This is a genomic window from Niallia sp. FSL K6-0212 (assembly GCF_038007605.1).
In the GTDB taxonomy this organism is placed as follows: Bacteria; Bacillota; Bacilli; order Bacillales; family Cytobacillaceae; genus Niallia; species Niallia circulans.
The window spans coordinates 634,386-1,095,758 of the sequence record NZ_JBBOXL010000001.1; the positions used below are offsets into that span (position 1 = coordinate 634,386).

General features: G+C 36.6%; 428 protein-coding genes, 5 pseudogenes, 5 riboswitches and 2 other annotated features (2 of these 440 running past the window's edge). Of the genes and pseudogenes, 120 read left to right on the forward strand and 313 right to left on the reverse strand.

Annotated elements, in window-relative coordinates; all coding sequences use genetic code 11:
- From MHH96_RS02805 to MHH96_RS02890, 18 genes are all read right to left on the reverse strand, one after another.
- Positions 1-560: the 5' portion of a KDGP aldolase gene (locus tag MHH96_RS02805; RefSeq protein ID WP_061799328.1), read on the reverse strand. Its footprint begins 154 nt before the window's first position; the window shows 560 of its 714 coding nt (coding positions 1-560); its start codon is at positions 558-560; its stop codon lies off the left edge, out of view.
- A gap of 1 nt (position 561) precedes the next feature.
- A complete protein-coding gene (locus MHH96_RS02810) occupies positions 562-1,290 on the reverse strand; it encodes a creatininase family protein (protein ID WP_144545724.1) in 729 nt (242 codons plus the stop codon).
- A 16-nt stretch (positions 1,291-1,306) separates the two neighbouring features.
- A complete protein-coding gene (locus MHH96_RS02815; protein ID WP_047942023.1) occupies positions 1,307-2,299 on the reverse strand; it encodes a phosphotriesterase family protein in 993 nt (330 codons plus the stop codon).
- Positions 2,300-2,370: 71 nt separating this feature from the next.
- Positions 2,371-3,666, reverse strand: a complete 1,296-nt coding sequence (locus MHH96_RS02820; RefSeq protein WP_047942022.1) for a PTS ascorbate transporter subunit IIC — start codon at positions 3,664-3,666, stop codon at positions 2,371-2,373.
- Positions 3,667-3,697: 31 nt separating this feature from the next.
- Complete coding sequence (locus MHH96_RS02825) at positions 3,698-3,964, reverse strand: PTS sugar transporter subunit IIB (protein ID WP_047942018.1); 267 nt, start codon at positions 3,962-3,964, stop codon at positions 3,698-3,700.
- Complete coding sequence (locus MHH96_RS02830) at positions 3,964-4,404, reverse strand: PTS sugar transporter subunit IIA (RefSeq protein ID WP_047942016.1); 441 nt, start codon at positions 4,402-4,404, stop codon at positions 3,964-3,966. The genes MHH96_RS02825 and MHH96_RS02830 overlap by 1 nt, the downstream gene beginning before the upstream one ends.
- A 16-nt stretch (positions 4,405-4,420) precedes the next feature.
- Positions 4,421-6,541: a BglG family transcription antiterminator gene (locus tag MHH96_RS02835; protein ID WP_341116590.1), complete on the reverse strand. Its 2,121-nt coding sequence runs from the start codon at positions 6,539-6,541 to the stop codon at positions 4,421-4,423.
- Between the two features lie 161 nt (positions 6,542-6,702).
- Complete coding sequence (locus tag MHH96_RS02840) at positions 6,703-7,590, reverse strand: hypothetical protein (protein ID WP_172885252.1); 888 nt, start codon at positions 7,588-7,590, stop codon at positions 6,703-6,705.
- Positions 7,591-7,807: 217 nt separating this feature from the next.
- Entirely contained in the window at positions 7,808-8,044 is a 237-nt protein-coding gene (locus tag MHH96_RS02845) for a ferredoxin (RefSeq protein WP_047942012.1), read from the reverse strand.
- A 51-nt stretch (positions 8,045-8,095) separates the two neighbouring features.
- Positions 8,096-9,331, reverse strand: a complete 1,236-nt coding sequence (locus MHH96_RS02850) for an amidohydrolase family protein (protein WP_328282971.1) — start codon at positions 9,329-9,331, stop codon at positions 8,096-8,098.
- 21 nt (positions 9,332-9,352) lie between these two features.
- Complete coding sequence (locus MHH96_RS02855) at positions 9,353-10,675, reverse strand: amidohydrolase family protein (RefSeq protein ID WP_328283028.1); 1,323 nt, start codon at positions 10,673-10,675, stop codon at positions 9,353-9,355.
- A 1-nt stretch (position 10,676) separates the two neighbouring features.
- Complete coding sequence (locus tag MHH96_RS02860) at positions 10,677-11,672, reverse strand: ABC transporter substrate-binding protein (RefSeq protein ID WP_047942006.1); 996 nt, start codon at positions 11,670-11,672, stop codon at positions 10,677-10,679.
- Between the two features lie 48 nt (positions 11,673-11,720).
- Positions 11,721-12,569 (reverse strand): ABC transporter permease, encoded by an 849-nt coding sequence (locus MHH96_RS02865; protein WP_123260435.1) that lies wholly within the window; start codon positions 12,567-12,569, stop codon positions 11,721-11,723.
- Between the two features lie 13 nt (positions 12,570-12,582).
- Positions 12,583-13,920 (reverse strand): FAD-binding oxidoreductase, encoded by a 1,338-nt coding sequence (locus tag MHH96_RS02870; RefSeq protein ID WP_047942004.1) that lies wholly within the window; start codon positions 13,918-13,920, stop codon positions 12,583-12,585.
- A gap of 15 nt (positions 13,921-13,935) precedes the next feature.
- On the reverse strand, positions 13,936-14,736 hold the full coding sequence (locus MHH96_RS02875) for an ABC transporter ATP-binding protein (protein WP_047942002.1): 801 nt from the start codon (positions 14,734-14,736) through the stop codon (positions 13,936-13,938).
- Positions 14,737-14,762: 26 nt separating this feature from the next.
- Complete coding sequence (locus MHH96_RS02880) at positions 14,763-15,575, reverse strand: creatininase family protein (RefSeq protein ID WP_047942000.1); 813 nt, start codon at positions 15,573-15,575, stop codon at positions 14,763-14,765.
- A 547-nt stretch (positions 15,576-16,122) separates the two neighbouring features.
- Entirely contained in the window at positions 16,123-16,296 is a 174-nt protein-coding gene (locus MHH96_RS02885; RefSeq protein WP_082138312.1) for a YjfB family protein, read from the reverse strand.
- Positions 16,297-16,497: 201 nt separating this feature from the next.
- A complete protein-coding gene (locus MHH96_RS02890) occupies positions 16,498-16,914 on the reverse strand; it encodes a carboxymuconolactone decarboxylase family protein (RefSeq protein WP_061799352.1) in 417 nt (138 codons plus the stop codon).
- Positions 16,915-17,035: 121 nt separating this feature from the next.
- On the opposite strand from MHH96_RS02890, the gene MHH96_RS02895 reads away from it, so the two are divergent.
- Positions 17,036-17,476, forward strand: a complete 441-nt coding sequence (locus MHH96_RS02895) for an Lrp/AsnC family transcriptional regulator (protein WP_047941989.1) — start codon at positions 17,036-17,038, stop codon at positions 17,474-17,476.
- 311 nt (positions 17,477-17,787) lie between these two features.
- On the opposite strand, the gene MHH96_RS02900 is transcribed toward MHH96_RS02895, so the two are convergent.
- From MHH96_RS02900 to MHH96_RS02925, 6 genes and pseudogenes are all read right to left on the reverse strand, one after another.
- Positions 17,788-18,183 carry a PTS sugar transporter subunit IIA gene (locus tag MHH96_RS02900; protein WP_445668992.1) on the reverse strand — a complete coding sequence of 132 codons (396 nt, stop codon included), beginning with the start codon at positions 18,181-18,183 and terminating at the stop codon, positions 17,788-17,790.
- Positions 18,184-18,263: 80 nt separating this feature from the next.
- The gene (locus MHH96_RS02905) at positions 18,264-19,559 is read right to left on the reverse strand and encodes a neutral/alkaline non-lysosomal ceramidase N-terminal domain-containing protein (RefSeq protein ID WP_095259565.1); all 1,296 of its coding nucleotides are present in this window, start codon (positions 19,557-19,559) and stop codon (positions 18,264-18,266) included.
- A gap of 91 nt (positions 19,560-19,650) precedes the next feature.
- On the reverse strand, positions 19,651-19,884 hold the full coding sequence (locus tag MHH96_RS02910) for a PTS system mannose/fructose/sorbose family transporter subunit IID (protein ID WP_047941986.1): 234 nt from the start codon (positions 19,882-19,884) through the stop codon (positions 19,651-19,653).
- Between the two features lie 13 nt (positions 19,885-19,897).
- On the reverse strand, positions 19,898-20,623 hold the full coding sequence (gene chbG / locus MHH96_RS02915) for a chitin disaccharide deacetylase (RefSeq protein WP_095259564.1): 726 nt from the start codon (positions 20,621-20,623) through the stop codon (positions 19,898-19,900).
- Positions 20,611-21,646, reverse strand: a pseudogene (locus tag MHH96_RS02920) (ROK family protein). The gene chbG (MHH96_RS02915) and the pseudogene MHH96_RS02920 overlap by 13 nt, the downstream one beginning before the upstream one ends.
- Before the next feature lie 286 nt (positions 21,647-21,932).
- On the reverse strand, positions 21,933-22,646 hold the full coding sequence (locus MHH96_RS02925) for a GntR family transcriptional regulator (RefSeq protein WP_061799376.1): 714 nt from the start codon (positions 22,644-22,646) through the stop codon (positions 21,933-21,935).
- A 226-nt stretch (positions 22,647-22,872) separates the two neighbouring features.
- Here MHH96_RS02925 and MHH96_RS02930 point away from each other — a divergent pair, with 226 nt between their 5' ends.
- Both MHH96_RS02930 and MHH96_RS02935 read left to right on the forward strand, forming a co-directional pair.
- On the forward strand, positions 22,873-24,264 hold the full coding sequence (locus MHH96_RS02930; RefSeq protein WP_047941983.1) for a sugar phosphate nucleotidyltransferase: 1,392 nt from the start codon (positions 22,873-22,875) through the stop codon (positions 24,262-24,264).
- Between the two features lie 59 nt (positions 24,265-24,323).
- Positions 24,324-25,052, forward strand: a complete 729-nt coding sequence (locus MHH96_RS02935; RefSeq protein ID WP_341116603.1) for an SIS domain-containing protein — start codon at positions 24,324-24,326, stop codon at positions 25,050-25,052.
- 599 nt (positions 25,053-25,651) lie between these two features.
- On the opposite strand, the pseudogene MHH96_RS02940 reads toward MHH96_RS02935, so the two are convergent.
- From MHH96_RS02940 to MHH96_RS02960, 5 genes and pseudogenes are all read right to left on the reverse strand, one after another.
- Positions 25,652-26,220 (reverse strand): annotated as a pseudogene (locus MHH96_RS02940) (PTS transporter subunit EIIC); the annotation flags it as partial.
- Complete coding sequence (locus MHH96_RS02945; RefSeq protein ID WP_047941978.1) at positions 26,201-26,542, reverse strand: MazG nucleotide pyrophosphohydrolase domain-containing protein; 342 nt, start codon at positions 26,540-26,542, stop codon at positions 26,201-26,203. The gene MHH96_RS02945 and the pseudogene MHH96_RS02940, both read right to left, overlap by 20 nt.
- A gap of 132 nt (positions 26,543-26,674) precedes the next feature.
- Positions 26,675-27,214 carry a hypothetical protein gene (locus MHH96_RS02950; RefSeq protein WP_061799383.1) on the reverse strand — a complete coding sequence of 180 codons (540 nt, stop codon included), beginning with the start codon at positions 27,212-27,214 and terminating at the stop codon, positions 26,675-26,677.
- A gap of 268 nt (positions 27,215-27,482) precedes the next feature.
- Positions 27,483-28,928: a right-handed parallel beta-helix repeat-containing protein gene (locus MHH96_RS02955; protein WP_061799385.1), complete on the reverse strand. Its 1,446-nt coding sequence runs from the start codon at positions 28,926-28,928 to the stop codon at positions 27,483-27,485.
- 188 nt (positions 28,929-29,116) lie between these two features.
- A complete protein-coding gene (locus MHH96_RS02960; protein ID WP_061799386.1) occupies positions 29,117-29,569 on the reverse strand; it encodes a VOC family protein in 453 nt (150 codons plus the stop codon).
- A gap of 76 nt (positions 29,570-29,645) precedes the next feature.
- Here MHH96_RS02960 and MHH96_RS02965 point away from each other — a divergent pair, with 76 nt between their 5' ends.
- Positions 29,646-30,554 (forward strand): helix-turn-helix transcriptional regulator, encoded by a 909-nt coding sequence (locus tag MHH96_RS02965; protein ID WP_061799387.1) that lies wholly within the window; start codon positions 29,646-29,648, stop codon positions 30,552-30,554.
- A 169-nt stretch (positions 30,555-30,723) separates the two neighbouring features.
- Here MHH96_RS02965 and MHH96_RS02970 read toward each other — a convergent pair whose 3' ends face one another.
- The 13 genes from MHH96_RS02970 to MHH96_RS03030 form a co-directional block, all read right to left on the reverse strand.
- Positions 30,724-30,909, reverse strand: coding sequence for a hypothetical protein (locus MHH96_RS02970; protein ID WP_061799388.1), 186 nt, complete (start codon positions 30,907-30,909; stop codon positions 30,724-30,726).
- Positions 30,910-30,961: 52 nt separating this feature from the next.
- Positions 30,962-32,407 (reverse strand): allantoinase AllB, encoded by a 1,446-nt coding sequence (gene allB / locus MHH96_RS02975; protein ID WP_061799390.1) that lies wholly within the window; start codon positions 32,405-32,407, stop codon positions 30,962-30,964.
- A gap of 206 nt (positions 32,408-32,613) precedes the next feature.
- Positions 32,614-33,525 (reverse strand): dihydroorotate dehydrogenase, encoded by a 912-nt coding sequence (locus tag MHH96_RS02980; protein WP_172865888.1) that lies wholly within the window; start codon positions 33,523-33,525, stop codon positions 32,614-32,616.
- The gene (locus MHH96_RS02985) at positions 33,522-34,307 is read right to left on the reverse strand and encodes a dihydroorotate dehydrogenase electron transfer subunit (protein ID WP_341116608.1); all 786 of its coding nucleotides are present in this window, start codon (positions 34,305-34,307) and stop codon (positions 33,522-33,524) included. The genes MHH96_RS02980 and MHH96_RS02985 overlap by 4 nt, the downstream gene beginning before the upstream one ends.
- A 26-nt stretch (positions 34,308-34,333) precedes the next feature.
- Positions 34,334-35,599, reverse strand: coding sequence for a Zn-dependent hydrolase (locus MHH96_RS02990; protein WP_341116609.1), 1,266 nt, complete (start codon positions 35,597-35,599; stop codon positions 34,334-34,336).
- Between the two features lie 18 nt (positions 35,600-35,617).
- Positions 35,618-36,391, reverse strand: a complete 774-nt coding sequence (locus MHH96_RS02995; protein ID WP_061799402.1) for an IclR family transcriptional regulator — start codon at positions 36,389-36,391, stop codon at positions 35,618-35,620.
- A gap of 118 nt (positions 36,392-36,509) precedes the next feature.
- Positions 36,510-37,739 (reverse strand): MFS transporter, encoded by a 1,230-nt coding sequence (locus MHH96_RS03000; RefSeq protein ID WP_061799563.1) that lies wholly within the window; start codon positions 37,737-37,739, stop codon positions 36,510-36,512.
- Between the two features lie 329 nt (positions 37,740-38,068).
- On the reverse strand, positions 38,069-38,296 hold the full coding sequence (locus MHH96_RS03005) for a hypothetical protein (protein ID WP_336045001.1): 228 nt from the start codon (positions 38,294-38,296) through the stop codon (positions 38,069-38,071).
- Between the two features lie 484 nt (positions 38,297-38,780).
- Positions 38,781-39,728, reverse strand: a complete 948-nt coding sequence (locus MHH96_RS03010) for an AEC family transporter (RefSeq protein ID WP_095322457.1) — start codon at positions 39,726-39,728, stop codon at positions 38,781-38,783.
- 81 nt (positions 39,729-39,809) lie between these two features.
- The gene (locus MHH96_RS03015; RefSeq protein WP_341116611.1) at positions 39,810-41,516 is read right to left on the reverse strand and encodes an NAD-dependent malic enzyme; all 1,707 of its coding nucleotides are present in this window, start codon (positions 41,514-41,516) and stop codon (positions 39,810-39,812) included.
- A gap of 1,414 nt (positions 41,517-42,930) precedes the next feature.
- Positions 42,931-43,491 (reverse strand): transposase, encoded by a 561-nt coding sequence (locus MHH96_RS03020; RefSeq protein ID WP_217989369.1) that lies wholly within the window; start codon positions 43,489-43,491, stop codon positions 42,931-42,933.
- 221 nt (positions 43,492-43,712) lie between these two features.
- Positions 43,713-44,717: an aromatic ring-hydroxylating dioxygenase subunit alpha gene (locus MHH96_RS03025; RefSeq protein ID WP_047941955.1), complete on the reverse strand. Its 1,005-nt coding sequence runs from the start codon at positions 44,715-44,717 to the stop codon at positions 43,713-43,715.
- 25 nt (positions 44,718-44,742) lie between these two features.
- Complete coding sequence (locus MHH96_RS03030; protein WP_341116613.1) at positions 44,743-46,101, reverse strand: uracil-xanthine permease family protein; 1,359 nt, start codon at positions 46,099-46,101, stop codon at positions 44,743-44,745.
- Between the two features lie 185 nt (positions 46,102-46,286).
- Positions 46,287-46,388: riboswitch (purine riboswitch) on the reverse strand.
- Positions 46,389-46,547: 159 nt separating this feature from the next.
- Between MHH96_RS03030 and guaD the strand changes: the two genes are divergently transcribed.
- Complete coding sequence (gene guaD / locus MHH96_RS03035) at positions 46,548-47,915, forward strand: guanine deaminase (RefSeq protein ID WP_341116615.1); 1,368 nt, start codon at positions 46,548-46,550, stop codon at positions 47,913-47,915.
- 180 nt (positions 47,916-48,095) lie between these two features.
- On the opposite strand, the gene MHH96_RS03040 is transcribed toward guaD, so the two are convergent.
- Both MHH96_RS03040 and MHH96_RS03045 read right to left on the reverse strand, forming a co-directional pair.
- Positions 48,096-48,935: an endonuclease/exonuclease/phosphatase family protein gene (locus MHH96_RS03040; protein ID WP_328282981.1), complete on the reverse strand. Its 840-nt coding sequence runs from the start codon at positions 48,933-48,935 to the stop codon at positions 48,096-48,098.
- On the reverse strand, positions 48,932-50,575 hold the full coding sequence (locus tag MHH96_RS03045; protein WP_341116618.1) for a PTS transporter subunit IIBC: 1,644 nt from the start codon (positions 50,573-50,575) through the stop codon (positions 48,932-48,934). Before MHH96_RS03045 ends, MHH96_RS03040 begins: the two co-directional genes overlap by 4 nt.
- A gap of 248 nt (positions 50,576-50,823) precedes the next feature.
- Here MHH96_RS03045 and MHH96_RS03050 point away from each other — a divergent pair, with 248 nt between their 5' ends.
- The 4 genes from MHH96_RS03050 to MHH96_RS03065 all read left to right on the forward strand — a co-directional run bounded on the left by MHH96_RS03050 (position 50,824) and on the right by MHH96_RS03065 (position 54,432).
- Entirely contained in the window at positions 50,824-51,339 is a 516-nt protein-coding gene (locus MHH96_RS03050; RefSeq protein WP_341116620.1) for a hypothetical protein, read from the forward strand.
- Positions 51,340-51,745: 406 nt separating this feature from the next.
- The gene (locus tag MHH96_RS03055) at positions 51,746-52,096 is read left to right on the forward strand and encodes a hypothetical protein (RefSeq protein ID WP_141232354.1); all 351 of its coding nucleotides are present in this window, start codon (positions 51,746-51,748) and stop codon (positions 52,094-52,096) included.
- Between the two features lie 535 nt (positions 52,097-52,631).
- A riboswitch (purine riboswitch) is annotated at positions 52,632-52,733 on the forward strand.
- 73 nt (positions 52,734-52,806) lie between these two features.
- Positions 52,807-53,880: a guanine permease gene (locus tag MHH96_RS03060; RefSeq protein WP_095259540.1), complete on the forward strand. Its 1,074-nt coding sequence runs from the start codon at positions 52,807-52,809 to the stop codon at positions 53,878-53,880.
- An 18-nt stretch (positions 53,881-53,898) separates the two neighbouring features.
- Entirely contained in the window at positions 53,899-54,432 is a 534-nt protein-coding gene (locus tag MHH96_RS03065; RefSeq protein WP_341118094.1) for a phosphoribosyltransferase family protein, read from the forward strand.
- A gap of 173 nt (positions 54,433-54,605) precedes the next feature.
- Here the strand turns inward: MHH96_RS03065 and MHH96_RS03070 are convergent, their stop codons facing one another.
- The 18 genes from MHH96_RS03070 to MHH96_RS03155 all read right to left on the reverse strand — a co-directional run bounded on the left by MHH96_RS03070 (position 54,606) and on the right by MHH96_RS03155 (position 76,088).
- Positions 54,606-55,316: a transaldolase gene (locus tag MHH96_RS03070; protein WP_341118095.1), complete on the reverse strand. Its 711-nt coding sequence runs from the start codon at positions 55,314-55,316 to the stop codon at positions 54,606-54,608.
- A gap of 24 nt (positions 55,317-55,340) precedes the next feature.
- Positions 55,341-56,726 (reverse strand): PTS ascorbate transporter subunit IIC, encoded by a 1,386-nt coding sequence (locus MHH96_RS03075; RefSeq protein WP_341116623.1) that lies wholly within the window; start codon positions 56,724-56,726, stop codon positions 55,341-55,343.
- A 23-nt stretch (positions 56,727-56,749) separates the two neighbouring features.
- Positions 56,750-57,040 carry a PTS sugar transporter subunit IIB gene (locus MHH96_RS03080; RefSeq protein ID WP_047945054.1) on the reverse strand — a complete coding sequence of 97 codons (291 nt, stop codon included), beginning with the start codon at positions 57,038-57,040 and terminating at the stop codon, positions 56,750-56,752.
- A gap of 15 nt (positions 57,041-57,055) precedes the next feature.
- On the reverse strand, positions 57,056-59,140 hold the full coding sequence (locus MHH96_RS03085) for a BglG family transcription antiterminator (RefSeq protein ID WP_341116625.1): 2,085 nt from the start codon (positions 59,138-59,140) through the stop codon (positions 57,056-57,058).
- A gap of 940 nt (positions 59,141-60,080) precedes the next feature.
- A complete protein-coding gene (locus MHH96_RS03090; RefSeq protein ID WP_341116627.1) occupies positions 60,081-62,000 on the reverse strand; it encodes a heparinase II/III domain-containing protein in 1,920 nt (639 codons plus the stop codon).
- Positions 62,001-62,153: 153 nt separating this feature from the next.
- Positions 62,154-63,320: a nucleotide sugar dehydrogenase gene (locus tag MHH96_RS03095; protein ID WP_341116629.1), complete on the reverse strand. Its 1,167-nt coding sequence runs from the start codon at positions 63,318-63,320 to the stop codon at positions 62,154-62,156.
- Between the two features lie 121 nt (positions 63,321-63,441).
- On the reverse strand, positions 63,442-64,848 hold the full coding sequence (locus MHH96_RS03100; RefSeq protein WP_341116631.1) for a Coenzyme F420 hydrogenase/dehydrogenase, beta subunit C-terminal domain: 1,407 nt from the start codon (positions 64,846-64,848) through the stop codon (positions 63,442-63,444).
- A gap of 48 nt (positions 64,849-64,896) precedes the next feature.
- Positions 64,897-66,402 carry an oligosaccharide flippase family protein gene (locus tag MHH96_RS03105; protein ID WP_341116632.1) on the reverse strand — a complete coding sequence of 502 codons (1,506 nt, stop codon included), beginning with the start codon at positions 66,400-66,402 and terminating at the stop codon, positions 64,897-64,899.
- Positions 66,403-66,484: 82 nt separating this feature from the next.
- Complete coding sequence (locus tag MHH96_RS03110; RefSeq protein ID WP_341116634.1) at positions 66,485-67,624, reverse strand: polysaccharide pyruvyl transferase family protein; 1,140 nt, start codon at positions 67,622-67,624, stop codon at positions 66,485-66,487.
- A gap of 64 nt (positions 67,625-67,688) precedes the next feature.
- The gene (locus tag MHH96_RS03115) at positions 67,689-68,825 is read right to left on the reverse strand and encodes a glycosyltransferase (RefSeq protein ID WP_341116635.1); all 1,137 of its coding nucleotides are present in this window, start codon (positions 68,823-68,825) and stop codon (positions 67,689-67,691) included.
- Between the two features lie 129 nt (positions 68,826-68,954).
- The gene (locus MHH96_RS03120) at positions 68,955-70,364 is read right to left on the reverse strand and encodes an O-antigen ligase family protein (protein WP_341118096.1); all 1,410 of its coding nucleotides are present in this window, start codon (positions 70,362-70,364) and stop codon (positions 68,955-68,957) included.
- Positions 70,365-70,725: 361 nt separating this feature from the next.
- A complete protein-coding gene (locus tag MHH96_RS03125) occupies positions 70,726-71,673 on the reverse strand; it encodes a glycosyltransferase (protein WP_341116636.1) in 948 nt (315 codons plus the stop codon).
- A 253-nt stretch (positions 71,674-71,926) separates the two neighbouring features.
- On the reverse strand, positions 71,927-72,418 hold the full coding sequence (gene pssE, locus MHH96_RS03130) for a PssE/Cps14G family polysaccharide biosynthesis glycosyltransferase (protein ID WP_341116639.1): 492 nt from the start codon (positions 72,416-72,418) through the stop codon (positions 71,927-71,929).
- Positions 72,419-72,868, reverse strand: coding sequence for a PssD/Cps14F family polysaccharide biosynthesis glycosyltransferase (gene pssD, locus MHH96_RS03135; RefSeq protein WP_341116641.1), 450 nt, complete (start codon positions 72,866-72,868; stop codon positions 72,419-72,421).
- A gap of 122 nt (positions 72,869-72,990) precedes the next feature.
- Entirely contained in the window at positions 72,991-73,665 is a 675-nt protein-coding gene (locus MHH96_RS03140) for a sugar transferase (protein ID WP_341116643.1), read from the reverse strand.
- A 131-nt stretch (positions 73,666-73,796) separates the two neighbouring features.
- Entirely contained in the window at positions 73,797-74,561 is a 765-nt protein-coding gene (locus MHH96_RS03145; RefSeq protein WP_341116645.1) for a tyrosine-protein phosphatase, read from the reverse strand.
- An 83-nt stretch (positions 74,562-74,644) separates the two neighbouring features.
- Positions 74,645-75,355: a CpsD/CapB family tyrosine-protein kinase gene (locus MHH96_RS03150; protein WP_341116647.1), complete on the reverse strand. Its 711-nt coding sequence runs from the start codon at positions 75,353-75,355 to the stop codon at positions 74,645-74,647.
- The gene (locus MHH96_RS03155; RefSeq protein ID WP_341116648.1) at positions 75,342-76,088 is read right to left on the reverse strand and encodes a YveK family protein; all 747 of its coding nucleotides are present in this window, start codon (positions 76,086-76,088) and stop codon (positions 75,342-75,344) included. The genes MHH96_RS03150 and MHH96_RS03155 overlap by 14 nt, the downstream gene beginning before the upstream one ends.
- A gap of 226 nt (positions 76,089-76,314) precedes the next feature.
- Here MHH96_RS03155 and MHH96_RS03160 point away from each other — a divergent pair, with 226 nt between their 5' ends.
- Complete coding sequence (locus MHH96_RS03160) at positions 76,315-77,118, forward strand: hypothetical protein (protein ID WP_341116649.1); 804 nt, start codon at positions 76,315-76,317, stop codon at positions 77,116-77,118.
- A 343-nt stretch (positions 77,119-77,461) separates the two neighbouring features.
- Here MHH96_RS03160 and MHH96_RS03165 read toward each other — a convergent pair whose 3' ends face one another.
- The 26 genes from MHH96_RS03165 to MHH96_RS03290 all read right to left on the reverse strand — a co-directional run bounded on the left by MHH96_RS03165 (position 77,462) and on the right by MHH96_RS03290 (position 103,018).
- Entirely contained in the window at positions 77,462-77,710 is a 249-nt protein-coding gene (locus tag MHH96_RS03165; RefSeq protein WP_095332661.1) for a helix-turn-helix domain-containing protein, read from the reverse strand.
- An 18-nt stretch (positions 77,711-77,728) separates the two neighbouring features.
- Positions 77,729-78,028, reverse strand: coding sequence for a lasso peptide biosynthesis PqqD family chaperone (locus MHH96_RS03170; protein ID WP_047942563.1), 300 nt, complete (start codon positions 78,026-78,028; stop codon positions 77,729-77,731).
- Positions 78,025-78,954, reverse strand: a complete 930-nt coding sequence (locus MHH96_RS03175; RefSeq protein ID WP_047942564.1) for a hypothetical protein — start codon at positions 78,952-78,954, stop codon at positions 78,025-78,027. Before MHH96_RS03175 ends, MHH96_RS03170 begins: the two co-directional genes overlap by 4 nt.
- 122 nt (positions 78,955-79,076) lie before the next feature.
- Positions 79,077-79,214 (reverse strand): paeninodin family lasso peptide, encoded by a 138-nt coding sequence (locus tag MHH96_RS03180; RefSeq protein ID WP_123258429.1) that lies wholly within the window; start codon positions 79,212-79,214, stop codon positions 79,077-79,079.
- A gap of 43 nt (positions 79,215-79,257) precedes the next feature.
- Positions 79,258-81,207: an asparagine synthase-related protein gene (locus MHH96_RS03185; RefSeq protein WP_341116653.1), complete on the reverse strand. Its 1,950-nt coding sequence runs from the start codon at positions 81,205-81,207 to the stop codon at positions 79,258-79,260.
- A gap of 133 nt (positions 81,208-81,340) precedes the next feature.
- Complete coding sequence (locus MHH96_RS03190; protein ID WP_341116656.1) at positions 81,341-82,726, reverse strand: sugar phosphate nucleotidyltransferase; 1,386 nt, start codon at positions 82,724-82,726, stop codon at positions 81,341-81,343.
- Positions 82,727-82,748: 22 nt separating this feature from the next.
- Positions 82,749-84,557, reverse strand: coding sequence for an ABC transporter ATP-binding protein (locus MHH96_RS03195; RefSeq protein ID WP_341116658.1), 1,809 nt, complete (start codon positions 84,555-84,557; stop codon positions 82,749-82,751).
- A 3-nt stretch (positions 84,558-84,560) separates the two neighbouring features.
- Entirely contained in the window at positions 84,561-85,742 is a 1,182-nt protein-coding gene (locus tag MHH96_RS03200) for a nucleotidyltransferase domain-containing protein (protein ID WP_341116660.1), read from the reverse strand.
- Complete coding sequence (locus MHH96_RS03205; protein WP_341116661.1) at positions 85,720-86,208, reverse strand: lasso peptide biosynthesis B2 protein; 489 nt, start codon at positions 86,206-86,208, stop codon at positions 85,720-85,722. The genes MHH96_RS03200 and MHH96_RS03205 overlap by 23 nt, the downstream gene beginning before the upstream one ends.
- Positions 86,196-86,513 (reverse strand): PqqD family peptide modification chaperone, encoded by a 318-nt coding sequence (locus tag MHH96_RS03210; RefSeq protein WP_095258143.1) that lies wholly within the window; start codon positions 86,511-86,513, stop codon positions 86,196-86,198. The genes MHH96_RS03205 and MHH96_RS03210 overlap by 13 nt, the downstream gene beginning before the upstream one ends.
- 5 nt (positions 86,514-86,518) lie before the next feature.
- Positions 86,519-87,724 (reverse strand): glycosyltransferase family 4 protein, encoded by a 1,206-nt coding sequence (locus MHH96_RS03215; protein WP_341116663.1) that lies wholly within the window; start codon positions 87,722-87,724, stop codon positions 86,519-86,521.
- 18 nt (positions 87,725-87,742) lie between these two features.
- A complete protein-coding gene (locus MHH96_RS03220) occupies positions 87,743-88,930 on the reverse strand; it encodes a glycosyltransferase family 4 protein (RefSeq protein WP_341116664.1) in 1,188 nt (395 codons plus the stop codon).
- A gap of 62 nt (positions 88,931-88,992) precedes the next feature.
- Positions 88,993-90,324 (reverse strand): oligosaccharide flippase family protein, encoded by a 1,332-nt coding sequence (locus MHH96_RS03225; RefSeq protein ID WP_341116665.1) that lies wholly within the window; start codon positions 90,322-90,324, stop codon positions 88,993-88,995.
- Between the two features lie 47 nt (positions 90,325-90,371).
- Positions 90,372-91,484 carry a glycosyltransferase family 4 protein gene (locus MHH96_RS03230; protein WP_341116666.1) on the reverse strand — a complete coding sequence of 371 codons (1,113 nt, stop codon included), beginning with the start codon at positions 91,482-91,484 and terminating at the stop codon, positions 90,372-90,374.
- A 31-nt stretch (positions 91,485-91,515) separates the two neighbouring features.
- Positions 91,516-92,079 carry a glycosyltransferase gene (locus MHH96_RS03235; protein ID WP_095320477.1) on the reverse strand — a complete coding sequence of 188 codons (564 nt, stop codon included), beginning with the start codon at positions 92,077-92,079 and terminating at the stop codon, positions 91,516-91,518.
- Positions 92,066-92,647: a glycosyltransferase gene (locus MHH96_RS03240; protein ID WP_341116670.1), complete on the reverse strand. Its 582-nt coding sequence runs from the start codon at positions 92,645-92,647 to the stop codon at positions 92,066-92,068. Before MHH96_RS03240 ends, MHH96_RS03235 begins: the two co-directional genes overlap by 14 nt.
- Positions 92,648-92,717: 70 nt before the next feature.
- Positions 92,718-93,728 (reverse strand): GDP-mannose 4,6-dehydratase, encoded by a 1,011-nt coding sequence (gmd, locus tag MHH96_RS03245; protein WP_095258150.1) that lies wholly within the window; start codon positions 93,726-93,728, stop codon positions 92,718-92,720.
- A gap of 17 nt (positions 93,729-93,745) precedes the next feature.
- Entirely contained in the window at positions 93,746-94,927 is a 1,182-nt protein-coding gene (locus MHH96_RS03250; protein WP_144579575.1) for a glycosyltransferase, read from the reverse strand.
- 29 nt (positions 94,928-94,956) lie between these two features.
- Positions 94,957-96,015: a glycosyltransferase family 4 protein gene (locus MHH96_RS03255; protein ID WP_251689499.1), complete on the reverse strand. Its 1,059-nt coding sequence runs from the start codon at positions 96,013-96,015 to the stop codon at positions 94,957-94,959.
- Between the two features lie 5 nt (positions 96,016-96,020).
- Positions 96,021-97,163, reverse strand: a complete 1,143-nt coding sequence (locus MHH96_RS03260) for a glycosyltransferase family 4 protein (protein ID WP_061799528.1) — start codon at positions 97,161-97,163, stop codon at positions 96,021-96,023.
- Positions 97,160-97,906 carry an SGNH/GDSL hydrolase family protein gene (locus tag MHH96_RS03265; protein ID WP_341116673.1) on the reverse strand — a complete coding sequence of 249 codons (747 nt, stop codon included), beginning with the start codon at positions 97,904-97,906 and terminating at the stop codon, positions 97,160-97,162. Before MHH96_RS03265 ends, MHH96_RS03260 begins: the two co-directional genes overlap by 4 nt.
- Before the next feature lie 15 nt (positions 97,907-97,921).
- Positions 97,922-99,352: an O-antigen ligase family protein gene (locus tag MHH96_RS03270; RefSeq protein ID WP_341116674.1), complete on the reverse strand. Its 1,431-nt coding sequence runs from the start codon at positions 99,350-99,352 to the stop codon at positions 97,922-97,924.
- 17 nt (positions 99,353-99,369) lie between these two features.
- A complete protein-coding gene (locus MHH96_RS03275; protein ID WP_336045203.1) occupies positions 99,370-100,293 on the reverse strand; it encodes a glycosyltransferase family 2 protein in 924 nt (307 codons plus the stop codon).
- Positions 100,294-100,309: 16 nt separating this feature from the next.
- Positions 100,310-100,933 carry a sugar transferase gene (locus MHH96_RS03280; protein WP_268876241.1) on the reverse strand — a complete coding sequence of 208 codons (624 nt, stop codon included), beginning with the start codon at positions 100,931-100,933 and terminating at the stop codon, positions 100,310-100,312.
- A 578-nt stretch (positions 100,934-101,511) separates the two neighbouring features.
- The gene (locus MHH96_RS03285) at positions 101,512-102,210 is read right to left on the reverse strand and encodes a CpsD/CapB family tyrosine-protein kinase (RefSeq protein ID WP_047942589.1); all 699 of its coding nucleotides are present in this window, start codon (positions 102,208-102,210) and stop codon (positions 101,512-101,514) included.
- Positions 102,182-103,018, reverse strand: a complete 837-nt coding sequence (locus MHH96_RS03290; RefSeq protein WP_082138343.1) for a YveK family protein — start codon at positions 103,016-103,018, stop codon at positions 102,182-102,184. The genes MHH96_RS03285 and MHH96_RS03290 overlap by 29 nt, the downstream gene beginning before the upstream one ends.
- Positions 103,019-103,443: 425 nt before the next feature.
- Between MHH96_RS03290 and MHH96_RS03295 the strand changes: the two genes are divergently transcribed.
- The 3 genes from MHH96_RS03295 to MHH96_RS03305 all read left to right on the forward strand — a co-directional run bounded on the left by MHH96_RS03295 (position 103,444) and on the right by MHH96_RS03305 (position 107,756).
- Positions 103,444-106,173, forward strand: a complete 2,730-nt coding sequence (locus MHH96_RS03295; RefSeq protein WP_341116678.1) for an N-acetylmuramoyl-L-alanine amidase — start codon at positions 103,444-103,446, stop codon at positions 106,171-106,173.
- A 140-nt stretch (positions 106,174-106,313) separates the two neighbouring features.
- Positions 106,314-107,426: a mechanosensitive ion channel family protein gene (locus tag MHH96_RS03300; protein ID WP_053215697.1), complete on the forward strand. Its 1,113-nt coding sequence runs from the start codon at positions 106,314-106,316 to the stop codon at positions 107,424-107,426.
- Positions 107,427-107,570: 144 nt separating this feature from the next.
- Entirely contained in the window at positions 107,571-107,756 is a 186-nt protein-coding gene (locus tag MHH96_RS03305) for a hypothetical protein (protein ID WP_047942592.1), read from the forward strand.
- A 610-nt stretch (positions 107,757-108,366) separates the two neighbouring features.
- On the opposite strand, the gene MHH96_RS03310 is transcribed toward MHH96_RS03305, so the two are convergent.
- The 3 genes from MHH96_RS03310 to MHH96_RS03320 form a co-directional block, all read right to left on the reverse strand.
- A complete protein-coding gene (locus MHH96_RS03310) occupies positions 108,367-108,936 on the reverse strand; it encodes a DUF6434 domain-containing protein (RefSeq protein ID WP_047942593.1) in 570 nt (189 codons plus the stop codon).
- Between the two features lie 128 nt (positions 108,937-109,064).
- Positions 109,065-109,487, reverse strand: a complete 423-nt coding sequence (locus MHH96_RS03315) for an HIT family protein (protein WP_047942594.1) — start codon at positions 109,485-109,487, stop codon at positions 109,065-109,067.
- 10 nt (positions 109,488-109,497) lie between these two features.
- Positions 109,498-109,914 carry a DUF4304 domain-containing protein gene (locus tag MHH96_RS03320; protein ID WP_341116679.1) on the reverse strand — a complete coding sequence of 139 codons (417 nt, stop codon included), beginning with the start codon at positions 109,912-109,914 and terminating at the stop codon, positions 109,498-109,500.
- 153 nt (positions 109,915-110,067) lie between these two features.
- On the opposite strand from MHH96_RS03320, the gene MHH96_RS03325 reads away from it, so the two are divergent.
- The 3 genes from MHH96_RS03325 (at position 110,068) to MHH96_RS03335 (ending at position 112,815) form a co-directional block, all read left to right on the forward strand.
- The gene (locus tag MHH96_RS03325) at positions 110,068-111,231 is read left to right on the forward strand and encodes an MFS transporter (RefSeq protein WP_341116680.1); all 1,164 of its coding nucleotides are present in this window, start codon (positions 110,068-110,070) and stop codon (positions 111,229-111,231) included.
- A 20-nt stretch (positions 111,232-111,251) separates the two neighbouring features.
- Positions 111,252-112,112, forward strand: a complete 861-nt coding sequence (locus MHH96_RS03330) for a MerR family transcriptional regulator (protein ID WP_341116681.1) — start codon at positions 111,252-111,254, stop codon at positions 112,110-112,112.
- Positions 112,113-112,410: 298 nt separating this feature from the next.
- Complete coding sequence (locus MHH96_RS03335) at positions 112,411-112,815, forward strand: VOC family protein (protein ID WP_047942599.1); 405 nt, start codon at positions 112,411-112,413, stop codon at positions 112,813-112,815.
- Positions 112,816-112,961: 146 nt separating this feature from the next.
- Here the strand turns inward: MHH96_RS03335 and MHH96_RS03340 are convergent, their stop codons facing one another.
- The 4 genes from MHH96_RS03340 to MHH96_RS03355 all read right to left on the reverse strand — a co-directional run bounded on the left by MHH96_RS03340 (position 112,962) and on the right by MHH96_RS03355 (position 117,846).
- Positions 112,962-113,465, reverse strand: a complete 504-nt coding sequence (locus MHH96_RS03340) for a MarR family winged helix-turn-helix transcriptional regulator (RefSeq protein ID WP_047942600.1) — start codon at positions 113,463-113,465, stop codon at positions 112,962-112,964.
- Positions 113,466-113,542: 77 nt separating this feature from the next.
- On the reverse strand, positions 113,543-115,384 hold the full coding sequence (locus tag MHH96_RS03345) for an ABC transporter ATP-binding protein (RefSeq protein WP_445668993.1): 1,842 nt from the start codon (positions 115,382-115,384) through the stop codon (positions 113,543-113,545).
- Positions 115,377-117,134: an ABC transporter ATP-binding protein gene (locus tag MHH96_RS03350; RefSeq protein ID WP_047942601.1), complete on the reverse strand. Its 1,758-nt coding sequence runs from the start codon at positions 117,132-117,134 to the stop codon at positions 115,377-115,379. The genes MHH96_RS03345 and MHH96_RS03350 overlap by 8 nt, the downstream gene beginning before the upstream one ends.
- Before the next feature lie 154 nt (positions 117,135-117,288).
- On the reverse strand, positions 117,289-117,846 hold the full coding sequence (locus MHH96_RS03355; RefSeq protein ID WP_061799550.1) for a thioredoxin family protein: 558 nt from the start codon (positions 117,844-117,846) through the stop codon (positions 117,289-117,291).
- 165 nt (positions 117,847-118,011) lie between these two features.
- On the opposite strand from MHH96_RS03355, the gene MHH96_RS03360 reads away from it, so the two are divergent.
- Positions 118,012-119,076, forward strand: a complete 1,065-nt coding sequence (locus tag MHH96_RS03360; RefSeq protein ID WP_341116682.1) for a hypothetical protein — start codon at positions 118,012-118,014, stop codon at positions 119,074-119,076.
- A 294-nt stretch (positions 119,077-119,370) separates the two neighbouring features.
- Here the strand turns inward: MHH96_RS03360 and MHH96_RS03365 are convergent, their stop codons facing one another.
- Together MHH96_RS03365 and MHH96_RS03370 are read right to left on the reverse strand one after the other, a co-directional pair.
- Positions 119,371-120,321 (reverse strand): nuclease-related domain-containing protein, encoded by a 951-nt coding sequence (locus tag MHH96_RS03365; RefSeq protein WP_047942603.1) that lies wholly within the window; start codon positions 120,319-120,321, stop codon positions 119,371-119,373.
- A gap of 665 nt (positions 120,322-120,986) precedes the next feature.
- Complete coding sequence (locus tag MHH96_RS03370; protein ID WP_328283022.1) at positions 120,987-121,829, reverse strand: aldo/keto reductase; 843 nt, start codon at positions 121,827-121,829, stop codon at positions 120,987-120,989.
- A gap of 188 nt (positions 121,830-122,017) precedes the next feature.
- On the opposite strand from MHH96_RS03370, the gene MHH96_RS03375 reads away from it, so the two are divergent.
- Entirely contained in the window at positions 122,018-122,308 is a 291-nt protein-coding gene (locus MHH96_RS03375; RefSeq protein ID WP_047942606.1) for an AbrB/MazE/SpoVT family DNA-binding domain-containing protein, read from the forward strand.
- 91 nt (positions 122,309-122,399) lie between these two features.
- Here MHH96_RS03375 and MHH96_RS03380 read toward each other — a convergent pair whose 3' ends face one another.
- From MHH96_RS03380 to MHH96_RS03395, 4 genes are all read right to left on the reverse strand, one after another.
- Positions 122,400-123,455, reverse strand: a complete 1,056-nt coding sequence (locus MHH96_RS03380) for a diguanylate cyclase (protein ID WP_341118098.1) — start codon at positions 123,453-123,455, stop codon at positions 122,400-122,402.
- Between the two features lie 225 nt (positions 123,456-123,680).
- Complete coding sequence (locus tag MHH96_RS03385) at positions 123,681-124,001, reverse strand: YnfA family protein (RefSeq protein WP_047942607.1); 321 nt, start codon at positions 123,999-124,001, stop codon at positions 123,681-123,683.
- Positions 124,002-124,054: 53 nt separating this feature from the next.
- Positions 124,055-124,525, reverse strand: a complete 471-nt coding sequence (locus MHH96_RS03390) for a CBO0543 family protein (RefSeq protein WP_047942608.1) — start codon at positions 124,523-124,525, stop codon at positions 124,055-124,057.
- Between the two features lie 65 nt (positions 124,526-124,590).
- Entirely contained in the window at positions 124,591-125,154 is a 564-nt protein-coding gene (locus tag MHH96_RS03395; RefSeq protein ID WP_328283024.1) for a CBO0543 family protein, read from the reverse strand.
- Between the two features lie 150 nt (positions 125,155-125,304).
- Here MHH96_RS03395 and MHH96_RS03400 point away from each other — a divergent pair, with 150 nt between their 5' ends.
- The 4 genes from MHH96_RS03400 to MHH96_RS03415 all read left to right on the forward strand — a co-directional run bounded on the left by MHH96_RS03400 (position 125,305) and on the right by MHH96_RS03415 (position 129,366).
- Entirely contained in the window at positions 125,305-126,225 is a 921-nt protein-coding gene (locus MHH96_RS03400) for an HD-GYP domain-containing protein (protein WP_328283025.1), read from the forward strand.
- A gap of 124 nt (positions 126,226-126,349) precedes the next feature.
- A complete protein-coding gene (locus MHH96_RS03405) occupies positions 126,350-126,802 on the forward strand; it encodes a MarR family winged helix-turn-helix transcriptional regulator (RefSeq protein WP_047942612.1) in 453 nt (150 codons plus the stop codon).
- Positions 126,799-127,449, forward strand: coding sequence for an HlyD family secretion protein (locus tag MHH96_RS03410; RefSeq protein WP_341116685.1), 651 nt, complete (start codon positions 126,799-126,801; stop codon positions 127,447-127,449). The genes MHH96_RS03405 and MHH96_RS03410 overlap by 4 nt, the downstream gene beginning before the upstream one ends.
- A 9-nt stretch (positions 127,450-127,458) precedes the next feature.
- Positions 127,459-129,366, forward strand: coding sequence for a DHA2 family efflux MFS transporter permease subunit (locus MHH96_RS03415; protein ID WP_341116686.1), 1,908 nt, complete (start codon positions 127,459-127,461; stop codon positions 129,364-129,366).
- A 360-nt stretch (positions 129,367-129,726) separates the two neighbouring features.
- On the opposite strand, the gene MHH96_RS03420 is transcribed toward MHH96_RS03415, so the two are convergent.
- Both MHH96_RS03420 and MHH96_RS03425 read right to left on the reverse strand, forming a co-directional pair.
- Positions 129,727-130,719, reverse strand: coding sequence for a Gfo/Idh/MocA family protein (locus MHH96_RS03420; protein WP_341116687.1), 993 nt, complete (start codon positions 130,717-130,719; stop codon positions 129,727-129,729).
- Positions 130,720-130,796: 77 nt separating this feature from the next.
- Positions 130,797-131,705, reverse strand: coding sequence for a glycoside hydrolase domain-containing protein (locus MHH96_RS03425; RefSeq protein ID WP_095320438.1), 909 nt, complete (start codon positions 131,703-131,705; stop codon positions 130,797-130,799).
- A 364-nt stretch (positions 131,706-132,069) separates the two neighbouring features.
- Here MHH96_RS03425 and MHH96_RS03430 point away from each other — a divergent pair, with 364 nt between their 5' ends.
- The 7 genes from MHH96_RS03430 to MHH96_RS03460 all read left to right on the forward strand — a co-directional run bounded on the left by MHH96_RS03430 (position 132,070) and on the right by MHH96_RS03460 (position 138,237).
- On the forward strand, positions 132,070-133,500 hold the full coding sequence (locus MHH96_RS03430) for an MDR family MFS transporter (RefSeq protein WP_047942617.1): 1,431 nt from the start codon (positions 132,070-132,072) through the stop codon (positions 133,498-133,500).
- Between the two features lie 289 nt (positions 133,501-133,789).
- A complete protein-coding gene (locus MHH96_RS03435) occupies positions 133,790-134,668 on the forward strand; it encodes an alpha/beta fold hydrolase (protein WP_047942618.1) in 879 nt (292 codons plus the stop codon).
- A 428-nt stretch (positions 134,669-135,096) separates the two neighbouring features.
- Positions 135,097-135,963, forward strand: coding sequence for a TetR/AcrR family transcriptional regulator (locus MHH96_RS03440; protein ID WP_061801315.1), 867 nt, complete (start codon positions 135,097-135,099; stop codon positions 135,961-135,963).
- A 97-nt stretch (positions 135,964-136,060) separates the two neighbouring features.
- Complete coding sequence (locus tag MHH96_RS03445) at positions 136,061-136,453, forward strand: cytidine deaminase (protein ID WP_369988888.1); 393 nt, start codon at positions 136,061-136,063, stop codon at positions 136,451-136,453.
- A gap of 195 nt (positions 136,454-136,648) precedes the next feature.
- Positions 136,649-136,942 (forward strand): MazG-like family protein, encoded by a 294-nt coding sequence (locus MHH96_RS03450; RefSeq protein ID WP_095258181.1) that lies wholly within the window; start codon positions 136,649-136,651, stop codon positions 136,940-136,942.
- Positions 136,943-137,371: 429 nt separating this feature from the next.
- On the forward strand, positions 137,372-137,539 hold the full coding sequence (locus MHH96_RS03455) for a hypothetical protein (RefSeq protein ID WP_156485498.1): 168 nt from the start codon (positions 137,372-137,374) through the stop codon (positions 137,537-137,539).
- A gap of 113 nt (positions 137,540-137,652) precedes the next feature.
- A complete protein-coding gene (locus MHH96_RS03460) occupies positions 137,653-138,237 on the forward strand; it encodes a hypothetical protein (RefSeq protein WP_144544815.1) in 585 nt (194 codons plus the stop codon).
- A 42-nt stretch (positions 138,238-138,279) separates the two neighbouring features.
- Here MHH96_RS03460 and MHH96_RS03465 read toward each other — a convergent pair whose 3' ends face one another.
- The 5 genes from MHH96_RS03465 to MHH96_RS03485 form a co-directional block, all read right to left on the reverse strand.
- On the reverse strand, positions 138,280-139,104 hold the full coding sequence (locus MHH96_RS03465; protein WP_047942718.1) for a carbohydrate ABC transporter permease: 825 nt from the start codon (positions 139,102-139,104) through the stop codon (positions 138,280-138,282).
- A 67-nt stretch (positions 139,105-139,171) separates the two neighbouring features.
- Positions 139,172-140,056, reverse strand: a complete 885-nt coding sequence (locus MHH96_RS03470) for a carbohydrate ABC transporter permease (protein WP_047942624.1) — start codon at positions 140,054-140,056, stop codon at positions 139,172-139,174.
- Positions 140,057-140,369: 313 nt separating this feature from the next.
- Positions 140,370-141,686 carry an ABC transporter substrate-binding protein gene (locus tag MHH96_RS03475; RefSeq protein ID WP_213087958.1) on the reverse strand — a complete coding sequence of 439 codons (1,317 nt, stop codon included), beginning with the start codon at positions 141,684-141,686 and terminating at the stop codon, positions 140,370-140,372.
- Between the two features lie 277 nt (positions 141,687-141,963).
- Positions 141,964-142,095: a hypothetical protein gene (locus tag MHH96_RS03480; protein ID WP_268874889.1), complete on the reverse strand. Its 132-nt coding sequence runs from the start codon at positions 142,093-142,095 to the stop codon at positions 141,964-141,966.
- A 21-nt stretch (positions 142,096-142,116) separates the two neighbouring features.
- Positions 142,117-143,058, reverse strand: a complete 942-nt coding sequence (locus MHH96_RS03485; protein ID WP_061801316.1) for a glycoside hydrolase family 113 — start codon at positions 143,056-143,058, stop codon at positions 142,117-142,119.
- Positions 143,059-143,216: 158 nt separating this feature from the next.
- Between MHH96_RS03485 and MHH96_RS03490 the strand changes: the two genes are divergently transcribed.
- Together MHH96_RS03490 and MHH96_RS03495 are read left to right on the forward strand one after the other, a co-directional pair.
- Positions 143,217-144,566, forward strand: coding sequence for an MATE family efflux transporter (locus tag MHH96_RS03490; RefSeq protein ID WP_047942626.1), 1,350 nt, complete (start codon positions 143,217-143,219; stop codon positions 144,564-144,566).
- Positions 144,567-144,593: 27 nt separating this feature from the next.
- Complete coding sequence (locus MHH96_RS03495) at positions 144,594-145,787, forward strand: AGE family epimerase/isomerase (protein WP_144544813.1); 1,194 nt, start codon at positions 144,594-144,596, stop codon at positions 145,785-145,787.
- 507 nt (positions 145,788-146,294) lie between these two features.
- Here MHH96_RS03495 and mgrA read toward each other — a convergent pair.
- From mgrA to MHH96_RS03520, 5 genes are all read right to left on the reverse strand, one after another.
- Positions 146,295-147,287, reverse strand: a complete 993-nt coding sequence (mgrA, locus tag MHH96_RS03500) for an L-glyceraldehyde 3-phosphate reductase (RefSeq protein WP_445669004.1) — start codon at positions 147,285-147,287, stop codon at positions 146,295-146,297.
- Positions 147,288-147,523: 236 nt separating this feature from the next.
- Positions 147,524-148,399: an ROK family protein gene (locus tag MHH96_RS03505; RefSeq protein ID WP_341116701.1), complete on the reverse strand. Its 876-nt coding sequence runs from the start codon at positions 148,397-148,399 to the stop codon at positions 147,524-147,526.
- Between the two features lie 92 nt (positions 148,400-148,491).
- On the reverse strand, positions 148,492-149,883 hold the full coding sequence (locus tag MHH96_RS03510) for a glycoside hydrolase family 1 protein (RefSeq protein ID WP_061801321.1): 1,392 nt from the start codon (positions 149,881-149,883) through the stop codon (positions 148,492-148,494).
- A 14-nt stretch (positions 149,884-149,897) separates the two neighbouring features.
- Positions 149,898-152,132, reverse strand: coding sequence for an alpha-galactosidase (locus MHH96_RS03515; protein WP_082810140.1), 2,235 nt, complete (start codon positions 152,130-152,132; stop codon positions 149,898-149,900).
- On the reverse strand, positions 152,125-153,084 hold the full coding sequence (locus MHH96_RS03520) for an acetylxylan esterase (RefSeq protein ID WP_061801322.1): 960 nt from the start codon (positions 153,082-153,084) through the stop codon (positions 152,125-152,127). Before MHH96_RS03520 ends, MHH96_RS03515 begins: the two co-directional genes overlap by 8 nt.
- A 391-nt stretch (positions 153,085-153,475) precedes the next feature.
- On the opposite strand from MHH96_RS03520, the gene MHH96_RS03525 reads away from it, so the two are divergent.
- On the forward strand, positions 153,476-154,603 hold the full coding sequence (locus MHH96_RS03525) for a GntR family transcriptional regulator (RefSeq protein WP_047942636.1): 1,128 nt from the start codon (positions 153,476-153,478) through the stop codon (positions 154,601-154,603).
- A 20-nt stretch (positions 154,604-154,623) separates the two neighbouring features.
- Here the strand turns inward: MHH96_RS03525 and MHH96_RS03530 are convergent, their stop codons facing one another.
- On the reverse strand, positions 154,624-155,676 hold the full coding sequence (locus tag MHH96_RS03530; protein WP_047942638.1) for a permease: 1,053 nt from the start codon (positions 155,674-155,676) through the stop codon (positions 154,624-154,626).
- 198 nt (positions 155,677-155,874) lie between these two features.
- Between MHH96_RS03530 and selD the strand changes: the two genes are divergently transcribed.
- The 4 genes from selD (at position 155,875) to MHH96_RS03550 (ending at position 158,825) form a co-directional block, all read left to right on the forward strand.
- Complete coding sequence (gene selD, locus MHH96_RS03535; protein WP_047942640.1) at positions 155,875-156,924, forward strand: selenide, water dikinase SelD; 1,050 nt, start codon at positions 155,875-155,877, stop codon at positions 156,922-156,924.
- 18 nt (positions 156,925-156,942) lie between these two features.
- Positions 156,943-158,004, forward strand: a complete 1,062-nt coding sequence (gene mnmH / locus MHH96_RS03540) for a tRNA 2-selenouridine(34) synthase MnmH (RefSeq protein ID WP_047942641.1) — start codon at positions 156,943-156,945, stop codon at positions 158,002-158,004.
- Between the two features lie 108 nt (positions 158,005-158,112).
- Positions 158,113-158,235: a hypothetical protein gene (locus MHH96_RS03545; protein ID WP_268876331.1), complete on the forward strand. Its 123-nt coding sequence runs from the start codon at positions 158,113-158,115 to the stop codon at positions 158,233-158,235.
- The gene (locus MHH96_RS03550) at positions 158,202-158,825 is read left to right on the forward strand and encodes a hypothetical protein (protein WP_341116705.1); all 624 of its coding nucleotides are present in this window, start codon (positions 158,202-158,204) and stop codon (positions 158,823-158,825) included. The genes MHH96_RS03545 and MHH96_RS03550 overlap by 34 nt, the downstream gene beginning before the upstream one ends.
- 82 nt (positions 158,826-158,907) lie before the next feature.
- On the opposite strand, the gene galU is transcribed toward MHH96_RS03550, so the two are convergent.
- The 10 genes from galU to MHH96_RS03600 all read right to left on the reverse strand — a co-directional run bounded on the left by galU (position 158,908) and on the right by MHH96_RS03600 (position 167,757).
- Complete coding sequence (galU, locus tag MHH96_RS03555; protein ID WP_047942642.1) at positions 158,908-159,804, reverse strand: UTP--glucose-1-phosphate uridylyltransferase GalU; 897 nt, start codon at positions 159,802-159,804, stop codon at positions 158,908-158,910.
- A 342-nt stretch (positions 159,805-160,146) separates the two neighbouring features.
- Positions 160,147-160,701, reverse strand: a complete 555-nt coding sequence (locus MHH96_RS03560; RefSeq protein ID WP_047942644.1) for a YdhK family protein — start codon at positions 160,699-160,701, stop codon at positions 160,147-160,149.
- A gap of 60 nt (positions 160,702-160,761) precedes the next feature.
- The gene (locus MHH96_RS03565) at positions 160,762-162,453 is read right to left on the reverse strand and encodes an ATP-binding protein (protein ID WP_061800808.1); all 1,692 of its coding nucleotides are present in this window, start codon (positions 162,451-162,453) and stop codon (positions 160,762-160,764) included.
- A gap of 140 nt (positions 162,454-162,593) precedes the next feature.
- Positions 162,594-164,624, reverse strand: coding sequence for a Na+/H+ antiporter (locus MHH96_RS03570; RefSeq protein WP_061800809.1), 2,031 nt, complete (start codon positions 164,622-164,624; stop codon positions 162,594-162,596).
- Positions 164,625-164,729: 105 nt separating this feature from the next.
- Positions 164,730-165,239 (reverse strand): DinB family protein, encoded by a 510-nt coding sequence (locus MHH96_RS03575; RefSeq protein WP_061800810.1) that lies wholly within the window; start codon positions 165,237-165,239, stop codon positions 164,730-164,732.
- A 12-nt stretch (positions 165,240-165,251) separates the two neighbouring features.
- On the reverse strand, positions 165,252-165,764 hold the full coding sequence (locus tag MHH96_RS03580; RefSeq protein WP_047942647.1) for a GNAT family N-acetyltransferase: 513 nt from the start codon (positions 165,762-165,764) through the stop codon (positions 165,252-165,254).
- 141 nt (positions 165,765-165,905) lie between these two features.
- Positions 165,906-166,262, reverse strand: coding sequence for a GIY-YIG nuclease family protein (locus tag MHH96_RS03585; protein ID WP_047942650.1), 357 nt, complete (start codon positions 166,260-166,262; stop codon positions 165,906-165,908).
- 17 nt (positions 166,263-166,279) lie between these two features.
- Complete coding sequence (locus MHH96_RS03590; RefSeq protein ID WP_341116708.1) at positions 166,280-167,026, reverse strand: DUF2087 domain-containing protein; 747 nt, start codon at positions 167,024-167,026, stop codon at positions 166,280-166,282.
- A gap of 384 nt (positions 167,027-167,410) precedes the next feature.
- Positions 167,411-167,614, reverse strand: coding sequence for a hypothetical protein (locus MHH96_RS03595; protein ID WP_341116709.1), 204 nt, complete (start codon positions 167,612-167,614; stop codon positions 167,411-167,413).
- A gap of 2 nt (positions 167,615-167,616) precedes the next feature.
- Positions 167,617-167,757, reverse strand: coding sequence for a hypothetical protein (locus MHH96_RS03600; RefSeq protein ID WP_341116711.1), 141 nt, complete (start codon positions 167,755-167,757; stop codon positions 167,617-167,619).
- An 89-nt stretch (positions 167,758-167,846) separates the two neighbouring features.
- On the opposite strand from MHH96_RS03600, the gene MHH96_RS03605 reads away from it, so the two are divergent.
- Positions 167,847-168,416, forward strand: a complete 570-nt coding sequence (locus MHH96_RS03605; RefSeq protein ID WP_047942653.1) for an HAD hydrolase-like protein — start codon at positions 167,847-167,849, stop codon at positions 168,414-168,416.
- Between the two features lie 45 nt (positions 168,417-168,461).
- Here the strand turns inward: MHH96_RS03605 and MHH96_RS03610 are convergent, their stop codons facing one another.
- From MHH96_RS03610 to MHH96_RS03655, 10 genes are all read right to left on the reverse strand, one after another.
- Entirely contained in the window at positions 168,462-169,256 is a 795-nt protein-coding gene (locus tag MHH96_RS03610) for a metallophosphoesterase (protein WP_445669005.1), read from the reverse strand.
- A gap of 17 nt (positions 169,257-169,273) precedes the next feature.
- On the reverse strand, positions 169,274-170,017 hold the full coding sequence (locus MHH96_RS03615) for a Yip1 family protein (protein ID WP_047942655.1): 744 nt from the start codon (positions 170,015-170,017) through the stop codon (positions 169,274-169,276).
- Positions 170,018-170,447: 430 nt separating this feature from the next.
- The gene (locus tag MHH96_RS03620; RefSeq protein ID WP_047942657.1) at positions 170,448-171,050 is read right to left on the reverse strand and encodes a response regulator transcription factor; all 603 of its coding nucleotides are present in this window, start codon (positions 171,048-171,050) and stop codon (positions 170,448-170,450) included.
- Complete coding sequence (locus tag MHH96_RS03625) at positions 171,047-172,180, reverse strand: sensor histidine kinase (protein ID WP_095322821.1); 1,134 nt, start codon at positions 172,178-172,180, stop codon at positions 171,047-171,049. Before MHH96_RS03625 ends, MHH96_RS03620 begins: the two co-directional genes overlap by 4 nt.
- Before the next feature lie 8 nt (positions 172,181-172,188).
- Entirely contained in the window at positions 172,189-172,926 is a 738-nt protein-coding gene (locus MHH96_RS03630) for an ABC transporter permease (RefSeq protein WP_047942659.1), read from the reverse strand.
- Positions 172,901-173,830, reverse strand: coding sequence for an ABC transporter ATP-binding protein (locus MHH96_RS03635; RefSeq protein WP_061800813.1), 930 nt, complete (start codon positions 173,828-173,830; stop codon positions 172,901-172,903). The genes MHH96_RS03630 and MHH96_RS03635 overlap by 26 nt, the downstream gene beginning before the upstream one ends.
- A gap of 119 nt (positions 173,831-173,949) precedes the next feature.
- Entirely contained in the window at positions 173,950-174,435 is a 486-nt protein-coding gene (locus MHH96_RS03640) for a GNAT family N-acetyltransferase (RefSeq protein WP_047942662.1), read from the reverse strand.
- Positions 174,432-174,806 carry a DUF2500 domain-containing protein gene (locus MHH96_RS03645; protein ID WP_047942663.1) on the reverse strand — a complete coding sequence of 125 codons (375 nt, stop codon included), beginning with the start codon at positions 174,804-174,806 and terminating at the stop codon, positions 174,432-174,434. The genes MHH96_RS03640 and MHH96_RS03645 overlap by 4 nt, the downstream gene beginning before the upstream one ends.
- Positions 174,807-175,008: 202 nt before the next feature.
- Entirely contained in the window at positions 175,009-175,557 is a 549-nt protein-coding gene (locus MHH96_RS03650) for a DUF3231 family protein (RefSeq protein ID WP_047942665.1), read from the reverse strand.
- A 211-nt stretch (positions 175,558-175,768) separates the two neighbouring features.
- Positions 175,769-176,767: a tryptophan--tRNA ligase gene (locus MHH96_RS03655; protein ID WP_144544796.1), complete on the reverse strand. Its 999-nt coding sequence runs from the start codon at positions 176,765-176,767 to the stop codon at positions 175,769-175,771.
- 136 nt (positions 176,768-176,903) lie between these two features.
- Positions 176,904-177,151, reverse strand: a binding site (T-box leader).
- Between the two features lie 167 nt (positions 177,152-177,318).
- Positions 177,319-177,556: a binding site (T-box leader), on the forward strand.
- Positions 177,557-177,612: 56 nt separating this feature from the next.
- Between MHH96_RS03655 and tyrS the strand changes: the two genes are divergently transcribed.
- Positions 177,613-178,860, forward strand: coding sequence for a tyrosine--tRNA ligase (gene tyrS, locus MHH96_RS03660; RefSeq protein WP_061800815.1), 1,248 nt, complete (start codon positions 177,613-177,615; stop codon positions 178,858-178,860).
- Between the two features lie 45 nt (positions 178,861-178,905).
- On the opposite strand, the gene MHH96_RS03665 is transcribed toward tyrS, so the two are convergent.
- Positions 178,906-179,856, reverse strand: coding sequence for an SDR family oxidoreductase (locus tag MHH96_RS03665; protein WP_341118100.1), 951 nt, complete (start codon positions 179,854-179,856; stop codon positions 178,906-178,908).
- Between the two features lie 230 nt (positions 179,857-180,086).
- Here MHH96_RS03665 and MHH96_RS03670 point away from each other — a divergent pair, with 230 nt between their 5' ends.
- A complete protein-coding gene (locus MHH96_RS03670) occupies positions 180,087-180,251 on the forward strand; it encodes a hypothetical protein (protein ID WP_162837582.1) in 165 nt (54 codons plus the stop codon).
- Positions 180,252-180,293: 42 nt separating this feature from the next.
- Here MHH96_RS03670 and MHH96_RS03675 read toward each other — a convergent pair whose 3' ends face one another.
- Both MHH96_RS03675 and MHH96_RS03680 read right to left on the reverse strand, forming a co-directional pair.
- Complete coding sequence (locus MHH96_RS03675) at positions 180,294-181,160, reverse strand: DMT family transporter (protein WP_047942669.1); 867 nt, start codon at positions 181,158-181,160, stop codon at positions 180,294-180,296.
- A gap of 198 nt (positions 181,161-181,358) precedes the next feature.
- Positions 181,359-181,802, reverse strand: coding sequence for a C40 family peptidase (locus MHH96_RS03680; protein ID WP_341116718.1), 444 nt, complete (start codon positions 181,800-181,802; stop codon positions 181,359-181,361).
- Between the two features lie 238 nt (positions 181,803-182,040).
- Here MHH96_RS03680 and MHH96_RS03685 point away from each other — a divergent pair, with 238 nt between their 5' ends.
- Positions 182,041-183,012 (forward strand): exonuclease domain-containing protein, encoded by a 972-nt coding sequence (locus MHH96_RS03685; protein WP_095258202.1) that lies wholly within the window; start codon positions 182,041-182,043, stop codon positions 183,010-183,012.
- Between the two features lie 204 nt (positions 183,013-183,216).
- Here MHH96_RS03685 and MHH96_RS03690 read toward each other — a convergent pair whose 3' ends face one another.
- Positions 183,217-183,504 (reverse strand): TMEM164-related integral membrane acyltransferase, encoded by a 288-nt coding sequence (locus MHH96_RS03690; RefSeq protein ID WP_082810100.1) that lies wholly within the window; start codon positions 183,502-183,504, stop codon positions 183,217-183,219.
- A gap of 683 nt (positions 183,505-184,187) precedes the next feature.
- Here MHH96_RS03690 and MHH96_RS03695 point away from each other — a divergent pair.
- A complete protein-coding gene (locus tag MHH96_RS03695) occupies positions 184,188-184,376 on the forward strand; it encodes an aspartyl-phosphate phosphatase Spo0E family protein (RefSeq protein ID WP_047942675.1) in 189 nt (62 codons plus the stop codon).
- A 39-nt stretch (positions 184,377-184,415) separates the two neighbouring features.
- Here MHH96_RS03695 and MHH96_RS03700 read toward each other — a convergent pair whose 3' ends face one another.
- Positions 184,416-185,438 (reverse strand): homoserine dehydrogenase, encoded by a 1,023-nt coding sequence (locus tag MHH96_RS03700; protein ID WP_047942677.1) that lies wholly within the window; start codon positions 185,436-185,438, stop codon positions 184,416-184,418.
- 136 nt (positions 185,439-185,574) lie between these two features.
- On the opposite strand from MHH96_RS03700, the gene MHH96_RS03705 reads away from it, so the two are divergent.
- The 3 genes from MHH96_RS03705 to MHH96_RS03715 all read left to right on the forward strand — a co-directional run bounded on the left by MHH96_RS03705 (position 185,575) and on the right by MHH96_RS03715 (position 188,857).
- A complete protein-coding gene (locus MHH96_RS03705) occupies positions 185,575-186,072 on the forward strand; it encodes a sigma-70 family RNA polymerase sigma factor (RefSeq protein WP_047942678.1) in 498 nt (165 codons plus the stop codon).
- Positions 186,065-187,207 (forward strand): anti-sigma factor, encoded by a 1,143-nt coding sequence (locus MHH96_RS03710; RefSeq protein WP_047942679.1) that lies wholly within the window; start codon positions 186,065-186,067, stop codon positions 187,205-187,207. Before MHH96_RS03705 ends, MHH96_RS03710 begins: the two co-directional genes overlap by 8 nt.
- A 91-nt stretch (positions 187,208-187,298) precedes the next feature.
- A protein-coding gene (locus MHH96_RS03715) for an IS3 family transposase (protein WP_152680057.1) occupies positions 187,299-188,857 on the forward strand; the annotation gives its coding sequence in 2 pieces (ribosomal slippage) (positions 187,299-187,938 and positions 187,938-188,857; 1,560 coding nt in all).
- Positions 188,858-188,928: 71 nt separating this feature from the next.
- On the opposite strand, the gene MHH96_RS03720 is transcribed toward MHH96_RS03715, so the two are convergent.
- Both MHH96_RS03720 and MHH96_RS03725 read right to left on the reverse strand, forming a co-directional pair.
- Complete coding sequence (locus MHH96_RS03720; protein WP_047942681.1) at positions 188,929-190,344, reverse strand: SpoVR family protein; 1,416 nt, start codon at positions 190,342-190,344, stop codon at positions 188,929-188,931.
- Positions 190,345-190,658: 314 nt separating this feature from the next.
- Positions 190,659-192,659, reverse strand: a complete 2,001-nt coding sequence (locus tag MHH96_RS03725; RefSeq protein ID WP_341116721.1) for a penicillin-binding transpeptidase domain-containing protein — start codon at positions 192,657-192,659, stop codon at positions 190,659-190,661.
- 235 nt (positions 192,660-192,894) lie between these two features.
- On the opposite strand from MHH96_RS03725, the gene MHH96_RS03730 reads away from it, so the two are divergent.
- The 3 genes from MHH96_RS03730 (at position 192,895) to MHH96_RS03740 (ending at position 195,935) form a co-directional block, all read left to right on the forward strand.
- On the forward strand, positions 192,895-193,275 hold the full coding sequence (locus MHH96_RS03730) for a thiol-disulfide oxidoreductase DCC family protein (RefSeq protein ID WP_061800821.1): 381 nt from the start codon (positions 192,895-192,897) through the stop codon (positions 193,273-193,275).
- A 386-nt stretch (positions 193,276-193,661) separates the two neighbouring features.
- Entirely contained in the window at positions 193,662-194,534 is an 873-nt protein-coding gene (locus MHH96_RS03735; protein ID WP_053215703.1) for a helix-turn-helix domain-containing protein, read from the forward strand.
- 321 nt (positions 194,535-194,855) lie between these two features.
- Complete coding sequence (locus tag MHH96_RS03740; protein ID WP_341116724.1) at positions 194,856-195,935, forward strand: C40 family peptidase; 1,080 nt, start codon at positions 194,856-194,858, stop codon at positions 195,933-195,935.
- A gap of 27 nt (positions 195,936-195,962) precedes the next feature.
- On the opposite strand, the gene MHH96_RS03745 is transcribed toward MHH96_RS03740, so the two are convergent.
- Positions 195,963-196,148, reverse strand: coding sequence for a hypothetical protein (locus MHH96_RS03745; RefSeq protein WP_047942687.1), 186 nt, complete (start codon positions 196,146-196,148; stop codon positions 195,963-195,965).
- Between the two features lie 290 nt (positions 196,149-196,438).
- Here MHH96_RS03745 and MHH96_RS03750 point away from each other — a divergent pair, with 290 nt between their 5' ends.
- Positions 196,439-198,052: an SWIM zinc finger family protein gene (locus MHH96_RS03750; RefSeq protein ID WP_047942690.1), complete on the forward strand. Its 1,614-nt coding sequence runs from the start codon at positions 196,439-196,441 to the stop codon at positions 198,050-198,052.
- Entirely contained in the window at positions 198,039-200,885 is a 2,847-nt protein-coding gene (locus MHH96_RS03755) for a DEAD/DEAH box helicase (protein WP_047942692.1), read from the forward strand. The genes MHH96_RS03750 and MHH96_RS03755 overlap by 14 nt, the downstream gene beginning before the upstream one ends.
- 158 nt (positions 200,886-201,043) lie before the next feature.
- Here the strand turns inward: MHH96_RS03755 and MHH96_RS03760 are convergent, their stop codons facing one another.
- Positions 201,044-204,838, reverse strand: coding sequence for a S8 family serine peptidase (locus MHH96_RS03760; protein ID WP_328282837.1), 3,795 nt, complete (start codon positions 204,836-204,838; stop codon positions 201,044-201,046).
- A 516-nt stretch (positions 204,839-205,354) separates the two neighbouring features.
- On the opposite strand from MHH96_RS03760, the gene MHH96_RS03765 reads away from it, so the two are divergent.
- Entirely contained in the window at positions 205,355-205,789 is a 435-nt protein-coding gene (locus MHH96_RS03765) for a YwpF family protein (RefSeq protein WP_047942694.1), read from the forward strand.
- A gap of 73 nt (positions 205,790-205,862) precedes the next feature.
- On the opposite strand, the gene MHH96_RS03770 is transcribed toward MHH96_RS03765, so the two are convergent.
- From MHH96_RS03770 to prfA, 40 genes are all read right to left on the reverse strand, one after another.
- A complete protein-coding gene (locus MHH96_RS03770; protein WP_047942696.1) occupies positions 205,863-206,168 on the reverse strand; it encodes a hypothetical protein in 306 nt (101 codons plus the stop codon).
- Positions 206,169-206,345: 177 nt separating this feature from the next.
- Positions 206,346-206,783 (reverse strand): 3-hydroxyacyl-ACP dehydratase FabZ, encoded by a 438-nt coding sequence (gene fabZ, locus MHH96_RS03775; protein ID WP_047942697.1) that lies wholly within the window; start codon positions 206,781-206,783, stop codon positions 206,346-206,348.
- Positions 206,784-206,988: 205 nt separating this feature from the next.
- Positions 206,989-207,273, reverse strand: a complete 285-nt coding sequence (locus tag MHH96_RS03780) for a DNA-directed RNA polymerase subunit beta (RefSeq protein WP_061800824.1) — start codon at positions 207,271-207,273, stop codon at positions 206,989-206,991.
- Between the two features lie 15 nt (positions 207,274-207,288).
- On the reverse strand, positions 207,289-208,116 hold the full coding sequence (locus tag MHH96_RS03785; RefSeq protein ID WP_328282836.1) for a flagellar hook-basal body protein: 828 nt from the start codon (positions 208,114-208,116) through the stop codon (positions 207,289-207,291).
- Between the two features lie 35 nt (positions 208,117-208,151).
- Positions 208,152-208,964 carry a flagellar hook-basal body protein gene (locus tag MHH96_RS03790; protein ID WP_061800826.1) on the reverse strand — a complete coding sequence of 271 codons (813 nt, stop codon included), beginning with the start codon at positions 208,962-208,964 and terminating at the stop codon, positions 208,152-208,154.
- 354 nt (positions 208,965-209,318) lie between these two features.
- Positions 209,319-210,320: a rod shape-determining protein gene (locus tag MHH96_RS03795; RefSeq protein WP_061800827.1), complete on the reverse strand. Its 1,002-nt coding sequence runs from the start codon at positions 210,318-210,320 to the stop codon at positions 209,319-209,321.
- Between the two features lie 678 nt (positions 210,321-210,998).
- Positions 210,999-211,271 carry a sporulation transcriptional regulator SpoIIID gene (spoIIID, locus tag MHH96_RS03800; protein WP_016204804.1) on the reverse strand — a complete coding sequence of 91 codons (273 nt, stop codon included), beginning with the start codon at positions 211,269-211,271 and terminating at the stop codon, positions 210,999-211,001.
- 785 nt (positions 211,272-212,056) lie between these two features.
- On the reverse strand, positions 212,057-212,902 hold the full coding sequence (locus MHH96_RS03805) for a M23 family metallopeptidase (protein WP_341116729.1): 846 nt from the start codon (positions 212,900-212,902) through the stop codon (positions 212,057-212,059).
- Positions 212,903-213,447: 545 nt separating this feature from the next.
- Positions 213,448-214,461 (reverse strand): stage II sporulation protein D, encoded by a 1,014-nt coding sequence (gene spoIID / locus MHH96_RS03810; RefSeq protein ID WP_095258210.1) that lies wholly within the window; start codon positions 214,459-214,461, stop codon positions 213,448-213,450.
- Between the two features lie 355 nt (positions 214,462-214,816).
- Positions 214,817-216,124: a UDP-N-acetylglucosamine 1-carboxyvinyltransferase gene (gene murA / locus MHH96_RS03815; protein ID WP_047945079.1), complete on the reverse strand. Its 1,308-nt coding sequence runs from the start codon at positions 216,122-216,124 to the stop codon at positions 214,817-214,819.
- A gap of 33 nt (positions 216,125-216,157) precedes the next feature.
- Positions 216,158-216,907, reverse strand: a complete 750-nt coding sequence (locus MHH96_RS03820) for a YwmB family TATA-box binding protein (RefSeq protein WP_047945078.1) — start codon at positions 216,905-216,907, stop codon at positions 216,158-216,160.
- 202 nt (positions 216,908-217,109) lie between these two features.
- Entirely contained in the window at positions 217,110-217,346 is a 237-nt protein-coding gene (locus MHH96_RS03825) for a DUF1146 family protein (protein WP_047945077.1), read from the reverse strand.
- Positions 217,347-217,641: 295 nt separating this feature from the next.
- On the reverse strand, positions 217,642-218,049 hold the full coding sequence (locus MHH96_RS03830; RefSeq protein ID WP_047940726.1) for a F0F1 ATP synthase subunit epsilon: 408 nt from the start codon (positions 218,047-218,049) through the stop codon (positions 217,642-217,644).
- Positions 218,050-218,069: 20 nt separating this feature from the next.
- Positions 218,070-219,485: a F0F1 ATP synthase subunit beta gene (atpD, locus tag MHH96_RS03835; protein WP_047940727.1), complete on the reverse strand. Its 1,416-nt coding sequence runs from the start codon at positions 219,483-219,485 to the stop codon at positions 218,070-218,072.
- A 72-nt stretch (positions 219,486-219,557) separates the two neighbouring features.
- Complete coding sequence (gene atpG / locus MHH96_RS03840; RefSeq protein ID WP_047940728.1) at positions 219,558-220,418, reverse strand: ATP synthase F1 subunit gamma; 861 nt, start codon at positions 220,416-220,418, stop codon at positions 219,558-219,560.
- A gap of 33 nt (positions 220,419-220,451) precedes the next feature.
- Positions 220,452-221,960, reverse strand: coding sequence for a F0F1 ATP synthase subunit alpha (gene atpA, locus MHH96_RS03845; RefSeq protein WP_061800830.1), 1,509 nt, complete (start codon positions 221,958-221,960; stop codon positions 220,452-220,454).
- Between the two features lie 26 nt (positions 221,961-221,986).
- The gene (locus tag MHH96_RS03850) at positions 221,987-222,523 is read right to left on the reverse strand and encodes a F0F1 ATP synthase subunit delta (protein ID WP_341116733.1); all 537 of its coding nucleotides are present in this window, start codon (positions 222,521-222,523) and stop codon (positions 221,987-221,989) included.
- The gene (gene atpF / locus MHH96_RS03855) at positions 222,520-223,038 is read right to left on the reverse strand and encodes a F0F1 ATP synthase subunit B (RefSeq protein ID WP_047940731.1); all 519 of its coding nucleotides are present in this window, start codon (positions 223,036-223,038) and stop codon (positions 222,520-222,522) included. The genes MHH96_RS03850 and atpF overlap by 4 nt, the downstream gene beginning before the upstream one ends.
- Positions 223,039-223,270: 232 nt before the next feature.
- Positions 223,271-223,477, reverse strand: a complete 207-nt coding sequence (gene atpE, locus MHH96_RS03860; RefSeq protein WP_016204791.1) for a F0F1 ATP synthase subunit C — start codon at positions 223,475-223,477, stop codon at positions 223,271-223,273.
- 66 nt (positions 223,478-223,543) lie between these two features.
- Positions 223,544-224,257, reverse strand: a complete 714-nt coding sequence (gene atpB, locus MHH96_RS03865; protein ID WP_047940732.1) for a F0F1 ATP synthase subunit A — start codon at positions 224,255-224,257, stop codon at positions 223,544-223,546.
- 2 nt (positions 224,258-224,259) lie between these two features.
- Positions 224,260-224,655 carry an ATP synthase subunit I gene (locus MHH96_RS03870; protein WP_047940733.1) on the reverse strand — a complete coding sequence of 132 codons (396 nt, stop codon included), beginning with the start codon at positions 224,653-224,655 and terminating at the stop codon, positions 224,260-224,262.
- 319 nt (positions 224,656-224,974) lie between these two features.
- Complete coding sequence (locus MHH96_RS03875) at positions 224,975-227,182, reverse strand: S8 family serine peptidase (protein WP_047940734.1); 2,208 nt, start codon at positions 227,180-227,182, stop codon at positions 224,975-224,977.
- 311 nt (positions 227,183-227,493) lie between these two features.
- Positions 227,494-228,123, reverse strand: a complete 630-nt coding sequence (gene upp / locus MHH96_RS03880; RefSeq protein ID WP_047940735.1) for a uracil phosphoribosyltransferase — start codon at positions 228,121-228,123, stop codon at positions 227,494-227,496.
- 230 nt (positions 228,124-228,353) lie between these two features.
- Entirely contained in the window at positions 228,354-229,595 is a 1,242-nt protein-coding gene (gene glyA, locus MHH96_RS03885) for a serine hydroxymethyltransferase (RefSeq protein WP_061800831.1), read from the reverse strand.
- A 460-nt stretch (positions 229,596-230,055) separates the two neighbouring features.
- Positions 230,056-230,628, reverse strand: coding sequence for a TIGR01440 family protein (locus MHH96_RS03890; protein WP_328282832.1), 573 nt, complete (start codon positions 230,626-230,628; stop codon positions 230,056-230,058).
- A gap of 84 nt (positions 230,629-230,712) precedes the next feature.
- Positions 230,713-232,014 carry a methyl-accepting chemotaxis protein gene (locus MHH96_RS03895; RefSeq protein ID WP_047940738.1) on the reverse strand — a complete coding sequence of 434 codons (1,302 nt, stop codon included), beginning with the start codon at positions 232,012-232,014 and terminating at the stop codon, positions 230,713-230,715.
- A 30-nt stretch (positions 232,015-232,044) separates the two neighbouring features.
- Positions 232,045-232,497, reverse strand: coding sequence for a low molecular weight protein arginine phosphatase (locus tag MHH96_RS03900; protein ID WP_061800833.1), 453 nt, complete (start codon positions 232,495-232,497; stop codon positions 232,045-232,047).
- Between the two features lie 240 nt (positions 232,498-232,737).
- A complete protein-coding gene (locus MHH96_RS03905; RefSeq protein WP_047940740.1) occupies positions 232,738-233,292 on the reverse strand; it encodes a manganese efflux pump MntP in 555 nt (184 codons plus the stop codon).
- A gap of 103 nt (positions 233,293-233,395) precedes the next feature.
- The gene (locus MHH96_RS03910; RefSeq protein ID WP_061800834.1) at positions 233,396-234,436 is read right to left on the reverse strand and encodes an L-threonylcarbamoyladenylate synthase; all 1,041 of its coding nucleotides are present in this window, start codon (positions 234,434-234,436) and stop codon (positions 233,396-233,398) included.
- Positions 234,437-234,609: 173 nt separating this feature from the next.
- The gene (locus MHH96_RS03915; RefSeq protein ID WP_061800835.1) at positions 234,610-235,065 is read right to left on the reverse strand and encodes a hypothetical protein; all 456 of its coding nucleotides are present in this window, start codon (positions 235,063-235,065) and stop codon (positions 234,610-234,612) included.
- Positions 235,066-235,137: 72 nt separating this feature from the next.
- Positions 235,138-236,811, reverse strand: coding sequence for a sigma-54 interaction domain-containing protein (locus tag MHH96_RS03920; protein WP_341116737.1), 1,674 nt, complete (start codon positions 236,809-236,811; stop codon positions 235,138-235,140).
- A 270-nt stretch (positions 236,812-237,081) separates the two neighbouring features.
- Positions 237,082-238,656, reverse strand: a complete 1,575-nt coding sequence (gene pruA / locus MHH96_RS03925; RefSeq protein ID WP_341116739.1) for an L-glutamate gamma-semialdehyde dehydrogenase — start codon at positions 238,654-238,656, stop codon at positions 237,082-237,084.
- A gap of 85 nt (positions 238,657-238,741) precedes the next feature.
- Positions 238,742-239,656: a proline dehydrogenase gene (locus MHH96_RS03930; RefSeq protein ID WP_341116740.1), complete on the reverse strand. Its 915-nt coding sequence runs from the start codon at positions 239,654-239,656 to the stop codon at positions 238,742-238,744.
- 309 nt (positions 239,657-239,965) lie between these two features.
- Positions 239,966-240,859, reverse strand: a complete 894-nt coding sequence (locus tag MHH96_RS03935) for a metal ABC transporter permease (RefSeq protein WP_341116741.1) — start codon at positions 240,857-240,859, stop codon at positions 239,966-239,968.
- Positions 240,859-241,767, reverse strand: coding sequence for a metal ABC transporter permease (locus MHH96_RS03940; protein ID WP_095258216.1), 909 nt, complete (start codon positions 241,765-241,767; stop codon positions 240,859-240,861). The genes MHH96_RS03935 and MHH96_RS03940 overlap by 1 nt, the downstream gene beginning before the upstream one ends.
- Positions 241,767-242,501 carry a metal ABC transporter ATP-binding protein gene (locus MHH96_RS03945; protein WP_341116746.1) on the reverse strand — a complete coding sequence of 245 codons (735 nt, stop codon included), beginning with the start codon at positions 242,499-242,501 and terminating at the stop codon, positions 241,767-241,769. The genes MHH96_RS03940 and MHH96_RS03945 overlap by 1 nt, the downstream gene beginning before the upstream one ends.
- A gap of 2 nt (positions 242,502-242,503) precedes the next feature.
- Positions 242,504-243,433 (reverse strand): metal ABC transporter solute-binding protein, Zn/Mn family, encoded by a 930-nt coding sequence (locus MHH96_RS03950; protein ID WP_341116750.1) that lies wholly within the window; start codon positions 243,431-243,433, stop codon positions 242,504-242,506.
- Positions 243,434-243,645: 212 nt separating this feature from the next.
- The gene (gene spoIIR, locus MHH96_RS03955; protein WP_328282829.1) at positions 243,646-244,377 is read right to left on the reverse strand and encodes a stage II sporulation protein R; all 732 of its coding nucleotides are present in this window, start codon (positions 244,375-244,377) and stop codon (positions 243,646-243,648) included.
- Between the two features lie 263 nt (positions 244,378-244,640).
- Positions 244,641-245,504, reverse strand: coding sequence for a peptide chain release factor N(5)-glutamine methyltransferase (gene prmC / locus MHH96_RS03960; RefSeq protein ID WP_095258219.1), 864 nt, complete (start codon positions 245,502-245,504; stop codon positions 244,641-244,643).
- Entirely contained in the window at positions 245,497-246,570 is a 1,074-nt protein-coding gene (gene prfA / locus MHH96_RS03965) for a peptide chain release factor 1 (RefSeq protein WP_047940752.1), read from the reverse strand. The genes prmC and prfA overlap by 8 nt, the downstream gene beginning before the upstream one ends.
- 219 nt (positions 246,571-246,789) lie before the next feature.
- On the opposite strand from prfA, the gene MHH96_RS03970 reads away from it, so the two are divergent.
- Positions 246,790-247,692 (forward strand): STAS domain-containing protein, encoded by a 903-nt coding sequence (locus MHH96_RS03970; protein ID WP_082809998.1) that lies wholly within the window; start codon positions 246,790-246,792, stop codon positions 247,690-247,692.
- A gap of 111 nt (positions 247,693-247,803) precedes the next feature.
- Here the strand turns inward: MHH96_RS03970 and MHH96_RS03975 are convergent, their stop codons facing one another.
- The 10 genes from MHH96_RS03975 to MHH96_RS04020 form a co-directional block, all read right to left on the reverse strand.
- Entirely contained in the window at positions 247,804-248,865 is a 1,062-nt protein-coding gene (locus tag MHH96_RS03975) for a hemolysin family protein (protein ID WP_328282828.1), read from the reverse strand.
- A 60-nt stretch (positions 248,866-248,925) separates the two neighbouring features.
- Positions 248,926-250,239, reverse strand: coding sequence for a hemolysin family protein (locus MHH96_RS03980; RefSeq protein ID WP_047940755.1), 1,314 nt, complete (start codon positions 250,237-250,239; stop codon positions 248,926-248,928).
- Between the two features lie 39 nt (positions 250,240-250,278).
- Positions 250,279-250,665, reverse strand: coding sequence for a MerR family transcriptional regulator (locus MHH96_RS03985; protein WP_047940756.1), 387 nt, complete (start codon positions 250,663-250,665; stop codon positions 250,279-250,281).
- Between the two features lie 249 nt (positions 250,666-250,914).
- The gene (locus tag MHH96_RS03990) at positions 250,915-251,532 is read right to left on the reverse strand and encodes a thymidine kinase (protein ID WP_047940757.1); all 618 of its coding nucleotides are present in this window, start codon (positions 251,530-251,532) and stop codon (positions 250,915-250,917) included.
- Positions 251,533-251,853: 321 nt separating this feature from the next.
- Positions 251,854-252,054, reverse strand: a complete 201-nt coding sequence (rpmE, locus tag MHH96_RS03995) for a 50S ribosomal protein L31 (protein ID WP_047940758.1) — start codon at positions 252,052-252,054, stop codon at positions 251,854-251,856.
- Positions 252,055-252,274: 220 nt separating this feature from the next.
- Positions 252,275-253,549 (reverse strand): transcription termination factor Rho, encoded by a 1,275-nt coding sequence (gene rho, locus MHH96_RS04000; RefSeq protein WP_016202506.1) that lies wholly within the window; start codon positions 253,547-253,549, stop codon positions 252,275-252,277.
- Between the two features lie 751 nt (positions 253,550-254,300).
- Positions 254,301-255,587 carry a UDP-N-acetylglucosamine 1-carboxyvinyltransferase gene (locus MHH96_RS04005; RefSeq protein WP_047940760.1) on the reverse strand — a complete coding sequence of 429 codons (1,287 nt, stop codon included), beginning with the start codon at positions 255,585-255,587 and terminating at the stop codon, positions 254,301-254,303.
- A gap of 260 nt (positions 255,588-255,847) precedes the next feature.
- Positions 255,848-255,979: a hypothetical protein gene (locus MHH96_RS04010; protein WP_268874793.1), complete on the reverse strand. Its 132-nt coding sequence runs from the start codon at positions 255,977-255,979 to the stop codon at positions 255,848-255,850.
- Positions 255,980-256,100: 121 nt separating this feature from the next.
- Positions 256,101-256,958: a class II fructose-bisphosphate aldolase gene (locus tag MHH96_RS04015; RefSeq protein ID WP_047940761.1), complete on the reverse strand. Its 858-nt coding sequence runs from the start codon at positions 256,956-256,958 to the stop codon at positions 256,101-256,103.
- A 414-nt stretch (positions 256,959-257,372) separates the two neighbouring features.
- On the reverse strand, positions 257,373-257,735 hold the full coding sequence (locus tag MHH96_RS04020) for a response regulator (RefSeq protein ID WP_047940762.1): 363 nt from the start codon (positions 257,733-257,735) through the stop codon (positions 257,373-257,375).
- Between the two features lie 194 nt (positions 257,736-257,929).
- On the opposite strand from MHH96_RS04020, the gene MHH96_RS04025 reads away from it, so the two are divergent.
- On the forward strand, positions 257,930-258,460 hold the full coding sequence (locus MHH96_RS04025) for a DUF2529 domain-containing protein (protein ID WP_047940763.1): 531 nt from the start codon (positions 257,930-257,932) through the stop codon (positions 258,458-258,460).
- A 97-nt stretch (positions 258,461-258,557) separates the two neighbouring features.
- Here the strand turns inward: MHH96_RS04025 and MHH96_RS04030 are convergent, their stop codons facing one another.
- Positions 258,558-260,162: a CTP synthase gene (locus MHH96_RS04030; RefSeq protein WP_047940764.1), complete on the reverse strand. Its 1,605-nt coding sequence runs from the start codon at positions 260,160-260,162 to the stop codon at positions 258,558-258,560.
- A gap of 242 nt (positions 260,163-260,404) precedes the next feature.
- Entirely contained in the window at positions 260,405-260,974 is a 570-nt protein-coding gene (gene rpoE / locus MHH96_RS04035; protein ID WP_047940766.1) for a DNA-directed RNA polymerase subunit delta, read from the reverse strand.
- A gap of 639 nt (positions 260,975-261,613) precedes the next feature.
- Between rpoE and cls the strand changes: the two genes are divergently transcribed.
- On the forward strand, positions 261,614-262,816 hold the full coding sequence (gene cls / locus MHH96_RS04040) for a cardiolipin synthase (protein WP_047940768.1): 1,203 nt from the start codon (positions 261,614-261,616) through the stop codon (positions 262,814-262,816).
- Positions 262,817-263,045: 229 nt separating this feature from the next.
- On the opposite strand, the gene MHH96_RS04045 is transcribed toward cls, so the two are convergent.
- Positions 263,046-264,050, reverse strand: a complete 1,005-nt coding sequence (locus tag MHH96_RS04045; RefSeq protein WP_053215586.1) for a sensor histidine kinase — start codon at positions 264,048-264,050, stop codon at positions 263,046-263,048.
- Positions 264,051-264,060: 10 nt separating this feature from the next.
- The gene (locus MHH96_RS04050) at positions 264,061-264,759 is read right to left on the reverse strand and encodes a LytR/AlgR family response regulator transcription factor (RefSeq protein WP_095258223.1); all 699 of its coding nucleotides are present in this window, start codon (positions 264,757-264,759) and stop codon (positions 264,061-264,063) included.
- A gap of 234 nt (positions 264,760-264,993) precedes the next feature.
- Here MHH96_RS04050 and MHH96_RS04055 point away from each other — a divergent pair, with 234 nt between their 5' ends.
- Positions 264,994-265,746 (forward strand): ATP-binding cassette domain-containing protein, encoded by a 753-nt coding sequence (locus MHH96_RS04055; RefSeq protein ID WP_047940769.1) that lies wholly within the window; start codon positions 264,994-264,996, stop codon positions 265,744-265,746.
- The gene (locus MHH96_RS04060) at positions 265,736-266,893 is read left to right on the forward strand and encodes an ABC transporter permease (protein ID WP_341116759.1); all 1,158 of its coding nucleotides are present in this window, start codon (positions 265,736-265,738) and stop codon (positions 266,891-266,893) included. Before MHH96_RS04055 ends, MHH96_RS04060 begins: the two co-directional genes overlap by 11 nt.
- A gap of 144 nt (positions 266,894-267,037) precedes the next feature.
- Here the strand turns inward: MHH96_RS04060 and MHH96_RS04065 are convergent.
- Positions 267,038-267,152, reverse strand: a pseudogene (locus tag MHH96_RS04065) (transcriptional regulator); the annotation flags it as partial.
- Positions 267,153-267,682: 530 nt separating this feature from the next.
- On the opposite strand from MHH96_RS04065, the gene MHH96_RS04070 reads away from it, so the two are divergent.
- Genes MHH96_RS04070 through MHH96_RS04095 form a run of 6 tightly spaced genes read left to right on the forward strand, consistent with a single transcriptional unit; the run spans position 267,683 to position 272,478 of the window.
- Positions 267,683-268,177 carry a NisI/SpaI family lantibiotic immunity lipoprotein gene (locus tag MHH96_RS04070; protein ID WP_047940772.1) on the forward strand — a complete coding sequence of 165 codons (495 nt, stop codon included), beginning with the start codon at positions 267,683-267,685 and terminating at the stop codon, positions 268,175-268,177.
- 13 nt (positions 268,178-268,190) lie between these two features.
- A complete protein-coding gene (locus MHH96_RS04075; protein ID WP_047940773.1) occupies positions 268,191-268,907 on the forward strand; it encodes a lantibiotic protection ABC transporter ATP-binding protein in 717 nt (238 codons plus the stop codon).
- A complete protein-coding gene (locus MHH96_RS04080) occupies positions 268,904-269,659 on the forward strand; it encodes a lantibiotic immunity ABC transporter MutE/EpiE family permease subunit (RefSeq protein ID WP_047940774.1) in 756 nt (251 codons plus the stop codon). Before MHH96_RS04075 ends, MHH96_RS04080 begins: the two co-directional genes overlap by 4 nt.
- Before the next feature lie 13 nt (positions 269,660-269,672).
- Positions 269,673-270,425, forward strand: coding sequence for a lantibiotic immunity ABC transporter MutG family permease subunit (locus MHH96_RS04085; RefSeq protein WP_235850582.1), 753 nt, complete (start codon positions 269,673-269,675; stop codon positions 270,423-270,425).
- 17 nt (positions 270,426-270,442) lie between these two features.
- Positions 270,443-271,105, forward strand: a complete 663-nt coding sequence (locus MHH96_RS04090) for a response regulator transcription factor (RefSeq protein WP_047940776.1) — start codon at positions 270,443-270,445, stop codon at positions 271,103-271,105.
- On the forward strand, positions 271,096-272,478 hold the full coding sequence (locus MHH96_RS04095) for a HAMP domain-containing histidine kinase (RefSeq protein WP_341116765.1): 1,383 nt from the start codon (positions 271,096-271,098) through the stop codon (positions 272,476-272,478). Before MHH96_RS04090 ends, MHH96_RS04095 begins: the two co-directional genes overlap by 10 nt.
- Positions 272,479-272,779: 301 nt before the next feature.
- Here MHH96_RS04095 and argS read toward each other — a convergent pair whose 3' ends face one another.
- The 5 genes from argS to speE form a co-directional block, all read right to left on the reverse strand.
- Positions 272,780-274,450 (reverse strand): arginine--tRNA ligase, encoded by a 1,671-nt coding sequence (argS, locus tag MHH96_RS04100; protein WP_047940778.1) that lies wholly within the window; start codon positions 274,448-274,450, stop codon positions 272,780-272,782.
- Between the two features lie 2 nt (positions 274,451-274,452).
- Positions 274,453-274,896, reverse strand: a complete 444-nt coding sequence (locus MHH96_RS04105; RefSeq protein ID WP_341116767.1) for a DUF1934 domain-containing protein — start codon at positions 274,894-274,896, stop codon at positions 274,453-274,455.
- A gap of 152 nt (positions 274,897-275,048) precedes the next feature.
- Entirely contained in the window at positions 275,049-276,149 is a 1,101-nt protein-coding gene (locus MHH96_RS04110) for an SH3 domain-containing protein (protein ID WP_047940780.1), read from the reverse strand.
- Positions 276,150-276,415: 266 nt separating this feature from the next.
- Complete coding sequence (speB, locus tag MHH96_RS04115) at positions 276,416-277,288, reverse strand: agmatinase (protein ID WP_047940781.1); 873 nt, start codon at positions 277,286-277,288, stop codon at positions 276,416-276,418.
- A gap of 35 nt (positions 277,289-277,323) precedes the next feature.
- Positions 277,324-278,175, reverse strand: coding sequence for a spermidine synthase (gene speE, locus MHH96_RS04120; protein ID WP_047940782.1), 852 nt, complete (start codon positions 278,173-278,175; stop codon positions 277,324-277,326).
- A gap of 287 nt (positions 278,176-278,462) precedes the next feature.
- On the opposite strand from speE, the gene MHH96_RS04125 reads away from it, so the two are divergent.
- Positions 278,463-280,526 carry a transglycosylase domain-containing protein gene (locus MHH96_RS04125; RefSeq protein ID WP_047940783.1) on the forward strand — a complete coding sequence of 688 codons (2,064 nt, stop codon included), beginning with the start codon at positions 278,463-278,465 and terminating at the stop codon, positions 280,524-280,526.
- Positions 280,527-280,665: 139 nt separating this feature from the next.
- On the opposite strand, the gene MHH96_RS04130 is transcribed toward MHH96_RS04125, so the two are convergent.
- The 3 genes from MHH96_RS04130 to MHH96_RS04140 form a co-directional block, all read right to left on the reverse strand.
- Positions 280,666-282,594, reverse strand: coding sequence for an endonuclease MutS2 (locus tag MHH96_RS04130; protein ID WP_047940784.1), 1,929 nt, complete (start codon positions 282,592-282,594; stop codon positions 280,666-280,668).
- A 432-nt stretch (positions 282,595-283,026) separates the two neighbouring features.
- A complete protein-coding gene (locus MHH96_RS04135; protein ID WP_047940785.1) occupies positions 283,027-283,539 on the reverse strand; it encodes a YwhD family protein in 513 nt (170 codons plus the stop codon).
- A gap of 104 nt (positions 283,540-283,643) precedes the next feature.
- Positions 283,644-284,282, reverse strand: a complete 639-nt coding sequence (locus MHH96_RS04140; protein WP_047940786.1) for a site-2 protease family protein — start codon at positions 284,280-284,282, stop codon at positions 283,644-283,646.
- Between the two features lie 221 nt (positions 284,283-284,503).
- On the opposite strand from MHH96_RS04140, the gene MHH96_RS04145 reads away from it, so the two are divergent.
- Positions 284,504-284,689, forward strand: a complete 186-nt coding sequence (locus tag MHH96_RS04145) for a 2-hydroxymuconate tautomerase (protein ID WP_031540077.1) — start codon at positions 284,504-284,506, stop codon at positions 284,687-284,689.
- 58 nt (positions 284,690-284,747) lie between these two features.
- On the opposite strand, the gene MHH96_RS04150 is transcribed toward MHH96_RS04145, so the two are convergent.
- The 3 genes from MHH96_RS04150 to MHH96_RS04160 all read right to left on the reverse strand — a co-directional run bounded on the left by MHH96_RS04150 (position 284,748) and on the right by MHH96_RS04160 (position 287,052).
- Entirely contained in the window at positions 284,748-285,254 is a 507-nt protein-coding gene (locus MHH96_RS04150; protein ID WP_047940787.1) for a YwgA family protein, read from the reverse strand.
- A gap of 41 nt (positions 285,255-285,295) precedes the next feature.
- Positions 285,296-286,597, reverse strand: a complete 1,302-nt coding sequence (locus MHH96_RS04155; protein ID WP_047940788.1) for an HD domain-containing protein — start codon at positions 286,595-286,597, stop codon at positions 285,296-285,298.
- A 230-nt stretch (positions 286,598-286,827) separates the two neighbouring features.
- Positions 286,828-287,052 (reverse strand): DUF1450 domain-containing protein, encoded by a 225-nt coding sequence (locus MHH96_RS04160; protein WP_047940789.1) that lies wholly within the window; start codon positions 287,050-287,052, stop codon positions 286,828-286,830.
- Positions 287,053-287,330: 278 nt separating this feature from the next.
- Here MHH96_RS04160 and MHH96_RS04165 point away from each other — a divergent pair, with 278 nt between their 5' ends.
- Together MHH96_RS04165 and MHH96_RS04170 are read left to right on the forward strand one after the other, a co-directional pair.
- Positions 287,331-288,665, forward strand: coding sequence for an MFS transporter (locus tag MHH96_RS04165; RefSeq protein ID WP_341116769.1), 1,335 nt, complete (start codon positions 287,331-287,333; stop codon positions 288,663-288,665).
- A 205-nt stretch (positions 288,666-288,870) separates the two neighbouring features.
- Positions 288,871-289,692, forward strand: coding sequence for an RsfA family transcriptional regulator (locus MHH96_RS04170; RefSeq protein ID WP_047940791.1), 822 nt, complete (start codon positions 288,871-288,873; stop codon positions 289,690-289,692).
- Between the two features lie 472 nt (positions 289,693-290,164).
- Here MHH96_RS04170 and MHH96_RS04175 read toward each other — a convergent pair whose 3' ends face one another.
- Both MHH96_RS04175 and pta read right to left on the reverse strand, forming a co-directional pair.
- A complete protein-coding gene (locus MHH96_RS04175; RefSeq protein WP_047940792.1) occupies positions 290,165-291,010 on the reverse strand; it encodes a lipoate--protein ligase family protein in 846 nt (281 codons plus the stop codon).
- Between the two features lie 348 nt (positions 291,011-291,358).
- Entirely contained in the window at positions 291,359-292,336 is a 978-nt protein-coding gene (gene pta, locus MHH96_RS04180) for a phosphate acetyltransferase (protein WP_047940793.1), read from the reverse strand.
- Between the two features lie 348 nt (positions 292,337-292,684).
- Between pta and hemQ the strand changes: the two genes are divergently transcribed.
- Both hemQ and gerQ read left to right on the forward strand, forming a co-directional pair.
- Positions 292,685-293,437, forward strand: coding sequence for a hydrogen peroxide-dependent heme synthase (gene hemQ / locus MHH96_RS04185; RefSeq protein ID WP_047940794.1), 753 nt, complete (start codon positions 292,685-292,687; stop codon positions 293,435-293,437).
- Positions 293,438-293,706: 269 nt separating this feature from the next.
- A complete protein-coding gene (gerQ, locus tag MHH96_RS04190; protein ID WP_082138241.1) occupies positions 293,707-294,168 on the forward strand; it encodes a spore coat protein GerQ in 462 nt (153 codons plus the stop codon).
- 151 nt (positions 294,169-294,319) lie between these two features.
- On the opposite strand, the gene MHH96_RS04195 is transcribed toward gerQ, so the two are convergent.
- From MHH96_RS04195 to MHH96_RS04215, 5 genes are all read right to left on the reverse strand, one after another.
- Positions 294,320-294,691 carry a DUF423 domain-containing protein gene (locus MHH96_RS04195; protein ID WP_047940795.1) on the reverse strand — a complete coding sequence of 124 codons (372 nt, stop codon included), beginning with the start codon at positions 294,689-294,691 and terminating at the stop codon, positions 294,320-294,322.
- Positions 294,692-294,798: 107 nt separating this feature from the next.
- Positions 294,799-295,089, reverse strand: a complete 291-nt coding sequence (locus MHH96_RS04200; protein ID WP_047940796.1) for a YwdI family protein — start codon at positions 295,087-295,089, stop codon at positions 294,799-294,801.
- Positions 295,086-295,265, reverse strand: a complete 180-nt coding sequence (locus tag MHH96_RS04205; protein WP_031540148.1) for a hypothetical protein — start codon at positions 295,263-295,265, stop codon at positions 295,086-295,088. Before MHH96_RS04205 ends, MHH96_RS04200 begins: the two co-directional genes overlap by 4 nt.
- Positions 295,266-295,372: 107 nt before the next feature.
- A complete protein-coding gene (locus MHH96_RS04210) occupies positions 295,373-296,041 on the reverse strand; it encodes a uracil-DNA glycosylase (RefSeq protein WP_047940797.1) in 669 nt (222 codons plus the stop codon).
- A 13-nt stretch (positions 296,042-296,054) separates the two neighbouring features.
- Positions 296,055-296,804, reverse strand: coding sequence for a DUF4230 domain-containing protein (locus tag MHH96_RS04215; RefSeq protein WP_341116773.1), 750 nt, complete (start codon positions 296,802-296,804; stop codon positions 296,055-296,057).
- Between the two features lie 196 nt (positions 296,805-297,000).
- On the opposite strand from MHH96_RS04215, the gene MHH96_RS04220 reads away from it, so the two are divergent.
- Positions 297,001-297,324, forward strand: coding sequence for a general stress protein (locus tag MHH96_RS04220; RefSeq protein WP_047940799.1), 324 nt, complete (start codon positions 297,001-297,003; stop codon positions 297,322-297,324).
- 34 nt (positions 297,325-297,358) lie between these two features.
- Here the strand turns inward: MHH96_RS04220 and MHH96_RS04225 are convergent, their stop codons facing one another.
- The 3 genes from MHH96_RS04225 to MHH96_RS04235 are packed head-to-tail and all read right to left on the reverse strand — an operon-like array spanning position 297,359 to position 299,090.
- Positions 297,359-298,381, reverse strand: a complete 1,023-nt coding sequence (locus MHH96_RS04225) for a MoeB/ThiF family adenylyltransferase (protein ID WP_047940800.1) — start codon at positions 298,379-298,381, stop codon at positions 297,359-297,361.
- 17 nt (positions 298,382-298,398) lie between these two features.
- Positions 298,399-298,632: a molybdopterin converting factor subunit 1 gene (moaD, locus tag MHH96_RS04230; protein WP_047940801.1), complete on the reverse strand. Its 234-nt coding sequence runs from the start codon at positions 298,630-298,632 to the stop codon at positions 298,399-298,401.
- Positions 298,629-299,090: a molybdenum cofactor biosynthesis protein MoaE gene (locus tag MHH96_RS04235; protein WP_047940802.1), complete on the reverse strand. Its 462-nt coding sequence runs from the start codon at positions 299,088-299,090 to the stop codon at positions 298,629-298,631. The genes moaD and MHH96_RS04235 overlap by 4 nt, the downstream gene beginning before the upstream one ends.
- Positions 299,091-299,378: 288 nt before the next feature.
- Between MHH96_RS04235 and pdxK the strand changes: the two genes are divergently transcribed.
- From pdxK to bshB2, 3 genes are all read left to right on the forward strand, one after another.
- Positions 299,379-300,200 (forward strand): pyridoxine/pyridoxal/pyridoxamine kinase, encoded by an 822-nt coding sequence (gene pdxK / locus MHH96_RS04240; protein WP_047940803.1) that lies wholly within the window; start codon positions 299,379-299,381, stop codon positions 300,198-300,200.
- 107 nt (positions 300,201-300,307) lie between these two features.
- The gene (locus MHH96_RS04245) at positions 300,308-300,655 is read left to right on the forward strand and encodes a YojF family protein (protein WP_047940804.1); all 348 of its coding nucleotides are present in this window, start codon (positions 300,308-300,310) and stop codon (positions 300,653-300,655) included.
- Between the two features lie 48 nt (positions 300,656-300,703).
- Complete coding sequence (gene bshB2 / locus MHH96_RS04250; RefSeq protein WP_047940805.1) at positions 300,704-301,369, forward strand: bacillithiol biosynthesis deacetylase BshB2; 666 nt, start codon at positions 300,704-300,706, stop codon at positions 301,367-301,369.
- A 302-nt stretch (positions 301,370-301,671) separates the two neighbouring features.
- Here the strand turns inward: bshB2 and MHH96_RS04255 are convergent, their stop codons facing one another.
- The gene (locus MHH96_RS04255; protein ID WP_047940806.1) at positions 301,672-302,622 is read right to left on the reverse strand and encodes an alpha/beta hydrolase; all 951 of its coding nucleotides are present in this window, start codon (positions 302,620-302,622) and stop codon (positions 301,672-301,674) included.
- A 249-nt stretch (positions 302,623-302,871) separates the two neighbouring features.
- Positions 302,872-303,321: an SRPBCC family protein gene (locus MHH96_RS04260; RefSeq protein WP_047940808.1), complete on the reverse strand. Its 450-nt coding sequence runs from the start codon at positions 303,319-303,321 to the stop codon at positions 302,872-302,874.
- 185 nt (positions 303,322-303,506) lie between these two features.
- On the opposite strand from MHH96_RS04260, the gene MHH96_RS04265 reads away from it, so the two are divergent.
- The 3 genes from MHH96_RS04265 (at position 303,507) to MHH96_RS04275 (ending at position 305,972) form a co-directional block, all read left to right on the forward strand.
- Positions 303,507-304,241, forward strand: coding sequence for an ABC transporter ATP-binding protein (locus MHH96_RS04265; RefSeq protein WP_047940809.1), 735 nt, complete (start codon positions 303,507-303,509; stop codon positions 304,239-304,241).
- Positions 304,231-305,253 carry an ABC transporter permease gene (locus MHH96_RS04270; RefSeq protein WP_341116780.1) on the forward strand — a complete coding sequence of 341 codons (1,023 nt, stop codon included), beginning with the start codon at positions 304,231-304,233 and terminating at the stop codon, positions 305,251-305,253. The genes MHH96_RS04265 and MHH96_RS04270 overlap by 11 nt, the downstream gene beginning before the upstream one ends.
- Before the next feature lie 68 nt (positions 305,254-305,321).
- Entirely contained in the window at positions 305,322-305,972 is a 651-nt protein-coding gene (locus tag MHH96_RS04275) for a TetR/AcrR family transcriptional regulator (protein ID WP_047940811.1), read from the forward strand.
- Between the two features lie 53 nt (positions 305,973-306,025).
- Here MHH96_RS04275 and MHH96_RS04280 read toward each other — a convergent pair whose 3' ends face one another.
- A complete protein-coding gene (locus MHH96_RS04280; RefSeq protein ID WP_061796917.1) occupies positions 306,026-306,880 on the reverse strand; it encodes a Cof-type HAD-IIB family hydrolase in 855 nt (284 codons plus the stop codon).
- A 636-nt stretch (positions 306,881-307,516) separates the two neighbouring features.
- Here MHH96_RS04280 and MHH96_RS04285 point away from each other — a divergent pair.
- Genes MHH96_RS04285 through cydC form a run of 4 tightly spaced genes read left to right on the forward strand, consistent with a single transcriptional unit; the run spans position 307,517 to position 313,368 of the window.
- Positions 307,517-308,920 carry a cytochrome ubiquinol oxidase subunit I gene (locus tag MHH96_RS04285; RefSeq protein ID WP_047940813.1) on the forward strand — a complete coding sequence of 468 codons (1,404 nt, stop codon included), beginning with the start codon at positions 307,517-307,519 and terminating at the stop codon, positions 308,918-308,920.
- Complete coding sequence (cydB, locus tag MHH96_RS04290; RefSeq protein WP_095322000.1) at positions 308,913-309,929, forward strand: cytochrome d ubiquinol oxidase subunit II; 1,017 nt, start codon at positions 308,913-308,915, stop codon at positions 309,927-309,929. The genes MHH96_RS04285 and cydB overlap by 8 nt, the downstream gene beginning before the upstream one ends.
- Positions 309,929-311,629: a thiol reductant ABC exporter subunit CydD gene (cydD, locus tag MHH96_RS04295; protein ID WP_144544760.1), complete on the forward strand. Its 1,701-nt coding sequence runs from the start codon at positions 309,929-309,931 to the stop codon at positions 311,627-311,629. Before cydB ends, cydD begins: the two co-directional genes overlap by 1 nt.
- Positions 311,630-311,646: 17 nt before the next feature.
- Positions 311,647-313,368, forward strand: coding sequence for a thiol reductant ABC exporter subunit CydC (cydC, locus tag MHH96_RS04300; protein ID WP_144544758.1), 1,722 nt, complete (start codon positions 311,647-311,649; stop codon positions 313,366-313,368).
- 147 nt (positions 313,369-313,515) lie between these two features.
- Here the strand turns inward: cydC and ybaK are convergent, their stop codons facing one another.
- Positions 313,516-313,992: a Cys-tRNA(Pro) deacylase gene (gene ybaK, locus MHH96_RS04305; protein WP_047940817.1), complete on the reverse strand. Its 477-nt coding sequence runs from the start codon at positions 313,990-313,992 to the stop codon at positions 313,516-313,518.
- Between the two features lie 155 nt (positions 313,993-314,147).
- On the opposite strand from ybaK, the gene MHH96_RS04310 reads away from it, so the two are divergent.
- The gene (locus MHH96_RS04310; RefSeq protein WP_061796924.1) at positions 314,148-314,870 is read left to right on the forward strand and encodes a class I SAM-dependent methyltransferase; all 723 of its coding nucleotides are present in this window, start codon (positions 314,148-314,150) and stop codon (positions 314,868-314,870) included.
- Positions 314,871-314,925: 55 nt separating this feature from the next.
- On the opposite strand, the gene MHH96_RS04315 is transcribed toward MHH96_RS04310, so the two are convergent.
- The 5 genes from MHH96_RS04315 to MHH96_RS04335 form a co-directional block, all read right to left on the reverse strand.
- Entirely contained in the window at positions 314,926-315,828 is a 903-nt protein-coding gene (locus MHH96_RS04315; RefSeq protein WP_144544756.1) for an NAD(P)/FAD-dependent oxidoreductase, read from the reverse strand.
- A gap of 150 nt (positions 315,829-315,978) precedes the next feature.
- Positions 315,979-317,310 (reverse strand): 6-phospho-beta-glucosidase, encoded by a 1,332-nt coding sequence (locus tag MHH96_RS04320; protein ID WP_047940820.1) that lies wholly within the window; start codon positions 317,308-317,310, stop codon positions 315,979-315,981.
- 258 nt (positions 317,311-317,568) lie between these two features.
- Positions 317,569-318,027, reverse strand: coding sequence for a threonine/serine exporter family protein (locus tag MHH96_RS04325; protein WP_047940821.1), 459 nt, complete (start codon positions 318,025-318,027; stop codon positions 317,569-317,571).
- 15 nt (positions 318,028-318,042) lie between these two features.
- Positions 318,043-318,807 carry a threonine/serine exporter family protein gene (locus MHH96_RS04330; protein ID WP_047940822.1) on the reverse strand — a complete coding sequence of 255 codons (765 nt, stop codon included), beginning with the start codon at positions 318,805-318,807 and terminating at the stop codon, positions 318,043-318,045.
- Between the two features lie 287 nt (positions 318,808-319,094).
- Positions 319,095-319,421 carry a MerR family transcriptional regulator gene (locus MHH96_RS04335; protein ID WP_047940823.1) on the reverse strand — a complete coding sequence of 109 codons (327 nt, stop codon included), beginning with the start codon at positions 319,419-319,421 and terminating at the stop codon, positions 319,095-319,097.
- A gap of 252 nt (positions 319,422-319,673) precedes the next feature.
- On the opposite strand from MHH96_RS04335, the gene MHH96_RS04340 reads away from it, so the two are divergent.
- A complete protein-coding gene (locus tag MHH96_RS04340) occupies positions 319,674-319,811 on the forward strand; it encodes a hypothetical protein (RefSeq protein ID WP_162837571.1) in 138 nt (45 codons plus the stop codon).
- 271 nt (positions 319,812-320,082) lie between these two features.
- Here MHH96_RS04340 and MHH96_RS04345 read toward each other — a convergent pair whose 3' ends face one another.
- The 9 genes from MHH96_RS04345 to MHH96_RS04385 all read right to left on the reverse strand — a co-directional run bounded on the left by MHH96_RS04345 (position 320,083) and on the right by MHH96_RS04385 (position 329,204).
- Complete coding sequence (locus tag MHH96_RS04345) at positions 320,083-321,069, reverse strand: ABC transporter permease (RefSeq protein WP_047940824.1); 987 nt, start codon at positions 321,067-321,069, stop codon at positions 320,083-320,085.
- The gene (locus tag MHH96_RS04350) at positions 321,066-322,007 is read right to left on the reverse strand and encodes an ABC transporter ATP-binding protein (protein WP_047941032.1); all 942 of its coding nucleotides are present in this window, start codon (positions 322,005-322,007) and stop codon (positions 321,066-321,068) included. The genes MHH96_RS04345 and MHH96_RS04350 overlap by 4 nt, the downstream gene beginning before the upstream one ends.
- 284 nt (positions 322,008-322,291) lie before the next feature.
- Entirely contained in the window at positions 322,292-323,428 is a 1,137-nt protein-coding gene (ald, locus tag MHH96_RS04355; RefSeq protein WP_047940825.1) for an alanine dehydrogenase, read from the reverse strand.
- Between the two features lie 162 nt (positions 323,429-323,590).
- Positions 323,591-324,832, reverse strand: a complete 1,242-nt coding sequence (locus MHH96_RS04360) for a PucR family transcriptional regulator (RefSeq protein WP_047940826.1) — start codon at positions 324,830-324,832, stop codon at positions 323,591-323,593.
- A gap of 253 nt (positions 324,833-325,085) precedes the next feature.
- Entirely contained in the window at positions 325,086-325,781 is a 696-nt protein-coding gene (gene chbG / locus MHH96_RS04365; protein WP_047940827.1) for a chitin disaccharide deacetylase, read from the reverse strand.
- Positions 325,782-325,834: 53 nt separating this feature from the next.
- Positions 325,835-327,172 (reverse strand): 6-phospho-beta-glucosidase, encoded by a 1,338-nt coding sequence (locus MHH96_RS04370; RefSeq protein ID WP_061796934.1) that lies wholly within the window; start codon positions 327,170-327,172, stop codon positions 325,835-325,837.
- On the reverse strand, positions 327,169-327,513 hold the full coding sequence (locus MHH96_RS04375) for a PTS lactose/cellobiose transporter subunit IIA (RefSeq protein ID WP_341116797.1): 345 nt from the start codon (positions 327,511-327,513) through the stop codon (positions 327,169-327,171). Before MHH96_RS04375 ends, MHH96_RS04370 begins: the two co-directional genes overlap by 4 nt.
- Before the next feature lie 19 nt (positions 327,514-327,532).
- Entirely contained in the window at positions 327,533-328,891 is a 1,359-nt protein-coding gene (locus tag MHH96_RS04380; RefSeq protein WP_047940830.1) for a PTS sugar transporter subunit IIC, read from the reverse strand.
- Positions 328,892-328,895: 4 nt separating this feature from the next.
- Positions 328,896-329,204, reverse strand: coding sequence for a PTS sugar transporter subunit IIB (locus MHH96_RS04385; RefSeq protein WP_047940831.1), 309 nt, complete (start codon positions 329,202-329,204; stop codon positions 328,896-328,898).
- 252 nt (positions 329,205-329,456) lie between these two features.
- Between MHH96_RS04385 and MHH96_RS04390 the strand changes: the two genes are divergently transcribed.
- Complete coding sequence (locus MHH96_RS04390) at positions 329,457-330,173, forward strand: GntR family transcriptional regulator (protein WP_047941033.1); 717 nt, start codon at positions 329,457-329,459, stop codon at positions 330,171-330,173.
- Positions 330,174-330,475: 302 nt separating this feature from the next.
- Here MHH96_RS04390 and thiW read toward each other — a convergent pair whose 3' ends face one another.
- The 4 genes from thiW to MHH96_RS04410 all read right to left on the reverse strand — a co-directional run bounded on the left by thiW (position 330,476) and on the right by MHH96_RS04410 (position 334,089).
- Positions 330,476-330,973, reverse strand: coding sequence for an energy coupling factor transporter S component ThiW (thiW, locus tag MHH96_RS04395; RefSeq protein WP_047940833.1), 498 nt, complete (start codon positions 330,971-330,973; stop codon positions 330,476-330,478).
- 162 nt (positions 330,974-331,135) lie between these two features.
- A riboswitch (TPP riboswitch) is annotated at positions 331,136-331,245 on the reverse strand.
- 54 nt (positions 331,246-331,299) lie between these two features.
- Entirely contained in the window at positions 331,300-332,322 is a 1,023-nt protein-coding gene (locus MHH96_RS04400) for an ABC transporter substrate-binding protein (RefSeq protein WP_341116800.1), read from the reverse strand.
- A gap of 162 nt (positions 332,323-332,484) precedes the next feature.
- Positions 332,485-333,303: an ABC transporter permease gene (locus MHH96_RS04405; RefSeq protein ID WP_328282813.1), complete on the reverse strand. Its 819-nt coding sequence runs from the start codon at positions 333,301-333,303 to the stop codon at positions 332,485-332,487.
- Between the two features lie 18 nt (positions 333,304-333,321).
- The gene (locus MHH96_RS04410) at positions 333,322-334,089 is read right to left on the reverse strand and encodes an ABC transporter ATP-binding protein (RefSeq protein WP_047940835.1); all 768 of its coding nucleotides are present in this window, start codon (positions 334,087-334,089) and stop codon (positions 333,322-333,324) included.
- A gap of 375 nt (positions 334,090-334,464) precedes the next feature.
- Between MHH96_RS04410 and MHH96_RS04415 the strand changes: the two genes are divergently transcribed.
- Positions 334,465-335,436 carry a bile acid:sodium symporter family protein gene (locus tag MHH96_RS04415; protein ID WP_095258261.1) on the forward strand — a complete coding sequence of 324 codons (972 nt, stop codon included), beginning with the start codon at positions 334,465-334,467 and terminating at the stop codon, positions 335,434-335,436.
- A gap of 256 nt (positions 335,437-335,692) precedes the next feature.
- Here the strand turns inward: MHH96_RS04415 and MHH96_RS04420 are convergent, their stop codons facing one another.
- The 20 genes from MHH96_RS04420 to MHH96_RS04515 all read right to left on the reverse strand — a co-directional run bounded on the left by MHH96_RS04420 (position 335,693) and on the right by MHH96_RS04515 (position 356,352).
- Complete coding sequence (locus MHH96_RS04420) at positions 335,693-336,028, reverse strand: PTS lactose/cellobiose transporter subunit IIA (protein ID WP_328282812.1); 336 nt, start codon at positions 336,026-336,028, stop codon at positions 335,693-335,695.
- A 17-nt stretch (positions 336,029-336,045) separates the two neighbouring features.
- Positions 336,046-336,366: a PTS sugar transporter subunit IIB gene (locus MHH96_RS04425; protein WP_144544748.1), complete on the reverse strand. Its 321-nt coding sequence runs from the start codon at positions 336,364-336,366 to the stop codon at positions 336,046-336,048.
- Between the two features lie 15 nt (positions 336,367-336,381).
- A complete protein-coding gene (locus MHH96_RS04430; protein ID WP_047940838.1) occupies positions 336,382-337,818 on the reverse strand; it encodes a glycoside hydrolase family 1 protein in 1,437 nt (478 codons plus the stop codon).
- A 12-nt stretch (positions 337,819-337,830) separates the two neighbouring features.
- Positions 337,831-337,956, reverse strand: a complete 126-nt coding sequence (locus MHH96_RS04435; protein ID WP_268874795.1) for a hypothetical protein — start codon at positions 337,954-337,956, stop codon at positions 337,831-337,833.
- 30 nt (positions 337,957-337,986) lie between these two features.
- Positions 337,987-339,294, reverse strand: coding sequence for a PTS sugar transporter subunit IIC (locus MHH96_RS04440; protein ID WP_047940839.1), 1,308 nt, complete (start codon positions 339,292-339,294; stop codon positions 337,987-337,989).
- Positions 339,295-339,465: 171 nt separating this feature from the next.
- Complete coding sequence (locus MHH96_RS04445; protein ID WP_144544746.1) at positions 339,466-341,379, reverse strand: PRD domain-containing protein; 1,914 nt, start codon at positions 341,377-341,379, stop codon at positions 339,466-339,468.
- 99 nt (positions 341,380-341,478) lie between these two features.
- The gene (locus MHH96_RS04450; protein ID WP_047941037.1) at positions 341,479-342,087 is read right to left on the reverse strand and encodes a DNA-3-methyladenine glycosylase; all 609 of its coding nucleotides are present in this window, start codon (positions 342,085-342,087) and stop codon (positions 341,479-341,481) included.
- Between the two features lie 105 nt (positions 342,088-342,192).
- Positions 342,193-343,551 carry an FAD-dependent oxidoreductase gene (locus MHH96_RS04455; protein WP_047940840.1) on the reverse strand — a complete coding sequence of 453 codons (1,359 nt, stop codon included), beginning with the start codon at positions 343,549-343,551 and terminating at the stop codon, positions 342,193-342,195.
- 421 nt (positions 343,552-343,972) lie between these two features.
- On the reverse strand, positions 343,973-344,278 hold the full coding sequence (locus MHH96_RS04460; RefSeq protein WP_144544840.1) for a DUF6092 family protein: 306 nt from the start codon (positions 344,276-344,278) through the stop codon (positions 343,973-343,975).
- On the reverse strand, positions 344,259-344,792 hold the full coding sequence (locus tag MHH96_RS04465) for a nitroreductase family protein (RefSeq protein WP_047940842.1): 534 nt from the start codon (positions 344,790-344,792) through the stop codon (positions 344,259-344,261). Before MHH96_RS04465 ends, MHH96_RS04460 begins: the two co-directional genes overlap by 20 nt.
- Before the next feature lie 14 nt (positions 344,793-344,806).
- The gene (locus tag MHH96_RS04470) at positions 344,807-345,667 is read right to left on the reverse strand and encodes an NADPH-dependent oxidoreductase (protein ID WP_053215588.1); all 861 of its coding nucleotides are present in this window, start codon (positions 345,665-345,667) and stop codon (positions 344,807-344,809) included.
- A 16-nt stretch (positions 345,668-345,683) separates the two neighbouring features.
- Positions 345,684-346,631 carry an aminopeptidase gene (locus tag MHH96_RS04475; RefSeq protein ID WP_047940843.1) on the reverse strand — a complete coding sequence of 316 codons (948 nt, stop codon included), beginning with the start codon at positions 346,629-346,631 and terminating at the stop codon, positions 345,684-345,686.
- A 13-nt stretch (positions 346,632-346,644) separates the two neighbouring features.
- Entirely contained in the window at positions 346,645-347,313 is a 669-nt protein-coding gene (locus MHH96_RS04480; RefSeq protein WP_047940844.1) for an AroM family protein, read from the reverse strand.
- Between the two features lie 85 nt (positions 347,314-347,398).
- Entirely contained in the window at positions 347,399-348,349 is a 951-nt protein-coding gene (locus MHH96_RS04485; protein WP_047940845.1) for a DUF1177 domain-containing protein, read from the reverse strand.
- An 18-nt stretch (positions 348,350-348,367) separates the two neighbouring features.
- On the reverse strand, positions 348,368-349,423 hold the full coding sequence (locus tag MHH96_RS04490; RefSeq protein ID WP_047940846.1) for a DUF917 domain-containing protein: 1,056 nt from the start codon (positions 349,421-349,423) through the stop codon (positions 348,368-348,370).
- An 11-nt stretch (positions 349,424-349,434) separates the two neighbouring features.
- Positions 349,435-351,060 (reverse strand): OPT/YSL family transporter, encoded by a 1,626-nt coding sequence (locus tag MHH96_RS04495; RefSeq protein ID WP_341116804.1) that lies wholly within the window; start codon positions 351,058-351,060, stop codon positions 349,435-349,437.
- A 231-nt stretch (positions 351,061-351,291) separates the two neighbouring features.
- Positions 351,292-351,921, reverse strand: coding sequence for an aspartate/glutamate racemase family protein (locus MHH96_RS04500; protein WP_047940848.1), 630 nt, complete (start codon positions 351,919-351,921; stop codon positions 351,292-351,294).
- Between the two features lie 130 nt (positions 351,922-352,051).
- Positions 352,052-353,575, reverse strand: coding sequence for a PucR family transcriptional regulator (locus MHH96_RS04505; protein ID WP_047940849.1), 1,524 nt, complete (start codon positions 353,573-353,575; stop codon positions 352,052-352,054).
- 76 nt (positions 353,576-353,651) lie between these two features.
- Positions 353,652-354,671, reverse strand: a complete 1,020-nt coding sequence (locus MHH96_RS04510) for a PTS transporter subunit IIC (RefSeq protein WP_047940850.1) — start codon at positions 354,669-354,671, stop codon at positions 353,652-353,654.
- A gap of 481 nt (positions 354,672-355,152) precedes the next feature.
- A complete protein-coding gene (locus tag MHH96_RS04515) occupies positions 355,153-356,352 on the reverse strand; it encodes an MFS transporter (protein ID WP_047940851.1) in 1,200 nt (399 codons plus the stop codon).
- Positions 356,353-356,674: 322 nt separating this feature from the next.
- On the opposite strand from MHH96_RS04515, the gene MHH96_RS04520 reads away from it, so the two are divergent.
- From MHH96_RS04520 to hxlB, 7 genes are all read left to right on the forward strand, one after another.
- A complete protein-coding gene (locus MHH96_RS04520) occupies positions 356,675-358,042 on the forward strand; it encodes an MATE family efflux transporter (RefSeq protein ID WP_047940852.1) in 1,368 nt (455 codons plus the stop codon).
- 265 nt (positions 358,043-358,307) lie between these two features.
- Positions 358,308-359,093: a hypothetical protein gene (locus MHH96_RS04525; protein ID WP_053215589.1), complete on the forward strand. Its 786-nt coding sequence runs from the start codon at positions 358,308-358,310 to the stop codon at positions 359,091-359,093.
- On the forward strand, positions 359,080-360,045 hold the full coding sequence (locus MHH96_RS04530; RefSeq protein ID WP_341116805.1) for a sugar kinase: 966 nt from the start codon (positions 359,080-359,082) through the stop codon (positions 360,043-360,045). Before MHH96_RS04525 ends, MHH96_RS04530 begins: the two co-directional genes overlap by 14 nt.
- A complete protein-coding gene (locus MHH96_RS04535; protein ID WP_047940854.1) occupies positions 360,042-361,322 on the forward strand; it encodes an MFS transporter in 1,281 nt (426 codons plus the stop codon). The genes MHH96_RS04530 and MHH96_RS04535 overlap by 4 nt, the downstream gene beginning before the upstream one ends.
- Before the next feature lie 91 nt (positions 361,323-361,413).
- Complete coding sequence (locus MHH96_RS04540) at positions 361,414-362,418, forward strand: LacI family DNA-binding transcriptional regulator (protein WP_095321987.1); 1,005 nt, start codon at positions 361,414-361,416, stop codon at positions 362,416-362,418.
- 137 nt (positions 362,419-362,555) lie between these two features.
- On the forward strand, positions 362,556-363,173 hold the full coding sequence (gene hxlA, locus MHH96_RS04545) for a 3-hexulose-6-phosphate synthase (protein WP_047940856.1): 618 nt from the start codon (positions 362,556-362,558) through the stop codon (positions 363,171-363,173).
- Positions 363,166-363,714: a 6-phospho-3-hexuloisomerase gene (hxlB, locus tag MHH96_RS04550; RefSeq protein ID WP_328282809.1), complete on the forward strand. Its 549-nt coding sequence runs from the start codon at positions 363,166-363,168 to the stop codon at positions 363,712-363,714. Before hxlA ends, hxlB begins: the two co-directional genes overlap by 8 nt.
- Before the next feature lie 191 nt (positions 363,715-363,905).
- On the opposite strand, the gene MHH96_RS04555 is transcribed toward hxlB, so the two are convergent.
- Positions 363,906-364,862: a LacI family DNA-binding transcriptional regulator gene (locus tag MHH96_RS04555; protein ID WP_328282808.1), complete on the reverse strand. Its 957-nt coding sequence runs from the start codon at positions 364,860-364,862 to the stop codon at positions 363,906-363,908.
- Positions 364,863-365,138: 276 nt separating this feature from the next.
- On the opposite strand from MHH96_RS04555, the gene MHH96_RS04560 reads away from it, so the two are divergent.
- The gene (locus MHH96_RS04560; RefSeq protein ID WP_047940859.1) at positions 365,139-366,908 is read left to right on the forward strand and encodes a glycoside hydrolase family 13 protein; all 1,770 of its coding nucleotides are present in this window, start codon (positions 365,139-365,141) and stop codon (positions 366,906-366,908) included.
- A gap of 278 nt (positions 366,909-367,186) precedes the next feature.
- Here the strand turns inward: MHH96_RS04560 and pgmB are convergent, their stop codons facing one another.
- From pgmB to tenA, 11 genes are all read right to left on the reverse strand, one after another.
- Positions 367,187-367,846 carry a beta-phosphoglucomutase gene (gene pgmB, locus MHH96_RS04565; RefSeq protein WP_047940860.1) on the reverse strand — a complete coding sequence of 220 codons (660 nt, stop codon included), beginning with the start codon at positions 367,844-367,846 and terminating at the stop codon, positions 367,187-367,189.
- A gap of 102 nt (positions 367,847-367,948) precedes the next feature.
- Positions 367,949-370,225, reverse strand: a complete 2,277-nt coding sequence (locus MHH96_RS04570) for a glycoside hydrolase family 65 protein (RefSeq protein ID WP_047940861.1) — start codon at positions 370,223-370,225, stop codon at positions 367,949-367,951.
- A 12-nt stretch (positions 370,226-370,237) separates the two neighbouring features.
- Positions 370,238-371,110 carry a DUF1189 family protein gene (locus MHH96_RS04575; protein ID WP_047940862.1) on the reverse strand — a complete coding sequence of 291 codons (873 nt, stop codon included), beginning with the start codon at positions 371,108-371,110 and terminating at the stop codon, positions 370,238-370,240.
- A gap of 108 nt (positions 371,111-371,218) precedes the next feature.
- Positions 371,219-372,055, reverse strand: a complete 837-nt coding sequence (locus MHH96_RS04580) for a sugar ABC transporter permease (protein WP_047940863.1) — start codon at positions 372,053-372,055, stop codon at positions 371,219-371,221.
- Position 372,056: 1 nt separating this feature from the next.
- Positions 372,057-373,358, reverse strand: a complete 1,302-nt coding sequence (locus MHH96_RS04585; RefSeq protein ID WP_047940864.1) for a sugar ABC transporter permease — start codon at positions 373,356-373,358, stop codon at positions 372,057-372,059.
- 231 nt (positions 373,359-373,589) lie between these two features.
- Positions 373,590-374,849, reverse strand: coding sequence for an extracellular solute-binding protein (locus tag MHH96_RS04590; RefSeq protein WP_047940865.1), 1,260 nt, complete (start codon positions 374,847-374,849; stop codon positions 373,590-373,592).
- Positions 374,850-375,161: 312 nt separating this feature from the next.
- Complete coding sequence (gene treP, locus MHH96_RS04595) at positions 375,162-376,595, reverse strand: PTS system trehalose-specific EIIBC component (protein WP_144544936.1); 1,434 nt, start codon at positions 376,593-376,595, stop codon at positions 375,162-375,164.
- A 278-nt stretch (positions 376,596-376,873) separates the two neighbouring features.
- A complete protein-coding gene (locus MHH96_RS04600) occupies positions 376,874-377,608 on the reverse strand; it encodes an energy-coupling factor transporter transmembrane component T family protein (protein WP_123258537.1) in 735 nt (244 codons plus the stop codon).
- Positions 377,574-379,187 carry an ABC transporter ATP-binding protein gene (locus tag MHH96_RS04605; protein WP_144545012.1) on the reverse strand — a complete coding sequence of 538 codons (1,614 nt, stop codon included), beginning with the start codon at positions 379,185-379,187 and terminating at the stop codon, positions 377,574-377,576. The genes MHH96_RS04600 and MHH96_RS04605 overlap by 35 nt, the downstream gene beginning before the upstream one ends.
- Positions 379,165-379,761 carry an ECF transporter S component gene (locus MHH96_RS04610; protein ID WP_095329448.1) on the reverse strand — a complete coding sequence of 199 codons (597 nt, stop codon included), beginning with the start codon at positions 379,759-379,761 and terminating at the stop codon, positions 379,165-379,167. Before MHH96_RS04610 ends, MHH96_RS04605 begins: the two co-directional genes overlap by 23 nt.
- Complete coding sequence (gene tenA / locus MHH96_RS04615) at positions 379,758-380,444, reverse strand: thiaminase II (protein WP_144544938.1); 687 nt, start codon at positions 380,442-380,444, stop codon at positions 379,758-379,760. Before tenA ends, MHH96_RS04610 begins: the two co-directional genes overlap by 4 nt.
- A gap of 117 nt (positions 380,445-380,561) precedes the next feature.
- A riboswitch (TPP riboswitch) is annotated at positions 380,562-380,661 on the reverse strand.
- A 354-nt stretch (positions 380,662-381,015) separates the two neighbouring features.
- Between tenA and MHH96_RS04620 the strand changes: the two genes are divergently transcribed.
- Complete coding sequence (locus MHH96_RS04620) at positions 381,016-381,966, forward strand: L-lactate dehydrogenase (RefSeq protein WP_061797281.1); 951 nt, start codon at positions 381,016-381,018, stop codon at positions 381,964-381,966.
- Positions 381,967-382,063: 97 nt separating this feature from the next.
- Here the strand turns inward: MHH96_RS04620 and MHH96_RS04625 are convergent, their stop codons facing one another.
- From MHH96_RS04625 to MHH96_RS04650, 6 genes are all read right to left on the reverse strand, one after another.
- A complete protein-coding gene (locus MHH96_RS04625) occupies positions 382,064-382,390 on the reverse strand; it encodes an MGMT family protein (protein ID WP_047940870.1) in 327 nt (108 codons plus the stop codon).
- Positions 382,391-382,571: 181 nt separating this feature from the next.
- A complete protein-coding gene (locus MHH96_RS04630; protein ID WP_061796971.1) occupies positions 382,572-383,279 on the reverse strand; it encodes an ABC transporter ATP-binding protein in 708 nt (235 codons plus the stop codon).
- Positions 383,279-384,061, reverse strand: a complete 783-nt coding sequence (locus MHH96_RS04635) for an ABC transporter ATP-binding protein (protein ID WP_047940872.1) — start codon at positions 384,059-384,061, stop codon at positions 383,279-383,281. The genes MHH96_RS04630 and MHH96_RS04635 overlap by 1 nt, the downstream gene beginning before the upstream one ends.
- A complete protein-coding gene (locus tag MHH96_RS04640) occupies positions 384,054-384,989 on the reverse strand; it encodes a branched-chain amino acid ABC transporter permease (protein ID WP_047940873.1) in 936 nt (311 codons plus the stop codon). Before MHH96_RS04640 ends, MHH96_RS04635 begins: the two co-directional genes overlap by 8 nt.
- 12 nt (positions 384,990-385,001) lie before the next feature.
- A complete protein-coding gene (locus MHH96_RS04645) occupies positions 385,002-385,877 on the reverse strand; it encodes a branched-chain amino acid ABC transporter permease (protein WP_047940874.1) in 876 nt (291 codons plus the stop codon).
- Between the two features lie 179 nt (positions 385,878-386,056).
- Entirely contained in the window at positions 386,057-387,229 is a 1,173-nt protein-coding gene (locus MHH96_RS04650) for an ABC transporter substrate-binding protein (protein WP_047940875.1), read from the reverse strand.
- 483 nt (positions 387,230-387,712) lie between these two features.
- Between MHH96_RS04650 and MHH96_RS04655 the strand changes: the two genes are divergently transcribed.
- Positions 387,713-388,510, forward strand: a complete 798-nt coding sequence (locus MHH96_RS04655) for a hypothetical protein (RefSeq protein WP_061796974.1) — start codon at positions 387,713-387,715, stop codon at positions 388,508-388,510.
- A gap of 197 nt (positions 388,511-388,707) precedes the next feature.
- Here MHH96_RS04655 and MHH96_RS04660 read toward each other — a convergent pair whose 3' ends face one another.
- Positions 388,708-389,790 carry an NAD(P)/FAD-dependent oxidoreductase gene (locus MHH96_RS04660; protein WP_061796976.1) on the reverse strand — a complete coding sequence of 361 codons (1,083 nt, stop codon included), beginning with the start codon at positions 389,788-389,790 and terminating at the stop codon, positions 388,708-388,710.
- Positions 389,791-390,405: 615 nt separating this feature from the next.
- On the opposite strand from MHH96_RS04660, the gene MHH96_RS04665 reads away from it, so the two are divergent.
- Genes MHH96_RS04665 through MHH96_RS04675 form a run of 3 tightly spaced genes read left to right on the forward strand, consistent with a single transcriptional unit; the run spans position 390,406 to position 393,350 of the window.
- Positions 390,406-391,602, forward strand: coding sequence for a quaternary amine ABC transporter ATP-binding protein (locus tag MHH96_RS04665; RefSeq protein WP_061796978.1), 1,197 nt, complete (start codon positions 390,406-390,408; stop codon positions 391,600-391,602).
- Positions 391,599-392,429: an ABC transporter permease gene (locus MHH96_RS04670; protein WP_061796980.1), complete on the forward strand. Its 831-nt coding sequence runs from the start codon at positions 391,599-391,601 to the stop codon at positions 392,427-392,429. The genes MHH96_RS04665 and MHH96_RS04670 overlap by 4 nt, the downstream gene beginning before the upstream one ends.
- 48 nt (positions 392,430-392,477) lie before the next feature.
- On the forward strand, positions 392,478-393,350 hold the full coding sequence (locus MHH96_RS04675) for a glycine betaine ABC transporter substrate-binding protein (RefSeq protein ID WP_047940880.1): 873 nt from the start codon (positions 392,478-392,480) through the stop codon (positions 393,348-393,350).
- 197 nt (positions 393,351-393,547) lie between these two features.
- Here MHH96_RS04675 and MHH96_RS04680 read toward each other — a convergent pair whose 3' ends face one another.
- The 9 genes from MHH96_RS04680 to MHH96_RS04720 form a co-directional block, all read right to left on the reverse strand.
- A complete protein-coding gene (locus tag MHH96_RS04680) occupies positions 393,548-395,116 on the reverse strand; it encodes a glycoside hydrolase family 43 protein (protein ID WP_336044697.1) in 1,569 nt (522 codons plus the stop codon).
- Complete coding sequence (locus tag MHH96_RS04685) at positions 395,097-395,540, reverse strand: DUF4064 domain-containing protein (RefSeq protein WP_047940882.1); 444 nt, start codon at positions 395,538-395,540, stop codon at positions 395,097-395,099. The genes MHH96_RS04680 and MHH96_RS04685 overlap by 20 nt, the downstream gene beginning before the upstream one ends.
- Before the next feature lie 45 nt (positions 395,541-395,585).
- Positions 395,586-396,473, reverse strand: a complete 888-nt coding sequence (locus MHH96_RS04690) for a pectinesterase family protein (RefSeq protein ID WP_251687833.1) — start codon at positions 396,471-396,473, stop codon at positions 395,586-395,588.
- Complete coding sequence (locus MHH96_RS04695) at positions 396,443-397,339, reverse strand: dienelactone hydrolase family protein (protein WP_412973368.1); 897 nt, start codon at positions 397,337-397,339, stop codon at positions 396,443-396,445. Before MHH96_RS04695 ends, MHH96_RS04690 begins: the two co-directional genes overlap by 31 nt.
- Positions 397,340-398,671 carry a glycoside hydrolase family 28 protein gene (locus tag MHH96_RS04700; RefSeq protein WP_047940885.1) on the reverse strand — a complete coding sequence of 444 codons (1,332 nt, stop codon included), beginning with the start codon at positions 398,669-398,671 and terminating at the stop codon, positions 397,340-397,342. It abuts the gene before it with no gap.
- A gap of 12 nt (positions 398,672-398,683) precedes the next feature.
- Positions 398,684-399,805 (reverse strand): glycoside hydrolase family 88/105 protein, encoded by a 1,122-nt coding sequence (locus MHH96_RS04705; RefSeq protein WP_173427259.1) that lies wholly within the window; start codon positions 399,803-399,805, stop codon positions 398,684-398,686.
- 141 nt (positions 399,806-399,946) lie between these two features.
- Positions 399,947-401,443, reverse strand: coding sequence for an extracellular solute-binding protein (locus MHH96_RS04710; protein WP_047940886.1), 1,497 nt, complete (start codon positions 401,441-401,443; stop codon positions 399,947-399,949).
- Between the two features lie 135 nt (positions 401,444-401,578).
- Complete coding sequence (locus MHH96_RS04715; protein ID WP_047940887.1) at positions 401,579-402,226, reverse strand: YesL family protein; 648 nt, start codon at positions 402,224-402,226, stop codon at positions 401,579-401,581.
- Positions 402,227-402,250: 24 nt separating this feature from the next.
- Positions 402,251-403,180, reverse strand: a complete 930-nt coding sequence (locus MHH96_RS04720; protein WP_251687877.1) for an ABC transporter permease — start codon at positions 403,178-403,180, stop codon at positions 402,251-402,253.
- Between the two features lie 570 nt (positions 403,181-403,750).
- On the opposite strand from MHH96_RS04720, the gene MHH96_RS04725 reads away from it, so the two are divergent.
- Complete coding sequence (locus tag MHH96_RS04725; protein ID WP_047940889.1) at positions 403,751-404,638, forward strand: carbohydrate ABC transporter permease; 888 nt, start codon at positions 403,751-403,753, stop codon at positions 404,636-404,638.
- A gap of 234 nt (positions 404,639-404,872) precedes the next feature.
- Here the strand turns inward: MHH96_RS04725 and MHH96_RS04730 are convergent, their stop codons facing one another.
- Entirely contained in the window at positions 404,873-407,086 is a 2,214-nt protein-coding gene (locus MHH96_RS04730; RefSeq protein ID WP_047940890.1) for a helix-turn-helix transcriptional regulator, read from the reverse strand.
- A gap of 265 nt (positions 407,087-407,351) precedes the next feature.
- Here MHH96_RS04730 and MHH96_RS04735 point away from each other — a divergent pair, with 265 nt between their 5' ends.
- The 10 genes and pseudogenes from MHH96_RS04735 to MHH96_RS04780 all read left to right on the forward strand — a co-directional run bounded on the left by MHH96_RS04735 (position 407,352) and on the right by MHH96_RS04780 (position 420,448).
- Positions 407,352-408,359 (forward strand): LacI family DNA-binding transcriptional regulator, encoded by a 1,008-nt coding sequence (locus MHH96_RS04735; RefSeq protein ID WP_047940891.1) that lies wholly within the window; start codon positions 407,352-407,354, stop codon positions 408,357-408,359.
- A 20-nt stretch (positions 408,360-408,379) separates the two neighbouring features.
- Positions 408,380-409,798: pseudogene (locus tag MHH96_RS04740) on the forward strand (tagaturonate reductase); the annotation flags it as partial.
- 36 nt (positions 409,799-409,834) lie between these two features.
- Positions 409,835-411,313, forward strand: a pseudogene (locus MHH96_RS04745) (UxaA family hydrolase); the annotation flags it as partial.
- Between the two features lie 194 nt (positions 411,314-411,507).
- A complete protein-coding gene (gene uxaC, locus MHH96_RS04750; protein ID WP_047940892.1) occupies positions 411,508-412,923 on the forward strand; it encodes a glucuronate isomerase in 1,416 nt (471 codons plus the stop codon).
- Complete coding sequence (locus tag MHH96_RS04755) at positions 412,904-413,641, forward strand: alpha/beta hydrolase (RefSeq protein ID WP_047940893.1); 738 nt, start codon at positions 412,904-412,906, stop codon at positions 413,639-413,641. Before uxaC ends, MHH96_RS04755 begins: the two co-directional genes overlap by 20 nt.
- Before the next feature lie 37 nt (positions 413,642-413,678).
- A complete protein-coding gene (locus MHH96_RS04760) occupies positions 413,679-414,362 on the forward strand; it encodes a rhamnogalacturonan acetylesterase (protein WP_047940894.1) in 684 nt (227 codons plus the stop codon).
- A gap of 16 nt (positions 414,363-414,378) precedes the next feature.
- A complete protein-coding gene (locus MHH96_RS04765) occupies positions 414,379-415,218 on the forward strand; it encodes a sugar phosphate isomerase/epimerase family protein (protein WP_047940895.1) in 840 nt (279 codons plus the stop codon).
- A 23-nt stretch (positions 415,219-415,241) separates the two neighbouring features.
- Positions 415,242-417,011, forward strand: coding sequence for an ABC transporter ATP-binding protein (locus tag MHH96_RS04770; RefSeq protein ID WP_082138245.1), 1,770 nt, complete (start codon positions 415,242-415,244; stop codon positions 417,009-417,011).
- A 658-nt stretch (positions 417,012-417,669) separates the two neighbouring features.
- Entirely contained in the window at positions 417,670-419,130 is a 1,461-nt protein-coding gene (locus MHH96_RS04775; RefSeq protein WP_047940897.1) for a sugar porter family MFS transporter, read from the forward strand.
- A gap of 280 nt (positions 419,131-419,410) precedes the next feature.
- Positions 419,411-420,448 (forward strand): PTS transporter subunit IIC, encoded by a 1,038-nt coding sequence (locus MHH96_RS04780; protein WP_047940898.1) that lies wholly within the window; start codon positions 419,411-419,413, stop codon positions 420,446-420,448.
- Between the two features lie 62 nt (positions 420,449-420,510).
- Here the strand turns inward: MHH96_RS04780 and MHH96_RS04785 are convergent, their stop codons facing one another.
- Together MHH96_RS04785 and MHH96_RS04790 are read right to left on the reverse strand one after the other, a co-directional pair.
- Positions 420,511-420,798 carry a YxcD family protein gene (locus MHH96_RS04785; protein WP_328283374.1) on the reverse strand — a complete coding sequence of 96 codons (288 nt, stop codon included), beginning with the start codon at positions 420,796-420,798 and terminating at the stop codon, positions 420,511-420,513.
- Positions 420,786-421,229, reverse strand: a complete 444-nt coding sequence (locus MHH96_RS04790) for a hypothetical protein (protein ID WP_095258286.1) — start codon at positions 421,227-421,229, stop codon at positions 420,786-420,788. The genes MHH96_RS04785 and MHH96_RS04790 overlap by 13 nt, the downstream gene beginning before the upstream one ends.
- Positions 421,230-421,688: 459 nt before the next feature.
- Here MHH96_RS04790 and MHH96_RS04795 point away from each other — a divergent pair, with 459 nt between their 5' ends.
- From MHH96_RS04795 to MHH96_RS04810, 4 genes are all read left to right on the forward strand, one after another.
- On the forward strand, positions 421,689-422,447 hold the full coding sequence (locus MHH96_RS04795) for a hypothetical protein (protein WP_047940901.1): 759 nt from the start codon (positions 421,689-421,691) through the stop codon (positions 422,445-422,447).
- The gene (locus MHH96_RS04800) at positions 422,444-422,896 is read left to right on the forward strand and encodes a hypothetical protein (protein WP_047940902.1); all 453 of its coding nucleotides are present in this window, start codon (positions 422,444-422,446) and stop codon (positions 422,894-422,896) included. Before MHH96_RS04795 ends, MHH96_RS04800 begins: the two co-directional genes overlap by 4 nt.
- A gap of 226 nt (positions 422,897-423,122) precedes the next feature.
- Entirely contained in the window at positions 423,123-424,562 is a 1,440-nt protein-coding gene (locus MHH96_RS04805; protein ID WP_095321969.1) for an NAD(P)-binding domain-containing protein, read from the forward strand.
- Between the two features lie 129 nt (positions 424,563-424,691).
- A complete protein-coding gene (locus MHH96_RS04810) occupies positions 424,692-426,698 on the forward strand; it encodes a catalase (RefSeq protein WP_341116831.1) in 2,007 nt (668 codons plus the stop codon).
- Here the strand turns inward: MHH96_RS04810 and MHH96_RS04815 are convergent.
- Positions 426,582-427,013, reverse strand: a complete 432-nt coding sequence (locus tag MHH96_RS04815) for an NAD(P)H-dependent oxidoreductase (RefSeq protein ID WP_341116832.1) — start codon at positions 427,011-427,013, stop codon at positions 426,582-426,584. The two genes, MHH96_RS04810 and MHH96_RS04815, sit on opposite strands and share 117 nt — an antisense overlap.
- Positions 427,014-427,093: 80 nt before the next feature.
- On the opposite strand from MHH96_RS04815, the gene MHH96_RS04820 reads away from it, so the two are divergent.
- From MHH96_RS04820 to MHH96_RS04840, 5 genes are all read left to right on the forward strand, one after another.
- Entirely contained in the window at positions 427,094-427,252 is a 159-nt protein-coding gene (locus MHH96_RS04820; protein ID WP_156485388.1) for a hypothetical protein, read from the forward strand.
- 288 nt (positions 427,253-427,540) lie between these two features.
- Entirely contained in the window at positions 427,541-428,191 is a 651-nt protein-coding gene (locus tag MHH96_RS04825; protein ID WP_341116834.1) for an SIMPL domain-containing protein, read from the forward strand.
- 272 nt (positions 428,192-428,463) lie between these two features.
- On the forward strand, positions 428,464-429,447 hold the full coding sequence (gene guaC, locus MHH96_RS04830; protein WP_095258290.1) for a GMP reductase: 984 nt from the start codon (positions 428,464-428,466) through the stop codon (positions 429,445-429,447).
- Positions 429,448-429,764: 317 nt separating this feature from the next.
- Entirely contained in the window at positions 429,765-430,607 is an 843-nt protein-coding gene (locus MHH96_RS04835; RefSeq protein WP_341116835.1) for a hypothetical protein, read from the forward strand.
- Between the two features lie 211 nt (positions 430,608-430,818).
- A complete protein-coding gene (locus tag MHH96_RS04840; RefSeq protein WP_047940908.1) occupies positions 430,819-431,964 on the forward strand; it encodes a fused response regulator/phosphatase in 1,146 nt (381 codons plus the stop codon).
- Positions 431,965-432,066: 102 nt separating this feature from the next.
- On the opposite strand, the gene MHH96_RS04845 is transcribed toward MHH96_RS04840, so the two are convergent.
- From MHH96_RS04845 to MHH96_RS04880, 8 genes are all read right to left on the reverse strand, one after another.
- On the reverse strand, positions 432,067-432,924 hold the full coding sequence (locus MHH96_RS04845) for a CheR family methyltransferase (RefSeq protein WP_047940909.1): 858 nt from the start codon (positions 432,922-432,924) through the stop codon (positions 432,067-432,069).
- A 12-nt stretch (positions 432,925-432,936) separates the two neighbouring features.
- The gene (locus tag MHH96_RS04850; RefSeq protein WP_341116837.1) at positions 432,937-435,720 is read right to left on the reverse strand and encodes an ATP-binding protein; all 2,784 of its coding nucleotides are present in this window, start codon (positions 435,718-435,720) and stop codon (positions 432,937-432,939) included.
- Between the two features lie 294 nt (positions 435,721-436,014).
- Entirely contained in the window at positions 436,015-438,501 is a 2,487-nt protein-coding gene (locus MHH96_RS04855; RefSeq protein WP_341116838.1) for a DEAD/DEAH box helicase, read from the reverse strand.
- 338 nt (positions 438,502-438,839) lie between these two features.
- A complete protein-coding gene (locus tag MHH96_RS04860; RefSeq protein ID WP_047940911.1) occupies positions 438,840-439,781 on the reverse strand; it encodes an ABC transporter ATP-binding protein in 942 nt (313 codons plus the stop codon).
- Positions 439,778-440,833, reverse strand: coding sequence for an ABC transporter ATP-binding protein (locus tag MHH96_RS04865; protein ID WP_095320404.1), 1,056 nt, complete (start codon positions 440,831-440,833; stop codon positions 439,778-439,780). Before MHH96_RS04865 ends, MHH96_RS04860 begins: the two co-directional genes overlap by 4 nt.
- 18 nt (positions 440,834-440,851) lie before the next feature.
- Positions 440,852-442,006, reverse strand: a complete 1,155-nt coding sequence (gene opp3C, locus MHH96_RS04870; protein ID WP_341116841.1) for an oligopeptide ABC transporter permease — start codon at positions 442,004-442,006, stop codon at positions 440,852-440,854.
- A 1-nt stretch (position 442,007) separates the two neighbouring features.
- On the reverse strand, positions 442,008-442,937 hold the full coding sequence (gene opp3b / locus MHH96_RS04875) for an oligopeptide ABC transporter permease (protein WP_047940914.1): 930 nt from the start codon (positions 442,935-442,937) through the stop codon (positions 442,008-442,010).
- 154 nt (positions 442,938-443,091) lie between these two features.
- On the reverse strand, positions 443,092-444,762 hold the full coding sequence (locus MHH96_RS04880) for a peptide ABC transporter substrate-binding protein (protein WP_095321965.1): 1,671 nt from the start codon (positions 444,760-444,762) through the stop codon (positions 443,092-443,094).
- A 498-nt stretch (positions 444,763-445,260) separates the two neighbouring features.
- Between MHH96_RS04880 and MHH96_RS04885 the strand changes: the two genes are divergently transcribed.
- Complete coding sequence (locus tag MHH96_RS04885) at positions 445,261-445,623, forward strand: DUF3899 domain-containing protein (protein ID WP_095321964.1); 363 nt, start codon at positions 445,261-445,263, stop codon at positions 445,621-445,623.
- Positions 445,624-445,779: 156 nt separating this feature from the next.
- Positions 445,780-447,498, forward strand: a complete 1,719-nt coding sequence (gene acsA, locus MHH96_RS04890; protein WP_061797056.1) for an acetate--CoA ligase — start codon at positions 445,780-445,782, stop codon at positions 447,496-447,498.
- A gap of 58 nt (positions 447,499-447,556) precedes the next feature.
- Here the strand turns inward: acsA and amyS are convergent, their stop codons facing one another.
- The gene (gene amyS / locus MHH96_RS04895) at positions 447,557-449,182 is read right to left on the reverse strand and encodes an alpha-amylase (RefSeq protein WP_341116845.1); all 1,626 of its coding nucleotides are present in this window, start codon (positions 449,180-449,182) and stop codon (positions 447,557-447,559) included.
- 250 nt (positions 449,183-449,432) lie between these two features.
- On the opposite strand from amyS, the gene MHH96_RS04900 reads away from it, so the two are divergent.
- Positions 449,433-450,350 (forward strand): aldo/keto reductase, encoded by a 918-nt coding sequence (locus MHH96_RS04900; RefSeq protein ID WP_095258297.1) that lies wholly within the window; start codon positions 449,433-449,435, stop codon positions 450,348-450,350.
- A 65-nt stretch (positions 450,351-450,415) separates the two neighbouring features.
- Here MHH96_RS04900 and queF read toward each other — a convergent pair whose 3' ends face one another.
- The 8 genes from queF to MHH96_RS04940 all read right to left on the reverse strand — a co-directional run bounded on the left by queF (position 450,416) and on the right by MHH96_RS04940 (position 456,973).
- Positions 450,416-450,916, reverse strand: a complete 501-nt coding sequence (queF, locus tag MHH96_RS04905) for a preQ(1) synthase (RefSeq protein ID WP_047940920.1) — start codon at positions 450,914-450,916, stop codon at positions 450,416-450,418.
- Positions 450,917-451,041: 125 nt separating this feature from the next.
- Positions 451,042-451,088: riboswitch (PreQ1 riboswitch) on the reverse strand.
- An 88-nt stretch (positions 451,089-451,176) separates the two neighbouring features.
- A complete protein-coding gene (gene mnhG / locus MHH96_RS04910; RefSeq protein WP_047940921.1) occupies positions 451,177-451,557 on the reverse strand; it encodes a monovalent cation/H(+) antiporter subunit G in 381 nt (126 codons plus the stop codon).
- Positions 451,535-451,819, reverse strand: a complete 285-nt coding sequence (locus MHH96_RS04915) for a Na(+)/H(+) antiporter subunit F1 (RefSeq protein ID WP_047940922.1) — start codon at positions 451,817-451,819, stop codon at positions 451,535-451,537. The genes mnhG and MHH96_RS04915 overlap by 23 nt, the downstream gene beginning before the upstream one ends.
- On the reverse strand, positions 451,812-452,294 hold the full coding sequence (locus tag MHH96_RS04920) for a Na+/H+ antiporter subunit E (RefSeq protein WP_047940923.1): 483 nt from the start codon (positions 452,292-452,294) through the stop codon (positions 451,812-451,814). Before MHH96_RS04920 ends, MHH96_RS04915 begins: the two co-directional genes overlap by 8 nt.
- A 40-nt stretch (positions 452,295-452,334) precedes the next feature.
- A complete protein-coding gene (locus MHH96_RS04925) occupies positions 452,335-453,816 on the reverse strand; it encodes a Na+/H+ antiporter subunit D (protein ID WP_341116848.1) in 1,482 nt (493 codons plus the stop codon).
- Entirely contained in the window at positions 453,809-454,147 is a 339-nt protein-coding gene (locus tag MHH96_RS04930) for a Na(+)/H(+) antiporter subunit C (RefSeq protein WP_047940925.1), read from the reverse strand. The genes MHH96_RS04925 and MHH96_RS04930 overlap by 8 nt, the downstream gene beginning before the upstream one ends.
- Complete coding sequence (locus MHH96_RS04935) at positions 454,147-454,572, reverse strand: Na(+)/H(+) antiporter subunit B (RefSeq protein ID WP_047940926.1); 426 nt, start codon at positions 454,570-454,572, stop codon at positions 454,147-454,149. Before MHH96_RS04935 ends, MHH96_RS04930 begins: the two co-directional genes overlap by 1 nt.
- Positions 454,556-456,973 carry a Na+/H+ antiporter subunit A gene (locus MHH96_RS04940; RefSeq protein WP_047940927.1) on the reverse strand — a complete coding sequence of 806 codons (2,418 nt, stop codon included), beginning with the start codon at positions 456,971-456,973 and terminating at the stop codon, positions 454,556-454,558. The genes MHH96_RS04935 and MHH96_RS04940 overlap by 17 nt, the downstream gene beginning before the upstream one ends.
- A 231-nt stretch (positions 456,974-457,204) precedes the next feature.
- Here MHH96_RS04940 and MHH96_RS04945 point away from each other — a divergent pair, with 231 nt between their 5' ends.
- Positions 457,205-457,897 (forward strand): universal stress protein, encoded by a 693-nt coding sequence (locus MHH96_RS04945; protein ID WP_047940928.1) that lies wholly within the window; start codon positions 457,205-457,207, stop codon positions 457,895-457,897.
- Positions 457,898-457,934: 37 nt separating this feature from the next.
- Here the strand turns inward: MHH96_RS04945 and MHH96_RS04950 are convergent, their stop codons facing one another.
- Together MHH96_RS04950 and MHH96_RS04955 are read right to left on the reverse strand one after the other, a co-directional pair.
- Positions 457,935-458,492, reverse strand: a complete 558-nt coding sequence (locus MHH96_RS04950) for a tyrosine-type recombinase/integrase (RefSeq protein WP_047940929.1) — start codon at positions 458,490-458,492, stop codon at positions 457,935-457,937.
- A 310-nt stretch (positions 458,493-458,802) separates the two neighbouring features.
- Positions 458,803-460,080 carry a histidine--tRNA ligase gene (locus tag MHH96_RS04955; RefSeq protein WP_341116850.1) on the reverse strand — a complete coding sequence of 426 codons (1,278 nt, stop codon included), beginning with the start codon at positions 460,078-460,080 and terminating at the stop codon, positions 458,803-458,805.
- A gap of 303 nt (positions 460,081-460,383) precedes the next feature.
- Here MHH96_RS04955 and MHH96_RS04960 point away from each other — a divergent pair, with 303 nt between their 5' ends.
- A complete protein-coding gene (locus MHH96_RS04960) occupies positions 460,384-461,022 on the forward strand; it encodes a copper homeostasis protein CutC (protein ID WP_047940932.1) in 639 nt (212 codons plus the stop codon).
- Between the two features lie 71 nt (positions 461,023-461,093).
- Here MHH96_RS04960 and MHH96_RS04965 read toward each other — a convergent pair whose 3' ends face one another.
- Positions 461,094-461,373: the 3' end of an alpha/beta hydrolase gene (locus MHH96_RS04965; RefSeq protein WP_095258300.1), read on the reverse strand. The gene runs 479 nt beyond the window's last position; 280 of the gene's 759 nt are visible here — the last part of the coding sequence; its start codon lies off the right edge, out of view — the gene reads right to left on this strand; it ends in the stop codon at positions 461,094-461,096.

Here is a 461,373-nt window from a genome sequence, read left to right on the forward strand (position 1 = left end):
ATACCACCTGCAGGTTCAATACCACGAATTCCTTTTTGTGCAGCAACTTTTGTTAAATAGACAAGCTCCTCTAAATGAACTTCGCCGGATAGAGGCATAAATTTAATGGACTCCACTCCTAATACGAGCGCAATTTCTACGAATTCCTCTACTTTTACTTCCATACCTGAAGCTAATTTCACAGTTCCAACGGTTCCACTTGGTTTTACCAATGCATTAACAAGCTGAGGAGATGCTCCTTTTCCTTCTAGAAATCCTTTTGCATAGATGGCACTTTCAAATGGCTGATTAATATGTCCTGGATTAGAAATAGCGGCTATGTCGAGAACTCGTTTTGCATACACAGGATCTCCGCCACCGCCAAGACCGATAGAGACGATATCAACTACTTCCTTCAATTCTTTAACCTTACTAGCCCCTTCTTGCTTATTGGAAAAATCGGACGCTACGATTCCTGGAACAACAAAGCCTTTTCCAGCTTCCATGATATCCTGTACATTTTCTTTATCCTTCGCTAGAAAGTTGAATAAAACAAAATCAAAAAGCTTTTCTTTTAACATGTTAGCGGCCCTCTTTCATTTTTTCAATAATTTGTACCATGTTTTGAAGAGCAACTTTGATTATTTTTTCCCCTTTATCTATACGGGCTAATGTTGCATCACTTAAAATGGCTGTTTCGGTGAATTCTTCCCAAGGTGTTGGTGTCACATCGGCAATCATTGGAATGGTTGGCATATCATTTAATGCTTTCTCCATCGCAACAAACTCTGGAGCTAGGTATAACATGTAGGATGTTTCTATTTCATCTGCGTGAAAGTATGTGCCATGGCTTGCTGGCGTTTCTCTAACTTCAGCAATAACTTTGCTTGTACCAGGATAAAATAGGTAGAGTACGATTAACTCTGGGTAAATTTCATAAAGCTTTCGTGCTGCTTCTTTCATGGCAAAAGCATTTCCTAGATGTCCATTAACCATGGCGAAAATTTGGAAGCCCTGACGGTATAAACTTTCTCCGATATCGAATAACATACTAATTAACGATTCATTCGATACATTGATGCTGCCAGGGAAGTTCTTTAAACTCCAAACCTGTCCATAAGGTAACGTCGGTAAAACAAATCCATTAACTTGTTCGGCGAGCTTTGCACTTAACCGTTCCGCTAAAAGATTATCTGTCCCTAATGGTAAATGCGGGCCGTGAGCCTCTACAGCTCCGATTGGTAAGATAGCGACCTTTTTATCGATTATTTTTCCTTTCACCTCAAAGGAGTTTTCGTATTGGAATTGCATGCTTACACCTCGCTCATTATTTTTTAAATGTAAAGCATCTTGCTGGGTTTTCTACAAAGAATTTATGAACCAGCTGCTCCCCATTAAAGCCTTTTTGATTTGCTTCCTCAATGAATCTAGGAACCCACTTGGCAATAATGTATTCGAGACCTAAGCCGTAATCATAATGTTTATAATAGCTTTTACGAGCTGTATCACCCGAAATAAGGATTTGATTTTCATAGCCCTTTTCTACTAAATGTAGAATGCACTCAATTCTTAGCGACTCTGGTGCGTATTTGATTTTCGCTATGCCGTCAAAACTTAAGAGTGCCCCTGTTTTCGCTATTTTTTCATGATAAGATGGATCTGGATTACGATCCATATGTCCTAGACTTAAGAATTCAAGATTCACATTTTCTGATTTTAATAGTTCTATTTGCTCTAATGCCATCGTGCCAACTTCAGTATGGGAATGGATTGGAGCTTTTGTTTCATGATGTGCTCTTGCTACTGCACGTAAAGTCTTCTCTTCTAAGGGCGTAATTCGGTTATAGCCTGTTCCGAATTTCACTTGTCCTGCTTTAAACGGCGTGCCTTCCAGTCCTTCTTCCACTTCTCTAATGACAAACTCCGTTAGTTTATTAATACTTGTTTGATCAATCCATTCCGCATAAGTATCGTAATTTCCAATAAGCGGTTTAAGCTCGTCTTTAATCTTTCCATCCCAAAGAAAACTCTTGTTAAAACCAGCTGTACCGATAATGTGGAGATCCAGCTCATCCGATATTTCCTTTACCGCTTGCACATCGCGGCCATAATCAACGGCTGTAGCATCAACAATCGCTTGGCCTCCATGGCGTTTGAAATCAGCCACATCCTTTTTAGACTTTTCCTTATCATCTAATAGTAAATCATCCGCATCTCTTTCAGCCCAATAGGCTGGACGGCAAACAATATGTTCATGTGAATAAGTAAAACCTAACTCTTTAGGTTGAATATCTCCTCTTAATGTCCGAATAAAGCTCATTTTCATTTACCTCCTGATCTATTAAATGAAAAACCGACATATGAATCAATGTCGGATTATATAATTGTTATTTAATTAAAGAGCATTCCGATCAATCTGAATAATGGTCCTAAGATGAACATATCAGAATCCGCAGCCCACATGGCGGTGTCTGGAATCGTCGAAGCAATCAGCGTTTTAACCATTAGATATTGTCCCCATGCGACAACGGTTGCTGTTATGAAGCCACCCATTAGAGCGCCGCGGACGCCGCCAGTTGCATTCCCAAAAACACCAGCAGTTGCTCCATGAAAGAATAGTACAATCATTGTTGGCACAAACACATACCCTACTGTTTGCCCTAAAATAATTAGCCAGATGATACCGCCAGCAAATGCGCCAAGGAATCCAAGAATAACGGCATTTGGAGCATAAGTGAATACGATAGGTGCATCTAATGCAGGTCTTGCACCAGGAACTAGTTTCGTAGCGATTCCGTTGAAGGCAGGAACAATCTCACCAATAAACATTTTCACCCCGAAAAGGACAACAGCAATACCAGCTGCAAAGGTAAAGGATTGAATAATGGCATACATGATAAAATTCTGATCGCCAGCTTGAGCAACTAAGGCATCTGCAGCAGGTGTATCTTTTAAGGAAAGAATAACAGCACCTATTACGAAGAGAATACTCATTGTCAGGGCAGTAATAACATTGGAGTCTCTAAGAAATTCAAGACCTTTCGGCAATTTGATTTTTTCCGCATCATTCTCTTTATTCCCAAACCATTTTCCAAACCAAGATGCAAGTAATGCAACGAGCGCAGAAGTGTGTCCTAGCGCTATTTGGTCATGGCCAGTAATTTTCCGCATATACGGCTGGACGATAGCTGGTTGGAAGGTCCAATAAATCCCCATAAATACGGATAATATAAGAACTAAAGCTGCGAATGGGATATTTGTTGTTGTATCGATAAGGACACCTGCAAATATCATGGTTGTCCAGAACATCATATGCCCTGTTAAGTAGATATATTTAAAGCGAGTGAATCTTGCTAATAACACGTTAATGATAAACCCGATAAACATCGCTAATGTAACTGCTGAGCCATATTTCGCATTGAAGGCTTCTTGTCCCATAAAAGCACTAAATTCTGCTCCTTCAATCCCAAATACTTCGCTCCACATCGGTTCAAATACTCCAAGGGAACCAGTAATAACTCCTGCACCAGCATTAATGATTAAGAAACCAATCATTGCTTTAAATGTGCCGCTGATGATTTGGCTTGTATTCTTTTTCTGTAAGATCAAACCAAGCAACACAATAAAGCCTAATAAAATTGCCGGTATTCCGAAGAAGTTAGATGCTAGCCATTGAATGACCTCCATTGTTTGTTCCTCCTCTATTATTTAGGATTTATTAAACGATATTTGCTTCAAGAGCTGTTTTAATTTCATTTGTATCAAAGTAATTATTAACGATAATGATTTTGGAGGAATGTCCTGCTAATGACTGGGATAATTCATTACTTGTAATGATAAAGTCAGGACGTTCGGCAGAAGCACTGGAAACGTCTGTGTTTTCTACATCTGCGTCTATCCCCATTTGGCGCAGTACATTTTCTACATTAATTCGTAAAATCAAGCTTGTTCCTTGTCCTAATCCACATACGCATAAAATTTTCATTAGATTTGTCCTCCTATTAATGGTTTAATCTCTTCATAGCTTTGTGCATTCAGTAGTTTTTCTACATTTTCTTGATTTGATAGCAGTGCCGTTAATTTTTGCAGCACGGTAACATGCTCTGTACTAGAGGAAGCGCCTAAAGCGAATACTAACCTCACTGGGTCATTAGAAGAATGACCAAATTTAACTGGTGTCTTTAGTCTGACAAATGATACACATGCCTCTTTCACGCCGTCTTCTGGTCTTGCATGAGGGAGCGCTATATTTGGCGCAAGGACAAAATAAGGACCATTTGTTTGAAAAGAACGCACCATAGCATGTACATAAGTTTCTTCAACAAGTTTACTATTCATTAGAAGCTTCCCCGTGCTAATAATAGCCTCTTCCGGTGATGCAGCTTCTACATCTAAAGCAATTAGAGATTCCTCCAAAAATTTCATGTATCACACCTCCATGTTAGTTAACCAATTGCTGATCAATTAAGGATTGTTTCATATATTGATAGATATCCTGTGCTGTTTGAAGTTTGATTAATCTGTTCACTGTGTCTTTTTTGGAAAATAATCCTGTTAATTGGGATAAAGCCCTGAGATGTGATTCTTGATCCAAAGGAGCTAATGTAATGATTAAGGAAACATCATGCTTTTCATCATTTGAAAATGAAACGGCTTCTTCAAGTTTCAATAGACTGATGCCTAGTTTCTTGACGCCATCTTCTGGTTTAGCATGAGGAATCGCTACCTTCGGTGAAATAACAATATAAGGTCCATACTTTTCAATTTTTGAAATCATCGCATCTCGGTATGCTTCCGTAATATATTCACCTTCTATCAGGGAGCGAGCCGCTAATTTAATAGCTGATTTCCAATTTGGAACATTTAAAGTTGTCTGGATATGTTCTTCTTTTAAAATATCAAGTAAGTTTGGTTTATAGGCTTCGGTTATTGTCATTTCTGGACTATTTAAATATTGTCTTAATTCCTTCATCAACTCGTCTTTTTGATGTATCGTTGCATATCGTTCCACCACATCGATAATTCGATTTGTGGCAAGATGCTGCTTTTGCGTGCTATTAAAGATAACGTTTACTTTTTTTAATAAGCTTTCCTTTTCAGCATCCGATAGAATAGGACTAACGATAAAAACTGGTGTATCCTTTTTCTGAATCGCTGTTGTGGAAAAGACAAGATCAACATGATAGTTCTTCTTCTCATAATCTCTAACGGAAATAGAATCAGTAATATCAATTGTTGAGAATAACCCTTCTAATTGCTGTTTTAATATTTGAGAGGTGCCAATCCCAATTGCACACACGACTAATGCTTTTTTCCTAGTAATTAGTGTTGTCCCAGCTCTCCTTAAGCACCCTCCAAAGTGAAAAGAAATATAAGCGATTTCATTTTCTGGCAGCTGCTTCCCAATCAGCTTTTCGAAGGGCTCAATCACCTTCTGCGTGAGGAAGTATACCTCTTCAAATTGGGATTTAACAGCGTCAACAATATTTTTTTCGACATCAAGTCCATATTTGACCCGATAAAAAGCAGGTTTTAAATGGAGAACGAGATTTTTCACCAGGGTTTCCTGATCATCAAATAAGGTACAAGCAAGGATTTGAAATTGATTCGTCATTATTTTGGCAATCTTCATTAACTCTTCTGAAAGGATATTGTCATTTAAATCTTCTTCCGAGTAATTAACACGTGCCCCTAATAAGTAAGTAGTTAAATAAATCTGTTCATCTTCAGGAAAGGTTGTTTGAAATATACGTTCGAGTTCCCTGCAAATTTGTTTTGCAACCAAAAATGCTTTCGTGTTCCGTAATACTTCCTTTTCCACTACATCCATTTTTATATAATTTGCTTGCGTTATTCTCATGCTAAATAGCATAAATCGCAAACTTAAGCTGTAAAGCATATTATCGGTAAACTTAATATTTAATTCTTTTTCGCTTTGGAACAGTAAATGATAAACTTGTTTCAGCAATGCTAAAAGTTGCTCACTGTTTTTGGCGTCGCTAAGTTGAATTTGCAGAGCAGCTACTAATGAATGCTGATTTTGGACGGGGATGGCAATCGATAAATAATACCCAATTGCTCTCCGAACTTCCGTTTCATCCCCTGATATGGTGTATCCTTGCTTCCGTTCAAAATCCAAATGAAGATGAAAAGAGCAAATATCCATTTTTAAAGATTTAATATCTTCAATAGTAGTCGTTCTACTAACTCTAGTTTTTTCCATTAGGTCTTCCAGAAAATATCGTTTTCCGCCCATTAAGATATAAATAGCAATCCATGCCTTGCGTTCATCTTGTGAGTATTCATAATGCCAGGCTTGGACTTTCTGTATGTTGGTTGGAATAAGCTTTTTCACTTTATCTGGAAGAATAAATCCCGCACTCCGCACTTTTTCCACCTTGTCGATTCCAAGGCTATCGAGCCAGTCATTGATTTTCTCTATATCATAATAGATGGTTCGGCGGGAAACATTTAATTTCTCTGTTAATTCTTCCACAGACATATAAGAGTCTGCATGGATGAGTTGCATTAATATCGCAGTACTGCGTTTATCTAATGACATGTCATATTCCTCCTCGCACTTAAGTAATGTGCAAAAAGATAAAGGGCAATTGCTTAGCTTGATTCTACCCCCTATCTGTCTATATGGAAAGACCGATTATAATCAACAGCTTTTGTGCAAAATCGTACTCGTTAATCAGCATGATTCGAAAACAAATTTTATTATCTGTATATACGCTCTTCCCCGTTCCCCAAAGGATACAACCGATATTCCCATCTATGTGTACATTCCTCCAGCATATAATAGCCGTTCTCCTCATTCCTCACTATCCGGGAACATTGCTGTCTTGGAATCGTTCCTGACTCCTTGTCGTTTTCAACTTCTATCCAGCTTTCATTCGCTGATTTATCATAACGAACCTCTAGGCGATTACCATTAATCTCTATTGCTTGCCCATCCTCTTTCTTCTCCGCCATTTTCATAAAAATGTCAATCCTTTCCGTCATTTCTGACGAAAAGGATTGGTTTTCTTCCTTCTTATTTTGGATAGCATTATTACGAGTAGAAGTGGGATTTAGATACACATCCTTTTCTCCCTCTAGCGTTGGAAAACGAACCACATCCTTTGTAATCCATTGGGCGTTTTCCCACCCTATGGCACTTTCATCTCCCCCATCACCCATATCGGAAGAACGAACCATTACTCTAATGGGTTGGCCGTCAAGATGCTTGCCGATAAGTCCGAACTTTGTTTTGTAGAATTCATAATAATAAGTGGTTTCACCAAGGGTAAAATTCCGATGTTCAATCACTAACGACTGCCTGTTATCCGGAGAATCAATGGTCGTATAATTATTTTCCAAAAGGGAAACCATGAGCGCGTGTAAAAGCAAAATAGGAATACTGAGCATTAAACCAATTATCACCCAAAAGGAACGAATGCGAGCAGAACGAAATCCCATAATAGATAAAATCAAAATGTTAAGGATAAGCGGAAGGATATAACCAGTTGGCAGCAGGAAGATAAAATAATAGCCTGAAAAGTGCATGATGAGTAGTACTATATCCATTACGGCTAGTAAAGCCAGGGGCCATTTTGTTTTTGTCATTGTATCATCTCTTTTCTATAAATATATAGAATTTCTATGTAGATACTATATTTATACCTTATTAATTAAATAAAAACAACGACATTCACTAATTAAGCTGCTTTACAAGTAAAATTTATCCCCATCTAATTTAGACGGGGATGCCTTTATCTTTTTCTCAAAATAGACTCTATTCACTCTTCTCTTCCCCAAAAAACTGTAAACACATTAACAAACTTCAACTCTCCTCACCAAACGGACAATTCTCTACCAAAATAGACCCAGTCGGACACCCATCAAGTGCATCGAATAAATCATCATATAATTCATCTGCTAACGCTACTGTTCCTGTATTATGATCTATCATCACCTCTGATAATCCTTCCTCATCGTAATCAAAAATCTCTGGGGCCGCTGCTCCACATGCTCCGCACGCAATACATGTATCCTTATCAACCATTACATATTTAGCCATTCTTATCCCCCTTCCCTCCATTTCTAGCTCGAGCTTCCTCTCCTAATCTTTTCATTTCCAGCTAGTTCTCTCCGGCACAGTCTCTACCACTAACGCTCCTTTCCTAAATAAATACCTACATTTTGGTTGCTTAAAGAAAATCTCATATACATCTTTTACTGAAAAGCAGACAAAATTCGCTTCTTTTCCTACTTCAATCCCATACTTATCCTTTATAGAGTAAGCTTGTGCTCCATTAACCGTAATCATGTTCACTATATGCTTCAGCTCCTCTCTTCCAGTCATATGTGCTAAATGAAGAGCCATGTGAGCCGCTTGAAGGATATTGCCATTTCCGAATGGGTAAAAAGGAGTTTGGATATCATCATGGGCAATGCATACATTTACACCCTGTTCCGCTAACTCTTTCAAACGTGTAATACCTCTCCCCTTTGGATGAGCATCTGCTCTCCCTTGCATCGTAGTGTTAACTAATGGGCAGCAGACAATTGTAACTTGAGCCTTTTTCACTAATGACATGATTTTGTTGGCATATGCATCTGAATAATAAAGCATGGCATTAGCGTGGCTAGCGGTTACCTTTCCCTCCATTTTCTCCTGCATTGTCAGGCTTGCGACAACTTCAAGGAAACGAGAATGTTCATCATCGACTTCATCACAAAAAATATGAATTTCTTTTTCATATTTTTTGGCTAGAGAAAAAGCGAATTCCAATGATTGAATTCCTTCCTCTCTCGTATTTTCCAAGTGCGGAACTGCACTAACTGCATCAGCTCCTAGTAATATTGCTTTTTCTAACCGCTCTTGATTTTCCGGACAAGAAATAATTCCATTTTGCGGGAAAGCGATTATTTGAAGAGAAAGGAATGACTTCAGCTCTTCTCTTAATTCCATGATGGCATGCAAAGCTGTTAAGTCAGAATCGGAAATATCAACTGCTGCTCTCACATATAGCACGCCATATTCCATCAACATTTTAAGGGCTTTGAATGCTCTATTTTTCACATCTTCTTTAGTCAGCGATTGCTTTCTGACAGACCAAATATCAATTGCTTCTCCCAATGTACCAGATTGATTAAACCAAGGTTCCCCTGCTGTCAGCACCGTATCTAAATGCGTGTGCATCTCCACAAAAGGAGGCAGTAATACATTTCCTTCTAAATCCATTTCCTCATTCCCCATTAAATTGCTTGATGAAATGGAGTGGATTTTCCCATCCTTTATACCTATATTAGTAGGATTTCCCTTAAAAGGAAGCTGAGCATTCTTTAAAACTAGATCAAACATCTTCTCACTCCATTCATCTGTTTATCCCATCTCTACTAATCTACTTAAACTGCCTTCGCCGAATCGATGCTCGAATTGGGAGCTGCTAATCCAATCACCATCTTTGTATACATACCGCGCGGGAGATAGATTCGCAAAAAGATCATATATATTTGTAGCATCGAATAACACAAACTCAGCTACCCCTCCTTCTTTCATTCCATGGGCTTTTTTCCCAAAAATAGCAGCTGGAGTTTGAGTTATCATATTTAAAACAGCTATCAGCTCCTCTTCACTCGCCAAATGTGCTGTATAAGCAGTAAGCAATCCTATTTGTAATAAATCAAATCGACCAAAGGGATGAAATGGATCACTTACATTATCGGAGGCTGTTGCTAATCCGACCTTTTTCTGCAGCATTTCACGTACTCTCGTTATTCCTCTTCGAACGATTCCCTTATCTCCTCTGCCTTGCAAATACATATTGGCACCAGGCAAAGTGACAGCGTAGATATGTTGAAGAGCCATTTCTTCTATAATGCGATCGGACTTTTCTTCAGTCATAGCAGATAGAGAGCATAAATGCCCCGCCGTTACTCTTCCTTGAAAATCCCATTTCTTCGTATTATCAATAATTCTTTCAATCGTACAAATTTCCGGATTATCCTGTTCATCCACATGCAAATCAACGAACTTATCATATTTAGCGGCTAGTTCAAACAGCTGATCGATATCTTTCGTTGCGTTCGGTGATAAATGTGGTGCTCCGCCTATTCCATCTATCCCATAGGAAATCGCTTCTCTCAATACATCTTTTTCTCTTTCCGACTTCACCGACAAATCCGAGAACATCGGAACAACTTGTATAGTTACATAGGGCTTCAACAAATCCCTTGCCTCTAGTACCGCTTGCAGATGGCTTAATGCCAACTCATTCGATATATTCCATTCAAAGTTAACATGGGTTCGTATATGAGTGGTGCCATGTGAGAGTGCTTGAAGTGCTCCTTTCATTACTCGCCGTTTTATTTCGTTTTTGGAAAAAGAGGCAGCTTTTTCGCTATAATTTCTGATTGCTTCGATTAGCGTCCCTGACTTATTCGGCACCGTTTCTAAAGAGAATGCTTTATCAAGATGGGTATGGATATCAATAAAAGAGGGAAGAAGAATTCTTCCCCCCATATCTATTATTGGTTGATAATCTTCCTTACTGCTCCAAATGTCTTTAAATACGGAAAAATTCCCATTTCTCTTTTGGGTTTGTGGTTCTACTTTTGTATACATGCCGTTTTGAATCAAAATGGTATAAAGCTTTTCTGTATTCAGCAATGGCAAAGAAACATTAATCAATTGAATATCCTTCATCTTATTCACCTAAATAATCATTCGTAAATATTTTTGAAACATCTTCTTTCTTTTTAATAATGCCAAGATCCAGCAGCTCATCTTGGAGCATTGTCCAGCGTTCATCAGACATATAACCAAATCCATGCTCTTTTGCATCCCCGCCGAAAATCAACTCTTCTTCTGCTTTCGCTCCGTAATCCATTAATTCCATGGATAAATCAGGATTTTTCTCCTTTAAAAAAGGATTAATTTCGTCTGAATGGTCACGGTAATATTCCCAGCCTTTTACCGTTGCTTTCATAAAGGATTGAACCAATTCAGGATTATCTTTAATAACATCCTCTGTCGTGAAAATAACATTGGCATATGTTTCAAAACCAGAGTCATGAATGAATAAGTAGTCTGTTTTTACTCCATCCTGCTCTAAAACATAAGGCTCCGAAGTAACATACCCTTGCGTGACGGCATTAGGGTCATCAATAAATGTTGCCAATGATCCGGTATAAGCCATATCCTTCACTTCTAAGTCATTTGCCTTCTTAATATACTCCCAATAGCCACTGCCTGGTGCTGTGTATACTGTTTTACCATCTAAATCCTTGAAATCCTTTAATGCACCTTCATGCCCTATTAATACTTGAGGACTTTTTTGAAAAATTGCTCCAATTGCTACTAAAGGTATTCCTTTATCTCTGGCGATTAGAACGTCCTCTGCTTGCGTATAACCAAATTGGGCTTTACCAGAAGCAACTATTTGTGTAGACGAAATTTGCGGACCGCCTGGCTCAATCGTCATATCAAGTCCTTCTTCTTTATAGAAATCCTGTTTTAAGGCGGCATAGTTCCCACCATGCTCCGGCTGAGCAAACCAATTTGTAACTAATTTAGCTTTCGTTAATTCTCCATCCTTAGAGCTTCCGCCTGATTCCTTCGCATCTCCACAGGCCGTAAGCAGCAACATAGACATAGCAGTGACGAACACACCAATTTTTTTGTATGATTTTATTTTCCTCATTCACTAATTTCCCCCTTTACGATTATCTAGTAAAAAATCACATGCCTATTAATTGTCTCGTTTCATTTCTGATTCATGCCAGGATCCTAAAACCCATTTTGACAATAGATTGACCAACAGGAAAAAGACAATCCCTAAAATACTCGCAGAAATTCCACAGGCAAATAAGTAGGCTGTTTCCATGCGACTAGAGGCAACGGTAATCGCATAGCCTAACCCACCGTCTCCACCGCCAATGCCTGCAATATACTCCCCGACAATGGCACCAACCACAGCAAGGGTACAGGAGATTTTCAGCCCTGCCATAATATAAGGGAGGGCAAAAGGAATGCGGACCTTCCACATAATTTTCCATTTAGACGCTTGGTACAAGGTTAGTAGATTAATCATTCCTCGATCCGTTGCATTTAAACCCACTAAGGTATTCGACAGCATTGGAAAAAATCCAATCGTAAAGGCAATAATGACAATCGCATTTGTTCCAGATCCGAACCAGATAACAATGATCGGGGCAATCGCGACAATCGGAATCGTCTGGAGAAGAATGGCGTAAGGATACAAGCTTCTTTCCAGCATTTTCGAACTAGCCATTAATATTGCTGCAATGACTCCCCCAATCACACTAAAAATAAATCCAATGATAGAAGCAGTAATCGTTTTAGTCACTGCATTTCGCAAGTTCTCCCAGTTCTCTAGTGAAGCTTGAAGAATATCTGTTGGTTTCGGCAATAGATAGGGTGGTATTTGAAATAGCACGGTACCGTATTGCCAAAGGAGCATAAACAATACAAATACAATCAAAGGGGGAATCCAAACGCTAAACGCTTTCGTCCATTTTTTATCCGTTTTTATTCCTATTATCTGCACTTCCGTAACCTTTTGTGATGCTTGTTCCATAATATCCCTCCTTTTAAATTATCTCTGATTCTTGTTTCACCGGAATCTTACCTGGATTTAGTAAATCGAAAGGATCATTTTCTCGTTTCTTCATTAAGATTTTTTCCATTTTCAGATTATAACCGCCAAATCCAAGTAAGTACGTATGGGGATCATTAATTTCCACTTCTATCGTTCGGCAGAAATCAATAATTTCATATAATCTTTCTTTTGACTGATAGAGTATGACTGGTAAGGAGGCAGGAGTAATTTTTCCTTTTATCTTGATATACTCAAAGTGAAATTGAATCTCCTCTCCAAATTCAGCCCTCAATGTATCCATCTGTTCAAAAATACGATCAACTTTAAATCTAGCTTGAAGGTATGTCATATTCTCACCATGTTTATGAGCCCAAAGGGTTGCATGATTCCATGTAAAATCAGATACCTTTAAACCTTTATGATAGTTGTTAGCAGGTATCATTAAATCTGTACTTCCTTTATATTTATCTACTAAGCTTTGTAATGCATCCAAACAGGACTCTTCTATTTCTAGCATCGTAATAGATTTCTCCTCATGAAGAACGTCTTTTAATGAATGAAAGTGAGAAGGAATCGGCCATTCACACACAGATACGAGACGTTTTGTTATCTCTTCCTTATGGGCTAACTCATCCCCAAATTTCACCGCCTCTTTAAAGGTCGGGAAGGAAATGATGTGCTGGGTCCACTCTTGCTTCTCCTCCACTGGTAAAATAGCTTCTAACACAATTCCGGTTGTCCCGTAATTATGTATATAATCTTCTATTTCCTCTCCTACTACCTCAAAGATTCTCGGCTCGCCTTCAAAAGTCATCACCGTCACACCTAGAATATTGCCATCCCATAAATTACCCCACCGAATGGAACCAATTCCACCCGAACCTCCGCACAAGAAACCACCTACTGTCGCAGTCATAAAAGTGCTTGGATAAATCCTTAGTTCTTTTCCTTGTTTTCGTAATTTTTTTTCTAATGCGCCAAGACGCATTCCCGCCTGTACTTTGACGGTATCTTCTTTTAAATCTAGTAATTTATCCATTTTCGTTAAATCAAGCACAATTCCACCTTTTAAAGGAATTGCCTGTCCATAGTTACCTGTTCCTGCTCCCCTAATCGTTACAGGTACTTTATTTTCGACTGCAAAAGTTACCAACCCTTGTATCTCTTCTATCGATGTCGGTTTTACTACACAATCAGCTACTTTATCTTTTAATTCTTCGAATAGTACGGGCGAATACCAGTAATAATCCTTAGACAATCGTTCTCTTAAGTTATCACTTACAATGACCTTCTCTTCTCCCACTAACTCTATTAATTTATCTAACCACATAAAAATCACCACCTATTAAAATTGTAAATAATGAGAAACCTTTGCTGCTATATCACTAAAATGATGGGAAGTTCTTAATTCAGCATTTCTCGGAAAGGGTAAGTCCACTTCGACTGTATTTTCTATCTTTCCTGGACTAGGGGTCATTACGGCAATTTTCGTTGATAAATATACGGCTTCAAATACATTATGGGTAATGAATAGAACGGTCATTTTTTCCTTTTCCCATATTTTTAATAACTCTGCTTGCAAGTTTTGTCTCGTTATCTCATCTAATGCGCCAAAGGGCTCATCCATTAATAGTAATTTTGGTTTCGCCACAAGCGCCCTGGCAATCGATACCCTCATTTTCATGCCGCCAGATAATTCCCTTGGCAAAGCTTTGCGGAAATCCTTTAATCCTACTAATTCCAACACTTTTTCTGCCATTTCCTCTTTTCGCTTTTTAGGGATTTGCTGGAATTCGAGTGGAAGCAAAATATTGTCCATTACATTTCTCCAAGGTAATAAGGTAGCATCTTGAAAAACGAAGGATACATCTGTGCTCTGTTTTTGAGCTTGACGAGGGCTCTTCCCTAGAATCGTTAGTTCTCCATCTGTATGTTCAATCAACCCGGAAATCATCTTAAAAATCGTTGATTTTCCACAGCCTGATGGACCAACAAAGGATACAAACTCTCCCTGTTCAATATCGAGACTGACATTTTGAACGGCTGTTTTCCCATTTGGATAAATCTTATTAACATTTTGGAGATGAACAATCGTTTCATTTAAAGGATGCAGCTTTTGTCCTTCCATCACATTGGTATTTTGCATACAGAACATCCTCCTGAGTTTTCGAATTATATTATGCTTTTGACTGTACGAAGATCGAAATGAATCATTTCCTTAATAGCACCGGCAAAGCTTTCACTAACTAATTGGAGAATCTGTTCCCCTTTTTCAATGGTCGCACTAGCAGCATCTCCCGCAATTCCTGTTTCCGATATATCCTTCATCACCCACGCAAAGTAACTGTTTCCTTTCAAATATAAATGCTGTGTATCTTCAGGTAAGTGGACAAACTCTGTTGGACTAAGTTCCATATCCACCCATGCTTCTTTTAACGCTAACACCATGGACGTTTCGACCTCGCCTCCATGAATCCCATACTTTTGTTCCTTATCAGAAATAAGGGAATGTAGGACCGAATAATCAGGGTTTAGTCGAAAGACATTCATCCCTGTTTCAATCCGTACTTCTCTTGCCATCATATTTAGAAGATCATGATTCCCTCCATGCGTATTGAACAGAAGCAATTTTTTAAACCCACTTTCCTTTACACTTTTCGCAATATCACGAATGACAGCCTGTAAAGTGTCTGCTGACAATGTTATTGTTCCTGACATTCCTAAATGCTCTGTACTCTTTCCATATGGTAAGGATGGTAAAATCCAAACATCCTCATCTGGGATTAAATTTAATGCTTCCACTAACAGCCCTTCGCCTATTAAAGTATCTGTATAAACAGGCAAGTGTGGTCCATGCTGTTCTACTGCACCGATCGGCAAAATAACAAGTGCGTTTTCCTTATCTAATTCCTTAATTTCTTTGGACGTCAATCTAGGTAAGAACCTTTTTTCAAAAGCATGACCGCTATATCTACCATGTAACATCTTTTCCCATCTCCCTTTAAGAAACCTATGAATTTTCGTACCCCTCATCCCAAAATCAACTTTTTATGCCACACCATTACGACTGATGTTATATTTACTAACATAAACATAATATTTATATTAGTGGTTACTTTGCAAATATACATTAGCAGTTTCGTAGATATTTTCATAATATTTTGTATACTTTGAACAAATTTGAATATTCAATAAATTACAAGCAAAATCAAAAGGATTTTTTATCTCCGCTTCCGCTAGTCTTAATACTTCTAAAATTTTGGTCAAATAAGAAGATAAGCCAGGGAGAAAGGGAAACAGGGGATGCTTTTAGCGACTACGAGGTTCTTTCTAATACTTCTTCTTTATAAACCAATCTTATAAAACAAACATTGTATGGATGAGTGTATTAGGGGTTAGAATATGAATTTTACGTTTCTCGGGATGGAACCAATATCCTTCAAATCTGATACGATTGATTTGGAAAGAAAAAAGAACCATGAAAAATGGTTCCTTTTCCTTGCCCTCACCTGCTTGGCGCTGGATACCAATATCAAACCGAAAGATCAATTGATTTCCCTAATGTAGGATGTGGGGCTTCTAGCATTTTTAGTAATTGATCATTATTCTGTTCAGCTGTATCCATTGCCTTTTTTGTTAAAGCTATGCCGACATTTTGCGATAAGCTTGCTTGCTTCATTCCTATTGATAATGCAGCAATATCCATTTTTTTCACCACCTCTTCTTGTTATCGGCTGCCAGACATAACTGTAAACAAATTTTTACCAATCTATTACTTAGAGCTTGGTAATACCTTAATTGCTTATAGCAAAAATCTCCTTTTGCGGTATGTTTCTCTATCTTTATTTCTATTTATCTCCAATCTTCTTGCCATTAATTAAACGGCCGAACCGTCCCTCTGAATCTGTTATATTGTCACAGGCTCTAATTTCATTATTGCGCCAAAATATTGGGAAGCGGTAGTAAAGGTGATAAACGCAATAAGCTCACTGATTTCCGCTTCTGAAAGATACTCTTTCAATATATTGAATTGGGCATCTGAAATGTCCCCTTTTTGCTTCAAAAAGACTTCTGCAAACCCTACTGCAATCGACGTTTTTTCATCGAACAAGTGAGATTCAGGTTTTCCCTTTGCCTTGCAATATTCACACCCATTGCTTTGTGCTAATGTTCTTCTTACTTGTTCTTTTAGATGGGATGATAGATTCAAATCTTTTTCTAACACATCTCCTAATTGATTCCATCCATTTAAGACATCTACATTATATCCTAAGAGTCTTTGAAAAGGTGTTTCACCGTTTTTTGATTCATTAATTCTTGCCATCCTTACTACCTCCTTGTAGAATTAATTTTACTGGAGATTATAAAAGGTTCCCATTAAAAATGATACATTTTTTATAGATACACTTTACAAACTTAACAAATATGGAGGTTTTTTATTAAAAATGAAAATAGATTCAATTGATAAGAAAATAATCGATGAATTAAACCAAAATAGTCGATTATCGATGAGTGAACTTGGAAGAAGAATTAATTTATCTTCTCCGTCTGTAACAGAACGCGTAAGGCAAATGGAGTCATTTGGAATAATCAAAAGGTATACTTTAGAAGTGGATTACAGTAAACTTGGACTTCCTATTCAATGTATTATTGAAGCAACCGTCAAAAATGGCGATTATAATTCTTTTAAAAGGTATATTGAGGAGCAGCCAAATGTAGAGTTTTGTTACAGAATTGCTGGAAATGCCTGCTATATGCTAAAAATGCAATTCGATACATTTGCCAAAGCAGAACAATTTATTGAAGATATAAACCCCTTTGCTCACACTGTAACACATTTTATTTTTTCAAAGGTGGATACAAATTTAAAGATTGATTCAGACTGATTTTATTTAGATTTTGTTTAATGAGATACCCCCTTAAAATGGATAAAAGTGTTTATTTTATATGGAGCGGTAAGAACGCACTTGTTATTGAGGAGATTTGTCCGTTATTCCCGCACGATTAGAAAAAGGAAGGTTTCTCCCATATGGTGACCTTCCTTCTTCTTATTAGTATTTTTAATCAATAGTTGAATTTCTTCCGTTGTATAAACGGCAAATTAAGGAAGCGCTTCCAACAAACATCGCTACTGCCATCTAGCTAGTGTCGTCCGCCCCCCAGAAAACACAGTACTTTTTATTCTGAATAACGCTGATTAAACAGCCGTAATGACAACTTGCTTTTCACTTACTGTCCTTTCCTTTATCGTATCAATTTGTTTATAATCTGCACTGTTTGTAATAATAACAGGAGTAATCAGATTGTATCCTTCTTCTCTAATTTTTTCCATATCAAATTCTAATAACAAGTCACCAGCACTCACTTTATCTCCTTGTTTTACATGTGCTGTGAAGTATTTACCCTCCAGCTTGACTGTATCCATTCCAATATGAATTAAGATTTCTGCCCCATTGTCAGATGTAATTCCGATGGCATGCTTTGTTTTGAAAAGAGTCGTAACAATACCGTTTACTGGAGATACAGTCCGCCCTGCTGAAGGGATAATGCCAACGGAGGACAGAGCCTGTTTTTTTCTCTTAATATATTTCATGGACGTTTTTTATAAAAAATTTGATCATTTTCTGTTTGTGTTGTTAAACAATCGCGCCATTAATGGAGTAAAATACTCACCTATAATTGGTCCATCATATAGAGTATTGTGTCTCTTATTTTTTCTGAGGATCCTTTTTCTAATAACGTCATATATGCCTCATAGCTGTCACTCGCATAGTAGCCTTCTGGGACTATATATCCTATGTAGTCGTTAGTGTTACCAGCTATGAATACTGGTACTCCGTTGTAGTTATTAGTTATTTCTGTTCCAGTTTCATTAAATATTTCTCCAGGTATTGATACAAATAAGATCTCACCCAGCTTTAATACTTGTATTTCGGTAGAAATGGTTAATGAATTTTCTAACGCTCCTGATTTCTTGATTAATGCAGAAACACCTTCAATCTCTGATTCTATCTTTCTTAAATAGGCACAGTTATTTCCAGCTGTTACTTTTTGGATTTTATGTCTTTGTTTAAGTTCGTGCAATTTATGCTGCAGTTGTGCAGAATCTTCTATGTTGCGAAGGGCCAAATCTACTTTCTCTATTTTAGAACTTATGGTATCAACCTTGATTTGTTTTTTGTGAATTAATAATTCCAGTACCGCTGCTGATAATACTGTTCCTACCCTTCTTACTTCATAAAAACTTGCCTCTTTTCTTGTAAAACGTGTACTAATATCACCTGACGGACCATTTATAAATAATGCAATTTCTACATTATTTTCATTTTCTAAATTAGAGCTAGTTACTCCAGGGAAATCAGCACTAATTAGGAGGTTGTCTCTATTCATTATCGTTGGATGGCATGCAAAGTGATACACTATAATCTTTTTGTTCGTTCTGCAATATTCAAATTCTATTACTTTTAAAATTGAGGAATATTCTATTTCAGATGATATCCTATTAGCAGCAATGCCGCTGACTTCCCCCTCACAAATACTAACTTTACATTCTTCTAAATTTTCCAATGCTAGTTTAACAGCCTCAACAATTTTTTTATGTTGTTCATTTACAAGTATTCTATCGTATGGCATCCATAAATCAGGAAATGCTCTCCAGATGGGAGATGTTTCCTGAATAGTCCCCCCTGGACCAGAATGAGTATGCGTAGCGTGAAGGAAGATACATTCTTTTGAAACATTCGTTTGGTCTGAAATTTTTTTGCGAAGTTCGACTGTATAGTTTTGATCTATACAAATCAAATCTAAGCTAACTAGAATTATAAAAGTCTGTTGAGATCTGATTGCAACAATTCGTGCATAAATTGGATCATGAATTCCCTTAGATTGTCTTGTAGCCATATAACCTGCTAAAAGCTTACTTTCAGTAGGTGTGATATCAACTTTAGCTGATCCACAATAAATATTCATTTTATCACCTTATTCATTATAAAATACCAATCTATTTACCCAATACACAAAAAATAATCATTCCCATTAAAATTTTGATTGCACTAAAACCTTACTTAATTAATAGGAAACTAATAACTGTAATAGCTAAGGGATGTAAGCTAGGTAAAATCCAATCAAAGATTTCCTGGAACTTTATTTCTGCACCTCCCACTTTTAGTACATAAGGAGTGGCTAATTGTACAAGTTGCGGGATTAAACCACCAATGACTACAATCCCTAACATCGTTGCCATTGCAATATATCTTTGAACACATATAATTGTAAAAATTGAAAAGTACTGCATATAGACAGAATTATTACCATCTGAGCTCCTTGTAAGATATTAACTGGATACTAGCTTTTTGAATGGCAGTTATTGTAAAGGGATCAGTTAATATACCTAATTCCTTTATTCTTTGTATATTATAAGAACTGTGATTTAAAAGTTGTTGATCAACAAAACCAGGATGACACATCATTTCTAAAGGGGTCACACTTGCACGCTCAAAAATATCCAATAAAGTTTCATAAGAAGCATTATCATCATGGAATTTAGAACAAAACTCTAGAGTGTTTATCGCTGAATCATCCTTATTTAATTGACGTATTGGCAGCCGGTACTCTTCAGCCAAAACTTTTACAATCGAAGAAACTGGCTCTGTGCCGTGTAAATTATGATGAGTATCTATGTGAGTAGGATTCAATCCAAAAGTGTAAAATTCGTTAATTTGTGCCCTAAGTTCTTTTTCTATCTCAATTACATTTGCCTTGTTTAAAACTTCTTTCTTGCTATGGAAATATCCCTTTTGATTGACTAGTGATGGAACATTTTGATGAATAGGTTTACCTGCCGTTAGGTTGAGGTGAACTCCAACACCCAAAGAAGGATATTTTTTGGCTAGGCTTGAGGCATGTTTCGCTGCCGGCATGTTCACCATTAGCGTTGTTGATGTAACAATTCCACTTACATGTGCATCAATAATTCCGTAATTTACTCCTTTTGAAAGACCAAAGTCATCAGCATTTACTATTAAATATGGCATGATGAGTTTCTCTCCGCTCTAGAAGGGAAATTTTTGGCTAAATGCCACGCTCCCCATAAACCGCTCTGTCCGCTAAGTGCAGCCAATTTAAGATCCAGATGACCCCTGTGAATTTTGAACAAGCGTTGATTCATTTCATTTTCTATTAATGGAATTAATAGTTTTGACTGATTATTCATAATTCCGCCTCCTAAAATTATCGCGTCAGGGTTGAAAATTTGTATTATATTTGCCAAACCAATCCCTAAATATCGGCAAGTTTGTTGGATGATAGAAAAACAGGCTTGATCTCCCAACCTAACTGCCTCAAAAACCATTTCAGCAGTAACCGAATTCTTACCGGCAAGTTCTAATAATACTTCAGATTGCTCTTGAATCAATAATTGCTCCCCTTTTTTTGCAATAGATGTTCCAGAAGCCAAAGCTTCTAGGCAACCGAAATTCCCACAGGAGCATGGTGGTCCGTCTGGTGATACCGTCATATGGCCGATTTCGCCCGCAAGATCTTGTTTTCCATAATATAGTTTTTCATCTATAATGATTGCACCTCCAATACCTGTACTGACTGTCAAATATATTTGATTCTTATAGCCTTTTCCTGCTCGATAAATCGCTTCTGCAATACCAGCAGCGTTAGCGTCATCATCTATGATTATTGAGCCTTTTTCTTAGTTCTTCCACAATCTTAAAATTGGACCACTTTAAATTTCCTGTGAAATGAATAACTCCATTTTCTCGATTTAACGGACCCGGGACACTTATACCGACCGAGTTTAACCTTCCATATTTATGGTCCGTTTCAGCTATTAATGAATCGAATTCTTTCATAAGAATATCTATCAGCATTTGTGGTGATTCTATAGTTTTAGACATCAACTGACGTGTGCCAATAATTTTTTCATTAGTGGCTATTCCAATTAGGGTTTTAGTTCCTCCAATATCCACTAATCCATACAAACCACTCATTTTATCACCTTTTCTACATCTTTTCTGAACCATCTGAACTAATAATTTTACTAACATCCTGTACAAGGTTTTGCGTTTTTCTTTTTTAGGACTAATCCTAAAATGAAACCAACTAAGATATAGACCAAAACTAGTATCAATACCAAATTATATGGCCAGTCCGGAAACGGAAAAATGGAGCCATAGATCGGCAATAACATAACGAGAGCACCAATTATTTAGTGTTTATACCAACCCTAAATTGGTACGAACCAATTTACATAAATTTTATATTTACCTGATATTTTTGTCAATTTAATTTTAAAAAAATACGAATCCCTTATTTTGGATTCGTATTCATAGTCTAGCTATAAATTTCAGTATTTATTTCATATCTGTCTCCCCTATATACTGAATGAGCAACCTCGAAAATTTCGTTATTTTGATCAAAGGTTATCTGTTTAAAATGAAAGACGGGTACAGAGTAGTTTATTTCAAGTAATTCTGATTCCTGAGGAGTAGGCATTCTTACCTCGATTTTTTGTTGAGCCTTTGTAATCTTTATACTGTATTCATCCTCTAAGATTCGATATAGCGATTCGTTCTCGAAGTTTCTACTTTCAAGATTATTAAACTTTTCAATCGGCAGCATTATTGTTTCAATTGCTAAAGGATACAAATCTGCCAATCTTAAACGCTTCAGCATAAGAATCTTTCCCTCAGATTTTAAATCAGCAATCATGTTTGCAGGAGGTTCTACAATTATTGTTTTCTCTAGAACCTTGGATCCGGGCAACAGCCCTCGCGCTCTCATGTCCTCACTAAAGCTCTTTAAACGCCTACCTTGTGGAATTTTAGATTCAGCTACATATGTCCCGCTGCCGTGTCGTCTTATGAGAATATATTCATTGACCAATTCTGAAATAGCTTGCCTCACCGTCATACGACTCATTTCGAATAATTCTGCAAGTTCTCTTTCAGGTGGTAACACATCACCCGGTTTCAACTCCCCTCTTTCAATTTTTTGTATAATTTCCTTTTTCAGTTGTTTATATAAAGGGGTTTTTTTATTGTTCATGTTTCACATTCCTTTTATTTAAGATTATTCTATTGACATTATATACATATTTTTATAATAATTAAAGAGAATTGGTATATATCAATTTATAAAGGAGGTATAAATTCGAATTATGGTGTAAATCTTTATGGATATGATTCATTAGATTTAAACAACTTAAAGGACGTACTGCATTACTTTTTAGGGTTTGATTAAATTGACTAAATAAACATACGGAGTGATTGATGTGAAAACAGCTATTATATTGGCTGCAGGTAAAGGAAAAAAAATGTGGCCATATAATGATTATTGGCCTAAGGCAGCATTACCAGTAGCTAACCAAGGAAATATCGTTCATCTCGTAAACCATCTTAAGAGCTTGTCTTTTGACCGGATTATTATTGTGACTAGTTATCTAGGACGCAGAATTAAATCTCTTGTTTGCGATTTTGAAGGAGTTGAAACTATTGAACTCTCGGTAACTGAGGGGACTGCAGATAGTTTAGAAAAAGTAGTGTCCCTCGTTAACGACGAACATTTGTTGATCATGTATGGAGATATCTTTATTACTCTAGAGAGATTAACTAGTTTTGTTGATGCCTATCAAAAAGAACTTAATACTGTAGATACACTCATTTTATCTAAACCTATAACAAATGAATTTGCACCTGATTGGTTTGGAATTTCCAAAGGGACCGGAAACAGTGTTCAGAATATTTATGGTCACCCTCGTCCTCATTATGTACAAGAGCGACTCATAGGCGTCTTTGCTCTAAGTACAAAAGCGTTGAAGAGAATGTTGCACCATAACCCAGGTTTCATGAAAAATGTACCGACAGGAGTTATGCCACAACACGAGATGGAATTTGAGCAAAGTCTACAATGGTTAGTAGAAGAAGGATATACGGTTTCATCCTATCCTATCACAGATGGAGTAATTGATATAGATAAGCCTTGGCACCTAATGCAAGCTAATCAGCTGGCGCTATCGGTTATGACAAATAAACTTCAACATAATGATATTCCTGAGACTTGTAATATCCATCCGACAGCTGATATTCAAGGATGTATAAAGCTTGGAGAACATGTGGAAATAGGAAAATATGTAACGATAAAAGGAAATGCGATTATTGGAGATCATACAAAAATTGAAAATGGTGTAACTATAGAAGGAAACGTAGTAATAGGTTCTCATTGTCGCATAGAAAACTTTTGTAGGATAGGTCCTGATAGCGTCATTGGGAGTAAAAATCGCATTGGACATTGTGCAGAATTTAGCGGTATTACCTTTGATAACGTCAGTTTTATACATTTTGGTGAAGTGTTCGGAATCATAGGTGAATCAACAGATATCGCTGCTGGAGTCACAGTAGGTATTACTCGTTTCGATGATCTGCCTCAAACTCAAAAGGTGAATGGTAGAAGAGAAATTCCTGAGAAATTTGGAAATGCTGTTTATTTTGGTGACTTTACTCGGACCGGTATTTTGAGTCTATATATGCCGGGAACTAAAGTAGGCAGTAATTGCGTTATCGGATCAGGTGTTGCAGTGGAGAAAGATATACCATCTAAGACGTTATTGTATGCCCAACAAACTCTAATTGAAAAAGGATGGGACACTCATCGTTATGGATGGTAAAGCTTAAAAGCTATCATAGTAATAAATTCAAAATAAAAACTTTTAATGGAGGAAGAACAATGGGATCATTATTTGCGGATTATAGTAAATTCTTTAACAATATTTTAATGGAAGTTCAAGAAACACAAGAAGAATCCATTATAGAAGGTGCTAACCTCATCTCACAAGCTGTTAAGTCGGGTGGAAGATTTTATGTATTCGGTTCTGGGCACTCTCATATGATTGCCGAAGAGATTTATAATCGTGCAGGTGGACTTGCCTTAGTCACAGCTATTTTACCTCCAGAGTTAATGTTGCATGAACGCCCAAATAAAAGCACCTATCTTGAAAGAATCGAAGGACTTGCGAAGTCGTACTTAAATTTACATGAAGTATCAGACAAAGATGTAATTATGATTGTATCAAACTCAGGAAGAAATACTGTACCCGTTGAAATGGCTATAGAGGCAAGGAAAAAGGGAGCAAAGGTCATTGCTATGACGAGCATTAAACATTCTCAAAGTGTAACTTCAAGACACCAGAGCGGAAAAAAACTTTATGAACTTGCTGATGTAGTACTCGATAATGGCGCTGTTATCGGTGATGCTGGTTTCCGGATCTCAAACTCTGACATTTATTCTGGAGCTACTTCAGATGCCGTTGGATGCTTCCTTGCTCAAGCTCTCATCGTTGAATCTCTAAAGCTTTTAATAGAAGCTGGTATTACCCCTCCAGTATTTAAGAGTTCAAATGTGGATGGGGCTGATCAATTTAATGATGAGATATTTTCAAATTATGTGAAATGGTAAGTAATCCATAATTTGTGTTTCCTTATTACGCTATTAAAAATAAACCAAGAAAAGGAAGAGAGTGCCAAAAGTCTGACTTTTGAGCACTCTCTCTTATTACTTTTCCCTCTCATTACAGCAAACCAAAAATCCCAAAGCTTGAAGTCTTTTGAATCCTTTCTGAAAAGATTGAAACCAGCTTCCGATATATCTTTATAGTCATTATTCTCAATCAGATTTAAAGCCTCTTCAATAATAAAAAGTACAACTTCTAAACTTTTCTGAACTTGTTTGTAGTTCCCCACTTACAGGTATACCTAATCACCACATATTAAAGATATTTTTTCTGAATTACTGCATCTTTAATTACCTCTTTGGTTTCTACAATACCATCAGGCAATTCCCAACCTCTTCTGGGCTCCTTCTTTTACAAAACCAATTCTTTCTTCGAAAAACTGCCAAGAAAGCACAATAAGCCTTATTTCATTGAATGGCTCTTCGGAATATACTGAAGTTTTTTACAACAACAGCATAAATAAGAAATCAAATTACTGTAACAAAAACAACCAGTTTTGCTACGGGTGGTAGTGGCATACTTTTAGACTATCTAACTCGTATAAAATAATTAAGAATGTGAGCGGGACAATCAATAACAAGATGAATAGTGGAACAAAAAAGCTTTTTACCACCGCTGGCATTACCTTTTACTAACCATTTTTTTACTTTTTCCGCAAAATAGGTTGCTAAGATAATCGGAATAACACTAGATGTATAAGTCATTAGAACAACGGGAATTCCTAAAAATTCGATTTGAATTGGTGATTCAAATAGTGTTCCTTGAAAAACTGTCATAATTGAATCAAGCGCTTTGATATCCACAAGAGTTAGGTGTACCAAAGCTGTAGCGATAGCCATCCCTAACATAGGTGTTCCGCCAAATTTTTTCATTGCCGTATAACCTAAGAAGATTGGCAAAAATACGAAGAAACCATCGCCTATCGCATTTTAATAAGGCATAGATTCCATAGGTAGACTCCATTGTGCCTGTCTGAGCATTTACTAGTACATTACTGATCCAGCCAAATGCCACGAATAATGCATTAAAACCTTTGATAATACCTGTGGCAGCTAGCAAACCTAAAACTGGGGAGAAAATATTTGAAATAATATCAATAAAGCGATTGAGAAGTTGTCGTTTGTGAATAACGATCAGATAGTTTCTTTTTATGTGACTGAAACACTTCTTCTAGTGGAATATTGTACTTGTTGGCAATTACTATTAAATTACCTAGCACATCACCTAGTTCTTCCGTTAACTCCTGTTTATTTTCCTCATATGAGCCTACTACTTCATCTGGCCTGTCTCTACCAATTTCAAGAGCTCTTATAGCGCGTGCTACCTCACCTGTTTCTTCTGCTAAAAAGCCAATTCTAATAAATATGTCTAGATCAGACCAGCCTCTGCCTTCATAATAATCCTTTACCCATTGCTGAAATTCCGTTACATTCATACTCATCTAACCTCCAATTCAATTATAAGTTTATCAAAAATAATGAAAATTTTTTATGGTTTTAATAGGATATTTTCTAGGAGAATTCATTATTTTAAAAGGAATTACAATAATAAATAAGATTCCTTTTTATTAAAAATTTATAATTTCGCTTATCCATTTTTGAACCATTTTTTCTCTATCTTCGTAGTTGGGTATTTTATCAAGCGATATTTTAAACGACTGAAAATTTTCAGGTAAATGATAAACCTTTCTTCTTAATTTCTCATTATCAGGTGATTCATAATCTATTAGTATAATTTCTTTATTGTCAATTGTAACGAACGATCGTGCAGTATATTCTATATTATTAATATGTATATAGTAATGTCCTCTGTGATTCGGCCTGCAATATAGATGACATCCATTAAACTTTGTAAATTCTTCTTTAAATCTTTCAAACTGCTTATCTATTATATAAAACTCTTCTAGATAATATAGGTTTTCTATATGTTTCTCTTTATTAATGTCAAAAGTATCTATGATTAATTTTACATCTGGATTCTTAGGAATATTTTTGTTGATTTTATCATATCCAAGGTTCCTAAATGGCATTAACATTTCTTTGACTAAAGTATCTATTCTTTCATGTTCTAAGTCAGAACCATAGTTCAATAAAAAAATGGTTTTCAACTATTTAAGCCCCCATTTTATTTGTATTCGTTACATAACTTTAATGTTTGCTTGCTTACATATATTACTGACTGATTGCATTTACTTTAGCTATATATACTGCAAAAGTACTATTTTATTTAAAGGTATAATTTCATTCTGAATGGTATTGAGTGTAAAACCAAGTGTATATTCTTTCACAAGTAGTCAGCTGTATTTCAAAAAGCATTTAGAATAAAATGGGAATCAATAGAACAAAAGGAAAGCAGAAGCCCCCCTGCTTTCTTACTCATTCACTCAAAATATTGTAAACAGGGGAATTTGGTTTCAAGTCAAAGTCATGCTTTAAGGGATTCTTATATTTTGGATCAATATACATGGATTGCTTATCACTGTTGGAGGCTTCTTTAAAATCTATAAAATCTGTATATTCTTCTCCTTTCCAGATCCATCTTCCCTGTTTGTTCTCTTCTTTATGATAAATATTTTTCACTAGTCGATTATCTACATTTTTTTGAAATTCATTAACGATAAATAACTGTGAAGAACTAGTTGTCATGATATTTTGTTGGATGGTATTCTTTTTGGTATCATATTGCAGAAGCAGCTGTCCCCCCTCTAACCCCTTTGTATCATTTTGATAGAGAATATTTTTTGCAATAATAGTGTTGGTAGTACCGCCACGCTCTTCGTCATATCCCCCAATAGATATACCGGTATAAACATTTTCATAAACTATGTTGTGGGTAATCTCAATATTATCTGCATACTTCTTTCGATGCTCAGATGTTGCCTCAATCCCAAGGTCATTAAGATAAACCGTATTAGCTTTCACTTTTATATTTTTGCCGCCATCTACATATATCCCCGCTGCACTATAATCATCTCCATAAGCGGGATTACCAAATGAAGAATTATTATATACTATATTATTTCTGATTATTCCATTACGGGTGAAATCATCCTTTTTTCCCGTTCCTTCGTATCCAATTAGATCAATGCCAATATTATCATTATTACGAACTGTATTCCCTTCAATGATAAATCCGTCTATATTACCATTTAAGACAAGTGCTTCACTTGCTCCAAGCTTTAAATCTTGGACCACATTATTGCGAATGACAATATTCTTCATTCCCTCTGTTCCATAAACTGCTATTCCATGTGCATTCCCATCCTCGTTCAGGGTGCTGATTTTTCTTACTACATTGTTCTCTATCACAATATGGCTGCTTGACCCTGCTATATATATTCCCATTACTGTTTCATCAGCAAGACTAGTAGATAAGTCTTCCATTATTAATCCTTTAATAGAAACATAATTTTTATTCTGAATGGTTATGAGAGATGTCTCCTCTTCTTTTTCTGCCTTCTCCACACCGCTAATTATTACTTCCTCTTGATCATAGGCTTGAAAGACAATCGGAAGTTCTTTTTTGCCGCTATGTTTAACCGTGAGCGGTTCTTTGTAAATCCCCTCACGTATATAAACAGTTGTTCCTGCTACCGCTTTATCTGTCGCCTTTTTTAATGTTTGAAAGGGATGTTCCTTACTTCCATCATTTCGATCATTTCCTGTTGGTGAAACATAAAGAGATTGGATTCCAGTTTCTTGCTCCTGGTTTATTTTGGGTTCTGTCTCTCTATCCTCTGTTTTTCCTCTCCAATCGATAAACCCATAAATTATGACAACAAGTATTACAATCGCAATTAAGATTACTACTTCTTTTTTCAAATTTATTATCCCCTCATCTAATTTATTCTTAATTAATGGTACTCTAGCAGTTATTATACTGCAAGACTTGCCTACCGAAGCACATTCTACTTTTAGAAAATCACAGCAAAAAAACCCCCATCTATTTGAAAATAGATAGGGATTTATTTTACAAAGAACTATTAGTACAATTTTTGTATTGCCTGCGCCTACTTAAAACTATCTAGAAATTTACTCGCCTCACTGTTAAATTTCCACGTTACTCCATACTTATCCACTACCATTCCGAAACTTGCTGACCATGGTGTAGAAGCTAACGGCATGATTACAGTACCATCTTCTGCAAGCTTTTCAAATATTTGCTGATTCCTATTTTGATCTGCATCAATAATACTGATTAAGACGGTATTCCCTTTTACGATTTCGCCCGTCATAACTTGCATAAAAGGCAGGACGTCAGAAATCATTAGAATATTCCCTGAAAACTCAATACGAGATTCCATAATCATGTTTTGCTCTTCTTCCGTTAATGGAGCATTAGGATCTTGACCAAAAGCGCCAAATCTCACCTTTTTTACATTTGTTGCATGTAATGCCTTTTCATAGAAGTCTATCGCTTCTTCTGCTTTTCCATCGAATTGTAAATAACCTATTGCTTTCATATTTAATTCCTCCTTTTTATATTTAAAGTATAATAGGACATAAGCGACAACTATATGTCGTATATAGGAGGAGAAAATGAAAAAAATTGAGCGACTTATTTCAATAGTAATGATCTTATTACAAAAAGAAGTTGTTTCCGCATCAGAATTTAGTCGACTTTTTCATGTAACGAAACGAACGATTCAACGTGATATGGAAGCATTAAGCTATGCAAACATCCCTATTTATGCGAAATATGGTGCTGAAGGTGGATATGCACTAATGGATGAGTATAAATTCGATAAACGATTACTAAATCAGAATGATATTGAAAATATACTCGTAGCTTTAGGTGGCTTTGAGCAGCTGATTACAAATCAAGAAATTCAAACGACTATTCTAAAAATCAAAGGAATGACCAGTGCAAATATATCTCCAAAATTGGATGTAACTTTTTATGATTGGAAAGGAAGAAGTCAAATAGATGAAGATGTTTTATTAATAAAACAAGCAATGGAAAATAACTGGTTAGTAAAATTTGAGTATGTAGACTCAATAGGAAATATAACTTCCAGAGTTGTAGAACCTTATAAGATGCATTTGCGAGAAATGCATTGGTACCTTTTTGGTTATAGTTTAGAACGGGAAGATTATCGAACCTTTAAATTGACGAGGATGACTAATATCAACAAAGGCGGTTTTTTTATACCGAGAACTGATAAGGTATTGGAAGCAGAAAAGCAACATAATGAACAACAAGATTTAGTTAATGTACAGCTATTGATAGACGTTGCAGTCAGAGATCAATTTATCGAGAGATATGGCAAGAACGCTGTTAACAAGAGGAACTCAGAAAGTTATCTTGCCACTATTGAATTGCCTATGAATCCATTTGCCTACCAGTTTTTAGCGGGATTCGGTAATAAGGTGAAAATTATAAAGCCTAAAGCTTTTATTGCTGAATACTTAAATTTTTTGGAGGATACAGTGAAGCTTTATAAGTAAAGTTGATGTTAACCATCATTTTCAGTTCCTTAATAATTGCTTAAAAAAACTGGATCAATACTTTTATTATTATTGATGATTAAGTTTAACAGAAAAAAACTCCAATAAGTCATAAAATCCTTTAGAAAAAGGGAATCCAGAGCCTTCCCTCTGATTCCCTTCTCCCCCCTCACAACCGTTGCAATCGAAGTTCCTGGATAAACGCATCGTAATCAATTTCTAATGTTTCACAATTGGTTTTTACTTCTTCAAAAAAGTCGAATTCTCCATCTGCTGGGCGGTCACGGTTTTCGTAGTAAAAGTTGATTAGGTGGTATAGTTTTATAAAAGAATCTAGCTTCTCTTTTTTATTCATTTATCCCGCTCTCCTCCTGTTTTTTTTATCTACAAAACTTTAATAGAAGCAATCACAAATCACCTATGCTCCTAAGCTGGAAAGAAGAACCGTCCCTCTCATTCCCTCCTGGCACCACGATTCTTCCAATTGGTTGACTGATAATTTGGCCGTTTTCCATTACTTTTGTTCCGCGGACAATGGTGGCGACTGGCATTCCTGTAATAGGAGTTTGGTCGTATGCTGTTACCTTGCTTTTACTGTGGAGCTCTTCTCTTTTAATAGTATGTTTTTTCTTCATATCTACTATTGTAATATCTGCATCGGTTCCTACTTGTAATGATCCTTTTTGCGGATAGATTCCATATTGCCTTGCTGGGTTTTCGGAAAGGAGTTTACAGGCATCGACTAAAGAGATTTTCTCTTCACTTACTGCGTTTAATAGTAGTGGTGCTAATGTTTCAACACCGCACATTCCAGCAGGAATATCCCATAAGCTGCCATCCTTTTCTTCCTCGGTATGAGGAGCATGGTCGGAGCAGACAACCGTTACGGTACCATCTTGAATTCCTCTCCACAGCTCTTCCTGATCCTTTTTATATTTAATAGGCGGATATACCTTCATCTGCGGGCCAACTCTTTCATAATCCTCATTGGATAAAAAGAGATAATGCGGACATGTTTCTGATGTAATATTTGTATAGCCATCTGCTTGTGCTTGTCTTATTAACTTTACCCCTTCTCCTGTACTTACATGAAGAATATGCAGTCTAGTGCCAAGATTTTTCGCCAATGCAATCCCAGATTGAATGGTCATTTCCTCTGCTAAGTTCGGGCGTCCTTGCAGAAGTGCCTCATAATCTCTTTTCCCGGAAGCTTCTACTTCCTCTGTCAGCCGTTGAATTATTTGATTATTTTCCGCATGAATAGCAAGAATTTGTCCCGTTTTTTGAACTTCTCGGAAAATACTATAGACCTCTCCATCTGAAAGCGGCGGAATGACGCCTTCGTCTCCATCCTTATAGTTATACATCAACTGATAAGTCTCTTTATTAATGGCATAGCCCCAGAAAAACTTAAAGCCAATAACCCCAGCATGGTGCAGTGGAACGATATCCTCTCGGTTAGCATCCCCTAAGCAGATTCCCCATATGGCGAAATCCACATGTGCTTTGGCCGCAAGGTTTTTCTTTTGTTTCTCAAAATTTTCGACATTATTTATAGGAGGATTAGTGTTCGGCATTTCAAAAACAGTCGTAATCCCACCTGCCGCTGCAGCTTGGGTGCTATAATAAAAATCTTCTTTATACGTTGGACCTGGATCCCTTGAATGAATATGGGTATCCATAAAGCCAGGACAAACATATAATCCCTCTCCATCTGTTACCTCTGCCGCTTCTCCCGCTAATTCATCCTGAGAGATGGCCGCAATCTTTCCGTCTTTTATATAGAGATGCCCTTTTTTAAATCCATTTCCGGTATATAAATAGCCGTTTTTAATAACATGATCCCACAACATATTCTCCACTCCTTTTTTATATGAAAAAATTGATTTATCAACCAATGCGGCGAGGATATCAGCCATTCTTTGGGGTTTATCAGCCAAAACGGCATGGATATCAGCCATTCTTTCGTTTTTTCAGCCAAAATCGCTATCTTTTCAGCCAAACTTCTCTTTTATCAGCCAAAACCGCTGCCTTTTCAGCCAAACCTCCATCCATTCGACTACCGAACCACCACTCCACCAATAATCTCTTGTATATCCTTTATTCCATGCGCCTGCATATAGGCTTCTATTTCATCGCGGATCGTTATCATTGCTTCTGGATCGACGAAGGAAGCTGTGCCAATTTGTACAGCGGACGCACCCGCGAGCATTAATTCGATGGCATCCTCTCCATTCATGACGCCTCCGCATCCTATAATCGGAAGGGAGGTTGCCTGATACACTTGGTAAACCATTCGGACAACGAGGGGCAAAATAGCTGGGCCGGAATAGCCGCCCATTACATTGCTGATCTTCGGTTTTCTAGTATGAACATCAATAGACATAGCCAAAAATGTGTTGGAAACCGTTAAAATATCGGCGCCGGCTGCTTCACAAGCTTTGGCAATCTCCACAATACTTGTTACATTAGGAGATAACTTCGGAATGAGCGGCTTATTTGTCGACTTTCGTACCTGGCTTACTAATTCATGCGAAATAGATGGATCCATGCCAAACGCCATCCCATTATTTTTCAAATTGGGACAGGAAATATTTAATTCAATGGCATCCACCTCGTCCATAGCACCGAGCTCTGCGCTAACCTCCACAAATTCCTCGATGCTGTCGGCTGACACACTAGGGATAAGAGGAGTCGAAAAAGCTGCATAAAAGGGGATTGTCTTTTCTTTAAAATACGTTAATCCCTCACTTTGAATCCCAATCGAATTAATCATGCCACCAGCCTTTGTTTCACAAATACGAGGGGTGGGGTTGCCTGTTCGCCGATTCTTTGTAATGCTTTTGGGAATAATGGCCCCAATCTGATTGATATCAATATAATTAGTCATTTGTTCCGCAAATGTTCCAGACGCTGGCATAACCGGATTTCGCAAATGAAGATTGCCTAATGTTACTTCCAAGCCACTCATGCAAATACCACCTTTTCTAACGGAAAGACTGGACCTTCCATACAAATCCGTACTGGACGGATGCGTTCCTCTTCTTCAATCTGACAGACACATCCATAGCAAGAACCAATCCCGCATCCCATATTTTCTTCCAAGGCGATTTCAGCAAAAAGCTTGTGTTCATATGCTAATTCCTTCATTAATATAGATAGTCTTCTTGATCCACATGTATAGATGCCATCTATCTTTTTTTCGCTTATCCATGTTTCTGCTAAAAGTTTTACGTACTGAGGATCACTCGTTCCAGCTTCATCATTTACAAACACAGCTTCCACACCAGCTGCCTTTAACTCCGCTTCCACTAAATAATCTTCCTCTGTTCTAGCACTGACAATCGCAAAACACGAAATATTCTTACTTTTCATCTTGAAAGCAAGAGCGGAAAGGGTGGCAATTCCTACACCTCTAGCAACAACAAGAATATTTTCACTTCCTTCCGCTATGCTAAATCCCTTCCCTAATGGACCAAGTATATCCAGCTTCTCTTCCGACTTTCGCTCCGCTAAAGCCTTTGTCCCAACTCCTTTTACTAAATAAAGAAACTCCAATGTACTTTCTGCTTCATTGATGCGAAAAATACTAAGTGGTCTGCGTAACAAGGGCTTAGGTCCATCATTGCATTTGATATGAAAAAATTGACCCGCTTGAACTGGGAATAGCTGCTGATTGGGAACTTTTACTTTTAAATGAAAATACCGCTTGCTTACTTGCTTGTTAAATATTATTTCTGCCTTCACTGCCATCCTTTTTCTCTCCTTCCTTTCTTTAATTAATACACGGCTATTGCTTGCTGTAATACAGCTGCCTCTAATACATCAATTCCGATTAAAATATCGTCTAAATCGGTATGTTCATCTGGATGATGACTAATCCCGTTTAAAGACGGAATAAAGATTAAGCCAACTGGACCGAAGGAAGTCATATTCATGGCATCATGCCCAGCGCCACTTTGCATCCATTGATAAGGAAGCTTTTTTTCCAGACAAATTTTTTCTATTTGAAAAGTAAGCTCTTTTGATAACTGAACAGGCTCTTCCTTGCTAATCTCCTGTGAAGTTATCGTTAAACCTCGTCTTTCCTGAACATCCTCCATTTTTTTTAAAAGAGCAGTGAGTACTTTATTTCTAGAGGCAGTCGAAGTGGAGCGAATATCGACTTTCATTTCGACTGTACCTGGTACCACATTCATCGCCCCCATTGGAATGGAAAGCACCCCGATTGTTGCGACGGTACCGTTATGCTGTTCTTCTTTCGCTGCTTCTTCTAAAGCAAGCGCTAGTTCACTTGCCCCAAGCAATGCATCCTTGCGCATATTCATCGGTGTTGTACCAGAATGTGAAGCAGCGCCTTTTACTTCAATAATGAAGCGGACGGGTGCCGCAACCCCTGTTACTATCCCAATTTTCTTATTGGTATTCATCAGAATCGGACCTTGTTCAATATGTAATTCAAAGAAAGCTTGAAAACGTTCTGTCGCTCTGCTTGCCAAATCCAATTGATCAAATCGCAGAGCACAAAGTGAAAGAGCTTTTTCAAAGGTAATTCCATCCTTATCCTTCAGATGACGATACTTCTCCTTTTGCAGTGTTCCTGCCATTGCTTTGCTTCCAACCGTTGAGACCCCGAATCGAGACGATTCTTCACAGGCGAAAGAAATAATCTCAATCGGATGTTCCGTTTCCAGGTTTTGTTCATTGAGGCGTTTTATCACTTCTAAACCTGCTGTAACTCCTACTACGCCATCGTATTTACCACCTTGGTAAACGGTATCTAGATGGGACCCTATGACAACTGGTGGAAGATCTTTTTGCTTTCCTTCTCTTCTCGCAATAATATTGCCGCAATAATCCATTCTAATTTCTAGGCCCTCATTTTTACACAAACGCATAAAGGCATGACTGCATGCCTGTTCCTCATTTGTAAAGGCCACTCTTGTGATTCCTTTCGTTCCCGAATTATATTGATTCATATTATTCAACAGTTCTTCGTATCTTCTTTTTCGATCCATCTTTCTATCTCCTTGATTATGGGCCATGGAGCTCCGCCCTTCTCTTTATAAGCGAATAGAACTTAATAGATGCATAGATTTCATATGTTCACTTGCCTCTTTGGCCACTTCGTTTATTTGTTTCACTAATATTTCTTGCTGCATTTCGATATAGTCACTTTCGCCAACAATGCTGATACTGACATTCGTTTTTTTGTCATCATAAAATATTGGCGCGGAAATAGCAGATACGCCTATTTCCAATTCTTCAATGCAAAATGCGAGTTGGGAATGATAGATTTCTTTTAGTTCTTGTTTGATATCGAGAGGATTCGTTTTCGTATAGGGGGTGGTAGCTTCAAAGGGTGTCTCTTGCACCATCTTCTCAATCATTGCTTCCTCTTGATACGCCAAAATTACTTTTGCTGCTGCGGCACTATGAATCGGCATCCGTTGTCCCACATGAACAAAATATTTATTGCGCAGATCTGATGGCTGATGGGTGTAAACACAATAGACATCGCCTCCATGATAACGACAAATGAAGGTATACAGATTGGTTTCATTAGATAATTTTTCTCCATATCTGCCCAGTAATTTAATCGGATCCTGCAATCTTAAAAATTGACTGCCCCACAGCATCGTTTTCGGTCCTAGATAATACTGTTTAGTCGTTTTATCCTGCACAACAAGCTGATGTTCACACATACTTGTAAGCATTCGATGAATCGTACCCTTACTTAAATCTGTCTCTCTCGCAAGTTCACTGACACCCATTCCTATATTGGCATTAGAAGAGAGGCAGTCCATTACAACTGTAAAGCGATTTAACCATTCCAAGCCATGTCTCTCCTTTTAAAAAAGTTTCTCTAAGCGGAACATCGTTCCATTTTTTAAATAAGAGAAGGTGTCATAAAAACACCCTTCTCTCTTAAAATATAGATTGTAACCTTAATTCTTAAACAATCTCTTTATCCTTTGATTCAGGAATTAAAAAGATAAATGCTAGTGCAGATAAAATGTAAACACCGGACAATAAGCTAAGTGCATAGCTTAAAGAATGATTAAGAGAAATATAACCAATAATAAATGGCGCAAATCCCGCGATTGCTCTCCCTACATTAAAAATAATGTTTTCTGCAGTGGAACGGACTTCTGTATTATAATGCTCTGCTAGCAGGGCTCCATATCCACCCATCATCCCATTTACAAAGAATCCTAATACGCCGCCAAGAAGCAATAAAGCTGCTGTCGATGTTACTTGGAAATAGACCCAAACAATAATTGCCGCAGCAATCAGGAAAGTGATATAAGATGGTCTGCGTCCAATTTTGTCTGCCAAATAACCAAAGATTAAAATCCCTAATATCATCCCGACAATTGTTGTTACCGTCCATAAAGTTGTTTTATTAAAATTGTAGCCTAGTTCCGAAGCAAGCATCGTCGGCATCCACGTCATAATGCCATAAAAGCCAAAGTTTTGAACACTTGTGGCGATAATTAAGCCAATCGTTATCTTCGTTGTTTCCTTTGAAGCAAATAATTGTCCAATGGCAATTTTATTTTTATTTTCTTCTTTAAGTTTTGTCCAAATCTCTGGTTCCTTTAAATTTTTGCGGGACCAAAACGCAAAAACCGCTGGTACTACCCCTGCAAGGAATACACCATGCCATCCAAATTTCGGTGCAATAAACAATACGGTTAAAGTAGCAAGAACAATCCCTAACTGAAATCCAACCGCTACTACAGATGTAGCACGAGAGCGATACTTCTTCGGCCAAGTCTCACTGACAAGCGTCATCCCAATTCCAAATTCTCCACCAAGACCTAAACCAGCTAAAAAGCGAAAAATCGCAAATGTTTCTAAATTAGGAGCTAAAGCACATAAACCTGTAAAAACAGAAAATATTAAAATAGTCCAAGTAAACACCCGTACTCGCCCAAATTTATCCGCCATTACCCCAAATACAATTCCACCAATTACAGCTCCAAGCAATGTAATAGTAGAAAGGCTTCCCGCTTGCGCTTGATTAATGCCAAAAAAAGCAATTATGAGCGGCAGTGTATAAGCCAAAATCATCATATCTAACCCATCCATGGCATATCCAACCGTTGAAGACCATAGCGTTTTCCACTGATAACCCGTTATCTTCTTTTCCGGTACCTCTGAATTTTCATATGCTTTCATATTCACTGAATAACTCCTCCCCTTAACTTAAATATGACCGATTCTATCCTGTTATCTTTCTATCAAAACCTGCTCCCCTTCTCCTCTCCCCAAAATAACCCTTGTATGTCTTTCTACCAGCAGTGTTTCACTGAACGGAACGATGTTTCAAAATTAAGTAACATAAACGTATATTACTATTAACTTTTTTGAAAATCTATTATATTGTCAGAAAATATGACAATATTTTTTATTTTCAGATATTTATTTCTAGTTTGATCCATACAAAAATATCCTCATCTGGAATGGCGATGAGGGGAAGGATTTTTATACTTAACTATAATAAATTATTATGTATGGTGTAATAGTTTGGTTAGCTGCCTTGCCCAATCTACTAAAGACTGTCTATTAATTATTAATCTAAGGCTAATCCCTGAGTCTGTTCCCATGTTTGAATGAATCATTCCATTGTCAAAGTGAATATAAAATGTATAAAGATTTCCCTCCATTTTTTGATAGCTGAATGAAATGTCGGGTTCAATGGCTGTGATGTCTCCAGAAAGATGGAGGTTTTCCAATTGGGACACCACCGCTTCTATATCATGGTTAGACCAAGTTACCTCATGAGAAAATGTTCCAAAACTAAAGTCAAATGTAAATCTTAATTGTAATTGAATAAAGTCTTCTATATTACGTATATCGATTACTTCTATTTTAGTTGTGTCTTGCTATATTCAAATCCTTCATCTTTTAGGAAAAACATGATGATGAGTCCCCTCCCTTATCTGATTAATATTATCTTACCATTTTCATTTTGGTTAGAAGAAGCTGTTGTCATCTATTCTTAAAATAACTTAATGTTAGTGTTTTTTTGTTGTGGAATGGCAGAGTATTTTTCTCCTTAGTTATCAAGGCCCTATTTCTATATACCATTAACATAGCCTCTACCATCAATTTGTCCTTCTAAGATGGACAAAATTGATAGGATGTCTTTTTATGGTGCCTGTCACCAATAAAAAAAGGAAAGCAGAAAAACCCCCCTTCTGCTTCCTTTTTATTTATTTAAATCAACCAGGTTATAAAGATTGGTAATGTAATTAATGATAATATAGTGCTAATTACGAAAGAAGATGCTGTTTCTGTTGTTAGCGAATCGAATCTAGTTGAAATCATCGCTGCAACGGCTGATCCTGGGAATGCTACTAATAAAATAGCTTTTACTGTATCGGCATGGTTTAACCCTACTAGATGAGCAACCAATATCATAAATACTGGCAGCACTATCACTTTTAATAGTGAAATACCAAAAGCAACTCCTTGGAAATTGATCTTGCGAATACCTACGGTTACCCCTACCGCAAATAAAGCAACACCAGATGTTACGGAGCCAATTTGATCAAGCGCACTTTGTACTATTTCTGGTGAGTGGAAACCAAATAGTGTCAATACAACTGCTAGTAATGGAATACAAGCAAGTGGTTCACTTAATCCATGCAAAATAATACCTATTGTGCTTCCCTTCTCATCCTTTGCTTTCCCTTTATTACTTTCGCCGATATTCCCCACAATTGTTGCTAAAGGATCTAAAATAGCATTAACCACAATTCCTGTAATCGCAATAGGAATAGCAACTTCTTGTTGTCCGAATAAACTACCAAGCACAGAAATCCCCATAAAAGCAAATGCCGGCTGCGTAGAATTTAATGAGAACATCGAAGCTTTTGTAACATCATATTTAAAAATAAACTTCGCAATAAGTAGTAATATGACATAAAAACCAATAATACCTATAAACATATTTAAGAAAAACGGCCATTGATCGATTAATGTTTGCTTCGATGTAGTTGTAATTCCAATAAATAAATGCGCTGGTAGTGCAAATTTTGTTACTAATGTATTGAGACCTTTAGAAGAATCAGCATTAAAAATGTTTAGATAGCCACCTAAATATCCTAAAATAATGGTAAAAAAGATGGGGATTAATACTAAAAATATATGTCCAAGAGACATGGTAATTCACTTCACTTTCCCTTTGTTCGTTTCTAAGCTGTTTGAATCGTCTTACAGTGATTGCAAGACGATTCTATTTATTTAATTGTCTTGTTTTAATGTTATTGTTTTATATTCAGGGTTCCACATATAATCATTAAGCGCTTGTTCTATATCCTCTATTTCCGCTTGCGCAATTCCTTCTTCGATCGCAGCTTCAGCTACTGCTATAGCTACGGCTTTAGATACCTCTTGTAATTTGTCAATGGAAGGAAGGATAGATGCCCCAAGCGAGCTGCTATCAGATAATGATGCAACAGCATTTGCGGAGGCTGCAAACATTCCTTTTGAAATAATGGAAGCTTTTGCAATAATTGCTCCTAACCCTAGTCCTGGAAACACAAACGCGTTATTCGATTGACCAATTTCATATGTGACACCGTTATACTCCACGGCTTTAAATGGACTACCAGTAGCAATTAGTGCTTTCCCATCTGTCCATTTAATAATGTCTTCTGGTGTAGCTTCTGCTAATGGAGTTGGATTAGACATCGGCATGATAATCGGACGTTCAACATGTTTAGCCATCTCTTTTACCACTTCTTCAGAGAAAGCACCAGCTTGTCCAGATGTACCGATAAGAATAGTCGGCTTTACTTTTCTAATAACTTCTAGAAGCGGAATAATATTTTCCTCGTTTCTTTCCCAATCCTCTACTTCTTTTGCAGAACGAACATATGGCTGTTGGAAAGAAACAACATCTGGAGTTTCATCTGTTAATAATCCACGGAAGTCAATTGGCCAAAAGCGATTATACGCTTCTTCTCTCGAAACTCCCTCTAATACCATTGTTTCTACCATTTGATCTGCATTCCCAATGCCAGCAGCACCTGGTCCAAAGATAACAATTCGCTGATCAGAAAGAGACTCTTTCGTAACCTTTAAAGCAGACATGACGGCCGCCAAAGTAACAGCGCCTGTTCCTTGGATATCATCATTGAAAGTAAGAATTTTATCACTGTATTTTTCCATGATTGCACGAGCATTTACATTTCCAAGGTCTTCCCAATGAAGGAGAACATCTGGAAAAGTCTTCAAGGCATTTTCCACAAATCGCTCAATAAACTGATCATAGTTTTTGCCGCGAACACGACTAAATTTATTACCAAGATATAATGGATCTTGAATTAAAGCTTCATTGTTTGTTCCTACATCCAACACAATTGGAAGCACTCTACTAGGATCTATGCCAGCCGCTGCCGTATACACAGCTAGTTTACCGATCGCAATATTAATTCCTCCGACACCCTGATCTCCAATTCCAAGAATGCTTTCTGAATCAGTTACTACGATTAAATCAATTCCATCACTAGGAATATTTAAATTGTTAAAAGCTTCTTCCATGTTCTCCATATTATCGATAGATAAATATAATCCACCAGGAATATGGTATTCATGAGAGTACTTTTGAATCACTTCTCCAACAGTAGGAGTGTAAATAATGGGCAGCATTTCGTTCAGGTTATCCTGAAGTACTTTGTAAAATAGAACAACGTTTCGATTGTACAAATCATATAAAAGACCGTTTTTACGTAAATCACTTGTTTGGGCAGAAAATTGTTCGTAACTACGTTTTGCTTGTTCTTCTAATGTTAGAATTTGAGTTGGTAATAAACCATTTAAACCAAGCTCTTGACGCTCCTCTTTCGAAAAAGCTACGCCTTTATTAAGAAAAGGATTTAATAAGAGCTGTTTTCCTTTTAAATTTGTTTGAATAACATCTTGTTTACTAATTGTTCCTATTGCCATGTCTTGCTCCTTCTTTCTTTTTGTAAGTTAACAGAAATTCTCAAATTAAGAAATCTTTAATTCAAGATAATTTCCGACACTTCTTTTCCTTATGAGGTTCTCTCTAAGCCTCTTTCCTACCTCTAATTAAACTTTCCCCCTTCTCTCTATAGGTCATTCTTCCTCTTTTTTAATAATTTTTTCTACCCTAGTTATAATCCGTTACCAAATATACTCCTGCTAAAAATGCTTGTCAAGGAATTGATTTAGACAAAAGTTTATGAAAAATAAGGGGACTTTAGTAACAGCGTCGATGGTACCGTTTTATCATCATAGAAAAAAAACAACGAAATCACTTATCCTTAGTGGAAACAATTTAGCATCCTTGTTTTTGCTTTTACCTCCAGCTTACTCTTTACCCTTTATTAGGTTAACTAGGTAAAATTTAGCTAGTTCATTAATATGATTGTCCTTAGGAAGTATTATAAAAAAACAGCCTCCTGATGAAGATTGTTTTCTGCCTTCAACTTTTGTTGAGAAAATGATCTATTTCTACTTCACTTTCTCTTTTTGATATTCTATTTGACTGTACCACGGCTCGGTATCATTATTAACCTCAAACACACTGTCTGGAAATTTCTTTTTTGTCCAAAGAAGAAATTTCGTCAACGTCCATGAACGCCAGTCTAGACAGAGGGATCATAGTTGTATTACTTTTGCAATACATAAAGTGTTTATAAATATTATATCCATTGTTTCATTTTAATATGTTCAAGAACGATAAAATATCCTTAATTGAGCTCTGTCCAAGACATTGGAAAAAAGTTTAAATGTTACCTTTATCCATGGAAGCAGACATGAACTAATTTATACTATAGATTAAATGTTCACTTCGTGTTAATAAAGTACAAATGTTATATTTATTTGAGCTTAATGATAATCTCCCTCTATTTTATTTTCTGTTTTTTAGCGATTTAATATACTATTTTGGGAAATAAAATAAAAACCACTATTATTTACGCTAATTTTTTAGGAATTGAATCATAAGTTATCAAGAAATATGGAAGATTAATGATACACCATGAATTATACTGATTAACAATATTTTCTTTTTGTTTTTGGATCTAAACCTAATATTATGGATAAATATGTCTAGTGGATTTTAAAATAAGTGTTTGGAGGGGGGAAGTATGTTTGAAGAAAAAATTCATTCTGACATTTGCTTAAATGCATCAGAAGAACATGGTATTACCTTAAGCCATAAAATCATATCGTTGGAAAAAGGAGAACAAGTGTGAGCCTTGACTTATTATAACAACGGAGAGCATCAAATTCTATTGACTCCCACAACAGATATAGAAGAAAAACGTAAACCTTGGTGGAAAAACTCTTTAAATAAGGTCAACTTATTTAACTTTCCTAAGTATTGCAAAACCTAGATTGGATATTGATCAGATTCTTTTCCTCTCGCATGTAAAAATTGAAGATATTGCTCAGGTTTGGGGTCAGGAAAATACGCAAAAATCCGTTCTGAATTTACCATACTTCCCTCTTTGGTCTCTATATAGTCAAAATAACTGCTCCAAGGATACTCTTCCAAGCTTTCTACCATACCAGCTCGAATTGGATTTAGATGAATGTACCGATTCACTTCTAATTCATATTGAGCAGAAGTAATCAACTCAGATCCATAACGACTTTCAAACACATGTCCTGTAAAATCGTATTTCTTATTGAAATATATCGCGTAATTAAAATGAAGAGTTCTTATAATGTCACTTGGGGAATGTTGAAGAGTTTTAATTTGAAGATGGATGTGATTTGTCATCAAACAATAGGTTTGCAGAATAAATGGCCTTTCCTCCATTACTTCTGTCAATAATCGCAGATACTTTTCGCGGTCTTCCTCGTCCAAAAATAAAGAAGTACGGCGAATACCTCGACTCGTAATATGATAACTAGCACCAGGATACCAAACACGCTTTTTTCTAGCCAACGAACAACCTCCCTTTTTATGAATTTTGCTTGCATATTATGAAGGATAAAATCGACGGAGATTAGCAAGAGGGTTTTATTCTATGCCCTCTAATAGAAAGAGGCCTCTTAAAATACAACATTCTACATTCCATACAAAATCCCTGCATTTTCTGACAAAAAAATAGGAAAAGAAACCAAAGAATGATCCCTTTCCCTTTTGTCCTCCTGAGAAAGACAGAATTAGATTTTTGTCTTTTTATGGTGCCTGTCACTAGGAGTTGTTCCATTTTCCACTCCAAGTTCCTGCAGCCATCTACGGTAGCTGATCGTCAGGGCGTCTGACTTAAGATGCAATTCTGCCTGCAGATCCAATGGCAGTAATTCTGGCTTTTGGCTTTGAACAATATCTAAATCTTGATAAAAGATTTTATCCTGGAATTCGATAAATGGTTCATCTGGTTTATCTAAATCATAGTTTCTTGTTAACAGCATAAAGGCTTTCGACTGTTCGTTATCTTCTTGATTGACGACAAGCAAAATCGTCAACGCATCTTCTGATCCATCTGTTGTTTTCGTGAAACGAGCAGTTGTTGGATTTAAAATTTCATACACATAATTGGCATATCCACCTTTTGAACGTCCATCTGGATTGGGCTGGTAGACAGGAATTTTACTTGTAATAAAACGGTTATCGATAAAATCCACTTTATAATCGACCACTTCGGCATGATCCTCATCTCCAAGCAAGCCTTCATGAACAAACATAAGATGGGAAACATCGAGGAAGTTTTCAATGATTCGCGGTGCATTTGCTTTTACCTCATAAGGACCACATATCGCTGTTCGATATCCTTCTGTACTATATTCAGGATAAGAAATAAGCGGTGCTGGATCATCCCCCAAGTTCACCCAAATAAGTCCAAGGTATTCCTCACAATGATAAACGGTTGCTTTCGCTTTTCTTGGAATAGCTCGTCCATTTGGCAATGCCGGTATCTTGACACATGCTCCTGCACAATCGTATTCCCAAGCATGGTATGCACAAACTAAATTTCCGTTTTTCACCTTACCAAGCGAAAGTGCCGCTCCTCTATGAATACACAAATCTTTAAAGGCATGAACGCCTTTCTCATTTCGAAAAATAGCTACTCTTTCTCCAAGAACAAATACTTGTTTCGGATCATCCTGCAATTCCTCTGCTTTACATACTGGATGCCATTCATTCCATAGTCTATCTTGTTGCATAATCGCGCCTCTCCTGTTCCTATTTTTAGTTAACATTTACCGTTGGCTTGTTTGTATTTACACGCTCTACTTGTTTTTGCGGCAAAACTAGATTAAGAATTAATGCAGCAATGGCTCCTATAGCTGTCCCTGATGATACAAAGTAAGTAACAATTTCAGGCAGCCCATTTAACACATTCGCCGGCATTAATACAGCAAATAAAGCGAGCATGATTGGGACTCCAATAACAATCATATTTCTCTCCGTAAATTCCAATCCTTTCACGACTTTAAATCCATTCATCATAATGATTACGCATAAAATCGCAAATACACTATTAATCACCACACTAGGGATACAGGCAATCAAACTCGTCAGTTTTGGCATCATGCCTAGAACTACTAACATAATTCCACCCATAATAATTGGCTTACGGCTCTTTACTCCTGTAATCGCAATAATACCAGCATTAGAGGAATAGCCCGTTACTGGCGTTCCACCAAAAAAAGAACCGACAAAACAGCCTAACCCTTCACCGAATGCACCGCCATTTAAACGTTTGTCATTAAGCTCTTCACCCGTTACATTGCTTACAGTAAACCATGTTCCCGTTGTTTCAATAGTGACAATTAAGTAAACTACAATCATGACTAGGATGGCATGAACATTGAATTGTGGCGCTCCAAATGCAAATAGACTTGGCATTTGAAACCAGCTTGCATTTTCTAATGAGGCAAAACTAACTAAACCGAAGAAAGAGGCAACAAGCGAGCCTAATCCTAGTGCTAAGATAACCGATACTACTTTTATATATTTCCATTTAGATTTAGCCTTTTCCCCTACGTACATACAGAAAATCAATACAGCTGCTGTAACGGTCGCAACCAAGATATTTTCGCCAAAACTACCTTCTGCTGTATAAATAGAATTAATCGCACTCGGCATTAAAGAAATCCCTACAACCACAATAACAGTCCCAGCAACAATCGGTGGGATGACTTTTCTAACCACTTTGCTATAGAGTTTAAGCGGATAACCAAGCAAGGCAATAATTAACGCACCAGGTATTAAGCTGCCTATCATTGTTCCAATTCCTGATGTCGTTCCAATTGCTGCAAGTGCACTCAATGGCACAAAGGAAGGTCCCTGCATAACAGGTAGTTTCATTGCAAAACCTGCTTGAATAATCGTAGCAATTCCACATGCGATAAAAGTCATTTGGATCAGCAATGCACTATCCGATACAGAAAAGGACAATAAGCCAGCCAAGATAATCGGCGGGATAAACAAATCCATTGCCAATATTTGCTGTATTCCTAAAAAGATAGATTTACCAACGGTAATTTCTTCTTTACCTTCCTTTATATTCCCCTTTATTTCCAAATCTTTTGCCATATTTTCCATCCCAGTACCCCCTGTTGATGATACCTTCATATAATCTTTGTTTCTTCGTTAACGAATAAATTCACCGAACAGAAAAAGCTCGAAGTACATACCTTCCTTAACAAAAGAAAAGCATGCACTTCGAGCCCTTTATAAATCAAAGTATGGCAAGAATAGACATCTCCCTATAAAGGGACGTAAATGTCCATTTTATCTCTGCTTTTCATAGTCAGTTTATTTACGGTAAACAGGTAGAAACTTGTAGGCCATATCCCTACGATTATATGAAAATACACTATTTATTTTTGAATATTATAGCGACCTAAAACATTTTGCAACCCTCAAGCTCACCATCAACATTCACTTCATTTTTAAAATACACAATAAAAATTTTTTTATTTACTAGTAATTATCAACTTGCTACAATGACTATATTAACACAAAACACGAACATTAGGAAGGTGTTTATGAACAATTATACGCATATTTTTCACGGAACTGCTTTTTCTAGTGAATCTCCCAAAAAAGTAACCATATTAAAAGACTATTTATTCTTTATCGATACCAATGGAATGATAAAAAAAATGGTCGGACCGGAACAAGCCGAATATTCCTCCTTGTTAGAGACTTATGAGGGCCAAGCTAATTTTCACCGTTTAGCAGAGGGGCAATATTTCTTGCCTGGTTTTGTAGACTTGCATGTTCATGCACCGCAATGGGCTCAGTCGGGTACAGCTTTAGATATCCCGCTATACGATTGGCTGCATACCTATACATTTCCGCTAGAAGCAAAATATGCAGATTTATCCTTTGCCTCAACGGTATATGAAGACTTGGTAAGCACCTTGCTCGCAAATGGAACAACAACCGTTCTTTATTTCGCAACAGTCCACAAAGAGGCGAGTTTGTTATTAGCAAAAATCTGTGCAGAAAAAGGGCAACGGGGTTTAGTAGGCAAGGTCGTCATGGATGATCCAGAACAAAATCCATCCTATTACCGAGATGCCGATACAAAAACAGCTATTGCTGATACAGAGGCATTTATTTTAGCCGTGAAAGAGTTAGCAAAAGAGGCAAAACAAGGTGTTTATCCTGTTGTTACACCTCGATTTATTCCAAGCTGCTCAGACGAAGCTCTTAAGGGTCTTGGGGAATTGGCAGCAAAATATGATACCCATATTCAGTCCCATTGCAGTGAAAGTGACTGGGCCCATGGTTATGTAAAAGAACGCCTGGGTAAACATGATGCGTTTGCTCTCCATGACTTTGGATTATTAGGCGACAAATCGGTTATGGCTCATTGTAACTTCTTAGATGACAACGATGCCGCATTATTTGCGGAAACTGGTACAGCCATCAGCCATTGCCCGCTATCCAACGCCTACTTTGCTAATAGCGTACTGCCCATAAAACGATTTCAATCAATGGGAATTGATATCGGACTCGGGACAGATATTTCCGCTGGTGCCACTCCAAGTCTGTATGATAATGCGAAGCAGGCCGTTGTTTCATCGAGAATGCTAGAAGATGGCGTAAATCCAGCTCTTCCCGCAGAGGAAAGAGGCGTTCCAGATTCCCGAATTTCAATTCATGAAGCCTTTTATTTAGCAACTGCCGGCGGGGGTGAAAGCTTAAGTCTGCCAATCGGACGTTTACAAGAAAACTACACATGGGATGTACAAATCATCGATACAAAAGTACCAACTGCAAAATTACCGATTTTCTCTGAAGCAGAAGATTTAGATGATATTTTCCAAAAGATCCTCTATCTCGTACGCCCAGATAATATCTCGGAAGTTTGGGTTCAAGGAGAGAAAGTTCACTCCCGTTCTTGAGAATTCTATTGGTCTACAATCAATCAGATAACATGAAGCACCCTAATCAAACGTTTGATTAGGGTGCTTCTGCTAAGTAAAAAAGCTAATACGGAAGAATATATTTAAATGTCCCTTGTAGAGAGACAGCGTCTTTTTATGGTGCCTGTCACCCTATCTGGTGTCTTTTTATGGTGCCTGTCACCCTATCTCTACCTTCACCCCAAAATGATCAGACACAACCGGCGTTGTTCTTCCATCAAAAATCGTTTCATATGAGTGAACAGATAGGTTAGAAGAAACAAAGATATAATCAATCCGAAGAAGATCACTATTATTCTCCCAGCCATCAATTTTCTTCACAACAGTGTGGCTACCATTTTTGAGCGTGGCATCTAGATAAGCATCCTTTATATGGGGGTGCTTAGAAACAGCGCTATACCCTTCCTCCTCGATATGGGCAGGGTTATTAAAATCGCCCATCAACAAGATACATCCGCCTGTCTGCGCTTCCGTTTCCCATGCTTCGAGAAGTTTGTTCCATTCAAACAAGAAAGGATAGCTTTCGGTTTCATCCTGCCACCAAGAGAAGTGTAATCCGTACACTAAATAGTTTCTTTCATTTACTTGAAAACGAACTTCCAAGGCTTTTCTTGTATGATAGTCTATATAATCATCATTGCGGGACAACAATATCCCTCTTGCATTTGTTACTTTAAATCGAGTAAGAATGGCGATTCCCTCATCATATTGGTCGTAACCAATATGACTAGGAACCCAGCTCCAATAATATTCAAGACCACTGTTCAACAGCTCCTGCTGGAGAAGAAAAGCAAAGTTATCTTTTTTAATCACTGTATCTGGATTGGGGGCAATGAAAAAGGAATCCACCTCCACTTCCTCTGCATCCATTGATTGATTTACTTCCTGCAAGGAAATAACATCATAGGAATCTACCAACAATTGCTCCTTAATCGCTTCCAGTTTTTCCAAAGGGCTTTCTTCTATCCAGCTATGGGTATTTAATGTTAATAATTTCATTCACTTTGCTCCAAATAATCATTAATGTCCGATTTCAAGATGTCTGCTTTTGGACCGTAAATGGCCTGAACACCGCCATCCTTCTTAATTAAGCCCATTGCGCCAGCTGCTTTCCATGATGATTCATCGCCTACTTTATCTAGCTCTTTTACGGAGACACGCAGTCTTGTCATGCAGGCATCCACATCGGTAATATTAGCTTTTCCGCCTAATAAGTCAACAATTTCTAAGACCTGGCTGTTAGCAGGACCAGCGTTTCCAGCTTCTATATTGTTAGAATCTGCATCACTTTCATAGTTACCATTACGACCTGGTGTTGAAAAATTAAATTTCTTAATCATGAAATTCGCAATGAAATAGCTTACTACAAAGAAGACAATACATACAATGACAAAATTTAGAACATCGCCTCCCAACCCTGCTTTAAAAGCAATCGGTAAGCGTGTAATCAGCTCCAAGTTTCCAAAGGAATGGAGACGTAAATCGACAATATCTGCAGAGGCAAAAGCTAATCCTTGTAAAATAGCATACACAACGTAAAGTACTGGTGCAGCAAACATAAACATGAATTCTAAAGGCTCTGTAACTCCTGTTAGGAAGACCGCGATAGCCGCAGAAAAGATCATTGATTTATATTTTTTCTTTTTATCCATATCTACATTTCGGTATATAGCAACAGCAACACCCATCAAAATTGCTGTCGCACCAATCATTTGCCCTACCTTGAAACGGGCTGGAGTAACAGATGATAGTAGTTGATTATATGCCGCAGTGTCACCAGCATTTTGTAGATTCACTAAATCACTTGCCCAAGCTAACCATAATGGATCTTGTCCAAATACTTCTTTACCAGCCATTACACCAGACATAATCGTATACGTTCCACCTAGTGAAGTATAGTTAATTGGAATCGTCAGCATATGGTGTAGACCAAATGGAATAAGAAGACGTTCAGCCGTACCATAGATAAAAGGTGCTAGGATTGGAGCGCTTTCACTCGAGGTCGCAATCCATAGTCCAAAGTGATTAATTCCTGTTTGAATCGTTGGCCAAATCACTGCAAGAATCAAGGAAACGATAACAGACCAGAAGATAACCACAAACGGTACAAATCGTTTTCCGTTAAAGAAGGCAAGTGCATCAGGCAGCTTTCTAAAATTATAATATTTATTATAGACAATGGCTCCGATAAAACCGGAGATAATCCCCACGAACACACCCATATTAAGTGCAGGCGCTTCCAATACACTTGTAAAATATCCATCTACTAAAATTTTGGTTCCAAATAAAGTATGCGTAAATGCTCCTTCTTCGGACAGCATTTCATTTGTAACTCCAAAGATAGAGCCTGTAATTCTATTAATTAATAAGAAGGCAATCCCCGCAGCAAAGGCCCCGCCTGCTTTTTCCTTTGCCCACGAACCACCAATTGCTAAAGCAAATAAAATATGTAAATTCCCAATAATCCCCCAACCAATATTCTCTACAACGCTTCCAATTGTGATAAAAACAGAAGCATCGATCATGGCAATCAGCTTACCTAAACTAATCATAATTCCAGCTGCCGGCATAACAGCTACCACTACCATCAATGCTTTTCCGAATTTTTGCCAAAATTCAAATGACAACATCTTTTTCATTGTGTTCCCTCCTATTTCCAATTAAAACGTTTGCATTAAATCATATCTATAATTATAGTAATATATCTACCATTTTACAAGAAAAATATTCATAATTTTAGTAATCAATTGCAAAAATAACGCAAACGATTGCATTAAGCGGAATCACCTTCAGAAAAAATCCTGCTTTTAAAAAGAATGATAAATAAATTGCTTCTGTTAACCTAACTGTCTATCTCCTATGGACAAAAAAGACCGGTTGTCTTTTTGTGGTGCCTGACACCGTAATCTATTATAATGATGATAAATTATCAGTTTCTGCATTTGTAGATAAGTCTTCAAGTAATGCAACTGAGTATTCATATCGTGCATTTTTAAATTTCACTTGGTCTGATTATGCTGATTTGCAGTGGACAGATAATGTCGCTATTGCCTGGGATAATAGATTTATTGGGGTTACAAATTCTCTAGATGGGTTTTATTCTTACCTTCATGTATTTAACAATAATTATGTCAGCGCTAAAATGGATACCTCACAAAATCTGTATGGTATAAGTGGGAAGTTCTTATTACCTAATACATACTTTATGACTGGTGGACTTAGTCAAGATATAAAAGTTCCCGTTAAATTTAAAAATGAGACTGGAAAATTTCAAGCTAAGTATATTCATTCATTAATTCCTTTCACTGGAGCCGTAAGTATTGGAAAGGCGTCTGTAAATGTACCTACTGGTTGGTTATGTCAAGAGTTTGTATTAGATTTTAATATTAAAATTGGTAATTAACAAATAATTTTCTTATACACAATTTACAGGTTTTATTTTTTCAGAGATTAAACTTGAGACTAATAAAGTATTTAAAAGGAAAGGAGGATTTATGTATTTAATTATAGCCAGCTCCATCTATTTCCTTCTATGTACTTCTGTTTTTATTCTTCAGAAGAAAAAAAGTTCTATTCTTTTTTTGAAGCTAACATTCATATACATTATTACATTTGTTTCGTTTAAAACAGAATCTATTACTATACCAATAGGAATAATACTTGGAATAATCTTTCTATTCTTAGTCAAAAAGGATAAAAAAATAGTGCTTTTCTCATTAATTTTTGGGATTTTAACTAACACTTTGCTTCATTTTTTTATTCCTCCTATTTCGATAGACCATCTCGCCGAATCTACGGAGGTTTATGAAGTGGTGAAGAAATTTAATGAAGTAGAATATGTTAAAACGTTCTTAGAAAAAGAAGAAATACAATTAGATATTAAAAAATTTGTAGATAGTGATTTAGATATTCCTTATTTCATGCTAGTCTCTTATATTCTTATCGATAATGGTGTTACTGTTAATGGAAGAGAAGAGCTTATGTCTACTCCTCATGAAAGGCATTTATCAGGTACTAAAATAACAACAAAAGACAAGGCAGAAGAAATATATTTGAATTATAATGGAATAGATTACATTGGTCTCTTTGAATACTCAAAAAAAGAACCCTATTTAAAAGTAGTAGTAAGAGGCAGTGTTAAGCAAGGATTGGTAGATTAATGGTGTAATATTTATAAGGGCGCTAATCCAAGAAGGACTAGCGCCCAATCTATTATATCTTTTTTATCCTATATATAGTTAGTAGACTTAATAATTACCATTTGGTCCTATAGATTTATATTTTGATAAGACTAGGACCAACCTCTCCGCAGAAATGAAAAGGCGGTGAAATTTTACGAAGAGGAAAATTGATATGCTTCCTGTCAAATAGACCAATTGATTTCCTGCTTTGCAATTTTTACTTTAAATAAAATATAAATTCGATACCCTATACTTATTGCAGTTTTTATTTTCCCACCCCTAATACAAGCAATTAAAGAAAACGACAGGTAAAGGATTAGTGTACTTAATTATTATTTTTAACGGCCTAATTCAACCATATCAATACAGATATGAGATTTTTCATAACAATATTTGAGTCCATTATTCGAACTGCTGTATTCATCCTTCAGCAGATTCTACTACCAAAAGAAGTCCTCATCTTCTATCTATTCAAAATTTTTATTCAAAATACGAACTTTTTAAGTTACAATGTAAATATTGTACGTAAATAACCCGTATAATCCCGGTAATATGGTCTGGGAGTCTCTACAGAGTGGCCCTAAATCACTCTACTATGGACGGAAAATTTCTTTTTCTAGAAACCGTTCTACTTTGCTGAACGTTTTTTTTCTATAGGACATTGCGGGAAATAGTAAAGGAGAAGGAAAATGGAAGATATACTAAAAGACATACTAGCAGCATTAAGTGTTGTATTAAATGGATTGCCCCAAGGGTTACTGGCACTATCTTTTGGCTTTGCGTCCGTTCCAACTGCGCTTGCCTTTCTCATAGGTGCTGCTGGGAATAGCTTAACAAGCAATGTTGCCGTTATTTCCTTTCAGGCGGAAACCATAACAGTTGCAGGAACAATGGGGAAAAATATGCGCGAACGGCTCTCTTCCATCTTTTTTGGTGCCTTTTTATTAGTTATTATAGGTGTTTTTGGATTGATGGAACAAATCGTTGCCTGGATTGGTCCTGTTATTACAAACGGGATGATGGCTGGTGTTGGTTTTATGCTTGCAAAGGTTGCCTGGGATATGGCAAAAAACGATCGATTGATTGGGGTCACTTCATTCGCTAGTGCCTTATTAACCTATATTATTTCAAAAGACTTAGTATATACAATCACTGTTTCTGTGCTGCTTTCTAGCATTGTCTATCATTTCACTAAAAAAGAATCTGCCACTGTAACAAATATGCTAACAGAAGATAAATTTAAGCTCCAAAAGTTTATTCTCAACCCTTCTGTTATTCGCGGGGCACTCGCTCTTGTTTGTTTGAATATTGGTGCTAATATTGCCTTTGGAAAAATCAATGGAGAAATCGCCGGAGCAAATGTAAATATTGACACGCTAACGATTATTAGTAGTTTAGCAGATATGGTCTCTTCTTTATTTGGCGGAGGACCTGTGGAAATCATTATTTCTGCGACTGCTTCTGCTCCCCATGCAGTATGGGCAGGTGTTCTAACAATGGCCATCATGGCAGCGATCCTGTTCTTCAAACTTTTGCCGAAGATTGGAAAATATGTACCTAGTTCATCCATTGCCGGTTTCCTTTTCGTCTTAGGTGCGATTGTGACATTACCAGGCAATGCAACAGCCGCACTAACTGGTACAGAAGCTAGTTCCCCTATTGTTGGAGCCATTACTATCATCGTAACAGCCATTGCCGATCCATTTTTAGGGTTATTAGCTGGCGTTGTGATGGAATTTTTACTAGGACTCTTTGGAGTTTAAGAAAAAGGAGAATTTATGATGGAGACTTATTCACTAACTGTTGCCGGAGTAAAAAGAAAGTTACCGATTATCCCTATTTCAAATGATTTAAAGATTGCAAGCTTTGTTATTTTAGGCGATACAGAAATCGTCGTTGCAGCCGCTTCCCTCTTAGCAGAGCAATTGAAAGACATCGATTATTTAGTAACAGCCGAGGCAAAAGGAATTCCTCTCGTCCATGAACTATCGAAACAACTAAACATGCCAGAATATATCGTTGCTCGAAAAAGTGTAAAACCCTATATGGACGAACCGCTAATCAATCAAGTCGTGTCCATTACCACACAAAAAGAACAATTACTCTGTTTAGATGGAAAAGACGCCGCCAAGATTAAAGGAAAACGCATTGCCATAATTGATGATGTCATTAGCACCGGGGAATCGATACGAGTACTCGAGGAACTAGTTACCAAAGCAGGAGGAATCGTTGTTTCCAAAGCTACCATTCTTGCTGAAGGAGATGCTGCCGAAAGAGATGATATCGTTTATTTAGAGAAGTTGCCTGTGTTTTAATAGGTTGGGATACAAAGAATGTTTTTGGTGAAGGATTAAAAAAATTGCGTAGTAAAAACAGCCATTGGAACAAACATTGTTCTAATGGCTCTTCATTATTTTATTCACTTTAAAAACAGTACCCGAAGCTCTACAATACTCCCTCAAAAAAGAAAGCAGGAGAAACCATCCTGCTAAATAATGGAATATCCTAATTCTTGTACGTCCTTATTAAACATTTTTACTGTGTCTAGGGATATAGTTTTTAGGTCTCTACCTACGTTTTCTAGTTTGTTAAGGATGTCTGGAGAGCAGGTGATGATCGAGCAGCCACATGCCTCTGCTTGCATGATGTTTAATAGCTCTCTCGAACTGGCCCATAATAGCTCCGTTCCTTCTTTTTTGCTGCATATTTTGGCGGCTTCTTTCATAGTGGGAATAGGATCGATTCCCGAATCTGCAATTCTGCCGGCGAATACGGAAACGATATTCTTTGTTCCAGATTTGAAGGCTTGAACCGTTTCTTCGACTTGGTCTAGTGTTAAAATGGCTGTAATGTTTAATTGCATTCCTTTACTGGATAGTTTTTTGATTAAGGGAATAGATGATTGCCCCATCGAATTAGTAATTGGTATTTTAATATAGACATTTTCTCCCCAGCTATTTATCTTTTCTGCTTCTTTTTCCATGATGGCAAAGTCATCGGAAAATACTTCAAAAGATATTGGCAAATCTGGTATATGGTGAAGTGCTTCGACTGCAAATGCTTCATAGTCTTGAATACCGGCTTTTTTCATTAGACTTGGATTTGTCGTAAATCCACGGATGATTCCACTTTTATATGCTGCTAACATATCAGCTAATACTGCTCCATCTGCATAGATTTTGACGTTTAATTGATCGATTAATTTATCCATTCTACTTCACTCCTACATATTGGTATCTTCATCGACATGATTGATCGTAACGGTTTTCGTTTTAATAAAGTTTGGAATAATTAAAATGAGTACTAGCAAAGAGACAATCGCGTAGATGCCAGCTGTGGTAAATAGGTTTCCTGCTTGCCCAAGAAGTATCCCAATTAGAGCAAAATCCACATCACCGAACGTAGAATTGGCAAAGCCTAAATCTCCTAATACAGGGAGAAGTAATGCAGGTAAGAAGGTTAGTGCCAACCCATTTACAAAAGAACCAAGCATTGCTCCTTTTCTTCCGCCTGTTGCATTTCCATAGACGCCAGCCGTAGCTCCACAGAAAAAATGAGGAACGAGCCCTGGAATAATTAACACACCGCCAGCAAATCCAAGAATGAGCATTCCAATAATTCCTCCAGCAAAGCTACAGATGAAGCCAATGATCACCGCTGTTTGTGCATATGGGAAGAAGACGGCACAATCGACTGCTGGAACTGCATTTGGGATTATCCTTGTAGCAATTCCTTGGAAGGATGGAATAAGGTCTGCAAGAATCATCCGCACCCCGTTATAAACGATCGTTACACCAATAGCAAATTTCAAAGCACTCATAATAGCAAATAAATAAGGAGAAACACCGTCCGATAGCGTGCTAACAAATTCAGAACCAGCTGCGATTGCGGCAATAAGATAAATAACACACATCGTTAGTGCCGTAGATAAGGTTGTATTTCTTAAAAAAGACCATTGCTCCGGAATGTTAATTTTCTCCGTGCTATCCTTTGGACTTCCCACAAACTTACCAACCCATGCAGACAGATAGTATCCGATGCTCCCAAAATGGCCCATCGCAATATCATCGCCATCTGTAACTTTTAATGTATATTTCTGCCCGATTGCTGGGGAAATCGCACTCCATGCGCCTAAAATAAAGCCACCGATCATAACGAGTAATGCTCCTGATAAACCAGATGCACCTAGCACTGCGGATAACAAGCAAGCCATGAAAAAGCTATGGTGACCGGTTAGAAATACATATTTGTACTTTGTAAACCTTGCTATGACAATATTAAGAATGAGACCTAGTAATAAAATCGACATCGTTTCTACGCCAAGCATTTTTTGAGCGGTAGCAACTACTGCTTCATTATTGGGAACAACCCCTTGGATGTGAAAACCTTTTTCTATCATTGCTCCCAACGGCTCAAGATTGGCAACAATAAAGGATGCACCAGCACTCAGCATAATATAGCCGAGAATAGGACCAAGTGTACCGGTTAAAACTTTATGAAATGGTTTCCTCAATGCAACTAGGCCAATGAATGCAATTAACCCTATTAAAAGTGCTGGCTCTGAGAGAATATCCTTAAGAAATTCTAAAACATTTGTTAAAAAGCCCATTTTAAAGCCCCCTCAACCATATGTTATTTTTTATTAGAAGCAACCTCTTGCAACACTTCCTGAACATCCGCTTTAATTTTCTTCTTATTTATATAGCTTCGTACCACACAAACTCTTTGCGCCGTCTGATCAAATTGTTTTGCTAATTCATCGATCGTCACAATCAAATCACAATTACTTCCCTTGGCTCCATTAAAGTCAGATGATTCAACCTGTGCTGGAATTCCTAATTCGGCACAGATTTCTTCTATCTTCATTTTCAACATTAAACTGCTGCCAATTCCATTTCCGCAAACGGTTACAATTGTAATCATTGATAAACATCTCCTTTATATTTCACTATAGCTTTGAATAAGCTTGATAAAAGATTCTGCTTTCGTCATCTCTATCATTTGCTCAATATTCTCCTCTTCCTCTAATAATTCCGTAAGCTGACTTAATGCTTTTAAGTGAGAATAATTGTCTACAGCTGCCAATACAAAAATCAAGTGAACATTTTTATTGGGATCATCAGGCGAAAAAGAGATAGGTTCGTTCAATTTAAGTAGGCTCATGCTTAATTTTTTCACCCCATCTTCTGGTCTCGCATGTGGAATCGCTACATTTGGTGCGAGAACAACATAAGACCCCAGCTTTTCAATATTGGTAATCATAGCATCGATATAGCATGGTTCTATCGCTTGTATGTCAAGCAATGGTGACGAAGCAAGGCGAATTGCCTCCTGCCAATTATCTACCTTATCTTTTATTTGAATCATTTCTCGCTTTAACAGATCACTTATCACTGGTTTGTACCCCCTAAACTGAGCAGCAGTATGCCCCATTACTAAATCACAAAGTGTTTCATAGAGCCCATTTTCATCATGGATGGTCGTAAAAAGCTTGATGACTTCCATTATTTGATTAACGCTGACTCCTTTTAAATCCTTTTTCCTTAATACATGAAAATCAAATTCTTGAAGAATACGCGCTTTATCCAACGCTGTTAAAATAGGATTAACCATAATAATTGGTTTTGTTGTTTGAAAAGGAACGGTTGAAAATAACAAGTCAAATTCATCTTCCCTTTGGTAGTCATAGTCACTTAAAGAATAGATAGCTAGTATTTCTACCTCTGGCAAAAGCTTTTCTATCTGGTATTTAAGCATATTAGATGTCCCCATTCCATTCAGGCAGACAATGACTGCTTTTTTGCGCAGATTCACATGAATATTTGCCGCATCCACATAGGAACCAAAATGCAAGGTAATATAGCCAGCCTCCTCCTCCGAAATAGGACGCTTTACAAATTCCTCTAAGGGCTTGAGCGCCTTTTTTACTAACACAAACAAATCCGGGAATTCTTCCTTTATTTGCTTTAATAATGGATTGACAATGGGAATATGAAATAACATTCGATAGTAAGCCGGTCTAATATGATAATAAAGGGAATGAGCTAACTCCTTCTGATTGGAAATCGACACACAGGCTAGCAGCTCAAATTCTTGAATGATTACTTGCGTCAACGCATATAGTTGCCTTTCCATTATGAATGAAGCTTCGTTTAGATGGCTATCCTTGCATTGCAATCCTATTAGAACGCTTGTCACATAAAGCTGTTCATCAGTCTTCTTTGAAATGCCAAGCTGAGTAACTTTTTCAGAAATAACTTTATACTCGTTTAAGTTCGCAATGATTTCTCTCCTATCTTCTGGATAGAAAATACTGACTCCTTTTTGTATTCTCAATAGAAGAAAGAGCAGAAAGACGATTACTTCTTGGACCTTTTCTTCAACGTATTTAATACCAAGCTGCTTTTCCACTTCTGCTATAATAGCAGCAATCTTTTTATGACTACATTCATAAGCCCCTTGGCCATTTTCTTGATTATATAAGTCTTTTAATAGCTTAGAGCCTTCCTCATAATGAATAAATTCCGAAATGCAAAGCATCATAAGAAACCTTATATTGCCCTCATCACCAACCAATTCATAACCATGCCTTCTCGTATACTTAATAATTACATGATATTGTTCAGCGAGCTTAGATGCTTCTTTAATAGAAGCAAGAACCGTATTTTTGCTTACCTTTAGAAGATCGATGAGGTGATTCACAGACACGTATTCTGTATTCGTAAATATTTTCAATAAAATTAACCCTTTTCTTTCCATCGGTGAAGCAATATAAGTATGTGTCTTTACGACTGGTATCTTTCCATCTGCCTGTTCCTTCCATTGAGTAGGAAAGATTAACCCTTTTGAACGATCATTTTGAATGGGAGGCATCCCCTGATCTATTAACCAATCATTGATTTTCTTCACATCATACGTAATTTGCCGCCGCGTACACCCTAACTCCTTTTCCAATCTCTTGATTCTTTGAGGACCATAATTTTTTAGTACATTCAATAAAGCTGCCGCCCTCTGATCCAACATCCTAATACCTCCTTCTACGTACAGTATAAAATATTCTTACTAAAGAAAGCGTATTCATTTGGTCCGAATTGTGGGTAATTTGTTTGAACAAGATTGGATTGATTTTGTGCTTATATGGGACGTGCTTTATTGTATTTACTAGATTGTCACAAGGATTACTGGCCTTTTTTTTTGGCTTTACTTCTCTACAAACTTTATTTGCATTTCATATAGAAGCTACCGAAAATAGCCTAACAAGCAACTTTGCCGTTATTTCCTTTTATGCGGAAATCATTACAGTACAGATACAATGGAAAAAACTTGCTCGAACGGTCCTCTTCTGTCCCTTTTGGTACCATTTTAGTTATTATAGGTACTTTGAGATTGATGGAACAAATTATTGCTTGGCTCTGTTATGATGATTGGATGATGGCTGTAATGTTTCCAAGGACTGCCACGTAAAAGTGTAAAACCCTATATGGACGAACCACTAATCAATCAAGTTGTGTCTATTACCACACAAAAAGAACAATTACTCTGTTTAGATGGAAAGACGCCGCCAAGATTAAAGGACAACGCATTGCCTTAATAGATGATGTTATTAGCACGGAAGAGTCCAAAAGATTATTAGAAGAACTAGTTACCAAAGCAGGAGGAATCGTTGTTTCAAAAAGCTGCTATTCTTGCCGAAGAGGATGAAGGGGAAAGAGATAACATCGTTTATTGTAGAGAAGTTGCCTGTGTTTTGATGGGTTGGGATAAAGAGAACAGCTTCTTGTAAGGTATTATATTTACCTTAGAAAGCCATCCTCTGCTCCCTCCTATTCGATTTTATGCTTTTGTAATATTTAATTTTTCCAAGAATATTGGAAAAGCGATCATAAGTAGTAAATAATTGATTGTAAATCCATCAATAAGTGTAGCAGCGGAATTTATTTTATGCTTATAGAACATCACGCTGTTATTTCGTAAACTGAGTCTCAATCTCTATTGAAATCTGTGTATCCTTAATGTTTTCTAGATGAATAGCTAATTTCTTAATATGAGCATTCTTATTTTGATTTTCATCCAGCGAACTAGATAATGGTTTAGCATCCATTACTGAGAATTTAGCATTAGAAGGATTCTTTATATTTATTGTAATGAATTTCTCTCCTTTCACCAATATAGCCGTTTTTCGATCTACACTCAGACCAATATTTGCTCGAGTATGCATAAACCAATAAATTTCGGATGGAGCAATTAATTTAATATTATCCTCTATAAGTATGTCATTTCTATCATTAATCAAAGATGCTCTTCTTTGTATAGATTTTGCATTTTTATACGCACCTGTCATATCAATAAGGGTACTAGCCTCATTTTTATTTGAAGTAAAGTTTATTATTTTTCCCTTCGCAAAAATATTTTGATCTGGATCTTCATCTGGATTTATCACTAGTGTATTTTGGCCCTCCGCTCTTTTCCTATAATAATTCCAGCGATTACTTTTCTTATCAAAGTAGCCTGGCAGATTATAATTATCCATACCAAGATCAATAGCCCACCTCTCACCTAATGCATCAATTACAAATGTCCCTATATCTAAATCGCCATGACTAGCTTGGTTATCACCAGCATGTATCCCTACAAAAGATGACTCTGGATTCCATGAACTTCTCATAGTTACAATCCCAGCACTACCATTGAAAATTTTGTCTAATGGAAGAGAATAATTTTTTTCTTCATTTGGTCTGTACCAAATCATATTTAAAGGACTATATGTTTTTAGCACACTATCAGCCATTTCCGGCTTATTAAATTTAGTAGAAAACCAAAATAATTGCGGTGATTTAATAAAGTTATCTTCTTGAGAATCACCTATATTAAATACACCATTATTGCCTTTAGTATAGATAGCATAATATCCTGTATTGGCTATACCTTTTACTTTGGAAAACTCATAATCTGTCCCTAAAGCAGTTTCTAAAGAGGAGAAAAGCAATGCCAAATATTTTGTTGCATAATTCCAATATGCAGGTCCTTCTTCAGTTCCTCCATCGTCACCATACGACATTAAAGAATTTTTTAATGAGGAAAGAGCCTTTTGAATGATTTCACTAGTAATTTTTTCTGTAAATGGTGATTCATCTGCAATTGCCAAGGCACTAATTAATATACCGCTATTAGAAACTGTATTCCAATTATTACTTCCATCTCTCCAAAAAAGAGGTATTTGAGCTTGATTATTTTGATCATTATATACTATAAGTGCTGGATTAAGTGCATTTTTTAATATGGACTGTTTTAGAATATCCTTTTGGTTCTGATTTAAAAAATCATAAAGCCAATCAAAACCAATCCCTACTGCTGCAGCCATCTCAGCTGTATCTAAGAAATGCGAAGGGTTCCAATCATAGAACCTATTACGATCAGAAACTCGCTCCAACTCCTTCCAAGCTCTTTCAGCATATAATTTATTACCACTCAACCTATACATTAAAGACAATGTTAGGGTTCTTTCTAAGACCGTTCTACTTATTGGAAGTAATCTCACCCCATCTGATTTTTCATATGTCACAACAGGCTTTTCTAATAAATTATTAGCATTTATTGTAAGCTCTTTATACCATTGCTTTAAGTTTGAATCAGATTTTAGAGATTCTTTTATTTTTTTTAAATCTTCGCTTGTTGCCAATAATCTAGGATGCTTTTTATTAGGAGATACTTTCTTTAAGTCATTTATAATCACTTGTGCTGGTGGTTCCTTTAATGATGAAATATCATTTTTTCCTTTATATTCAACATTATTCTGCTGTAATCTATCCATATGGATGGTTGCACTACTAAAAAAAACAATAAGAATTAACATACAATATGTAAATTTCTTTTTTATTGTCATCTCAAACCTCCCATACGGTTATATTATTTCTATATTTATTAACTTAAAATAATTATTCTCGCATTTAAAATGTTGACTAAACAATTACTTTTATTTTCAAAAAATAAAATACTCCTACCTATATTGGTAAAGAGTATTTTATAATATATAATTCTAATCTCTACTAAACAAATCCCTCGTATAAACCTTTCCTTCAACATCTGCTAAATCACTAGATAATCTATTAGCAACAATCACATCAGAAATTTCTTTAAATTGATCGAAATCATTAATCACCCTAGAATTATAGAAAGTTTCTTCCTGCAATGCTGGTTCATAAACAACTACTTCAATCCCTTTTGCTTTAATACGTTTCATAACACCTTGAATAGCTGATTGTCTAAAGTTATCAGAATCCATTTTCATTGTTAAGCGATAAATACCAACAACTTTCGGATTCTTTTTGATAATCATTTCTGCTATGTGATCTTTTCTCGTTCTATTGGCATCGACAATGGCTGTCATGATATTATTTGGAACATCTGCATAATTAGCTAAAAGTTGTTTTGTATCTTTGGGTAAGCAATAGCCACCATATCCAAATGAAGGATTGTTATAATGAGTTCCGATTCTTGGATCTAATCCAACACCATCAATAATTTGTTTTGAATCTAAACCTCTTACTTCAGCATAAGAATCAAGTTCATTAAAGAATGCTACTCTCATTGCTAAATATGTATTAGCAAATAGTTTAATAGCTTCTGCCTCAGTAGAGTTTGTGAATAAAACATCTATATTCTCTTTAATTGCACCTTGGACTAACAGATCAGCAAACACTTTTGCTCTTTCTGATTGTTCTCCCAATACAATGCGAGATGGATATAAATTGTCATATAGTGCTTTACCTTCTCTTAAAAATTCAGGAGAGAAAATAATATTATTTGTTTCGAATTTCTCTTTAATTTTTTCAGTATATCCAACGGGTACAGTAGATTTAATTACCATTATAGCATTAGGATTAATCGATAGTACATTTGCAATTACAGCTTCTACTGTTCTAGTATTAAAGTAGTTTTTTTCTGGATCGTAATTTGTTGGAGTAGATATAATTATATATTCCGCATCTTTGAATGCAGTATAGTTATCTGTTGTTGCTGTCAAATTTAAATCCTTTGTAGCTAAATATTCCTCAATTTCATTATCAATTATCGGTGATTTCTTATTATTAATCAAATTCACTTTTTCTTGAATAATATCAAGTGCTATAACTTCATTATGTTGAGCTAATAAAATTGCATTAGATAAACCTACATAACCTGTTCCTGCCACAGTTATTTTCATTGGTTACCCCCACTTCTTATACATATTAAAACTCATCATAAACATTTTCCATTTTTCATATTTAAAACGATGTTTATTAATTAAGATTAGATAAATAAAATTTTCAAATAATATAATGAAACTATTTTCTTATCAATTTAAATATTCCTCTTTTAATCTTACGCACTGATTTTTCCAACATGGATGGAGCAATTATATTATTATATTCATTTATTATAGGGTTCATATATTCAATAAAAACATTGAAGTCATTTACTTTAAGAGCTTTTTTATACGCAGTAAAACTTTCTTGAGAAAGTAATGTTCTTTTTTCGTATATCACTTTTCTTTTTGAACTCATTTTATTACTAGCTTCTACTCTTTTTTTAGGTCTCCATTGATTATTCTTATCTTTTAAGTACAAGCGATAAGATAATCCTTGTCTTCTATGGCGAAAACCTCCAGCTTGTGATTCATACATCATTCGAGCACTAATTTCCTCTAAATGTACTTTATCCATATTCTCTTCAAATATTTTTTGGATTATTGGATTCCTTACTACAATCACATTTGTCCCTAAACTATCCTTCGTATATTTTGGTAACCATGCATCTCCAACTGTAACATCAGCTGTCTCCGAAAGTACATCATCGCAAAATTCGCATGCATTGTATTTAAATAAACCATGTCCCCAATTCCCTACATAAAGTTCTCTTCTTGGAGCACTAGATTTCACATATTCCCCATCTTTATTTCCTTCAACTTCTACTCCATAATCATTGGCATATTGTGTATCTAGCTTTTTTCTGAAATCTATTCCTGTTAAATTATCCGGTTCGACGCCTAATTGCCACCCCATAGATTTAGCAAACATGTCACTCTTTAAATGCCCACAAACTAAACCAATTGTATATTTTATTCTTTCTTTTATAACCAAGTCTTTATCAGCTAATAATCTAATTGACTTTATAAAACAAGGTATACCAATCAAGGCATATCTGCCTTCATTTTCTTTTACAAATTGGATAACTTTAGACATTTCTATTGGATAATATTTTGATTTTGCTCCCATGTATAACTCTTCATTACTATATGAAACCTGATAATCAAATAAAGCTTCCTCTTTATCATTTGAGGATTTTACATGAATAATACCGTCAACTAGTTTATTCTCTAGAAGTTGCTTCGCAATCCAATTTCCCATTCCTCCAGAACTACCCTTTTTTCTAAATTCACCTTCCTTCACATATCCAGCATAATTTTTCAAATAATATCCTGTATATTCGTTATATTTAATATTTTCTTCTTTTCCAAACTGCTGCTTCCCAATTTCCGTTTCATTTTTTCCATAAGCAAACGGACAAACTGAAAGTACATTAATATCCATTTCTTCAGTTGGTATATTATCTAATAAAGAAGGGCTATACTTACCATTTTCGTCTAATTTCATTTTAAATGGAGAACCTTTAACACTTGCACATATACCACAACCAACACAATAATCGTTGTCAATAACTTTTTCCATTAACTCTCTAACATTTTGATTCAATAATTACACATCCTTATGCATTGTAATTCCTAATTTATGTTTTATATATTAAGTATTATATTTTGGTTTAAATTTTCTAGTAAGTTGATGAACTAGATTCTTCTCATAATTATTTAACCCCATAAACCATACCAATATAAAATAGATTATTGAATATAAAACTATATTAATAAATAGATTGAATTGAAGTAACGAATTGATTCCAAACCCTATTATTAATGCAATAAATACTGGTAGAGAAATATGAAAAATATTCTTCCAAAATAGAATTATGTTTAATCCTATTTTTCGGTGGTAAAATATATTCATAATCAATGCATTTCCTATTAAGTAAGAAATTCCTGTTCCAAAGGCTGTTCCAATCCCACCATATATTTTGGATAAAGGGATTGAGATAATGACATTAAATATAGCAATTAAAATTAATATTATTGATCTAAACCCTTGCATATTTTTTGCCTGTAAAATAGATAGGCATATATTTTGAATTAATGGAATTGTTATTGGGATCATTATGAGCAACACCATATAATACGCACTAACATAATTACTCCCTGCCCAAATTCCAATGAATTGGTATCCAAATAATATAAAGCCAGTTAATATAAATGCCATTATAATATATTGTATTCTACTATACTTAACTAAAAAGGCTGTTAAAGACTCGTTACTTGAATTATTTGCCACCATCATTGATATTTTAGGTAAGAATAATCCGCTCAACGAAGTTGAAAACTGTAGATATAATTTAATAAATTGTATAGCTATAGCAAATATCGCAACCATCGATGTTCCCTTTATAGACCCCAAGATTATTTGTCCTGTGTTCCAATTAACTTGATCCACTATTATACCTAAAAATATAAAGAAAGAATACCCTATAATCTCTTTTAATACTTGAAAATCCATTTTTCCAAAATAAAATGATACTTTCAATTTTTTTAAACAGTAATAGACATTAAAGAGTAAACATAAAATATTTATAACAGTTGAAACTACTACCATTGTTATTGATCCAAAGTTAAAAAATAAAAATGGTAGGGTTACAAGTGGAATACTAAGTGAACGAATAATTGCAACAACTTTTACTATCACAAATCTTTCGTATGCTTGAATAATTGAACCAAAAATAGAAAGTGGAAAAGAAAGTGCAAAATTAATTATCAATATAATAACCATAATTTTTGCTTTTTCTATTTCTGACGGTGTTAAGTTTTGTCCAAATACATTATCTATTGTATTAAAAATCACCGTACCAACTATGACAGTTAGCAATCCTATAAGAGTATATATTATTAAAAACATTCCATTAAGGTTTGACTCAGTATTTTTATCTCCAATTACTCTATTCCTTGCAGTAAATCTTATAATTGCATTTCCTAGTCCTAAATCCATAATACTAAGATATGCTGATAAAGAACCTATCATTGAGTATAAACCATATTCTGATTGGCCTAATAACCTTATCATAATTGGAGTGTATAAAAGAGCAATTAAAATTGTTATTATCACCGAAACATACGATAAAATGGCACCTATTTTCAATTGGTTCAATTCATCACACTTCTTTCAAAATAATAAAAAAAATACAAGGTAGTAAACATTTTACAACCTTCCTCATTATAAACTAAACCTGTTAATCGACCTGAAGTGCATCCTTCAAGAAATTGATTGCTTTTTTTCGTTCCTTTTCTAATATAGATTTAGTATGAGTATAATCCATTTCAAAAACTTGTTCATTTGTATTAATATTGCTAATAGTTCTAGTCTGGAGGTTAAATGTGGATAAAAGAGTATCTATTCTAGAATTCATTGACATTACTGTTCCTTCTCTAGGAAAAACAATAAACGGAGTTTCTAACAAGATAGAAAAAACTACCCCGTGAAAAGAATTTGTGCAGAAAACACTCGCTGAATTAATAAAATCAATAAACTCACTTGGTCCTGTAATAAATGCCTCTTTATCTTCAACATCTGCTAAATTAATAATTTCTAAATTATTTTTTCTAGCAATCTCATTAATTATTTTTTTATTTACTTTTGATTGTTTTCCTAAAAAATAAGTTAATAAGTATTTATTTCTAGTTAATTTAGTTTTCGGCTTCTTAGAGATCGAAAGCCACTTATCTTTTGTTAACATCATTGTTGGATCCACAAGGACAGTTGCATTTTTTTTAGTTAATTTTTTTACTATTTCAGCTCCCGCTTGCTCTCTAACAGAAATTTTGTTCATTCCTGAAATCAACCCAGTATATTCTTCAACAAATTCGTTCGGAATTTCAGATACCCCAAAACTCGCTGCATAAGAAATTCTTTTTTCTTTAGGAGCAAAAGTTAAAAAATCAATTGTAGAGTATCTTCTATCCGTAAATGTAGGGTTCCAAACCTGATCACTACCAGTAACAAAATAGTCATATTTATTACCTAAATCATCCGGAATATATTCAGCAGTTATATAATAATCTGTTTCACTTATATAAGTGTCTGTAAATTCCTTAAATGCTCTTAACCTTTTCGGCTTAATATCTTTAACTTTTTTATTGTAAAGATACTTTTTCCACTTGTTATTGAATCTTTTTGATATTTCACTAACAGATAATCCTTTTAGATTTTTCATTTTTTCTAATGAAGAAGTTTTCATATCCTTCTTTGTTTTATGAATAACTGTTTCTACTGAAAAACCTAAAGACTTTAAAACTTCTTGTGAAGCATAATTTTGTAATCTATTTCCGTAATTATCATAATCATTAATTGTTAATATTCCTATTTTTTTCATATTAAGTCCTTTCTAAACCTTCTTTCTAGTTTAAAATCCTATTTTATAAATGTTATTTAAAGGCTTAAATTAGTTCGTTCATCTTACGATTCCATTTGTTTAGTATAACTTCTTTTTTAAAATCTTGAACTCGTATTAAACTTTTTTTCTGATAAAATTTTCTTTTTTGAGGATTTTTCAAAAAAATGTTTAACTCTCTAGTAAACTCTTGAATGTTATTTTGATCAATTAAGATACCAAATTCTCCATCTTTTAAAATTTCTCTAGGTCCAGAATTATTAAAACTAATTATAGGTAAGCCAAAAGTCATTGCTTCGGTTATTACTAAACCAAACCCTTCCCATCTAGATGTTGAGATAAAAATAGAACCAGATTGATATAACTCACTTAACTCTTTAGTACTGAGAACACCTTTTAATATAACTCTATCTTCTAAGTGGTTTTTCTTTATCATCTTTATAAATTCCTTTTTATCAGAACCATCACCAGCAACCAGTATTTTCCAACCATTTTCTATATTTTTAGCTATTTCAATTAAGTAGTCTAACCCCTTCTGTTTAATTATTAACCTACTTACAAATATAATGTACTTATTTTCCATATTACTAATACTACTTTCCTTATTAGTTATAGTTATTGGATTATAAATACACTCAGTATTTGCATTGATTTTACCATATTTTCCCTTATCGCTTTCAGATAAACATACAACTAAATCAGCCTGTTCTAAGCCTAATTTATAATAATTAATAAAGGGTTTATAGTATTGTTCCACATAAACTTCATATTCATTGTGCTGCCACGCTATAATTTTCATATTATGTGTTTCTCTTTTTAGAACAGGGATAAGTGATGTTAATTTGCCTTGACATAGAATAAGTATATCAGGCTCGTCTTCTTTTAAATATTTTATCAATTCTTCTGTTGAATCTTTAAATAAAGCTTTTATATCATAAGTTTTTTGAGTCAGTTCATATCTATATTTCAAAATTTTACCAATTATTTTACTTCTTATTTTTCGTTTTTTTATTATTCTAGGAGTATTTATCTCTTTATTTAATTTATAATAAAATTGATTTTTGCCTGAAAAGTCAATTAATGTAATAGTATTTCCGTCTTCTTGAAGTGTGTTTGCCAATTCACTAGTAACTCTCTCAACCCCTCCAACATCAAAGGACTCATTTATAATACATATTTTCAAGTTTACTACTCCTTTACCTACCTAGTACTTTGTTTCAAAAAAGCCGAGGTTTCTAAAAAAAATAATATTCTCCTAAGGAAGCAGATAGCTTAAGCCATCTACAGGTTAGTTAATACAAAAATGATTTTCTTACTCTCTAATTTTTGCAACATTTTTTTCCCTTTCATTCCAATAATTATTTATTATCAATCCTATACTAATCCAAAAGAAAGAGCCTATATGGGAATCAAATAAAATAAAGGATGAATTTAATGTTAATAATGAACATGTAAGAATCACATAGCCATAAGCTTTATTATTATTATTTATTTTTAACAAATAATTATATCTTTTATAAATAAAAATCGTAAGAATTACTATTAACAAGATTCCTATCAAACCAAATTCAGGAAGTAACTGAGCCACAAACGTATCTGTTGTTTTTAAATTAAAATAATCAAACTGATGGATGTTATACTTATCGAATATTAAATCATTTGTTGCTTCCCTATATGCCCAAGTACCGTAAGTATTATAGCCTATTCCAAATAAAGAATTATCTTTCCACACATCTATTCCTTTAAAAATATAATATTCACGCGGTGATGTTCCAGAATATTGGTTAACCATTAGCATAATATAAGATTTAATATCTAAAAATATACTAGAAATTAAAACAACAAATATTAAAAAATAAAATGCTTTAAACTGCTTTAATAAATATCTTCTATTATCAAAAAACAATAGAAAAACTAGAACTAAAAGTGTAACTCTTGTTCCTGAAAGAATGACATTTAAAAATAATATCACCGAAGTAAACAATTGCCATTTTAGTTTATATTTATATTTATATAAAAAGTAATAAATACAAAATAAAACTGCTGAAAAATTCGCGAATTCAATCGCATGTGGGAAAAAACCAATTGACCGATAAAATCCATTTCTTTCTACAATACCGTATGTTCCTCTGAAAATATCAAAGACCTTTTCCATCCCTAAAAATTGTAGTACAGCCAATAACCATCCTAATAATACAATTGGCATAATGATTTTTAGCAACTTTAAAATATCTGTTTCATCAAATCTTGAAAATATAACTATAAAGATTAGTAAAAAATACTTACAATAGTCCAAAGAGGATTTTATAAAAATACTTAAATCATTATACGTCACAAAGGTAGAAATAAAATTAACAAGCAGAAAACCAAAGAGTATTAATGTGAGTTTAATAATTTCAATATTTTTTGGTAGCTTATTCTTTAACATCACAAACAAGAGTACCATTACTAGTGCACCATAGTGCATTGTCTTCACTATTGACTTTATTGAATTATGTGTGTCATCTAATCCTGTAACGTATTTTACAAAAATAAATAAAAGCAATAGATAATACAATAATCGTAATTCTATCCTTGCTTTAATAATATTTCGGAGTGTAAAATCCAATAAAATAAAAAAACATAATGCTAATAAAATATTCAATTTACCCAAAACAGAAAACAATGCAATTATAAAAGTGATTATTATAATTACTAAGGCAATAAATCCTTTTCCCTTCATTTTATGCAATATAGAAATAATTTTTCACCCCTTTTGTAAATTAATCGTTTGTGTAGGTGTAGTGATAGTTAATATCCTTTGATAATGTGTTCTTACAAGCATTAAATATATTCTTATTACACACAGATTAATTAACTCAATTTTTATATTTCTTAATTATTAGCCGTTTAGTATTTTTAAGAAGAATACTTTTCAGGTAATATGTTTAATAGTGTGCTATAAGATTTTTGTTTGTCAGGGGATACTTAATAAACATTTTCTTAAACACAGTATTCTATTAACCCTCTAAAATTCAATTAAAATACTAATATATTTAACGTCATTCGGAGTATGATTCATTTTTTTATTCTCAAAGCTCATTTTATATTTGTTTTTTTTCTTTTTTATAAAAGTGATTATTTCTAAAAAAATTTTTCAATCTATCAATCTTAATATCTGTTAATCTAATCGGCACAAGTTTATTTCCTATCAATTTTATAAATAATCCTAAACTATAAAAAACTCCAAACTTATATCTAACTAGCGCAATACCTGTAAGTTTTGCTGCTGAGTTTCGAATTTTTTTATACTCTATTGAACTTAGATTTTCTCTATAAAAGTTATTCTCTCTTATATAAACATCATAAACATCTGAAAACCTTTTTTTACTCATTAAAGTAGTGATACTTTTCGAATTAAAATCCCAGCTATAAATCACTTTTCGTTCAACTGCAAATGTTTCCGCAAAGAAATCACACTTTATACTAAATAAAACATCATTACTACTTAGTGTAGAATCAAACTTAATGTTATGCTTTCTTACCATTTCTGTTCTATATAGCTTGGACCAAACCACTGAAATATTATACTTTAATTTACTAGGATCCTTTTTTTCAAGGTATTCTTCAATCGGTTTTGCATAAGTAAGATGTCTTGTAGTAACTTTTCCATTTTCATCTTGGGAGGTTGGCATAAAATATACTATATCAAAATCAGTTACCAAGTATGGTTCAATATGATTATAGAAGTTTTCAACAAAGTGGTCATCACTATCTGCAAATAAAATCCACGGCGAATTAACCTTCTCCAAACCAATATTCCTACAGACACCTGCTCCCTTTTTACTAGTATTATTTTGATATAAAGAAATATTTAAAGGAAACTCTGAAACAACTCTCTCCAGATTTTCCTTTTCAGTTCTACTACTCTTATCATCGACAATAATAATTTCTAAGATATCCTTTTCTTTAATCACTAGAGAACTAAGTAATCTTCTTATCAGATTACTTGAATTATAATGCGGTATTACAATCGATACTAATGCTTTCATTTTTACTTCCTTTCATCTTTAAAAGCTGAACTTTTATTTTTTGTTAATGCATTCCACTCATATATTAACAGTGGCTTTAATATCGATTAACTACTTATTGTATTAAAAATATATTATTTAAAACTCAATATGTTGTTTACTGCAGTCCTATAAACTAGTTTAATTTTCTTAACTACCCTACTAAAGTAAAAAACTGCAAACTTTCTTCCATACTATTATTAAGAATTTGTTAATAAAACTTTATTCATCCAGTTTAATTTCTTTTCATTAAATCCTTTATTATAATCATAAATTCATTAATAAACTGTGTATTATTAGATACAAAATCCTCATTGGTATCTGAGAAATTTTTAATAGTTTCAGATAAATCTTTTATATCATCAACCAAGTATATTCCATAACCACGCTTTTGGATTCTCTTTGCAAAATCAAATTGATGATTATTTACATGTTCATCAAACTCAAATTTCCTAGGCACTACAATCGGAGATTTATGCTTTTCTAAAACACTTAAAAAGCTTGCTGGCCCTCCATGAGTAATTACTATACGAGACTTTTCAATGTAATTTGTCATTTCATCAAAACTTACAAACTTTGTCCACTGACAGTGCTTTGGCTCGTAATCTGAATAACCTGTTTGAATAAAGACTTCATCATCAATTTTTCCATTTGCTTTTAATTGATCCATTTCCATAATTAATCTGTTAAATTGTTGTTCATGTGTTCCAACTGTTACAAATATCATCTAGAAAATACCTCCTAAATTTATTGCTTTAGGATATACCTTCTTCATTTCTTCCCATTGAACAATAAATTTGTCAGAAACAGGATATACTAATTTTCCAGTAAGAGTTGGTGAATCAATTCTATCAAACACCTCTATATACACTGTTTTACAACCAAATAACTTCCCTAGATAAAAAAAAGGCACAGCAACAGCGGCACCAGAGGAAATAATAATATCTGGCCTTTCTTTTTTCAAAATTTTAAAAGCTAAAATTGTATTTCTAATTGTGTTTTTTACATTACGATTGGTTGGGTAGTAACATGGGTACATTTTTTCATTTTTTAAGATACTTTTAGCATCACTTTTGTCGAAGGTAACCCAAAATCTCTCTTCATTTTCCCAAAAAGGTTTTAACATATGAAGATGCGTTAAATGACCTCCACTTGAACCAACTAAACAAACTTTCATAATATTATTCCTCACTAATTACTCTATTTATTTTAAAATAATAATTATTATTAAATATTAGAAGTATCTTTAATAATTTAATTTCTACTCAATTATCTGCTAATTAGATTATCCCTACGAAATTAAAATGCATTTTTTGATCCAAATAACACTAAAACTGTTCTCAACATAATTTTAATGTCTTTCATAATAGATCTCTCTTTGATATAGAGCAAATCCAACTCTACCATCTCTGAAAACCCAATATTACTTCTCCCGCTGACTTGCCACAACCCTGTACACCCTGGCACTACTAATAGTCTTTGTTTATCATATGAGGTATATTCGGACACTTCTCGAGGAAGAGGTGGTCTCGGGCCTACTAAACTCATTTCGCCCTTCAGCACATTTATCAACTGCGGTAATTCATCTAGACTAGTTTTTCGTATAAACTTCCCCACTTTAGTTACTCGTGGATCATCCTTCATCTTAAACATTGCACCAGAAACCTCATTTAAAGCTAATAATTCTTTCAATCGCTCTTCTGCATCGGAGGCCATTGAGCGGAATTTATACATATAAAACTCTCTTCCATCTTTACCAACTCTTAATTGTTTAAAGAAAACTTTCCCTTTTGGATCTTCTAATTTAATAAGAAGTGCAATAATAACAAAAAGGATACTTAGAACAATTAATCCACAGAATGAACCAATGATGTCTATCGCTCTTTTCATTACAAGGTAGCTTCGAGCTGTATTTACAGATATATTTTTTTTCTTTTCTAAATACAGAGATTGATCCTTATAAAATTCAGACATCACCATACCACCTATCCCTTAATTATTTTCTCTATTTATGTAACATCAGATAACCAACTAGAGGAAAAAGGTACAGTAACATGCCTATTTCCGTATGAATCCTATCATTAGTTATCTAGTAAATTATTAGATTAAAATATCCCTAAAAATTTCTTTCTTTTTATCCGTTCAGGAATTTCTTTTATTATATTCTTATCTTCCACTAGAAATTGGGCATTTTCTTTAAAAAGATAGATATAATCCATACCATAATTCGCTTCTATCATATCCAAAGCTTCAGCCATTTTAAAAGTTCTATTATGGATATTATGAGCATCAGATGCAATAAAATGGGTTAAATTATACTCAATCAATTGCTCCGAAAACTTTTTCACATTCTTTCCAAAGTATCCCACCACACTAGATGCCGTTACTTGAGTCAATGCGCCGCTTTTTACAAACTGATAAAGAAGATCAGGCTTTTCCTGCAATTCTTTGTTTCTCTCCGGATGTACAATAATTGGAATAATACCCTCTGTTTGCAATTCATACAATAGCCTTTCTGCATATCGTGGCACAGAGGAAGAAGGGAATTCTATAAAAAGATATTTTGTATGATTAAGTGTTAGAATTTCTTCTTTATTATAATCTTCTATCACTTCTCCATAAATTCGTACTTCCTGACCAGGAAGTACGGTAAGAGGAATATTTTCTTGTTTTAATACTGTATTTAGCTCATTTACCTTTGTAATAATCGAAGATTTCAAATTATTAAATTGATTATTCTTATGATGAGGTGTAGCAATGATTGATGTTATGCCTTCGTTCACGGCTGTCTTCGCCATCTTTATGCTATCTTCTATTGTCTGTGCCCCATCATCAATTCCAGGTAATATATGACTGTGGATATCAATCATTGGTTCTACACCCCTCTATTATTTTACTAACTTTTTTCTATAACTATATTAAGTGATATTATCGTAAGCAATTTAACTGATTGTTAATTTGTGCCGTAATAATAATAACTACCTTTTTTGTCCGCTTTTTTATTATTTAATACAACACCTAATATTTTTCCCGTCGAAGCAGCAAGCTGCTCTTTCGTTTTCACCACAGCTTCTTTATCCGCTTTCCCGCTCCCTACTACTAAAATACTTCCATCACAAAGATTGGCCAGCACTTGTGCATCGGTTACGGCCATTACTGGCGGTGTATCGAATAAGATAATATCAAATTCTGCTAATGCTTGTTCCAAGAAATGACTCATTGCTTTTGAACCTAAAAGCTCTGAAGGATTTGGTGGTATTGGCCCACTAGGAAGAACATATAAATTCTGTTCATCATCCTGATGAACAGTTTCCATTAAATCCATTTGGTTTGTTAATATAGAGGTTAATCCCGCTGTATTATTTAAATTAAACGTATAATGAACAGTTGGTTTCCGTAAATCTGCATCCACTAACAATACTGTTTTACCCTGTTGCGCGAAAACCACTGCTAAGTTTGCTGTTGTTGTTGACTTCCCTTCGCCAGGCCCTGAGGATGTCACTAATATGGAGCGGATTTCTTCATCCACACTTGAGTATATGATATTTGTTCGAATATTTCTATACTGTTCAGAGATTGGTGATTTCGGATCATACTTTGCAATCAGTTTTCGTCTATTATTAAGCGCTAATCCGCCCTTTTTTGCTCTCTTACTTGCTGCCAAGTAAATCCCCCCTGCTTCTTCCTTTTTGTGTGCCTCTAAGTTTTGCTTCAAAGCTTTCATCAATTTTTGTAATAGCTCCTAGTACTGGTAACTCTAACAATTTCTCAATATCCTGCTCTGTTTTCACTGTGTTATCTAAGTATTCAAGTAGGAACGCTAACCCCACACCTATCAATAATCCTACTACTGCAGCAACGGCAATATTTAACGGAGGATTAGGACTGACCGGTGCTTGATTCGCTTGATCTTCCGCTAATGGTAATACGGTAACATTATCAATGCTCATAATATTCTTAATTTCTTTTTCAAATACTTCTGCTGTTTTATTGGCAATTTGTAAGGCAACTGTTGGGTCAGCATCTGTAACTGAGACAGTCATTACCTGTGAACCTTGTGCACTTTCCACCGCAATTTTATTGTTCAACGCTGATACACTCATATCTAACTTTAATTCATCTTTTACAATATTTAAAATAGCTGCACTTTTTAAAATAACACTATAGGTGTTGATTAATTGTACGTTTGCCTGCACTTCTCCTGTATTTAATGTAGCAGATGAATCATCCTTTGCCTGGTTAACAAGAATTTGCGTCGAAGATTTATATTCAGGCGTAATAATGAAATAACTTACCACAGCACTTACTATCATAGCAACTAATGTAATGGAGATAATAAGTGATACTCTTTTCTTTAACGTATCAAATAATTCTTTTAGACTAATAGTTTCTTCCATGACTTCCTCCTAGAAAAATATAAAAACCAAAAATATTATATCATATATCGTTGCATATATTGTCATTTCTTGTCATAATTTTAAATGAAATGTTTTTACGTGTTTTACTATACCAATTAATTTACATTTTTGATATATATTTTTTTTAAAAGGGAGAACTTTCCTATCTAATGTACTAATTTGGTAGATTACTAAACGACTATACTAAATTTTTTAGGAGGTTTCAATGAAAGCTATTATTCTATCCATCCTCTCTATTATTCTCGTGCTCATACTTATTATCGGGAATACCCATTGGAATAATCGAGAGGTCAGTTCTTTAACTAACAGCCATCCTACTAAAGATGCAGAAGTAAAAAATAAAGACCAGGAAGAACATAAAGACCAGTATTTTAGTCTTGACTACTATATGAGTTTCGCCAAGTCTTGGCCTGAGAGTGCCCAGCAAGTACTGGAAGAGAAACTTGCTGATAAACAAGCTTTTCATATCTTATTAGTTGGTTCCGATGAAATTGGCGATAAAGAGCTTGGGTTAATTACCCCATTGCAAGAAGCGTTAGCTAATAAATATGATAAATACGTAACCATTGATAGCATTACATATAATGAGACATCATCCGATTATGTAAATAATAATGAATATGAGTCTATGATTGATAAGAAGCCAGATATGGTCATCTGGGAACCTTTTTTGTTGAATGATAACGGAGTAGTTGATATTTCTACAACCTTATTGAATATCAACCAAGTAATTAATGAAACAAAAGATGTCCTACCAGATGTAACATTTGTTTTAATGCCAGCACATCCCCTCTATAATGCAGGCCTCTATCCTATGCAAGTAAGCGATTTGAAGAAATTTGCTGAATCGAAAGAAATTCCCTATTGGAATCATTGGGAAGCATGGCCTGAGAGCAATGATTTAAAACTTAAAGATTATTACGTTGAGTTAGGTGATAGATCACAAGCAAATGAACAAGGCTTTAAAGTTTGGAGCAGCTATCTGTCTAAAAAACTTATATCAGAATAAATCTTTTCATTAAGCGAGAATTTCTCGCTTTTTTTTCAAGAAAATAGTTCTGTATAACGCACATGGATAGCATGTTATCACATTTTCTGAATATTTGTAAATATTACTTTACTCCTATCTCTTTCCTGTAAGCGCTACCTAGTTTCTTCTATTATATATATTAATTTACTCAACCTTAAAGGATGTCTGTCTGCTGTAATTGTATGAATAACATAATGAATGAAAATGAAGAACGATGGGAGGATTAAAATCTTTTAGGAGGGATTGCAGGGAAAGTAGGCAGAAAGGGGATTACTTTCCCTTTAGCAAAGTTTAACTATGTATCTTTTGATGGCTCTTACGTCTATTTGATCGTTCCTTTACTGCTTGCATTATTATTAAGCATATCTTTTTCAAAATCATCACTAATTAAGTATTCCACGCTTGTTCCTAGTTTAGCGGCTACTTTTTCTAAGAAGTGTAGAGAGGGATTATTTTGTAAGCCTCTGTCGATGTTGCTTAAGTATGTTTTGGATACCTCCGCCTCTTTTGCCAACCTAGATAACGAATAACCTTTTCGCTGACGTAAATATCGAATTCTTTCGCCAATCATTCATTCTCCTCTTTTCCTTTAGGTACTCTTTATTGTAATCAAACCTTCCTCTTTTAATGTTTCCAAGAAGGAACAAACATGCTGCTCGCATTTTCGTTGTGTTACTTCATATTTTTCCATTAAGATAGCTACCACTCGGTCAATCGAGATTGGCTCCTTTATTAATTCCCAAATATCGCCTCCAATATGACCTAAATTATAGTATTTGCTATTCGCAATGCTTAACATTACTTTTTCTCCATTCATATCACTCACAATGTGTCCTGGAGTTTGTACAACGATAGTCTGTTTATTTATTTGCGCTTGTGTTTTCCTCATTTGTCTTCTTCTCCCTTTTGCTTTGTTAAAATAAGCTCTACCAGTTCATTTGCAGTAAAGCGAGATTTCGGCCGTTCGATTTGATAAATAGAGGTACTTTCTAAGAATTTAGATGTGGTTATTAAGTGCCATTCCAATAAACCTAATGGTTGAAGAAAGCTGTTCCGAAAAGTATGCTTATACAATATTTGCAGCCGTTCAAGATTCCGTTTTTCTTTTATTTCAATCTTCTCTCCGTCCTTTTTTGTGAGCTCAAAAAGGCCAGCCAGCGGGAGACAGTTTGTTTCAAATTGCTGTTCTATTGGCACACTAAATTTCTCTTCTCGATAAGCAATCGGTTTGAAAGAAAGATTAGTCATTTCAAACTCATGCAAACTCTCTAGCCATAACTTTTGATAGGGATAGGTAGGGATAACAATTGGTTTTCCGTCTTTATTTAATTGGACTGGAATAATGTCGTCACTTATCAATTTATAGCCTTTTTGTAAAAATGCTCTTGCTAATGTAGACTTGCCTGCGCCACAGTCCCCTACAATGGCATATACTTTCCCCTCAATCACAATTCCACTGCCATGAAGAGGAAGAATTCGTTTTTGCATGAGCAGAATACCCATACATGTACCTAATAAATAGAGGCGCATTTCATCCATTTTATTTGCCGACAATAACGTGATAGAAATGCTTTCCCCTTTTTCGATTAAAAATATTGCGATATTTGGAACATGGAAGAGAACCATATCCCTCTCTATGACAAAATAGTTATTTGCCTTTGCTTTAGCATTCCAATATTCCCGCAGGTCTTTTTCTTTAATCACTAGTTCTGGAATGACTTCTACTTTTTCTTCTTTGCATAACTCTGGCAGCATGAACTCGCTGTACACATGGCATCCAAAAGCATAATAACGAAATGCACTTTTTGTTATCATATGTCCCTCCTACACCTTCTTCCTTATCCTATCAAAAAGAAAAGCCTCTACCTTCTTAACAGCGAAGGATGGAGGCAGATCGAAAAAATATAACTATTATGTCCTAAAAGTGGAATTGATCATTAGCTCCAGCCAAGATCAGGGAATGGCGTTCCAGTTTCATAAGTTGCATCTAACTTATTGTTATTAAATGGTCCTGCCATTGTTTCTTTTACATCTAAAACTTCTAAGTTTGGCTCTTTCCATTCAAGCTTGTTCATCTTATCACCTCCTTTCAAGTTGTAAGATCTAGTATCTTCCTACTCATCCTGCCAACTTTAGCTTTTTTAAAAACCGATACACGATAATGCTTCTAAACAATGCTCGGACATCAGGATCCACTGCGAGTTCAGAAATTGCTCCTTTTTCTAGCTTATCCAGTCCCCTTTTCAAGCAACTATAATTAATATAGAAAAGAATCGCTGGATCTTTTGAAACCTCCCTAGCCTCCTGCAATAGACTCTTCCAATGGGGAATTACTCGATAAAGCCAGTCCGTCCCTTGAGCCCCTCTTATTTGCTGATTCAGTCTTATTTCATCAGGCAAATATCCTTCCGTACTTCTTCTTATCAGAGCACGATCCATTCCCTTCTGTACATACTGATCTTCTGGAATAGACAAACAAAAACGAATAACTCGTAAATCATTTGTCGGGTCTCGACTGATTAATCCATATTTCAGCGAAAGTTTGGTCATGAATGTATTGGAAGCATTCCAGTGAAATAAGTCATCAAAATGCCTTCTCCTTTGCTCAAATGCGTTTAATTCAGAAAACCATCCTGTTGCATCAATTCCTGCTTCTGCTAATTTCGTATATATGCTTGTTTTCGCTGCAAACTCTGGATTAATCAACGGCGGCGGCCCTCCCGTTGTATATTTCTTCCTTTGCTGATTTAAAAAAGGAAAAGTTTCTCTAAGCACCATCGCAGCAACCCTTTTCCGTGGTCTTGCAATGTTTTTGCTATATGCCTCCACTTCTTTATAGAGTTTAAGCAATCTACATTGTTTTAGTAGAAGAGGAAAATAATCCTGCACTCCTCCCCACGATATAGACAGGTTTCCTCGATTTCCATTCAGAAGAATGCCTATGTCCCGTTTTTGTGCCTCTTCAAAAATCCCCTTAATCCAAAAGGAATTTTCAAAAAACTTATAGGGCATTTCCATTATTTCTAAAAATTCGTCTAACTGTGTGTAGGAATCTTCCCCTTCGAAATCTAGGTAATGATCCTGTAAATGGCCAATATAATTCACTGTTTTATTTACAAAGGCTGATTCATTGGCTACTAAATTCTTCGGACCAAATGGAATAAAGTCTTTTGGTGGTATATAGCTAAAAGTATGTAAGCCAGCATCTCCTCTAAGATGTTTGGCTGCCAAACTGACAACCGACCCTGAATCCAATCCACCACTTAACTGAGACCCAACTTTTTTATAGGTTCTTAGCCTTGCTTGGACAGCTGATTGATAAACCTCCTGAAACGCTTCTACATAATCATTATCAGTAGGTAGATGTATTGGTTTTACTTCAGAGCTTATCTGACTATATCTCTTTACTTTTTTCCGTCCTTTTTCAATTGTGATGCTATGTGATGGCGGCACTTGCTCAATCCCGATAAAAGGCGTAATGGAAGAATCAACCGTATCTACTACTCCAGCAATAGCTAAATATTCAGCTAGCCATTCCTCATTTAACCGCTGCTTGACATTTGGTAATTTCAATAACGATTCTATTACCGTTGAGAAGTAGAACTGCCTTTCCTTATACACATAATATAAAGTTCTGCTTCCCGAAAAGTCTCTTGCACCAAATAACTTTTGCTGCCTTTCATCCCAAAGAAAAAAGGCAAAATCTCCAATCAGATATTTCGGAGTTTCTTCCCCCCATTTAAGATAAGCAAGAAGAATTAACTGCGTATCAGAAATGGTTTGCTGCAAGGAGCGATCAACCTGCAGGGATTGAAACAATTCCATTCGGTTATCAATAATAGAATCAGAGGTAATTACCACTCCGCTTGTTTTATCAAAATAAGGATTTCTCTCTCCAATTGATTCTGGTGTAATCCACTGTGCATGACAGCCAAGAAAAATATTCATCCTGCTATATACTTGAATATCATCGGAAGGGAATCCTTGAAACCCATTCATTATTCTCCTAGCGTGCTCTGTTGCTATGCTCGCTTGATTTTCATATAAGATTCCAGCTATACCACTCATTTATTGTGCTCCACCCTCATTTATTCTTAATAAAGAACGAAACAGTTAAAAAAATACGATTACTAAGTAATGTGCTCCTAACATATTCTTTATTAAGAACATATCATACTACAGACTTCCTAGCAATACCTGTTTATAAATTTATCGCGAGATTTTTAAAGGTTATTTCATTCATTATTTGTTTCCATTCTAGAGAGAATCGATAAATATCCTCTTCAACTAGCTCACTGCCAGTCTGCACTTCAATAATTTCCATTGTACTGGTTGCTCTTAAAGCATGCTTTGTTCCTAGGGGAATATGAATAACATCCCCTGACCGAATATGCTGTAGTTGATCATCCAATACTAGGACACCTTCTCCTTTAACAACTGTCCATACCTCACTTCGTTTGTAATGAACTTGATAGCTCAGGTTCTTCCCGGTTTCTACACATATTCTTTTTGTTAAAACTTCATTTCCTTCGAGATATTTCGTATGTTCCAATACCTTATACCAGCCCCACCTTCTCTCTTCAAACATAGGTCTTTCTATTAGGTCTTTTAATATTTCCTTCACTTGCAGACTATCCTCTTTATTTGTTACTAAAATACCATCCGGACTTGCCGCCACCACCACATCATTTAAACCTATTAGTGTAATAGGGATATCCAACTCATTTACAATATGAGAATTGGTTATACCTTTACTAACAAAGCCCTTTCCACTAATCGGGGTTTGCATTTCCTCTGTTAACGTATTCCAGGTTCCAAGGTCTTTCCAAGAGCCCGTATAGGATAAAGCAATTACTTGCTCTGCCTTCTCTGCCACTTCGTAGTCAAAGCTATTCTGAGGTAATAGGTGATATTGACTTACTAGTTGCTCATATTGAATAGGATAGCCTCTTTCCAACAAGATATTAAGCAGGTATTCGATTTTGAAAGCAAATACCCCACTGTTCCATAAACCGCCACTTTCTATTAGTCTTTCTGCTTCTTCTTTTCTCGGCTTTTCCTTGAAAGTGGATACTCGCATATAACTCCTCTCTTCTTCATCAAAAGGAACCATATATCCATATTTTTCAGAAGGATAGGTTGGCTGCACTCCTATTAAAGCGAGGTCTGCATTACTTTCTATTACCGTTTTCTCAAGCTCTTTTACCTTCGAAAAAAAGTGATTCTCTACAAAAGGGTCAACAGGAAGTATCGCTATCACTTCATGAGGACTGCAGCCTTTAACAGAATATAAATAGACAGCGGCTAGAGCAATTGCTGGAAATGTATCTCTTCTTGTTGGTTCTACCACAATAGGCACTTGTGTTCCAACTTGTATTTGAATCATTTCCACTTGCGATTTACTTGTTGCAATCAGCGAATCCTTGGCAAGATCATTTTTTTCAAGCTGTCCCCACACTCTTTGAACCATCGATTCCTTATTGCCCTCTTCATCGGTTAACAATTTCAGAAACTGCTTTGAACGGGCATCATTGGATAACGGCCATAGACGTTTTCCAGAGCCGCCAGACAATAAAACAAGTTTCAATTCCATCCTCTCCTTCTAGAAATTAAGCCAATGTTTGATTTCCGGCTAATTCTTGGGAAACAAGCATTTTTCTTAACGCTCCCTTTGTTTGCGCCAATTGCTTATATTCCCCTTCTTGTATTACCTTTCCAGATTCCAATACCATTACCTTATCTGCATTTCGAATCGTTGATAGACGATGAGCGATTACGATTATCGTCATTCTCCCTTTTAATTGGTCAATAGCCTGCTGAATCTTCTGTTCATTTTCACTATCTAATGCACTTGTTGCTTCATCTAATATGAGAATAGCTGGTTTTCTCAAGATGGCCCGCGCCAAAACGAGACGCTGGCGCTCTCCCCCTGAAAGCCTTATTCCTCTATCTCCAATAACCGTATCCAATCCTTCCGGCATTTGTTTAACAAAATTCTCTGCAGCAGCAAATGACAGAGCTTGCCATAATTCCAGTTCTGTCGCCTTTGGTGCAACCATTAATAAATTTTCTCGAATGCTGCTATGAAATAAAAAAGGCTCCTGAGCAACATAACTAATAGAATTCCGATATAACAGTAACTCCTCCTCTGTTAACGATTTTCCGTTTACAAGCAATCTCCCTTTTTCAGGCTGCAGCAAACCCATTACTAAATCGACTAATGTCGTCTTTCCCGCTCCTGACGGCCCAACTATTGCAGTTGTTTTCTTAAGCGGAAAATGAATATTTACGTTAGTTAGTGTCCAGTCTTCCTGAGATGGTTGATAGCGGAAATAGACATGGTCACATTCTATTGCTTGTTCGAGAGTAAATGGCTCCCATTCCCTTGTGCGAAAGGTACTCCATTCTTGGCTTTTGTTACTTTCCGCTTGAACACGCAGAACATGATCTAATGCCGGAAACATGGAAACAATTTGTTCTACATTACTTTGCAAGGAGGAAAACCGCGGCCATAATCTTGAAAAAATCAAAATAATTACCATAAGCTTCTCTGGTGGCAGTTTAAGAAAGGAAAAAGAAATAGATACAAAAAGGACAATCAAGATACCAGCCATCAGCCGATAAATGAATACAGACTTAGCGTTTAAGCGAACTAAATTCATCACATTATAATGAATTAAATGAGACTTAGACTGAAACCAATCAAAAAAAGATGGCTCAAGCATATTGCTTTTCATATCTTTCATTCCACTAAACTGTTCTGTAATTCCTCCAAAGTAATCGTTCATTAACTCTGTTGTTTCTTTGCCTATTGTTTTAGAATTCCTTACGAATTTCCTCATAAAAATACTAAGTAACCCACCAATAATTAAGACTATGCTTGTTAAGGATGGTGATAAGAGAAAAGCCAGCATTATTTGAACAATAGTAAAAAATACAATGCTGATTAATTGGATAATACTATGTGTTCCCACGCCGACTCGTGATATTTCTGTTGTTAGAATATAGTTAAAATCCGACTTTCTTTTTCTCAGCATATATTCCCACTTCACTTTGATAAGTGATTCATATGTCTCTAGTCGCAGCTGTTTAATAAAGTTCTGCTGGATATCTGTATTTAAAATCGTTTGACTCCGTTGCAGCAAAGCCTGACCACCTATCAATAGAAGATAAATCAATAAGACAGAAGTCAAATTTAGTTGAAATGGCAGCTTTTCCATTGTTGCTACTATTAAAGTAATAGGAAACAGATCATTTATCTGCATATTCAACAATCCAATAACAGCAAGCATTGGTATTAAAAGATAAATGCTAATTCCTTCAAGGGCACTTATTAGAATGCTAAGAAAAATATTAAGATACATCTTCGTTCCAGTAACTGCCTGCAGTTTCTTAAAAAAAACAATAAGATTTCTCATTTTCTAAAGTCTCCTAAGTGAAACTTTTTGCTTTAAAATTACTCGCCACAGCCATAAAATTGGTCTTAATGGAAGGTAAAGAAAGTGCAATGATTTTGGTAAAGGAAGCACTTCTGCATCCCATGAATTAGCATAGAATTTCCGAATGATGTAAGCTGCCTTCTGCTTAAATGGTTTCATCATAAATAGATACTTTTTTCCTTCCTTATCCCATATCTTATCTGGAGGATGAAAAAAGTTGATTCTTTCTCTCATGAATAGAAAAGCTTTTTGTGCAAGTCCCTTCGATTGCTTCTTTATCTTTCTCTGATACCTTTTTGGGCTTAATTGTAGGTTTTCTACTAAATAGAGCACTTGTTGATAGAGGTGGCAGGATTTATTTTCCATAAAGGCCTTTGGACAACTATTAATATCTTCTTCTCTCTTCAGCAGTTGCACAATATCTACTAGCCATCGAATACGAAACCAGCCATGACGTGCCCCATGTGTAACAAGATAATAGCACAATATTTCCTCACCTAAAGTATGGAATGCTGTTGACCCTATAGACACCGTTTTGCGATTATTCCATAAGTCTTCAAAGCTCGGCTCTTTACTAGGACCCGGATGAAGTCTCCAATGCACTTCCACTTTGCAATTTTTCTCTTTATGAAGGAATTCAAGATGATGGTTTCTTTTTTGCCAATCTTTTAATTTTCGTGGTGGTTCATACTCCATTTCATATCCCTTTGCTTGCAGTATTTCTATCGTTGACTTTAAATCTTGAAAGGAAATCAGAATGTCAAGATCGTTGGAAGTTCTGGAAGATAAGTCTCCGTACAAATAATAGGAAAGAATTGGTCCTTTTAAAGTCAGCATGCGGATCTTATTCTTCGTTAATGCAGTTGAAATATTATCTAGTTCTTTGATCAATTGAAGCATTTTGATTGTATTGTCTTTATATAAATCCTCTACTATTTTGACTACGTTGTTAGGCAAATAGGGAGAGTCTATGCTAGACAGTCTTAAATAGATGGATGGATACACTTTATGAAAATAAACCAGCTGAAGAAACTCCTTCCAATCTACCTTTTTATAAAATTCCTCTATCAGTTTTATGGAGTCTTCTTCCTCATTCAATAGCCTTAATAACAACTGCAGTTCATTGGAACAGCTATGCAGATCAATTTCTTCTGATCCCTTCATTCTTTTCACCTCTTTTACTCATACCACCGGCAAATGTATTCACAACGGTAAAACGTTGTTTACCGCGTGCACCTGTCACATAATGCGAACCACTTCTAACCCATGCATGTGCTTCCATTTTGCCTGCTGAGTCCCTTGCGATACCTAGATATAAAGTGGTTGGAATCTTTCTTCTATTTAACATTCTCGTTGCTGCAATGGCTTGGACAAGGCAGGCACTTTCCCAAAATGTATATTTGCTCATCGTCTCAATCGCCAATGATACATCTTTTATCATCTTTTCATTGCCATTTACCTGAACTTCCGTTTCCATCGATTCTTCACCCAGACTAGGAGCAACTTTCGCGAATGGCAATAGTTTCAAAAACCTACCTCTTGCCAAAAAAATAAATGCCTCCATCATTAGGCATTTTAGTTTAAAATCCATTTTGATAAATTTCTTGACTTTCCGTATCACTCTAGGCATCCTTTTAAATCTACCTTTACTAGTAAATTATCTGCTAATAATTCTGCTAAAAAATATTCTACTTGCTGCTCACATTCTTCTTTTGAAACTTCATAGTCCTCCATTAACATTGCTACTATTTGCTGCTCACTTATCGGATACTTACAATATTCCCATATCACAGTCCCTATTTCTCCAATCTTGTAATACGTATTATTTTGCTCATTCCATATATACATTTGGCTATTTAATTCTTTACATGTATTTTCTTTGTTAACTTGATAAAAACAATCTCTCGCTAACTCCTCATTTAATAACATCATCATCGCTCCTAACTGATTGATTGTTTCTTTGTCCAGTGAACGTCTGAAATGATATAAGATTTTACTACATTGATATTCGTTGTCTTTTCCCAAATTTGCTGTTTGTGCGCTATTTTTTCCTCTATAAACTGTTTGAATTCTGTACGAAACCGTTCCGGAGAGAAATTCAAAGCATGCTCTCGACAATGGACTGGATTGAATGGTAATCGTTCGAATTGCTCCACAGCCCTTCTTATCACTTCTGGTGTTTGTTCATAGAAGAAATACCCAGTTGGATGAAGCGATTCATTGTATCCTTTGACCGTTTCTAAGGATCCCCCTTTTCCATAAGCAATGACTGGCGTACCACAAGCCTGTGCTTCTAAAGGGGTTATGCCAAAGTCTTCTTCCGCTGCAAAGATAAAACCTTTTGCCCGCTGCATATGGTCTTTTAACACTTCCAAGGATTGATAGCCCATCAAGTGAACATTTGAACCTGCTTTCGCCTTAATTTTTTTAAAATCTGGACCATCCCCAATTACGATTAATTTCTTATCTGGCATCAGAGAAAATGCTTCAACTATTGTATCTATTTTCTTGTAAGGAACCATCCTGGAAGCAGTAAGATAGAAATCCTCTTTGTCTGGATAGAAGCTAAATCTAGAGACATCCACGGGCGGATATACCGTTTGCGATTCTCTTTTATAAACCTTCCAGATTCTTCTTCCAATAAAATCAGAATTAGACATAAAAAAATCTACACCATTTGCTGTTCGATAATCCCAATTACGAATTTGGTGCAGCAAAAATCTAGTTAAATATCCTTTTATACCTTTATCCATCCCTGCTTCTTTTAAATATTGGTGCTGAAGGTCCCAAGCATAGCGAATAGGAGAATGAACATATGAAATATGAAGCTGATCTGGTCCAGTTATGACCCCTTTTGCTACAGCATAGGAGCTAGAGATAATGAGATTATATTTAGATAAATCTAATTGTTCAATGGCTAATGGCATTAAGGGAAGATACGCACGATACTTCCTTTTTGCAAAAGGAAGCTTTTGAATAAAAGTCGTGTTCACTTTCTTATGTTGAATAAAATGCCGATCTTTCTCATCTAAGTAATCGACTGTACTGTAAAGGTCTGCATCTGGATAAATCTTGAGTATCTCCTCTAGTACTTTTTCTGCCCCATTATAAACTACCAGCCAATCATGGATAATTGCTGTTTTCATGGGAATGCCTCCTTTTTATCATGCCTTCTTTCTCTTATGCAGCCAGTGTTCAGAAGTAGCCTCCTGTTCACTTGCTAAAGCTTTTTTCATTCTCCATTCATTGATTTTGGTATCAATAAACGCTTTAAATTCTTTTTGAAAACGTTCATTCGAAAAATATAAGGAGTGATTTCGGCAATCAATCGAATCTATCTGGATATGCTCAAATTTTTGGACAGCCGCCGCAATTGCTTCCACATTTTGTTCATAAAAAAAGAGCCCTGTTGGACTAGTAGATTCATTGTATCCTCTAACTGTCTCCCGAGACCCGCCTTTCCCGTATGCAATAACAGGTGTTCCACATGCTTGTGCTTCTAATGGAGCAATTCCAAAATCCTCTTCCGCAGCAAAAATAAAGCCTTTCGCACGCTGCATATAGTCCTTTAATACTTCAAAAGGCTGGTATCCCATCAAAATAACATTTGACCCAGCTTTTGCTTTAATTTTCTTAAAGTCCGGACCATCTCCTATGACAACTAGTTTCTTGTCTGGCAATAAAGAAAAAGATTCTACAATGGTATCTATCTTTTTGTACGGTACCATCCGTGAGGCGGTTAAATAAAAGTCTTCTTTCTCATCTCTTAACGTGAACGCAGATACATCTACTGGAGGATATACTGTCTTGGCTTCCCTCCGATACGCCTTCCAAATTCTCCGCCCAATAAAGTCAGATACGCACATAAAAAAATCCACACCATTTGCTGTTCGATAATCCCAGTTTCGAACATAGTGCAGAATGAACCTTGTGATCCAGCTTTTTATCCCCTTTTCAAGACCCGATTCCCTTAAATATTGATGCTGCAAATCCCAGGCATAGCGTATTGGTGAATATACGTAAGAAATATGCAGCTGATCCGGACCTGTTATCACTCCTTTTGCAACTGCATGAGAACTGGAGATGATTAAATCGTATTTAGAAAGATCTAATTGCTCGATTGCTAACGGCATAAGAGGAAGATAATTACGATACTTCTTCTTCGAAAAAGGAAGCTTTTGTATAAAGGTTGTTTTCACCTGTTTATTTTGAATAAAATGCCGGTCTTCGGCTTCTAGATGTTCGACCGTACTGTATAGATCTGCATCTGGGAAGAGTTTAAGTAATTCCTCCAGCACTTTTTCCGCCCCGCTGTAGACTACTAACCAGTCGTGGATGATGGCTGTTTTCATAAGATTCGACCTCCTTCAGTATGCTTGCTACTAAAAAACTATTATAAATTTATTAGTTTTACTCATACATTTTTGTTAATTGTCGATTTATGTTTCTGAAATTTATTTATATAGATTACACTAAATAGTAATTGCAAAAGTGATTTATATGAATCTATATAAAGGGTGAATAATGACCTATAGTTTACACCTATCTTACAGCTTGCATGTAAATTTATAATCCATTTTGCAATCGAACTGCTCACTACTCCCAACGCTGCCGCTTCTCCACCCATAAATCTATATAAAAGTACTGTAACAATTAACCCCACTATAATACCTAAAATCTCCGAGCAGGTAATTCTATGAAACTTAGCTTCAGCAGTTAAAAAGTTGACTAATATCGCATTTCCTATCGAAAAAGGGACACTGCTTAAGAGTATTACCCCCATAATGATGGAATCTACAAACTCTTTCCCATAAATTAAAGGAATCACTAAAGGCAACACACTACTTAAGAATATTGATACAAAGAATGTCCCGTAAAATAACGTCCCATGTATTCTCTCCACTTTCATATATCTCTCGGTACCCTTTAAATCCATTAATTTAGGCATCAAATAGACACTTATTGCTCCATGAATTAGGGATATTAACATATTTCTAATACTTACAGCTACTGTATATAAACCTAAAATAAACGGACTTAGAACTAAGGAAATCACCAACTGATCCATTTGATTACCAAAACTAGATGTTATGGAATAACCATAAATTTGAATACCTCTTTTTGTTAATTCTTTCGTTTTATTTAAAGTGTTATTTAATGTTGGTTTTATAAATTTTAAAACCATTAACAAGGAAATGATACAAATAAGAACATTCAATAAAGTAGTTATAACAATGAAATTATAGACATTGTATTTACCAGCAAAAATAAGACCTAAAATTATTGTAACAATCCCAAATGGCGTCATTAATTTAATCGCCATCACATGCTTAAACTTATTGATACCTTGTAGACTTCCTATTAGACCATGTGACATTATTGCAAAAGGTAATGCTAGTAATGATATTTTTGCCATATTTATAATAGAAGCGGGTTGATTGGAGATTATCATTGGAAAAACTATAAAGCCGATAATTAAACCAATAGGACCTATAATAGCATTAAGTATAAAATACGCACTTAAATAACTGCTTTGTTCTTTATTATTTTTCTTTCCTAAGAAAGTAAGTGCACCAGGCAACCCAAACGTAAAAAGCAAGATGAATAAATTTGGCCATCTAGTTGCTATTGCCAATTCCCCTCTCCCATATGCTCCTAAATAACGTGCGCTTAATATACCAGTAATTAAATTGATAATCATTATAAATAGATTGACAGATAAACTAGATAAAAATAATTTTTTCATCTAATAGCTCCTATTATTACGATAGTTTTCCACATTTATCCCTATATTCATCTAACCTCAATTGCATTTTCATATACTGTTAATCGCTGCTTTGCCGCTTGATTCCAACTATATTTTTGTGCAGTATGATAAGCATTCACTTGTAAATCATATAATAATGCCGGTTGGTTAATTAACTTTTCAAGAGCATTCCGCAATAACTCTTTATTTCTCCTCGGCACCACAAGTCCATCATGCATATTGGTCAAAATATCTAACGGACCTGGTGTTTCAAAGGTGATTGGCGCCAGACCACAAGCCATAGCCTCTATTAATGTTTTTCCAAATCCTTCAGATAAAGAAGGAAAAAGATTAATTTGGTAATGTTCTAGTAGTTCCGGCAGTTCGCTATGTTTATATTTTTCCATTACCTTTACTCTACTTCTTACCTCAGGAATGTAATCTTGATAGACCTTTTCCCTATTACACCCTGTTCCCAGAAAAGTTAGTTCTATATTTGGATACTTCTGAAGTAGTTCATTCATTACTTCCGAAGTATATTTTATCCCTTTTCTTTGAATGTAACTCCCAATCTGTACTATTTTAATTGACTTACTGTCATCCTTTTTCCGCGTAAATTCTCTCCCTATAAAGTAATCTGGTATACCATTGGGAACAATATAGACGCTTTTAGGATTGACTTTGAAATGGTTGATTGCATATTTTTTATCATTTTCATTTAAGAATATAGATACATCAGACATCTTTATAGACTTAGCTACTTCCCAAAGTCTGAACCCACCCCAATATATAGGATATTTCCAGCTTAATTTCACATGGCCATTCTTTGATTCTTTTAATAACTCATGATGGGCTAAATGCTCTAATCCGTGACTACTAAAAACGGTAGTAGGACGATTTCTCATAGAAGATAATACCCAGCCATCCCCTGAAGCGACGTCTATCACATCATAATCATTCCATTTCATCTTATTCCAAGCTACTATCCATGGGAATAAAACCTTATCCGTTAGCCCCCCAGAAAAACTTTTTAAATCATCCATGAAATACGTATCGGCCTGCACACCTAACTCTCTAAGAGCATCTCTAAAAGCTATTCGAGTACCAGAAACTCCGGTATTTGGATCATAATCAGCACTTGATATTAGAGCTACTTTCATTTTCACACCTCAAATGTATTTATATAATTGTTTACTGCCTAATGTGAGAATTAATATACTTTTCTACTAATGACACTGTTTTTCTAATATCAAAATTATCTTTGAACTTGTGATAGCCATTTCTCGCAACATAATGATATTTTTCTTCATTTTTGTAAAGCAGCGCTATTTTTCCGGCTAATTGATTGTAATCTCCTGGTGAATATAAGATACCTGTGAAATCATCCTCAATTAACTCCAAAGGTCCTCCTATCCCAGCTGCAATAACTGGCTTTCTAGAAGCCATTCCTTCAATAATCACCCTGCCAAAAGGCTCTGCTCTAGTAGAAGCATGCACTAGGATATCGATATCTTTCAATAATTCCAAAACGTTTTCTCTATGACCTAGAAACTGAATATAATTACAATCCTTCGCTAATTCTATTAAATGATTCTTGTACTGAAGTTCTTCTTCTTTCGCAAACAATACATCTCCAATTATCAAAAATTTGATCTCGGGATACTTTGGGTGCAAAAGCCTTGCTGCTTTAATGAACACGTCTTGCCCTTTCCATCTAGCTATCTGACCCACAATAGCAACTTTAAATTCCCTCACGACTTCTAACCTCCTCTAATGGAAGGATTCCGTTATAGACAATTTTTGTCTTCTCTGTTTTTCCAAATTGACTGGATACAGACTTTGAAATACATATAATTTCGTCCGCAAACTTTGACAGCAAAACAAATAATTTCTTATTTATTCCACCATCCATAATATCCCTTACATGCCAGATAACCTTTTTAAATGCCAGCTTCCCAACAACAAGACCAATAAAATGAGCTTTCATCGAATTAGAATAAACAATCTTTGCCTTACTCTTATACATGAAAGAAAAAAGCCTAACCATTGGGATAAATAATGAGAATATGGACAAGAACCTTAATATACTTTTTTCATCTCTGTTATACTTCAATACTTTAGCGGAAAATGGAATGACAGCAACCTCCACACCAGAAATTTCCGAGACCTTTTCCACAAGTGGACCGTCCTCAAAGCATACTAATGTGGGCTGGAATCTTTCTTTGTTGATATAGGTCAATATATCAATTAAACTTCTTTCTCCCCCTCCAATTATTGCCGTGTGTACTAGGAACAGTACTTTAATCTTTCCAACTTGCTTCACTGGCTCCCCTCCTTTTTGCCATTTTTATGCATAAAAAAAAGCAGTTCTTGACTACTTCAAAGTTAACTTTCTATAAATTTGCTAATTTAGGAAAAAGAGAAGGATAGCTGTTTATTTCTTTCCTTATTCTCTGTACATCCGCATCCACCATTATTTTTACCAGCTGCTCTAACTCTGTCTTTGCTCGCCAATTTAACTTTCTTTTCGCTTTTGATGAATCTCCCAAAAGGACATCTACTTCTGCGGGACGGTAGTAGTGTGGGTCAATCACTACATAGTCTTGATAATGTAAATCCAGATAGCTAAAGGCGATTTCACAAAGTCTGCGTACAGTTGTTGTTCTGCCAGAAGATATAACGTAATCATCTCCTGATTCTTGTTGAAGCATCAGCCACATTGCTTCTACATAATCTGCTGCATAGCCCCAATCTCTTTTGGCTTCTATATTGCCCAGCCTCAATTCCTTTTGTATCCCAATCTTTATTCTTGCCGCAGCATCTGTGATTTTTCTGCTGACGAATTCAATTCCCCTCAATGGAGACTCATGATTGAAAAGAATGCCACAAGAAGTATGCATTTTATAGCTTTCTCGATAATTAATTGTCATCCAGTGTGCGTATAATTTAGCCGCTCCATAAGGGCTCCTAGGGTGAAATGGTGTTTTTTCTGTTTGAATCTCCTCCTGCACTAATCCAAACATTTCACTTGTTGATGCTTGATAGAATCTTATCCCTGGATTCGTTAACCTTATAGCCTCCAGAATATTCACTGTTCCTATACCTGTAATATTGCCTGTTAATACTGGCTGTTCCCAAGAGGTTCCAACAAAACTTTGCGCTGCTAAATTATATACTTCATCCGGTTTGGCTAACTGTAATGCTCTTATCAAAGAAGACAGGTCTGTCATATCTCCGTCAACTAATACCACTTCTTCCTTAATTTGCAGATACTCTAGTCTCCATAACGTATCTGTACTCCTTCTGGCTAGTAACCCAAACACTTTATATCCTTTATTTAATAGCAATTGTGCTAAATAAGCTCCATCTTGACCAGTTATCCCAGTAATCAGTGCAGATTTCAATCATCTCGCCATCCTTTTTAGTTATAAATGTTAATAGTTTTTCTATTCATACTATTATCAAAAACAGTAGATACTGCATCGACTACTTTATCCCAAGTGTAATTTTCCATTACAAACTTTCTACAATGCTCACGATTGGGAAGTTTCAATTGTCCAGATAAAATATCTTCTAACTTACTTGCTATTGCTTGATCAGAACTGTCTCTAAACAATAATTGTTCATCTAATTTTTGCAAGATTTCCTTTGTCCCTCCATAAGGAGTCCCTAATACTGGTGTTCCACATGCTAAAGATTCCACTGTCACCAATCCGAATCCCTCTAATGTGATTGTTGGTACAATACTAAGATCAGCGATTTGATACCAGTTTAAAAGTTCATCGTTTGTAATTTTCCCCAGCAAATAGACATTATTTTCAAGCCTTAAATTTCTAATTAACGATTCTAATTCTTGTCTTAAGTAACCCTGACCAGCTATGTATAGCTTTGTATGGGGATACTCTGTAACTACTTTCCCCATTGCTTTCACAAGATTGTCTATCCCCATTCTTCTCACTAGCCTTCTTGCACAAAACAATACTTTATCAGTAATGTCTATACCTTTTCTCCTTCTTATTTCCTCCCTGTCCTCTGCTGGTTGGAAATATTCTGTATTTACTGCTCCAGGAATAATATTAATTTTACTTTCATCTATCCCATAGTCTTCCATTAATATATTTTTAAAATATTCACTTAGAACAATAAAGGAATCAGAGCGTCTATATGTTATTTTCTCTAAACTTTTTTTACTTTTATTCTTAACATTCATTATTAGGTTTCGGGTAGTTTCTACAGTCGACTCCTGAGCCCATGGACCATGAAAATGTGTCACTATTGGTATATGTTCAGGAATTAAATTCTGATTCACAAGTGAAAAATATAGAGCAAAATGTGGGTTAATTATATCTGGCTGAAAGGTGGAAATTAAGTTTTTGATAGAATTGCGAAATAGATTAGCGCGACTAATCACATGAGCGGAAGAAACCCCTTTTGAAGTGTCAATCATATAGTCAGGGATATCAAGCTCTGCTCCATTGCCTGTTATTAACCCTCGCACCTCATGACCGTTGATTTGCATAGCTTTTAGATAATCAGAGAAGTATCGATTTAATCCGCCTGGGGTCGATTCAATCCAACCCATACCTGTTGATAGAACTTTCATTTTTTACCCCCATTTTATTCATTAACTATTTATACAGCTAGTTCTTTATATATATTTAATGTTTCTTCACATACTCTATTTACACTAAGTTTTTCTAAGTCTTTCTTTGCTTCTAACTTAAGCCTTGTAAGTTCCCTTGTATCGGAAAATAACAAATCTATTTTTTCAGCCAATTCGATTATGTCTCCAGGTTTGATTAAAATCCCAGACTCGTTATTTAATACTTCTGGAATTCCATCTACATTTGAGGCTATAATCGCACATCCTGCTTCTCTTGCTTCAAAGAGTACTAAGGGACATGATTCTCTATATGAAAAGAGCACAAATATATCAGCCGATAACAAATATTTTTGGGGCTCAGGTTCAAATCCAATAAAATGTATTCTATTACTATTAATTGAATTAGAAGCAATCTCCTCAAAAAAAGGTCTATCGGGGCCATCTCCTACAAGATATAGATTCGCATCAGTATGTTTACTTCCAACTATTTCAAATGCCTTAATTAGTTCCGTTATTCCTTTTCTTTTATTCATACCAGCTACAGTTACAATTGATCGCCCATCTAAGGATATAGGCATGTAATCCTCTAGTTTTTTTGTACGTGGACTATTTAATGTCCCATTTAAAACAGTACGAACCTTATTTGGGGATATTTTTTTCTTATTTCTTAGGATTTCACTTACTGAATTACTCACAGCAATAACTCTATCTCCTACCCCCATAATCATAGATTGTTTATCGAATATATTATGTACTGTAGTTACAAGTTTGTATGAATGCTTAATTTTTAATATTTTTGCTAGAAGTGCTCCTGTTACCATTTGCGCATGTACTATATCCGGGTTAAACTCCTTCATTATCTTATTAAAATCTGATAAAGTTCTAATAGAATGCAAGCCTCTTTTTTCTTGCTTCAATTGATAATGTGGTATTCCATATTGTTCTAGAAGTTTAGTGAATTCTCCACCAGACGAAGCAACCGCTACGTCCTCTCCCATTTGCTTTTGACTACAGACAAGATCAATAGTTGCGTTTACTATCCCATTACCAGTATTACGCACATGATTTAACACATGGATAATTCTCATTTTTATCACACTCTCACTCTATTTTCATTCAGGTTCAACATTTCTGTTACATACTTTTTAGAAACTTTGCTCCAGCTATTTTCTTCTGCAATTAATCTACCATTAACTCCAAATTCGTTTAATAATTTTTCATTGAAGATAAATTTGTTTATTGCGTCGGCAAGTTCATTTTCATCATTCGGATCTTCCAGTACAATTCCAGCAGGATATTCTTTGGACTCCAGCAAAGTTGAAACTCCCGCTTCTTTAGTCGTGATAACTGCTGTACCTGTCGCCATTGCCTCCAGTACTACTAAGGAAAATGGATCATACCTGGTTGGAAAGACGAAAAGATCTACTTGACTCATTAAGGTGGCAATGTCATTTCTGTATCCTAAAAAAATAACACGTTCTTTTAACCCCATTTTCCCTGCAACTTCTGGATAGATACTCCCTTCCTTACTTCCTGCTACCAACAAATATATATCTGGAACCATCAGCATTGCCTTTAGAACAGTGTCTAAATTTTTTCGATTAGATTTTATATCTCCCGCAAATAACATTGTCCTTTTATAGTAATTATTATGAAGGAATAGTGGCTTTCCTTCTCTATTAGGAGTAAACTCATCAATATCAACGCCGTTATTTATTACAACTATTTTAGATTCCGGCATCCCTATCTTCAAAAGTTCCTGTTTTACTTTATTTGATACTGCCACTATTTTTTTGGTAGATCGGAGAGAGATTTTTTCTAACTTAGAATTAATAAAACTATATAAAAACTGATAGAATGTTTTCATCGTTTTCTTTTCTCTAAAAGGATGATACATAGAATCAACCCATGAAGAATGAACAAAATGAACAATATTCATATCACTTTTTACCCATGTAATAAATCCATTTAAAATAAGAAAATCAGGATTAATCTTTTTTATCATGAATGTGCTTAATAGGGCAAATTGCTGATATTTTAATAGATTGGTAGGCAAAATGCTAGCTCTGACTCTATGCCAAGTTATATTATTATTTTCCAGAAGGGATTCATCAATTTCAGTAGAGACAATTACTACTGATAGACCATACTCTAATGCGGTCTTCACTATTTCATAATTTACCCTTCCCTGTCCATCTCCTTTAATTAACTTATGTGTGACAATGCATATTTTCATGCAGCATTACCTTCTTTTATTTTTAAGATTTTTTCATATATACTTGCGGCTAATTTTTGATGTCCTATAATGTTAGGATGGAAGTGATCTTCAAAAAAGTCTGACCATGGACTCAAAATTTCAGATCCTCTAATATGAGCTAATCTAGTATCACCTTTACATATGTTAATAATTTCATTTTCATATTCTTCTAATTTCCCTTGAGAATAGGGATAATACTTTTCATCCACCCCCATTTGGGTTACAAATATAATATTACTTTGTGTTTGAGTTAAAATAGAGGAAGTAAATAAGTTAACTTCGTTTACAAAATCTGACTTAGAGACGATACTTTCTCCACCAGACTTTAAAATAATAAATCTTTTTAATCTCCATCTAAAACCTGATTCCAATTTCTCTAGTACTCTCTTCCTCCATTTTTTTGAGTAAAATGGCCTTGGATCCATCCATCCCGGTTTTCTATATCTTCTTGGTAATAGCTTTAAATATTTCGGATTAGGTCTTATCATAGCTTCTGTAATTCCGTGGCCAAAGATAACAAAATCTGGTTTTACATTAATTATTTCTTCTAAATTATCTCTATTTGTTTCCATTATTGGTTTAGCACTTGCAGTATAATCAAACAGTTCTACATTAATTCCTAGCCTATCTACTATTCGTGTTTGTAGTATATCTTTATATGATTTACCAGCAACTCCTAATCCATTGGCAATGGAATCACCGACAATAGCTACCTTCATCATTTATCCCCCATATTATTATCTACTAATATTTTCTCTATCTTCTCTCATGAACGACATAGATATCATAAACCATATTAAAAAGCCCCCAATTCCCGGCATACTATTTAAACCTAATAGACTTATAAGTAATGCAATTATCATTGCTATTCCCAGCTGATAATAGCTTTGGTGACTAGGAATTATAACTAACTTTCTTCTCAGCATCTGGAACAATAAAAATAATCCTGTAAAAAATAAAGCTCCCCCAACCCAACCAAATGTAAAAAAGACATTCAGTATACCATTATCAAAGTTTCCATTCTCTCCTAAACTACCATTATTTCCTAATTTAGTACTTACTCCACTTGATCCAAAACCATTACCAAGTGGATTCTTAAGTATCTTTTTTGACATTTCAATTGTAAAATTTAGTCGTGCATTAAATGATGTATCTTCCTCTAAATTAGCCAAAGTAGAAAGGCGCTCATTTATTTGGGCTGCTCCTGGTATCAAATTAACTATATTGATTAGTATTATTACAACGATAGCAATCAAACTTAAGTACTTAATTTTTTTCCATATGCTTCTAGAAAAAAATATATAAACGATTATTGCTACAATCGCAAAAATCCAGGAAGACCTTATTAGAGAAATGGCTAAGGCAGATAGAACAATAAAAACTCCAACCCATCCAAATAATCCCCGCCACCTTTTTTCCAAAATCATTGGTACTATTGCGATTGATAAAAACAAAGCAAAAGGTCCCGGCGAATTCAATGTAGAGAATATTCTAAAATTCATTGGTTCAGCTATACCAATAGAATTCATTTCTACATTTTCCATCCAAAGTTTATCCCATTCTGGTAAATAAAAATATTGGATCCACCCATAAATTGAAATAAATACCGCTATTGTAGATAAGGAGGAAAGCCATAAATCTCTAAATTTCATTTCATGCTTACTTAATGAAGCACTATAAACAAACACAAAAAACGGAATTACGTAATTAGCCATTTCATATAATGCTGAACCCCTATTATTAATTATTCCAATAGCAAAAGCATAAATAAAGGCTCCTACAAAACAGTAAATTATCTTTTTTTGCTCATTATCATAAGTTAATTTTTTATGCATGAGGGAAAATATTATAGTAGCAGTTAGTAGTAATGGAGCAATACTTAATAAAGAAATAGACTGGTATTCCCCTAATATCCAGTCACTTACTCTTCTAATACCAGGCATACTGCTCCAGATAATGAGCAAATAGATGATAAACAATCTAGATCTAAAATAGGATAAGAACATTCCAAATACAGCCATTGCTAGTATTAGTATTATTTGTGTTAATAAGATAACGCTAAATCTGGGAGTTACAATTCCCACCCCTACGGTTAAAACTATTAATATAGCTAATAAACAATAAAACTGTTTTATTGTTTTATTCGGATAGCCAATTACTCTATTCAAATTATTCGCACCTTCAATCACTTAGATATTGCAGTCACTTCCCTTTTTATCCTTACTCTAGTGGAAACATTTATAATAAACTTTTCAATACTATTCTTTTTCATAAATAACCTAATCATTTGTAACAATCCAGGCTTCTCTGATGTCCCAATAACAAGACACCATAATATAAAAGTTAGTTTTCTAATTTTAGTTTCCATAAAATCAGTCATGATAATTGTTTCATTGTAAACTGAATGGTAATACGCTTCCTTATTAAACCTTCCTCTCTGATCGAGATCAAATCGCGGAGCTGGATAATGATCTACTGCTGCTTCCGGGTCATATACCAGCCTCCATCCGCGCTTTCTTACACTTAAACTAAATGCCATATCATTATGTACTTGTGCTCCCTGCCCTAATAATCTTTCATCAAAAGTTAATCCAGCAATGGCCTTTCGACGATAGCTCATGTTTGCTCCTTTTAATACATCTACATCACGAGCTTCTCCATATCCTAAATGGTGATTGCCAATGACACGACCAAACCATTGTACTTTTCCAACAGGATCTTTCCTTCCGTCTTCTTTATAGTTGCCGTGAACTACCCAGTCACGCCCGCCGACTCCGCCAATTTGGTCGGAGCTCTTAAATATGTCGATTATCTTTTGAAGCCAATGAGTATGCGGCACTGTATCATCATCTAATATACAAATGAATTCTCCTGCGGCCTGCTGCAGCCCTTCGTTTAATGCGGCAACTTGACCTGGTCGAGTTACGATTGCTTGTTTAATAGAAATAATAGATTGATAGTCTTTTAGAAAGCTTGCAGTTTGGTCATCTGTATCACGAACTATAACTATTACTTCATCCGGTTTATAAAGTTGTCTGCTTAATCCCTCCAAACACCTTTTTAAATCATCTGTCCGCTTATAGGTCGGAATAATTACCGACGTTTCCATACCTTCATCCCTCCACTCAAAAGGCGTCCTTTGATCCAAATAGGACAAAAAATGTTTTAATGATTAACTTAAAATCAATAAATAGGTTTCTTTCTCTTATATATTTAAGATCAAGCTCTACCCATTCACTAAAACTAAGATTGCTTCTTCCACCAACTTGCCAATAGCAGGTGATGCCTGGAACTATCTTTAATCTTTGTCTTTCATATGATGAATAGGCAGCTACTTCTTGTGGAAGGGAAGGCCTTGGTCCTACTAAACTCATTTCTCCTTTTATAACATTTATTAATTGTGGAAGTTCATCGATACTAGTCTTGCGGATAAATTTTCCGACTCTTGTTACTCTTGGATCGTCCTTTATTTTAAACACAGGACCCGTTGCCTCATTTTTATCCATTAACGAGGCTTTAAGGTCTTCTGCATTGGATACCATAGAACGGAACTTATACATCTCAAAGGGTTTACCATCTTTTCCAATTCTCGTCTGTTTAAAAAAGACTGATCCCCGTTTGTCCTCGAGCTTTATTAATAATCCAATAATGAAGAATAATACCGAAAGTATAAGCAGCCCTATGATGGCACAGAGAATGTCGAAAACTCTTTTGAAAAGAAGATAAGCTTTCTGCTCTTTGATCAGCAATTCTTCGGTCCTTGCATTTAATTCTCTTACTAATGATTTTTCTCCTAACGACAACTACTTTCACCAGCTTTCTTGTTAACTGCTAATTAATATGTTCGAGTTACAATAAATATTATTTATCTATTAACAATGATAATAATATTTATTTCTCTTTTTAAAAAAACTTAACGAAGAAAACGAACTGGTTTCCTTCGTTAAATTTTTTTAAAATGAGGCATTTAACCTCTCCTCACATCACACTTTTGCAGACTAGCGCTAAGGTAGAGCCTTCATTCTACCCACAGCATGACCGAGTGCCTCTATTGATATTGGTTAAGAGACATCACCAAAAAATTCATTTCAAAAAACAACTTATTCTTAATAAAGAACGACTCATTAAAAATATATAGCCTGAGAAAGGCCTGTATTCTAAAAGAACATAAAAATACTATATTTATATTAAAACTAATTTGTTCTTTTTGAAGAACAATTAACTAATCGTCATTATAGCAATGTATCCACTAGAAGGAAATAGCATTTTTTGTCGAATAACGTTTATTTTTAAAAAAATACGTAAGTTAGCAGGTTTCGATTCAGCTCTAGTTTATTCTCACTTTTTTGCGCTGCCTTTTACTCACACGCTCATCATTAAGCACTGCACCTAAAAAAATCGCTTTGGAATTCGAAAGCATATCTCGTGTAAATTCAACTGTTTCTATATTGTTTTTATTGCTGCGTACTACCATTAATACCCCGTCTGATATATTCGATAGTAATAAAGAATCAGCGACAGATACTAGTGATGGCGTATCAAATATAACCATATCGTACTGATGGGATACGTTACTTACTAACATCTCCATTGCAGGTGAACCGAGTAGTTCTGATGGATTAGGAGGTACAGGTCCACTAGTTAGCAGGTCAAGATGGTCAATAGGTGTTTCTATTACACATTCTTCTAGCCTGTCCCTGTTTACTAGTATAGTGCTTAAACCAAATTCATTATTTTCTTCAAATGATGTGTGTAATGTTGGATGACGAAAATTGGAGTCAACAAGAAGAACTCTTTTTCCTACCTCTGCAAAAGCTATTGCTAAATTAGCAGAAAAGGTAGATTTTCCTTCTGATTCTTCTCCTGATACAATTGCTAAGGTTTTAATCTGATTTTCATTAATAGCTAACTGAATGCTAGCACGTATTGCATGGTATTGTTCTCTAATTGGCGATTTGGGTTTTAGATGGGATAATAGATTACTTACCCTTTCTAATTTAGATTTCCGTTTCGGTAGTGGTGACATTTAACGATCTCCTTTCAGCTTTTAAGGATTCCATAAGTGATTGAGGGATTCTGTCTTTTTCAGAAATAGCAGATAGCGTTCCTACTACTTTTATATTTAATTTTTCTAAATCTGATTTTGATCTTACGGTCGTATCTAAAAAGGCAAATAATAAGACTAATCCCACTCCCATAATGGCTCCTAAAGCAACCGCGATTCCTATATTAACAGTTATACTAGGGCTGATCGGCTTTTCATTTACTATTGCTTCATTCATTATTTGCACATTATTAACCTTCATTAAGGATGGCAGTTTTTCTAAAAAAGTAGTAATAGTAGTATTGGTAATTTTTGCAGCTCGTTCTGGATTAGTGTCTGTAGTTGTTACATTTAAAACTTGTGTAGAATCTTGTTTAGCAACTTGGATTTGACTACTTAATTGCTCTGCCGTTATTGGTAATTGGAGCTTTTCAACCACATCATTTAAGATGACTGGATTTCTGATAATGACAATATATGTATCGATTAAATCCATATTGGATCTTACATCCAGTTCACTGACATCAACGACTTTTTCAATATTCTTATTAACCAAAAGCTGTGAGCTGCTTTGATAGAGCGGCGTTATTTTATAATTAGTATATAAGCCGCTTACAATGCCAGCTCCAATGGATACTATCATGATAAGTAACATTCTTTTTTTCAAAATAGCTAAAATCTCTTTAACCGACTTTATTCCTTCCAATTGCTTACCTCCTAATATCGTACTTAATATAAGTTCATCCTTCGTTTTATCGTTCTCTATAAAGAACTTATGTCTATTATACATCTTTTCTATTTCCTTGCGATAGGAATTTTTAACGATTTTTTTATTTTTTCACTTTCTTAATAATATCTTGTCAATACTCCCTCCAAATGTAAATGCTCACTATTTTTTCTGTATTTGATTTCATTTTATAGTTATAATTGGAATTTACTAGAGACAGTGATAATTATCCGTTTATTTTAAAGTTTTTCAAATTTTAACTTCCCAGAATGGAAAAATGAAGAGATTAGTCAGCTATATTGTTGACTATCGTTAAAACAGCAAAAAAGATACCCCTATTATACTAGTTCTTATATCCTATAAACATCATCAATTGGTAACATATACCAAGATAATAGGATAAAAATAGTGCTTTGGACCACCGAAATTATGATAGAATAGTAGTGTTATACAGATTTCTCTGTAAAAAAATAAGAAGGGTTTTGGTGATGAGGAAAAGAGTATTTTTGTTAGTTGCTGTATTGGTATTTAGTTTGGTGTTTCCTTCTAACTTAAGTATCGGACATGCTATGGAAAAGGCTGATACGAATGAGTTGGATATTAGCTCTAGCTATTATTTTATTTACTATAATGGCGAAAAGCAGGAAATCAACCTGAATGAGGAAGTTGTTTTACACTTAAATGGCTGGACAAATGAAAAGCAAGAAGCTGTTGAAGGTTATCTAACTGACTCATTAGGTGATCACGAAGTATTTTCAATGAATGTCGGAGAAGAACGAGAGCAGCTCCCGCTTTCTGAGGAAAAAAGTATACTTTATCGAATCGTTCCATCTGATTCTTACAAAGCAGAACAGGTCGAACCGGTTACTTTCACAGATCAGGTTACAGTCATAGCACAAAATGATAACGGTACATCGATTGAAGAAGTGAAGACCGTGGATGAATATGGGACGGTTGTTCGCAAGCAAGGGTTAACTTATTATTCAATAGGTGAAAATCAACAAAAAACGTTGATTTCGAAAGAAGAATATGATGCATTAAATCTTGTAACAGACCCCTCTTCTTCTGAAAAAGTAGAAGAACCTTCCACTCCTAGTGAGGAAGTTCCGGAAGTAACACAAGATGATGAAATGGTGCAACCAGAGAAAGATCAGGATGCTTCCCTCGAAAATGAGGAAACTTCTAAAAGCACAACTACAGAAGAAAGTCCTTCTGTAATGCCGAAAGCAAAAGCCTCTCGTGCAATGATACAATCTGCTGTATTAAATCCTTCTATTAATTATGCAAGCTTTGTTGATGGAAAATGGCAATCTCCTGTTAAAGACGGTATATTATCTGGAACTAGCGGGCAATCGAAACAATTAGAAGCAATGAAAATTTACCTTGCCAATGCAAATTACGCTGGCAGCGTTACCTACAAAACCCATGTACAAGGCTATGGCTGGATGACAAGCAAGACCGATGGAGCAGAAAGTGGTGCGCCTGGTGAAGGAAAGCGTATGGAAGCAGTCCAAATAGCTTTAACTGGGGATATGGCAAAGCACTATGACATCTATTATCGGCTTCATGTTCAAACATTTGGCTGGCTAGGCTGGGCAAAGAATGGTGCATCTGCTGGTACGGAAGGGCTTTCCAAACGAGTAGAAGCAATGGAAATCAAACTAGTAGCAAAAGGTGCGCAGGCGCCTGGCTCAACTGATAACTCCTTTATTACAAAACCATCTGTTACATATGCAACACATGTTCAGACAATCGGCTGGCAGGATGCGGTTGCGGATGGAGAAATGAGCGGAACTTCTGGACAGTCCAATCGACTAGAAGGAATTAAAATTGATTTAAAGAATAAACCATACAGTGGAAGTATCGAGTATTCCACACATGTTCAAAGTATCGGCTGGCAAAACGCTGTGTCGAATGGTGCACTTTCTGGTACGTCAGGACAGAGTAAACGTCTCGAAGGTATTCGCATTAATTTAACAGGCGATATGGCCAAACATTATGACGTCTATTACCGTGTTCATGCACAAACTTACGGCTGGCTTGGCTGGGCGAAGAACGGTGCATCTGCTGGTACAGAAGGTCTTGCGAAGCGTTTAGAAGGAATTGAAATTATCCTTGTAAATAAAGGTGCACAGGCGCCTGGTTCGACAAGTACTTCCTTTGTGAAAAAGCCTTCTGTGTCCTATAGTACCCATGTACAAGGCAAAGGCTGGATTTCTTCTGTGAAAGACGGTGCTTCAAGCGGTACCACTGGACAAGCAAAACGTTTAGAAGCTATTAAGATCGAATTAAACAATGCTTCTTTCCAAGGAGATATTGTTTATTCCACACATATCCAAGGTACAGGCTGGGTAACAAATTCTTCTAATGGAGAAATTTCCGGTACTGTTGGAAAGAGCAAACGATTGGAAGCAATCAAAATCAGTTTAACTAGTGATATGGAGAAATATTTCGATGTTTACTACCGTGTCCATGCACAAAACTATGGCTGGCTTGGCTGGGCGAAAAATGGAATGAAGGCTGGATCGGAAGGATTATCGAAACGATTAGAGTCTATCGAAATTAAAATTGTTCCTAAAGGAACTGGCTCTGCTGTTAGTGCAGCTAGTGCATTTAAACAAGCGAAAGCCGTTTTCCTAGATCCTGGCCATGGCGGGTCAGACCCTGGGGCAGTAGCAGGCGGTTATACCGAAGCGAACTTAAACTTAGCAGTAGCTAAGAAGGTAGAGAAGCTGCTGAAAAGCCGTGGCTATATCGTCTATATGTCCCGTACAAATGACACGTATGTTTCCTTACTAGATCGTTCGAAAAAAGCAAATGCTTTAAATCCAGATATCTTTGTGAGTATTCATCATAACTCAACAGGCACTGGTTCAACTACGGTATCTGGAATGGAATCTATTTTCTATAAATACAACCCAGCTTACCCTTCTCAAATCAATAGCAAAAACCACAATGATCCAAACAGGATTATGAAAAGTACCTTGCTGGCTGATTTGCTACAGAAGAATATGGTTGGTGCAACAGGTGCCAATAACCGTGGTATCTACGGTGAAACACTTGCAGTTCTACGTGAAACGGCTGTACCTGCTACGTTACTAGAGTTAGGATTTATCAATAATCCAACGGAACGTCAAAAGCTTGTATCAAGCAGCTATCAGGATAAAACAGCAAAAGCCATCGCCGATGGAATTGAAGAGTATTTTAAAAGATTTTAGTGATAGTTAAAAAAGGATCAGCATGATTACTGATCCTTTTTTCTATATTAAGGAATTCATATTACAATTTATTTACTGTTCTCTTCGTATTCTTTGGTTCCTCCCCTCCTATGCTATAATGTTCCTCGAGGTGATTTTAGATGAGTGATTTTCATTGGTCCCAAATGGAGCGATTTATCGCTGCCTTTCAACGTTTTAACTGGATTGATTTAGGTATCGCCTTGTTAATCTTTCTTGTCTTTTTAGGATTTCGAAAGCTTTTTACCGCCTATATATACAAGTTAGTATTAGCAATGGTAAAGAAACTGCCGGTAGATATTGTTTCGAAAATATTGCTAGCATTTGAAAAACCGCTACGATGGTTCTGGGTGATTCTCGGTACATACTTGGCACTTACTTATTTGCCATTCCCGATTACTACCTTTAACTTTGTACAGCTGCTATATAAGTCGTTTATTATTGGATTGATCGGCTGGGGAATCTTTAATTATTTTTCCGATCAGTCGAATCCGTTCGAACGAATGATTTCTCGAACCAAATTAGATTCAGATAGTATGCTGATTCCTTTCTTAGGAAGAGTATTCCGTATGCTTGTCGTCATTTTTACGGCTGTCAGCATTCTAGATGTTTGGGAAATTCAAATTGGTGCCTTTGTTGCCGGTCTCGGAGTTGCAGGTCTTGCCTTCTCCTTAGCTGCACAGGACACGGTCGCCAACTTCTTCGGCGGTGTCGTAATTATCACGGAAAAACCATTTTCAAAAGGTGACTGGATTCAAACGCCTTCTGTAGAAGGAACCGTTGAGGATATTTCCTTCCGCAGTACGCAAATTCGCACATTTGCTGATACGATTGTAACCGTGCCAAACTCCAAACTTTCCAATGAAGCTATTACAAACTGGTCGAAGATGTCAAAACGACGAATAGACTATGAACTAGCTATTTCCTATCGTACGCCAAATGAAAAGCTAAAAACAGCTTTAAAAGAAATAGACGAAATGCTGCGTGCACATCCAGGTGTACATCCCGATGCGATAATGGTTCGTTTTACCGATTTCCGTGATTATTCATTAGGTATCTTTGTCTACTTTTTCACGAAGACAACTATTTGGGCTGAATACCTAGCAGTGAAAGAAGACACAAATTTACAAATACTTAGTATCTTAGAGAAACACGGAATTGAAATTGCCTTGCCTAGTCAGCAGATTTACTTGCCAGAGAAAGAGGATGGGAAAAAATTGATGACTGGGGAATAAATGTTGAAGCACAGCTTTAAGTGTATTTTGCACTTAGGGTTGTCTTTTTTATGAGGAGTATAAATGGAAGAACTTATCAAGCACAAAAACAACATAATTCCTCTTGCTTTTACAAATAATACCTTCTAACTAGGGGGTGTCACAATGATGTGGAATAGCGCTAAAAAAATCATCTGGCTGTTATTTGCGAGCACGATTTTATCCAGTCTATTTAGTGCGGCAATGATTGTCATAAGCATGAAAATGTATAAGGATATATTATTTTTAAGAAGAAGATTAAGTAATACAGGTGACAATGGGATTAGATTTCAAAAGTATCGACAGCCCTAATCTTAAAATCCCTTTTACTTTTTAGAGGACACACCGTAAAAAACGTCTAGAAAAGCATAGCCATCTTTTCAGACGTTTCATGGTGAATCAATGGATTTCGTTATTCAACATCCCGCAAACGAAAAAGACCCTAAAAACATTAAAATATAGGCTAATAAACCTCCGCCTATAAAAAACACTATCACTGGTATATAATGAAACAACAAATAGACGGCGATAATTCCGACTGGCATGACCATCGTTTGGAAAGGGCGTCAAAGGAAAGAATATGGCGTGTTTGACATATTGAACTAGCGAAAAATCATAATGGTCATATACAGGGAAAATATATTATATAATAAGACCACACAAAACCAAAACAGGAAGGATAAAAATATCATACTAATAAATCCATAACCAGGATTCACTAATAGCAGCTATCGTGGTACAAGACCGAAATGCTGATAGGATCGATAAGAAAACAGGAACAGGGCGTAAAAAAGGCAGAAGACTAGTTCCGTTGACTGGAAATAGGCAAGCAAATGGCATGTGATGAACGAGTCAAACAATGGTTCTTTATACCTGTCAAAAATCAAACCACACCACTGTAGAAATGTTAAGATGTGCTTGGCTAATTATTAGACGTATATTTATTGCTTCCAGGAAGTTTTTTGATATTGTTCCAAGCTTCAATTGCTTCCTCACGACTCTTCTCTTGATTATTAATGTCAGCAAAAAAATCACGAATAAATTGATTGTATTCGAATTGAGGAGCGATTATTTTCTTGTATGATGGGTCCTTCTTTCGTTCTTCTTCTTTATACCAAGCATCTACTGCATCCCGATATGTTTTTCCAATGTTATTTTTAAAATAATTTTGGATATACGTAGAAAAATGAAAATTAGGAATAACTGTCTTGAAGAAGGCTCTTACATTTTGACTACAACGATGATTTTCCGAAATGATTGTATCAAGACTTAAATCGCCCGGTATCTCTGACTTACTATTTAACTTTGACTTTCTAATCGGCTTCTTTATCTCTCCTGTTCGAAGAAATGTTTCAATTCTATCGGAAATCTCTATTTTTGATCCCGATGCACTTATTCCATTTTCCCTGCAAAAAGATTGTAATTCCTCTTTTAACCAATAAAAATCTTTAAAACTATCTATACTAATATCTTTTGTAAGATTTGGTCTCATATTTTACACCTCCCTATTCATATTATAGAACATTTGTTCTAATTAATCAAAGTTAATCAGAAACAAAAGTAACAAGATTTACCAAAATCCATAAGGAAAAAGGATTCTTTCTTACCAAGCATCGATTTTTACAATTTATTTATAATTCCCACCATCTTTTCTTGTGTTTCCTTTAACCGTTCTGTTATTCCCATATTGGCTGATTCATCATCAGAATAAAAAGTTGAAAATGACTGATTTTCATACCTTGGCACAATATGCATATGATAATGGGTAAGTTCGTTAAAGACGCCCCCATTTTGGCATATCGTTATTCCATCTGGATGATATAGTTCTTTTATAACTTTTGAAAGGAGGATGGATGCCTCCATTATTGACTTGGACGTTGATTCATCCAGTTCCTCTACCTCATAAAAATGCTTCTTTGGCAAGATTAATGTATGCCCTTCATTAAATGGAAGATGATCCAAAAAACAACAAACATAATCGTCCTCATATACAACGTAAACTGGTTCGTTTTTATTCGCTAATTTACAGCCTATACAATCCATAACCGTTCTCCTATTCTATCTTTCTATGTAATAACTGCTTTACTTCTGAAGCAACTTGTTCATAATCTTTTTCATCTATGGCATTTTCGAAATGAAACCATTGTTTGCTAGCATCATTTAAGTCTTCATTCAGCCGATATCGTTCATTTACATCATGTGCCGTTACCTTTTTTGGTGAGATATGTTCTCCCCAGCTCGTTGTTATTCCCTCTGCCGGACAAAATGCTAATTCCACAACAAATGATCCACCATAACGATTAAATTGGAACGTAATTAAATCAATATGATTCTCCTTTTGTCTTCTAAAATGTGGAAATGTCCCCTTAAAACCATGCTCTCTTAAGTAGGAAACGACAGTAATCTTTAAAGCTTTAATCATAGCTAGACGATTATTTGTACTTATGATGAACACCTCCCAATTTTTCACACTCCTACTCTTAGGTTAATCATTTGGATATTCTCTGTAAATAGTGTAAAAATTATTATTACTCTGACGAAAAATTACAGACCCCATTGACTCTACCCTTAGAGGAGAGTTTACACTTAATCTTTGTAGATACTTCTTAAGGAGACGAACATTATGCTTAGACAGAATATTACTCTTTCTATCTTACTTATAAATTTATTCATTGCCTTTCTCGGTATTGGTCTGGTTATTCCTGTAACTCCAACGATTATGAATGAGCTTCATCTTTCTGGAGCGATTGTTGGTTACATGGTGGCAGCTTTTGCGATTGCCCAGCTTGTTGTTTCTCCTATAGCTGGTCGCTGGGCCGATCAATTTGGAAGAAAGCGCATGATTGTCATTGGACTACTTATCTTTGGTGCGTCTGAATTATTATTTGGAATCGGTAAAACTGTCAGCATCCTTTTTCTTTCTCGTGTGCTTGGCGGGATTAGTGCGGCGTTTATTATGCCTGCTGTTACGGCTTTTATTGCCGATATTACTACAATGGAAGCTAGACCGAAAGCACTTGGCTATATGTCTGCTGCTATTTCCACTGGATTTATCATTGGCCCAGGAATTGGCGGATTTTTAGCAGAAATTGGGACGCGTATGCCTTTTTATTTTGCCGGAATCTTAGGCTTTACAGCTGCGATTCTTTCCTTTTTCGCCTTAAGGGAGCCTGAGCGACAGACAGAGGAAAATCAAGCAATTGCAGAAAAGGTGGGCTGGCAGCGAATTTTCGTGCCTATCTATTTTATTTCTTTTCTTATTATCTTTATTTCATCCTTTGGTTTATCTTCCTTTGAATCACTATTTTCACTTTTCGTCGATCATAAGTTTGGATTTACGCCAAAGGATATTGCAATTATCATTACAGGTGGGGCGACAGTTGGAGTCATTGCGCAAGTAGCCTTATTTGAAAAATTGACAAAGTGGATGGGCGAAATTCTGTTAATTCGATATAGCCTGCTTTTTTCCACTATACTAGTCTTGCTTTTAACAATTGTGCATTCTTACTCTCTCATTCTCCTTGTTACGATTATTGTTTTCGTTGGCTTTGATTTAATGCGGCCAGCCGTGACGACCTATCTTTCTAGAATCGCGGGAGACGAACAAGGCTTTGTCGGCGGGATGAATTCCATGTTCACAAGTATTGGCAATGTATTTGGCCCGATTATTGGAGGAATATTATTCGATATTGATTTAAATTATCCTTTCTACTTCGCAGCTGTCTTTTTAGCGATCGGTATCGCCTTGACTCTTATTTGGAGACAAAAATCGTTAGCTAAATCTTAGAATGGATGGAGTTGATTAAGATGGAAGAGAAACTTTACTCCATTGGAGAAGTCGCTAAAGTGGCGAATATTACCATTAAAGCACTTCGCCATTATGATAAAATCGGCTTATTTAAACCTGCTTATGTCGATCCCAAAACGAATTATCGCTATTATCGGGATACACAATTATATCGGCTTGATATTATTAAATTGCTTATTTCAATCGGCACACCTCTTGGGCAGATTAAAGAAATCCAAGAAACAGATAACTTGGATTTCGTCGCTTTCTTGAAAAAACAAGAAGAGCTGATATCCGAAAAAATCGCTTCCTTACTGGAGACACAACAGTCTATTCGAGAGCTCCGCGAAGAATTGCAAAGACAAGAATATCCGTTTGGAGAAATCGTCCTAATGGAAAAGGAAGATCAAGCCATTATCCAAACAAGCGTTAAAAATATTGGGCCACAGAACATTCTTAATCCTTCCTATAGCAACCTAAAAAAAGCAACAAAGGAAGAATTTCGCAACAATGGCTATGGCTCCATTATTCCATTCAAACAATATGAAAAAGTGGAAGAGATTACTTATAGCTATCTTTATACACCAGTCCCTTTACGAAAACAGCTATCCAGCCTTTCCAATGAAGCAGAGCGAGCAGTTATTCCGAAGGGGACATATGTATGTATCAAATTAAAATCCAACATATTTACAGAGTACTTTCAAACCTTGCAAAAGCTCCTTCACTATGTACAGGAACAAAACTTAACCGTGACCAGTGACATTTACGAAACATTCTCGGTGGGGCTTTATCATAAGAAAGAAGAGTATATTAGCGAGTTTAGTGTGCGGGTCACTGAGTGTGGAAGCAGGGGAATAATGGATGATAAAATGAAAGGGTAGAAGTAAAGCGTTTGGGTAGAACTTTACGCTATTAGGCGAAAGTATATTCTTGTCAATAACCATAAAGGAGATACTCAAATAATTTGCCTCATTTCTGCGATTGTTCCTAAGGCTTAATTTTGATGCATAGTCTCACATTTAAAGAATAACGATAACATTTCGTAAACCATGATCTGATTTCATTTTGGACAACCTTAAGTCTTACGTGACTGTTTTGTTCATAAGGAGGAATTGTTCCGCAATTGCAGAATAATGTATCTGAAGGGTTTATAATTCCCCTATCGAGAGGAGAGAAGAGATGCGTGAAACTTATTTAGAAACTGGATTAGAAGGAATTGCCTATTGTTGTCTTCCAGTGGCTGATATTTTTCAGACTGCGGAATGGTATGTGAAACATTTTGGTTTTGAAGTGAAGTTTCCTCGGGAAGATCGGTTAAGTCTATGGAATAACGGGAGACCTATTCTTGACTTATTGAAGAAAGACACTGATACAACTGCTACATTTACCCTTAACGGTAAACCTCATTGGATTATCACCTTTAGAACAAAGAAAATCCATGCACTATACAATAAGCTTAAAGCCGAGGGCGTTTCTGTAAGACCTTCTATTACGGATGAGGGGGAATGGGGCAAATTCTTCACGTTCAAAGACCCTGACGGAAATTTTTTTGATGTATGGGAGCACCCGGATTGTCCTATGTAGAGATTTAGGATTAGCGAAAAGAAAGATGTATTTTACTAAAGAAGTTTATGTATTTTGAAAATGACGCTAGAAAAGTCAATGTCTAAATAAACAAAATAGGCTGCATAAATCCAACATAAAAAAGTCAGGTCCCAGACCCGACTTTTTTATGTGCATTTCTTTTCCTTTGGCAAAAATAATACTTCGAAATCTTCTAAATCATCGATACCGTCTGCTTCCATTTTCTTACCGACAGCGGCTACTAATAATCTCATTCCTTCTTCGACTTTTGCTTGCTCACTTGGCTGCAAATTGTCTAAGACGGCTCCCATTATTTGTTGAATGGGCTTTGGGGATTTTTCTTCGATTTTCTTTAGCATTCTTTCTGTTAGCATAATCTGAACGGATCGTTTGTCTTTCGGATTCGGTTTCTTTATCAGAATGCCCTTTTCTGTCAGTCGTTCTACAATATCCGAAACGGTACTTTGTGTGATGCGCAGATTTTGGGTAAGCTCCTTCACACTTATTTTTTTATGAAGGAAAACTTCTAGGATGACACGCGCTTGAGGAGCAGTTAGTCCATGCTCCTCTGCGTGCCTTTGGAGGCTCTTCATAATAAATCGATTCAAAAAATCAATCGATTCCCAAATGTATGTCGGCCTATCTAACATTTTTTACCTCCTTTCTATAAGAAGCTGGAAGAAAAACTCGCAACATTCTAGCGAGTTTTTCTATGAAAATCTTTTTATTACGATGCTTCTTCAAACTGGCTATTATAAAGCTCAGAGTAAAATCCATTTTTCGCGATTAATTCTTTATGTGTTCCGGCTTCAATAATATCGCCGTCTTTCATGACAAGTATTAAATCGGCATTTTTAATTGTAGAAAGTCTATGGGCGATCACAAAGGAAGTTTTTCCTTCTGTCAGCTTATCCATTGCTGTTTGGATCAGTAATTCCGTACGGGTATCCACGGAGCTAGTCGCTTCATCTAGGATAAGTAATGGCGCCATTTTTACCATGGCACGTGCGATGGTGATAAGCTGTTTTTGACCTGCTGATAAACTTGTTTTGTCATCCAAGATAGTATCATAGCCGTTTGGCAATGTTTTGATAAAATGATGCAAGCCAACTGCTTTGCAGGCAGCTTCTACTTCTTCATCCGATACTCCTTCTCTTGAATAGACGATATTGTCGCGGATAGAACCTTCAAATATCCATGTATCTTGCAGCACCATACAGAAAAGATCATGCAGGGCCTCTCTTGTCATTTGGTTGGTTGGAATCCCGTCAATCGTTATCTCGCCGCCATTTATTTCATAGAAGCGCATGAGCAAATTAATTAATGTTGTTTTTCCAGCGCCAGTCGGGCCTACGATTGCGACCTTCTGACCAGCGGCTACTTGTACGGAAAAGTCTTCAATAATCGTTTTATCTTCGCTGTAGCCAAAACGGACATGCTTAAATTCCACATCGCCTTTGATATTTGCCAATTTTGCTGTTTTCTCCTCTTCTGCTGCTAGTTCTTCCTCGGACAAGAACTCAAAAACACGCCCACTTGCTGCTGCTGTGGACTGCAGATTTGTCGCTGCTTGCGCAATTTGTTGCAGCGGCTGTGTGAATAAGCGAATATACAGCATAAAGGCAACAATAACACCAAATGAAATATGGCCATTTACGGCAAGAGCCGCCCCGACAATACATACAACCACATAACCAAAGTTTCCAATAAACATCATTAACGGCATCATCAGCCCTGACATAAATTGCGATTTCCACGCACTCTCATATAGTCGTGTATTGATAGCAAAAAAATCGTCCTTCGCCTGCTGTTCAGCATTATAAGCTTTCACGACATTATGGCCAGAATAGATTTCTTCAATATGACCATTTAGTTTTCCAAGCTCTTGCTGCTGTTGAGCAAAGTATTTCTGTGATTTCGAAATAATAAAGAACATAAACGCAAAACCAATAAAGGTGGAAAGAATCGCTGCAATAGCCATAATCCAGTTTGTATAGAACATCATGATTAAGGAACCGACGAACATCGTAATAGCCGTAATTAAGCTGCTAATACTTTGGTTCATCGTCTGTCCAACCATATCGACATCATTTGTAACCCGGCTAAGGACATCACCATTTGTTGTATTATCAAAATATTTTAAAGGCAGACGGTTAATTTTTACCGAAATGTCTCTTCTTAATTGTTTCGAAATTCTCTGGGTAACAGTTGCCATAATATAGCCTTGCACATAGTTAAAAATAAAACCTAAACCATATAGGAAAACCAGCAGAATCGCTACATCATATACAGCATCTAGATCAATTTCTCCCATCAGTCCTGCTGTAATATAATCCGTCATTTTGCTTAGCTGATCGGGACCGATAATGCTAAAGATTGCCGCTGTCATCGCAAGAATTAAAGCAAAGATGATAATCGGAAAATAAGCCTTACAGTAAATGACCAGCTGCTTTAAACTGGAAAAATTCATCCCTTTTGCACGCGGAGGAATCGATTTTGCTGGTTGGTTCCCCAACTCCTCATTTTGGGTTGGATTTTTCGCTTCTTTTACTTCGTTTTTCTTAGCCAATTTCGAGTTCCTCCTTTGATAATTGTGATAAGGCAATTTCTTGATAAACATCGCAAGTTACCATCAACTCGTCATGTGTACCCATTCCAACCACTTCGCCTTTATCTAATACCAGAATGCGGTCAGCATCCTTAATTGTTCCAATTCGCTGTGCCACAATAATATTAGTGGCATCATTGATCTCTTCTTTCAGTTTAGAGCGGAGGACACGATCTGTTTTATAGTCCAACGCGGAAAAAGAATCATCAAATAAATAGACTTCTGGATCTTTATAAATGGCACGAGCAATCGATAATCTTTGTTTCTGTCCACCAGAAAGATTGGTTCCACCTTGTGAAATCGCGGCCTCATATTGCTGATCCATTTTTTCAATAAAGTCTTTTCCTTGCGCAATTTCCACTGCTCGTTGGATATTTGTCTGTTCCACTGAATCCTTATCTTCCTCTCCAAACATAATGTTGGAAGACACAGAGCCACTGAACATAACTGCTTTTTGCGATACATATCCAATTTTGTCTCGTAATGCTTCTAGCTTATAATCCTTCACATTTAGACCATCTACCAAAATTTCGCCCTCGGTTGCTTCCATAAAGCGAGGTATCAAGTTCAACAGAGTACTTTTTCCGCTCCCAGTTGAACCAATAATCGCGACTGTCTCTCCTTTGGAAGCAGTAAAGCTAATATTTCGGAGGATATAATCACTCGCACCAGGGTATTTAAAGCTGACATCGCGAAATTCAATCTCTCCTACCTTGTCTCCATCTGTTTTCGAACCACTCTTAATTTTCACATCGGTATTCAGCACTTCGTTTATTCTCTTAATCGAAACTGCCGCACGAGGAAGAAGAACAAATGTAATGGAAACCATCATAAACGCCATTATAATTTGCATCGCATAGGAAGAAAAGACAACCATGTCTGAGAATATCGGCAAGCGGTCTGCCATTGCCGCATTATTGATTAACACTGCTCCAATCCAATAGATGGCCAGCGTCATCCCCGACATTATCAGGGAAATCGTCGGCATCATCAGAGCCATGATCCGAGAAGTGAATAGATTAGTGTCCGTTAATTCCTTATTTGCTTTCTCAAATTTTTCCTCATGATAATTTGCTGCATTATAAGCATGAACAACACGGATTCCGTTTAAATGCTCTCTTGTTACCATGTTAAGATTATCCGTTAACTTCTGGATAACTTTGAATTTTGGAAGAGCAACTAACACAATCGTAGCAATCAGCACTAATAGCACCGCAATCGCCACGCCTGTAGCAGCAGTCCATTCCCAGCTTTTCCCGGTAATTTTTAAAATTCCCCACACGGCAATGATCGGTGCTTTAATAACAATTTGTAAGCTTAATATAATCAGCATTTGAACTTGCATAATATCATTTGTCGAACGAGTAATTAAGCTAGCTGTTGAAAAACCAGACAGCTCTTCCATTGAAAAAGATAATGTCTTATCAAAAACCTTTTTGCGCAGACGATTCGAAAAGCCCGCGGCTACTTTTGCGGCAAAGAAAACCGTGATAATCGAAGCAACCATACTTCCGATCGCACAAAGCATCATAAATCCGCCTTGAGCTAAAACGTCGCTTAACTCACTTCCCTCTGTCTGCACCAGCCTTGTAATTTCAGACATATAATCTGGCAGCTTTAAATCAAGCCATACTTGTAAAATAATAAAGACTAATGCACATGAAATGAACATCCAGTCCTTTTTTTGAAAGTTTTTAAAAATATTTATCATGAATCCATTCCTCCCCCTGCAGCCATACATCAAACTAGTCAAATACATCGCATCCGATATATCGTATGCGATTATATTATTGATTTTAAGGTTCGATGTCAAACAAAAGCTTTTACCAATTAAAAAACAGCCCTCAAATTCAAGGGCTGTCTGCTTATTTAATGATCTCTTGGACTCTGCTCTTAAAGCTATTGTATACATATGTCCAAATAGCTGGCTCCGTGCGATATCTTTTTTGCAGGCTTTCGTAAAACTCTTTTTGTTTTTCCGCAAATGCTGGGTCCTCTTTTGCAGGAAGCTTAGCGCGTCCTTCATTAACTATTTCTTGGACTTCTGGTGCACGCGGTCCCCATTTGCCAATTAACTCGCCTTGTTCATTTAAAATAAGCACCATAGGAATTGCTCTGCCGCCGTTTGTTAAATGGCGATCAATTAAATCTGTATCTGCATCTCGCAATGCCACATGCATTGGCAGATCCGCCGCTTCCACTATTTTGCGAAGAACAGGATTAATCACCATCGCATCGCCACACCAATCTTCCGTAATCGTTAGGAAATGCAACTTATGCTTTTTTAATTCTTCTATAAAACTATCTTGCGGCAAAGAGAAGTTGTCATATACTTCATAGCTTTCCTCTTTTAATGTACTCATGTTTTCCATATATGTTTGAATCGTTGTGCCTTCTTCAAAATATTGCTGCTCTGTCTTCATTAGGTACACGCTCCTTTTTTATGTAGACCTTCTCTATTATTTTACTATGTCTATGTGTTTCATACTATTTTGACGATTTGGGATAAATTGCTTTTTTTGATAGATGAATGCATAAGGCTTTGTTACAATTATCTTAATACGATTTCTTAAGATTGGAGTTATGGCATGAAGAAATTTCTTTCAACACTTGGAATGGCTTTGATTGGAGGAGTATTTGGTGGGGCACTTATGCTCGCTCTTTTATCGCAAGAATGGAGTATAACTAATATTCTTATCAGCGTAGTTTGTTTCCTTGCTTTTTATATTATACATATTATTTTACATGAAGGGGGACATCTTATTTTTGGAAAATTGACTGGCTATTCGCTTGTTTCCTTTCGCGTTTTTTCCTGGATGGTTGTTGCCACCAAAGACGGTTTAAAGTGGAAAAAGCTGCATATGCCAGGTACATTAGGCCAATGTTTAATGGCTCCTCCCAAATATGTGAAAGGCAAGTATCCCTTTAAGTTGTATTTATGCGGCGGAGTTATCATAAATTTTCTCAGTAGTTTAGTGGTTGGCGGCATTGCTTGGATTATATATGGGAATGCTTTCCCTATCCCTGTCACTCTATTCGTACTCCTTGGCCTCTTCATTGGAGTAACCAATATTATTCCCTATGGTTTTAATGATGGGATGACGCTAAAAATGGCTTGGAGCAACGAAAAAAAGCAATGGCAGCTATTTAGTCAATTCTATATTAACGCCCAAACTTCCAATGGCGTTTCTTATCAAGAGCTGCCAGAAGAACTATTTGCACTGCCCGATGGCAATGATGGGAAGGATTATTTTTCCCAGTGGGGACTGTGCATGCAACAAGTTCGCGCAATGGACCGCCTCGATTTTGAAGAGGCAAAAAGAATTAATGACATACTGTGGGCAAGGAAAGACGAGTTAATCCCCCTTTTCCGGGTGGAGGTTGCCAAAGAGCGCTTGTTTTTGTTAACTGTACTGGATGGTGACAAGGAAGAAGTCCAATCTATTTATGAGAATAAAGAAGTCAAGCGTTTCTTAACAATCAAACAGATGAGCAATAAACGAATTGCAGCAGCGTATGAAATGTATGTAAATGGCGATCATGATAAAGCAGCTGCGCTTTGCGAAGAAGGCGCTCAGTTGGAGAAGCATAATCCGAATATGACGGATATTGTGCTGGAGAAGCGATTGATGAAGACTTTGTTGGCGGGATGAGTTTTGGTGGGGTGGAATTGAGTTGGGTTGGAGGGTTGGCTGATTTTGGCTCGGGTTTGGCTGATATTTTCCTAGTTTAGCTGATTTCTCCTCTGCTTTGGCTGATATTTTCTCCGTTTGGCTGATTCCAACTCCGCTTTGGCTGATATTTTCCCAGTTTGGCTGATTCCAACCTCCCTTTGGCTGATATTTTCCCAGTTTGGCTGATTCCTCCCCCACTTTTCCCAATAATTAATGGATAATGAGCATAGTTTATTCTCTACTCATCATCCATTCGAATATTTATCCAATTGCTTATGGTTTTTGATACTTTCTTCCTCTATTTTCTCCTATACTTCGCAAATTCATTTTCACTAGCATTTTGGCAGCTGTTTCACGTGAGGATATATTGGCAAAGTTCCGGAATTCTTTATTGGTAATAGTGGCTTTTATTAATAAAAAATAATCGTTCACTGTTTGGTGATGGGCATTTTTATCATATGTGTTGCAGTGAGGGCAGAACCATTTGCGTTTTTGACGTATCATTGCAAATTTTTCACAGGATGGGCATTGTACGCCTGTGATGAGGTCGCTTTGTGGGATTCCATATTTTCTTAGTAGATCAATACTTTCAGGAGTGTTATTTTTCAGGAGATTTTTGGATACTTTGCGGAGGAGCTTCCCTTCTACCACAGTCACTTTATATTTTTGAGAGAGATTGTCCCATTTTTCTATAAAACTATGACTATGAATGACTTTATCTCTGATGGCTGGACTTCCTTTTAATACAGTGGATGAACTACTGAATATTATGATGAATTCGATGGGGATTGGCGGGAGATTGTGCAGTTGAAAGTACTTTTGCAATTGACGTTGATGCCTTTTGGCTTGGGAAATTGGATTAGAATAGCCTTCTACCTTTTCATCTACTTTGCGAATCATCTGATTAAAGTTAGTGTCAATCTCTACTTCTCCATAATAGTTTTTGCATTCAACAATAAGTGCAAATTTTTGCGTGAGGATGAGGTAGTCCATCTGAAAATATGTTTTTCCATCGTAAAGACGAAGATTATGAATGATGAGGCAATCTTTGTCTGGCAAAAATTGAAAGTAATACTTCATATCTTTCTCACCCCGATAGCCTGCTAATAACTTCCTTAAATCTTCCACTACATTTGGTCTCAGCCTATACGTTTCTTTTAATCTTTTGACCAGAATTTCCGTTGTTTTTAATCTATTACTCTTACAAATTTCGTTTATAAACAATTTACCACTTCCTTTCTCTAGTTCATTTATTCTATTTGTTTGCTTGAAAATCCTTTTTGGTGGGGAGAGGGAAATTGGGTTGGCTGATATTTCTTCAGTTTGGCTGATTCCAACCTCCCTTTGGCTGATATTTTCCCAGTTTGGCTGATTCCACCATTACTTTGGCTGATATTTTCCTAGTTTGGCTGATTCCAACCTCCCTTTGGCTGATATTTTCCCAGTTTGGCTGATTTCATCCTTACTTTGGCTGATATTTTCCTAGTTTGGCTGATTCCAACCTCCCTTTGGCTGATATTTTCCCAGTTTGGCTGATTTCATCCTTACTTTGGCTGATATTTTCCTAGTTTGGCTGATTCCAACCTCCCTTTGGCTGATATTTTCCCAGTTTGGCTGATTTCATCCTTACTTTGGCTGATATTTTCCTAGTTTGGCTGATTTCATCCTTACTTTGGCTGATATATCTCGCACTCTAGCTGATTCCACCACTACTTCAGCTGATATTCGCCAACTTCATCCAAATTTACTGTCATCTCCGCTGATTTCCTCGCCTGCTTCAGCAAAATCTACCTCAATCCAGCCAATTCCACCCATATTTCAGCCAATTCACACCGAACTTCTCCAACCAACCGCCCCGCTCAATTCCCCACTCCTTAAGTCAAACTACCTCAAAACTCTTCATACTCAGCTGGATCTTGATCGGCAATGCGGCCGTCAGCTCGGGTTAGGCTGAAAATTTTATTCATTTCGGCATCGTTCAGTTTAAAATCGAATATCTCCAAGTTTTCTTGTTGACGTTCAGGGGAGCTTGATTTTGGGATTGGTAATGCTCCTAGTTGGGTGTGCCATCTAAGGATGACTTGGGATATTGTTTTTCCATGTGCTTCTGCTATTTGTTTAATTGTTTCGTTTTCTAGAACGTTATTTGCGCGGCCGAGTGGGCTCCATGATTCGGTTACGATACCGTTTGCTTTATCGTAGGCCAATTGTTCTTTTTGAGAGAAAAATGGATGGAGCTCTACTTGATTAATGCTTGGCAGTACGCCAGTTTCCTTTTTCAAGCGATCGAGATGCTCTGGCAGGAAGTTACATACGCCGATGGAGCGAATGAGTCCCCATTTTTTGGCGTCAATCAAGGCTTGCCATGCCTCTACATATAAGTCCGTTTTGGGGTTTGGCCAGTGAATTAAAAATAAATCGTAATAATCTAATTTGGTGCGGTATAGTGATTCTTGGATGGTATAGATGGCTTTGTCGTATTGATGATGGCGTCCTGGAAGTTTGGAGGTAATAAATAACTGTTCTCTGCTTACGGTGCTGCGGCGAACTGCTTCTCCAACTGCGCCTTCGTTTTCATAATTGAATGCAGAATCTAGTAACCGATAGCCCATGTCTATTGCTGATGTCATGGCCTGAACCCCAGTTGCTCCTCGTAAATTATAGGTACCAAGACCAATTGCTGGAATAACAAGACCGTCATTAAGCGTGATTTGTGGAATGGTTGTTTGCATGATTATATCCTCCTTCTATGAATTAGAAAAGATTTCCTCTTCAAAAAAAGTATAGTGGAAAACTTGTAGCTAATTCTAGTGATATGCTTCCAGCAAGTTATCTTTACTTCAAAATATTTCTTCATTTTCCAAGACAGTATGTTAAAATATAGGATATATATTAAAAAATGTATAGGGAGGGAAAAAGTATGAAAAGCACAGGAATTGTTCGTAAAGTGGATGAATTAGGTCGTATTGTTATTCCAAGAGAATTGCGAAGAACATTAGGAATTGAAATTAAAGATCCTTTAGAAATTTTTGTCGAAGGGGAAAAAATTGTCTTCCAAAAATATAAAGCTTTTGAAGAATGTGCCATTACAGGAGAAGTCTCCCCCGATAATATCACGGTTGGTAATGGAAAGCTTGTGTTAAGTAAAGAAGGCGCAGCATTATTAATGAAAGAGTTGGAAACTGTCTTTGCAAGTGAATCACAAAAGTAAACTTTATAATAGGACAATTCCACCTTTTTCTATCACATCGGAATTGTCTTTTTCTTTGGAAAACGACTCATTAAGAAGGACAGTCCCTCACTTAGGAGGAACTGCACGCTACTACATTTCTGCCTAATTTCTTTGCCTTATACAGCATTTGGTCACTCTCTTTTATTAATTCATCTAGTGATTTCCCAGCAGAAAGACCGCCTATTCCAACAGAAACAGTTACTTTCCCATTAGGCTGAGTCTCTTCCCCAAAGAATCGATAATCCTCCACATTTTTTCGAACTCGCTCTGCAATATTTGCAGCTGTATGCATATTCGTTATTTTGGTAAAGCACATAATAAATTCCTCACCGCCATATCGGGCAAAAATGTCTTCTTGTCTCATCGTATCATTTAATAGCTGCGCAATTGTACGTAGTACAGCATCACCAGCTGGATGACCATGGATATCGTTATATTTTTTGAAATAATCTACATCCATCATGGCAATGACAATGGGGACATTATTCTGCATTAGCTTTTCAACATTTGTCCGAAAAAAACGAATATTATATAAATCGGTCATACTATCATGTCTTGAATGATATTCTAGTTCTTTTCGTAATAACTGTTTTCTGCTAACACTATTTTGCATAAGAAAAATGCAGAGAACAACAACGAGTTCAAATACTATAAGTAATATTACTGTCATAAACGAAACATGGGTCGTCTGAAGAATAAAAAATAGCCTTAGGATCTGGTAGCAGAAAAATGCGCTCAGCATATGCTTCATATTTATAATGGAATATGGTGGATTATAAGACTTCTTATCTTGAAAAAAAGCGCCTATTATAAATGGCAGAATAATTGCCTGAAATATCCCATCCATTACAAGGGTGCCTCCAAGCTGATAGCGATATAAAGCTGGTAAGATGGTCGAGATTAATCCATATTTCCATCCCAATAAATAAGAAATATAAAAAATCGGAACACCTCGTAAATCCAATCGCACTTCCCCATAAATTAGTGGCTCCCACATGGCTGCAATACTTAATAGACTAACAAAAATTGGAGTAACCCACATATACTTGAGAATATTTTTATATCGCAAGACAAGATATTCTTTTAACTGCAGTACCAAAAACATAAAAGCAATTATTAATGTCATATTATTCAAAAAAGCATGGAACGTTATTTTAATGTCGATCACCCTATTTTCATGTAATCTCTTGCTGAATAGCGAATGATTATCCACTCTAGTTATAATGGAAACTATTCCAACTTTCCTCCTTTTACTGAAAAGGATGCCAATTTCTAAGGGATTATTTATTTAAGAAGATTTATAGAGGAAGCACTTTAACTATTAGAAAGGAAGCTATCCTAAAACCAGCATTTAATGACGCGGTGCAAAAACCATTATCATCACACCTAATAAACAAATTCCTGCCCCTAACCAATCATATATATCTGGTGTTTTTCTATCTATCCCCCACCCCCATAATACGGAGAGAATGATAAAGATACCTCCATATGCAGCGTATACTCTACCAAAAGACATAAAAGATTGGAAGGTTGCAATAATACCATATAAAATGAGCGAAATCCCGCCAAAAATTCCCCAATAATAGGGTTTTCCTTCACGAAGCCATTGCCAAATAAGATAGCCTCCACCAATTTCGGCTATGCCGGCGATGATAAATATAAGAATTGTCATGTCAAACCACCTAATTCTAGTATTTCCTTATATTATACCAAATCGAAGGCTGTTTAATGGTCGCTTTCTTTCCTGCTTCTTTTCATTAATTTCACTGTGAATTGATGAAATAATAGGAGCGTGACATAAAGAACTGGATACGTAAATATAGAATATGATTGCTTCCAACCATTTAAATAGAAGGTACCACTCCAAATAAATATCGTTTCAAAGATCATGGCAAAGACGCCCCAGACAAAAACATAGAGTATCTTATTCCTGAGCTTCTTTTTATACGGAAAGCAATTAAGAAAAATAATATTGACCGCAGGATAAATTCCCAGAATATAGATAAAGCTATCCCAGTCAGGCCCTTTTTCAAAGTAACCATAAATATTATATTTCAAACTAAGATAGATATCTGTAAGTAACTGAATTAACATTGCAAATAGTGTTGTTGTCAACATTTCAATAGGAGTTAATCGTTTTGGAATGCTATATGCTATCGTATTAAATAAAAGTACAATAAGGATAAGAACGAGCATGGAATAGACTCCGATCTATAATCTATACTAAATGTTCCTTCTTATCCTTGCCGAAATCAGATAAATTACTCATCTTCTTGCCATTTCATAAATAGTTTTGTAATTAAATATCCACCATTATATAGAAACAAATAAATCAGGAAAATATGAAAAAAGTTAACCCATTTATATGGTTCAAATAACCCCATGCTTGTCAACAATGGTTTAAAGCCAAAACCAAAAATGGCTGCTAAAATGACGGCATATAGATAGAAGTTTTTTTCGTGTTTTAATGTCCATTGAAATACTAGCATAACCGCGACTGGAATAATCGACCCATCTAGCGAAAAGCTTGGTAAGAAAGGAAGCATCTGATATGGATAGGCCCATAACCCAAAGCGAATACCAGTTGCATCTGCATAGAAAAATAACATATGCACGGCGAATCCAAAGAAACCAATGATGAAAATCCGCTTGCGGTCAATGGTAAAATATAAGACGATCAGGGGAACAACTAACATAAGCAGCACCACCCAAAATTGCCATGAATCTATGTTTGAATACAAACTCCAATACTCTTGCGCCTCTTTTGTATATTTTTCTTGAATGGAAACTAATCGATCAAAAAAGGAACGTTGTTGGTCATTCATCTGATCACCTCAGGAATTATTTTCATTTTTGTAGTATGAGCTTTTTTTTAGAAAATATTTCTCCCCTGCAAAGCTTATTAAATTAGAAGAATAGGGAATGCTTCCATTAATAGAGGTTTGTTCGATTAAGATTAGCACTGGAGGTCCGATATGCATCATCGAATTTGGAATAATCCTGCTTATTTTCGTTATCTTTTCTTTATTCTCTTTATCATTAGTATCATTTTAAATCGCTATATTCTGCAAAACCATGATAATTATTTTATTTTATATATATTATGCTCTATTTTTCTGGGACTCGGCTTCTACAATAGCTCTCTTTGGAAGATTGTAATGTTGACATTTCTAGTTGTTGTTTGTAGATTTTTTTTCATTCCAGAGCCACATGCTTCATCTATTCTTACTTTTATTACCTATTTATTAACCTATCTTCTTATCACGTTCATATCCGTTGCCTTTATGTCACGCGTGCAAAGAGTGATGGAAGATAATTTAGCCTTAACAAAAGTACTTTCCAATGCACTCGACTCCCGAGATTCCTATACGATGCACCATTCGAAAAATGTCGCAAAATATGCCATGCAAATTGCCGAAAAAATGGAGCTCCCCCATCATTTATGTGAGGTTATTCATATCGGCGGATTACTGCATGATATTGGAAAAATCGGCATCCCCGAATCTTTATTAACAAAACCAGGAAAGTTAACAGCAACTGAATATGAATTAATAAAAAAACATACAACAAAAGGGTATGAAATCATTAAACATGTTAAGCAATATAAAAATAGTGGGATATTGGATATTGTTTTATATCATCACGAGCGCTTTGACGGAAAAGGTTATCCGCAACACTTAAAGGGAGAAGAAATCCCATTGCTCGCTCGTATCGTCGCAGTTGCAGACACCTTTGACGCGATGTCTTCCGGTCGCGTTTATCGAAAAGAAATTCCTTTAGAAGAAATTCTTCACGAAATTAGGCTGAACAAAGGAAAGCAGTTTGATCCAAATGTGGTCGATGCCTTTCTCGCTCTTTTTGAAGAAAAAAACAAACCATTTACAGCTGATTCATAAATTAGTGATTTCCTTAACAAGATCTCAGCAAATCCATTGACTTCTCCAAAAAAATATGCGAAAATCCAATAGTTCGCATACGAACAGTTCTGATAAAAACTATTAGAAAGGGAGAAAAATTCAGATGAACGGGTCGTTAAATAATGAATTAATCCGCTCCTATTCTCGTATTAATAAAGCCTATAACCATCTAGTGCACCTTGATGCGAAGAAATTGGATTTAACAGCCGTGCAGTTAAAAACGCTGTACAGAATTTATTTCTGCCCTAATATCGGCATTGGAGAACTTGCAACAAAACTATCTTTAACCAAAAGCACCGTTAGCGGTGTTATCGATCGACTATCCCAACGACAATTAATTGAACGAACCATTCCTGAAAACAATCGTCGATCGGTCAACATCCAACTAACTGCAGAAGGTCAGCACGTCATGCAGCAATATTTCGCTGGGACTTCTATTCTAGCAGGAAAAGTAAGAGAAGTTATGCAGCTTCCAGAGGAAGACATAAACAAATTACTTGAGCTAAATGAAAAAATACTGACCATATTAAATGAAATTGAGGAGGAACAACCATGAATAGTAAACGCATGATTTTATTAAATATTATCCTATTGATTGTGTTAGTTGGCGGAGGTTTTGCCGGCTATTATTTCTACGACCAATCTGTTTCCTATATCAAAACAGATAATGCTCAAATTGCTGGACAACAAATCAGCATCGCATCACCAGCAACAGGTAAATTAACGGATTGGAAAGGCGAAGCAGGTACTTCTTTTAACAAAAACGAAAAAATCGGTACTGTAGAGGTTGTAACAGAATCAGGTACAACTAAAATGGATATTACTGTTCCAGAAAATAGTACCATTGTTCAATCTAGCGCTGTCCCAAATACATTTGTTGCTGCAGGAACTTCCCTTGCTAAAAGCTATGATTTAGAAAATCTATGGGTAACAGCAAATGTCGATGAAACAGATATTAACAAAGTAAAAATTGGGCAAGAAGTTGATTTATATGTAGATGCCTACCCAGAGACTGTTTTAACAGGAAAAGTAGACAGCTTAGGACTTGCAACAGCAGGAACATTCTCCCTTCTGCCAAGCAACAACAGCTCAGGAAACTATACAAAAGAAACACAAGTAGTTCCGGTAACAATCTCTATCGATAACTACGGCGGACTAAAACTAATTCCAGGTATGAACGTTTCCGTAAGAATTCATAAGTAGGTGATGGATATGACCACTTACATCACAAGCTATATTATAGGAAGCATCCTCCTTCTGCTGATCATCAATCTTTTTTTACGAAAAAAGAAGACAATAGCAAAACCAAACCGCGTTATGGAAGATGCCAAGAAGGAAAATGACACCACGTCATCCCTTACAAAATCAGAGATGGTAAAACAAGAAGAGTCGTCGGATACCATAGAGCATGCAGATGCAATGAAAGAAGACGGTGAAGATGGCGTAGCAGAAGCAATGGAAACAAATGAAGGAATATCCAATGAAAAGGAACGCCTTGCTAATGCTGTCGAATCTAACGAAATAGCAGATGAAGAGGAGCAAGCAGCTGAAGCCAAAGAATCAAAAAAAGCAAAAGCTCCTTATAAACCACTAGAAACGGCCGAAGAAATCAACCGCGGTAAAGTGATTGTTGCCCTCATGCTAGGTGCATTTGTCGCTATTCTGAACCAGACTTTACTAAATGTGGCCATTCCACATATTATGAACGATTTAAATGTATCAACAAGCACCGTCCAATGGCTGTCCACTGGATATATGCTGACAAATGGTGTGTTTATCCCAATCACTCCATTTTTAATCAATAAACTAGGAACACGGAAACTGTTGATTTCAGCAATCTCCGCGTTTACCATCGGATCCATTGTCTGTGCGACCTCTGTTGGATTTTCGATGCTTCTAATTGGGCGTATCATCCAAGCAGCAGGCGCCGGTTTATTAATGCCACTTTTAATGACCGTCTTTTTAATTATTTTCCCGCCCGAAAAACGCGGAACAGCAATGGGGATTATGGGTGTCGTCATGATTTTCGCACCAGCCATTGGGCCAACTTTATCAGGCTGGTTAATCGGTCATTATTCTTGGAGAGTCTTATTCGAGCTTGTTATTCCAATCGGCATTCTCGATTTAATTATCGCTATTCTGTGGATGAAGGATGTAACAAAAGTATCCAATCCAGTCTTTGATACGATTGGCTTTATCACTTGTACAGTCGGCCTAGGCTCCTTGCTTTATGGTTTCAGCGAAGCAGGAAATAACGGATGGGATAGCAGAGTAGTTGTTCTTTCTCTTGTTATCGGAGTAATTTTCTTATGCCTCTTCGTCTGGAGAGAACTTACAACAGAAGCGCCTATGGTAGACTTACGTGTATTCAAATATAGTATCTTTACTTTAACAACATTAGTAAGCATGATTGTCAATATGGCGATGTTTGCGGCAATGCTGCTTTTACCAATCTATTTGCAGAATATCCGCGGCTTCACTGCCCTCGATTCTGGATTATTAATGCTGCCAGGTGCGATTGTAATGGGAATCATGTCACCAATTTCCGGAAAACTTTTTGACCGCTTTGGGGCAAGACCACTAGCGATCATCGGTTTAATCATTACGGTTCTGACTACATGGGGCTTCACTCAATTAACGATGCAGACATCTTACTCTCATCTCATGATGCTTTATATTTTCCGGATGTTCGGGATGTCATTTATTATGATGACGGTTATGACAGAGGGAATGAACCAGCTCCCATTAAACTTAACGAGTCATGGAACTGCTGTCTCCAATACAGCCAGAACAGTTGCGGGAAGTATTGGTACTGCCTTCTTAATCACAGTCATGACCAATCGTACCGCTTTTCATCTAGATAACTATAACAACATTATCTCGTCTGCCAACCCATATATTGCAGAGAAATTTGCTCAGCTTGGTCAAGGTTTAGCTGGTCTCACAGGACTTCCAACCGGAGCAGGTCAAACCTTAGCAATCTCTACAGTTTATGGAAAAGCAGCTCAAGCATCTACAATCAGTGGAATTAATGACGCTTTTATTGTAGCTACGATTATTGCGAGTGTTGCATTAGTGCTATCATTTTTTATCCGAAGAGCTACTGCAAGTTCGAAATAAAAAATTAAAAATAGGAAAAAATCCCGAAGCAGAAGATGGTGCTTCGGGATTTTATTTTTTGAAAAGAAAACTGGTTTATGAAAGAGTGTCGCAAGATAGAAAGTTAATTTTTTTAGCAATATTGTTATTAATATACTGAAATAGAGGAGATAATCAGCAAAAATAACGGTTTATCAGCCAGACTTTAACAGATATCAGTAAAAGGGAGAGCGGAATGAGCCAACCTGGGGAAATATCAGCCAAAGCAGAGGTGGAATCAGCCAAACTGAGAAAATATCAGCCAAAGTAAGGGTGGAATCAGCCAAACTGGAGATATATCAGCCAAAACAAAGTCATGGCTGCCACACGAAAAAGCACCTCTCAACGAGATGCCTTTTCCCCATAATACCCTTTAATCAGCTGATCCATCACCCAGTTTGTTCTTGCTCCACTTTCGCCTGTGCTTGGGCTAGTGCCTTTTCCAGTTAACTCATCCACCATCAATTGAATCATAGGCTGCTGAATATGACGTGGATTTTCAATTACCCACTCTTCCGTTCCTTCTGATGTTGTTAAAGTAATGGGACCATTCCCAAAGGTTGCAAAAGTCAGTTTCCCTTTGCTTCCGACAATTTCGTTTTCGTCCACATGGTCATATGCGCCAAAACACCATGTTCCTGTTCCATGCACACCTGATTCAAATAGATAATTGCCGGTCACCATGTCTTCTGCTTCGTAGCTGCCATTTTGGTTGGTTGCAAATCCTTCTGCCTCCTTAATCGGTCCAAGCAGAAAATCCAGAATATCCAATGTATGACTTGCTAAATCAAGGAATAGTCCACCGCCTGCAAGTTCTGGCTGCACTCTCCATGCTTGATCATCTTTCAGCGGCGGCTGGTATTGGATTGTCCGCACAAAGCGAATATCCCCAAGTACACCGCTGTCGACTATTTCTTTTATTTTTAGAAAAAGAGGAAGTGCGCGACGATAATAGGCAACAAATAAAGGCACATCTGCTCGTTTACATGCTTCAATCATCTCTAGGCACTCTTGATAATTTCTTGCCATTGGTTTTTCTACATACACTGGTTTCCCTGCTTTTGCGGCAAGAAGTGCATATTCTTTATGAAAAGCTGGTGGGGTAGCGACATAAACAGCATCGACATCTGGATCATTTATTAGTGCTTCGCCATTGTCATACCATTTAGGAACATGATGACGCTCCGCATAATCCTTAGCCAATTCACCATTGCGGCGCATAACTGCCACTAGCTTTGAATTTTCCGCTAATTGAAAGCCTGGTCCACTTTTTACTTCTGTCACATCTCCACAGCCAATAATTCCCCATCGAACTTCGTTTTCTATCTTTTTCATCTATTTTTTCACCTCTCCTTCTTATTCGCTCTCCGTCTTTGAAAACCCTTCATTTTTTCAAAATTTGTCTAGTCAATTCAAATTTTTATCGCTTGCCCAGGGTAAATGAGATCCACATTTTTAATCTGTGGATTTTTTGCTTGGATGGATGAAAGGCTCATTCCATAGATTTTGGCAATTTTCGTTAACGTTTCTCCACTGGAGACGATGTGTACTGTTTCTTGCTGCGGGTTAATCCATGATCCTGGTTTTCCTGCTATTTTCGTGACATTTATCATTCCTTGAGATTTGTTAAAAATCGAGTATATTCCTGGCTTGACGATTCCCTTTTTATTTTGGCCAGCTTTAGCATCTGCCGCTGTTAGAAAGGCACCTGTTTCCTGCTGAACAGTATACTTATTCGCCTGCACTTTTTCCGTGTCCCAATGCCCAGGATTTTGCATAATCTGATTCCGGTCAATGTTGACGCCCTCTAGGATGATATTATTTTCATATTGATACATATGAATAAAGGGAGCGACTTCTCCGCGTGACCATGCATAGGTCTGCCATAAGTAATCAACCTCCCCCTTCATGGTATGCATCACTGCATAGGAACCGTATACTCCTATTTTATAAGATATCAGCTCCTTTTTCACAGCTGAAAAGTAAGCTTGGATCTGGGCCATTTGCTTTCCTGTAACCTCACAATCAACTGCAAAGTAAATAGCAGTTCCTTCTGGCTGCCCAACTGCTTTTGCCCACTTTTCTGCGTCCTTCCCATCTACTGTTCCTTGCTTTTCTGTAAAATAGGAAATCTTATTAGCGCTTTTTTGAAAAATACTAATCAGCTTTATTCCCGCCTTTTGAATTACTTCTGCCTCTTTCTTATTAAAGGACTTCCAGCTATCTCCTAAATAGCGTGCAGCATAGCGAAACCCTGCTCCATACAAGTCTTTTGCCATTTTTTCTGTTAACTTGGTAGCACAATCAAAGCCCATTGTCATTCTGAACCACTCCTTTTCTTTTTATATAGAAAAAAAGGAAATAAATGGTCAGCACTATTTCCATCTGTAAATGCATGTTGTCCTTTAGTGAAACTATTATCTGAAAAAAGTGAACTATCTCTTCCTCCTCCTATCTATATTGGCGAGGAAAAGAAGTTATTCTTTGTTGCTATTTAAGAATCATTAAAGAGTATGAATAATTCATAACTGGAAAGCATAACCATTCCTAATTTTGCACATCAAGTAGTTGTGCCGGAACAAAAAGGATATTGACATCTTTATTATTCAATTCTATCATGGTATTGTACTAGAGTTCAGAAAAACATACTCGAGTTTTATTTTATACAACAGGAGGATAAGAAGAATGACAAATATTAGAGCACATCCCATCGACATTAATGGAAATCAATTTAGTAGAGCCGGATTTGTCCTCGTTTTAATGATTGGTACTTTTTTAACTATCATAAACCAAACGTTATTGGTCACAGCTTTGCCAAAGATAATGGTTGACCTAGACATTAGTGCTATTAATGCACAATGGCTCATTACTGCGTTTATGTTGATCAGTGGCATCATGATTCCCACTTCAGCATTTTTGTTAAATACAATAAATAATAGAAAATTATATATGGCAGCAATGGTAAGCTTTGTAATAGGCACAGTAATCTGTGCACTCAGTCCTACATATAACATACTGTTATTAGGACGTATCATCCAAGCGGTTGGTTCAGGATTAATTATTCCTTTAATGCAGACATTAATGTTTTTAGTATATCCAGTTGAACGGCGAGGAGAGGCTATGGGGTTAGTAGGAATTGTTATTGCATTTGCTCCTGCTATTGCTCCCACTTTATCTGGATGGATTGTTGATTATTTTAATTGGCGATACTTATTTTATATAATTCTCCCAATTGCTGTGATTAACATGTTACTGGCATGCTTCTATTTGAAAAACGTCATTAATTTAACTAAACCGAAGATTGATATCCTTTCTATTATGCTTAGTAGCCTAGGTTTAGGTTCCCTGCTATATGGGATTAGTGTTGCAGGGAATATAGGGTGGCAAAATAAAATTACAGGGTTCTCTTGCGTAGCTGGCCTCCTAATCATAATTTTATTTTCCCATCGACAATTTAAACTCACTCAACCCTTTTTGGAGTTACAAGTTTTTAAAAGTAGAACATTTACATTGTCTACAATGATTGTCTCTATTATTTTTATGACTATGATTGGATTTGAAGTTCTTTTACCTATTTATACACAAACTATAAAAAACTTTTCAGCACTTCAATCGGGGCTAATATTATTTCCTGGTGCGATTGTACTGGGTATTATTTCTCCAATATCAGGGAAATTATTTGATAAGTTTGGCGTTAAAAAAATATCAATAATAGGCATGTTCATTCTAGCGGCAGCAACTTTTCCATTCTTATACCTCACTAACAATACAGCTACTTGGTGGATTGTTTGTCTTTATTCTTTTAGAATGCTAGGTATGGGATTTGTCATGATGCCTTTAGCCACTGCGGGAATAAATGCATTGTCTAATGATTTGATAAGTCACGGTTCTGCTATTAATAATACTGTTCGACAAGTGTTTGCCTCACTAGGATCTGCAGTCATGGTTGGGGTTATGTCAGCTACTGTGACCAAATATTCAAGCTATTATGAAGACTCTTCCTTTATTCCGTTGTTGAATGGTCTTAAGAATGCCTTTATATCCGGCTTCATTCTAATCGCCATCGCATTTGTATTATGTTTTTTCATAAAGTCTCCATCAATTAAAGCTGAATAAACAGTATCTCTTCTATTAAATAATCCCCCTTACGGACACTCTTTTAAGTGTTGAAGGAGAAAGGATATCTAGAAATTCGATATGGCTTTGAAATTTAGAGATATGGGAGGAATTATTATGACTATTTAAATCGACTCACAAAAGTTCAATCTATTAATCTATTTGTAACTTAAGAACTCTTAACAAACAGTGATCTAAAATCAGGCGTAATCTATTTCTTAAAACTCAACTTAACTCAACTAAAACGGTTGGTGAGTTTAGTAAAAACAACTATGTGGAGGAATTAAAAATGAATCATTTAAAGTCAGATGACCCAAAAAGTACATACATTCAATCTTACGATAACGCATTAAAAGCACTATGGCCAACACAATTTTCCTCTTACTTTTTAGAAACGTCTTATGGAAACACCTATATAATTGAGAGTGGAGATAAGTTGTCTCCACCCCTACTCCTTTTGCATGGTGCTAAAATGAGTTCGACCATGTGGTATCCAAATGTGGCAGAATGGAGTAAGCATTATAGAGTCATTTGTATAGATATTTTAGGGGATACAAATAAAAGCATTGCGGAGAAACCATTTTCAAATCGATTAAGCTATGCTTCTTGGTTAAATGAAGTGCTAGACTCTCTGAAAATTGCTAAAACAAATATTGTAGGTTTATCCTATGGTGCTTTACATACGGTTAATTTCTTGACCTTCTTCCCTGATAAGGTGAATAAAGCTGTTATTATGAGCCCAGCCGCTACTTATATTCCGTTTAATCCTGAATTCTATTCTTACGCTATCGGATTGGTTAGTAATGAAGCAGGAGTTAACAACTTTTTAAAATGGATTTTTAATAACCGTTATATTGTTGACCCTCTTATAAAACAACAATTAATAGCTGGAATGAAGGACACTGTGTCTTCTCCACCAAAAGCAACTCAAGTGGAACAAGCTTTCCCTTATGTATTTGAGGATGAAGAATTAGCCCAAATTCAGACTCAAATTCTTCTGTTACTTGGAGAAGAAGAAGTAATGTATGATCCTGTGGAAGCTTTTAATCGTGCCAAGAACTCCTCTCCTCATATTACAACAGAGATTATAAAAGGGGTAGGTCATTTGATGTCGATGGAGAAGCCAGAACAAATTAATGATCGTGTCTTAAACTTTTTTAATAAATAGAAAAGATAAAAGCCCTTATCGTTATGCATGAGGGCTTTCCTCATTCCATTAATGTACATCTTGTGACATTAGAGTAGTTTGTGAAGATTTTCTAGTGAGTAACACTAGAGTTTTAGACCACCCTGATCGGTAATAGGATTATAAACTTTATAACTTCTAGGACCCTCCTCAGCCTCTATATAATAACTATTATATAGAAAGTATAAGGAATCTTCTTCCTCAGTTGATAGCTGTATTCAATAGAACACTTATTTATCACCTCCTTGCTGACGGACTTTTTACCTTGATTAAGATATTAAATCTTTAAGGAATAATCATTCCATCCCCCTTCCAATTAAACAGAAGTTCATTTTTCTGTACTCGAGTTTGTTTTTATGATAGATTGGTATTATAATGATATCCATCATATTTAAAGGAGTTAGAATTGTATGAGTAAAAAAGAAAAAATCATTGAAGCAGCAAAACAATTATTTCGAACAAAAGGCTATCATGATACTGCAATCCAAGATATTTTGGAACAAGCCAAAGTTTCCAAAAGCACATTTTATAATTACTTCTCTACAAAATCACAATTGATTCTTTATATTATTCAAAAAGTTGACGAAAAGGTTGACGAACAACAAAATACGTTGTTGCTCGAAGGAAGTCCATACGATAAGCAGCTATTTTATACCCAGCTTCGGGTAAAGCATTCCATTTATGGAACGGAGAAAATCTCAGAATTATATAATATCTCTTTGGGCGAAAATGATGAGGAATTACAAAGTTACATGCAAGAAAGACATTATAAAGAACTAAATTGGCTGTCAAAACGCCTAATAGACGTTTATGGAAAAGATATCGAAAAGAGCGCAATGGATTTATCCACTCATTTTATTGGGAGTTTAGGTTATCAGTTTAGATATTCCGATCAAATAAAGCTGAATATAAATAGCTCTGATATTTTAGATTACAATATTTTACGTTTAGAAAATAACATTGAAATTACAAAACAAACAAATCAAGTTTTATTTCCGTATAAATCACCTAACTCAGCCGACGATCAAGAATCCGCTATTAGGGAAATAAGAAAATTACTTGACAAGTGTATAAGTTCGGATCAATTATCACAAGAACAAAAAGAATTAATAAGTTTTATTTTAGAAGAAACTCAAAGTTCTTATACAAGATGGGGTGTTTGTGAAGGTGCTATTCGTCAATTACAGATACTATCTTCCTCCACAGATTTAGTTTATCAAAATATATTGAAAGAGTTATTTGACATTATCCATACACAAAAAGATATTTATCAATAATGTTAAATGAACAATCTTATATGTAACAGTCACTTTTGTTTTTCTCGCATACCAAATGCAGATTAACTTATTTTAAATACTTCCTGAAGGGGCAATTATATTGGACATTTTATATAAATCAGCAGTGCAGCTAATTGAAAAGCGCTATCCTACCGGTTGGGGCGGTGCAGCCGCAATGCGTACAAGTGATGGAAATATTATTACTAGCGTAGCACCAGAAGTGCTGAATGCAGCAACTAATCTTTGTATAGAAGTGGGATCTATCCTAGAAGCTCATAAACAGCAAACAACAGTTACTCATTCCATTTGTGTTGTAAGAGATGATGAAAATAGCCCTTTCAAAATTCTTACTCCTTGTGGTATTTGTCAAGAAAGATTGCTGTATTGGGGCGGTGAAGTATTAGTAGCCGTGACGCATAAGAAAGATGAAATTAAGTATGTCTCGTTACAAGAACTTCAGCCATTTCATTGGACAAATGCTTATACATGAAATTAACTAGTTGAAATATAGCTGAAATTTCATAAAACCTTCATGCTAAATGCATAGGGGGATTACAATCCGAATCTATCAATATTCGAACAGTTGAGGATTCTCAAGACTAATAACAAAAAACATGTCCTTATAAAGTAGAAGACTGCTTAATGGATTATTAGTATATTTACATAAGAGTAAGGAGAGAAGACCATGAACATCTACTTAGAGAGATTAAGGAGGCTGAGTAACTTGGAGCCAAAGACACTGGAGCAAATGGCATTGAAATTATCAGAAGAAGCTGGAGAAGTATCGCAGGCTGTGCTTTCTTATTTAAATGCAAGCGGAAGTGACTATAAGCAGCTCAATAAAGAAGACATTAAGGAAGAATGTGTTGATACTCTCCTTGTTGCATTATCCTTATTTTATAAGCTTTCTAATCGAGAAGAAGAGCTGTATGACTTACTAGATAAAAAAATGAATAAATGGGAAAACAAAATTAGTTAAACAAAAAGCCTGTCCCATAGCGAGGCTGCTGAAATGAACAGATGATACCAGGTTGGAATGGTAAATACTTCTTTTGTCAAAATACCTTTACAGCGCAGCAGATAAGTTTTCCGAAGAGCTTTGATTCTTGATATTGGACTAGTGATTCTTTGATTAGAATAGGAAATTTCCTAACTATACTTAGAAGCAAAAGATAAAAACAGATGGTAATAAAGGTAGTTTTCTTGTCACGATATTCCAGATATATTTTTCTCTAATATGCAACAAAGTTCTATTTATGTTATAAAATTCAATATACATATGGGAAAAAGCTAAATATGCGTGTATTCCCAACATGTCGGACAGCACTTGAAACTATTGCAGCTGCTGACTCCTGAATAAAAATCACCCTTTCTAATCACACTAAGAGAAAAAAAGGGTGATTTTCTTATGACTAATTTTCTGCTGACTAACTTATTTTCGGCATTCCTGCTTCATCGCAACTTACAATGGCACCGCAAACTTGTCTTTCTTGCTATCCCGTTGTTTTTTCTATTTATGCTTCTGCAAGGAGAGTATATGATTGCACGCTTGAAAAAAAATACTATTCATATATAAATTAACGGGGAACATGGATAGCATCCTTTCCCCTTTCTTTATGCATTCTCCCTATTGATAATGTTTCCGTTTACATGTATAACTAACATATAGACATTAAAAGGGTGAACATATTGAATAATAAGATTATACTTTTCATCAACAGAGTGGCTCAGTATACGACTGCTGGGTATTATTTTTGGATCTATCTTTTGCGCGGGGGACTTGTATATGGCTTAGTTCCTGCTGGTATTGGTCTGATTCATAGCATTGAAAGTATTCACAATGAGGTAGAATACAGTATTCGCATTTCCTTTGAAGAGGCCTATCAGAAGCATAAGGGGAATAAACTATTGTCTTTTGTTGTCTTTTTGCTGACTGTGGCTAGTTTACTATCCGTTTATTATTCGCTCATTACAGCTAGTCCTGTTCTTGGCTTTTTTCAATTCCCGCTTGTTTTCTTCACTTTTTTCGCTTGGATTTATTACATTTATTGTATTTATTTTCTAGCTGATCCTCCGAAAGGCAAAGAGGATCAAAAATGGCTGTATGCAATCGCGTTTGACACCTGTATTCGCCGTTTTATTAACAGTTTAATTATACTGGCCACTATCATTGCGATTAGTTTTCTCGTCCGCATTAATTTACTAGTATTTATCTTCTTTGCCCCGCCGTTGACAATCTTTTTGACAAAGTATATTGTGCCTCGGCCGGTGTAATGGAAAAGGGATAGCATCTTGTTTGGATGCTATCCCTTTTCTTTATTTAACAGAGCCAGAGACTCCATTATAAATATGTTTCTGTAAGGTTAGGAACACAATTAGGATCGGAAGAATAACGATGATAACACCAGCTAGGATAACTGGCCAATCTGTGCCATACGGACCTTTAAAGGCAAATAGTGCTGTCGAGATAACCTTTAAATCTGGAGAAGGCATATATAGAAACGGATTGTAGAAATCATTATAAATTCCAACACCACTGATGATTAGAATCGTAATCATCGGTGCTTTTAATAACGGCAGAATGATTTTACGATAGATAGTAAAATACGACGCCCCTTCCAAAATCGCTGCTTCATCTAGTGAAACAGGGATGTTTTTCAAATATTGCAGGAAGATATAAACAGCAATAACATCTGTACCTAAGTTGAGAACAATAACAGACCAGATGGTATTAAATAATCCCATTCCATTAATGATTTGGAATGTGGCAACCTGTGTTGTGATACCTGGAATCAATGTTGCAAGAAGGAATAATGCTAGAATAACCTTCTTCATTTTAAAATTAAAGCGATCCAGTACATAGGCAATCATCGTTCCTAAAAGGAGTTTTCCGATGATGGATGCAATAAAGATAAGGATCGTATTTTTAAAACCAGTCAGCATTTGTCCATCCACAAAGGCTGTAACATAATTGTTAAAGGTAAAATTCTTCGGCAGTTCTAATACACCCGTTGTTAAAAATTCCTGCTTTGATTTAAAGGAGCCAATAATCACAACTAAAACAGGAACAATGGCAACAGCGGCTCCGATTAATAAGCTTCCATATTTGACAATGAATCCGAGGATATTCTTTACCATCATCGCAGTTGTTAATCCATTTTCACTTTTTATTCCTGTTTGTTTTTCCAAGCTAGTTTGTGATTTCATGTTATTTCGCTCCTTTCTCTCTTGTTAAGAACTGCTGCAGCAATGTCACAACAATAACAATAACAAGTAATACTAACGCCATCGCAGATGCTAATCCGACCTTGCTGAACTTAAAGGCTGTATCAATTGTCTGGATAACGAATGTCTTCGTACCGTTTGATCCACCAGTCATGATATAAGGAATTTCGAATACACTCAGTGAGCCACTGATACCAAGGATAATATTTAAGAAAATAATCTGCTTAATACTCGGCATAATAATATATCGGAATTGCTGCCAGCGATTTGCTCCATCAATCTCTGCAGCTTCATAAATTTCTGAATCAATAGACTGAATAGCACCAAGGAAGATGATAAAGTTAAAGCCCATATAACGCCAAATAGAAGTAAATGCCATTGATACGTTATTAATGGAGCGATCCCCTAACCAAAGACGGATTTGATCTTCTAGTCCTAAGAAATTCAATACGGTATCTAGCGTACCTCCACCTTTGTAGAAATATAAGAAAATGAACCCAATCGCTACCCCATTTAATAAATATGGGAAGAAAAGAATTCCTTTCCAAAGATTTGCGAATTTTACTTTAAACGTTAAAACGGTCGCAAAATATAATGCGATTCCTAGTTGTACAAATGTTGCAAAGAAATAATATAAGCTTACTTTAAAAACAGAGAAATATTCAGGAGTGGTAAAAATGCGAATATAGTTATCCCAGCCAACATTTTCACTTGTCGGGCTTATTCCATTCCAGTTTGTAAAACTATACTGTACCATTTTAAATAAAGGATAATATGAAAATAACAAAAGTAAAAAAACTGGCAGGGCGGAAAATAAAACAATGATTAATCGTCTCTGCCCGTCATACCCCAATTTCATTTTATTCATCTTGCCTACACCTCTTATTCTTTCACTAACGCCTTTTATGGAAAACTCATTCACCTCCATCGGCGCCGGCGTAAAATATGAAACTACAAACGGGAACTCTCTTGTGTTATAGCATCGTACAAATGAATAGTTAATGACTACAAAGTAAGAAGGATTTTCTCTGCTGTGTCCCGTCTGAAAACTGATTTTTACAAAAACTCAATAGTAATGAAGGTTACCTTAAGAGATTTTCTCTTTTAAGATAACCCTCCATTTTCACATGAACTATTTTACCCGTTTTCATTTTCCCGTGAATATGTTACTTGTGAATTAATTATTGTCCAACTTCTTCGATTGCATTGCCCCATTTTTCGTTAAGCTCTTTCATGATATCGTCAAAAGATTCTTTTGTGTTGCCCTTTGCCGCATCCACGATTCGTTGTTTGGTTGCATCCGTTGTACCTAAACCGATTTCCGAACTGTTGTTGATATCAGCAAACAATGATTCTTTTCCAGCAGGAGCAGGTGTTGCTTGGAAGAATTCCACTCCAGCAGTTTCCATTGATTTAAGTGCAGCTGGTAAATCAGCTCCCACTTTTGGAGATATTCCGCCAGTGTCAGCAGCATAGTTTGACTCATCAACAAACCAATCTAAGAAGGTGCGGGCAGCTTCTTTATGCTCACTATTTACGTTAATACCAATATTGTAGTCTCCACCAATCGCTGTGTATTGTTTTCCATCGTGTGTTGTTGGAAATGCAGCGAATTGGATATCTTCTGGATTTTCCGCTAGTGCTTGTACTTGTTCAATTGCCCAGCTTCCTAATACCATTGCTGCTACTTTTCCATCAGCAAGATCTTGCTTAGATTGTTCCCAATCTGTTGTCGTTGGATCCGCTTCTGTATAGCCTTCTTTTACAGAGTCATAAAGCAATTTGTAAATAGTATTCATAGGCTTTCCATCATCAAATGGCGTTTTATCTGTTGTTAACTCATTTGTGAAGTTTGGATCGCCTGCTGCAGATTCACGTACGAAATCCCAATTCGACATTGCCCAGTTAGAAGCATAGTTTGTGTATAATGGCGTAATATCCGGATTTGATTCTTTAATTTTTCCTAATGCTGCTAGGAAATCTTCTGGTGTTTTAGGGAATTCAGTAATCCCTGCATCATTGAATACTTTCATATTAACAAGTACACCTGTAGTATTTACGGCAATTGGAATACCATAAGATACACCGTCATATGCACGGTCTGTTAATAATAAGTATTTTTCTTCTAATTCCTTTTGATCACCAAGCGGCTCAAAGAAGTTTGCGTTGTCTTCTGGCTTAATCGTTGTTGGCACCATTAACACATCGCCATAATCTTTTGAGTTCATGCGAATTTGCATTTGACCAGCATAATCAGTAATTGTTTCTACTTTCACTTCAATATCTGGATGTTTTTCATTGAATTGTGCAATGTACTCATCCCATTTGCCATTCCCAGTCCAGTCTGTTTTGTGGTTAATAAAAGTGATTGTCTCTTTCCCGTCTGCCCCTTTTCCCCCTTGCTTTTCCGAATCACTGCTACAAGCACCAAGCATTAATGCAGCTGCACTAGCAATCAGGCCAAACCGAAATAGTTTATTACCTTTTTTAATCCCCATTCTATTTTCCCTCCAAATAATTAGGTCATATAAAGAGTTAAAGCATATTTTGAAAACTTTACCATTAAGCGCTTACAAACATATTCTACCATGGTCATTTCCATTTGTATAGTCTTTTGTTGAAAAAGTAAGGACAATTATTTTTATGGTGATATAGTTATGTTAAGCGCATACATTTTAATGATTTGATTTATTGCTTGCTAGGACACTTGATATATTGTTGCTTTGTTTGCTTTTGGCTGTTCTTACCGCTTTTATTGCTTCATGAACACCATTTTTATGATTGCCTAGGCTGGTTTAGGCTTTCATCTCTCTTATGAACACCACTTTCCCGCGTACCTCCGCTTCTTTTGGCTTCATCTCCTTTATGAACACCACTGTTCCAATTCCCTCGGCTATTCACGTTCATCTCTACAACTACCCTCCATCCTCACTCTCCACCAACGGAAGAATAATAATCCTTAATCACTTTTTCTGCAGCTTTTCCATATACAGCGTAATCTTGATTGCTTTTTGCTTGTTCAATTGGATATAGATGAGCTTTCCAGTCCCATAAGGCAAATCCCTTTACCCAGCTGCGTTTGCTGGTTGCTTGAAACATTGCTTCATACCATCTTTTTTGAACTTCTTCGCTGAATTCTCCTCTTTTTGTCCAATCATTTGGGAGCAAATCTCCACCTACCCAGCTTGGACAGCCAGCTTCACAGAAAAAGAAAGGTTTCTTGTGTTTCTGTACTACTTTTTCGATACGATCTAATTGTGCTTCCCAGGCATCAATCGGGTAATAGCCGCTAGTAGAAATTACGTCAACAGCATCCCACCACTTTAAGACATCTTCTTGGTACTTATCGCAGTTATATGTGATTAAACCGCTATATACTTTGCGCACTTCTTTTATAAGGTGACGCCATTCAGCTTCTCTTCTGTCTGCATTTACTAGTTCGCAGCCGATTACAAACATCGGACACTTCATTTGCTCTGCTAGCTTTGCATAGTGCAGAATGTACTCATTATAAGAAGCGAACCATTCAGACCATTTTGGTTCACAAGGTACATCCGTATCAAAGAAATTAATATGGGCACGCCATGTACCATCTGCCACGTTTACCATTGGCTTTAAAGTGACCTCTAAACCTATTTTGTTAGCGTATTCAATTAACTGCACTGTTTCTTCATCACTGACTACATCGGGATGATTCTTCCAATTAATTGTGGTGGATTGTGGAGTATCCTGCTCTGCAACAACAGTTAGGACAATATGTTCAACTGCACATCTTTCTTTTAGCAGCTTCAGTGATTCTATCGTTTTCTCCTCTTGCCATTCTCCTCTTTTGCTCATAAATCCAAAGCTAAATCCTTTCATAAATTCCATCGCACTTTCCTCCTTTATCAATAAATCAATATAAATATAAAGTTTTATATTGAATTGTCTATACTTTTGTTGTAAATTAATTATATATTTCGACTTCCAATAAGTAAAGAACAAAACGGGAGAAAAAATAGACAATTTAATAGAAAGAAAGTGACAGAATGGAAGATAGCAAGAAAGAATATTATAGGAAAATGATGTATTTTACCATCCCTATTACTATTCAGCTTTTGATTACTTCAGGTCTTAATATTATTGACTCCATTATGGTCGGCAGACTTGGTGTAGACAGTATTGCAGCTGTGGGGATTGCCAATAAATTCACGCAGATTCCGACGATTCTTCTACAAGGATTTGCAAGTGGCGCAACCATCTTCTGTGCCCAATACTGGGGAGCAAAAAATAAAAACGGCATTAGTCGCTCGGTTATCTTTGTAAGCGTACTCACCGCAGTTTTTTCCCTTTTCTTTACACTCTTGACACAGTTTTTCTCCTACCCGATTCTTAGCTTTTTTTCTTCGGATATTTCTGTTAAGCAATTGGGCGGTGAATTTCTGCAAATTCTCGGTTACTCCTATGTTTTTACAGCCTTATCTATGATTTTTGTAATCGCTTTAAAAACAACTGGCGAAGTACGTAAACCAACCTATTATAGCGTAATTGCCTTATTAGTGAATACGCTATTAAACTATGTCCTTATATACGGGAATTTCGGAGCACCTGCATTAGGAGTCGAAGGTGCTGCGATTGCGACACTAATCGCTCGTATCATTCAAACTGCTCTTCTTTTCATGCTTCTTGTAAAAAAAGAGTTCCTTTCTTTTTCGATTATCAAAAAGAATCTCGATGTTTTCCGAAGCAGTTTAAGCAAACAATATTTTAAAATCACGATGCCATCCATCATTAACCATGGTACATGGACGCTTGGAGATACGCTCTTTTTCTGGCTGTATGCCACAATGGGCACAAATCAAACTGCCGCTATCTCGATGATTGATCCGATTATTTTTATTTTCACCTGTGTCTTTACCGGGATAAGCGATGCATCGGCAGTCATGATTGGAAATCAGCTTGGTGCAAATGATAAAAAAGGTGCTTTTCAGTATGCGAAGAATTTCATCCGGATTACTACGGGAACTTCTATTGTCGTCGGAATTCTGATTTTAATCCTACTCCCGCATGTGCTGTCGCTTTATCGACTTACACCAGAAGTAGAACAACTTGTTTATGGCATTATGTTTGTCTATATCCCCTTTTCCATTGCCAAAAATCTAAATTATATCAACAATGTCGGCATCTTGCGTGCTGGAGGCGACACAAAATATGTAATGTGGCTAGACACAATCGGTGTTTGGCTAGTCGGGCTTCCACTTGCTGCATTAGGCGTATACTTCCAGCTGCCATTGTTTGCTGTCTATGCACTTGCTAACTCCCATGATTTTATTCGAGCCTTCTTGGGGTTAAAAAGAACTTATACAAAAAAATGGATTCGCAATATTGTTGAAGGGTAAAGAAGGTAAAAAAGAGGAGGAGTTACCATGAAGAAAATAGAGTTTATGGAAGAGTTGGAGAATCGTATTTTGCCATTTTGGTTAAATCTAATGGATAAGGAGAACGGCGGATTCTACGGGGTGGTTGATTACCATTTAAAGCTTCATCCTGAAGCCCATAAAGGTGGCGTTTTAGGTGCTAGAAACCTATGGACCTTTTCCGCTGTGTATCAATACAAACAAGATCCAGCCTATTTAGAAGCTGCCCATCATGCTTATGAATTTTTTAAAAATAAGCTCTGGGATCAGGAAAACGGCGGCATCTATTGGCTTGTTGATTATAAAGGAAATCCGGTTATCTCATCAAAGCATGTCTATGCCCAAAGCTTTGCGCTTTATGGCTTAAGTGAATATTATAAGGTGTCTAAAGATATGGAAGTATTAGCTTTAGCACAAAAATTATTTTATCTTATAGAAGATATTTGCTTCTCTGAATCATTAAACGGTTATTTGGAAGAATTTAATGCCGATTGGACTAAAAAGGAAAATGTTCTATTAAATGAGTGCGTGGAGGCTGCCTTTACAACAAATAGCCATTTGCATATTATCGAAGCATACACGACCCTTTACCAAATTTGGCCTGATGAAAGACTATTACGCAAAATTGATAATCTATTAACGCTATTCCATACACATATTTTTGATCATCAAAAGCATTATTGCCACGCTGCCTTTGACCAAAATTGGAATAGTATAAAAGATACTTTCTCGTTTGGACATGATATTGAAACGAGCTGGCTTTTATCAGAAGCATTGAATGTAACTAAGCTCGATAGACCAGAAATAGTAGAAATGAATAAGCTCATGGCATTGGAGGTTGCTAGAGAAGGGCTTGCTGAAGATGGATCGCTTATGGATTACAAGGCAAATGGCACCATTCACGCAACAAGAGTCTGGTGGGGACAAGCCGAAGCAGTAATCGGCTTCCACAATGCCTATGAATTAACGAATATCCAAAACTATTTAATATATAGTGAGGATGTATGGAAATACATTCAAGCATCTATCCATGATAAGCGCGAGGGCGGCGAATGGTACTCCCGCATTGATACAAACGGTGAAGTTATTTCTTCTCTCCGCGATGAAAAGTACCAAACACAAGAAAACATCGTCGACTCATGGAAATGTCCCTACCATAATGCAAGAATGTGCTTAGAAATGATCAAACGCTTAGCAAATTAAAACGGGAGTGGGACATAACAAAATAATTAATGGATAAAGACGAACAATCTCTAAATTAGTAGGGAAACCAATTCGTTCCATTACGCTACAGACACTCCCTTTCCGCGGGGAGCAACCTAAGCCTCCTCGGCTTCAAGCCTGTGGGGTCTTAGGCTTTGCTCTGCTTCCCGCAGGAGTTGAGTGTCCTCCGCTCCATTTCACTCCGTTTTTAAAGATTATTTAGTTCCAGCATTTTTTTCAAAAGAAAATAAAACGGAGCAGACTGAATACACGGAGACTCCTATGGGAGCTGCGAGAAAGTCCAAGACCCCGCAGTTCACGTAGTGACGAGGAGGCTTGGCGCTCGCCCCATGGAAAGCGCAGTGTATTCAGTCTGCGGGTGATTACCACAAACCTTCTTTCTTAAAATAAATAAAAAACCCAAACAATTATACGAATTTTTTTTAGTGTGTACGTATAATTGTTCGGGATTATATTTAATTGAAATACTTATGTCACAGTCTCTCTTTATCCTTTTAGCACCTTATCAATAGCCACGAGCTCTTCCGCACTAAAATGAATATTATCCAGTGCCTTCACATTGTCTTCAATTTGGCTTATCTTGCTTGCACCAATGAGTACACTTGTGACAATGCCATCACGCAAAATCCATGCAACTGCCATTTCGGCAAGGGTTTGCCCTCGTTCTTTCGCAATATTGTTTAAAGCTCTTACTTTATCTATTGTCTGATCCACATTTTCTTTATGCAGACATAGTCCCGTTTCCCGATTGGCACGAGAATCCTCAGGAATTCCATTTAGATAGCGGTCTGTCAATAATCCTTGAGCAAGTGGACTAAAAGCAATCGCTCCAAGCTGTTTTTCCACTAAAACATCCTTCAATCCATCCTCAATCCAGCGATTAAACATGCTGTAAGAAGGCTGATGAATAATGAATGGCGTTTTTTTATCTTCAAAAATCCGCGCGATTTCTCTTGTTTGCTCCGGTGAATAGTTGGAAACACCAACATATAACGCTTTGCCTTGACGGACCAATAAATCCAAAGCCTCCGCCGTCTCCTCTAAGGGCGTTTCCTCATCTGGACGATGGTGATAATAAATATCCACATATTCAAGACCCATCCGCTTTAAGCTTTGATCAAGACTAGCCACTAAATATTTCTTCGAGCCACCATCACCATACGGACCAGCCCACATCCCATATCCTGCTTTTGTGGAAATAATCAGCTCATCCCGATACGGCTTTAAATCCTTTTCTAAGATTCTCGCAAAATTCTCCTCCGCACTGCCGGCAGGCGGTCCATAGTTATTCGCCAAATCAAAATGCGTAATTCCCAAATCAAATGCTCTTCTTACAAGAGCACGACTATTTTCAAATAAATCGACACCCCCAAAATTATGCCACAGCCCTAGTGACAGCGCCGATAATTTCAATCCGCTCTTCCCCACACGATTGTAAATCATTTTTTCATACCTATTTTCATTAGCCGTATACATGATTTGTCCCTCTTCTCCAATTATTTTAACTGCTATTTTTTGCAAAAAATAATATTGTGGACTAGCAATATATTGAATTTTGATCGTTGTTTAATGGTCAGCGCTACTTCGGCGGTACCGTGTCTGTTTGTTTGAGAGATCCAAAAACTTGTTTGTGCAATTTGCTAGATTACTTGTGGATTTTGTCCATTTATTTGCGCTTCTTGCAAGTTTACTTGTGACTCCGCCCTTTCCACTGCCTACTTCCCAAAAGCAAGCTCATAATTATAAACAGCACCAATTAAATTGGCGTCATTTTGAAATTCGCATATAGCTACTTTGGGAATGAATGGAGCGATTTTTGTGCTTTCTACTACTCTGGCAAGATGAAGGTTCAATTCGTCTAGTAAGCCTTCTTTAGCAGAGACACCCCCGCCAATTATGATTTTTTCCGGATCGAAGCTGTACTGCAGATTATAGATGCCTGTTGCCAAATAGTGATAGAACGTTTTTACTTCTTCTTTTGCTGTCTTATCCCCTTGTTCGGCGAGATCGAATACTTCTTTGCCGCTTAATGGCGTTTCTAATCCCATTCGCTTGGAATAGCGTTTTGCCATATTGACAGCCGTCCCTAGGTCACTAAAGGTTTTATCTTCTTTAAGCAGCATGTATCCAAACTCGCCCCCAAATAGATGTTTTCCATGGCGGATTTTCCCATCCACAATCACTGCGCCGCCAATTCCAGAGCCAATAACTACGAACAGAACATTCTGCATTCCACGTGCGGCACCTTTCCATACTTCCGCCAGACCTGCACAGTTTGCATCATTTTCCATGGAAACTGGACAGCCAAATAGTCCCTCTAGCTCGAAAATAACTGGAAAGTGGTGAATATAAGGAACAGCACTTGCCCCTTCAATTATTCCTTTCCTTTGATTCACCGCCCCTGGAGCACTAAATGCAATACCCTCAATAGTGTATTTTGCGTCCATTTTTTCTTTTAACTGTATCATTTCTTGTTTCATCTCATCCCAAGTTTTTGGTGTGATGAAAGAGCCTTTGTCCACTAGCTGTTCTTTTTCCCAGACAGCAAACTTTACAGAAGACCCGCCTATATCCATTACTAATAAGGACATTTGAACACCCCCGATTTGTGTGCGTTTTTACTCTTAATTATATGCCTGGAGAAAAGACCATCGCAAAAATTAAGCGATGATCTTCTTCCTAATTATTCAATCCCATTCTTAGCACTTACTTCTTTAATCCAATGACCCGATTTCTTAATAGTTTTCACTTGTGTATGAATATTGTTTGAAATAAATCCATAGCGGTTGCGATAGGCATTCATCCAGCTCCAGCAATCGATTGGCGTCCATAAATGATAACCATAACAATTAGAGCCCTCCTCGATTCCCTTATGAACCCATTCTAAATGTTCTTGAATAAATTCAATGCGGTAATCATCCTCGATCACACCTTCTTCATTTAAGAAACGTTCCTCGCGGGAAACGCCCATGCCATTCTCTGATACAAACCATTCGATATTTTTATAGTTATCACGAATATTAATGGCAATATCATATAGCGCCTCCGGAAAGATCTCCCAGCCTTTATCCAAATTCATGCGGCGGCCAGGCATAGCATAATGATCGTAATAGCGATCTGGCATCCAGTCGCCGACACTGTTTGGTGCTACATCTGGCGCTTTTACACGCGAAGGATGATAGAAGTTTACCCCAAGTGTATCAATGGTATTTTCTTTTAAAATCGCTAGCTCTTCTTCTGTTGATTCCCAAATTACTTTATCCTTTGTTAAAAGTTCCACTAATGCAGGCGGAAATTCTCCGTATACGGCTGTATGCAAGAACATTTCATTGCGCCATAGGTCTGCAATTCTCCCTGCTTCCACATCTTCTGGCTTATCGCTTGCTGGATAAGAAGGAGTTAGATTTAAGATTGTGCCTATTTTTGCTCCTTTTTCGTTCATTTTTAAGTCGCGGAATTCTTTAATTGCCTTTGCAGATGCTAGGTTTAAGTTATATGCCACCTGTACTGCCTTTTTTCCGTCTACTACTTTTGGATAATGGAATTGGTATAAATATTGCCCATCGACAATGACCATTGGCTCATTAAATGTAAACCAATGCTTCACGCGATCGCCGAATAATTCAAAGCAGCGGCGAGCAAACTTGGCAAAAAGATCAACGACATGCTTGGATTCCCAGCCGCCATATTGATGATACAGCTCGACAGGCAAATCGAAATGGTGCAGGTTCATTACAGGTGTAATCCCTTGCCTGATAAATTCATCAATTACATTGTTATAAAAACGCACCCCATCTTCATTTAAGCTGGCTGTTTCGAAATCATCTATTAAACGTGTCCACTGAATCGATGTACGAACAGAGTTTAAGTTGATCTCTTTCATTAACGCAATATCTTCTACATAACTATTGTAAAAATTAGATGCTGTATCTGGTCCTACATGATTATGGAATACTTCTGGCTCCGTTTCATACCAGTAGTCAAAAACGTTCGCATGCTGTTTATTAAAACGACCTTCACTCTGCGGCCCAGATGTTGCTGCACCCCACCAAAAATTTTCCGGGAACTTTTTCATGATTTTAATCTCCTTTATTGTTTCTCTGCTAAATAAAATATCTTGCTGTTGTAATCGGAAATATGCTCTCTTGACCAGTAATCGCTGGCACGGTCGATATAATTTCCCGCAAATATTAGCCCGATTTCCATTAAATCATCGCCATATCGCTCTACTTCATTATTAATCGTATATAATTTATCTACTGCTAAGCCCTTTAACCGCAAGCGTTCATACGGTCGATTCGGCTTTGCCAGCACTTCATAATAGCCGATGATTGCTTCTGTCTTATCTTCGGAGACGACCATCCAGGCTGTTTCGTTATTCGTAAAAGGACTTTGTAAACGGATAAATGTACCTTGCTGGATTAGCTTGCGATGCTTTTTAAAGAAAGCAATATGCTCCTTCATCTTCGCATGCTCTTCTTCCGACATTTTCGTAATGTCCAGTTCATAGCCAAATGTACCGAAATAAGCAACATTTGCTCTTGTATCTAAGCTCGTCATCCTGCCAACTTGATGATTTGGAATAGCTGACACATGACTCCCAATGCTAGATAACGGATAAACCATAGAAGTACCATATTGAATTTTCAAACGCTCAACTGCATCCGTATCATCACTAGCCCACGCTTGGGGAGCATAGTAGAGCATGCCTGGGTCGAATCTAGCTCCGCCCCCAGCACAGGATTCGATTAATAGATGTGGATATTTAGCTAGCAGTCTCTCATATAGAGAATACACACCTAAAATATAGCGATGGAATACTTCTCCCTGCTGCTCCTTTGGCAAAGCAATCGAAAAGACCTCGGAAATATAACGGTTCATATCCCATTTGATATAGTCGATTTTGCTGGTAGAAAGAATAGCATCCATTTGAGCAAAAATTCCGTCGACAACTTCTGGACGAGAATAGTCGAGGACAAATTGGTTGCGGCCATGAGATGTTCTTTTTCCAGGAACATGAATAAGCCAATCTGGATGGTCTGCAAAAAGCTTCGTGCCTTTGCTGATCATTTCTGGTTCAAACCATAAACCAAACTTTAGATCTAATGCATGAATTTTCTCTGCTAAACCTTTAATGCCATTTGGCAATTTGTCTTTATTTTCAAACCAGTCTCCTAAGGAAGAAGTGTCGTCATGTCTTTCCCCAAACCAGCCATCATCGAGGACGAATAATTCGACACCCACTTCAGCTGCTTTTTTGGCAATATCCAAAATCTTATCCTCATTAAAATCGAAATAGGTTGCTTCCCAGTTATTAATGAGAATCGGACGTTCTTTATCGCGCCATTCACCGCGAGCAAGTCTTGTACGATATAGCTCATGGAAGGTCTGACTCATCCCATTCAGGCCTTCATCTGAAAATACAACAACAGCTTCTGGCGTCTGGAATGCTTCATTCGGCTTTAAGCGCCAAGTGAATTCGAATGGATTGATGCCGATCATCGCTCTTGTTACTTGATATGTATCCACTTCCACTTGTGCTAAAAAATTGCCGCTGTAAATTAAACTAAAGCCATATGCCTGTCCTGTATGCTCTGTCGTATCCGGTCGCACCAATGCCATAAACGGATTATGCTGATGGCTGCTTGCCCCTCTTGCACTAGAAATCGCTTGAATACCCGTCATCACAGGCTTTCTTTCCATCTGATTTTCCCGTGCCCAAGCTCCATGTAAATGAACAAGTTCAAAATTTTTATCAGGAAAATCAAGACTTAAGCTCAACGCTGATTCTAAATCATAGCTTTGCTTACCATTGTTTACAAACTTCGCACTCCGAGCAATTGCTTTTCTCCCCGCAAAAATTGTATAAAATAAATGAATACTTATGTCTGAATACGTATCTTTTAAAACAACCTCTAATGTCTCCGCTTCGCCCTTGTCCTCTACATAAGTAGCAGGCAGTCCCGTTAATGCAGGCTTTCCTTCTAGGATGCTATGATGATCATAACGGAAATCAGAAATCCGATCCCCTTCCGGATAACGAATTTGCTGTGCCGGTGTGCGAAAATCTGTTGTTCCATAAGAAGGGTATTCTTGTCTTATATGCTCTAAAGAAGAAGTATGATCTCCCTCTATTTGATTATTAGAAGGACGAATCTCTCTTTCTAGTAAATATTGAAAATTATGACGATGTCGGATTGCCTTACCAAAATAAAGATGCTCTAGCTGGGATGTTTTTTCAATGACACGAAATAAATAACTTATAAGTCCGTTTGATAAATGAAATTCTAGTGTTTCTTTATTGAATGTAATCATTCTACTCATGATTTAACAAAAACCCCCTGACTCTATCTCCGAGCTTCGGCAAATATTCATGCCCGTACTCTGGGAAGAAAATCATCTCTTTTGGTGAAGAAATCTGATTGTACACAGCAAATTGCGTTGCTGGCGGACAAACGCCATCTTCTAAGGCAATTGCCCACTTTACTTCTGCTTTAATTCTCGGTGCCAAATGCTGTAAGTCAATGTATTCTAATGTATCGAAAAATTCCTCTTCTCTGTCATGCATTGGATCTCTGAACCGGAACCAATATGCCAATTCCTCATATGCAGATGAATTAATGTCTAACTCAAATACTTTGCGATAATCACTAAGGAAAGGATATTGTGCTACTACTTTTTTCACTCTCGGTTCCAGTGCTGCACAGACTAATGACAGAGCACCGCCTTGTGAGGCACCTTGAACAGAAACAGCCTCTTCATCAACTTCCTCCATGCTCATTAAAATTCTAGCTGCATGAGCAGTATCTAAAAATACGCTTCGATAATAAAGGCTCTCTGGTCCTTCTTCGACACCGCGGATAATTAATCCTTTTAATGTCGTTCCTTTCGCCGTTGTCGTATCTTCTGACTCTCCGCCTTGCCCGCGACAATCCATCGCAAGAACAGCGAACCCCTCTGTTACCCAGGAAAGCTTATCACCAAAGTCCCCGCTATCCCCATGGTAGCCATGAAACATCAGCATCCCAGGCACCTTTCCTTCTATTTTTTTCGGACGGATATATTGGCATCTTATCCTTGCACCTTTTACACCTGTAAAATATAAGTTGAAAAATTCTGCCGTTTTGGAAGGAATCTCTACTCTTTCTAACTCGTAATCTAAGCTTTGTTCGTCTAGCTCTTGTAACGCCTTATCCCAATATAAATCATAATCCGCGGGCTTTCGACCAGATCCTTTATATTCTCGATATTCATTGATTACCTGCTCTTTTTTCATGAAGGACACCTCCGAACTGTTATCGCTTTCATTATAATGTATATACTTGAAATTGTAAATGTCTATATTTATTTATATTAATGTAAAATCAAAATTTGGTTGTAGTATTTTTTCGTTTATAAATGCGGTTATTGTTATTTTATTGAATAATTTTCATTGTATACTTGCCGATTATGCTTTTTTGTTGGGGCTGATGGAGAATGAGTTTGCAGTTTTTATAGCATTGGTTGCATTTTTCTTACTTTATTTGCGACCTTTCCACCTTTATTTGCGAATTCTTTCATCCTCTCCAATCCAATAAACTTTTCACAAAACCAATAAAAAATGTATATCTGCGGAAATGGCTGCATTTGTTAGAAGTAACAGATTTGCATTTAAAGGGGGAGTTACAATGGGGCGACATTCAAAAAAGGTAATGGTGATGGAATCGATAAAGGATTGGGTAATCAATGGACGAGTGAAACCGGGGGATCGGATTTATTCGGAGTATGAGCTTTCGAAGCTGTTTGATGTAAGCAGGCATACGGTTCGATTAGCGATTGGAGAACTTGTCGATGAGGGATGGCTCTATCGGGAGCAGGGTGTTGGCACCTTTTGCGGGGAACCTTTTGCTAGTAGAAAAGGCCAGAAAATAGCGAATGGGAAAAACATTGGGGTGATGACCACTTATCTTTCTGATTATATTTTTCCATCGATTATCCGTGGAATGGAAACTTATTTAACAGAAAGGGGATATTCTTTAACATTAGTTTGTACGGAAAATGATCATGCAAAGGAGCGATTATGTATCCGCAAGCTCCTTGATTTAAATGTGGACGGACTCATTTTAGAACCTACAAAAAGCAGTCACTTCAATCCTAATCTAGATTATTACCTGGAGCTGGAGGAACGCCATATCCCCTATGTAATGATTAATCAATATTATTCGCAGCTCTCTCCCTTCTATTTAATTATGGATGATGTAAAAGGCGGATATATGGCAACAGATCATTTAATCCAGCTTGGGCATGAGACAATTCTTGGTCTCTTTCAATCGGATGATTTACAAGGCGTTCATCGCATGCAAGGCTTTTTGCAGGCGCTGCGAAATGAGAGGCTTACGATTGCACCGGAGCTTGTCGTTACTTTTACTACCGAAGAATTACATGCTGGTTTGGAGGAGAAAATTTTGAATACGCTTACAAATAGAAAGAATATGCCTACTGCTATCGTCTGCTACAATGATTATGTTGCCGTTATCGTTCACAAAGTTTTACAAAAATTGCATTTATCTGTACCAGAGGATATCTCCCTTGTTGGCTTCGATGATACTGCACTAGCTGACTCACCAAATCTTCCATTAACTACTATCGCCCATCCGAAAAGTCATATGGGAATAGATGCAGCTAGAAGAATTATTGCAGCCGTTGAAGGAAAAGAATACAATCTTTCCTTGGACGACCCGATTATTTATGAACCAGAACTAGTCATCCGTTCCTCCACTGACGTTGTAAAAAAGAACAGATCCGCCGTGTTTTAACACATGCGGATCTTAACATACTAGAATATTAACTTTCCTATTAATCCACTGATAATTCCTAAAACGACTACCGATATGGATACAAATACGAGTACTTTTCTTGGAAAGGATTTCGCTACCATCAATAAAGATGGCAAGCTTATACTTGGCAGTGTAATAAGCAGGGCCGCAGCTGGTCCTGCTCCAAGACCCATTGCCATTAACGTTTGAATGATCGGAATTTCAGCGGCTGTTGGAATAACAAAAAGCATCCCAGCTACTGCAAAAATCAGAATAGCAATCAAACTATTAGACATGCTGTCACTTAGCTGCGGGAAGAGCCAAAAACGCGCTGCACCTAGAATTAATACGGACAGAACATAGGCCGGTACCACATAAAGAACCATGCTTCCAAGAGAAGTAAGCCATCTATTTAAAAATGAACGCTTATCTACTTCCGCATCTTCTATTAATTTATCCATAGAAACAGGAGTTGGATTTTTGACAAAGCGGTTGGCAAAATAGCTAATGCCAAAGGTTAAAACTAGTCCAACGATAAGACGTAATACAGTAAACTTCCAAGAAAGGACAAAAGTCATAAAAATTAAGGTTGCTGGGTTGATGGTTGGATTCCCAATCCAAAAGGCCAAGCTTGCGCCGACGGAGGCATTTTTTTTACGAAGCCCCACAGCGACTGGCGCGGCACAGCAAGTACACATCATTCCTGGTATAGATGCTAGTCCTGCTGCTGCAGTACTGCCAAAGCTTGTTTTCCCTAGCACCTTTAACAGCCAGCCAGTCGGCAGAAGAACTTGCACAAGGGAACCTAGCAGAATACCTAAAATTGCTGCCTTCCAAACAGATTGGAAGTAAGTAACCGTATAATCTACTGCGGCACTCCATGTGAATGTTCCGGAAATCTGATCTTGCAGAATCGAATCTCCGATAGAATTTGTTTGAAAAGAAAGGATGGCTTTATGATAATATGGCCACCATTTCACATATGTGAGACCGATTACTGCGACTAAAACAAATAGAAAAGCGAACCAAAACGTTCTTTTTTTACTTGATTGCTCCTCTGCTAACGTACTCATTACTTTCACCTTCGATATATTAGATTAATTGCGTTTTAAATTATATCATATTTTAAAATTTAGGTACCCGAAAATGATTTAATCTCCTTTTTTTCCCATCCAATCTGCTAAGCATGCAATGTCCTGCTAACTGCTTTATAATAGAGAAGAATACTTAATAAAAAATATTTAATTTACTAGAAAGAAGGTTGGTGTCATATGACACAGTCTTATTCCGTTAAACTTACATCTTTATCTTCCAAAGGAGGCTGCGGCTGCAAAATCGGTCCTGCTGACTTATCTGAAGTCATTCGTACATTACCACCAGCAGAGAAAAATCCAAATCTTCTTGTTGGCTTAGATACAAGCGATGATGCTGGCGTTTACAAGCTGACAGATGAATTAGCAATCGTGCAAACAGTCGATTTCTTTACGCCAATTGTGGATGATCCTTACTCGTTTGGACAAATTGCTGCAGCAAATGCCTTAAGTGATATTTATGCAATGGGTGGAAAACCGTTAACTGCCCTAAACATTGTGGCTTTCCCTATTTCTGTTTTAGAAAAAGAAATTTTGGCTGATATTATGCGAGGTGCTGGCGATAAAGTGAAAGAAGCTGGAGCTACCCTTGTCGGCGGACATTCCATTGATGATAAAGAACCAAAATTTGGTCTTGCTGTCACTGGAACCATCCATCCAGATAAAGTACGTACAAATGCCGGTGCTAAGCCTACTGACAAACTAATTTTAACCAAACCAATCGGTGTCGGTATTTTAACCACTTCAATTAAAAGGGGTCTATTAACAGCAGAAGAAATTGATCGTGTGACAAAAGTTATGGCTACACTGAATAAGAAGGCTGCTGAAGTGATGGAGTCTTATAATGTACATGCTTGTACAGATGTAACTGGATTTGGATTACTTGGACATGCTTCAGAGATGGCGAAAGGAAGCAATACAACCATCCATATTAACCGCGATCAAGTTCCTGTTCTTCCACGTGTAAAAGAATTAGCGGAACAAGGGGTAATTCCTGGCGGTACGAAAAATAACTTTGCCCACCTAGAAGGCGATGTTACTTTTGCTTCTAGATTAGATGAGCTTGATCAGTTAATTTTATGCGATGCGGTAACTTCTGGTGGACTGCTTATTTCTGTTGAAGGTGAACAAGCAGATGCATTGCTGCAAGAATTAGTTGATGCCGGTGTAGAAGCGGCGATCATTGGAGAAGTCACAGAAGAGAGCCCTGGCCATATTTTTGTTGGGTAAGAGAAAGGCGGAGCTACCTTGTTTCAAGATATAACAATCGAACGATTATTAGAATTACGGGAGAAAAAAGAATTTTCTTTAGTAGATGTTCGCTCTCCTTCTGAATTTAACGAGCATACAATTCCTGGCAGTGTCAATATCCCTCTTTTTACAGATGAGGAAAGAGCAGAAGTTGGGACTCTTTATAAGCAGGTAAGTGTGGAAGCGGCAAAAGCTCGCGGCTTGGAAATCGTATCTGCTAAACTGCCTGCTTTCATCCAGTCATTCCAAGAATTATCAAGGGATGTAGTGGTCTTTTGCTGGCGGGGCGGCATGCGCAGTAAAACAGCGGCAACCGTTATTGATTTAATGGGCGTGCATAGCTACCGCTTGCAAGGCGGTTTCCGGACGTACCGACAATGGGTTATCCACCAATTAGATACAATGGAAATGGCTCAGGAAGCAATTGTCTTAAACGGCTACACTGGTTCCAATAAAACTGTTATTTTACAGCATTTAAAACAAGAAGGACTTCCTGTATTGGACTTGGAGGGAATGGCCAATCATCGCGGCTCCATCTTCGGCCAAATTGGACTCAAGCCCCATAATCAGAAGACTTTCGACTCCTTGCTTGTCGGCGAAATCGAAAAGCTGCCTGCTTCTCCCTATTTTTTAATGGAAGGTGAAAGTAAGCGAATTGGCAAAGTACTGCTGCCTAACTTTCTTTTGAAAAAAAAGGAGGCTGGCCTTCAGCTATTTATTCATATGCCAATCGAGGAACGAGTTCAGCATATATTGACTGACTATTCTCCAGCCAATCATCATGATGAATGTGTAGAAGCATTCCAATTAATCAAGCGGCGCATCCACACACCCGCGGCTGCTAAAATTGAAGAATCTCTACAGACTAGAAACTATGCTGAAGCTGTTGAATTGCTGTTAACCTACTATTATGATCCGCTCTATGAAAGAACGGCTTTACAATATAAAGATGAGCAAACTATCGATTTATATGTGCAAAACACAGAGGATGCGATCATTAAAGTAAGGGAGTTTTGGCAAAAGAAGAGTCGGACTTCAGCGAAGAGCGAAGTGAACTAACTTTTGTAAATGGCTTTATTACTTGTTATTGAGGACAAGTGATAAAGCTTTTTTTAGTTTGGAGGGCGTAATGCGTGTAGAATGTTAAATGAAGGAAGGGATTTTGCAGTGGTGATTGACTATGGAGTTGATTTGGGTGCCGTTTTTGTGATTATCCTTCTAATGATGGAGTCGATTCAGGCAGAAATTTGGAATTATTGGCTAGAAACACTGAGACAAGAGCAAAATTAAGGGAAGGGATTTTAGGATATCAGCCAAACTTGGGGCGTTATCAGCCAAACCTCAGATTTATCAGCCAAACTTCAGTACTTATCAGCCAAACTTCAGATTTTTCAGCCAAACTTCAGATTTATCAACCAAACTTCAGATTTTTCAGCCAAACTTCAGTATTTTTCAGCCAAACTTCAGATTTTTCAGCCAAACTTCAGATTTTTCAGCCAAACTTCAGATTTTTCAGCCAAACTTCAGATTTATCAGCCAAACCTCAGATTTTTCAGCCAAACTTCAGTACTTATCAGCCAAACTTCAGATTTTTCAGCCAAACTTCAGATTTATCAGCCAAACTTCAGATTTTTCAGCCAAACTTCAGATTTTTCAGCCAAACTTCAGATTTATCAGCCAAACTTCAGATTTATCAGCCAAACTTCAGATTTATCAGCCAAACTTCAGATTTTTCAGCCAAACTTCAGTACTTATCAGCCAAACTTCAGTACTTATCAGCCAAACTTCAGTACTTATCAGCCAAACTTCAGTACTTATCAGCCAAACTTCAGATTTATCAGCCAAACTTCAGATTTATCAGCCAAACCACCAGCCACTAACTAATCCCCCCTCACTCCCACAAATTCCAAACAAAAACGCCTCTCACATGCAGTTGATCTACATCCAAAAGACGTTCTCTTATTACAATACTTTGATTTTATCTAGATCAGCTTTATCCAGTACTGCTTTCATATATTCAATAATTTCTTCTCGCATTTCATCTCGTCGTAAAGCAAATTCTAATGTTGTTTTAACGAATCCTAATGTTTCACCAACGTCATAACGATCTCCTTCGAAATCATAAGCAAAAACACGTTGAATTTGGTTTAATTGTTGGATGGCATCTGTTAATTGGATTTCTCCGCCTGCACCTGTTTGTTGATTTTCCAAGTACATGAAGATTTCTGGCGTTAACACATAGCGACCCATGATTGCTAGGTTAGAAGGTGCTGTTCCAGGAGCTGGTTTTTCAATGAAATTATTTACCTGGTATCTTCTTCCTTCGCTCTCACCTGGATCGACAATTCCGTAACGGTGTGTTTCATTTTCTGACACTGTTTGAACGCCAATAACAGAAGCATGTGTTTCTTCGTATTGGTCAATTAATTGTTTTAAGCATGGTGTATCGCTCTGCACGATATCGTCACCAAGTAAAACAGCAAATGGCTCATCGCCAATAAAGCTTTTTGCACACCATACAGCATGTCCTAAACCTTTTGGCTCTTTTTGTCTAATATAATGAATATCTGCAAGATTTGAAGAATATTGAACTTTCTCAAGCAACTCAAATTTCTCTTTATCACGAAGATTCTGTTCTAATTCATGTGCGTAATCGAAGTGATCTTCAATCGCTCTTTTTCCTTTACCGGTAACGATAATAATATCTTCAATACCAGAAGCAATTGCTTCCTCTACGATATATTGAATTGTAGGTTTATCGACAATTGGTAACATTTCTTTCGGCATCGCTTTCGTTGCAGGCAAAAATCTAGTACCTAGACCAGCGGCTGGAATGATCGCTTTTCTTACTTTTTTCAACTTATTTCCTCCTTTAAGCAATTCACTTTTGATTATACCATTTTTTTGTTACAAAGGAATTCAAATACGAATTTCTTCTTTGTAAATTATTAGTAAAAAACACAAGACTGTTCTTTATAAAATTATATTAAGTATTAATTCGTTCTTCATAACGCACAACCATTATATCACTTTAGCTTCTCTTTGAGAATAGTTGTTATGTATTTTTTAATAACTTATCACTTTTTACAATATTTTGTCAAATTATCCCTTAAATGCATTTATTACACCTTTAATATTCAGAAAACTTATTATTCTACCATACAAAAAAAGAGTTGTAATAACAACCCTTTTCTTCTAATATTATTCCGGATATACTTCTTCTTCGGTGACCCACTTGTGATTTGTTACCATATTGCCGCCTGTTGCCGGTTGATAATCTACCATATATACGGTTGTGTTCTCAGCGGAATCTATCGTCGCTTTTGCACCTTTCATCCCTTTCATATGATCTGCTTCTAAGGTAACCTCTGTCCCTTTTTCAAGCATTTCATTCCCAGCATCTTTTATTTCCTCTTGAATAACCCATTTATGATGCTTGACTGGTTTTCCACCTGTTGTCGGAGTGTAAGTCACTTCATACGCAATCGTGTTAAATGCATTTAATATCGTCGCTTCTGCTCCGTCCATTCCTTCCATGTGATCTGCCTTTAAGATGACTTGACTGCCTTCTTTATAAGTAGGATCTGATGCTGGCTCTAGGCCATCGGGAATATCTGAAGATCCCGTTTCTTTGTGTTCATGCTGGGTTTGCGTAGATAGATTTTCACTATCGCTATTTTTTTCACCAGATGAACAACCGTAAAATAGTAACAGTACGGCAAAAACCGCCGCCATGTAAAAATGCCTACTTTTCATTTCATTACCTCCTCTATTATTATGAATTCTTTCACTTTAGAGGTTATTTTAAACATACGTCTATTTATTAGCGAGAGGTAATTGAATCGTGAATGTGGTACCCATTCCATCTTCTGAGACATAATCTATTTTGCCCTTATGTTCTGCGATAATGTTATAGCAGATTACTAGCCCTAGCCCGGTTCCTTTTTCCTTTGTTGTGTAAAAAGGTTCCCCCAGCTTATTCTTTATTTCATCTGGTATTCCCTTCCCATTATCAGTAATAGTAACAACTACCCATTTTCCATCAAGCTTTGCTTCCATATTTATGATGCCGCCATTATCCATTGCTTCAATCGCATTTTTGACCAAATTGATAAAAACTTGTTTAATCTGATCTACATTGCATAATGTATTTAAATGATCTCCATATGTATCTAAATTAATGACAACATTATCTAAATTGGCTTGTGATTGCATTAAGGTGTAGACATCGAGAAGAATTTTTCCAATGTTTGTTTCTTTAATTTCTGATCTGGCTGGTTTTCCTAAAAACATTAGCTCGCTTGCAATTGTTTCGATTCGATTGATTTCAAGATCAAGGATTGGATAAATATCATCTAATTTCATCGCCCCTTGGTATGCCAGCTTTAAAAAACCTTTAATGGCCGTAAGAGGATTTCTAATTTCATGGGCAATACTTGCTGCTAGTTGTCCTGCTATTCCTAGTTTTTCATTTTTTATCTGCAGCTGCTGGTTCTCTTTTCTAACACTTATATCTCGTGCAATGATAATAACGGTGGAACTTAAATCTTCAAAAAGAAACGGATAAGCTAAAACTTCTACCTCTACCTTTTTTCCTTTTGAGGTAATCAACTGCATTTCATATGGAGTAGAAATTTCTTCTTTCCATATATTTCTAGATTTATCTAAATAGTTTTCTAGGAAATCTGGCTCCATAATCTCGTAAGCTGACTTTCCGACAAGATCTTCTGCATCTAATAACTTTGCAGCTGCTTTATTTACATACATAATAATATTGTTGGAAGTAATAAATACCGCGTCTAGCATGTCCTCTACTAGCCGGGAATAGTAGGTTTGTGCTAATTGTAGGTTGGCAATCGTCTCTTCATATTTACCATTTCGCACGGGGGATGGAGGTAAGATTTCTTTTTCATAAACACTGGATAAGGTAAATTCCGTATCTGTCATCACATATGGATGGTACTTTTTTAAGCTTATATAATTGCTTGCAGATAATTCCATCCCGTCATAGACACATACCGTATAATTATGATAATCCCTTATGTACTCATCTACTTTATCCTCGTATTGAAGTAATTTATCTATGTTACTTTTTTCACTTAAGAGTCTTGGTATTATTTTCCCCCAATAACGGATGGTAATTTCTTTATTGAAAAATAGGGTAGGATCAACCAAGTCTTTGCTTGCCTCCATTATATTCTCCAAACATAGTTCTCCGTTTTTAAAATAAACATCTTCACTATCAATAAAGTTTATTTTATCAATTAGCTTAGTATGTAATCCGTTCGCTTCCAACTTTTTTATTATTAGTGGCCATATTTTCTGCTGATCGACAAAAATTACTATTTGCTCCAAAAGCAGACCGGTTTTTAAGAAGGACGCCGCATTAGTTATGTATTTATCTTCGTCGTTCGTTAAGTATAAGACATGGGCACCACTTGTCATATCAGAGAGATTTGTAAGAGCAACCTCTGGATGAAACCTTGTCTGAGGAGTATATACAGCCATTAAAAACCCCCAACTTTCTTTATAAAGTTTAATATCCTTTTATTATAGCATGTAAATTTCCGACTATTTGGATGAATTTATTATTTTTTCAAAAATAGAGAGAGAGTTCCTCACTATGCAGGAAGGAACTCTCTCTCCGTCTATTCTTCATATTCATACAAGGTTACACTCTCAATATAATGAACAAATCTACGAAGTTCTTTCGTCTGTTCTCGATTTATTTCTCCTTTTTCATACATTTGCTGTATGGCTGCGCGTTGCTGATCCACGATGCCTAGACGTAATTCTTCTATTTGTTCCTGCAGCTTTTCATTAAATGATGCTGATGGTTGTTTTTCCCAGCGATCGACCATCCGTCGGTATTCTAAAATAACGGATTCTACTTGCTGTTTATGTTCCGCTGTCTCTTTCCATTGTTCTAAATAGGAAAGAGCAGATTTCATCGAATTTAATAGCACCTCTTTGCTGATACGAATTTGTTCTCTTCGATCACGTTTATTACCGCGGTGTTTCCGCACAAAGCGTTTCCAGCCTCTCATGGCCTTTCCAAACAGAAATCTCGTCCCAGTTTGCACATTGGTGCATAGTATTTCTTCGCGATAGTCCAATGATTTTTCAAAAATCGCAAACACTTCTTCTGAAATTTTTTCCTCTTTTACTAAATGGTGTACATAGTTACGTTCTTCTTTTAAGGCGCGCAACCTAATTTCAACCAAGGCTGAATATTTATTCTCTTCCTCTTCTGTTCTTGCCACTTGATAATTTAACTGCTGAATGCGTCGTTTATATTCATCAATTAGTTCATAAGCAGCTGCTGTATTTTCTTCATTCATTTCTAAATAAAGCTTATCAATAGTGGAAAGCATAAGCTTTTTCTTTGCTCTGATTACTAGTTCTTCATCATTTATTTCTGTCTCTCCACTATTTTTACTAAGGAATGGCAAAAATATCGTAGCTGCAAGTAAAGTGAACATGATAACACCTGCAGCTAGAAAGAGAATTAAGGAACGCTCCGGAAATCCTTGGCCAGTATGGATGACAAAGGGGATCGACAGTACCCCTGCCATTGTTACCGCCCCGCGGACTCCTGTCAGACTGACCAGTAAAGTATGCTTCATACTCGGCTTTTCGCTTTCTCTTGTCTTGTTCGCTTTATATTCATAAATGGAAAATAAATAGGACCAGAAAAAGCGAATGCCAAGAATAACAATCCCAATTAACATGACATATCCGATAATTAACCAATTACTTAAAGAAGGATCTTCCACTGTATCCACAATAGAAGATGGGATATTTAACCCGAGTAATAAGAAGACTATTCCATTAAGAATAAAGATAACGATAGACCAAATATTTTCCGTTAATACCTGTTCCTCCGCAAGCATCGTTTCTGTTCTTTCACTCACTAAGGAGTGAATAATTCCACCTACTACAACAGCAATCACCCCAGAAGCATGGAGCATTTCCTCAGCTATAATAAAAATTAGAAACGGTGTCAGCACCTGTAACAAAGAGTGGAATGTAACATCCTGGATTCCCTGTTTTCGTAAAATAAAACGGATTATGATAATAAGAAGACTTAAAACAAGTCCTGCTACAGCTCCAATGAAAAAGGTATACGTGAAATCAGTCAATGCCTCTGTAATCGAGAAGTATCCTGTGACAACAGCAGCAACCGCATAATTAAATGCCACTAGCCCTGAAGCATCATTAATCAGCGATTCTCCTCTTACAAGGTTGAGCACGCTTGCTGGAATATGAATACGTTTCGCAATCCCATTGACAGCTACTGGATCTGTCGGGGATAAAATTGCCGCTAAAGCAAAGGCCGCCGCAAGTGGGATACTGGGAATAAGCCAATGAACAAAATAACCGCCAACGATAGTCGTAAGCAATACTAAGATAATGGCATTCCCTAAAATAGAAGTACGCATCTTCCATAGCTCTTCTCTTGGAAAATGCCTGCCATCGTTATAGAGCAAAGGGGCAACAAACAAGAGCAAAAACCACTCTGCCTCTAATTCAAGCTCAAAATCGGAGAAGAGAAGTGCCATCACTACTCCAAATGCAATTTGCGTTAAGGCAGTTGGGATAGAGGGAAGATAATGACTGACAATATTCGAAATCAGTAAACAAAATAATAATAAAATGATTGTTATTAATAACTCCATCTTGTTGTCTCCTTGCAGATTCTTATGCTAGTTTTTCTCCTTTTTATGTAGATTATGTTGGAAAGAGATTAAAAAGAGATTCCCAACAGGAACCTCCCTTCATAATTAAACCATGTATCTTTCTTTAATCAGTTTCAAATGATGAAGCTCATGCCCGGCAATAATATAAGCAAGGGCCATGACAGTAAATTCTCCGTTATTAGCAAAACCCCTGTTTTCCCAAGCATCTTCTGGAAGGCCTTTCAACAAGCTTACCGTAGATTTGCGGACTGCCACTAATTCTTCTAATAGATCATCTATTGTTCTTGTCGAAAAATGGGCATTCTCCACATAGTCCTCATCATCATAACCGGCTAATTGCGTTTTATCTCCTCGAGCAATCCGCATTAAGCGATATGCCTGAATTCTCTCCGTATCGCTCATATGACCAACCACTTCGATGAATGACCACTTTCCATCTGCATAGCGAAAATCACGTCGGTCTTCGTTTTCCTTTATATAAGCAACTGTTTCTTCTATTTGAGCATTAATTAAAGCAATTATATCTCCCTCTGGAACTAAGCCTATATACTCCCGATAATGTTCTGGATAATCACTAATGGCTGGTCTTATCATGCTGACTCCCCCTTATTCTTCTACTGGAGATTTAGGTCCTGTTAATTCTAGCTGATAAAAGGCTAAATCTAACCATTTCTCAAATTTATAGCCTGCCTTTTTTATCGTGCCTGAATACGTAAATCCTAATTTCTCATGAATAAAGATACTTCCTTTATTCGTACTGTCAATTCCGGCAATAAGGGTTGCATACTCCTCTTCTTCCGCCCGCTCAATCAGTGCTTTTAATAAGTGTGTACCAATTCCTCTTTTTCTTGCTTCTTTATGAACATACACCGAATGCTCAATCGAATATTTATAAGCTGGCCATGCTCGAAATGGTCCATATGTTGCAAAACCAAGCACCTTCCCAGCCTCCTCGAAAACAAAAAGAGGATATCCGCCCTCCAGCTTCTGGTTATACCATGCTTTTCTGTCTTCTAAGGAATGGGCACGATAACCATATACGGCCGTTGTATGTAAAATGGCATCATTATATATTTCCAAAACCTCTTCTAAATCTGTTTCCTTCATCTCACGGATCATTGCCACATCCCCTTTTTTCTATAATTTGAAAAATTCCATCAAATTTTATAATCTTATTAAGTAAGATACCAATTAGGGACGAAAAATGAAAGTATTTTTTACTTTATCTAATGAAAAAAGATGTCCTATTAAAGACATCCCTTACTCTTTCCTGCTATTATAGCCACTATCTCCAAACGGCTGTAATTTCTCCAGCCACTTTTCTTCTAACTTAGCCAGCTCTTCCTTTTCATTGTAATAAGGATCATCTTTCTTCGGCTTTAATACTTCTACTATCTCAAAGGAAAATGCTTCTTTGCCGTATTGCTTCCATTCATCCACCAATTTTTTATTTGCATATCCGCCATTTTCCAAGGAGAATTTCACGCCATTAATGGTTTTGAAATTTCTTGTACTAACGACACAGACTTTCCCATTCTTCTTATTAGTAATTGTATAAATACCGGCTTCGACCGGAATTTCTTTATATTGCATTTTCAGCTCTTTTTTTCGGTCCATTGTGATTCACCTTTCTTTTACTTTTTTAACCAGTAAAGACTTCCATCTGCTTTACGGTCAAGAAATCCGTATTCGATTAAATATCTTCTGATAAGAACATAGTCAGGGTAAATTGTTTTTAAATGCTGATTCAATTGCTTCTCCGTGTAGTTTTCTTGCCCTTCTAAATACTTCGCTATTTCCCGAAGAACCCCTAATTTCTGCTTTTGTTTGATCGGGAATTTACTTAATATACCATTGTTGAAATATTTTGCTGCTATTTTTCCCTGCTCTTCTTCCGTGATATTATATCTGTCGTCTACCATTGCAGCAGTAGGATGAACAGGGACAAAGCTTGGCGCATGATGGTCCTTTTCCTTCAGTAGCTCCATTATTGCCAGAAAATTTTTCGCCTGCCTTTCTTTTTCCTTAAGAGCAAAACGATGATGCCGAATGGTTGAAGCACTGCCGATTTCCAACTCTGCTTTCACTTCTTCATCCCTTTTTCCCTGATAAAACAGCTCCAACAATTTTGTCTGATGCTCCGTTAACCCTGTCATCTTTTTATCTAAGCTTAGTAAAAAATGAAAAACTGATTGATGGACATCCTCGATATGACGCTTCATGTACTTTTCCGCTTCATATAATCTGCCGTCTTCCGGGTAGATAATCCCTTTCTCGATCTCCTCCCCACATAAAAGACAAAGATACGAATCTGAATTCTCAATATAACCCTTTTTTAATTCATCAATCGTTGCATTTTGAAAGTAAGATGAAACACTCATTTGCAAACACTCCATTAATACGTTTGTTATTTTACAAACAATTATTATTTACGTTAGTTAAATATTAAACCTACTTTGGATAATCGTCAATAGTCTTAGGAGTTTTTTGTGGATGGATCTTTGGCGTGTTTTGAGGCTTTTGGGGTTTCTTTCTTTTTCAGCTTCTATTGGAGTTAGGTTATGCAAGCTATTTTTCTTCTCTATTCTATTTTTTGGCTTTCATCTGTGCTCTGAACGCCTCTTTTTTCTTCCCAACTCTATTTTTTGGTTTTCATCAACGCTATGAACACCACTTGTCCCTTTCCAGCTCTCCTTTTTGGTTTTCATCAACGCTATGAACACCATCTTTCTCTTCCCTGCTCTCCTTTTTGGTTTTCATCAACGTTATGAACACCACCTTTCTCTTCCCTGCTCTCCTTTTTGGTTTTCATCTGCGCTATGAACACCACCTTTCTCTCCCCTGCTCTCCTTTTCGGTTTTCATCACCGTTATGAACACCTTTTTTTCTTCCCTGCTCTCCTTTTCGGTTTTCATCACCGTTATGAACACCTTTTTTTCTTCCCTGCTCTCCTTTTCGGTTTTCATCACCGTTATGAACACCTTTTTTCTCTCCCCTGCTCTCCTTTTTGGTTTTCATCACCGTTATGAACACCTTTTTCTCTTCCCTGCTCTCCTTTTTGGCTTTCATCTGCACTATGAACACCACCTTTCTCTTCCCAGCCCTCTTTCATCTTAGCTCTCTATCTAACAATCTCTGAATGGACATTCCCAAACAAGTGTACTACCATGAAAGAAACTGCTTTTATTGGAGGATATATGGATGAATATTCTTTGGGATTTTGATGGTACGTTGTTTGATACGTATCCTGCTTATACAAATATTATTTATAAGGTATTGGGTGAAAAGGTGGACAAGGCCGGTATTTATAAAGAGCTAAAAGTATCTTTTTCTCATGCGATGGAATATTTCAACATATCAGAGCAGCAGCGAAATGAGATTAAGCTTATGAATAAAGGAATTGCTGCGGATGAGGTGAAACCTTTTACAGGGGTAGAGGAGATTTTGAAAACTGCGGAAATAAATGTGATTATGACGCATAAAAGCTATGACGGTGTGGTAAATTTTCTTCGGCACTATGGGTGGGAGCGTTATTTTGCTGAAATAGTAACATTGGAGAATGGTTTTCCGCGGAAGCCTGCGGTTAATGCCTATCAATATTTGCACACGAAGTATTCCATTGACTTAGCTATTGGTGATAGAGAACTGGATTTAATTCCAGCTAAGGAATTAGGGATACAAACTTGTATATTTCAAAATCAATGTGAATTTGCTGACTTTCATCTATCAGACTTTGCTGATTTTTTCAAAGTATACCCTATGAAAGCGTAACTATTAAGATAATAAAGAGCATCCCCTTACATCTCGGAATGCTCTTTACTCTTTTTCCAACACTACTTCGATAATTTCAGGACGATTAAAAATTCGCTGGGGAATGATGCTATTTCCTAAGCCTCTATTCACAATCATTGCTGTGTCTGCTTTTTTATACATACCAGCTGTATATTCTGGCATGAAGCCTTGATCTGGAGCGACAATTCCACCGATAAAGGGCAATCTTACTTGACCACCATGTGCATGTCCTGTTAAAGCTAAATCTATTTTTTCATAGAGAGAAAAAAGCTCTGGCCGATGGGACAACAGCAAATTGAAATGTTCTTCATCCTTCAGGCCACCTAGTATTTCAGCTAGATTATCCTCTCCAGATAAAAAGGTTGGATCATCTACACCGATAATATTAATCGTTTCTCCTCCAACCTTTACAAGTGTCTGTTCATTTCTTAACACAAACACGCCTGCATGTTTTAATTTCGCTTCTAATGACGGAAATTCCCCTGACCAGTATTCATGATTGCCTGATGTTACATAATACGTTGGCGCAAGCTGGACAAGTCTTTCCATTAATGTCATACTTTTTTGTTCATCGTATTTTTTTGAATCCACAAGGTCTCCAGTGAAAACGATCAGGTCTGGGTTTAGCTTTTTTACTTGCTGTATTAAACGCTGTTGCTCTTTTCCAAATTGCTTACTATGTAGGTCCGATAACTGCACTATTTTTATCGGCTTTGTTATTTTGAGAGACGAGAGAGTAAAGCTCGAGGTCGATAAATGATTATTCTGGTAGTATGAAAAAAATATACAGATGCCTATTAAACTAGCAAGAAGCAACATTCTTTTTCTCACTATATTCACTCTTTCTCCCAGTTCACCTCAAAACCGCCTTGTAATCCATCTCCGGTCACAATAAGCTTATAGGTTTCTGTTTTTTTTGCATCAAAGGTTAAAACTTTTTTCTCTTCATTACTTAAGCCAATTCTTCGATTTTTTTCATCTATTAAATAATACCCGAAGCCACCGCCATTGCGATTGGTAAAATCAATGTGAATGGTAACCCTTTCCCCTTTTTTCGCTTTAATCGGGACTTCATCCTCCCCGTTAAAATAAGCAAAATAAGCTTCGTAGGACTGTTCGCCTCTTACTGTATTCCATTCTTTTTTCACCGTGAAGTCTGGGATTGTTAACAAAAGAAAGAGAATAGGTGTACAGGCAAATATCCACTTAAACCAACTTACTTTAGCAGCTATTTTAATCCCTATATAGAATAAAATCGCGCTAAAACCAGAAACGATAGCAAGGACAGGTAGAACATTCCACATAATCGGCAAAAAAAGACATACTCCCACCACAATATATAATAGTAATTCTAGCTTTGGAAAATAGTTAGATATCCAATCTATTACGATCGAAATAAGAATTCCGAAACCAAAAAAGCCTATCCAAAAGTATGGATTTTCAATTTCATGTGAAAATAAATATAAATCGAAACTTGATAGAAAAATATAAGAAAAAAAGAGTGTTGCCGCAAAACCAGCTCCTGCTAGTTTTATAAAGGCATATTCCATTCCCCTTCTAAAGTTCTGACTATCTACCATATTTGTTCCTCCTAAAGGATAGTTACTAATATTCTATCAAAATAAGAAAATAAATTGTTAAATTTTTGGAAAATAGGCATAAGTTAAGGAAAATTTCCATCAGTCGGTTTGCTTGAGGTGGGTTATCCTAGCTGTTAAGCATACGATAAAATCAATTATTGATTTTATATGCTTTTATCAAAAAGAAGATTCTTATTCTTTTCCGTCTCAAATAATTACTAGTGGATATCCTTATCTTATATATTTTTCAGGCAGCAACATATTGCAGTTTACTTATTTTCTATTTTGACAAACCAGCCCGTTCTCTTTAACTATCCTATTGGGATGGAGCTTATGGTATTCGAAAATTGATCATGCTGTTGTCTCACTGTGGGGGCATTTAGCTTTTATAAGATGCGAGGAATAAGAATTCGTGAGAAGGAGGGCTATATTATAACCAACCATTCCGCTTCGCCTCGGCAATGGCCTCCATTCGATTTTTTGCCCCTAATTTGCTGATTGCTTCTGAGATATAATTGCGAATCGTTCCAGAAGATAAATAAAGCATTGCCGCAAGCTCCTTTACCGATTTTCCTTCTTCAATCAGTACTAATATTTCTCTTTCGCGCTTTGACAATGGATTTTCTTTTCCAATGCTGCCAAAAATCAGTTCAGAGGCGAACTCTCTTTTTCCGTCCATGATTTTGCGAATAGCTTCTGCTAATTCCTCGCTGGGACCATCCTTTAATAAATAGCCATGAACATTGGCATTTAGTGCTCTTTCAAAATATCCTGGTCGCGCAAATGTCGTTAAAATAATCACTTTACAAGAAGATTTCTGCCTCTGTAATTCCTCTGCCACGTCTAGACCGCTTTTAATAGGCATTTCAATATCTAATAAACAGACGTCTGGATTATATTTTTTTATTAGCTCTAAGGCCTGTTCGCCATTTTCCGCTTGTCCCACGACCTCCATATCCTCTTCAAAATTAAGCAACGTTCCTAATGCTCCTCTTAGCATGCGCTGGTCTTCAGAGATGATAATTCGTATCACAATATCTCCTCCTCTCTTCTTTCCTTTCGAATAATGGGAACAATGATGTGCAGAGTGGTTCCCGAATTAGCCGTCATACTCCATTTTCCGTCAACCAATTCCAGTCTTTCACGCATTCCCTTTAATCCATTCCCTTGCGTTTCATCTCCCTTCACGCCTTTCCCATTATCCTGCACGATAAGCTCTATCTCGCCTATACGTTGTTGAATCGATACTTTACTGATGGTTGCCGCACTGTGCCTGATTATATTTGTTACTGCTTCTTTTAAGCAGAGACTAATAATATTCTGGGTTAAAAGCGGGACCTCTCCATCTTCTAGTTCAATTGCTAGTTCACTTTCTATCTCTGCTGTCTGTAAAGCTGTCTGTATCTCTACTATTGCTTCACGAATGGTTATGGCGCGCATATCAGACACAAGCTCACGAACTTGCTTTAACGCTGATCGTGATATGCTTTCCATTTCCTTTGCCTCTTGTATGGCACTATCTGGTTGAGCTGGCACCATTTTTGCGATAAGCTGGCTTTTTAATGTCAGCAGGGATAAAGTGTGGCCGAGCGTATCATGCAAATCTCGAGCAATTCTCATTCGTTCTTCTCTTTTAACAAGATGGCTAATTTGCTCATTCGCTATATCTAATTGTCTTTCTAAATCCATCCGTCGGTTCATCGAGCGGATTCCAAAAGGAGAAATCAGCATAATGATAAAAAACGGCACTAAGAAAAAGAGAGACTGAGGATTGACACCATTCCAACTAAAGATAATTGGAATAACCAAGGAAATGGCGAAAAGGCTGTAAAAGTAATAGAAGTACTTTTTGCCTGAGTAATATCCGATAAAGTTAGCAGGAAAATACCCCATAAATAATAGATTAGGATCATAGAAGATACTAAAAAACATGACTATCAAGATTTGCACAACCAGCCAATAATTAAATATACTCTCTTCCATATGACAGTATAATTGTCGATAAGCCAGGAGGAAAACAAGTACAAGCAGGATACCAATCAATTGCTTTATCCCATTCTCCTGCATTACCTGAATAATCGGAAGTAATACGTATACTAAAAAGATATAAGGAAAAAAACCATATCTTTTCGGAAAAAGCTCAAATTTCTTCTTGGTATCCATTTTGGACTTTACACCGCCTCTCGTTTTTTTCCAATATAAATTGATAATACCATAAATAGGAGAAGATACCCGGTAATCATCAGATAATTGAGAAAGGATGGATATTGATCTCTAATAATCTCCCACGCTCCATTAGCAAAATGATAGGAAGGAACCCATTTCGCCACTTGCTGCATAAAGGATGGAAACACATCAATCGGCATCCACATTCCTCCTGTTATTGCCATAGACATATATAATAGATTGCTAATTCCTGAAGCTGTTTCTACTTTTTTGATATTACCGACGATCGTTCCAAGCGCTAGAAACGGGAGGGATCCGAAGAGAATCCAGATTCCGCAAAGCACCCACTGAGAAAAAGAAAGATGAACCGCATTAATAAGGACTCCAGCCGTAAATATCACCATGATGGAAAATAAATGGATAACAGTTTGTGCCACCATCTTAGCTCCAAAGTAAGCAAATTGGGAAAGGGGCGTAATATGCAGGAAAATGGTCCACCCTTCTGCTTTTTCCTCCACAATTTTGATTCCTAATGTCATAATACTAGAGCCCATAATGCTAAATGTTGTCATCGACATTAAATAATGTACATTCCATAATGCCTCATCATCTCGTGGTGCTGTGAAAATGTTGGTAAATAAAAAATAAAAAAGGACGGGAATAAGTAAGGACCAAAAGATATAATATTTATTCCGAAGCGTTCGGACGATTTCCGCTTTACTTTGCATCCAAAAAGATTTCATTCTCATTAACCCCCTTCGTATCTTCCATTAACTGCGAGAAAACCTCTTCTAACCGACCAAGCTTTACTTCTATATGCTGAATATCCAACTGTCTATCGAAAAGTTCTTGTAAAAGCTGATCCGAATTTGTAGCAGTCAGCATTACTTTCTCCTTCTCTTTCTGCACATCCACAACATATGGCAATTCTCGGTAGAATTTTAAACTATAAGGAGATTTCTCCTGAAACATTACCCTTGGTTTTGTAAGTTTTTCCTTCAATTGTGCTGGTGTACCGTCGCCTACTACCTCCCCCTTATTAATCATAATAATTCTTTCCGCTACTTCATCTGCTTCTTGTAAGTAATGGGTTGTAAAAAGGATTGTCTTTCCTTGTCTATTCAATTCTTTGATTTTTTGCCAAAACTGTTCTCTTGACGTTACGTCCATGCCCACGGTTGGTTCATCTAAAAACAACAAATCAGGATTTCCTGCCAGTGCCAACGCAAAATTCAAGCGTCGTTTCTGCCCGCCAGAAAGCTTTTCCGTCCGTTGATTCCAAGCTTCTTCTTGAAGCCCTGTTAGTTCCAACAGAGTTGATAACGCTAGCGGACTTTGATAATAGCTTTGAACTAATTGGATTAGCTCCTTTACCTTCAAGCTGTCCATCACACTAACTTCCTGCAGCATCCCACCTACCTTTTCTAATACTTCCTTTTGTCTAGGATTCTTGTGAAAAAGAGAGATAGTCCCTCGGGTAGGTTTAATTAATCCAAGCATCATCCGCATCGCTGTCGTTTTCCCTGCGCCATTCGCTCCTAAGATTGCCACCATTTCTCCACGTTTTATTGAAAAGGAAATATCATGAACTGCCTTCTTTCCCTGAAACTCTTTCGTTACGTGCCTTAACTCTACAATTGTTTCCAACTACTCCACCTCCAAGCTATTATCCTTAGTATAGCGAGCAAATAAGAGGCGGTTTAGTCGCAGATGTCAGGAATTTAAGATGACAAATGTCATTTTTTTATAAAAAAATGCTCTGGTTACTAACCAGAACACGGTTTGTTTCCTTCTTCTCTTGTCATTACGAAAAACTCTACATCATTTGCATTCTTAAAAGCAGAAACTTTACGAAAGCCAAATTTTTCATATAAGGCGTTAGCTCGTTTATTAAAGGCTGCAACCGTTAAGCGCAGCGGCTGATTAGTTTCTATGGAATCGATAATAAATTGCATAAAGCCCATGCCCCGTCCCTGTCCTGTTAAGTCAGGACGCATACCAAGACCGATATCGAGGTATCCTTCTGGATATGCTTGAAACAGATATCCAATTGGAACCTGAGCAACAAAGCCTGTACAATAGAATCCGACTAGATTCCCCTCCTGTTCAATCGCATAATAAAGGTTTTCTGCAAACTCTTGTAACGATTCTTCTGTTACTTCTCCATTATATAAATCATAGGGGACGGGATAGGTCCAGCTAAGGATTTCCCTGGCCGCCTCTTCTGTCATCTTTTGGATAGTGTAATTCATCCGCTATTTTCCCCTGTCCTTTTATTTCGCGTGAATCCTAAATATCTTGTGCCTTGAAATTGCAGTTCCCCGCTGTCCCCTTCAGCCAGCATGCCATATTCTTCGTCTTTCAGTTGAAATTCGGTACGATTTCCATTCGTAAATTCAAATGTGGCAAAATAGTGATTATATGCACGAGTATTTCCTCCGCCGTGAATACTTGTTCGTTTGCCTACTACCTTCGCAGCAGAAGTAAGATGTGGCTGCCGATTATTTTCCCCCCACTGAAAGATACCCTTTAAAACATTAAATAAAATAATAGCAAATACAAGAAAAATAAAGAGACGTGCAACTGTAAACATAATATCCCCACCAAGCAAAAATTCTTCCATAGACCAATCTCCTTTTATGAAAAGATTATTTTCTTTTGTTCCAATAGCACTATTACGCATGTATATGGGAAAAGGTTTCAAAAGGTAGTCATCATTTTCCTAAAAGGTTGTGCTTTCTTCAACAAAAAAATCTAGCGCTACGCCGCACTAGACTTTTTTATTAATATACTCGAACAGTTTATTTTTTATATTTATTTTTGAATTACTGCTGTGGTGCACCTGGAGGATAGAAGCTCGGCGGCATCTTAATCCATCCATGTTCCCTCATTCTCGTTTTTAACTCCATCCCATAAATGCTTTTCTCCGTATGGAAACGAATCCACATTAATCCGACATCACTGCGCACACTTTGCGTAATATTAGTGGAGCACATAACAATATTGCTTGTTACTTTTGCCGCCAGTAAATTGGCTATCTCCATATCGGTAGATTTCGCTCCTAAAGGCACGGCATTCGGATCGGACTTAGGCTTTGACTCAGCAGAACTTGAGAGGGGAACGCCTTCCTTAATCATAAACTTCTCTAATGTTTTGCGCTGTTCTGTTGCTAATTCTTTTGCTTCATGAAGCAATTTGATTAAAACATTATCTGTCGTTGTATTAAGTGCCATCTCAAGTACAGGAATTTCATCCGCAATTGCAGCATGATATGTCCAGCAGCCCATCGCCTCTCCAATATGAAGCAAAGGTTTCGGTTCTGAATCAAATCTTGTCTTAATATAGTCAAGAAGCGCTTCCATCTTATGTGCCATTACTACACCTCTTAGTGTTTTTTACCTATAATGTTTACAATTAGATGGCAGTTTATTCAAAATAAAGAAAAGGGAGATGAAAAGTGAAAAGAATCTCCTTTTCTCACAAATGAGCGACCATTTAAGTTCACAGTAAAACTTATTGATACTTTTGTTTGCGACTCTGGCTCTTATACTTGCGACTCTCCTCACTTTGCTTGCGACTCTCCACTCAACGCAGCACGCCGATCTGCTTTCTTACTTCTTGTAAAAATGGCAATGTTCGCGCTCTAGCTTTTTCTGCTCCTTTTTGGAGAATAAGATCTATTTTTTCCGGATTTGCCATTAACTCCTGATATTTCTTTCTTGGTTCTTCAAAGAATCGATTCATCACAGCAAATAATTCTTTTTTCACTTCCCCCCATCCGATTCCGCTTTCGTACTTTTTACGCATCTGCGCTATTTCTTCGACACTAGCAAATTCCTTATATAGTGTAAATAGAATAGACGATTCTGTATCCTTTGGAGCTTCTGGCGGAAGCGAGTCAGTTTTGATTTTATTAATGAGCTTTTGTAGCTTTGCCGGTTCTTCAAAAAGCGGAATTGTGTTATGGTAGCTTTTGCTCATTTTTCGACCGTCTAAACCAGGCAAAATGCTTGTTTCTTCATCTACAATATATTCTGGAAGTACAAATGTCTCTCCATATTGGTGATTAAAGCTTTCCGCAATATCGCGAGCAATTTCCACATGCTGAATTTGATCTTTTCCGACTGGTACCATATTTGCTTGAAAAGCAAGAATATCAGCTGCCATCAAGATTGGGTACGTAAATAATCCCATATTCACCCCGTCATCTACCTCTTTCCCTGCTTGTTTATTGCTATCAACTATTCCTTTATAAGCATGTGCTCGGTTCATCAATCCCTTTGGCGAAAAGCAAGCTAATATCCAATTCAGTTCAAAAATTTCGGGCACATTCGATTGACGATAAAAGATTGTTTTTTCTGGATCCAATCCAAGTGCTAACCATGTTGCTGCTACTCCATATGTTAATGTTCGAAATTCTTCCCGATCGTGAATTTTTGTTAAGCCATGATAATCTGCAATAAAATAAGCAGCTTGATAATCGCTATTTTCTGCTAGCTTCAAAGCCGGTTTAATTGCTCCTATATAGTTCCCTAAATGAATCTGCCCAGTTGGCTTAATACCTGTTAAGACAATTTGCTCCATTTGATAATCCTCCCTTTTCTATAAGCGAAACCTCCGTCAGCGGGACTTCTTCCTCCTGCTGATGGGGTAGTTGAACCATTCGAAACTTTACGGACGGTAAGCATCGGATAAAACACAAAAAGGGCTACTCATCCTAAAAAAGGACGAGTAACCCGTGGTGCCACCTTCATTCGTTTATATCCGATAAACGCACTTATCCGTACAGAAACATAGCCGTTTCTTATACTTTGTCTTTTTTAACGGTAAGACGTTTCCGCGCAGCCTACTATTGGTTCAGCCTTGAAGCTCCGAAGCCCATTCAACAATCAATCCGTACTGATTCGCACCAACCATCAGCTCTCTTAAACCTTTCAACTGCCTACTCTTCTTCCTCATCGCTCATTAATATTACATATATAGTAAAATATACTTTTCAAAAGGTCAAGGGATCTAAAATGAAAAATTTTTTAAACACAAAATCAACATAACCTCTTGTATTTGCAAATTTTATCTGTTAGTATCTTTATCAAGTTAGCGCTAACTTCAAATTTTACTAAATATATCTTTTAAATATACATGCTTTGATTGGAATGAGTAGTGCCTATTTCCCTGTTCTTAGAGAGTCAATGGCCGGTGCAAATTGACACAAAAATAGACGCGAATTACCTCCAGGAGCATTCTTTGTGAAAGAATTTGATTCGATTAGCAAAGAACGGATGAGCCGTTACCCATAATGAGTGGAAGAGTATAATTAATTATATTCTTCAATTAGGGTGGTACCACGTGCTTACAAGCAACCACGTCCCTTTTTTTAGGGGCGTGGTTTTTTGTTTATTAATCATTCATTTAACGAAAGGAGAAAAAAGATGAGTCCATTTATTGAACAGTTAACGAGCGACCAAGAAAAAGAAATGAAGAGGCAGCTAGATATCTATCGCCAAGGCGTACAAGACATCATTCCAACAGAAGAACTCGCAGAAAAAATTGCAAAATCCCTTGTGACCAATACGCCGCTAAAAGTAAAGCTTGGTCTTGACCCATCTGCGCCAGATGTTCACCTTGGCCATACTGTTGTACTGAATAAATTGCGCCAATTTCAAGAAAATGGGCATACCATTCAATTGATTATCGGAGATTTCACTGGGAAAATCGGTGATCCAACTGGAAAATCTTCTGCTAGAAAACAACTGACAGATGAAGAAGTGAAGGAGAATGCAAAAACTTATTTTGAGCAATTCGGAAAAGTATTAGACATGGAAAAGGTTGAGCTTCATTACAACTCTAAATGGCTCTCTTCCCTTTCTTTCGAAGATGTTATAGGACTTGCTGGAAAAATAACTGTTGCCCGCTTACTAGAACGAGATGATTTTGAAGAGCGATTAGCATACGGAAAATCAATTTCCTTGCATGAGTTTTTTTATCCATTAATGCAAGGGTATGATTCTGTTATGTTAGAGGCAGATATTGAGCTTGGTGGAACAGATCAGCATTTTAACATTCTCATGGGCCGCCACTACCAAGAGAAGTTTGGAAAAGAAAAGCAGATTGCTATATTAATGCCTCTTTTAGAGGGGTTAGACGGGGTTGAAAAAATGTCTAAGTCAAAGCATAACTACATTGGCATTGATGAGAATCCCAATGATATGTACGGCAAAGCGATGTCCATCCCTGATCCACTAATGAGCAAATACTTTGAGCTTATTACTGATCTTGAGCCTGCTGAAATCACGCAAATAAAAAAAGAATTGCATACAGGATCTCTTCATCCTCGGGATGCTAAAATGCTGCTTGCAAGAACAATCGTCCGGATGTACCATGGCAAAGAAGCAGCCGAAAAGGCAGAACAGCAATTTATTACAATTTTTCAAAAAGGCTCCTTACCAGAGGATATTCCAACCGTTAAGTGGACTGGAAAAAATCCTGAATCGCTTGTTCAGCTATTAGTAGACTTACATCTATTAACCTCGAAAAGTGAAGCAAGACGGATGATACAAAACGGTGGTATACGCATCAATGGAGAGAAAGTCGAAGAAATGGACCTTGAAGTTTCGATCAATAAGGAATTGATTATTCAAGTAGGGAAAAGAAAGTTTGTAAAACTGTTTAGCGAATAAAATAAAAATGGGCTAGCTGCTAGCCCATTTTTCTATTCTCTCACTTTAGGAGCTTACTACTTCGCCTCCATTTACGTGCAGAACTTGCCCTGTTACAAATCGAGAATCATCAGAAGCTAAATATACAAAGGTCGGTGCTAATTCAAATGGTTGGGCCGCTCTTTGCATTGGATTCTCTGAACCAAAGATAGCTACTTGATCAGAGGAGAAGCTCGCCGGAATTAATGGTGTCCAAATTCGCCCTGGCGCTACTGCATTTACTCGAATGCCGTCTTTGACAACACTTCTGGCAAGAGCACGAGTGAAACCTACATTTGCTGCTTTTGTGGCAACATAGTCAATTAACAGAGGTTCCCCAGCATATGCAACAACGGAAGCAGTGTTAATTATGCTGCTGCCCGGCTTTAAATGTGGAAGAGCTGCTCTTGTCGTATAAAAATGCGAATAAATATTAACCTTAAAAGTATTATCAAATTGTTCATCCGTAATATCTGTTAATCTTGTCTGTTGAAATTGAATGCCGACATGGTTACAAAGGATATCTAATTTTCCGAATACCTTAACTGTTTTCTCCACAATATCTATACACTGTTTTTTCTTGCGCAAGTCTCCTGGTAATAACAGACATTGCTGCCCTAACTCCTCAATTCTTTTTTTCGTACGATTCGCATCCTCATGCTCATCTAAATAGGCTATTGCTACATCTGCCCCTTCCTTTGCAAAGGCAATCGCAACGGCCGCACCAATACCACTATCTCCTCCTGTTATGAGAGCCACTTTCCCTTTCAGCTTTCCACTTCCTATGTAGTGGTCATTTTCAATAATTGGCTTTGGCACCATATAACTTTCAAGTCCTGGCTGACGAAGCTGTCTATTTTCTGGAAAATTAATCGGTATTTCCTCATACTTCGTGATTCTTCCGTAGTTCGGATAAAGCGGATATGGTTCTGTCTGTTTATTGGCAGTAAAAAGGTCTTGGACTTCCTTTAATTCCATAAGCTTATCTGATTGATGATTTCTTGTTTCTACTAATTCATAAAATGTTTCTGGCACTTGATACATCGGATCTCTCGGATCATTTACATAAATAGACATACTGATCCCTCCTCATAGTCGTAACATATCCTATGTGGCATTCAATATTTGGTGCCTAATTATCTTTTTGGGACTAACTCTCTTTTGTTGGAAGTGAATACATTAAAAGGAGAAATGAAGGAGGGGTAAAGATGAGATATGAATTTAACCCGAAGGTAAAATTATTACTGCAAAAGCATTCTAATGAAACTGTGTATATGACCTATATCAACCATAAATGGACAATGCCAAAAATAACGATAAGGCCGCCATATTTTAAAAAGCCAGTTTATGAATTACATTTTCCAAAAGTATAAAAAAATCAAAGGAATGGATCTTTTCCATTCCTCTTTTATGGGCTAATTCCCTGATTCACTTACCTTTCGCTTCAAAGCAGCATGAGCTTGTCCCCAGAAGATAAGTAAGATACCAATAATCTGCAGAAAATCAGGACGATATGCTGTTAAGACAATATCCATAAAAATCGCAACTGCTGGATCGATAAATACTAGGATTGCAATTGTCCCAGAAGACAGCTTTGGCAAGCTGCTAAAAAACAAATAATACACAAACCCTGTATGGACGATCCCAGTTAATAAAATATAAAACCAATTTTCGCCCGTTAACTGGCTAAAATAATCCCATTGGACAAGCGGCAATAGCATGAGAACCCCGACTCCTGTTTGGATAATGGTTGTTAATATAGGATTTAATTTTGAAATTTTCTTGCCCATCAAAGTGGTTAATGCATAAAATAAGGCTGCTCCAAATGCCCACGGCAATCCAGCTGACATAAGACTTTCTAAAGACAGATAATCTTGCATTCCCCCAACTAATAATGTTCCGATAAAACATGTAATAACCGTCAGCATTACTTTTAAAGTGATCTTTTCCCGATAAAGAAAACTTCCCAGTAACACAACTAGAACCGGTGCCAAATGATAGATCGAAACGGCAACCGTTACGGACATATGCTCAAAGGAACGAAAGAAGAAGACCCAGTTAACAACGAGAAACACACCACACAGGACACTAAAGCCAATCTCCTTTTTCTCCACCGCTTCTTTTTTCTTATTTGAAAATAAATACACCAAACTTAATACGACACATGCACAAATGCATCGAATAAATACAAGTTCGATTGATGGCAAATTTGTTTTGGCAGAAAAATAGCCAACCGAACCAAATATGGCCATCGATAATGCAAATTTCATTGCTGCACTCATAATACTCCCCCAAATTCTTTCCAGTTGCTCATTTTACTCTTAATGATATAGAAAAATTGGTCTTTTTGGAATATGTTGGGGGTATTTTTTTCAGTTTATTTCGTAAATTCTTTAAATACTAGCAAAGCTGAAAAGCAAACTCTATTAAAATGAATGTAAATCCATTCAGCAAACAGAAAAACCCTTTCTAAGAAAGGGTTAAATTCTTTTTGCACCATAATATTTTGTTTTCCAATAAGAGTTAGATAGCTTGTCCACTTTTACTCCTTTGGAGGAGGAACTATGGATAAACTGATTACTTCCTATGTATATGCCGACATGAGAGGCACCTTTTTTATATGTTTCAAAGAAGATTAAATCCCCTTTTTGCAAGTTTGCTTTCTTAACTTTTTTCCCTTTTTTGTATATGCTTGCGGTTGTTCGTGGCAGTGATTTGCCGACCTTTTTGTAGCTATAACCGACAAAACCGGAGCAGTCAAAACCTTTTGGAGACGTTCCTCCGTATTTATATGGTGTTCCAATGTAATTTTTCGCAACAGTAACAACTGATTTCTTTGAAGCAGCACTTGCCTCAGGTGCAGTAAATATGCCGGAAAATAACAAACCAAATGACAGGAATGAAATAACAAGAACTTTTTTCATGTAGTGACCTCATTTACCTAAAATATTATTCCCAAGGCTTCCTTCTATCAACAAAATCTATCTTCTCATATTATTCAGATAATTAGGTTACAGCTTGATAGAAATTCGATTACAAATCTATTACAATATTATTTAAGAATAACTTCCCTGTGGTTCCAATATCTTCTTGTTAGCTAATTTCTCTAAAGAAAGGAGCGAACATGATATACTATTAGAAAAAAGAAGGAGCGTATAAACAGTGGATTTTATTGCTATCGATTTTGAAATTGCGAATGCTGATATGGCAAGCGCCTGTTCCATTGGATTAGCATATGTAGAAAATAACGCGATAATAAAAGAACAATATTTTTTAATAAAGCCGCCAAGTCTATCATTTGATCCAAAGTTTGTAGCAGTTCATGGAATAACAGAAAAAGATGTTGAGAATGCAAAGAGTTTTCCAGAAGTATGGGAACTAATAAAAGAAGATATTTCTTCCCATACCATCATCGCTCATAATGCCCAGTTTGATATGAGTGTTCTTTATGCCTGTCTAGAAAAATATCAATTGGCAAAACCAGACTTTTCCTATATTTGCAGTATTCCTATTAGCAATCGGGCAACAAGAGGCGCAAAAATTGGGCAATCATTGAAGGATCGGACATCTTATTTTGGTATTTCTATGCAAGAACATCATCATGCAGGTTCCGATGCGCGAGCATGTGCAGAGCTAGTAATCGCTTGTATTCACTCGAGAAAGAAGAATTCGTTAAGTCATTACTGTGCTTCCTATCCAACTCTTCCTATAAAACAATTTTCTGAATTAAAACCACAAAATACTTTTGGAAGAGCAACTAATTTTTCCAACAGAAAACCATTCAAGAAATTTGCTTCCGTTTCCATATCGGAAATAACACCAACAACGGATTCCTTTGATGTGGATCACCCGCTATATGAAAAAAATCTTGTATTTACTGGAGATCTGCGTACACTAGAACGGAAAGATGCGATGCAGCAAGTGGTTAATGTTGGAGGCATTATTAAAAGTGGTGTCAGCAGCAAAACCGATTATTTGGTGGTCGGTGACCAAGACCAAAAGCTTGTGGGATCTGAAGGCATTAGTTCTAAAGAAAAAAAAGCGTATGATTTACAAGCAAAAGGAAAACCCATAGAAATTATTAATGAACAGCAATTTCTAGCACTATTAAAAAAAGAACGAGTCAATCATTAATCAAATAGAAAGTCTGTTTCTTCCCCACTAAGAAGCAGTCTTTTTTATTATCCTTGCTTTCCCTTTTCCATCGAAAGGAAATAAACAAAACAGAAAATAAAAAAAGGCGACTGTCCCAAGATCAAGTATGTTATATGAACTAAATAATCAATCATATAATTACCGTCTGTATAAGTATTAATAATCCACGCAAGCACTGCACTGCTATTTAGGACAAAACGAACCCTTTTTAGTCGGTTTATATTGGTGGACAAGCACAAAATAAAGACAAGTCCATATAATAAGAATGTGCGTAACAAAAAAGTGAAAATAGCGGAAATGGGGATAACCTATAAATAACTCTGGTGTGAAAATAGCCATCAATGCGCCAATCATGCCGAAAAAATAGACAACTTGAAAAACAAACTCCCATTTTGTAATTAGAAGCAGCAAACAAAGCACTAAGCTAATAGAACACAGATGGAACGGCAGTATAAAGAAGCATCCCATCATCCATCCTTATACATCCAATAATCATACATCACCTCTAAACCAAGTAACAATACAAAGAAAGTAGACTAAAAAAATGATCATTTGGATGTTATTCCGAAAAAAAGCAAGTAAAATTCCCCCTATTATAAGAATACCTATCATGATGAGAAGAGAAACAGAAAATAATTCAAAGGGGAAATCATCATAAAGATGGCCGTACCATCCCTTCCTTACCACCATTCTCCTTTCTGATATTTTCCGAAAAAAAACTTTTTCCAAATTATTTTTAAAAACTATGTATAAAAGTTTAATAGTTTGGGAATATTATAGACAAATACTACTGAAAAGAAAAAACCATTTTTGAAGGAGAGGATTATGATGAAACTACAAACAAATACTGCAATGACCGATTTTATTGACAAAGATAAATTCGAATTAGAATCCTACCTTGAATATTTATTTAATCTTGCTTCGGAAAAATAATCTGAAGGATACGATGATTTTTCATCATTAAAAAATCATCGTATCCTCCAGACTCCCTTTTAGGTGAAATGATTAGATATCGCTTTTCTTCTCGCGAAAAAGGAAAATTATTCAACAAGTCATTCTCCTACATTTTTGTAAATTTAATAGAAAAAGTACTTATTTTTTCCAATTTAATTTGGTAAAATAATAAAGCAATCTATAAAATATAGGAGCTTTAAATGATAATGGTACTTTCTCGAATGAATATAGAAAACGTTTGTGAACTTATGGACACAATCGATTCTTTAAAAATACAATTGCTTAAATATGGGATTGAAAAAGGATTAGATGATCCCAATACCATTCAAATAAGTGAACTGCTAGATACATATATTGTCATGTATCAGAAAAAACTGGCTCAAAAATAGACAAATATACATAGTCCTCCTGCAAATCCTCTTCTACATTTATTCCTGCCGAATAAGATTAATCATATCTTTCATCGCTGCTGCTGCTGCGCCTCTCGGATGTGACGCACCGCCAACACAGCAAATGGCTCCCATTTCTTCCGTTTCAAACAAGATTCCTTTATTTGTTCCCTTTACATGGATTAACGGATTTTCAGGAGGAATCATTTCAGGTTTTACTTGTAAGATAAACTTATCTCGTTGCTTTTTCGCTGTTGCAATTAACTTCCACTCACAGCTATTTATTTTGGCACGCTGTATATCTGCTTTGGTAATCTTGTCGATGCCATCGATATCCACATCTTCTAAAGTTAGATTCGTATGAAGTAAACCATTTGCTAACAGCAATATTTTGCATGCACTATCCAACCCTTTAATATCTAACTCAGGATTTTTTTCCGCAATTCCATTTTCCTGTGCTAACTGTAATGCTTTTTCAAAAGTCAGGTTCCCCTCTGACATACTTGTCAGGATGAAATTGGATGTTCCATTTAGAATCCCTTTTATCGATTGAATGGTACTGCCTGCCAAACTAAATTCACCGATATCTAATGTAGGCAGCGCTGCTGCAGTAGCTCCACTATACTTAATATGACATCCTTTCCCTTTGGCAATGGCCAGTAATTCTGGCAAGCAATGAACAAGCGCCCCCTTACTGACAGATACAATATCCATATTTGCCTCGAGCGCTTTTTTTATGTAAGAAAGGGCTGGTTCGCCTGTTTCTATATTCGTAGGAGTACACTCTACAAGAATATCTCCTTTAATGGCTGGAGATTCAAGCACTAAATCTTTCATACTAGCATATTGCGAAATCCCAATCGAACCTGTTGGGAGCTGATGCAGTATAGATAAATCCAATCCTTCCGATTCATAGACCATCCCTACAGATCCAACTACTCCAGTTACCATCAATTCTGTATGATATTGTTTTAGGAACAGTTCTTTTTTCCGATACAATAATTCGATAAATTCCTTCCCGACTGTGCCATATCCCGTAACGATTATCCTTTTTTGTTTCATTGTTTCAACTATTCCTTTCTTTTATTCTTGCTATAGACTTCTTTTTTTTCTGTTATATTCCCTTTATTTTGGATTAAATATTTTTCACTGTAACTTTTCATCTCATTAAACGTGTTATAAGTGATAGGGGGCGAAGATGAAGGATTCAATTGATTCTATTTATCAAACTTATTTTAATGATATTTATTATTTTCTCCTTTCACTCTGCCATAATCATCATTCTGCAGAAGACTTAGTTCAAGAGACATTTTTCAGAGCACATCTCTATCTGGAAACTTTCCAAGGAAAAAATGTGAAGGCCTGGCTTTTCACGGTGGCGTATCACGTTTTTATCGATCAGTTTCGAAAAAATAAGCGACTAGTAGTCAAAGAGAATGATTTCTTTCAAGAAAAGATGGATAACGCGCAAAGAACAGAGGAGACAGTCTTATTAAAAGAAGAAATTCAAAGAGTGATAAACATGCTAAAAGTATTGCCTGAAAAACAAAGGATGGCCGTATTACTAGCAGACTTCCAAGAACTTACAACAGAGGAAGGTGCCATGGTAATGAACATTAGTCCAACCTACTTTAAAGTTTTACTCTTCCGAGGGAGACAAACAATAAGACAGAGGGGGAAACAAATTCGTGAGTGAAGAGTACAAAAAAAGGTTAGAAGCATATAAAAATGGGGAACTTTCAAAAGAGGAAGCAGCAGAAATAGAGAAAGATTTAGAAAAGATGGAGCAATATTTTCAAGTTTTTGAGGAAGCAGAAATGAGCAATCATCATCAAGCCGCACCACTCCTGATTGATTCAAAAAAACAAAGAAGAATAGTAAGAAGAGGAAAGTGGATGGCCCGATTTCAAACAGCACTCACTGCATTAGGACTAATCATTCTTTTCACCATTCTTTCTTCCATTTTCACTGCTGTTTATTACGCTTGGGGCACCCCTGATAGAACAGATGTATACCGAAACATTATTGATTTAACCCTTACTGTAACAGATCCCTATGGGCAGTACAGTGGAACAAGTGCAGCTACAAAGCCTTACTTTGGACTGGAAACAACAACAGATATTGAAAAAAGAGTCGGGGATGAAATCTATAAAACGGGGGAGTATAAAACAAAATTTTTCTTTTCACTCATGGGAATGCCTGAAAAGAAAACACAGGGAGTCATCTCCCAACAACAAGCCTCCTTTTCCTTTTTACCAAAAGAGTCATCCCCATCGGAATGGAAGCGACTAGAAAAAGTAAAGAATGGCACTGTAGCGTCTGTTTATTTGTCCTTCTCTGAATTATTATCAACAAATAAAGTGTTTGATTATTTAAAAGATAGAAATATAGAAATTATCTGGTTTGCTGTTGATACAGGGGTAGAGAATAGAGACGAATTTGGTATAGATCCAATTGGCTTTCCTAATAACCCTATTTGGCATGATGATGATATGATCACAGATTCAACCAAAAAAGAAGGAAACTTTTGGTTTTCCATTGAATCTAGCTCCTCTAGTTCGCCAGAGTATACAGTAGGAGATGCGGAGATTCTGCATAAACAGTTTCTAAAAACACTTACATTTCTAGAACCGTATGAAAAAAAGGCGGAGAATTTTTATTTTGGTCATTTAGAATTAAATAAACGAATTGCTTATATGAAAAAAAATGGTATTAATCATTATGGGGTTGTTATTACTGGTCCTACAGAAGAAATACTCAAGTTAAAAAAAGAAAGCTGGATAAAGGAAATTAGTATAGATGATATAGCTTTTTGGAATTGGGATGAATAAAAGAAGAACCCACAGGACTCAATTGATATGCTCCCCTATAGGTAGACAGATTAAAAAATAAAAATCTGGTTACTTGTAGGGGAGTATTTTTATGCCTAGAAAATCTTATTCTGTAGAAGAGAAATATCAAATAGTGAAAGCTTTAGGGGAAGTAAATTCGTCACTCCAAGTTTCATCGATTTATAAGGTGCACTTTTCTACCGTTTTGGAATGGAAATATAAATTTGATACATTCGGTTTAGAAGGACTAAAAGAGACTTCTTCCTGGAAAAAGTATTCTAAAGAACTAAAGTTATCCGCTATTCAAGATTATGCCTCTGGAAATTACTCGATTCGTGAAATTACGAGAATGTATGAAATATCAGATCCATCTGTCCTTAGAAGGTGGATTAAGAAGTATAATAGTCATAGTGAAATAAAAGATACGTCACAAGGAAGGACGAGCTCTATGACTAAGGGAAGAAAAACGACTTGGGAAGAACGAATACAAATTGTGCTAGATTGTTTAGGGAACAAAAAAGACTATCAAGAAGCAGCTAATACTCATCAGGTTTCTTATCAACAAATCTATCAATGGGTTAAGAAGTATGAAGATGGCGGAGTAGATGCATTGAAAGATAGGCGTGGTTCTACGAAAGAGGAATCCGAGCTAACTCAAGAGGAGAAAATAACTCTTCAAATGAAGAAGTTAGAAAGAGAAAATGAGCGATTACGTGCAGAAAACTTATTTTTAAAAAAGTTAGAGGAGATCGAAAGGAGGCAAAAATAAGTCAAATCCAATCGGAGGATAAGTATATCGCTATTCAAGAGATCCATCAGGAAGAGAATATAAGCATTCAATTACTGAGTGAAATAGCGGGAATTGCACGATCCGCCTATTATAAGTGGCTTCATCGCGTTCCTTCTTCTCAAGAGCTATTGAATGAGAAAATCATGAAAGAGATGAAAATTCTCCATGAAAAAGTGGAGGGCATCTTCGGTTATCGCCAAATGACCCTTCACATGAATAGACAGTTTAAAGAAAGATTGAATCATAAAAGAATTTATCGACTAATGAAAGTGGTTGGCTTACGCTCGATCATTCGTATCAAGAAAAAACGTTATAAACGCTCCGTTCCCCAACAAGTGGCAGAGAATATCTTAAATCGGGAATTTACCGCAACAAAACCAAATGAAAAGTGGGTGACGGATGTGACAGAATTTAAGTATGGTTCATCAAAGAAGGCATATTTAAGTGCCATTCGGGATCTTTATGATGGATCCATTGTTAGCTATGTTTTAGGACATTCGAATAATAATGAACTTGTATTCCAAACGCTTGATCAAGCAACCGTACTTTTATTGGAGGAAGAACATCCAATTATCCATAGTGATCGAGGGTATCAGTATACTTCAAAAGGTTTTAAGCTTAAAGTAGACGAGGCAGAGATAACACACAGTATGTCACGAGTTGGAAAGTGTATTGATAATGGTCCAATGGAGTCTTTTTGGGGGACACTGAAATGCGAAAAGTATTATTTACACAAATATAAGACCTTTGAGGAACTTTCTCTTGCGATAGATGACTATATCCAATTTTATAATAACAATAGATATCAAAAACGATTAAACGGCCTTAGCCCTATGGAATATAGAGTTAAAGCCGCTTAGATCTTTTTTATTATTTCCACTGTCTACTTGACAGGGGGCAGTTCAAATAAAGCTCTGTGGGTCTATTTCTCCTATAAATACTTCCGATGCAGCGCTTTTCCATCATAGCTATAAAGAAGCGGTTTATCTTCTACTACCGTCTCCATATGCACGCCTCTTCCCCATAATTGATGAATATACGGAAGAACCTTTTCTAAATATTTCAAGTCTAATTCAATTCCCTCGAAGCCATGCTTTAAGTACAGCTCTCCATTTTTATTATAATCACCATCATTGACTGTAATATATGGGAAACCCCCATTAACGCGCATGCTCACTAATTGATCCCGGACTTGTTCCCATGCCTTGTCGACAATTTTATAATCTCTTCCTTGCTTTTGGAACAAATACATATCTTCTCTCATGACAAGATCTTTGGTTAAATAGTTTCTCAGAAAAGAAATATCTGATTCTATTTCCCGAACTTCAAACATTTTTTCTCGCCCTGATCCTGGTTTAACACCTCTTTGCTTCATTTCTTCTGTTGGATTATTATAGCGTTCCTCGATATCTTCAAATATCTTTAAACCTAGATAATAGGGGTTAATGCCCGTTTTAGACGGCTGTACTACACCAGCATTCAGCTTTGCAAATTCAATGGCTTCCGCACTTGTTAAATCTAATTCTCGAACAATCCGCTGATGCCAATAGGATGCCCAGCCCTCATTCATGATCTTTGTTTCTAACTGTGGCCAGAAATAAAGCATTTCTTCGCGCATCATGGTTAAAATATCCCTTTGCCAGTCGCTAAGCTCTCGACTGAAGTTTTCAATAAAAAGTAGTAAATCCTTCTCTGGCTGGGGCGGGAATTTCTTGGCTACTTTTTTCTTCGGCTTCTTTGGTTTATTTCGGTCGTCCAATCCCCATAATTCATCATAAGGTGTACTTGTTGGTTCCTCTTCCTCCACAAATTCTACATCGTCCATGGACCAAGCTAATTTAGGTCTCATCAAGCTTGGGTCAATATGTTCATCAATGGCTAATACCGCATCCAAAAACGTTTCCACTTCCTGCTTCCCGTATTTGATTTCATATTGACGAATTCGATCAGCAGTTGCGGCCATACTTTCCACCATTTCTCGTTTGGTATTTTGAAATCGAACATTATTTTTAAAGAAATCACAGTGTGCCAAAACATGGGCAACGATAAGCTTATTATTTATTAAGGAGTTACTATCAAGCAAAAAAGCATAACAAGGATTTGAGTTAATGACTAATTCATATATTTTGGATAGGCCTAAATCATAATGTAATTTCATTTTATGAAATTGCTTTCCGAAGCTCCAATGGGAAAATCGAGTAGGCATTCCGTAAGCACCGAATGTATAAATGATATCCGCAGGACAAATTTCATATCTCATTGGATAAAAGTCTAGTCCAAATCCAGTAGCAATCTCGGTGATTTCTGCAATGGCATATTCCAATTCCTTTTGTTCTACCTCATTCATTCCGCTCTCTCCTTTCACCGTTTAAACTAATGTATGAAAAAAAAAACGGAATCATGAGTAAATTGAATAGAAATTGAATTGGATAGATCTTTTATTTATTGCTTGTGTAGGTGTTGGCGAAATGATTTTGGAGTAAGTATGATGCTGTTTTTGTTGGACTAGCTGGATATTGGCTTTCATCACGGGTATGAACGCATTTTTTCTGTCACTCCTTCTACTTTTTAGCTTTCATCCCACCTGTTGCCCCTCCCTAATCCTTCCTGTCTACTTTTATGAAAAAAAAGGAGCATTCCCACAGAACACTCCTTTTCTCTTTATTCTATTATCTCTTTTACCTTTTTCACAACGTATCCAGAGCTGCCTTTATCTTGTACGCTTTCCATCATCATTGCAATCAAGAGGTTCTTATTGCCTTTATCATAGGTAACATACCAGCCGTTTTCTGTTCCCTTTTCGCCTTGCTTTTCTTTTAATTCAGCTGTACCTGTTTTTCCTGCTAATGTTTTCCCGCTTATTTTTCCGGCACGTGCTGTACCGTGAGGACTTTCAATAACCTGTTGTAAGTCATCAGAAATGGTGTTGGCTACTGATTCGTCCATGATTTTTTCTTTCCAAACCTTACTCTTCTCTTCACTATCTAATAATACAGGTGTTATTAGATTTCCACCGTTAACAAATGGTGTGTATGCTGTCGCAAGATGAATCACACTCATTTCCACATGCCCTTGGCCATATCCTGAGTCTGCTAAAAGCTGCTCTGTATCTAATTTGCCATAGGTGGATGTTTCAATTGGGTAAGCATAAGTAAACGGTTCTTCAAACCCGAATTTTTTTAGTTCTGCTGCAAACTTATCTTTACCTAAATCAAGTGCTGTCTGCGCAAAGTAAATATTATCACTATATATCAAAGCATCCGCTAGATTTACAGGCTCTGAGCTTGTATGCACTCTTGTGACATAATAACCGCCCCAAGATTTATCCTTCTGCCACTTCTTAGTGGTAATCTTTCTTTCCTGTTCAGGAGTAATGACGCCCTCTGTTAATGCAGCAGCTGCTACAAGCGGCTTCATAACAGAACCAGGAGCATATTTATTTTTAAAGCGATTGGTAAAAGGATCTAGCTTATTATTATCATATGCTTCCTTCTCAGACGTTGTCAGGCCAACAATCATCTTGTTTGGATCAAATGCGGGACTGCTGACTAACGCAAGTGTTTCCCCTGTTTGCGGATTAATAGCTGTAGCTGCACCTGCTTCGCCATCCATTTTTTCATATATTTCCTTTTGCAAGTCTGCATCGATTGTTAACTTTACATTTTCACCATTCTTCACATCTTTTTTCGCTAAAGTAACTGTACTGCCGTCGGCTTTTTTAATAGAAATTTCTTCGCCATTCGTGCCTTTCAATCGTTCCTCCAGCACTTGCTCTAAGCCTCTTTTTCCAATTACATCTGTGCTTGAATAACCCTTCCCTTTATTCTCCTCCAGCTCTTCTGCTGTGATGCTGCCAATGTAGCCAATTAAATGGGCAGCACTTTCGCCAAATGGATAAATTCTTCCTTTGGTATCTTGCTTCTGCACACCAGGTAATGCAAAGAGTTTATCTAAATAAGCACGATCTCCTGTGGCAACTTTCTTTATTGGAACAAAAAAGCTCGGTTGGACCCAATCTGCTTGGATCGCTTTCTCTATTGTTTCTTTTTTAATATCCAAAAGCTTTGCTAGATTACTTATGACAGCATCTGGATTGTCTCCCATTTGTTCTGGAACCAGCCCAACTTCATAAATAACTCCATTCATGGCCATCGGATTCTCATTTTTATCCACAATACTACCGCGTTCTGCTGGAATCGTGTTGACCGAAATTTTATCATCAGGACCTAACTCAGAAAATATATAAGTAGTATCCCAATTTATATACCAATTCTCGTCTTTGTCTCGCTCTTCTTTTACAAGCGTGGCCTGATTATCAAAACTGATTTCTCCTGCCATACTGTTCATTTTAACCGAAAATGGAATTTCTGCTTTCTCTACTTTATCAAATTTTTCGTCGTCTGAAGGTTTCTTATATGTTATCTCTAAATCTTTAATACTTAAGTCTTTGTAAATTTTTTCATATCTAGAAACAAATTCTTCTTCCGAAACATTTTTCTTTGCTTCTGTTGATAAGAAAGCATACATTTCTTTGAATTTTTCGTCATTCCACAGTTTTATATATTGTGATAGCCGTTCATCTGGGGTAGGATCATTCTTATTGCACCCTGTTACCACTGCTATCAATACAAATATCAGTAAAAGCATCCATCTCTTTTTCATTCCTATCTCCCCTTCTAATCTACTACTACTAGCGTACCATTTTTTCATAAAAACGGAAAAAGAATTACATACAAAATGGTCATTTTTTTATTTTTTCTTTCCTGCATCCTGTATATTATTACCTTTCTGACAAAATAATAACTTTATTACGAAGACCAATTGAAAAAATTACAGATCGTTTTTAACATACTTTTGCTTCACCATTTGCTAAAATACAGACTAAGGGGGGATATAGATGATTGTGTTATTTGATGGGGTTTGTAATTTATGCAACAAAAGTGTGCAATTTATTATTAAAAGAGATCCACATAACCAATTTTTCTTTGCTTCCTTACAGAGCGAAACTGGAAGAAATCTATTGAATAAATATCATTTATCTGAGGTTGATAGTGTTATCCTTTTAAAAGAAGATAGATACTATTTAGAATCGGATGCCGCTTTAGAAATTTGCAGCCATCTTACAGGTGGATGGAAGCTTCTAGCTATTTTAAAAGTAATCCCGCCTTTCATCAGAGACCCTCTTTATCGAATTATTGCTAGAAATCGTTATAAATGGTTTGGCAAACAGGATTCCTGTATGCTTCCAACAGAAGAAATGAAGAAGCGCTTTTTATAGTTCCCTCACATTCTTGCCTTTTCGAATAAAAAAGACCGCTTTCTCATCAGAAAACGGCAGAAAATTGGAGATAAAGGACTACTCGTAAAACAGATATTGGGGTTTAATAGAAATCTCAAAATTTCTATTAAAAATGCTCAATTAAGTTTTATTATGCGAATAATTAGAAGGCGTAGGTGGGCACTTCTAAAAATAGCAAAAATATTCTTAATATATTGCAGTAAAAACAATTAAATCATATTATTAAGATAGATGAATTCTTGATTTCAAAGTAAATTTCGGCATTTTAAGGCATTTAGCACTGTTTTTTTGCAAAAATCTTCAAAAATATAACTTTAGGAATATCATTAAAAAAAGGTGAGCTTTTCTATGTAGGAGTGAAGCGATTGAATTTTTCAGCGGTTGGGGAAAAAATCAAGGAATTACGAAAGCAAATGGGACTATCACAAAAGGAACTTTCTCACAATATTTGTACACAAGCGCAAATAAGCAAGATTGAAAAAGGAGAAGTACTTCCATTGTCTTCTACTCTTTATCTTATTTCTAGGCGATTGGGAGTAGACGTAAATTACTTCTTCGATATTGGTACGACCCCCAGACTAGATTATGTGGAAGAAACTTTTCGGCAATTAAAAGCAGCTAGAAGGAATACTGATTATCATACAATAAAACAAATTGTAAAAGCAGAAGAAAAAAATCCTTTATTTACGCACCATAAAAAAAACTATCAATTGCTGCTTTGGCATAAGGCAATTTATGTATTTGAAATCGACCGTGATTTTAATCGAGCAGTAAAGCTTATTAATGAAGCAATTGAACTTACCTTTGACACTGTCTTCACAGAAAGAGAAATAGAAATCTTTATTAGTAAAGGAATCTTTCACTATGAAGAAGGATTTATTGATGATTCCTTGACCATTTATGAACAAGCATTTAAAGCGATCAACCAGCTTCCCTATTTAAAGGATGATACGATTAAAAGCAGATTATATTTTAATATCGCGAAATCCTTAACAGATCAATCCATGTTTGATGCATCCATTACTTATTGTAAGGAAGGGATTGATTGGGCGATACAACAGGATAACCTTTATTTGCTGGCTCACTTTCACTATCATATCGGATATAACTATGAATTACAAAAGAATTTTGACCTAGCTATTCCTTATATGCAAGATGCACTAATGATTTTCCAATTAGTAAAAGATCATCGATATACGGATTATATCGAAGGAAAAATCCGTAGCTGGCAAACATAATATATGTATTATATAAAGATGTCCTCCAACTATTCTCCCCTACGAATCGTGAAATAGTTGGGGGCATCTTTTTTCTTAAGCGGGGATAACGATCATTTTCCATCGCCTCTATGCTATCCGCATATATACCTAGTTAGTTATTCCCTGTTTATACAATCAGTTTCATCTCCAGCAACTAATGTCCTAATGATAAAATTCTATGAAAAATTACCTATTTTCGTAAAACGTTATCAATTTTATTAAAATAAAAGGTCAATAGTCTGATAGGTTATGGTAAGATAGATATACTATAGTTTAATCATTAGGAGTGAGTGATAAAAAATGAAGAAGAAAGTCACAGTATTGGCAACTACGGCTATTCTGTCAACCACTTTCGCAGCGAATGCCTCTGCTAGTACTTATGTAGTGAAAAAAGGGGATACTTTAGGACAGATTGCGAAGAAATTCAATACGACTGTTAATGACATAAAGTCGCAAAATAATCTTTCCTCAGACCTTATTTTAATCAATCAAGAATTATCTATTGGCGATGATTCAAAATCTAGCAGCAATACAACTAACGCTAGTAAAACTTCTACGAAGACAAACTCAAGTGCCAAGACATATAAAGTTGTTTCAGGAGATTCCCTTATTAAAATAGCAAATCAGCATTCTATTTCTTTAGGAGAGTTACAGCAATGGAACAATCTATCCTCTTCGCTTATCTATCCTGGTGATATTTTATATGTTTCCAAACCTGGAAATGCTAATTCCAACCCGTCTAGTAACTCTGGAAGTAACAGCAATACAGCTGTAAAGGAAACTACAACTGCTTCTACAGGAACTTATACGATTAAAAGCGGAGATACTTTAAGTAAAATTGCTTCTACGTATAAAATGTCTGTAAGCCAACTAAAGCAATTAAATAATCTAAATTCTGATTTGATTTTCCCAGGACAAAAATTGAAGGTTACTGCTTCTGAAAAGATAACTAACACTGGAAATACTAATCCCTCTTCTAATAAACCGACTCTTATTTCTAATGGAAACAATGGACAATCCTATGCTTCCAAAGTCGTTTCGGTCTCTAAAAGTCTAGTTGGCATTCCATATGTTTGGGCAGGCTCAACTACTGCAGGGTTTGATTGCAGCGGATTTGTTTACTATGTGTTAAATCAAAGCGGTAAATCAATTGGACGTTATTCTGCTGAAGGCTACTATGACCGCAGCTATTATATAGATGTTCCAGCTGTTGGAGATATTGTCTATTTTAAAAATACCTACAAACAAGGTATCTCTCATTTAGGTATTTATATTGGCAACAATGAATTTATTCACGCTGACTCAAGCGGCGTTCGTGTTACAAGTTTAGATAACTCATACTATAAAGAGCATTTTGATAGTTTTAAACGTTTATATTAACAGATAATAATAGAAAGGGCTGTCTATTTAGCGGGCAGTCTTTTTTGTATGCTTTGGGGTTGGCTGATATATCCCTACTTTGGCTGATATACCCACTACTTTGGCTGATTTACTCCTTGTTTTGGCTGATATACCCACTACTTTGGCTGATTTACTCCTCGTTTTAGCTGATATCTCCACTACTTTGGCTGATATACCCTTACCATGGAACAAATATTCCTCCATTTTGCTAATATATCTTCCAATCTCGCACCATTCAGCGCCGAGCTTTTACCAAACTGCGTATATTTTTTCCTACTTTCATTGTCTATTCTCTTCATTCCCTATATTCGTTACTTCAAAACTAGTATCCAATTACGCTCTTTTACTTCTCTTCTTCTGTCCTCTACCATCTCTATTCAAAAAGCGTTATAATTAAAGAATGGACTTTTTTGGTGCCTCTACTTCTTAGAGCACATCTTTAAGCAAAATTAATCGATTTACCAATATGGGAGGGATACATTATGCTTCTAGAAAAGTATTTGGAGCCAGTGAATTTTTGCGCAGAAAACTTAATGAATTTATTGGATGCAAATGATCCCCAAATGAAAAAGGTTGTGGAAAAGGGACTGCTTCTGTACAGACAAAGCTTTGTCTATCAGGTCAAGTTCTCCAATGAATTGGTGACGGGAATGATCCAAGATGTAACGCCTGTAAGGGCCACTTTAGATTTGGATTATGTTCAACAGAGCTCTTGTACTTGTCACGCAGAAGGATTTTGTCGCCATCAGCTCGCTCTATTTTTCTATTTACTTGCACAAGTTGGGAAAGTGTCCACTTGGTTGGAAAATTGGCGTAAACCAATTGAGAATGCGGAAATGTTAAAAAATCTCGGTATTATGCGAGCAAGTGACTTACTGAAGGAAAAAGAAGACAAAGAGCCAAATTATACAGATTGGATTGAAACATTGGAAAAGAGTTTTCAATCCCTTATGGAGACAAATCATAACAAACCATATCTGATTGCGGAAACGTATTATATTTATATACGAAAAATAAAAGCAGCTACTCCTCTCCAAACAGAGTGGAAGCTCCTTTATTTAGTTATCGCCCATGTATTTACTTTTAAACAATTATTAATAGTTAGTAAAAAACTAGATCATAATACACAAACAATCAATCGCTATTATCGACATCTTTTTCATGATTTAATGAATAGCATCGAGGATAACCTCTATAAATTATCAAACTTTACCTTTCCATTTGCGTTTGACGATTTTTTAATTAGTCTAAAGGATGATATACGAGCAATTCTTACCATCCAGCCAATATTAGCATTTGAGTGTATACAGCTTTATCGCTTAATGTGGACGGATCTTTTCGCCACGAAAAAATGGAGACAGGATGAATTGACACAATTGTCAGCGAACAGCGACCCAAGCTTTTCCGAAAAAATTGCCATGATTCACCTAGAAATCCTTCTTCAAAAAGATGAGAATGCCCTTAAAATCATTCAATCACTTGATACACAAGTTACTTCGTATATGCTTTATTGGATTGATTATTTATCGAGTCGCAAAGCTTGGAAAAGAATGGATTTATATATACCAGCATTTATTCAAGAACTGAAAAATTATATATGTACAGATGATGATGACGATTATTGCTACGAATTTACACAGATGGCAATCCGAGCGATTCTCCCTTATTGCCTAGCTATGAATAAAGAAGACTTACTTGAAAAAGCATATATTCATACACTTCCATATAGCTACCGCAAATATGAGGATTTTCTGTATGAGAAGAAACAATTTGATAAATGGATGGATCTGTTTACCATGATGGGATATGGACTAGATCATCTTCACAAAGAACAAATAAAAACGCTGCAGGAATATGATCAATCATTATTGCTTTCCTTATATCATCGTTCGATTCAAGAACATATCGAAGGGAAAAATAGAGAGCATTATCGAATCGCTGTCCGTCAGTTAAAAAAACTGCGTACCCTTTATAAAAAGCTGAAAAAACAAACCGAATTCGAGCAATTCTTATTGGTTATCTTAGAACGTACGAAACGATTAAGAGCCTTTCATGAAGAATGTAGAAAGGGAAAGTTAATCCATGCTGAAAACTAACTATCTAAAAATAAATGTTCATTACTATGAGAATAGAGGATTTTTTTTAACAGGAGAAATAGAGAATCGCTATCTATATCCTAATTATTGGAAAAAACTTCTTTTTCAGCAGCATCAAGAGAGCTATTATGGAACTATCCTAGATACTGTAACAATTGATGAAATAGAAGGCGTATTATTAAGTGGCTGGCAGTTGGTGACTTTGCTTGCTACTGAAGGGTTTAATCGTTATGTAGATTGGGATTGGAATGATACTGCACAGGTTTGTCTTGCTGCTGCCCCAAGTATTTTGGAAGCTATTAAACATAAAGAATGGATACCGGATTTCAGCCAATGGGAGGTTGGCAATTTCCAATGGTCCCTGCCCAATCGTATCATGGATGAATTTGATCCGAGCTTTTGGGAAATGGAACTTCACGATGAGTTGGCAGGTCAAACAAATAACGATTTTATCCAGCAATGGTTCCAGCATTCGCTCAATCATTATTTGGAAGATCATCAAGAGACAAAACAAAATTTCCATGCAAGAATCCAAACATTAAAGAATGCAAATATTCCTTCCGAGCAGCTGGCTGCTTATTTCACTGAAGATAAATGGCAGGAATGGATGGGGTTAAAAGAAACAGACTATCCATTCACGCTAGGAATCCGTCTGGAAGAACCAACTGAAATCGATACAACTTGGGATTTGGATATATTTTTACGATCAAAGGAAAATCCTGATCTCGTTGTGGATATACATGATGAAAGTAATATGCCGAAGAAGTGGTTAAACTTTACCTCCTATATTGAGGAAGAACAACAGCGCTGGCTCCTGCTTTTCCCATGGCTAAAAGGAAAAAGCGGGATAACCAATCAATTAACAGAAGAAGAAGCTTGGCTTTTTTTATCAGAAGCTAGTGAAACATTCCTTGCCCTTGGAGTGGATATTCTTCTTCCTTCTTGGTGGCAAGCAATGAAGTCAGCCAACTTGAAAGTGAAAGCAAAGGTTTCGAGTACAAGTCATCGTCCATCCTTTGTAGGGCTACAGGCAATGCTGGATTATAATTGGCGCTTTTCTATGAATGGCGTCACCCTCTCTGAAGATGAATTCAATAAATTAGTGGAGGAAAAACGCCGTCTTGTCTTTATTAAAGGTCGTTGGATTAAATTAGATCCCGCTTTTATTCGGCAAATACAGGATTTAATGAAAAAAGCTGAAAAAGAAGGTTTGCATGTCCGCGATATTATTGAGCAAGAGTTAATGCAAGCGGAAGAACAACAAAATGATGAGCTAGAGAATCCGAAAACATTTGCAAGAATCCAAATCGACCTAAATAGACAATGGAGAACGATGATTCATCAATTAAAAGAAGTAAAGAATCTGCCATTAGAAGAAGTTCCACACAGCTTTTTAGGCGATTTACGTGCTTATCAAGTGCTTGGGATGAGCTGGCTTCTCTTCTTAAGAAAGTATGGATTTGGAGCCATTTTAGCAGACGATATGGGACTAGGAAAAACAGTTCAGCTTATTTCTTATTTATTAAAAGTGAAAGAAACAGAAGCAGAACTAACAACACCAGCTCTTATCATTTGTCCTACTTCTGTCCTCGGCAACTGGCAAAAGGAGTTAGAGCGATTCGCACCTGATTTAAATGTATATCTCCATTATGGAGCTAATCGCTTAAAAGATGAGGCCTTTTTAAATAGAGTACACGAAGCAGATGTAGTCTTAACCTCTTATGGATTAACACATATCGATAAGCAAAGCTTCGAAGAACTCACATGGAGTACCATTGCAATCGATGAAGCACAAAATATCAAAAATGCGCAGACAAAGCAATCAAGAGCTGTGAGAAAATTAAAGGGAGCACATTATATTGCGCTCTCTGGAACACCGATGGAAAATCGTCTCAATGAGCTTTGGTCTATTTTTGATTTTACTAATCACGGTTATTTAGGTAGCCTCGGACAATTTCAAAAGCGCTTTGTTATTCCGATTGAAAGGGAAAATAAACCGGAACAAATCCAGCAATTGCAGACACTGATTCGTCCATTCTTATTAAGAAGAACGAAAAAGGATGAAGAGGTTGCCTTGAATCTCCCTGATAAACTGGAGCAAAAGGAATATTGTCCTTTAACGACGGAGCAGGCTGCCTTATATGAACAATTAGTTACCGATACATTTGCCCAAATTGAGCAGCTCTCTGGATTCGAGCGGAAAGGTCTTGTCCTACAAATGTTAAGTAAATTAAAGCAGTTATGCAATCATCCTGCCCTTTACTTAAAAGAGCAAGCACCTACTAGCTTAATTGATCGATCAGTAAAAATGGAGAAATTGGCAGAACTGACCGATACGATTTTAGAGAGAGGTGAAAGCTGCCTTATTTTTACACAATATATTGAAATGGGACATATGATTCAGGAAATGATGAAGAAAAAGTTCAGCATCGACGTTCCATTCTTAAATGGCAGTATGTCCAAGCAACAACGTGATCGCTTAATTGACCAATTCCAAGCTGGAGAATTTCCGATTTTCCTCCTTTCCTTAAAGGCTGGAGGAACAGGATTAAATTTAACAGCTGCCAACCATGTTATTCATTATGATCGCTGGTGGAATCCTGCTGTAGAAAATCAGGCAACAGACCGTGCATACCGCATTGGCCAGACTCGTTTTGTTCATGTTCATAAGCTGATTTGTACAGGAACATTAGAGGAAAAAATTGATGCGATGCTGGAAAAGAAACAATCACTAAATGACCAAATTATCCAAAACGAAAATTGGATGACCGAGTTAACAACAGATGAATTAAGGGATTTGGTGTCATTGAATGAAAACCCAGCAGCCTTATAGGGTGCTAGCAGAGAACAGAACCAAATGGATAATACAGAAGACATGAATAAAAACCCCAGCAAGGATATGAATTACTCGGTATCCTTGCTGGGGTTTATCTTTGATTGAAATACTTATGTCTCAACCTGTTTCTCGTCTTCTTTTATAGATCGGTTTGTTTATTTATCCTCTGGGACTTTAATATCTTTTCGATTTTCTTGTTTAGTCATCTTATAGAAATATACAGTTTTCGTTGTTTTATGGCCAGCTAAATCGGTTGCTGTGAATTCAAATTCATTTAAGCCATTTTCTAAGTCTAATTCCACTTTCTTGATTGTTTTTTCTAAACTTCTCATAGCATATGGCTCTTTAAATGTCTGATAATAAAGCTCACTTCCATTTAGAGCTAATTGAATATCATCAAAATTATCCTTTACTGTTACATGTACAGTTGGATTTTTGCCATTGCTATTTACGATTCGATTGCCAGAAAGCCCTTTGAAGGAGATGACGGGTGCTTCAGCATCAACGATAAAGCTTCGTTTAAAGACTGCTGTATTATCAGCACTGTCTATTGCTTTGATTTCAACAGAATGAACGCCATTTTCATAAGGAATGACTGTATTAAAGGTATATTCTTCTTTCTCCTCATTATAAACAGTGTCTACTTTTTGACCGCCAATCGTAAATTCTTTAAGGTCCGATTCATCCTTGATTGTTCCACTAAATACCACTTCTTTTTCTCCATACACCTCTAAAGCTTCTGGGGTCGCTAAAGAGATTACGGGAATAGTTGTATCCTTCTTCTCTTCTTCGGCAACCACACTTGCTTCCTCTTTATTGCCAGCATAATCATACGCAACAACTGTTACAGATGTACCTGGTTTTACTTCATTCGGCAAAGTAAATTCAGTTGTTTCACCGCTGACTGGAGTAGTTACAACTGATTTCCCATCTACTAAAATATCTAAATAAGAAATCCCAGAGCCATTTTCATCATCAGACGCAGCAATTTCCAATACTTTATTATCTTCTGCTAAGTCCACTTCAACAGTTGGACTTACTGTATCAACAATAACCGGAATATCTACTATCTGTGGTTTTGCACCTTTATAGTCAAGGGTTGCACTAACGCGGTAGAAATATTGCCCTTCCACTAGCTTTCCATTCACTTTTCCATCCCATGCCCAATTGGAATCAAGAACATATTTTGTTCCTTTGCCGCCATCATAGTAATTCTTTCTAATTTCTTCTTGTGTACGTAATGTCCTTACGGTTTTCCCCTTACTATCAACAATAGAGAATTGAACTTTCTTTGCATTTCTTAAAAACGATAGAACCGGAATTATTTCTTCTTGGACTCCATCATTATTTGGAGAAATGGCAATTCCTTCTTTTGTAAACTTACTTGTAATCGGATCATATCCAAGGTATAGGAAGTCTTCTCCTTCTTTTGTCACCGCTCCAGCCATGCCATAGAAAGATGTCTCATCATATTTCATCCCATCTAAAATGGGTGCTTTGTTCCAGTCACCTTTAAATCCAACATACGGCACGGTTAATGTTGCATTTGTTTCCTGAGGATCTGTTAATGTTACATACCCTTCCACAAAATAGCCATTTTCAAATACGCGATCAATCGCTACAGGTGTTTCCCAACTGCCTGTTTGAGAAGGATCAATTACTTTTGCATTTGTTAAATCAACAGATACTTTAATTTTTTTGCTTTTGTTGGCAGGAATGCTTATCGTTGTTTCATTCTTATCATTTACTTTTATCTTTGCATCCAAAATCTTCTGTGCTTCTAATAGATTAGCAGTATAACCTAACTCTCCGTAAGCCGCAAAGTCTGTTTGTATATTTGCAGCCACATCATACTTAACCTTCTTATCACTATAGTTTTTCGCTTCTAGAGTAAAAGTAAAGGTGTTTCCTACTTCTTTTAAGGCTACTTTCCCTTCTTTCGTCTTCTTCTCCGTTACTATAACAGGTGATTGTAATGCTGCATGCAGCTGCATTAATCCAGCACCTTGACGACGTGGAGAATATGGTACCTCCCAGTCAAATGCACTGTTTACTGTTCCAATATCTGTCACCGGTTTAGCGGTGTTCATTAAGAGATTTTTCGCAATGTTTACTCGATCAAAGCCTGATACATCGAATTCATTATCTACACGTTCTAATACAAGGGCAGATCCCCCTGAAACATGCGGAGCTGCCATCGACGTTCCACTCTTCATCCCATATTGATTATTTTCTAAAGTAGAATAGATTTGTCCACCTGGTGCTGTGATTTCTGGTTTAAAGTCTAAGTTATTCGTTAGGCCCCATGAGGAAAAGCTACTCATTTTTCCGGCTTCTGGATTAGCGGAAGTTATTTTTTTGCCATCAAATGTAATCGAGATAGTTTCACCACTTTGAAGAGCTGCTGCTAATTTATCCCCATCTGTTTTTAATAAGAATAGTTGAGGAATCTTAATGCTTGCATCTGTTGCCATGCTAACAAAGCCATCTGTATTATTATAAATAATAACACCAGCTGCCCCTGCCTGCTGTGCATTGATTGCTTTATCCACGAAGCCGATTTCGCCTCTTTGGATGAGCGCATAGTTATCCTTCACATCAACTGCGGCTAATTCTTCTGGTTTCCCTAATCCAGCATAAACAATTTTAAATGTTTTTTCCGTAACTGAATTTGGGTGAACACTGCCTGCTGACAGGAATCCAGCTTGTTCCATCTGACCATCATATTGATAGGAAAGTGCATCAATATCTATAAAACTATTTTCAATAGATGCAACTTGTAAACTATCATAGGCAACACCTGGTGAACCAGATACTCCAATATCAGGGTTAGAGCTAGATGGATTGGCAAAGCCATTTCCAAAATGGGCAGAGTTTCCAGCTGAAATAGACATCATAATTCCATTTTCCACAGCACGCTCTACAGCTTGCTGCTCTGGTGCATCGGCCGCAACAAAACCTGCTGGAGATCCTAAACTCATGTTAAGGACATCTGCACCCAATACGATCGCATCATCAATAGCTTTAATATAAATATCTCCCCAGGTAGTCGATACAGTTGGGTCATTTCCGAAAACCTTTAACGCTAAAAGCTGTGCCTCTGGCGCAACTCCTTTAATCCCATTATTGTCTTCATCGCCATTTGCTCCAACAGTACCTGCGACGTGCATCCCATGCATACTTGCCCCTTCAGCGATATCTTGAATAATGTCATTTTCATCCATATAGTTATATCCGTATGGTACCTTTTCGCTATAAAATTTACCTTTAAGCCCATTTTCCTTTTTAAATTGGGCAATTTCTTCCTTGCTCAATTCCTCTTCTGTTTCATCAGAAAGTACCATGTCCTTATGATTTGGGTCAATGCCGGTATCAATTACACCAACAATCATTCCTTCGCCTTTAAAACCATAATCCCGCCAAGCATCTTGAGCTTGTACAAGTTCTTTACTATATATCATGTCTGCTTCTTCTTCTGGTCTTTCATAAGCTGTGGCAATATGTACTTTTGCTACCTCTGGAAGTTCCTCGATTTTTTCAATATCTCCGTACTTCATTTCTCCACTAAAACCATTAAAAATGGTGGTGAAATTCTCTAATTCCTTAAATTTTACTTTTCTTGCTTTTACTTTTTCTTTTACTTTTTTCTGCTCTGCTAACTTTTCGCTCTTTAATTTTTCTTTTGTTGATTTAGGCAATTCTTTTACTTGCTTTGCTTGTGCTTGAGCATATTGCACCGTCGGCTCCGTGTTCATCTCTACCACTACCCGAACCGTATCGTTTTTATTATAAGTGGTCTCTAGCTCGTCCACCTTTATGGTTTGGATATTTTGCTTGTTTTCTTCTCCTTTTTTACGAATTTCCTTATCTGGTACAGTTGCTGCCAATACACTATTGGAAAATAGCATACAGAGCATAATAACTAGAAAAAATACTTTTCTAAGTTTCATGTTAAAACTCCCCTCTATCCCTTCTTTATTTTCGGAATATATCGAACTATATAAAAATATCACAATATTCTTATATTTATTAAGGGACGAAAGTACTGTCTCTCTCTTGTATATACTAGTAATTTAGTCAGTAAATATCGCATTTTTATTCCTTTTTCGCCAAGAGCTGACGTTATTCTGCTTTTCTGCCAATATCAGGATATAATCACCTTGGGGAATTATTGATGAAAGGCTGTGATGAAAGCTAGTTTTTAGAAGCAAATGTTAGCAAAAATTATAAAACATTCTCCTTTTAGAAAGAATAGATTAAAAAATAGTGAACAATATAAAACAAACTTTTATTAATATAATTTTTAAAGAGATTGTTTTCAGATGGAGGCAGGGAGAATATTTTTGTACTATACGAAATAGAATTATATTCACTTATTTTCCAATCGGATCATTCGAGAGCTTAGATAATTCATCAAGGTAAGGTATAATAAAAGAAAAGGAGAATTTGCCTGGGGAGGGATTATCGTGAAAACTTTTAAATTAATTTCTTTACAGATTCTCACGAAGGAAAAGCTAGTGCCGATTAAATTGATTGATGGATTGATTATAAATAAAGAAGATGATTTTAATCATTGGCTAATTGAGGTTTATACAGAATTAGCTGCTATCGCTTTTCTTGATGAAGCATTTCAGAAGAAGGAGGAGTTGCTTGTTCAAGCTGTTATCTCAAAAAAAGAAAATGATCCCGCTCCTTTTGAAGTAACGATTCTGTCTATCCAAAATTTTGGTGATAAAGCAAGCATTCTTTTAGAAGGAACATTAAAAAGAGACAGAAAAGACTATGCAGAGCTATTGCTCCAATATCTAATCGAAGAAGGCTATGAAGGGAAAAAATTATCGAATAAATTTACTGAGCTGATGCAAAGCAAGCCACAGACATTTTTGGAGAAGAAGCTGTAGGTTGCAGGAGAACTATTGAATAGACGAATCTCAAGGCCTGGAATAACCTTGAGATTCTGAACATATAGGCTCTTTATCGATCTATATCGTCTTTGTCTTTCATATCATCTTTATCTTCGATCATATCTTCACCAGGATCATTATCATCCTTTGTTGGATCTAGATCATCATCTTTATTTTCATCTGGTACATCTGGTTCGTTGTCATTATCCAGATCAGTACCTCTGTCTGGAACAACGTCATTCGTATCTAAGTCTTTATCTTCGATTGTGGTATCATCATCCGGTGGAGGACTTTGATTATCATCATCATTACCACAAGCAGTTAACAGCATAGCAGATAACGCTGAAACTCCTAATAACTTCATCCATTTAGTCATTCGTTATACCCCTTTTCTTGATAAGTATCATTCATGACCATTCATTTGGTCAGTTATTAGGTTATCCAAGAAAAGAAAATTATTACGCCTTATTATTCAATTCCAATAATAAACAATGTTGTAAAGAAAAAAAGAAGAAGCTGCTCGTTTAAACAGACACCTCTTCTTTCTGCCTTTTTATGCTTCTTTCTTATCTCCAAGGGCAAACATAATTTCTGCTTCACAGGCAATTTCACCATCAACAGTAGCTACACATTTTCCCTTTCCAAAATTGCCACGTAGTCTTGTCATTTCTACTTCTAGTCGCAGCTGATCTCCTGGAAACACTTGCTTTTTAAAGCGGCAGTTATCTACTCCAGCAAAGAAAGCTAATCTTCCTTTATTCTCTTCCTTAATCAACATGGCAACCGCTCCTACTTGCGCCAATGCTTCTACAATTAATACACCTGGCATAACTGGGTATTCAGGGAAATGCCCATTAAAATATTCTTCATTTGCCGATACATTTTTAATACCTACAGCTTTTTTACCTTCTTCCACTTCTAAAATTCTATCTACTAATAAAAATGGATATCGATGAGGAATTATTTCTTTAATTTGATTAATATCTAACATTTTGTGACCTCCTACTAATATGTGGTTATATTATATTGTACTAAAAAAAGCTATGAAAAAGGAAGGGATATCCCCTCCTTTTTTAAGATGTTTTTTAAAATAGTTGTTCTAGCTATCATCCTGAACAGCTATTTCGTTAATTTGATCATTCCAGCACACCAGCAAAAAAGGAATCTGTAATTATTTTTACAAATTCCCATCTTCTTTACTCTTCATTTATCAAATTGACAATATGCATCCAGGTATCTTTTTTAAAGGTATCTGTTGCTTTTCCGTTTCCCATTACACTATAACCGACAACGGCTCCAGCTAGAACACTTACAGCCATTACTAAAATAATAACAACAATACGTAGCCATATAGGAAACAGACGAACTCTAATCTTCTGTTTAGGAGAAGCTTTCTCTTCTGGATTATTCTTCTCTTTTTGATCTTTTTTAACCTGTTCTCTTGTCTTAACCATTTCTTGACTACTGCTATTTAATGCCATCACTTTTCTCCTTTTTTAACGTATTCCATTCACTAATCCCATCATCTGATCTGCTAAAGAGATGGATCTGGACTGAAATTGGTAGGAGCGCTGTGTAGCAATCAGATTGACCATTTCTTTGCTTATATCCACATTAGATTGTTCTAATGCATTTTGTTTCATTGCAATTTCATTTCTTCTGCCGCCATTCAAATCGACCATTACTTGATTTTCATCAGCAGTGTCAGAGAGTCGATATAAGTTCTCCCCTGTTTTTTCAAGGCTTTGCGGATTATTAGCATACGATATGCCGAGATTAAAGGTTTCCTGCCCGCCATTATTCAATTGAATTGTTAAAGTTCCTGTTGATGAAAAAGCATATTCTTTAACATTATTATTTAATAAAATTGGGTTATTATTCTCGTCAAGGATAGCATGGCCTTCTTTCGTAACCAGCATATTCTCATTATTAGATACAGGTGATAAATACATCGCTCCATCTCTCGTATAACGCATTTCGGAAGTTCCTCCGTCTTGCACCAATACTCTGTATAATTGTCCTTCTTTCGTCAATGCAGTATCCAAAACGCGATCAGATGATTTAATCATTCCTTGTGTCATCACTAATTGCGTTTGAGCCATTTTAGCGCCTACTCCTTGCCTGATGCCGTTTGGCGTCTGACGATTGACTTCCTGCGTTTCATCCTTTTGATTATTAAATTGCTGATAAAGCATATCTGTAAACGTCCCATTTTGCCTTTTATAGCCTGTAGTATCAACATTAGCCATATTATTACTAATAAGATCCATTTGCTTTTGCAGCTGTGTTAAAGTATTACTAGCCGTTATCATCGTTCTATTCATAGCGATTCCCCCCTTTACTACTATCTAAATGATTCTTATAGCTTACCAATTTCATTTGCGGCTTGATCCATGCTCTTATCATAAGCCTGCAATATTTTCTGATTAGCTTCAAATGCTCGATAAGCAGTCATCATATCTGTCATTGTCTGCGCTGTATCAACATTAGAATTCTCTAAAAAACCTTGATTAATTTGAAAGGTAACTTGGTTATTTGCATAAGCACTTTGTAGAGCGGCTCCATCTTGTGCTCGATACAAACCATCCCCCTCTTTTACGAGCTGTTCCGGTGAATCTGTATAACTTATTCCAAGACGATACACTTCTCCATTACTGCTTGTAAGCACTCCATCAGATGTAACAGAGAAATCCGCACTTGTAAGTTGAATTCGTTCATTATTTTCATCTAAAACGTAAGCACCACTAGAAGTAGTTAAATACCCTTGGCCATCTAAGGTGAAATTTCCGTTTCTCGAATAAGCAACTCCATTATCATTTTGCACTGTAAAAAATAATCCGCCGCCAGCATTCGTTCCATTCCCTGGAATATTCGCGTTTAAGATTGCTAAATCTGTCTTTAATCCTGTTTGATTAAGATCACCTTGAGTAAACTTCGGGATTATTTCTTGCATATAGACTCCTGTTGCTAAATAGCCTACTTGCTGCTTTTCTATAGTACCAGCTGCATTTTTCCTAACGCTTTGCTGTAATAATTCAGGAAAAGCTCTCATGGATGATTGATCTGCTTTAAAACCCGGTGTCGTACTGTTGGCCATATTATTAGAAAGCATTTCGGTTTTGCGCTGCTGAGCAAGCATACCAGAAGCTGCTGTATAGAACCCTTTAAACATAATTGTCTCCTATCTATACAAAAATTTCGATTCAAGCATATATATTCTATTATAAAAAAAATATCAAAAGATTACATTAAATTTTGTTGAAAAAAGTCTAAAAATGTTCGTTATATTAATCATTTATTATATCGGCTATTCATAGGAACAATCTACTGGAAGATAAAGGAGGAAGAAGAACCTTATGGTTACTAAAAAAACAGAAACAGCTAAATAAAAAATCGGAATAAGAAAAAGAAATTTTTCCATTCCGATTTTTTAGGTTTAAGACTTATACAAACGGGTATGAAATAAATAGATTTCATTTTCCTATGCATAAACAAGTTTTTTCACTTGTTTATGCCCCCCCATTTTTTAGCTTAATTTTCTTTTTGGAAGACGATCAATATTATCTAACATTATTCCTGTACCGATTGCTACAGAATCCATTGGATTTTCAGCTACTAATACAGGAACCTTCAATTCATCCGCTAATAGTAAGTCAATCCCGTGAAGTAATGCTCCACCACCAGTTAAGATAACTCCACGATCAATGATATCAGCAGAAAGCTCAGGTGGTGTTCTTTCTAAGACACTTTTAGCAGCTTGTACAATAACAGATACTGACTCTCTTAATGCTTGCTCAATTTCCTCTGAATGTACCGTAATAGTTCTTGGAAGACCAGAAACCATGTCACGACCGCGAATATCCATTTCTTCTTTTCTAGAACCTGGAAAAACAGTTCCAATATTAATTTTTATATTCTCTGCCGTACGTTCTCCAATTAAGAGCTTATATTTTCGTTTAATATATTGGAGAATTTCATTATCAAATTTATCTCCAGCCATTTTAATACTAGAAGAAGTAACGATATCCCCCATTGATAGCACTGCTACATCTGTAGTACCGCCGCCAATATCAACAACCATATTTCCACTTGGTTGGAAAATATCCATTCCTGCACCAATCGCTGCAACCTTTGGTTCTTCTTCTAAATAGATTTTCTTTCCACCACTTTTTTCGGCTGCTTCTTTAATTGCTTTTTGTTCCACACTAGTAATATTTGTTGGACAACAAATAAGAATTCTTGGCTTTGAAAGAAATCCTTTTACGTTCAATTTATTAATGAAATGCTTTAGCATTGCTTCTGTTACATCAAAATCAGCGATAACGCCATCCTTTAGTGGGCGAATAGCAACAATATTTCCAGGCGTACGTCCGACCATACTACGAGCTTCTTCTCCTACCGCTAACACTCTGCCTGTATTGCGATCTAATGCCACAACAGAAGGCTCATTTAATACAATCCCTTTTCCTTTTACATGAATGAGTACATTTGCTGTTCCTAAATCGATACCAATATCTCTAGCAAACATTATATATGCTCCTCCTTCGCCTTTAGCTTTTCCATTTTTTTCATTTTATAATTTCATTTTCCTTATAGAGACAAAGAGCTGGCTTCCACACTATATGTAACGACATCCTCATATTTAAGTTTCATTAAATGTAGTTAAACGAAAAAACATTCCTAAGAATTCCTTCCATTCACACAGTTATAGCGCCTTTTTAAATGCCACTAAATATTTACCTCGCTTAAATATGTCTTTCTTATCGCTCTATATTAAATCAACCATTTTCATTCTTTTGTAAAGTGAATTATGTATTTTTCAGGTTAAAATTTGTATGTTTTTTTCTCTATCTATTTAAACCACTCTAATTTTTTATTTTATCATAAGATCACGAAATAAGTAACTTTTTGTAAAAAAAATGAGTTTTTTTTCACAAAATAATTTTCTTTTTTCTCAAACAAGAAAAAGGACATTGCTTCCAAGGTCCTTTTAGCTATTATGTACCCTTTATTAGCATTCCAAAATGAGTTGCTTTTTATACTCATTCTTTTTCTCTATCGATGGAGACACCTCCACCGATAGACTGTTGTAACTACATTTTTCTAAACTTCCCTTTCTGTTTTAAATATTTCCAGGGTAACTTAATATTGCATACTTTTTCTATTTAATTAATGCATTCATGATAAAGCATTACCCTGGAATTTCTTACTGTACAGTTTCCCCTTCAAGCTCTTCCTTTTTATATTTCATTTTTGTTGCTTCCCCACCGCGTAGATGTCGTATTGATTTATGATAATCAAGGATCTCTTTCACTTCATTTGCTAAATCTGGGTTAATTTCAGGAAGTCTTTCTGTTAAATCTTTATGGACTGTACTTTTGGATACGCCAAACTCCTTCGCTATTACGCGAACCGTTTTTCTCGTCTCCACGATATACTTTCCAATCTTGATAGTTCTCTCTTTGATGTAATCGTGCACACCACTCGCCCTCCCTAAATTGGATGTGAGAAGTGTGAAATGAGACTCGCTTTTCGCTTCATTGAAATTCTTCATCCCGCACGTTTCCTTTCCTGCATAATACTTTTCTTCATGCGGCAGAAAGTCAAAAGCTTTCTGTTCTTATAGGGATTAAACATGTCCTCAACTACATATCCATTATCTTCAAACGACCCCTCACTCCAAACTTCCGCTTTGTAAGGTTTGTAACATTTTATTAGCTTGGGTAAGACTTTATGCAGAAAAATATGAATAGGGACAAGGTTTATCTGTTTTTTTCTATATTTACTTGTTTTTGAGGAATTAAATAGCTATGTTTTATGCGAAACAATTGATTGGCTTGAAAAACAGGAATGATATTTTTAAAAAGAGGAAATTGCCGATGTGTGGTTTTATATCTGTTATTATTAGAAAAATATCTGTTATTTTCATCGTCTAGAGGTTTAATATTTCCCGAGAAATTTGTCATTTTCCGCTCGTAAGTGACTATTTTCCATTTATGTCTTCCACTTATAGTTAAATTATACTACTACTTTTCACTTATAAATATTCTGGAGTTATTAGATGTCTTGCCTTTTAGTGGACTATTCGAGGATATAAAGGGAGATGTCTAGATGAGAATTCTTTGTATTTACGTATTTTCTTCGACATTTCCCATCCATAAAATACTTCTTTCGAGAATACATAAAGGTTGCCATAAAGTAGCTATCACTCGCATAATCTTTATTTTATGCTTTGTAAAAACTACTTATAGCAACCTCTAGTTATTAAGCGTTCGGATCTGTAGTTGTAGACCCTTCTGAATCTTCATCCTGTTTAGAGTCTGTTCCATTTTCTAATTTGTTATCTGTCGGCATTTCTTCATCGGAATTACTTGATTTTTCTACTGCTGAATCCTTTCCAGAAGTAGCACCAGAAGTATCATCACTTTGTAAAGCACTTACCGGTTTACCAAAATAATCAATAGGGTTCACAGCTACATTGTCTTTTCTTACTTCAAAGTGGACATGAACTCCTGCTTCTTGATTCAACTTACTTTTTCCAGCAGTTGCTAATGGTTGGCCTTTCTTTACTTCAGCGCCTTCTTCCACTTGGAAATCCTTCACAGATTGATAATATGTTTTAATCCCATTGTCATGATCAATTTCAATTGTATTCCCTAATAGAGAATCTTCCGCAACTTTTGTAACGGTTCCACTTAGAGCTGCTACTACTTCAAATTCGCTATCATCTTCCATTTTTAAGTCAATACCTGTGTTTGGCTGATATTGATTATTATAGAATACTAAAGATTCAGCTTGCTTTTCTTTACTAGCCGTATTATCATAGAACTCTTTTTGTGTAATGAAAGAATCTTCATCGACTACTGGCCATGCAAAGTTCTCAAATTCCTTTGCTACTGGTTCTGCAGGTTCATCTGTTTGTTTTGTTGGCATATCAGCGTTATCATATTTATACTTATCTGTTTCTGATGCGCTATTTTGATACCATAGGACCCCTGTTAGAATAATAGCTGCACTTGCGATATAAATGGCTGGAAATGCCCAACGCTTTTTAAAAAAGCTTTTTACTTTTGACTTTGGAGAAGTACGTTTGTTTTCTTCCTCTCTCATTTTATCATCACCTCAGCAATCATTCTGAACAGATAATGATAAATATATACCTACATGCTAAAAAATTTTTTAGACTTATTTTTCGACAAAGTTCTTGAGTTTATACATAGAAACGAAAATTTTAATTATTAATGGGATGAAGTCACAATAAATAAAGCAAGCCTTCTTGAGGAAGACTTGCTTTTTAGGCTTGTAATTAGTGCTTTGGCTGATATTTCTTTACTTTGGCTGATTCATCCGCTGCTTTGGCTGATATTTCCCTACTTTGGCTGATTTCACTGCTGCTTTGGCTGATATTTCTCTACTTTGGCTGATTCATCCGCTGCTTTGGCTGATATTTCTCTACTTTGGCTGATTTCACTGCTGCTTTGGCTGATACTTCTCTACTTTGGCTGATTCACCCAACACTTTGGCTGATATTTCTCTACTTTGGCTGATTCACCCGACACTTTGGCTGATATTTCTCTACTTTGGCTGATTCACCCGCTGTTTTGGCTGATACTTCTCTACTTTGGCTGATTCACCCCCTGCTTTGGCTGATTCCCTTATTTCTGAGCTGTGTATTTCGCTAGCATATCATCAGATGCTGTTACATCTACCCCTTTATAATAGTATTTTACGATTTCTTCATAGTTTTTCCCGTTTGCGGCCATTCCGTTTGCCCCATATTGGCTCATGCCGACACCATGACCATATCCTTTTGTAGCAATATAAACGTTATTTCCCTTTCGTTCCATTGTAAAGTCCGTTGATTTTAAGCTTAACTTTTCTCTAATATCTGTTCCTGATAATTGTTTTCCATTAATCTTGGCACTTGCAATTCGTTTTCCTTTTGTATATTTAACGTCTTCTAATACTTTCCTGTCAGCTGTAAGCTTAACGCCTAAGCTCTTCTCGAAGTCTTTAACAGGCATTGTCACTTCCCCTTTAAACTTTGGCGAATTGACATCCCATGGGCTTTCCACACTTTGTAAATAGGAGATGGAATTAGCCCAGACATCATCTGAATTTTCCGTGTATCCATTGCTTGTGGAGAAAAACGTGGCATCAATAGGAGTACCTTCATACGTTAAAATTTGCCCCTTTGTAGCCGCTACAGCCTCTTCTATTTTAGCCATATTTTTCTTCCAGTCTAACCCATCATTTTCCCAAATTTTCTTTAATTCTTCGCGGTTATTATACACTTGGTAGTTTATTGTATCGCCAACTAATGCTCCCTTTGGAAGATCTGTTTTCTCTTGATGCATCATTCTTTTTACAATATATGTTCTCGCTGTTAAGGCTTGTGCTTTTAATGCTTCTTTTTCAAATTTCGCTGGCATTTCGGATGCAACAACCCCAACTACATATTCTTCTAAGTCTAATTTCTCTACTTCTTGTTTATCTTCACGATATACAGCTACTTCAATAGCAGGCTCTGGCGTTTCTGCAGGTGGTATATTACTCTTTACCTCTTCCTTTTTACCCTGAATAGAGGGCAGAACAAGGATGGTCGGAATAAGTATAGTAATAGCAAACAGAATAACTCCTAGTACGATGAAAGGTTTGATTTTAATCATGAATAAAGCCTCCATAAGATAGAAATAAGACCTTTTTAACTGTCTCTAAAACATTCTTATGGAGATGGACAAGCTTTTATTCCTTCTTTTTTCTAGAGAAATATCCTTAATTTATGGTTCTAAACATATCCGTTTTGCATACTATTTTAGCAATCCTGTGTTTTAAACAACTCCGGTAATCCCCTCTATTATATAACAGATATTAACAGAAGTAGGAACTGAAACACATATAGAAGCCTCTATTGAACTTCTCGGTTATTCTAAAATATTTTTCATATTATGTATAATTTTGCCCATAAAAAAACAAACTTTATCTATCGGAATGAAATCGATAAATAAAGTTTGCCAATTATATTTATGCATTTAAATCTGCAACATAGCTTGCCGTTAACGTTAATTCACTTTCTTCGGTAATTCTTTCAATATCAGCGCCTAACGCAGCTAATTTTTCGTGGAAATTAACATAACCACGATCTAAGTGTTTAAGCTCTGTAACGCGTGTAATACCGTCTGCTACAAGTCCAGACAATATTAAGGCAGCAGCAGCACGTAAATCAGTAGCAGCTACTTCTGCACCTTGCAGATTAGTTGGTCCATTCATAACAACAGAACGACCTTCAATTTTCACATCGCCATTCATACGTCTAAATTCTTCTACATGCATAAAACGGTTTTCAAAAACAGTTTCTGTAATCATACTTGTTCCCTTTGCACGAAGAAGTAATGCCATCATTTGAGATTGCATATCTGTTGGAAATCCTGGATGAGGCATTGTTTTGATATCTACAGCTTTTAAATTTTCTGCACTAATCACACGGATACCGTCTTCTTCTTCTTTGAAAACAACACCCATCTCTTCCATTTTGGCAATCAAGGATGATAAATGTTCTGGAACCGCACCCTGTACAAGGACATTTCCATTAGTAATAGCAGCAGCGATTAAAAATGTCCCTGCTTCAATTCTATCCGGAATAATCGTATGTTCTGTACCATGTAGCACTTCTACACCTTCAATGCGAATAGTTCCTGTACCTGCTCCTCTTACTGTTGCGCCCATTTTATTTAGGAAGTTCGCCAAATCAACAATTTCAGGTTCTTTTGCTACGTTTTCAATAATAGTCGTACCTTCTGCTAAAGAAGCAGCCATCATAATATTTTCCGTCGCACCAACACTTGGGAAATCAAGATAGATTTTCGCACCTTTTAAACGTCCATCTACGGAAGCTTCGATAAATCCATTACCAACCTGAACCTTTGCTCCCATTGCTTCGAAACCTTTTAGATGTTGATCAATTGGTCTTGAACCAATTGCACAACCACCAGGTAATGCTACTCTTGCATGGCCATTTCTTGCTAACAAAGATCCCATTACTAAAACAGATGCGCGCATTTTTCTTACGTACTCAAATGGCGCTTCAACGCTTAAATCATTTGATGCATCTACAGTTACTTCTCCGTTTTCAAAATGTACTTCTGCATTTAAATATCGCAATACTTCATTAATCGTATATACATCTGAAAGAGTCGGAACTGATTTAATTATACTTTTTCCATCACTTGCTAATAATGTAGCGGCGATCACAGGCAAAACGGCATTTTTTGCGCCTTCTACTTTAACCGTTCCATTCAACCTTTTTCCGCCGCGGACGATGATTTTATCCAAAGTCTATTCCCCTCCGCGTCCAATATCTCTATATTAATATTCAATCGTTATGATGGGTGTGCCAACTACGAACGTAGTTTTTCCTCCCATATCTTGTGTTCTTAGTCCTATTTGTACGTTCATTTCCTTTTCGCTATTATCAATTCGTTCTTCAAATATCGGCGTATATGCGGAGGTGGATATAAAATCATCCTCTTCCAACGCCTCTACTTTTTTTGCTTGAAATGCATCTAGCAAATGGTTAACTTTATAAGGCAAAGTCTCATTCATCTTATCACTGAATTCGCCTTTAATACAAGAGAAAATTGTTGGTTTTCCTCGAAATATGTCAGAAATTTTTTTATTAATTTCCATATCTAACCTTTTCATTTCTTTGTTCGCTAACTTCTTTCCTCTCACCTCATACATAATATATGATTGGACGTTATCAGTTGTTAAAGAAGTGGTTAAGATTATACTTTCTTCTATTTGGCCACTGGATTTCAAGACCATCTTTGCTTGCCAGCTCTGATGATTTTTCGTTTCCACCCAATCACCATTTGGGAAAACTCTTTTTAACTCTGACTGATATGCTTTTGCATCTTCAATGCTTGTAACATTTTCCAGCCTTTCTCTTGCATGCAGAGACCATTCATTAATCGTTACATTTTCTTGTTTTTGTAAAATTTCATTTATAGTTATTAAGTCAGACTTCGTTCTCGCGATAGTGATGTTATTCCCAATTGTAAGACAAGCCAAACCAATTAATATTGTTATTATAATTAACGTTTTATTTATCTTCATTGTTATTCCTCCCCCATACTACCATTGTTTCCAAGGAGAAGAATTGCATACTAATGATTAATCGTCACTTTTTGACATGAATAAAACGTTAATCAATTAACAAACTATTTAAGCACACAAAATGAATTTTACTTAAAAAACAAAGGAATGAAAACATGTATGAAGACCTATCTTTGTAATTAATTATTTCTTATTTTGGTAATTACTTCAATATTAATGGCAATTGTTGTGACCAAACTAAATAGTCGAGTAAGAAATTGCTGACAATCGATCCCATTATAATTGCTAATAATACATATAATACTCGTGCTTGAAAAACTCTGTTTTTTCGAAGGAATTTCTCAAAATTTAGTGACTGTAATGCCCACCATGAAAGAGCGATAAAAACGATATGTATCAAAATACTCAGTAACGCCTGTTGTCCAAAAGCTTCTACCATTTTTTCCTCCCATCTATCCCTTCTGTTTCAACTCTTATTTGACGTATTGACTTATAAAAAGGTTTCAATTTGTGTAATTATTTTTTTATTTTTTCCATCCTTAAAATCGTAAATATTTATCCGAAGTAATTATCTCTCTTCCCTACTGATTGTTCGGTACACTTTTAAGCCCCATTCAGAGTGTTTTTCCATTATTTACTTGCCATTATCTATTTAAAAAATAGGAAATCTACTTTGCTGTCTTAATCCTCACTTTAAATCTACCCCACTAAAAAAAGCCCCCTTAGGGACTTTTTTAGTATTTTTTCTCAACAATGGATATACGATTCATTGCACGTTGAAGAGCAAGTTCTGCACGTCTAAAGTCCACATGTTCTGATTTTTGAGCATGTAATCTTTGTTCTGCGCGCTCCTTAGCACGTAAGGCACGATCATAATCAATTTCTTCCGCTAATTCAGCAGATTGAGCAAGTACTGTCACCTGATCTGGGCGAACTTCTAATATTCCACCATTCACCGCTATATATTCAGAATCTGAACCATTTTTCAAATGAACAGCTCCTATTTTAAGTGGAGCAACCATCGGAATATGGCCTGCTAAAATTCCAAGTTCTCCACTTTCTGCTTTTGCGATCACCATTTCTACATCTGATTCATGCACCGGGCCATCAGGAGTTACTACATTGACTTTAATCGTCTTCATTACTACCCCTCCTGATTATTTTATACTTCTACACCCATAGATTTAGCTTTTTCGATTGCTTCTTCAATACGACCAACTAAACGGAATGCATCTTCTGGAAGGTGATCATATTTACCTTCAAGAATATCTTTAAATCCTTTTACCGTTTCTTTTACAGGTACATAAGAACCTTTTTGACCTGTAAATTGTTCGGCAACATGGAAGTTTTGTGATAAGAAGAATTGAATTCTTCTTGCACGGTGAACAACTAATTTATCTTCATCGCTTAGCTCATCCATTCCAAGGATACTGATGATATCTTGAAGCTCTCTATAACGCTGTAATGTAGATTGTACATTTCTCGCTACATTGTAATGCTCTTCTCCAACTATTTCAGGAGAAAGGGCACGAGAAGTAGAAGCAAGTGGATCTACCGCTGGATAAATACCCATCTCTGTTAATTTACGCTCAAGGTTTGTTGTTGCATCCAAGTGAGCAAACGTTGTAGCTGGTGCTGGATCTGTGTAGTCATCCGCTGGTACATAGATTGCTTGGATAGAAGTTACAGAACCTACATTTGTTGATGTGATACGTTCTTGTAATTTACCCATTTCAGTTGCTAATGTCGGCTGGTAACCAACTGCTGACGGCATACGGCCAAGCAGCGCGGAAACCTCAGAACCAGCTTGAGTAAAGCGGAAAATATTATCGATGAAGAAAAGTACGTCTTGTCCTTGTTCATCACGGAAATATTCAGCCATCGTTAAACCTGTTAAGGCAACACGCATACGAGCACCTGGCGGCTCATTCATTTGTCCGAATACCATCGCTGTTTTCTTAATAACGCCTGAATCCGTCATTTCATGGTAAAGGTCATTTCCTTCACGAGTACGTTCCCCAACACCAGCAAAAACAGAAATACCACCATGTTCTTGCGCGATATTGTTGATTAATTCCTGAATTAAAACTGTTTTACCTACACCAGCTCCACCGAATAGACCAATTTTCCCACCTTTAATATATGGCGCTAATAAGTCTACTACTTTAATACCAGTTTCTAAAATTTCTACTTGGGTTGATAATTGCTCAAACTTAGGAGCTTCTCTGTGAATAGAATCACGTCTTGCACTTGCTGGAATTTCTGGATCTAAATCGATTGTTTCTCCTAATACATTAAATACACGACCTAGTGTAACATCCCCAACAGGTACGGAAATAGATTTTCCAGTATCTATTACCTCTGCGCCTCTTGTAACACCATCTGTAGAAGACATCGCAATAGCTCGAACTGTGTTATCACCTAAATGAAGGGCCACTTCAAGGGTTAATTCTATGTTAGAAGAACTACTTGGATCTTGAACAACACGTAATGCGTTGTTAAGGTCAGGTAGACTTCCTCCATCGAACTTCACGTCAACAACTGGTCCCATAACTTGAAGAACTCGTCCTGTGCTCATTAATTTCCCTCCTAAACTTTCTTAAAGCAGGTTCTGCTAAAACGTTAAGTTTAGCAGAACTTATTTGTATCATTATTCTAACGCTGCAGCTCCACCAACGATTTCCGTAATCTCTTGTGTAATCGCTGCTTGTCTAGCACGGTTATACTGTAAACTTAAATTGTCTATTAATTCTTTCGCATTATCAGTAGAATTCTTCATCGCTGTCATACGTGCAGAATGCTCACTTGCTTTACTATCAAGCAGAGCACCATATAATAGACTTTCTGCATACTGTGGTAATAGAACATCGAGAATTTCTTCTGCTGATGGCTCAAATTCATAGGATGTTAATGTTTTATTAGAAGCATCCATTTCCGTTAACGGAAGAACCTTCTTCTCTACCACATCCTGCTGAATAGCACTTACATAATGACTATAGTAAACATAAAGTTCATCAAAAGTACCATCATCATACATACCTACTGCTTTGCTTGTTACATCTCTAATATCTAGGAAATCTGGTAAATCAGGAATACCCACTACATCCAAAATGACATTATGTCCTTGTTTTAATAGAAAGTCTCTCCCGATTCTACCAATCACAATTATGGCATATTCGTCTTTTGATTGATGACGTTCTTTAATTGTTTGATTTAGCTTTCTTAGTACGTTACTGTTGTATGCTCCTGCTAATCCACGTTCAGAAGTAATAACCAGATATCCTGTTTTTTTAACAGGTCGTGTTTGAAGCATTGGATGGCTAACACCTGAGCTGCCTAGAGCCACAGAATGTGTTACTTCTTCCATTTTAGACATATACGGAATAAATGCTTTTACATTAATAACCGCTCTATTCATTTTAGCCGAATACACCATCTGCATGGCTTTCGTAATCTGGCTAGTCTTTTTTGTTGAGTCAATACGAGCTTTTATATCACGTAAAGATGCCAAAGATTCTCACCACCAATCTATAAGTTTGCCTTCTTATTCAGAAGCTACAAACGTTTTTTTGAAATCGTTAATTGCTGCGTTCATATCATCATCAGATGGAAGATCCTTTGTTGTAACAATATGTTCTACCACATTTGTATGATTATGATCTAACCAATTTAAGAATTCTTCTTCGAAACGTTTAATATCCACTACAGGAATATCATCTAAATGACCACGTGTAAGTGCATATAGAATCGCAACTTGTTTTTCTACTTTTAATGGTTTATTAAGATCTTGTTTCAATACTTCTACTGTACGAGCACCACGATTTAATTTATCTTGTGTCGCTTTATCTAAATCAGATCCAAACTGAGCGAATGACTCTAACTCACGGTATGATGCAAGGTCAAGACGTAATGTTCCAGCAACCTTTTTCATCGCTTTGATTTGGGCAGAACCACCAACACGAGAAACAGATAAACCTGCATTGATCGCTGGACGTACGCCAGAGAAGAAGAGATCAGATTGTAAGAAAATTTGTCCATCGGTAATCGAAATTACGTTTGTTGGAATATAAGCAGAAACATCTCCTGCCTGTGTTTCAATAAATGGCAGCGCCGTAATAGATCCTCCACCTTTTGCATCACTCAATTTAGCGGCACGCTCAAGAAGACGTGAATGCAAGTAGAAGACATCCCCTGGATATGCTTCACGACCTGGAGGACGACGAAGTAACAGGGACAGTTCACGATAAGCAGATGCTTGTTTTGTTAAATCATCATATACGATTAAAACGTGTTTACCGTTATACATAAACTCTTCACCCATTGCTACACCTGCATATGGAGCTAGGTATAGAAGTGGTGCTGGTTGAGATGCAGATGCTGTTACAACGATTGTATAATCTAATGCACCATTTTTACGTAATGTTTCTACAGCGTTACGTACTGTTGATTCCTTTTGTCCGATTGCAACATAAATACAAACCATATCTTGGTCTGCTTGGTTAAGAATCGTATCGATCGCTACAGATGTTTTACCTGTCTGACGGTCACCGATGATTAACTCACGTTGTCCACGACCAATCGGCACTAACGCATCAATAGCCTTAATTCCTGTCTGTAGTGGCTCACTTACCGATTTACGATCCATTACACCAGGAGCTAAATATTCAATTGGACGAGTCTTCGTAGTGTTGATTGCACCCAGTCCATCAACTGGTTGACCAAGAGGGTTTACTACGCGTCCAATCAGCGCATCTCCTACTGGAACCTCCATGATTCTTCCCGTACGGCGAACTTCATCACCTTCACGAATATCTGTATAAGGACCAAGGATAATGATACCTACATTGCTTTCTTCTAGGTTTTGAGCTAAGCCCATTACCCCATTAGAAAATTCAACAAGCTCTCCAGCCATACAATTATCCAGGCCATGTACACGAGCAATACCATCACCAATATTAATTACTGTACCAACTTCACTTACTTGAACTTCTGATTGGTAACTTTCAATTTGCTTTTTTATAAGAGCACTGATTTCTTCCGCTTTGATGCTCATGCGTTTCACCCCTATCTAAAGAATTACTATCCTAATAATTGTCGTTGTAGACGGTTCAGCTTCCCTTGAAGACTACCATCATATATTTGATTACCGATTCTTACCTTAATTCCGCCTAATAGGTTAGAATCAATGATATTTTCAATATTTAGCGATATTTTCCCAACTTTTGCAGCGAATGTAGCTGAAATAGCTCTTTTCTCATCGTCTGTTAACGGTTTGATGGAATATACTTTTGCATCTGCAATCCCTTTTGCTTCATTAACTAGTGCAATAAATTGATCACATATACTAGTAATCATCTCTTCTCGATGACGATCAATCAATAGCATTAAAAGGTTTTGAATATACTCACTCGCAGAGGCAAATGCCACTTTCACCATTTCATTTTTCTTTTCTAATGCAATATTAGGAGATTGTAGAAATGTATGAATATCAGGCGAAGAAGTGACTAATGTCCTTACTACTCGTACTTCTTCATCTAGTTGATCAATCTGTCCGTTTTCTTTGGCGATTTGGAAAAGGGCTAAAGCATAACGCTTTGCAACACCTGTATCCATCATCGTTTCTCGCCTACCTCTTGAATGTAATCATGAATTAACTTTTCTTGATCCTGCTCATTTAATTCTTTTTCGATCACTTTAGAAGCGATTAAAACAGAAAGAGAAGTGACTTGATCGCGAATTGTTGCAACAGCTTTTTCTTTTTGCTGTTCAATTTCTACTAAAGCAGAGTTTTTGATTCGCTCTGCATCTTTTCTGGCATCGTCAATGATAGTTTCTCTTTGAGCATCTGCTTGTTGTTTTGCTCTATCAATTAACTCTTGTGCGTCATTGCGCGCTTCTTTTAATAATACTCTTTGCTCTTCTAATAGTTTGGCAGCTTCTTGTCTGCTTTTCTCTGCATTATCTATTTCATTTGCAACAAATTCCTCACGATCCTTCATCATTTTCATTAAAGGACCCCATGCAAACTTTTTGATTGCCCACAGTAATAATAAGAAAGATAGTAATTGAACGATTACATCACCGCCCGCAAAATTCATTACGGCACCTAATACTAATCCATTTGTGAACACGCTTGATTCACTCCTTTCAGATAGTGTTTGTATCACATACTGGAAACCTTTATTCGCTTATGGAAAAAAGGTGAATATGCTTATTTATAAATTAATAGGAACAATTTTTAAGCTATCATAATACGCTTTTTTGCGTGTTTTTTATGTGAATTGTTGATTTTAAATAAAGGAATGGCGAAGGTTCTTATCGAATGATCTTCGCCATAACTGGAATAAATATATTCGTATTCTATTAAAGAACCATAAACGCGATAACAACCGCCATGATAGGAATCGCCTCTACGAATGCAACCCCGATGAACATTGTTGATTGAAGCATACCTCTTGCTTCTGGCTGACGAGCAATCCCTTCTACTGTACGAGAAACGATTAATCCGTTACCTAAACCTGCACCTAGTGCTGCTAAACCAATTGCAATTGCTGCTGCTAATGAACCCATTATTAAAATCCTCCCTAAATTGTAATTATTATAAAGTTTGTCCATATTCTGAACTGGGTATATATATTAATGGTCTTGACTTACTTTATGAGCCATATAAACCATTGTTAATAAAGTGAAAATAAATGCTTGGATACTTCCGATAAAAATGGAGAATCCCTGCCATACCATTGTTAATGGGAAGGCCGCTACTGTTCCAATATAATTGGCTTTCGCTAAACCATTTACTAGTAAGTTTAGTAGTACCTCACCTGCATAAATGTTTCCGTATAAACGAAGACCCAGTGTGAGTGTGTTAGAAAATTCCTCAACTATTTTCAATGGTAATAAAAATCCTACTGGTTGGACAAACTCTTTAAAGTATCCTTTTGTACCACGCATTTTGACACCGTAGTAATGAGTTAAACCCACAACCATAATTGCTAGTGTTAATGTGACACCTGGATCTGCAGTTGGCGATTTCCACCAAAGCTCATGATGCACTGTAATAGCAAAAGGTAAACCTAACATATTGGAAATAAAGATATACATTAGAAGCGTGATTCCTAAAACATGAAACCTTCCTCCGTCTTTCCAATCCATGTTATTTTTAATAATATTACGGACAAAGTCCATAATCCACTCCATCAAATTTTGTCTGCCTGTCGGCTTCATTTGAAGATTCCGAGTGAGAAAAAATGCGATTAAAAATACAATTATACTTGATACAACAATCATTAAAACATTAGATAGGTTAAAAGTTAATCCTAAAAACACTTTGGTAGGTGCTTCATGATGCAATATTACTCACCTCTTTTCTCACCATTCTTATGTAAAATAAAATAACGCACTAAATAATCTGCCATAATGACAATATAAGCTGTCATCAATCCAATTACAACACTTATTAAGTGAACTTTTTGTGGATATTCTACGGCAATTAAGCAAACTATTACTGCTGTAGCCATTCGGGAAATGGTTCCTAAGCCATAAACCTTCCCTTCCTCTTCAATGGCTTTATCAAAGACCTTTGCTCTTCTAACCAGTAAGGTGAGATTGAATACACTGGCACTTGTCCCGACAAATAGACCAAGAAAAACAGATTGATAGGGGGTGAACGCCCAAGCAAATGCACAAAATGATAAAAAGAAATAAAGGTATTTCTTAACCCTCATATAAATCTCAAACAATTGTTCCAATTCTCTATCCTCCTTATTTTCAGGGCATCACTCTAAACCCGCGAAAATAAAGCGAAGCAGAGAAAAAGCACATTCCTTTTGTATCATTCGGGCATTATACCATATGTTTATCCTTCCTTTTCATCCGATAAACGAAGCGATTATATCGCTTGCCCCTTAACTCTATTAACACTATACTAGTGTTAAAATCTTGATACTCCGCGGGTGAAAACCTATTCATACCCCTTGTAAGCATACAATAGGGTATTGTCAATGTCAATGCATTTAAATACAAAAAAAAAATTCATTGCTCACCATTTAACAATCTCTTTGTTATAGCTTATTTTATTTTTAGAATTTTTTCAAGCATGTCCTCTTTCCCAGTTTTTTTGGCGAATATTTTCATTCGATATGTCCCTGCCTCCTCTACTTTCGTTAAGGCAAATTCACCTTTTAATCGACCTCTTTTCACTTCTTTTTTCCAATCTAGAAACCGGACAAATTGTAATGTATCTTCTCTAAAAAGTGCAATTCCAAATTCCTCGGCGCCAGTTGGCAGATAGGTCTCATACTCATAACAACTTTCTCCATTCTTCTTATGAAAATCAAACCCCATAATTCTTGGATAATCTGGTTCTTCCAATACATATAAATAGGGTAATTCAATTAATTTTCCGCCTGCTCTCACTTTAATTATACCATCTTGCAGTTTCTTATTGAAAAGGTTATCATCAATATTCATTATTATTGGAACATTTTTCTCTTCTCTTGGTTTTAGTGTAAAAGAAAGGGGAAGTTTCCAACTAATCCCGCGCTTTCCTTTAGGAAAATCAAAGGAAATTTTTTCTCTTCTTTTCCCCACATTTTTAATGGTGATATACGCTTTATATTGATTCTTTTCTTTTACTAATTTATATTTTCCGAAACGAATACTTCCTGGCATGATTAAAACATTGGCATTTATGGCTTGGTCAACTTGAATTCGACCCGCCCCTTGCTCGTATACTTTATATGTCACATTTTGTCTATTTTTGACTGACTTTGCGGTATTCATTAAAGCCGCTTTTACTTCTTCTGGTCCCCAGTCAGGATGCACTTCCAACAATAACGCACACGCTCCAGCAACAAAAGGAGCTGCCATACTTGTTCCCTGTAAAGCCATATATCCATCAGGGACTGTGCTATTTATCACAACTCCAGGCGCGAGAACATCTGGTTTAATTTCCCATGTACTTGTAACAGGTCCCCGCGAGCTAAAATCTGCCAGTATATCCTTTTCCCACTTCTTTTCGATGGTTACATATATTTTCTTTTTTTGAATAGTCTTCTTTATAAATTCTCCTTCCTCCTTTGTAATTCCTGCTACTGGTAAAGGTACTTCTTTTTCTAGCATTCCTTGAAATGCTCCGGGCAAGTTATTAAATATTAATACGCCCACCGCCCCAGCCTCATAGGCATTCTGCACTTTTTCTGTAAATGTCAATTCTCCTCTTTCTATTAATACTAACTTTCCTTTTACGTTCGTCAGTTGCTGCTTCTTTCCTATCCCACCGCTTGCTAATGGAATAGATGCCATCCCCGTCCATTCCTTACTGTTCTCCATATTTGTTAAGGCAATTTTCTTATCATCTATGGTAAAAAAAGGAGTATGGATATTGGGCGTGGTAGCGCCTACTGAAATAGCCTTAGCTGCGGTTCCTGGAGAACCAACTGTCCATTCAGCCGGACCAGCGTTTCCAGCTGCTGCAACTGCAATTATCCCCTTCTTAACGACTTCGTTTAAAGCAAGACTAATTGGCAAATCAGGGCCGTTCACATCACTTCCTAATGATAAATTGATAATATCCACTTTATCTCTGACAGCTCTATCGATTGCTGCTAATATTTGTTCTGTTGTTCCAGAACCACCTGGACCTAATGCTCTATAGGCATAAATTGTTGCGTTCGGAGCAACTCCTTTGATTTTTCCGTTTGCAGAAATAATTCCAGCAACATGAGTTCCATGAAAAGTATCTTTATTCCCTAACCCTTTTGTTTCCATCGGGTCCTTGTCTTTATCCACGAAATCATAGCCACCCCGATAATTTTTGGCTAAATCAGGATGTTGATAATCTATCCCTGTATCGATGACCCCTATTTTTATTCCTTTGCCACTAATATGTTCTAATGACTTGCCTAAGTAATTCCTAATTTCATCTGCTCCAATTATTTCAACCGGGTCTTCTGTTTCTGCCATATAAGTCTGAACCTTTGAGACTTGATTCACGCTTTCGCTTTGTTTTAATTTTTCAAGTTCATATACCGGTCCTTCGACAGAAAAACCACTAAATACTTCTGTAAAAATATATCTTCTTTTCAAATCTGGATATCGACTAAGAAGCCGATCGATTTCTTGTTCGGCATAATTCTTCTTTGTATGCACAATAGCAATTTGAACTTCATTGAAATTTTGCGAGGGAAGATTTGGAGTTTTTAAAGATGCTGCCATTGTTAAATGTGATAGTAATAGTGGTATAAAGAGGAGAATTCTGAGTGTTTTTTGTAGCATTATTACCGCCCCCTGCAAATCTTTATGCTTTTTATTTTGACCGCAAGTTGTGTTTTTATGTATTGCCAAAAATACACATTACAATCCGAATGTGACTTTTCTCACAAATATTTATTTCATTATTGTTAAAAGCAAAAAACTCTCTCTAATTTAATAAGGTTATAAAGAAGCAATGCGATTTGCAGTTCTGTTAGCACAAAGGAAGCAGGAAAAGCTTATAATGAAATGATATAAAGTTTCTTTTCCCTAGGAGATGAGCGGAATAAAAAAAGGCCCAGAGTTAAGCTGCTTTGGGCCTTTTTGGAACGATATTATTTTGTACCAAACAATCGGTCTCCAGCGTCTCCTAGACCTGGGATAATATAACCTTTTTCATTTAGTTTCTCATCTAATGCCGCAATGTAGATATCTACATCTGGGTGTGCCTCTTTTAACGCCTCCACCCCTTCAGGAGCTGCGATCAAGCACATAAATTTAATATTTTTTCCGCCTCGATTTTTTAAAGAGTGAATTGCTTCAATTGCAGAACCACCAGTAGCAAGCATTGGGTCTACAACAATAAAATCTCTTTCTTCGACATCAGAAGGTAACTTAACATAGTATTCCACTGGCTTTAATGTTTTAGGATCACGATATAATCCAATATGTCCAACTTTCGCAGCAGGAATTAATTTTAGAACCCCGTCCACCATTCCAATACCAGCACGCAGGATAGGAACGATACCAATTTTTTTACCTGAAAGAACTTTTGATTTTGTTCTTGCGACCGGTGTATCAATTTCAATTTCTTCTAATGGCATATCACGAGTAATTTCAAAAGCCATTAAAGTAGCAACTTCGTCTACTAACTCCCTAAATTCCTTCGTACCTGTTTGTTTTTCTCTGATGTATGTAAGTTTATGCTGAATTAATGGGTGATCAAATACATATACTTTTGCCACAACTATTCACTCCGTTCCTTCATTAGTATAAATATCCTCTTTTTTCGACAGGATACTTCGTTAACACACTTCTATTTATTCTACAGAAAAAGTATTACTGAATCAACTGAAATTCTTTTCTAAATTTGAATTTTCTCTGATAGTTTTTCCGAAAACCTAGAAAAAAATCGTTTTAAAAAAAGAGAACAATTGATAAGCCGCTATACGCCTTATCAACTGTTCTCTTCCTCTTATAGTTCCTTGTACAATTCAAATTTACTCGTTAATGCTGTTACTCTTTTAGCAGCTTCCGCTAACTTCTCAGCGTCTTCATGGTTTTTAAGTGTAAAACCAATAATAGAAGCTATTTCATCCATCTCCTCTAAACCAAATCCACGAGATGTTACCGCTGCTGTACCAATGCGGATTCCACTTGTCACAAAAGGACTTGCTGGATCATAAGGAATAGTGTTTTTATTTACAGTAATCCCCACTTCATCTAATACATGCTCTGCTGTCTTTCCAGATAAACCCAATGATTGGAGGTCAACTAATAATAAATGATTATCCGTGCCGTTCGATACTAAGTTTAATCCTTCTTTTTGCAGACCACTTGCTAATCTCTTTGCATTTGCAATAATATTCACTGCATAATCTTTAAAATCAGCTTGCAGTGCTTCCCCGAATGCAACAGCCTTTGCTGCAATTACATGCATCAGCGGACCACCTTGAATTCCCGGGAAAATAGATTTATCAATTTTCTTGGCAAATTCCTCTTTACATAGAATCATTCCTCCACGAGGTCCACGTAACGTTTTATGCGTTGTAGTAGTAACAAAATCAGCATATGGAACTGGATTTTGATGTAAGCCCGCAGCAACTAAACCAGCTATATGAGCCATATCGACCATTAAGTATGCTCCAACTTCATCAGCAATTTCACGGAATTTCGCAAAATCAATTTCACGTGGATACGCACTTGCTCCAGCTACGATTAACTTTGGCTTATGAGCCAACGCTTTTTCACGAACATCTTCGTAATTAATATAATGTGTTTCTTTATCCACACCATACTCCACAAAATTATATTGAACACCACTAAAGTTAACTGGACTACCATGTGTTAAATGCCCACCGTGAGACAAATTCATTCCTAACACGGTATCTCCATGCTCTAAAATGGTAAAATAAACAGCCATATTTGCTTGCGCACCTGAATGCGGCTGTACGTTTACATGTTCTGCACCGAAGATTTCCTTCGCACGATCACGCGCAATATCTTCTACAATATCTACATATTCACATCCACCGTAATAACGTTTAGCAGGATAACCTTCTGCATATTTATTAGTTAATACAGATCCTTGTGCTTCCATTACCGCTTCACTAACAAAGTTTTCTGATGCAATCAATTCAATCTTCGCTCTTTGGCGTCCTAATTCTTGTTGTATTGCTTTAAAAACCAGTTCATCTTGCTCCGCTAAATGCTTCATATGTATTTCCTCCCGACTATTCTCTCTTTTCCACCGTAAATCTGCCTCTATTCTATCATGTATATATTTTAAAAAGAAAGAGCTAATTTACGAATTATCAAATGATTTATACAATTTTCGTTCGGTTTTTCCAAAGTATTTTCGTTATTTTTTTAGAAAGATACAAAAATATTTATTTTTCTACTATTTCAATAAAATGAACCTGTGATAAAAAATAATTTTTTCATTATTATTGGGTGGTTTTCTTAGCAAAGAATTATTATTTAACGATAGTACTCATGGGAATGGGATAGGAGAGTGGAAGTGTCTAGTCTCTAATATCTTTTTTCTCTTACTCTACTTAACTTCGACCTTCCTCCTTCTCAATACACCTTAGCTTCTCTTCCTTCAGCGCCAGTCCATAAAAACAAGAAACCAACAAAACCCCTCAAAAACATGCAGGAATTTCATTGGTTATTCATTAACAAGAAAGATTTTCTTTTGTGTTCTCATATACAGCTCTTGGACCACCAATTAATTTAGGACGGGATTTTGCTAGTGTGACATGAGCATTTCCTAGTTCCTTCAGTGAGGTTCTGATTGGTACAGCAACATGCTTTAAGTGCATGCCAATAAAGGTGTCGCCAATATCGATTCCACCATCTGCCTGAATAAACTCTACGACCACTGGATCTTCCATCTGCTGATAGGCAAAAGTGGCCATCGCTCCACCCGCATGACGCACCGGTACAACAGAAACTTCCGGTAAGTTCCTTGCTAACATCACTTTTCTTTCGACTACTAAAGCCCGATTTAAATGTTCACAGCATTGAAAAGCAAGCGAAATTCCTGCTTGCTGCTGATATTTTTGGCATTCTTCAAAAATTAAGGAAGCGACATCTACCGTTCCCGCGGTACCAATCTTTTGACCGATGACTTCACTTGTACTGCAGCCAATCACAAATAATTGCTGTTGTTTCAGCTGTACCTGTTCTTGATATTCCGTTAGAATTGTTCGTAGCTGCTCCTTTAGCTTAAGTGTTTCCTCATTCATTTAAAACACCCCTCTTCAAGTTACCTACATTTCTTATACTATAACCATCATGGCACAAAGATATAGGGAGTACAAGTAAACTATCTATTCTTTAATGTGAAAGCGACAAATGGTTTGCTGCAGTTCTTCTGCATGCGCTTGTAATTCCAATGCCAATCCATCCACCTTGCGTATAAGTGCCGTTTGATTATCCGCAATATTCGTTACCTGTTGTGCTCCTGCAGCCGTTTCTTCCGCAATTGCTGCAACTTCTTGTGATTGCTGGGTTGTTTCATAAATTTGTTGTTTTTGCTTATGAATCAATTCGGTTATATCAGCTGTTGCATCTACCATTTTATTTGTAGTTTCATTCATTTCATTAAAAATTAAATTCGTTTTCTTCCCTGTTTCCGCTTTTTCTTGAGCATTCTCGACTTGGTTTGTAATTTGTTCAACGACATTTCTAACTTCTGTCTGCATATTGCGGATAATCTCCGCAATTCCTTCTACCGCTTTGCCACTCTCATCAGCAAGTCTTCTTACTTCTTCGGCTACCACACTAAAGCCAGCACCATGTTCTCCAGCTCGCGCCGCTTCTATAGATGCATTTAATGCTAATAAATTTGTCTGTGAGGCAATTTCTCCAACAAGCTTTAACACTTCTTCAATTTCTTTAGAATGAATCTCTAAATTTTGTACAGACTTTAGGGAATGCGTATTCTCTACTGCCAATTCCATCATTCCATCCACTAAGGAATGAACTACTTTATTTGTCTCTACTAACTTTTCAGACATTTGTTCGGAAATAGCTTTGGACATATTCGCTTTTTCTTCCACGACAAGAGCGATATTCATTGATTCTTCTACAGACTCTGCTGAGGCTTGGACACTTTGTGCAGACATTTCAGCACCCCCAGCAATTTCACCAACCGAATTAGAAATTGCTAATGTTTGCTCTAGCGCGTTATCCGATTCAGCAGAGATCCGTTTTACTGTTTCGTTTGTTTTGTTAAAATTATTTTCAATACTTTGAACCATGTCGCGTAAATTAAACAGCATATGATTAAAAGCTAAGCCTAAGGATTTGATTTCATCATCTGATTTGGACACTTCTGCATCCCTGCTTATATCTCCGTGTGCGGCTTTTAATGCACTTTGTTCCAATCGCTTTAACGGTTTAATAATAAGCCCTGCCGCCAAAAAGCCTAAAAAACCAGACCAAAATACGCCTAATGCTAAGGTGACAATATTAAAAATAACGGAACTAATGGCGATTTTGCTTTCAATGGCTGGATAGAGAATATACATAAAAAAAGCACTCGTTGAATACGTAATAATTGCAAGAATTGTAATAAATAGCGCCAATTTCTTTCGTAAACTAAACTTATACTGCACCTTCGTCCCCACTCTTTTTCCCCCTTGTGAATAAGAAGCACCTTACCATTCACTTTTTGTTATTTTTTCCATTATTTTATCTATCAATATTTCCAATTCTTCATATGTGTCTCGATAAATTGAAACTGGTCCTCCAAAAGGATCACTCACATCCCCATCTGGGTCATCCTCTGCATATTCTTTTATCGTAAACGTTTTCTCAATGGAGGATGGATATGCTGATACAAGCATATTTTTATGCCCTTTTGTCATTGTGAATATATAATTTGCCCAGTCTATTAACTCTTTTGTGACCATTGTGGAAGAATGGTTATGCTGGATTCCCTTTTCAGAAAGAATCTCCTGTGCCTGCAAAGATGCAGCACTACCATCTACCGCATAGACTCCAGCGGATTTGACTTCGACTTCAGAAGCAAATTTATGCTTTAAAATAGCCTCTGCCATTGGACTTCTGCACGTGTTACCTGTACAAACAAACAATATGCGAATCATCATTATCCTCCTTTATATGGTTCTATTATAGACCATTTTACCTAATAATTCTATTTTATCTACAAAGAAGATAGTGCAAATACTCGTTTATTATCGGTTAAAGCTAGGACATTTTCAGCATTTACTAATTGGAGTATGTTACATTACCTTCAAATTATCTTTTCACTCTATCATTTTCTAAACAAGGAAATGAGAAATGGCTTTCACCCAATGATGAAAGCCACTTCTCCGTATCTAATACTACTATAAACTAATAAGCAGCTTGATTCCAAAAATAAGAAGGATTCCTCCCCCAAGCATTTCTCCATAAGAGCCTAACCAGCCCTGTACTTTTCTTCCAATTAGTAGGCCTAACCACGTCAGTACCATCGCACTAATTCCAAAGCAAAGCAGAACTACTACTGTTCTTGCCTGGTATATTCCTAGACTTAAGCCAACGGAGAAGCTGTCCAAACTTACACTAACCGCAAATAGAAGCAAGCCGAAACCAACCGGCGTAATTCGACTTGTCTCCACTTCTTTAAACCCAGTCCAAATCATTTGAATTCCTAATAAAACTAGAAGTGCTCCACCTATATATCCGGCTATTTCACTGAAATTTTCCGAAAGAAACTTCCCTGTAATCATCCCCAGTAAAGGCATTATTACATGAAAGATTCCAATTATAAAGCCGATTTTTGCGATTTGCTTTAATCTTAGTTGAAACATCCCCATTCCTAGCCCAACCGAAAATGCATCCATTCCTAAAGCAAATGCCATTAAAATAAGTGTAAAAAGTTCTCCCACAACTGCAGACATTCTTTGGCCCCCTTGGACTTGCTCATTAGAGATTATGCACGTCCAAGTTCTTTTAGAATTAAATATCCGCAAATATTTTTAAGAGATGACTTCTCATTAAACACTATTTTATTACTTGGTGAGAAGCAGCTTTCATCAATCTGTTCATAACAGCTTGTCCAACGCCCTCTGTCGGAAACATCTCTCCGAAGATAATATCGACTTGCTGATGATCAAAGCTTCGCAAACCATCATATAGCTCAGCAGCTACCGTAGATAGATCCAGCCGTTTACCACAAGCATAAACAAAATCAGCTCGATAGAATGCTTTATTTTCCTTTGTAGTTAAAACACCAACTCTATGTCCCTTTTGTTTTTCTTCTTCTATTAGTAATTGAATTTTCTCCTTAGAACCGTCCACTAAAAACAATGGAGCATTTGGAGCGTAATGAGTGTATTTCATCCCAGGTGACTTTGGTTTTATTTCCGTATCAGTCAGCGCCTGATCAACTTTCACTTCACCGACAACACTTTCTAGTTGTTCTTTCGTAATGCCTCCTGGGCGGAGAACCATTACTTTCTCATCCGTACAATCAACAACAGTAGACTCAACACCTACTCCTGTGGAACCACCATCCACTATTCCGGCAATATATGTATCTAAATCTTCTTTCACATGAATCGCTTTCGTGGGACTCGGTTTCCCGGAACGGTTAGCACTTGGAGCTGCGATTGGCAGGGATGATTGTTCAATAATCTGTAATGCGACAGGGTGATTAGGCATTCGAATTCCCACTGTAGAAAGACCAGCAGTCGCTAACTCCGATAACACCCCATTTTTCTTTTCAAAAATAATCGTAAGTGGTCCCGGCCAAAAAGCATCCATTAATTTCTCTGCTGTTGCCGGTACTTTTTCTACTAACTCATCTAATTGCTCTCGTTTTGCAATATGTATGATAAGCGGATTGTCAGACGGTCTTCCTTTAGCCGCAAATATTTTTGAAATGGCGGAATCTTCTTTTGCATTTCCACCAAGGCCATAAACCGTTTCTGTCGGAAACGCAACGACCTCATTTTTTCTTAAAAGATCAGCAGCTTGTTGTATTTGTGAATAACTTTCCTCTTTATCCACATTTTTATCCACTGACCAATAATTTGTCTTCATTAAAATCCACCTTTTTCCATTTTGATATCAATTACGCTAAATCGCTTCTTATTCCTCATTTTTCGACAATACCACCATTTGTGGAAAAGGACAAGTTTCTCCTTAAATTGGGATAAAAATCTGACTTGTCCCCAAATTGTGAATAAACACCCCTGAAAAGTGGATAACTTTTGCTATTTATCCACAATATTCATCGGAATATACATAAAATGCGACTTATCAACAGTGAAAACGCTTTTTACAGTATTCGACTCTTTCAATGCTGCTGGAATGTTTTCTTCTTCTATCGCTTGAAACCCTAATAAATGAAATAATTGCATGGAATGCGGATTATGAACCTTACAATAGATGGCATCTAGGTCTTTATCCTTCGCTAATTTTAACGCTTGGTGTATTAAAAACAATATATCTTCCACCGTTCCTTTAGAAAGAACCATCGAACGAAGCAATCCTATTTTCCCAAAAGGTTCTATTCCAATGGTGCCTATCAGAGTTTGATCAGTTTCCGCTTCCATAAGCAAAAAGCAGTCCAGCCATTCTTGCAATCTTTCTACTGTCACTTCTGCTTTTGTTAAAAAAGCAGCAATCCTTTCTAAATCCCCTATTTCTGCTTGTCGAATGATATGCATCTTTCTAATCCCCCCACCATCTAGTATTTAATCTATTACTATGAAATGATGGAGGAAAAAATGCGAGATTTCTTATTTAAGGCCAAATTCTTTTATTTTGTTATATAAAGTTCCTCTTGATATTCCTAGCAATGTTGCTGCAGCACTCTTATTTCCATAGGTTTTTTTGAGCGCTTCTTTTATTCGTTCCATTTCGTTATCTTCCCTATTCCCTTTTTCACCCCGAATAGAAACCTTATACTTCTCTACAATTTCTGCCGGGATATATTCAAGAGTTAATTCCCTATTTCCCTCACATACTAATAGACTATGTTCTATTACATTCTTCAACTCTTTTATATTACCTGGCCAATCGTATGAACATACAATATGCATTGCTTGTTCATTTATTTTTGTTACGTTTTTCTGATATTTTTCATTGTACATTTTTAGAAAACTATTAACTAAACGCGGTATATCTTCTTTTCGTTTGCGGAGTGGAGGAATTTCAATATGAATAACGCTAATTTGGTAATAAAGCCTTTCATTAAATTCCCCTTTTCTTACTAACTCTCCTAAAGGCTGGGTAGATGACAAAATAAGTCTTGTTGCTGGCTTTTTCTGCTGTTCTCCGCCCACCCTAGTAAAGGATCGCTCTGTCATATAGTGCAAAAGTTTTTCCTGAACAGTTAAAGGCATTTTATCCACTTCTTCGATAAATAGTGTCCCTGACTCAGCCTGCTCTATCTTTCCTTCTATTTCTACTGGATCTCCCGCATTAAAAGTCATTTTCTGATATCCAAACAGTTCCATCTCCATTAAATCTTTTGGAACAGTGGAACAATTTAACGATAAAAACGGATTCTTTCTTTTCGATCCCCCATAATGAATCGCTTGTGCAAGCTGTTCTTTTCCTGTACCTGTTTCTCCAGATATAAGAACCGGTATTTCCGCCGAGGCTACCTTTTGTGCCATTTCAACCGCTCTTTTCACTTCTTTGCTGCTTGATAAAATAGAGGAAAAAGGCTCATCCTTTTGCACATATATAGAGGTAGTCGAATCTAATTCTTGATTTAGGTGTATTAGCTTCGTAATATCATGTTCTGTTGAAATGCCACCAATTATTTTATTATCTACAAGAACTGGTGAAGCATTAATTAACACATGTGTATGTTCATTTGGGCGGTGATACGTACCTCTAATCGGATTTCCTTCCTTTAGGATACGATGTAATTGAATCGAGTCTGTTTCAAAATGCTCGCCGATTTTTTTACCGATAATTGCTTCTTTTGTAATTTGATAGGTATCTTCTGCTACACTATTCCAGTAAAAAACGGTTCCGTGACTATCTACTGCTGTTACGGCATCATTCATAGTCTCAGCAAGTGTTTCAAAATAAGTAGCGATATATTTATTTTCCTTTTGTAAAGCTTGGATTCTTGCTGCCGCAGTCACAATCCCTTGAAATTCATTTTGTTTCTTTATAATGACTGGTCTTAACCAACTTAGATTGTCCTTTTTTATATCCTGTATAGTAATTACCTCTGAAGGTAATATATTACTTACTTGCAGCCAGTCTTTTATTGTTTGACTATTCCTTACAGCTGCTAATAGGTACTGCTCAGCATTTCCAATCGTAAATAACTGCTCACTTTCAATAATAGCGTAGGAATAATCTGCTAACACCTCTGTTAGCGTACTAATTTTTTCGTCGTCTGAGAGGATGGTAAATGAAGTTTCAATCTTCATTTGCGAATCTGTAAACATATCTTTATCCTTTCTTTCCTTATTATTGTTAATTTATCACTAAATAACCGTTTTTTCCAATAAGGGAAAATGGATGCAATTTATTCTATAGAAAAAAGCTGGCTCTAAAAGGAATCCACTCGAATGATTAAAATGCAGAAGTTACTACTTCTTTCTAGTAATATTCTTGTGTTCCTAATAGAGTCAGCTTGATTAAGTTGGTTTATTTTTGACTATGGATTTACTCTGCCTGCCATCATTTCCCCAAAAGACAGCTAGCAATTACACTGATTACAGTACTTTTTTCGTGCTTAGTTTAGCTTGTGTGAAAAGTAACAGATAGTCGAATCCTCCTGCTTTGGAGTCCGTTCCAGACATGTTAAAGCCTCCGAATGGGTGCACTCCTACTAATGCACCTGTACATTTCTTATTAATATATAAATTGCCGCAATGCTGATTTTCTAATGCATACTCGATTCGATCTTCTTGAGTAGAAAAAAAGGAGCCGGTCAAGCCATATTCGGTATCGTTATATACTTCAATACCTGTTTTCCAATCAGGCACCTTACAGATTGCGAGAACTGGACCAAAAATTTCCTCTTTCATAATGCGAGCATCTGCGGGAACATCTATAAAAATGGTTGGTTCAATATAGTAGCCATTTCCTTCTACACGAGACCCACCTATTGCGAGGTTCCCTTCGTTTTTGCCAATTTCAATATAGCCTAGTATTTTGTTTAATGCTTTTTCATCAATCACTGGCCCTACTGCTGCATTCGTCTCTGGTAGGCCAATAGCTAAATTTTTTGTTCGTGCTACTACCTTTTCTACTACTTTATCATACACAGATTCCACAATAATTGCTCTAGATCCAGCAGAACATTTTTGACCTTGAAAACCAAACGCCGCTGCCACAATCGCTTCTGCTGCTGCATCAAGATCTGCTGTTTCATCGACTACAATGCCATCTTTCCCACCCATTTCGGCTACAATTCGCTTTAACCATATTTGGCCAGGCTGTACAACAGATGCACGCTCATAGATACGGCAGCCTACAGCACGAGATCCAGTGAAGGAAATGAATCTTGTTTTAGGATGCTCCACTAAATATTCTCCTACTTCCAAACTATCGCCAGGAAGATAATTAATAACACCCGACGGCAAACCCACTTCTTCCATTAATTCTACAAACTTAGCAGCAATAACTGGTGTATTATCGGACGGCTTTAAGATAACGGTATTCCCCGATACGACTCCAGCAACTGTTGTCCCTGCCATAATAGCAAGCGGGAAGTTAAATGGAGAAATAACAACCCCTACCCCAAGCGGAATATAGGTAATCTTATTATCTACTTCACCAGCTGTCGGGTATAGCGGTTGGTGGATCGATGTCTCACTTAAACGAATCATTTCTCTCCCGTAAAACTCAAGGAAGTCAATTGCTTCCGCAGTATCTGCGTCTGCTTCTACCCAGTTCTTCCCTGACTCTAAGATTAAGTATGCGGAAAACTCATGTTTTCTTTCCCTCATTAATTGTGCAGCTTTAAACAAATATTCAGCACGCTCAGCTGGTTTTACTTTCTTCCATGTCTCAAACGATTGCAAGGCTTCCTGCATGGCCTTTTCTGCATACTCTTTATTCCCTTTACTTACTTCTCCGATGACTTCATCTACATTCGCCGGATTAATCGATACCGTTTTTTCTTTTGTCATAATTTTGGCTTTGCCAATTACAAGGGGGAAGGTTTTTCCTAATTCCTCTTTTACTTTTTGAATAGCGGCTTCCATTGCATGCTGGTTCTCGATTTGAGTAAAATCGGTAAACGGTTCATTTTTATACGGTGGGATACTTGTCAAATTCGTCATCTTTATTTCTCCTTTTTTGTTTATATTTTTTCATCCTAAGTCTTGCAAACTTAATATATAAAAAGGGGAGCTCGATTCTATAAGGTTACTTAAATAAGTTTTTCAAAATAAACCAAACGTTTGCTGGTCTTTCTGCCAATCTTCTCATAAAATAGCCGAACCAATCTTTTCCGTATGGCACATACACTCTTACTTTGTACCCTTCTTTCACTAGCTTATTTTGCAAATCCTCACATATTCCATACAGCATTTGAAATTCAAACTTGTCTTTATCAATCCCATGATTTGCAGCAAGCTCTTTAGTGAATTGGATTATTTTTTCATCATGGCTGGCAACAGCTGTGTAGTTTCCATTCAGCATATGCATTTCAATAATTTTTTTATAATTTTCGTCTACGTCCTTTTTCTCTGGAAAGGCAACATCCGGTGACTCTTTATAAGCTCCCTTTACCAAACGCAGATTTGCGCTTAATTCATTCAAATGTTTCATATCTTCTTCTGTTCGATACAAATAGGCTTGAATGACCAAACCAACATTATCATATTCCTTGCGGAGCTCTTCATAAATATCAATGGTTACTTGACAATGAGCGTAGTCTTCCATATCAATGCGGACAAAGTTTCCGTATTGGCTGGCTCTAGAAACAATTTTCCGCATGTTATTCAAGCATAAATCCTTATCAATATCCAACCCCAGTGATGTCATTTTGACTGATAAATGGGAGTGAACGCTAGATGCATGAATCTCATCTAGTGTTTTTAAAGACATTCTCGTTGATTCATCTGCTTCTTCTTTCGTATAGACAAACTCTCCTAAATGATCAAGCGTAACCACTCTACCTGATTTGTTTAATTCACTGACTTTTGAAATTGCCTCTGCTATCGTTTCACCAGAAACGAATCGTTTTGCTCCAAAGCGTAAACCATATTTGCGAGCTAATTTATTGGCGGACTTATTCTTAGCTAATGACTGAAACATATTTCTCAATGCAACTTCCATTATCAAGCTCCCCTTTTTGAACACTTTTGTTTAAAACTTTAACACTGTACATTTATGTTTAATTCTTACTTCGATTATACAATAATACCAGCTTTGAAAGCTATAATTTTCTGATTAATTTTTATTATTAAAATACTGGAAGCGCATAATTTATTTCTTTTGATAGCTGCTTAAAATTTAGAGGGAAGAGTATCCGAAGTGATTAATGATTGAGGCTGCCAATCACATAAAAAAAGATTGTCCGACTAGTACTCTCTTTAAAAGAAGGTTCTAACCCCTCTTTTAAAAGAGTACTTCACAGACAATCTCTTAACTAATTTTGTATGTTCTCTGGTTGTGTTTTCTTCTTGTCATTCTTTTTGCTAATACTCCATATTTCGGAGAGCAAAGGAAGCTTATCATAAAAATGATGCCTGTAGAAAAAGCCATCGCCCCTGAAATAGAGGTATCTAACCATACCGCCATATAATAGCCAATAAACGCCGATAGAATCCCAAACCCACTGCTTAACAGAAAAAGAAAGGATAATCGATCTGTCCATAAATAAGCTGCAGCCGCAGGAGTAATAAGCATTGCTACTACCATAATTGCGCCAACAGCATCAAAAGCTGCCACTGTTGTTAAGGAAACCAAAGACATAAATAAATAATGCATAAAGATAACTGGAATGCCAAGGCTTGCTGCAAGTGCAGGATCAAATGAAGTAATTTTCCACTCTTTATAGAATGCAATAATGACCAATAGAATTACAAATAACACGGCGCTTAATAATAATACTGCCTCTGGAACACTTCCTAGAATGGGGACTTCTACTCTTTCCCATGGGATGAAAGTAATTTCTCCCATTAAAGTATGTTTCACATCTAAATGGGCATTGCCTACTTTGGTTGCAATTAAAATGACCCCTATCGCAAATAGTGTAGTAAAGACGATTCCAATTGAAGCTTCTTGTTGAACTCCGCGTGAATGCAGCCACTGAATGAAAAACGCAGTAACAAGGCCAGCAATAACCGCGCCAATCAACATATGAATTCCTGTTAATTCTCGTGTTATTAAATAAGCACACACTATCCCCAATAACACGGTATGGCTAATAGCATCAGCCATCATAGCCATTCTTCTTAAAATCAACAAAACGCCAATTAAACCACAACTTAGTCCTACTAATGAGGCAGTCAACAATATCCAACCTGTATAGCTCATTATTGTTCTACCTCCCTCGTCATTTTTACTAACTCCATGCTCTTCCTTTGTCTTTTCTGTTGAAAATAGACAACAGCCAATCCTTTTTTACTTCCTAAAAATAAGGAGATAAAGAAAATAGCAGCTGCGGTTACTACGATAAACGGACCAGTTGGCCATCCTTTTCCAATTGTGCTTAAAAATGTTCCAATCATTCCGGAGGCTCCTCCAAACAAGGCGGAAAGAATCACCATCACTTTAAAGGATTCTGTCCAATATCTAGCACTTACACTTGGAATTATTAATAAGGCTGCCATTAATATGACGCCGACCGCTTGAATGCCAACCACAATAACTAAAACAAGAATTGCCATATAGAGTGCATTCATCCCCGTTATGGATATACCTAATCCTTTCGCAAAGCTTGGATCAAACAAAAAAATTTTCCACTCTTTAAAAAGAATTACTGTTAAGAAAAGTACAATAATAGCCACCATCATCATGGTCCAGACATCTCTTGATACCATAGATGCCGCTTGCCCAAAAATAAAGCTATCCAGTCCACTTTGATTACCGCCAGGCATTCGATTAGCAAATGACAACAGCATAATCCCTAAGCCGAAGAAAACAGATAATACAATTCCCATGGCTGCATCTTCTTTCACACGACTTGAGCTTCTGATCCACTGAATAAGAAATGCACCTAATAAAGCGGTAATCGCTGCTCCAATTATCATGACAAATAGATTTTTTTCTCCCAGTACTATAAACCCTAATACAACTCCTGGTAACGCAGCATGAGAAAGGGCATCACTCATTAAGCTTTGTCTCTTCCAATAAGCGAAGCTTCCAATAACACCTGCTGCCATTCCTAATAAGAACGTACTGAATAATACAGATTGCGCATTATAAGAAAGAAAACTAAACATTATCTCTTCTCTCCCATCCAGTGCAAGGTACCACCATATGCTTTCCTAATATTTTCTTTTGTGAAAGTCTCACTTGTAGGACCATGGGCAATGACTGTTTTATTTAACAGGAGAACATGATCAAAATATTCTTCAACTGTCTGCAAATCATGGTGGACGACCATAACAGTTTTACCGCGCTCTTTCAACATCTTTAAGGTTTCCATAATCGCCTTTTCCGTTGTTGCATCGACTCCAGCAAGCGGTTCATCTAAGAAGTAAAGATCAGCATCTTGCGCCAGCGCGCGTGCAAGAAACACACGCTGCTGCTGTCCACCTGATAACTGACTAATCTGACGATCTGCATAGTCTTCCATCTTCATTTCTTTTAAGGCTGCCATTGCCTTTTGTTTATGCTCTTTCTTCGGCCACTTGAGCCACCCTATTTGCCCATATAAACCCATTGTTACTACATCAAGAGCATTTGTTGGAAAGTCCCAGTCTACCGAACCACGCTGGGGTACATACCCAATTCTCGATTTGGCTGTTTGATAGGTTTCACCAAAAAAGTTCACCTCTCCACTAATAGCATGGTGAAGCTCTAATATTACTTTTAACAAAGTAGATTTCCCGGCCCCATTTGGTCCGACGATACTCGTCAGAGTTCCCTTCTCCACTTGAAAACTAACATCAGATAGTACTTCATTTTTACGATAAGCAGCGGACACATTTTCCACTGTAAGTACTGTCTCCATCTTTATTCCACTCCTCTGCTCAATGCTTGATAGATGGTTGAAACATTATGTTCATACATCCCGATATATGTTCCTTCATTCGATTTCGCATCGCCCATAGCATCAGAGAATAATTCTCCTCCAAGCTCTATATCAAGCCCTTGTTTTTTTGCTCCTTCCAGAACGGCATTGATGGAGGCTGGGTTAATGCTGCTTTCAACAAAAACTGCTGGAACTTGATGCTCTACTAGTAATGCAATAGTGTCCTCTATATCCGTTAACCCAATTTCAGCTTCCGTACTTAAACCTTGTAAACCAACAACCTCTATATCTAGCATTCTTCCAAAATAGCCAAATGCATCATGTGCTGTAACCAATACCCGCTTATCTTCAGGTAATGATTCCATTTGTGTTTTTGCTTCTTCTTTTAATGAATCTAATTTCGCAAAATATTCCTGTTTATTTTTTTCAAAATAGTCACTATCATCAGGTGACGCTTTCTTTAACTCGGTCGTTGCAGCATCAAGTGCCTCTTTCCACAAATCAACATCAAACCAAATATGGGGATCAATTGCGCCTTCCTCATCCTTCAAAAGCTTCTCTTCGGCGATACCATCCCCAATCGCAAGAACTGGTTTTGTTTTGCCGATTTCTGCAAAAACCTTTACCATGTTTGCCTCTAGATGCAGCCCGCTATAAAAGACAATATCCGCCCCATCCATTTTCTGGATATCCCCTTGTGTCGCTGTATACAAATGAGGATCCACTCCAGGTCCCATCAAGCTTTGCACTTCTACTTTATCGCCGCCAATAACCGACATAGGCTCTGCAATTTGCGCAATTGTAGTAACAATCGTAAGCTTACCATCTTCTTTTGATTCCGTTGATTCAGCTGAACATCCTGTTAGAAAAACAAACGACATTAGCAATCCTGTTATTACCAATTTCCACATTATTCCTGCCCCCTTTTCTTTATCGCAACAAACATACCCTTTGGACAATTTGTTTCCCTAAGGAAACTTTTATGTTTATATACAAAATACTTAACTATTCGAAAAATGTCAATGATTTAATCGTGATTAGGGAAAATTTTTTAAGTAACTTTGCTAACATTCAATAAAAAAAGATGCCTTTATTAACAGCATCTCTCTTAAAAACTATTTTGTTATCCAAATATCTTCTCCCATAACTCCACAAGAAAGAATTTCACTTCTACTTCTTCTTCTTTTTCTCCTTCTACAAATACAGGATCTTGTTTCTCTTCCGCTTTAGTTTGTTCTTTTTGTTCTTTCTTTTCTTTCGTTTCTTTCTTTTCTTTCTTTTCTTTCTTTTCTTCCTTTACTGCTTTATCTTCTTTTTCTTCTTTCTTCTCTTCCTCAAATCCATCACTTACCGCAACTCCGTTAGAGAAATCCAAGAAGCATAATGGCGGGAAAAGAACACACCACCAATTTGCCCCTTCACCTTCTCCTAAAGTAATTAAAATGGCATCATATTGTCCAGCTGGATATAAGAACTCACCATAAAGCTTAGTTGGAAAATCCACTTTATCAAACGTAACATTTACAGCTTGATTGGCTTTTTCTTCTTCTACTACTCTTTCCGCAATCTGTTTAATCTCTGGTAATTTTTTCTTCAATAAGTCTTTTGCCGCTTCTTTAGAAGTTAATTCGGAAACCCAGTTTGTAATTTCCTCATTTACAGCATCTCTTACTTTTCTTTTTAACTCCTGATCATTTTCCTTATCACTATTTGCTAAAATTCTTAGACGAATCGCATCATTAGGAATAATTACTTCATTATTTGCTGTCACTTCATTTTTTGGAATATATAAACTCATCATTGTAGATAAAATAAGTACAAATAAATAAATAGTTGCCATCGGTTTATTTTTCATCTTTAGCACCGCCCCTTCACTAACACAGTGTGGGCAGATTAATAGAATCTTAAACTAGTAAATTTCATTTTTTTGGAGTAATTTTTTGTAGAATGGGAATTTGTCTTCATTTATTTTGCCGTTTGCTGCTTTTTCTTGCAGTTCTCCCACCTTACACTTGCGGCTCCTCCTCTCCAACTTATAAAACGACTCTTCCCAAATAAAAAAAGCATATGCTATTACACCGTATAACCGGGTATAGCATATGCCTTTTCTCCTACTAATCAAAAGCCTACTTCGGCAAATACCATGCGATCTTTGCCATTGATATCATATTGAACTTCTACTTTTGCCTGAGGGAAAGCGGCTTCTAAAAGCTGTGCAACAGCATTGCTCTGGCCCGCACCTACTTCAAAGCCAATAATAGCTTTTTCCTTGACGACCTGAGGTAGTTCTTCACATAGCCTTTTATACAAAAGGAGCCCATCTTCTCCGGCAAACAGTGCTCTATGCGGCTCGTGCTCGGTTACCACGTCAGACATCGTCATGACATCCCCTTCTGGTATATAGGGAGGATTGGAGAGTACAACGTCAAAGCTTTTCCCTTGGGCAATAAATGGCTGCAATAAATCTCCTTGTACAAATTCTATTGGATCTGCCCCTAAATTCGCAGCATTCTGCTTTGCAACAGCTAATGAAACTTCATAAAGATCACTAGCTACTACCTGCAAGGATGGACATTCTAGCTTCATAGTCACAGCAATTGCCCCGCTTCCTGTCCCCACATCTATTAGCTTTAACGCTGCATCTTTTCCAAACAGTCTATCTATCCGTGCAAGCGCAGATTGTACAAGCTCCTCCGTTTCTGGTCGAGGAATGAGCACTTCCTTATTCACCTTAAAAGCTCTGCCATAAAAGTCTTCTTGACCAATAATATATTGGACTGGTTGTCCTTTGGCATGCAAGTAGACTAGCTTTTGGAAATCCTTGAATTGTTCATCACCTATGTCTTCACGAAATTTCATAAGCATTTCAGATCTACTCACTTGTAAAGAATGCCTTAATAATAACTCCGCTGCATATTCTTCTCTATTATGCTCCTTTAAAAAAGAAGAAGCCCATTTTAGGGCTTCAAATACCTTACACATCGGAAGCACTTTCCAAACGACTAGATTGTTCTTCAAAAATGAGGGCATCGATAATATCATCCATTTTTCCTTGAAGAATTTGGTCTAACTTTTGAATAGTTAATCCGATACGATGGTCAGTCACACGGTTTTGCGGGAAATTATACGTACGAATACGCTCAGAGCGGTCCCCTGTTCCAACCGCAGATTTACGTTGTTGATCATATTCTGCTTGTGCTTCTTGCTGGAATTTATCATAAACACGCGCACGTAATACTTTCATTGCTTTTTCTTTATTTTTTATCTGTGATTTTTCATCCTGACAGGAAACGACTGTACCTGTTGGAAGATGCGTTAAACGGACAGCAGACATCGTTGTATTAACACTTTGCCCTCCAGGACCACTAGAAGCAAATGTATCTACACGAATATCTTTTTCATGGATTTCAATCTCTACTTCTTCTGCTTCAGGCAAACAAGCAACTGTTGCAGTAGACGTATGGATACGACCACCAGATTCCGTTTCCGGCACCCGCTGTACACGGTGGGCCCCATTTTCAAACTTTAATTTGCTGTATGCCCCTTTTCCGTTAATCATAAAGATGATTTCTTTATAGCCGCCAACACCTGTTGAGCTCGCATCGATGACTTCCATCTTCCATCCTTGCGCCTCCGCAAAGCGGCTATACATACGGAAAAGATCCCCTGCAAATAATGCAGCTTCATCTCCTCCGGCAGCACCTCTTATTTCCATAATAACGTTTTTATCGTCATTAGGATCTTTAGGGATTAACAATATTTTCAAACGTGCTTCTAACTCTTCAATACGTGCTGCTGTTTCATCTAATTCCTCTTTTACCATCTCGCGCATTTCTGGATCTAGCTTTTCTTCCAGCATTGCTTTAGCTTCTACATGCTGTTCTTTTACTTCTTTATATTCACGATAAACTTCTACTGTTTCTTGAATATCCGATTGTTCCTTCGAATAGTCACGCAGTTTTTTTGTATCATTCACAATTTCAGGATCACTTAATAATTCATTAAGCTTGTCATAACGATCCTCGACAGCTTGAAGACGATCAAACACACTATTCACCTCGTTTTTATCCATAACGTATTCATTATATTATAGGCTATTTTTCTCGTCAAAACCAATTCTTATGAAAAATAGCATTTTATCGCTTCTTTTCTTTTTCAAAAAAATTATTCCACTTAAAAAATAGCGCCTTAATTAAATAAGCATAAGAATGTAGAGCCAATTTTTTCATTATCTATTATAATAGATATAACACTAAAAAGAGAGGAAATGACAAATATGTCCCTAACGAACCATTCCATTTACGAATATGTGATGGACAAGGCGCCCTCTATTACGAAAACATGGTTTGCTATTAAAGATGGAGAACCAGGGTCTATTTACTCAAAAAACACCTCCCCTGCAGTTGAAGAAATGCTTAAAAAGCAGCATGCTTTTACCATTCAGACTGTTATCAGTGCATTTCTAGAAGATGAAAGCATCTTTGCTGATAATCTAGAAGTATGGGCAAATGAAGTTGCTAAAAGCAGGGTAGAATTAGCAACGCCTGTTCATGAAGTATTAGAGGCATTAAGTATTACAAGAAAGGCAATATGGGATACAATTGAACAATTTATCCTTGAGCATAAAGAAGTTTCAACAGCCTTAGTTTTACAATGGAGCACTAAATATCACTCTACTTTTGATCAATTGACAAATCAATTTACCAGTATGTATCATACTTTTACCAAAGAAAAAATCCATTCCCAAGAGGAGCTTATCCAGCAATTAAGCGTTCCTGTTATTCCAATTACTGATTCGATTGGTGTTCTTCCTCTAATCGGTGACATTGATAGCTTACGTGCAAAACTAATATTAGAAACCGTTCCTGTACGCTGCAAAGAGGAAGGCATTGAGCATCTGTTCATTGATTTATCAGGTATTTCTTCCATTGATACAATGGTTTTGCATGAGTTAATGAAACTAACAAAAATACTTTCTTTCATTGGTATTGAGTCTACTATTTCTGGACTTAGTCCTGATACAGCACAAATGATTGCTGCCTTGGGAATTAAATTGGGGAAAGTTTCCACATTCAGTACGCTAAAACAAGCGCTATCTTTACAGGAAAAGTCTTTAGATGTCGCAGCCTCTAGCATTAGTACTATGCCTTTCGCAAAGCATAAACCATAAAAAAACTCTGCTAAATTGTTTATACTACTATCGGAAATGGATTTCCTGCATAGCAATAAATGATTTAGCAGAGTTATTAATCTTTTTTCTATTAAACTAGTAAATTCAAAATTAGAATCCTTTATTCAGAATTTCTTCTCCTACAAATTCATCACGTATCTCGCCAACAATTTCTTCTAGAATGTCCTCCATTGTAACAAGTCCTACAATTACGCCTCTTTCATTTTTCACTAAAGCCATGTGCACTCTTTCTTGCTGCATTTTAAGAAGAACATTTTTGATTGGTGACGTTTGAAAAAAAATAGGCATCTCATGAATAAATTCTTCCATTTTCGTTTCTCTTCCTGCTACCACATTTGTCAGCATTTCTTTTGTATTTACATACCCTACTAGCTTTGTTCCATCCTTTGTAACAGGGTAACGAGTATATTCATGTGTATCCAAGACAGTCAACATCTCTTCCAATGACATTTCTATTTCTACATTCACAATTTGTTCTCTTGGAATCATAATTTCTTTTAGAATTCGATTATCAAAAGCAAAAATATTCTTTAAATAGGCTAATTCTGTTTGATTGATTTCGCCACTCTCATAACTTTGAGTCACAATCAACTTTAATTCCTCTTCCGAATGGGCTATTTCATGTCCAGTCGGTTTTATACCAAACCATCCGAGGATCGCTCTAGATGAGCCATTTAGAGCATGGATAATCGGCTTTGTAACCCGCCCAAACCAATATAAGCCAGGAGCAAACATCAGCGTCATTTTTTCAGCATATTGAATAGCCAATGTCTTTGGAGCCAATTCTCCGACTACAACATGTAAAAAAGAAACAACTGACAAAGCAATTGCATAGGAGAGTACAGTTGATAAAGCATTAGGCACATCGAACCTCTCAAACAAAGGATGAAGGATTTTTTCTACTGTTGGTTCTCCTAAAGCTCCTAAAACGAATGCCGTAATGGTAATCCCAAGCTGACAGGCAGATAAATAGTAATCTAAGTCATGCGCTACTTTTTTTGCAATAATTGCCTTTTTATTTCCCTCGGCAATAAGCTGATCCAGCCGTGACATTCTTACTTTTAAAATAGCAAATTCCGCCCCAACGAAAAACGCTGTTAACATAATAAATACTGCTACTAAAAACAAATTCAATAGTATTATACTGTCCAATTATTTCCCTCTTTTAAAGGGATTCACCTCCATGAGTTATCGATAAAGCAGTTTTGACATCTAGATAGTTTTAAAAGCGTTTTGTGTAAGGCTAACCTCTTTGATCTGATAGTTATCCATATCGGTCACAGTCCATAATCGGTCCCCTTGTTCTACTTGATCCCCAATTTTTGCTGTATCTAATAGCTGATATTGTATCCAGCCTGCAATAGTATCAAGTTCTTCCCTTTCTTCAAACGGGATTCCAAAACGTTCTTCTAATTCATCTAGCAATACACGGCCATTAATGAAATATTTATCCTTCCCCGACTCTCGGATGTCCGCCACTTCATCTGCATCAAACTCATCACGGATTTCTCCAACAAGTTCCTCTAGTATATCTTCCATTGCCAGGATACCAGAAGTACCACCATACTCATCAATAACCAATAACATATGCACTCGCTCCTGCTGCATTTTTAAAAGAGCATCCTGCAATCTTGTTACTTCTAACACAACCGGAAGGTCACGAACGAACTCTTCTAATTGACGATTTCTTCCCCAAGCCATTTGTGTGAGCATTTTCTTTACATTCACTACACCAATAATATGATCTTTATCTCCATCCTCTGTTACAGGATAGCGCGTATAATTATGCTCATCCAAGACCTTTACAATCTCTTCATAGGACATATCTTTATTTAGTGTTACTAACTCTGTTCTAGGAACCATAATATCCTTCGCTACTCTTTCATCAAAGGAAAATACATTTTCCATATATTCAAGCTCTGTTTGATCAATTTCTCCACCTTGATAACTCTGTGTCATTACTATTTTCAATTCTTCTTCAGAATAGGCCTGTTCGTGCTTAACAGGTTTGATCCCCATTAAACGAAGTACTACTTGTGCAGAACCATTCAATGCCCATATAAAAGGTTTCATCACCTTACCAAACCAATATAATGGCGGCGCCAGCAATAAGGTTAATTTTTCAGCGAATTGAATAGCAAGTGTTTTCGGGGCCATTTCTCCTACCACCACATGCAAGAAAGTTACCAATGCAAAAGCAATAGCATAGGAAGCAACTGAGGCAACAGATGGAGAAGCATTCAGTAAATTAAATACTGGATACAATAGTTGCTCAATTGCCGGTTTTCCTAGGGCACCAAGACCAAGTGCGGTTACGGTAATACCTAATTGACAGGCAGAAAGATAGTAATCTAACTCACTTGCTACTTTCTTCGCCATAATGGCCTTCTTATTTCCTTCTGCTATTAACTGATCAATTCTTGACATACGAATTTTAACAACAGCAAATTCTGCACCAACAAAGAAAGCTGTTAGCGCTATTAATAGCACTAGTAAAAATAAATTGATTATCGTTATTATGTCCAATTATTTCCCTCGTTTCGAGGGATTCACCTCCAGGAATAGTTACATTAAAGACAGTAATTTCATTACGTCTAATAATTTTGTTTCAAGTGTACGATACACTTTCTTTTTCTCTTCCTGCGGCGCATCTTTCAATCGTTCTTCCAAGGAGGCCAGTTTTTTATGCAAACAGGCAATTTCGTCCTGTACCTCATCCATCATTGGTTCGATTTCTTGGTCTTCCATTGAATGAATGACTTTTCGTATTTCTTCAATCGACATACGTTGTTTTTTCAAAAGTTTTATTCGTTCCAATGTATAGAGAACATCTTCGGAATACAGGCGATAATTGGAATCAGATCGCGTCACCGGAAGCAATTTATTACTTGTATAGTAATCAATCGTTCTTGTAGATAATCCGCTTAATTTCGCCACTTGGCCAATACGCAATAACGCCTTCCCAATGAAAAAACCCCTTTCTGTTTATAAGTTAATTATATAGTAACATGAAAAACAAAATCCGTACAGTATTACGTTACGGTTTATCGTTCATGTTGATAATGAATTTTACCTAAGAATAGCAGACGAATTCCAGGATTTTATCAATTCTACGGTTTTGTACTTGTTTTCGATATTCTCTATAAACAATAAAAAAGCTCCCGTTAAGAAGGATCAACCATTCCTAACAAGAGCTTTTTCTTATAAAGCTGTTGAGGTATTATCTTTATTTGCTTTCTCTGTACTTCTAGGTACTTCATGATGATGGCGACATCTTGGTTCATAAGATTCAGAAGCACCTACTAAAATTACAGGATCTTCATAGTTAGCTGGGGCACCATTAATCAATCTTTGTGTTCTACTTGCTGGAGAACCGCAAACGGCACAAACTGCCTGAAGCTTCGTCACTAATTCTGCGATCGCCATTAATTCTGGCATTTTTCCGAATGGCTCGCCTCTAAAGTCTTGATCTAGACCAGCACAAATCACTCGATGGCCACTATTTGCCAAATGTTGAATAACTCCAATAATTTCATCATCAAAAAACTGCACTTCATCTATTGCAACTATCTCTATATCGGAAGTAACATATTCAAAAATGTCTGCTGATTTACTAATAGGAATCGCATTGGTTGCAGTTCCATTATGAGAAACGACAGATTTCTCACTATAGCGATTATCGATACTTGGTTTAAACACTATAAACTTCTGCTTAGCAAATTGCGCTCTTCTTACACGACGGATGAGTTCTTCTGATTTTCCTGAAAACATACTTCCACAAATAACTTCTACCCATCCATGATGTTTCATTACATACATGAAACCGCTCCTTCCTAGATAAAACAACTTGTCTCTTCCATTACTCTATTTATATTTTCCTAATTAATAGTCAAGATATGAAAATCACTATCCATATTCTCTCTTACATACTTTAACAGCTATCCATGCTAATGGAAATAATAGATTCACTTCAAATATCATTTTTACTAGCATCTCGCATGAAAAATAGACAAAAAAATAACATAAGATACTTAAGAATAAAAGTTATATCATGACTTTCATTCTTAAAAATCCTACTATCAGTCCAAATAAAAAACAGGCAAGGAGAAGTAACTTCTTGCCTGTTCTTGATATTCCATATTACTTAAGACCGTATTTTTTGTTGAAGCGATCAACACGTCCGCCAGCTTCAGCAAATTTTTGACGTCCAGTATAGAACGGATGGCACTCAGAACAAGTTTCAACTTTGATTTCTTTTTTAACAGAACCAGTTTTGAACTCGTTACCACAAGCACATTTCACCGTAATTTCGTTATAAGTTGGATGAATTCCTGTTTTCATTCCTTTTCATCTCCTTCCGCCCTGCAACTTTCGAAACAGAGTTCTAAAACAGTGCTTAGACACTGTAATTGTAAAACACATTGATTATATTATAACAAGTACATTCTTGTTTTGCAACACTATTAACCATGCATTAATTACCAAATATTGAAAAAAACTGAAAGTCTTCAATCATACAAATAAATAATTTAAAAATCACTTATATCGCTTTTATCTGTGATTAGGAACGCTTCGCAGTTCCTGCTTTCATTTGTTCACCTAGGATGGCAAAGAAATCCTCATTGCTTTTCGTTTGTCTTAATTTTCTTAAGAACTTTTCAGCAAAGTCTGGTGAATCAGACATTGACTTACGAATAGCCCATAGCTTGTCTAAATGTTCTTTAGGAATCAATAATTCTTCTTTTCGTGTTCCAGAGCGTCTAATATCAATAGCAGGGAATATTCTTCTTTCTGCTAATGCACGATCTAAATGAAGCTCCATATTACCTGTTCCTTTAAATTCTTCATAAATAACATCGTCCATACGTGAACCAGTATCAACTAGTGCTGTAGCCAATATAGTTAAAGAACCGCCTTCTTCGATATTACGTGCAGCACCAAAGAATCGTTTTGGTCTATGGAATGCTCCTGGATCAATTCCTCCCGATAAAGTTCTTCCACTTGGAGGAATGACTAGGTTATAGGCACGAGCTAATCTTGTGATACTATCCATCAAGATAATAACATCACGTTTATGTTCTACAAGACGCATTGCTCTTTCTAGTACTAATTCAGCAACTTTAATATGGTTTTCGGGAACTTCATCAAATGTAGAGCTAACAACGTCTCCACTTACAGATCTTTCAATATCTGTTACTTCTTCAGGTCTTTCATCAATGAGTAAAACAATCAACTCTGCCTCTGGATGATTTGTTGTAATACTATTTGCTATTTCCTTGATCAGCATTGTCTTACCTGCTTTAGGAGGAGCTACAATGAGACCGCGTTGTCCAAAGCCAACAGGAGCTAACACATCCATTATTCTAGTAGATACATTTCTCTGTGTTGTTTCTAAATGTATTTGACGATTCGGGTATAGAGGCGTTAAGGCTGGAAAATGAACTCTTTCTTTTGCTGTCTCTGGATCGTCTCCATTAACAGCTTCTACTTGAAGTAAGCCAAAATACCTTTCGTTTTCTTTAGGTGGGCGAACTTTCCCTGAAACTTTATCTCCATTTCTCAAATCGAATCTTCTAATCTGAGATGCTGAAATATAAATATCCTGTGAACTTGGAGAGTAATTAATCGGTCTTAAGAAGCCAAATCCTTCTGACTGAATAATCTCTAGAACACCTTCCATGAAGAAATAGCCTTCTTGCTCTGCTCTTGCCTTTAAGATGGAAAAAATCAGTTCTTTTTTTGTTAACTTACTGTAATAGGCAACTTTATATTCGCGAGCTAATTCATACAGCTCTTTTAATTTCATATTTTCTAAACTAGATATATTTAATCCCATTTTTACACCACTCTTTTATATTTTCAGTTATCCCTACCATTTATTTCGAAATGTGGGAAGGTTTTTCTTCTGTTTGAGGCGAACGCTTTTTGTGAAGAGAAATTTTGATGCGAGAAATAATTAAAGTGAAGGATGGAAAAGAAGAATCCTGCTTCTTCTCCAGCTATCGATAAATCGTATACTTTCATTTTCTTATAACTTTTTTCATAAGAATGGCTTTCTTTCAATACAGCGGAAGGAGCCTTGATTTGAATATAAATTTATCTTAAGAGGAGTTTTTATTTTATCCTTCAGGTTTCTATTAGCTTCAACGAGAATCAATTAAAAGCAATCTCTATTTTACCTCCATCTACGAAAAATGTGCAACAAGAATTTTTTTACCAACACTTGTCCACTCCATAATGGAAGCGGAATATGGATGAAGTTTCGTTTTCATCCTTCTTTTTTTAGGGTCGTTCGAAAAGGAAGGTATGGAGGAAGCTTAATGAATATTCCCGTTTTGGAGGACATTTATTTTTTCACAAAGCAAATTTAAAAGGATGGTCCCTACACCCCTTTTATAGCGAAAATCTTACGTATGAATGGTTTATTAGACTTATTTCCGTTCAAATTCTTTTTCCAAAAAGTTTTTAATGAATCTAGAACAGAGGGAACTTCCTCCCTCTGTTCTCCTATATTGGCTAATAAATAGAAAAAGGTTCTACACATGATTCTTAATGAATAACACGGCGCTTTACTAGTTCATTATAGCTTAGCCATTATTTATTTGTTCATATTCCTCTTCGGTCATCTTTTCTCGCCATATTGTCGCGCCTAAACCAGTAAGTTTTTCCACTATATGGCTGTACCCTCTATCAATATGCTCAAGACCCGTAATTTCTGTCACTCCATCTGCCATAAGCCCTGCTATTACTAAGGATGCACCAGCACGTAAATCACTTGCTTTTACTTTGGCACCTTGCAAATGAACAGGGCCATTAATAATGGCAGATCGTCCCTCAACTTTTATTGCGGCATTCATTCGACGCAGCTCATCAATATGTTTAAATCTTGCACCGTAAATTGTATCTGTAACCATACTTGTACCATTTGTCTTTGTTAAAAGGGACGTGAATGGCTGCTGAAGATCTGTTGGAAACCCAGGATATACAAGTGTTTTTATATCTACTGGTTTCAAAGAGTTATTGGAGCTGATAAACACTTGTTCATCACTTGATTCAATCGAGACTCCCATCTCTCTTAATTTCGCAATTAGAGACTCTAAATGTTGAGGGATCACATTATCCACAAGCACACCATCTCCAACTGCTGCTCCAATTATAATATAAGTACCAGCCTCGATTCGATCCGGAATAATAGTGTGACGGCAACCATGAAGATGATCTACCCCTTCAATCCGAATTACATCAGTTCCTGCACCTTTTATTTTCGCTCCCATATTGGTTAAAAGTGTTGCCACATCAATAATTTCCGGTTCTTTAGCAGCATTTTCGATGATGGTTTTCCCCTTTGCTCGTACTGCTGCAAGCATAATATTGATTGTTGCCCCGACGCTTACTACATCTAAGTAAATTCTTGCTCCCCTTAACTCATCTGCTCGAAGATAAATGGCTCCTTGTTCATTTGTAACCTGTGCACCAAGTGCTTCAAATCCTTTAATATGCTGATCTATCGGTCTTGGTCCTAGATGACAGCCACCAGGTAAGCCAATTACCGCCTTTTTAAATCGTCCTAGCATGGCTCCCATTAAATAATAAGAAGCACGCAATTTTTTTACCTTCCCATTCGGCATAGGCATAGAAATCATAGAAGAGGGATCAATTGTTATATCAGACTCTGATATAGATACCGTTCCACCTAACTCTTCCATAATCTCTTTTAATATCTGAACATCTGAAATGTCAGGCAGTCCCTCAATAGTAACGGGAGATTCAGCTAAAATGGTTGCTGGTATAAGTGCCACTGCACTATTTTTTGCACCACTAACTCTAACCGTTCCTTTTAAAGGTGATCCACCTGCAATCATAAGTTTTTCCATTTCTAGCTCCCTTCTAAGCCAATGCAAAAGTACGAATTCTGCTATAAGTTAATCAAGATGAGGCTTGGATGTAGAATCTTGTTTGAATTACTGTTACTTATTATACCAAATATTAAGACTCAATGGAAAAGTATATATGTATGAACTTTACATTCTATTGTGTTAACAAAGTACAAACATTTTTAGTATTACCTATATAAGGCATCATGATACTCGAACCAATTTATTGGCATTTATCTGGTACTATGAATCTTCAACTTTCATATACGCTTTTTCCATAAACCAGTCATGATAATCTTTGGTAATTCGCTAATCAACTGAAAGCTGCTTGCTAGTATCCCTTTTGAAATATAAATATGGAAGTTATTTTTCGAGGTATTTATTTGTTCCATTCTTTACAAGTATCTCCTTTTACCTCTAACAAAAACATCTTTTTAGAAATATTCCATAAAAAAGAGGATATCCTTTAAGGGCCTTCCCCTAAAAGATATCCTCTCTTTCCTTTAGATAAAATTATGCTTTATTAGAAGAACCAAATTCTTTGATTTTGCCGATTACAGTTGCTTTAATCGCATCACGAGCAGGTCCTAAGTATTTACGTGGATCATATTCTTCTGGTTTAGCAGCTAATGTTTCGCGAACAGCTTTAGCAGAAGCAATTTGGTTTTCAGTGTTAACGTTGATTTTAGCTGTTCCTAAAGAAATAGCTTTTGTGATATCTTTTGTTGGGATACCAGTACCACCGTGTAATACTAATGGTAAACCAGTTAAGTTGCCGATTTCTTCCATTTCTTTAAAACCTAAGTTAGGCTCACCTTTGTAAGGACCGTGAACAGATCCTAAAGCAGGAGCTAAAGTGTCAATGCCAGTACGTTTAACAAGTTCAACACATTCGTTAGCATCAGCATAAATTACACCTTCAGCTACAACGTCATCTTCTTGTCCACCAACAGTACCAAGTTCTGCTTCTACAGAAACACCTTTAGCATGTGCATATTCTACTACTTTAGAAGTAATCTCAACGTTCTCATCAAATGGATGGTGAGAAGCATCGATCATTACAGATGTAAAGCCAGCATCGATAGCTTCTTTACATTTTTCGAAACTTGAACCGTGATCTAAATGAATAGCAACAGGAACTGTGATGTTATAGTCTTCCATTAAACCTTCTACCATTTTAACAACAGTTTTGAAGCCACCCATATAACGGCCAGCACCTTCAGAAACCCCAAGAATAACTGGAGATTTTTCTTCTTCTGCAGCTTGAAGAATTGCTTGAGTAAACTCAAGATTATTTAAGTTAAATTGACCAACAGCATAGCCTTCTGCTTTTGCTTTGTTTAACATGTCTTTCATTGAAACTAAAGGCATATTTCTTCCTCCTTATTTAATGATCGTTCTTTTTTACAAGAGAATCTTTATTAAAATTCCCAAAGGAAAGTTGAATATGTATATAATACCTCAAGTAAAATAAAACGAATCATTCCATTTAAAAACTCAATTGTAATCATACCAAAATAAAACAAGAAATGCTATCGTTCAAGCTTTTTTTTCTATTTTGTCACAAATTAATATACTTTTTGACGAATGAAAGCACTTTAATTCTAAATCCACTTATAAACTATAGAAAAAGCATTGGAAATATGACCTATAATGGCTTAGTAAGAAACATCACAGATTTAGATTTCAAAAAAACAATAGCTTCTAAACAGAAACTACATTTTTAGAGATAAGGGAAAACATATAAGGACTATCTGGCTAATAAATATGTATAAAATATGGCGATTAATGATTAATGTACTTCTTAACAGCCTCTCTCAAATCATCAATATCAAACGGTTTAGCAAAATGCGTTAAGGCACCAAGGTCCTTCGCTTCTTGAATCATATCAAGTTCTCCATAAGCTGTCATGATAATCACACGAATATCTTGATTAAGCTTTTTCATTCGTTTTAAAATTTCAATTCCATCCATTCCTGGAATTTTCATATCAAGCAGCACTAAATCAGGTGATTCTCTTGTCACAATTTCTAACGCCTGATTCCCATTTGCAGCTTGGAACGTCTTATAGCCTTCCTTTTGAAAAACTTCATTCAAAAGGATTCTAATGCCGAATTGATCATCAACAATTAATATTTTCCCTTTCATAAGGAACCTTCCCTTCTAAGTCAAGTTATATGTATGTATTCTCTCGTTTTTATCATACTTTATCTTTTTCTACTATTTAGTCGTTTTTTCCTGCTAATCCCCTTAAATTTTACCTTTTCCTTCAATTTAATTATAATTATCTACTATATGAAGCAAATTACTGTTTTAATTTAATAAAATGGAGGTTTTCAAACTTGCTTAAAATGTTTTCCACTCAACTAAGTGGGCTATTTAAAAGATTGCATGAGAAAGAAGAGGAAGCAATCGAAGACAGTTCAAGACTATTAGCACAAGCCATTGTCAGTGACGGGAAGATTTATTTCTATGCCACAAATGAAATGGCTGGAGTAATAGCAGAAGCAACAACTGGGATGGAGCCAATGCCAAATACAGAAGAATGGGCAAATACACCGCTTGAATCTATTACCTCAAACGATCGGTTTATTCTTTTTGCTCGAACAAATGAAGAGGAAGAAATAAACACATTTGCTAAACAGCTATACGATGCTCAAGTTCCCTTTATTTCCATCTGTTCCATTACCAATCCTGATATCGAATCACTGATTGACTTCGCAGATGTTTCTATCGACTTAAGACTTTCTAAAGGCTTATTGCCTGACGATGAAGGAAAGCGATATGGCTATCCATCGTTAATTGCTGCTCTTTTTATTTATCATGGCATTAAATTTACAACCGATGAAATTCTCAAAGAATATGATTTATAAAGAAGAATGACTATTACATTAAATGTTAGAAAACATTACAAAAAAGAGACTTTTCCAAATAAGTGGAATAGCCTCTTTTTTAAGTTTGCCCTAAACTTTATTTTTCTGCTAAGCGGATAGATGCACCAACAAACTCACGGAAAAGAGGTTGCGGGCGAGTTGGTCTCGAGATAAATTCTGGGTGGAATTGAGAAGCAACAAACCAAGGATGATCTTTTAATTCAACAATTTCCACTAAACGGCCATCTGGGCTAGTTCCTGAGAATACAAATCCTGCATTTTCCATCTCTTGACGATATTGATTATTGAACTCATAACGATGACGATGTCTCTCATAAATTACCTCGTCTTGATATGCTTCATATGCTCTAGTATCTTCTTTTAATTTACATGGATATAAACCTAAACGAAGTGTTCCACCTAAATCTTCCACATCCTTCTGTTCTGGCAGAAGGTCAATAACTGGATGCGTTGTTGCTTCGTTAATTTCAGAAGAATGAGCATCATTCCAACCTAAAACATTACGAGCAAATTCGATAGATGCTACCTGCATACCTAAGCAAATTCCAAAGAAAGGAACCTTCTGTTCACGTGCATATTGCGTTGCAAGGATTTTCCCTTCCACGCCACGGTCTCCGAATCCTCCTGGTACAAGAATTCCATCTGCATCTTGTAATAATTCTTGGACATTTTCTTTCGTTACCTGCTCTGCATTGATCCAATCGATCTCAATGTCAGCATCATATGCATATCCAGCATGTTTTAAAGCTTCTACTACAGAAATATAAGCATCTTGTAATTCAACATATTTACCAACAAGGGCAATTTTTGTTGTTTTAGAAAGATGACGAACGCGATCTACTAGTTCAATCCATTCTGTCATATCTGCTTCTTGACATTTAAGCTTTAAATGATCACATACAATTTGATCAAGATTTTGCTCTTGAAGAGCTAATGGAATAGTATAAAGTGTATCTGCATCACGACACTCAATAACAGATTTATTGTCTATATCACAGAATAAAGCAATTTTATCCTTCATATCTTCAGAAATAGGTTTTTCTGTTCTTACTACAATCACATTTGGCTGAATTCCTAAGCTGCGCAGCTCTTTTACACTATGTTGTGTTGGTTTAGTTTTCATTTCCCCTGCAGCTTTGATGTATGGTACCAATGTACAATGAATATACATAACATTGTCACGACCAATATCACTTTTAATTTGACGAATAGCTTCTAAGAATGGTAAGGATTCGATGTCTCCAACCGTTCCGCCGATTTCTGTAATTACTACATCTGCATTCGTTTCACGACCAGCTCTAAATACTCGTTCTTTGATCTCATTGGTAATGTGTGGAATTACTTGCACTGTACCGCCAAGATAATCTCCTCTACGTTCTTTTCTTAATACAGTAGAATAGATTTTTCCTGTTGTCACATTATTATATTTCGTTAAATTGATATCAATAAAACGCTCATAGTGTCCTAAGTCTAAGTCCGTTTCTGCACCATCATCTGTTACAAACACTTCTCCATGCTGATATGGACTCATTGTACCAGGATCCACATTGATATACGGGTCAAACTTTTGAATCGTTACACTTACACCACGATTTTTGAGCAAGCGTCCTAGTGATGCTGCTGTAATACCTTTTCCTAGTGAAGATACTACTCCACCTGTTACAAAAATATATTTTGTCATTATATAATCCCCCTTGATTTAAGTTTGCTCCAATTCCTCTTTATTTAAGACGAATTAACTAATTTTTTTAGAGGGGTATGAAACGATTGCTATTTACTTTCTTTACTAAAAAATAAAAAGCGCTCCACTTACTTTCTAAAAGTAAGGGAGCGCTATATTTAGCGAATTTTAGTTCGTTCCTCTTTTTAAGGAGCCCAAAAAAGATTTTACTAGCAACGACTCTAAATGTCAAGACTAGGAGATTATTTATCCTCATCCTCGTCATCAAATTCGTCGTCGTCTTCCTCGTCATCCTCATCAAGGTCATCGTCATCGATTTCATAATCTTCATCGAAGTCATCATCATCTTCTGACAAATCGTCATCTAGTAGATCATCATCTTCTTCATCTAAATCCTCATCCTCATCTAGAAGCTCTTCGTCATCTAGATCAGCATCAAAGTCATCAAAATCGTCATCTTCATCTAGGCTATCAAAATCATCGAAGTCATCATCGACAGCTTTTTTCGCTTTCTTCTTCTTCGGTTTTGTGACTGTTACGACATCTTCTTCTGACTTATCTACAGGATACCATAAACGAAGCCCCCAACGATTGTCTCCTAATGATAAGAAGCGACCATCAATATTAACATCTGTATATAATTGTGCTATTTTTTCATTAACCTCTTCTTCACTTAACCCAACTAATTTTGCTACTTCATCCATTAGTTCATTAAACGCATAAGGTGTTTTACCACCATTCATAATTTCATGTGCTACATCAATTAGCGACATTTCTTTTAGTTCTTCTTGTGTGTATTTATCAACACTCATTCTTTTGCACTTCCTTTCTTATCTACTCTTATCCCTTTCCTGAAAGCTCGGACTGAAATTCAGGTGGAAGTTTCACTTTTCGGGAGTTTATTATTTTTCTATGCTTTTGTTGATCATTCTGCAATAAATCCTATAACCTATTTTAATGCCTTTTGAAAAGAGCTTTAACTAAAATAGTAAAAATACATATTCTCCATTATAAACAAATTTTAGGTGAATATGCTAGTTCTAGTTAAGGTTTATTTAACTTTTCTTCAAAATAAAAGTTTTCCTTCTCTTTTCCCATTATTTTTGAATGTTTGTTCTTAGCTAGTTTAAAAAACAGAAGGGATAAAAGAAAGAAGCCAATGGAACCTAAGTGATGCTTATAAAGGAAAGTAAACACCACCATATATACAGGTATTCCCATCCATATCCATAATTTCCGCACTGCTAATCCATCCCAACTAAATGTAGAATATTCTTACTTCTAGGATAACGATTCTATCAAGGGGTGCGCAAGTCTATACTCTATTTTTTCTTTTCTCTCCCATCATTTATTGTAATTTTGATGAATAGCAATCTCTACGGACATTACCAAGCAAGGTATGAAAGGAAGGGAATATCGGCAATACTATCCTTCTAAGGAGGGCATTATGAATGAAGACATTCTTGATTATCCTAAGCATTATTGCCATACTCATTTTCCTTCTTTACCTGGACTTTCAATTAGGTAAGAGAGCTCAGCACCAAAAAATCAATCGAAAAAATCATCCTTTTAGATATAGTGACTTTCACATTTACTCGGACGGAACGGAGCTTTTTCCAGCCCTCTTTCAAGCAATTGAAGAGGCTACTGATCATGTCCATATTCTTTTTTATACTATTAAAACAGACAGTATTTCCAAAGAGTTTCTCAATCTTTTAAAATCAAAAGCACATGAAGGAGTGGAAGTGCGTCTTATTTTAGATTGGTTAGGAAGTTATAAAATAAGAAGAAAAGTTAGGGAAGAATTAAAAAAGGCTGGTATTCAGTTTGCTTTTTGCCAGCTTCCATCTTTCCCTTATCTATTTTATTCCTTGCAGGTTAGAAACCATAGAAAAATTGCTATTATTGATGGTAAAGTTGGTTTTATGGGCGGCTTTAATATTGGCAAGGATTATATTCATGCCAATATTAAATTGAGCCCGTGGCGTGACTATCATCTTAAATTGATTGGCGAAGGGGTCGATGACTTACAGCGAGAATTTTTAATGGATTGGTTAAAAGCTTCAAAGATAAATCTACTGCAAAATCGAATATATTTTCCTGTGCAAAAAAAGGGAGCATCTAGGCATCAAATAATTCCTACACAAGGGGTTTACTTAGAAGAAATAGTCTGTCATGTCATAAAAAACTGCAAAAGTTCTCTTTTAATTACCACTCCTTATTTTATACCTAGTAAACAAATAACAAGCGAGTTACTAAGAGCATTACATAGAAATATTTCCATTACTATCCTTATTCCAGATAAGGCTGATCATTTATTGGTCAAGGAGGCTTCTTTTCCTTATTTACGTACATTGCTTGCACATGGAGCAAGTGTTTATCAGTATATGAATGGTTTTTTTCATGGTAAATTAATTAATATTGATAATGAAATTATCATTATTGGTTCAGCCAATTTTGATAGACGCAGTATCTTTTTAAATCATGAGTTAAATTGTTGTATCTACGACCAAGGCTTTATAGAAAGAATGAACAAGATTACAACAGAGGATTTACAGCAGGCAAAGGAGTTATCTCTTGAAGGTTTAGATACCATTACAATGAGAAGTAAGCTAAAAGAATGGATAGCCCGCCTTTTCGCTCCATTTCTATAAACACATTACGGAACTATCCCTAGACGTTTTGTAAAGACATGCCCGGAATATAAGTATTCCAGCTAAACATAACCCCAAACAATCACAAGAAGTAAATAAAACTTCTTGTGACTGTTTGGGTCTTTATTTTTAAAAAAGAATTATTTTGTAGTTATTTTCCGCAGACGGAATACCATTCACTTTCCATGGGCTACCCCTAAGCTGCTTCGGATTTGCAACCAATATCCAATCAATCATAAACATCGTTACTGTTTTTTATGACTGGTATTTTTATTTTGACAAAAAATGATTCTTCCTTATAGGTGTAATCAAGATAGCCACAATGCTTCTTCACGATATCAAGGATGATTCTTGTTCCATATCCTCGTTCTTTCCCCATCTTCGTCGACTTACCAAATTTCTTATATAAAGAGTCTAAGATGGAAACTGGAATAGGCAAGCAGTCATTTTTGCATGTCAGTAAATAAAGCCCACTTCTTTTGGATAGCCGAATAGTAATATGGGCCTCTCGTTGATACTCTTGCTGCCATTCTCGACTTGCTTCTAAGCTATTAGACAATAAATTTCCTACTAAACCGACGATATCCTTTTCTTTCATCGGCAACGTCGATAAAGGTATATCAAAATCATATTTTAGCGCGATATTTTCCTGAACCGCCTGCTTATAAACTCTATGCAAGACAGAGGCTACAGATCCACTTTCCCCTTTTATAGATAGATTTGTTTCTTCATATCCTTCTACCAGTTCGTCTAAATAACACTTAGCATGGGAGGAACCCTCTTTTTCCAGCATAAAATGCACAGCTGAAATATGCTTTAAAAAATCATGTCTTTCGCTGCGCACTACTTGAAAAAGTTCATTATATTGGCTTATCTCCTTCTCGTAGGACTCTTTTGCCTGTTGTAGTGAAAAGATTTTTCCTCCAATCATAAACCGCACTATTTCTATTAGTACAAACAACAGCAGGAATAATATATTCCAGTATGTGAAAGTAACCTGAATATGCAAAAGCAAAACCAATGATTGTACAAGCCAGAAGAGAACTTCTAAGCTGGAAGTAATAACAGCTTTATCTTGATGTAAATATTTCGAAAAAACAAAGCATATTCCCACAAAGAATGCAAAGATCCAATATGCTTGCACTGAAAAACTTACGTGGTCGATTACTATTTTGCTATGTATGGTGCTATAGACAGCAATAAGCAGCCAATAAAAATGGTTATTATTAATCATATATACCTCTTTAAAAATAATTTTCCTGAAGAAAATCTACCTTTTCCTTTGTAATCAATGCCTTTTCCTCTAATCCTTCGAATGCTACAGCATAAGAGTTCTTTGCATAAAGAGAAAAATTTTTAACATAATGAATGTTTATAATAAAGGATCGATGGGAGCGAATAAAATCTCTTTCTCTCAGTTCTCCCTCTAATTCATTTAACGTTTGATATGTTTTGATCGCTTCTGCTTTTGTATAAATGGTTGTTGACCTTCCAGATCGTTCAATAAAAACAATATCCTTCTTTTGGATAATGTGAATTTCACTCTTTTGCTTAATATAAAGTCTTCCAGCAATCTCTGTAGACTTTGTCTTTTCTAATGCTCGGTGTACCGATTGGGTAAGCCGCTCCTTATTATAAGGCTTCATAATATAGTCATGGACGTTCAGTTCAAAGGCATGAACAGCATAGCCACTAGTACCTGTTACAAAAATGACCAAAATATTCAAAGCATGAGAATGAATAATGTCCGCTAATTCATATCCCGATAAACCTGGCATTTCAATATCCGCAATTAACAAATCAATGCTTTCTTTTTTTATTTCCGTATAAGCCTCTTCCGCAGAAAGTGTTGAGAAGATAATCTCAACATCAGGAATACCGGAAACAATGCCTATTAATTTATCTAGATCAATCATACGGTCATCAACTAAACCAACTCTCAACTTTTCTTTCTCCCTTCATCCCCACAAATACTGACAGAAATTACCCTTTTTATTTTACCATGATTTCTCTACGTTCGGATGGGTTTCACCGCATTTTCCATCCCCACAAGTATTCCTATATGCGGTATCCTCCCTTTTCACGACATGAAAAGCCATTTTCGTGACATAATGGCAGAAAAAAAGAGGCTCTCCGATTATGATAAATGTAACGAAACCAATACGAGGTGAAAGAGTATGATAACAATTCAAACGGTTACTAAAAAATTCCAAGATAAAAAAACTTCTGTAACAGCCCTGAAACACGTGTCATTTTCCATAAAAAAAGGAGAAACAATTGCTTTACTTGGAGAGAATGGAGCAGGCAAGACGACGCTTCTACGTTCCATTGCCACCCTTATTCAACCAACAGAAGGAACTATAACGGTTGATCAATATGATACAAAGAAAAACCCAAATGAAATTAAACAAAAAATTGGTGTTCTATTCGGTGGAGAAACTGGTCTTTATGAGCGATTAACTGCAAGAGAGAATTTGGAGTACTTTGCTAATCTATACGGATTAGGAAAACATGAAACAAAGGTAAGAATCGATGAGCTTTCTAGGATGTTTGGAATGAGAGATTATTTAAATCGCAAGGTTGGCGGCTTTTCTAAAGGGATGAGACAAAAAGTGGCGATTGCACGAGCGATTATTCATGACCCCGAAATTATTCTTTTTGATGAACCTACAACAGGCTTGGATATTACTGCTTCAAATGTATTCCGCCAGCTTGTTCATCAATTAAAAAGAGAAGGAAAAACCATATTATTTTCCAGCCACATTATGGAAGAAGTAGCGTTGCTTTGTGATAGCGTTGCTATGATACACAAAGGAGAGCTTGTCTATCATGGAAAGCTTGAAGATTTATACAAAGCGGAAGGCAGCCAGGACCTAAACTACATCTTTATGAGTAAATTAGTTAGAGGAGGAAACACATATGCTATTTAAATTATTTTTAAAAGAATTAAAGGATTCATTTCGCGATAGACGCACATTACTACTTTCCGTTTTCTTACCGATTATTATGATGACAGGCTTAATCCTCTTTTATGAAAAGTTAGTATCTAGTGATGAAGGAGACACCTACCAATTAGCCATTCCAACAAATATAAACGAAGAGATGAAAGCTAATTTAGCTGCTTATACAAACATTGAATTAATAGATTCTGATAATCCCGAAAAAATGGTAAAAGACGGAGATGCACAGGCTGCCATACTGATAGAGAATGGTTTTAGCGCAAAACTCAGCCAAGGAGAAAATACCAATATCGTTCTCATTGGAGATTCCTTTAGTGAAAAATCTTCTACGTTACTTTCGATTGTTATGAATGCATTAAATGAATACGAAAAGATGGTGGTAACAGAACGATTAAATGAAGCAGGTGTCGAAAGTTCGATTGTACAGCCTTTCTCTATTGAACAACAAGAAATTTCTGCAGAGGACCCAACCATTAATTTAGTCGCTATGCTTATTCCATTAATCCTATCATTAGCTTTAGGAGTCGGAGCTTCTCCTGCCGCTGCGGATCTGTTTGCAGGAGAAAAAGAAAAGAAAACAATGGAGGCATTATTAATGACTCCCGTAAAGCGTTCAACTTTAGTTATTTCTAAATGGTTAACTATCACCACCATTGGGGTTTTAACTGGTTTGATCACTTTGCTGGTAGTTGTGCTTGAAATTGCCTTTTTTACGGAAAATTTAAAAAATGCTGTTCCTGTGCATGATAATTTTGCATTAATTATCTTATTCGCTTTGGTTATGACGATTATTTACTCTATGTTAATTGCTTCATTGCTTATGATTACTAGTATTATTGGTAAGACGATTAAAGAGGCTCAAAGCTATAGCACACCGATACTGCTTCTGACTATTTTTCCAATGATGCTTTTATCAACTACTGGAATAAATGAATTAACTACTAACCATTTTATTATTCCTTTTGTTAATGTATTTAGCACTCTAAAAGAGTTAATATTCGGGGAAATAATTTATCAGCATTTGCTTCTTACCCTAGGATCAAATTTAGTCTTTATCGTTATTTCCTTTCTGATTGGCAGAATGCTATTTTTAAAGGATAAGTGGGTTATTAATTAAGCATAATAAGTATTTCAATCAAATATAACCCCGAATAATTATACGTACACACTAAAAAAAATATTCGTATAATTGTTCGGGGTTTAATTAATTTTTAAGAAAAAGGGTCTGTGGTGATCAGCCGCAGCCTGAATACACTTCACTTTCTCCATTTAGCAAGCGGCTCAATGCGGCGGGTAAGACTCCGATTTCCAGCGCAAGCTGATTAAGGGAATAATCGTTTTTGACCATAATACTGCAAGACGTAATCACGTCTAATCTATTTCTTTCTACCGGCACTTTCCTCCCCTTCCGTTCTTGAATAATCTATTTTCTATACTTTTAATTACGTTTTTTATGTCATGGAATCCAAAGTCTAAACTATCCTTATTGGTGATTCCAGTCATTTCTCTATTTTATTTCTTGAAAATTGGACAGCAGGAATTTTTTATACTTTGGAAACAGGCAGTGCAGAAAGAAAATCTTGGATATCATTTATATACTCCACATAATTTTTCTTTTAAAGAATTAAAATTGTATAACCTTAAAGATTATTTATTGAACAAGTATTGGGATATTAAAAAACCTTTATTGATCAAGACACAAAAATTTTGAGAAAGAAAATATATTTGAATCTCATCTATCCCCCTTTTTATTTGGACAAGTCGATCGTATTGCCAGTAGCCCAAATGTTTTGAGTTTCCAGTTAGAAATGTATCTTGATTAAATTTTGATAAAAGTATTCTAGAATAATCAACATCCCACATAGACACGCACAGGGGGAAAAGTCATAAGATTGAGGTGGTGTATATGTTTTTAAGAAGATGTATAAACATTTCATGCTGTTTTATTGTTTTACTTATGTTATCTGCATGTCAATCATTAACAAAGTTTAAAGATAAAACCATTGAAGAAACAAAAAAAACAATGCATTTTACTGAGGGTAACGAAAACGAAACAGCTGAAACAATGGAGAGTTTGATTGCTAAGGGAAAATTCGCTCAAGTGGTCTACAACGAAAAACTTTATCAGCTGAAAGATAAAGTTGATGAAGACACAAAAGGAAAAGTCATAGGGGCAATAGGCAAAACTTTCTTTGTAGATAGCGACGGAAAGAGATGGTCGGAAGAAGAACTGAAAGAACCGTATATCTCTCTTGACCCTGATGATATCAGAGAGAAAAAACCTTTACGATATGGGAAGGTTTACAGTGCAAACGAAGACGTCGATGCCAAAGATGAAATCATCGTTGAGTTTAATCACGAGTATTATCGGGCGGTTTTGATTAAGAATGAAAAGGAATAAGGGAGAGTGTGAAATGAGTGCAGTCCTATTAGAAACCAAAAGTCTTACAAAAAAGTTTGGCAAGGAAACAGCTGTTTCAGATGTTTCACTAACTGTTCAAAAAAACAGCATTTATGGTCTGCTTGGACCAAATGGAGCTGGGAAATCGACAACACTTAAAATATTGACAGGAATTTTACGGAAGACTTCTGGTGAGGTTTTCTTCGACGGACATAAATGGGATCGTTCTGATTTGCAAAATATTGGATCTTTAATAGAAGCTCCGCCCATTTACGATAATTTAACAGCATTTGAAAATGTAAAAGTACATGCCACGCTGCTGGGCCTATCTGAAGAGCGTATACACAGTGTGCTAAAGACTGTAGATATGCAGCATACTGGTGAGAAAAGAGCAGGCCAGTTTTCTATGGGGATGAGGCAGCGGCTGGGGATTGCTATTGCTTTATTAAATCATCCTAAATTATTAATTCTTGATGAGCCTACGAACGGGCTAGATCCAATCGGTATTCAGGAGCTCCGAGACCTTATCCGCTCTTTTCCTCAAGAAGGAATAACCGTGATTTTATCTAGTCATATCCTTTCAGAAGTAGAGCAAATAGCAGATCATATTGGGATTATCATCGGCGGTCACCTTGGATACCAGGGCGAAATAAATAAGACTGATGATTTAGAGCATTTGTTTATGGAAGTTGTAAAGGCAAGCCGTGAAAAAGAGGGTGTAAAAAGATGATAAATTATATGAAGGCCGAAAACCTGAAGTTTAAACGGACTTTTTCTAGAAAAATGATTATCTTTGTACCGCTCCTTAATATAGGTTTTTCTTTTTTAATGAACATTCAATTTTTTGTTTCCGGTACTTTTAACTGGTGGTCTATTATTTTTATGCCAGTGATGATTGCTTTACTTTGCTCGTTATCTCATCAAAAAGAAAAAAAAGCCTCTAATTATAATGGCACATATTCATTGCCTATTGATTTGGGGAGATTATGGTATTCTAAGATTGTCATTATTATGGTTTATTCGTTATTATCTCAAATTGTATTTTTAGTGTTTATGTTACTTATGGGATTCGTTTTAGCTGATTTTGCCATTGTTACGCTTTCTACAGTTGCCGCAAGTTTATTGCTTTGGGTAACAAGCCTTTGGCAAATTCCACTTTGTTTATTTGTTGCCAAAAAGTGGGGTCTTACAATAGCAGTAATGTTAAATCTCATAGGAACATTTGTTTTGGGAATAATGCCGGCATCTCGCTCTTTTTGGTGGTTTATTCCGTGGAGCTGGCCAATCCGAATGATGTGTCCAACAATAGGTATTCACCCTAACGGTCTGTTGCTTGAAAAAAATAATCCTTTGTTGAGTTGGATGGTCGTCCCTCCCGCTATATTGATTTCTGTACTATTATTTTTGTTAATAGCGTTTTTAACCAGCCGTTCATTTGCTCCTTCCATTGATTACAGAAGAAAAAAGCAGGGGGCGATGTAAAGTGGGACTGCTTTTGAGGTGTTTACAAGCTGATTTTCAAAAAAACAGGCACACCTCCTTTATGTGGCTGCATTTCATTATCCCTATAGTTTGTTCAGGTGTGTTAATCCTGTATTTTTATGGAAGAGACCAAAGCCAATTTCATTTGTATAAATCTTTTATGGAAGCTATTGCTATTGCATTACCGCTGCTCATAGGGGTTTTATGCGGCATGACCGCATCTTTAGAAGAACAGGCTGGAAAATTCCAAGTGTTGCTGGGAGGCACATCTCCGAAAATTATTGCTTATGCCAGTAAAATGTTAATGCTTCTTCTCATGGAACTTTGCTCAATTGGCATAGCGCTTTTCCTTTATATAATGGGATTAACATTTATTTTAAATGTGCCGGATTTGCCTTATGATATTTTTATAACAGGTGCTGCCTGGCTGGTTGCGGGCAGTGTCGTTCTATATGTTATTTATTTTTTTATCAGCTGTATGTTTGGAATGGGTGCTTCTGTTCTGATAGGCGGAGCGGGCCTGCTTTTGACAGCTCTCATGAATACTGGATTAGGAGATGCGATATGGAAATATAACCCTTGGGCTTGGAGTATTAGATTATCAGGTTTAAATGGGGTTCTCCATTTTATAGAAAAAGGGAATTATTCTTTATTAATGCATGAAATAAATTCAGCGGTATTTATTGTTGTTTTTGGTACAGTATGTATAATTATTGCCAGTCTAATATGGTTTAGCAGATGGGAAGGCAGAAAAACGTTTGAATAGCATGAGGGGGATGGAAAATGGCAAAAATCCTTGCTGTCGATGATGAAAAAGATATTCTTGCACTGATACAAAATATTTTGCGCCGTGATCAGCATAAAGTCGACACTTTAGATCGTGTTAAAGGCCAGCCGCCTGATTTATTTCAAGGATATGATTTAATTTTGCTTGATGTTATGATGCCGGACATTGACGGTTTTGAGCTATGTAAACAGATACGGCCTTTGGTGGATTGTCCCATATTATTCCTCACGGCTAAAACTGAAGAGGAAGCGATAATCAAAGGCCTCATTACTGGCGGAGATGATTATATTACAAAGCCGTTCGGCGTTAGAGAGCTTAGTGCTAGAGTTAATGCTCACTTAAGAAGGGAACGGAGAGACAAACATCAATCGAAAAGAGTCATCTCTGGTTTTTTATTTCATTTTGATAGTAAAGAAGTATTTATCAATAATCAAAAACTTAACTTAACAAAAAATGAATATAAAATATTTGAATTTTTAGCTCAACATAAAGGGAGAACTTTTTCAAGAGAACAAATTTACGAGGAGATATATGGACTTGAGGGGAATGCCTTGTATTCAACAATTACTGAGTTTATCAGAACGATTCGCAGAAAATGTAAAGAGCATAATGCAGACCCTATCAAAACGGTATGGGGATTCGGGTACAAATGGGAATAAATTTTAATGGCCAAAAAACACTTCTTAGAGAACTGATAAAGTATATAGCTGCGTTATGTATTAGTTTGATTGTACTTGCTCTGCTCTATTTATTTATGAATACCATCGCTATGAATATGGGCTTCTCACATCCAGCAAATTATAATGAACAAGAAGCAGAGAAACTTGCGCCGAAGCTGGAACATGTAGATAAAGTAACTGCTGATGTGATTCCTGATACGATGTCATTTGCCCTCCTAGATAAAGAAACAAAACAAAAAACAGCTGGAACTATTAAAGAAACAGATCTGAACCTGGTAAAAAAGAAGCTTGAAAAAAAAACGTATGTCAATTATAAACAAAAAGGATATTTGATTATAGAAAGAAAAAATGAGTATTGTATTTTGCAATATTCATTACGGGCAGATTTCAGCTCACCTTTATTAAGAAAATACCTTCCTAATTATGAATTAACGAGTATCAGTATTTTGATAATCTTGCTCATTATAGACATTTCTATTATAACAACGTACTTTGCTAATAGATTAAGAAAACATTTTGAAACACTGAATGTAATTACTCGATATATAAAAGAGCAAAATTTGCAGTTCACCCCCGAATTTACACATATTAAGGAATTTGATGATGTAATTGACTCCTTAATTGAAATGAGAGATGCTCTTCGGTCATCACTCGAGGCCCAGTGGCGGTTAGAAAAAAATAAGAAAGAGCAAATTGGTGCTTTGGCACATGATATCAAAATCCCGATTACCATTATTAAAGGAAATGCTGAATTACTCAGCTTATCTATTCAAAACGAAGAACAAGCTGAGTATACAAAGTATATTCTTGGAGCAGGAAATCAAATTGAACAATATATTTCTCAGCTTATTTATCTTTCAAGAACGGAGGATTCCTTAACTATTCATTTGGAGAAAGCCTTTATAGATAAGCTGACAGAAACTCTGCAGAAAGATATATCCGCCTATAAAGGAAATAAGAAAATAACTATTTCATTTAAAAAAGAAAATCTCAAGAAAGAGGCGGAAATTGACTGGCAGCTGTTACATAGAGCGTTATTGAATATTTTAACAAACGCGGTTGATTATACACCAGAAGATGGGACTGTCTCGGTGCATGCGGAATGCGATTCTGATACTCTTTACTTTTTGGTAAAAGACACAGGAAATGGATTTTCGGAAAGCGGGCTAAAAAAAGCAACAGAACTTTTTTACATGGATGACAAGGCCCGTCAGTCTAAAGGTCATTATGGAATGGGGTTGACCTTCGCAAAAAATGCTGTGAATCTCCATAATGGAGAACTGACTCTTGGAAACACGATAGAGGGCGGCGGAGAAGTGCGAGTGAAAATACCCTTATATAGAAATCATTAACCCCACGCCCTATCTGGACGTGGGTTGTAATGCTTCGCGCGGTATAAAGCCAAATAAAAATGCTGATGATGATCGAAGCTGCCAGCAATGCTAATATAATACTCAATTTCATCATCTCGTTATTTATTTCTTATATGATCTTACAAATACTGAAGAGTATTATAGGAATAGGAAAATGTTAAATCTCTTCTCCTTACCTTTTTTAATACCAAAAGAAAAAAATCGAATACCTTGCAATGTTGAAGAAATAACCTATTAAAAGGAGGAAAGCATCTATTTTCGCTTTCCTCCTTTTGATTTATTACATTTTTTCTGGTGCAGATACGCCAATAAGCGCCAAGGCATTTCTTAATGTGATTTGCGTTGCTTGGATTAATGCTAAACGTGCTTTTGTTCTTTCTAAGTTATCTGCATCTAAAACTTTTTCAGCGTTATAGAAGCTATGGAAAGTTGATGCCAAATCGTAAATATAATTCGTAATACGGTGCGGCATTCTCTTTAATGCTGCTTCTCCTACTGCCTGCGGGAACTCTCCTAATTTCTTTAATAAGTCAAATTCCTTTTCCGCCGTAATTAGTGCAGCATTCAGCTCATCGGTCAGCTCTATTCCTTGTTCCTTTCCTTGTCTCAAGATACTTGAAATACGAGCATGGGCATATTGTGCATAATATACTGGGTTTTCATTCGATTGGGATACAGCGAGATCTAAGTCAAAATCTAAATGCGTATCCGCACTTCTCATGGCGAAGAAATAACGAGTTGCATCTAGCCCTACTTCTTCTACTAAGTCTCTCATTGTTACAGCTTTCCCTGTACGCTTACTCATCTTCATTTTTTCGCCATTTTTATATAAGTGAACAAGCTGAATAATTTCCACTTCTAATGCTTCTTTGTTATATCCTAATGCTTGGATTGCAGCTTTCATACGAGGAATGTAACCATGATGGTCTGCACCCCAAATATTAATAAGCTTTTCAAAGCCTCTATCTAATTTATCCTTATGATATGCGATGTCTGGCAATAAGTACGTAAAAGAGCCGTCATTTTTAATAAGCACACGGTCTTTATCATCTTCAAAATCAGTAGAACGTAACCATGTCGCTCCATCCTGTTCAAAAATATAGCCATTTTCCTTTAATTTGTTTAACGCTATATCAATCTTTCCATTTTGATAAAGAGATGTTTCGGAGAACCACACATCAAATTTCACACGGAAATCTTCTAAATCTTGTTTTAATTTAGCCATTTCATACTTCAGACCGTATTCACGGAAGAAGTCAAAACGTTCCTGTTCTGAAACATGGACATACTTATCCCCATATTCCTCTGCTAGCTTTTTCCCGATTCCGATAATGTCTTCTCCATGATAGCCATCTTGCGGCATTTCTTTTTCCATCCCTAATGCTTGGAAATAACGCGCTTCTACCGATAATGCTAAGTTATTAATTTGGTTACCAGCATCATTAATATAGTATTCTCTTGAAACATCATAGCCAGCTTTATCTAAGATATTGCAAAGAGAATCTCCTACAGCCGCCCCACGCGCATGACCTAAGTGAAGGTCGCCAGTTGGGTTAGCTGAAACAAACTCCACTTGTACTTTTTCATTATTTCCAACTGTAGTTTGTCCATATTGCTCTCCTGCTTTAAGGATAGTTGGAATTAAATCCGTTAGATAGCTGTTATCCATATAAAAATTAATAAAACCAGGACCTGCTATTTCAACTTTTTTAATAGAAGCTTTCGTTTGATCGAAATTCTCAATAATCGCCTCTGCAATCATTCTTGGCGCTTTTTTGGCAACTCTCGCTAATTGCATCGCCATATTTGTAGAATAATCACCATGGGCTTTATCCTTTGGCAACTCCAATATTACTTCGGGAATTTGTTCTTCTGCTGCTAATCCAGCTTTTATGACACTTTGTTTAATTTCTTCCTTTAGCTTGTCCTTTATTTGATCTACAATATTCATTTTTACTCTGTCTCCTCCTTAAATGAAATAGTCATATGATAGGTTCCATTATCGCTTCCTTGCATCTTTAAATCATATAAAATATCTAATGAACCTGTGGTTGCTTGCTGTTCCACTTCTAGCGCCAGTCTCTTTGTATCGGTAACTAGCTGAAATACACCGTAAGGACTTTCGTAGCTGCCGACCTTTTGTTTATTAATAAGAAAAGGAAGGCGCATTTTGACTGCTCCACTTCGAAGGATTAATCCTTCCTTTTCTGTGATTTTAATAATTGTTTTGATGGTACCTTCTTCTATGATTTCTTCATATTTTATATATTTACTAGTATCTTTTTCTAAGTATTGACCAAACCCAATCCACTCAATACTTTCTTTATTTTTCCCGTTATATATATGTGTTGTAACGTGTAATTTTACAGGCACTTGTTGCCCTGATGGTTGAGACAACGACAACACTTCCTTTTCATTTACTGTGTAACTTTATAAGTATAAATTTTTTAAAGGGGAAGTGCAAGATGGTTCGCAAAAGAACGAAGATATTCTCTCTTGACATAACCCTATATGTAAAAAACCTACAGTACAATCTGCAGGTTTTCGCTTTAATAGTTGCTTAGTTCCTTGATTGGTGTTTGGATAATCACAGGATTTTTAGATGGATCCAGCCATTTTAAAACCTTCACAACGTTTGCTTCTGAAGTTGCTGTACAGCCTAGCGTATAACTATTTGCAATATGGAAGAAAATTGCGCTTCCTTTATTAGGAACTCGCTTTGTATTGTAGTCAATAACAAATCCATATTTGTATGCCGGCACATTCATATTTTCGGCACTTTTCCATTGACCTTTTGTTACCTTTTTCGACTGCCATGTGTTATATAGCTTAGATTTCGGATCATCTACCCAAACATCATCATTGGTTATCTTTCGATAAGGTAATTTTGTCCCAGGATTTTTTTGTGTACCAAACGCTGTTCCGATCGTAAACTTCCCAATGGGTGATTTTTTTCCGCCTTCACTCATATTTGAAGTAAAGCCATATTTCCCAATATGTCCAGTTGTCGTTAAAACCGGAATCCATTCACCCTTTTTATTTTTTTCAAAAGTGCGAATCTCAGCAGAGGATATATTATAGCCATTTGAAGTAACAAGAATCAATTGTTTATTCTTTCCTACTGTTTTTAGGCCAGCTGCTAAATTTTTTGGTTCTGCGGGTTTTTTGGTTGTTAGGTATTTACTTGATGCCCAGCCTGTTTTGCTGCCCACTGTTACCTTGCTCCAAGATCCCTTTGTTTGTGATACTTTTAAAGATTGATTTTTTTTGACTGTCGCAACTACTTTATAGTTGGTTCCTGTACCACTTCTCACATTTAACGTACTTGCTGTAACATACATCGTTTTTGTAGATGTCGTTGCCTTTGCTGCTGGCTTTTTTGTCGTTAAATATTTGTTAGAAGCCCAGCCTGTTTTCTTTCCAACTGTCACTTTATCCCAAGACCCTTTTGTTTGGGTTACTGTTACAGCCTGATTTTTCTTAACGGTTATCACTACTTTATAAGAAGTACCTGGACCACTTCTTATATTAAGAGTGCTTGCTGTCACATATTTCGTTTTTTTACTAGCAGCTTGTACCGTATTTACTGAATGAAAGCCCGCAAATAAAACCATTACCCCTACTAGTAGAACAAAAATCCTTTTCCCCATTTTCATCCTTCTCCCTATGTAATATGATGCCCTCCTTTTCATGGACAAGCATACGCCAAATGCTCCATATATAGTCTAGCAGAACACTATTTCAGTTTCTTAATAACCACATTACAAAGCTACAATATTTTCCTAGTCATTTTCTAAAGTTAATGGTTGAATTTAAAATGTCTAATAATAAAGTCAAACAACCATATGAAATCTTTCGTACAATTGTTTGACTTTATTTCTAGCTGGAAACTATGTCCCAGCTTATTAAAATTATATTATTTTACAAACCCTAAAATCATTTCACGGATTAATTTACTTGCTGTATTCGCTGTTTGCTCAGATGGATCGTAAATTGGCGCTACTTCAACTAAATCCGCTCCAACTACCTGAACATTAGAGCGCGCTATTTCATGAATGGATGCTAATAATTCTTTTGAAGTAATTCCTCCTGCATCCACCGTACCTGTTCCAGGGGCATGCGCTGGATCTAAGACATCAATATCTATGGTTACATATACAGGTCTGCCTGCAAGTGTTGGCAAGATTTCTTTTAATGGCTCTAGCACCTCAAACTTAGAAATATGCATCCCTACTTCTTTCGCCCACTGGAACTCTTCTTTCATTCCAGAACGAATCCCAAATGAATATACATTTTTGGGACCAATTAAATTGGCTACTTTTTTGATCGGCGTGGAATGAGACAATGGCTCTCCTTCATATTCATCACGAAGATCTGTATGGGCATCCATATGTATGATAGCTAAATCCGGATATTTTTTATACATTGCTTGGAACACGCCCCACGATACTAAATGCTCTCCTCCCATTCCAAGCGGAAATTTATTATCACCTAATACTTTGTCCACAAATTCTTCAATCATATCTAAGCTGCGTTGTGGATTTCCAAATGGTAAAGGAATATCCCCTGCGTCAAAATATTTTACTTCCTCAAGCTCTCTATCCAAATAAGGGCTGTATTCTTCTAACCCAACAGAAACCTCTCGAATTCTTGCTGGGCCAAAACGGGAGCCAGGACGGAAGCTAACGGTCCAGTCCATTGGCATACCATACAATACTACTTGGCTTTCTTCATAATTTGGAAAACTTTTAATAAATACATTTCCTGAATACGATTCGTCAAAACGCATTAGTCATCTCTCCTTTTTATTCAAAGACAGTCCAATCATTCCCTTGATTTGCTGTTATCCCCGTCACAGAGATCTTGAACAAACTTTGGTAAGATGAAGGCTGCTTTGTGTAACTCTTTCGTATAATACTTTGTCTCTATCGAATGGAAGCGACTTTCTGGAACATTTAATGGATCATACTGTTTAGATCCAATTGTAAATGCCCACATGCCACTTGGATACGTCGGAATATTGGCGATATATAATCTGGTTATCGGGAATATTTCCTTTACATCTCTTTGCACGGAACGAATGAGCTCTCCTTTAAACCAAGGATTGTCACTTTGAGCAACAAAAAGTCCATCGTCCTTTAATGCTTTCGCTATTCCTGCATAAAAGCCCTTTGTAAACAGATTAACAGCTGGACCCACTGGTTCTGTGGAATCAACCATAATAACATCGTATTTCTTCTCGCTTTTGGCAATATGCATAAACCCATCGCCTACTTGTACATCTACTCTTGGATCATCCAGCTTACCTGCTATCTCTGGTAGAAACTTCTTACTATATTCAATTACTTTACCATCAATATCAACAAGCGTCGCTTTTTTGACACTAGGATGCTTTAAAACTTCTCGAATAACCCCGCCGTCCCCACCGCCAACAACTAGAACATACTCAGGATTGGGATGTGTAAACAGTGGAATATGTGCTACCATTTCGTGGTAAACAAACTCATCTCTAACAGAAGTCATCACCATATCGTCCAATAATAGCATATTTCCCCATTCTTCTGTTTCTACCATATCTAACTTTTGAAACGGTGTTTGTTCTGTATGTAATGTACGCTTGATTTTCATAGTGATTCCAAAATCGTCGGTCTGCTTCTCTGTAAACCAAATTCCCATTGACATATCCTCCATTCATTTGATTGGTATAAAGTTTCTTATATGCTAAACATTCCTAGTTTCTTCATTTCTTGTGAGTACAATCTTCTTTTTATACTTCCCAATCAAACAAATAACAAACACGAAAAAAGTATAGTGGATATTCGTATAAAAGCAAAGATTTTTTTTTATATTCCATGATAAAAATGTTTAAAACGCCAATCTTTACCACATACTAGTTTTATCTATTTATCTTTCATTAATGCGATAAAAGAACAAAGAAGGTTCTACTTAGGAGGTGTCATGTTTTGGAAGTCATTGTAAATAAACTTAAAAACTCTGGGAAATATTTACGTCTATTGATTATATTAGGACTTCTTTTCATGATAACCGCAAGCATGATTTTTATCGGTATATATGTATATGCTCGTACACTAGGTCCTCCACCGCTAGCTGTTTCTCAGTCAACAATCTACTATTCAGATGATGGCAGCATTATTGGCGAAAGCAGCAATGGACAGAAAAGGTATTGGGTATCCATTGATGATGTTAGTCCCTATTTAGTAGACTCTACTGTTTCTATTGAAGATAAAAACTTTTATTCTCATCACGGCTTTGACTATAAACGAATTGGCGGTGCTATTTTAGCCGACATAAGAGCAATGGCAAAAGTTCAAGGCGCGAGCACAATAACCCAGCAATATGCTCGAAACTTATTTTTAGAGCATGAAAAGACGTGGAAGCGAAAAATTGCAGAGGCATTTTATACACTTCGATTAGAAATATTCTATACAAAGGATGAAATTCTAGAAGGCTATATCAATACCATTTATTATGGTCATGGAGCATATGGAGCAGAGGCTGCAAGCCAATACTACTTTGGAAAAAAGGCCTCCGAACTAACATTAGGAGAGGCAACCATGCTTGCTGGTATTCCGAAGGGACCTAGTATATATTCTCCTTTTTCATCGATGGAGAATGCGAAAAAAAGACAGGGCATCATCCTAAATTCCTTAATTGAAAATGGATATATAACAGAAGAGGATAAGCAGTTAGCTTTAACGGAAAAACTGTCGTTAGTAGGAAAATTTCCAAATGCTAGTGTCGAAACAGCTCCTTATTTTCAAGATACTGTAAAAAGCATTCTAAAAAACCAGCTTCATTTAGATGATAAAACGATTCAATTAGGTGGATTAAGAGTGTATACAACCTTGAATACAGAGCAGCAAAAAATAGCAGAGGAAACGATTAACCAGACGATAAATAAGGATAGTAATATACAAATTGGCTTCGTTGCCATGGATCCAGCTACAGGCCACGTTAAGGCAATGGTAGGTGGAAAAGATTATGAAGAAAGTCCATTTAACAGAGCAATTCAAGCAACTCGGCAACCTGGTTCGACGATCAAGCCTTTATTGTATTATGCAGCTCTTGAACATGGATTTACACCGGCTACGATGATGAGCAGCGAACAAACAACCTTTCGCTTTGATGATGGGAGAGATCCATATACCCCGCATAATTTTAACAATCAATATGCCGATGGAAATATTACCATGGCACAGGCATTAGCTGTCTCTGATAATGTTTATGCGGTTAAAACCCATCTTTTTTTAGGGCAAGATACATTGGTAAAAACAGGCAAGAAATTCGGCATTACAACCGATTTACAAGAGGTTCCATCTCTCGCTCTTGGAACGTCTAATGTTCGTGTGATTGATATGGCAAATGCCTATAGTATATTTGCCAACGGAGGAAATAGGGTATCTCCTGTTTTCATTACAAAAATTGAGACAAATGATGGGCAGATTCTCTATGAACATAAGACAAAACCAGAAAAGATTTTAGATACGGATTTAACGTTTGTGATGAATCAAATGATGACAGGCATGTTTGACCCTACTCTTAATGGCTATGCCTCTGTAACAGGAAGTACTATTAAAGACGACATCACAAGAATTTATGCAGGAAAATCTGGCTCCACTGAATCAGACAGTTGGATGATTGGTTATACTCCACAGCTAGTATCCGCTGTTTGGACAGGCTATGATCAGGGAGAGCCTATAACGTTAGCAGCCGATAAAACATATGCAAAGAAAGTTTGGGTTCAGTTTATGGAACATAGTTTAAAAAAAGAGCCGATCAAAGGATTTACACCAACTAAAGGTACTGTTGGCGTTTATATCGATCCTAAGAGCGGCAAACTCGCATCAGCTGCATGTGATACAAAAAGAATGATGTACTTTACTAAAGATACTGTACCAACAGAATTTTGTGCTGATTTACCAAAAGAAGACTCTAAGGAAAAACCAGCAAATAAGGACAAAGCAAAAGAAAAAGTACCATGGTATAAACGAATTTTACCGTGGTAGAAGGAACTTGATAAAGCATACTACCAGCTCTTTTGAGTGTAGTATGCTTTTTTGTTTAGGTGCAACAGGGTAAAGCTCCCCTCTACTCCCTTTCCCCTTACTTCCTCTCCCCAAAGGACTCAGACAACGGTTCTATCACCTATTCCTCCTCAAGCCATACATCTTCTATATGCTTTCTTTTTTGCTGCTTGTTTATTTTCCGATATTCTTTCGATTTAAAAATAATATCGAAATCATAATCTTGCGGATATAGCTCTGTTCCTTTTATATAGAGCTTTAATCGTTTTTGGTTCACGGTTCTTTTTTCCTGTCGAACCTGCACTATATATCTTCCTTGTACATCAGGACCTTGATAAACAATTCCCATTTCATCCGTCTCTGTAAGAATCACATTATCTCCTCTCTCAAAAATAGGCTCCCGGGATGGAAGGGTTTTAGTCGTTTTTTTCTCTACTGCCTTTCGCGCGTATTTATTGATTACAATTTGCTGCTGAAAATCCAGCTCCTTTAAATTCTGTTCATGATGGAAATTCCGAAATGTTTTATACGTTATCTGGTGCGCCTTTTCAATGAGCTTAGGGTGCAAGCCTAATTTACTTGCAATTTCAAATGCCTGGCTTCTTCCGCTTTGTCCCAGTAATAGTTTATATGTTGGTCGCAATGTATTGATATCAAATTCCATTGTTCCATTTAAAAAACCTTCTGTTTGATCTGCAAATTCTTTCATCTCGCTATAGTGAGTGGTCGCAAATAAGGTTGCTCCTTTTTGATAAAGTTGTTCTAAAATGACAATAGCAAGAGCCATACCTTCTCCGGGATCGGTCCCTGATCCTAGCTCATCAAGCAATACAAGGGATCGGTCATTGGTTGTTCTTAAGATATCAATTATATTTACTAATCTGGAGCTAAATGTACTTAAATTTTGTTCAATACTTTGTCCGTCGCCTATATCCACAAATATATGTTGAAAAATGGCGATTTTACTCCCTGCTTTCGCTGGAATTAATAAGCCAGATTGAGCCATCATTGTTAATAAACCAATTGTTTTTAATGTGACTGTTTTCCCACCTGTATTTGGTCCTGTAATAACAAGGGCACGATGCTCTTCTCCAAATGAAATAGTTAAAGGAACTGCTTTGTCTCCAAGCATTGGATGACGAGCCTCTTTTAAATAAATCGTATAATCTTCTGATAAGAAAGGCGGCTTTGCAGCAATTACTCGGCTATATTTTGCTTTCGCAAATAAAACATCATAATAGTGCATCGTTTCTATTGCTAAATTAATGGCCTCTTCCTCAGCCAAGAGCTTCTCCGTTAATTCATATAGAATTCTTTCTACTTCAGATTCTTCTGCTAGCTTCATGGTTTCGATTTCTGCTTGCATGTCAGCAAGTTCAATTGGCTCAATAAATACCGTCGCTCCAGATGCGGATGTATCCAGTACACTACCTTGGATTTTCGTTCGATATTCTCTTTTTACAGAGAGGGTCAAATGACCGTTACGCTCTGAAACAATTTTGTCCTGAAGATAGCCCGTATATTTTTTCGATTTCACTAATTGACTCGCTTTTTCTTTTACTCGATCTGTCAGGATGGACAGCTGTCTTCTTAAATAGGCTAAATCACTAGAAGCATAATCATCCACATTACTATGTCTAATACATCTTGCTATTTCCTCTGTAAGCTCTCTAACATCAGGAATGGATTGAACATAAAGCGAGACATTTGGTGCCGCATATTCCTTATCCTTCATAAATTGTTTAAGCTTGGTACAATGTTCCAAAAAGGAAATAACAAACGGAAATTGATCTGCTCGAATATAAATCCCTTTTTTTGCTTGGCTTAAATAAATAGACATTTCATCAAGTGTATGAATCGGCACACTACTAGATATTTCTATGATTTTCATAGCCTCTTCTATTTCCTTGATTGACTGCTCCATTCTTCCTTTATCCTGCAGCGGTCGCAGTTTTCGTATTGTCTTTTTCGCTAAATTTGTTTTGGCATAGGATTCTATCTCTTCTAAAATTTTATAAAAACCTAATACTTCAAATGCCTGTTGATTCATTTTAATTCCTCCTATTTTTCTTCAAATAGCCCTTAAAAATAGAAAAAGCCAGCGTGAACAAACGCTCACACTAGCTTTTTGGGGTAGACCTATCCGCTTTAAAGTGCCGGATTAGGAGATCCTTTGCAATAAAGAAATAAAAACTATGACAAATATGCCATAGCTTTTTATCATCTATTGCTTGCTATGAGGCTTATTCTTAACCTTCCTTGAAATACCCATGCTAAATAAACCGGTATATCCCCAGTTTTTTAACAAAATTCAAGGCCGTATATAATTAACGGTTAGTTAAGAACACTCACACTCATAAAACAATCTCCTTTAAAAGGGCTTTTTATTTTTTATTCCCTTTTAGTTTATCGATTTTTCTTTTCTTTTGTCAACATTTTCAAAAAATTAATTTACTAAAGAGAAAATTTCATTTCTCAATAGTTAAGAAGGGGATAAGTCTTGTTTCAGCTGTTCTACAGAGTTATCCCATAGTCGCTGATCATGTTTTTTCAAAAAATCTGCCAGCACCTTTTTAGACTTCTCATCCATATGATCGACCATAATATGTCTTTTCATACTTTTATCCATCTTATTCACATGCTCTGGAAGAGACTTATAACCCCTGCGAATAGAACGATCCACAGTCATTTCACACGCTGTTACACCAGCATAATAAGGACCTTCAGGCTTACGGTCAATTGTCACCCAGACTAACCAGTAAGGCTTACCATTAGGAACCTCTTCTTTTGTTTTCAAAAATTTGATGCCACGTTCCACTGCACTTCTTGCATGCATGGCGCCGATATCAACGATGGCTTCTCCCTCTTCTACATCAATAATAACAGGAGATACATTTTCTAAACTAAGACTGCCAATTCCAAAGCCTTTATGCCCATCGGTTGGGTCATTTTTAATAATATTAAAGCCTATTGTTTTCTTCTTTTTTTCTTCCATGTTCATACTCCTTTTGCGATTTATTATAAATGATCGCGGATTGGTATAGCTTGACGATTTTTTATTTGTCGTGTATATAAAGCCGACTTTTATCCTCTGCAAAATCAAAAGAACAATTGATTAAACAGCGATAGAAAAAAGTATCGTATCACTTCAATCCAAGGGAATATCGTATAGCTTGATAAACCTGTAACAATTAATACAATAAATAAAATAGATCCATAAACCTCATACTTGGACATCGCTGCTCTTACCCGCGAGGAAACGAGATCTTCAATAATTCGATAACCATCTAAAGGGGGCAAAGGAAGCAAATTAAAAGCAAAAAGTAATAAGTTCATATAAACAAAAATTTCAAAAAACGGATATAAATCAAAATTACTTCCCGCTGGTACTTGTAACTTTATTAATATTGCAATAATGATAAAGCCAAGAAAAGCTAGTATTAAGTTACTGACAGGACCTGCTAAAGTGACTAATACTCCAGCTAATTTTGGTCGTTTAAAATAATGACGATTAACCGGTACTGGCTTCGCCCATCCGAATCCTGCGATTAAGATAAAAATTGCCCCTATGAGATCAATATGAGCGATTGGATTTAGCGTTAATCTTCCTTGCTTTTGCGCCGTGGGATCTCCAAATTTATAGGCTACAAATGCATGTGCGAATTCATGGAAGGTAAAACCTACTACAATGGAAATAATAATATAAGGCAAATCCGCCAAATTTTGCGAAAATAACAAATGATTAGCTCCCCTCTATACACAGTTTCTATGGAAAATGAATATTCTCTATCTAGTAATGTTTCCTTTTAAAATTATACATGATATTAAATTGGAAAGGAAAATTTTCTTTTGTTACCTCTTCATAAGACTCTATTTAAATGCATATACGCTGATTAGAAACTTGCACTTTTCCAAGAAATATGAAAAACTACAATCAAAACTAAGGAGGATTTGAACAAATGCCATATGTAACTGTAAAAATGTTAGAAGGTAGAACTGAGGATCAAAAGAGAAATTTAGTAGAGAAAGTAACAGAAGCAGTTGTGGAGACAACAGGCGCATCAAAGGAAAAAGTAGTGGTCTTTATTGAAGAAATGCCTACAAACCATTATGCTGTTGCAGGCAAACGCCTAAGCGATCAGTAAAAAGAGTTCAAAAAGGTCCCGTCCAGCAATTCAAATCGTTGCATGGCAGGACCTTTTTTTAATGATTTCTTTTCTCTCTTAGGCTTTCAATATACGCATATGCAATCTCTATTTCTTCTTCCGTATATTTTTGCTTGGCCTTTAATGTGAATACTTTTTCCTTCACTTCTTCCTTTGGAAGGCTATCAAAGAAAAGAACGGTTGACACAAGCTCGAGGAAGCGAGAATTCTGGCCATTCATATCTTCTAGACAAGGAGACAAATCAGGCATTTCCACCTCATTAAGATCCAAAAATTCCTTTCCATTATCGGTTAAAGTATATCGATATTGGAAATATCCTCCCTTTTTCTCTTTTACTTCATTCAAAAAACCCATATTGCATAATTCTTCTATTCGCAAGGTTAATTCTTCTGAATAGGGACCGAAAAAATGAAACTGATATTTTTCATGAAATGGAAAATCGAGCTTTTTTGCGATATATATCATTTTTTGCAGCTTTTTTCTTCCAATAATTTCGCCCGAAGCAGCAATTGCTTTCATTACTTTGGCATGATCTTTTAACAAATTGGGTCATCTCCTACTCCATTTAATCCTAAGACATACATCTATTGAATATCCAACAATTGACGAATTTGTTTTTTTATTTCCCCTTTGGAACTGTCATCCTTTAAAATATCCTTAGGAAAATATAACTTGTGATCGGTTCTTCTTTTTCCAGAAATACTATCAACAATTTCTGATTCTCTGGAAAGCTCTCTAATTTCTCCGTTTTTCATCAATAGATGAATCGGTAATCGCTCTTCCTCTTCTCCAGGTCGATAAAAATCATAGGGAAGATCTGACGAAGAATCGACAACTAAATAATACTCCGGATCCAACCCTACTTTATGGAATAAACCAGATAATTCTTGAAGCTTTTTATACTCTTTAGCTGGATCAAACTCCACGTATTTAAAAAGATTTCGGTTCATAAACCTGCGGCAGAGATCCTTCAAAACGGCATCATCTTCTTCTTGCCACATCTGAAAATAATAGAGAATAATAGCCTCATCCAATTTTAAGTAGTCTTCTAACGATGTTTCGTCTTCAAAAATTGAGTAAAAATGAATAGGGTGATATTTAAAAGAGTAGAATTGCTCGTGTAAATATTTCGCTCTATGTAGAATTTTCGTAAGAATTACTTCCGCACTTCTTGTCACTGGATGGAAATAGACCTGCCAGTACATTTGATAACGGCTCATAATATAGTCTTCCACCGCGTGCATTCCGCTTTTTTTAATAACAGCCTGATCTTCACGCGGGCGCATTACACGCAAAATTCGTTCCATATCGAAATTCCCGTAGCTAACCCCTGTAAAATATGCATCTCTTAGCAGATAATCCATTCGGTCTGCATCTATCTGACTGGAAATTAAACTAACTACTAGTTTTTCCTTGGAGGTTTTAGCAATTATTTCTGCAACCTTTTTAGGAAAGTCCTTCTCTACTTTTGTCAAAACCTTATTGACTTCTGTTTTTCCTAAGATAATTCTGCGTGTAAATTCTTCATGATCAAGATCAAACACTTTTTCAAAAGAATGAGAAAAAGGGCCATGACCTAAATCATGTAGGAGAGCGGCACATAAAGAAAGCAACCTTTGGTCATTGTTCCATTCTTCTCGGCCTTCAAAAACATCATCAATGATTCTTCTAACAATTTCATATACTCCTAGAGAGTGATTAAACCTGCTATGTTCTGCACCATGAAAGGTAAGATAGGTCGTGCCCAGCTGTTTAATTCTTCTCAGTCGCTGAAATTCTTTTGTTCCAATCAAGTCCCATATCACTCTGTCGCGAACATGAATGTAGCGATGGACAGGATCTTTAAATACTTTCTCTTCATTTAGCTTATCCGTCGAATATGGCATCTTTCTCACTCTCTTTCGTTCATTGGCTATTTTTTATTCATTCTAGTAATTAGAGTTATTCCATATTCTAAAGATAGAAAAAGAGGGTTCCGTTGTAGGCATTTTAAAAGGGAAAAATCATGGCTTTCTCCATAAAATAACTATCCAGTGGAAACTCCTCTGTTTTACTAAGGCTCTGTTCTTTTTCATTGTTGTTTTACACAAAAAATTAAAGTATTGACAGCTTTCCATTACTTTTTCAGCTTCGCATTGACTTTATCCATTAACTCTTCTTCTGTTAATGCGGCTAGTGGACGATTATTGACAAAAGCAAATGTTTTTTTACGACCAGGCCCACAATAGGATTGACAGCCTATATCAATTTTAGCATCTGGATCAATTTGCTTTAAACGAGGTATTAACGTTTTTAAATTCACTGCCTGACAATCGTCGCAAACACGAAATTCGTTTGCCATTTGGACAACCCTTTCTATACTTGCTCTCCAATAACGTTATCGAAAATTCATTCGACAACATTCTCACTTATTACTATATGGTATTTTACCCCTTCTCCACTAGCAATGCAAGATGCAAAAGATTGTAAAATAGTGACGAATTTGTGGAGAAAATCCACTGGCCTTACAGTATCATTCCCTTACTACTATCATTATATTTTTTGTAAACTAGCTTGCCTCTCTATATTAATTAATCAATATGCGTTATAATTTTCTCTTGAATATAGGGAGGTTTTACAATGAACAAAAGTAGAATATTAGTAATGTGCAGCATTGTTCTTGCAATGCTTATTGCCTCTATTGATACGACTATTATGAATACAACTATGCCAATTATTGCGGAAGAACTTGGCGGTACGGAATTGTACGCTTGGTCTTTTGCTGCTTATATGATAGCAAGCACAATTCTATCACCAATTGCTGGAAGACTTTCCGATCTATTCGGACGGAAAAAGCTGTTTGCTTTTGGAATTATTGTCTTTTTAATTGGTTCTCTGCTATGCGGAATCTCATCCACTATGACTCAATTAGTTATTTTTAGAGCATTGCAAGGGATGGGAGCCGGATTCATGATGCCATTTCCTGCTATCATTGCCGGGGATCTTTTTTCTATTGAGAAGCGAGGGAAAATCCAAGCATTGTTTACTGGCATGTGGGCTCTATCCGCCATATTAGCCCCTACTCTTGGTTCTCTCTTTGTAGAATTTATGAGTTGGAGATGGATTTTTTATATCAATTTACCAGTATGCATTATTGCACTACTAACTTTAATTCCATATAAAGAAGTCTATCAGGCGAAAAAGGCACAGGTGGATTACATCGGAGCAATGCTATTTGGAATCGGAATAACTTGTTTATTACTAGTTACAGTGCTTGAAAACTACCTTTATCTTTATGCTATAGTAGGTGTCCTTCTGTTAATTAGCTTTTATTTCTTTGAGAAAAAACAAGCATCTCCTATTGTCCCGTTATCCATTTTCAAAAATAAGACGATCACTTGGATGTTTATTAATGGATTTGTTGGAACATTGGCCTTATTTGGAACATCGAGCTATATTCCATTATTCCTACAAAATCAGGCAGGGCTCTCTGTATTATGGAGTGGCGTTTCTCTCCTTGGCCTATCGGTTGGATGGATGGCCATGTCTGTTCCTGCAGGGAAATGGATATTAAAATATGGCTATCGCATTCTATTAATTATTGGAAATGCACTATTGCTGCTTTCAGGAATATTATTAGTATTATTAAATGAATCAAATGGCTTCTGGTACGTATTTATTCTTATGGTCGTACAAGGCCTTGCATTCGGCTTACTAAGTACAGTAGGTGTGATTGGTGCCCAGGCACTAGTTGGAAACCATGAAAAGGGTATATCCACCTCTTTCTTTATGTTTTGCCGAAACATGGGAACAGCTATTGGCGTAACGATTATGGGATCTTTGCTAAATAGTGGCTCAACCTTTATGGATGGCATTCACCATCTCTTCCTATTTGGATTTATTGTTAGCATATTTGCTTTTCTTTCAGCATTCTTCATTCGAAACGAAGGAACTTTAAGCGAAAAAAACGTATAGAGATTTCCCACCTTATCTATCTTAAAAACAGTCGGTTTATCGCCGGCTGTTTTTTTCATCCTCTTTATCCGCTAATTTCCCTTTTTTCTATTCTATAAAAAAATCTACTATCCTTGTATTTCTTTTGTATAAACATCCAAGTTTCTGGAAAAGATGGGACTAGAAATATTTATTTATCGTGATTAAGTTGGGAGTTGAGTTATCAATGAAAGTTAGACAAGACGCATGGTCAGAAGAAAATGACCTATTATTAGCAGAAACAGTTTTAAGACATGTGCGAGAAGGGAGCACACAGTTAAATGCCTTTGAAGAAGTTGGGGATAAACTAAACAGAACTTCGGCAGCCTGTGGATTCCGCTGGAACGCAGTCGTTCGTCATCAATATGAAAAAGCACTTCAGCTTGCAAAAAAACAACGAAAGCAACGACAACGGATGTTAGGAAAGGATCAAGGCGGCAAGAAAAAACTATTATATTCACCACCAGTGCCAACAGTGGATGATTTTGAAGCACTTACCGTATCCACTAATTTAGAAATCGGTTCTATGGATTTGGATGCGATGGAAACATTCATTACAACTGAAACATTAGAAACAAATGTTACTAGTCCACAAGAAGAAGAGCTTGCAAACTATCAATCAGAAGAAGACGCACAGCCATTACCAGCATATGAAGCGAAACAAGCACCTGCCTATTCATCTGTAAAGCATAGCCAAGCTGGCACACTAAATTTCGACATGGTTCTTTCCTACTTACAAAATTTCCGAAATGCTACCATCCAGTTGGAAATCCTAAAAAGCGAGAATGAAAGATTAAAAAGAGAAATGTCTTCCATTAAAAGTCGAAACAAGGAATTAGAAGACAAGCTTCATCAAATCGAAAACAACTCAGAAACCATGCAAGAAGATTACGAGACACTGATGAAAATTATGAACAGAGCCAGAAAACTCGTCCTACTAGAAGAAGACGAGCGCCCAACCAAATTTAAAATGGACCGAAACGGAAACCTCGAAAAAGTCGCAGAGTAACTAAAAAGCGGAGGCGCCTTGCTTATCAGCGTACAAACTGGTCGACTAAGATCGCCACGTCCTGTGGCGACGTCGACACTAGTACATCCTATACGTCGAAGGGCTTCGACTGAGATAAAGGATACACGGCGAACGCTAGTGAGTCGATGTTGACTTATCGTAGGGAGAAGACTGAAGTTTGCTAGCTGATAGGCGCTGGAGCTGGATTATGTTAAAGCGGAAAGGGACTGTTTAGCGGCGTGTGGGGTGGAGCAGCATTTCCTGAGATATAGGAAACACAGTGAGCGATAGCGATCTGATGTTGACTTATCGTAGGGAAAGGCTAGCCCATCACCCAAAGCTACTGCAGCGGTCCACATTTATTAAAAAGAGAGAGTATTAATAGTTGGCAGCACATTTCTCGATTATAAATAGAGGATAAGAAAAGGGATTTTCTCTACTTGAAGTCCCCTTCCTTATCCTCTTTTTGGTTTTAGCGAAATGGCTGCATGATTTTATCGTTTCTTTCCACGACCCGATCATAATAAGATTCAAATAGCGAAAGTTCTTCTCCTTGTAATTGATCTGCAAATAAAAATTCTGCATGATCCTTTAAAGCGAGTAACAATTTGGTCATAACTTGATCAACCGTTAAAGAAACTCCTAACAATTCTGCTAAGGATGCCATTACTTCAGGGTTTATTTCAGGATACTCAAACTTTGTCGTCTCTCCTTGTAGACCAGAAGAATAAAATTGTTTGATGATCCCTGCCCTATCCTGTCCACTTCCATTTACGCAAAGATAAATTTGCACAGCAACTCCGCTTCTTAAGCGTCTCTGGGAAATTCCAGCGAATTTTTTTCCATCAATACTTAAGTCATAGCTGCCCGGACAATACGAACCAACAATCTCTTTTGCTTTAATTGTTTTTCCATATTCACGGAACATATATTTAATCAATTCGAACATAGTATCATAGCCACTGTTAATATCAATTCGTTTCTCCTGCTCTGGGAGAATAAGCGATATATTTAACACATCCTTATCTAATACAACAGCTAGACCACCTGAATTACGAACAATATAGTGGTATCCCTGCTCCTTTAAAAAAGTTAATGCCTCTTTCAAATGTGGTAATCTCGTATCTTGAATTCCTAATACAATTGTCCGATCATGGACCCATGTTCTGGCCGTGGCTGGTGCCATCCCGCTTCCCACGGAAGAACATAAGGTATCATCCATACCAAAAGATGTGAGCGCGGATACATGTAAACCTGTTGTGGACTGATCAATAATTCTCCATTTTTCTTGTTTTAATAAACTAGTACTACCAACCATCACTTAGCTCCTTCTGTTTTACCAACTATCTATTCTATTATAAAAAGATTTAGCCCTCTTTATTCATCACAATGATTTATTATAGCGAATTTAGAGCTATTTCAAAAGCAATCTTCTCTTTTTTGATATATTTTTCGTATCCTTACTTAGGGATAAACTTAAATCTGCTTTGTTCATTCGCTCCAATCTCCTAAATAGAAAAACCACTTAATCAGTGACAGCGACTATCCATACTTTGTATAACTTAGAATTTTCATTAAGCTTCTTGTACATGTGGGAGTAAGATGAAGATAGATAACATAAACAAAAAAGACGCCTCCCATTCTAAGGAGACGCCTGCTTTTAAATTTATTTTGTTAAGCTTTGACCAGCTGTAATTAAAGCTAATTTATAAACATCTTCTTCGTTACATCCACGAGAAAGATCGTTTACAGGAGCATTTAATCCTTGAAGGATTGGTCCCACTGCTTCAAAGTTCCCTAGTCTTTGTGCAATTTTATAGCCAATGTTACCAGCTTCTAGGCTAGGGAATACAAATACGTTTGCATCACCTTGAATAGGAGAATCTGGAGCTTTTTGTTTTGCTACAGATGGAACAAATGCAGCATCAAATTGGAATTCACCGTCGATTACTAATAACGGATCTCTTAATTTAGCTTCTGCTAATGCACCTTCTACTTTTTCCGTTTCTGGTGATTTTGCAGAGCCTTTTGTAGAGAAGCTTAACATTGCAACACGTGGATCAATGTCAAACATTCTTGCTGTTTTCGCACTTTCCACAGCGATTTCTGCAAGATCTTGGCTGTCTGGAGTAATATTGATTGCACAGTCTGCAAATACATATTTCTCCTCTTCACGAACCATGATAAATACACCAGATGTCTTTTTCACACCTTGTTTTGTTTTAATGATTTGTAAAGCTGGACGAACAGTATCTGCTGTTGAGTGAATCGCACCACTTACTAGACCATTTGCTTCGTTAGCATATACAAGCATTGTTCCAAAATAGTTTTCATCTAAAAGAATTTTACGAGCATCTTCTTCCGTTACTTTTCCTTTACGTCTTTCCACAAAAGAAGCAACTAGTGCATCAAATTGAGCATACTTCTTTGGATCATAAATTTCTGCATTTTCTAATGAAACACCAAGATTGTCTGCTTTTGCTTGAATTTCTTCTATGTCACCAATTAAAACAGGAATTAACACTTTATCTTCCGCTAAACGACCAGCAGCTTTTAAAATTCGCTCATCTAAAGCTTCTGGGAAAACGATTTTTACGTTTTGGCCCGTTACTTTTTCCTTTAAACCTGTAAATAAATCACTCATTAATTTTCTTCCTCCTTTTTATGTACACTTAATAGGATACTCTACCATCATAAAATTTCAAGAAATTTTCCTTACTTTCTTCTATTTTCATCCCATATAAAGCAAGATTCACTCATCTACCAATCAAAAGAAGATGAAGACAAAAAACATTAGTTATAGTTCTATTTATACAATCTGATATTTCCCTATATTTATCTTCCTTATACTCTTTTGCCCAAACTGAAACTTCCTTTTTCCGGAAGTCACAATAAGTTCACAATTATCCTAAGGGTTATTCCACTAAAATCTGGAGAAACTATGATATAGTTAAAATCGTATTAACGTTATTAATAAGGAGTGAACATATAAATGAGTGAAGCAGCAAAAACATTAGATGGCTGGTATTGCCTTCATGATTTCCGAACAGTAGATTGGACTACATGGAAAATGTTACCTAGCGAGGAAAGACAAGAAGCCATCACTGAATTCCTAGGTCTATTGGAAAAATGGAATACTGTTCAAGAAAATAATAGCGGCAGCCATGCGTTATATACAATTGTTGGGCAAAAAGCAGACTTCATGATGATGATTCTCCGTCCAACTATGGAAGAATTACAGAAATTAGAAACAGAGTTTAATAAAACTAAATTAGCTGAGTTTACGATCCCAGCTCATTCCTATGTTTCTGTTGTAGAATTAAGTAATTACCTGCCTTCCGATTCCGATAAAGATCCTTATGAAAATCCATATGTAAAATCTAGACTATACCCGATCCTGCCGGAATCCAGCTATGTGTGCTTCTATCCGATGGATAAACGTCGTCAAGGAGAAGATAACTGGTATATGCTTCCTATGGAAGATCGTAGAAGCCTAATGCACAGCCATGGCATGATTGGCCGCCAATATGCAGGGAAAGTAAAACAAATTATAACAGGATCTGTTGGTTTCGATGACTATGAATGGGGAGTAACCTTATTCTCTGATGATGTTCTTCAATTCAAAAAGTTAGTATATGAAATGCGTTTTGATGAAGTAAGCGCTCGTTATGGCGAATTTGGTTCTTTCTTTGTAGGAACCCTTCTAAAACAAGAAGCAATCACCGAATATTTACATGTAAACTAACATAAAGATGGAGAAAATTTTCTAATGAATCTAGATGATAGATGATTGGGAACTTCTCCATTTTTTTATTAATTTTTCTCATTAATTTAAATATAAATTCAACTCTCCTTGTCATAACTTATTCCTTTTTCTCATAGGATGAAATAGTGAGCGATGACCTATGAATGAAACAACATTCACCGTCTACTTCTTATTTCTAAAATTGTGGTCAACTTCGAATGGTGGAAGTATGTAGTGAAGATTGGATAGAAGATAATGGAGGGATGAAAATGAGTCAGTCAAATTATGGGAACTATGGTTATCCACAAGGATATAGGAGTTTTCCTGGGCAAATTCCTACCTATGGAAATCAGCAAGGGTTTCAACAACAAGTACCAATACAACAAGGAATGCCCACACCTGCACCTACGCCACCTGCAACACCTACTACATTACCAGGACAATTGCCAATAGAAGCATCTTATATCGAGAATATTTTACGCCTTAACAAAGGGAAAATTGCTACTGTCTATGCAACATTCGAAAACAACAGAGAATGGAACGCCAAAATCTTTAAGGGAATTATTGAAGCAGCAGGGCGAGATCATGTTATCTTAAGTGACCCACAATCTGGAACTCGCTATTTAATTCTAATGCTCTATATCGATTATGTTACATTTGATGAAGAAATAGAGTATGAATATCCTTTTGCCGCTGGCATGCCAGGGTTAGCAACATCCCCGCCTAGATAACCAAAAAGCCTTCCCGTGCATCACTCATTTAGTGGTGTACTTTTTTTGTTCTTTATTAAGATTGATAATGTTTCTCTTTTTATGAAAACAAAAAAGAATAGGTTGAACATTTTATAATCTGCTCACCCTATCCTTTTTTAATATACTCTTATTACATCCATTTCCACGCAGCAATAATCACTAAGAGCCATGCTGCTATAAACGCTACTCCGCCAAGTGGTGTAATAGCTCCTAATACTTTTATTTGGGTAACAGCCAATATGTATAGGCTTCCTGCGAATAGGATAATCCCAATTAGCATCAGCCAGCCTGCCCAGTTTAACAAACTGCTTTCTGGAAACTTACCTAAGAGTAAACCGATTAGAATTAAACCAGTACTATGAAACATTTGATAGGTAACACCTGTTTTCCATATTTCAAGGTATTTATTTGTAATTTTCCCTTCTAAGCCATGTGCGCCAAATGCTCCTAAAGCAACGGATAGCAATGCATTAATTGCTCCAATAATAATGAAAACTTTCATTTTTATCTCCTTTTTTAAGGCTTTTTGCTAACTAATCTATGTAAAAAGTTATGATATTCCTTAATCCTTTTCCTTAGTTGCTATTCATGTGCGTAAAACAAATGTACTTAAAAATCAAATAAGGAATCACCATTTCCTTCGTCCATTTTAATTTTATTTGTTTGTGTCTGTATGGGTTGTTGTGGAATGCTTATTGGTGCTTGAACAGCTTGGAAGGATGGTTGCTGAACAGGCTGCTGATAAGTAACGCCTTCTTTTCTTTCCTGTTCTAAAACCAATTCACATAAGGATTTAATTGCATAAACTCTTTCTCTTATTCTCGCGTCAGAATTGCTTGTTTTTGCTTCTGTCAGCTGATCCTCTATTTTAGCTAATAATTGCTGGATTGATATATTCACTTCATCCCTCCTTTTGCCTGGAATCGCAGGCATTCTTGTCCAGAAGCTCTTTTTACTTCAACAGATGGCATCGTTCTGCCTTTAAATTGGAATGCCTTACACCCTTTAGGAAACTGACTATCCCATGTAACATAGTAGAATTTGCATTTATAACAATTAACCTTATTCTTTTCCATTCCCTACCCTTTCTAATCCATTAGAAGGAAATACATAATGAGTAGATACTTCTATTATCTAATAGAAATGACCCCTCCTACGTATTTCCTTTATTATATTCTTCTTTTCACAAAAAATCATCTATACACCAATTGATCGGGGACTGCCCATTATTTTCAAGCATCCTATTTATAGTAGAAAATGGTCTGCTTCCTAGAAAGCCGCGGTGAGCGGAAAGTGGACTTGGATGTGTCGATAAAATGGTGCCATGCTTGTCTTGATCAATAAAAGCAAGTTTTTTTTGGGCTGGATTTCCCCATAGCACAAAAATAACTGGTTCTTCTCTGTCATTCAACATCTTTATTACTTTGTCTGTAAATACTTCCCATCCTTTCCCACGATGAGAATTCGCTTGTCCAGCTCTCACTGTTAAAACTGTATTTAATAGAAGCACCCCTTGGTCTGCCCAGTTTTTTAAATAGCCATGGTTCGGAATAGGACAGCCAAGATCAGCATGAAGCTCTTTATAAATGTTTTTTAAGGATGGTGGAACTTTTACTCCTGGCATAACGGAAAAGCTTAAGCCATGAGCTTGATTCGGACCATGATAAGGGTCCTGTCCCAAAATAACAACCTTTACTCTATCATAAGGAGTATATGTTAAACTATTAAAAATATCTTCTCTTTTAGGATAAATAGTAGATTCTCTGTATTCTGTTTCTAAGAAGGCTTCCAATTGGCTAAAATACTCCTTCTGACGCTCCTGTTCCAATAATTGCTCCCATGATGCAGCCATACTATCTCCTCCTTTATTCTTCGGCAAAGCTTACTTCAAGTGTATAGCCTAATCTTCCATAGAATTCCTTCAATGTTTTTTGAGCATTTTCCTCTGCTTTCACTAAAATCCCCTGATTTACAGCCTCTTTCTTCATCGTTTCCTTCGCTTCATCCATTAAACTATAAGCTTCTTCCCACTTTACATCTCCTCTAAAAATGCCTGAAACAGAATATGTTTCTACTTTTTCAAAATCAATGGAAGGATCCTGAAGAAAATCTGCCTTTGGTAACTCAATATGGATGCTTTTCTCATCCTCATCTACTTGTAATTGTTCGTCCGTAACTATCGATAAGTCTACTCCAGCTGTTAGTGTCCCTGGTACAACTAACAATATTTTTCTTTTTGTGCCAGGAAAATCCGTCTCAATTTCCTTACCAAAAATTTCATTATCCTCTTTTTCTAGAATTGTTTTTATAAAACCTTGAGAGGTGGCTAAAGTGGATAAATCTTTCATCTGTTCTAAATAAGCCGTTGTTTTTAGAACGGACTCTTGCGGAAAGGCAACTTTCCATAACCCTACTATTCCGACTATCAAAATCACGATTAACACACTAAAAAAAAGCATGATTTTTTTATTTAACCGATTCATTAGTCTATATAAACCAAAAGAAGGAAAGCGAATTCCCCTTCTGCTATTTAACTCAAATGCTGTACTTGCCTGTTCCCTTTTCCCCGCATCTAACTCCCGGCTGATTCGTTCTTTTTCTTTTTTACTTACCATTTAACTCCTCCTGATCCTATTATTGTCTCCTTCTATTATATAGGGAAATTTGTCGATTGTGGGGATATTTGTCTATGTAGTATTTCCCAAATGGCAGGCGATGAAAAAATTACCAACTAAAAAATTGTTTGATTACCATTTTAAGAGGCTATATAAAAAACATAGATAAATTCCACTATTATAGGAGGCTATCATTATGTATAAAGTAGAAGTAGTAGAAAACGGTGTACAAGCAACCAATATTATTAATGCATTAGAAAACCAAGGCTACAAAAAAGAGAATATTTACATTTTTGCTCACGATAAAGACCGTTCTGAGGATTTAACAAATGCAACGGAAACTGGAAATGTATCAATGAAGGAGCAAGGTTTACTTGATTCTATCAGCAACGTTTTCCGAAAAAGAGGCGACGAATTACGTTCTAAATTACAATCAGTAGGCTTAACAGATGCAGAAGCAGCTAAATACGAGGAAGTATTAGATACAGGTAAATTAGTAATTGTTGGGTCACAAGAATAAAGAGAAATCCCGCCTTCTTTTATGCGGGATTTTTTTATCCTAATAATTGGTCATATAGCTTCTTTGCATAGACAACATCATTTGTTTCATGGATTAATGCTCTTCCATCTTTAAAAAAGACTACTCTGTTTCTTTCTAGCTGAACAGATAGGAGAAACGGATTTTGTCGCACTTTATATCCTTTCTTTTGCAAGCTTTCTGTTAATCGTTGAAAAGGAATATTTTTTGGACTAGATGGACGAATTTGAACCGTTTCTCTTCCACATAAAACAGCTACCTTTGTCTGATTCTCCCTTTCAAGAAAAGGATATGACCGTTTTTCTCCACATGTAGGACAATCACTTCTCTTTGCACGGCTCACTTTCACATTGTGATATTCATTATTCCATAAATCAAACGTTAAAAAGGATCCGCGCAAAGCAGCTTTATCTCCCCTTAAAAGCTTCAACGCCTCTGTTACTTGATGAGAAACGACCACCTGTACAGCTGGTGCAATAATTCCTACTGTATCACAAGTTAAACCAGTCATGGGCATCGTTTTCAATAAGCAATGAAGACAGGGTGTCTCACCTGGTATTATCGTGTAGCTCATCCCGGAACTCCCGACACAGGCCCCGTAAATCCAGGGAATTCCATGCTTAACAGCCATATCATTTACTATCATTCTTATTTCCATATTATCCGCAGCATCTATTATTAAGTCGATATTCTCAACTAACTGTTCTAATAACGCTGCGGTTGCCTCACCAATTATCCCTTTCACTGTGCAGCCTCGATTAATTTCCTTTAGTCTATTTTCGGCCGCAAATGCTTTTGGTATTTTCTCGTCAGCATCCTTTTCTGTATATAGCTGCTGCCGCTGAAGGTTGCTTTTTTCGACATAATCTCTATCTATAATGGTTAAGCTTCCGATACCGCTTCTGCATAACATCTCTGCAACAGAAGACCCTAATGCACCTGCACCAATAATTAACACATGCTTCCTGCCAATTATTCTCTGCCCTTCTGCTCCAATGGGGGAAAACAAAACTTGGCGTGAATATCTACTTTGATCCATTTGTACCTACTCCTTCCTCATCCCCCGCTAACAGGTGGAATAAAGGCAATTGTATCGTTTTCTTCCACTGTATCTTCATCCATTGCAAATTCCTCGTTTACCGCAACCATTACTCCTTGAAGAGACAGCGAAGGGAAGGCACTTAATAAATATTCCTTAACCTGTGCAATCGTCTGCCCTTGCCATTCCAATTCCATTGCCTCTTTTCCTATCGTTTCTTTTACTCCAGCAAAGAATAGTAATTGGATCAATTTAATTCCTCCTCACTTGGTCTGCCATCTTCATACCTTTTCGTACCTTTCTGGTTCCCAATCCACTCTTCACCAGATTCCCAATGTTCCCTCTTCCAAATTGGCACGATTTCTTTTATTCTTTCTATCGCATATTGATTTGCCGTATAGGCATCCTTTCGATGTGGAGTCGAAACTGCTATCACTACTGCTACATCACTGATTTCCAGCTTGCCGATTCGATGGGTAATCGCAATATCAATGTCTCCCCACTTCTCCTTTACCTCTTCCCCTATTTGCGCAAGTTTTTTCGCAGCCATTGGCACATATGCCTCATATGTTAAAAACAATGTTTTTTTTCCGGCAGTCATTTCCCTTACCGTACCAATAAAAGTAGTAATCGCACCCGCGTTTCTTCTTACAACCTTATCAATAACTTCTTGCAAATTAATTGGACGGTCCGTTATTTCAAATTTCATATAAATTCCTTTCTCGATCTACTCTCATCTTTTTTCCATATCGATTTTCATTTTTCTTTCAAACGTAAAGATTATATTTAAAGGTTACCATAAACAAAGACAGAATTCTCTTACTACTCTTCGCTCTTTTCCATATTTTTTATCGTTGGTATGCAAAATCATCTTGTAAAGCAGACTAAGCAAAGGGTGCGGAAAAGTTGTATGATTAATTAAAATGGTCTACAATTATTCAATCAAACAAAATTACTTTTCGCTGAAATAATAGCCATTACATAGGAGGCATAACAAATGAAGAAAGTATTAACTTTAGCAGGCTCTGACACAAGCGGCGGTGCAGGTATTCAAGCAGATTTAAAGACATTCCAAGAATTAGGTGTTTATGGTATGACTGCTTTAACAACGATTGTAACAATGGACCCTAAAAATCATTGGCACCATAACGTATTTCCCCAGGATATTAATACAGTTAACGCGCAATTAGAAACCGTGTTATCTGTGGGAATTGATGCTATGAAAACAGGAATGCTTGGATCTGTCGAAATCATTGAAGCAGCGGCAAAGCTAATTGATGAAAATAATATCAAAAATGTTGTGATTGATCCTGTCATGATTTGTAAGGGCGAAGATGAAGTTCTTCATCCAGAAACAGCTGATGCCCTACGTGAATTGCTTGTTCCAAGAGCAACTGTGGTAACACCAAACCTTTTTGAAGCTTGGCAGCTTGCCCAAACTGATAAACCAATTAAAACAGTAGAAGATTTAAAAGAAGCGGCCGCAAAAATTCACGAACTTGGACCTAAATATGTTCTCATCAAAGGCGGCAGTAAGTTAGGACATGAAAAAGCAATTGATCTTCTATACGATGGAAAAGAATTTACTATCTTTGAGAGCGAACTAATAGATACAACGTATACTCATGGGGCAGGCTGCACAAACTCTGCTGCTATTACAGCTGAACTAGCTAAAGGTGCTACCGTAGAAGAAGCTGTTCAAACAGCAAAAGATTTTATTACAGCAGCTATCAGCAATGGATTTAAATTAAACGAGTATGTAGGACCAACTATGCATGGAGCATATCGTAACGAAAAAGAAAAGCTTAGTGCGAAATAAAAACAGCAGTTCAATATATTCTCCTTTTACCATGCCATTATAAAAGGAGAGTATGCCCTTACCATTTTTTATTATTTAAATAAACTATTAGCAAGGAGGGATATTCTGTGGAATTTGTACAAATGGAAAAAGTGCAAAACGAAATCGATCGTTTTAGTGGAAAGAAAATCTATATTCACTTAGAAACAACAAATGGCGCTTATGCCAACCATAATGATGAAACTTTCTTCAATTCAGGCGCCTATATCCGCAATGCCCAGCTAGCCTATGAATATGGCAAAATTACGGGAAACGGCCCCTATCGAATTGGCTTAAAAACAGCAATAGGCTGGATTTATGCTGAAGGTATCACCCACTATGAAATTGACGATAAAAATAGATTGTTATTGGCAGGCTTAGACTTTACCGGAAAATTAGCAGTAGCCTTAGAAATAAGCGAAACACCATTTGAATAAACAATTAATGGAACATGCTTTTTTCATTACATGAAAGGAGGAACTCAGATGGAAACAGAAAAACAAGTATTAGTTATTTTTCCTCATCCCGATGATGAGGCATTTGGTGTATCTGGAACCATTTCAAAATTTTTACACGAAGGGGTTCCAGTTACTTACGCTTGCTTAACCCTTGGACAAATGGGAAGAAACTTAGGAAATCCACCATTTGCAACAAGAGAATCCTTACCAGAAATTCGCAGAAATGAATTAAAGGAAGCAGCTAGAGCAATGGGTCTAGAAGATCTCCGTATGCTCGGCTATCGTGATAAAACAATCGAATTCCTAAAAGAAGAAGTATTAGTCGATGAGTTTACAGCATTACTAGATGAATTAAATCCTTCTTTAGTGATTACTTTTTATCCAGGTTATTCTGTGCATCCGGACCACGATGCTACAGGAGCTGCTGTTGTAAAGGCCATCGAAAAGAGAGAAGCTTCTAAACGACCAAAACTTTACTGTGTAGCATTTTCCAAGAACACAGAGGAAGACCTTGGACAGCCAGATATTGAAATTGATGTGGAAAATTTTGCAGAACAGAAAATCAAAACAATCGCAGCCCACCTTTCTCAAACACAACAATATGTAGCAGTCCTGCAAGAAGGAATAAAGAATCAGGACCCAGAAGTTCTAGCTCGATTGTATACGGAAAAATACTGGACATATAAATTTTAATTTTGGAGAAAACAGGGAAAAAGATTGAGACATACGTCTTGCGATTATAAAAAGGTTTGTGGTAAACACCTGTTTCTGCGAGAAATAGAGATGCCATAGCCCTCTTCTTTTTCCCCAGTACCTTGTTTGTCTGTAGAGTAATAGAACAAATTGCTTTCGCCTCTCGGGCTTTTATTTACATAAATACCCAAAGTGGTGAAAGCAATCGTTATTAAATCGCTATATTAGAAATTGTTCATCTATTCCCATTATCTATTTTGTTTTGTCCCTGTATGTTTTTATTTAAAGAATAATCGCCTAAATTAAGCTTTTAGCCAAGCATTTGCAAGTAAAAGCGCTCCTTTTGCTGCCTCAGTATGCGCCAATGCATTTAGCATAACAAAATCATGTATGATTCCACCAAAACGAGCAGAGGTTACCTTTACTCCCGCTTCACGAAGTTTATTCGCATAAGCTTCTCCTTCATCTCTTAGCACATCTGCCTCAGCCGTAATGATTAAAGCTTCTGGCAGCCCAACTAATTGATCTTTTGTTGCTCTTAAAGGAGATGCTGTAATTTCTGCTCTTTCTTTTGGATTAATAGTATATTGATCCCAGAACCATTTCATGCCATCTCTTCTTAAAAAGTACCCTTCTGCAAATTGGTTATAAGAATCTGTTTCAAAGGATGCGTCTGTAACAGGGTAAAATAGTAGCTGTTTTTGAATAGCAGGGCCTTTGCGTTCTTTCGCCATTAATGTGATCGCTGCGGACATATTTCCGCCCACACTGTCACCTGCTACAGAAATTTTATTAATATCAAAGGCATACTCTTCTCCTTTTGCTGCAATCCATTCTAGCACCGTATATATTTCTTCAATCGCAACCGGATATCTTGCTTCTGGAGAAAGGCTATAATTGGTGAATACAACGGCAGCGTTGGAACCTACTGCTAATTCACGAATTAAGCGATCATGTGTATGTGCATTACCGAATACCCATCCTGCACCATGTGTATATAAAATCACTGGCAATTTAGTTGTAGAGCTGTTCTCTGGACGAACAATTTTAATTGATACTTGATTGGCCGGTCCACCTTTAATAAAAAATTCATTTTCCTCCACTGGTAATTTATCTATCTCACTAGATTGTACTTCATCTACTGCTACTCTACCTTCTGCTGGCTCCAAATCAAATAAATATGGTGGATTAGCTGTGTCTTCTGTAAATTTTTTAGCCGCTTCTTCTAATACAATGTGATTTTTGTTATTCATAGCAAATTACCCCTTTTGATTTCTTAAAATTTAATTGCGCACAACTTATTGAATTAAAATTTTTTACTCCTATGTTTTCTGTTCCTTTACATAAGGAGTACAAGTAGTTAGTTTTATCTGCTGCTCGTAAATTTAGTTGCGCACAATTTAATTTTACAATACCAACTTTTCCATTCAAAGTCAATTTATTTTTTATTAAAAATGCTGAGGAAAGTCTTTTTCCTCAGCATTTCATCAAAAAGATATATTTTATAAATTTTCTACTCTTTCTTCTAATACTTCTTTCGCATTCTGCACATGATCATTATCTTCAGATTTCACCATTTTGACAAGAAACTTTCGCATAAGCAGCATTTTTAGTCCCTTAACATGTACAGTGCCTTCAAACTCTACTTGGGTGCCTTCAGGAATCTCCGAAAAGCGATAAGCATAATCAACTATTAATCCATTTGAACTACTTCTACGCAAAAATCCTATATTTTTATCAAAAGTGAGATATTCTATTTCTGCAGATACTGTATTTCCACGAACATTTCTTATCTCTTTATATTTTGTGCCAACTCCAATCGGCTCATTTGTCAACTTTTCTGTTGATACCACTTTATTCATATATTCTGAAGCATTTGCCATGTCCGCAAAATAAGCAAAAACTTCTTCAATGGGCTCACAAATAATAACACTCGCATTAAAATCTGCCATTTTTCCACCTCAATAGAATCTATCTTTTTAGGTTTTTCATTTCTATTATAGCGAATAAATAGCAAATTGAATAATTGATTTCTAGCGAACTATAAAAATGAGTGATTACTCACTTTACAAAGTGTAACTTTTTTCATAAGATAAAAGTGAGTAATCACTCATTTATTCGAAAGGTGGTTTTTAATATGGGGACACCATCCATTGTTTCTGTTAAGAATATTTCCAAAGCATTTGGAGAGAAACAAATTTTAACCCAAATTGACTTAAGTGTTTATCCCGGAGAAATCTTAGGATTACTTGGTCCGTCCGGAGCTGGAAAGACATCACTTGTGAAAGAAATTATTGGATTAGATTTACCTGATAGTGGTTCTATTTCTGTATTAGATGTGGAAATGCCAAATCTAACTATAATGGGGAAAATCGGTTACATGGCACAGGCAGATGCATTATATCAAGATTTAACAGCTAAGGAAAATCTCGATTTTTTCGCTAGCTTGTATGGATTAAAAGGAACAGAGAAAAAATCTAGAATAGATAGTGTTGCTAATTTAGTAGAATTATCAGATCATCTTTCCAAGCCAGTATCCCAGTATTCTGGAGGAATGAAGAGAAGGCTATCTATCTGTATTGCTCTTTTAAACACTCCAAAGCTGCTAATTTTAGATGAACCTACAGTTGGGATTGATCCTATTCTCCGAAAAGCAATTTGGGAGACTTTTAACCAGCTTAAAGATAATGGAACATCCATCATTGTAACTACTCATGTAATGGATGAAGCAGAAAAATGTGATCGTCTTGGAATGATAAGAAACGGTCAACTTATTGCTCTTGATACACCGAAAAACTTGATGAACCGCTGCAATGCCCAAACAATGGAGGAAGCATTCTTATATTATGGAGGTTTAGCAAATGAGAATTAACGCCTTAGTATTACGCATATTAAAACAATTTTATCGTGATAAAAGAACACTGGCGCTAATGATATTAGCTCCTATTCTCATTTTAACATTAGTCCATCTAGTTTTTAATGGCGATGACTATGAAATAAAAATAGGATTAATTGACACACCTGACTCCATAGGCACGGCCTTTGAAAAAGAAGAATTGAAAACATCTATCTACAATAGCGAGGCTGCGGCAAAAGCTGCATTAAAAGATAGAAAAATTGATGCTTATTTTCTTGGTGAAAACAACCAAACAAAATTAATGTTAGAAGGAAGTGACCCTTCTATTACCAAAGCAACGATTACAAAAGCACAAGGTGCCATACAAAATCTTTCTTCTCATAAAGCAGTACTGGATGTAGATTTACTTTACGGTTCTATTGATATGAAACAATTTGATTCATTTGGGCCTAGTTTACTTGGAATTTTTGCCTTCTTTTTTGTTTTTCTAGTAGCTGGCGTATCTTTTTTAAGGGAAAGAACTTCAGGAACGTTGGAGCGATTACTTTCTAGTCCTATTAGAAGATGGGAGCTAGTTCTTGCTTATATTATCGGTTTTGGATTATTTACAATGGTGCAATCGGGCATTATTGTCGTTTATTCTGTCTATGTTCTCAAAATGGAAAATTATGGTTCTGTTTTATATGTATTATTCATTACGCTATTATTAGCATTAGTAGCCCTTACATTAGGCATACTCTTATCTTCTTTTGCCCATAATGAATTGCAAATGTTTCAATTTATCCCAATTGTCATTGTCCCACAAGTTTTCTTCTCTGGGCTTTTTAACTTAGATACAATTTCTCCGGTAATTAGCTGGATTTCTTACTTGACTCCGTTATATTACGCAGCAGATGCCTTATGTGAGGTAATGATTCGTGGTCACGGTTTCAAGGATATAATAGAACCTCTTAGTATCCTTTTAGGCTATTCCATCATCTTTATGATTATTAATATCTTTGTATTGAAAAAATATCGCAGTATCTAAGATATTATATTTTTCTCCATAATCCTTTATAATTAAATTAGATTGGATGGATAAGGAGTTTCCTATAAATGAACAATAGTGACAATATATTAGAGTTAATTTTAAAAGAAGAACAGTCAATAACAGATAAACAGAAAAAAATACTGATGGCAGCCATTGAAGCATTTTCCGAAAAGGGCTATGCCGCAACCTCTACTAGTGAAATTGCTAGAATGGCAGGCGTTGCAGAAGGTACTATCTTTCGACACTACAAAACCAAAAAGGATTTACTATTAACCCTTCTCTCTCCGTTGTTAAGTACGTTGATTGCACCACGAGTCATAAAGGATTTTGATAAAGTATTAAATGCTTCTCATGATAGCTTTGAAGATTTCCTTCGAGCTGTAGTAAAAAACAGAATGGAGTTTTTACAACACAATATTGCGTTATTTAAAATTTTAATACAAGAAATCCCTTTTCATGATGATCTACGAGAGACATTTAAAAATCAAATCTCTATGAACATTTTTAAACGCCTTCAAGAAATTATGGGAAATTATAAAGAAAAAGGAGAGATTATTTCTATTCCTCCTTTTAGCTCCGTTCGCCTAACAGTATCATCAATTTTTGGTTATTTTATCGCTCGTTACCTCCTTCTTCCTGATATAAAGTGGGATGATGATGAAGAAATTGAACGAACCATCCAGTTTATTCTTTATGGATTAAAACCTCGGGAATAATAATAAAAAAGGTAGATGAACTTATTCGCGTTCATCTACCTTTTTTGACCATCTTATTCCTCTAATGCTTTTCTAATTGCTTGAGCCACTCCACTTTCTTCATTTGTTCCTGTCACAAAGTGGCATTGACGTTGAATATCTTCCACCGCATTCCCCATCGCAACTGCTCTGCCAGCCATTTGAAACATGGAAACATCATTATAATTATCTCCAATTGCCATCGTGTCAGAAAGAGAAATGTTGCGATCCTTCACAAATTTCTCAAGCGCAATCCCTTTTTGAGCATGAATAGAAGTAATTTCTAAGTTCTCCTTACCGGAAGCACTAATTGCTGCTCCTTCCAGTTTAGTCAACTCCTCTCTAACATTACCTAAAACGATCGGATCAAAATGGAATGCTAATAATTTATAAATAACCTGGTCGTCATCTTGAAATAATTCTTCATAACTATCTAATTGATGAATTTCCTTCAGTCTTTCCTCGGCCGCTTTTTTAATCTCTTCCATATCCTTCGCATGGCCACTTACAGTAAAAATATCCATAATCAGTGATCGTGCTACTGTTTTATCAAGTGTATACGTTCCTCTATTAGTATAGACTTCATAATATACTTGATATTTATGTAAAATTTCAGCCATTTGTCTGGCTAGATCTTTACTTAATGGATTTGTATCGACGATGATATGCTCATTCGTCCTAATTTCTGCTCCATTTGCACAAATCATCGGTGTAATAACCCCTGCTTCTTTTAAAAGGTCTCCTGCTTCTTCATAAGCACGTCCAGTAGCGATTACTACCTCTACTCCTTTATCTTGTGCTTCTTTAATTGCTTCTCGATTTTCTTTCGTGATTTCTTGTGTGGATGTTAATAACGTCCCATCCATATCAATTGCTATGCATTTAATCATCTAAACACCCTCAATAATTTATTCAGCTTCATCAATAATTTTCTAATTCCTTTATCATCATAACATGAAAGAACAAGCAGCAAAAGGAAGAGAACTTTAAGAGATGCTTGTCTTTTTGTAAATTATTTTATCTGTTTGCTTTATAAGCAGGCACACCGGTTAGAAATAGGAATGCCCTTACTTGCGGATTTTGACTTTTACTTGCGACTCTTCTATCTAATACCTTCACCAACCCATAATGAACTATCTTCGCTGTCCTCTTTCCCTTCTCTGCCTTCTTTCTAAACCATCTTCTATTTTGTCTTTTCTGTGAACGGATATGTGAACATTTTTCAAACAATGAGTGAACTTTACCGCAAACTGACGAAATTTCATTATGATATACCTATCATTTACCAAAAGGAGACGATCGGAAAAATCAACTTTGTTAAAAACCTTTTATATCAATGTTTATCGACTTTTTCCAACATTAAATTACATAGGATGAACATCACGGAAAAGCACTTTTAACAAGTTTTTTTATCCTACTGCCTCAATTAAATCTAATTGAATTTCATCTTATGCAATGATTTTTATCGCTTTATCGAACTGGAAGATTCACAAATCTGTTCAAAATACAAAAAGGAGGAGAAACTCATGGATATGATTTTTCTATCGCGTTTGCAATTTGCTTCAACGACCATATTCCACTTTTTATTTGTTCCCATTTCTATTGGTTTAGTATTTATTATCGCAATCATGGAATCTTTTTATGTGAAAACAGGGAATGAAGAATACAAAAAAATGGCAAAGTTTTGGGGCAAATTATTTTTAATCAATTTTGTTATTGGTATTGTTACAGGAATTCTTCAAGAATTCCAGTTTGGTATGAACTGGTCTAACTATTCTCGCTTTGTTGGTGATGTATTCGGAGCACCACTTGCAATTGAGGCATTGCTCGCTTTCTTTATGGAAAGCACCTTTATTGGACTTTGGATATTCGGCTGGGACCGTTTATCAAAAAAAGTACATTTAGCATGTATTTGGTTGACTGCATTTGGAACAACGATTTCTGCCTTCTGGATTTTAGCAGCAAACAGCTTTATGCAGCGCCCAGTGGGATTTGAAATTAATAATGGCCGCGCTGAAATGAATGATTTCTTTGCACTTATTACAAACGGCCAAGTTCTTGTTGAGTTTCCTCATACTGTGTTTGGAGCACTAGCTACTGGCGCATTTTTAGTATGTGGAATTAGTGCTATTAAATTGTTAGGCAAAAAAGATGTTGATTTCTTTAAAAAATCCTTCCAAATCGGGATTACCGTTGCATTAAGCGCTACGTTTCTAACGCTTGTTGCCGGTCATGCCCAAGCACAATTTTTAGTAGAAACACAGCCAATGAAAATGGCTGCTAGTGAAGGATTATGGGATGAAAGTGAAGATCCAGCACCATGGACCGTGTTTGCCAATATTGATGTAGAAAACAAACAAAATAGCGGAGAAGTAAAAATTCCTTATCTACTAAGCATCCTATCTTACAACACTTTAGATGGCAGCGTAAAAGGAATGAATGATCTGCAAGCAGAGTATGTGCAGAAATATGGAGATGGCAATTATATCCCTCCAGTTAAAACAACTTTCTGGAGTTTCCGCATCATGGTTGCAGCAGGAGTAGCAATGATTCTCCTTGGAATATATGGCGTATTTCTGGCTTGGAAGAAGAAATTAGTTGCTAAACCTAATAAATGGTTCTACCGTTTCATGATTGCAGGAATTTCCTTACCATTTATCGCTAATACCTCTGGATGGATTATGACAGAGATTGGCAGACAGCCATGGACTGTTTTTGGATTAATGACAACAGAAGATAGTATTTCCCCAAGTGTTTCAGCTGGGCAAGTATTATTCTCTATTATTGCATTTTGTACCATCTACGCGATATTAGGTGCTATCATGGTTTACTTATATGTAAAAGTTATTAAAAAAGGGCCATATTTGATGGAAAAAGAAGATACAAAAGTAACGAATGACCCGTTTGCGAAGGAGGGCTTCCATGCTTGAGTTAAATGTTCTTTGGTTTATCTTAGTCGCTGTTTTGTTTATTGGATTCTTCTTTTTAGAAGGTTTTGATTTTGGAGTTGGAATGTCAACAAAGCTTTTAGCAAGAAATGATATGGAAAAACGAATACTCATTAATTCTATTGGTCCTTACTGGGATGCAAATGAAGTGTGGTTAATTACTGCAGGGGGCGCCATGTTCGCCGCTTTCCCTCATTGGTATGCTACAATGTTCAGCGGATTTTATACACCGCTTGTAGTTGTTTTATTAGCGTTAATCGTTCGGGCAACAGGATTTGAATTCCGTGCAAAAGATAGCCACCCTGCATGGAAAAAGGCATGGGATCTGTGTATTTTCTTAGGAAGCTTCCTTCCTCCTTTATTATTTGGCGTTGTTTTTGCTTGTTTTATGCAAGGACTGCCAATTGATAAAAATATGGAATTAAAGGCTGGCTTCTTTGATGTTGTAAACTATTATACATTAACCGGCGGGCTTACAGTATTAGTCCTTTGCCTTGTGCATGGACTAGTATTTACTACCTTACGTACCGTTGGAGACTTACGAGAAAGAGCAAGAAATTTAGCACAAAAGCTTTTGCCTTTATTAGGTATCTTATTATCGTTATTTTCCGCATTAACTTATATTAAAACAGATATTTTCCAAGAACGTGGCTTAATCCTTTCCTTTATCTTCTCATTAGGGGTTATTGCCTTTGTTGTTGGGGGATTCTTTATCTCTCGAAAAATGGATGGATGGGCTTTCGGGATGACTGGTGCCGTTATCGCCTTATCTTTTGCTTCCATTTTCATCGGCTTATTCCCTAGAGTAATGGTTAGCTCAATAAGTGATGCATATAGTTTAACCATTCAAAATGCAGCTTCCGGTCACTATTCTTTAAAAGTGATGACAATTGTAGCCCTAACGCTTCTGCCATTTGTTCTTGGCTATCAGATTTGGAGCTATATTGTGTTCCGGAAACGTATTACTGAGAAGTCTCATTTAGAATACTAATGGATAAAAATCTTTTAAAACTTACTAGGATCAAGCCGATTCTCGCAACTATAGGAATATTAACCATTGTGGAAGGAGCTGCTATTATTCTGCAGGCCAAATGGCTTGCAGAAATAATAGCCTCTTTATATAACGGAGAAAACTATCAAGAGCAATATGTAAAGATCATATTGTTCTTATTAGCTTTTTTAGGGAGGCATTTTTTACACACTATCCAACAAAATATCGCTGCAGCATTTGCTGAAAAAACGAGTAAAGAGCTTCGTCTTCAGTTAATGCAAAAACTATTTGAATTAGGTCCTAAGTACACCAAGAAACAAGGAAGCGGAAACATTGCTACACTTGTCCTTGAAGGGATTAGTCAATATAGAACATATTTAGAGCTTTTTCTACCAAGAATGCTGGCTACAGGAATAGTTCCAGGCATGATTATTCTATATGTATTTTGGAATGATTGGCTATCAGGTGTAATCTTAACAGTTACAATGCCGATTTTAATCGGATTTCTAATACTTGTGGGCATGGCAGCTAGCAGCCAAATGAATCGACAGCTTGCCACCTACAAAATCTTATCTAATCACTTTTTGGATTCTTTAAGAGGACTAGACACACTGAAGTTTCTAGGTAGAAGCAAACAGCATAGCGGAAATATCGAAAAGGTAAGTGAACAATATCGCGGGGCAACGATGAAAACATTGCGATTAGCCTTCTTATCCTCCTTTTCTTTAGACTTCTTTACCTCTCTTTCCGTTGCAGTGGTGGCAGTAAACTTAGGATTACGCTTAATAAATGGTGATTTAGTTTTATTACCTGCCTTGATGATTCTTATTTTGGCACCAGAATTTTTCCTGCCTGTTCGAATGGTCGGAGCTGATTATCACGCAACATTAGACGGAAAAGAAGCTGGGGATGCAATCCAAACGATTATCCAAACCCAAAAATCTGCCAAAATGACTGGACAGTCTATTTCTTTAGGTACAAAGCCTTCCTTAACGTTTGACCATGTTACCTTTCAGCATCATCCCGAGGAAAAAGCAACCTTAAAGGACCTTTCCTTTATGATTGATGGCTATAAAAAAATTGGCATTGTCGGTGAAAGTGGCGCGGGGAAGTCTACGCTTATTGACCTCCTAAGCGGTTTTTCTCAACATTGTGCGGGGAGCATTTCTGTAAATAGTGTGTCTTTACCTAGCCTTATGACAGAGGAATGGAGACAGCTGACTACGTATATTCCGCAATCTCCTTATATCTTTAGCATGACATTACGAGAAAATATCTCCTTTTACCAGCCAGATGCTGCCGACGAGGAAATTATCCAAGCATTAAAAGCGACTGGTCTATACGACATTTTCACTACTTTTCCTAATGGTCTAGATGAATTATTAGGAGATGGAGGAAGAAACTTAAGTGGCGGGCAGGAACAAAGAATTGCTTTGGCACGAGCATTCTTAACCAATCGAAAAATCATGCTGTTAGATGAGCCAACCTCTCATTTAGATATTGAAACAGAGTTCGAATTAAAAGAAACGATGCTACCTTTATTTAATGAGAAACTAGTATTCTTTGCAACCCATCGTCTTCATTGGATGAAAGAGATGGATTCAATTATCGTCATGGATCAAGGCACTATTGTAGAATCAGGCACACATGAAGAGCTAGTCGCAGCAAAGGGCTTTTATTATAAGCTATTACAACAGTAAGGAGGATGACTCTAAAAATGAATGAAAACAAATGGATTTCTCCATTTCTGAAAGCAAATAGTGGCCGAATTGTCTTAATTCTTTTCTTGAGTGTCCTAGCTTTACTTACAGCTGCGATGCTTACCTTTACTTCTGGCTATCTTATTTCTAAATCAGCCATTCCAGTCGAAAATATATTAATGGTTTATGTACCAATTGTTGGCGTAAGAACCTTTGGTATCAGCCGGGCTGTATTTAGCTATTTGGAAAAATTAGCTGGTCATCATACAGTTCTGCGCATTTTATCGAAAATGCGGATGAAGCTATATCAAATTTTAGAACCACAAGCTTTGTTTTTAAAAAGCAGATTTAAAGTTGGCGATATGCTAGGGATTCTTTCTGATGACATTGAAAAACTGCAAAATATATATTTACGGACCATTTTCCCAACCTTTGCAACCTCTGTTTTATATATTATAGTGGTATGTGCTATTGGAATATTGGATATTCCTTTCGCCATTCTCATGGCAATTTATTTAGGTCTATTATTATTCGTCTTTCCTATTCTTTCTTTAGTACTCATGCGCAAAAACCAAAGAGAATTTAAACAAAGAAGAAACGGGCTATATCAAAAATTAACGGATAGTATTTTAGGCATTAGCGACTGGGTTATCAGCGGTCGGTCGAAAGGCTTTATAGTGGAATATGAAAAAGAGGAAGCGATTGTTGCGCAACTCAACTATAAGCTTGTTCAATTTACTCGTTGGCGCAACTTTGCTTCCCAAGCAGTTGCGGCATTGATTATCCTTTCTCTCGTTTTCTGGTCTAGTAAGCAATATATCGATGGCGCTATTCCTGTTACATTAATTGCTGCTATTATTCTAGTTGCCTTGCCAATCCTGGACGCTTTTCTAGTCGTTTCTGATGCATTTGAAAAGCTGCCAGCCTACCAAGACTCGTTGGATAGACTTAGCAAACTGAATGTTCCTGAACAGAAAAACGAAAGAGTTCGTCCAATCATAGACACCGATATAGTCGATATTCAAGTTGATCAAATTACTTATCAGTATGAGAAAGAACAAACCTCATCCCTATCTAATGTTAGTTTAGATATTCCACAAGGGAAAAAAATTGCCATCATCGGTCGTAGCGGTGCTGGTAAATCAACCTTACTGAAATTGATTCAAGGAGTAATCCAGCCAACAACAGGAAGAGTCACCTATAATGGAGAGACATCGGCTTCGTTTCATGCAGACACTTCTTCGATTATATCTGTGCTCAATCAAACACCTCACCTCTTTGCAACAACGTTACGAAATAATATTTTACTAGGGGTAGAAGAAGCATCGGATAAAGAACTAATAAAAGCGATTAAATCGGCTCAATTAGAGGAGTTAGTTTCATCCTTGCCAAATGGGTTGGATACTTTTATGGAGGAAACAGGCCAACGTTTTTCTGGCGGAGAGAGACAAAGAGTAGCACTAGCCAGAATATTGCTCCAAAAGACTCCTATTGTTATTATGGATGAACCAAATGCCAGTCTTGACCCAAAAACAGAAAAAGCATTACTTAAAACAATCTTTACAACATTGGAAGGAAAAACAATGATCTGGATTACCCATCATCTTGTAGGTGTAGAAGAGATGGATGAAATTATCTTTATGGATCAAGGAGAGATCGTTCTGAGAGGAAGTCATCAAGAACTGCTAGCTACAAGCAGCCGCTACCAGCAATTATATGCATTAGATCATCCAGAATGAATCCGATAATAGGCGAGTCTTCATTAAAGAAGGCCGCCTTAATGTTTTATTTGTTTCGGTTCTTCCTCTGTTACCTTTTCGCAAAAGAGCCTTTGAGGATACCTCTTTACTAAGACATGTTGAACGGCCTGCCCTGCTCTTAAAAATTTAATGAATTACATCTTCTACTCTTGCTTCTGTAACTTGGATTAAATTGTTAACTGCCAATTCAATTTGAACACCAATCTTCCCTCCACTAACAATAATCGTGGATTGCTTGTTCACACTCTCATCCAAGATTGTCTCATACTTTTTCTTCATGCCGATTGGTGAACACCCACCCCGAATATAACCAGTTGTTTTTTGAATATCCTTTACGGCAATCATTTCTAGCTTTTTTGCATTGACTACTTTTGCTGCTTTTTTTAAATCAAGCTCTGCTTCAACAGGGATAACAAATACATAAATTCCATTCCCCGTATCTTTCACCACAAGTGTTTTATACACCATTTCGATTTCTTTACCAATCTTACCCGCAACGGATATACCGTCCATTTTCCCATCTTTATTTTCATAAGTATGTACACTGTAGGAAATCTTTTCGGCATCCAAAATGCGCATTGCATTTGTTTTGGTAATAGCCATAGCTATATACACTTCCTTTCCTAACACTGGTAATTTTTCTCTAATTAAACCATATCATATCGTTACCCAAAATGAATATTAATTATTTCAGAACCAAAGCCCCATATTCTTCATATAGTATGGAAAGTAGAAATCGACTTGCTGGGAGGAATAAAATGAAACCGACCTATCAAGATGCCCTTGCCTATTTCGGGGTGAGCGGTGCACATCCAGGTGGCTTAACATTAACAAAGTTCTTATTGGAACAAGAAAAAATTACGACCCATACAACATTACTTGATGGCGGCTGCGGCACTGGCCAAACTTCAGCTTATATAAAAAAAAACTACCCCTGTGCTGTCACAAGTATTGACTATCATCCTACAATGGTGCAAAGAGCAAAAGAACGATTTAAAAAAGAAAATCTGTCGATTCAATTAGTGCAAGGAAGCCTAGAAAAGATGCCCTTTCCTTCCAACAGCTTTGACATCATTTTAATAGAATCTGTACTAATTTTCACTAATTGCAGAAATTCCCTTGCCGAAATTAAAAGAGTGCTCAAGCCAGGCGGCATCCTACTGTTATTAGAAATGACTGCGGAAAGAAGTCTCCATGCAATAGAACATCAGAATATGTGTGAAGTTTATGGCATTGAAAAGGTCTATACAGAAAAAGAATGGATAGATTTAATGAAGGAAGCGGGTTTTCCCAAAGTAGAAATAAAACTTGGACACTCTGTTTTTTCCCATATGATGACGGGAATGGAAAAGGAAGATGAAGCAATTGATAGAACTGTACCAACGAATGTCCAATTAGAAGGTAAATTGATGGACCATTCCTATATTCTTTATACTTACGGGGATATAATCGGCTACCGAGTATATAGAGCTAGTTTGTAAAAAAAGAGGCTCTCAGTGGATTAGCCTCCATTTGAGAAACCTCTTTTTATTATTTTCAGCTGTCCTTTAGTAAAGCTTTATGAATCCATATAGCTGCTTGCGATCCTTCTCCCATTGCGATTGTAACCTGTTCCGAATGAGCCACAACATCACCTGCTGCCCAGACGCCATCTATATTAGTCATTTTCGTACGCGCATTCACGATAATATGATTATTCTCCATTATCTCGACTCCTAAAGGCACTGCTAAATCTGACTTTACTTTATTCCCGCCAAATGCAATAAAACTATGCTTTGTCTCGAGCATCTTTCCATTTTCCAATACATACCCTTTGATTTGGGAATCATCTGCTAATACTCGATCTATTCTCTCTGTATAAATGGAAATTCCACTATCACTTAATTGTCTAGCCAGCTTTTCGCAAGTAGTCTCTCCACCATGATTAATATACGTAATATCGCTTGTCCAATACAACAAAGTAAGGGCCATATTTGCCCCAACATTTCCATTTCCAATCACTATTGTTTTTTTATCCTTTACTTCATATCCATCACAATCCGGGCATAAGTAGACGCTGATTCCCAGACAAGGGTACAATTCGGCAAATGGGGGAACATTATCCATAACACCTGTTGCAAGGAGAATTTTCCGAGATTGAAACAGACCCTTTTCAGTTGCTGCCGTAAAATGCCCCTCTTCCTTTTTTAAAGAAGTAACGGTACTCTTAAGAAACTCTACCCCAAGGCTTTCTGCCTGTTTCCTTCCTAAACTCCGCAATTCTGAGCCGCTGATTCCATTAGGATATCCTAAAATATTATGGTAGCTTTTACATATCGTAGATCGACCATCCTCTGCATCAATAATCAGCACATCATGATTATATCTTCCTAATTGAATCGCTGCCTGCAATCCCGCTATGCCACCGCCTATAATAATGCAATCAAGAATTTTGGTCATCTTTTTCCCTTCTTTCTTTTAGTCAAGCCAGTTTCTTTAGTTTTTACGAGGAGACAATTCTTATTCTTCCAAAATACTATCCGCTATAGCGGAATAAAAAAATGGCTATGTATTACGGGATTCCCGAATACATAGCCATTTAATCTTATCTTATGAAGATACTACTTCTTCTTTGAAAAATTGCGGTAAGTGCTCTTTATGTGCTTCTAGCATTTCATCCAAAATTTGTTTTGCCACTTTGTCTGACGGCAACAACGGATTAATCGTCATAGCTAATAATGCGGTATGATAACTTCCTGTAACTGCCGCTTCTGCCGCCACTCTTTCAAAGGACTTAATTTGTTGAACAAGTCCGCGAACTGCAACAGGCAGATCACCGATCGCAATCGGTTTTGGTCCGTCTTTTGTGATAATACTGCTAATTTCTACAGCTGATTCATTTGGAATGCTTGCAATAGCTCCATTATTTATTGTATTGACAGGCTGAATATCTCTTCTGTCATTGTACATAGAATCAATTAAGCTGCAAGCTGCATCACTATAATAAGCACCACCTCTTTTTTCTAGCTGCGGCGGTTTTTTATCTAAGTTTTCATCCTTATAAAGTTCAAACAGCTCTTTTTCTAATTGCTGAACGACTTCAGCACGTGTACCTTGTTCTGCTGCTTCCTCCAACTCATTTTGCAGCATTTCTGCTTGCTTATAATAATAACGGTGATATCCACAAGGAATAACTCCTAATGCTTTAATAAAGTCTGGCTCCCAGTCAATAGCAGCAATATTCCTCATCGTATCACTTTTATGCTTCGACATTTTCTCTAAAAAGTCTGGCGTAATGTTCTTCCCATCTAAATATACATTTAACCCAAATACCATATGGTTCAAGCCAGCAAAGTCAACATGCACACGACTAGATTCTACTTCTAACAGCTTAGCGATACCCATTTGAATAGAAATCGGTACATTACATAGCCCGACAATCTTCTTCCAATTACTATGACGAAGAACAGCTTCTGTTACCATTCCAGCTGGGTTTGTAAAGTTAATGAGCCAAGCGTTTGGACACAGCTCTTCCATATCCTTTACAATATCTAAAATGATAGGAATGGTTCTTAATCCTTTAAACAGCCCTCCTGGACCATTCGTTTCTTGCCCAATCACATTATACTTTAGAGGGATTCTTTCATCTTTAGCACGTGCAGCTAGTAGGCCAACTCGAAATTGAGTTGTAACAAAATCTGCATCCTTAAGCGCTTCTCTTCGGTCTAGAGTTAAGTGAATTTCAATTGGTAAACCTGCTTTCTTCACCATTCTCTTCGCTAGATTTCCAACAATATTAAGCTTTTCTTCTCCTTCAGGAATATCTACTAACCATAGTTCCCGCACAGGTAATGAATCATATCTCTTAATAAACCCTTCCACTAATTCAGGTGTGTAGCTTGACCCACCGCCGATAGTAACAATTTTAATCCCTTTTCCCATAATAGATCGCCTTCCTTTTCTACTTATTTCTGCAATCCCTTACAAAATTACCGATTAAATGAATGTCTCTTCACTTACAACCTTAACGTCTAACTAGACCCGAGTAAATAGGATGCTGGGAATTAGGACTTTTTCACACATAATGGAACGTGTTCCAAAAGAGAAACGTGTTGTTTCACAAGGATTCTGCCTCCCTTTTAGAAAAGAACAATAGAATTACTTTGCTTTATTGCTTAAAAAAAACTTGATAAAGGGGCTTTACCCTTTATCAAGTGACTTTTTCCGAGCGTTTGCCCGAAATATTAATTGATTAATTACTTCCGAAAACATTAAACCCATTGCAATAGATCCTGAAATTAAGCAGACCTTTGCTGCTAAGCTTACCGCTACATAATAATTATTCTCGACAAAATTACGCATCGCATTATAAGCAGTTCCCCCCGGAACTAAAGGAATGATTCCTGCGACACTAAATATAATAACTGGTGATTTATATATTCGGGCGAACACTTGACTTATGACGGCGACAAGAAAGGAGCCTGACAAGGCCGCAATTACTTCATTTTGATGAAAATGAACAATTGTCCAATATGCCATCCATCCAATTGTTCCTACAAATCCGCATTGAATTAATAATTTCCGAGGAATATGAAAAATAATTCCAAAGCCAAACGTTGCAACAAAGCTAGTTATTGCCTGTGCTAAAAATTCATTCATTACTTATTCCTCTCCTTAAAAAACAAAAAATGCAACGGCAATCCCTGAACCAATTGCTGTAGCTGTTAAAAAGGCCTCTGCCCCTTTTGAAATACCAGATACTAAATGACCTGCTATTAGATCCCGCACCGCGTTCGTAATAAGCAAACCTGGTACAAGCGGCATTACAGAGCCGATAATAATCTTATCTACCTCTTGACCAAAACCAATGGAAACAGAGAAAAAAGCTACTAGTCCAATAACAAATGCTGCCGAGAGCTCTGCAAAAAACTTTATTTGCAAAGCCTTATGAAAATACAAGGAACACAAAAAGCCTAAACCACCAGCTAGCAATGCAGGGATAAAATCGCCCCAAACTCCATCAAACATAATTAAAAAACAGCCACTTGCAATGGCAGCTGCGATGACTTGAAAGGAATCAGAATACGTACATTTTTCATCTTCCACATCTTTCAATAAATGGTACGCTTCCTTCATACTCACTGTTCCTGTGCTTATTTTACGTGAAATATCATTTACTCGAGCTACCTTTTCTAAATTAGTCGTCCGCTCAATAATCCGATTTAATTTCGTCTTTGTCGGTTCTACCCCTTCTAACGATAAAATAATGCCTGTTGGGGTTACAAAGCAGTCAGAATCGGTCACGCCATATGCAGTTGCTATTCTTGTCATTGTATCTTCTACTCGATGGGTCTCCGCTCCATTTTGGAGCATAATACTTCCTGCTAATATGCAGATCTCCATAATGTCATATGTTTTTTCCACTGATATATATGTCATACTATCTCTCCAACTAAAACAGTATAGGTACTCTTAAGATCCTCCAATAGACGCTTCATCTCATCAGTACTTTTAGCATTTTTTATTGATCATTTTAAAAAGCTATTTTTATCATAAGCAACAAATTACAGTTTATATGAAATATGGCTATTTTATCAATAATTGAAGGGAAAATAAAATAGAGGAATTTTTATTAACAAAACAGAAGAGTGAAAAAAATTTTTTCCAAAATAAAAAGTCCATTATGACATCAAATGGACTAAAAAAATAACATATAGTGTTTTTTATTAATCGTTCTGGATGCCAAATCTCGCATTGATTTGACCACGGAGCATTTGCTTTTTGACTTTCCGCTCTTCTTCTTCCTTGTTTTTTTTCATAATCTCTTGTCTAATTTCATGTGTCCGAACGCCTTCTTCTCGTTTATTAGCAATCTCAATTAGTCTTTCTACATCAGAGAATGAATATTTTCTATTTCCTCTTTCTGGTCTCTCCGGAAAAATTAATTTTCGCTGTTCATAATATCGAATTTGTCTTTCCGTTAATCCAGTTAGTTCACTTACAACACCAATAGTAATGACCTTTCTTTTCTTATAGGATGGTTCATGATCCATTACATCTCACCTCATGAAGTAAAGTAGTATTCTCATTTATCCTAATTATAATACTTTTCAGATAAAGAAAAATACCTTTTGTTATATTTCCTAACACAAAATTAAAAAAATAGGTAAGATTTCCTTACATTTTCAATGATTTTTTCTATATTTTCCGTTAAAATGCTAAATGTATAAACGAGATTTTTTAATTTTCAGCCAAGGAATAGGTATTCGGTATTATTTTTTGTAAATGGAGAGGAGCCTTCTTAGATGATAACCAAGGAAGCAGTCGATTTAGCTAAAAAGATTGTGGAACTTGATCTTTTGAGAGACGAGATTTGGGAACACTTAGCAGAAGTTGCGGGTGAACACGCCCATGAACTTCTTCGAATTGTTCAGAATAGCTAAACAAACTGTATAACCTTTACAATTCATGTTGTTATATAGAGGAATTCCCAATCAAAATTGATTGATGGATTCCCCTTTATGTTTATAAACAGCGATTCTATCATTCATTTATTTCCAAAGAAACAAATCATGTCACCTTATTGTTAATAAACCTAACATCATTTTATAAGAATTTACCTACAATCGCAAGTGATTGTCTATTTTTTATGATATAAAAAACCATCTGTTAGTTCCCCATTAAAATGGGGAACTAACAGATGGTGATGATTCATTAAATACTAACATCCTTCTTTTTGAAAAACCAAAAAGTGATGATCATGATTATTGCATAGTAAACAAATAAGATACCTAAAGACATCGGCATGGTTACTGTTTCGATTATTTTATCTTCAAACAAGAAAATCGTTTGGTCTAAATGTGGGAACACTAACAGTTTTAGCCATGCATACTTTTCAGCTAATGATTGAATAATTTGGCCAATTGTTGAGGATACAAACAATATAAATACCCCAGCACCCACTGCAATTGCCTGATTTTTAAATAATGTCGATAGCATAAAGGATAAAGTTAATACAAACAATAATCCCGGTAAATAATATAGGATGCTTTTCAAAAAGAACGGTCCACCACTTGCTACAATTTGGTCAACTGTCCCAAAAACAAGCACTTTATCTTCAAAATTTCCTACTCCAAAGAAAACAATACTTACTAAATAGCCAACAAGCATTAAAAATGCAACTAAAATGGCAGTATATATCAATAAAGCAATATATTTAGATAAAAGGATTGCCCAACGTTTATACGGTCGAATCAGCAATTGCTTAATGGTTCCATCAGAGAATTCCGAGGAAACGCTGCCCGCGCATATAATTACCACAAATAAAGTTACTAGAGACTTCATGCCAATAACCATTCCATTCATATTGGACCAAGTAGTTGAATATGGACTGACATCCTGCTTTAAATTATTTTGATAATCTTGGATTTTCATTTCAATCGATTCTTTCGTATCATCCCAATCAAAATCTTTTCCACTTTCTATTAAACTATCCTCTGTCTTAGCTGTAGGCAGCTTCTGTTCCAGCTCGGTTATTTCCGCTTGCACTTTCGCACGCCAGTCATCTCCTTTATATTGGGGAGTTATCTTCGTTTCCAAGAAACTTCCGCCAATAAGGGCAAATAGGAGAATGATCGGAAATATCCAGCTGTTTTTCTTTTCCCAAATCTTTATAAGTTCATTTTGTACTAATCCAATCATTTTGTTTCCTCCTCTCTCTTCTGATTGGTTATTTCTAAGAAGCGATCCTCTAATGTAGCTTTTACAACATAAATGCCGTATACGGCAACATTGTTCTCGACAAACAGCTTATTAACAAGAGGAATTGAATCTTTAGGCAGCTTCGCCATCAACTCGCTGCCTTTTACGGAGCTTTCTTCGACTTCATATTCACTATTACGAAGGAGTTCAACCGCTTTTTCCGGCGAGTCTAATTCAAACGTTACTTCCCTTACACTTACTTCTTCTTCCGAAACCGTTTCATCCATATTGGAGATATGAATTAATTTTCCCTTTTCAATAATCGCAAATCGATGACACATTAATTGCATTTCCGATAAAAGGTGAGAAGATACTAAAACAGAAATCCCTTCGCTCGCTAATAAATGCAAATAATCACGAAATTCGCGAATCCCTTGGGGGTCTAAACCATTTGTAGGTTCATCTAGAATAAGAAGAGCTGGTTTATGTAATAACGCCTGCGCAACCCCAAGGCGCTGTCTCATACCAAGTGAATAGGTCTTCACTTTTTGATGAATGGCATTTTCTAATCCTACTAGTTTAATTACTTCATTAAAGCGTTCTTCCGAAATTGGCTCTTTAGCCATTCTTGCATAATGCTTTAAATTCTTATATCCACTCATATATTTATAGAACTCAGGATTTTCTACGATCGCACCTAAACTGCTCATCGCTTCTGAAAAATTCTCATCCACGTTATAGCTATCTATGACCACTTTTCCATTCGTTCTATTTATTAGATTAACAATCATGCGGATAATCGTTGTTTTCCCCGCTCCGTTTGGACCTAATAACCCAAATATCTCCCCTTTTTCCACAGAAAAACTAACATTATCAACAATGTTCCTGCCTTTAATTCTCTTAGTGAGATTTGTGACTTCTAATGCATTTAAGCTCATTTTTTTCTCCCTTCTATATAATTGCTCTAAAGTAGTTCCCTCTACCCACAAGATGTATTCCTTCACTTTCCGTATACTAATACGATTTTTTTTAGGAAAAGTTTCAATTAAATAAAATTTTTTGGAAAATTTTTTTCTCAATACTGACAACAGGCAAACTGATTACATGTTTTTTCTAGTGAGAGCAGACCAAATTTGCTATAACTCTTAGGAAAAACAAATAAAAAAACCGCTCGCCTTTGATTTATTCAGAGGGAACGGTTGTGGCTATTCTTATAGAATTATTAAACAGTGGTTGTTGATAAATTGTTAATAAGTTCTTGAACTGATTTATACTCATAACCAAGATCTTTCGCTACTGGAGCAGAGGTGATTTGTCCAGCAAAAGTATTTACACCTTGTTTAATAGCGTAATTCGTTTCAATTGCTGTTACTGCGCCTAGATTAGCAATTTGAAGTGCATATGGCATTGTTACATTTGTTAAGGCAATCGTAGATGTTCTCGGAACAGCACCAGGCATATTTGCTACAGCATAATGCACAACTCCATGCTTCACATAGGTAGGATTATCATGGGTAGTGATATGATCTACTGTTTCAAAAATCCCACCTTGATCAATTGCCACATCCACAATAACAGAACCTGGAGCCATCTTCTTCACCATCGCTTCTGTTACTAGCTTCGGTGCCTTTGCACCTGGAATTAATACAGCACCAATCACCAAATCTGCATTCACTACAGCTTCTTCAATGTTTGCTGGGTTAGAAATAACAGTACTTAGGCTTGCACCAAATTGATTATCTAACTCTCTTAATCTTTCTGGATTTAAGTCTAACAACGTTACATTCGCCCCTAAGCCAATGGCAATTTTCGCTGCATTCATTCCCACAACTCCACCGCCAATGATGGTTACATTCCCTTTTTTGACACCAGGGACACCTGCTAATAAGATTCCCTTTCCTCCATGAGGCTTTTCTAAGAACTGAGCACCAATTTGAACAGCCATTCTTCCTGCAACCTCACTCATTGGTGTCAATAATGGTAATTTACCATTTACTTCAATTGTTTCATAAGCGATTCCAGTCACGCCATTCTCCGTTAACGCCTTTGCTAGTTCCTGTTCTGCCGCTAAATGTAAGTACGTAAATAAAATAAGTCCTTTGCGGAAATATTGGTATTCTGAAGCGAGCGGTTCTTTTACTTTTATAATCATTTCAGCTGTATTCCATACTTGAGCAGCTGAGTCAATTATCTGCGCACCCGCCGCCGCATATTCTTCATCTGTAAAGCCACTGCCGATTCCTGCATTTTGTTCTACTAAAATTTCGTGGCCGCCATTCTTTAAATAAGACACACCGGAAGGAGTAATTGCGACCCTATTTTCATTGTTTTTAATTTCCTTTGGGATACCAATAATCATGAGAATTCCCCCTTGTTATAAAAACTAACACTAATTGTTAGTTGTCTTAATATTATAATAGGACGAATTCAGAAAATTATCTTTGTTAAAATTAATGAAACAAAAATCGCTCATTTGTGAAAAAACACAAAGGGAAAAGAGGAAAGGTTTCTAATCCTATTTCTATTCTTTCTGCCAATGCATTAATTTTAAATCTAAGTAGATCATAAATTTTTGACTAGGCACCGACAAATCCACTTCCATGATTTCTACCATCCGCTTTAAACGATAAGTAAGCGTATTAGGATGGATGTGCAAACGTGCAGCTGTCTTTTGAATATTTTCACTTTCATCTAAGTAAGCTTCTAAGGTTGCTAATAATTCTGTATGATGGGTTGAATCATATTTTTTTAGATTTCGAATGGCAACATTTTCCGATCCATCTTGTCTTCGTTTTTCTAAGAGGATATCTAAAAACTGATAGATACCTAACTCTTGGTAGTGAACGAATGCCCCTGCTTCCTGAGGGAATTTCTCACGTACCTCTAAAACAGTCCTCGCTTCTCTGAAACTCTTTGGTATATCTCGATACTGTTTGTAAATTCCTCCAAAGGACCCCCTTACTTCTTTAATAGAAAATCTTTCTTCTAGGTTTTGTTGAAAACTACTAATAAATTTTTTATAACAAGCAATAGAATCCCCGTTATCCTCAAGGGGAGTTGCCAAAATAATTAATTCGTTATCTTCAATAGTGGAGAAAGAAATTTTTACATCTTGGGATACCTTCAATAGATAGAGGATATGCTTTTCTATTTCCTTTGTAATCATTTTAGAAAACGGAAAAATCATCACCGTAAAGCAAGCTGCTGCAGGCATTCCCATTTCCTTTAATTTTTCGTCTATATCTGTCTCTTTCACATACCCAGTTAACATTCTCCAAAAAAATTCTTGATTGTCCTGTAAAGTAGGAGTTTTACTTCTAGCAAAGCGTGACAATAAATGACGCGCTACTGACGCCGCGTTCTCTAAAAACCCCATCTTTTCCTCTGTTAGAGGGGTACCCATTTCAATGGCCCAAATATATCCGATTACCTCCTCCCCTCTCCAAATGGAAACTGCCACCCGATTTCCAAGGCCGATTTCCTTTTTCTCTTTAATTCGAATTGGCTTTTTACTTTGAAGAAGCTGCGGAATCACTCCATCCTTCCATAAACGATTGATTACTCTCTCCGGAACCCTGCGGCTAATTATGGTAGAGATTCTGACCATATCCGTTTCTTCGTCATGACTGCTGTATACTAGCACACGATGATGAGGATCCTCCAACGTAATCGGACATCCTAATAATTCACTAACATGATCTACAAAACTTTCAAGGGAATCATACATATCCCTTCTAAACGGGTTTCGCGGCTCAGCTGTCATCCATCTACTCCTCTCCAAAACGCTTACTAAAATCGTTCAATCTTGTTATATCTTTATTTTATCTCGTTTATAACGCTTTCAACAATAAGAATCTTTAGAAGATTATATTCTTTCGGCCAAAACAGTGTCACTTCTCGTTTGCTTGTTCTCTCTAGTAAAAAGCATTAGAGGTTGTTTCCCTTTTATCTTTCCCCCAACAAAAAACCTCTCAAAAGAATTTACTCCTTTGAAAGGTCTGTCATGCAGGATTAAATTAGCCGTTTATTAGGCTTGTTTCCATTAATATCTTTGTTTCTTTTATCCTTTGCATATTATAAGATGATTCTTGCATTAATGTCTCATCTATATAAGCGGGATGTGTCATTACTTCAATGCTTTTTCCAAGTTCCACACGCTCTCCTAATTTTTCAAAATAATTCTCTGTAATTCCATCACCATAGAAATCATCAAAAAAAATATCGGTTAATATTTGAATATCCGTAAAATGAGAACCTGCATTTCTCACAGGTATCTCATACTTATCTGATAACCTTTTTATCACTGGATAGAATTCTTTTATTCCGTGCACATGATGATGACTATCTAAATGAGAAGGAGTAAGATTGGCAGCAAGGTATTTTTCAATTTGTGCTGTCCATTCTCTTTCTAAATCATCTAAGCTTATAGATTCTGGATCACCATATACCAATGTCTGCTTTTTAAAATTACCTGCTTCATCTACAAGTGTTGGAACATCATGTAAAAGTGGCCTTCCCCATGTTAATACAAGATGGACGCCAACCTTTAAAGAAGGTGTATCCTTTGCTAAAGTGATGGCATGCTTTGTCGCTTTTGCATTCATCATCATGGTTGTGGAAGTAACAATTCCCTTAAGATGGGAATCAACAATTCCATAATTGACTCCTCGGCTAAAACCAAAATCATCTGCATTAATGATTATTTTTGTCATGGATTCGTCTCCTTTAAAGCTAGTCATGTGTTTCATTCAGCATAACTCCGCTTTTACATACGAATACTTTCCTTTTCCGTGAAAAACTGTGGTAAATATTCCTTATGTGCTTCAAGCATCTCATCTAGGATCAGTTTAGCAATTCGATCGCTTGGGACAAGGGGATTAATGGTCATAGCAAGCAATGCTTTATCATAGTCACCGGAAATAGCTGCTTCTATCGCTACCCTTTCAAAGGACTTGATTTGGGTTACTAATCCTTGAACTGCTACTGGAAGTTCTCCAACTGCTATTGGCTTGGGACCATCCTTGGTAATTATACAGCTTACTTCTACCGCTGATTCATATGGAATTCCTGTAATGGCACCATGATTAGCAGTATTCACCGCTTGAATATCACATTTATCTGTATAAATGGAGCAAATTAAACGTACAGCAGCGTCACTATAGTAAGCTCCTCCGCGCTTTTCTAACTGAGGGGGTTTAATCGCTAATTCTGGGTCTTTATATAATTCAAACAACCCCTCTTCTAACTTCTGTACAACCTCTGCTCGCGTTTTCCCCTTTTCTGCTTCCTTTAATTCCTGGGCGAGCACATCTCCTGTTTTATAATAATAGTTGTGATAAGGGCAAGGAAATAAATTCAATCCTCTTAAAAACGAGGGTTCCCAGCCCATCGCGTGAATATTTTGCATCGTAATAGCCTTTTCCGGATCTGTGATTAACTTAATGACCTGTTCCTTTACACTTTTACCATCTATATAAACGTCTAGGCCGTAAACCATATGATTTAACCCTGCAAAATCAATTCTTACTCTGGCAGGATCAACTGCTAGTAAATCAGCAACCCCCCGTTCCATCCCGATTGGCACATTACACAAGCCAGCAACTTTTGTGATACGACTGTGGCGAAGAACTGCTTCTGTTACCATTCCAGCTGGATTTGTAAAATTTATGAGCCAGGCATTCGGACAAAGCTCCTCCATTTCTTTCGCTATTTCTAAAATAACCGGAATAGTTCGAAAAGCTTTAAATAACCCCCCAGGTCCATTTGTTTCCTGTCCGATGACTCCATACTTCAAAGGGATTTTTTCATCAAGTGCTCTTGCAGCGAGCTGACCGACTCGTAATTGTGTTGTAACAAAATCCGCTCCCTCCAGAGCCTTTTTTCGATCCAGCGTAAGAAGAATATCAATAGAAACTCCCGCTTTCTTTACCATTCTACGCGCAAGCTCCCCAACAATTTCTAACTTTTCCTTTCCTTCCTCAATATCTACCAGCCAAATTTCTTTAACTGGTAACTCGTTATGATATTTAATAAAGCCTTCTATTAGTTCCGGTGTATAGCTTGAGCCACCTCCAATAGTTACAATTTTTAAACCGCGACTCATTCTACCGACCCCTTTCTCGATGTCTGTTGCATACACTCCTGCCGTAAATCAATTATTTCAACCGCAAGATCCTTCAATGTCATTGCATTCATTAAGTGATCCTGTGCATGAATAAGAATAATTGGAATCATAAATTGATCTCCGCCGGCTTCAAGATGGAGTAATTTGGTCTGGATTTTATGAGCCTCCGATAGTTCTGTTTCCGACTCTGTTATCTTCTTTTTGGCTTCAGCAAAATCCTTTTTTTTCGCGTCTTGAATTGCTTCCATCGCAAAGCTTCTCGCATTTCCACTATGTAATATCAGCTGAAAGGAGAGTTGGTATAATTCTTCCTTATTCATGTTTGCACCCTTCTTTCCTTTAGAGACTAACTGAATCCGAATCTTTCGTAAGCTCTGTTTTATTTTTGGAATCAATTTTTACTTGTGCATAAACAAATGGTAAATAAACAACTGTTGATATCAGTAAATTTAATGCTGCCAAACCAGCTCCCCAAAAGCTTCCCCCCGTCGCTAAGTACCCGCCAATTATCGGTGGTGTAACCCATGGAATCTTAGCCGTTACCGGTGGAACGATGCCATACTGCACAGCAAGATAAGAAATGACAGTTGTAATAACTGGCCCAATTACAAATGGAATAAACCAAATAGGGTTTAAGACGATTGGCAAACCAAAAAGGATTGGTTCATTAATTTGGAATACCCCAGGCGCCCCGCCAAGACCAATCATTTGTTTATACCGTTTTCTCCCTGCAATTATCATCGCAATAATTAATCCTAAAGTAGCACCTGATCCGCCCAAGTAAACAAATGCATCTAGGAAGGATCCAGCTAAAATATGATATTCTCCTAATGCTTGAATTCCTGATTGAGCTAAATCAATGTTTTCTGCTCCTGTTTTTTCAAATAATGGTGTCGTAATCCCACCTAATATGTTTGGACCATGAAGTCCAACCATCCAGAATAAATGCACTAATAAAACAATTAATACTGCAAATGGAAGGGAATCAACTGCATTTGTTAATGGAGAGACAATAACCGTATTTAACCAATCATTTAGAACTTTTCCATCTGTTATCATTCTGAAGATAACGCCAAACACGCCAACTAGAAAAATAGTTCCCATACCTGGTACTAATTTAGCAAAGGATTTAGAAACAGCCGGCGGTACTCCATCTGGCATTTTAATGATTAAAGCCTTGATTTTCGATAAGCGCAAGAAAATTTCTGTAGCGATTATCGCTACGATAATAGCAGTAAAAAGGGCAGTGGCATTGAAGTAATTGACAGATACTAGCCCCCAGACTCCACCTGCAACTGTTTCAGTAGCGGCTTCATCTATTGGTAACGTGACACTTGCTGTTTGGGGCAAAAGTAAAAAGAAACATGCAGCAGAAATAAGCATTGCTTCAAACCCTTCATCCCCATAGGATCTAGCTAATTTATAGGAAATCCCAAAGACTGCAAATACAGAAAGAAAAGCAAATGTTCCAAACCATATGTCCCCGCCCAAAGTCGACCAGTTAGCTCCGAATATTGCTTCCATCATTTTTCCATAAGGGGGAATAATTTGACCGAGATTATTAAAAAGTACAGCAAATGAACCTACAATGGTAATAGCAATCATTCCAATTAACGTATCCCTGATAGCAAGCAAATGTCTTTGATTACCAAGCTTTAATGCAAAAGGCATAATATATTTTTCAATAAATCCCATCATCTCTTTATTCCCCCTTTATTAAAGCTGTGGCATGTTCTAACACTTTTTCACCATTACATAATCCATAGTCCTGTGGATTAATTGTTGCAACTGGAATTCCTCTTTGGTCGCCGGCCTTTTTTACTTGTGGTAATAGAAATCGTACTTGAGGACCTAACAAAATAACATCAGCTTTCTCTATCTCGTTGTTCACTTCTGAGGCTGCTATTGCCCAAATCTTGCAGTCTATCCCTTGGTTTCTGGCACTTTGCTCCATCTTTGAAACTAATAAACTTGTAGACATTCCGGCTGAACAACATAGTAAAATATTCACTATTCCATCCCCTTTTAATTGATAGATTATTCCGATATTTTATTCTAAAAAATGTTTCCTTTCGTACGTCTTTTTATCAGCCACCCTTCTTAGGAAAGTAGTAACATCTTATATTTATATTGTAATAACAAATACGACATGTTTCAATACAAATTTATTTGTTATTACAAATTTGTTATTTATTTGCTTATTATGAATAGAAAAGATATTCTATATTCAGGGACAATATGGAGGGAAACGATTGTGGAAGAAATGAACAAAGATGCTGCGCTACACTCGATTGTAAAAGAGTCCATTATCGACATGATTAAAAGCGGCGAATATCAACCAAATACTAAATTACCAACCGAAGCTGAATTTTGTAACACATTCGGTGTCAGCAGAACAACGATTCGCACAGCCCTTCAACAACTAACAGTTGAGGGCTATGTTTATCGAGTACAAGGGAAAGGTACCTTTGTAGCCGAAAATAAAATCAAACAATCTTTAACTAGTACAGTAGAGCAATTCTCTGAACAAATTACTTTGCAAGGGAAAGCCCCGTCTATCAAGGTGCTTCAGCTGAAGGTTATTGAAGCGACCGATTTTCTAGCCAAGCAATTCAATCAAAATATAGGGGATCCCGTTAACTGCTTAGAACGCATGCGTTATGTAAATGATGCTCCACTACAATATGAAATCTCTTATCTGCCTTGGCACAAGGCACCAGGATTAGATAGCGCTGCTTGCGAAAAGTCTTTATACAAAATGCTGGAAACGAAGTATAATATAAAAATCCGCAAAACAATAGAGCACTTAGAATTAGTTTTAGCAGATGACACTATTTCTAAGAAATTGGAAATTCCTGCAGGATCCCCTTGCTTTCTACTTGAAACCTTTGCTTATGCAGAAGATGAAACTGCCATTGAATATTCCAAAACTATTTTCCGAGGAGACAGAGCACACTTTGTTATTGAGCGGAATTATTGAAGAAGGCAATCAAAAGGATATTTGTAATAACAAATATCCTTTTTTGTTCCAACTGTTTTTCCTCTATTCCCTTCATTCTAACTTCCCTTTCCCAGCCTTCTCCCTCGCTTAGTTTTCCACAATAAATCCACAGAACATCTTTTCTTCTACTAAATATCACCTGATTCCTACTTGGTTTTCCACAAATATAATAAAAATCACCTGTGTTATCCACATACCATCCACAAAATTAGTATATTTATCCACAAAAAGACCGGTTATCCCATAAGCATGTTCTAACCGGTCCTTCATCTATTATGCTGCTAATTTTGAGTTAACATTTGAATTGATTTTATTTTTACTAAACGACTTACTAAGATGACACCAATGATGGATCCTGCAAAACTGCTAACAGCAAAGGATGGCAAATAAAATAGAGCACCCGTTTTTGTCCCTAAGAAAAACGATGCATATGGTACTGCCACTAAGGAGGCGATGACGCCTGTTCCAATAAATTCACCTAAAGCTGCAAAGATTGGCTTAGCTGTTTTATGAAATAGATAGCCTGCCAAAAGTGCACCTATCATACTTCCCGGAAATGCTAATAAGGATCCCGTTCCTAATAGGTTTCTTAACAAGGAAGTAGCAAAAGCAATGATAACTGCTGGAACCGGTCCAAGTATTGCTCCCGCTATTACATTTAAAGCATGCTGAACAGGATATGCCTTGGCAATACCTGCCGGAAACCATACTAAGGTTGAGCCATATGTCCCAATTGCCGTAAACATGGCCATAATCACCAATAATTTAATTCTTTTCATCGTAATTATTTCCTCCACTCAAAATAGTTTTAAGCATGGAGACTAAGCAAACCTTCTATTGACTCGTAGACCCATAAGGCTTACAGGGCAATTACACGACGGCTTTTTACAAACTAAAAAAGCCAGATCTAAATAGACCTGACTGCTAAAGTCAAAAGAAATAGAGTGAATCCGCTACTTCCCTACGCTGGTATGATCCAGATCAGGTCGTTAGGGTTAAAAAACGAATTTGTTTTTCTCTCAGCCACCAACTGGCACCCCTAGTAGTCCATATATGCTTATACCTTCATTTTAACTTATTTCATTTAGGACGCAAAGAATTATTCTCATTGTTTCTTGGACAATTCATCCACAAACTGCATATCGATTAATTCTTCGTATTTATAGCCTTCCGTATAGACACCCGTTTTCTCGACAACATCCATTGGTTTTGCAACAGCTTCCTCTGAGATGTAACCGTCCTTGCTCCATAATTCATCAGCATAAGCACGATCCAAGGATGCTTGTAAAATCTCATCCGATGTAGTTGGAAATTCTGCTTTTAACACTTTCATGGCTAGGTCTGGGTCTTCATCCACTTTCTTAAGTCCTTTTAAAACTGCTTTTACAAAGCTCTCCACAACTTTCGGTTCTTTCTCAATCGTAGATTTTTTTACACTGACAACAGAATAAGGGTAGTCTCCCAAACTAGCAAAACTGTAGAATGGCTCTTTCCATGCTCCCTTTTTCATTCCTTCTGTGATTTGCGGTTCTCCACCATTAGCAATATCCGCATTTCCGGATTCTACAAGAGAAACTACGGCACTGGCATCAGCTGGTTCTTCTAACTTTACATCTTTTTCCGGATCTAAACCTAGCTCCATTAACAGCCATCTAGTTAAAAGATTGGGACTACCACCATAGCGCCCAGCTGCAATAACTTTTCCTTTTAAGTAAGCTGCCAGCTCTTCATCGTTTGTACCATCAATCGTTTCCTCTGAGTTTCCCATCAAATAAACATTAGCGCGGTTAACGACGTTTACTACTGACTGAATCGGATCAGAGCTTCCTAAATTGGCCATTTGCACAGAATCTGGTCCGCCCATAACACCCCAGGCATCACCACTAACAACGGATGTAACATGGGCACCTCCTGTTGCTGTAATGACTTCTACTTCCAATCCCTCTTCTTTAAAATAACCTTCTTCTATGGCAACATACAGTGGAAGATAGCCGATCAAATGTACTGGCTCTGAAATAACAATCTTCCTCAATCCATCCTTCGTTCCCTTTTCTTCTTTTGAAGAACATCCTGCAAGGATTAAGACAAAACTAAGACACATAAGCAGAAAAAGCCTCCACTTTTTCAAGGCAAAGCCCCCTTTTTCATATATGAATAGAATGGGAAATTTAGTAGTAGATAAGAAAATGAAGATGAACCAGAAGTATATTGCGGATAATGGAAATACATATTCTATTTCATATATATGGAACATTTTTCTCTTTATGTTCTTTTCAAAGGGGAAAATATTTTATTCCACATTTCTTCCTCGCAAAAGAAGCTTTTCTATCCATACTGTAGCAAAGTACATCACAATCGAAAGAATAGACAGCACAGCTACGCCCACCCAGACAAGATTGATATTCATAATCTGCCCAGCATATAGGATCATTCGGCCAATCCCTTGTCTAGAGCTGATAAATTCCCCGACAATTGTACCAGCCAATGCTAATGCTATGTTAATTTTCAAACTGCTTACAATCCACGGCATTGTCGTTGGTATGACAACTTTAGTGAAAACATGCCATTTCTTTGCACCAAGGGAATACATTAATTTTTCTAAATCTTTATCTACTGCCTTCACTCCACTGTAAGCAGCAAGAGCTGTTGTAATAATAGTCATCATAAAGGCAAGAACTACCTTGGAGCTAAACCCTATTCCAAATAAAATAACAAGAACTGGTGCAAGAGCTAGCTTCGGTACTGCATTAAAGGCAATTAAATAAGGTTCTGAAATACGTGCATAATAGTAAGACCACCAAAAGGAAAGTCCTAATAGGGCGCCAAAGAAGGTTCCTAGTCCAAAACCAAAGATAGTCGCACCAGAGGTATATAATAAATCACTCCATAAAGATCCTTCTGTCCAAGCTATATAACCCGTCTTCCATATTGTTGATGGACTGCTCCAATAATACGAATCAATTAGTTTCCACTTGGAAAGCAGCTCCCACGCAAGGAGAAAAATAATTCCAAAGCTCCATTGCCCAATGCGAGTAAATTTCCTTTTTCTTCGGGCAATGACCTCATCATCCTCTATATAAAGAACCTTCGTTTTATCCTTTGATTCCATCTCTCCATTCCTCCCTCCCTATTTTGTTTCTTCTGTTGATTTTAGTGCTTGTAGTACATATTCTTTTAATTGAATAAATTTAGAGTCTAGTAGTGTTTGTTCATTTCTTGGTCTTGGTAATTGGATTGATACCTTCTCCTTAATGGTGCCTGGTCTTGGCGTCAAAATATATATATCATCTGATAAAAAAATGGCTTCATCTATATCATGGGTGATAAACAAAATAGTTTTCTTAAAATCTCCCCATATTTGCAAAAGCCATTCCTGCATAAATAAGCGTGTTTGTGCATCTAAGGCGCCAAAAGGTTCATCCAGTAAAATAACATCTTGGTCATAAAGCAATGTTCGCAACAAAGCCGCACGCTGCCTCATTCCTCCAGAAAGTTCTTCCGGAAAATGCTTTTCAAACCCTTCCAATCCATATCTCTCTAGTAAAGGTAATGCTCTTTGGATCGCCTCTTTTTTAGGAACACCCTTTACCTCCAATCCTAAAATCACATTATGAAGAATATTTCTCCACGGAAGAAGCAAGTCTTTTTGAAGCATATAGCCAACATGCCCACTCTTTCCAACAATGTCCCTTCCGTCTAACAAGACATGACCTGTTGATGGTGTTATTAATCCTGCAATTATATTAAATAGTGTTGATTTTCCACATCCACTTGGGCCGATAATACTGACAAATTTCCCTTCTGGAATCTGCAAATTTGTATCCTTTAATGCGAAAAACTCCTTGCCATTTTTTCGAAAAACCTTACTACTGTCCTTAACCTCTAATTTATACAATTACAGCCCTCCGTTCTAAAATATTCATATTTTTAATAGATTTTTTATAGACCAATTTCTCGTTCCTGTTATATTCAGCTGATTTATCGTTCCCTTCACATGGTCTCTTGTAATGGAGAAAAAAGTGATCAACAGCCTTTAAAACTCCCTATTGCCAATGAATATGCCATGCTTCTAAATTTGCTCTTGCTATACTATATGTAAAATTAGGCGAATGGGTAATTATTATAGAAAAAAGTTCAATCGAATAAATGATGGCTTTACAGGAGACTATTCCGAAATCAATATTCTGAAAATTTTCACGACTACAGCTTATCCACCAGCATTTCTATGTTAAAATGAACTTATATTTTTACAAGAACTGGAGTCCTGTATATGTTAGAAAAAATGAATGCTTTTCTTGGGAAGTGGATGCCCCTTTTAACCCCGATTAGTGTCCTAATTGGGGTATTGCTATCAGATATCCTTCATCATGTCTCTTTCTTAGTTCCATGGATTTTTGCAGTGATGACTTTTATAGGGAGTTTGACATCTAACTTAAAATCAGTGAAATATACAATCACCCATCCGCTTTCTTTGCTTTTGACACTGGCTATTCTACATATTCTTACTCCTTTGTGGGCATTTGGGATTGGTCACTTATTTTTCCAAAATGACCCTTACACGATTACAGGGCTTACGTTAGCTGTGGTTATTCCAACTGGAATCACAAGTGTTATCTGGGTTAGCCTCTATAAAGGAAACATTGCACTTACTCTTGCGATTATCTTGCTCGATACCTTGCTGTCTCCGTTCCTTGTTCCATTAAGCATGAGCCTTTTTGTAGGAGAAACGGTACAGCTTGAGGTTTGGGGGATGATGAAGGGGCTGCTTGGAATGATTGTTCTGCCATCTATTTTCGGCATGATGGTTAATCAGTTTTCAGTGGAAAAGGCGAAAAAGTGGAATCATACACTATCCCCTTTTTCTAAAATTGGGTTAGCACTAGTTGTTAGTATTAATAGTTCTGTAGTAGCCCCTTACTTACGAAATATTGATAAAAAGTTTCTCCAAGTAGCACTTACTGTTTTTGTAATAGCATTATCCGGATACTTTTTTGCCTGGATATTAGGGGTAGTTACAAAACGAAGCAAAGAAGAAACAATAGCAATGATCTATTCTGGCGGGATGAGAAATATTAGTGCAGGAGCAGTTCTCGCTGTGAGCTTTTTCCCTCCAGCAGTAGCAGTTCCCGTTGTGATTGGTATGCTATTCCAACAAATTCTAGCAGCTTTATATGGATACTTTATTAAATTAGTCTATGAAAAGCCTGTAGTAGGGAAAATAAAGGAAGGGAAAATTTCTTAATTCATTTGAAAATCAAGAGGTGGTTCTAAGTATTCTAACAGAGGATAATCCCAAACGACTGATAAGAAAATACTACTAATATTTTCCTTATCAATCGTTTGGGTTTTTAATAGTTTGTGGGTATTACCCGCAGACTAAAATACATTTCACTTTCCAAGCGGCTGACTTTCGGTCGCCGCAACATAGCCTTTGAGGTTTTGACTTCTTCTGCTCGCTAACCCTATAAAAATCTATGTTGTCTGCTTCGTGTTGATTTTTATGATTTTTTCTCTATAATCATGGCACACATTTCTATCATCTCACTTGCCATAATCTTTAATGTTTCGGTTGTGAGCATTTGATCTTCTGCATGCATGAGAATAAGGGAGAATGGCAGTTGTTCTCCAGCAGCTTCTCTTTGGATAAGAGAAGCATGGACTTGATGAATTTGATTGTAAAATTGAACACCTTCTTCTATTTTTTGCTTCGCTTCGTCCATTTTTCCATTTCTTGCAATCTGAATAGCTTCTATATAACAACTTCTTGCTTCCCCAGCAAATGAAATAATCTGAAAAGCTGCTGTCTGCATTTCCTCTAAAGTATTCAATTTCACCACCTCTATTCTCTTGGTTAATTTTTAGCTAATGATAATGCATGGTCTAGTATTTTCTCTCCATTAGCTGTACCGTACAATCTTGTATCAATGACATCCACTGGAATTCCATATGGTTTCGCAGCACTTTCTGCCGCCTGTTTCATAAATCGTACTTGCGGTCCTAGAAGAATGGCCATTATCCCTTCGCTTGAGGTTGCTAATTCATCAGCAATTGCTCCTTCTGGAATGGCATAAACATCAATTTCTTCGCCTCTTGCCTTAATAGCTGCCTTCATTTTTGATACTACAATGGAAGTAGACATACCTGCTGCACAAGCTAATATTATTCTTTTCATCCTTCATTCCTCCTGTTATTTAATAAAATCATCATTTTTTACGGTGATTTCTCGAGCTTTAATGATTTCCTTATACCAAAAAGCTGACTTTTTCAATTTTCGGTTTCGATTTTCTTCTAAATTAATTTCAACTAGTCCATATCTATTTTTAAAAGCATTCATGGGCGAAACATTGTCCGTAAATGCCCAGAGCATATATCCTTTACAGTTTGCTCCCTGTTCGACTGCTTTTAATAACCATTTAAGATGTTCACTAATAAACTCAATGCGATAATCATCTTGGATTACTTCACTTTCGTCTTTATACTTAAACTCATTTTCCACACCCATTCCATTCTCGGCCACAAACCACTCAATATTGCCATAATCCTCTTTCAAGCGAGTTGCCATATCAAACATAATCTGCGGATAGATTTCCCAGCCTCGGAATGGATTCATTTTTTTGCCTGGCATATCGAACATTTCATAATAATAAGCTGGATGAAAAGGGGTATTTTCGTTCCATGCCGTTGTTCTAGCCTTTACGCGATGAGGATAATATAAGTTAATCCCCACATAATCAACGGTATTATTTCTTATTACCGTTAAGTCTTCTTCTGTATGTTCAAATAAAATATTGTGTTTGTGTAAAAGATCCATTAATTCTGCTGGATATTCTCCTTTAATCGATGGATCTAGAAATACTCGGTTAAAGAATAAATCATAAATACGGGCGGCATCTTGGTCATGCGGAGCCGAAGATCTCGCATATGTTACCTCTGGATTTAAAATAACCCCAATTTTAGCCCCTTGTCCATGCAGCTGCTTTTCTTTAAACAAGGCAACAACCTTAGCAGTGGCAAGTGCTTTATGATAATTCCACTGCATCCACTTTTGGGTATTCTGCTCAAATGGATAACGTATTGCATCTAAATATACACGGGTCTGCACAACAATTGGTTCATTAAAAGTAAACCAGTGCTTCACTTTACGCCCGTAACGCTCGAATACTTTTTCTGCATATTTGACGAATAAGTCCACAACATGTCTGTCGTTCCATCCGCCATATTTCTCAAAAAGAGCAGCCGGTAATTCATAATGCTCTAAGCAAATCATTGGTTCTACACCTTTATCTATCAGCTCATTAATAACATTATCGACATATCCAGCATAATCCTCATCTACCACTGCGTTTTCATAATCCACCAAGAAACGAGACCAATTGATCGATGTCCGGTAATGCGTTAACCCTATTTCCTGCATTATGCTGATATCTTCTTTATATCGATGGTAAAAATCTGTAGCGATTCCTGGTCCGTAGCCATTGTGCCAAACATTTTTATTATTTTTATACCAGATATCCATATAGGAGTCTTGAGAGTCCTTCTTTCCAGCCCATCCTTCTGTTTGCCACGCAGATGATGCTGCTCCTAAAATAAAATGATCTGGAATACTAACTTTCATTTGTTCCATTATTTCTCCTCCTTACTCTTCACAAATAACTATTAAATTCATGATTCCTAATAATCCATCATAGACCATCTCACAAGTATTGGCCGGATAGGAGAAATGAGGAATCACAGCGTCTATCCTATACAATCCGATTGTCAAATTTATCTCTTCCTCCCTTCCCGTATTAAATTACTCGTCTTCTGGAACAGCAGGAGTCTTATTAGCAATCAATACAAATGGCAAATAAATTAGAACAGATACGATAATACAAATAATCTGGGTAATAACCGCTCCAATACTTCCGGCCGTGGATAGGTATGCATTAATAATGGGCGGGGTCGTCCAAGGAACCATGACGACAGCCTTAGCAGCAAATCCAGTTACTGTAGCAATATAACCGATTGTCCCTGTAATCAGCGGGGTAATAATAAAGGGAATAGCCATAACTGGATTTAACATGACTGGTAATCCAAATATAACTGGCTCATTTATATTGAACACACCAGGTCCTGCGGATAGTTTTGCAATACTTCTCATTTCTTCTCGTTTAGATACTATAAAAATTGCTATTAATAAACCAATGGTTACCCCTGAACCACCAATATTCATATACACATCCCAAAACGGCATCGTGATAATATTAGGAATTTCCTTTCCCTCTTGGAATGCCGTCATATTAACAGTAATAGATGCCAGCAGCAGTGGTTCTCTTATCGGTTTTACCATTTGATTTCCATGAATACCAATCACCCAGAAAAATTGGGCCACAAACATAAGAATCAGAATTCCTGGCAGTCCTTGCATGACACTTTCTAACGGTCTTTGTACAATGTTATATACTGCTTCATATAAATAAATCCCTGTAACTTTGAAAAAAAGAAATCCAAAAGTAGCAACAATCGTTACAGTTAAAATAGAAGGAATTAGTGCTGAAAACGAAGTCGCAACATTTGACGGAACACTATCAGGCATCTTAATTTGCAGCTTATCTACTTTCGATAACTTGCAATAAATTTCAACCGATACAATGGCGATAATCATTCCGAGGAATAAACTTTTTGGGTCAGAAAACTGCCTTGCTAAAACATCAACCACTAATTGGCTCTTCTCATTAACAAGCAGTTCTAGCGTTGTTGGAACAACAGAAACATAGGACATTAATGCTAATATTCCAGGGAATAACGACTGATGGCCATTGATCCGTCCGAGCTCTATCCCAATAAGAAAAACGGCCCCAATTGTAAGGAAGTTCAAGGTAGCATATTGGATCGCCTTCATAATTGGCTGGTAATCAGCCAAAAAGGCAAATGCTTTAAAATGGGCTAAACCACTCTCTGTTCCCATCACCATATTCGCGATTAAAACGGCAAACGCCCCTGTTATAATGACAGGCATTAACGTCACAAAAGCTTTTTTTATGGCCATAATATATTTCTGATTTGTTATTTTGTAAGCAACATTTCCAAGGGTCTCGGTAGCTTTGTCTTTAAAACTCATTGATTAACCTCCATTCCTAATTTAAATGGAAATGATATGTTTCATTTCTTGTTTTCCATTCTATTGGATAAGCGCTTACATTTACATACACTTATTTTCCACCTTAAACTGGAAATGGCTGACTCAAAAAAAAGGAACTCTAGTCCGGAGTTCCTTCCCTTCTATAAATTCCTATTGTCCAATAGCTAAAATACATTCTTTGAATTCGTCAAAGGACTTTACCTTTAATAGCTGATTCACCATATAGGCATTTCCTGATATTTTGACTAGCAGCTGATATAGCTTTTGAATATCTTTCTTGTACTTTTTTTGTACACTTAATAAGAAAATAAGCTGCACTTTATTTTCGCCCCATTGAATTGGTTTTTTTAATGTGCAAATAGATAAAAAAGTACTGTCGGTGATTGGTTTTAGAGGATGAGGAATGGCTATGGCGTTTCCATAACTTGTTGGAGCAATCTCTTCTCGTTCCATGATTAACTCAAAGAAATGATCTGGCGCAATCCCCTTCTGTATAATTTCTCTTGCTAAAAATGCTAATACTTCCTCTTTCGTTTGATACTCTTGTTGAAAAAATCCAAGGTCAGGATAAAAATATTGCAAGGTAGTTTCAACTCTATCTACAACCATATGCTCTAATTTACTAATGTCTTCCTCTCTTAAAATAGTATGTACATCAATAACAGGTATGGTTAATTCCCTTTTAATAGGAATGGTACTAACAATGAAGTCTAATGTACTTAGATCATAGTTATCGATGGTAAACATATTAGCAGTTCCTACAATTTCAAGTTTATTGCCAAAGGTGGACTGAAGCTTGTGATACAGTAATTGAGCACTTGCCACCCCAGTAGCACAGACAATCAAGCATCTTTTCACATTGTTTTTTGCTTTCTTTCGCTCAAGCGCTGCGCCAATATGTAATGCTAAATAACCTATTTCATCTTCATTAATGTCCAATCCCTTATGTCTACTTAAGTATTTCCCCATAATAACAGCAGCATCAAAGGACATTTGATAATTTTTCTTGATTTCAGCAAGAAGGGGATTCTTTATGGTTAAATCGTATTTATATCTATTGATAGCAGGCTTTAAGTGCAGACATAACCCGTAAATTAATTCTTCATCATAGGCTATTTCTAGATCCAATTCTTGCTCCACTTCGTGGAGCATCGCTTTTGTTAATGCTAAAATGTCTTCCTCTATCATTTCTAACATATTCTCTCTGCTATCAGACTGGTAAACTACCATTTTCGCACCTAATAAATGAATAGTTATGTAGGCTATTTCTGATTCAGGAAAAGTAACATGTAACGTTTTTTCTAGAAAAAAGACAATCTTTTTGGCAATCGTAAATTCTCTTTTTTCTTTAAGAGGCTCCATTTCTTTTAAAGGCATGGAAACATAATTATCATTTTGTATGCGAATACAGGCAATCGCAATATGCGTTGCTAAATTATTTACGCCAATATCTGATAGAAAAATAGATGCCTTTTCTGCTTGTTCGATAATAATGTTTCTTATTTCTTCTAGTTTTTTATTCGGAAGTATCCAATCTGTTTGATCCTGGTCAAACACATATGCCGCAAGACAATAACGCAGTTTAGCTTCTTGCCCCTTGATTTTCAAACCATAGTTTGGCTTCTTATCTAGATTTAAATTAAAGTCTTTTAATAATCTTCTTACTTCTTTCAGATCATTTTTAATAGAGGATTCACTTACAAAAAGCTCCTCAGCAAATTGTTCGATTTTTAAGTATTCTTCCGCCAATAATAGACGTTTTAGAATATAGTCGACTCTTTCCTCAGGTTCCGTTGGAAGGGGTGTACTTACGTTATTTTCATTCATTATTTTTGTTAAAAATGGTTTAAAATAATGATAATTTCCAATAACTAATTCATATCCCTTCCCTCTTGTCAGTACTATTTCTGCTCCATTATCTTTTAATGTATCAATCAATGCCTTCATATCACTTCTAATTGTTCGCGTGGTTACATACAGGGCATTTGCTAAGTAATCACTGGAAAGCGGAGACTTTGACTGCATAAGCTGATGCAGTATCTTTTGTTGTCTTATTGGTAACAATTTCACTCACTCCTTTTAACCAATTCCCTTCTATGATAGTTATATCCATCATATCTTATCAGCCTTTTATTAGAAAGCGGTTTCTAAACAAATTATCCATTATCCATAATGCCAATAATCTGCAGCAGAAAGCATCTCGCCTTTTTTCATTCCTGATACGCAGGGGTGCCCTTTTACATAATATCGTAATGGTTTTAGCGTCCATTCCTCTTTATTTGGAATCCCAATTCTCGGAGACTCAATTATTTGGGATGGTACTTTCCCATCTACAATCCGTAAAGATTCTTCATTTATTAAGATACCATTTAAAGCTTTGGTGATTTCCATTGCTTTTGTAAGCTTCCCAGGTCCATTACATACATTTACTCCATTTGCTTGTCGATTCTTTTCCATCTCTTCTATTCCTTCAAAAGGTTCAATCGCTCGGATAAGAACAGCCTGGGGATTTCCCTCTTCTTTTGTAACAATATTTAACATATGGTGGGTATGCATCGTATAAATATAGATTGTTCCACCTGACTTATACATCGATTCCAATCGAGGCGTGCGTCTTCCTGCATAGCTATGACAAGCCATATCTTCTATCCCAACATAGGCTTCCGTCTCTACAATATAACCACTATACGTATGTACCGGCGTTTTATGAATAAGTTTTTTTCCTAAAAGTACTTGTGCTATTTCTTCTGTTGACTGGTTTATATAATCAATCATCGTCTCTCTCTCCTATTATATTTCTTCTAGTATACGTTTCTTTCCCCCAAAAAAGAAAGAATCATCCCTTTATAAAAAGAGATGATTCTTTTCACCTAGTGCTTATTGCTTAACAAGTTCTTTTTGTTTCGCTATAGCTGCTAATCCAGCTTGATTTAATGTATTCCACGGTTTGTTAAAATGCGGTTGAAAGAAGAAATCGATAAATCCTAATTCATCAATCGTCATTTTAGTTTGAATACATACAGATAATGTATTCATCATTTGTGTCACATCTGCTTTTGAAATTAATTGTGCCCCCAAAATTTCTCTTGTCTCTTGATGGAAAAGTACTTTTAAACGAATTTCATGAAATGTCGGCATAAATTCTGGACGATCATTATCGATTACTTCTGTTACTTCATAAGGGATATTATTTAATTTAGCCGTAACTTCTGTTAATCCGGTAGATGCCATATTTAAGCCAAAAATATGCAATCCAGAAGTTCCTTGTGTTCCCATATATTTCAATGGTCGTCCAGCAATATTATAGCCGACAAGTGTTCCCATTCGAACAGCATTTGTTGCAAGGGGGATATACATTTTTTCTCCAGTTGGATTATAATTAACAGCACAGCTGTCACCTGCTGCATAAATATCTGGATTACTTGACTGCATATATTCATTAATTTTAATAGCACCATTAGGAAGCAGGTCTACTTTACCTTTTAACAGATTTGTGTTTGGTCTAAAGCCCACACATAAGATAACTAAATCTGTTTCATATTCTCCTTTTGTGGTATAAACCTTTGTTACTTTTCCTCGTTCATCACCTGCAAATTTTGTTACTGTTTGTTGTAAAGCTAAGTGAATGTTACGCTCCGCAAATTCTGCCTCAACCACATCTGTAAACTCTTTATCTAAATATTTATTTAGAATTCTGTCCTCACTATCAATTAACGTCACGTTTTTTCCATTTAACGCAAATGCTTCCACTAACTCAACACCAATATATCCCGCCCCAATTACGGTAACATTTCTTACATTCTTAGAGCGCTCAATTATTTCATTTGCTTGATTATAGTTTTTAGAAAGCAAAATATTATCCAGATTAATTCCATCAATTGGTGGAATTATTGGCCATGAGCCAGTAGTCATTACTAACTTATCATATGGATCAATCTTTTCTTCTCCTGTTTGTAAGTCTTTCACGCGTACTTGCTTGTTTTCTGTATCAATTTCTAGGACTTCATGCTCCATATGCATCGTTGCGCCAAGCGCTTTTAACTCTTCTGGTGAAGAATAAAATAACTGACTCGCATCTTTGGCAACACCGCCAACATATAAAGCAATTCCACAAGATAAAAAGGAAACATTATTATTTTTTTCATAAACAGTTATATCTATATTTTTATTTACATTTGCTAATGTTTTTACTGCCGCTGTCCCAGCATGTGTACATCCAATTACAACTACTTTCATGTATAAAAACTCCTTTTGTAATAGATTGAATGTGAAATCCTTCACTTGATTAGCGAAAAAAATCACATATATTGTGATAGAATTCACATTCTGTTCACATCTTTATTATACATCGAATATTTCTTAATGCAAGTATTTTGTGATTGAATTCACAAAATAAAACATAGAAATATATTCCAATATTAGAGTTAAAAAAGTAGCTGGAAATAAACAAACTATAATGGGGAAAAGGAAGCGACCGCTTCATCGAAAGTAAAACATTGTATTCAGGCTCTCTGTAATTACAACAATCTTTCTTTTTAAATGAATTAAAACCCAGCCAATAATATTTTTGGTATCATTGGCTGGGTTTGTCTTCGGTTGAATAACGTTTTCCTAGTCTCTATTATCTGCAAACTCCAAAAACACTTTTTAAGTACTTCTACTCCTTACTTTGCACGGTAAGCTCAACTAGCTGATCAATCGATTTGTCTAATGCTTTCTCATATCCCAAAGGATCTGATAAAGCACGCCACCCCTCTTTTCGTATGAAGGATAATACTTCTTCCATTTCCTTATCCTCTATTCCAAGTTCTGTTAACAAGACTAAGGTACGTTCCAATGCGCCAACCATTCTTAGTGGTCCATAATGAGCAGGCTCTCGATACAGCCCTTTTGCACTTGTAAGAATATAGCCGCTATAATCTCTAACAAGTTCTACTAGCTTCTCATTTTTGTATGTTTCCATATCTGTCAAAAGAAATTACCTCCTCTTTTGCCCTGTTTTTTTTCTTTCTTGGAGATTCTTTTGAATAGCCTAAACTGATGAGAAGCTCTGGCTCCATCTCATGTGGAAGCGCCAACAATTCCTTGATGGCTTTTTTATGAAAGGATCTAACTGGGCAATTTCCGATACCTAATGAATGGGTAGATAAAAGAATATAGGCAGCGACTATTCCTAAATTAACAAAACGCAATACTTCTTCCGAATCTTTTCCGCCTTTATGGAGAGCTTCTGCAGGGTTGGAGCACAACACAATAACAGCCGCCGGATCTCCTGATAGACCTGGGGAAAATCTTTTTATTCTTTTTATCTGCTCTTTGTTCTGGACTATGAGGAAGTGAGATTCTTGAGCATTGCTCCCTGACGGACTATGTAAAATACTTTGTTCAATTGAATCGACTACTTCTATAGGTAATCCGCCTCGTTCTGCAAATGAGCGTGAACTTCTTCTTGTTTTTATTGCCTCCAATACATCCAATATCCATTCCTCCCTTAAAAAGAAAAGCCTCTACTTTCTAATACGTTCTTCAAATTTTCTCTTAAGCTTGCTGAGGCAGCGATTGTTTCTGGCCTTGTGCATCTTCTAGCAGTATGTTCTTTCCATCCGTAGTCCTTCCCCTGCTTTTCTGGTTCTCCAGCTAAGGAGACTCTACGGCCATCGTAGGTTTTACGAGAAATCATCGTATGATCGTATTGTTCTAATGACTCGTCAAGATTTTCTATTGAATATTTTTCCTGATGAACCATTACTTTTTCTGGTAATCTCGGCTTTACGCCTCGTCTTGTGCCTTCTTTTTCAATGCCTATCGATAATCCCGAAACAGCAAATACGCCTGCGGGTAGGCCGAGCTCCTCTGCAACCGCATCGGGATGGTTTCGAATAGAACCAACAGGTACACAACCTAATCCTAACGCTTCCGCAGCCACTACTGCATTTTGCAGAGCAAGGGTGGCGTCCATTGAGGAAAGAAGAAACATTTCTAGCGTATTGGCTAGAAAAGAATATCCTTGTGATTCTGTCACGTATTTCAAACGGTAAATATCTGCACAGAAGACTAGAAACACAGGTGCCTCATGGATAAATGACTGTTCGCCAGAAAGGGTAGCTAACCGTGATTTCCTTTTTTCATCCTTTATTACAATAATGCTATACGCCTGCAAGTTTGAAGAGGTTGGTGCACTTCTAGCTGCAGTTATAATCGTTTGAAGAATGTTTGCCGGAATATCTTTTGATTGAAAAGCCCTTACTGACTCATGAGCAGTAAGTACCTCAATCGTTTCATTAAGTAAATGCTCCTCTTTTGATAAGCCTTCTAACTCAATTCTCGTTTCCCGTTTCGAATATTCCCTCACTCAAGTCACCACCTTGCTATTTTATCAGTACGCCTTTCTCCATCAATAATGCATCATCTATATAAACGGTAGGTTGGGTGACAACTCCATCTATATGAACGCCTGCTGAAACTGTTCCACCAAACGTGTCATTGCTACCAAAAGCTATATGAATGGTCCCGTATACTTTTTCATCCTCTAATACCACACCTGTGATCCTTGCCTTATCATTTGTTCCTATCCCAAATTCTGCGAGCATTCTGCCTTCCCCATTGCCTAATATCTTTAATAATTGCTCTCCTTCTTCTCCTTCTGCCTCCACTAAGCGACCTTCTTCTATCTTAAGCTTAAGCGGAGTACTTAGCTTTCCTATTCCAGCCACAGAGCCATCCACTACAATGGTACCAGCTGCAGTTCCTTCTACTGGTGCAATATATGCTTCTCCAGACGGCAGATTACCCGATTCCCCGGGGTGTAAGTACATTCCCGTACTTGGGATGCCCTGCCTTTCTGTCATATCAAATGCTAAACAATAACCGTCTTTTTCAATTTTGACCTGCTTTCCCTTTGTAAGCTGCTCCGTTATTTCTTCCGTAAGAATTCTCACTTGTTCATAATCCGCAGAAATGGCTCCTTCTAAGAACATATCCTTTGTTATTCCTGGCATGGTCGCAAGCCTTGTTCCTGTCTCTACTGCTTCTTTTCTAGCTTGTGTATGGGTTAAGGAATGTGCCGTTACACAAACAGCCACATCTGCTGCTTTCATGGCCGCTGCAACAGTTGCTGGTGGCTCTTGTCCCGACTTTTCTCTGTCCTGCATAACAATAAGCATCGTTTCAGCGTGTAACGCTTTACCAGCTTCATATATGGATTCAGCTATTTCCTTCTTTGCTTCATCTGTGACAACGAGAAATAACTCTCCTTCTTTTATGCCTAAACAGTTAGCAAGAACATTTTTGCTTGTTTCTATCATTTTTTCGTTCATTTTTATCCTCTCCCTATATCATTTCTGATACTAATTTTGCCATGATTGCATTGGAGAGAATGACTGGTTTATTAGCTATTTCTGCTACCATCTCTCTGGCATTCTCTGTATATCCCATACAATCCAACAAAATTATATCTGCTTCCTTCTTTAATTCTTTAGCTGCATTCTTAAAAGTTTCTATACTCATATTATATGGTGATGCCACACTAAAAATAGGTTTTAACCCTAAGGGGGCATATTTAGGAAGAGACGTCTTTATTTGTTCCTTAAGTGGAACAATTACACCCAGTCTTCTATTTCCTACTAATGCGTGAATGGTGGGGGGAATGATATGATCAGGTTCAATTAAATAAGCTTTCCTTGTTTGCAGCCCTGGAAAAACACCAGTGCACAACAGCAATATTTGGTTTATTCCCATATTCTCTAAATAATAGATTTTCTCCTGTAAAATTGGCTTTATTTTTTCGCGAGACATAACTACCGACTCATTTGTTACTAGTCTGGAGGTTAAAACATAATCGCCTTCTTCAGGATATAGATTTGTCTCAATATAATCTTTCGACATCCCATCTAATACTCCAACTTGGATAAGTTCCGCTTTGTTTACACACTTCTCTACAATTGGGGCAACATCCGTTCTTGGAGCTTGACCAATTGTAATCATTCCAAGCTTTTTCATATAAACAACTCCTTTTTATAAGTCATTCTCTCCTCTACTATAAGGAAAGAGAGGAAGCAATGCCCCCCTCTCTTTTCTTACTTGGTTAAGACTGAGGAGAAACAGCTTTCCCCATTGTTTGCAGGACTTTCATGGAACCATATAAGGTTGTCATTCTATTAAATTCATCTTTATCATAAAATTCGCAAGTTCCATTAGCTATTTCCTTTGCAACCTCTATAGAAAAACGAACGGCATCCGCAATATCTGTTTCGTGACTAGCCCCCGTGCCACACCCTGGGACGATTGATTGAGCTGTTATTGCCAAGCCAATAACTGGTGCGTCTGTCGCAACAGATGGCTGCAAAATGGAATTGATATGGTATAAATCATTTCCATATGGTGTTATATCTTGTGAAGTGACAGGGAAGGTGACTGGAAATTTCCCTGTCGTCATTTCCATAATTCTTAGTAAGTCCTCACTAACTCGAAGAATGTAGCCTTCTTTTACTGTTGGAGAAAGAGCAATTCCTTTATGATTGATCACTCTATTTCCTTTTGTAGTATCAATTGAAATAATACTGTCCATTTCTGGAATTACTTCATGTTTATTCATTGTTAAAATATCGACTGGAGAATCCATAAAGTCAACAGGTTCATGTGGTCTTGTTGGTGCATCTGGGCAAATATGTGTGGAAACAATCACATCTCCAGCAAGTACATCTCCCTTTACCTGCATATCTGCTAGTTTCAAAGCAGAAGCAATTGCCGCAACGGCACCATCAGCATCAGATACTAACCCAATTCTGCTTGGTCGTGCACCAATGCCCCCTAATCTTCCAATAATACCTAATGTCGGAACAGTTCCACCAGAAGATTTCCCTTTTGCTCCCGGTATGGTAATCTTAATAAAATCTGTGCTTCCTTTTTCCCCTGTTACTTTTACAACATCTGTTTGTACATTTGGATATTCTTTAAATAAATCAGCAACAATTTCTCCTGTTACAAATGCATTATCTAACGTTTCTAATGCTACTAAAGTTTGTTTTAAAACCATTCTATCAATCTCTCCTTTTTAAAGATAAGTTAGAATTTTTTTGTTTATTATTTTTTCAATTGGTTGGATTAACTTTTGGTTACTCATCGTACTACTTAAGCGTAATTTTTCCTTGGGAACGGTTATAACAGCTACTTGCTGACCTTTTGCCATTTCCGCGGTTACAATAGGTCTAGCTGTTTTTGTATCCAATGTCATAATAAGGTCTGGAAAGGTTCCAAAACGCACTCCATTTTTTTCAATTGTCATATACTCGTTCCAAAAGGTCATATCATAGCAGTCTTCAATAGTTATTTTTCCTACATCGAAACCTCCTATTGTTTCTAAAGTACATGCCGTTACTGTTCCTTCTGTGACTATAGATCCGCCTAATTCAGACACAACTGCTTCGATAGCAGATTCCCCTTTATTAGACAGCAAGGCTTTGCCTACTGTAATTGCTTGCGAAATGGCTCCCTTCGCTCCGTTTTTCTTTGCGTATCCCACTGTGATAGGATTTCTTGCCACTGCTACTAACCCGCCAGCATCAATAGACAATTGGCGAACTGCTTTTGCTGTTATATCAAGAGAACCAGTGATAAGCATTTCTACATACTTATCTCCTTTCCCGCCAACGGCTGCTTGATGAGAAATATAAGTAGGCATCTCTGTTAAATTTAATGATCCCATTGTGCCAGTTGGATGAGCTCTTCCATTACAAGGCAGATCTACTACTGGTAACCCTGTCATAGCAGATTGAAACCAGCCATTTACTGTAGTACCAGCTCCATTTTCATTGGTAATAATTCCTTGAATTGGTCTATCTAGCTTACTTGCCAATAGCTCCATTGCTTTGACATAATGAACCGGCTTTACATACTGCCCTTTAGCTGCTGGAGCACCAACTAGCGAAACCGTTACAAGTAAGTCTTCATCCGCCATTTCCTCTGCTGTTTTTAAGACAGGCTGACCAACCTCTAAAGCAAGGCGTCCTATCTGAAGTCCATCTTCTATTTTTCCTCCTCCGCCGCCTCCTAGTATGGCACCACCATATACAGCAAATTCTACAATCTGTTCATCTAACTTTATTGTCACGTTTCATCTCCTCATTTCCCTAATTTAAATACAGAGTTAAAGAAACTATACAGTGCATCCCCAGCAATAAACCCTGCAGCTAAAATACTCATTGGCGTCTCTGCTTTTTTTCCTTTTTTCTTCACCCACATTAAACGAATCGCAATTCCTACCAATACTGCAACGCCTGCATATGGAGTTAAAATTAACAAACCTGTTGCAAACATTACTCCTAGCTGTCTACTTGAACCACCAAGTATTTGTAGGATAGCCCCTGGAATAGCCCATATTAATAATTGCCGAGCGACTTCCATAGAAGTGCCTGCCTGAATCGTAGAAACATAGACAGCATCTATTGGTGGAACAAGATTATTGGCAAAATATCCTTTATAAGTGACTAGCACTGTTAGCAATGCGACTCCAAAGGCAACTAATGACGTCATATATTGTTGTTTTCTTCCATCTATTTCATATTCTTTGTCAGCGCCTTTTCCCCGTAGAATATGACCTGTTTTAAAGTCATAGCCCATATCTGCAAAAGCCGGTCCTGTCGCGGCACTGAATCCTGCAAGTAAAGCAAGTGCTAAAGGCGGAAAACCAATCATCATACCGATAAGGAGGGTAATAAAGGCAACCGCAAAGGCTGGAAACCACCCTGAATGCATGGCAGCAATACCAACGATTAACTCATGAACAAATGCGGCAAATGCAGCAAAAATAAGAAATCCAATCAACATACCAAATGACATATCTGTAATAAGTCCACCTGTTAAAGCAATAATTAAAGCAATCGCAATATAAACAATAAAGCCAATTCCTAAAGTCTTTCTTGCTACTGAAATAGGTGTTGTATAATTCGAGTCGTCTACATCATTTTCCATAGCTGCAGCTACCTCTTGATTTTTTCCCTTTTGCTTTCTTTTATCTTTTCCAAAGATTAATAGCGTAACTTGGACTAACGCCACAATTCCTGCACCAATCATAATGCCATGTGGGATGTAAAGGGCGTTTACATCTACACCAAAAACAGGAATAGAATATTGTCGGAATAGTAAGCCAATTCCAAACATAGTTAAAGCCCATATGTTACCGATAAAAGCAACCCCAAAGGCAGACATCGGAATATGCAAAATCGAGCCGATAACACCAATAAGTGTTCCAATTCCAAGAAGCCCTGCCCGTTTTCCTCCCTTATCACCAGCAACGATAGCTTGTGCTGTTGCTACTCCTGGTGCCCATGTACCTGATGCAGGAAACAGCTTCGAATCAAATAGTTTATATAAAATGGCAGCATCTGCAAACATGGCCAATGCTGCTCCGATGAGCATCGGAATAATTAAATCTGGTTCCCCAATTAGAAAGGGAATGCCGATTGGGATTAACAAACTATTTGCAGCCCCAAAAGTTGCAGCTGATATAGAAGTCTGTACTAAATTCTGTCTATGTATAGACTTATATTTCTTGAAGATAGTAATAGGAATTCTAGCAATCAACATTGCTAGAAGCGCTCCTATAATAGATGTATTGGGTGTTACTCCTAAAGACACGATAATTTGCATCCCGATAATAGCACCAAATACTGCAGTAATAATGGTAAATATAAGGGAAACAGGTTCAAATAAACGAGGGTGTTTTTTTACTGGTTCTACTTGTTTCATAGACTAGCCTCCAAATTATTTTTAAATAGCATTTTGATATTAAAGAGTGGAGTCATACTAAAATAAGTGGTACATTCGATGTTGTTGATATTGTAAGCCAGTGAATAAAGAATATTAAAAATAAGTCCAATTATTTCGTTACTCTTATTTAGTAAAAAAGAAAATCAAAACGATTGTCATACGATGAAGAGAAAAATTTTTATCAACTAATTGGTTGTCCATATGACAACGTCAGTATAACTGTGCTGCAAACTGTCCTTCTGCTTCGACTGCATCAATAACGGGAACTCTCAATTCATTACGCAATTGGTCTGCCAGTCCAATTGTTGAAAAACCTGTGCAAGCAAACACAATTACCTTGGCTCCTTGATCTAACAGATCTTTAGCAGCCTTCAGCCCCTTTTCCTTCCCTTCCTCTTTCAGTAAATCGGTCGTATTTTCTACACCTTCTGGAACTTTGAAGCCTACCAACAGCTCCCCTAAAATCTTCTTCATAACTTCTGGAACATCCTGGGTTATCCCTAATATCCCTACAGGTTTTCCTAAAGAAAAAGCTGTTAATGCAGCAGCACTTCCCGCTCCTATTACTGGTATAGATACTGCTTTTCTTAGTTCTTCAATCCCAGGGTCTGCTGCACAGCTAATAACAAGTATCCTTGCTCCTTCCCTTTCCATCTTTTTTCCTAACTCTACGATTTTTGGGATTGCTTCTTTTTCTGAAGCATTATCATAAATACCTAACGCTTGATCTGGTATACAGTGATTTACGGTTGGCAATCCATATAATTCTGTAATTATTTTGCCATGATGGTCCAAGACTGCTTTATTCTCCGTTGTAAAAACACGAATGACACCAATCATATCCCCACTCCTCAAATTTAAATTTTCTGAATATTTATATTTTAACTTTTCTGTCTTTTTGTCACAATGTCCTAAAAAAACAAAAAACAGAGGGGGCTATTGTGCTCCGAGTACAATAGACCCCTCTGTTTTAGGAACCCTTAAAGTTATGAAAGAATATACAACAATAGTATAAAACCTTCTCTTGGAAAGTATCTAATTTAATATCTGCTATTTCTTTTATTCTATCAATGCGATATTTTACTGAGTTACGATGAATATATAATTGATTTGCTGTTTCCTTTAGACTTCCATTAGAAGTCAAGTAATAAAAGAGCGTTTTGACAAGATCACTGTCATTTTCTTTATCATATTGTATTAACTTACCTATTTTCCTTTCAATAACTGGATCCATATTGACATAGTCGGAACTGTCTAGTAACAACTTAAATAGCTCAATATCTTCATAAAAGTACATTTTTTTCCCTTTATTAAGACTTAATCCAATTAAAAGTGAATTTCTAGCTTCTAAATAACTTAAATGTATCTCCCATAATAAAGCTCTTCCGCCAAATCCTACTTGAAAATCGGTATATTTCTTAATAAGAGGGATTAATTTCTCCATCCATAGTTGATTTGTTTCCTTTGTCATAATAGGTTGATAGGGAGCGGCTGAGAGGATAACAAGCCGATTTCCTTGTTTCTGTGTGTAAACCTTATTAGCATGAGCTAGATTAACAGATTCTATAACGCTGCTTAATTCATGTAACAATGGTGAACCTTCCTCCATAAGATTTGCACTTTCCATCACGATTATCTCCCACATTATTTCAGGATCCAATCCAAGTTGTCTTCCTTTATTCACCACTTCTTCTTGAGGGAGAAATATGCCTGCAAGCAGTTCTTCAATAAAGTTTCCTCTTAAATGATTCTCTGTATCCATTGCTGTTTTTCTTCTCATTAATTCTAAAGAAAAAACTAGTCGTGCCTGTTCTACGCAAATTTTATCCATTTCATCCAAATGCTCTTTTTCAATTAAAAATTTGCCAACTCGCTCCTTATCTACTGTAATATCCCATTGCTTTATATGCGTATATTCGTTCATCCTTCCTACCATTGGGGAGCAAACAATTTTTTTGCCAGCTTTATCTAAAAGAATAATAGGTGCTTCTATCATTTGTGATACATTATCAGCAACCGTTTGTATCCCACTGTTTTCAAGAACCAATGTCGTTAACTTCTTATAAATTTCTTCAGACCTTCTAAGTAAAGCAGCATGTTTATTTACAATTTGTTCCATGACAGCATTTGTAATATCAATGTATGGCACACCGACTGGAAGCTGAATAATGGGAAGATTATATTTATTACTTACCTCCATCATCTCTTTTGGCATTTCATGTAAATACCTTTCCGGTTTTATCGCTAATGCAGCAGCATTTGCCTGCGCTAATTTCTCCACAAGCTTTGTCAGTAAGGAAAGATCATGCCTTATGGAATAAGCTGTTGTTAGCAGCAACTCTCCCCCCCTTAACCAGCCGTCGATATCAGGAACTTCCATAATATCGATATTTTGAACATTTCTATTTAACCCTTCCCTCCCACTTATCACTTTTGCATCCTTTAAAACAGGGAGTCGTAATAAATCATTAACTGTAATACCCGATTGATTCATTCTTACCACCTCCACTACTTTTATCCTTTTCATCAAAAGAGGCTTCCTAATTTTCGGAAGCCTCGATTCATAATTTTTACTGTACTTTCATAGCTAAATCTCCAGCTTTTGCCCAGCCTGCGCGAAGAATCACGAAATAAAGCGGAAGTGTAATCACAATTGGAAGGACCATACCTACTGCCACATAAATTAAGAATCCATGCAAGCCTTGTGTGGCCATAATGCTGATTGGCGCAATTAAAGAATTCAATCCTAATCCAGCCAATTCATACGTTGCCGTGAATCCGAATCCTAATGTTGCAATCGGGGCACAAATGACGGCTGCTACAAAAGGTGGAATAATTAACAATGGGTTTTTGACCAAATTAGGGAACTGTACTTTTGGTGTAATGATAGATTGTGCAAGAAATCCTCCTAAATCATTTTGACGTAGAGACATCGCTGTAAATCCAACAAATTGTACCGTACACCCGATTAACGCTGCCGCACTTGACACTGGATCCATTTGCAATGCAATTGCTAAAGCTGCTGATGATGCTGGAGTCATCAGCAGGATGCTCCATACTAACGAGATAACCATTGGCGCTACTAAAGGTGAGCCTTGAACCGATGAAGTGATTTGGGCACTAATCCATTCTAGCATTGGAGTTGTCACTGCCGCTAAACCTACTCCAGCAATTCCTCCAACTAAAATTGCTGCAGCTGGAATGGCCACCATATCTAAAATTGTTTTTCCGTTAATCCACTTCCCAACATATGTTGCCACTACTGCTGCTAATACTGCACTGATTGGCTGTCCGGAAACAAGCACCATTCCAGCATCTGTTGCATGCAGCGCATTTCCCCCAATTGTACTACAGACCATCGCACTAAAAATAACTAATGTGTTTCCACCTAACTGATAGGCAATTCCCGCTCCAAATGCCGGTGCTAACAATACCTTTGCTACTCCGCCAATTTGAATTAAAACATCCCAGCCAAATGCTTTTCCGATCGATTCTAACAACAATCCCATTCCTAATGTTACAAGGACTGCATTTGACATTCCTGCTGAGGCTTTATACATTCGTTCCATAAAATATTCTTTGTTCTTCATCATTCTCTACTCCTCTATTTGAAAATAATTATTAACTAGATAAAAACAAAAAAGCCTGTCCAATAATGGATAGGCACCTTCAAGTTTTACAAACTGTTTAGCGCCTTGTTTTTAAATAACAAAAACTGGACTAAACAATTCCCGTTTTAATAAAGAGGGATTATTTAATCCTAAGAGCATAATATGAGTATAATATTCAGTGCTGTATTTGTTTTGATCTTCATGTCATGCTCCTCCTAAACCGTTTAATTAGTGTGTAGCTATAATATCACCAATATTCTGAATATGTAAATAATTTTTTTATTTCAGTCTTTATTAAAACGCTATCATAGAAATCAGAATGTAATCTTCCTCTTCCCTTTATATAAAAAGTGATTATTATTCAAGAAAAATAAAATCAATATGAAGGTTATATGTAAAATTTTTTTCACAATTGAACTTTTGTTAGAATATTTAACAAAAAAAAGAGTGGCGAGCCACTCTAAATAATTTCGGTATTCTTAGTCTCTTTTCCAAAAAACAGAACTACTGCTGCTCCGATTAATACAGCAATACAAAAAATAGTAAAAATAGCGGGAATCGAAACCTTTTGTGCTGTTAGGTAGGGAACTAATAACGGTCCTAAGATTCCGCCAACTCTTCCAATCGCAGCAGCCATTCCTGCTCCAGTTCCTCGGACCTTGGTCGAGTATTGTTCTGGTGTATAAGCATAAAGAGCTCCCCATGCACCTAAGTTAAAGAAGGATAAAAGAATCCCTGCAGTAAGCAGCATCGCTGTGCTTCCCGCTAACCCAAACATAAAGGCACTACCTGCTGTCCCAATTAAAAATAGAACGAGTACAAACTTTCTTCCTGCTTTTTCAATTAAATAGGCTGCCAAAGCATATCCCGGTAATTGTGCTAGTGTCATAATTAATACATATTCAAAGCTTTTTATCATACTAAAGCCTTGAGATACCATGACACTCGGAAGCCATAAAAACATTCCATAATAAGAAAAGACTACACAGAACCATAAAATCCATAAGGTTGCTGTTTGCTTCCGATTTTCCTTCGACCATACAGCTTGCAAGCTTTCCCTAATCGTTAGCTTTTTCTCTTTTTCTACTTTTAAAAATTTTGGTGAATCAGGTAGATGCAAACGTAAATATATAGCGTAAAATGCTGGGAGAACGCTTATTATAAGTGCGGCCTGCCACCCATATTTTGGAATAACAAAATAGGAGATTACTGCAGCGAGTAACCAGCCAAATGCCCAAAAGCTTTCAAGTAACACAACGACTCTGCCTCGTTTTTCCTTTGGAACACTTTCTGAAACAAGTGTGGATGCTACCGGCAGTTCCCCACCAAGTCCCATTCCAATGAAAAAACGTAGGATTAGAAAGATAGTTAAGGATGTAGTAAAGGCAGAGAGCCCGCTGCCAATAGAAAAGAGTAATAATGTAATCATAAATACATGTTTTCTTCCGATTCTATCTGCCATTAATCCAAAAACAAGTGCTCCGACAGCCATTCCAATCGAATTCATACTGCCAATCCAGCCCATTTCTTTTCCCGATAAACCCCAATCTGCTTGGAGAGCAGTAATAATAAATGAAAGCATTCCAACATCCATCGCATCAAACATCCATCCTAATCCTGCGATACCAAGAATCTTTCTTTGAGATATTTCCTTTTTCATTGTAATCCTCCCATTTTTCCCTTAGGTTCCCACTGATAGGTATAATTATAAAAACTAACTATTATAATAACACTTGTCATGACACTATTCATTACATTTCAAATAATTTTTTAGTTAAAAGGCAAAATACTTAGCATATGTTACGGTAAATAATGGGTTATTCCTATAAATAATTCCAAAAAAAGCGCTAATTACTACTATATTCAAGATTTTTGAAAAATTTCTAAAAAAAAATGCTCTCATTCCCTTTACTTTCTTCCAAATAAGCATAAAATGATTGTTATGTTTTCTATTTTTAAAATGTAAAGGGGAGTTTTACCTGTTGAGTGTTTCAACAAATAAAATACAAAATCAGTCTCTTTTTAATATATCTTGGCCACTGTTTATTGAACTTGCTTTACACATGGGTATGGGAGTAACTGCTACCTTAATGCTAAGCCATTATTCTGACAGCGCAGCTGCAGGTGTAGGAGTTGCCAATCAGCTTCTTGGGATTTTTATTCTAGTCTTTAATGTAACGTCTATTGCTGCCATGATACTAATCGGGCAAAAACTTGGGGCTAATGAGCTTAATCTTGCTAGAAGGTTTGCACGCTCTGCGGTTGGTTTAAACTTCTGGTTCGGCATAATTATTGCAGCCCTCGTTGTTATCTTCGGTGAACATTTATTACAACTTTTCGATATTCGCGGTGAAGTATTAGAATATGGATTAATATTTGTTCGTATATGTGGTGCGTCCCTCTTCTTAGAATCTCTCTCACTTGCACTTAGTGCCATATTAAGAAGTCATGGCTTTACAAAAGAATCCATGATTGTTAGTGTTTTGATGAATGTAATTAGCGTATCCGGTTATGCCATTAGTATTCTTGGTGTTTTTGGTTTACCTATCACAGGTGTCATTGGTGTTTCATGGACTATCGTTATAGCTCGTACATTTGCTGTGCTTGTTTTGCTTTATCTTGTTTATAAAAGAATTGCTTTAACCTTTTCCGTTAAGGATTTCATCAAAGTCAATAAACAAGATATTCGAGATATGCTCTATATCGGCATTCCTTCTGCGGGAGAAAATTTATCGTATCAATTTTCACAGCTTATGATTACTGCAATGGTTGCTTCTCTAGGAGATGCCTCCTTAGCAGCCAGAGTATATATTAGTAATATTTCCATGATCTGCTATTTATTTACTTTAGCAATTGCTGAAGGTACTCAGCTTCTGGTTGCACGTTATATTGGCGGGAAGCAGTTTGACCGTGCATTGAAACGAGGCATTAAAACACTTAGACTTGCCATGATCGTTTCATTAGCGGCAGCCCTTGTAATGGCATTAATCGGCCAGCCAATATTAGAGCTATTTACAGATAACTATGAAATTATTGCTATCGGGCTACCTATTCTCTGGGCAGTGGTCTTTACAGAACCAGGAAGAGCGATGAATATTGTCTTAATGAGTTCCTTAAAATCCTCCGGTGATGTTCGCTTCCCTGTCATTATTGGTATTATCTCCATGTGGGGAATTGCCGTTACGCTGAGCTATGCTCTAGGAATTACATTAGGATTGGGACTTCTTGGTATCTGGTTGGCTCAAGGGATAGATGAATGGTTTAGAGGAATATTTGCCTTCAGACGCTGGAAGTCAAAACCTTGGGAACGAGTGAAAGTTAATCGTTCGATTTCGGAAAGGTCTATGTAAAAGAGTGTTTTTACATAGACCTTTTTTTGGGTTTGGCTGATAAATTGTATTTTTCGCGAATTTTCTCTTCTTTTTCGCGAATTTCTCAAGTGTTTTCGCGAATACTTCCCCTCTTTTCGCGAATACCCTCCCCAATAATGTTCATATTATCCCCTTCTCCTACTTTTTCCCTAATTATTGAATTAATTATTGAAAAGCGCTTTCATTCCATTTATAATATCACTAAACCGGTTTACTAAATCGTTTTATGAAAGGTGAGATATAAATGTCTGCTATATATATCCCTTTGAACTCCTTTTTTGACGAAAAAATAGCAACGAAAGATTTACTTCAAGCCATTTCAATCATTGCAAAATCAAAAGCCTCCGGAATTGAAATTAGGAGAGAATTATTACATGAAGAGGAATTGCTAACAACCTTACAGCTTATACAGCCTATTCTCCAGCATTCTAACTTATTTACCGTTTACTCTGCTCCCATTCCAGTTTGGAACAATGCGGGTGCTGTAAACGAGCAAGCACTTCATACTATCTTGGAGGAGAGCAGGATTCTCTCAGCAAAATGGGTTAAGCTCCCCCTGGGACATTATTTGGAGAACAAATCAGAGCTGCACTCCTTATGGAACATCATCCAGAACTACCCTTCTCTTTCCTTATTAGTGGAAAATGATCAAACAATGGAAGGGGGAAAAATCCAGCCGTTAGCATCCTTTTTTGAAAACGCTTCTAATTTGGAGATGCCAATCAAAATGACATTTGATATAGGCAACTGGATAATTCAGGAGGAAGATGCATTGACAGCATTTCAAATTTTCCAACCATATATTTTTTATTTTCATTTAAAACATGTATTTAAACAAGGCAAGCATTTTTTTACCGATCCCTTACCACTTGATCCAAATGCATTTTGGCGAAAAATGGATTATTTGATTCCGGCTGCCATTCCGAGAGCATTGGAGTTTTCCTTGGAGAGATCAAGCTTGGAGATTAATAAATTTATAGAGATTGTCCATGCAAATCAAGGGAGGGAAAAATCACATGCACTCAATTGATGTCATTACATTTGGCGAAGCCATGGCAATGTTTATAGCCGACTCTTGCGGCCCACTACATGAGGTACAGCATTTTACAATGGAACTGGCAGGTGCGGAAACAAATGTAGCAATCGGCTTAGCTAAATTAGGATATAAAGCTAGCTTTGTAAGTAAAGTTGGTGCTGATACCTTTGGAAAATTTATAAGGGAAAACCTCCAAAGGAATCGAGTTCATATAGAACAAATTATGACAGATGCATATTTCCCAACTGGATTTCAATTAAAGTCACGGGTAACCAAAGGTGATCCAGAAGTCCAATATTTCCGAAAAGGCTCTGCTGCAAGCCATCTAGCTATCGCGGACTTTGATGAAGATTATTTTCAGAAAGCAAAGCATCTGCATATGACTGGGATTCCATTAGCACTTTCCTTAGAAACTAGAGATTTTGCTCAGCATGCTTTATCGTTTTTTAAAAGGGAGCGTAAAAAGGTTTCTTTTGATCCAAATTTAAGGCCAAATCTTTGGAATTCAGAAAAGGAAATGGTAGATACCATCAATTTCTTCGCAAAACAAGCGAACTATGTATTACCAGGATTAGAGGAAGGCATCAAACTAACGGGCTATCAAACACCTGCTGATATTGGTTCCTATTATTTAGACGCTGGCGTGGAATTAGTTATCATCAAACTTGGCGCGCGAGGTGCCTATTATAAATCCCCTACAGAAGAAGGAACCATCTATGGCTATCCTGTAGCAAAGGTGATTGATACAGTTGGTGCAGGGGACGGCTTTGCTGTTGGAGTAATAAGTGGGTTCTTAGAAGGTCTTACTGTAGAGGAATCCGTGCAGCGAGGAAATGCAATTGGTGCATTAGCTGTACAATCGCTTGGTGACAATACTGGCTATCCGGATAAACAAGAACTTAGGCATTTTATAAACAATCAATCTCAAAGGAGTGTACGTATATGAATACCCTTTCTAAAAAAAGATGGATTCGTCTTATCCCGATTGTTTTTATTACTTATAGCTTAGCTTATTTAGACAGAGCAAATTATAGTTTTGGAGCTGCTGGCGGCTTGGCAGAGGATTTAAATATTACTGCGGCTACCTCTTCTCTGCTTGGCGCGTTATTCTTTTTAGGATATTTCTTCTTTCAAATTCCAGGAGCTCATTACGCAGAGAATAAGAGCGCAAAAAAACTAATATTTTGGTCATTAATCCTTTGGGGTTTCTTAGCAACAGCCACTGGCCTCATTTCCAATGTGAACATATTATTCGTTATACGCTTTAGCTTAGGGGTAGTAGAAAGTGCTGTTATGCCTGCGATGCTAGTATTTCTAAGTCATTGGTTTACAAAGGCAGAGCGTTCTCGCGCAAATACCTTCCTCATTCTAGGAAATCCGGCAACCGTTTTATGGATGAGTATTGTATCTGGTTATATTCTTGAATCTCTCGGTTGGAGATGGATGTTTATATTAGAAGGTTTACCTGCCGTTATCTGGGCATTTTTATGGTGGAAACTAGTCAATGATCATCCGAAAGATGCAAAATGGCTTAACAGCGACGAAAAGGCTGCCATTCATCAAGCTTTGTTAGAAGAACAAAAAGAACTTAAACCAGTTAAGGACTATCGTGAAGCATTTAAGTCAAAGACTGTTATCCTGCTTAGTCTTCAATATGCACTTTGGAGTATTGGCGTATATGGTTTTGTGATGTGGCTTCCTACTATTATTAATTCAGCCCCAAATGCAAGTATTGTAACAACGGGCTGGCTTGCATCAATTCCTTATGTACTAGCATGTGTGTTAATGTTAGCGGTTTCTTATTTCTCAGATAAATATCAAAATCGCAAACTTTTTGTCTATCCATTTCTCTTAATTGGAGCAATTTGCTTCTATGGCTCCTATTTAATTGGCACAAGTAATTTCTGGTTATCCTTTATTCTCCTTTCTATTGCTGGAGGAGCAATGTATGCACCTTATGGCCCTTTCTTTGCGATTATTCCAGAAATCCTTCCTAGAAACGTCTCTGGCGGGGCAATGGCATTAATCAATAGTATGGGAGCATTAGGTTCTTTCGCTGGAGCCTATATCGTTGGCTATTTAAATGATTTAACTGGTGGTTTTGGAGCTTCTTATAATTTCATGGCAATATCCTTATTATTGTCAGCTATTTTAACAATTATTGCTACAAAAAAGGAAAAGAAGGTAATAGAAAAATTAGCACAGCAACCATTGCATGACTAATTTTTAAGCGTTTTCCTCTTTCGCTTTCTTGTAACGGTAGATTGTTTTATACTAAAAAAGAATCTATTAAAGTAGCGAGAGAGGAAAACAAATGGCGAAAGTAACCATGGCGGATGTAGCGAAATATGCAGGTGTCTCTAAAAGCACCGTTTCACAATATATCAACAAGCGTTATGAATATATGGGAGAAGACACAAGGAAAAAAATCAAAAGTGCCATTGAACAACTAGGGTATCATCCCAATTATATTGCACGGAGCCTAAAACAAAAGAAAACTTCTATGATTGGAATTATTGTTGCTGATATTGTCCATCGATTTTCGACAGAAATCTGCCGTTCTATTGAAGATTACTGTTTCGAACATGATTATCAGGCAATCATCTGCAACGCTGATAACAATCCCAAAAAGGAACGAACATATATAGAAACATTGCGTGCCAAACAGGTAGATGGTCTGATTATTTTTCCAACAGGGCAAAACACCGATATTTATGCCAAAATGATAGAGGAAGATTATCCCGTTGTCTTTATGGATCGAGATATTCCGGAAATAGATGCTCCTTTTATTCTATCCACAAATGTAGAATCAAGCTATCACGCAATTAAATTATTTTTGGAAAATGGGCACAGAAATATAGCTATTTTGACACAGCCATTAACTATTTCGACAAGAAAAGAACGAATTGAAGGCTATAAGAAAGCTTTGCTAGAAAACTCTATAGACATTTGCGAAGACAATATTATTAGCTCAGAAATAGAAAATGTGAAGAATGAATTACATCACCTATTTCAAAAAAAGAACCCACCTACTGCTATTCTAGCAGGTAATGATTTAGTGTTCTTAGAGACTTTAGCATTTTTACAGGAAAAGAAACTACGTATTCCTGAAGATGTATCCCTAATTGTTTTTGATAATTTTCCTTTTGCACATCTTTCTAATCCTCCAATGACTATGATTGCACAGCCTGCATTTGAAATGGGAAAAAAGGCTACGGAAATATTATTAAAACAAGTTAACAAGGAACATTTTAAAGTAGAAAAAATTATTTATCCTTGTGAATTAATTGTTAGACAATCCTCAATAAAGAAAATATAAAAGATCTATCTGAGAAGCGTTCCTTCTAAACTTATTGAGATGAGCAGAATAACGCTTCTATACTGTTCCATTAATCTATTAAAAATTTTTACCGTTTAAATAAACCGGTTTAGTATTGAAAGAAAGGACGGTTAACAATGATTATTCAATTAGCTTTGGACCGATTAACTATTTCTGAAGCAATTCGTATAGCCCAGTTAGTAGAAGCTGATATTGACTGGATTGAAGTTGGGACCTCTCTAATCAAGGAATTTGGAATAGACAGCGTCCGCCAAATGAGAAAAGCATTTCCTCATAAAAAAATCCTTGCTGACACGAAAACAATGGATAATGCGAAATATGAAGCAGAGATTAGCTTTGCTGCCGGGGCAGATATCATCACAGTTATGGGAACAGCCCCAAAAGTAACCATTGAGACATGTATGGAAGTAGCAAAAAAGAAGCAAAAAAAAGTAATGATTGATTTATTAAACACGTCCAGAGAACAAATGATATCACTTGCCACGATTAAGGATGCTATTTTTTGCTACCATATAAGTAAGGATGAGCAAGAATTAAATGGGAAAAGCGAATGGGAAACCGGCACTTTCTGCCTAACCCCAATTGCAGCGGCAGGCGGAATTACTATCGATTCTATCCCACAGCTTCAAAAAAGCGGCATCGATATAGCCATTATTGGCTCCGCTATTACGAAGGCTGCCGATCCAGCAAAGGTAGCAAGACAATTTAATCAGGAGGTATTATCCAATGAGTAAGCTTACAGCTATTCAACAGGAAATTCAAGTCGTTTTGTCACAAGTCAATGAGAACTTATTAATTGATACAGCCGCATTAATTAGAGAAATAAGAAGAATTTTTGTCGTGGGAGAAGGACGATCTGGGCTCATGGCCAAATCCTTTGCCATGAGATTAATGCATTTAGGAGCAACCGTTTATGTAGTGGGAGAGACCATTACTCCTGCTCTTTCTTCTGAAGATATATTAGTCGCTATTTCTGGTTCTGGGAAAACAAAGTCTGTTATTTGGACGGCTGAAACGGCTCATAAACTAGGGTGCACTGTGTTAGTCTTAACTACTGATCCTAGCTCTCCACTTGTGGAAGAAGCAACCCATACAATCTGCATTCCGGCAAGCACGAAATATCGGCAGGCAAATGAGATAAAGTCTATCCAGCCCTTAGGCTCATTATTTGATCAGTGTGCCCATATTGTCTTTGATACCATTTGTCTAAATTTTGCTGAGCTAAACGAGATTGGATTTGAGGAAGCCTTTAAGAGACACAGCAATATGGAATAATGGCTTAATAAATACCCGTAGAAGCGAGTGACTGTGTGTACGTGCTCCTTAGCGGGTATTTTTTATTGTGTCTCTTTTGAAGAGCATATCGGCTGTTTTTTATCATAAAAGAACAATCCTCTTATTATCACTGCTATTGTTTGCCCTCGCCAAAACACGAATTGACAATTGCTAAAAATGGTTAAATCACTCTACTCTTCTAGAATGGTCGATTCACGAACAATGAGCTTCGGCTCAAAAATATGTTTCCCTTGATTTTTGTTTCGTTCATTAATTTTTTTTAGGAGCATGCGTGCACAAGCCTCTCCCATTTCCATTAAGGGCTGCTTAATTGTGGTAATTTTCGGTGATGAGATTCTATCTAGAAAGACGCCATCAAACCCAGTTACTGCGTAGTCTTCTGGCACACTTTTCCCTGCCTTCTGGATTGCTCGAATCACCCCTGTTGCAATGCGGTCAGAAGCGCAAACAAATCCAAATTCACCATCATTCTTTGATAGGAATTCAGAAACCTTTGCCTCTGCTGCTCTTGAACTATTTGCTACTCTTATAATTTTTCCTTCTATAGCATTCTCAGAAATTGCATCTACGTACCCTGCCTCACGAAGCTGCCCAAAAGGCTCTTTCTCATCAATTCCGATAAAAATTAGCTGCTTATATCCTAGGTCTAAAATATGTTTAGTCGTAACGTATGTCCCTTTTTTGTTATCCACATCGACAAAATCAAATCCATGCAAATTCTCTCCAAATAATACAACCGGAATTGTTAATTTTTCAATAAAAGCATAGTCAGATTCACGCATACCCGTAACAATGATGCCATCACACTTTCCTATATTAAGCGATGTCCTTGTTACTAGCTGTAAGGAATAATGGTTCTTATCCAGCTCCCTGCTCATTCCCGTTAATAAATTCATATAATAAGGTTCAACCGTATCCATTTCTTCTAAAATCAGTAATTTAATCACTTGTGTTCGATTATTAACCAATGCTCTTGCCGCATAATTAGGAACATAATTTAATTCTTCCATTGCTTTATATACAAGCTGTTTTAATTCATCTGTTACCTGCTCGGGATGATTTAACACTCTTGAAACAGTCATCTTTGAGACATTTGCTTTTTTTGCCACATCTGAAAGTGTTGCCAATGGAACTCCCCCAGTATAAATTTAAATTTCTCTATCCATTAGATTACTAATTATTGAAAGCGATTTATTATACTACTTCATTTATTCTACAACAAATAATTATTCACTATTATATTTAAACTAAACTTTTTTATAAATATGCTTGATAAATAACGAAAATGGGTTGATAATAGAGGGGTGCAAACGTTTTCCTTTTATCTTTTTATATTATAATTGTTTTTTGCTAGATACTCAACTATTTAATAATGCAAACGATTGCGTAGAAAGGGAGATTTTATGTTAAAAGAAGCGATTTACCATCGGCCTGGCAATAATTTTTCTTATATTTATAAAGAAGATATGGTCCACATCCGTCTGCAGACGAAAAAAGCAGAAATGGAGTCTGTTCAGCTTATTTTTGGAGACCCTTACATTTTTGTGAATCAAGCTTGGCAATACGAAAAAGCTCCCATGAAAAAAAGTGGCAGCACAGAACTTTATGATTATTGGTTTATTGAAATAAAGCCTGAGTATCGACGTTTACGCTATGGATTTGAGTTATCTTCTAAAGGCGAGACACTCATCTATACAGAAAAAGGATTTTACCAAGCAATTCCAACAGATGATACTGCCTATTATTTTTGTATTCCTTTTGTGCATAAAGAGGATTCTTTTTATGCTCCCGACTGGGTAAGAGATACGGTTTGGTATCAAATTTTCCCAGAACGCTTTGCTAACGGGGATCCTATGCTTAATCCTGCTGATACACTCGAATGGGGAAGTACAGAGCCAACCCCTACCAACTTTTTTGGCGGCGATTTTCAAGGTGTTATCGATCATGTAGACTATTTAGTCGATTTAGGCGTTAATGGTGTTTATTTCACTCCAATATTTAAAGCTTACTCTAATCATAAATACGATACAATTGACTATATGGAAATCGATCCCCAGTTTGGCGATAAACAGACGTTTCAAAAAATGGTAGATGTTCTTCATGATCATGGGATTCGAGTTATGTTAGATGCTGTTTTTAATCACAGTGGTTATTTCTTCCCTCAATGGCAAGATGTCATGGAGAAGGGGGAGGAATCTATCTATAAAGATTGGTTCCATATTCGTGAATTCCCGATTCAAACAGCACCAATTCCAAACTATGATACTTTTGCCTTTACCCCGTTTATGCCAAAGCTAAACACAAGCCATCCAGAAGTAAAAGAATATTTATTAGAAGTTGGCCGATATTGGGTAAGAGAATTTGGCATCGATGGCTGGAGACTGGACGTTGCCAATGAAGTAGATCATCCATTTTGGAGAGATTTCCGCACAGAAGTGAAAGCATTGAAGCCCGATGTGTATATTCTTGGAGAAATATGGCATGACTCTATGCCTTGGCTGCAGGGAGACCAGTTTGATGCTGTCATGAATTATCCGTTCACAACAGGTGCTGTAAATTTCTTTGCGAAGGATTCGATTACTTCGACAGAGTTCAAACATACGATTACCAATGTCCTTCATATGTATCCAAGTAGTGTTAATGAAGTATCTTTTAATCTATTAGATAGTCATGATACGCCTCGTATTTTGACACTTGCAAATAATCGAAAGGATAGAGTGAAACTACTTTATTTATTCCTTTTATCTTTCACAGGAACACCTTGTATCTACTACGGCGATGAAATAGGAATGGATGGTACACAGGATCCAGGCTGCAGAAAGTGTATGGTGTGGGAAAAAGAAAAGCAAGATCTTGACTTATTTGCCCATATTCAAAAATTGATTTCACTTCGTAAAAACCATCCGGCATTTGGTAACAAAGGATCATTTATTTTCGTAGATTCAAATAATAATAATATTACAATGTACCAAAAAACATACAAAGAGGAACATATTATTTTCTCTATTAATAACACAGATCAAGAACAAACTTTCACGATTCCTGTTGAAAATATCGATAATAAAAATGTTCAAGATCTCTATCATGATAAAGAGATTATTTGGAATCTAGAAAAAGAATTAACATTGTCTCCAGGTGCATTTTCAATTTTACAATTCAAGGTAAAAAGCTAACACCAGCCTTCTTTTAAAAAGCGCATTCCTCCTTTACTATGCAAGGGAATACGCTTTTTGTTATTGTTATTAACTTGGCTGGGGCTTATATGCGTTGAATATCATTTTTTCTGGCTTTTATCGCTCACATGAACGCCATTTTTTTCGGCTACCCCTCTTTTTCTGGCTTTCATCTCTCTTAGAATGCTACTTTTACTCCCTCTCCCCAAAACAGCACTTTCCCCAGCCAAATAAAAAAGAACAGAGCGCACCACACACTCCATTCTCTTGCCACTCTATTATTCCCCTAACTTTTCCTTTAAGCGTTCAAGGGTTATTTCTGCTGTACTTCCGACTTGCCAATCTGCTAATTTCATGCGGTCAGGGGTGCCAACACCAACCGCAAACATATTTGCTCCCTTTATTGCTTGAATGCCAGCTTCCGCGTCTTCCACTCCCACACATTCACGCACTTGTAACTGCAGCTGCTCTGCTGCTTTTACAAAGATTTCTGGATCAGGCTTCCCTTTTTTTAATTTTCCGGGATCAACGATGGTATCAAAAAAGTTTGTTACTTCTAAACGATCTAATATCACTGGACCATTTTTGCTTGCAGAAGCAAGGCCAAGTTGTAAACCAGCTTCTTTGCATTCTACCAAGAAGTCTTTTATCCCAGGCAATAAATCATTCGGGGTAATTTCTTTAATTAGCTCTTGATAATAGGTATTTTTATCATGTGCCAGCTCTTCCACTTGCGCGTCGGAAAATTGCCCGCGAATTCCCCCATGATCTAGTATTTTATATAAAGAGTCCATGCGGCTAACACCTTTTAATTCTTCATTAAACTCACGATCAAAAGGAACAGCAATGGCCTCAGCTGTTTTCTTCCACGCTAAATAATGATATTCTGCAGTGTCTGTAATAACTCCGTCTAAATCAAAGATAATTCCTTTTAACATATTCACGTCCTCCTATGAAAAAGGAGCCGCGCTTCCTTTATTCTAGCGCCTTTCTCTAGCAATAGAATAACAATCAATCAACGGCTCCCTTCTGCTAACTAGCTACTTCTTTCCAACAAACTCTTTTTCTAATAAAATATCTTTTCCATATAACTGAATCTTTAACGCATTCCCAGACAGAAGCTCTAATTTCACTTCCTCTGAAGTCGTCGTGACTCGAATTAATCGATTTCGATAATTGATTGTAAAGGTGTAGCTATTCCATCCTTTAGGAACAAATGGTGCAAAGGAAAGAATTCCTGTTGCTGTGCGCATTCCAGCAAAACCGTGGACAATAGCCAGCCAGCTTCCTGACATGCTAGTTATATGCAATCCATCTTCTGTATCGTTATTATAATTATCAAGATCTAATCTTGCCGTGCGCTGATACATCTCATATGCCTTTTCCTCCAGCCCGATTTCTGCTGCTAAAATAGAATGAACACAAGGGGAAAGACTTGATTCATGTACAGTCATTGGCTCATAAAAATCAAAGTTGCGCTTTTTCTCTTCTAAGCTAAATTCATGATTTAAGAAGTACATCCCTTGTAAAACATCGGCCTGCTTAATAAAACAAGAACGCAAAATTTTATCCCAAGACCAATTTTGATTAAGTGGTCTCTCTTCTTTTAAGAGGGTATCTACAGTCTGTAAATCCTTATCAAGGAATGTATCGTGCTGAACAAAGATTCCCAATTCTTCATCTACTGGGAAATACATCTTGTCAATGATTTCTTGCCATTTTGCTAATTCACTTTTGCCAATATTTAAATCTGTTTTTCTTTTTGAAGTTGTTTTATCAAGTAATTCTAAAGTATATCTTAATGTCCACGTCGCAATCTTATTCGTATACCAATTGTTATTTACGTTATTCTCATATTCATTTGGTCCTGTTACTCCATGTATCATGTATTGATCATTTTTTTTCGAATAATGTACGCGATCTGCCCAAAAGCGGCTGATTCCGACTAATACATCTAATCCTTCATTTAATGCATAGGTTTCGTCACCTGTGTACGTTGTGTAATTAAAAATAGCATGGGCAATGGCACCGTTACGATGAATTTCTTCAAAGGTAATCTCCCATTCATTATGGCACTCTACCCCAGTGAAAGTTACCATTGGGTATAATGCACCTTTCAGTCCCTGCTGTTTGGCATTATGCTCCGCACCTGGCAGCTGTTGGCGGCGATAACGTAATAGCTGCTCTGTTACTTTAGGCTCTGCTACAGCCAAATACATTGGTACGATATATGCTTCTGTATCCCAGTAGGTTGCTCCCCCATATTTTTCTCCTGTAAAACCTTTTGGCCCTACATTGAGACGCGCATCGTCCCCATAGTACGTAGAGAATAATTGAAAAATATTGAATCGGATTCCTTGCTGCGCTTCTTCATCCCCATCAATTTGAACATCCGCCTTTTCCCAGCGGGCTGCCCAGGCAGCAATATGTTCTTCTTTTAAGGAATCATATCCTTTTTCTCTCGCTTGTTTTGCTAACAGATCAGAAACAGCCCCTAATCTTTCTTCTTCCCAATCACGAGAAGTCGAAACCGCGACATATTTCTGAAGGTGAATTGTTTCTCCTTGTTTAAGCTTATTATTATACGCATTTGCAACATACATCGGCTTTTCATTGTAAGAAGTTACTTCTAGGTGATTAATGGTATTAACCATCGAAGCAGATACTGCAAATCTTGGTGTTCCAAAAGGATTATCAACCGTTTTCATTATTAGATTGGCAGCATTAGCTTCTACTTTTCTGCTAATCTCTTCCCAGAATTTTTCCTCATAGTTGGAGTCTTCATTTGTCACATCACCATCTAAATAAGGAACTAATTCAATCTTATGCGTTCCTGTTAGTGCAGTTACCATTATATCTATTGCACACACTTCTTTTGCAACAATACTTAAAAAGCGTTCAAACTTAAACTGGATTCGACTTTCTCCTTTGTGGAGGATGAAGCTTCTTCTTAAAATGCCTTCCTTCATATCTAGCTCAAGGTGAAAATCAGTAATGTTTTCCTTATACAAATCTATTTTGGTACCGTCTACATAAATATCGACACCAATGAAGTTCAGCGCATTGATCACTTTGCCAAAATATTGAGGATAGCCATTTTTCCACCAGCCAACCCTTGTTTTATCAGGAAACCATACACCTGCAATATACGTACCTTGATGGAAATCCCCTGAGTATCCTTCTTCAAAGTTACCACGCATCCCCATATAACCATTTCCGATGGAGGTTAGACTTTCCTGCAGTCGCTTTTCTTTTTTTTCCAACTTATTTGATATTAATTTCCAGCTGTTTATTTCGAAAAGACGCTTATTTGTCATAATCTTCTCTCCCTATGCTTTATCTGAATCTATCTTTAGTCTTTTTTCTTTAAATCCTGTTCTAAAAAAAGCAAATGCAATCATTAATACCGTTCCAAGTCCTTGTATCATGATGAAGGTTGCAACATCAAATTGAATAAATCCATAGATTACAGCTAATATGGTTGGTAGTCCTGCTGCGTTAAGGACAATGGTTGCTGCCTCTTTAAAGGTTCTTATATCGGTAATATTTGATTTCTTTGTCAGCCATAATACGAGTGACATAAATAGAAATTGCACTACATTCATCGCTGTATAAACACCTGCTAGTAATAGTAACAGGATTGGCAGAAGGAACGCTTTGTTCTGCACATACCATAATGTTCCGATATATCGCAGGACATCTTCCTTGTTTTCTATTTTGAAAGGATATTTCTCCTCATTCATTGGGTAATACAATTGAAACCCAAACCCATTTTCTTCGGCAATTACAGCATAGTCCTCTTTAAAAACAATGGCATTTTCATAACCTTTAATAGCAATTGTCTGATCTTCTCCAGTCATCTGATATTTATTGTCCTTATCAATTGCAATCACATTTCCGCCTGTCTCTTCTGTATATTGACTGTCTATTCCCACTAACTTACCGTTTTTAACTTGTTTTGAAGACAATGACTTGGCAAAATCATCTGTAATTAATTCAGCTGTCTGGGGAAACAAAAACTCAAATGGGAAATTTGTTAGTTTTGCCATTTGAATAGAGGTTGGCATCATCATACATGCAATTAAGAAAATAAAAAGGAAAATCATTTTCGGCCATGTTAATAGATTCTTACCCTTAAATACATTTGTCGGTGTAATAATAGACTTGAAATATTGCATCAAAAATGGTTCCGACTTCTTCATTGTAATCCCACTCTCTTACTTTAAAATTCTTTGTTGTTTTCTTTCTATCCTAAGACGCCCGCGCCACTACTAGCAGACGTCTCTAACATTTCTTCAGTTGGTCACCGATTAGCCTTTTGATCCGCCGCTAGTTAAACCAGATACAAAGTTCTTTTGCAGGAAGAAGAATAAGACAACAATTGGTAATGCTGCGAGAACCGCTCCTGCCGCAAATAGCGCTACCTTTTGTTCACGCGGGTTGGAAATTAATGTTTGTAATCCAACAGCCAATGTTAATAATTCGTTGGAGCGTAATAAAAACTTAGATAATAAGAAATCATTAAATGGTGTCATAAATGCCCATAAAGCTTGAACGGCAAGCATTGGGCGCACTAATGGTAAGTTAATTTGTACAAAGATTCTTAAATGACCTGCTCCATCAATTCTTGCACTTTCGTCAAATTCACGCGGTATGGTATCAAAATACCCTTTCATTAACCATACGTTCATCGGGATACCACCACCGATATAGATTAATGACAGCAGCCAATAAGAATCAATTGCTCCAAGTACTGTTGCTAGTACGTAATAAGCAGTTAATGCTGCCATTGTTGGAACCATTTGAATAACAAGGAAGAAAATTAAGCTATATTTTCTTCCAACAAAGCGATAGCGGCTGAATACATATCCAGAAAGAGTGACCAATGTTACTTGCACAACCATTACTGCAACCGCAATAATAATCGTATTTTTATACCAGCTTAAATAATTCGTTTCACTAAAAAGTCTTTGGAAATTATCAAGTCCCCAGTTTGCATCCAATTTCAATGTAAATGCCGCCATATTAGTAGCTTGAAAGGCACTTGATGCCGTTACTAATAATGGGTAAATGATTACTATTGATAGGATTCCAAGAAAACCATATGTTAATATTCTATTGATAAGTCGCGATGCTTTCATGCTCATCCTACATCATCTCCTCATTGCCAAAAGCATTTGTTTTCTTAAATGTTATGAGTGATACTGCAATTACAATTGCGGAAATAATCAATGTTACCGCTGCTGCAACTGCATATTGCGGTGCTTGCCCTGTTGTTAATTTATAAATCCATGAAATGAGGATATCTGTCGATCCTGCATTCCATCCAATACTTCCTGGACCACCTTCATTAAACAAGTAGATGATAGAGAAGTTGTTAAAGTTAAATGTATACTGTGTGATCATAACTGGCGCTGTTGCAAAAAGGATCATCGGTAATGTGATATTGCGGAATTGCTGCAAAGCAGTTGCTCCATCAAGGTTGGCTGCTTCATATAAATCATCTGAAATAGATTGCAATACTCCTGTTACCATTACAAAAATATATGGAAATCCAAGCCAGCCTTGAATCATAATAAGTGCTGTTTTTGTCCAAGTCGCATCTGTCTTCCAAGAAATTGCCGGTATATCAATGAATGGAAGATGATTGATCAATGGGATTACTTGTGCGTTAATGGCACCAATACTGTCATTAAACATATTAGAGAATCCCATGATCGAAATAAATGCTGGTACAGCCCATGGCAATAAGAAAAGAATTCGGAAAAATGCTTTCCCTTTTACATGCTTCTGATGTAGCACTACAGCAGCAACGACACCAAGAACGATTTGTAAAGTGGTTGCCCCAAATGTCCAAATTAATGTCCAAACAAGGATTTTCATAAATGTTGCACGATAAGAACTTAAGAAAAAGATGTTGGTAAAGTTCTCAAAACCAATCCAATCAATCAGCTTAAATGGCGGTATATGTTGAAAATCATAGTTTGTAAATGCTATAAATAATGTCACTAATACCGGAAAAATAATGATAAAAGCCATTAAAATATAAGACGGGAATGTAAAGATGTAAGGGAATCCTTGCTCCCAAAGATTTTTCAATATATCAACCGTCTTCGTATTGATTTTTTCTCCTCTATCTCTTAATGCCCCTATTTTACGAGCATCATAAATGTTTAGTATATAGAAGAAGAGAAAGATAACAGTTAAAATTAACTGTAATGTTCCTTTAATCATTAGGAATAACGAGTGATCATCACGAGGTATACTTCCTAATGTTATTAAGCCTTCCAAAGCCTGAAATCCAGTTAATGCCATCTCTATTGCAAAAACCAAGAAGAGAGCAAAAAATACTATTCCTTTAAATGCTTGTTTATTATAAAACTGACCTAACCCAGGAATAATGGATAACAGGGATGCTTTCTTTTTATGATTTGTTTCATTTCGACTCATTGTGGGCTATCCCCTTTCTATAAAATTGCATATTGTTGCATAATGGTAATTTATTGATTTACCAAAAGAAATCATCACTCGCCCAACTTCTTTTGATAAACCAACTTGTTTTGAAAGTGTTTTCAATGCAAACGATTGCGTTATGGAAAGACGAAATTTCTAATTATCAGTTATGACAATTAGAAATTTCGACTAAAAGGGAGTGGAATATCTCCCTTCCTTTAAGCTACCTTATTTATATTTTTGATCAATCGATTCTTTAATATTTTTCACTGTATCTTCTGCAGATTGTTCAGGTGTTTTCGCACCAGAAACTGCATCAAATATTAGATATTGTCCGCCATCCCATACTTCAGCCATTTGTTGAATATTAGGCATTGGAGAAGCGTTTTCAAAGTTTGCAATAACTGCTTGAGCTAATTCATTATCTGCTGGTACCGCTTTACGTGCAATTGTGTTTGCAGGAATTTCATTTGTAGCTTCAAAGAATTTTGTTGAATTATCAGCATTCCCAACATACTCTAACCATTTTGCAGCTAATTCCGGATCTTTCGCATAAGAAGAAGCTACCCACGCTTTTCCTCCACCAAATGCAGCGAATTTTTCACCATTTGGTAATGTAGGGATTGCACCAACTCCATAATTAACGCCAGCATCTTTAAAAGTATCTGCCATCCATGGGCCATCAATAATTACAGCTGTTTTCCCAGTAGTAAACATTTCTGTGATAAAATCACCAGAACCGGTTACGTCCTGCATACCTTTAGGCCATTGATCATACCAAGTCTTTGCATATTTAATGGCATCGATTGTACCTTGATTGTTTAACCCAATGTCAGTTGGATCTGTTCCTTCACTTCCAAATGCATATCCGCCATATCCAGCAACTAATCCATAACTAAAATAGAAGTCCGTCCATTTTGCTAAGAAAGCTGTGTTCTTGCCAGACTCAGCTTCAAACGCATACTTGCTATCTTTTGTTAATGCTTCTACCTCTGAGAAATCTTTAGGCATTTCTTTAATTAAATCTTTATTATAGAACCCTACTAAAGTTTCGATAACAAATGGTGTTCCATATTGTTTGCCATCAAACGTTACTAGTTTTTCTTCCGTTTCTGTAATTCCTTCAGGCTGTGCTGTTACTTCAGCTAAATGCCCTTGGCTTCCCATTGAACCAACACGGTCATATGGTGCGATAAATACATCTGGACCAGTTCCAGCAGGACCATCTAGCGCTAATGCGTCAGCTTGATCTGTCATCGCCATTACGACGACTTTTACTTCAGCATTATTTTTAGATTCAAAATCGCCTTTGATACTATCAATATATTTTTTATATCCATCTCCATCTACTGACACTGTTAATGTTTGTTTTCCGTCAGAAGATCCGCCTTTTGAACTTTCTTTCGTATCATTGCCGCCACAAGCGGTTAAAGAGAATGCAGTAAGCAACGCTACTCCTGACATTAATAGTTTTTTATAACTCTTCATGAAATTTTCCCTCCTTATTTATCTCACATTCTTATTGTAGATTTGAAACCGTTTTAATGCAATCGCTTTCTCTGTGTTACCGATAACAGAATGTAACATAAAAACATAACAATGAATAAATTACGCTATTATTGGGTAATGTCCGTAAAAGTATGTATATTTCTATGGACCAATAGAATTTGATTACCTTTGTCCGATCCTTTTTTATTAGCTTAGAGAACCTCTCCATGTACAAATAACGGAACGCAAACAAAAAAGAGTCGAAGTTATCCCTCCTAAGGGATACTGTTTCGACTCTTACTTATTAAAATTTTATCCTCTTACTCTTTTCAAAGAAACTTTCCCCATATTAAGCTTTGAGAAAACAATTGTCAGAATAAACGGTATAACAATTGCGAGCACCATTGCAATTAAAAATGTAGGCATATGTTCTGCTTTGATAGATAAAAATCCTGGCAATCCTCCTACCCCAATAGAATGAGCCATAACTCCTGATCCAACTGAGATAACTGCTGCCACCATCGATCCAATCATGGCCGCTAAGAATGGGAAGCCATATTTTAAATTAATACCAAACATGGCTGGCTCTGTAACGCCTAAATAACAGGAGATTGCCGCTGGAACGGATACTTGTTTTTCTTGTTCGTCTTTACGATTTAAATAAATCATCGCTAATACTGCTGATCCTTGGGCAATGTTAGATAAAGCAATCATTGGCCATAGATTTGTTCCGTCAAATACACTCATTAATTGTAAATCGATTGCATTTGTCATATGATGTAATCCTGTAATAACAAGTGGTGCATAAGCAAAACCAAATATGGCCGCAAATAACCATCCTACCGAAGAGGTTAGTCCAGAATAGACAACATCGGAAATGGCAGAACCAATTGTCCATCCAATTGGGCCTAATACGGTATGGGCAATTAATACAGTTGGTACTAATGCAAGGAATGGCACAAAAATCATCGAAATCGCATTTGGAATGATTTTACGCAGACGCAGCTCTAGGAATGAAAGTAATAGACCTGCTAAAATAGCGGGAATTACTTGAGCTTGGTACCCAATCATGTCTACTTGAGCAAACCCAAAATCCCAAAATGGAATTTCTTCTGCTCCAGCTACTGCATAAGCATTTAATAATTGCGGCGACACGAGTGTAATTCCTAATACAATTCCAAGAATGGGAGTAGCCCCCATCTTTCTTGCAACTGCCCATGTAATTCCGACAGGCAAGAAGTGGAATATCGCTTCTCCTATTAACCATAAGAAATCATTTGTCCCGGCCCAAAACTGCGATACTTCTACTAATTTTTTAGTTCCGCCCTCCACTAATTTAATTTCGCCTATAACATTACGGAAACCAAGAATTAATCCTCCCACAACAATCGCTGGAATGAGCGGAGTAAAGATATCTGCTAAATGGGCAATCATTCTTTGCAGAAAATTCATGTTTTGCTTTGCTGCCTTTTTCGCTTCATCTTTAGAAGTATCACTTACTCCCGCAATAGCGATAAACTCATTGTAAAAAGATGAAACTTCATTGCCAATGATAACTTGGAATTGGCCTGCTTGAGTAAACGTTCCTTTTACAAGCTTGATTTTTTCAATGCTGTCAATATCAGCCTTAGATGGATCATTTAAAACAAAGCGCATTCTTGTCGCACAGTGTGTCACCACAGAAATGTTTCCGCTTCCACCAACATGCTCAAGAAGTTCTTTTACCTGTTCTGTGTACTTCCCCATCGTTCTTCCCCCTTTTGACTATACTATCCTGTATTTATTAAATCGATTATAATTCCTATTGCATAATCAACACATGTATATACAAGTGTTGATTACGTTTTCATTATAGTTGTATATACAGGTAGTGTCAATACAATTAAAATAAATATTTGAGATTAGGGAGAAAGGCGTTATTTGTCCATATTTTCCTAATAAAAATAGATCCCTACAATTTATTCATTTCCCTTCGTGTACATTCCGGAAGATATGAATAAATGTGGGATCTGAACTGCCAAGCCCTATATAAATACAGCAATACAAATAGCAATAACTATCATCATACTAAAATATAAATAATCAAATAATGTAATAGAAGTTTTTTGAAAATATGTCCTATCTTTTTCTCCTGTAAATCCTCTTACTTCCATTGCCATCGCCATTTGCTCGGAACGGCGAATTGCCTGTGTTAACAAGGGAACTGCATAGCGGAGGAAAGCCTTCCAGGTACCGCTATGTTTATAACCTCGAATTCGATGGGCTTCCTTTAATTGGGCAAGATCTGATTGAAACATCGGTATACAGCGAAAACCAGCCATCATTCCATATGCCCATTTCGGAGATAATTTCCATTGATGGATAAGACTCATCATTAATTCGTATAAATTCGTGGTGGTTGTAAAAAGCAATCCGATAGTCACAAATGCCAGCATCCGCATGGCAATAAGCAAACCACTATTGATACTTTCCTCAGTTACTTGAAACCAAGCCCACTTCCAAACGACTGTTTCTCCTTTTCCAAATGCCGCTAACATCCAAAAGGTAAGTACAAAAAAAATAGAATATGGGAGAAGCACTTTACCAAGAAATTTCCCTTTCCACCCCCCCAATGTTAAACCAAGTATTAACACATATAGCCAAATTGCTACAGTCGAAAAGGCGCTTTGAATCGTCATTAAAATAACCATTAATATGATATGGGTCATTAATTTCATCGCTGGATTAAGTTGTGATAGATAAGACTCGTTGCTTTTGATTGTCTTCCGCCTCCTTTAAATCAGCGATTAATTGATAATGAATAGGAGGAATAATAGCTAGCCTTTTACAAAGCTCTTGATTGGAGAAAAGCGAGTACGGCTGATCAGCAAAAACTAGGTTCTTTTGTTGTAGGACAACGACTTTGTCTGCATATTGATCCACTATATCCATATCATGTGTAACCATAATAATGGAAGTTCCCTCTTTCTTTCTTTTTTCAAGAACCTGTAATAAATCATGCGACGATTTTGCATCTTGCCCAAAGGTAGGTTCATCTAATAGAAGAATATCTTGATCTAATAACAGCATCGTAGCTACACTTAATCTTCTTTTCTGCCCAAAGCTAAGGGTGAAAGGATGTTGATTTTTATAAGGCTCTAATCCAAATTCCTGCAAAAGCTCTGTCGTTCTTTTATGAATAGCCGCTTTATCCCATTGATATTGAATACCGGAGAATGATATTTCATCAAAAACCGTTTGAGTAATAAATTGGAGCTCAGGGTTTTGAAATACAAATCCTAAGTGCTGATACAGCTCTCTGTCTTTCCACTTTTTCAGATCTTTTCCATGAAAGCAGATGTCTCCTTTTTGGCTTTTTTTAAGATGAGCAAGCAGCTTTAAAAAGGTGCTTTTTCCCGCACCGTTATTACCAATAACAGCAATCCATTCTCCTTTATTTACGGTTAACTCGATGTTTTCTAAAATGTTCTCTTTAAGGTAAGCAGCAGTTAAATTGTTCACTTCCAGAATAGGGTCGGGTTTTATTTCAAGAGCCATTGTCCTTTTTCTTTCATATGCCTTTATTAATTCTCGTCTTCTCGAATGATTTTCATTTTGGATTATATCCTCCCACTTATATGGAAAAACTTGTGGAAGCCATATACCTGCCTCTCGCATCTCCGCTTTATATTGTTTAACTACCATAGCTGGGTCGCCATCAGCAATTATTTGCCCTTTTTTATTGAAAAGAATGACACGATCCATCCATTCGATACAGCCATCTAACACATGCTCTACCATTATCATTGTTTGCCCAGCTCCAGCGGCAGTATCTTTCATTACCTCAAAGACTTCTTTTCTACCTGCCGGATCTAGCTGTGCTGTTGGTTCATCTAAAAAAAGCACCTCTGGCTCCAATGCTAAAAGGCAGGCCAGTGCTAGACGCTGTTTCATTCCCCCTGAAAGATTTGCAATAGGAGTATGCGGCTCTATTGTTAGTCCTACCTTTTCAAGAAGTTCAAAAATAATGGCATCCATTTCTTCCCTGGGTACTTTTCTATTTTCGAGACTAAAGGCAATTTCCTCATCAACATGCTGCATGCAAAACTGGGTATCAGGATTTTGGAAAAGAACCCCTGTGCTTTTTCTCCTAATCACTTCTCCCGATACATATGCTTCGATATGTTCTGGAATAATGCCCGCTAAAACAGATAGAATAGTAGACTTCCCACTGCCGCTTGGACCAAGGATTAATACTTTTTCTCCTTGATTAATATGTAGTGTCACTTCTTGGAGGACAGGTTCCCTATCCTCCAAGAAGCGCACAGACAGATGGTTACATCCTAACAATGAACTCATCATTACTCTCCTTCTTTCGGTTCACTTTAGAAATCGCATAACCATTTAAGACTCCTGTTTTTCCAAGTCCCTCTACAATTGCCTTTGCTAATAATCCACCCAAAATAAGACCACTTATTACTTGAATAACAAAGGTTAATAAAAGTGTCGTTGTCGTATAATAAGAAAAACCATTTGCTAGAAGGCTATATAGCATGCTGCCACAAGCTGCCAATCCTCCAGATAACATTAAGACAGAAACATGGTATTTTTTATAACGAAAAATCGCAAATGCTATTTCTGCCCCGACTCCTTGGAATACGCCGATTAAAAGTGCTGATAAACCAAAGTGACTGCCAATCAAGAGCTCGACCGAAGCTGCTACTACCTCTGCAATTAAAGCAGCCCCTGGCTTCTGCAGAATAAAGGCAACTATGGGACTGGCTATCACCCATATGCCAAACATAAAGTTAGCACCAACTGGGCCGACAAGTGCCGAAATAGGGAGCCATAAAGTGGACCAGCCCATATAGAGAACGCCGCATGCTACGGCAATCACTACTAGTAAGACAACCTCTTTAACTTTCCAGTTCATATAGACACCTCAAACGTCTTTACTGGCCACTCCTCCACATGGTATGCCATATCCCAAAACTTATATTCTAGCTGACAGCTTAATAAAAAGTATTCCTTTAACTTTTCCTTCTGTTCTTCATTAAGGGTTTCAGCAAGTTCATCTAATCGCTGACAAAGCGGAGTAGTAACTGTCATAGGGCCATCCCCATAAAAATGGATCCAGTCATAAAAAGGATGGGTACTATCTGGGTTTACCTCTTCTAAAAGTTTTTTCCCGATTTCTACATACGTCCATGGACAAGGTAAAAGCACTGCGATAATATCAGCAATTCCTCCTTGATGGGCAACTGTTAGCATATGGCGAATATAATGGTGAGCAGCGGGAGCTACTGGGAATCCTTGTAGGTCTTCATATTTAACACCTGCTACCTCACAAAAATTATTATGAGGGTGTATCTCACTATGAAGCACAAAGGAAATTTGGTTATTAAATAGCTCCATGTCTTGTCTGTTCGTACTTTTTGAAATCGCCAATCCATAAATTTTCATAAAAGCATTTAAATATTCAAAGTCTTGTTTCACATAATGTATAAGCTGCTCTTTCTTTAAATCCCCTTTAGCAATTCCTTGTACAAATGAATGTTCCATAATTGCCTGAAAAATTGGTTCTGCCTGTGCACGTAATTCTTGTGAAAAACTCATGTCCATTTCCTCCTTTAATTTTTATTGAAAAGGAAAACATGGAGTAACTTTGTATACAAAAAAGCCACTCCAAAAAATGGAGTGGCTTTATAATGAATAAATAAAACACTAATATTCAATGGGCCGACTCCACTTTCCTACGCTAGTATGAACTAGATCAGGTTCAAAGGGTCCAAGTAATCTTGTCTCAGCCAAAAAGGCTCCCCTAGTGGATTTTCCTATTCAATTACTTACTACATTACCGAATACACATAATTTTTGTCAATCATTTTTCACTGATACTTTTTGATTATTCTGTTTATCCTTCCTATTAGAAGGGAAACTTAAATATATATTTTCCGTTAATCTTTTAGAAACTTTCACAAAATAGACATATTTATGTGATTTTTTTCACAAAGTTTAAGTGTATAATCACTATATAAACAGTAATAACATTTTACAAAAGAAAGAACTCTAAGATATTATGGAGAAAAGTAACAACACAGTAAATGATTAACGAATTTGTTCTCCATTTAGCAATAAATAGCTTTAAAACTATTAATCTATTTAGAAAAAGGGAGTTGCAAAAAAAATGAAACAGCAAAATATTAACCGCGTCGTTTTAATTGGTACAGGTGCTGTAGGATGCAGCTATGCTTATTCATTAATTAATCAAGGCATTACAGAAGAACTCGTTTTGATTGATGTCAACAAAGAAAGAGCTGAAGGGGAAGCAATGGATTTAAATCATGGTATCCCATTTGCCCCAGCACCAACGAAAGTCTGGGCTGGCGACTATTCAGACTGTGGAGAAGCTGATTTAATTGTCATTACTGCCGGTCTACCTCAAAAACCAGGAGAAACTCGTTTAGACTTAGTTGCCAAAAATACAGCTATTTTTAAAAGTATTGTGAAAGAAATTACTGCTAGCGGTTTTGATGGAATTTATTTAATTGCGACAAACCCTGTTGATATTCTGACTTACGTGGTTTGGAAAGAGTCTGGTCTTCCGAAGGAACGCGTAATCGGTTCTGGAACCACATTAGATTCTGCCCGTTTCCGCTATATGCTAGGTGAGTATTTCGACGTTGATACACGAAACATCCATGCTGCTATTATCGGTGAGCATGGAGATACGGAACTGCCTGTATGGAGCAGTACAACGATTGGATTAGAAAGCATTGAAACAAAGCTTGCTAAAAATGATAAATACTCTCAAAAAGACTTAGATGAGCTTTTCATTAACGTTCGCGATGCAGCTTATCATATTATTGAACGAAAAGGTGCCACTTATTATGGAATCGGCATGTCACTTGTCCGCATTACAAAAGCTATTCTTGGCAATGAGAACTCTATTTTACCAGTATCTGCATACCTAGATGGGGAATATGGTCATAAAGACATCTATATTGGTGTACCTGCCATTATTAACCGCCAAGGAATCCGTGAAGTACTGGAGCTAGAATTAAATGAAAAAGAAACAGAACAATTTAATCATTCTGTCGAAGTTTTACAACAAACAATGAGATCAGCTCTAAATTAATAAGTGATAAAAGCCTATTGCTGCTGTCGTAATAGGCTTTTTGCTGCATTTTATAAATTCAGCTAGTTTAGCAATATCTTCTATTAGTCTACAACTATTAAATCTGTTCATCGATAAAATTCAGCGGTTCATATCCATATTCTCTTAAATTAAGCGATCCGTTTTGCTGAAATACAATTCCCTCTGCTTCTAGCAATCTTCTTTGAAGCTGGCCATGTTCACCGCTTAATCCAATACAGCCTTTACTATTAAGCACTCTATGCCAAGGAAGTTGGTATTTTTCTGATAAGGTATGAAGAACTCTAACAACTTGTCTTGCTGCCCGAGGGCTTCCAGCCACAGCAGCTATTTGTCCATAGGTCATTACTTTTCCTTCTGGAATATCTGTAATAATCTCCACTGCTTTTTTTGTAAAAGGGTTCATCATCTATCCTCCTATATTTACTACTATTCTAACAAAATTCTTTTCCACTTAAAAAGCGTATCTGTCATTTATGATAGAGCAAGAGAGAAATAGATGAAATGTTGATTCAACCGGGAGATTCTTCAAGAAATAAAAAAAGAACTGTTATTCCAGTGAATAACCAGTTCTTCCAAATCTACTATTAATGCCCACCCAAATAAGCCTGCTTTAATTCATCACTTTCCTGTAATTCTTGTGCAGATCCTGATAAAACCACTTTTCCTGTTTCAATGACATATCCTCTATGTGCAATCGATAATGCCATATGAGCATTTTGCTCCACTAATAAAACCGTCGTTCCTTCTTCATTAATTTCTTGAATAACCTGAAAGATGGTACGAACAATAATCGGTGCTAATCCCATGGAGGGTTCATCTAAAAGAAGCAATTTCGGTTTTGCCATTATAGCTCTTCCCATTGCCAGCATTTGTTGTTCTCCACCAGATAAAGTACCAGCTAATTGTTTTTTTCTTTCAAATAACCGCGGAAAAATCTCATAAACCTTTTGTAAATTCTTCTGAATTTCCTGTTTATCTTTTCGTAAAAAGGCACCTAGTTCAAGATTTTCCTCCACAGTCATATTAGAAAAAACACGTCTTCCCTCTGGAACATGTGACATACCTGCCTTTACAATCGATTGTGCAGGCTTTCCTGCAATAGACTTGCCTAAATATTCTATAGAACCCTTTTTGGGCTTGATTAGACCGGATAATGTCTTTAATAATGTACTTTTCCCCGCACCATTCGCACCAATAAGCGTTACTATTTCTCCTTCCTTAATATCAAGCGTTACTCCTTTTAACGCCTGAATATTTCCATAGTATACATTTAGATCCTTTATATGAAGCATTATTCAGCAACCTCCTCTCCTAAATAAGCTTCGATTACTTTTGGATGATTTCTAATCACTTCAGGTGTTCCCTCTGCAATTAATTGCCCATGATCCAAAACATAAATCCGCTCACAAATCCCCATAACAAGAGGCATATCATGCTCTATAAGTAAAATGGTCAGCTGAAACTTTTTGCGAATAAAAGCAATCAATTCCATCAGTTCATGTGTTTCCTGAGGATTCATCCCTGCAGCAGGTTCATCCAATAGCAACAATTTAGGACCCGCCGCTAAAGCTCTTGCTATCTCTAAACGGCGTTGCTGACCGTACGGGAGATTTTTCGCTTTTTCCTTCATATAACGGTCGAGTTGAAAAATCTTAAGAAACTCTATTGATTTTTCCTCCATCTCCTTCTCCCCTTTAAAGTGGGAAGGGAACCGCAAAATACTGCTTAGCATAGAGTGCTTAGCCAAAGAATGGTAAGCTACCTTTACATTATCTAAAACAGATAGTTCTTCAAATAAACGTATATTTTGAAAGGTTCTACTAATCCCTCTACGTGTTACCTGAAAAGGCTGCAACCCCTTTAAACTTTTTCCGTCAAAAAGAATTTCTCCTTCTGTTGGCGCATATACACCAGTTAACATGTTGAAGGTAGTCGTTTTCCCCGCTCCATTCGGACCTATTAGTCCAATTAACTCTCCTTGATTGAGCTCTACATCAATCGCGGACACTGCTTTTAAGCCTCCAAAAGAAATACCTACATTTTTCATTTGCAATAAAGGTTCCTGCTTAGTCATTGGAATTACCTCCTTTGCGTTTAAACAAATCTGTAATTTCCTTTGTTCCCATTAACCCTTTTGGACGATAGAGCATGACGATTACTAAAACAAGGCTATATATAATCATTCTCGTTTCTGGATAATCTTGAAGATAAGTAGAAATAATGGTCAAGAAGCTTGCTGCAATAACAGATCCTGATAAACTCCCTAATCCTCCAAGGACCACGTAAATCAAAATATCAAAGGACTTTAAAAATCCAAAGTTAGTTGGGTTAATAATATAAAAGTTATGAGCTTGAAGCGCACCGGCTACCCCAGCGAATAAAGACCCTAGTGCAAAAGCGGCAACCTTATAATAAGTTGTGTTAATTCCCATTGCATCTGCCGCAATTTCATTTTCCCTAATTGCAATGGCTGCACGGCCATGTCTTGAATTAGTAAAATTAACAATGACTAGAATAGTAATAAATAAACAAATAAACGTACTTGTCCAAGTAGTCAAATGAGTAATCTGCATTCCCGCTGCCCCACCGACATAATCGATATTTAAGAAGAAAATCCGAATAATTTCTGCAAATCCTAATGTGGCAATGGCTAAATAATCGCCTCTTAATCGCAAGGTTGGAATTCCAACTAACAGTCCAGCTAGTGCGGCAACAATTCCACCAGCTAAAATAGCAATTGGAAAAGGCATTTGAAACTTCATCGTTGCAATTGCTGATACGTATGCCCCTACCGCCAAAAAGCCAGCATGACCAATTGAAAATTGTCCGGTAATTCCTATGACAAGATGCAAGCTAACTGCCAGCATAATATTGATAGCCATTAAAATAATCATATTGCTGTATAAAGTGTCAATCCAGCCGCCAGTCATCAGGAACTGAATTACGCCGTAAATAAGTGCGGACAGTATAAGGAATATCCAAAAAGCTTTTGATTTTTTCATCCTTCCAGTCACCTACACTTTCTCTTTTGTATTCTTACCAAGAATACCTGATGGTTTAAAGATAAGAATCAAAATTAAAATAATAAAAGCCGCAGCATCTCTCCATAAAGAAAAACCTAAAGCACTAACAACCGTCTCAACTACCCCTAAGATAAGTCCGCCAATCATCGCTCCTGGAATAATTCCTATTCCCCCTAAAACAGCTGCAACGAATGCCTTTAATCCTGGAATAACTCCCATTAGTGGTTCAATTTTTGTGTAATAAGCGCCGAAAATAACGCCTGCTGCTCCCGCTAAAGCAGAACCAATGGCAAAAGTAGCGGAAATAGTCCGGTCTACATTAATCCCCATTAATCTTGCAGCGTCTATATCATGAGAAACCGCCCGCATTGCTTTTCCTGTCTTCGTTTTATGAACGATAAATTGCAAAATCAACATTAATCCAACCGACGTTCCTAAAATAATTAGGGACTTACTTGTAATTTGTGCACCAAACACATCAAATGTCTTTGTTGGCAAAACGCTTGGATAGGTTTCTAAGCCCGCACCTCTAAAATAAATAAAAACATACTCGATTAATAAAGAAACCCCGATTGCTGTAATTAGGGCAGCGATTCTGGTCGCATTTCTCAACCGTTTATATGCAATTCTTTCAATGATAATCCCAAAGATAGCACAAGCAATCATGGAAACAATCAAAGCTGGAAAAAAACTAAGTCCCCAACCAGTAATAGCATAAAAGCCAATAAATGCTCCAACCATAAATACATCGCCATGAGCAAAGTTAATAAGTTTAATGATTCCATATACCATCGTATATCCTAAGGCGATAAGAGCATATATACTTCCCAAGGAAATGCCGTTAACTAGCTGTTGTATCCATTCCATCTATTTATTCACTCCCTTTTGCTAAGCATGCGTCAATGCAATAACTTTTCACATAGCCTACTGCTAATTAATTCTTATAAAAAACGTTTTTGTTCATACTCTCTATCTCTATCATTCTTTTATCTCTAATTTTCTTTCCATGGAAAATAGGGAGGCTCTCCCTCCCCATCCACCAAGTCTTATTTTGGATCAACCTTTGTTTTAAATACTTGTTTTCCATCTTGATATTCTAAAACTGTTGCTGATTTGATTGGGTTATGATTTTCATCGATTGTCACTATCCCAGTGATCAACGATAAATCTTTTGTTTTTGCCAATTCTTCTTTAATCTTATCCGAATCAGTACTTCCTGCTCTTTCAGCAGCATCTTTTAATAGATAAACAGAATCATAACCTAAAGCATTAAATGCATCTGGGCTTTTTCCGTATTCGTCCTTAAATGCTGAAACAAACTTTTGAATTTTCTCATCTGGATCTTCCGAAGAATAGTGGTTTGTAATAAACGTATTATTTAAGTTCTTTGCTCCTGCTAAATCAATTAATTTTGGAGAATCCCAGCCATCAGCACCCATAAAAGGAGCTGTTATACCCATTTCGCGCGCTTGCTTAATAATTAAGCCAACTTCTTCATAATAGCCAGGAATAAACACAAACTCTGGATTCTTCCCTTTAATTCTCGTTAATGTCGCGCTAAAATCTGTATCTTTTGCAACATAAGATTCTTCTGATACTATTTTTCCACCAGCAGCTGTAAATGTCTCTTTAAATGCTGCAGCTAATCCTTTTGCATAATCACTTGCACTATCAGCATAAATGGCAGCATTTTTGATTTTCAAATCATTAATAGCAAAATTTGCAGCCACATTTCCTTGGAAAGGATCAATAAAGGATGTACGGAATGCATACTCATTTAGCTTTCCATCCTCATTAACCGTAACGTTTGGTGCTGTACCCGATGGAGTTAATAAGACTGTTTGCTTATCATTGGCTATTTGCACTTGTGCTACTGTATCACCACTCGTAGCCGCACCTATAATTGCTGAAACCTTATCTTGGTCGATTAGCTTCAATGCACCATTAGTTGCCTCCGTTAAATCAGATTTATTATCTACCTTAACAGGAACTATTTTCTTGCCATCTATTCCACCATCTGCATTAATCTCTTTAATAGCTAAATCAATACCGCTTTCTAATGATTGTCCATATGATGCAACAGCTCCAGAAAGCTCCAGATTTACTCCAACCTTAAATTCATCCTCTTTTGATGCATTTTTACCACCAGCACTACACCCAGCCAATATTCCAGCAGCCAATGTAGAAGCTGTTATTAAAAGACTTAATTTTTTCTTCATACTAATTCTCCTCTTTTTACTTTGTTTGATTATTCTGACAATAGGAAGAAAATGACACTACATATTAAATATAAGTGCTTACCGAATCATAATTTGACTAGTCAGACTATTCGAATCATTTTTATATTGCGAAATTAATCATAACGAACTAGACAAAAATAATCAATACCCGACAAACTTCACCATAATGTTATCATTTATAACATTTAAAGGAATAAATTTCAAATTTTTTCTAACAATTCTATTAGGAATAAAATAAATCATCTTCTTTTTGTTAGTTTTTTTACCATAATAATTTGGTTTCCATGTATACTTAACAATTCATCAATATTCACCATGAATATAAGTTACTTTTTCTTACACAAACGCGACTTTCCACCCTGAAAATTTATTCATAAATTTTTTAAATTTTTAATATAACTCATTTTTTTCTTATTTTAGGGAATATACAGTATTAATAAGGCATAGAAAGGAGTACGATGTATGAAAAAATTTCTATTTTCTTCACTCTTTATCTTTTCACTTATTGCAAGCGGCTGCTCCAATGGATCAGCCGAAAGTCAATCAAATCTGTCGACAGCGGAGAAAGCAGACGCAGCTGGACAAGCTAAAGCTAATACGGAAAAGGAACAAAATATGGAGAAATCCCCATCAAACAATGAACAGATGAAAGAAATTCGCTCTATGCTCAAGATGCAAGATAATAAATTACCGATGAAATTTCCGATCACTGATTCTGAATATATGGGAGCTAAAATTAATAAAAATGAAACAGACCAATATTCTATATCATTCTATCGAACGCAAGAACCTGTCTCCATCAATGATGAATCTTTAGATACAAATGATAATTTGCTTGCTACTTTTAAAGCAGAAACATCCCATGATAAAAACAAACAAGAGAAGCTTTTTCCCGAGGTTTCATTAGATTCAATACCAGATGAAATGAAGGTAGATTTGGGACATCAAATTACTGGAATGAAGGAAGGAGCAGCGGGAAGTTCGTATTTACTTTGGAAAGAGGGACGATGGGTGTTACAAATTAAATCAATTTCTGCTGATAAGTTAGACACTACTGATATCGCAAGAAAAATGGTGGACTTTTTGGAGGAAAATGCTCTGCCCGTCCCACAGGAAAATGGAAGAATAGAAGTAAATTATCCGGAAAATGCTGATAAAGTAGAGTATATGGCGAGATGGGAAGAAGGAAATATTGTTTATACTATAGAAACGGGAGAAGTACCAATAAATGCTTTAATGATGACTGTCTCAACAGAATAATTCGTATTACTTTTAGTGAAAATCACTGGGTTCCAGTCAAAACTTGATGCTTTTCAGCCAAAATTGAGAAACCAGCCAAAGCTTGCTACTTTTCCCATCTAACAAAAAAGATCTATTGGATAAGCGGAAATCCGTCTTCTCCAATAGATCTTTTGACTATGCAATAAAAATGTGGACCAAGTAGCAATCAATTGAAATCAAGCTCGTATTTTCATTACTGAACAATCATCGCATTGAATCATATTTTTAATTAATTCTTTATTCTTCTCTTCAAATAGTTCATTATGTGAAGAGACCATTGCGCTATTACTTGCCTCTGGCTGAATATATAATTTAGCTTTATTGACTGCGTTAGCTGCGTCTTGAAAAGCACCGGCAATTAAATGGACTTTACCTTCATGCTTTAGAATATCTCCAGCAGCAAATATTCCTGGCACAGATGTCTCACTATTAGCATTACCTGCTATGTAGAAATCTTCAAGCATGTCAATTTTTAATTTACTATTTTTTAAAAGCGACGAATCCATTTCATAGCCATGATTGATAACTACTTCATCTACTTTTAAAGTCTTTACCTCTTCTGATTGTGTATTCGTTAATTCAACAGAATCAATACGATCATGATTTTCATTCGCAATCAGTTTAGTAATAGAGGTATGGAACAAACACTCTACATTGCTTTCTAGCAATTCTCTCGCTTTTGCCTCATGACCAGCAAGTGTATCTTTTCTACATGTTAAATACACCTTCTTAGCTATCGGCTCTAGTTCAAGAGCCCAATCCACGGCAGAGTTTCCGCCTCCAGAAAGAACAACTACTTTATCTCTAAAATGCATTAAGGATTTTACCGTATAGTTTAGGTTTGCCACTTCGAATCTTTCGGCACCTTCAATTTTTAATTTTTGCGGAGTGACGATTCCGCTTCCTACCGCCACAATGACTGTTTTGGAATAATGAACTTCTCCTGAGTCTGTTTCCAGCAAGAAAATTCCTTCCTCATTTTTGGAGATAGAATGAATCTTCGTATTTGTCACTACTTCTGGGTTAAAGGTCAGTCCCTGTTGGACAAGCTGTTCTCTCAACCTTTCCCCTGGCATTGGAGTGATGCCGCCAACATCCCAGATCATTTTCTCTGGATATAAATGCAGCTTTCCGCCTAACTGTGGTAAAAATTCAATAACTTTTGTCTTCATTTCTCTAAGCCCACTATAAAAAGCAGAATATAGACCTGCTGGCCCGCCGCCAATTATCGTCACATCGAATAGTTCTGTATGATCCATTAACCCGCTCACTCCTATATTGAAAGTTTTATACTATCTATATATGATTAACTCATTCAGTTTATTAGTTAAATTGATTATCATTCTCATTTACATACTACCTTGTTTTTGGAATTTTTTCAATCCTATCTAGTAACTTTTAAACAACATTTTGTGAAATAAAACAATCTCTTTGCTTAGAATATAGAACTAACTGCCCGTTTTAGATCGTACTTGCTTTTTATAAACTAAAAGTCAGAATCTAGAGTTATTTAGTGAATAAGGTAGTATTTATAAGTATTCAGTATATTTAATTTAATCAGAAAAAACTTTACGAACGATATAAACAGGATATGCTATATTTTCACGTTTGCACTGCCTATTATTTGTTTTATATAATAAGAAGGACTCTACAGGAGAAGGATATGGATAAGTCCCATTGCCATACTGGGAGTAACAACAAGCAAGTAATACTATATCAAACTAATTTTTACCCAAAGTTCCACTAAATGTATTGCCATAATACTCGCTTAATTCCTACTATTCCCCTAAAAATAATCAGTTTTATTTTTTATTTCCTATTTATTTATCCATATTCGGAAATTCTCCTAAATAAAAAAGAAGGAGAAGTGATTAATGCCTAAAATTGAAATTAAAAATCTTACAAAAATATTTGGGGGAAACCCAAAAGAAGGGCTGAAAAGACTACAGGCTGGCGAAGATAAAACAAAAATACTGAAAGAAACTGGAATGACAATTGGTGTTGATAATGCCTCTTTCCAAGTAAAACAAGGAGAATTCTTTGTCATAATGGGATTATCCGGCAGTGGAAAATCTACTCTTATACGTCTTATTAACCGACTGATTGAGCCAACTTCAGGTGAAGTGCTAATTGACGGGAAAAACATTACTACCATGAATAAAAAGGAACTTATTGATATACGACGTAAAAAGCTCAGCATGGTTTTTCAGAATTTTGCGTTATTTCCAAATCGAACTGTGCAAGAAAATGTTGAATATGGTTTAGAAATCCAAGGACATCCGAAGAGTGATCGTTCAAAAAAGGCTATTAAAGCCATTCATGATGTTGGCCTAAAAGGCTATGAGGCAAGTTTCCCTCATCAACTTAGCGGCGGGATGCAGCAAAGGGTAGGTCTTGCTAGAGCATTAGCAAATGATAGCGATATTCTTCTAATGGATGAAGCATTCAGTGCCTTAGATCCACTTATTCGCAAAGAAATGCAAGATGAACTTATCCGTTTACAAAACAAGCTAGGAAAAACAATTATTTTTATCACTCACGACTTAGATGAGGCTCTTAAGCTCGGTGATCGTATTGCCATCATGAAAAATGGCTCGATTGTACAGTTAGGGACAGCTGAAGAAATTTTGGAAAATCCAGCGAATGACTATGTATCGACATTTGTAGAAGATGTTGATCGTTCGAAAGTGTTAGTTGCTGGTCAAATTATGAAACAGCCCGATCTTATTACCACTTGGAAAGATGGTCCAAGGATGGCCGTAAGAAAAATGGAAGAAGCCGGTCTATCCAGTATCTTCGTAGTAGATAAGGATAAACAGCTAAAAGGCATTCTTACTATTGATGCTGCCATTAATGCCTATAAGGAAAATAAGTGGGTTGAAGACGTATTAGAACACGACTTCCATTCTACTACATACGATACCCCATTAAATGATTTAATTGGAGTTGCGGCAGAATCAAAATTCCCTATTGCCGTTACAGAAAATAATAGATTGTTAGGAATCATCGTTCGAGTCTCTATATTGTCTGGACTAATTCTCGGAAAAGAACAAAAGGAGGCTATCATATGAACTACTTCTTCTTTCCATTAGAAAAATGGACAAATCAATTTGTAGACAATTGGCTGCTGCCGGTTTTAGGTGACTTTTTCAACTCCTTCAGCGGAGTGTTAAGCATATTTATAAATGCTGTCACCAATTTATTCACCTTTATCCCTGCTGAAGTAATAGCAATCCTTTTAGCACTTTTAGCTTGGCGCCTTGCGGGAAAAGGAATAGCTCTTTTTACCATTATTGGTGCTCTTTACTTAGGTTCGGTAGGTCTATGGACAGGTGCTATGCAAACTCTATCTATTGTTATTGTAGCAACCTTTTTCTCCATTGTTGTTGGGGTTCCCTTAGGAATATTCACTGCTAAAAATCGAACATTGGATCATATTATCCGACCATTACTTGATTTCATGCAAACACTACCTAGTTTTGTGTATTTAATCCCTGCTATTCTACTCTTTGGTTTAGGAGAAGTTCCAGCTGTTATCTCTACCTTCGTTTTCGCTACTCCACCAGCAGTCCGTATGACAAGCTTGGCCATTAAACAAGTTCCCGCTGATATCGTAGAAGCTGCTAAAGCTTTTGGTTCTACTTCTTGGCAGCTGCTCGTAAAAGTTCAGTTACCTAATGCTATTCCAACCATTATGGCTGGAATTAACCAAACTATTATGTTGGCATTATCCATGGCTGTTATTGCATCTATGATTGGTTCTCCTGGACTAGGAAGCACTGTTTTATCCGGTATCTCTAGTGTAAATGTTGGATTAGGTCTTACCGGTGGACTTGGGATTGTTGTTCTCGCCATCATCCTGGATCGAATAACACAGGGATTAGGAAAAAAAGCATAAAAACAAACAATCTACCAAATTAACAGGAGAAAGGAAGTATACGAATTTATGAAAAAATTAAAACTTAGCTTTTTGATGTTATTACTATTCACTCTTTTAATTGGCTGTTCCTCCCAAAACCAAAATACAGGAGGTAGCGAGTCAGGAGATTCTAAAACTGTTACTTTCGGTGTTACTCCTTGGACTAGTACCATCCCGCCAACAAAAGTTGCTAAACTATTATTAGAAGATATGGGCTATACGGTTAAGGAGAAAAATGCAGATGCAGGCGGCGTTTATACAGGACTTTCCCGCGGTGACTTAGATGTATTTATGGATGCTTGGCTGCCTGATATGCATGCAAATTATATGAATCGATACAAAAATCAATTAGAAGACTTAGCAGTCAGCTATAAAGAAGGGGAGCTTGGCTGGGTCATTCCCTCTAACATAGAGGGCATTGACAGTATCGAAGATTTAAAAGGAAAAGAAAATCTCTTTGGCGGAAAAGTGTACGGTATTGAAGAAGGTGCCGGAATGACCGTCACTTCTAAGGAAATGATTGAAGAATATGGATTAGATTTAGAATATGTTGCTTCTAGTGAAGGTGGCATGCTGGCACAAGCCTCTAAGTTTATCAAAAGTGGCGATCCTGTCCTTTTCTTAGGATGGCGCCCACATCCAATGTTTGTTGATTATGATTTAAAAGTATTGGAAGATCCAAAAGGTTTCTTTAAGACATCAGAAGTTCACGTAGTTGTAAATAATGGTCTAAAGGAAAAATCCCCTGAGGTTCATGAATTCCTAAGCAACTGGAGCATGCCTGTTGAAGATATTGAAGAAATGATTGTTAAAATCGAAGATGGAGCTAATGAGGAAGAAGTTGCACAGGAATGGATCGATAATAATCAAGATAAGGTGAATGCTATGTTAGGGAAATAAATGATGAAGCGGTTGGGACACAAGTATTCCAACCAATATAAGCCCTGGACAATTATATGGAGATTCTTATGCGATCTTCATATAATTGTCCAGGTTTTTTTTTTGGAAAGAGGATTGATGGTAATTGCTATCCACAGCGCTAGCACCGATCCGCTTCGTTATTACATTCCTATGGGAAATGACAGAAGTAGATCCAATCAATTACTATCTAATCCCTCATAACGGAAGTATGCAAAATCAGCGTATGTACTTGCTTTTTTATCCATATCGTGGACTGCTATCCCAATGAAATTTCCGGTAAATCCCCCTGCCAAAAATAGGAGGTCTTGGCTGCTGGTTACTTCTCGCCAAGAATGTTCTTCATCTGAACGAAAGTAAAAGTTTCCTCTCGCTCCGTTTCCACTAACCTTTAGCTGCACTTCTCCTGCAGTAATAGTTATGATGGCCGGATCTAGTTGAAATTGTCCATTTTCGCAACGCATAAAGCGAAGAACTCGGCCTCTTTCTTCATCAAATGTCACGTAAGCATATAGATAATTGCTATCATTTAAATAAAGCATGAGACCAGCCATTTGATTAAAGGTAGTAGGGTGAAATTCTACGCTTGTTTCGGCCTGAAAGTGAAAGTCTTTTTGACGAATGGCAAGAATATGATGCTCGAACAAGGACTGAATGGATTCCCCTGCAAACATACGTAAATAATTAGATCTACTTGTTAAATCACACCAAGAGTCATCTGCTAAAATACGTAAAGTATTCCACTCTTTTTTTAAAGGGCCTGTAAAGTCATCCTCGAAATCAGTATTGTTTTGAAAAATTACTTGTTCGCGCGTAACAATTTCAGTCAACAAGCTGGGTCCATTTGTACCAGATGAAAGGCGAAGCCAGCCGTCCTCTGTCCAATAAACCTCTTCTATCGCTGTTTCTCTTCCTAGTATCGCGGCTTTATTTTGTAATGGTCTAGTACATAAATAAACCATATACCAATTTCCAAGGGACGTCTGCACGATACTTCCATGTCCTGAACATTGGAGCGATGACTCAGGTTTATCACTTGCTGTAAGCATAGGATATTCTGGATCTAATTCATAGGGTCCTGTTATTACCTTTGAGCGGCAGACAGTTACTGAATGCCCTTTCCCAGTCCCTCCTTCTGCCGTTATTAAGTAGTAATAGTCTCCATAGTAATAGAGATGAGGAGCTTCCGTTTTAGCTAATTCTGTCCCATCAAATAGTTTATAAACAGGTCCAATCAGCGTTTGATTCTTAGCATCATATTCCTGCATGACAATACCTGCTGATTTATTTCCTGTTATCATACGATAATCCCATATTTCGTTTAACAGCCATTTGCGTCCATCTTTGTCATGAAATAAGGATGGGTCAAATCCGCTGCTGTTTAGATATACAGGACTTGACCATGGACCATTTATACTTGGCGCGGTAATCAAATAGTTATGACAATCCTTAAATGGTCTTTTTGTACTTTTAACATCTGTATAAATAAGGTAGAACAGCCCCTCTGAATAACTAATTTGCGGAGCCCATATGCTGCCATTTTGTGGATTTCCTCTTAAATCAACTTGATTCGTAATAATATCTGTCTCATGTTCCCAATTTACTAAATCATTAGACTGATAGATTCGTACTCCTGGCAGCCATTCAAAAGAGGAAACAGCAATATAGTAAGTATTATCTACCCTTAAAATATTGGGATCTGGATTAAAACCACGTAAAATAGGATTTTTAATAGTGGTTCGATACATAGCCTTCTCCTTTCTTACTCACATTAACTCCTTTTCGCAACAAACATAACGCTCCTGCTAGAAAAAAGAGAAAGGCGATGGGAAAAGCAATAAATTGGGTACCTATCAATGTTGAAAATCCAGCAACGAGATAGAGGACTCCAGCCCATCTCGGATGTCGATTTCTCCAGATGAAAGCAGTCGCAACTATAACAAATGCTAGGACGAGTATTAGTGTAATACCGAACCATATAGCTAAGACATTCATGGCTTCTAAACTATCCTGCATCTCACCGGAAGAAACGCCTTCCTGCAGAATAGGAAAGACTGTTTCTTTATATGTTTCTGTATCCATGGAGGTCATTGTTAGCGAAAATCCTCCTAGAAATAGAACACTTAACACCATTCCTGCCATCCCAATTATTACTTCCCATTTCCGTTTCATTTCCCTCGTTCCCTTCTCCTAGTCTCTAACTGATTAGAGGCTCAACTAAGCATAGTAATTTTCTATTTCCCGAAATGTTACTGTTTCTCGATTCTCTTTCTTTCCCCAATCGTCCCATTTATCCGAGTGAATATGAGCCCCTATTCTACATTGAGAAAAAGTTACATTGGCGTATGGTCTCCACGGCCGCCCTAAAAAGACATTAGATACATCCTTATCTGCTGTTAAATAGCAACGAGAAAATAGGAAGCCATTTTTCCTGATCGCAGTACTTGCTGCCGTAATATATCCTGGCAGGTTGTTAGGCCGTTTAAGAGATTTCAATTCACATTCTTCAAACTTTGCTTCTCCTCCACCAAATATATAATCAACGGTTCCCTCAATAGAACAATGGATAAAGGTCGTTATATTGTTCTGAAAGTTATTTTTTATCTCTGGTGTTGAAAAAGGAGTTCCATCCTTTTGTACATCTGGCAATGGACCGAGACAAACGGTATCTTGGTACCCTTTTATGGAACAATTTTTAAAGCTAACTTTGTTTCCTTCACTATATAAAGCAACTGCTTGCCCCACTATTTCTCCCAGCCCCGAATTATTTATGATTTCGATATTTTCTATCCAGATATTCTCTCCATTGATAAAAAGAGTCGCTGTTTGAAAAGTACCAATTTCACAACCAAACTCATCCAATTGCCGTGCATACTTATTTCCAATAATCCGGACCGTTCCTATTCCAAACAACTTGCGATTTGATTGATAAAGAAGGATATTTTCATAGTAATCTCCACCTAGGATGATGAATGTAACAGGTCTCTCGATATTGGAACAATGCATAATGGCTTCCTGAATACTCATAAAATCACAATCATTGCCTTTCCCAATGACAAATTGAAGTTCATTTTTCATAAATGCTTCTGCAAAAAGTTTTCCCATTGCTTTCTCATTTCCTTTGTCTCTTGATGACCGCCAGTTACAATTTGGCTGTTCCACTGATTCTTTGCATCATATTTTCCATATATTTTTCCTAATTCCTCATCTAGCAGCATTACGCCTTCCAGCGGACACATGCGGTCATCTTTTCCAACAAGACTCAAGCGCGGTCTTGGGGCAATTAACGATTGCACAGCTAAAGTAGAAAACTGCTTTAAAAAGCCTGGCACATAATAATAAAAACCATGATGATCTAGGCCCCGTTTCTGCCTTAATGTTTCTATATGTACCTGTGCAGCTATATCTACGGTTACTTTTATGCGATCATCTAGTGCTGCCATCCACCAGCTCATAAGGCCTCCCATTGACATTCCAATCGTCGCTACTCTGTTTTGGTCGATGTCCGTCCTTTCCACAAGATAATCTAGAAAAGCAATATTATCAAAGATCCGCATCCCCCATAGCGTTCTTCCATCTAATAACATTTCTTTGACTAACTCGCTCTCTAATTTACCTTTCCGCTCACTAAATCCCCACATATCAATGGATCCTACAGCATATCCCAAATTTGTTATAGCCTCGACAAAAGATGGGGATTGTAAGTAACTGTTACTTATTAACAGCTCTTCTTTTCCCTGTTCGAAATTCCCCCCATGTGAATGATTAAAGAGGACGATAGGCAGCGGACCTTCCTTGTTTAGAGGCTTGGCAACATAAGCAGGTACGGATTCCTCCTCATTTAATTGCAGCATGAGGCTTTCTAATACATAGTTATCTTTCTCTTCCCTCCTTATTAGCTGCACCTTCCTATCCTTTGCATGTGGATAATCCCCTAATAACTCTATTAGCCTTTTTCGCTGTTTTTCCACTTACGCCTTCACTTCCTTCAAGAGCGCTTCTTCCTTCTTTGTATTTTTAGACTTACAGTTTATTAACTCGATATCCTCACAATTTTCGAGATAAAAAGCTGGACCTTCATGGTTTTCAACCGTTACCCGGTTAAATAAAATATCCTTTGCAAAACCGACATAAAAGCCCCGGTTATTCATATCTTTTATGCCTGCCATCATTGCTGGTTTTCCAGGAATCGCATCTACCGCCAAAGAAATATCCACTTGGTTAAAAGTTAGTTCTGATATATATTGCTCGGCTAAACCGTATATGAATCCGGCTGCAGCATGAACATTCCTAGCCGTTATATTGGCAAAATGAATGCGCCTAAACATCGGAGTCTCATTAGTTACTGGGTAAGGATTTTTATCCCATACGTATTTGTCCTTTCCTTTAGGACCACAGAAATAATATAAATTTAAAATGAACGGACAAATTACACCTTCCATTACGATATTACTTACACGAATATCTTCAACGACTCCTCCACGCCCTCGTCTAGACTTCAGCCGAATGCCACGATCTGTATCCTGAAAGACACAGTTACTAATGGTGACATTTCGAATATTACCGCTCATCTCACTGCCAAGCACTACTCCTCCATGTCCATGAACCATGGTACAATTTGTAATCGTTATATTTTCACAAGCTACTCGCTCTGCCGTATCCTCTGTTCCTGCCTTAATCGCAATGCAATCGTCCCCTACATCAATATGACAATTACTGATTCTAACATTCATGCAGGATTCTGGATCAATGCCATCTGTATTTGGTGAATCTTGCGGATTATGAATTTTTATATTATCGATCGTAATGTTGTTACTGCATATGGGGTTAACCGTCCAACTTGGAGAATTTATTAAGGTCACATCTTTAATCGATACGTTTTCACAACCATCTAGGCTAATCAATTTTGGCCGCGGATAAAGCAGCTTCTCTCGCTCATTTCGAAAAAGATGCCACCATTTCTCTCCATTTCCGTCAATGGTTCCAAAGCCAGTGATCGCAATATGCCGGCTATTTTCTGCGTATAAGCATGAAGCATATACTTCTCTAGCGACACCTTCCCATCTAGACGTAACAACGAAATAGTCCGCTTGCTGATCAGAGAATTTCAATACTGCTCCTGCGGCTAAATGAAGTTCAATATGATCCTTTAAAAAAAGCGCACCTGTCAGAAACTCACCTGGCGGGATAACAATTCTGCCTCCTCCATTTTCATATGCCTTATCTATCGCCTTCTGAATCGACTCTGTACATATACTCCCATCATTCTCTGCACCGAATTCAGTGATAATATAATCGCTCATTTTATAATCTCCTTATTCGTTAATAACTTCCTCCACTTCCACTAATGCCTGTAAAAAGGCCCCTAAGCCTTTTTGGTCATTGCAAATAATTGGTTCACTAATATAATAGGTATAAGTTCCGTCTCGTTTGTCAGCTCCGCCAAGTCCTGCTACCTGACAATTTTTATTTAAATTGACCCATCCCTCTTTTGTCAGCAAAACAAATTCATCTAATAATCCTTGATAGCCTTTCTTTAACGGATGCAGCCATTCTTGTTTTTCTAAAACTCCAAGGCGTATCCCTTTTGCAATAGAACATACGTACATACTGCTTGCAGACGCCTCCAAATAATTTCCCTTTTCCCCTTGTTTATCGACTACCTGATACCAAACACCCTTTTCCTTATCCTGATAGTTTAGTAATGCTGCCAATGTATTCTTAAGAATTTTTTCTAAAAAAGGGCGATCAGGTGTATCCTTTGGAATAATTTCTAATGTATCTACTAATGCCATGACATACCATCCCATGGCTCTTCCCCAAAAATTCTCTGATAGTCCTGTCTCTTTATTAGCCCATGACTGGACTTTCTTCTCATCCCATGCATGATAAAGAAGCCCTGTCTTTTCATCTAATAAGTGTTGATAACTGATTTTGAATTGGTGAAGTATATCGTCAAGACCTTCTCCATCTCGATATTCCATTTGATATTGCGCATAGAATGGCGCCCCCATATATAAGCCATCCAGCCAAATCTGATACGGATAAATTTGCTTATGCCAAAAAACACCTTCTGATGTTCTTGGATGCAGCTCTAATTGGGATTTCAATAAATCGGCTGCTTGCCGATACTTTTCCTCTCCCGTTTGTTTAAAAAGTTGAAATAGTAATTTTCCATTGTTAATATGGTCAATATTAAATTCTGATACTTCATATCCTTTAATCGTTCCATCCGGTTGAACAAAATAATCGAGATTTTCTTTTATAAAATGCAAATATTTCTCCTTGCCTGTTCGTTTCCAAAGGTTTTCAAACCCTTTTAAAACAACTCCATAATCATAAGACCATTTTCCGTTATAGCCTCTATCTTCATATAATCGTGGAAGTCTTTCCATAATGGATTGTGCTGTTCTCTCTGACCAACTCATTTCTGCCATTCTTATATTCTCCCATCCTATTTAGATTCTTTATAAAGCCTCTTCATGAAGATTGTTGCTTGCCTTATAAAAATCTTGTTTTTAAATTTTTTAAGGTGAGTGTCTAGCCGAAATCTGCTTTCCCCTCACCTTTATTCAAAATTATTTCGTTTGTTCGTATGCTGCTTTATATTCCTCTTTAATCGTGTTTCCGCCAGAATCTCCCCATGTCTTTACAGCCTGTTTGAAGCCATCCAGATCTATTTCGCCTAAAATATACTGGTATGTGGCATCAGTAATAATCTTTTGTAATTCTGATCCTTGTGATGTATTGGTTGCAGATTCTAAAGAATAAGCAGGATTTAACACGGCATAATTCGCATTGTCTGCAATCATTTCATCTGCTAATGCTTTAATTGGGTTTGGATCTTTCAAATTATAGCCTGACTCTTTTGGTCTAGAAGCCGCGAATGGCTGCACTTCCTGTGTCCATAAATCCTGATTGATAATTTCATATGAATCATCATCTGTTAGTTTATAATGGACATCTTCCAAACCATATGTCATTAATGTGTAAATTTCTGGATCTAGTAAATCATTTACAAACTTAAGAATTCTCTTTAATTCTGCTTCATCCTTTACTTCTGAACGCGGAAAGGCCAATAATCCGCCAATTCCATTATTTGCAGCCCAAATGGCACGTTCAGGATTAGATTCCGATACCATATCGTTCACTAATGCTAATTCCATATTATCTTGGATGCCTGCAGCCATCGTTTGCAAGTTTTTAGCATCGAAAAGGGCACCAATATAAATTCCTGCTTTTCCCTGTGCAAAGCTTTGCTGCTGGTCTGTTTTTGCTGTAACAGCAAAGTCTTTATTTATCCAGCCATTGCTATACAGCTCCTTCATATAATCCATTGTTTTTACATAACCATCCGTTTCAAATTCCGGAATGAAGTCTCCATTTTCATCCATTTCCCATACATTAGGTGTACCGAAATAAGAACTTAATGTTTTAAAGGCTCCATATATTAAATCGTTCCGATCTACAAATCCAGTTGTATCATTTTGCCCATTACCATCAGGATCATTTTCTGTAAACGCTTTCGAAACTTCCATTAATTCATCAACAGTCTTCGGAACTTCAAGACCTAAATTATCAAGCCAGTCTTTACGTAAAACGACACCATTACGTGCTAAATCCTTCTGAAAGGGAATACCATAGAGCTTTCCTTCTATGGAAGCAGAATCACGTACATCTTGTGAAATTTCCTTTAGATTAGGGAATTCATCTAAATAATCTTCTACATTCCAAAACATTCCAGACTTCAATGCATTACGGACAGAGGAATTTTCCAGAATAGTTAATGTAACAATATCGGCTAATGAATCAGAGGCTAATGCAGTATTAATTCTTTCTTCCTTTGAAGCGTCCGGTATCCACGAAAATTTGATTTCAGCATTCGTTTTCTCTTCGATTTTATCTAAAATAGTATCTGTTGGAGGAGATGCCGTATGTAGAATATTCAGCCACGTAATTTCAGCCTTACTATTTTCATCATACGTCCCAGATGATTGTTCTTTTCCTCCACTACAACCCGCTAATAACAACATACCTGCTAAACTAATACTGGCTAACTTTGATAGTTTTTTCATTTAAACGCTCCTTTACAATTTGATAAAGCGAAAGTTCCATCAATGAATGTTTGCACTGATTAGTGGAACCATTCGGTTCTATATCGATGCTTTCCCACCTATCTTCCCCGAATTGGATAAGCTTAAAATTAAGTCTTACTGTCCGTTAAGCGTAGGATAGACGGTTGTATCTTCTACTTCTTCTGTATTTTGTAATTCCATTCTAGTAAACACTTGATTTGCTGTCCAAGTAATCATATAAAATAGGAAACTAATACCGAAGAAAGTGAGAATCCCAGGAAAAAATGTGATTGCTGTCCAATAGGTAGCGCCAATCACAACAAACAATAATAGAGAATATTGCAAGCAAGAAAAACCAAAGATAAAGGACATCTTTATGCGAAAGAATATTCCTTTCCAGTTATAATGAGCCATTAATGGATAAATATAAACGGCAGAAAGGAAATATAACGAGAATATGATCATCAAGCATACTTTGAGATACCAGTTTGTAACATGGAGTAGATCGATTACTAACACATAGCCGAGTAGTAAATAAATCCAGCTAGTAACCATGGATTCCTTGAAGGACTCTTTGTAATACTTCCAATAAGAAGAAAAGATAGGGAGACTGGTATTTCCCCTCATCCACTGTCGCATGATACTAACTAGTGCATAGGTTGCTGGTCCTGCCCCAAATATCCCCAATCCTAATAAAGTAAAGAGCCACCAGAGGAAATTCACATAAACTAAGTTTAATATTGTTGTAAAAATGTGATTTATTTTTTCCACTGATTTTAACATCCAATTCCTCGCTTTCTCCTAACTTTAATAAACCCCATCCTCACCAAACTTCTTGGCAAGCTTATTTGAAAGCATAACTAAAACTAATCCTACTAATCCCTTAAATAAACCAACAGCCGTACTAAAGCTTAATTGTCCATTCTTCAAACCAGCTGTATAAATATAGGTGTCAAAAATCTCTGCGACACTTCTATTTAATGAATTCAATAAGAGATACATGTGTTCAAATCCTAAATCTAACGTGCTGCCAATTTTTAAGATTAATAAAGTAATAATTACTGGTCGAATGGCCGGTAATGTTACATGCCATGTTTTGCGCAGTCGTCCTGCTCCATCCATTTCCGCTGCTTCATATAATTGAGTATCTACAGCTGTAATAGCGGCGATATATATGATAGTAGACCAGCCTAATTCTTTCCAAATTACTTGTGCAATATAAACGGTTCGCGTCCAATCAGGCGAAGTTAAAAAACTGACTTTATTAAAGCCCATTGCTGCTAACATTTCATTAATCAATCCACCATCAACATTTAAAAAGACATATGTAATGGAAACAATAATTACCCATGACATAAAATGGGGGATATAAATTAACGTTTGGATACCAGATTTAAAATATTTGTTTTTGACTTCATTTAGCATAAGCGCTAAGATGATCGGCATGGGAAAGAAAATGAAAATATTTAAAGCAAATAAAATAAGTGTATTACTTAAAAGCATAAAAAAGGTTGGTTCTGTAAATAAGCGAACAAAATGCTTCATCCCTACCCATGGGCTGCCCAAAATCCCTAAAAACGGTTGATAATCTTGAAAAGCAATGATCAATCCACCCATCGGTAAATATTTGAAAATAATAAAATAGAGAAAGCCAGGGAAAATCATTAAATATAGAAGTTTGTTCTTTCTCATATTAGCCCAAGTTTTTTGTCTTCTAATCTTCTTTCGCTGCTTCATAGTTAACTCAGGTAATGTCTGATCATTAGGCTTAATGACGCTTTCCATTATTTACCCCCTTACTTTATGGTGTGATGTTTAATTCATACCTTAAGCATATGGAAAAAGCATAATTACGTATATAATCATTATTTGATAACGCTTACAAAACCTTATTTTATCAATAGTTTCCTCTTCCCCACCCAATGTAATGATTACCATTTTGTCCAAATGATTATCTGCCTTTTCAATCGAAAAAAACGAACTCGGTAAGCGTTTTCTTTTCCTGAAATATTGATTATATACGTAATTATCTTCTCTTGATAAAGTAACTTTATAGTAAGAGAGTATATCTATTTCTTAGGCTGTTTTCTACAAAGAGTGTTGACTTTATGAAGGCTTCTAAAAGGATCTGCAGATATTCGCCATACGGATAGCAAAGTGTATTCCCAGCTGCGGAAAAAGAAAACAACTTTATGAAACGGACCTTTCCTTAACTGCTTGTGGCTCGGTTTACAGTCCTAATCCGAGCAATAAAACATCATCATTAGTTGTAAGTTGTAGTTAGACAAAATAAGAAGGAGGATCTATATGGAAAAAGTGTATAAAAATAAGAAAATAACAAAAGGAGGACGGGTTTTTTCCATTATTAATGGAACCATTTTAATCATTATTGCCTTAATTTGTTTTCTGCCTTTTGTAAATGTTATAGCTAGTTCCTTTGCTTCTACACAAGAAGTTGTAGCTAAACGATTTATTCTGATTCCTGAAACTTTCTCATTAGATGCATACCGTTATATTCTTTCTACGCCAACACTCTTTAAGTCTTTAGCGGTATCCGTTGGCGTTACTGGCGTCGGTACTTTAGTAAGTATGGTCCTAACATCTTTGATGGCCTATGGCTTATCACGTAAATATCTTAATGGAAGAGGATTTCTTAACTTTCTTGTTGTATTCTCTATGTTATTTAGCGGTGGCATGATCCCTACCTTCTTAGTAGTTAAAGCCTTTGGATTAATTGATTCTTATTGGTCTTTGATACTGCCTGTAGCAATTAATGCGTTTAATTTAATTATTATGAGAAACTTCTTTCAAGCACTACCGGATAGTTTAGAAGAATCAGCTAAAATGGATGGCTGCACAGATTTAGGAGTCTTTTGGAAGATTATGCTGCCATTGGCACTACCATCTATTGCGACCATTTCTTTGTTTTATGCCGTTACCTATTGGAATACTTATATGACAGCTATTCTTTATATTAATGATTCTACGAAATGGCCAATTCAAGTTTTATTGCGACAGATTGTTATTGTTTCAAGCGGCATGCAAGCAGAAGGTTCGTCAGTTGACGTTATTCCACCTGCGCAAACGATTAAGATGGCCGTTATTGTTATAGCAACAGTACCAATGCTTATTGCATACCCATTTGTTCAAAAATATTTTGTCAAAGGAGCGTTGGTAGGCTCTGTAAAGGGATGACGTTACAGAAAAGATGCTTTTATTGACAGCAATTTGTTTACCAGTCAACAAAATGATATTCTAGTAACTTATATCCTCATACATTTAAAAGAGAACCCTTTCTCATCTGGCTTGTCCTTACCGGTTATGATGTTATCTCTTATTCTCACAGGAATTCAGGATGTGCTCAAGACGATCTTAATTGCGGTTCATAAAAAGCGTGCAAGAATAAGCTCTTTCTTGCACGCTTTTTAATTAATGATTATATTGTTTCCGATAATCCCCTGGGGTCATGCCTACTTTCTTTTTAAAAAAACGGATGAAGTTTTGAGAATTTCGATATTGGAGTTTTTCGGCAATCTCCTTAATTGGCATATTTGTTTCTTCTAGCAGGGATTTAGCCTTTTGCAGTCGGAATCCCATTAGATAGTCAACAAAGTTTTCTCCATATTCTTTCTTGAAAACGCTGCTTAAGTAATTCGGATTATAATGAAGACGGTCAGCAATAACGTCTAAAGAAATTTCCTGGTCATACTCTGTCTGAATGATTTGAACAATTTTATCAGATAAAGATCGAAACTCCTTATCCGTTTTATCCTGTGTGCTGATAATAATTGGCGTAATAAGATGTTCAATTAGCATTTGTTTTATTCGAGCAGGATAATAGGCATTAATTGCTTCATAATAAAGCGGCTTTATACTATCAAAAATCTTCGCCTCTGCACCTAACAGCTGCCCAAGTTGAATAATTTCATTTATTAACCGAATAAGTGTTACTTCTAAGCTGACTGGATTTTTATTCATCCGGAAGATTTCGTTAATTAAGGTATCTACTGTCTCCTGCACTTCCTCCTCATTTCCTGAGCGAATCGTATTTAAAAGTTCATTTTGCAATTCTACAGGATATTTAGAAATAGAAGCATCATTCAAGAGAGGAGCAATATCATCATAAAAAATGATAGACTCTGGTCCTACATTTACACGATAATGCAGCGCTTCTTTTGCTAAATCAACTGCCTTTTTACTACTAATTAATGTTTGATAAACAGGACTTATCCCTATACTGATAGTGATATTTAAATATTCCTTTGCCGCAGATTGTATTTCCTCATAATACTTCATAATTCTTCGACTGGAATCATGATCATTTACATCGGTTATAAATATGGTTGCTTGCATCTCATCATTTAATACAATAGGTATCAATCTTTCCTTAGCAGGGACTATTTCTTCGACAATATTATTTAAAGCCAATAAGTATAAATCTTTCTCAACAATTTTTTGGCTATCCATATTGTCAATTTGTATTAATCCTGTGTAAAAATGATGCGTATCATTAAAGAAATAGCCAAATTGTTTTAACCTGTGCTTAGCTTCATTTGTTGTTATTCTATTTCTAAATAAGCTTAAGACAAACAGCGTCTCAAGCTGTGGTTTTTGCATGGTTAAGCTAGCCATTAATGTTTCATTCTGACCAATAATCTTATCAACAGAATCAGCAACAAGGGAAAGTTCATTCTTCTGCCCACTTAGATGATCTATTGCTAATTTCTCCTGTAATTTGCGGATAGGTCTTGAAAAAGAATTTGCTAACATATAGGAAATGATACCGACCAAAATAATCAATAAGGTCGAGACAATGAGTAAACCAATCCTTGTATTATTAATCATATTAGAGATTTCTTTTGGGTTAATCTGTACAACATAAATCCAGCGATTATAGTCTGACTGAGCATACACAAACTTTTTACCCTCTGTGTCTACTATTTTGATATTCTCTCCCTCGTTTATCATTTTCTCATAATTCTCGTGAGACAACAGCCTTTCCTTTTGTCTACTTGAATATAGTAATTCATTTTTACTATTATATATTTCTACTAAACTATCTTGTTCATTATCAACAATCTCATCAATGCTGCTTCTTGGAATATTAGATATTCCTAAAGCAAATTTATCACGTTGATAAACAGGTAAAGTCATAATCATCTCAATTCCAGTACTTGTTGGTCTCCAAAATAAGCTTTGCTTCGCCTTTTCCACATACTTTTCCTTATACCCAGCAATTTCCTCTTCCGATAATTTCTTTAAAGAGCCGTCAATTATTCCCCAATTTTCTGCCAGGCTGATTAAATTATGCTTACTTCCTTCTATTCCCATCATTTCTATATAACTGATTTCTTTTTTTATATCACGATATGTATCAAAGTCTTTTCCTGATAACGGCTTCTTAAAAATCGTCTCAAAGTTTGCAGTAGAACTATATGCCGTATATCCATATTCAATCGTTCGCACCTTTTGCTCTACATTATTAAGAATTTGTTTTGTATAATTTTGTTTGTCCTTCAGAAATTCCTCTTCGACGGAGTGATAGGTAGAGTTATAGATAAATACACTAAAGCCAACTACAATACTAATCCCTAATAAAAAAAAGGGAAAAAATAATTTGTAAAACAACCTTAATTTCTTCAAATCCTCACACTCCTTATTTCCTCTTAACACACTTTTATTGTAAGCGTTATCAAATTATTCAACAATTTTTAATACGAAAAATAATCATTTTCTTATCTATTATGAAATGATTATTTTCTATAATTTGGATTAGAATATACATATAATAGCATATCTAGTCTATCTTTTGCGAGTGGATTTTTTCACGTGTGCAGCAAATGACCGATTGACAAACTGCCTGAAGAATTATAAAATGTGAACGTTAACATTATTATCAGGAGGAACTATGGTTACCATTAAGGATATCGCAAAGCTTGCAGGCGTTTCGCACACCACTGTGTCAAGAGCGCTGAATGATAGTCCCCTTATTAAACCTGCAACCAAAGACAAAATTAAAAAAATTGCAGCAGAATTACATTATGTACCAAACTTTAATGCTAAAAGTCTCGTAAACCAGAAATCTTACACAATTGGCGTTTTTTTCTCTAGTATCAGCCATGGAACAAGTTCAAGTTTTCTTGTAGATGTAATAAAAGGTGTTAATTCTGTGCTAGATGAAAACTACAGTATTGCAGTAAACGGTATTGATACATTAGTCCATTTTGACAAAATCATTTCCAAACGATTTGACGGGATTATCGTACTAAGCCAAAGTGACACAGACAATGCATTTATTTACTATATACAACAAACCGGCATACCTTTGGTTGTACTAAATCGCAGACTAGATGATCCTTCTATTCCAAATGTTTCGGCAAACGATCAACAAGGTGTAGAACAGGCTATCGATGAGGCGATTAGCCTTGGTCATAAGAATTTAGCGTACATTAATGGAAAAAGCTCTTTCCGTTCCTCAGCTGAAAGGAAACAAGGATTTGTCAATAGCTTATCGAAACATCGGCTTCCTGTACAGCCTGAATTTATGGTCAATGGGGATTATAGTATGGAAAGCGGCTTTGAAAAAATGAAGCAATTGCTAGATCTGCCGACTCCGCCTAGTCTTGTATTTTGCGCAAACGATGATATGGCAATCGGTGCATTAAAAGCTTGTTTTTCGAAAGAGAGGAAAGTGCCAAATGATATCTCAATCATTGGATTTGATGATATAGCTTTTGCGCAATACTCTACTCCAGCTCTAACCACTATTCATAAGCCTATTGATAAAATCAGCGAAATTGGCATGCAAATGCTCATTGCGTTAATGAATAACGGAACATTAGAAAAGACACAAATCTTAGTAGACACATTCTTAGTTAAAAGAGAATCGCTTAGTTTTCCAACAAAACAGTCATAACTGTTTTGCTTTATCATAAAATGTTAACGTGTGCAAAAGGAGGAACTATAGTGGAAAAGCTTTCAAAGCAATTAAAACCTAATTTGTCTTTTTTTCCAGAAAAAGTCATTCAATTTGGATCAGGAAATTTCATGAGAGGATTTCTTAATTGGCAACTACAACAAATGAATAACCAGTATTTATTCAACGGTAGTGCTGTGTTAGTGAAGCCGACCAAGCATGTTTCGAATCCAACCTTAGAAGAACAAGATTACCTTTATACTGTCGTGCTTGAGGGGTTCTATCAAGGTCAAATGGTTCAGACGAGTGAAATTATTACAACTGCTAATCGATTAATTAATCCTTATGAAGAATGGGAAACTTATTTACAATTGGCAGAACAAGAAGAATTGGCCTTTATTATTTCTAATACTACAGAAGCTGGAATACAATTTGATGAAAGGGATTGTTCTATCGATCAACCTTCAACTAGTTTTCCTGGAAAACTTACTGCCCTACTATTCAAGCGCTTTCAATTAAAAAAACCAGGATTTACGATTATTCCTTGTGAGTTAATCGATCGTAACGGTGATCAACTTAAAGAAATTGTCTTACAATATGCAAGTCTATGGAATTTAGAAGAGGAATTTATTAGCTGGATTCATGCTGAAAATATATTCTGCTGCAGCTTAGTAGATCGCATTGTTCCAGGTTATCCACGTGATACAGCAAATCTGCTTAATGAGGAACATGGCTATATTGATAACTTAATGGTTAAAGCAGAGCCTTATTTATTATGGGTCATTGAAGGTCCACAAGAATTAAAAGAATCATTTCCTCTCGAAAAGGCGGGATTGAATGTACTGGTAACCGATGATATGACACCATATCGAGAACGAAAGGTTCACTTATTAAATGGCCCGCATACAGCGATGGTCCCACTTGGATTACTTGCTGGTCTTGAAACTGTGGAAGATGTGATGAATGATGCAGATTTTGCTGTCTTTATTAATCAATTAATGCAGCAAGAAATTATGCCATTATTACCTCTCCCTTTAGATGACTTAAAGGCATATGCAAAATCTATAATCGAACGCTTTAAAAATCCCTTTATCCGCCATGAATTATCATCCATTGCTTTAAACAGTGTTTCTAAATATAAAGCACGCTTATTACCGCTGCTAATTAAATACCAAGAAAAACAGCAGCAATTGCCTCCATATATGACTGCTTCTCTTGCTGCTTTATTCCTAACCTACAGGGGAACACAATATAAACCAAAGGATAGCGATGAAGTCCTTGAGGCCTTTTCAAACGCTTGGGAAAATCCTGAAACTATCGCTTTTACTATTTTGAATGACAAAAATTTATGGGATACAGACTTAACCACTATTCCTAACCTTGCGGAAGAAGTAACTGCATATATCCATATCCTTAGAAAAGACGGTGCCCGAGCTGTTTTACAAAAGCTAAATAACGAAAAGCGGCCTCCTTCTCTATTAAAACTAAATGAGCGAGACAATGTCGCGGTTGCCCTAAGACCAATTAACGCAGCGGAAACAGTCTATCTTGATGGCATCTCGATCACAGCTAAAGCTGATATTCCCCAAGGCCATAAAATAGCCTTAACTGATATTCAAAAATCTAGCAATGTGATCAAATATGGCTATCCTATCGGACATACGCTGACGGAGATTACGCGGGGGGATTGGCTTCATACGCATAATGTAAAAACAAATTTAGATGGAGAACTTGAATATACGTATGAGCAAGATATCCACCAAGTAAAATACCCTAAAAAGGATCTTACCTTCCAAGGATACAGACGGGCAAATGGAAAAGTAGGAATTCGCAATGACTTATATATTGTACCGACCGTTGGCTGTGTAAACGGAACGGCAGAATATATGCTGAAAGAATTTGAAGCTCTCCATCCTGACTTAGGTACATTCGATAATATTACCATTTTAAAGCATCCCTACGGCTGCTCCCAATTAGGAGAAGACCATGAAAATACTCGCAGTATATTAATAGACGCTGTGAGCCACCCGAATGCTGGCGGAGTACTTGTTTTTGGATTAGGCTGTGAAAATAACGTTGTTGCTGAATTTAGAGAGTTACTAGGAGATTATGATGGAAAAAGAGTTAAATTCTTAGTTGCACAAGAGGTAGGCAACGAAATAGAAGCAGGCTTAGAACTATTAGAAGAGATATATGAAGCTGCTAAAAATGATCAGAGAGAACCTATTCCAATTGCCGAGCTAAATGTTGGCCTAAAATGTGGCGGTTCCGACGGTTTCTCTGGAATTACGGCTAATCCGCTATTAGGAGCTTTTTCGGACTTCTTAATTTCCCAAGGGGGCAGCACTATCCTAACAGAAGTCCCTGAAATGTTTGGTGCAGAACAAATGCTTATGGCTAGAGCAGAAAATGAAAAGGTTTTCGAAGATATCGTCCATTTAATCAATGATTTTAAACACTACTTTCATTCTTATGGGGAGCCTGTTTATGAAAATCCTTCCCCAGGAAATAAGGCTGGAGGGATTACCACTCTAGAAGATAAATCATTAGGCTGTACACAAAAGGCTGGAACAGCACCGGTTGTAGATGTACTGCAGTATGGAGAGAAAATCTCCAAAAAAGGGCTAAGCCTATTGCAAGCACCAGGCAATGATCTAGTAGCTTCTTCTGCGCTTGCCGCTGCTGATTGTCATTTAGTTTTATTTACAACAGGCCGAGGAACGCCTTTTGGCAGTTTTGTTCCAACCGTAAAAGTAGCAACCAATTCTACCATTTATGAACATAAAAGGCATTGGATGGACTTTAATGCCGGTCCTTTACTAGAACGACCAATGAATGAAGTATTAGAGGAATTTATTGAAAAAGTAATAGCGGTCGCAAGTGGAGAAAAAACACGTAATGAAGCAAATGGTGTTCGCGAAATCGCTATATTTAAAACAGGAGTTACTTTATAAAAGATAGGTCAATGAGGCTATGATAGAGAAGATTTATAGAAACATAGTGTTAACCTGTGGTGCATTCATTGAAAGTAGTAATGCTGACGCTCTCTCTGTTTCCTTTTGCAATCTATCGTTGAGCTTTTGGGCACTGAGACAATAAAAGCACTATTAAACACGAATTATAAAAAAATAACGAAAGAGGGATTCTAATGTTTCTAAATGACCAATTTCTATTAAAAAATGATATCGCTCAAAAACTATTTCACGACCATGCAAAGCAGATGCCTATCATCGACTATCATTGTCACTTAGATCCGAAAGAAATTTATGAGAATAAAAACTTTAAAAACCTTACAGAAGCCTGGTTAGCAGGTGATCACTATAAATGGCGATTAATGCGCGCAAACGGTATCCCAGAGACTCACATTACTGGCGATGCCTCTGATTATGACAAATTTTTAGCTTGGGCACGCACAGTACCTAAAACAATTGGTAATCCCTTATATACATGGACCCATTTAGAGCTAAAACGTTTCTTTGGCATTGATTTATTACTGAATGAGGAGAATGCCCCTCTTATTTGGGATTTAGCCAATGAGAAATTGGCTACCGCTGACTTTAAGCGTCGCAATATTATCATCAATTCAAATGTTAAAGTAGTTTGTACGACCGATGACCCGACTGATGATTTGCATTACCATGAACGCTTAAAGAACACAGAACGACATTTTCAAGTACTTCCCTCTTTCCGTCCCGATAAAGCATTAAATATTGACCAAGATGGATTTATCGAATGGGTAGAAAGGCTAAGTATACAATCACATATTACGATTAATTCCTATCAAGGATTAATAGAGGCACTTAAAGCACGTGTTGATTATTTCCATCAAATGGGCGGAAAATTATCGGATCATGCACTGGATATATTGACCTATGAAGAAGCAGATGAGAAAACACTGGAATTGATTTTTCAAAAAAGACTTAAAAATGAAGCATTATCCCCATATGAAATCAGTGCATATCGTACAGAAACCTTAACTCGCTTAATCGGTTTTTATCATGAGCATAATTGGACAATGCAGCTTCATATCCATGCATATCGCAATACGAATTCAGCAATGTTTAACCAATTAGGTCCTGATACTGGATATGATGGTGTGAACGATCTCCCTCTTACCATACCCTTGCAGCGTCTGTTAGACCGTGCAGAAAAAGAGGGGAAATTACCGAAAACAATTCTTTATTCCCTGAACCCAAATGACTTCTTTGTTTTAGCTACTTTAATGGGATCTTATCAAAAACACACACCTGGAAAGCTTCAGCTAGGTTCAGGATGGTGGTATAACGATACGAGAGCTGGGATGCGCCATCAATTAACCGTTCTTAGTGACACTGGTCTCCTTTCCACCTTTGTCGGGATGTTAACAGACTCACGAAGCTTTCTATCGTACACAAGACATGAATATTTCCGCCGAGTGCTCTGTGAATTTATCGGAGAAATTGTCGAACGAGGTGAAGCCCCAGAGGACGAGGACTTGCTTGGAAGCTTAGTTAAGGACATTAGCTACCATAATGCTAAACAATATTTCGGATTTGAGCATTCTTATGTCGAAAATCATCAATGATAACTATAACCACAGTTCAGAAGAAAATCAGCATATGACATTACACCTTTCCCTTTTAGATAATAAAAAAAGACCCTTCATTCTCGTTTGTCCAGGTGGAGGGTACCACCATTTATCTGAAAAAGAGGCACAGCCAATTGTAAAATGGCTTCATTCGATTGGTTATCATGCTGGAATTCTCTATTATCCTGTTGGAACAATCAATCATACAAGCATTATAAAGGAACTAGAAGAAGTATTTAGTCAACTACGAAATAATGCCAAGGATTGGAATTTATTAGAAAATAAAATAGGTGTGCTTGGCTTTTCTGCTGGTGGACATCTAGCAAGTCTTGCTTGTACCAAAATAAACAATCGTGCTAATGCGCTAGTATTATGCTATCCAGTTGTTACCTTCACGGAACCTTATGGGCATTCTGGAAGCCGAGAGCATTTTTTGGGGGAAAATCCGCCTAACCATTTAGTTGAGGCTTATTCGATTGAACATTTGGTCGACGAACATATGCCGCCCACCTTTATGTGGCACACTGCTGATGATCAATCAGTCCCTATTCAAAATACCATCATGTTAGCCGAAAGTTTAGCCAAATTTAACATTCCTTTTGAATATCATATTTTTCCTTCTGGGAAACATGGGCTGGCATTAGCAGAGGAATCTCCCTATGTCCATCGCTGGTTGAGTTTAGCAGAAGCTTGGTTAAAAACTACTTTGTCATGATAATCATTTCATTAAAGTGAATATTGGAGGGGGAATTATGTCAGACAAGATAACTATATTTCTAGCAGGTGATTCTACCGCCGCAGAAAAAACACCAGATAAGCGTCCAGAAACGGGTTGGGGAGAAAAACTTTCCTCCTTTTTCACAGACCAAATTATTATTGATAATAGAGCTGTAAATGGAAGAAGTACCAAATCTTTTATAAACGAAGGACGACTAACTGCCATTGAACAGGCAATTCGTCCTGGAGATTATCTCTTTATTCAATTTGGACATAACGACCAAAAAGATGACCAAGCTCGCGGAACAGATCCATACGGAGACTATCAAACAAACTTGCATACATTTATTCGTACCGCCAATAAGCATAACGCACACCCAGTATTACTTACTTCCGTTTCTCGAAGGCATTTTAGAAATCAGCTTATTGATCATATGTCTCTTGGTGAATACCCACAAGCTATGAGGGAACTCGCCAAGACTTACAATGTAACACTTCTAGATATTCATAAAAAATCAATAGACTTGTTTCAATCCCTTGGCCCAGACTTATCCAGGAACCTTTTTCTCCACCTTGAGGCCCATGAATCCAGCAATTATCCAAATGGAGTAAAAGATGATACTCATTTCAATGACCAGGGAGCCGATACAATTGCCAAGCTGATATGTAATGCAATAAAAGGAAGTGATCTACCTTTAAAAAAGTTTTTTAAAAATTAATTCAGGAGGGAATCCAATGTTAACACTTAATCTTGGTATTCGTGCTCATGATTTAGGCCAACTAAGCCTCGAGGAATTATGTAAGCAGTTAAGAGACTATCAATTTACCAATATTCAATTTGCGATAAAAAAGTCTTTTCCAGATTATGTCCCCTCCTTTCAAAGTCTATCACCAGGAATAGCCAGTTTTTTTGGCGATTACTTTGCTAATAACGGGATAAAAATTAGCACATTAGGCTGCTATGTTAATATTTCGAGTCGAAATCTTGCTGTGCGCCATAAGGCATTAAATGATTTTAAAACCCATATACAGCTTGCTCGAGATTTTCGTGCCAGCCTCGTTGGTACAGAAACTGGCAGTGTAAGCGAAGGTTTTACTCCTGAAAATTTCACAGAAGAAGCTTATCAAATCGCTAGGAGCTCTGTGCTGGAACTAGTAGAATATGCTGAATACTTTGGAATAACGGTGGGAATCGAAGCTGGGCTTAACCACCCTCTCTATTCTGCTCCATTAGCAAAACGTCTCATAGACGAGGTACAGTCTCCTCATTTAAAAATCATTCTAGATATTGCGAATCTAATAAACCTCCATAATGTCTCAGAAAGAGAATTTATTCTAAATGAAGCATTAGACTTGTTACATGATCATATTGCTATGATTCATCTTAAAGACTTTACAGTGAATAAAGGAAAAATAGAGATCGCCCCTGTTGGTAAGGGAATGCTAAACTTTGAACCAATTCTCACTTATCTAAAATACGATAGACCTTTTCTTCATGCTACTTTAGAAGAAACACAAGGAAACGCAATTGGGCCAGCCATCACCCATATAAGAGAGATGTATCACCGTTTATAAGGCGTTTTTAAGGAGTGAATACCTTGGATACATTAGAGGAAATTGTTCAGCAAAGCTATGACACCCACCAAAAGAACTCTTTCAAAGTACTAATCCATCTCTACAAAGGACATTATATAAAACTATTGCTATCTGCTGTTTTTTATACGATTAAACATATTCCAGCATGGGTAATGCCGATTGCAATAGCCAATGTAATAAATGCCGCTACCTTAAAAGATGGTGGCGGCATTCGTACCATTTATATAAATGCCATCATTATGGTGATTCTGGTATTACAAAATATCCTCACTAATTATTATCATACGAAATATAATAGTATAGCTATTCGCAGCGTGGAATCTGGACTACGCGCTTCTCTTATCAAAAAATTGCAGGAATTATCCATTCCCTTTCATAAAGAAATGCAGTCTGGACGTCTCCAATCAAAAATCATGCGAGATGTAGAAGCTGTTCAAACTCTTTCTTCCCAAGTATTCGTCTCGAGCTTAAACATACTTGTGAATTTAATTGTTGCACTAGGAATAACTTTATATAATAGTCCAACTGTTTTTTTATTTTTTATTCTAACTGTTCCTATTTCTGCCATTATCATTGTAGCCTTTCGAAAAAAAATTAGGCACTCGAATTCAGAATTCCGAAGAGAAATGGAAGAAACATCAGCACGAGTCATTGAAATGATTGAATTAGTTCCCATTGCTCGAGCACATGCTTTAGAGAAGCAAGAAGTCTCTCGTTTAAATAATCGTTTCCAGCAAATTTTGTCAAAAGGATTTCATTTAGATATGATTCAATCCTTATTTGGAGCTGTAAGTTGGGCTAGCTTTCAACTCTTTCAAATTATTTGTTTAGTATTTACCGGTATTCTGGCATTAAAAGGAACCATTACTCCTGGTGAAGTCGTCATGTATCAAACATACTTTACAACAGTAGTTAACTCTGTTTCTAGTATGATTACTTTAATTCCAACTATTGCAAAAGGAATGGAATCTGTTGAATCTATTGGGGAAGTTCTTACAGCAGGTGAAGTGGAGAAACATGAAAATAAAAAAAGACTAAAGGAAGTAAAAGGGCATTTTGTTATCCAAAACGTCGCATACCGCTATACAAATGAAAAGAGGGACATTCTCCATAGTTTAAACTTAGAAATAAAACAAGGAGAAACAATTGCCTTTGTGGGAGAATCTGGCTCTGGAAAGTCCACCATTCTTCATTTATTAATTGGCTATATCCAACCGACAAAAGGAAAGATCCTATTAGATGGGCACGATATGGCCTTTCTTGATTTGCGCTCATATCGAAATCATTTGGCAGTTGTACCTCAATCAACTATTCTCTTCTCTGGAACGATTAGAGAAAATGTTACTTACGGAATGCCTAGCGTCTCAGAAGAACGCCTAAAGGAAGTTCTTAAAGCTGCAAATCTTTGGGAAGTCATTCAGAAATTGCCCGATGGTTTAGATACAAAAATAGGGGAACACGGAGATAAACTGTCTGGTGGGCAAAGACAAAGGGTCTCCATTGCCAGGGCACTTATCCGGAATCCAAAGGTAATTATTCTAGATGAAGCTACCTCTGCCCTTGATAGCAATTCCGAAACAAAAATTCAAGAAGCATTATCTATTTTATGCAAAAATAGAACCACCTTCATCGTAGCCCATCGATTATCCACCATAAAAAAGGCCGATAAAATTGCTGTGATTGAAAATGGTAGCTGCAGTGAATTTGGTACATATGACGAGTTAATGGATAAAAAAGGTAAGTTCTTCCGATTAAAACAACTACAAAGCTAGTAGAAAGCAGATGATCCCCTATCTAAAAGGGGATCCTGCTTGCTTTGGCTGATTTCCTATCCGCTTTGGCTGATTCTCTCCCCACTTTGGCTGATTCCCTCCCCGCTTTGGCTGATTCCCTCCCCACTTTGGCTGATTTCCCTTCTAATTTGTTAAGATATCACCTCCCCTTTCACTAATTTCTAACTCATCTATTCCTATCTATTATTCTTCTGATGAAAATCCACTCCATTTTTACTTCTTTCTTATAAAAAAGGCTTAAAATAAATGCCTTCCCTAAAAAGAGCGGTCTTCACACATTATTATTATTCTTTTATTTGAGCATAGGCTCTAAATAAAATTGCAAGATAATAATTCTAGTGAAAAAAATTTCCCTTGTATATAAAGATGTTTTCAAAAATTTTTATCGGGGTAATGTATTGGTACGTCTATCCCTTACATAGCAAAAACAATATACGATTAAAAAAGATAATAATGAAATATATCCCACTTATTATTCAAGTAAAGTAATTGCCTTTCGCAGTCTAAGAATCTTATTTAAAAGGGATAGAACGACAGGTTAGCAAAGGAGATGAACTTCGATTTACATTTCAAATATAACGATAATAATGGACACTAGAAAAAAGCATTATTATAAGAGGAGGAGAAAGTAAATATTATGAGTGACCAATTAAACCCTGACAGTAGGAACACCAACACGAATAAAAAAAATAATTTAAAAATCATTGCCATTATCTCTACATTTGGTGGTCTTCTTTTTGGATTTGATACTGGTGTAATAAATGGGGCTTTACCCTATATGGCTCGTCCAGATCAGCTAAACCTCAATGCAGTTACTGAAGGTCTTGTTACTAGCTCGCTCTTATTTGGAGCAGCATTCGGAGCAATGTTCAGTGGGAAACTCGCAGATAGCTATGGACGAAGAAAAGTCATTTTATATTTAGCTGCAGTTTTTCTTATTACAACATTAGGATGTACTTTCGCACCGAATTTCCCCATCATGGTTACTTTCCGCTTCTTACTCGGTATCGCTGTTGGAGGAGCATCAGTAGCTGTCCCTACCTTCTTGGCAGAAATGTCTCCTGCTGAACGACGTGGTCAAATGGTAACCCAAAATGAATTAATGATCGTAAGCGGTCAATTACTTGCCTATATTACAAATGCTATTATTGGAAATACAATGGATGGTGCAGGAAACGCTTGGAGATACATGCTTGTCATTGCAACCTTACCTGCTATTGTCTTATGGATAGGAATGCTTGTTGTACCTGAAAGCCCTAGATGGTATGCATCAAAGGGCAGGTTCAAAGATGCTTTTCGTGTATTATTGCATATTAGAAAAGAAAAACGAGCAAAAGCAGAGCTACAGCAAATTAAAAAAGCAGTGGAAACAGAAGCACATGTGGAACAAGTTAGCTTTAAAGATTTGGCTGTACCTTGGATTAGAAGAATTGTCTTTCTTGGTATTGGGATTGCCATCGTTCAACAAATCACAGGGGTAAATACCATCATGTTTTATGGAACACAAATACTAGAAAGCACTGGATTCTCTACCGAGGTCGCTCTCATTGCCAATATCGCCAATGGAGTAATTTCTGTATTAGCTACCTTCCTGGGAATTTGGCTGCTGGGACGTGTAGGAAGAAAACCAATGTTAATTATCGGACTAATCGGTACTACAACAACTTTACTATTAATTGGGATTTTCTCCTTCACTTTAAACGGAACAACTATTCTACCCTTTGCTGTACTTAGTATGACGGTTACTTTCTTAGCATTTCAACAAGGGGCTATCTCACCAGTAACCTGGCTTATGTTAGCAGAAATATTCCCTTTAAAACTTCGAGGGTTAGGGATGGGTGTTTCTGTATTTTGCTTATGGATAACAAACTTTCTTATTGGTTTAATTTTCCCAATTCTTCTCGATAAGATTGGCTTATCTAATTCCTTCTTCCTTTTCGCCGTACTTGGAGTATTTGCCATAACATTTGTTAGCAAATTCTTACCAGAAACAAAAGGAAAAACATTGGAACAGCTCGAACAGTATTTCCGAAACTTTGATAAGGATTCCCGAGGTGTTCAGAAAACCAATATTGGAGAAAAACAATTCCATTCTTAATAAAAACAAATTGAAATATATAATCAGTTCATAAAGAGTTCCCCTTAGAAAAGGAGGAGCTCTTTCTTATTTTTACATTTTGCATTTTTTCAAACCATTTATTTTACATTTGTATAAAAAATCAGTTCATTTCATTGCATTTTATATAGTGGATTTAAAAACATTAATCATTTTATTACTTTTATACTTTTTCGCGTTGAAGCATTAAAAATAATCATTGACGATTATCTAGTTATTACATATAATAAACTCCAAATTCAAGGAGAATGGGGAGTTTAAGGTGAAAGAGTTTTTCAGTAAATTATTAAATGGTATGAGTATCGGAATTGTTGTCTCGTTAATCCCAAATGCATTGCTTGGTGAAATCTTAAAGCTCTTTATTCCTTTCTTTCCTCCGCTTCAGCACGTATTAGATATTACTGCATTTATTATGAGTTTATTGCCCGTGCTAATTGGTGTAATGGTAGGAATATCCTTTAAGCTATCCTCTATACAGACGGCTAGTATTGGTATTGCTGCAATGGTTGGTAGTGGTGTTGTTCAAAAAACAGCGGAAGGGTTATTTACGTTAAATGGTATAGGGGTTGTTTTGAACACAGGTATAACCGCAGCGCTTGCGGTATTATTTGTCCGTTTTATCGGTGACCGCTTGAAGGCCTATTCTATTCTTCTATTACCAACATTATGTATATTAATCCCCGGAATGGCTGGGTACTTATTATTACCATATATGAAATCTACTACTGGATTAATTGGCATCGCAATCGAAAATGTTACAAACTTACAGCCAATTCTCATGGGTATCATTATCGCTGTCTTGTTCTGTTTAATTATTCTTTCTCCTATCTCAACAGTAGGTGTAGCAACCGTTATATCTCTGTCAGGAGTTGGCTCTGGAGCAGCAAACCTTGGCATTGTGGCAGCAGGTATTGGATTGGCTATTGCAAGCTATAAAGCAAACTCTTTAGGTACTGCATTAGCACATGTTTTGGGATCCCCTAAAATACAAATGGGTAATTTCTTTATGAAACCGAAGATTGTTATTCCAATGATTATTACAGCTGCTGTGTTGGGCGGATTGGCTGGCTATTTAAATATACAGGGAACTCCTTATAGTGCTGGTTTTGGATTATCGGGATTAGTCGGGCCCATGAATTTTATGCGCTTAGCCGATGGTGGTTGGACTAGTAAAAACATTACGATTATGGTTTCTACCTTTTTAATTATTCCATTTCTTTTAAATGTATTCCTACTGTATATTTTTTCAAAAAAATTAAAAATGATTAAATCAGACGATTATAAGTTGAACTTTGATTAAATTTTAGTCAGAAAAATAGAGGATACCAGTCTATAAAGCCTGATATCCTCTACTATTTTTCTCTACTTTGCGATTGCGATAATGCCCTCTTCATCATCTAACACTAATTTCAACCCCATATATGGGTCCATATTTAAATATTCATCTAACCACAATCTGAGTGCTTCAATCATATTTTGAGTGATAAGGACTTGTTTTCGATCATGTACATATACTTCTGCTGAAAAGCCATAATCATCATCATACATTAGCTCTACTTCTACTTCCTCTGGTCGCACTTGTTTTTTTCGTGCTACATAGACGCAGATTGCATTGATAATATCTTGTTCTGGAATGATTAATTTCTCCAATTATTTGCTTCCTCTCTTTTTTTGTTTCGATAGAAAGTAAATATTCTTTTAATTAAATTGAATACTAATACAATCGCAAGGATATTAATGAAAAGCCCTAATATAGACCCAAATGCTCCCATATTAGCAAAAAGGCTGCCAAACAACAGACCGGCAAGTCCTCCAACCATTAACCCTCTCATTAGACCTCCACCTGAGAAGAAGCCACCAGATTTTTTCGCTGTCGTTGATTGATTAGATTTTGACGTATCGTTTGTATTATTTTTCTTTTGGAAAAAAGAATTTGTATTACTATTATTGTTGTTATTGAAGCTTCGTTTCCCAGATTTATAAGACTTTGCTTCTACCGTTGTTACAGAGTCTTGAAATACTATACTTACTGGTGATAAAACTAAACCTAACGTGAGAATTGCTGACAAAATTTTCTTCATATTTTTCTATTCCTCCTAAAAATTTGTTTTGAAATTGACATACTAATTTATAGACTTTATCATTCTCCTTGCTTCCTTAGTATTTGCAAGAAAAATAAAAAGCCTTTCCATTAATTTGGTAAAGGCTTCTAATTTCTATCTATTTATCCCTTTACCAAGAACGGCAAAGGTCTCGCAAACAACATCTCGTTGCCAGTTAAGCCGGCGATTTAATCGCGTATTGACGACGTAACTGTAAGCTACTCCCCTTTGGAGTATGCAATTTTTAAGTATATATACATTTTAATATAAACAACTTGTCTAGTCAACTTATATGGTGTAAGCCTCTTCACCTATGTTTCCTGAGATTCCGCTAACTACTAAAAATTACACCTCCTATTTTTTGTAAATCAATGTATAGGATTAACTTATTTTCACACCCTATATATATAATTCCAAAATTAGTAAGTAGGTATGTAAATGAGCGCAACACTAACCTTTCCAAAAGCAAAATATAGCACAGCAGGTATCACCTATTTAATGTATCAAAAACCAAGTACTGTTGCTTGGTGGTCTGCTGTTTTCCCTGGATTTGGTCATTATCTTCTTAATCAGTATGCCCGTGCAACATTGCTGACTGTTTTAGAAGTAATTATTAATACTGGTGCCAATATTAATGAAGCAATGGTTTATTCTTTTTGTGGAGAAATAGAATTAGCAAGATCCGTTATTCATTTAGATTGGATGATTGGATATATTGTGATCTATTTAATAACAATAGGCGATAGTTACCGCTCTGCCGTACAATTAAATAAGTATATTGAATTATCCACACCTGATTTAGCCAGCTTGGAGATATTCCCATTTGAAATACAATATTTGCAAAATAAGAGCCCTCTTTTAGGGGTCTTCTACTCACTTTTCTTTCCTGGATTGGGCCAACTGTACAATCACCGGATATTTTTAGGTTTTTATGCAATATTTTGGTGGTGGGTATATATTTTATTATCACATGCACATAAAGCTATAATCCTGACCATTACTGGCGATTTTGCTTCTTCTACTGCTATATTACACCCACATTGGTTACTTTTTATGCCTTCCATCTTAGGTGGAGCCGTTTATCATTCCTATATAACATGTATACAACATAATATTCTTGCAAAAGAATCACAGCAAAAACGTTTAACAGACAGATATGTCGGTTCCAAATTTAGCATAAGAGGTGTAAAGGGATGATTATTGTCGGAACATTCCAGCCATCTATTGAAATTGAACGTGCACTTTTTGAAATGGAAGCACTAGGTGTTCCGCCAGAAGAAATGATGGTCCTATATATGAATGAGATTCCTCCTATCAGCAGGAAAAAAAAGGCTTCTGCCGATATTCATGTTTCATCTTTTGAAATTGGCGTTGCCTTTGCTACTGGTATGGCTGTGATAGGTGCCAGTATTGGTTTTAAATTAATTCTAGGACCTATCTTTAGCGGTCTTCTCGCTGCTATTATCGGTTTTTTTTGTGGTTATTGCCTGTACTATCTTTTTCATCGGAAGAAAAAAGACAAACTGTCTCAAGGCTTGCCTGAAATCATTGTGCTTATTCAAAGCACAAAAGAAGTTGCCCCATTAATTAAGGAGATTTTATGGAAACATAAAGCACTAAGCGTTGGAATGAGAAAAAGATTGTAAAAGAAACGAATAATAACAAAAGCCAAAATCTAATTAGTAAGTATTATGGCTTTTGTGACTATTCGTTTTTTTGATGAATATCTTTTTTAAACGAATTGACTAAATTAATTTAGAAAATTTAGATATTTTATCCATACAATATGCAAAAGAACATGTTAATATATTGGCATGGTATATCGATGTAAGGAGTTCTTACATCAAATGTGAAAGGGGGATGGCATTCAATATGAGCTTAGAGGACTTAAATAATCGAGTACAAACAGATCTAGCTTATCTTAATTACGGAGGACAAAACTGGGTTCGTCCAAAAATTCATGCGGAAGGACATGTTTTCGATGTGGTCATCGTTGGTGGAGGTCAATCAGGATTAGGGATTGCATTTGGTCTTTTACGCGAAAGAGTATCAAATATTCTTGTTATCGATGAAAATAAAGAAGGACTTGAAGGACCATGGGAAACCTATGCTCGTATGGTCACCTTACGCACTCCTAAACATTTAACTTCCATCGACCTTGGTATCCCTTCACTAACCTTTCGTTCCTGGTGGGAGGCACAATTTGGTAGAGAAGGATGGGAAAAAGTCGACAAAATCCCTCGTGGAGAATGGATGAATTACCTTAGATGGTATCGTGACATTCTGCAATTACCTGTTCAAAACGAAGTGAAATTGACTTTAATTGAACCCATAGAAAAAGGGATACACCGACTCCATATTAAAAGAAAGAGAACCGTTTCATCCTCCTTACTCGCTCGAAAGGTAATTCTAGCAACCGGCATCCAAGGGGGAGGAGAATGGCATGTCCCAGCCATGATATCCGATAATCTCCCTTCTTCTTTATATACTCATACTTCTGCATCCATCGACTTCCCTTCCTTCAGAGGAAAAAGGGTTGCCATTTTAGGTGGGGGTGCATCTGCATTTGATAATGCTAACTTCGCTTTATCACAAGGGGTAGCCGAAGCCCATGTATATGTCCGCCGTCATAAAATGCAGCGCATTAATCCGATTAGGCAGATGGAAGTATCCGGTATGATTGAACATTTTCCCGCCTTAGCAGATGATGATAAATACGCTAGTATTGCCCATTTTTTCCAGCATAACCAGCCACCAACAAATGATACTTTTAATCGAGCGTCTTCCTGGCCCGGTTTTCATTTGCATCTCGGTTCTCCTTGGCTGAAAGTAGCCAAAAAAGGAGAACAAGCAGAAGTAACTACACCAAAGGGAACCTTTTTATTTGATTACTTAATCATTAGCACAGGTTTATTAACAGATCCACGATTGCGTCCAGAACTACGTTTAATCGAAAAGCATATTGCCCGTTGGAAAGATCGTTATAAAGCCCCGGAAGAAATAGCATCTCCTATGCTTGATGCACATCCTTATTTAAGTCATGGCTTTTCTTTCATTAGCCGTGACGCAGAAGGAGAAGCATTACTTCACGGTATATACTCGTTTAATTATGCTGCCCTCATTAGCTGTGGTTTATCTGCTTCAGCATTATCTGGCATGAGATATGGCATTCCCCGTATTGTAACAGCTGTTACGGATGAACTATTTCTGGATGATAAAGACATGAATTTAAAAGACTTTTTTGAATACGATACAGAAGAATTCACTGGAGAATGGCCTGTGAATCAAAAGGATCCCTCCAAAGTTATTTAATAACAAGCTAAGACTCTTTTATGCAGTCTTAGCTTGTTTATTTTGTCGTGTTTTAAATACAGGATGCTGGGTATTAATTAAAAATAACGGATTATAACTGATACATACTATCATTTAGGGGGTATTGAAATGGTAAATAAAAAAATGGACCAATTAAAAAAATACACCATTGATAATGAGCAAAACGCGGGATTAACGACCAATCAAGGCTTAAAAATGGCAGAAGATGAATTCTCCTTAAAAGCAGGATTAAGAGGATCTACTTTAATGGAGGACTTTCACTTTCGGGAAAAAATGACTCATTTTGACCATGAAAGAATTCCTGAGCGCATTGTTCATGCCCGAGGAGTTGGTGCACATGGCGTATTTCAATTATATGAATCCCTTGAAGCCTATACGAAAGCTGACTTCTTAAACGATCCAAATAAAACAACACCTGTATTCGTTCGTTTTTCTACTGTCCAAGGATCTAGAGGTTCTAGTGATACTGTTCGCGATGTACGAGGATTTGCTGTTAAATTTTATACAGATGAAGGTAATTATGATTTAGTTGGCAATAACATTCCCGTCTTCTTCATTCAAGATGCCATTAAATTTCCTGATTTTGTGCACGCTGTAAAACCTGAGCCACATAATGAAATTCCACAAGGAGCAAGTGCACATGACACATTTTGGGACTTCATTGGTCAAAATCATGAATCAGCCCATATGGTAATGTGGGCAATGAGCGATCGTGCTATCCCGCGCAGCCTCCGCATGATGGAAGGTTTCGGAGTCCATACCTTCCGCCTTATAAATAAAGAGGGGCAAGCCCATTTTGTTAAGTTTCATTGGAAACCAAAGCTTGGAATTCATTCACAGGTTTGGGATGAAGCACAAAAGGCTGCTGGAAAAAACCCCGATTTCCACCGTCAGGACTTATACGAGGCGATTGAGAAGGGCGACTATCCTGAATGGGAGCTCGGTCTGCAACTTATTCCTGAAGAAGACGAATTTGCCTTTGATTTCGATATATTAGATCCTACAAAAATATGGCCGGAAGAGGAGGTTCCTGTTAAAATCGTAGGAAAGTTAACCTTAAATCGTAATGTCGATAATTTCTTTGCGGAAACTGAACAAGTTGCTTTCCATCCTGGGCATGTTGTTCCTGGAATCGATTTTTCTAATGATCCATTATTACAGGGACGTCTATTCTCTTATACAGATACGCAATTATCTAGACTTGGCGGACCCAATTTCCACCAAATTCCGATTAACCAACCAGTTTGTCCTTTTCACAATAACCAACGGGATGGTATGCATCAAATGACCATTCACCATGGACAAACAAGCTATCATAAGAATGCATTGAATAATAATCAGCCGGAACCAGTACCTGTTGAGCAAGGCGGTTATGAGCATTACCAAGAAAAGGTAGATGGTAGAAAGGTTAGAGGTCGCAGTGATAGTTTCCTTGATTTCTATTCACAAGCTAAACTTTTTTATAATAGCTTAGCACCATTTGAACAACAACATATAAAAGATGCTTTTAGCTTTGAACTTGGAAAGTGTAAATCAGAAGCGGTGAAAAACAATGCAGTCGCTCTCCTTAATCGAATTGACCGCAGTATTGCGGAAGAAGTGGCAAAAAACATTGGAGCAGTATTACCTCAAGAAAACCTAGAAGTAAAGTCAGTGAAAAAATCTCCAGCCTTAAGCATGGCAAATACCATAAAGAAACCTGACACTCGTTGTGTAGCGATTCTTTTAAATGGAGAGCCGGACAGCGCCCAATTACTTCAATGGGTTCAGGCTTTAGCAGCGAATAAAGTGAATTTCAGCATCGTGGATAAACATCTGCGTACGATAGACGGAGAATTAAAAGTAACGGACACATACGATACTGCTGATGCAAGCCTATTTGATGCTGCACTACTTATTAGCACCAGTACGAAGCTGGAAACGAAAGCTATTGAATTTATCGAAATGACTTTTAATCATTATAAACCTTTAGGTATTTCCATTAATGATTATGCAGCATTAGAAAAAAGCCGCATAACAATAAATGAACCAGGGATATTCGATCTTGCTAAAAATACGATTAATGATTTTATTACAGGTATAGCGGAAGCTCGATTCTGGAATAGAACAGTATAATATAATAAAAGAATGCTTATGTCTTGAAGGCATAAGCATTCTTTTATTCCCTGCGCTCTCCATGTTGCAAACCGTCCCTTCTTTCTTCATTCCTACAAATTGAAATACGTTTTTTTTCATGAGATTCTTATGCATATGGCGTCTTTTATTCTTTTCATCAAAATATAAGATAGGATTAAAATTTTCTTCATATAAATCTAAAAGCTGTATATCTTTTATAAAGCCGTTTTCCCTGCATCCTTCTAACACATTTTTCAATAGGGCACCATTTAAGCTTTCCTTGCTTGGATGTGTAAAGATAATCAATACGTTCATAAAAACCCTCCCATATGGTTATCAATTGATAATTGTTATTTGATAACTTCTGTGCTATTTTACCTTTGAGGTGATTCATTTTGAACGAAGAGCCATTTTTTCAACAGTTTATAACATTTACTGCTTCTGTTTATCAACTAAAGCATGCGTTAACCAATGATTTAAGACCAAATGATTTAACTCCCATTCAGAATAGTATTCTTAATATGTTTCCATTAATCAGCCGTTATCCAAAGTGAAATCAGCGACTGTCTGCAAATATCACTACTGAATACAAGCCGAGATTTGAAAAAATTAACGGAGAAAAATCTAATTAAGAAATTTACAGATGAAAAAATCGCAGAAAATAATTTATGTCACTTTCAGATGAGGGAAAAAGGGTAATGAATCACGTTTTTCTTAAAATGGAAATAAATTAAAGAAACGAATAGGCCACCTTTCTGCTGAAGAATTAGAGGAAATAAATACTGCGATGGCATTTTTACAAGGCAAGATGTTTTTTAATAAATATACAGAGGTGAATAATCATGTACCAGCCCTCCTCCTTTCTACCACCTAAAAGAAGTTTAACGGTATATGGAAATAGCACATTGTCGCTGGAACCAAATATTTGTAAAATAACGCTTGGTATTAATACAGAATCGAAAAGTGTAACAACTGCCCAACAAGAAAATGCCCGTCTACATCAACAAGTCATTACAGCCATTTTGGGTTTAGGCATCCCCTCCTCCAATATCCAAACAATAGACTATACTATTTTTCCGCAATATGACTTTGTGGAAAATAAACAAGTATTCAAAAGTTATAAAGTAACCCATCTGCTATCTATTCTTGTCGAAACCATTCAGCTTGCAGGTAAGGTTATTGATACAGCTGTACAAAACGGCGCGAATCAAGTCATGAGTATTCACTTTGATGTCAGCAGTCGTTCCGAACATTACGAACGAGCGCTTCAAGGGGCCATTAAAGATGCTTTGTCAAAGGCAAGGGCCATTGCTGAAACTCTGCGTATAACTATCGATCCTATCCCAGTAAAGGTTATAGAAATCCCATCTGGTTCTAGTATTCCTCTGCCATTAGCAAAGATGTCGTTTGCGGAGGTTGGAGGAGTGTCTACTAATCTTGAACCCGGACAGCTGACAATTGATGCGAAGGTGGAAGTCAAATTTTCTTACTAAGCACCTTTTATTCCTCCCAAATTAGCTATGCTGAATTCCCGTTGAAAAATCAGATCCCATCACTTTAAAATGCCTTCTATTTTCTAATAAAAGGCATTTTTGCATCCCACTCCTTTATGTAATATATCCTCTTCAAAATGATAACGTTTTAATAAAATTTTCCCATTTCATGAAAAATCTTTGACATCCTGATCAAAATAATGTAAAGTACCTAATGGTCGAACATTTATTAAATAATTCGACCCTAATATTCGTATTTAGGAGTGTATTTAATGGATAACGTGTTTGATTACGAAGATATACAATTAATTCCCGCTAAATGTATTGTGGATAGTCGTTCAGAATGTGATACAACCGTTACACTAGGCGGTCACACATTTAAACTTCCCGTGGTTCCTGCCAATATGCAAACTATCATTGACGAAAAAATCGCTGTATACTTAGCTGAAAATGGCTATTTCTATATTATGCACCGTTTCCAGCCAGAAACGCGCAAGGCTTTTATCCGTGATATGCAATCCCGTGAGTTAATTGCATCTATCAGCGTTGGGGTAAAAACGGAAGAGTATGACTTTATATTACAATTAGCAGATGAAAACTTGGTTCCTGAATTTATTACAATCGATATTGCTCATGGTCATTCTAACGCAGTCATTGCCATGATTAAACACATCAAAAAGCACTTACCTAATAGCTTTGTTATTGCTGGTAACGTGGGAACTCCTGAGGCAGTAAGAGAGCTTGAACATGCTGGTGCAGATGCAACGAAAGTAGGTATCGGCCCTGGTAAAGTTTGTATTACCAAAATTAAAACAGGTTTTGGAACAGGCGGCTGGCAGTTAGCTGCATTGCGTTGGTGTGCAAAAGCCGCAAGCAAACCTATTATTGCAGACGGCGGTATCCGCACACATGGGGATATTGCAAAATCCGTTCGCTTTGGGGCAACAATGGTTATGATCGGCTCTCTTTTTGCTGGACATGAAGAATCTCCAGGAGAAACCATTGAAAAAGATGGAAAGCTTTATAAAGAGTATTTCGGTTCTGCTTCTGAGTTTCAAAAGGGCGAAAAGAAAAACGTGGAAGGCAAAAAAATGTATGTAGAGCATAAAGGTCACTTACAAGATACGTTAACAGAAATGGAACAAGATCTTCAATCCTCTATCTCTTATGCTGGTGGAAACAAATTAGATGCCATTCGCAATGTAGATTATGTTATTGTGAAAAACTCTATTTTTAATGGAGATAAAGTGTATTAAATAAAATAGCACATTAGTAACCCCAACCCTTATACGGAGATGCTAGCATAAATTTTCGTATAAGGGTTGGGTTTTTTTGATTAAACACGAAATGGAAGGGAGCGAATGACCACTCTACTTTTTCCTTACTAGCTTAAAGCATGTTCGTCTTTCTTCATTCTATACTTTATTTTGTGCCAATCTCTTTGATTTTACAAAAACAGCCAATTAGGAGAGTGACATAGGTTAAAATCCCAGTTATAATATAACTAATTTCTAGATTAATCCTCTTGTATCCCCAAAAATAAAATAGCAAAAGAAAGGTTGATTGTACTTTTATGAAGAACTTTTCCTTCCACACAAACCACCGTGAACGAGAAAAATCCCCAGAAACAAGAATTAAACTGATTCCTCTTACCGGCACCCAAAGCAGAAGTGAAATACTAAAGAAAATAGAAATCAGCTCTCAATTTAATATGCGTTATCGAGGACTATATGAATATTATGGAGATGATTTAATAGCATATAAAAAGGAAAATCCTGCTGATTATTTCCGCAATGAATTTCTGCGAACATTCTCCAGCTATCTCACTGACTATCTAGAAGATAACATGCCGACATCTTGGCATAAATGCAAGAAATCTTTTATCGAGTTACTCCTCCTTATTCACCTGCCTAATGCTTTAAAAATTTCCCAGGAACGTAATAGTATGCAGCACTTTATATCTGAATTTAAAAAGTTTTCCATATGGCTGGATCACAGAGAAAAAACAACGTGGACAAAAATGTCAGCTTCTTATGGACAGACATTCCATGAACTACAGTTATGTGAAGATTTGTTAAATAGATTATATCTACAAATGTATCCACAATTTTTTGCATCAGATTGGGATTATCAAAAAGATTTATCAAGAGTTAGGCAGCTCTTAGAGGAATGCACAGAGGTGGAGGATAATTTCTTTCAAATAAGCACTATTGATAGAAACACCGTTTATTTTTCCAATCTTCATACAAAGAAACAATTTCAGGTAAATAATTTTCCGATTGAGGAGCAATTTCTTGGGCTGATTCTTCATGGTTCCATCGGCCGCTTAGAAGGCCATTCATCGTGGTCTCTGCTTCTTACAGCAGGAGTGTATCCAAAGCGAGCAAAAAGATATTTAACTTTAAGAGGAAATTAAGATAAACAATAAAAACATCGAGGCAAAAAAATACATATGCTTCGATGTTTTTTTGTTTATCCATTAATTCTTCTCTTTATATAGGACGTATAATTATTATTATCTAATAAATAACGGTATAATTATAATTATACATAATTGAGGGTTGTTAATTAAATAAGATATACATAAGTTTTCTTATCATCATAATAGACAAGGAGTTATAAGAATTATGACTATTCTTTTAGTAGATGACAATACTGTCAATCTATTTGTAATGGAAAAAATACTTAAAAATGCTGGATACGATGATTGTGTCTCGCTAACCTCAGCTAATGAATTATTTCATTATCTACAACTTGATGCTCCTAATTCCACAGGGAATAGTGTGGACTTAATATTACTTGATATTATGATGCCAGAGATTGATGGCATTGAAGCTTGTAAACGCATTAAAAAAGTGGAAAACCTCAAAGATATTCAGATTATCTTTGTCACAGCATTAGAAGATAAAAATAAACTAGCAGAAGCGTTGGATATTGGCGGCGTTGATTATATTACAAAACCTCTAAATAAAATAGAACTCCTCGCAAGAATACGCGTTGCATTGCGATTAAAAGCAGAACTGGATTGGCATACCCAACATGAAAAAAAGATTCAGTATGAATTAGACTTAGCCACACATGTACAAAGAAGCTTATTAAGTTCACCTTTACAAGACGAACATATGCATATCGAAGTTTCTTACCTGCCTTCTTTTAATCTTGCAGGTGATATGTATTATTGGCATAAAATAGATGAAGATAAATATGCCATTATCCTTTTAGATATGATGGGGCACGGTATTTCTGCCTCTTTAGTATGCATGTTTATCTCCTCTGTCCTAAGAGAATCCGTTAAACAATTAGTACAGCCTGACCTTGTTATAAAAGAATTAAATCGTTATATGACTTTACTAAAAAATGAAAAAGAGGGGCTGCCTTTTTACTTTACAGCTATTTATCTAGTAATCGACACAAAGGAGAAAACAGTAAAGTATGTTAATGCTGGGCATCCTTATGGTTATATGCTAGTTGATGAAAATGATGTTGTGGCATTAGAACAAAGTACTTGTGCTGTAGGATTTTTTGACGAAATGGAAATTAATACAAAGGAGATCTCCTTTGAAAAAGATGTCCAAATTATTCTTTATACGGATGGGGTATTAGAAGCGATGGGCCCTTGTGAATTCGAGGCAGAAAAACAAATCCGATCTATTTCCTCCAAAAGATGGGAACACACTAGTTCTGTAATGGATTATTTACTTACAAAAGAACAGCAGTCTAATCAACCAGATGATATGTGTGTCTTAATGATCCAAGCAAAAGCAAATAACTGACATATTATTGTTGATTATTTACATAATAAAAGAAAAAGGATTTCTCTTCATAGGAGAAATCCTTTTTCTTTATAACAAAGAGGCAGCACTGTTCGAAGAGCCTTAATAAATCTTTTGATAAAGTCTTTCGCCATCATCAAGTTCTCTATATTTTGGCATTACTTCAACAAAACTTAATGTCTCTTTATCCCCTAAACCTAGAAACCCATCTTTACTTAAACTCTCATAAAATAGATGATGCACTTGATTTTGAAGCATTGGGTTAAAGTAAATGAGTACATTTCTACAAATAATAACATGAAATTCATTAAAGGATTGATCTGTTACTAGATTATGCTGCGCAAAAATAATATTTTTCAACAAATCAGAATGAAAGTAAGCATATTGATGATCGGTTTTATAATATTCCGAGAAAGCATTCTTCCCACCAGCAAGCATATAATTTTTCGTATATGCTTGCATTTTGTGGAGAGGAAATGCACCTTTGCTTGCCTTTTCCAGCACAGTTTCATTCATGTCTGTTGCATAAATAACCGTCTTATCCTTCAATCCCTCTTCTTCTAATAAAATAGCCATAGAAAAGACTTCTTCGCCAGTAGCACAACCAGCATGCCATATCCGAATTTCTTCAAGATTTCGTAAATGCGGGATGATTTGTGCTCTAAAAGAACGAAAAAAGCTTGGATTCCTAAACATTTCTGTTACATTGATTGAAAAATCATTAAGAAGTTGTTCAAGGAATGCCTCTTCATGAATCACTCTTTCCAGCAGCCTCGTAATCGTAGGAATATTATCCATCTTCATTCTATAGTAAATTCTGCGTGTAATAGAAGATCGGTTATATTGACGAAAATCAAAACCTGATAATCGAAAAATCCCTTCGAGCAGCAGATCTACTTCGATGTCTGCATGATCTTGGTTCTCTACCTCTTGATCATTATTCAGGAATGGATAATCCATCTCCGTTCCTCCTTACTTTGCTAACCATACTCTTAAGACGGAGTATAATTGATCCAAATCTAGCGGCTTACTGATATAATCAGATGCTCCCGCCTCTAAACATTTTTCACGGTCATTCTTCATCGCCTTTGCCGTTAATGCGATAATAGGTATCTCTGTCAGATTCAGCGTTTGGCGGATAATTGTCATGGTTTCATAACCATTCATATTCGGCATCATAATATCCATTAGTATCACATCTAAATCTGTAGTTCTATCCAGAATGTCCAAACATTCCTTTCCGTTATAGGCAACAAGGACATCCATCCCTCTTTTTTCAAGCGTCGTTTTAAGAGCAAAGATATTACGATTATCATCGTCTACAATCAATACCTTTTTCCCTTTAAACACATCCTCATTCTCATCCTTAGAAATCACGATTTCTGTTTTTCTTTCTTCTTCCTGCTTTTGTTCTTCTTTATCTATTTCTTGTCGAGCTTCTTGCTTTTTCACTTCTATTGTAGCAGCTACATTCATCTCACTAATATTGAGCTGAGTGTCTGCTATTCCATTTGGAAGACTTGGAATAATGAGGGTAAAAGTACTTCCCTTGCCTTCCTCACTCTTCAAGGAAATCCAGCCACCTAGCAATCTAGCAAACTCTCTACAAATGGAAAGGCCTAAGCCAGTACCTCCATATTTACGTACAGTTGCTCCATCTGCCTGCTGGAATGTTTCAAAGATTAATTTATGCTTATCTTTCGGTATGCCAATACCAGTGTCTGTTACAGAAATATCTAGCCAATCATTGCTTAATTCTCTCATACTGCGGCTAATCTGGTTTCTCTTCTTAATATTTAAGGAAACTGTTCCGCTTTCCGTAAATTTAAAGGCATTGGATAATAGATTTTTAATAATTTGTTGGAATCTCTTTTCATCTGTAAATACGATATCTTGGAGACCTTCCTGTTTATTTACTAAAAATTCTACTTCCCTCTGGTTAGCGATAGGTGCGAAGCTTCGCTCCAATTGTGAAGTAATATCATGGATGCTTACTTCTGCAAAATGAACATCAAGCTTGCCTGCCTCTACTTTGGATAGATCAAGAATATCATTTATAAGCGAAAGAAGATCTTTACCAGAAGAATGAATAACATTTGCAAACTCCATTTCTTCTTCCGATAGGTGATTCGACTCATTCTCCGCTAACATTTCTGAAAGAATTAGAATGCTATTTAGCGGAGTTCTTAATTCATGAGACATATTAGCTAAAAACTCTGATTTATAATTAGAATTTTGAATAACCAACTCTGTTTTCTCTTCTAATTCCTCTTTTGCTTTTTCTAAATCCCTTGTCTTCGCTTCTGCTTCTCTTGTTCGATCTTCGAGCTGTTCATTAGTAGCCATCAGTTCTTCTTTTTGCATTTGCAGTTCTTCTGATTGTGACTGTAATTCCTCTGACTGTGTTTGCAGCTCTTCTGATTGAACTTGTAACTCTTCCGTCATTGCTCTAGATTCATTTAACAAACGGACGATTTCCATTCTACCCATAATACTATTAATCGTTAGTCCAAATGTCTCCACTACCCCGGTAATGAGATTTTGTTGAAGGGCTGTAAATTCTGTCATGGTTGCAAGTTCAAGAACCGCAATAGTCTCTCCTTCAAACAGAACGGGTACAATGATAATACTGCGTGGAGAAACATCCCCTAGCCCTGTTGCAATTAAGCGATAATCACTTGGAATTTCTTGATAATGCAAGACGCGCTGTTCTTTGGCACTTTGACCAATCAGACCTTCTCCTAATTGAAAAGTATCTCGAGCAATCGTATCTCCAGATTCAGCAAATGTTGCCGTTTTTACATAGGTTTCCTTTTTTTGTTGAGTATCTTTCACATAAAAGGCTCCAAAGCTTGCATTTGTTTTTTGTGCTATTTCTGTTATAAACACACTAGCCAATGATTCAATAGAAGGAATCCCTTGAATTTTCATCACAATATCAGCAACGTTTGATTGTAACCATTCTCTTTGCTCAACGGTATCAAGAAGGCTATTTGTCACTTCTGCCAGCTCTCTTATTTCATCGTTTGTCCGGACATGAATACGAGTACTGACATTTCCTTTAGAGGCAGCTATTGTTTTAATAGACTCTGTTACTTCCTTTATTGTTCTAACAATCGATTTAGAGGTTTGGCCAGCCAGACTAATAGCAACAAGAGAAATCAAGACTAATACGCCGAATAGTCCTACTGTTAAAGCATTATTTTGTTGGTCCAGCTTTGTTGCCCGCTTGGCCGACGCAGTCTTCTCTGTATCTCTAAGATTCGTAAACTTTTCTGTAATCTCGTTTATGTAATCCCGTCCATTATCCTCTTTGAAAAATTCATCAAGTTCTTCTGTATTATTTTGTGCTTTGTATTGAATGGTTGGCTCACCAGCCGTATTAATCCAATTCAAAATGTTTTCCTTTATTTCGAGTAAATTCTGCTGCTGTACAGGTTTATTACTCAATAATTGATACAATTCCTCAAATTGCTCTTTCCAATTTTCCTTCCCATCATTATACGGAATTAAGTAACTTTGGTTACCTGTGATTATGTAGCCACGCTGACCTGTCTCCATATCTAATACACTTTTCTCAATGGAAGATGTAAGTTCATGTATGCGAGAATCGTAATTGATAATCGAATTACGTTCCTGTTGAAGGGAGCGTATTTGATTATTTAGTAAAATTACTGACACAAGTAAGCAAAGAATGATAACAATGTAACCAAGGATAATTTTGGAGCGAATGCCAAACTTAAATTTCGAATCCATTTGATTACCTTCCTTAACTTATTTTCTATTTTAATAGTATAGTATTTACAATAAAAATGAAAAGGGAATTTGTTCTATTTTCTTCTTATTCATCTAGTTTATATTACTTTTTTTATCGCTTCAACTTTACAAGCCTATGCTTTATATTACCTACTAATGATTTAGTAAACAAAACGGTGCTTGAGTAACACTTTACTTTTCCATTGCTTGCAACGGGGAAAACAAAGGGTGAGAATGACTATATTTGCCGCTTCTCACCCTTCTCTGACATTCAAAGCCCTTATGTGTATTAATTTACATCTGATAAAAACAATCATTACAAACAGCAAACTTAAATTTAGCTGCTAGTTCTTTCCCACATTTCTTGCATTGCTTCGTCCGTTTCTTCCCTTTAATCCCTGTCTTTAACTGATCGTTTATTTGGTCACTCAATTCCAGTCTTACCTTTTCCCAATAATAAGCTTCTGTCCTTCTTTCTAATCTATATAGAAATAATAAGTGAAGACCAATCGCTTTGTAAGCGAGTTCCAGTTCCTCCAGACTATCTTGTTTAATTTTCGGTTCTGGTAAATCCCTGTTTTCCACAATTGCCTCCATATTTACTTTCCATTGCGCTCGTAATGAGGCTTCACTTGTGGCGAATGGTAGTTTCAGAAAACTAAATAAATCATGCAGGGACATTCTCGCTTCGACCATTGTATCCATAATCATTTCATATAGCTGCATTTCCTCGGTCAGTGAGGCCTTTTTTGTTCCTTCTGGACTTCTAAAATGTCCCCATAAATAAAAGAACAGCCCTAGATTATTGGAATACTTTTGAAACCTTTCTAAAACAGCACTTGTTGGTGCTATTGTGAATCCATACAAGTCTTCATCTCTTTTTTCTAATAAATACATCATTCTTTTACGGTCACTGGTGAAAGCAACCCGCCCAATATCATATATTCCCTTTCTTCCTGCTCTACCTGCAATCTGCTTCACTTCCTGTGAGGTTAACATCCTTCTTCTTATCCCATCAAATTTGTCATTCTCTAAGAAGACAATTCTCCTTATTGGTAAATTAAGCCCCATCCCAATTGCATCTGTTGAAACAATAACTTTCGTTTCTCCATTAATAAAACGCTCCATTTGTTTTTTTCTTGCTTCTGGTGGCATACTTCCATAAATTATACTGACTTGCCACCCTTTTCTTTGTAATTCAGAGGCTGTTTCTAAGACACTTCTTCTTGAGAAACACACTAATGCGTCTCCTTTTCTTGTATGACTTAATTGAAACAACTCATTTTCTACCTGTAACGGTGTCTCCCGTCGATATTCATGAACCTCTACATCTATATCACCTAATAACTGCAAAATCATGTTTTTGGCATGCAGACTAGCAATAATATGGACCTCTTTTGCATTTGCCTTAGTGATAGCGCGATACCATGAAAATCCCCGTTCTCTGTCCGCAATCATTTGTGCCTCATCAATGACAACAACTTCGTAAAAATCCTTTTCGTGAAACATTTCTACTGTACTCGATTGATGTTGAGCCTCTAGAACAAGCTTCTCTTCTTCCCCTGTTTTTAGCGAACATGGAACTCCTTGCTGATTTAGCTTCTCATATATTTCTAATGCTAATAATCTCAATGGAGCTAAATATAAACCGCTTGTAGCTTCCATCATTCGGTTAATTGCTTGAAACGTTTTACCAGTATTCGTTTCTCCAGTATGAAGGATATATTTAACATCTATATTGGTTGGAGGATAATATTCTCTTCCAAATATATCCTCAATCATTCTTGCTTCTTCTTCTTTACGTCGTCTTTGCTCCTCTCGATCTTCTGCTTCCTTCTGTTCCTTCCTTTGACGGTCTTTTTCCATAATCTCTTTATGAATTTCTACATCAAAAGGAATATCTAATAATTTTTCCAAATCGATTACATACTCAGAAAACAATTCCTCAAGAAACTCTTCTGTTATTTCTTCCAGTAAAGGCGTGCTTATTTCTAGTAAAATGGAATTGCTTAAGGAATGGTCAAATATGTCTTCATATTCTTTTTTTATTCGAGTAGGCAATTTATCTTTAAGCCATGTCGGCAAAAAATCAATTAAATGCTGAAAAATTAAATTTTCATATGCTTCTGTCCGGTCTTCCAAAAAGTAAAATTGGTTATAGGGCATATTCATTTCATTTGATAAATATTCTTCAAAGGTTAATTCCATCGAAGATAAAACAATGCCATTCCGTTCTATCTCTAGCGCGATATTGCTTCCTGTTAAATAGCGAATATAGAGAAACAATTCCTCATAATGCTTTTCCATTAATTGCTCAATATAATAAGAGAATTTCATTTTATATTTACGTTTCTCTTCTAGATCTTTCTGTTCTTCTACGTTTTGCAAATAGCTTTTTCGTCTTTCTTTATACCTTTTTTCCCATTCTTCTTTATTATCCCCTAGGTTTGTTCTTAACCATTCTTCATAAGGGAATACTTCAACCTTGCGAATTTCACTTCTAAATAATCGGTTAATAACCTTTTTATTAAGATCATTAATGTCCAATCCCTTATTCGTGAGATATTGCTTCTTCTCAGCATACTTGACATGACTAGTTGCGGTATTAAGCCAAGTATTTAGCCAAATTTGCTCTATAAATACTTTTCGGTCATCCATATATTGTTCAAAAGGAGGCAGACAATCTTGTTTCTCTAAATACTTATTAACATCATTCAATATATGGTTTTTTGTTTGTTGAATCGCTTTATCGTATTGCGGTTTTAATATTGGATTTATCATGATGAACTCCTATAGAAATGTTATACCATTCTTATTTTTCTTTATTTTATCTTAGACATGTAGTTTTTTTAAAATTTTTTAGACTTTCTCCCATTTTTCATTGGACTTTATTAACGATCATAACATGGATACTAAACTAAAAAGTTGTTATATTGATTTATTTTATTCCATGTCGCTTTTTATCGTTTATTTGCACACGATTTTTGTGTTTTGGAAGATTATTTCTTAAAAATAGGGGAAAGTAAGTAAAGGATGATTTCTCGGGAAATAAAAAAATCCTTGCACGTTGGCAAGGATTATTTGGAAGGGTCTTCTTTAATAGAGTAAATTTTGTTAACTTAGTTTTTCTTAAGACTTAATTCTTTTTTATACTTCTCTAGTTCTTTCTCTGTGCAGCGTACAAAGTGACCTGGAGTTACTTCTCTTAACTCAGCCGGTTCACTAGTATCATGTACAGATGGATCATATGCAATTCTCTTGCGCTCACGTTCATAACGTGGATCTGGAAGTGGAATTGCGGATAATAATGATTTTGTGTATGGGTGAATTGGGTTTTCATACAATTCATCTGCTTCTGCAAGCTCTACCATATTCCCCATATACATAACACCAATACGATCACTAATATATTTTACCATGGAAAGATCATGGGCAATAAATAAATAAGTCAATCCACGCTCTTTTTGAAGCTTTTTCAGAAGATTTACTACCTGTGCTTGAATAGAAACGTCTAGTGCAGAAATAGGCTCATCACAGATAATGAAATCTGGCTCAACAGCTAGGGCGCGAGCAATCCCAATTCTCTGCCTTTGACCGCCGCTGAATTCGTGCGGGAAGCGTGTAGCATGCTCTTTATTCAACCCAACTACTTCAAGGAGTTCTTCGACTCTTTGACGACGTTCTTCTGGTGTTTTTGCAAGATTATGATTATCAATTCCTTCTGCAATAATATCAAGTACAGTCATGCGTGGATTTAGAGAAGAATGTGGATCTTGGAAAATCATTTGCATTTTTTGATTAAATTTGCGAAGCTCTGCCTTTGATTTTTTCCCGTGCACATCTTCGCCTTCAAATTTCACTTCTCCACCTGTTGCATCGTAAAGACGGATGATTGTTCTACCTGTTGTTGATTTTCCACAACCAGATTCTCCAACCAGACCAAAAGTTTCTCCTTTAAAAATATCAAAGGATACACCGTCTACGGCTTTAATGATTCTATCTCTACCTGCGGAAAAGTGTTTTTGCAAGTTTTTTACTTCTAGTAATTTTTCTCTAGTCAACGTTTTTCACCGTCCTTGCGACCTGTTTTGGAGAAACCAAGCATTCTTTGCTTAACAGCTTCTGGCGGCTCAACCTTTGGTGCATCTTCATGCAATAACCAGGTTGCAGCATAATGCGTATCAGAAACTTTAAACATTGGCGGCTCCATTACTGTATCGATTTCTAGCGCAAATTGATTTCTAGGCGCAAATGCATCTCCTGCTGGAGGCTTTAACATATTCGGCGGGCTTCCAGGGATAGCGAAAAGCTCTTCATCCGTACTATCTAGGGTTGGCATCGATCCAATCAATCCCCAAGTATATGGATGCTTTGGATTATAGAAAATATCATCTACTGTGCCAATTTCAACAATTTTTCCAGCATACATAACAGCAACACGGTCTGCCACATTCGCCACAACACCAAGGTCATGCGTAATAAAAATAATCGCACTATCTGTTTTCTTTTGAATATCTTTCATCAATTCTAGGATTTGCGCCTGAATCGTAACATCAAGTGCTGTTGTTGGTTCATCGGCAATTAAAATCTTTGGGTTACACGCAAGAGCAATCGCTACAACCACACGTTGACGCATTCCACCTGAGAATTGATGCGGAAACTGATTAATGCGGATTTCCGGCTGTGGAATACCAACTAATTCGAGTAATTCTAAGGCACGCTTTTTTGCATCAGACTTATTCATATTTTGATGCTTTATTAAGCCTTCCATGATTTGGTTACCAATTTTCATTGTTGGGTTTAAAGAAGACATCGGGTCTTGAAACACCATGGAAATATCTTTTCCGCGAATTTTTTGCATTTCTTTTTTTGACTTTTTTACAAGATCTTCGCCTTCAAATAATATTTCTCCACTTTTGATGACACTTTGCGGTTCAGGAAGAAGTCTCATTAAAGCATTGGACGTAACGGATTTACCAGAACCGGACTCTCCTACAATTGCTAATGTTTCCCCTTTATTTAACTCAAAGCTCACACCGCGAACAGCTTGTACTTCACCGTTGTAGGTGTTAAATGATACTCTTAAATCTTTGACTTCTAATAATTTACTCATTTATAAACACCTACTCTCTTATTTATGCATTTTAGGATCGAATGCATCACGTAATCCATCACCTAATATATTGAATGCAATCATTAATACTGACAATACAGTCGCTGGGAAAACTAATAGATATGGGTACAATCGTAAATTAGCAAATCCTAGTTCAATTAATGCCCCTAATGAAGCATTAGGCGGAACAATACCAAGTCCGATAAAGCTTAGGAATGCTTCGAAGAAGATAGCTCCAGGAATCGAGAACATGGTATTAACAATAATTATCCCCGTAATATTCGGAACTAAATGTTTTCTAATAATTGTACCATTTGTCGTTCCTAATGTTCTTGCTGCCAGTACAAATTCTTGGTTGGTAAGTTTAAGTACCTCACCACGAACAATCCTAGACATTCCAATCCATCCTGTAATCGCTAAGGCAATAACAATAGAGACAATTCCTGGCTGGAGAATCAGCATCATTAATAGAATAATTACTAAGTTTGGTATCCCTACTAATATTTCGGCGATACGCTGCAAGACGTTATCGACTCTCCCGCCATAGAATCCAGATACCCCGCCATACGTTACACCGATTACTAAATCGAGTATAGCAGCGACAAACGCAATGATTAACGATACACGAGTACCTTCCCAAAGTCTTGTCCATTGATCACGGCCCAGTGTATCCGTACCAAACCAGAAATACGTATCATCCATATCTTTTGCTTCATAAATATGGTAGGTTGCTCTTACGGCAGCAGAATTTCTTGTGCCGTCGCCTTCCTCTAAAACTTTGATATCAACAAACTCATCTGTACTTTTATATCGAGCCATTGCTTTTGCAGTTGCATCCTCTACATTCGTACCTTCATATCTACCAGATAATGTACCATCTAAGCCTAACCAAGAAACATTCTCTAAAACTGGTATTCTAGGAGGAAGCTTCGCACGGGAAAGGTTCTGTCCATCGTTTCCGTAGTCATTCATATGTGGTCCAATAATACTCATTACGATTATTAATAGTATTATAAATATACTGACAATTGCCGGCTTATTTTTTAATAACGTTCTTCTCGCATCCTGAGCAAAGGTTCTGCTTGGCGCAGAAATTTTCTCACTTGTATTCTCTTCTTGCTTAAGAGGTCTAAATAAATTTTTATCTATTTGATTAAGATTCTTTTTATCCATTTTATTTTTTTCCTCCTGCAATTCTAATTCTCGGATCAATTAATCCATATAGGAGGTCAATGATTAAAATTATAATAACAAAGCCAAAAGCAAACATTAAGGTTGTTCCCATAATTGTTGGATAATCATTTACAGTAACAGATGTAACAAATTGCTCCCCAATTCCAGGAATAGCAAAAATTTTCTCTATAACCAATGATCCTGTCATTAAACCAACGGCCATTGGACCTATAACGGTAACTAGCGGAATCAGTGCATTGCGCAATCCATGTTTGAAGATAATTCCTGCTTCTGTAACACCTTTTGCACGAGCTGTCGTTATATAATTTGAATGCAATACCTCAATCATTTCTGTTCTTGTAAACCTCGCCGCAACCGCTAATGGAGAGATTGCAAGTGCAATGGTTGGTAGAATCGTATATTCAAAGCCGCCCCAAAGCGCAACAGGCAGTATATCCCATCTTACTGCAAAGAAATATTGTAATAGTCCGGCAAATACGAACGAAGGAACCGATGTTCCCAGTACGGCAATAACTGTTGAGGTGTAATCGATTGGACCATTCCTATAAATCGAAGCTATCAAGCCTAGAAGAATCCCAAGCACTGTTCCTAACACTAATGCCTGTCCACCTAGAAGCGCGGAAGGACCGATTTTTGATGATAAAATTTTTGTAACAGGGGTATTATCAAATTTAAACGAAACCCCTAAATCCCCTTGCACAAGGTTTCCTAAATAACGAACATACTGAACTGGAATAGGATCGTTCAGTCCATACTTTTCCAAAATGATTGTTTTTTGTTCTTCACTTAACTTATCTTCTGCCTGCAGCGGACTTCCCGGAAGGAATTTCATCAGGAAGAAGGAGACTGTCGCGATAATGAATAACGTGATGAACATATACCATAAACGTCGAAGAAGATATCGAGCCATCTGTGCACCTCCTAATTTTCTTTGTTTATTATAGCATAATAATTTATTTTTGCTATAATCAGAATTTTCCTACTCAAAAATACAAGAGAGTATATGCTATAAAAGCATACACTCCCTCTTATTTCATAGCATCGAATTTTTCATAAAAGCAAAATTATTCTGCAGATCCCATAGATACCCATTTGTATTCATAAGTTGGTCCAAATGGATTATCAATTAAGCCTTGAATTTTTGGTGATGATAGGAATGCGCCAGCACGTTGATATACAGGAGCGATTGCTGCATCATCAAATAGAATTTTTTCAGCTTTTAAGAAGTTTTGGTAACGAGCTTCATTGTCTGTAGCAAGAGTTGTTGTCGTTTCTTCTAACAACTTATCGTACTCAGGATTTGAGTAACCCATTTTGTTGTTTCCGCCATCTGTAATCCATAGGCTTAAGAATGTATATGGATCAAGGTAGTCAGGTCCCCAACCAGCTAATTGAAGATCATAATCTTGGTTTTTATCTAAGTCTAAACGTTGTTCAAATGGTACTTGTTTCAATGTTACTTTTAAACCTGGTAGGTTTGTTTGTAACTGATTAGCTAAGTATTCATTCATTGTTTTCGATACGTCTGTATCTCCACCAAGGAATTCGATTTCTACTGATTTAGTACCTAATTCTTTTAAGCCTTTTTCCCAGAATTCTTTCGCAGCAGCAGTATCATATTTTACTAAATCACCACTAACTTCACGGAAGTCACCGCTGCCATCTGGCATTGGAGTAAATTTAGCTGGAATTAAACCGTTAGCAACTAAAGAACCATTGTTTAGGATAGTGTTTACTAATGACTCTTTATCAAACGCACGGCTGATCGCTGCACGGATGTTTTTATTAGCAAGTGCTTTGTTTCTTGTTTCGTTAATTTTTAGATAGAACACTGAGTTATCAGCTTTAATTGTATAGTCTTCATGAGAAGAGTATTGGTCAACTAAGTCTGATGATAATGAAGCACGGTCAACTTCGCCTTTTTCATATAGGTCAACCATTGTTTGAGCGTCTTTTACTACTACATAGTTGATTTTTTCTAACTTAACTGTATCTGCATCCCAGTATGTGTCGTTTTTAGCAAGATTCCACTTTTGCGCAGTACTTTCCCAGTTTTCTAAAACAAATGGACCGTTTGATAAAAGAGTGTCAGAGCTAGTCGCGAATTTATCGCCTTTTTCTTCCACAAATTTTTGATTTAATGGTAAGAATGTACCGAATGTTGTTAATGATTCAAAATACGCAGTTGGGTTAGCAAGTTCAACAACTAAAGTATGGTCGTCTTCTGCTTTAACTCCTAGTTCTTCTACTTTCTTTTCGCCTTTATTGATTTCTGTAGCGTTTTTGATTACGCCACCCATCATATATGGACCGTACTCAGAACCAGTGTCAGGATTTACTGCACGCTGCCAAGCATAAACAAAATCGTTAGCAGTTACAGGATCTCCGTTTGACCATTTAGCATCTTCACGTAACTTGAATGTCCAAGTTAAACCATCTTTAGATACTTCGTGAGATTTTGCAATACCTGGTTCTACCTTAGCGTCTTTACCTAAACGATAAAGACCTTCCATAGTAGCTCCTAAGAATTGGAAACCGTATTCATCTGTTGCTTTTGATGGATCCATAGATGGAATCGCATCTCCATTAATTAAGTTTAATTCTTGTTTCACATCTTTATTTTCTGCTGACTTATCTGAACCTTTAGACCCTTTGTCGTCGCCACCAGAACATGCCGCTAAAAATACACTTAACACTAACGTCAGTGAAAGCAGCCAAGTAAATTTGCGCTTCATTAAAAAAGACCCCCCATTGTTATATTATTCTGTAAATTACATCTAAAAAAGAAGCTAAAGAGAGTATACTATTATTCTAGTAGAGTTGTAAAGACTAAATATAGAGATAATTTCAAATATTGTTATACTAAAACAGCACTATACTGCATTAAAACAATAAAGACAACGCTTACTTTTTTGATAAAATTCTAAAAATTATTATCAAAAAAGAGGGGAAAAACACTTCAAAAGGCCCCACTATTGTAAAATATATCCATATGCCAATATACTTTTTCTCCATATATTAGCAGATTATTTTATTATACTAGAATTTTTTAGCGAGTGCTGTTTCACATAACAGTGGTCTATTACAACTTTTAGTGTAAAAGGTAAATAAAAATACTGGTTTTCTGAAATATTGAATTTCTATCCCTTTTTCTAAAAATGTACTTTCAATTAGAGTTAAGGTAAAATACTTTTATTCGTGATTAAAAACTTAATTAAAAAAGGTGAAACTTCATGCAAAATAAAAAATGGTCTATATTTCTTATAAATCTCTTTCTTACATTCATTCTTTTTTTTATCTCTTCATCGTCATATTCTTTTGTTCATTATATTAATGCCGTCTTTTATTTAACTTTCTTTTATATTGTTATTTTTCTATTTATGTATATTGCTAAGGGCGGTTTTTTCGACGGAGTAACATTCAGTTTCAGACGGTTCCATCATGTTATTCTAAAAAGTAATGATTATTTAGAAGAATGGAAGGAGAAGCCTCTTCCTTCTCAAAAATTTAATAAAAGGTTTTACTCTGTTCTTAAGTTCCAAGTTATATCTTTATTTGTTTATTTACTAATTTTATTGATAATTTACTATATCTAATAAGATGGAGTTTTATAGTAATCTTTTATCCCGTCCATTCTCCCTATTTCTCTAAAACGTAGGAATATTTATTTAATTACAACATTAAAATTGTATATATAGTGTTTACCCATTATAATGGTGTTGTAAAAATATTGAAATGAGGGGGATGTATTAATGAAATTGGAAGCGTTTCCACCTGTAAAAGGCAGACATAACCTTGAAAACTATGAGGAGCTGTACCAACATTTCAAATGGGATCAAGCAGAAAAGGATTTTTCATGGCATCAGACTGGAAAAATTAATTTGGCCTATGAAGCTATTGATCGTCACGCTGAAAACTACCGCGCCAATAAAGTAGCCCTCCATTATTTTCATCCATCAAGAAAAGAAACATACACATTTAAAGACTTAAAGAAATTCTCCAATAAAGCTGGAAATGTATTAAAGGATGTAGGAAATGTAAACAAGGGAGATCGAGTGTTTATTTTTATGCCTCGTTCCCCAGAGTTATATTTTGCTTTACTTGGAGCAATCAAACTAGGTGCCATTGTCGGCCCATTGTTCGAAGCCTTTATGGAAGATGCGGTGAAAGACCGTCTCTATGATAGTGAAGCAAAAGTAATTATAACCACACCTGAACTAGTAAATAGAATTCCACATACAGAATTACCTGCTCTCGAAACTATTTTTATTGTCGGTGAAAATATCCAAGAAGACGATAAAACAAAGGATTTCCTTCATTACTTTCAAACAGCATCTACAGAATTAGACATAGAATGGGTCGATCGCAAGGATGGTTTAATCCTTCACTATACCTCTGGGTCAACAGGAAAGCCTAAAGGTGTGCTTCATGTTCACAATGCTATGATCCAACATTATCAGACGGCAAAATGGGTATTGGATTTACAAGAGGAGGATGTATATTGGTGCACAGCTGATCCTGGCTGGGTTACAGGTACCTCCTACGGAATCTTTGGGCCATGGCTTACAGGCTCAACAAATGTTGTGGCAGGAGGTCGCTTTAGTCCTGATGTATGGTATAAAACGATCGAAACTTTTGGAGTGACTGTTTGGTATAGTGCTCCTACCTCCTTTAGAATGCTAATGGCGGCTGGAGAGGAGGTAACAGAAAAATATACACTCTCTTCGTTACGTCATATATTAAGTGTTGGCGAACCACTGAATCCCGAGGTAATTCGATGGGGATACGATGTGTTTGGACATCGTATCCATGACACTTGGTGGATGACGGAAACTGGTGCTCAACTAATATGCAATTTACCATGTATGGATATTAAATTAGGTTCAATGGGGAAACCATTACCGGGAATTGAAGCAGTAATTTTAGATGACAATGGCAACATTCTGCCGCCAAACCAAATGGGGAATTTAGCCATAAAAAAAGGCTGGCCTTCGATGATGCATACAATATGGAACAACCAAGAAAAATTTAATAGCTATTTCCAACATGATGAATGGTATGTTTCAGGAGACTCTGCTTATATGGATGAAGAGGGATATTTCTGGTTCCAAGGGCGAGTCGATGATGTTATTATGACTGCTGGAGAAAGAGTTGGACCATTTGAAGTGGAAAGTAAATTAATCGAATTTCCAGCAGTGGCAGAAGCTGGCGTCATCGGTAAACCGGATCCAATTCGAGGAGAAATTATCAAAGCCTTTATTGCATTGGTTGATGGCTATGAGCAAACGGATGAATTAAAAGAGCAGATAAGATTATTTGTAAAAACCGGCTTGGCTGCTCATGCTGCTCCAAGAGAAATCGAATTCTGTGAAAAGCTGCCAAAAACTCGGAGTGGGAAGATTATGAGACGAGTACTGAAAGCTTGGGAGCTTGGTCTTCCAACAGGCGATCTTTCTACGATGGAGGATTAAGAGAACGAAAAAAGAGAAGAGTTGCTCCAGTAAGATTGGCTAACTCTTCTCTTTATTATTATTTTTGTACATAAATAGAAACAGAACCGCCATTTACATAGAATTGGCCCCAGCCATCATTATTAATAGTGACTGTTTCCTTTCTATTCCCTGTAATATCGTACCAGACTTCTCCAGCATTTTGTTTTCCTACTTCCATCCATTTATATCCTCCAGGACCATCTGTTATTAACGTCGCCAGTCCTGATTTATCCCTTGCAGCCTCTCCCTCTCTAGTCCATCCGATAATATCCCAATGATCAATATAGTCACGTTGCAAACCATATGCATAGTTTTTGCGAGCAGTTAGAATCGGATCCAACTGCGTTTTTAAAGAAGGAATCTCATAATTACTATTTCCTTTCGTTCCATAGTAATCTCCATAAAAAACAGATGGATATCCTTCAGCTCTTGTTAGAATGAAAGCATAGGCTAAGGGCTTAAACCATGTACTTACAACAGACTCCAAAGATTGTCCTGGCTGGGAATCATGGTTTTCCACTAAAGTAACTGCCAGCCTAGGATTGCTTTCCATTACAGTTCCTTTTAGAATATTCCTCATATCATAATTTCCATTGCTATTAGATGCATAATGAAAATGATAATGGAGAGGTGCATCAAAAACAGACTGATTATAATTTGTCTTTGCTAAATAGTTATTTAGCTGCCCAATATCATTCTGCCAGTATTCCGCTACAGTAAACATCTCTTTACCAGTCTGGTTTCTTACATGTGTTACCCAGTCCCGCAGGTAATCATGTTTTATATGTTTAACCGCATCTAATCGAAAACCGTCTAAATTTAATTCTTTTGCATACCAGGTTCCCCATTTTTTCATTTCATTGATTACATCTGGATGTTCATAGTCAATGTCTGCATACATTAAATAATCATAATTACCATTCTCACTTGAGACTTCCCAATCCCAAGCCTTACCAGTTCCCCGAAATTTATATATTCTATTTTTTTTCCTACTCTCATCCCAATCAGTCCCATCGAAGTGATACCAATTCCATTTAAATGGAGAATACGTATTGCCTCTCCCAGGAAAAGTAAAGCCTGTCCATGCAGATATTTGATAATCGCCGGATGTTTCCCGGTTTCGATTATTTGGATCTACTTCAACTGCAGTTACAGTCTCTGTAAAGTCAGCTCCTCCTTTATGATTCATTACTACATCGCCATATACATGTATATTTTGTTTATGTAATTCAGCGATTGCCGATTTCAATTGGACTTTTGTACCATATTTAGTCCTGACCGTTCCTTTTTGGTTAAACTCCCCTAAATCATATAAATCATAAGCACCATATCCAACATCATTTTGACTTGTTCCTTTATATGCTGGAGGGATCCAAACTGCCGTTACCCCTTTACTAGAAAGATTTGCAGCATCATTTTGAAGTCTTGTCCAATGATTTCCATCATTCGGTAAATACCATTCAAAGTATTGCATCATCGTCCCATTTGTAGAAGCCGCTGATACAAATTTTTCACTTCCAAAGGGAAACAACAAAAAAATAAGTATTACAATAATAAACGCTTTCCTTATAAAACCTCTCATTCTATTTCCACCTTTCTTGTAAGCGTTTTCTTTTTTTATAATAATTATATGTTTACTTGTAGGGGATAGTAAATAGGACATCTTTCATTTCTTTTATAAAGAAACCTTCATCAGTTGGTTTTCCTCATAATACTGCTGATGGTTAGTTCGCTTATTTGATCTTTACAGGGCAGTTATTTCTAACTTTGTTTCCTTCATTTCCCTTTAGTATGAGGAGGATTAAGAGCGGGATAAAAAGTACATAATATTTGCCGTTTAAGCCGTTCATATGTCAAAATGAATGAGGAAACAATAAAAGCGCTTTCCATATAGTTTAGGAGGAGTAGAAATCATGAGAACTATGAAGCTAGGTAGCAGTAATTTAGAAGTGCCAGTAGTGGCAGTTGGCTGTATGCGTATTAATTCATTAGAAAAAAAGGAAGCAGAACGATTTGTCCAAACTGCTTTAGAACATGGTGCTAACTTCTTTGATCACGCAGATATATATGGAAAAGGTGACTGTGAGGAAATATTTGCTGACGCTATACATATGTCACCAACTGTTCGCGAAAATATTATCCTACAATCTAAATGCGGGATCAGAACAGGAATGTTCGATTTCTCCAAAGAACATATTTTGCAATCAGTAGACGGTATTTTACAAAGATTGAACACCGAATATTTAGACACTCTTCTACTCCATCGCCCAGACGCTTTAGTGGAACCAGAAGAAGTTGCAGAAGCATTTGACATTTTGGAGCAATCAGGAAAAGTTCGCCATTTTGGTGTTTCCAACCAAAATCCAATGCAAATTCAATTATTGCAAAAATATGTGAAACAACCAATTGTGGCTAACCAATTGCAATTAAGTATTACAAATGCGAATATGATTTCTAATGGGATTAATGTCAATATGGAAAACGACTCAGCCATTAACCGTGATGGCAGCATATTAGACTTCTGTCGCTTACATGATATAACGATTCAGCCTTGGTCCCCATTCCAATTTGGTTTCTTTGAAGGCGTTTTTCTTGGCAACGATAAATTCCCTGAATTAAATCAACAAATTGATGAAATTGCAGACAAATATCAAGTAAGTAACACAACCATTGCGATTGCCTGGTTATTGCGTCACCCTGCCAATATGCAGCCAGTAATCGGCACAATGAATGCAGATCGATTAATTGATTGCATAAAAGCAAGTGACGTTTATTTAACAAGAGAAGAATGGTACAGCATTTATCGTGCCGCTGGAAATATTTTGCCATAATCTTATTAATCCAAAAGAAAAACCAGTCAACTACTCTTCATAACGAGTCGCTGACTGGTTTTTTCTTATCGATTGTCTACCTTTTCTGGGTACATATCATGGTTCATTAATCGATGTGCTGCCATCTCTTCAAATTTAGTGCCCGGTTTTCCATAATTACACCATGGGTCGATGGAAATTCCGCCTCTTGGAGTGAATTTTCCCCATACTTCAATATATCTTGGATCTAACAGTTTTATTAAATCATTCATAATAATATTGACACAATCTTCGTGAAAATCTCCATGATTGCGAAAACTAAATAAATACAACTTTAAAGATTTGCTTTCCACTATTTTCTTATTTGGTATATAAGAAATATACATTGTCGCAAAGTCAGGCTGTCCTGTTATTGGGCAAAGACTTGTAAATTCAGGACAATTAAATTTCACAAAATAATCTCTATCCGAATGAAGATTATCCACTGATTCTAATACCTCTGGTGCATAATCACTTTTATATTGAGTATTTTGATTTCCTAACAAAGTTAAATCTGTTAATCCTTCTTCGTTCTTTCTTCCTGACATGAAAAAGTCCTCCTTGTTTGGTGTTTCCCAACACTGCTTAAAAGAGAGGCATTTACCTTACGCAGAAAAACTAGCTGAATCAAACAAAAAAGCCATGTCCTTTATGGACATGGCGTGAATTGCATGTATCCATAGTTTTTTATAGAGGGTATTTGCTATGAACCTCTCCCGTTTCAGTACGGGCATATCTTTTCTTACTATATAGAATCCACAAAAATTCGTCAATTAAAAATCGCTGGCCTTCTATATCTTTTTTCCCTTTATTTATGAATTACTTCCACTGTTTCTATCCCTTCTTTATCCATTTCAGCATTCAGATCATCTTGTACCGTTATATCCGCAAGCTTAACTTTTGAGCGATAAGCGGAACGAACAATGACATGGGATGCAACAGGAGAAGTTAAAAAAACAAAGAAAATTCCCAAGAACAGGCGAATGCTAAAAACACCTTCTATAATAAAAAAGACAAATGTGCCAACAAGGGTAAAGAGTACTCCCATAGTAGAACCTTTGGATGCAGCATGAGATCTTGTGTATACATCTGGCAGTCTTATTAATCCAAGGGAACTCAGAAAACAAAAAATAGCGCCACAGAATATAAGCAGAACAGATATGAGTTCAATCAGATTGTTTTCGCTCAATGACTACACCTCTTTCCATATATCGGGCAAAAGCAATCGTTCCAATAAACGACAAAATTCCAATTAATAAAATCACCTCAAAAAAACCTGTATTCCGAAGCAGAACGGAAAAAATCGCTACTCCTGCAATTAGATTGATTCCTAAACTATCTAATGCCTGTATTCTATCAGGTGCTGACGGTCCTTTGATAAGACGATATATTGTTGCAAGAATAGATATAATCAGTAAAATTAACGATCCAACCAATAATTGATCAATCATAGCGAGTCACCCTCTTTATGGCCATTTCGAATTTTTCCTTTGAACGAAAGATGGATTCCTTTTGTGCAGGGATATCCATTGCATGAATAAAGAACTTTTTATTATCGGAAGTAACCTCTACTACAACAGAACCAGGAGTTAAATTCATTAATAGAGCTAGTAAGGAGACTTCCAATTCCCCCTCTAATTCCGTTTCTAACGAAAATATTCCTGGGGAAATATTTAATCTTGGCCTTGTTATCTGCCTAATCACAACAACACTTGAGGTAAACAGCTGCTCAATAAAAACAAAAAATAACTTTACGACCGCAAAAAATGTTTCTAAATAAAATTTAGTTGGCAAATAGCGACGCAAGATAAATAAAACTAGTATACCGAACAAGTAACCAGTGAAAAATGTTAAGACATTCCATGTGTCCTGTAAAAACATCCAGATGATACCGATTAATAAGTTGATCAATATCTGCATAGGCATGGATACCACCCCTTTCTGTCTATTTACTACTTAAATTCCCTTAATTATTGCTTAAAACAGCTTTGACATAATAATTGGGGTCCATCAAGCCTTCAACTGCCAAATCTACATATTCATGAATCCCTTCTGTCCCTATCCCTAATGCAATGGTTAAGAAAGTAAGGAAAGCTATTGGCAGCATTAATCCCTTCGTGGTCCCTTTTTCTTGTTCTAGTGTTAAATCGGTATAGCCCCAAAACACAGCCATAAATACTTTCATAATAGAATAAAGGACAAATAAGCTACTGATCAGTCCAAATGCACCTAACCAGTAATATCCTGCACTAAAGGTACCCTCTGTAATAAATATTTTTCCTAAAAATCCACTTAGTGGAGGAATTCCTGATAAGGATAAAGCTGCAACAAAGAACATCCAGCCTAATTGCGGGTGCAAACGAATCAATCCACTCATCTCATCTAATTTACTTGTTCCAGTCAGATGAATAATTGTGCCTCCCAGTAGAAAGATAAGTGCCTTAATCACCATATCATGAATGAAATAGTAGATGGAACCAGTCATCCCCACTGTTGAGTACGTAGCAACACCCGCTAAAATAAACCCAACACCAATAACCACATTATAGGTCATCACTTTATAGATATCTCTATAGGCTACAGCTCCAATTGCTCCAAGGGTCATTGTAATAGCTGCGAGAATTCCAATTAATAAATGGGTAATGTGAACTTCATGATAAAAAATCAAGGTAAACACTCGAATAATCGCATACATTCCTACCTTGGTTAACAGCGCAGCAAAGATAGCAGAAATAGCTGTTGGTGGTGCACTATAAGAGCCTGGTAGCCAGAAGAATAAAAACAATCCAGCTTTTAAGCTAAATACAATTAGGAATAAAATTGCTACCGTCGTCATAAGCCCGCCTTGACCAACCTCTGCAATACGGACAGATAAATGAGCAAAATTTAGCGTTCCAGTAATGGCGTATAAATAAGCAATTGCAACGAGAAACAGAAAGGATGAAATAATATTTATCAGTATATATTTAATCGATTCTCTTAGCTGAACCCTTGTTCCTCCTAATGAAATCAGGACATATGAAGCAACAAGCATTACTTCAAAACAAACAAATAGGTTAAATATATCTCCTGTAAGGAAAGAACCGTTTACACCTGTTATCAAAACCAAGAATAACGGATAAAAATAATACTTCTCCAATTGTTCCCCAATCGAATGAAATGCGTACAGCAAACAGCAAAACCCAATAACACTCGTAACGAGAACAAGAATTGCTGCAAACATATCGGCAACCATACTTACACCAAACGGCGCCTCCCATCCTCCTAATTGAATGGACTGAATCCCGTCTGTTTTAATTTGATCAATTAAAACACACGCCACAATAAAAACAGAAAAAACTGCTACTAAGCTTAATATCCGATGAAGGATAACTTTATCTCGAAAAATAACCATGATCATCGCAAATACGATAGGAAGGATGATCGGCAAAATGACAATATTATTCATCCTCATTACCCCTTAATAAATCTGTATCATCGGTGCCTAGTACTTTATATGCTCTGTAGCTTAGTACTAAAAATAAAGCTGTTGTTGCAAAGTTTATGACAATGGCCGTAAGCAGCAATGCCTGAGGCAGAGAATCTGCAAAAGTATGATCGGTTATACCTAAGAGAGGTGGCCCTCCCTTATTCAATCCACCCATTGTAATAATAAGCAAGTTTACACCGTGACCAAGAATAGATGTCCCTAAAATAATTCGTAATAATGTCTTTGTTAAAATAAGGTAGATTCCGATAGAGAATAAGACACCTACAAGAATAGACATTAACGTCTCCATTATCGATCATCCCCTATTGTCATAATAATTGTTATGGCGGTCCCGATAACGGCAAGAGCCACACCCACATCGAAAAGGACTGCAGTCGCCAACTCTGTTTTTCCGAAAATCGGCAGATCAAAGTATCCAAAGGCTTGGGTTAAAAATGCTTCCCCAAATATCATTCCCCCTACCCCTGTCAAAACAGCGATTAACACGCCAACTCCCGCTAATACTTTAAAGTCAACAGGAAGGTTCTTTCGTACGGATTCAATATCAAAGGTAAGAAAAAGCAGTATAATCGCTGCCGCAAAGGTAAGACCGCCAATAAATCCGCCACCTGGAAAATGGTGTCCAGAGACAAAAAGATTGATCGCAAAGGTGAGGATAATGACGACAGCAACCTTTGCAACACTTCGGATGATAATATCATTTGGTTCCTTCATTCTTATCTCCTCCCACTAGTCTTACCTTTATTAACGTATAAACGCCCAAACCTGCCACTGTAAGCACAAGAATCTCTAACATCGTGTCAATACCACGGAAATCTACCAAAATGGCGTTAACGATATTTTTTGCGCCGGCCAGTTTATAGGAATTTTCATAATAGCTTGAAATAGAAGCAAATAGATGGGTTCCATTTGCAGATAGAGCAATCAGTGTAACGACTAGCCCTATGCCAATCGAAATAATGGCATTAACCACTTTAAAAGGTACCCTGCTAATTTCTTTCTTTAATTGCGGCAGATGATAGAAGCACAGCAAGAATAATACAGTAGTTACCGTTTCTACTACTAATTGCGTAAGTGCTAAATCTGGAGCTCTAAAAAGAACAAAGAAAAATGAAACAAGAAATCCTAGCGCTCCAACCGCTACAATAGATGTAATTCTCGATTTGGAGAACAGCACCGTGACAGAACTTACTATCATTGCAATTACTATTCCCATATCAAAGATAGTAATTGGTGAATCATGTGACATATCAAATGTAAAACCATTAAATAGGAACAAGGATCCCCCAATGATTAAAATGATAAAGCCAAATATATAGACTAAATAATCACGTAAAAAGCCAGTCATATAAAAATCAGTAATGGACTTGGAGAATTTCTCCAGATATTCCAAACCTAGATTATATAAATTACTTAATGTAAAGGCTTGTGGATATAAACGATAAATCTTATACCATTTTCGTAAAAGTAAATATAGTATCGTGCCTAATCCCACCACACCAATCGTCATCCAAAGCTCTGTATTAAATCCATGGAAAGCACTAATTTTTTTCGACTCCACCGTATGCGCAAGTGTTGGCAGCACGGCTGCAAATGCTGGCTTTAGCAAAAACTTCGAGACAACATTTGGAATAAAGAAGAAAAGAATAACAAGCGCACCTAGGATGATAGGCGAGAGTAACAAGCCAATCGGTGCCTCATGCACCACCTTATCTAGTTTTGGTGCTTTATTTTTCCCTCTAAATGTTTTAAAAATTAATACCATGCAATAAACAAACGTTAATACACTAGCAATCCAAGCTATAATAGGAATAAAAATTCCAATATGCTGAAGATTAAATATTTCCATTTCCGATGCTTGCACAACAGCGGTAAAGAACATTTCTTTACTTAGGAAACCATTAAATGGTGGAAGACCAGCCATCGAAAAACCGCCAATTACAGTAAGGGTAAAGGAAACTGGCATTAAGTGAATTAGCCCGCCAAGTCTCCGCAAATCCCGAGTACCGGTTTCATGGTCAATTATTCCTACGACCATAAATAAAGAGCCCTTAAAGGTGGAATGATTTACTAAGTGAAAAATCGCTGCAAAAATCGCTGTTGCATACAGCCCTGCTTCTTCTACAGCTAACCCTTTATACATTGCAGCAGAACCCAAGCCAAGCAGACTCATAATTAATCCTAATTGACTAATGGTTGAATACGCTAATAATGCTTTTAAATCTGTCTGCTTCACGGCATTAAAGGAGCCATATAGTAAAGTAAAAATGCCTATTCCTACAACAATCCAGAACCACTCCATCGTCCCGCCAAAAATAGGAGTTAGACGAGCAACTAAATAAATTCCTGCTTTAACCATCGTTGCCGAATGTAAATAAGCACTGATTGGAGTCGGTGCTTCCATGGCATCAGGAAGCCAAATACTAAACGGAAATTGGGCAGACTTCGTAAATGCCCCTAGCAAAATGAGAATCATTGCTGGTATAAATAAAGCATGGCCTTGAATTAAATCAAGTTGAAGCAGCGTTTCTCTTATGCTGGTTGTATCTGCCATAATAGAAAGCATAATCAAACCCGCCAGCATCGCAAGTCCGCCAAAAACAGTAATCAACATTGCCTTCTGTGCGCCATATCTAGAACGGTCCCTTTCATACCAATAAGCAATTAACAGAAAGGACGACACACTCGTAATTTCCCAAAAAACATACAAAACATAATAATTATCAGACAATACTAGCCCAAGCATCGCTCCCATAAATAACAATAAATATACATAGAAGTTATGCAACGCCTCGCGATGCTTTGATAAATAGAAAATAGAATATAAAATGACTAAACTTCCTATCCCAGCAATCAGCAATCCAAAAACTAAGCTAAGCCCATCTAAATAGGTTATAAAGTTAATACCGTAGGCTGGTATCCATTTAACCGCAGAAGTAAACACCTCTCCTTTTGCCACTTTTGGAATGTACGTCAACAGGTAGATAAAAATAAGAAATGGCACAAATAGTACAAACCAGCCAGTATGAATTCGCGGCGTCAGCCTTTTATAAATAAAAGGCACAATTAAGGCAAACATAAATGGAAACAATATCATAAAATGTAACCAAGTCATTTTTAATTTCCCTCCTTTAAATTGGTTCTATTTTGATGAACTTAAGTCAAAAAGGTATTTATAATGGAAACGATGTCTAACCTTACTATTAGTAAAAGAATATAAATATATTTGTTCATTTGGATAATTTAAGAAATCCATTGACTCATAAAGTAGCATACGTTATAGTCATACATAGTTTATTATTAATGGTGTAAATCATTCACATCTATACCTGAGGTGAAAAAAATCATGATAAATGGAAAAGAACGCATGGATGAAAGTATTCTCGTCTGCGTTTATTACGGTCCTAACGGTGAACGTCTTATACAACGAGGCTGTAAATTAGCTAATATGCTTGATTGTCCACTCTATATTCTAACGGTGGATTCCAAACCGTTTGATGAGCTGGATGCAGAAAAGTCAAACTATATTTCTAGATGGAAAGAGTTAGCTGAACGTCATAGTGCGGATGCGTTTATCATTAAAGACAAGGAATCAAGACCAATCTCTAAGGTAATCGCAGAAGTAGCTAGAGAAAAAAACATCACCCAAATTGTTCTCGGTCAAACAGCGCAAAGTCGTTGGGAGCAGATTGCAAAAGGTTCGATTATTAATTCGTTATTACGTGAAATCCCATTTGTTGATCTTCATATCATTTCGGTCGCTCGTTTTTTGAAAAACCCTGAAGGTCAATATGAAAAAGGTGTACGTGCATATTTAGTAAAAGAACAAAATGGATACCGTCTAATTTTTAATCATACAAAGCAGGTAATGTATGAAGGGATTTTCTTTAAAGAACATGGTACGGATTTCAATAATGGTGTATTCAAATTTATGAAAGATCAAGAAACATTGCAAGTGCAAGTACATGAGGACATCGTTAACGAATTAACGAATGTTGACATCGATACGAACGCTAGTAACGATGATGATTATCTATAGGCCATTTATACTCCACCAAACTTGGTGGAGTTTTTTATTAAAGATTAACGTCCACTTTAACTAATCTCTTTTCGTGCTTTTCAATGCCTATATATTTTAATGTTTCCGAACGGGAAGTGTGATTGTATACATGCATCAATAAAGAAATAGCAATCCCCTTTCGATAGGCATGGTAGCCGAATGTTTTTCTCAAGGTATGCATTCCAATCTTCCCAGAAATTCCAACTAATTTTGCCGCTTTGTTTATAATCCGATAGGCCTGTTGACGAGTAATCGGTTGATTATTCTTCTGAGACTTAAAAAGAAATTCATCTTCTTCAAATTCATGTTCTTGCAAATACTTCTCCAATTCAGTATGCACTTTACTATTTAAATAGTATGCCTTCACTTCATCTGAATCACGAAGATACAAAAACTCCTTAATTCCCGACGCATCTCTTACATCCCGAACTTTTAATGCGAGTAAATCACTAACTCTTATTCCTGTATTAATACCTAATACAAAAAGGAGCAAGTCTCTTTGAGATTGTTTTCTTAATACTTCTTTAATCGCATTAATACTCTCAATTTCTTTTATAGGATCGACATATTCCATCGGTTTGCCTCCCAATAATGTTACATAACTTTATGTTATCATCATTTAAGTAACATTACAACGAATATCTACTATTAAATATTATTTCTTTTGTAGTATGCTTCTCTTGTGTGGAAATAATCTGTTATGAAGTTTTCTAGAGAATTTGCTTTTCTATGCGACCGGAAAGGTAATTTTTTTAACTTATATGAAAAGGAATATGGATATGTTTTTTCTTTTACCTTTTTTCTTGAAATGGGTTTTGACACGCTTCTAATCCTGACAAACATAAAAAGGCAGTAAATGTCTCCCATCTACTGCCCCATCCTACTTAATATTGAAAAGCTTCTAGCCATTCCTCTCCCGTTTCCATATCTCTCACTTTATACGTATTTCCATCTACCTCGTTTTCTCCTATTATAATGACCTTTTTGACACCTTCTTTATTTGCTTTATCTAAAGCTTTTGCCAGTTTTTTCTTTCCTAGTTCTAATTCCACTTTAAAACCTTGGTCTCGAAGCGCTTTTGCTGCTGATATAGCTTCCATCGGGCGACCAATTGGAATAATGTAGTAGTCTAGCCTTTCCGCTTCTAAATAGCTATTCTCTAATGAAAGAGCGGCAAAAATGACATCCAGCCCAAAAGAAATGCCCACTGTTGCATAAGTTTCTTGGGAACCAATTAGGCCTCCTATCGCGTTATCATATCTTCCGCCACTCCCGATGCTTGACTTTACGCTTTTATCTGTTAAAAAAATTTCATATATCGTTCCTGTATAAATTTCAAGCCCTCGCGCAAGAAATGGGTTAAACAAACAACATGACTCAATTTCTAGCTGCTTTAAATATGCTTGTAATTCATTCCATTCTTCTAACCCCTGTTTGATAATCTCCTCTTTTTCTGCCAACTGTCGATACTCCTCTACAATACCGTCCAAGTCCTTTTGTAAAAAAGATTCTATAGCATCTATCGCCACTTGGTCTAATCCCGCCTCCCTTAGTTCTTCTTTTATTTTTTCTTTACTAATTTTCTCGATTTTATCTAAAATCAAAATCACACGGTTTACCATTAGACCTGTAATATTTAACTGACGGAGAAATCCAACTAATAATTTACGATTATTATATTGAATCGTCACGTCCATCTTTAATCTTCTGAAAATATCTAATGCCATCATCATGAGCTCTGCTTCGGCCACTTGCGATTGAACACCTACAATATCCACATCACATTGTGTGAACTCCCGGTAACGGCCGGTCTTTATTGGTCCATCTCGAAAAACTTTGCCAATCTCGTAGCGTTTAAAAGGCATTTTTAATGTTGGATTCATTGCAACAACCTTCGCAAAAGGGATCGTTAAATCATATCGCAGCGCCAGCTCTCTTTTCCCCCGATCGGAAAGTGTATACATTTCTTCTAATATTTCTGCCCCGCCAGCGTATTTAGAAGCAAGCAAGCTTTGATAATTTAGGATTGGTGTCTCTATCGGCTTGCAGCCATACTGAATGAATACATCTTCCATCGTTCTGCGGATCGTTCTTCTAATTCCTTCCTCTTCTGGCAAATAATCGAGTGTTCCCTTTACATTTTGATAATTCATCTTCTTCATTTTTTTAGCCTCCTGTTTAAAAATAAAAAACCGCCCTTGATTTAAGTAGTAAAACTTAATCAAATGCGGTTTCATGAGAAATAGCCTTCCTATGTACGATTTTTAAATCGAAATAGCAAGACTACTGTTTATGATGATGTAATTGTGAAAGAAAGATACTAAGTGTGCGTTTAACCATTTCCATCACCTCTTATTTTCCAAATACTTTAACATATTAGGAAAGAGAAAACAATAGCCACTTATTATACCGTTCCTTTATGTCCATATATGATACTATCTTAATTAGATTGGTAGGTGATAATAATGATAAAAGAAGTATGTGTAGAAAACTTCACACTTGTTCCAAGCGCCATCCAAAAAGGGGCAGATCGAATTGAGTTATGCGATAACCTTTCTGTTGGAGGAACAACAGTAAGCTATGGCGTTGCGGCAAAAACGATTTCCTATTGCAGAAACACCAATACAAAGGTGATGGCTATCATTCGCCCAAGAGGCGGAAACTTTATTTATAACGAGCATGAGATAGATATTATGCGCCAAGATATCCACCTTTTTAAAGAGCTTGGTATAAATGGAGCTGTAATCGGCTGCTTGAATAAAGCTAACTGGATTGATGAAGAAGCGCTGGAGAAATGCATAGACGCTGCCGCTGGGATGGAGATTACCTTTCATATGGCCTTTGATGAAATTGCTCCTCAGCTAAAATGGCAAGCAATCGATTGGCTCGCATCCCATGGCGTGCACCGTATTTTAACGCATGGCGGCCCTCTATCAACCAGAATAGAGAACAATCTGCCTGCACTAAAAAGTTATATAGAATATGCTGCTGAAAAAATTATTATTATTCCTGGCGGCGGAATAACATCTGCTAACCTGCCGTTGCTTTCTTCGGAGTTAGGCATGAAAGAAGCGCATGGGACAAGAATTTTGGGGAATTTATAATTTTCCTAAAGAGGCATCCTTCTTTCATGAAAACAGCAAAGGGACTATCCCTAAATGGACAGTCCCTTCTTTTAATTATTCGCTTCTTTATAGTTCTCATCAAACCATTTTAATACAATCTGAATTGTTTTATCCCAAAATGCCCAGTTATGATCTCCCGGCATTTCAATATAATGAAAATCTCTTATTTTCTTTTGCGCTTTCTCTCTAAACTTTAAGTTATCCTGATAAAGGAAGTCTTCTGTACCACATATTTGCAGCATTTTCACCTGGCTATCTTCTTTTAGCTTCTCCAAAAGATAGAATAAGTCATTTTCACTGCCAGCCAGCTGCTGAATAGATCCAAAAATA

Coding starts and splice junctions, on each gene's coding strand:
- speB (WP_047940781.1), bottom strand. CDS start 277,288: ATGCGTTTTGACGAATCGTATTCAGGAAATGTATTTATTAAAAGTTTT.
- amyS (WP_341116845.1), bottom strand. CDS start 449,182: ATGTCCTATTTACTATCCCCTACAAGTAAACATATAATTATTATAAAA.
- MHH96_RS04865 (WP_095320404.1), bottom strand. CDS start 440,833: ATGAGTAAATTATTAGAAGTCAAAGATTTAAGAGTATCATTTAACACC.
- MHH96_RS03090 (WP_341116627.1), bottom strand. CDS start 62,000: ATGACAATAAAAAAGAAATTTACATATTGTATGTTAATTCTTATTGTT.
- MHH96_RS04755 (WP_047940893.1), top strand. CDS start 412,904: ATGTCGAAAATCATCAATGATAACTATAACCACAGTTCAGAAGAAAAT.
- MHH96_RS03290 (WP_082138343.1), bottom strand. CDS start 103,018: ATGTATAATAGACATAAGTTCTTTATAGAGAACGATAAAACGAAGGAT.
- MHH96_RS04540 (WP_095321987.1), top strand. CDS start 361,414: ATGGCGAAAGTAACCATGGCGGATGTAGCGAAATATGCAGGTGTCTCT.
- pgmB (WP_047940860.1), bottom strand. CDS start 367,846: ATGTTAAAAGGAATTATCTTTGATTTAGACGGAGTTATTACAGACACT.
- hxlB (WP_328282809.1), top strand. CDS start 363,166: ATGAGTAAGCTTACAGCTATTCAACAGGAAATTCAAGTCGTTTTGTCA.
- MHH96_RS02815 (WP_047942023.1), bottom strand. CDS start 2,299: ATGAGCTTTATTCGGACATTAAGAGGAGATATTCAACCTAAAGAGTTA.
- MHH96_RS03805 (WP_341116729.1), bottom strand. CDS start 212,902: ATGAGAGAGGAAGAAAACAAACGTACTTCTCCAAAGTCAAAAGTAAAA.
- MHH96_RS03385 (WP_047942607.1), bottom strand. CDS start 124,001: ATGACAATTCTTATATTTATCATCGCCGGCATAGCCGAAATTGGTGGA.
- MHH96_RS04350 (WP_047941032.1), bottom strand. CDS start 322,007: ATGAGCTTAAATGCATTAGAAGTCACAAATCTCACTAAGAGAATTAAA.
- MHH96_RS03095 (WP_341116629.1), bottom strand. CDS start 63,320: ATGAAAATAACTGTGGCAGGAACAGGTTATGTAGGTTTATCTAATGCA.
- MHH96_RS04505 (WP_047940849.1), bottom strand. CDS start 353,575: ATGAATCAATCGGGTATTACAGTTAATGATTTATTACGACTCCCTGTT.
- MHH96_RS04775 (WP_047940897.1), top strand. CDS start 417,670: ATGAGTGACCAATTAAACCCTGACAGTAGGAACACCAACACGAATAAA.
- MHH96_RS04560 (WP_047940859.1), top strand. CDS start 365,139: ATGTTAAAAGAAGCGATTTACCATCGGCCTGGCAATAATTTTTCTTAT.
- MHH96_RS04850 (WP_341116837.1), bottom strand. CDS start 435,720: ATGGATTCGAAATTTAAGTTTGGCATTCGCTCCAAAATTATCCTTGGT.
- opp3b (WP_047940914.1), bottom strand. CDS start 442,937: ATGGCTCGATATCTTCTTCGACGTTTATGGTATATGTTCATCACGTTA.
- atpA (WP_061800830.1), bottom strand. CDS start 221,960: ATGAGCATCAAAGCGGAAGAAATCAGTGCTCTTATAAAAAAGCAAATT.
- MHH96_RS04095 (WP_341116765.1), top strand. CDS start 271,096: ATGGGAATAAATTTTAATGGCCAAAAAACACTTCTTAGAGAACTGATA.
- MHH96_RS04310 (WP_061796924.1), top strand. CDS start 314,148: ATGAAACCGACCTATCAAGATGCCCTTGCCTATTTCGGGGTGAGCGGT.
- MHH96_RS04710 (WP_047940886.1), bottom strand. CDS start 401,443: ATGAAAAAACTATCAAAGTTAGCCAGTATTAGTTTAGCAGGTATGTTG.
- MHH96_RS04375 (WP_341116797.1), bottom strand. CDS start 327,513: ATGAATAAGGAAGAATTATACCAACTCTCCTTTCAGCTGATATTACAT.
- MHH96_RS03470 (WP_047942624.1), bottom strand. CDS start 140,056: ATGAATAAAATGAAATTGGGGTATGACGGGCAGAGACGATTAATCATT.
- MHH96_RS04620 (WP_061797281.1), top strand. CDS start 381,016: ATGAAACAGCAAAATATTAACCGCGTCGTTTTAATTGGTACAGGTGCT.
- MHH96_RS03970 (WP_082809998.1), top strand. CDS start 246,790: ATGACAAATATGTCCCTAACGAACCATTCCATTTACGAATATGTGATG.
- MHH96_RS03790 (WP_061800826.1), bottom strand. CDS start 208,964: ATGTTTAAAGGGTTCTATACAGCAGCTTCTGGTATGCTTGCTCAGCAG.
- MHH96_RS03145 (WP_341116645.1), bottom strand. CDS start 74,561: ATGATTGATATCCACAGTCATATATTACCTGGAATTGATGATGGGGCA.
- MHH96_RS04700 (WP_047940885.1), bottom strand. CDS start 398,671: ATGAGCGATTATATTATCACTGAATTCGGTGCAGAGAATGATGGGAGT.
- MHH96_RS03085 (WP_341116625.1), bottom strand. CDS start 59,140: ATGTTGGATCAGAGGGCGGCAGCTTTATTGAATGTACTAAAAAATTAT.
- MHH96_RS04045 (WP_053215586.1), bottom strand. CDS start 264,050: ATGATTAATAATAACCATTTTTATTGGCTGCTTATTGCTGTCTATAGC.
- MHH96_RS04720 (WP_251687877.1), bottom strand. CDS start 403,180: ATGAAGCAGCGAAAGAAGATTAGAAGACAAAAAACTTGGGCTAATATG.
- MHH96_RS03680 (WP_341116718.1), bottom strand. CDS start 181,802: ATGAAAAAAGTTCTTGTTATTTCATTCCTGTCATTTGGTTTGTTATTT.
- MHH96_RS03650 (WP_047942665.1), bottom strand. CDS start 175,557: ATGGCACATAAGATGGAAGCGCTTCTTGACTATATTAAGACAAGATTT.
- pssE (WP_341116639.1), bottom strand. CDS start 72,418: ATGATATTTGTAACAGTTGGAACACATGAACAACAATTTAACAGATTA.
- MHH96_RS04935 (WP_047940926.1), bottom strand. CDS start 454,572: ATGAAGGAACCAAATGATATTATCATCCGAAGTGTTGCAAAGGTTGCT.
- hxlA (WP_047940856.1), top strand. CDS start 362,556: ATGATTATTCAATTAGCTTTGGACCGATTAACTATTTCTGAAGCAATT.
- MHH96_RS04725 (WP_047940889.1), top strand. CDS start 403,751: ATGGAAAAAGTGTATAAAAATAAGAAAATAACAAAAGGAGGACGGGTT.
- MHH96_RS04060 (WP_341116759.1), top strand. CDS start 265,736: ATGCTATTTAAATTATTTTTAAAAGAATTAAAGGATTCATTTCGCGAT.
- MHH96_RS03945 (WP_341116746.1), bottom strand. CDS start 242,501: ATGGAGACAGTACTTACAGTGGAAAATGTGTCCGCTGCTTATCGTAAA.
- MHH96_RS03610 (WP_445669005.1), bottom strand. CDS start 169,256: ATGTTGCTTCTTGCTAGTTTAATAGGCATCTGTATATTTTTTTCATAC.
- MHH96_RS04945 (WP_047940928.1), top strand. CDS start 457,205: ATGATAAATGGAAAAGAACGCATGGATGAAAGTATTCTCGTCTGCGTT.
- MHH96_RS04590 (WP_047940865.1), bottom strand. CDS start 374,849: ATGAAGAGTTATAAAAAACTATTAATGTCAGGAGTAGCGTTGCTTACT.
- MHH96_RS03780 (WP_061800824.1), bottom strand. CDS start 207,273: ATGGCATTAAATAGCAGTAGTCAAGAAATGGTTAAGACAAGAGAACAG.
- MHH96_RS04840 (WP_047940908.1), top strand. CDS start 430,819: ATGACTATTCTTTTAGTAGATGACAATACTGTCAATCTATTTGTAATG.
- MHH96_RS03640 (WP_047942662.1), bottom strand. CDS start 174,435: ATGAATTACACTATCCAAAAGATGACAGAAGAGGCGGCCAGGGAAATC.
- MHH96_RS04665 (WP_061796978.1), top strand. CDS start 390,406: ATGCCTAAAATTGAAATTAAAAATCTTACAAAAATATTTGGGGGAAAC.
- MHH96_RS03495 (WP_144544813.1), top strand. CDS start 144,594: ATGAAGAAAATAGAGTTTATGGAAGAGTTGGAGAATCGTATTTTGCCA.
- MHH96_RS04655 (WP_061796974.1), top strand. CDS start 387,713: ATGAAAAAATTTCTATTTTCTTCACTCTTTATCTTTTCACTTATTGCA.
- MHH96_RS03580 (WP_047942647.1), bottom strand. CDS start 165,764: ATGATCCGTGAGATGAAGGAAACAGATTTAGAAGAGGTTTTGGAAATA.
- MHH96_RS03300 (WP_053215697.1), top strand. CDS start 106,314: ATGAGTGATTTTCATTGGTCCCAAATGGAGCGATTTATCGCTGCCTTT.
- MHH96_RS02840 (WP_172885252.1), bottom strand. CDS start 7,590: ATGACAAAAACAAAATGGCCCCTGGCTTTACTAGCCGTAATGGATATA.
- MHH96_RS04815 (WP_341116832.1), bottom strand. CDS start 427,013: ATGAACGTATTGATTATCTTTACACATCCAAGCAAGGAAAGCTTAAAT.
- MHH96_RS02900 (WP_445668992.1), bottom strand. CDS start 18,183: ATGAAATATATTAAGAGAAAAAAACAGGCTCTGTCCTCCGTTGGCATT.
- MHH96_RS03700 (WP_047942677.1), bottom strand. CDS start 185,438: ATGAAACAAAAAAGGATAATCGTTACGGGATATGGCACAGTCGGGAAG.
- MHH96_RS04090 (WP_047940776.1), top strand. CDS start 270,443: ATGGCAAAAATCCTTGCTGTCGATGATGAAAAAGATATTCTTGCACTG.
- atpD (WP_047940727.1), bottom strand. CDS start 219,485: ATGAGCACAGGACGAGTTCTTCAAGTTATGGGACCAGTTGTTGACGTG.
- MHH96_RS04960 (WP_047940932.1), top strand. CDS start 460,384: ATGATAAAAGAAGTATGTGTAGAAAACTTCACACTTGTTCCAAGCGCC.
- MHH96_RS03370 (WP_328283022.1), bottom strand. CDS start 121,829: ATGCAAACAACCATTCCACAAATCACGCTTAATGACGGTCTTGTTATT.
- MHH96_RS03175 (WP_047942564.1), bottom strand. CDS start 78,954: ATGATAACAAAAAGTGCATTTCGTTATTATGCTTTTGGATGCCATGTG.
- MHH96_RS04285 (WP_047940813.1), top strand. CDS start 307,517: ATGGATATGATTTTTCTATCGCGTTTGCAATTTGCTTCAACGACCATA.
- MHH96_RS03505 (WP_341116701.1), bottom strand. CDS start 148,399: ATGTCCTTATTAGTAATGGATATAGGCGGGTCTTCTGTAAAGTTTGCT.
- MHH96_RS04955 (WP_341116850.1), bottom strand. CDS start 460,080: ATGAAGAAGATGAATTATCAAAATGTAAAGGGAACACTCGATTATTTG.
- MHH96_RS04790 (WP_095258286.1), bottom strand. CDS start 421,229: ATGAAGAAAATTTTGTCAGCAATTCTCACGTTAGGTTTAGTTTTATCA.
- MHH96_RS03615 (WP_047942655.1), bottom strand. CDS start 170,017: ATGGTAGATAGTCAGAACTTTAGAAGGGGAATGGAATATGCCTTTATA.
- MHH96_RS04915 (WP_047940922.1), bottom strand. CDS start 451,819: ATGATTGATCAATTATTGGTTGGATCGTTAATTTTACTGATTATATCT.
- MHH96_RS03335 (WP_047942599.1), top strand. CDS start 112,411: ATGCGTGAAACTTATTTAGAAACTGGATTAGAAGGAATTGCCTATTGT.
- speE (WP_047940782.1), bottom strand. CDS start 278,175: ATGGGAATTTGGTTTACAGAGAAGCAGACCGACGATTTTGGAATCACT.
- MHH96_RS04660 (WP_061796976.1), bottom strand. CDS start 389,790: ATGGATCATACAGAACTATTCGATGTGACGATAATTGGCGGCGGGCCA.
- MHH96_RS03180 (WP_123258429.1), bottom strand. CDS start 79,214: ATGAACAAGCTTGAATGGAAAGAGCCAAACTTAGAAGTTTTAGATGTA.
- MHH96_RS03490 (WP_047942626.1), top strand. CDS start 143,217: ATGGAAGATAGCAAGAAAGAATATTATAGGAAAATGATGTATTTTACC.
- MHH96_RS03755 (WP_047942692.1), top strand. CDS start 198,039: ATGCTGAAAACTAACTATCTAAAAATAAATGTTCATTACTATGAGAAT.
- thiW (WP_047940833.1), bottom strand. CDS start 330,973: ATGAAAAGAATTAAATTATTGGTGATTATGGCCATGTTTACGGCAATT.
- MHH96_RS03950 (WP_341116750.1), bottom strand. CDS start 243,433: ATGTGGAAATTGGTAATAACAGGATTGCTAATGTCGTTTGTTTTTCTA.
- MHH96_RS03250 (WP_144579575.1), bottom strand. CDS start 94,927: ATGAAAGTTCTATCAACAGGTATGGGTTGGATTGAATCGACCCCAGGC.
- MHH96_RS03740 (WP_341116724.1), top strand. CDS start 194,856: ATGAAGAAGAAAGTCACAGTATTGGCAACTACGGCTATTCTGTCAACC.
- MHH96_RS04340 (WP_162837571.1), top strand. CDS start 319,674: ATGATAACCAAGGAAGCAGTCGATTTAGCTAAAAAGATTGTGGAACTT.
- MHH96_RS03225 (WP_341116665.1), bottom strand. CDS start 90,324: ATGAAAAAATTATTTTTATCTAGTTTATCTGTCAATCTATTTATAATG.
- MHH96_RS03630 (WP_047942659.1), bottom strand. CDS start 172,926: ATGAAATCTTTTTGGATGCAAAGTAAAGCGGAAATCGTCCGAACGCTT.
- MHH96_RS02885 (WP_082138312.1), bottom strand. CDS start 16,296: ATGGATATTGCTGCATTATCAATAGGAATGAAGCAAGCAAGCTTATCG.
- MHH96_RS04280 (WP_061796917.1), bottom strand. CDS start 306,880: ATGATTAAATGCATAGCAATTGATATGGATGGGACGTTATTAACATCC.
- MHH96_RS04320 (WP_047940820.1), bottom strand. CDS start 317,310: ATGGGAAAAGGGATTAAAATTGTTACTATCGGCGGTGGGTCAAGCTAC.
- MHH96_RS03215 (WP_341116663.1), bottom strand. CDS start 87,724: ATGAAAACAGCAATTATCCATGATTGGCTGGTAGTTTATAATGGGGCA.
- MHH96_RS03570 (WP_061800809.1), bottom strand. CDS start 164,624: ATGGAGTTATTAATAACAATCATTTTATTATTATTTTGTTTACTGATT.
- MHH96_RS03065 (WP_341118094.1), top strand. CDS start 53,899: ATGGAGACTTATTCACTAACTGTTGCCGGAGTAAAAAGAAAGTTACCG.
- MHH96_RS02905 (WP_095259565.1), bottom strand. CDS start 19,559: ATGAATATTTATTGTGGATCAGCTAAAGTTGATATCACACCTACTGAA.
- MHH96_RS03420 (WP_341116687.1), bottom strand. CDS start 130,719: ATGAAAAAGATAGAAAACGAAGTTCGATGGGGAATTATTGGCTGTGGA.
- MHH96_RS04675 (WP_047940880.1), top strand. CDS start 392,478: ATGAAAAAATTAAAACTTAGCTTTTTGATGTTATTACTATTCACTCTT.
- MHH96_RS04705 (WP_173427259.1), bottom strand. CDS start 399,805: ATGGCAGAAATGAGTTGGTCAGAGAGAACAGCACAATCCATTATGGAA.
- MHH96_RS04110 (WP_047940780.1), bottom strand. CDS start 276,149: ATGGGGAAAAGGATTTTTGTTCTACTAGTAGGGGTAATGGTTTTATTT.
- MHH96_RS03750 (WP_047942690.1), top strand. CDS start 196,439: ATGCTTCTAGAAAAGTATTTGGAGCCAGTGAATTTTTGCGCAGAAAAC.
- MHH96_RS04670 (WP_061796980.1), top strand. CDS start 391,599: ATGAACTACTTCTTCTTTCCATTAGAAAAATGGACAAATCAATTTGTA.
- MHH96_RS03720 (WP_047942681.1), bottom strand. CDS start 190,344: ATGAATGAGGTAGAACAAAAGGAATTGGAATATGCCATTGCAGAAATC.
- MHH96_RS04795 (WP_047940901.1), top strand. CDS start 421,689: ATGAGCGCAACACTAACCTTTCCAAAAGCAAAATATAGCACAGCAGGT.
- MHH96_RS03200 (WP_341116660.1), bottom strand. CDS start 85,742: ATGAAGGGATCAGAAGAAATTGATCTGCATAGCTGTTCCAATGAACTG.
- MHH96_RS03170 (WP_047942563.1), bottom strand. CDS start 78,028: ATGAGGAAAACACAAGCGCAAATAAATAAACAGACTATCGTTGTACAA.
- MHH96_RS03415 (WP_341116686.1), top strand. CDS start 127,459: ATGACCACTTACATCACAAGCTATATTATAGGAAGCATCCTCCTTCTG.
- MHH96_RS04145 (WP_031540077.1), top strand. CDS start 284,504: ATGCCATATGTAACTGTAAAAATGTTAGAAGGTAGAACTGAGGATCAA.
- MHH96_RS04635 (WP_047940872.1), bottom strand. CDS start 384,061: ATGACTAAGCAGGAACCTTTATTGCAAATGAAAAATGTAGGTATTTCT.
- MHH96_RS04690 (WP_251687833.1), bottom strand. CDS start 396,473: ATGGGAAAACTTTTTGCAGAAGCATTTATGAAAAATGAACTTCAATTT.
- MHH96_RS04335 (WP_047940823.1), bottom strand. CDS start 319,421: ATGGATCATGAACCATCCTATAAGAAAAGAAAGGTCATTACTATTGGT.
- MHH96_RS04215 (WP_341116773.1), bottom strand. CDS start 296,804: ATGGTAAGTAAAAAAGAAAAAGAACGAATCAGCCGGGAGTTAGATGCG.
- MHH96_RS03585 (WP_047942650.1), bottom strand. CDS start 166,262: ATGGACCGAAAAAAAGAGCTGAAAATGCAATATAAAGAAATTCCGGTC.
- MHH96_RS03210 (WP_095258143.1), bottom strand. CDS start 86,513: ATGATGATGTTATTAAATGAGGAGTTAGCGAGAGATTGTTTTTATCAA.
- MHH96_RS04220 (WP_047940799.1), top strand. CDS start 297,001: ATGTATAAAGTAGAAGTAGTAGAAAACGGTGTACAAGCAACCAATATT.
- MHH96_RS03350 (WP_047942601.1), bottom strand. CDS start 117,134: ATGATAAATATTTTTAAAAACTTTCAAAAAAAGGACTGGATGTTCATT.
- MHH96_RS04370 (WP_061796934.1), bottom strand. CDS start 327,172: ATGAGTCGCGGTTTAAAAATTGTAACTATTGGAGGTGGCTCAAGCTAT.
- MHH96_RS04135 (WP_047940785.1), bottom strand. CDS start 283,539: ATGGAAGAAAAAAAGAAGAAAACAATAGGCTTTAATATTATTAAAAAT.
- MHH96_RS04630 (WP_061796971.1), bottom strand. CDS start 383,279: ATGCTTCATATAAAGGATCTAAATGTATACTATGGAAATATTCAGGCG.
- MHH96_RS03285 (WP_047942589.1), bottom strand. CDS start 102,210: ATGTCACCACTACCGAAACGGAAATCTAAATTAGAAAGGGTAAGTAAT.
- MHH96_RS04580 (WP_047940863.1), bottom strand. CDS start 372,055: ATGAGCATGAAAGCATCGCGACTTATCAATAGAATATTAACATATGGT.
- uxaC (WP_047940892.1), top strand. CDS start 411,508: ATGTTTCTAAATGACCAATTTCTATTAAAAAATGATATCGCTCAAAAA.
- MHH96_RS03850 (WP_341116733.1), bottom strand. CDS start 222,523: ATGATGGATACAGGTGTTGCAAAGCGTTATGCTTTAGCCCTTTTCCAA.
- MHH96_RS03825 (WP_047945077.1), bottom strand. CDS start 217,346: ATGGTAGAAGCTTTTGGACAACAGGCGTTACTGAGTATTTTGATACAT.
- MHH96_RS02945 (WP_047941978.1), bottom strand. CDS start 26,542: ATGAATGTAACGGAATTTCAGCAATGGGTAAAGGATTATTATGAAGGC.
- MHH96_RS02845 (WP_047942012.1), bottom strand. CDS start 8,044: ATGGCTAAATATGTAATGGTTGATAAGGATACATGTATTGCGTGCGGA.
- MHH96_RS03030 (WP_341116613.1), bottom strand. CDS start 46,101: ATGGAAAATATGGCAAAAGATTTGGAAATAAAGGGGAATATAAAGGAA.
- MHH96_RS02960 (WP_061799386.1), bottom strand. CDS start 29,569: ATGAAAGCAATAGGTTATTTACAATTCGATGGAAAAGCAGAAGAAGCG.
- MHH96_RS03160 (WP_341116649.1), top strand. CDS start 76,315: ATGAAAGCTATTATTCTATCCATCCTCTCTATTATTCTCGTGCTCATA.
- MHH96_RS03770 (WP_047942696.1), bottom strand. CDS start 206,168: ATGACTAAATGGATGAAGTTATTAGGAGTTTCAGCGTTATCTGCTATG.
- MHH96_RS02825 (WP_047942018.1), bottom strand. CDS start 3,964: ATGAAAATTTTATGCGTATGTGGATTAGGACAAGGAACAAGCTTGATT.
- MHH96_RS03080 (WP_047945054.1), bottom strand. CDS start 57,040: ATGATTACAATTGTAACCGTTTGCGGAAATGGAATTGGCAGCAGTTTA.
- MHH96_RS04415 (WP_095258261.1), top strand. CDS start 334,465: ATGTTAGAAAAAATGAATGCTTTTCTTGGGAAGTGGATGCCCCTTTTA.
- MHH96_RS03025 (WP_047941955.1), bottom strand. CDS start 44,717: ATGCAACAAGATAGACTATGGAATGAATGGCATCCAGTATGTAAAGCA.
- bshB2 (WP_047940805.1), top strand. CDS start 300,704: ATGGAAACAGAAAAACAAGTATTAGTTATTTTTCCTCATCCCGATGAT.
- MHH96_RS04455 (WP_047940840.1), bottom strand. CDS start 343,551: ATGAAAGTAGTTGTAATTGGATGTACACATGCTGGGACAGCGGCAGTA.
- MHH96_RS03060 (WP_095259540.1), top strand. CDS start 52,807: ATGGAAGATATACTAAAAGACATACTAGCAGCATTAAGTGTTGTATTA.
- MHH96_RS04205 (WP_031540148.1), bottom strand. CDS start 295,265: ATGGAAAAGAATAAGGTTAATTGTTATAAATGCAAATTCTACTATGTT.
- MHH96_RS04640 (WP_047940873.1), bottom strand. CDS start 384,989: ATGAAAAAATCAAAAGCTTTTTGGATATTCCTTATACTGTCCGCACTT.
- argS (WP_047940778.1), bottom strand. CDS start 274,450: ATGAATATTGTAGATCAAATAAAGGACAAGCTAAAGGAAGAAATTAAA.
- atpE (WP_016204791.1), bottom strand. CDS start 223,477: ATGGGTTCATTAGCAGCAGCAATTGCAATTGGTTTAGCAGCACTAGGT.
- MHH96_RS04805 (WP_095321969.1), top strand. CDS start 423,123: ATGAGCTTAGAGGACTTAAATAATCGAGTACAAACAGATCTAGCTTAT.
- MHH96_RS03915 (WP_061800835.1), bottom strand. CDS start 235,065: ATGCATATCATTCGACAAGCAGAAATAGGGGATTTAGAAAGGATTGCT.
- rpmE (WP_047940758.1), bottom strand. CDS start 252,054: ATGAAAACAGGAATTCATCCAACTTATAACGAAATTACGGTGAAATGT.
- MHH96_RS04525 (WP_053215589.1), top strand. CDS start 358,308: ATGTCTGCTATATATATCCCTTTGAACTCCTTTTTTGACGAAAAAATA.
- MHH96_RS03440 (WP_061801315.1), top strand. CDS start 135,097: ATGAGTAAAAAAGAAAAAATCATTGAAGCAGCAAAACAATTATTTCGA.
- MHH96_RS03405 (WP_047942612.1), top strand. CDS start 126,350: ATGAACGGGTCGTTAAATAATGAATTAATCCGCTCCTATTCTCGTATT.
- MHH96_RS03165 (WP_095332661.1), bottom strand. CDS start 77,710: ATGATTGGCGAAAGAATTCGATATTTACGTCAGCGAAAAGGTTATTCG.
- MHH96_RS03410 (WP_341116685.1), top strand. CDS start 126,799: ATGAATAGTAAACGCATGATTTTATTAAATATTATCCTATTGATTGTG.
- MHH96_RS03155 (WP_341116648.1), bottom strand. CDS start 76,088: ATGGAAGAAACTATTAGTCTAAAAGAATTATTTGATACGTTAAAGAAA.
- treP (WP_144544936.1), bottom strand. CDS start 376,595: ATGGGGAAGTACACAGAACAGGTAAAAGAACTTCTTGAGCATGTTGGT.
- MHH96_RS04735 (WP_047940891.1), top strand. CDS start 407,352: ATGGTTACCATTAAGGATATCGCAAAGCTTGCAGGCGTTTCGCACACC.
- MHH96_RS03910 (WP_061800834.1), bottom strand. CDS start 234,436: ATGAAGACAAATTATTGGTCAGTGGATAAAAATGTGGATAAAGAGGAA.
- MHH96_RS04885 (WP_095321964.1), top strand. CDS start 445,261: ATGCAAAATAAAAAATGGTCTATATTTCTTATAAATCTCTTTCTTACA.
- MHH96_RS03480 (WP_268874889.1), bottom strand. CDS start 142,095: ATGAACGTGAATAGCCGAGGGAATTGGAACAGTGGTGTTCATAAAGGA.
- MHH96_RS03940 (WP_095258216.1), bottom strand. CDS start 241,767: ATGTTTAGTTTTCTTTCTTATAATGCGCAATCTGTATTATTCAGTACG.
- MHH96_RS03820 (WP_047945078.1), bottom strand. CDS start 216,907: ATGAAGATAAATAAAACGTTAATTATAATAACAATATTAATTGGTTTG.
- pdxK (WP_047940803.1), top strand. CDS start 299,379: ATGAAGAAAGTATTAACTTTAGCAGGCTCTGACACAAGCGGCGGTGCA.
- tenA (WP_144544938.1), bottom strand. CDS start 380,444: ATGAGTTTTTCACAAGAATTACGTGCACAGGCAGAACCAATTTTTCAG.
- MHH96_RS02820 (WP_047942022.1), bottom strand. CDS start 3,666: ATGGAGGTCATTCAATGGCTAGCATCTAACTTCTTCGGAATACCGGCA.
- rpoE (WP_047940766.1), bottom strand. CDS start 260,974: ATGAGTGTTGATAAATACACACAAGAAGAACTAAAAGAAATGTCGCTA.
- MHH96_RS02925 (WP_061799376.1), bottom strand. CDS start 22,646: ATGAACAATAAAAAAACCCCTTTATATAAACAACTGAAAAAGGAAATT.
- MHH96_RS03920 (WP_341116737.1), bottom strand. CDS start 236,811: ATGTTTACAGATTCGCAAATGAAGATTGAAACTTCATTTACCATCCTC.
- MHH96_RS02855 (WP_328283028.1), bottom strand. CDS start 10,675: ATGAAGGATATTCAATTGATTAATGTTTCTTTGCCATTGCTGAATACA.
- MHH96_RS04950 (WP_047940929.1), bottom strand. CDS start 458,492: ATGGAATATGTCGATCCTATAAAAGAAATTGAGAGTATTAATGCGATT.
- MHH96_RS03355 (WP_061799550.1), bottom strand. CDS start 117,846: ATGAAGACAGAGCAGCAATATTTTGAAGAAGGCACAACGATTCAAACA.
- MHH96_RS03255 (WP_251689499.1), bottom strand. CDS start 96,015: ATGAGAATTATCCATGTGTTAAATCATGTGCGTAATACTGGTAATGGG.
- MHH96_RS04330 (WP_047940822.1), bottom strand. CDS start 318,807: ATGACATATATATCAGTGGAAAAAACATATGACATTATGGAGATCTGC.
- MHH96_RS04800 (WP_047940902.1), top strand. CDS start 422,444: ATGATTATTGTCGGAACATTCCAGCCATCTATTGAAATTGAACGTGCA.
- MHH96_RS04575 (WP_047940862.1), bottom strand. CDS start 371,110: ATGAAGAAGTCGGAACCATTTTTGATGCAATATTTCAAGTCTATTATT.
- MHH96_RS03450 (WP_095258181.1), top strand. CDS start 136,649: ATGAACATCTACTTAGAGAGATTAAGGAGGCTGAGTAACTTGGAGCCA.
- MHH96_RS02870 (WP_047942004.1), bottom strand. CDS start 13,920: ATGTGGTTAGATAAATTAATAGAGTTAGTGGGAGAAGAGAAGGTCATT.
- MHH96_RS03600 (WP_341116711.1), bottom strand. CDS start 167,757: ATGAAAGAGGGCTGGGAAGAGAAAGGTGGTGTTCATAGTGCAGATGAA.
- glyA (WP_061800831.1), bottom strand. CDS start 229,595: ATGAAGCATTTAGCGGAGCAAGATGAACTGGTTTTTAAAGCAATACAA.
- MHH96_RS03455 (WP_156485498.1), top strand. CDS start 137,372: ATGACTAATTTTCTGCTGACTAACTTATTTTCGGCATTCCTGCTTCAT.
- MHH96_RS04610 (WP_095329448.1), bottom strand. CDS start 379,761: ATGAACTGGAAAGTTAAAGAGGTTGTCTTACTAGTAGTGATTGCCGTA.
- MHH96_RS04255 (WP_047940806.1), bottom strand. CDS start 302,622: ATGAATAACAAAAATCACATTGTATTAGAAGAAGCGGCTAAAAAATTT.
- MHH96_RS03330 (WP_341116681.1), top strand. CDS start 111,252: ATGGAAGAGAAACTTTACTCCATTGGAGAAGTCGCTAAAGTGGCGAAT.
- MHH96_RS04070 (WP_047940772.1), top strand. CDS start 267,683: ATGTTTTTAAGAAGATGTATAAACATTTCATGCTGTTTTATTGTTTTA.
- MHH96_RS04265 (WP_047940809.1), top strand. CDS start 303,507: ATGGGGACACCATCCATTGTTTCTGTTAAGAATATTTCCAAAGCATTT.
- MHH96_RS04170 (WP_047940791.1), top strand. CDS start 288,871: ATGAAAGTTAGACAAGACGCATGGTCAGAAGAAAATGACCTATTATTA.
- tyrS (WP_061800815.1), top strand. CDS start 177,613: ATGAGTCCATTTATTGAACAGTTAACGAGCGACCAAGAAAAAGAAATG.
- MHH96_RS04825 (WP_341116834.1), top strand. CDS start 427,541: ATGTACCAGCCCTCCTCCTTTCTACCACCTAAAAGAAGTTTAACGGTA.
- MHH96_RS04855 (WP_341116838.1), bottom strand. CDS start 438,501: ATGATAAATCCAATATTAAAACCGCAATACGATAAAGCGATTCAACAA.
- MHH96_RS03990 (WP_047940757.1), bottom strand. CDS start 251,532: ATGTATGTAATGAAACATCATGGATGGGTAGAAGTTATTTGTGGAAGT.
- MHH96_RS03785 (WP_328282836.1), bottom strand. CDS start 208,116: ATGAATAGAACGATGATAACGGCTAGTAATACTTTAACACAGCTGCAA.
- prmC (WP_095258219.1), bottom strand. CDS start 245,504: ATGTGTAAGGTATTTGAAGCCCTAAAATGGGCTTCTTCTTTTTTAAAG.
- MHH96_RS03075 (WP_341116623.1), bottom strand. CDS start 56,726: ATGGGCTTTTTAACAAATGTTTTAGAATTTCTTAAGGATATTCTCTCA.
- MHH96_RS03000 (WP_061799563.1), bottom strand. CDS start 37,739: ATGAAAGCATATGAAAATTCAGAGGTACCGGAAAAGAAGATAACGGGT.
- cydB (WP_095322000.1), top strand. CDS start 308,913: ATGCTTGAGTTAAATGTTCTTTGGTTTATCTTAGTCGCTGTTTTGTTT.
- MHH96_RS03110 (WP_341116634.1), bottom strand. CDS start 67,624: ATGAAAAAAATAGGAATATTAACAATTAATGATTATGATAATTACGGA.
- MHH96_RS03310 (WP_047942593.1), bottom strand. CDS start 108,936: ATGAGACCAAATCTTACAAAAGATATTAGTATAGATAGTTTTAAAGAT.
- MHH96_RS04810 (WP_341116831.1), top strand. CDS start 424,692: ATGGTAAATAAAAAAATGGACCAATTAAAAAAATACACCATTGATAAT.
- MHH96_RS03390 (WP_047942608.1), bottom strand. CDS start 124,525: ATGCTCGTTCTTATCCTTATTGTACTTTTATTTAATACGATAGCATAT.
- MHH96_RS02860 (WP_047942006.1), bottom strand. CDS start 11,672: ATGAGGAAAATAAAATCATACAAAAAAATTGGTGTGTTCGTCACTGCT.
- ald (WP_047940825.1), bottom strand. CDS start 323,428: ATGATTATTGGTATCCCAAAGGAAATTAAAAACAATGAAAATAGGGTC.
- hemQ (WP_047940794.1), top strand. CDS start 292,685: ATGAGTGAAGCAGCAAAAACATTAGATGGCTGGTATTGCCTTCATGAT.
- MHH96_RS02935 (WP_341116603.1), top strand. CDS start 24,324: ATGGGATCATTATTTGCGGATTATAGTAAATTCTTTAACAATATTTTA.
- MHH96_RS04760 (WP_047940894.1), top strand. CDS start 413,679: ATGTCAGACAAGATAACTATATTTCTAGCAGGTGATTCTACCGCCGCA.
- MHH96_RS03305 (WP_047942592.1), top strand. CDS start 107,571: ATGATGTGGAATAGCGCTAAAAAAATCATCTGGCTGTTATTTGCGAGC.
- MHH96_RS03795 (WP_061800827.1), bottom strand. CDS start 210,320: ATGTTTGCTAGAGATATTGGTATCGATTTAGGAACAGCAAATGTACTC.
- MHH96_RS03730 (WP_061800821.1), top strand. CDS start 192,895: ATGATTGTGTTATTTGATGGGGTTTGTAATTTATGCAACAAAAGTGTG.
- MHH96_RS03395 (WP_328283024.1), bottom strand. CDS start 125,154: ATGAATGACCAACAACGTTCCTTTTTTGATCGATTAGTTTCCATTCAA.
- MHH96_RS03670 (WP_162837582.1), top strand. CDS start 180,087: ATGAGATATGAATTTAACCCGAAGGTAAAATTATTACTGCAAAAGCAT.
- MHH96_RS04160 (WP_047940789.1), bottom strand. CDS start 287,052: ATGGCAAACGAATTTCGTGTTTGCGACGATTGTCAGGCAGTGAATTTA.
- MHH96_RS04495 (WP_341116804.1), bottom strand. CDS start 351,060: ATGAAACAAGTAGAACCAGTAAAAAAACACCCTCGTTTATTTGAACCT.
- MHH96_RS04175 (WP_047940792.1), bottom strand. CDS start 291,010: ATGGTTGGTAGTACTAGTTTATTAAAACAAGAAAAATGGAGAATTATT.
- MHH96_RS03520 (WP_061801322.1), bottom strand. CDS start 153,084: ATGAAAAAAGAGCAGGTAATCAATGAATATCGAGAATATAAAGGATCT.
- MHH96_RS02810 (WP_144545724.1), bottom strand. CDS start 1,290: ATGCAATTCCAATACGAAAACTCCTTTGAGGTGAAAGGAAAAATAATC.
- MHH96_RS03315 (WP_047942594.1), bottom strand. CDS start 109,487: ATGGATTGTATAGGCTGTAAATTAGCGAATAAAAACGAACCAGTTTAC.
- acsA (WP_061797056.1), top strand. CDS start 445,780: ATGAAATTGGAAGCGTTTCCACCTGTAAAAGGCAGACATAACCTTGAA.
- MHH96_RS04510 (WP_047940850.1), bottom strand. CDS start 354,671: ATGAAGAACAAAGAATATTTTATGGAACGAATGTATAAAGCCTCAGCA.
- MHH96_RS04015 (WP_047940761.1), bottom strand. CDS start 256,958: ATGCCTTTAGTTTCAATGAAAGACATGTTAAACAAAGCAAAAGCAGAA.
- MHH96_RS04430 (WP_047940838.1), bottom strand. CDS start 337,818: ATGGAACAAATGAAAGTTAGTATTCCAGATCATTTTATTTTAGGAGCA.
- MHH96_RS03705 (WP_047942678.1), top strand. CDS start 185,575: ATGAAGGATTCAATTGATTCTATTTATCAAACTTATTTTAATGATATT.
- MHH96_RS03185 (WP_341116653.1), bottom strand. CDS start 81,207: ATGAGTGGTATAGCTGGAATCTTATATGAAAATCAAGCGAGCATAGCA.
- MHH96_RS03590 (WP_341116708.1), bottom strand. CDS start 167,026: ATGAGTGTTTCATCTTACTTTCAAAATGCAACGATTGATGAATTAAAA.
- MHH96_RS02830 (WP_047942016.1), bottom strand. CDS start 4,404: ATGAAATTTTTGGAGGAATCTCTAATTGCTTTAGATGTAGAAGCTGCA.
- pruA (WP_341116739.1), bottom strand. CDS start 238,656: ATGACGAATTTGACAAGTATCCCACCGTATAAAAATGAACCGTTTACC.
- MHH96_RS03830 (WP_047940726.1), bottom strand. CDS start 218,049: ATGAAGACGATTAAAGTCAATGTAGTAACTCCTGATGGCCCGGTGCAT.
- selD (WP_047942640.1), top strand. CDS start 155,875: ATGACACAGTCTTATTCCGTTAAACTTACATCTTTATCTTCCAAAGGA.
- guaC (WP_095258290.1), top strand. CDS start 428,464: ATGGATAACGTGTTTGATTACGAAGATATACAATTAATTCCCGCTAAA.
- MHH96_RS04030 (WP_047940764.1), bottom strand. CDS start 260,162: ATGACAAAATATATTTTTGTAACAGGTGGAGTAGTATCTTCACTAGGA.
- MHH96_RS02865 (WP_123260435.1), bottom strand. CDS start 12,569: ATGGAACAAGCATCACAAAAGGTTACGGAAGTGCAGATAATAGGAATA.
- MHH96_RS04075 (WP_047940773.1), top strand. CDS start 268,191: ATGAGTGCAGTCCTATTAGAAACCAAAAGTCTTACAAAAAAGTTTGGC.
- MHH96_RS04235 (WP_047940802.1), bottom strand. CDS start 299,090: ATGAAATTTGAAATAACGGACCGTCCAATTAATTTGCAAGAAGTTATT.
- fabZ (WP_047942697.1), bottom strand. CDS start 206,783: ATGTTAGATATTAATCAAATTAAAGAAATAATTCCTCATCGATATCCA.
- MHH96_RS03560 (WP_047942644.1), bottom strand. CDS start 160,701: ATGAAAAGTAGGCATTTTTACATGGCGGCGGTTTTTGCCGTACTGTTA.
- MHH96_RS04080 (WP_047940774.1), top strand. CDS start 268,904: ATGATAAATTATATGAAGGCCGAAAACCTGAAGTTTAAACGGACTTTT.
- ybaK (WP_047940817.1), bottom strand. CDS start 313,992: ATGGCTATTACCAAAACAAATGCAATGCGCATTTTGGATGCCGAAAAG.
- MHH96_RS03195 (WP_341116658.1), bottom strand. CDS start 84,557: ATGAGAAATCTTATTGTTTTTTTTAAGAAACTGCAGGCAGTTACTGGA.
- MHH96_RS04900 (WP_095258297.1), top strand. CDS start 449,433: ATGAGAACTATGAAGCTAGGTAGCAGTAATTTAGAAGTGCCAGTAGTG.
- MHH96_RS03045 (WP_341116618.1), bottom strand. CDS start 50,575: ATGAAAAAGATGTTGTCATTTGAATTTTGGCAAAAATTCGGAAAAGCA.
- rho (WP_016202506.1), bottom strand. CDS start 253,549: ATGGGATTAAATATATCTAGTTTAGAAAATATGAAATTAAAAGAGCTG.
- MHH96_RS02850 (WP_328282971.1), bottom strand. CDS start 9,331: ATGTTTGATCTAGTTTTAAAGAATGCTCAGCTTCCTTTTAAGGGAAAT.
- MHH96_RS03530 (WP_047942638.1), bottom strand. CDS start 155,676: ATGAGTACGTTAGCAGAGGAGCAATCAAGTAAAAAAAGAACGTTTTGG.
- chbG (WP_095259564.1), bottom strand. CDS start 20,623: ATGCCATATTTAATAGTAAATGCTGATGACTTTGGTCTTTCAAAAGGA.
- MHH96_RS04765 (WP_047940895.1), top strand. CDS start 414,379: ATGTTAACACTTAATCTTGGTATTCGTGCTCATGATTTAGGCCAACTA.
- MHH96_RS03265 (WP_341116673.1), bottom strand. CDS start 97,906: ATGATGAAGGTAGCTATTGTCGGTGATTCCATTGCCAATGGATTAGGA.
- MHH96_RS04930 (WP_047940925.1), bottom strand. CDS start 454,147: ATGGAGACGTTAATGTCTATTCTTGTAGGTGTCTTATTCTCTATCGGA.
- MHH96_RS04940 (WP_047940927.1), bottom strand. CDS start 456,973: ATGACTTGGTTACATTTTATGATATTGTTTCCATTTATGTTTGCCTTA.
- pta (WP_047940793.1), bottom strand. CDS start 292,336: ATGAGTGATTTATTTACAGGTTTAAAGGAAAAAGTAACGGGCCAAAAC.
- MHH96_RS04920 (WP_047940923.1), bottom strand. CDS start 452,294: ATGCCTATGCAGATATTGATCAACTTATTAATCGGTATCATCTGGATG.
- MHH96_RS03510 (WP_061801321.1), bottom strand. CDS start 149,883: ATGAAAAAGTTCCCGGAAAATTTTTGGTGGGGTGCAGCAACATCTGGG.
- MHH96_RS04650 (WP_047940875.1), bottom strand. CDS start 387,229: ATGAAGAAAAAATTAAGTCTTTTAATAACAGCTTCTACATTGGCTGCT.
- MHH96_RS03325 (WP_341116680.1), top strand. CDS start 110,068: ATGCTTAGACAGAATATTACTCTTTCTATCTTACTTATAAATTTATTC.
- MHH96_RS03655 (WP_144544796.1), bottom strand. CDS start 176,767: ATGGAGCAAATTGTCTTAACAGGTATTAAGCCAACTGGGCAGATTCAT.
- MHH96_RS03205 (WP_341116661.1), bottom strand. CDS start 86,208: ATGCCTAGAGTGATACGGAAAGTCAAGAAATTTATCAAAATGGATTTT.
- MHH96_RS03260 (WP_061799528.1), bottom strand. CDS start 97,163: ATGAAAATATGCATTGTCACACATAAGTTAATTAAAGGAGATGGACAG.
- MHH96_RS03515 (WP_082810140.1), bottom strand. CDS start 152,132: ATGAGTAGAATGATTACATTCAATAAAGAAACACTAGAATTTCATTTA.
- chbG (WP_047940827.1), bottom strand. CDS start 325,781: ATGACAAAAATAATCATTAATGCAGATGATTTTGGTTTTAGCCGAGGA.
- MHH96_RS03425 (WP_095320438.1), bottom strand. CDS start 131,705: ATGACAATGGGCTTTGATTGTGCTACCAAGTTAACAGAAAAAATGGCA.
- MHH96_RS03380 (WP_341118098.1), bottom strand. CDS start 123,455: ATGACATTAATAATTGCTTTTATGTTTTTGGTACTGCAGTTAAAAGAA.
- MHH96_RS03725 (WP_341116721.1), bottom strand. CDS start 192,659: ATGAAAAAGAGATGGATGCTTTTACTGATATTTGTATTGATAGCAGTG.
- MHH96_RS04685 (WP_047940882.1), bottom strand. CDS start 395,540: ATGAAACGGAAATGGGAAGTAATAATTGGGATGGCAGGAATGGTGTTA.
- MHH96_RS03125 (WP_341116636.1), bottom strand. CDS start 71,673: ATGAAAGCATTAGTATCGATTGTAATACCGCATTATAATTCAAGTAAT.
- MHH96_RS04130 (WP_047940784.1), bottom strand. CDS start 282,594: ATGAATCAACAGGCATTTGAAGTATTAGGTTTTTATAAAATTTTAGAA.
- MHH96_RS04500 (WP_047940848.1), bottom strand. CDS start 351,921: ATGATTGGTGTCATTCGTGTTTTTACAACGGAGAATAAAGCAGTCTTG.
- spoIID (WP_095258210.1), bottom strand. CDS start 214,461: ATGATTAAAATCAAACCTTTCATCGTACTAGGAGTTATTCTGTTTGCT.
- MHH96_RS03665 (WP_341118100.1), bottom strand. CDS start 179,856: ATGGAATTAAAGGAAGTCCAAGACCTTTTTACTGCCAATAAACAGACA.
- MHH96_RS04480 (WP_047940844.1), bottom strand. CDS start 347,313: ATGAAAAAGCTTGGAATGATTACAATTGGTCAAGCTCCAAGAACGGAT.
- MHH96_RS04055 (WP_047940769.1), top strand. CDS start 264,994: ATGATAACAATTCAAACGGTTACTAAAAAATTCCAAGATAAAAAAACT.
- MHH96_RS03625 (WP_095322821.1), bottom strand. CDS start 172,180: ATGGATACCAAGAAGAAATTTGAGCTTTTTCCGAAAAGATATGGTTTT.
- MHH96_RS04270 (WP_341116780.1), top strand. CDS start 304,231: ATGAGAATTAACGCCTTAGTATTACGCATATTAAAACAATTTTATCGT.
- MHH96_RS04845 (WP_047940909.1), bottom strand. CDS start 432,924: ATGGATTATCCATTCCTGAATAATGATCAAGAGGTAGAGAACCAAGAT.
- MHH96_RS04605 (WP_144545012.1), bottom strand. CDS start 379,187: ATGAGTTCATTGTTAGGATGTAACCATCTGTCTGTGCGCTTCTTGGAG.
- MHH96_RS03275 (WP_336045203.1), bottom strand. CDS start 100,293: ATGGAAACGTCGGTAATTATTCCGACCTATAAGCGGACAGATGATTTA.
- MHH96_RS03360 (WP_341116682.1), top strand. CDS start 118,012: ATGAAGAAATTTCTTTCAACACTTGGAATGGCTTTGATTGGAGGAGTA.
- MHH96_RS03605 (WP_047942653.1), top strand. CDS start 167,847: ATGAATATTCTTTGGGATTTTGATGGTACGTTGTTTGATACGTATCCT.
- MHH96_RS02985 (WP_341116608.1), bottom strand. CDS start 34,307: ATGGCAGTGAAGGCAGAAATAATATTTAACAAGCAAGTAAGCAAGCGG.
- MHH96_RS03930 (WP_341116740.1), bottom strand. CDS start 239,656: ATGGAAGTTGCATTGAGAAATATGTTTCAGTCATTAGCTAAGAATAAG.
- MHH96_RS03400 (WP_328283025.1), top strand. CDS start 125,305: ATGCATCATCGAATTTGGAATAATCCTGCTTATTTTCGTTATCTTTTC.
- MHH96_RS02875 (WP_047942002.1), bottom strand. CDS start 14,736: ATGCAAAATACCAATGTGATGGAAGGACAAAAGCTGCATCCTTTAAAT.
- MHH96_RS04460 (WP_144544840.1), bottom strand. CDS start 344,278: ATGGAAACATACAAAAATGAGAAGCTAGTAGAACTTGTTAGAGATTAT.
- MHH96_RS03430 (WP_047942617.1), top strand. CDS start 132,070: ATGACAAATATTAGAGCACATCCCATCGACATTAATGGAAATCAATTT.
- MHH96_RS03015 (WP_341116611.1), bottom strand. CDS start 41,516: ATGGCAATAGGAACAATTAGTAAACAAGATGTTATTCAAACAAATTTA.
- MHH96_RS04315 (WP_144544756.1), bottom strand. CDS start 315,828: ATGACCAAAATTCTTGATTGCATTATTATAGGCGGTGGCATAGCGGGA.
- MHH96_RS04275 (WP_047940811.1), top strand. CDS start 305,322: ATGAACAATAGTGACAATATATTAGAGTTAATTTTAAAAGAAGAACAG.
- MHH96_RS03140 (WP_341116643.1), bottom strand. CDS start 73,665: ATGTCTGAATTTTATAAGGATCAATCTCTGTATTTAGAAAAGAAAAAA.
- cls (WP_047940768.1), top strand. CDS start 261,614: ATGAAGACATTCTTGATTATCCTAAGCATTATTGCCATACTCATTTTC.
- MHH96_RS04195 (WP_047940795.1), bottom strand. CDS start 294,691: ATGAAAGTTTTCATTATTATTGGAGCAATTAATGCATTGCTATCCGTT.
- MHH96_RS04390 (WP_047941033.1), top strand. CDS start 329,457: ATGAACAAAGATGCTGCGCTACACTCGATTGTAAAAGAGTCCATTATC.
- MHH96_RS03295 (WP_341116678.1), top strand. CDS start 103,444: ATGAGGAAAAGAGTATTTTTGTTAGTTGCTGTATTGGTATTTAGTTTG.
- MHH96_RS04535 (WP_047940854.1), top strand. CDS start 360,042: ATGAATACCCTTTCTAAAAAAAGATGGATTCGTCTTATCCCGATTGTT.
- MHH96_RS04570 (WP_047940861.1), bottom strand. CDS start 370,225: ATGACAAATAAGCGTCTTTTCGAAATAAACAGCTGGAAATTAATATCA.
- MHH96_RS03040 (WP_328282981.1), bottom strand. CDS start 48,935: ATGAAATTATTAACATTAAATACCCATAGCTGGATAGAAGAAAGCCCT.
- MHH96_RS03575 (WP_061800810.1), bottom strand. CDS start 165,239: ATGATAAGACCAGCCATTAGTGATTATCCAGAACATTATCGGGAGTAT.
- cydD (WP_144544760.1), top strand. CDS start 309,929: ATGGATAAAAATCTTTTAAAACTTACTAGGATCAAGCCGATTCTCGCA.
- MHH96_RS03010 (WP_095322457.1), bottom strand. CDS start 39,728: ATGTCTCTTGGACATATATTTTTAGTATTAATCCCCATCTTTTTTACC.
- MHH96_RS03760 (WP_328282837.1), bottom strand. CDS start 204,838: ATGAAACTTAGAAAAGTATTTTTTCTAGTTATTATGCTCTGTATGCTA.
- MHH96_RS02835 (WP_341116590.1), bottom strand. CDS start 6,541: ATGTCATTAGATAAACGCAGTACTGCGATATTAATGCAACTCATCCAT.
- MHH96_RS02965 (WP_061799387.1), top strand. CDS start 29,646: ATGAAAAAAATTGAGCGACTTATTTCAATAGTAATGATCTTATTACAA.
- MHH96_RS04835 (WP_341116835.1), top strand. CDS start 429,765: ATGAAGAACTTTTCCTTCCACACAAACCACCGTGAACGAGAAAAATCC.
- MHH96_RS04210 (WP_047940797.1), bottom strand. CDS start 296,041: ATGGCTGCATCATGGGAGCAATTATTGGAACAGGAGCGTCAGAAGGAG.
- spoIIR (WP_328282829.1), bottom strand. CDS start 244,377: ATGAAAAATAAACCGATGGCAACTATTTATTTATTTGTACTTATTTTA.
- MHH96_RS04880 (WP_095321965.1), bottom strand. CDS start 444,762: ATGAAGCGCAAATTTACTTGGCTGCTTTCACTGACGTTAGTGTTAAGT.
- MHH96_RS04925 (WP_341116848.1), bottom strand. CDS start 453,816: ATGAATAATATTGTCATTTTGCCGATCATCCTTCCTATCGTATTTGCG.
- MHH96_RS04485 (WP_047940845.1), bottom strand. CDS start 348,349: ATGGTTTTAAAACAAACTTTAGTAGCATTAGAAACGTTAGATAATGCA.
- MHH96_RS03340 (WP_047942600.1), bottom strand. CDS start 113,465: ATGTTAGATAGGCCGACATACATTTGGGAATCGATTGATTTTTTGAAT.
- MHH96_RS03525 (WP_047942636.1), top strand. CDS start 153,476: ATGGGGCGACATTCAAAAAAGGTAATGGTGATGGAATCGATAAAGGAT.
- MHH96_RS03935 (WP_341116741.1), bottom strand. CDS start 240,859: ATGAGCTATACAGGTTGGATATTGTTGACTGCCTCATTAGTAGGACTA.
- gerQ (WP_082138241.1), top strand. CDS start 293,707: ATGAGTCAGTCAAATTATGGGAACTATGGTTATCCACAAGGATATAGG.
- MHH96_RS03565 (WP_061800808.1), bottom strand. CDS start 162,453: ATGGCTGTATATACTCCTCAGACAAGGTTTCATCCAGAGGTTGCTCTT.
- MHH96_RS03120 (WP_341118096.1), bottom strand. CDS start 70,364: ATGAAGGGAAAAGGATTTATTGCCTTAGTAATTATAATAATCACTTTT.
- MHH96_RS04440 (WP_047940839.1), bottom strand. CDS start 339,294: ATGAGTTTTAAAGACAAAGCTACCGAGACCCTTGGAAATGTTGCTTAC.
- MHH96_RS02970 (WP_061799388.1), bottom strand. CDS start 30,909: ATGAATAAAAAAGAGAAGCTAGATTCTTTTATAAAACTATACCACCTA.
- MHH96_RS02890 (WP_061799352.1), bottom strand. CDS start 16,914: ATGGCAAGAATTAATGAATCAAAAAACGGTGAAACACCTTTTCAAAGA.
- pssD (WP_341116641.1), bottom strand. CDS start 72,868: ATGAAAGTTTGTTTAGTTGGTTCAAGTGGAGGTCATTTAACGCATCTT.
- MHH96_RS04360 (WP_047940826.1), bottom strand. CDS start 324,832: ATGACAGCTGAGCCGCGAAACCCGTTTAGAAGGGATATGTATGATTCC.
- MHH96_RS04020 (WP_047940762.1), bottom strand. CDS start 257,735: ATGAAAGGGAAAATATTAATTGTTGATGATCAATTCGGCATTAGAATC.
- MHH96_RS03645 (WP_047942663.1), bottom strand. CDS start 174,806: ATGGAAGAATTTTTGCTTGGTGGGGATATTATGTTTACAGTTGCACGT.
- MHH96_RS02880 (WP_047942000.1), bottom strand. CDS start 15,575: ATGTTACATGGTAGATATAGCGGTCATGCTTTTGAAAAAAGGTTCTTA.
- MHH96_RS03875 (WP_047940734.1), bottom strand. CDS start 227,182: ATGCTACAAAAAACACTCAGAATTCTCCTCTTTATACCACTATTACTA.
- MHH96_RS03690 (WP_082810100.1), bottom strand. CDS start 183,504: ATGATGGGATGCTTCTTTATACTGCCGTTCCATCTGTGTTCTATTAGC.
- MHH96_RS03900 (WP_061800833.1), bottom strand. CDS start 232,497: ATGATGATTCGCATATTGTTTGTTTGTACAGGTAACACGTGCAGAAGT.
- MHH96_RS04010 (WP_268874793.1), bottom strand. CDS start 255,979: ATGGAACAAATAAATACCTCGAAAAATAACTTCCATATTTATATTTCA.
- cydC (WP_144544758.1), top strand. CDS start 311,647: ATGAATGAAAACAAATGGATTTCTCCATTTCTGAAAGCAAATAGTGGC.
- opp3C (WP_341116841.1), bottom strand. CDS start 442,006: ATGGATAAAAAGAATCTTAATCAAATAGATAAAAATTTATTTAGACCT.
- MHH96_RS02990 (WP_341116609.1), bottom strand. CDS start 35,599: ATGGCCCATAATCAAGGAGATAGAAAGATGGATCGAAAAAGAAGATAC.
- MHH96_RS04325 (WP_047940821.1), bottom strand. CDS start 318,027: ATGAATGAATTTTTAGCACAGGCAATAACTAGCTTTGTTGCAACGTTT.
- MHH96_RS04380 (WP_047940830.1), bottom strand. CDS start 328,891: ATGATGGGATTTATTGAAAAATATATTATGCCTTTTGCATTAAAGCTT.
- MHH96_RS02980 (WP_172865888.1), bottom strand. CDS start 33,525: ATGAGTGGCTTGGAAGTAACATTAGGCAATCTTCATTTGCGAAATCCG.
- MHH96_RS04475 (WP_047940843.1), bottom strand. CDS start 346,631: ATGAACGAAAAAATGATAGAAACAAGCAAAAATGTTCTTGCTAACTGT.
- MHH96_RS04005 (WP_047940760.1), bottom strand. CDS start 255,587: ATGGAAAAACTTATGATTGCAGGTGGATCACCTTTAAAAGGAACGGTT.
- MHH96_RS03890 (WP_328282832.1), bottom strand. CDS start 230,628: ATGAATGAGGAAACACTTAAGCTAAAGGAGCAGCTACGAACAATTCTA.
- MHH96_RS03675 (WP_047942669.1), bottom strand. CDS start 181,160: ATGAGTGCAGCAATGAAATTTGCATTATCGATGGCCATATTTGGTTCG.
- MHH96_RS04425 (WP_144544748.1), bottom strand. CDS start 336,366: ATGAAAAGAATAATATTAGCTTGTGCAGCAGGTATGTCTACTTCCATT.
- MHH96_RS03485 (WP_061801316.1), bottom strand. CDS start 143,058: ATGGAATTTATGAAAGGATTTAGCTTTGGATTTATGAGCAAAAGAGGA.
- guaD (WP_341116615.1), top strand. CDS start 46,548: ATGAACAATTATACGCATATTTTTCACGGAACTGCTTTTTCTAGTGAA.
- MHH96_RS03230 (WP_341116666.1), bottom strand. CDS start 91,484: ATGAAAGTAGCTCTAATATCAAGTGCTGATTATGATCCAAATACCGGA.
- MHH96_RS03220 (WP_341116664.1), bottom strand. CDS start 88,930: ATGAAAACAGCCATCATCCACGACTGGTTAGTAGTCTACAGCGGGGCG.
- allB (WP_061799390.1), bottom strand. CDS start 32,407: ATGTTGTGGGATCATGTTATTAAAAACGGCTATTTATATACCGGAAAT.
- MHH96_RS04345 (WP_047940824.1), bottom strand. CDS start 321,069: ATGATTGGATTAGTACAAAATGAACTTATAAAGATTTGGGAAAAGAAA.
- MHH96_RS04155 (WP_047940788.1), bottom strand. CDS start 286,597: ATGCCATATTCGACGGATAAGCTAAATGAAGAGAAAGTATTTAAAGAT.
- MHH96_RS04645 (WP_047940874.1), bottom strand. CDS start 385,877: ATGGAATGGATACAACAGCTAGTTAACGGCATTTCCTTGGGAAGTATA.
- MHH96_RS04625 (WP_047940870.1), bottom strand. CDS start 382,390: ATGAACCCTTTTACAAAAAAAGCAGTGGAGATTATTACAGATATTCCA.
- MHH96_RS03375 (WP_047942606.1), top strand. CDS start 122,018: ATGAAAAGCACAGGAATTGTTCGTAAAGTGGATGAATTAGGTCGTATT.
- MHH96_RS03475 (WP_213087958.1), bottom strand. CDS start 141,686: ATGGGGATTAAAAAAGGTAATAAACTATTTCGGTTTGGCCTGATTGCT.
- MHH96_RS04165 (WP_341116769.1), top strand. CDS start 287,331: ATGAACAAAAGTAGAATATTAGTAATGTGCAGCATTGTTCTTGCAATG.
- queF (WP_047940920.1), bottom strand. CDS start 450,916: ATGTCAGGAAGAAAGAACGAAGAAGGATTAACAGATTTAACTTTGTTA.
- MHH96_RS04530 (WP_341116805.1), top strand. CDS start 359,080: ATGCACTCAATTGATGTCATTACATTTGGCGAAGCCATGGCAATGTTT.
- MHH96_RS03435 (WP_047942618.1), top strand. CDS start 133,790: ATGAATCATTTAAAGTCAGATGACCCAAAAAGTACATACATTCAATCT.
- MHH96_RS04225 (WP_047940800.1), bottom strand. CDS start 298,381: ATGGATCAAAGTAGATATTCACGCCAAGTTTTGTTTTCCCCCATTGGA.
- MHH96_RS03905 (WP_047940740.1), bottom strand. CDS start 233,292: ATGTCTGCAGTTGTGGGAGAACTTTTTACACTTATTTTAATGGCATTT.
- MHH96_RS03465 (WP_047942718.1), bottom strand. CDS start 139,104: ATGATGGTAAAGAATATCCTCGGATTCATTGTCAAATATGGAAGCTTA.
- MHH96_RS04515 (WP_047940851.1), bottom strand. CDS start 356,352: ATGAAAAAGGAAATATCTCAAAGAAAGATTCTTGGTATCGCAGGATTA.
- MHH96_RS04405 (WP_328282813.1), bottom strand. CDS start 333,303: ATGGAATCAAAGGATAAAACGAAGGTTCTTTATATAGAGGATGATGAG.
- MHH96_RS04715 (WP_047940887.1), bottom strand. CDS start 402,226: ATGTTAAAATCAGTGGAAAAAATAAATCACATTTTTACAACAATATTA.
- MHH96_RS03695 (WP_047942675.1), top strand. CDS start 184,188: ATGATAATGGTACTTTCTCGAATGAATATAGAAAACGTTTGTGAACTT.
- MHH96_RS04680 (WP_336044697.1), bottom strand. CDS start 395,116: ATGTATCGAACCACTATTAAAAATCCTATTTTACGTGGTTTTAATCCA.
- MHH96_RS04585 (WP_047940864.1), bottom strand. CDS start 373,358: ATGAGTCGAAATGAAACAAATCATAAAAAGAAAGCATCCCTGTTATCC.
- MHH96_RS02895 (WP_047941989.1), top strand. CDS start 17,036: ATGAAAATAGATTCAATTGATAAGAAAATAATCGATGAATTAAACCAA.
- MHH96_RS02910 (WP_047941986.1), bottom strand. CDS start 19,884: ATGCAGTACTTTTCAATTTTTACAATTATATGTGTTCAAAGATATATT.
- MHH96_RS04260 (WP_047940808.1), bottom strand. CDS start 303,321: ATGGCAGATTTTAATGCGAGTGTTATTATTTGTGAGCCCATTGAAGAA.